Source organism: Tenacibaculum sp. Ill (assembly GCF_051938915.1).
GTDB classification, from domain to species: domain Bacteria; phylum Bacteroidota; class Bacteroidia; order Flavobacteriales; family Flavobacteriaceae; genus Polaribacter; species Polaribacter larymnensis.
This window is the reverse complement of the sequence record NZ_JBPSCW010000002.1, coordinates 293,357-754,729: the sequence shown is the minus strand read 5'-3', so window position 1 is coordinate 754,729 and position 461,373 is coordinate 293,357. Positions and strand designations below refer to the sequence as shown.

Annotated in this window: 418 protein-coding genes, 4 tRNA genes and 1 pseudogene (2 of these 423 only partly in view); 189 read left to right on the top strand and 234 right to left on the bottom strand. The window is 32.0% G+C overall.

Features of this window, described 5'->3' with window-relative positions; genetic code table 11:
- The 9 genes from ACTPNM_RS03545 to ACTPNM_RS03505 all read right to left on the bottom strand — a co-directional run.
- Positions 1–587: the beginning of a hypothetical protein gene (locus tag ACTPNM_RS03545; RefSeq protein WP_440120650.1), read on the bottom strand. Its footprint begins 724 nt before the window's first position; the window shows 587 of its 1,311 coding nt (coding positions 1–587); its start codon is at positions 585–587; its stop codon lies beyond the left edge, outside the window.
- A 60-nt stretch (positions 588–647) separates the two neighbouring features.
- Entirely contained in the window at positions 648–1,460 is an 813-nt protein-coding gene (locus ACTPNM_RS03540) for a helix-turn-helix domain-containing protein (RefSeq protein ID WP_440120649.1), read from the bottom strand.
- A gap of 4 nt (positions 1,461–1,464) precedes the next feature.
- Positions 1,465–2,067, bottom strand: a complete 603-nt coding sequence (locus tag ACTPNM_RS03535; protein WP_440120648.1) for a DUF4230 domain-containing protein — start codon at positions 2,065–2,067, stop codon at positions 1,465–1,467.
- Between the two features lie 44 nt (positions 2,068–2,111).
- Positions 2,112–2,705, bottom strand: coding sequence for a lipoprotein signal peptidase (locus ACTPNM_RS03530; protein WP_440120647.1), 594 nt, complete (start codon positions 2,703–2,705; stop codon positions 2,112–2,114).
- A 126-nt stretch (positions 2,706–2,831) separates the two neighbouring features.
- The gene (locus ACTPNM_RS03525) at positions 2,832–4,724 is read right to left on the bottom strand and encodes a M61 family metallopeptidase (protein WP_440120646.1); all 1,893 of its coding nucleotides are present in this window, start codon (positions 4,722–4,724) and stop codon (positions 2,832–2,834) included.
- 75 nt (positions 4,725–4,799) lie between these two features.
- The gene (locus ACTPNM_RS03520; RefSeq protein WP_440120645.1) at positions 4,800–5,366 is read right to left on the bottom strand and encodes a hypothetical protein; all 567 of its coding nucleotides are present in this window, start codon (positions 5,364–5,366) and stop codon (positions 4,800–4,802) included.
- A gap of 128 nt (positions 5,367–5,494) precedes the next feature.
- Positions 5,495–5,872, bottom strand: coding sequence for a TraR/DksA family transcriptional regulator (locus ACTPNM_RS03515; RefSeq protein WP_115900129.1), 378 nt, complete (start codon positions 5,870–5,872; stop codon positions 5,495–5,497).
- 4 nt (positions 5,873–5,876) lie between these two features.
- Positions 5,877–9,284, bottom strand: coding sequence for an isoleucine--tRNA ligase (gene ileS / locus ACTPNM_RS03510; RefSeq protein WP_440120644.1), 3,408 nt, complete (start codon positions 9,282–9,284; stop codon positions 5,877–5,879).
- Between the two features lie 125 nt (positions 9,285–9,409).
- The gene (locus tag ACTPNM_RS03505; RefSeq protein ID WP_274640919.1) at positions 9,410–10,171 is read right to left on the bottom strand and encodes a TerB family tellurite resistance protein; all 762 of its coding nucleotides are present in this window, start codon (positions 10,169–10,171) and stop codon (positions 9,410–9,412) included.
- 116 nt (positions 10,172–10,287) lie between these two features.
- Here ACTPNM_RS03505 and ACTPNM_RS03500 point away from each other — a divergent pair, with 116 nt between their 5' ends.
- Positions 10,288–10,698, top strand: a complete 411-nt coding sequence (locus ACTPNM_RS03500) for a BrxA/BrxB family bacilliredoxin (protein ID WP_073182156.1) — start codon at positions 10,288–10,290, stop codon at positions 10,696–10,698.
- A gap of 170 nt (positions 10,699–10,868) precedes the next feature.
- On the opposite strand, the gene ACTPNM_RS03495 is transcribed toward ACTPNM_RS03500, so the two are convergent.
- Genes ACTPNM_RS03495 through ACTPNM_RS03475 form a run of 5 tightly spaced genes read right to left on the bottom strand, consistent with a single transcriptional unit; the run spans position 10,869 to position 13,891 of the window.
- Positions 10,869–11,327 carry a LexA family protein gene (locus ACTPNM_RS03495; RefSeq protein WP_440120643.1) on the bottom strand — a complete coding sequence of 153 codons (459 nt, stop codon included), beginning with the start codon at positions 11,325–11,327 and terminating at the stop codon, positions 10,869–10,871.
- Between the two features lie 25 nt (positions 11,328–11,352).
- Positions 11,353–12,609: a Y-family DNA polymerase gene (locus ACTPNM_RS03490; protein ID WP_440120642.1), complete on the bottom strand. Its 1,257-nt coding sequence runs from the start codon at positions 12,607–12,609 to the stop codon at positions 11,353–11,355.
- A 28-nt stretch (positions 12,610–12,637) separates the two neighbouring features.
- Entirely contained in the window at positions 12,638–12,844 is a 207-nt protein-coding gene (locus tag ACTPNM_RS03485; protein ID WP_047789930.1) for a helix-turn-helix domain-containing protein, read from the bottom strand.
- A 3-nt stretch (positions 12,845–12,847) separates the two neighbouring features.
- Entirely contained in the window at positions 12,848–13,351 is a 504-nt protein-coding gene (locus ACTPNM_RS03480) for a DUF2975 domain-containing protein (protein WP_440120641.1), read from the bottom strand.
- 12 nt (positions 13,352–13,363) lie between these two features.
- Positions 13,364–13,891 (bottom strand): DUF2975 domain-containing protein, encoded by a 528-nt coding sequence (locus ACTPNM_RS03475; RefSeq protein WP_440120640.1) that lies wholly within the window; start codon positions 13,889–13,891, stop codon positions 13,364–13,366.
- A gap of 105 nt (positions 13,892–13,996) precedes the next feature.
- Here ACTPNM_RS03475 and ACTPNM_RS03470 point away from each other — a divergent pair, with 105 nt between their 5' ends.
- The 6 genes from ACTPNM_RS03470 to ACTPNM_RS03445 all read left to right on the top strand — a co-directional run bounded on the left by ACTPNM_RS03470 (position 13,997) and on the right by ACTPNM_RS03445 (position 18,729).
- Entirely contained in the window at positions 13,997–14,458 is a 462-nt protein-coding gene (locus ACTPNM_RS03470; protein WP_047789927.1) for an Lrp/AsnC ligand binding domain-containing protein, read from the top strand.
- A gap of 9 nt (positions 14,459–14,467) precedes the next feature.
- Positions 14,468–15,049 (top strand): HupE/UreJ family protein, encoded by a 582-nt coding sequence (locus ACTPNM_RS03465; RefSeq protein WP_099214652.1) that lies wholly within the window; start codon positions 14,468–14,470, stop codon positions 15,047–15,049.
- A 65-nt stretch (positions 15,050–15,114) separates the two neighbouring features.
- Positions 15,115–15,546 carry a deoxycytidylate deaminase gene (locus ACTPNM_RS03460; protein ID WP_047789925.1) on the top strand — a complete coding sequence of 144 codons (432 nt, stop codon included), beginning with the start codon at positions 15,115–15,117 and terminating at the stop codon, positions 15,544–15,546.
- Entirely contained in the window at positions 15,533–17,104 is a 1,572-nt protein-coding gene (locus ACTPNM_RS03455) for a S41 family peptidase (RefSeq protein ID WP_440120639.1), read from the top strand. Before ACTPNM_RS03460 ends, ACTPNM_RS03455 begins: the two co-directional genes overlap by 14 nt.
- Before the next feature lie 207 nt (positions 17,105–17,311).
- Positions 17,312–17,902 (top strand): TetR/AcrR family transcriptional regulator, encoded by a 591-nt coding sequence (locus ACTPNM_RS03450; RefSeq protein WP_440120638.1) that lies wholly within the window; start codon positions 17,312–17,314, stop codon positions 17,900–17,902.
- 71 nt (positions 17,903–17,973) lie between these two features.
- Complete coding sequence (locus ACTPNM_RS03445; RefSeq protein ID WP_440120637.1) at positions 17,974–18,729, top strand: nitrile hydratase; 756 nt, start codon at positions 17,974–17,976, stop codon at positions 18,727–18,729.
- Here the strand turns inward: ACTPNM_RS03445 and ACTPNM_RS03440 are convergent.
- From ACTPNM_RS03440 to nadD, 4 genes are read right to left on the bottom strand one after another with little or no spacing between them, the layout of a single operon-like run.
- Complete coding sequence (locus ACTPNM_RS03440; RefSeq protein WP_440120636.1) at positions 18,719–19,285, bottom strand: MOSC domain-containing protein; 567 nt, start codon at positions 19,283–19,285, stop codon at positions 18,719–18,721. The genes ACTPNM_RS03445 and ACTPNM_RS03440 overlap by 11 nt on opposite strands.
- Before the next feature lie 10 nt (positions 19,286–19,295).
- On the bottom strand, positions 19,296–20,792 hold the full coding sequence (locus tag ACTPNM_RS03435) for a GH3 auxin-responsive promoter family protein (protein WP_440120635.1): 1,497 nt from the start codon (positions 20,790–20,792) through the stop codon (positions 19,296–19,298).
- Between the two features lie 15 nt (positions 20,793–20,807).
- Positions 20,808–21,671 carry a M23 family metallopeptidase gene (locus ACTPNM_RS03430; RefSeq protein WP_440120634.1) on the bottom strand — a complete coding sequence of 288 codons (864 nt, stop codon included), beginning with the start codon at positions 21,669–21,671 and terminating at the stop codon, positions 20,808–20,810.
- Between the two features lie 48 nt (positions 21,672–21,719).
- On the bottom strand, positions 21,720–22,307 hold the full coding sequence (gene nadD / locus ACTPNM_RS03425; RefSeq protein ID WP_440120633.1) for a nicotinate (nicotinamide) nucleotide adenylyltransferase: 588 nt from the start codon (positions 22,305–22,307) through the stop codon (positions 21,720–21,722).
- A gap of 388 nt (positions 22,308–22,695) precedes the next feature.
- Here nadD and ACTPNM_RS03420 point away from each other — a divergent pair, with 388 nt between their 5' ends.
- Positions 22,696–24,123, top strand: a complete 1,428-nt coding sequence (locus ACTPNM_RS03420; protein WP_440120632.1) for a hypothetical protein — start codon at positions 22,696–22,698, stop codon at positions 24,121–24,123.
- 12 nt (positions 24,124–24,135) lie between these two features.
- Positions 24,136–24,693, top strand: a complete 558-nt coding sequence (locus tag ACTPNM_RS03415; protein WP_440120631.1) for a hypothetical protein — start codon at positions 24,136–24,138, stop codon at positions 24,691–24,693.
- 89 nt (positions 24,694–24,782) lie between these two features.
- On the opposite strand, the gene gmk is transcribed toward ACTPNM_RS03415, so the two are convergent.
- From gmk to thiL, 5 genes are all read right to left on the bottom strand, one after another.
- Positions 24,783–25,364: a guanylate kinase gene (gene gmk, locus ACTPNM_RS03410; RefSeq protein ID WP_440120630.1), complete on the bottom strand. Its 582-nt coding sequence runs from the start codon at positions 25,362–25,364 to the stop codon at positions 24,783–24,785.
- Between the two features lie 2 nt (positions 25,365–25,366).
- On the bottom strand, positions 25,367–26,233 hold the full coding sequence (locus ACTPNM_RS03405) for a YicC/YloC family endoribonuclease (protein WP_237270770.1): 867 nt from the start codon (positions 26,231–26,233) through the stop codon (positions 25,367–25,369).
- 31 nt (positions 26,234–26,264) lie between these two features.
- A complete protein-coding gene (locus tag ACTPNM_RS03400) occupies positions 26,265–27,164 on the bottom strand; it encodes a DMT family transporter (protein WP_440120629.1) in 900 nt (299 codons plus the stop codon).
- A gap of 155 nt (positions 27,165–27,319) precedes the next feature.
- Entirely contained in the window at positions 27,320–27,790 is a 471-nt protein-coding gene (lysM, locus tag ACTPNM_RS03395) for a peptidoglycan-binding protein LysM (protein ID WP_440120628.1), read from the bottom strand.
- A 152-nt stretch (positions 27,791–27,942) separates the two neighbouring features.
- Positions 27,943–28,992: a thiamine-phosphate kinase gene (gene thiL / locus ACTPNM_RS03390; RefSeq protein WP_440120627.1), complete on the bottom strand. Its 1,050-nt coding sequence runs from the start codon at positions 28,990–28,992 to the stop codon at positions 27,943–27,945.
- A gap of 139 nt (positions 28,993–29,131) precedes the next feature.
- On the opposite strand from thiL, the gene ACTPNM_RS03385 reads away from it, so the two are divergent.
- The 10 genes from ACTPNM_RS03385 (at position 29,132) to ACTPNM_RS03340 (ending at position 39,564) form a co-directional block, all read left to right on the top strand.
- Positions 29,132–30,466 carry a choice-of-anchor B family protein gene (locus tag ACTPNM_RS03385; RefSeq protein WP_440120626.1) on the top strand — a complete coding sequence of 445 codons (1,335 nt, stop codon included), beginning with the start codon at positions 29,132–29,134 and terminating at the stop codon, positions 30,464–30,466.
- On the top strand, positions 30,467–31,795 hold the full coding sequence (locus tag ACTPNM_RS03380; RefSeq protein WP_440120625.1) for a hypothetical protein: 1,329 nt from the start codon (positions 30,467–30,469) through the stop codon (positions 31,793–31,795). It begins immediately after the preceding gene.
- Positions 31,796–32,548: an MbnP family protein gene (locus ACTPNM_RS03375; protein WP_440120624.1), complete on the top strand. Its 753-nt coding sequence runs from the start codon at positions 31,796–31,798 to the stop codon at positions 32,546–32,548.
- 7 nt (positions 32,549–32,555) lie between these two features.
- Positions 32,556–33,623: a cytochrome-c peroxidase gene (locus ACTPNM_RS03370; protein WP_440120623.1), complete on the top strand. Its 1,068-nt coding sequence runs from the start codon at positions 32,556–32,558 to the stop codon at positions 33,621–33,623.
- Between the two features lie 135 nt (positions 33,624–33,758).
- A complete protein-coding gene (locus ACTPNM_RS03365; RefSeq protein WP_115899898.1) occupies positions 33,759–34,088 on the top strand; it encodes a HesB/IscA family protein in 330 nt (109 codons plus the stop codon).
- A gap of 33 nt (positions 34,089–34,121) precedes the next feature.
- Positions 34,122–35,570 carry a Fe-S cluster assembly protein SufB gene (gene sufB / locus ACTPNM_RS03360; protein ID WP_440120622.1) on the top strand — a complete coding sequence of 483 codons (1,449 nt, stop codon included), beginning with the start codon at positions 34,122–34,124 and terminating at the stop codon, positions 35,568–35,570.
- A gap of 16 nt (positions 35,571–35,586) precedes the next feature.
- Complete coding sequence (locus ACTPNM_RS03355; RefSeq protein ID WP_440120621.1) at positions 35,587–36,447, top strand: N-acyl homoserine lactonase family protein; 861 nt, start codon at positions 35,587–35,589, stop codon at positions 36,445–36,447.
- 10 nt (positions 36,448–36,457) lie between these two features.
- Positions 36,458–37,210: a Fe-S cluster assembly ATPase SufC gene (sufC, locus tag ACTPNM_RS03350; protein ID WP_274640900.1), complete on the top strand. Its 753-nt coding sequence runs from the start codon at positions 36,458–36,460 to the stop codon at positions 37,208–37,210.
- Positions 37,211–37,307: 97 nt separating this feature from the next.
- Positions 37,308–38,621, top strand: coding sequence for a Fe-S cluster assembly protein SufD (gene sufD, locus ACTPNM_RS03345; RefSeq protein WP_415269417.1), 1,314 nt, complete (start codon positions 37,308–37,310; stop codon positions 38,619–38,621).
- A 52-nt stretch (positions 38,622–38,673) separates the two neighbouring features.
- A complete protein-coding gene (locus ACTPNM_RS03340) occupies positions 38,674–39,564 on the top strand; it encodes a LytTR family transcriptional regulator DNA-binding domain-containing protein (protein ID WP_440120620.1) in 891 nt (296 codons plus the stop codon).
- 8 nt (positions 39,565–39,572) lie between these two features.
- Here the strand turns inward: ACTPNM_RS03340 and ACTPNM_RS03335 are convergent, their stop codons facing one another.
- The gene (locus tag ACTPNM_RS03335; protein ID WP_440120619.1) at positions 39,573–40,175 is read right to left on the bottom strand and encodes a hypothetical protein; all 603 of its coding nucleotides are present in this window, start codon (positions 40,173–40,175) and stop codon (positions 39,573–39,575) included.
- A gap of 4 nt (positions 40,176–40,179) precedes the next feature.
- Positions 40,180–40,989 (bottom strand): alpha/beta hydrolase, encoded by an 810-nt coding sequence (locus ACTPNM_RS03330; RefSeq protein WP_440120618.1) that lies wholly within the window; start codon positions 40,987–40,989, stop codon positions 40,180–40,182.
- Positions 40,990–41,184: 195 nt separating this feature from the next.
- Here ACTPNM_RS03330 and ACTPNM_RS03325 point away from each other — a divergent pair, with 195 nt between their 5' ends.
- Together ACTPNM_RS03325 and ACTPNM_RS03320 are read left to right on the top strand one after the other, a co-directional pair.
- Complete coding sequence (locus ACTPNM_RS03325; protein ID WP_440120617.1) at positions 41,185–41,388, top strand: hypothetical protein; 204 nt, start codon at positions 41,185–41,187, stop codon at positions 41,386–41,388.
- Between the two features lie 132 nt (positions 41,389–41,520).
- On the top strand, positions 41,521–42,243 hold the full coding sequence (locus ACTPNM_RS03320) for a DUF547 domain-containing protein (RefSeq protein WP_440120616.1): 723 nt from the start codon (positions 41,521–41,523) through the stop codon (positions 42,241–42,243).
- A gap of 55 nt (positions 42,244–42,298) precedes the next feature.
- Here ACTPNM_RS03320 and ACTPNM_RS03315 read toward each other — a convergent pair whose 3' ends face one another.
- The 6 genes from ACTPNM_RS03315 to ACTPNM_RS03290 form a co-directional block, all read right to left on the bottom strand.
- Positions 42,299–42,670, bottom strand: coding sequence for a VOC family protein (locus ACTPNM_RS03315; protein ID WP_274640893.1), 372 nt, complete (start codon positions 42,668–42,670; stop codon positions 42,299–42,301).
- 12 nt (positions 42,671–42,682) lie between these two features.
- Positions 42,683–43,129: an SRPBCC family protein gene (locus ACTPNM_RS03310; RefSeq protein WP_440120615.1), complete on the bottom strand. Its 447-nt coding sequence runs from the start codon at positions 43,127–43,129 to the stop codon at positions 42,683–42,685.
- 96 nt (positions 43,130–43,225) lie between these two features.
- On the bottom strand, positions 43,226–44,089 hold the full coding sequence (locus ACTPNM_RS03305) for a nuclear transport factor 2 family protein (RefSeq protein ID WP_440120614.1): 864 nt from the start codon (positions 44,087–44,089) through the stop codon (positions 43,226–43,228).
- A gap of 96 nt (positions 44,090–44,185) precedes the next feature.
- The gene (locus tag ACTPNM_RS03300; RefSeq protein ID WP_440120613.1) at positions 44,186–45,070 is read right to left on the bottom strand and encodes a helix-turn-helix domain-containing protein; all 885 of its coding nucleotides are present in this window, start codon (positions 45,068–45,070) and stop codon (positions 44,186–44,188) included.
- A gap of 105 nt (positions 45,071–45,175) precedes the next feature.
- Positions 45,176–46,384 (bottom strand): 2-oxoglutarate dehydrogenase complex dihydrolipoyllysine-residue succinyltransferase, encoded by a 1,209-nt coding sequence (gene odhB, locus ACTPNM_RS03295; RefSeq protein WP_440120612.1) that lies wholly within the window; start codon positions 46,382–46,384, stop codon positions 45,176–45,178.
- A gap of 116 nt (positions 46,385–46,500) precedes the next feature.
- Positions 46,501–49,227 (bottom strand): 2-oxoglutarate dehydrogenase E1 component, encoded by a 2,727-nt coding sequence (locus ACTPNM_RS03290; protein ID WP_440120611.1) that lies wholly within the window; start codon positions 49,225–49,227, stop codon positions 46,501–46,503.
- Positions 49,228–49,497: 270 nt separating this feature from the next.
- Here ACTPNM_RS03290 and ACTPNM_RS03285 point away from each other — a divergent pair.
- Both ACTPNM_RS03285 and ACTPNM_RS03280 read left to right on the top strand, forming a co-directional pair.
- Positions 49,498–49,571 (top strand) — tRNA-Asn (locus ACTPNM_RS03285).
- Between the two features lie 60 nt (positions 49,572–49,631).
- Positions 49,632–49,705 (top strand) — tRNA-Asn (locus tag ACTPNM_RS03280).
- 149 nt (positions 49,706–49,854) lie between these two features.
- On the opposite strand, the gene ACTPNM_RS03275 is transcribed toward ACTPNM_RS03280, so the two are convergent.
- The 7 genes from ACTPNM_RS03275 to ACTPNM_RS03245 all read right to left on the bottom strand — a co-directional run bounded on the left by ACTPNM_RS03275 (position 49,855) and on the right by ACTPNM_RS03245 (position 59,400).
- Positions 49,855–50,625: a 3-hydroxybutyrate dehydrogenase gene (locus ACTPNM_RS03275; RefSeq protein ID WP_440120610.1), complete on the bottom strand. Its 771-nt coding sequence runs from the start codon at positions 50,623–50,625 to the stop codon at positions 49,855–49,857.
- Positions 50,618–51,400: an alpha/beta fold hydrolase gene (locus ACTPNM_RS03270; protein WP_440120609.1), complete on the bottom strand. Its 783-nt coding sequence runs from the start codon at positions 51,398–51,400 to the stop codon at positions 50,618–50,620. Before ACTPNM_RS03270 ends, ACTPNM_RS03275 begins: the two co-directional genes overlap by 8 nt.
- Positions 51,401–51,425: 25 nt before the next feature.
- Positions 51,426–53,894: a TonB-dependent receptor gene (locus ACTPNM_RS03265; RefSeq protein ID WP_440120608.1), complete on the bottom strand. Its 2,469-nt coding sequence runs from the start codon at positions 53,892–53,894 to the stop codon at positions 51,426–51,428.
- A gap of 153 nt (positions 53,895–54,047) precedes the next feature.
- Positions 54,048–55,466 carry a hypothetical protein gene (locus tag ACTPNM_RS03260; RefSeq protein WP_440120607.1) on the bottom strand — a complete coding sequence of 473 codons (1,419 nt, stop codon included), beginning with the start codon at positions 55,464–55,466 and terminating at the stop codon, positions 54,048–54,050.
- Positions 55,466–56,410 carry an alpha/beta fold hydrolase gene (locus ACTPNM_RS03255; protein ID WP_440120606.1) on the bottom strand — a complete coding sequence of 315 codons (945 nt, stop codon included), beginning with the start codon at positions 56,408–56,410 and terminating at the stop codon, positions 55,466–55,468. Before ACTPNM_RS03255 ends, ACTPNM_RS03260 begins: the two co-directional genes overlap by 1 nt.
- 5 nt (positions 56,411–56,415) lie before the next feature.
- Positions 56,416–57,912, bottom strand: a complete 1,497-nt coding sequence (locus ACTPNM_RS03250) for a class I adenylate-forming enzyme family protein (protein WP_440120605.1) — start codon at positions 57,910–57,912, stop codon at positions 56,416–56,418.
- 3 nt (positions 57,913–57,915) lie between these two features.
- A complete protein-coding gene (locus ACTPNM_RS03245) occupies positions 57,916–59,400 on the bottom strand; it encodes a sodium/pantothenate symporter (protein ID WP_440120604.1) in 1,485 nt (494 codons plus the stop codon).
- 230 nt (positions 59,401–59,630) lie between these two features.
- On the opposite strand from ACTPNM_RS03245, the gene ACTPNM_RS03240 reads away from it, so the two are divergent.
- From ACTPNM_RS03240 to bioA, 5 genes are read left to right on the top strand one after another with little or no spacing between them, the layout of a single operon-like run.
- Positions 59,631–60,755, top strand: coding sequence for an aminotransferase class I/II-fold pyridoxal phosphate-dependent enzyme (locus ACTPNM_RS03240; protein ID WP_440120603.1), 1,125 nt, complete (start codon positions 59,631–59,633; stop codon positions 60,753–60,755).
- An 8-nt stretch (positions 60,756–60,763) separates the two neighbouring features.
- Positions 60,764–61,144 (top strand): DUF2007 domain-containing protein, encoded by a 381-nt coding sequence (locus ACTPNM_RS03235; protein WP_440120602.1) that lies wholly within the window; start codon positions 60,764–60,766, stop codon positions 61,142–61,144.
- Positions 61,141–61,752 carry a dethiobiotin synthase gene (gene bioD / locus ACTPNM_RS03230; RefSeq protein WP_440120601.1) on the top strand — a complete coding sequence of 204 codons (612 nt, stop codon included), beginning with the start codon at positions 61,141–61,143 and terminating at the stop codon, positions 61,750–61,752. Before ACTPNM_RS03235 ends, bioD begins: the two co-directional genes overlap by 4 nt.
- Complete coding sequence (locus ACTPNM_RS03225) at positions 61,753–62,901, top strand: hypothetical protein (protein ID WP_440120600.1); 1,149 nt, start codon at positions 61,753–61,755, stop codon at positions 62,899–62,901.
- Positions 62,879–64,144 (top strand): adenosylmethionine--8-amino-7-oxononanoate transaminase, encoded by a 1,266-nt coding sequence (gene bioA, locus ACTPNM_RS03220; RefSeq protein WP_440120599.1) that lies wholly within the window; start codon positions 62,879–62,881, stop codon positions 64,142–64,144. The genes ACTPNM_RS03225 and bioA overlap by 23 nt, the downstream gene beginning before the upstream one ends.
- Here bioA and ACTPNM_RS03215 read toward each other — a convergent pair.
- Complete coding sequence (locus tag ACTPNM_RS03215; protein WP_440120598.1) at positions 64,130–64,567, bottom strand: cytochrome c oxidase assembly factor Coa1 family protein; 438 nt, start codon at positions 64,565–64,567, stop codon at positions 64,130–64,132. The two genes, bioA and ACTPNM_RS03215, sit on opposite strands and share 15 nt — an antisense overlap.
- 89 nt (positions 64,568–64,656) lie before the next feature.
- Between ACTPNM_RS03215 and ACTPNM_RS03210 the strand changes: the two genes are divergently transcribed.
- On the top strand, positions 64,657–65,820 hold the full coding sequence (locus ACTPNM_RS03210; RefSeq protein WP_440120597.1) for a beta-ketoacyl synthase N-terminal-like domain-containing protein: 1,164 nt from the start codon (positions 64,657–64,659) through the stop codon (positions 65,818–65,820).
- A 106-nt stretch (positions 65,821–65,926) separates the two neighbouring features.
- On the top strand, positions 65,927–67,024 hold the full coding sequence (bioB, locus tag ACTPNM_RS03205; RefSeq protein ID WP_440120596.1) for a biotin synthase BioB: 1,098 nt from the start codon (positions 65,927–65,929) through the stop codon (positions 67,022–67,024).
- Between the two features lie 34 nt (positions 67,025–67,058).
- Here bioB and ACTPNM_RS03200 read toward each other — a convergent pair whose 3' ends face one another.
- The 4 genes from ACTPNM_RS03200 to ACTPNM_RS03185 form a co-directional block, all read right to left on the bottom strand.
- Positions 67,059–67,640 (bottom strand): methyltransferase domain-containing protein, encoded by a 582-nt coding sequence (locus ACTPNM_RS03200; RefSeq protein ID WP_440120595.1) that lies wholly within the window; start codon positions 67,638–67,640, stop codon positions 67,059–67,061.
- Between the two features lie 102 nt (positions 67,641–67,742).
- Entirely contained in the window at positions 67,743–68,294 is a 552-nt protein-coding gene (locus ACTPNM_RS03195; RefSeq protein WP_440120594.1) for a porin family protein, read from the bottom strand.
- A 60-nt stretch (positions 68,295–68,354) separates the two neighbouring features.
- Entirely contained in the window at positions 68,355–69,128 is a 774-nt protein-coding gene (locus tag ACTPNM_RS03190; RefSeq protein WP_440120593.1) for a membrane metalloprotease, read from the bottom strand.
- A gap of 109 nt (positions 69,129–69,237) precedes the next feature.
- The gene (locus ACTPNM_RS03185) at positions 69,238–70,290 is read right to left on the bottom strand and encodes a hypothetical protein (RefSeq protein WP_440120592.1); all 1,053 of its coding nucleotides are present in this window, start codon (positions 70,288–70,290) and stop codon (positions 69,238–69,240) included.
- A gap of 128 nt (positions 70,291–70,418) precedes the next feature.
- Here ACTPNM_RS03185 and ACTPNM_RS03180 point away from each other — a divergent pair, with 128 nt between their 5' ends.
- The 4 genes from ACTPNM_RS03180 to ACTPNM_RS03165 all read left to right on the top strand — a co-directional run bounded on the left by ACTPNM_RS03180 (position 70,419) and on the right by ACTPNM_RS03165 (position 75,362).
- Positions 70,419–70,928, top strand: coding sequence for an RNA polymerase sigma factor (locus ACTPNM_RS03180; RefSeq protein WP_274640868.1), 510 nt, complete (start codon positions 70,419–70,421; stop codon positions 70,926–70,928).
- Positions 70,929–70,977: 49 nt separating this feature from the next.
- A complete protein-coding gene (locus ACTPNM_RS03175; RefSeq protein WP_440120591.1) occupies positions 70,978–71,877 on the top strand; it encodes a FecR family protein in 900 nt (299 codons plus the stop codon).
- On the top strand, positions 71,867–74,395 hold the full coding sequence (locus tag ACTPNM_RS03170; protein ID WP_440120590.1) for a TonB-dependent receptor: 2,529 nt from the start codon (positions 71,867–71,869) through the stop codon (positions 74,393–74,395). The genes ACTPNM_RS03175 and ACTPNM_RS03170 overlap by 11 nt, the downstream gene beginning before the upstream one ends.
- A gap of 94 nt (positions 74,396–74,489) precedes the next feature.
- Positions 74,490–75,362 carry a cupin-like domain-containing protein gene (locus ACTPNM_RS03165; protein ID WP_440120589.1) on the top strand — a complete coding sequence of 291 codons (873 nt, stop codon included), beginning with the start codon at positions 74,490–74,492 and terminating at the stop codon, positions 75,360–75,362.
- A gap of 32 nt (positions 75,363–75,394) precedes the next feature.
- Here the strand turns inward: ACTPNM_RS03165 and ACTPNM_RS03160 are convergent, their stop codons facing one another.
- The 7 genes from ACTPNM_RS03160 to panB form a co-directional block, all read right to left on the bottom strand.
- Entirely contained in the window at positions 75,395–75,757 is a 363-nt protein-coding gene (locus ACTPNM_RS03160; RefSeq protein ID WP_440120588.1) for a hypothetical protein, read from the bottom strand.
- Positions 75,758–75,781: 24 nt separating this feature from the next.
- The gene (locus ACTPNM_RS03155) at positions 75,782–76,063 is read right to left on the bottom strand and encodes a TM2 domain-containing protein (protein WP_440120587.1); all 282 of its coding nucleotides are present in this window, start codon (positions 76,061–76,063) and stop codon (positions 75,782–75,784) included.
- Positions 76,064–76,098: 35 nt separating this feature from the next.
- Positions 76,099–76,491 (bottom strand): VOC family protein, encoded by a 393-nt coding sequence (locus ACTPNM_RS03150; protein WP_274640863.1) that lies wholly within the window; start codon positions 76,489–76,491, stop codon positions 76,099–76,101.
- 1 nt (position 76,492) lies between these two features.
- The gene (locus ACTPNM_RS03145) at positions 76,493–76,951 is read right to left on the bottom strand and encodes a DUF1801 domain-containing protein (protein ID WP_440120586.1); all 459 of its coding nucleotides are present in this window, start codon (positions 76,949–76,951) and stop codon (positions 76,493–76,495) included.
- Between the two features lie 108 nt (positions 76,952–77,059).
- Entirely contained in the window at positions 77,060–78,010 is a 951-nt protein-coding gene (locus ACTPNM_RS03140; RefSeq protein ID WP_440120585.1) for a 2-hydroxyacid dehydrogenase, read from the bottom strand.
- A 50-nt stretch (positions 78,011–78,060) separates the two neighbouring features.
- Positions 78,061–78,378: a four helix bundle protein gene (locus ACTPNM_RS03135; RefSeq protein ID WP_440120584.1), complete on the bottom strand. Its 318-nt coding sequence runs from the start codon at positions 78,376–78,378 to the stop codon at positions 78,061–78,063.
- An 80-nt stretch (positions 78,379–78,458) separates the two neighbouring features.
- Complete coding sequence (gene panB, locus ACTPNM_RS03130; RefSeq protein WP_440120583.1) at positions 78,459–79,277, bottom strand: 3-methyl-2-oxobutanoate hydroxymethyltransferase; 819 nt, start codon at positions 79,275–79,277, stop codon at positions 78,459–78,461.
- Positions 79,278–79,443: 166 nt separating this feature from the next.
- On the opposite strand from panB, the gene ACTPNM_RS03125 reads away from it, so the two are divergent.
- From ACTPNM_RS03125 to ACTPNM_RS03105, 5 genes are all read left to right on the top strand, one after another.
- A complete protein-coding gene (locus tag ACTPNM_RS03125; protein WP_440120582.1) occupies positions 79,444–79,914 on the top strand; it encodes a nuclear transport factor 2 family protein in 471 nt (156 codons plus the stop codon).
- 8 nt (positions 79,915–79,922) lie between these two features.
- Complete coding sequence (locus tag ACTPNM_RS03120) at positions 79,923–80,843, top strand: TolB family protein (protein WP_440120581.1); 921 nt, start codon at positions 79,923–79,925, stop codon at positions 80,841–80,843.
- Between the two features lie 15 nt (positions 80,844–80,858).
- Complete coding sequence (locus tag ACTPNM_RS03115) at positions 80,859–81,431, top strand: sigma-70 family RNA polymerase sigma factor (protein ID WP_440120580.1); 573 nt, start codon at positions 80,859–80,861, stop codon at positions 81,429–81,431.
- A 7-nt stretch (positions 81,432–81,438) separates the two neighbouring features.
- Positions 81,439–81,699 (top strand): hypothetical protein, encoded by a 261-nt coding sequence (locus ACTPNM_RS03110; RefSeq protein WP_274640855.1) that lies wholly within the window; start codon positions 81,439–81,441, stop codon positions 81,697–81,699.
- A gap of 112 nt (positions 81,700–81,811) precedes the next feature.
- Positions 81,812–82,453: an O-methyltransferase gene (locus tag ACTPNM_RS03105; RefSeq protein WP_440120579.1), complete on the top strand. Its 642-nt coding sequence runs from the start codon at positions 81,812–81,814 to the stop codon at positions 82,451–82,453.
- A 49-nt stretch (positions 82,454–82,502) separates the two neighbouring features.
- Here ACTPNM_RS03105 and ACTPNM_RS03100 read toward each other — a convergent pair.
- Positions 82,503–83,624 (bottom strand): annotated as a pseudogene (locus ACTPNM_RS03100) (histidine decarboxylase); the annotation flags it as partial.
- A gap of 162 nt (positions 83,625–83,786) precedes the next feature.
- Here ACTPNM_RS03100 and ACTPNM_RS03095 point away from each other — a divergent pair.
- The gene (locus tag ACTPNM_RS03095; RefSeq protein ID WP_274640852.1) at positions 83,787–84,251 is read left to right on the top strand and encodes an Lrp/AsnC family transcriptional regulator; all 465 of its coding nucleotides are present in this window, start codon (positions 83,787–83,789) and stop codon (positions 84,249–84,251) included.
- Between the two features lie 26 nt (positions 84,252–84,277).
- Here ACTPNM_RS03095 and ACTPNM_RS03090 read toward each other — a convergent pair whose 3' ends face one another.
- The 8 genes from ACTPNM_RS03090 to ACTPNM_RS03055 all read right to left on the bottom strand — a co-directional run bounded on the left by ACTPNM_RS03090 (position 84,278) and on the right by ACTPNM_RS03055 (position 94,106).
- Entirely contained in the window at positions 84,278–84,559 is a 282-nt protein-coding gene (locus tag ACTPNM_RS03090) for a Sec-independent protein translocase subunit TatA/TatB (RefSeq protein WP_274640964.1), read from the bottom strand.
- 97 nt (positions 84,560–84,656) lie between these two features.
- Positions 84,657–84,950, bottom strand: coding sequence for a FoF1 ATP synthase subunit delta/epsilon (locus ACTPNM_RS03085; protein WP_440120578.1), 294 nt, complete (start codon positions 84,948–84,950; stop codon positions 84,657–84,659).
- Between the two features lie 43 nt (positions 84,951–84,993).
- The gene (gene atpD, locus ACTPNM_RS03080; RefSeq protein ID WP_274640850.1) at positions 84,994–86,505 is read right to left on the bottom strand and encodes a F0F1 ATP synthase subunit beta; all 1,512 of its coding nucleotides are present in this window, start codon (positions 86,503–86,505) and stop codon (positions 84,994–84,996) included.
- Positions 86,506–86,674: 169 nt separating this feature from the next.
- A complete protein-coding gene (locus ACTPNM_RS03075; protein WP_440120577.1) occupies positions 86,675–88,030 on the bottom strand; it encodes an OmpA family protein in 1,356 nt (451 codons plus the stop codon).
- Positions 88,031–88,149: 119 nt separating this feature from the next.
- The gene (gene kbl, locus ACTPNM_RS03070) at positions 88,150–89,343 is read right to left on the bottom strand and encodes a glycine C-acetyltransferase (protein WP_440120576.1); all 1,194 of its coding nucleotides are present in this window, start codon (positions 89,341–89,343) and stop codon (positions 88,150–88,152) included.
- A gap of 46 nt (positions 89,344–89,389) precedes the next feature.
- On the bottom strand, positions 89,390–92,515 hold the full coding sequence (locus ACTPNM_RS03065; RefSeq protein ID WP_440120575.1) for a UvrD-helicase domain-containing protein: 3,126 nt from the start codon (positions 92,513–92,515) through the stop codon (positions 89,390–89,392).
- Positions 92,516–92,590: 75 nt separating this feature from the next.
- A complete protein-coding gene (locus ACTPNM_RS03060; RefSeq protein WP_274640846.1) occupies positions 92,591–93,427 on the bottom strand; it encodes a ZIP family metal transporter in 837 nt (278 codons plus the stop codon).
- Positions 93,428–93,446: 19 nt separating this feature from the next.
- The gene (locus ACTPNM_RS03055; RefSeq protein ID WP_440120574.1) at positions 93,447–94,106 is read right to left on the bottom strand and encodes a metal-dependent transcriptional regulator; all 660 of its coding nucleotides are present in this window, start codon (positions 94,104–94,106) and stop codon (positions 93,447–93,449) included.
- Between the two features lie 132 nt (positions 94,107–94,238).
- Here ACTPNM_RS03055 and ACTPNM_RS03050 point away from each other — a divergent pair, with 132 nt between their 5' ends.
- The 3 genes from ACTPNM_RS03050 (at position 94,239) to ACTPNM_RS03040 (ending at position 101,526) form a co-directional block, all read left to right on the top strand.
- Positions 94,239–96,569 (top strand): TonB-dependent receptor, encoded by a 2,331-nt coding sequence (locus tag ACTPNM_RS03050; RefSeq protein ID WP_440120573.1) that lies wholly within the window; start codon positions 94,239–94,241, stop codon positions 96,567–96,569.
- A 135-nt stretch (positions 96,570–96,704) separates the two neighbouring features.
- The gene (locus ACTPNM_RS03045) at positions 96,705–99,452 is read left to right on the top strand and encodes a carboxypeptidase-like regulatory domain-containing protein (RefSeq protein WP_440120572.1); all 2,748 of its coding nucleotides are present in this window, start codon (positions 96,705–96,707) and stop codon (positions 99,450–99,452) included.
- A gap of 121 nt (positions 99,453–99,573) precedes the next feature.
- Entirely contained in the window at positions 99,574–101,526 is a 1,953-nt protein-coding gene (locus ACTPNM_RS03040) for a hypothetical protein (protein ID WP_440120571.1), read from the top strand.
- A gap of 57 nt (positions 101,527–101,583) precedes the next feature.
- Here the strand turns inward: ACTPNM_RS03040 and ACTPNM_RS03035 are convergent, their stop codons facing one another.
- The 5 genes from ACTPNM_RS03035 to rimP form a co-directional block, all read right to left on the bottom strand.
- Positions 101,584–102,009 carry a hypothetical protein gene (locus ACTPNM_RS03035; RefSeq protein ID WP_274640840.1) on the bottom strand — a complete coding sequence of 142 codons (426 nt, stop codon included), beginning with the start codon at positions 102,007–102,009 and terminating at the stop codon, positions 101,584–101,586.
- 87 nt (positions 102,010–102,096) lie between these two features.
- The gene (locus ACTPNM_RS03030; protein WP_440120570.1) at positions 102,097–103,068 is read right to left on the bottom strand and encodes a M43 family zinc metalloprotease; all 972 of its coding nucleotides are present in this window, start codon (positions 103,066–103,068) and stop codon (positions 102,097–102,099) included.
- Between the two features lie 363 nt (positions 103,069–103,431).
- Complete coding sequence (gene infB, locus ACTPNM_RS03025; protein WP_440120569.1) at positions 103,432–106,287, bottom strand: translation initiation factor IF-2; 2,856 nt, start codon at positions 106,285–106,287, stop codon at positions 103,432–103,434.
- Between the two features lie 127 nt (positions 106,288–106,414).
- Positions 106,415–107,671, bottom strand: coding sequence for a transcription termination factor NusA (gene nusA / locus ACTPNM_RS03020; protein ID WP_274640837.1), 1,257 nt, complete (start codon positions 107,669–107,671; stop codon positions 106,415–106,417).
- Between the two features lie 12 nt (positions 107,672–107,683).
- Entirely contained in the window at positions 107,684–108,145 is a 462-nt protein-coding gene (rimP, locus tag ACTPNM_RS03015) for a ribosome assembly cofactor RimP (protein WP_440120568.1), read from the bottom strand.
- 158 nt (positions 108,146–108,303) lie between these two features.
- Between rimP and ACTPNM_RS03010 the strand changes: the two genes are divergently transcribed.
- Complete coding sequence (locus ACTPNM_RS03010) at positions 108,304–109,131, top strand: universal stress protein (RefSeq protein WP_440120567.1); 828 nt, start codon at positions 108,304–108,306, stop codon at positions 109,129–109,131.
- A gap of 136 nt (positions 109,132–109,267) precedes the next feature.
- On the opposite strand, the gene ACTPNM_RS03005 is transcribed toward ACTPNM_RS03010, so the two are convergent.
- From ACTPNM_RS03005 to ACTPNM_RS02995, 3 genes are all read right to left on the bottom strand, one after another.
- Entirely contained in the window at positions 109,268–117,733 is an 8,466-nt protein-coding gene (locus tag ACTPNM_RS03005) for a hypothetical protein (protein ID WP_440120566.1), read from the bottom strand.
- 540 nt (positions 117,734–118,273) lie between these two features.
- Entirely contained in the window at positions 118,274–119,278 is a 1,005-nt protein-coding gene (locus tag ACTPNM_RS03000; RefSeq protein ID WP_440120565.1) for a glycosyltransferase family 4 protein, read from the bottom strand.
- Positions 119,279–120,214 (bottom strand): hypothetical protein, encoded by a 936-nt coding sequence (locus ACTPNM_RS02995; protein ID WP_440120564.1) that lies wholly within the window; start codon positions 120,212–120,214, stop codon positions 119,279–119,281.
- Between the two features lie 102 nt (positions 120,215–120,316).
- Here ACTPNM_RS02995 and ACTPNM_RS02990 point away from each other — a divergent pair, with 102 nt between their 5' ends.
- From ACTPNM_RS02990 to mscL, 3 genes are read left to right on the top strand one after another with little or no spacing between them, the layout of a single operon-like run.
- Positions 120,317–120,934 carry a thymidine kinase gene (locus tag ACTPNM_RS02990; RefSeq protein WP_440120563.1) on the top strand — a complete coding sequence of 206 codons (618 nt, stop codon included), beginning with the start codon at positions 120,317–120,319 and terminating at the stop codon, positions 120,932–120,934.
- A complete protein-coding gene (alr, locus tag ACTPNM_RS02985; RefSeq protein ID WP_440120562.1) occupies positions 120,924–122,027 on the top strand; it encodes an alanine racemase in 1,104 nt (367 codons plus the stop codon). The genes ACTPNM_RS02990 and alr overlap by 11 nt, the downstream gene beginning before the upstream one ends.
- A gap of 52 nt (positions 122,028–122,079) precedes the next feature.
- Positions 122,080–122,481 (top strand): large-conductance mechanosensitive channel protein MscL, encoded by a 402-nt coding sequence (mscL, locus tag ACTPNM_RS02980; protein WP_274639067.1) that lies wholly within the window; start codon positions 122,080–122,082, stop codon positions 122,479–122,481.
- Between the two features lie 62 nt (positions 122,482–122,543).
- Here mscL and ACTPNM_RS02975 read toward each other — a convergent pair whose 3' ends face one another.
- The gene (locus tag ACTPNM_RS02975) at positions 122,544–123,134 is read right to left on the bottom strand and encodes a carboxymuconolactone decarboxylase family protein (protein ID WP_440120561.1); all 591 of its coding nucleotides are present in this window, start codon (positions 123,132–123,134) and stop codon (positions 122,544–122,546) included.
- Positions 123,135–123,254: 120 nt separating this feature from the next.
- Between ACTPNM_RS02975 and ACTPNM_RS02970 the strand changes: the two genes are divergently transcribed.
- The 3 genes from ACTPNM_RS02970 to ACTPNM_RS02960 all read left to right on the top strand — a co-directional run bounded on the left by ACTPNM_RS02970 (position 123,255) and on the right by ACTPNM_RS02960 (position 125,805).
- Complete coding sequence (locus tag ACTPNM_RS02970) at positions 123,255–123,680, top strand: OsmC family protein (RefSeq protein WP_120186037.1); 426 nt, start codon at positions 123,255–123,257, stop codon at positions 123,678–123,680.
- Between the two features lie 21 nt (positions 123,681–123,701).
- Positions 123,702–125,387: a single-stranded-DNA-specific exonuclease RecJ gene (gene recJ, locus ACTPNM_RS02965; protein ID WP_440120560.1), complete on the top strand. Its 1,686-nt coding sequence runs from the start codon at positions 123,702–123,704 to the stop codon at positions 125,385–125,387.
- A 73-nt stretch (positions 125,388–125,460) separates the two neighbouring features.
- On the top strand, positions 125,461–125,805 hold the full coding sequence (locus tag ACTPNM_RS02960) for a hypothetical protein (RefSeq protein ID WP_440120559.1): 345 nt from the start codon (positions 125,461–125,463) through the stop codon (positions 125,803–125,805).
- A 31-nt stretch (positions 125,806–125,836) separates the two neighbouring features.
- Here ACTPNM_RS02960 and ACTPNM_RS02955 read toward each other — a convergent pair whose 3' ends face one another.
- Positions 125,837–126,889 carry an endonuclease/exonuclease/phosphatase family protein gene (locus tag ACTPNM_RS02955; RefSeq protein ID WP_440120558.1) on the bottom strand — a complete coding sequence of 351 codons (1,053 nt, stop codon included), beginning with the start codon at positions 126,887–126,889 and terminating at the stop codon, positions 125,837–125,839.
- A gap of 186 nt (positions 126,890–127,075) precedes the next feature.
- Between ACTPNM_RS02955 and ACTPNM_RS02950 the strand changes: the two genes are divergently transcribed.
- Together ACTPNM_RS02950 and ACTPNM_RS02945 are read left to right on the top strand one after the other, a co-directional pair.
- Positions 127,076–129,814, top strand: a complete 2,739-nt coding sequence (locus tag ACTPNM_RS02950) for a TonB-dependent receptor domain-containing protein (RefSeq protein WP_440120557.1) — start codon at positions 127,076–127,078, stop codon at positions 129,812–129,814.
- Between the two features lie 18 nt (positions 129,815–129,832).
- Entirely contained in the window at positions 129,833–131,260 is a 1,428-nt protein-coding gene (locus ACTPNM_RS02945; protein ID WP_440120556.1) for a DUF5689 domain-containing protein, read from the top strand.
- Between the two features lie 67 nt (positions 131,261–131,327).
- Here ACTPNM_RS02945 and ACTPNM_RS02940 read toward each other — a convergent pair whose 3' ends face one another.
- Positions 131,328–133,409: a M20/M25/M40 family metallo-hydrolase gene (locus tag ACTPNM_RS02940; protein ID WP_440120555.1), complete on the bottom strand. Its 2,082-nt coding sequence runs from the start codon at positions 133,407–133,409 to the stop codon at positions 131,328–131,330.
- Positions 133,410–133,603: 194 nt separating this feature from the next.
- Between ACTPNM_RS02940 and ACTPNM_RS02935 the strand changes: the two genes are divergently transcribed.
- The 3 genes from ACTPNM_RS02935 (at position 133,604) to ACTPNM_RS02925 (ending at position 138,290) form a co-directional block, all read left to right on the top strand.
- Entirely contained in the window at positions 133,604–134,488 is an 885-nt protein-coding gene (locus ACTPNM_RS02935) for a metallophosphoesterase (protein ID WP_440120554.1), read from the top strand.
- A gap of 265 nt (positions 134,489–134,753) precedes the next feature.
- Positions 134,754–135,956 carry a porin gene (locus ACTPNM_RS02930; RefSeq protein ID WP_274639045.1) on the top strand — a complete coding sequence of 401 codons (1,203 nt, stop codon included), beginning with the start codon at positions 134,754–134,756 and terminating at the stop codon, positions 135,954–135,956.
- 72 nt (positions 135,957–136,028) lie between these two features.
- A complete protein-coding gene (locus ACTPNM_RS02925) occupies positions 136,029–138,290 on the top strand; it encodes an inorganic phosphate transporter (protein ID WP_274639044.1) in 2,262 nt (753 codons plus the stop codon).
- A gap of 61 nt (positions 138,291–138,351) precedes the next feature.
- Here ACTPNM_RS02925 and ACTPNM_RS02920 read toward each other — a convergent pair whose 3' ends face one another.
- The 5 genes from ACTPNM_RS02920 to leuS form a co-directional block, all read right to left on the bottom strand.
- A complete protein-coding gene (locus ACTPNM_RS02920) occupies positions 138,352–139,221 on the bottom strand; it encodes an acyl-CoA thioesterase (protein WP_440120553.1) in 870 nt (289 codons plus the stop codon).
- Positions 139,222–139,251: 30 nt separating this feature from the next.
- Positions 139,252–140,316 carry a GNAT family N-acetyltransferase gene (locus tag ACTPNM_RS02915; RefSeq protein WP_440120552.1) on the bottom strand — a complete coding sequence of 355 codons (1,065 nt, stop codon included), beginning with the start codon at positions 140,314–140,316 and terminating at the stop codon, positions 139,252–139,254.
- A 187-nt stretch (positions 140,317–140,503) separates the two neighbouring features.
- A complete protein-coding gene (locus ACTPNM_RS02910; RefSeq protein ID WP_440120551.1) occupies positions 140,504–141,460 on the bottom strand; it encodes a hypothetical protein in 957 nt (318 codons plus the stop codon).
- Between the two features lie 111 nt (positions 141,461–141,571).
- On the bottom strand, positions 141,572–142,024 hold the full coding sequence (locus ACTPNM_RS02905) for a hypothetical protein (RefSeq protein ID WP_099276567.1): 453 nt from the start codon (positions 142,022–142,024) through the stop codon (positions 141,572–141,574).
- A gap of 105 nt (positions 142,025–142,129) precedes the next feature.
- On the bottom strand, positions 142,130–144,949 hold the full coding sequence (gene leuS / locus ACTPNM_RS02900; RefSeq protein ID WP_440120550.1) for a leucine--tRNA ligase: 2,820 nt from the start codon (positions 144,947–144,949) through the stop codon (positions 142,130–142,132).
- Between the two features lie 430 nt (positions 144,950–145,379).
- Between leuS and ACTPNM_RS02895 the strand changes: the two genes are divergently transcribed.
- Positions 145,380–146,381 carry a phytanoyl-CoA dioxygenase gene (locus ACTPNM_RS02895; protein ID WP_440120549.1) on the top strand — a complete coding sequence of 334 codons (1,002 nt, stop codon included), beginning with the start codon at positions 145,380–145,382 and terminating at the stop codon, positions 146,379–146,381.
- Positions 146,382–146,427: 46 nt separating this feature from the next.
- On the opposite strand, the gene ACTPNM_RS02890 is transcribed toward ACTPNM_RS02895, so the two are convergent.
- The 5 genes from ACTPNM_RS02890 to tyrS form a co-directional block, all read right to left on the bottom strand.
- Positions 146,428–146,970: a porin family protein gene (locus ACTPNM_RS02890; protein ID WP_440120548.1), complete on the bottom strand. Its 543-nt coding sequence runs from the start codon at positions 146,968–146,970 to the stop codon at positions 146,428–146,430.
- A gap of 162 nt (positions 146,971–147,132) precedes the next feature.
- Entirely contained in the window at positions 147,133–147,675 is a 543-nt protein-coding gene (locus ACTPNM_RS02885) for a DUF2911 domain-containing protein (RefSeq protein ID WP_440120547.1), read from the bottom strand.
- A gap of 62 nt (positions 147,676–147,737) precedes the next feature.
- Positions 147,738–149,825, bottom strand: coding sequence for a TonB-dependent receptor domain-containing protein (locus ACTPNM_RS02880; RefSeq protein WP_440120546.1), 2,088 nt, complete (start codon positions 149,823–149,825; stop codon positions 147,738–147,740).
- A gap of 96 nt (positions 149,826–149,921) precedes the next feature.
- The gene (locus ACTPNM_RS02875; RefSeq protein WP_440120545.1) at positions 149,922–150,239 is read right to left on the bottom strand and encodes a hypothetical protein; all 318 of its coding nucleotides are present in this window, start codon (positions 150,237–150,239) and stop codon (positions 149,922–149,924) included.
- 481 nt (positions 150,240–150,720) lie between these two features.
- Positions 150,721–152,025 carry a tyrosine--tRNA ligase gene (gene tyrS / locus ACTPNM_RS02870; RefSeq protein WP_440120544.1) on the bottom strand — a complete coding sequence of 435 codons (1,305 nt, stop codon included), beginning with the start codon at positions 152,023–152,025 and terminating at the stop codon, positions 150,721–150,723.
- A gap of 62 nt (positions 152,026–152,087) precedes the next feature.
- Here tyrS and ACTPNM_RS02865 point away from each other — a divergent pair, with 62 nt between their 5' ends.
- Positions 152,088–153,089: an SDR family oxidoreductase gene (locus ACTPNM_RS02865; RefSeq protein WP_440120543.1), complete on the top strand. Its 1,002-nt coding sequence runs from the start codon at positions 152,088–152,090 to the stop codon at positions 153,087–153,089.
- Between the two features lies 1 nt (position 153,090).
- Here the strand turns inward: ACTPNM_RS02865 and ACTPNM_RS02860 are convergent, their stop codons facing one another.
- The 3 genes from ACTPNM_RS02860 to ACTPNM_RS02850 are packed head-to-tail and all read right to left on the bottom strand — an operon-like array spanning position 153,091 to position 155,647.
- Positions 153,091–153,582 carry a DUF4296 domain-containing protein gene (locus ACTPNM_RS02860; protein WP_440120542.1) on the bottom strand — a complete coding sequence of 164 codons (492 nt, stop codon included), beginning with the start codon at positions 153,580–153,582 and terminating at the stop codon, positions 153,091–153,093.
- Entirely contained in the window at positions 153,583–154,920 is a 1,338-nt protein-coding gene (locus ACTPNM_RS02855) for a dihydroorotase (RefSeq protein WP_440120541.1), read from the bottom strand.
- A gap of 4 nt (positions 154,921–154,924) precedes the next feature.
- The gene (locus tag ACTPNM_RS02850; RefSeq protein ID WP_440120540.1) at positions 154,925–155,647 is read right to left on the bottom strand and encodes a polyprenol monophosphomannose synthase; all 723 of its coding nucleotides are present in this window, start codon (positions 155,645–155,647) and stop codon (positions 154,925–154,927) included.
- A 77-nt stretch (positions 155,648–155,724) separates the two neighbouring features.
- Between ACTPNM_RS02850 and ACTPNM_RS02845 the strand changes: the two genes are divergently transcribed.
- From ACTPNM_RS02845 to ACTPNM_RS02825, 5 genes are all read left to right on the top strand, one after another.
- Complete coding sequence (locus tag ACTPNM_RS02845; RefSeq protein ID WP_440120539.1) at positions 155,725–156,363, top strand: DUF4271 domain-containing protein; 639 nt, start codon at positions 155,725–155,727, stop codon at positions 156,361–156,363.
- Between the two features lie 14 nt (positions 156,364–156,377).
- Positions 156,378–157,124: a uroporphyrinogen-III synthase gene (locus ACTPNM_RS02840; protein WP_125066130.1), complete on the top strand. Its 747-nt coding sequence runs from the start codon at positions 156,378–156,380 to the stop codon at positions 157,122–157,124.
- Between the two features lie 117 nt (positions 157,125–157,241).
- Complete coding sequence (locus tag ACTPNM_RS02835) at positions 157,242–158,234, top strand: anion permease (RefSeq protein ID WP_440120538.1); 993 nt, start codon at positions 157,242–157,244, stop codon at positions 158,232–158,234.
- 38 nt (positions 158,235–158,272) lie between these two features.
- Positions 158,273–159,157, top strand: a complete 885-nt coding sequence (locus ACTPNM_RS02830; protein ID WP_440120537.1) for a sterol desaturase family protein — start codon at positions 158,273–158,275, stop codon at positions 159,155–159,157.
- 90 nt (positions 159,158–159,247) lie between these two features.
- Entirely contained in the window at positions 159,248–161,341 is a 2,094-nt protein-coding gene (locus ACTPNM_RS02825) for a S46 family peptidase (protein WP_440120536.1), read from the top strand.
- 104 nt (positions 161,342–161,445) lie between these two features.
- Here the strand turns inward: ACTPNM_RS02825 and ACTPNM_RS02820 are convergent, their stop codons facing one another.
- The 3 genes from ACTPNM_RS02820 to ACTPNM_RS02810 are packed head-to-tail and all read right to left on the bottom strand — an operon-like array spanning position 161,446 to position 164,626.
- The gene (locus tag ACTPNM_RS02820) at positions 161,446–162,744 is read right to left on the bottom strand and encodes a POTRA domain-containing protein (protein WP_440120535.1); all 1,299 of its coding nucleotides are present in this window, start codon (positions 162,742–162,744) and stop codon (positions 161,446–161,448) included.
- A complete protein-coding gene (locus ACTPNM_RS02815; RefSeq protein ID WP_440120534.1) occupies positions 162,728–163,735 on the bottom strand; it encodes a glycoside hydrolase family 113 in 1,008 nt (335 codons plus the stop codon). Before ACTPNM_RS02815 ends, ACTPNM_RS02820 begins: the two co-directional genes overlap by 17 nt.
- Positions 163,736–163,756: 21 nt before the next feature.
- Positions 163,757–164,626, bottom strand: a complete 870-nt coding sequence (locus ACTPNM_RS02810) for a transporter (protein WP_440120533.1) — start codon at positions 164,624–164,626, stop codon at positions 163,757–163,759.
- A gap of 138 nt (positions 164,627–164,764) precedes the next feature.
- On the opposite strand from ACTPNM_RS02810, the gene ACTPNM_RS02805 reads away from it, so the two are divergent.
- From ACTPNM_RS02805 to ACTPNM_RS02780, 6 genes are read left to right on the top strand one after another with little or no spacing between them, the layout of a single operon-like run.
- Positions 164,765–166,108, top strand: a complete 1,344-nt coding sequence (locus ACTPNM_RS02805) for an NAD(P)/FAD-dependent oxidoreductase (RefSeq protein WP_440120532.1) — start codon at positions 164,765–164,767, stop codon at positions 166,106–166,108.
- Between the two features lies 1 nt (position 166,109).
- Positions 166,110–167,732 (top strand): 4Fe-4S binding protein, encoded by a 1,623-nt coding sequence (locus ACTPNM_RS02800; protein WP_440120531.1) that lies wholly within the window; start codon positions 166,110–166,112, stop codon positions 167,730–167,732.
- On the top strand, positions 167,722–168,198 hold the full coding sequence (locus ACTPNM_RS02795) for a toxin-antitoxin system YwqK family antitoxin (protein WP_440120530.1): 477 nt from the start codon (positions 167,722–167,724) through the stop codon (positions 168,196–168,198). The genes ACTPNM_RS02800 and ACTPNM_RS02795 overlap by 11 nt, the downstream gene beginning before the upstream one ends.
- Before the next feature lie 3 nt (positions 168,199–168,201).
- On the top strand, positions 168,202–168,909 hold the full coding sequence (locus ACTPNM_RS02790) for a glycosyltransferase family 2 protein (RefSeq protein ID WP_440120529.1): 708 nt from the start codon (positions 168,202–168,204) through the stop codon (positions 168,907–168,909).
- Positions 168,909–170,399, top strand: coding sequence for a cellulose synthase family protein (locus tag ACTPNM_RS02785; RefSeq protein ID WP_440120528.1), 1,491 nt, complete (start codon positions 168,909–168,911; stop codon positions 170,397–170,399). Before ACTPNM_RS02790 ends, ACTPNM_RS02785 begins: the two co-directional genes overlap by 1 nt.
- Before the next feature lie 30 nt (positions 170,400–170,429).
- Positions 170,430–171,752 carry a mannosyltransferase gene (locus tag ACTPNM_RS02780; RefSeq protein WP_440120527.1) on the top strand — a complete coding sequence of 441 codons (1,323 nt, stop codon included), beginning with the start codon at positions 170,430–170,432 and terminating at the stop codon, positions 171,750–171,752.
- 122 nt (positions 171,753–171,874) lie between these two features.
- On the opposite strand, the gene ACTPNM_RS02775 is transcribed toward ACTPNM_RS02780, so the two are convergent.
- From ACTPNM_RS02775 to ACTPNM_RS02740, 8 genes are all read right to left on the bottom strand, one after another.
- Positions 171,875–172,456 carry an acyltransferase gene (locus tag ACTPNM_RS02775; RefSeq protein WP_440120526.1) on the bottom strand — a complete coding sequence of 194 codons (582 nt, stop codon included), beginning with the start codon at positions 172,454–172,456 and terminating at the stop codon, positions 171,875–171,877.
- Between the two features lie 49 nt (positions 172,457–172,505).
- Positions 172,506–173,249, bottom strand: coding sequence for an energy transducer TonB (locus tag ACTPNM_RS02770; RefSeq protein ID WP_440120525.1), 744 nt, complete (start codon positions 173,247–173,249; stop codon positions 172,506–172,508).
- Positions 173,250–173,352: 103 nt separating this feature from the next.
- Positions 173,353–174,075 (bottom strand): energy transducer TonB, encoded by a 723-nt coding sequence (locus ACTPNM_RS02765; RefSeq protein ID WP_274639013.1) that lies wholly within the window; start codon positions 174,073–174,075, stop codon positions 173,353–173,355.
- Between the two features lie 63 nt (positions 174,076–174,138).
- Entirely contained in the window at positions 174,139–174,519 is a 381-nt protein-coding gene (locus tag ACTPNM_RS02760; RefSeq protein WP_274639012.1) for a VanZ family protein, read from the bottom strand.
- On the bottom strand, positions 174,485–174,865 hold the full coding sequence (gene gcvH / locus ACTPNM_RS02755) for a glycine cleavage system protein GcvH (protein ID WP_047787900.1): 381 nt from the start codon (positions 174,863–174,865) through the stop codon (positions 174,485–174,487). Before gcvH ends, ACTPNM_RS02760 begins: the two co-directional genes overlap by 35 nt.
- A gap of 26 nt (positions 174,866–174,891) precedes the next feature.
- Positions 174,892–181,977, bottom strand: coding sequence for a cell surface protein SprA (sprA, locus tag ACTPNM_RS02750; RefSeq protein WP_440120524.1), 7,086 nt, complete (start codon positions 181,975–181,977; stop codon positions 174,892–174,894).
- Positions 181,978–181,998: 21 nt separating this feature from the next.
- Positions 181,999–182,580 carry a Holliday junction branch migration protein RuvA gene (gene ruvA / locus ACTPNM_RS02745; RefSeq protein WP_274639010.1) on the bottom strand — a complete coding sequence of 194 codons (582 nt, stop codon included), beginning with the start codon at positions 182,578–182,580 and terminating at the stop codon, positions 181,999–182,001.
- A gap of 63 nt (positions 182,581–182,643) precedes the next feature.
- The gene (locus tag ACTPNM_RS02740; RefSeq protein WP_440120523.1) at positions 182,644–184,938 is read right to left on the bottom strand and encodes an NADP-dependent malic enzyme; all 2,295 of its coding nucleotides are present in this window, start codon (positions 184,936–184,938) and stop codon (positions 182,644–182,646) included.
- 135 nt (positions 184,939–185,073) lie between these two features.
- Here ACTPNM_RS02740 and ACTPNM_RS02735 point away from each other — a divergent pair, with 135 nt between their 5' ends.
- Both ACTPNM_RS02735 and ACTPNM_RS02730 read left to right on the top strand, forming a co-directional pair.
- A complete protein-coding gene (locus ACTPNM_RS02735) occupies positions 185,074–185,691 on the top strand; it encodes a PAS domain-containing protein (protein ID WP_440120522.1) in 618 nt (205 codons plus the stop codon).
- A gap of 324 nt (positions 185,692–186,015) precedes the next feature.
- Positions 186,016–186,657: a PAS domain-containing protein gene (locus tag ACTPNM_RS02730; RefSeq protein ID WP_274639007.1), complete on the top strand. Its 642-nt coding sequence runs from the start codon at positions 186,016–186,018 to the stop codon at positions 186,655–186,657.
- A gap of 40 nt (positions 186,658–186,697) precedes the next feature.
- On the opposite strand, the gene queG is transcribed toward ACTPNM_RS02730, so the two are convergent.
- Positions 186,698–187,624 carry a tRNA epoxyqueuosine(34) reductase QueG gene (gene queG, locus ACTPNM_RS02725; protein WP_440120521.1) on the bottom strand — a complete coding sequence of 309 codons (927 nt, stop codon included), beginning with the start codon at positions 187,622–187,624 and terminating at the stop codon, positions 186,698–186,700.
- 119 nt (positions 187,625–187,743) lie between these two features.
- Here queG and ACTPNM_RS02720 point away from each other — a divergent pair, with 119 nt between their 5' ends.
- The 3 genes from ACTPNM_RS02720 to moaD all read left to right on the top strand — a co-directional run bounded on the left by ACTPNM_RS02720 (position 187,744) and on the right by moaD (position 193,191).
- On the top strand, positions 187,744–190,344 hold the full coding sequence (locus ACTPNM_RS02720; RefSeq protein WP_440120520.1) for an AsmA family protein: 2,601 nt from the start codon (positions 187,744–187,746) through the stop codon (positions 190,342–190,344).
- Positions 190,345–190,473: 129 nt separating this feature from the next.
- Positions 190,474–192,939 (top strand): DUF5686 family protein, encoded by a 2,466-nt coding sequence (locus ACTPNM_RS02715; protein WP_440120519.1) that lies wholly within the window; start codon positions 190,474–190,476, stop codon positions 192,937–192,939.
- Between the two features lie 9 nt (positions 192,940–192,948).
- The gene (gene moaD / locus ACTPNM_RS02710) at positions 192,949–193,191 is read left to right on the top strand and encodes a molybdopterin converting factor subunit 1 (protein WP_440120518.1); all 243 of its coding nucleotides are present in this window, start codon (positions 192,949–192,951) and stop codon (positions 193,189–193,191) included.
- A gap of 81 nt (positions 193,192–193,272) precedes the next feature.
- Here the strand turns inward: moaD and ACTPNM_RS02705 are convergent, their stop codons facing one another.
- From ACTPNM_RS02705 to recO, 3 genes are read right to left on the bottom strand one after another with little or no spacing between them, the layout of a single operon-like run.
- Positions 193,273–193,554, bottom strand: a complete 282-nt coding sequence (locus ACTPNM_RS02705) for a DUF3817 domain-containing protein (RefSeq protein WP_274639002.1) — start codon at positions 193,552–193,554, stop codon at positions 193,273–193,275.
- An 11-nt stretch (positions 193,555–193,565) separates the two neighbouring features.
- On the bottom strand, positions 193,566–196,031 hold the full coding sequence (locus ACTPNM_RS02700) for a TonB-dependent receptor domain-containing protein (protein WP_440120517.1): 2,466 nt from the start codon (positions 196,029–196,031) through the stop codon (positions 193,566–193,568).
- A gap of 1 nt (position 196,032) precedes the next feature.
- Positions 196,033–196,755 carry a DNA repair protein RecO gene (gene recO, locus ACTPNM_RS02695; protein WP_440120516.1) on the bottom strand — a complete coding sequence of 241 codons (723 nt, stop codon included), beginning with the start codon at positions 196,753–196,755 and terminating at the stop codon, positions 196,033–196,035.
- A gap of 92 nt (positions 196,756–196,847) precedes the next feature.
- Here recO and ACTPNM_RS02690 point away from each other — a divergent pair, with 92 nt between their 5' ends.
- Complete coding sequence (locus ACTPNM_RS02690; RefSeq protein ID WP_440120515.1) at positions 196,848–197,318, top strand: CYTH domain-containing protein; 471 nt, start codon at positions 196,848–196,850, stop codon at positions 197,316–197,318.
- Between the two features lie 57 nt (positions 197,319–197,375).
- Here the strand turns inward: ACTPNM_RS02690 and ACTPNM_RS02685 are convergent, their stop codons facing one another.
- The 3 genes from ACTPNM_RS02685 to ACTPNM_RS02675 form a co-directional block, all read right to left on the bottom strand.
- Positions 197,376–200,510, bottom strand: coding sequence for a M43 family zinc metalloprotease (locus tag ACTPNM_RS02685; RefSeq protein ID WP_440120514.1), 3,135 nt, complete (start codon positions 200,508–200,510; stop codon positions 197,376–197,378).
- 149 nt (positions 200,511–200,659) lie between these two features.
- Complete coding sequence (gene trhA / locus ACTPNM_RS02680; protein WP_440120513.1) at positions 200,660–201,301, bottom strand: PAQR family membrane homeostasis protein TrhA; 642 nt, start codon at positions 201,299–201,301, stop codon at positions 200,660–200,662.
- Positions 201,273–201,986, bottom strand: coding sequence for a lysophospholipid acyltransferase family protein (locus ACTPNM_RS02675; protein WP_440122817.1), 714 nt, complete (start codon positions 201,984–201,986; stop codon positions 201,273–201,275). The genes trhA and ACTPNM_RS02675 overlap by 29 nt, the downstream gene beginning before the upstream one ends.
- A 249-nt stretch (positions 201,987–202,235) precedes the next feature.
- On the opposite strand from ACTPNM_RS02675, the gene trpS reads away from it, so the two are divergent.
- The 4 genes from trpS to ACTPNM_RS02655 all read left to right on the top strand — a co-directional run bounded on the left by trpS (position 202,236) and on the right by ACTPNM_RS02655 (position 204,447).
- On the top strand, positions 202,236–203,204 hold the full coding sequence (trpS, locus tag ACTPNM_RS02670; RefSeq protein WP_440120512.1) for a tryptophan--tRNA ligase: 969 nt from the start codon (positions 202,236–202,238) through the stop codon (positions 203,202–203,204).
- A gap of 142 nt (positions 203,205–203,346) precedes the next feature.
- A complete protein-coding gene (locus ACTPNM_RS02665; RefSeq protein ID WP_115899774.1) occupies positions 203,347–203,601 on the top strand; it encodes a hypothetical protein in 255 nt (84 codons plus the stop codon).
- Between the two features lie 80 nt (positions 203,602–203,681).
- Positions 203,682–203,987 carry a DUF6370 family protein gene (locus ACTPNM_RS02660; RefSeq protein ID WP_440120511.1) on the top strand — a complete coding sequence of 102 codons (306 nt, stop codon included), beginning with the start codon at positions 203,682–203,684 and terminating at the stop codon, positions 203,985–203,987.
- A 271-nt stretch (positions 203,988–204,258) separates the two neighbouring features.
- The gene (locus ACTPNM_RS02655) at positions 204,259–204,447 is read left to right on the top strand and encodes a hypothetical protein (protein WP_440120510.1); all 189 of its coding nucleotides are present in this window, start codon (positions 204,259–204,261) and stop codon (positions 204,445–204,447) included.
- 73 nt (positions 204,448–204,520) lie between these two features.
- On the opposite strand, the gene ACTPNM_RS02650 is transcribed toward ACTPNM_RS02655, so the two are convergent.
- Positions 204,521–205,561, bottom strand: coding sequence for an NADP(H)-dependent aldo-keto reductase (locus ACTPNM_RS02650; RefSeq protein ID WP_440120509.1), 1,041 nt, complete (start codon positions 205,559–205,561; stop codon positions 204,521–204,523).
- Between the two features lie 132 nt (positions 205,562–205,693).
- Positions 205,694–206,881 (bottom strand): phosphoglycerate kinase, encoded by a 1,188-nt coding sequence (locus ACTPNM_RS02645; protein ID WP_440120508.1) that lies wholly within the window; start codon positions 206,879–206,881, stop codon positions 205,694–205,696.
- A gap of 112 nt (positions 206,882–206,993) precedes the next feature.
- On the opposite strand from ACTPNM_RS02645, the gene ACTPNM_RS02640 reads away from it, so the two are divergent.
- From ACTPNM_RS02640 to ACTPNM_RS02630, 3 genes are all read left to right on the top strand, one after another.
- Entirely contained in the window at positions 206,994–207,416 is a 423-nt protein-coding gene (locus tag ACTPNM_RS02640; RefSeq protein ID WP_440120507.1) for a molybdenum cofactor biosynthesis protein MoaE, read from the top strand.
- A 33-nt stretch (positions 207,417–207,449) separates the two neighbouring features.
- Positions 207,450–207,523 (top strand) — tRNA-Ala (locus tag ACTPNM_RS02635).
- 14 nt (positions 207,524–207,537) lie between these two features.
- Positions 207,538–208,071: an N-acetyltransferase family protein gene (locus ACTPNM_RS02630; RefSeq protein WP_440120506.1), complete on the top strand. Its 534-nt coding sequence runs from the start codon at positions 207,538–207,540 to the stop codon at positions 208,069–208,071.
- On the opposite strand, the gene ACTPNM_RS02625 is transcribed toward ACTPNM_RS02630, so the two are convergent.
- Entirely contained in the window at positions 208,068–210,824 is a 2,757-nt protein-coding gene (locus tag ACTPNM_RS02625; RefSeq protein WP_440120505.1) for a PD-(D/E)XK nuclease family protein, read from the bottom strand. The genes ACTPNM_RS02630 and ACTPNM_RS02625 overlap by 4 nt on opposite strands.
- Positions 210,825–210,901: 77 nt before the next feature.
- Between ACTPNM_RS02625 and ACTPNM_RS02620 the strand changes: the two genes are divergently transcribed.
- Positions 210,902–211,687, top strand: a complete 786-nt coding sequence (locus ACTPNM_RS02620; protein WP_440120504.1) for an amidohydrolase — start codon at positions 210,902–210,904, stop codon at positions 211,685–211,687.
- A 31-nt stretch (positions 211,688–211,718) separates the two neighbouring features.
- Here ACTPNM_RS02620 and ACTPNM_RS02615 read toward each other — a convergent pair whose 3' ends face one another.
- From ACTPNM_RS02615 to ACTPNM_RS02570, 10 genes are all read right to left on the bottom strand, one after another.
- Positions 211,719–212,699, bottom strand: a complete 981-nt coding sequence (locus ACTPNM_RS02615) for an acyl-ACP desaturase (RefSeq protein WP_274638988.1) — start codon at positions 212,697–212,699, stop codon at positions 211,719–211,721.
- A 42-nt stretch (positions 212,700–212,741) separates the two neighbouring features.
- Positions 212,742–213,470 carry a lysophospholipid acyltransferase family protein gene (locus ACTPNM_RS02610; protein WP_440120503.1) on the bottom strand — a complete coding sequence of 243 codons (729 nt, stop codon included), beginning with the start codon at positions 213,468–213,470 and terminating at the stop codon, positions 212,742–212,744.
- A gap of 126 nt (positions 213,471–213,596) precedes the next feature.
- Positions 213,597–214,019: a hypothetical protein gene (locus ACTPNM_RS02605; protein ID WP_440122816.1), complete on the bottom strand. Its 423-nt coding sequence runs from the start codon at positions 214,017–214,019 to the stop codon at positions 213,597–213,599.
- Positions 214,020–214,126: 107 nt separating this feature from the next.
- Positions 214,127–216,910 carry a TonB-dependent receptor gene (locus ACTPNM_RS02600; RefSeq protein ID WP_274638986.1) on the bottom strand — a complete coding sequence of 928 codons (2,784 nt, stop codon included), beginning with the start codon at positions 216,908–216,910 and terminating at the stop codon, positions 214,127–214,129.
- A 217-nt stretch (positions 216,911–217,127) separates the two neighbouring features.
- The gene (pgi, locus tag ACTPNM_RS02595; protein ID WP_440120502.1) at positions 217,128–218,699 is read right to left on the bottom strand and encodes a glucose-6-phosphate isomerase; all 1,572 of its coding nucleotides are present in this window, start codon (positions 218,697–218,699) and stop codon (positions 217,128–217,130) included.
- A gap of 2 nt (positions 218,700–218,701) precedes the next feature.
- Entirely contained in the window at positions 218,702–219,982 is a 1,281-nt protein-coding gene (locus ACTPNM_RS02590; RefSeq protein WP_440120501.1) for a peptidoglycan DD-metalloendopeptidase family protein, read from the bottom strand.
- A gap of 98 nt (positions 219,983–220,080) precedes the next feature.
- A complete protein-coding gene (locus tag ACTPNM_RS02585; protein WP_124587729.1) occupies positions 220,081–220,857 on the bottom strand; it encodes a DUF3108 domain-containing protein in 777 nt (258 codons plus the stop codon).
- 103 nt (positions 220,858–220,960) lie between these two features.
- Positions 220,961–221,878, bottom strand: coding sequence for a tryptophan 2,3-dioxygenase family protein (locus ACTPNM_RS02580; RefSeq protein WP_099214810.1), 918 nt, complete (start codon positions 221,876–221,878; stop codon positions 220,961–220,963).
- A gap of 187 nt (positions 221,879–222,065) precedes the next feature.
- Positions 222,066–223,226 carry a 4-hydroxyphenylpyruvate dioxygenase gene (hppD, locus tag ACTPNM_RS02575; protein WP_440120500.1) on the bottom strand — a complete coding sequence of 387 codons (1,161 nt, stop codon included), beginning with the start codon at positions 223,224–223,226 and terminating at the stop codon, positions 222,066–222,068.
- 84 nt (positions 223,227–223,310) lie between these two features.
- Positions 223,311–224,468, bottom strand: coding sequence for a homogentisate 1,2-dioxygenase (locus ACTPNM_RS02570; protein WP_440120499.1), 1,158 nt, complete (start codon positions 224,466–224,468; stop codon positions 223,311–223,313).
- A gap of 355 nt (positions 224,469–224,823) precedes the next feature.
- Here ACTPNM_RS02570 and ACTPNM_RS02565 point away from each other — a divergent pair, with 355 nt between their 5' ends.
- Together ACTPNM_RS02565 and ACTPNM_RS02560 are read left to right on the top strand one after the other, a co-directional pair.
- Positions 224,824–227,172 (top strand): TonB-dependent receptor domain-containing protein, encoded by a 2,349-nt coding sequence (locus ACTPNM_RS02565; RefSeq protein WP_440120498.1) that lies wholly within the window; start codon positions 224,824–224,826, stop codon positions 227,170–227,172.
- A 51-nt stretch (positions 227,173–227,223) separates the two neighbouring features.
- Positions 227,224–227,958: a DUF4198 domain-containing protein gene (locus tag ACTPNM_RS02560; protein ID WP_440120497.1), complete on the top strand. Its 735-nt coding sequence runs from the start codon at positions 227,224–227,226 to the stop codon at positions 227,956–227,958.
- A gap of 211 nt (positions 227,959–228,169) precedes the next feature.
- Here the strand turns inward: ACTPNM_RS02560 and ACTPNM_RS02555 are convergent, their stop codons facing one another.
- Positions 228,170–228,310, bottom strand: a complete 141-nt coding sequence (locus ACTPNM_RS02555; RefSeq protein ID WP_440120496.1) for a hypothetical protein — start codon at positions 228,308–228,310, stop codon at positions 228,170–228,172.
- An 86-nt stretch (positions 228,311–228,396) separates the two neighbouring features.
- Between ACTPNM_RS02555 and ACTPNM_RS02550 the strand changes: the two genes are divergently transcribed.
- The 3 genes from ACTPNM_RS02550 to ACTPNM_RS02540 are packed head-to-tail and all read left to right on the top strand — an operon-like array spanning position 228,397 to position 231,780.
- Complete coding sequence (locus ACTPNM_RS02550) at positions 228,397–228,699, top strand: hypothetical protein (RefSeq protein ID WP_440120495.1); 303 nt, start codon at positions 228,397–228,399, stop codon at positions 228,697–228,699.
- On the top strand, positions 228,699–230,774 hold the full coding sequence (locus ACTPNM_RS02545) for a PepSY-associated TM helix domain-containing protein (protein WP_440120494.1): 2,076 nt from the start codon (positions 228,699–228,701) through the stop codon (positions 230,772–230,774). Before ACTPNM_RS02550 ends, ACTPNM_RS02545 begins: the two co-directional genes overlap by 1 nt.
- A 40-nt stretch (positions 230,775–230,814) precedes the next feature.
- Positions 230,815–231,780, top strand: a complete 966-nt coding sequence (locus tag ACTPNM_RS02540) for a helix-turn-helix domain-containing protein (protein ID WP_440120493.1) — start codon at positions 230,815–230,817, stop codon at positions 231,778–231,780.
- Between the two features lie 27 nt (positions 231,781–231,807).
- Here ACTPNM_RS02540 and ACTPNM_RS02535 read toward each other — a convergent pair whose 3' ends face one another.
- From ACTPNM_RS02535 to ACTPNM_RS02445, 19 genes are all read right to left on the bottom strand, one after another.
- Positions 231,808–232,719: a sterol desaturase family protein gene (locus ACTPNM_RS02535; protein ID WP_440120492.1), complete on the bottom strand. Its 912-nt coding sequence runs from the start codon at positions 232,717–232,719 to the stop codon at positions 231,808–231,810.
- A 3-nt stretch (positions 232,720–232,722) separates the two neighbouring features.
- Positions 232,723–233,751: an alpha/beta hydrolase gene (locus ACTPNM_RS02530; protein ID WP_440120491.1), complete on the bottom strand. Its 1,029-nt coding sequence runs from the start codon at positions 233,749–233,751 to the stop codon at positions 232,723–232,725.
- Between the two features lie 2 nt (positions 233,752–233,753).
- Positions 233,754–234,854 (bottom strand): heparan-alpha-glucosaminide N-acetyltransferase domain-containing protein, encoded by a 1,101-nt coding sequence (locus ACTPNM_RS02525; RefSeq protein ID WP_440120490.1) that lies wholly within the window; start codon positions 234,852–234,854, stop codon positions 233,754–233,756.
- A gap of 17 nt (positions 234,855–234,871) precedes the next feature.
- Entirely contained in the window at positions 234,872–236,692 is a 1,821-nt protein-coding gene (locus ACTPNM_RS02520) for an IucA/IucC family protein (RefSeq protein WP_440120489.1), read from the bottom strand.
- Positions 236,682–237,272, bottom strand: coding sequence for a GNAT family N-acetyltransferase (locus ACTPNM_RS02515; RefSeq protein WP_440120488.1), 591 nt, complete (start codon positions 237,270–237,272; stop codon positions 236,682–236,684). Before ACTPNM_RS02515 ends, ACTPNM_RS02520 begins: the two co-directional genes overlap by 11 nt.
- A 2-nt stretch (positions 237,273–237,274) precedes the next feature.
- Positions 237,275–239,692: a GNAT family N-acetyltransferase gene (locus ACTPNM_RS02510; protein WP_440120487.1), complete on the bottom strand. Its 2,418-nt coding sequence runs from the start codon at positions 239,690–239,692 to the stop codon at positions 237,275–237,277.
- A gap of 3 nt (positions 239,693–239,695) precedes the next feature.
- Entirely contained in the window at positions 239,696–240,871 is a 1,176-nt protein-coding gene (locus ACTPNM_RS02505; protein WP_440120486.1) for an MFS transporter, read from the bottom strand.
- Positions 240,872–240,875: 4 nt separating this feature from the next.
- The gene (locus ACTPNM_RS02500) at positions 240,876–242,198 is read right to left on the bottom strand and encodes a lysine N(6)-hydroxylase/L-ornithine N(5)-oxygenase family protein (protein ID WP_440120485.1); all 1,323 of its coding nucleotides are present in this window, start codon (positions 242,196–242,198) and stop codon (positions 240,876–240,878) included.
- Positions 242,199–242,204: 6 nt separating this feature from the next.
- Positions 242,205–243,713, bottom strand: coding sequence for a pyridoxal phosphate-dependent decarboxylase family protein (locus ACTPNM_RS02495; RefSeq protein WP_440120484.1), 1,509 nt, complete (start codon positions 243,711–243,713; stop codon positions 242,205–242,207).
- Between the two features lie 170 nt (positions 243,714–243,883).
- Complete coding sequence (locus tag ACTPNM_RS02490) at positions 243,884–244,216, bottom strand: ferredoxin (RefSeq protein WP_440120483.1); 333 nt, start codon at positions 244,214–244,216, stop codon at positions 243,884–243,886.
- A gap of 12 nt (positions 244,217–244,228) precedes the next feature.
- Positions 244,229–245,134, bottom strand: a complete 906-nt coding sequence (locus ACTPNM_RS02485) for a sterol desaturase family protein (protein WP_440120482.1) — start codon at positions 245,132–245,134, stop codon at positions 244,229–244,231.
- An 8-nt stretch (positions 245,135–245,142) separates the two neighbouring features.
- Positions 245,143–245,715, bottom strand: a complete 573-nt coding sequence (locus tag ACTPNM_RS02480; protein ID WP_440120481.1) for a GrpB family protein — start codon at positions 245,713–245,715, stop codon at positions 245,143–245,145.
- Positions 245,716–245,722: 7 nt separating this feature from the next.
- Positions 245,723–246,778, bottom strand: a complete 1,056-nt coding sequence (locus ACTPNM_RS02475; protein WP_440120480.1) for an NAD(P)/FAD-dependent oxidoreductase — start codon at positions 246,776–246,778, stop codon at positions 245,723–245,725.
- 190 nt (positions 246,779–246,968) lie between these two features.
- Entirely contained in the window at positions 246,969–247,205 is a 237-nt protein-coding gene (locus ACTPNM_RS02470; RefSeq protein WP_099214828.1) for a NifU family protein, read from the bottom strand.
- 6 nt (positions 247,206–247,211) lie between these two features.
- Positions 247,212–248,342, bottom strand: coding sequence for a P-loop NTPase (locus ACTPNM_RS02465; protein WP_440120479.1), 1,131 nt, complete (start codon positions 248,340–248,342; stop codon positions 247,212–247,214).
- A 209-nt stretch (positions 248,343–248,551) separates the two neighbouring features.
- Positions 248,552–249,097: a DUF4269 domain-containing protein gene (locus tag ACTPNM_RS02460; protein WP_440120478.1), complete on the bottom strand. Its 546-nt coding sequence runs from the start codon at positions 249,095–249,097 to the stop codon at positions 248,552–248,554.
- Entirely contained in the window at positions 249,094–249,417 is a 324-nt protein-coding gene (locus ACTPNM_RS02455) for an MGMT family protein (RefSeq protein WP_440120477.1), read from the bottom strand. Before ACTPNM_RS02455 ends, ACTPNM_RS02460 begins: the two co-directional genes overlap by 4 nt.
- 82 nt (positions 249,418–249,499) lie before the next feature.
- On the bottom strand, positions 249,500–250,171 hold the full coding sequence (gene trmB, locus ACTPNM_RS02450; protein WP_440120476.1) for a tRNA (guanosine(46)-N7)-methyltransferase TrmB: 672 nt from the start codon (positions 250,169–250,171) through the stop codon (positions 249,500–249,502).
- Positions 250,172–250,183: 12 nt separating this feature from the next.
- Positions 250,184–250,405, bottom strand: a complete 222-nt coding sequence (locus tag ACTPNM_RS02445) for a DUF6341 family protein (RefSeq protein WP_274638958.1) — start codon at positions 250,403–250,405, stop codon at positions 250,184–250,186.
- Positions 250,406–250,447: 42 nt separating this feature from the next.
- Between ACTPNM_RS02445 and ACTPNM_RS02440 the strand changes: the two genes are divergently transcribed.
- Complete coding sequence (locus tag ACTPNM_RS02440) at positions 250,448–251,353, top strand: DUF6427 family protein (RefSeq protein ID WP_440120475.1); 906 nt, start codon at positions 250,448–250,450, stop codon at positions 251,351–251,353.
- A gap of 1 nt (position 251,354) precedes the next feature.
- Here the strand turns inward: ACTPNM_RS02440 and upp are convergent, their stop codons facing one another.
- Together upp and ACTPNM_RS02430 are read right to left on the bottom strand one after the other, a co-directional pair.
- Complete coding sequence (gene upp, locus ACTPNM_RS02435) at positions 251,355–252,008, bottom strand: uracil phosphoribosyltransferase (protein WP_440120474.1); 654 nt, start codon at positions 252,006–252,008, stop codon at positions 251,355–251,357.
- A 42-nt stretch (positions 252,009–252,050) separates the two neighbouring features.
- Positions 252,051–252,830, bottom strand: coding sequence for an alpha/beta fold hydrolase (locus tag ACTPNM_RS02430; protein WP_440120473.1), 780 nt, complete (start codon positions 252,828–252,830; stop codon positions 252,051–252,053).
- Between the two features lie 153 nt (positions 252,831–252,983).
- Here ACTPNM_RS02430 and ACTPNM_RS02425 point away from each other — a divergent pair, with 153 nt between their 5' ends.
- Positions 252,984–253,433, top strand: coding sequence for a hypothetical protein (locus ACTPNM_RS02425; protein WP_440120472.1), 450 nt, complete (start codon positions 252,984–252,986; stop codon positions 253,431–253,433).
- Entirely contained in the window at positions 253,430–254,701 is a 1,272-nt protein-coding gene (brnQ, locus tag ACTPNM_RS02420; RefSeq protein ID WP_440120471.1) for a branched-chain amino acid transport system II carrier protein, read from the top strand. Before ACTPNM_RS02425 ends, brnQ begins: the two co-directional genes overlap by 4 nt.
- Positions 254,702–254,777: 76 nt before the next feature.
- Here the strand turns inward: brnQ and ACTPNM_RS02415 are convergent, their stop codons facing one another.
- The 3 genes from ACTPNM_RS02415 to ACTPNM_RS02405 form a co-directional block, all read right to left on the bottom strand.
- On the bottom strand, positions 254,778–255,278 hold the full coding sequence (locus tag ACTPNM_RS02415; RefSeq protein ID WP_274638952.1) for a DUF3575 domain-containing protein: 501 nt from the start codon (positions 255,276–255,278) through the stop codon (positions 254,778–254,780).
- A 215-nt stretch (positions 255,279–255,493) separates the two neighbouring features.
- On the bottom strand, positions 255,494–257,599 hold the full coding sequence (feoB, locus tag ACTPNM_RS02410) for a ferrous iron transport protein B (RefSeq protein WP_440120470.1): 2,106 nt from the start codon (positions 257,597–257,599) through the stop codon (positions 255,494–255,496).
- A gap of 3 nt (positions 257,600–257,602) precedes the next feature.
- Positions 257,603–257,827, bottom strand: a complete 225-nt coding sequence (locus tag ACTPNM_RS02405; RefSeq protein WP_274638949.1) for a FeoA family protein — start codon at positions 257,825–257,827, stop codon at positions 257,603–257,605.
- Between the two features lie 120 nt (positions 257,828–257,947).
- Here ACTPNM_RS02405 and ACTPNM_RS02400 point away from each other — a divergent pair, with 120 nt between their 5' ends.
- From ACTPNM_RS02400 to ACTPNM_RS02385, 4 genes are read left to right on the top strand one after another with little or no spacing between them, the layout of a single operon-like run.
- On the top strand, positions 257,948–259,099 hold the full coding sequence (locus ACTPNM_RS02400) for a DNA polymerase III subunit (protein ID WP_440120469.1): 1,152 nt from the start codon (positions 257,948–257,950) through the stop codon (positions 259,097–259,099).
- A 2-nt stretch (positions 259,100–259,101) separates the two neighbouring features.
- Positions 259,102–259,572, top strand: a complete 471-nt coding sequence (locus ACTPNM_RS02395; protein ID WP_440120468.1) for a hypothetical protein — start codon at positions 259,102–259,104, stop codon at positions 259,570–259,572.
- 50 nt (positions 259,573–259,622) lie between these two features.
- Positions 259,623–261,035, top strand: a complete 1,413-nt coding sequence (locus ACTPNM_RS02390; RefSeq protein WP_274638946.1) for a sensor histidine kinase — start codon at positions 259,623–259,625, stop codon at positions 261,033–261,035.
- 7 nt (positions 261,036–261,042) lie between these two features.
- On the top strand, positions 261,043–261,825 hold the full coding sequence (locus ACTPNM_RS02385) for an enoyl-CoA hydratase/isomerase family protein (RefSeq protein WP_440120467.1): 783 nt from the start codon (positions 261,043–261,045) through the stop codon (positions 261,823–261,825).
- Positions 261,826–262,025: 200 nt separating this feature from the next.
- On the opposite strand, the gene ACTPNM_RS02380 is transcribed toward ACTPNM_RS02385, so the two are convergent.
- A complete protein-coding gene (locus tag ACTPNM_RS02380; protein ID WP_274638944.1) occupies positions 262,026–262,679 on the bottom strand; it encodes an HD domain-containing protein in 654 nt (217 codons plus the stop codon).
- 64 nt (positions 262,680–262,743) lie between these two features.
- Entirely contained in the window at positions 262,744–263,751 is a 1,008-nt protein-coding gene (locus ACTPNM_RS02375; RefSeq protein WP_440120466.1) for an aspartate-semialdehyde dehydrogenase, read from the bottom strand.
- A 225-nt stretch (positions 263,752–263,976) separates the two neighbouring features.
- On the opposite strand from ACTPNM_RS02375, the gene trhO reads away from it, so the two are divergent.
- The 4 genes from trhO (at position 263,977) to dinB (ending at position 267,657) form a co-directional block, all read left to right on the top strand.
- Positions 263,977–265,008: an oxygen-dependent tRNA uridine(34) hydroxylase TrhO gene (trhO, locus tag ACTPNM_RS02370; protein WP_440120465.1), complete on the top strand. Its 1,032-nt coding sequence runs from the start codon at positions 263,977–263,979 to the stop codon at positions 265,006–265,008.
- Positions 265,008–266,255 (top strand): peptidase U32 family protein, encoded by a 1,248-nt coding sequence (locus ACTPNM_RS02365; protein WP_440120464.1) that lies wholly within the window; start codon positions 265,008–265,010, stop codon positions 266,253–266,255. The genes trhO and ACTPNM_RS02365 overlap by 1 nt, the downstream gene beginning before the upstream one ends.
- Entirely contained in the window at positions 266,255–266,485 is a 231-nt protein-coding gene (locus tag ACTPNM_RS02360) for a ferredoxin (RefSeq protein WP_440120463.1), read from the top strand. The genes ACTPNM_RS02365 and ACTPNM_RS02360 overlap by 1 nt, the downstream gene beginning before the upstream one ends.
- An 89-nt stretch (positions 266,486–266,574) precedes the next feature.
- Positions 266,575–267,657, top strand: a complete 1,083-nt coding sequence (dinB, locus tag ACTPNM_RS02355; RefSeq protein ID WP_440120462.1) for a DNA polymerase IV — start codon at positions 266,575–266,577, stop codon at positions 267,655–267,657.
- Here the strand turns inward: dinB and ACTPNM_RS02350 are convergent.
- The 4 genes from ACTPNM_RS02350 to rplU form a co-directional block, all read right to left on the bottom strand.
- Entirely contained in the window at positions 267,654–269,576 is a 1,923-nt protein-coding gene (locus ACTPNM_RS02350) for a tetratricopeptide repeat protein (protein WP_440120461.1), read from the bottom strand. The two genes, dinB and ACTPNM_RS02350, sit on opposite strands and share 4 nt — an antisense overlap.
- Complete coding sequence (locus ACTPNM_RS02345) at positions 269,577–270,314, bottom strand: LytR/AlgR family response regulator transcription factor (protein ID WP_440120460.1); 738 nt, start codon at positions 270,312–270,314, stop codon at positions 269,577–269,579.
- A 370-nt stretch (positions 270,315–270,684) separates the two neighbouring features.
- A complete protein-coding gene (rpmA, locus tag ACTPNM_RS02340; protein ID WP_028891690.1) occupies positions 270,685–270,945 on the bottom strand; it encodes a 50S ribosomal protein L27 in 261 nt (86 codons plus the stop codon).
- Between the two features lie 22 nt (positions 270,946–270,967).
- Positions 270,968–271,453, bottom strand: coding sequence for a 50S ribosomal protein L21 (rplU, locus tag ACTPNM_RS02335; RefSeq protein ID WP_274638936.1), 486 nt, complete (start codon positions 271,451–271,453; stop codon positions 270,968–270,970).
- Between the two features lie 208 nt (positions 271,454–271,661).
- On the opposite strand from rplU, the gene ACTPNM_RS02330 reads away from it, so the two are divergent.
- Both ACTPNM_RS02330 and ACTPNM_RS02325 read left to right on the top strand, forming a co-directional pair.
- Positions 271,662–272,978, top strand: coding sequence for a M16 family metallopeptidase (locus ACTPNM_RS02330; protein ID WP_440120459.1), 1,317 nt, complete (start codon positions 271,662–271,664; stop codon positions 272,976–272,978).
- 19 nt (positions 272,979–272,997) lie between these two features.
- On the top strand, positions 272,998–275,046 hold the full coding sequence (locus ACTPNM_RS02325) for a M16 family metallopeptidase (protein ID WP_440120458.1): 2,049 nt from the start codon (positions 272,998–273,000) through the stop codon (positions 275,044–275,046).
- Positions 275,047–275,124: 78 nt separating this feature from the next.
- Here ACTPNM_RS02325 and ACTPNM_RS02320 read toward each other — a convergent pair whose 3' ends face one another.
- Positions 275,125–275,997, bottom strand: coding sequence for a DMT family transporter (locus ACTPNM_RS02320; protein WP_440120457.1), 873 nt, complete (start codon positions 275,995–275,997; stop codon positions 275,125–275,127).
- Positions 275,998–276,086: 89 nt separating this feature from the next.
- On the opposite strand from ACTPNM_RS02320, the gene ACTPNM_RS02315 reads away from it, so the two are divergent.
- Positions 276,087–276,605, top strand: a complete 519-nt coding sequence (locus ACTPNM_RS02315; protein WP_440120456.1) for a cation transporter — start codon at positions 276,087–276,089, stop codon at positions 276,603–276,605.
- 85 nt (positions 276,606–276,690) lie between these two features.
- Positions 276,691–277,716 carry a COX15/CtaA family protein gene (locus ACTPNM_RS02310; protein ID WP_440120455.1) on the top strand — a complete coding sequence of 342 codons (1,026 nt, stop codon included), beginning with the start codon at positions 276,691–276,693 and terminating at the stop codon, positions 277,714–277,716.
- A gap of 1 nt (position 277,717) precedes the next feature.
- Here the strand turns inward: ACTPNM_RS02310 and gldD are convergent, their stop codons facing one another.
- The 4 genes from gldD to mutY are packed head-to-tail and all read right to left on the bottom strand — an operon-like array spanning position 277,718 to position 281,128.
- Positions 277,718–278,272, bottom strand: coding sequence for a gliding motility lipoprotein GldD (gene gldD, locus ACTPNM_RS02305; protein ID WP_440120454.1), 555 nt, complete (start codon positions 278,270–278,272; stop codon positions 277,718–277,720).
- Complete coding sequence (gene gldE / locus ACTPNM_RS02300) at positions 278,265–279,593, bottom strand: gliding motility-associated protein GldE (RefSeq protein WP_274638929.1); 1,329 nt, start codon at positions 279,591–279,593, stop codon at positions 278,265–278,267. The genes gldD and gldE overlap by 8 nt, the downstream gene beginning before the upstream one ends.
- A 19-nt stretch (positions 279,594–279,612) precedes the next feature.
- On the bottom strand, positions 279,613–280,050 hold the full coding sequence (locus ACTPNM_RS02295; RefSeq protein ID WP_274638928.1) for a single-stranded DNA-binding protein: 438 nt from the start codon (positions 280,048–280,050) through the stop codon (positions 279,613–279,615).
- A 37-nt stretch (positions 280,051–280,087) separates the two neighbouring features.
- Positions 280,088–281,128 carry an A/G-specific adenine glycosylase gene (gene mutY, locus ACTPNM_RS02290; protein ID WP_440120453.1) on the bottom strand — a complete coding sequence of 347 codons (1,041 nt, stop codon included), beginning with the start codon at positions 281,126–281,128 and terminating at the stop codon, positions 280,088–280,090.
- Positions 281,129–281,337: 209 nt separating this feature from the next.
- Between mutY and ACTPNM_RS02285 the strand changes: the two genes are divergently transcribed.
- The 6 genes from ACTPNM_RS02285 to ACTPNM_RS02260 all read left to right on the top strand — a co-directional run bounded on the left by ACTPNM_RS02285 (position 281,338) and on the right by ACTPNM_RS02260 (position 290,552).
- Positions 281,338–284,673 carry a SusC/RagA family TonB-linked outer membrane protein gene (locus tag ACTPNM_RS02285; RefSeq protein WP_440120452.1) on the top strand — a complete coding sequence of 1,112 codons (3,336 nt, stop codon included), beginning with the start codon at positions 281,338–281,340 and terminating at the stop codon, positions 284,671–284,673.
- Positions 284,674–284,685: 12 nt separating this feature from the next.
- The gene (locus ACTPNM_RS02280) at positions 284,686–286,173 is read left to right on the top strand and encodes a RagB/SusD family nutrient uptake outer membrane protein (protein WP_440120451.1); all 1,488 of its coding nucleotides are present in this window, start codon (positions 284,686–284,688) and stop codon (positions 286,171–286,173) included.
- 10 nt (positions 286,174–286,183) lie between these two features.
- Complete coding sequence (locus ACTPNM_RS02275) at positions 286,184–287,044, top strand: substrate import-associated zinc metallohydrolase lipoprotein (RefSeq protein ID WP_440120450.1); 861 nt, start codon at positions 286,184–286,186, stop codon at positions 287,042–287,044.
- 41 nt (positions 287,045–287,085) lie between these two features.
- Positions 287,086–288,288, top strand: coding sequence for a DUF4302 domain-containing protein (locus ACTPNM_RS02270; RefSeq protein WP_440120449.1), 1,203 nt, complete (start codon positions 287,086–287,088; stop codon positions 288,286–288,288).
- Between the two features lie 135 nt (positions 288,289–288,423).
- Positions 288,424–288,714: an HU family DNA-binding protein gene (locus ACTPNM_RS02265; RefSeq protein WP_047787990.1), complete on the top strand. Its 291-nt coding sequence runs from the start codon at positions 288,424–288,426 to the stop codon at positions 288,712–288,714.
- A 293-nt stretch (positions 288,715–289,007) separates the two neighbouring features.
- The gene (locus ACTPNM_RS02260; protein WP_099214862.1) at positions 289,008–290,552 is read left to right on the top strand and encodes an Rne/Rng family ribonuclease; all 1,545 of its coding nucleotides are present in this window, start codon (positions 289,008–289,010) and stop codon (positions 290,550–290,552) included.
- A gap of 57 nt (positions 290,553–290,609) precedes the next feature.
- Here ACTPNM_RS02260 and ACTPNM_RS02255 read toward each other — a convergent pair whose 3' ends face one another.
- Together ACTPNM_RS02255 and uvrC are read right to left on the bottom strand one after the other, a co-directional pair.
- Positions 290,610–292,799, bottom strand: a complete 2,190-nt coding sequence (locus ACTPNM_RS02255; RefSeq protein ID WP_440120448.1) for a patatin-like phospholipase family protein — start codon at positions 292,797–292,799, stop codon at positions 290,610–290,612.
- Entirely contained in the window at positions 292,796–294,592 is a 1,797-nt protein-coding gene (gene uvrC / locus ACTPNM_RS02250) for an excinuclease ABC subunit UvrC (RefSeq protein WP_440120447.1), read from the bottom strand. The genes ACTPNM_RS02255 and uvrC overlap by 4 nt, the downstream gene beginning before the upstream one ends.
- A gap of 69 nt (positions 294,593–294,661) precedes the next feature.
- On the opposite strand from uvrC, the gene ACTPNM_RS02245 reads away from it, so the two are divergent.
- The 6 genes from ACTPNM_RS02245 (at position 294,662) to ACTPNM_RS02220 (ending at position 300,807) form a co-directional block, all read left to right on the top strand.
- Positions 294,662–296,434 carry a MutS-related protein gene (locus ACTPNM_RS02245; RefSeq protein WP_440120446.1) on the top strand — a complete coding sequence of 591 codons (1,773 nt, stop codon included), beginning with the start codon at positions 294,662–294,664 and terminating at the stop codon, positions 296,432–296,434.
- A gap of 89 nt (positions 296,435–296,523) precedes the next feature.
- Positions 296,524–297,513 carry a GTP 3',8-cyclase MoaA gene (gene moaA, locus ACTPNM_RS02240; RefSeq protein ID WP_440120445.1) on the top strand — a complete coding sequence of 330 codons (990 nt, stop codon included), beginning with the start codon at positions 296,524–296,526 and terminating at the stop codon, positions 297,511–297,513.
- A 99-nt stretch (positions 297,514–297,612) separates the two neighbouring features.
- Complete coding sequence (locus ACTPNM_RS02235; protein ID WP_440120443.1) at positions 297,613–298,809, top strand: molybdopterin molybdotransferase MoeA; 1,197 nt, start codon at positions 297,613–297,615, stop codon at positions 298,807–298,809.
- A gap of 34 nt (positions 298,810–298,843) precedes the next feature.
- Positions 298,844–299,200: a four helix bundle protein gene (locus ACTPNM_RS02230; RefSeq protein WP_440120441.1), complete on the top strand. Its 357-nt coding sequence runs from the start codon at positions 298,844–298,846 to the stop codon at positions 299,198–299,200.
- Positions 299,201–299,225: 25 nt separating this feature from the next.
- Positions 299,226–299,702 carry a cyclic pyranopterin monophosphate synthase MoaC gene (gene moaC, locus ACTPNM_RS02225; protein WP_440120439.1) on the top strand — a complete coding sequence of 159 codons (477 nt, stop codon included), beginning with the start codon at positions 299,226–299,228 and terminating at the stop codon, positions 299,700–299,702.
- On the top strand, positions 299,695–300,807 hold the full coding sequence (locus ACTPNM_RS02220; RefSeq protein WP_440120438.1) for an NTP transferase domain-containing protein: 1,113 nt from the start codon (positions 299,695–299,697) through the stop codon (positions 300,805–300,807). Before moaC ends, ACTPNM_RS02220 begins: the two co-directional genes overlap by 8 nt.
- A gap of 140 nt (positions 300,808–300,947) precedes the next feature.
- On the opposite strand, the gene ACTPNM_RS02215 is transcribed toward ACTPNM_RS02220, so the two are convergent.
- The gene (locus ACTPNM_RS02215; RefSeq protein ID WP_440120437.1) at positions 300,948–302,141 is read right to left on the bottom strand and encodes a hypothetical protein; all 1,194 of its coding nucleotides are present in this window, start codon (positions 302,139–302,141) and stop codon (positions 300,948–300,950) included.
- A gap of 458 nt (positions 302,142–302,599) precedes the next feature.
- Between ACTPNM_RS02215 and ACTPNM_RS02210 the strand changes: the two genes are divergently transcribed.
- Positions 302,600–303,865, top strand: coding sequence for a tyrosine-type recombinase/integrase (locus ACTPNM_RS02210; protein WP_440120436.1), 1,266 nt, complete (start codon positions 302,600–302,602; stop codon positions 303,863–303,865).
- A gap of 7 nt (positions 303,866–303,872) precedes the next feature.
- On the opposite strand, the gene ACTPNM_RS02205 is transcribed toward ACTPNM_RS02210, so the two are convergent.
- Entirely contained in the window at positions 303,873–305,405 is a 1,533-nt protein-coding gene (locus ACTPNM_RS02205) for a vitamin K epoxide reductase family protein (protein WP_440120435.1), read from the bottom strand.
- A gap of 161 nt (positions 305,406–305,566) precedes the next feature.
- Here ACTPNM_RS02205 and ACTPNM_RS02200 point away from each other — a divergent pair, with 161 nt between their 5' ends.
- The 11 genes from ACTPNM_RS02200 (at position 305,567) to ACTPNM_RS02150 (ending at position 314,322) form a co-directional block, all read left to right on the top strand.
- Positions 305,567–305,755 (top strand): hypothetical protein, encoded by a 189-nt coding sequence (locus ACTPNM_RS02200; RefSeq protein ID WP_440120434.1) that lies wholly within the window; start codon positions 305,567–305,569, stop codon positions 305,753–305,755.
- Positions 305,756–305,805: 50 nt separating this feature from the next.
- A complete protein-coding gene (locus tag ACTPNM_RS02195; protein ID WP_440120433.1) occupies positions 305,806–305,997 on the top strand; it encodes a hypothetical protein in 192 nt (63 codons plus the stop codon).
- A 23-nt stretch (positions 305,998–306,020) separates the two neighbouring features.
- Positions 306,021–306,200, top strand: a complete 180-nt coding sequence (locus ACTPNM_RS02190) for a hypothetical protein (RefSeq protein ID WP_440120432.1) — start codon at positions 306,021–306,023, stop codon at positions 306,198–306,200.
- Positions 306,201–306,659: 459 nt separating this feature from the next.
- Positions 306,660–307,214 carry a hypothetical protein gene (locus ACTPNM_RS02185; RefSeq protein WP_440120430.1) on the top strand — a complete coding sequence of 185 codons (555 nt, stop codon included), beginning with the start codon at positions 306,660–306,662 and terminating at the stop codon, positions 307,212–307,214.
- A 169-nt stretch (positions 307,215–307,383) separates the two neighbouring features.
- Entirely contained in the window at positions 307,384–307,584 is a 201-nt protein-coding gene (locus tag ACTPNM_RS02180) for a hypothetical protein (RefSeq protein ID WP_440120428.1), read from the top strand.
- A 276-nt stretch (positions 307,585–307,860) separates the two neighbouring features.
- Positions 307,861–308,565, top strand: a complete 705-nt coding sequence (locus ACTPNM_RS02175) for a hypothetical protein (RefSeq protein ID WP_440120426.1) — start codon at positions 307,861–307,863, stop codon at positions 308,563–308,565.
- 6 nt (positions 308,566–308,571) lie between these two features.
- Positions 308,572–309,531 (top strand): grasp-with-spasm system ATP-grasp peptide maturase, encoded by a 960-nt coding sequence (gwsG, locus tag ACTPNM_RS02170; protein ID WP_440120425.1) that lies wholly within the window; start codon positions 308,572–308,574, stop codon positions 309,529–309,531.
- Entirely contained in the window at positions 309,528–309,752 is a 225-nt protein-coding gene (locus ACTPNM_RS02165) for a hypothetical protein (protein WP_440120424.1), read from the top strand. The genes gwsG and ACTPNM_RS02165 overlap by 4 nt, the downstream gene beginning before the upstream one ends.
- Positions 309,745–310,815: a grasp-with-spasm system SPASM domain peptide maturase gene (gwsS, locus tag ACTPNM_RS02160; protein ID WP_440120423.1), complete on the top strand. Its 1,071-nt coding sequence runs from the start codon at positions 309,745–309,747 to the stop codon at positions 310,813–310,815. Before ACTPNM_RS02165 ends, gwsS begins: the two co-directional genes overlap by 8 nt.
- Positions 310,816–310,823: 8 nt before the next feature.
- Positions 310,824–313,019 (top strand): peptidase domain-containing ABC transporter, encoded by a 2,196-nt coding sequence (locus ACTPNM_RS02155; protein ID WP_440120422.1) that lies wholly within the window; start codon positions 310,824–310,826, stop codon positions 313,017–313,019.
- 1 nt (position 313,020) lies between these two features.
- A complete protein-coding gene (locus tag ACTPNM_RS02150) occupies positions 313,021–314,322 on the top strand; it encodes an HlyD family secretion protein (RefSeq protein WP_440120421.1) in 1,302 nt (433 codons plus the stop codon).
- 11 nt (positions 314,323–314,333) lie between these two features.
- On the opposite strand, the gene ACTPNM_RS02145 is transcribed toward ACTPNM_RS02150, so the two are convergent.
- The 20 genes from ACTPNM_RS02145 to ACTPNM_RS02050 form a co-directional block, all read right to left on the bottom strand.
- The gene (locus ACTPNM_RS02145) at positions 314,334–314,957 is read right to left on the bottom strand and encodes a JAB domain-containing protein (protein WP_440120419.1); all 624 of its coding nucleotides are present in this window, start codon (positions 314,955–314,957) and stop codon (positions 314,334–314,336) included.
- 85 nt (positions 314,958–315,042) lie between these two features.
- Complete coding sequence (locus tag ACTPNM_RS02140) at positions 315,043–316,872, bottom strand: ArdC family protein (RefSeq protein WP_440120417.1); 1,830 nt, start codon at positions 316,870–316,872, stop codon at positions 315,043–315,045.
- A gap of 134 nt (positions 316,873–317,006) precedes the next feature.
- Positions 317,007–317,444: a hypothetical protein gene (locus ACTPNM_RS02135; protein ID WP_121145973.1), complete on the bottom strand. Its 438-nt coding sequence runs from the start codon at positions 317,442–317,444 to the stop codon at positions 317,007–317,009.
- Positions 317,445–317,464: 20 nt separating this feature from the next.
- Positions 317,465–318,091, bottom strand: coding sequence for a glycoside hydrolase family 108 protein (locus ACTPNM_RS02130; RefSeq protein WP_440120414.1), 627 nt, complete (start codon positions 318,089–318,091; stop codon positions 317,465–317,467).
- 24 nt (positions 318,092–318,115) lie between these two features.
- Complete coding sequence (locus ACTPNM_RS02125; RefSeq protein ID WP_440120413.1) at positions 318,116–318,598, bottom strand: hypothetical protein; 483 nt, start codon at positions 318,596–318,598, stop codon at positions 318,116–318,118.
- A gap of 8 nt (positions 318,599–318,606) precedes the next feature.
- A complete protein-coding gene (locus ACTPNM_RS02120) occupies positions 318,607–319,101 on the bottom strand; it encodes a hypothetical protein (protein ID WP_440120412.1) in 495 nt (164 codons plus the stop codon).
- Positions 319,085–319,354, bottom strand: coding sequence for a hypothetical protein (locus ACTPNM_RS02115; RefSeq protein ID WP_440120411.1), 270 nt, complete (start codon positions 319,352–319,354; stop codon positions 319,085–319,087). The genes ACTPNM_RS02120 and ACTPNM_RS02115 overlap by 17 nt, the downstream gene beginning before the upstream one ends.
- Before the next feature lie 77 nt (positions 319,355–319,431).
- The gene (locus ACTPNM_RS02110; RefSeq protein WP_440120409.1) at positions 319,432–319,911 is read right to left on the bottom strand and encodes a carboxypeptidase-like regulatory domain-containing protein; all 480 of its coding nucleotides are present in this window, start codon (positions 319,909–319,911) and stop codon (positions 319,432–319,434) included.
- Positions 319,912–319,934: 23 nt separating this feature from the next.
- The gene (locus ACTPNM_RS02105) at positions 319,935–320,513 is read right to left on the bottom strand and encodes a hypothetical protein (protein ID WP_440120408.1); all 579 of its coding nucleotides are present in this window, start codon (positions 320,511–320,513) and stop codon (positions 319,935–319,937) included.
- Between the two features lie 34 nt (positions 320,514–320,547).
- Positions 320,548–320,703: a hypothetical protein gene (locus ACTPNM_RS02100; protein ID WP_167712653.1), complete on the bottom strand. Its 156-nt coding sequence runs from the start codon at positions 320,701–320,703 to the stop codon at positions 320,548–320,550.
- Positions 320,687–321,505, bottom strand: a complete 819-nt coding sequence (locus tag ACTPNM_RS02095) for a hypothetical protein (RefSeq protein WP_440120406.1) — start codon at positions 321,503–321,505, stop codon at positions 320,687–320,689. Before ACTPNM_RS02095 ends, ACTPNM_RS02100 begins: the two co-directional genes overlap by 17 nt.
- Positions 321,498–321,797 (bottom strand): hypothetical protein, encoded by a 300-nt coding sequence (locus tag ACTPNM_RS02090; RefSeq protein WP_440120404.1) that lies wholly within the window; start codon positions 321,795–321,797, stop codon positions 321,498–321,500. The genes ACTPNM_RS02095 and ACTPNM_RS02090 overlap by 8 nt, the downstream gene beginning before the upstream one ends.
- A gap of 2 nt (positions 321,798–321,799) precedes the next feature.
- Positions 321,800–322,225: a hypothetical protein gene (locus ACTPNM_RS02085; RefSeq protein WP_440120402.1), complete on the bottom strand. Its 426-nt coding sequence runs from the start codon at positions 322,223–322,225 to the stop codon at positions 321,800–321,802.
- Positions 322,226–322,288: 63 nt separating this feature from the next.
- The gene (locus ACTPNM_RS02080) at positions 322,289–322,900 is read right to left on the bottom strand and encodes a hypothetical protein (protein WP_167712650.1); all 612 of its coding nucleotides are present in this window, start codon (positions 322,898–322,900) and stop codon (positions 322,289–322,291) included.
- A 95-nt stretch (positions 322,901–322,995) separates the two neighbouring features.
- The gene (locus ACTPNM_RS02075) at positions 322,996–323,421 is read right to left on the bottom strand and encodes a hypothetical protein (RefSeq protein ID WP_147431690.1); all 426 of its coding nucleotides are present in this window, start codon (positions 323,419–323,421) and stop codon (positions 322,996–322,998) included.
- Between the two features lie 3 nt (positions 323,422–323,424).
- Positions 323,425–323,847 carry a hypothetical protein gene (locus ACTPNM_RS02070; RefSeq protein ID WP_430729452.1) on the bottom strand — a complete coding sequence of 141 codons (423 nt, stop codon included), beginning with the start codon at positions 323,845–323,847 and terminating at the stop codon, positions 323,425–323,427.
- An 11-nt stretch (positions 323,848–323,858) separates the two neighbouring features.
- Entirely contained in the window at positions 323,859–324,569 is a 711-nt protein-coding gene (locus ACTPNM_RS02065; RefSeq protein WP_440120401.1) for a hypothetical protein, read from the bottom strand.
- A 6-nt stretch (positions 324,570–324,575) separates the two neighbouring features.
- A complete protein-coding gene (locus ACTPNM_RS02060; protein ID WP_440120400.1) occupies positions 324,576–326,123 on the bottom strand; it encodes a hypothetical protein in 1,548 nt (515 codons plus the stop codon).
- 136 nt (positions 326,124–326,259) lie between these two features.
- The gene (locus ACTPNM_RS02055; protein ID WP_440120399.1) at positions 326,260–327,690 is read right to left on the bottom strand and encodes a hypothetical protein; all 1,431 of its coding nucleotides are present in this window, start codon (positions 327,688–327,690) and stop codon (positions 326,260–326,262) included.
- A 28-nt stretch (positions 327,691–327,718) separates the two neighbouring features.
- Positions 327,719–328,681, bottom strand: coding sequence for a hypothetical protein (locus tag ACTPNM_RS02050; RefSeq protein ID WP_440120397.1), 963 nt, complete (start codon positions 328,679–328,681; stop codon positions 327,719–327,721).
- A 167-nt stretch (positions 328,682–328,848) separates the two neighbouring features.
- Here ACTPNM_RS02050 and ACTPNM_RS02045 point away from each other — a divergent pair, with 167 nt between their 5' ends.
- The gene (locus ACTPNM_RS02045) at positions 328,849–329,229 is read left to right on the top strand and encodes a hypothetical protein (protein WP_440120395.1); all 381 of its coding nucleotides are present in this window, start codon (positions 328,849–328,851) and stop codon (positions 329,227–329,229) included.
- Positions 329,230–329,283: 54 nt separating this feature from the next.
- Positions 329,284–329,988, top strand: coding sequence for a hypothetical protein (locus ACTPNM_RS02040; protein ID WP_440120394.1), 705 nt, complete (start codon positions 329,284–329,286; stop codon positions 329,986–329,988).
- Between the two features lie 52 nt (positions 329,989–330,040).
- Here ACTPNM_RS02040 and ACTPNM_RS02035 read toward each other — a convergent pair whose 3' ends face one another.
- From ACTPNM_RS02035 to ACTPNM_RS02010, 6 genes are all read right to left on the bottom strand, one after another.
- Positions 330,041–330,229 carry a hypothetical protein gene (locus ACTPNM_RS02035; protein ID WP_121146007.1) on the bottom strand — a complete coding sequence of 63 codons (189 nt, stop codon included), beginning with the start codon at positions 330,227–330,229 and terminating at the stop codon, positions 330,041–330,043.
- A 17-nt stretch (positions 330,230–330,246) separates the two neighbouring features.
- Positions 330,247–330,864: a hypothetical protein gene (locus tag ACTPNM_RS02030; protein WP_440120393.1), complete on the bottom strand. Its 618-nt coding sequence runs from the start codon at positions 330,862–330,864 to the stop codon at positions 330,247–330,249.
- The gene (locus tag ACTPNM_RS02025) at positions 330,836–330,982 is read right to left on the bottom strand and encodes a hypothetical protein (protein ID WP_320244108.1); all 147 of its coding nucleotides are present in this window, start codon (positions 330,980–330,982) and stop codon (positions 330,836–330,838) included. Before ACTPNM_RS02025 ends, ACTPNM_RS02030 begins: the two co-directional genes overlap by 29 nt.
- Before the next feature lie 139 nt (positions 330,983–331,121).
- On the bottom strand, positions 331,122–331,430 hold the full coding sequence (locus ACTPNM_RS02020; protein ID WP_440120392.1) for a hypothetical protein: 309 nt from the start codon (positions 331,428–331,430) through the stop codon (positions 331,122–331,124).
- A 32-nt stretch (positions 331,431–331,462) separates the two neighbouring features.
- Complete coding sequence (locus ACTPNM_RS02015) at positions 331,463–333,262, bottom strand: hypothetical protein (RefSeq protein WP_440120390.1); 1,800 nt, start codon at positions 333,260–333,262, stop codon at positions 331,463–331,465.
- 136 nt (positions 333,263–333,398) lie between these two features.
- Positions 333,399–333,659, bottom strand: coding sequence for a hypothetical protein (locus ACTPNM_RS02010; protein WP_440120389.1), 261 nt, complete (start codon positions 333,657–333,659; stop codon positions 333,399–333,401).
- A 110-nt stretch (positions 333,660–333,769) separates the two neighbouring features.
- Here ACTPNM_RS02010 and ACTPNM_RS02005 point away from each other — a divergent pair, with 110 nt between their 5' ends.
- Positions 333,770–334,468 (top strand): S24 family peptidase, encoded by a 699-nt coding sequence (locus tag ACTPNM_RS02005; RefSeq protein WP_440120387.1) that lies wholly within the window; start codon positions 333,770–333,772, stop codon positions 334,466–334,468.
- Positions 334,469–334,604: 136 nt separating this feature from the next.
- Here the strand turns inward: ACTPNM_RS02005 and ACTPNM_RS02000 are convergent.
- Positions 334,605–334,688, bottom strand: a tRNA-Leu gene (locus ACTPNM_RS02000).
- A gap of 111 nt (positions 334,689–334,799) precedes the next feature.
- Between ACTPNM_RS02000 and ACTPNM_RS01995 the strand changes: the two genes are divergently transcribed.
- From ACTPNM_RS01995 to pth, 3 genes are all read left to right on the top strand, one after another.
- Positions 334,800–335,741, top strand: coding sequence for a ribose-phosphate pyrophosphokinase (locus tag ACTPNM_RS01995; RefSeq protein WP_099214870.1), 942 nt, complete (start codon positions 334,800–334,802; stop codon positions 335,739–335,741).
- Between the two features lie 21 nt (positions 335,742–335,762).
- Positions 335,763–336,338, top strand: a complete 576-nt coding sequence (locus tag ACTPNM_RS01990; protein WP_121146426.1) for a 50S ribosomal protein L25/general stress protein Ctc — start codon at positions 335,763–335,765, stop codon at positions 336,336–336,338.
- Between the two features lie 138 nt (positions 336,339–336,476).
- On the top strand, positions 336,477–337,043 hold the full coding sequence (gene pth, locus ACTPNM_RS01985; RefSeq protein ID WP_440122815.1) for an aminoacyl-tRNA hydrolase: 567 nt from the start codon (positions 336,477–336,479) through the stop codon (positions 337,041–337,043).
- Between the two features lie 32 nt (positions 337,044–337,075).
- Here pth and ACTPNM_RS01980 read toward each other — a convergent pair whose 3' ends face one another.
- The 5 genes from ACTPNM_RS01980 to mutS all read right to left on the bottom strand — a co-directional run bounded on the left by ACTPNM_RS01980 (position 337,076) and on the right by mutS (position 342,625).
- Positions 337,076–337,525, bottom strand: a complete 450-nt coding sequence (locus tag ACTPNM_RS01980; protein WP_440120386.1) for a 6-pyruvoyl trahydropterin synthase family protein — start codon at positions 337,523–337,525, stop codon at positions 337,076–337,078.
- A 183-nt stretch (positions 337,526–337,708) separates the two neighbouring features.
- On the bottom strand, positions 337,709–337,882 hold the full coding sequence (locus ACTPNM_RS01975) for a hypothetical protein (RefSeq protein ID WP_440120384.1): 174 nt from the start codon (positions 337,880–337,882) through the stop codon (positions 337,709–337,711).
- Between the two features lie 2 nt (positions 337,883–337,884).
- A complete protein-coding gene (locus tag ACTPNM_RS01970) occupies positions 337,885–338,652 on the bottom strand; it encodes an enoyl-CoA hydratase/isomerase family protein (protein ID WP_440122814.1) in 768 nt (255 codons plus the stop codon).
- 23 nt (positions 338,653–338,675) lie between these two features.
- The gene (locus ACTPNM_RS01965) at positions 338,676–339,968 is read right to left on the bottom strand and encodes an MATE family efflux transporter (RefSeq protein ID WP_440120382.1); all 1,293 of its coding nucleotides are present in this window, start codon (positions 339,966–339,968) and stop codon (positions 338,676–338,678) included.
- A 47-nt stretch (positions 339,969–340,015) separates the two neighbouring features.
- Positions 340,016–342,625 carry a DNA mismatch repair protein MutS gene (gene mutS / locus ACTPNM_RS01960; RefSeq protein ID WP_440120381.1) on the bottom strand — a complete coding sequence of 870 codons (2,610 nt, stop codon included), beginning with the start codon at positions 342,623–342,625 and terminating at the stop codon, positions 340,016–340,018.
- Between the two features lie 104 nt (positions 342,626–342,729).
- On the opposite strand from mutS, the gene ACTPNM_RS01955 reads away from it, so the two are divergent.
- The 9 genes from ACTPNM_RS01955 to ACTPNM_RS01915 all read left to right on the top strand — a co-directional run bounded on the left by ACTPNM_RS01955 (position 342,730) and on the right by ACTPNM_RS01915 (position 350,996).
- Positions 342,730–343,260, top strand: coding sequence for an RNA methyltransferase (locus ACTPNM_RS01955; protein ID WP_440120379.1), 531 nt, complete (start codon positions 342,730–342,732; stop codon positions 343,258–343,260).
- A 233-nt stretch (positions 343,261–343,493) separates the two neighbouring features.
- Entirely contained in the window at positions 343,494–343,622 is a 129-nt protein-coding gene (locus ACTPNM_RS01950; RefSeq protein WP_440120377.1) for a hypothetical protein, read from the top strand.
- Positions 343,623–343,705: 83 nt separating this feature from the next.
- Positions 343,706–345,565, top strand: coding sequence for a tetratricopeptide repeat-containing sensor histidine kinase (locus ACTPNM_RS01945; RefSeq protein ID WP_440120375.1), 1,860 nt, complete (start codon positions 343,706–343,708; stop codon positions 345,563–345,565).
- Entirely contained in the window at positions 345,534–346,211 is a 678-nt protein-coding gene (locus ACTPNM_RS01940; protein ID WP_099214882.1) for a response regulator, read from the top strand. The genes ACTPNM_RS01945 and ACTPNM_RS01940 overlap by 32 nt, the downstream gene beginning before the upstream one ends.
- A 672-nt stretch (positions 346,212–346,883) precedes the next feature.
- Positions 346,884–348,368, top strand: coding sequence for a glycerol kinase GlpK (gene glpK, locus ACTPNM_RS01935; protein ID WP_440120373.1), 1,485 nt, complete (start codon positions 346,884–346,886; stop codon positions 348,366–348,368).
- A gap of 67 nt (positions 348,369–348,435) precedes the next feature.
- A complete protein-coding gene (locus ACTPNM_RS01930) occupies positions 348,436–349,125 on the top strand; it encodes a hypothetical protein (RefSeq protein WP_440120371.1) in 690 nt (229 codons plus the stop codon).
- Positions 349,126–349,204: 79 nt separating this feature from the next.
- The gene (locus tag ACTPNM_RS01925; protein ID WP_440120370.1) at positions 349,205–349,747 is read left to right on the top strand and encodes a pyridoxamine 5'-phosphate oxidase family protein; all 543 of its coding nucleotides are present in this window, start codon (positions 349,205–349,207) and stop codon (positions 349,745–349,747) included.
- Positions 349,748–349,851: 104 nt separating this feature from the next.
- Positions 349,852–350,649 carry a heparin lyase I family protein gene (locus tag ACTPNM_RS01920; RefSeq protein WP_440120369.1) on the top strand — a complete coding sequence of 266 codons (798 nt, stop codon included), beginning with the start codon at positions 349,852–349,854 and terminating at the stop codon, positions 350,647–350,649.
- 212 nt (positions 350,650–350,861) lie between these two features.
- Positions 350,862–350,996 carry a hypothetical protein gene (locus tag ACTPNM_RS01915; RefSeq protein ID WP_274638895.1) on the top strand — a complete coding sequence of 45 codons (135 nt, stop codon included), beginning with the start codon at positions 350,862–350,864 and terminating at the stop codon, positions 350,994–350,996.
- A gap of 86 nt (positions 350,997–351,082) precedes the next feature.
- Here ACTPNM_RS01915 and ACTPNM_RS01910 read toward each other — a convergent pair whose 3' ends face one another.
- Complete coding sequence (locus ACTPNM_RS01910; protein ID WP_440120368.1) at positions 351,083–352,261, bottom strand: acyl-CoA dehydrogenase family protein; 1,179 nt, start codon at positions 352,259–352,261, stop codon at positions 351,083–351,085.
- A gap of 110 nt (positions 352,262–352,371) precedes the next feature.
- On the opposite strand from ACTPNM_RS01910, the gene rnpA reads away from it, so the two are divergent.
- The 4 genes from rnpA (at position 352,372) to purD (ending at position 357,592) form a co-directional block, all read left to right on the top strand.
- Complete coding sequence (gene rnpA / locus ACTPNM_RS01905; RefSeq protein ID WP_440120367.1) at positions 352,372–352,791, top strand: ribonuclease P protein component; 420 nt, start codon at positions 352,372–352,374, stop codon at positions 352,789–352,791.
- On the top strand, positions 352,781–354,406 hold the full coding sequence (locus ACTPNM_RS01900; protein ID WP_440120365.1) for a S41 family peptidase: 1,626 nt from the start codon (positions 352,781–352,783) through the stop codon (positions 354,404–354,406). The genes rnpA and ACTPNM_RS01900 overlap by 11 nt, the downstream gene beginning before the upstream one ends.
- Positions 354,407–354,446: 40 nt before the next feature.
- Positions 354,447–356,126, top strand: a complete 1,680-nt coding sequence (locus ACTPNM_RS01895) for a DUF6909 family protein (RefSeq protein ID WP_440120364.1) — start codon at positions 354,447–354,449, stop codon at positions 356,124–356,126.
- Positions 356,127–356,317: 191 nt separating this feature from the next.
- Positions 356,318–357,592 (top strand): phosphoribosylamine--glycine ligase, encoded by a 1,275-nt coding sequence (gene purD, locus ACTPNM_RS01890; protein ID WP_440120363.1) that lies wholly within the window; start codon positions 356,318–356,320, stop codon positions 357,590–357,592.
- Between the two features lie 35 nt (positions 357,593–357,627).
- Here purD and ACTPNM_RS01885 read toward each other — a convergent pair whose 3' ends face one another.
- Both ACTPNM_RS01885 and ACTPNM_RS01880 read right to left on the bottom strand, forming a co-directional pair.
- On the bottom strand, positions 357,628–358,674 hold the full coding sequence (locus ACTPNM_RS01885; RefSeq protein ID WP_440120362.1) for a sensor histidine kinase: 1,047 nt from the start codon (positions 358,672–358,674) through the stop codon (positions 357,628–357,630).
- 145 nt (positions 358,675–358,819) lie between these two features.
- Positions 358,820–359,518: a response regulator transcription factor gene (locus tag ACTPNM_RS01880; protein ID WP_099214891.1), complete on the bottom strand. Its 699-nt coding sequence runs from the start codon at positions 359,516–359,518 to the stop codon at positions 358,820–358,822.
- 173 nt (positions 359,519–359,691) lie between these two features.
- Between ACTPNM_RS01880 and ACTPNM_RS01875 the strand changes: the two genes are divergently transcribed.
- Together ACTPNM_RS01875 and ACTPNM_RS01870 are read left to right on the top strand one after the other, a co-directional pair.
- Complete coding sequence (locus ACTPNM_RS01875) at positions 359,692–361,452, top strand: DUF4153 domain-containing protein (protein ID WP_440120361.1); 1,761 nt, start codon at positions 359,692–359,694, stop codon at positions 361,450–361,452.
- Positions 361,442–362,158, top strand: coding sequence for a 3'-5' exonuclease (locus ACTPNM_RS01870; RefSeq protein WP_440120360.1), 717 nt, complete (start codon positions 361,442–361,444; stop codon positions 362,156–362,158). Before ACTPNM_RS01875 ends, ACTPNM_RS01870 begins: the two co-directional genes overlap by 11 nt.
- 7 nt (positions 362,159–362,165) lie before the next feature.
- Here the strand turns inward: ACTPNM_RS01870 and ACTPNM_RS01865 are convergent, their stop codons facing one another.
- The 4 genes from ACTPNM_RS01865 to ACTPNM_RS01850 form a co-directional block, all read right to left on the bottom strand.
- A complete protein-coding gene (locus tag ACTPNM_RS01865; protein ID WP_440120359.1) occupies positions 362,166–364,028 on the bottom strand; it encodes an ABC-F family ATP-binding cassette domain-containing protein in 1,863 nt (620 codons plus the stop codon).
- Between the two features lie 75 nt (positions 364,029–364,103).
- Positions 364,104–368,351 carry a GEVED domain-containing protein gene (locus ACTPNM_RS01860; RefSeq protein WP_440120358.1) on the bottom strand — a complete coding sequence of 1,416 codons (4,248 nt, stop codon included), beginning with the start codon at positions 368,349–368,351 and terminating at the stop codon, positions 364,104–364,106.
- Between the two features lie 245 nt (positions 368,352–368,596).
- Complete coding sequence (locus ACTPNM_RS01855) at positions 368,597–372,082, bottom strand: M4 family metallopeptidase (protein ID WP_440120357.1); 3,486 nt, start codon at positions 372,080–372,082, stop codon at positions 368,597–368,599.
- 67 nt (positions 372,083–372,149) lie between these two features.
- Positions 372,150–374,846, bottom strand: a complete 2,697-nt coding sequence (locus ACTPNM_RS01850; protein ID WP_440120355.1) for a GEVED domain-containing protein — start codon at positions 374,844–374,846, stop codon at positions 372,150–372,152.
- A gap of 325 nt (positions 374,847–375,171) precedes the next feature.
- Between ACTPNM_RS01850 and ACTPNM_RS01845 the strand changes: the two genes are divergently transcribed.
- Genes ACTPNM_RS01845 through ACTPNM_RS01820 form a run of 6 tightly spaced genes read left to right on the top strand, consistent with a single transcriptional unit; the run spans position 375,172 to position 381,984 of the window.
- Positions 375,172–376,833: an ABC transporter ATP-binding protein gene (locus tag ACTPNM_RS01845; protein ID WP_440120354.1), complete on the top strand. Its 1,662-nt coding sequence runs from the start codon at positions 375,172–375,174 to the stop codon at positions 376,831–376,833.
- 57 nt (positions 376,834–376,890) lie between these two features.
- Positions 376,891–377,907 (top strand): sugar nucleotidyltransferase, encoded by a 1,017-nt coding sequence (locus ACTPNM_RS01840; protein ID WP_121146450.1) that lies wholly within the window; start codon positions 376,891–376,893, stop codon positions 377,905–377,907.
- A gap of 52 nt (positions 377,908–377,959) precedes the next feature.
- The gene (locus tag ACTPNM_RS01835; RefSeq protein ID WP_440120353.1) at positions 377,960–378,883 is read left to right on the top strand and encodes a tetratricopeptide repeat protein; all 924 of its coding nucleotides are present in this window, start codon (positions 377,960–377,962) and stop codon (positions 378,881–378,883) included.
- 20 nt (positions 378,884–378,903) lie between these two features.
- Entirely contained in the window at positions 378,904–379,671 is a 768-nt protein-coding gene (locus ACTPNM_RS01830; protein WP_274638880.1) for a DUF4292 domain-containing protein, read from the top strand.
- Between the two features lie 2 nt (positions 379,672–379,673).
- A complete protein-coding gene (locus tag ACTPNM_RS01825) occupies positions 379,674–380,891 on the top strand; it encodes a murein hydrolase activator EnvC family protein (RefSeq protein WP_440120351.1) in 1,218 nt (405 codons plus the stop codon).
- Positions 380,892–380,949: 58 nt separating this feature from the next.
- Positions 380,950–381,984, top strand: a complete 1,035-nt coding sequence (locus ACTPNM_RS01820; protein WP_164723401.1) for an AI-2E family transporter — start codon at positions 380,950–380,952, stop codon at positions 381,982–381,984.
- A gap of 6 nt (positions 381,985–381,990) precedes the next feature.
- On the opposite strand, the gene ACTPNM_RS01815 is transcribed toward ACTPNM_RS01820, so the two are convergent.
- Positions 381,991–382,503: an acyl-CoA thioesterase gene (locus tag ACTPNM_RS01815; protein ID WP_099214905.1), complete on the bottom strand. Its 513-nt coding sequence runs from the start codon at positions 382,501–382,503 to the stop codon at positions 381,991–381,993.
- 59 nt (positions 382,504–382,562) lie between these two features.
- Positions 382,563–383,453, bottom strand: a complete 891-nt coding sequence (locus ACTPNM_RS01810; RefSeq protein ID WP_440120350.1) for an SPOR domain-containing protein — start codon at positions 383,451–383,453, stop codon at positions 382,563–382,565.
- Between the two features lie 94 nt (positions 383,454–383,547).
- On the opposite strand from ACTPNM_RS01810, the gene dprA reads away from it, so the two are divergent.
- Positions 383,548–384,645: a DNA-processing protein DprA gene (gene dprA, locus ACTPNM_RS01805; RefSeq protein WP_440120348.1), complete on the top strand. Its 1,098-nt coding sequence runs from the start codon at positions 383,548–383,550 to the stop codon at positions 384,643–384,645.
- A gap of 12 nt (positions 384,646–384,657) precedes the next feature.
- Positions 384,658–385,743: a hypothetical protein gene (locus ACTPNM_RS01800; protein WP_099214909.1), complete on the top strand. Its 1,086-nt coding sequence runs from the start codon at positions 384,658–384,660 to the stop codon at positions 385,741–385,743.
- Here the strand turns inward: ACTPNM_RS01800 and ACTPNM_RS01795 are convergent.
- From ACTPNM_RS01795 to ACTPNM_RS01755, 9 genes are all read right to left on the bottom strand, one after another.
- Positions 385,740–386,600 carry a DMT family transporter gene (locus tag ACTPNM_RS01795; RefSeq protein WP_273694970.1) on the bottom strand — a complete coding sequence of 287 codons (861 nt, stop codon included), beginning with the start codon at positions 386,598–386,600 and terminating at the stop codon, positions 385,740–385,742. The genes ACTPNM_RS01800 and ACTPNM_RS01795 overlap by 4 nt on opposite strands.
- A gap of 210 nt (positions 386,601–386,810) precedes the next feature.
- The gene (locus ACTPNM_RS01790; RefSeq protein ID WP_440120347.1) at positions 386,811–387,368 is read right to left on the bottom strand and encodes an RDD family protein; all 558 of its coding nucleotides are present in this window, start codon (positions 387,366–387,368) and stop codon (positions 386,811–386,813) included.
- Between the two features lie 12 nt (positions 387,369–387,380).
- Complete coding sequence (mfd, locus tag ACTPNM_RS01785) at positions 387,381–390,716, bottom strand: transcription-repair coupling factor (RefSeq protein ID WP_440120346.1); 3,336 nt, start codon at positions 390,714–390,716, stop codon at positions 387,381–387,383.
- A 101-nt stretch (positions 390,717–390,817) separates the two neighbouring features.
- On the bottom strand, positions 390,818–391,237 hold the full coding sequence (locus ACTPNM_RS01780; protein ID WP_440120345.1) for a hypothetical protein: 420 nt from the start codon (positions 391,235–391,237) through the stop codon (positions 390,818–390,820).
- Between the two features lie 145 nt (positions 391,238–391,382).
- Positions 391,383–392,357 carry a hypothetical protein gene (locus ACTPNM_RS01775; protein ID WP_440120344.1) on the bottom strand — a complete coding sequence of 325 codons (975 nt, stop codon included), beginning with the start codon at positions 392,355–392,357 and terminating at the stop codon, positions 391,383–391,385.
- Positions 392,358–392,832: 475 nt separating this feature from the next.
- Positions 392,833–393,132 carry a GIY-YIG nuclease family protein gene (locus ACTPNM_RS01770; RefSeq protein ID WP_440120343.1) on the bottom strand — a complete coding sequence of 100 codons (300 nt, stop codon included), beginning with the start codon at positions 393,130–393,132 and terminating at the stop codon, positions 392,833–392,835.
- Positions 393,133–393,595: 463 nt separating this feature from the next.
- Positions 393,596–394,825 carry an RNA methylase gene (locus ACTPNM_RS01765; RefSeq protein ID WP_440120342.1) on the bottom strand — a complete coding sequence of 410 codons (1,230 nt, stop codon included), beginning with the start codon at positions 394,823–394,825 and terminating at the stop codon, positions 393,596–393,598.
- A 237-nt stretch (positions 394,826–395,062) separates the two neighbouring features.
- Entirely contained in the window at positions 395,063–398,632 is a 3,570-nt protein-coding gene (locus tag ACTPNM_RS01760) for a hypothetical protein (protein ID WP_440120341.1), read from the bottom strand.
- 367 nt (positions 398,633–398,999) lie between these two features.
- Positions 399,000–399,497 (bottom strand): hypothetical protein, encoded by a 498-nt coding sequence (locus ACTPNM_RS01755; RefSeq protein ID WP_440120340.1) that lies wholly within the window; start codon positions 399,495–399,497, stop codon positions 399,000–399,002.
- Between the two features lie 402 nt (positions 399,498–399,899).
- On the opposite strand from ACTPNM_RS01755, the gene ACTPNM_RS01750 reads away from it, so the two are divergent.
- Together ACTPNM_RS01750 and ACTPNM_RS01745 are read left to right on the top strand one after the other, a co-directional pair.
- A complete protein-coding gene (locus ACTPNM_RS01750) occupies positions 399,900–400,334 on the top strand; it encodes a TerB family tellurite resistance protein (protein ID WP_440120339.1) in 435 nt (144 codons plus the stop codon).
- A 56-nt stretch (positions 400,335–400,390) separates the two neighbouring features.
- Positions 400,391–400,984: a hypothetical protein gene (locus ACTPNM_RS01745; RefSeq protein WP_099214918.1), complete on the top strand. Its 594-nt coding sequence runs from the start codon at positions 400,391–400,393 to the stop codon at positions 400,982–400,984.
- 52 nt (positions 400,985–401,036) lie between these two features.
- Here the strand turns inward: ACTPNM_RS01745 and gltX are convergent, their stop codons facing one another.
- The 6 genes from gltX to ACTPNM_RS01715 all read right to left on the bottom strand — a co-directional run bounded on the left by gltX (position 401,037) and on the right by ACTPNM_RS01715 (position 404,812).
- Entirely contained in the window at positions 401,037–402,554 is a 1,518-nt protein-coding gene (gene gltX / locus ACTPNM_RS01740) for a glutamate--tRNA ligase (RefSeq protein ID WP_440120338.1), read from the bottom strand.
- A 108-nt stretch (positions 402,555–402,662) separates the two neighbouring features.
- Complete coding sequence (locus tag ACTPNM_RS01735; protein WP_176550553.1) at positions 402,663–402,815, bottom strand: hypothetical protein; 153 nt, start codon at positions 402,813–402,815, stop codon at positions 402,663–402,665.
- A 241-nt stretch (positions 402,816–403,056) separates the two neighbouring features.
- Positions 403,057–403,242: a hypothetical protein gene (locus ACTPNM_RS01730; protein ID WP_440120337.1), complete on the bottom strand. Its 186-nt coding sequence runs from the start codon at positions 403,240–403,242 to the stop codon at positions 403,057–403,059.
- Between the two features lie 113 nt (positions 403,243–403,355).
- Positions 403,356–403,508 (bottom strand): hypothetical protein, encoded by a 153-nt coding sequence (locus ACTPNM_RS01725; RefSeq protein WP_274638862.1) that lies wholly within the window; start codon positions 403,506–403,508, stop codon positions 403,356–403,358.
- A gap of 97 nt (positions 403,509–403,605) precedes the next feature.
- Complete coding sequence (locus ACTPNM_RS01720) at positions 403,606–404,451, bottom strand: hypothetical protein (protein WP_440120336.1); 846 nt, start codon at positions 404,449–404,451, stop codon at positions 403,606–403,608.
- A gap of 127 nt (positions 404,452–404,578) precedes the next feature.
- Positions 404,579–404,812: a hypothetical protein gene (locus tag ACTPNM_RS01715; protein WP_274638860.1), complete on the bottom strand. Its 234-nt coding sequence runs from the start codon at positions 404,810–404,812 to the stop codon at positions 404,579–404,581.
- Positions 404,813–405,012: 200 nt separating this feature from the next.
- Here ACTPNM_RS01715 and ACTPNM_RS01710 point away from each other — a divergent pair, with 200 nt between their 5' ends.
- The 4 genes from ACTPNM_RS01710 to ACTPNM_RS01695 all read left to right on the top strand — a co-directional run bounded on the left by ACTPNM_RS01710 (position 405,013) and on the right by ACTPNM_RS01695 (position 411,683).
- A complete protein-coding gene (locus ACTPNM_RS01710) occupies positions 405,013–408,294 on the top strand; it encodes a DUF4175 family protein (protein WP_440120335.1) in 3,282 nt (1,093 codons plus the stop codon).
- Between the two features lie 87 nt (positions 408,295–408,381).
- Positions 408,382–408,798, top strand: coding sequence for an rRNA maturation RNase YbeY (gene ybeY / locus ACTPNM_RS01705; RefSeq protein WP_440120334.1), 417 nt, complete (start codon positions 408,382–408,384; stop codon positions 408,796–408,798).
- Positions 408,799–408,828: 30 nt separating this feature from the next.
- A complete protein-coding gene (mnmG, locus tag ACTPNM_RS01700) occupies positions 408,829–410,706 on the top strand; it encodes a tRNA uridine-5-carboxymethylaminomethyl(34) synthesis enzyme MnmG (RefSeq protein WP_440120333.1) in 1,878 nt (625 codons plus the stop codon).
- An 83-nt stretch (positions 410,707–410,789) separates the two neighbouring features.
- Complete coding sequence (locus ACTPNM_RS01695; protein ID WP_440120332.1) at positions 410,790–411,683, top strand: class I SAM-dependent methyltransferase; 894 nt, start codon at positions 410,790–410,792, stop codon at positions 411,681–411,683.
- 143 nt (positions 411,684–411,826) lie between these two features.
- Here ACTPNM_RS01695 and ACTPNM_RS01690 read toward each other — a convergent pair whose 3' ends face one another.
- Entirely contained in the window at positions 411,827–412,225 is a 399-nt protein-coding gene (locus tag ACTPNM_RS01690) for a DoxX family protein (protein ID WP_440120331.1), read from the bottom strand.
- Between the two features lie 133 nt (positions 412,226–412,358).
- Here ACTPNM_RS01690 and ACTPNM_RS01685 point away from each other — a divergent pair, with 133 nt between their 5' ends.
- A complete protein-coding gene (locus ACTPNM_RS01685; protein WP_274638854.1) occupies positions 412,359–413,285 on the top strand; it encodes an SPFH domain-containing protein in 927 nt (308 codons plus the stop codon).
- Positions 413,286–413,287: 2 nt separating this feature from the next.
- Positions 413,288–413,605 carry a heavy metal-binding domain-containing protein gene (locus ACTPNM_RS01680; RefSeq protein ID WP_274638853.1) on the top strand — a complete coding sequence of 106 codons (318 nt, stop codon included), beginning with the start codon at positions 413,288–413,290 and terminating at the stop codon, positions 413,603–413,605.
- 55 nt (positions 413,606–413,660) lie between these two features.
- On the opposite strand, the gene ACTPNM_RS01675 is transcribed toward ACTPNM_RS01680, so the two are convergent.
- The 3 genes from ACTPNM_RS01675 to rnr all read right to left on the bottom strand — a co-directional run bounded on the left by ACTPNM_RS01675 (position 413,661) and on the right by rnr (position 416,856).
- Positions 413,661–413,858 carry a Sec-independent protein translocase subunit TatA/TatB gene (locus ACTPNM_RS01675; RefSeq protein WP_274638852.1) on the bottom strand — a complete coding sequence of 66 codons (198 nt, stop codon included), beginning with the start codon at positions 413,856–413,858 and terminating at the stop codon, positions 413,661–413,663.
- 33 nt (positions 413,859–413,891) lie between these two features.
- Entirely contained in the window at positions 413,892–414,569 is a 678-nt protein-coding gene (locus tag ACTPNM_RS01670; protein ID WP_440120330.1) for a head GIN domain-containing protein, read from the bottom strand.
- Between the two features lie 91 nt (positions 414,570–414,660).
- Positions 414,661–416,856 carry a ribonuclease R gene (gene rnr / locus ACTPNM_RS01665; RefSeq protein WP_440120329.1) on the bottom strand — a complete coding sequence of 732 codons (2,196 nt, stop codon included), beginning with the start codon at positions 416,854–416,856 and terminating at the stop codon, positions 414,661–414,663.
- 116 nt (positions 416,857–416,972) lie between these two features.
- On the opposite strand from rnr, the gene ACTPNM_RS01660 reads away from it, so the two are divergent.
- The 4 genes from ACTPNM_RS01660 to ACTPNM_RS01645 all read left to right on the top strand — a co-directional run bounded on the left by ACTPNM_RS01660 (position 416,973) and on the right by ACTPNM_RS01645 (position 419,692).
- Positions 416,973–417,884, top strand: coding sequence for a diacylglycerol/lipid kinase family protein (locus ACTPNM_RS01660; protein WP_440120328.1), 912 nt, complete (start codon positions 416,973–416,975; stop codon positions 417,882–417,884).
- Positions 417,885–417,959: 75 nt separating this feature from the next.
- The gene (locus ACTPNM_RS01655; protein WP_274638848.1) at positions 417,960–418,124 is read left to right on the top strand and encodes a hypothetical protein; all 165 of its coding nucleotides are present in this window, start codon (positions 417,960–417,962) and stop codon (positions 418,122–418,124) included.
- Between the two features lie 696 nt (positions 418,125–418,820).
- Positions 418,821–419,252 (top strand): ribose 5-phosphate isomerase B, encoded by a 432-nt coding sequence (gene rpiB, locus ACTPNM_RS01650; protein WP_073182358.1) that lies wholly within the window; start codon positions 418,821–418,823, stop codon positions 419,250–419,252.
- On the top strand, positions 419,252–419,692 hold the full coding sequence (locus ACTPNM_RS01645; protein ID WP_440120327.1) for a GNAT family N-acetyltransferase: 441 nt from the start codon (positions 419,252–419,254) through the stop codon (positions 419,690–419,692). Before rpiB ends, ACTPNM_RS01645 begins: the two co-directional genes overlap by 1 nt.
- Here ACTPNM_RS01645 and ACTPNM_RS01640 read toward each other — a convergent pair.
- Positions 419,689–420,264, bottom strand: a complete 576-nt coding sequence (locus tag ACTPNM_RS01640; protein WP_440120326.1) for a pseudouridine synthase — start codon at positions 420,262–420,264, stop codon at positions 419,689–419,691. The genes ACTPNM_RS01645 and ACTPNM_RS01640 overlap by 4 nt on opposite strands.
- Before the next feature lie 116 nt (positions 420,265–420,380).
- Here ACTPNM_RS01640 and recA point away from each other — a divergent pair, with 116 nt between their 5' ends.
- Positions 420,381–421,388 (top strand): recombinase RecA, encoded by a 1,008-nt coding sequence (gene recA, locus ACTPNM_RS01635; RefSeq protein ID WP_125066330.1) that lies wholly within the window; start codon positions 420,381–420,383, stop codon positions 421,386–421,388.
- 83 nt (positions 421,389–421,471) lie between these two features.
- A complete protein-coding gene (locus ACTPNM_RS01630) occupies positions 421,472–422,011 on the top strand; it encodes a GNAT family N-acetyltransferase (protein WP_440120325.1) in 540 nt (179 codons plus the stop codon).
- Here ACTPNM_RS01630 and dut read toward each other — a convergent pair.
- Positions 422,008–422,439, bottom strand: coding sequence for a dUTP diphosphatase (gene dut, locus ACTPNM_RS01625; RefSeq protein ID WP_440120324.1), 432 nt, complete (start codon positions 422,437–422,439; stop codon positions 422,008–422,010). The two genes, ACTPNM_RS01630 and dut, sit on opposite strands and share 4 nt — an antisense overlap.
- 95 nt (positions 422,440–422,534) lie before the next feature.
- Here dut and ACTPNM_RS01620 point away from each other — a divergent pair, with 95 nt between their 5' ends.
- From ACTPNM_RS01620 to ACTPNM_RS01610, 3 genes are all read left to right on the top strand, one after another.
- Positions 422,535–423,530 (top strand): NAD(P)H-dependent glycerol-3-phosphate dehydrogenase, encoded by a 996-nt coding sequence (locus ACTPNM_RS01620; RefSeq protein WP_274638840.1) that lies wholly within the window; start codon positions 422,535–422,537, stop codon positions 423,528–423,530.
- Positions 423,531–423,758: 228 nt separating this feature from the next.
- Positions 423,759–424,418, top strand: coding sequence for a hypothetical protein (locus tag ACTPNM_RS01615; RefSeq protein ID WP_099214943.1), 660 nt, complete (start codon positions 423,759–423,761; stop codon positions 424,416–424,418).
- A gap of 3 nt (positions 424,419–424,421) precedes the next feature.
- On the top strand, positions 424,422–425,690 hold the full coding sequence (locus ACTPNM_RS01610; RefSeq protein WP_440120323.1) for an MFS transporter: 1,269 nt from the start codon (positions 424,422–424,424) through the stop codon (positions 425,688–425,690).
- Between the two features lie 77 nt (positions 425,691–425,767).
- Here the strand turns inward: ACTPNM_RS01610 and ACTPNM_RS01605 are convergent, their stop codons facing one another.
- From ACTPNM_RS01605 to ACTPNM_RS01575, 7 genes are all read right to left on the bottom strand, one after another.
- On the bottom strand, positions 425,768–426,259 hold the full coding sequence (locus tag ACTPNM_RS01605; RefSeq protein ID WP_440120322.1) for a hypothetical protein: 492 nt from the start codon (positions 426,257–426,259) through the stop codon (positions 425,768–425,770).
- A gap of 93 nt (positions 426,260–426,352) precedes the next feature.
- On the bottom strand, positions 426,353–427,999 hold the full coding sequence (locus tag ACTPNM_RS01600) for a glycerol-3-phosphate dehydrogenase/oxidase (RefSeq protein ID WP_440120321.1): 1,647 nt from the start codon (positions 427,997–427,999) through the stop codon (positions 426,353–426,355).
- Positions 428,000–428,110: 111 nt separating this feature from the next.
- Positions 428,111–428,545: a YHS domain-containing (seleno)protein gene (locus ACTPNM_RS01595; RefSeq protein ID WP_440120320.1), complete on the bottom strand. Its 435-nt coding sequence runs from the start codon at positions 428,543–428,545 to the stop codon at positions 428,111–428,113.
- Position 428,546: 1 nt separating this feature from the next.
- Positions 428,547–429,002 (bottom strand): YHS domain-containing (seleno)protein, encoded by a 456-nt coding sequence (locus ACTPNM_RS01590; protein ID WP_121146480.1) that lies wholly within the window; start codon positions 429,000–429,002, stop codon positions 428,547–428,549.
- 54 nt (positions 429,003–429,056) lie between these two features.
- Positions 429,057–430,235: an alanine racemase gene (locus tag ACTPNM_RS01585; RefSeq protein ID WP_440120319.1), complete on the bottom strand. Its 1,179-nt coding sequence runs from the start codon at positions 430,233–430,235 to the stop codon at positions 429,057–429,059.
- A gap of 4 nt (positions 430,236–430,239) precedes the next feature.
- Positions 430,240–431,526, bottom strand: coding sequence for a D-arabinono-1,4-lactone oxidase (locus ACTPNM_RS01580; RefSeq protein WP_440120318.1), 1,287 nt, complete (start codon positions 431,524–431,526; stop codon positions 430,240–430,242).
- A 58-nt stretch (positions 431,527–431,584) separates the two neighbouring features.
- Entirely contained in the window at positions 431,585–432,559 is a 975-nt protein-coding gene (locus ACTPNM_RS01575; RefSeq protein ID WP_440120317.1) for a LuxE/PaaK family acyltransferase, read from the bottom strand.
- Between the two features lie 108 nt (positions 432,560–432,667).
- Between ACTPNM_RS01575 and ACTPNM_RS01570 the strand changes: the two genes are divergently transcribed.
- From ACTPNM_RS01570 to ACTPNM_RS01560, 3 genes are read left to right on the top strand one after another with little or no spacing between them, the layout of a single operon-like run.
- Positions 432,668–433,072, top strand: a complete 405-nt coding sequence (locus ACTPNM_RS01570) for a hypothetical protein (protein WP_440120316.1) — start codon at positions 432,668–432,670, stop codon at positions 433,070–433,072.
- Positions 433,065–433,616, top strand: a complete 552-nt coding sequence (locus tag ACTPNM_RS01565) for an RNA polymerase sigma factor (protein WP_313812724.1) — start codon at positions 433,065–433,067, stop codon at positions 433,614–433,616. The genes ACTPNM_RS01570 and ACTPNM_RS01565 overlap by 8 nt, the downstream gene beginning before the upstream one ends.
- A 3-nt stretch (positions 433,617–433,619) precedes the next feature.
- The gene (locus tag ACTPNM_RS01560; RefSeq protein ID WP_440120315.1) at positions 433,620–435,002 is read left to right on the top strand and encodes an outer membrane beta-barrel protein; all 1,383 of its coding nucleotides are present in this window, start codon (positions 433,620–433,622) and stop codon (positions 435,000–435,002) included.
- On the opposite strand, the gene ACTPNM_RS01555 is transcribed toward ACTPNM_RS01560, so the two are convergent.
- The gene (locus tag ACTPNM_RS01555) at positions 434,999–436,048 is read right to left on the bottom strand and encodes an isoaspartyl peptidase/L-asparaginase family protein (RefSeq protein ID WP_440120314.1); all 1,050 of its coding nucleotides are present in this window, start codon (positions 436,046–436,048) and stop codon (positions 434,999–435,001) included. The two genes, ACTPNM_RS01560 and ACTPNM_RS01555, sit on opposite strands and share 4 nt — an antisense overlap.
- A 113-nt stretch (positions 436,049–436,161) precedes the next feature.
- On the opposite strand from ACTPNM_RS01555, the gene amaB reads away from it, so the two are divergent.
- The gene (gene amaB, locus ACTPNM_RS01550; protein WP_440120313.1) at positions 436,162–437,703 is read left to right on the top strand and encodes an L-piperidine-6-carboxylate dehydrogenase; all 1,542 of its coding nucleotides are present in this window, start codon (positions 436,162–436,164) and stop codon (positions 437,701–437,703) included.
- Positions 437,704–437,783: 80 nt separating this feature from the next.
- Here the strand turns inward: amaB and ACTPNM_RS01545 are convergent, their stop codons facing one another.
- On the bottom strand, positions 437,784–438,167 hold the full coding sequence (locus ACTPNM_RS01545; RefSeq protein ID WP_274638827.1) for an ankyrin repeat domain-containing protein: 384 nt from the start codon (positions 438,165–438,167) through the stop codon (positions 437,784–437,786).
- Between the two features lie 187 nt (positions 438,168–438,354).
- Here ACTPNM_RS01545 and ACTPNM_RS01540 point away from each other — a divergent pair, with 187 nt between their 5' ends.
- The 5 genes from ACTPNM_RS01540 (at position 438,355) to ACTPNM_RS01520 (ending at position 443,510) form a co-directional block, all read left to right on the top strand.
- Complete coding sequence (locus ACTPNM_RS01540) at positions 438,355–438,888, top strand: hypothetical protein (RefSeq protein ID WP_440120312.1); 534 nt, start codon at positions 438,355–438,357, stop codon at positions 438,886–438,888.
- 184 nt (positions 438,889–439,072) lie between these two features.
- Entirely contained in the window at positions 439,073–441,394 is a 2,322-nt protein-coding gene (locus tag ACTPNM_RS01535; protein WP_440120311.1) for a GH92 family glycosyl hydrolase, read from the top strand.
- A 69-nt stretch (positions 441,395–441,463) separates the two neighbouring features.
- Positions 441,464–442,225: a cyclase family protein gene (locus ACTPNM_RS01530; RefSeq protein WP_440120310.1), complete on the top strand. Its 762-nt coding sequence runs from the start codon at positions 441,464–441,466 to the stop codon at positions 442,223–442,225.
- 6 nt (positions 442,226–442,231) lie between these two features.
- Positions 442,232–442,963: a sulfite exporter TauE/SafE family protein gene (locus ACTPNM_RS01525; protein WP_440120309.1), complete on the top strand. Its 732-nt coding sequence runs from the start codon at positions 442,232–442,234 to the stop codon at positions 442,961–442,963.
- 121 nt (positions 442,964–443,084) lie between these two features.
- Positions 443,085–443,510, top strand: coding sequence for a hypothetical protein (locus ACTPNM_RS01520; protein WP_440120308.1), 426 nt, complete (start codon positions 443,085–443,087; stop codon positions 443,508–443,510).
- A 5-nt stretch (positions 443,511–443,515) separates the two neighbouring features.
- On the opposite strand, the gene ACTPNM_RS01515 is transcribed toward ACTPNM_RS01520, so the two are convergent.
- The 4 genes from ACTPNM_RS01515 to ACTPNM_RS01500 all read right to left on the bottom strand — a co-directional run bounded on the left by ACTPNM_RS01515 (position 443,516) and on the right by ACTPNM_RS01500 (position 447,039).
- A complete protein-coding gene (locus ACTPNM_RS01515) occupies positions 443,516–444,655 on the bottom strand; it encodes an ATP-binding protein (protein WP_440120307.1) in 1,140 nt (379 codons plus the stop codon).
- 3 nt (positions 444,656–444,658) lie between these two features.
- Positions 444,659–445,414: an SDR family NAD(P)-dependent oxidoreductase gene (locus ACTPNM_RS01510; protein ID WP_440120306.1), complete on the bottom strand. Its 756-nt coding sequence runs from the start codon at positions 445,412–445,414 to the stop codon at positions 444,659–444,661.
- Positions 445,415–445,548: 134 nt separating this feature from the next.
- Positions 445,549–446,466 carry a hypothetical protein gene (locus ACTPNM_RS01505; RefSeq protein WP_440120305.1) on the bottom strand — a complete coding sequence of 306 codons (918 nt, stop codon included), beginning with the start codon at positions 446,464–446,466 and terminating at the stop codon, positions 445,549–445,551.
- A 102-nt stretch (positions 446,467–446,568) separates the two neighbouring features.
- The gene (locus ACTPNM_RS01500; RefSeq protein ID WP_440120304.1) at positions 446,569–447,039 is read right to left on the bottom strand and encodes a hypothetical protein; all 471 of its coding nucleotides are present in this window, start codon (positions 447,037–447,039) and stop codon (positions 446,569–446,571) included.
- 77 nt (positions 447,040–447,116) lie between these two features.
- On the opposite strand from ACTPNM_RS01500, the gene ACTPNM_RS01495 reads away from it, so the two are divergent.
- Positions 447,117–448,226, top strand: coding sequence for an NAD(P)/FAD-dependent oxidoreductase (locus ACTPNM_RS01495; RefSeq protein ID WP_440122813.1), 1,110 nt, complete (start codon positions 447,117–447,119; stop codon positions 448,224–448,226).
- A 10-nt stretch (positions 448,227–448,236) separates the two neighbouring features.
- On the top strand, positions 448,237–448,698 hold the full coding sequence (locus ACTPNM_RS01490; protein ID WP_440120303.1) for a 3-oxoacyl-ACP synthase: 462 nt from the start codon (positions 448,237–448,239) through the stop codon (positions 448,696–448,698).
- A gap of 189 nt (positions 448,699–448,887) precedes the next feature.
- Here the strand turns inward: ACTPNM_RS01490 and ACTPNM_RS01485 are convergent, their stop codons facing one another.
- Positions 448,888–449,823 carry an ABC transporter ATP-binding protein gene (locus tag ACTPNM_RS01485; RefSeq protein WP_440122812.1) on the bottom strand — a complete coding sequence of 312 codons (936 nt, stop codon included), beginning with the start codon at positions 449,821–449,823 and terminating at the stop codon, positions 448,888–448,890.
- 200 nt (positions 449,824–450,023) lie between these two features.
- Here ACTPNM_RS01485 and ACTPNM_RS01480 point away from each other — a divergent pair, with 200 nt between their 5' ends.
- From ACTPNM_RS01480 to ACTPNM_RS01470, 3 genes are read left to right on the top strand one after another with little or no spacing between them, the layout of a single operon-like run.
- Positions 450,024–450,554 carry an RNA polymerase sigma factor gene (locus ACTPNM_RS01480; protein WP_440120302.1) on the top strand — a complete coding sequence of 177 codons (531 nt, stop codon included), beginning with the start codon at positions 450,024–450,026 and terminating at the stop codon, positions 450,552–450,554.
- A 5-nt stretch (positions 450,555–450,559) separates the two neighbouring features.
- Positions 450,560–450,979 (top strand): hypothetical protein, encoded by a 420-nt coding sequence (locus ACTPNM_RS01475; protein WP_440120301.1) that lies wholly within the window; start codon positions 450,560–450,562, stop codon positions 450,977–450,979.
- A 13-nt stretch (positions 450,980–450,992) separates the two neighbouring features.
- On the top strand, positions 450,993–451,211 hold the full coding sequence (locus ACTPNM_RS01470; RefSeq protein ID WP_274638814.1) for a hypothetical protein: 219 nt from the start codon (positions 450,993–450,995) through the stop codon (positions 451,209–451,211).
- Between the two features lie 42 nt (positions 451,212–451,253).
- Here ACTPNM_RS01470 and rimK read toward each other — a convergent pair whose 3' ends face one another.
- The 4 genes from rimK to ACTPNM_RS01450 form a co-directional block, all read right to left on the bottom strand.
- The gene (gene rimK, locus ACTPNM_RS01465; protein ID WP_274638813.1) at positions 451,254–452,126 is read right to left on the bottom strand and encodes a 30S ribosomal protein S6--L-glutamate ligase; all 873 of its coding nucleotides are present in this window, start codon (positions 452,124–452,126) and stop codon (positions 451,254–451,256) included.
- Positions 452,127–452,129: 3 nt separating this feature from the next.
- Complete coding sequence (locus ACTPNM_RS01460) at positions 452,130–452,543, bottom strand: ATP-dependent zinc protease family protein (RefSeq protein ID WP_274638812.1); 414 nt, start codon at positions 452,541–452,543, stop codon at positions 452,130–452,132.
- Between the two features lie 130 nt (positions 452,544–452,673).
- Positions 452,674–454,776 (bottom strand): M13 family metallopeptidase, encoded by a 2,103-nt coding sequence (locus ACTPNM_RS01455; RefSeq protein WP_440120300.1) that lies wholly within the window; start codon positions 454,774–454,776, stop codon positions 452,674–452,676.
- A gap of 111 nt (positions 454,777–454,887) precedes the next feature.
- A complete protein-coding gene (locus tag ACTPNM_RS01450) occupies positions 454,888–457,047 on the bottom strand; it encodes a prolyl oligopeptidase family serine peptidase (RefSeq protein WP_440120299.1) in 2,160 nt (719 codons plus the stop codon).
- 141 nt (positions 457,048–457,188) lie between these two features.
- Between ACTPNM_RS01450 and trxA the strand changes: the two genes are divergently transcribed.
- From trxA to ACTPNM_RS01435, 3 genes are all read left to right on the top strand, one after another.
- Positions 457,189–457,548, top strand: coding sequence for a thioredoxin (gene trxA, locus ACTPNM_RS01445; protein WP_274638809.1), 360 nt, complete (start codon positions 457,189–457,191; stop codon positions 457,546–457,548).
- Between the two features lie 305 nt (positions 457,549–457,853).
- A complete protein-coding gene (locus ACTPNM_RS01440) occupies positions 457,854–458,825 on the top strand; it encodes a ribonucleotide-diphosphate reductase subunit beta (RefSeq protein ID WP_274638808.1) in 972 nt (323 codons plus the stop codon).
- Positions 458,826–458,996: 171 nt separating this feature from the next.
- Positions 458,997–461,373 carry the 5' portion of a ribonucleoside-diphosphate reductase subunit alpha gene (locus ACTPNM_RS01435; RefSeq protein ID WP_274638807.1) on the top strand. The gene runs 11 nt beyond the window's last position, so 2,377 of the gene's 2,388 nt are visible here — the first part of the coding sequence; its start codon is at positions 458,997–458,999; the stop codon falls past the right edge of the window.

Here is a 461,373-nt window from a genome sequence, read left to right as displayed (position 1 = left end):
TGTTGTGTGTGAATAAACTCGTGAACTCCTGTAAACTTTACATTATTAATTGGATTTGTTTTTTGAAAAGTTTTTACATTATCTAGGCTTTTTTCGAACTCAGAAGTATTAATATTTTCATCTAACATTTGCATATCTACACCAAAAATCACTAAACTATCTACAGCTGTTCCTCCAGTTCTAAATGCTCCAACAGTAAAGTACACTTTAGCGGGTTTAAAGTCTGGATAAAATAGCTTTAACTTTTGTAGCCCATTCTCTATCTCTGAACTGAAACCTTTACTTTTTAAGGTGTTTTCTCTAATAGAGTTCCAAAATTTTGGGTAATTATTAATGTTTTCAATATACTCTTGGGGAGTACAATTTCTAACTTTGAACATTGTTTTTTGCCCAATCGAAGCTTTATCTATAAACTCTTCTTTTAAATATTTAAGTTGTAAAACAGAGTCCTTTGTAGTAATTATTTTATCATACGCTTTCCAATAATTATCCACATCTTGTGTATAAACTAATTTTTCCTTTTCTCTCTTACTACAGGCTAATAGCACTAGTAATACTACTGTAGCAATTGCATATATTTTTTTCATAATTCTTTTTAAAATTATCGCAAATATATTTTTAAAAAGTAAATGAAAATTGTAAAAAAATTACCCTCTATCATACATCCAATTAATTCCTTGTTCTTCTTTATCTACTTTTTTAAAAAAATCTTTTGGAGTATAACCTGTTAAAGATTTAAAATCTTTTATCATATGAGATTGATCAAAAAAATTCACTAACAAACTAAGGTTGGTTAAACTAAAGTCCATTTTTTTATCGTCTTTAAACTCCTTTAAAATATTTCGAAATCTTACTATTTTTTTAAACTCAACTGGAGTTCTTTTTAAGTATAGTTTACTATGTTTAATAAATGTTTTTGGGCTAATGTGATTTTCTTTTGAATACTCTAAAACTGTTTTATCAACACCTCGGTACACATCTTGAACAAATGTTTTTAAAAAAGGATGCTCAAACTTATTTAATTTTGACAGTAAATATCCTTCGATATTATCTAGAAAAGTATTTGAGTTAACATTAAAAAGCTCAGCTAACTTAAAGCTATCATTTCCAATGAAACTATCTAAAGAGAGGTCATTATGATTTTTTAGGAAAGACTGAAATCCTAGAGGTTTAAAAACAATCGATATCTCTTTAAAACTCCCTAAACAATTTACTCTTACTGGTTTTGTATACGAAGTTGTTAAGTCATAACTTATTTCCTCAACTGGACAAGGCTTGATATTTATATTATCCTCTTGGTACTCTATTTTAGCACCTTTTATAATAGACAATACAGTATTATGAATAGGAAACACCAAATAAGTTGTTTTTTTATCAACTTCAATTTCTTCTGTAAAATAATAGAATTCTATATATTCTTTTAAGCTTTGATCCTTAGGTTTAAAAACTTTCAAACTCATTAATTTAATCTTTCAATAGTAAAGGTTTAAAAACACCAGAATTAGTATTATCCACAACTTTCCAATTATAAATTTTAGAAAGTTGGTAAATCTTTGATAATTCTTCAAACAAACGAGTTTTAGCATCTTCTTGTAGTTGAGAAACTGTTATTGTCGATTTAATCTTTTCAATAGCTTTAGCATTCAGCTTATTTAGCTCTTGTTTAGAGAAGGTATTGAACTGACTCTGTTGTAAATCGAAATATTTAATGTCGGGAGAAATTAGAATTTCTTCTTTAGGAATTTTATTAATGATGATTTGTTTACCAACACTATCTATTTGAATTTCTAATTCTGATAAATCATACCCCACCTCAACCTTAGCATTTACTGAGAGCATTGCTTTTTTCTCGAATGTAAGATATCCGTAAAAGTATTTTTTTGCATCAGTAAAGCTATACATTTCAGAAAAATTCCCTTCTGAAACCACTAACTTACTTAGATTCTGAATTCCGTTTAAAACCACCTGAATTTCTTCTTGCTCATATTTTTTTTCCTTTTTTTCGTACCAGAATTTAGCAATTAAAAACCCTAGTGCAAAAACAGCAAGATATTTTAGTAAACGCATTAATTTCTTTTTCTATAAATATAGGAAAAGTATTTAAAGTGCTTTTATGAAGCTGGTTTTGTTTCTTTTTCTTCTTTAGGAAATGCTTGCTTATTAAATAAAAATAGTAAAGCTACTCCTATAGTAATCCAAGAATCTGCTCCGTTAAAAATAGCATTGAAAAAGGTAAAACTTTCTCCTTCATAAATAGGAAAATATAGCATGTCTACTACTTTTCCGTGAAACAATTCTCCATATGGATTATCTGAAAAAAGTGTAGCAACATTATGGTAAGAAGAATCGAAAATTACACCATAAAAAACAGAATCGATAATATTACCTACTGCTCCTGCTAAAATTAGCGCTATTGCAATAATAACGGCTGTATGCGCTTTTTTCTTGATAGATTGCCACAACCAATACACAATACCTGTAACGGCAACAACTCTAAATAAAGTTAAGAATAATTTTCCTGCTTTACCACCAAATTCAAAGCCCCACGCCATTCCGTTATTTTCTGTAAAATGAATTCTAAACCAATCATTGAAAACAATAACTTCTTCTCCTAATTGGAAATGTGTTTTGATATAAATTTTACTGATTTGATCAATTAAAATTGCCAAAATTACGGTAAGTATTGCGATGTGTTTTTTAGACATTTTTTTTATTTAATGGAAACAAAAATAAGAAAACTATTTTTATGTTTTTCTTCTGATTTATAGAAAGAAAAAGACCAATAGTCTTTGAGACATATTGGTCTTAAACTTATTCATTAAAAAAGGAAATTACCCTTTTAACCAAGCTTTTCTTAATTCTTTTTGCTTTTGTGTTGCATTAGGATCATCTTTTAAACTAGTTCCTTTGGTGTATGATTGAGTTAAAGTTGTTTTAATAATTACCTCTTTACCATCTCTTTCTAGTTTTACCTCAACTTCGTTTCCTGGTTGCCACATAAACATTTTCGTAAAAATCTGGTTTGCACTTTCCTTTGTTACTGCTACTCCATCAACCTCTTTAATTGCATCGTTAGGTTGTGCTCCATTTTCAGCCCAAAAGCTATTATCTTTTACTGCTTCTGAAAATCTGATTGTTTTTGTCGCTTGGTCTGCTCTAACAATCATAGCTCCATCATTTTGGATATAATTTGTTTTTACTTTTGATTCATTCAACACTAATCCTGCCTTTGCAAAAAACTCATTATAATTAATTGGTGTGCCTTCTACTACGTGTGTGTTCAAAAACGCTCCTATTGAAGGGTATGTCATTTCTGTAATTTCTTCAATTAATTTATCATCCTCGAATGGTTTATTTTTTCCATATTTTAATGATAATTCTTTCATTAATGACAACACGCCTCTATTTCCATTACTTTCTTCACGCATTAAAATATCAATACACATACCGATTAAAGCTCCCTTTTGGTAAACATTATAATACTGAGAAGCATAAGGCTCATCTAATACATTTTCACTCATTTTAGTAAAACTCATAGAGTCATTCATAGAAGATGCTGTTTTAATTTTACCCATAATTTTACTGTAAAATTCATCTTCTGTTACTAAACCTTGATTTACTTGAAATAATGTAGCAAAGTATTCTGTAATTCCTTCATACATCCATAAATGTTTAGAGAATGTTGGTTGATTGTAATCGAAATAATGTACGTCTTCTGAATGCACACTTAACGGAGTTACGATATGGAAAAACTCATGAGATACTACATCTATCATACTTTTTGCTAATGCTTCATCTGGCATTGCTTCTGGTAATACTACTACGGTTGATGTATGATGTTCTAAAGCTCCAAATCCTTTAGGTGCTTTTTCAGTTCCATCAGATAGATATAAATAAATATCGTAACGAGCAGTACTGTTAACACTTCCTAAGTATGCTTTTTGTGCTTGCATCATTTTCTCCATAACTTTTTTAAGCTTTTCTGCTGAGTGCTTTTTGTTTGGAGAGTATACACTTAATACAATTTTAATATCACCTACTTTAAACTCTTCTACATCTAGTTCTCCGTAAAACATCGGGTTGTCTGTAATATCAAAATAACGTGGGGCAAAATAGCTTGAAGTTAAAGTTAAACCATCTTCGCTTGTTTTTGTTCCTACTTCTTGTAATGCTGAAGTTCTTTTAAAATTAGTAGGCGAAACAACATCTAACTTATATTGATTATTTTTTAATGAATCAAAATACCCTACAAACCCATGAAGATTTAATACATAGTTAGTAGATTCTATATTGGTTCCTGCTGGTGAAAATGGTGTATCTCCTCCAATTCCTCCTGAAACTTCCATATCAAAAGTATCGTTTACCAAATAGGTTACTTTATCTAATTTTTGGGCATTGGTAATTTCCCATGTATTGGTGTCAACTTTTGTTGCTTCTAATTCGTTTCCTTCATAATCTAAAGCCTTAAAACTATCTACATATTTACCAAAATCACTTACAGAATAAGTTCCTTGGACTACTCTTGGTAACCTATATGTTACTTTTTCAACTGTAAATCTACCTGGGTTAACAGTTACCGGTACTTTATCATTATCAACCTTTGTTAAATCTAAGGTTGTTGCTATTGGGGTTTGAACAGCTAAATCGTTTGTTGCTTTTTTTGTGGAGTTACAGCTTATTAATAATAATGCTGCAATGGCTGCGGTTAGTATCCTTTTGTTCATTTCTTAGTTTTTAATTAACCATTAGACAAAGTAACTTATGTTTTGTTACGTGTAATTATTATAAAATTTTGTTAATTACTCTAATTCTATATTTATGTTGGCATGAATTGAATTTATGGCAAGTTTTTTAGAAGTTGATGGAGTTTCTTGAGAGAACGGAGATTCTTTTTTCTCTCCATTTATAAAAATTGTTCCGTTATTAGTTTTTAAGTTTAACATACTTTTTGAAGTTATTTTCGCAAATACATTTCCTTGAAAAAGACGCACATTTACGTTCCTTTCAATAATATTCAGTTTTATATTTCCTCTTTCAATATAAACATCTAAATCTCCAGCGTAACTTTTTGAATTAACTCCTATGGTTTTTCCATGTATGCTTATATGTTTGTTTTTAGGAACTTTTATAACCGCTCTAGCTCTTTCTAGTCTTCTTGTTATATATTTTCGAAAAACTTCATTTTTTAGTGTTGGAATATTTAACTCAAATGCTATTGTAATGACTTCTCCTTCTTTTTTGAACAGTATATTATGTGTATGTGGGTTTTCATCAAGTAAAATTACTTCTAGCTCGTTACTCTTTGAATTTTCTATTACAATATCGTCTAACCCGTAAGTAACTACTTCGAGTTCGTTTACTAACATTTTTCTCTTCTGTATTATTTTTTCTTGACAGTAAAGAAATTGAACACTTATTAGAGTATATAATAATAGATATTTTTTCATACAAAAAAAGCCTCTAAAAGAGGCTCTATTTATTTTAACTTTAAAAGTTATTGTTTTCGTTTTGCTTCGATACTTAAAGTAGCGTGTGGTACTAGCTTTAAGCGTTCTTTTTGAATTAGCTTACCTGTAACTCTACAAATACCATACGTTTTATTTTCAATACGAACTAAGGCATTTTTTAAATCACGAATAAACTTTTCTTGACGAATGGCTAGCTGCATATTTGCTTCTTTAGCCATTGTATCTGAACCTTCTTCAAAAGATTTAAATGTTGGCGATGTATCATCGGTTCCATTATCTGAACCATTTTTATACGATGCTTGTAACAGTTTTAAGTCTTCTTCAGCTTTTTCAATTTTCTTTTGAATGATTTCCTTAAACTCTAGTAAATCACTATCTGAATATCTTATTTTAACATCATCCATAATGCTATATTTTTTCAATTAACATTCTACTTTTAATGGTATCAAACTCAATTTCTGTACCATTTTTTAAATCATCAACAAAAACTAATTCGTTTGTTAATGTTTCTGCTTTAATGTAGTTTTCATTTGCCAATACCGATTCTCTTAAATCATCAGCTTGTAAAATGGTTAATTTTATTTTATCGGTTACTTCTAAACCTGTGTCTTTTCGTGCGTTTTGAATTCTATTAACTAATTCTCTTGCCACACCTTCTTTGCGTAATTCGTCGTTTATTGTAACATCTAAAGCAACTGTTAACCCTTCTGCATTGGCTACTAACCACCCTTCGATATCTTTCGATGAAATCTCCACATCAGCGGTTCCTAAAGTAATCAATTTATCGTTAATTTCCACAGAAATTTCACCTTCTTTTTCTATTTTGATGATATCATCTTGTGTAAATCCTTGTATCTTATTAGCTATCAACTTCATATCTTTACCAAACTTAGGCCCTAAAGCTTTAAAATTTGGTTTGATTTGTTTTACTAAAATCCCTGAAGCATCGTCTAATAACTCTATCTCCTTAACGTTAACTTCTGATTTTATTAAGTCTGCTACTGCTAAAATTTCTTCCTTCTGCGTTGCATCCAATACAGGAATCATAATTTTTTGTAACGGTTGACGTACTTTAATTTTTTCTTTAGCTCTTAAAGATAGTACTAACGAAGATATTGTTTGTGCATTTTCCATTTTACGCTCTAACGACTTATCTACTAAATCAGCATTATATTTAGGAAACTCTGCTATATGTACGCTTTCAAAACTTTCTTTTCCTGTAGCTTTTATTAAATCTTTATACAAACGATCCATAAAGAAAGGTGCTACTGGAGAACCTAATTTAGCTACCGTTAACATACAAGTGTATAACGTTTGATATGCTGAAATTTTATCTTGTGCATATTCTCCTTTCCAGAAACGTCTTCTACATAAACGTACATACCAGTTACTTAAATGATCTTGTACAAAATCAGAAATAGCTCTAGTTGCCTTGGTTGGTTCGTATTCTGCATAGAATTTATCTACCTTTTGAACTAACGTATTTAATTCAGATAAAATCCAACGATCTATCTCCGGTCTTTCATTAATAGCTATTTCAGCTTCACTATAGGTGAAGTTATCAATGTTTGCATATAAAGAGAAGAATGAATACGTATTATATAAAGTTCCAAAGAACTTACGTTTTACTTCTTCTATTCCTGCTAAATCAAATTTTAAGTTATCCCAAGGATTTGCATTCGAAATCATGTACCAACGCGTTGCATCTGGACCAAATTCAGATAATGTAGTAAATGGGTCTACTGCATTTCCTAAACGCTTTGACATTTTTTGTCCGTTCTTATCTAACACTAATCCGTTAGACACTACATTTTTATAAGCTACAGAATCGAACACCATTGTTCCGATAGCATGTAATGTATAGAACCATCCACGAGTTTGGTCTACTCCCTCTGCAATAAAGTTAGCTGGATAACTTTCTTTATTATCAATTAATTCTTTGTTTTCAAATGGATAATGCCATTGTGCATATGGCATAGAACCAGAATCAAACCAAACATCAATTAAATCGCTTTCACGCTTCATTGGTTTTCCTGAAGTAGAAACTAAGATAATTTTATCTACTACATTTTTGTGTAAATCGATTTTATCATAGTTATCTTCTGACATATTTCCTATTTCAAAATCAGCAAAAATGTCTTCAGACATTACGCCTGCATCAACTGACTTTTGAATCTCTTCTTTTAATTCAGCTACAGAACCGATACAGATTTGCTCTGTTCCGTCTTCAGTACGCCAAATTGGTAATGGAATTCCCCAGAAACGAGAACGTGACAAGTTCCAGTCATTCGCATTTTTTAACCAGTTACCAAAACGTCCTTCTCCTGTTGATTTTGGTTTCCAGTTAATAGTTTCGTTTAAATCGAACATTTTATCCTTTACATCAGTTACCTTGATAAACCAAGAATCTAATGGATAGTATAAGATTGGTTTATCTGTACGCCAACAGTTAGGATAACTGTGTACATATTTTTCAACCTTAAAGGCTTTATTTTCTGTTTTTAGTTGAATTGCTAATTCTACATCTACCGATTTTTCTGGAGCTTCTCCATCTGCGTAGTATTCATTTTTCACATACTTCCCTGCAAATTCACCCATTTCTGGACGAAACTTCCCTTGTAAATCTACTAATGGAACTGGATTTTCATTTTCATCCAATACTAACATTGGCGGCACTTCTGGTGTTGCTTGTTTTGCAACTAAAGCATCATCAGCACCAAATGTTGGGGCTGTATGTACGATACCTGTACCATCTTCGGTAGTTACAAAATCTCCTGAAATTACTCTAAAAGCATTTTCTGGGTTTTGATATGGTAAAGCAAATGGTAATAATTGCTCGTATTTAATACCTACTAAGTCCTTTCCTATAAATTCTTTTACAACTGCATATGGAATTTGCTTATCTCCTTCAGCATAATTTGCTAATTCCGCTACATCTTCTACTTGATTAAACTTCTTCCCAGCAAATTGTTTTGACACTAAGTTTTTAGCCAACACCACTTGAATTGGCTCAAATGTATATTGGTTGAATGTTTTAACTAAAACGTATTCTATTTTTGGTCCAACCGTTAATGCTGTATTCGATGGAAGTGTCCATGGTGTAGTTGTCCAAGCTAAAAAGTGTACATCTCCATCAACTTGTAAAAAGTCTGGTAATGTTTCTTTTATCGTTTTAAACTGAGCTACTACTGTAGTATCTGTAACATCTTGATAAGTTCCTGGTTGATTTAATTCATGCGAACTTAACCCTGTTCCTGCTTTTGGTGAATATGGCTGAATTGTATATCCTTTGTATAACAAATCCTTATTATAGATTTGTTTTAACAACCACCAAACCGATTCCATATATTTTGGTTTATAGGTTATATATGGATCTTCCATATCTACCCAATATCCCATTTTTTGAGTTAGGTCGTTCCAAATATCGGTATAACGCATTACAGCTTTTTTACATGCTTCGTTATATTCTTCAACCGTAATTTTGGTTCCGATATCTTCTTTGGTAATTCCTAATTCTTTTTCAACCCCCAATTCTACAGGTAAACCATGCGTATCCCAACCTGCTTTACGCTTAACTTGGTATCCTTTTTGGGTTTTATAACGACAAAAAATATCTTTAATGGCACGTGCCATTACGTGGTGAATTCCTGGTAAACCGTTTGCTGAAGGTGGTCCTTCAAAAAACACAAATGGTTCGTTTCCTTCACGTGTAGTAATACTTTTTTCAAAGATGTTGTTTTCCTCCCAATAGTTTAATATTTCTTCTGCTACTTTTGGTAAATCCAATCCTTTGTATTCAGTAAACTTCTTACTCATTTTGTCGGTTTATTAATTGAATGTGCGAAATTACGTATTTTCTTGTAATTGTTGAATTTGAGACATAAAAAAACACCTCAAATTTGAGGTGTTTTTCACATAATTCTTAATTTTATCTGAACATATTAACTAATCCCACGTTCTTTTTTAATTTGTTCGTAAGCTGCTTGAATTTTTTGAAATTTCTCGTTAGCTCCTTTTTTATGCTCTTCTCCTAAGTTTTGTAACTTATCTGGGTGATGTTTTTTAGCCATTCTTCTGTAGGCTTTTTTTACTTCATCGTTAGTCGATTCTTTCGTTATCTCTAGCATTTTATAAGCTCCATCAGACTCATCATAAAACATTGCTTTTATTGATGAGTAATCATATTCATTGATATATAAATAGCTTGCTATTTTTCTAATTTCTTCTTCCTCTACACTAGTTACTTGCCCATCTGCTTTTGCTATTCCAAACAAAAAATGTAATAATTGTAATCGCGTAGCATGCGACATATACTGACGTATTTGTAAGCAAACTTGGCGTGTAGATATTTGTTTTTTTATAATTCCATTGAATAGCTTGAATGCGTGATTTGCTCGTTCTTTACCATACATTTTCACAAAGTAAGCACGAACATAATCTAACTCTCTCTTATCTATTTTTCCATCAGATTTTATAACTACTGATGCTAATATTAACAAGCTTATTTCGAAATCACCTGATGTAGCTCTTCCTCTTCTTGGTTGACCTCCAGTCTTTTTTTGAAATTCTTGCTGTTCTTGTACAAAATCTTCTACAGAAATTCCATCAATAAAACTTCCTACAGCAAACCCAATTATTGCTCCTATTGGCCCTCCTAATGTAAAGCCAGCTCCAGCTCCAAGCCATTTTGCAAATTTTCCCATTGTTTGTTTTTTAGAGGCTACAAAGATAAAACATTACCAATCTATCTCCATACTTATTTCGAGTTGATTGTTGGCACGAAAAGAAGTATCTTTGCCTTAAATTTTAATTCAAAAATATGTATCCAGAAGAATTAGTAAAACCAATGCGCGATCAATTAATCGATGCCGGTTTTGAAGCTTTATATACTGCTGAAGATGTTGACAATGCTTTAGCCAAAGAAGGAACTACGTTAGTAATGGTAAACTCTGTTTGTGGGTGTGCTGCAGGTACTGCAAGACCTGGTGCTATCGCTTCTTTAGGAGCAGATAAAACTCCTACGAACTTAACTACAGTTTTTGCAGGTGTAGAGAAAGAATCTACAGCGAAGGCAAGAGAATATATGATTCCTTTCCCTCCATCATCTCCTGCAATTGCTTTATTTAAAGATGGTAATTTAGTACATATGTTAGAGCGTCATCATATTGAAGGACGTTCTGCACAAGCTATTGCACAGAATTTAGCCGCTGCTTACGATGAATTTTGTTAATCTTTTTAAGATACAAGATTTTTAGAGTAAAGAATAAAGACAAAAAATCCAGCAAATAGCTGGATTTTTTTATTCTGAGATACTTCACACAAAATTCAGATTGACTTTTTGATCTTTCTAAAAAAAGTCTTGATTCTTCTATCTAACAGCAAAGCGGTCTTGTTTCTCCGCTACACCTTCTTAATTACATTAGTTACAACTCCCCAAATAATAAAGTTGTTTTCTTCAGTGATTTTTATAATTGGATAATCTGGGTTTTCAGGTTGTAGCCAAACTTCACTACCTTCAACTCGCAGACGTTTTACAGTAAACTCACCATCTAAAAAACATACTGCTATTTTATTATTGGTTGGAGGAATACTTCTATCGATTACCAATAAATCATTGTCATCTAAACCTGCACCAATCATCGATTGTCCGCTTACTCGTGCAAAAAAAGTAGCTTCTTTATTTCTAATAAGTTCTTCATCTAACGAAATACGCGTTTCCCTGAAATCATCAGCAGGTGAAGGAAACCCTGCAGAAATACCTGTATCCATTAAAATTGCTCCTTCGCTTTCATTTAACTCTTTTGGCAAGAAAAAAGTCAATGTCTCTGATGCTTTTACTGGCTTTAATTTTCGTAACATCTTATTGTTTGTTATTTAACTAAACTTATTTTACCTTAATAATATCGTTAATATTTGTAGTGTATTTGGGCGATAATCGTTCTTGACGCATCTTCCAAGTACGTTGTAAATCTTGATTGGCTAATTTAATCTTATCTGCTTTATAAGTTTGATTAATTTTATCAATCGCACTCATTAAAGAGGCATGCTTCGGGTTTTCTCTTGCAAACATATCTATCTGATAATTATCTGAAGGAATCAATCCTGTTACAATTACTCCTGCTCTTTTATACTTTATTCCTTCTTTAAAAATAGTTATTACTGCTTGTACTGCACTTTTACTTATTGTTAATGTGGAATTTGTTGGATATGGAAACACAACTGTTTTACTCACTCGATGTTGTTCAGTATCTTTTTTATGATAATCACTTCGTAACAAAACAATCACCATGTGACAACTAGAGTTTTGTTTGCGTAATTTTTCTGCACAACTCACCGCAAAGGTTGAAATTCTTTCTTTAATATTATCTAAGTCAGAAAATGTATATTCAAAACTTCGGGTTGTTGCTATTGCTTTCTTATTAGTAGGTTCATCTAACTGTATTTTAGACTCTCCTTCTAAATCTTTTTTTAACTTCCAGCCAGTTATAGAAAGATTTTTTAATACCCAATCATCGTTTAACTGCGTAAAATCGTATGCCTTTTTACATCCTTTGGCGAGCAACCTCTTCTGTATACCTCTACCAATTCCCCAAACACTTTCTATAGGAGTCCACTGTAATGCTTTGATTCTTTTTTCTTCGGAATTTATTACATACACTCCTCCTGTTTCTTTTGGAAATTTACGAGCTATTTTATTGGCTACTTTACTTAACGCTTTTGTTGGTGCAATTCCTACACAGGTTGGAATCCCCGTCCACTTCAATAGTCTTTCCCTAATTTCTTTCCCATAGGAATTAAAATCATACTCATCAAAACCTTTGAATTGTAAAAAAGCTTCATCAATAGAGTATACTTCTACATCTGGAGAAAATTGTTCTAGAATTTTCATCACTCTAGCACTCATATCGCCATACAGTGGGTAGTTTGAAGACAACACTGAGATATTGTTGTTCTTACAAAATTGATCCCACTTAAAAATTGGTGCCCCAAATGGAAGCTGTAACTTTTTTGCTTCATCACTCATTGAAATAACGCAACCATCATTATTACTTAAAATAGCCACAGGTTTTCCTTGCAAATTCGGATTAAAAACCCGTTCGCAAGAAGCATAAAAATTATTACAATCTACCAACGCATACATAACTGTAAAGGTACAGAATCTTCTGTTTTTACTCCTCTACAAATTCTAAAATATCTGCTGGTTGACAATCTAATGCTTTGCAAATAGCTTCTAATGTTGAAAAACGAATAGCTTTTGCTTTTCCTGATTTTAAGATTGATAAATTTGCCGTAGTAATTCCCACAATTTCTGCCAATTCTTTGCTTTTCATCTTCCGTTTAGCAAGCATTACATCTAAGTTTACAATAATTGGCATACCTTATATTGTTAAGTCGTTTTCTTGTTTTAACTCTTTTGAAGTTCTAAATATCTCTGAAAGCACTAAAAAGAAAAGCCCAAAACAGATAGTTAAATAATGAGTCCCAACTCCAAAATCAAAATTTATGACTGATGTCGTTGTTAGTTTTAAACCAACTCTAGCAACAATCATTAAAATACCTGAAATAAGTAATAAATTTCCTATTCCCTTTAAATTCATAATTACCTTTTCTGAAAACACCTTAGTTCTAACAAATTCGGTTAACACTATTCTAAACTTATAAATTGCATTATAAACTAGCACATACACCAATAAAAAAATTGCTACAAATACTTTTGATATTATACTTGTGCCCACATTAAAATCTAATCCTAGTATTTTAAAACTACTTTGTTCTGTCATAAAAAACACAGTAGGAATCCCTATAATAAGAAAAGGAACCATGAGACTATACACAATAAAAATAAAGTCAATTAAGCTTTTTAAAATTTTTAATTTTCTCATAATTAGTTTTTATTAGATGGTTAGATCGTTTTCTTCTTGTAAAACGTTTCCTTTTCCTACAATGAAAGAAATAAATTGCACAAATAAAGCCATTACAAATACTGATAAAACTTGATTTACCGCTCCCCCTATAAGATGTCCAAGATCATACCCAGGACTAGGTTTGTTTATTAGAACTCCTAAAAGAACATAAAAAAGAAACATAATAATTCCATAGATTATTCCACCTCGACCTACTCTTCTTAATTGATTACTATTTTCTTCAGTAAACACTTCATTCTTTGAAAAATTAAAAATTACTTGTCTAAAATCAACCGTTAAAAGAACCATATAAATAATTAGAATTAAAGAAGTAATTGATAAAAAGTTATACACACCATCTGGCCAATTATCCGGTATTTGCATATTAAAAACTAAAGATCTTTCTCCTCCATTAAACAAGTAATAGAAAATTTTATGCAGCCTTTTTATAAAATCGATAAACACACTAACTACTAATAGTGTACAAAAAACCTTTAAAATACTTAATACTGATTTCATATTCAATTTTTGATTAATTAATGAGGAGGCAAATATAATAAAATTATTGAAAAACAATAATTTATTGTTTTTTATTGATAATCAAACTTTCCTTATTTTTGTTTCATGGTTAGAAAATTAAAAATTGACGGAATTGATAAAATCATTATCAAACGCCTTGTTAAAGATGCACGTACTCCTATTTTAAGCATTGCTCGAGAAGTGGGTATATCTGGTGCTGCCATTCATCAACGGTTGCGAAAATTAGACGAATCGGATTTAATTGATGGTTACAAAATGATATTAAACCCAAAAGCATTAGGATACACTACTACCGCTTTTGTTGGTGTTTTTTTAGATTCTTCTAGCCTATACTCTTCAGCAATTAAACGTTTAAAAGAAATTCCTGAGATTGTAGAAAGTCACTACACTACTGGTAACTATGCCATTTTCATTAAAATACTGTGTAAAAACAATGAAGATTTAATGCATTTGTTAAATAAGGATATTCAAACCATAAAAGGGGTTTCGAGAACCGAAACTTTTATATCTTTAGACCAACAAATAGATCGACAAATAAAAATTTAAAAACCCCGAATGAACGATTTTATCTTCTACTTTAAAACAGGCTTGTTTCATGTACTAGATTTTAAAGCCTATGACCATATTTTATTCTTAATTGTATTAGCTGTTGTATATCAATTTAAACAGTGGACAAAAGTTTTATGGTTAATCACTTTATTTACTATTGGACACTCGATAACCTTAGCACTTTCAGCTTACGGAATCTTAAATGTGCGAGCAGATTTAATTGAATTTTTAATTCCATTAACCATTTTTATTACTGGATTAATGAATGTATTAACTGCTAAAAAAGCATCAGTAGGAAAAGAAAATCAGAATTTATTTTTTGCTTTATTTTTTGGACTAATTCACGGACTTGGTTTTTCCAACTATTTTAAAATTATGATTGGAAAAACTTCTGATAAGTTTTTACCATTATTAGAATTTGCATTAGGTGTAGAAGTAGCACAAATTATCATTGTATTAGGAATTTTATTAATTGGTGCTTTAGTACAATCAATCTTTAGTGTAAACCGTCGCGATTGGATTTTAATCATGTCTTCTATCGTTATAGGCTTTGCTTTACAAATGATGTTTGACCGAGTTTTTTGGTAAAAAATTAACGACTAACTAACTCAAATCTAACTACCTTAGCTTATCTAAGAAAAACCACACTGAAAATTTTGAAGAAAAAACAATTAAAATATGACATTGCCTATTTAAAAATGGCAAATGAATGGGGACAACTTTCTCACTGTATTCGTAAAAAAGTAGGAGCCTTAATTGTTAAAGATCGAATGATTATTTCTGATGGTTATAACGGTACTCCTTCTGGTTTTGAAAATTATTGTGAAGATGAAGAAGGATACACCAAATGGTATGTACTACACGCAGAAGCCAATGCTATTTTAAAAGTAGCTTCTTCTACACAATCGTGTAAAGGTGCTACTTTATATATTACACTTTCTCCTTGCCAACAATGTAGTAAATTAATACATCAAGCAGGAATAAAACGTGTAGTATACGCCCAAGCATACAAAGATCGATCAGGATTGGATTTTTTAGAAAAAGCAGGTGTTGAACTGACGTATTTACCTTATGAACAAGAATAATTTACCTATATATTTATCTATTGCTGTAATTTTCGGTATTCTTATCGGAACTTTTTTTAGCAATGGAAACTCAAGTAACCTTATTGGAAAAAGCTCATCAAGCGAACGTAAAATAAAACGCTTGATAGACTATATTCAAAGTGATTATGTTGATGATGTAAATACTGATGAATTACTAGATGGAGCGATTGCCGAAATGCTAGGTAAATTAGATCCACATTCAGTATATATTCCAAAGGAAAACTTACAACTGGTTACTGAAAACATGCAAGGTAATTTTGTTGGTATTGGTGTTCAATTTAGAATGATTGGTGATACCATAACAGTTATTGAACCTATTAAAGGCGGACCAAGTATTGATGCTGGTATTAAAGCAGGTGATAGAATTTTGCTTGCAGATAAAGATACGCTGTACGGAAAAAAATTACAAACTTCCCAAATAATGAAAGCTTTAAAAGGGAAGCCAAATACTAAAGTTAACCTACAGGTTTACAGAAAAACCAACGATAGTATTTTTGATATTACTATTAATCGTGGTAAGGTAAATATTAAAAGTGTTGATGTTGCATATATGCTAAACGATAGTATTGGTTATATAAAGTTAGATCGTTTTGCTCGTAACACTTATATTGAATTTAAATCTTCTCTAAATAAATTACTCACCAAAGGAATGACAGATTTAGTTCTAGATCTTCGTGGAAATGGTGGTGGTTTTATAGATATTGCTAATGATATTGTTGATGAGTTTTTGGAAGATGAAAAGCTGATTGTATTTACAAAAAATAATAAAGGTGATATTGTAGAGTCTTTCGCTACTGATAAAGGAGATTTTGAAAATGGAGGTTTGTATGTATTGATAGATGAAAACTCTGCTTCTGCTTCTGAAATTGTAGCTGGTGCTTTACAAGATAATGACAAAGGTATTATTATTGGACGTCGTTCTTTTGGAAAAGGATTGGTGCAACAAGAAATGGATTTAGGAGATGGTTCTGCGGTGCGATTAACTACGGCTAGGTATTACACTCCAACAGGGCGATCTATCCAAAAACCTTATAAAAAAGACGCAGATTCAGAAGAATACAGTCACGATTTTGAACATCGATTAGAAAATGGTGAGTTATTTACCAAGGATAGTATTAAAACTGTTGATAGCTTAAAATACACAACTCCTAAAGGAAAAGTAGTATATGGTGGTGGTGGAATTATTCCTGATTATTTTGTAGCAGTCGACACCTCAGCATATATTCCTACAATATTCTTCCGTCCTTTAAATGATTTTGCTTTCTCTTATGTGGACGATAATCGTAAAAAATTGGCTTCACTAACTGTTGAAGATTTTATTAGCAATTTTGATAAAGACAATGAGGTTTCTAACAAATTCTTAGCAGAACTTAAAGATTTCAGGCTTTCTGAAAGAACAAAAAATCAGCTTCGTAGTAACCTAAAAGTATTGATAGCTCGCGAACTTTTTAGTGACGAAGGTTTGTATAAAGTAGATCAGCAAGACGATAAGATGCTACAAAAAGTGTTTGAGTTAGAACAAAAACAAAATGAATAAGAAAATATTTAAAGTAATAGTGGTGCTTTTTGCAACAGTGTTGACTTTTGAGTTCTTTAGTTTTATTATTGAGAACTTCATACATGGATGGAATCTCCCTAGCTAAAATCTCTTTTTAACCTAAATTGTAGTCTTAGCATTACTTTGTTATGTACATAATAGTAAATTTGTACTACATGTAAATTAATAAAGAGTACGCTATAACGAATGAAAAAATCTGCGAACACAAGAGCAACTATTTTACAACAAGCTTTTGAACTTATTTATAAAAAAGGATATCAATCTACCAGTATCGATGAAATAATAGCTACTACTAAAGTTACAAAAGGTGCTTTTTATTATCATTTTAAAAATAAAAAGCAAATGGGAATTGCTGTTATTAAAGAGGTAATACAACCAAAAACCATCGACTTATCTATTAGTTCTCTCTCTTCTCCCGATAGTTTATGTGATTCTTTATACACAATGATTGAAGAGTTACTTTTACACAACTCTTTTTTAACGATAGAGCATGGTTGTCCTCTAGCCAACTTAACTCAAGAAATGTCTCCATTAGACAATGACTTTAAACAGGCTCTTAACGAAGTAAAATCTCTATGGACAGATGCTATTTCTAGTTCTATAATCAAAGAACAACAAAATAACACCTTAAACCCAAGTATTAACGCTGAAGAAGTTGCTGATTTTATTATAGCTATCTATTGGGGAGCTAGAGCTTTAGGAAAATTAAGCAATAAGACAGATACTTATACCCATCATTTAAAGCAATTAAAACTTTACTTAACTGGTTTAAAATAATATCAGACTCAAAAAACATACTAGTTAGTATGTTTTTATTTTATATTTGCTTTGTTCGAAAAAAATAAGCAATGCAAATACATAATAACCATAGTCCTTCTGTACTCAACAGAAAAGAAGTTCAACAATTTAAAAAACTCTTAATTACTTCTAAATTAAAAGAAACTTATGCTAAGTTTTTATATAAAACTGGCATTAAGTCTAAACTAGATTTTGACATTAACACTATTGAAATTCCAGACTCTAAACTATCTAAACTGGCTTTAGAAGAGGCAAATGAGTTATGTAACCCGATACTTTTATATCATTCTTATAGAACCTTTTTTTGGTCGGCTGGAATTGCTCTTTCAGAAAAATTACACTATGATAAAGAATTACTTTTTGTATCATCAATACTACATGATATTGGTTTGACTGATTCTCACAACCATGTATGTAGTCAACAATGTTTTGCTAATTATGGTGGTTCTTATGCTGATGATTTTGTAAAGAAAAATGACACTGAAAATAAAGCTGCTATTATTAAAACGGCTATTGATATGCACTTATATCCTTCAGTAGACAAAAAGAAGTTTGGTAATGAAGCTTATTTACTATCAAAAGGGGCAGCTATGGATGTGATTGGTTCACACTGTTTCCAAGTTCCCACTCCTTTTATTAAAGAAGTTCATAAAACTTATCATAGAAATGGTTTCAAAAAAGATATAATAGAAACTATGGAAACACTGAATCATAAAGAAAATACCAGAGCTGATATTTTGTACAAAATGGGGTTTGCCTCTATGGCTTCAAAAAATATTTTAGATTCTAAAAAGTTTAGTTTTTAGTTTTAAACTTCGCTTCCCTCTTACTCTTATACACTTCTTCAATGGTTGGGTTTTGAGGGCAGCTTTTAACCTGTTCAAACTCATCTCCAGCTTTTACAAAACCTGTTTGTAGTATTTTAAAATAGACTCCTGGTAAATTTTGTTGCCAAAACTGTTTTACAATCTTCATGTCATTGAAACGCACACCAAGTTTCATGCATGGTTGACGCGGCTTAGTAACTTCAATAATAACTTCTCCCACTTTAAAAGTATCTCCCACGTGCAATTGACTTTCCTCTAAATCCGAAACAGTCAAGTTTTCACCAAACATTCCAAGTTCCCAATCTAAATTTGGATATAACTCTTTCCAATATGCATAGTGTTTCTCTGAATAAGCATACACTGCTTGGTCTATTCCTCCATGATACTTTCTATCACAAATAGCATCATCTTTTACTTTTTCTACATCTAAAAAAATAGGAGTTTCAACAGGGAATTTAAAAATACCTGTTGTCACAATTTTTCCTTTCCAATCAATTTCTTTTCTTTCTCCAATGTTAGTAGCTACAATTTTCATTTTATTTTTTTTATTCAATTAAGAAATCTTCTAATACATCCGCTATTTTTCTATTGTCTGATAGCTGTGGGATTTTATTCTGACCTCCAAACTTTCCTATGGATTTCATATACTCGTGGAAACCTCCTTTTTTCACTTTTCTAATGATAAGAGGACGTAAAATTTTACCTTCAATTAAATCAAAGTAATATACATTTTGCTCTTGCATAGAAGCATCAATTTTAGATGCTAACTCATCCAAGTTCTCAGGTTCATTTTCAAACTCAATAAACCACTCATGATATGGTAATCCACTTTCAGGGTTTACTTGCGGAGCTACTGTGAACTCACTCACATTAACATCTGTTCCTTTTATAGCGTCGTTTAATGCTTTTTCAACCTCTTTTCCTATTACATGCTCCCCAAAAGCAGAAATAAAGTGTTTTATACGTCCTGTTACTTTTATTCTGTAAGGCTTTAACGAAGTAAATTCAACAGTATCACCAATATTATAGCCCCATAAACCAGCAGAAGTGTTTAAGATAATAACATAGTTTACTCCTAACTGAACGTCTTTTAACGATATTCTTGTTGGGTTTTCATCAAAAAATTCATTTGCTGGAATAAATTCATAAAACATTCCTGAATTTAATTGTAGCAACATACCTTTTTCAGTTTGCGAATCTTGATATGCAATAAATCCTTCGGAAGCAGGGTATAACTCTACATAGTCTATTTTTTTTCCTATCAACGCTTCAAACTTATTCTTGTATGGTTCAAAGTTTACTCCACCATACACAAAGAAATTAAAGTTTGGAAAGAGTTCGGAAACATTCTTACCTGTTTTCTCCTTCAAACGTTCAAAATACATTTGTACCCACGACGGAATTCCGCTTATCACCGTCATATTCTCTGGTAATGTTTCCTCAACTACTTTATCTACTTTTGTATCCCAATCTTCAATACAGTTGGTTTCCCAACTCGGTAAACGGTTTTTTAAGAGGTAATTTGGAACATAATGTGCTGCTATTCCACTTAAACGTCCTAATTTTACTCCGTTTTTATCTTCCAAAACTGGACTTCCTTGTAAAAAAATCATCTTCCCATCAACAAAACTAGCGTCGTTTGTTTCTGTTATATAAAACAACAAAGCATTTCGAGCTGCTTTAATGTGTGTTGGCATCGATTCTTTACTTATAGGAATGTATTTTGCTCCTGAAGTTGTTCCTGAAGTTTTAGCAAAATATAAAGGCTTTCCCTTCCACAAAACATTTTCTTCACCTGCTACAACTCTATCTACATAATGACGTAAACCTTCATAATCATTTATTGGAACTCTTTTTTTAAAATCTTCGTAATTGTTGATTGATATAAAATCGTGATCTTTTCCAAATGCTGTTTTACACCCTTCAGTAACCAAATATTCAAAAACTTTTTCTTGAGTTTTGTGTGGGTTGTTTGCCCATTTATATACTTGTTTACGAACAATTTTCGCAAATGGAATTGCTAGTATTGATTTTATGCTCATTCTCTTTTTTCTTTTTTACTGAAAATCTATATAGTTTGTTGGATTTACTGGAAACCCGTTATTCCACAACTCAAAATGTAAATGAGGACCTGTGGTTAGTTCTCCTGTAGAACCTACGCTTGCGATTGCTTCTCCCGATTTTACAACATCTCCTTGTTGTTTTAATAAGGTTCCGTTATGCTTATAAACTGAAATAAACTCGTTAGAATGTTGTATGGTTATTACATATCCTGTTTCTGCTGTCCATTCTGCTAAAATAACCGTACCATCTGCTACTGCTTTTACTGGTGTACCCGTTTTTGCTACAATATCAATAGCATAATGTTTATCATTAACATCAAATGGTTGCGAAATGCTTCCTGTTAATGGGGAAAAGAATACATTTTTAACTCTATTTGCTCCTCCATTATACAAAGGAAATAAGTCTTTACTCTCAACTTTTTCTCTAAACAAAGAATCCTCCTTTGATGCTTGTAATTTACTTTCATCAAAAGCTATCGTTTTCATTTCTTTTGTTATAGAATCTATTTTTTCTGGCTCTATTTCTCCTGTTAAAACAGGTTTTAAAGCTTTAGTATAACCTTCAAGAACTGACAACCTAGTTTTTAGCGAATCTGTCTCATATGTTAATCGAGTGGCTTTCTTTTTTAAAGCTGTTGAAGAATATCCTGGTATGTATTCTCGTATACCTGTGAATGCAATTAACAAAGTAGTAAGTACAATAAGAAGTATAGAAAACACTCCTCCAAATACAAAAACGTTTAATCGTGATAATTTTAAAGAAAATCGTTCTTGAAACGTATCTTCATTTATAATTACTAAGCGATATTTATCCGTAAGTTTTTGTTTAAGCTTTCGCTTTTTTATTTTTTTTGCCACGTTTTATACTTGTTTGGATTTCAAATATACAACGAAAAAACGGCGAAACTATTTTTTATAAAAATTCATCTCATCTATATACTTCCACACCTTATCAGACAGCAAAGGTTTGCAGTTTTTCCCTTCATTTATAGCATTGCGAATCATGGTTGAAGATATTTGTACAATGGGAGCTTCTACTCTATGAATTTTTTTGTGATCTTTAAATTGATTTTCTACCACGCCGTTTGAAACTCTGGGGTAAACATAAATATCATAATCTTCTAAAATAACTTCATAGTTCTTCCATTTATGTAAACTTTTCAGATTGTCTTCTCCCATAATTAAGCTAAACTTATAATTAGGAAATTTCTCTGAAATATGAACTAATGTATTTATTGTATAGTTTGGTTGTGGTAGCTTAAACTCAATATCGGATGGTTGAATTTTCTCATATTCCTCAGTTGCTAAATACACCATTTCTAAACGATGATGATTATCTAACAAAGAACTTTTCTTTTTAAAAGGGTTATGAGGCGTCACTACCATCCAGATTTCATCTAAATCAGAATTTTCAACCATATGGTTGGCTATGATTAAATGTCCTATGTGAATTGGATTAAAAGTTCCGAAGTACAATCCGATATTTTTAACCATTAAATATTACTATTACTTAATTAACTGTAAAAATATTGTATTCATTTTACTTTTTTACTCATCAAATAAAATTTATTTCAAAAAAATTAGGGTTTATTAATTTTCAATTGTTTTAAACATCAAAAAAGTTATGATCTTTCTTATCTAGAAAGAAAAAGGGTTAAAAATTAAGCTAATTATCACAATCATTTTTTAAATAAATTTTCTATAAAAAAAACACTATTAACACTTTTTGCAACCATTATTATGTTTTCTTGTAATAATGAAAACAATGCGCTCATTAAAGAAAAAACAACGAATAGAGCATTAAATGTTGAATACAATAATGGTCTTTTAATATTTAAAGATATTAATTCATTACAAAGAAACCTATAACACTCTTAAAGAAATGGAAAACCCTAAGGAGGGGTTTAATAAGTTTTACAAAGACGGTTTTACTCCTTTAAAAGTTGCTGGGTATTTAACAGAGCAAGAAGCAGAATCTTTTTATTATTTAAAACAAAAAAAATACCTAAATAAAAGTAGTAAAAACAATTATCCTGAAGAAAATCTTATTCAAAACGAATTATTTGCCAACTTATTAAATGAAAAAGGAGAAATAGAAGTTGCTAATAAGATATATAAATATACAGAAAAAGGAATATTTAGTGTTAACAAGGAAAATAGAAAATTGTTAGATAATATAACCTCTAATAACAACAAAGGAAAAGCTTACAAGAATGATTTGGTAGAACTATATATTCCAGACAAAAGTAAATTACCTAATATGAGAATAGAACCTCCAAGAGAAATAGAATACCCCGAAGGTGGTGGAGGTGGAGGTAGTACTCCAACCCCTAATATTGGTCTTCCTACAAATACATCTCATTTTAGTGTTTGCTTAAACACCAAAGACGGATGGATAGATAATATTTTTGGAAAATCTTACGCTTGTGAATATAAGTTTAACAGCAAAAAGAAACTAAGAACGGTCTTTGCTGCGGAAGATTATTGGCTTTTTACTGATGTATATATGCAAGCTAAATTTAAACAAAAAACTTGGTTTGGGTGGTTTTCAGATAGAAGTGCTAATAAAGTCTATATCAAGAATAAGAAATCTATCTTTAAGATGAAAACAAGAAACATAGACATAAGTATAAATTCAAAAGAAGCTAAAAAAGTTTATACTAAAATAAGTGAGTACATAAAAAAACTTTTAGAAAAAAAAGAAACAATTAGTTATTTATCTGGTGTTTATGATTTAGACAACAAAACTCTAACATCTACACAACTAAGCTACAATGATTTAGTAATGTACGCTAATACACCTGTATTTACCCCAAAAAAACATGTAAGAAAAAGTTTTATAGATTTAGGTATTAATATTAAAAATTTGTTTAAAGGAGGAGCTAATAAAGTTGCTGTTGTAAATATTTCTGGAAAGAACGTTTTAAATCTTAAAAGTAAAGATTTTTACTTTTATGCTGGAAAAGCACTACAAAACACCTTAGTTGATTTAAGGAAAAATCAAAAAGGAGCTGTTATAATAACAAACTATGATCCAGATAAAGACAAATATAAACCCATAGCATATTTCTTTGAAAATGAAATTGTAGAGGTAAAAAAGCTAGCTATAGCGCGAAGAACATTTAATCTACCTAAAAATTTCAAAGTAGATAAGGCTTTATTGAGTTTTACAGATGGAGATGGTAATTCAGATTTTGTTTTAGATTTGAAATTCACTTGGGATATCGTAGGAAGTGTTTCTGTTGATATGGAATCGGGAGCATACTACAATAGACAGTGGGGTGGTTCTAAATTTAGAGTTGAATATTAATCAATAGTTATAATGAAAAAAAATATTTTTAGTATCGTTTTATGCTTCTTTGTAATAAGCATGACTTTTTCTCAAGAAAAATTAAAAGCAAGTTTAACCAATCAATTTAAAATCAATTATTATCTAACAGGTTTAGACGCATCATACGAAATTCCTTTAAATAACAAATTTACTTTTGAAGCAGGAGCAGGTATTGGAGCGGGAAGCTTTATTAGAAGCCTTCCTTTTTTAGAAGAATCTTTTCGAATAGACTTTAACACTTTTCCTGTTCTAAGATTAAGGAGTAAATTAAAATATATTTACAACAGAGAAAACAGAATAAAGAAAGGAAAAAGTATTGATCATAATTCTGGTAATTACTTTGCGCTACAAGGAACTTTTTCTTCTAAAAAAGAAGATGTAGCAAACAATATACTTTTTAGTGAGCTACACTGGGGAATTCAAAGAAGTTTAGGAGGCAATTGGCTTTTTAATATAAATGCTGGTGTTGGCTATGCAAAAGATTTCAATTCTAAATTAGACAGATTTTATCCAACAATAGGATTAGAATTTTCTTATATTCTCTTTTAATAAAAAATCTTTTTTGAATATAACAAACCCCATCATTTTAATTATAAAATGATGGGGTTTGTTATGATTTTTAGCTTTAGGTTCTTTTGTTATAACCCTAAAAAATCATCTACTAAATCTTCTGCCTCTTGTAAAGCTACAGGTAAATCGTAGTTTTTAATGATTTTATCAAATTGTGGCGCTGTTGCTAACTCTACTGATGCTTTAGCAATACGCATGTTAATTTTATCTTCGCTTTCAGTACTTCTTTTCTTTAAACGAATTTTCAATTCATCAACACTAGGTGGTTTTACAAAAACGGCTAAGGTTTCTTCAGGAAATTTCTTCTTAATACGTAAACCTCCAACTACATCAATATCAAAAATTACATGTTTTCCTTGTGACCAAATTCGTTCAACTTCTGTTTTTAACGTTCCATAAAAGTTATCACGATACACTTCTTCCCACTCTAAAAACTCATCGTTTTTTATTTTTTGCTTGAACTCTTTTGCTGATATAAAATAATAATCTTTTCCATCTACTTCTTCTCCTCTTGGTGCTCTAGATGTAGCAGATATAGAAAACTCTAAATTAAAACGTTCTTGTGCCAACAAATGGCGTACAATAGTGGTTTTACCTGAACCTGATGGTGCTGAAAACACAAATAATTTCCCTTTAAACTCTTTCGACATTCTTATAAAACGTTTAAAATTTGCTCTTTTATTTTTTCTAACTCGTCTTTCATTTGGATGACTAATTTTTGCATTGGTGCAAAATTAGCTTTTGATCCTGTTGTGTTGATTTCTCTTCCAATTTCCTGTACAATAAACCCTAATTTTTTCCCATTAGAATCTTGAGTAGCTAATTGTTGTAAGAAATATTCTAAGTGATTAGCTAAACGAACTTTTTCTTCGTTAATATCTAACTTTTCTAAATAGTAGATTAATTCTTGTTCAAAACGATTTTCATCAACCTCAACTTTTAAATCTGTTAATGCTTTTTGTAAACGCTCCTTAACATGCTCAATTCTATCTCCATCTAACTTTTTAACCTCTTCTAAAGCTGATTGAATATTTAATATTCTTGTTTTAAAGTCTTCTTCTAACGATTTTGCTTCGTCAGTTCTATATTGGATAATTTCTTTTAAAGCTTCATCAATATGGGCTTCAATTTGCTTCCATTCTTCTTCATCTAACTCTTCACGTTCAGTTTTTAATGCGTCTGGCATTCTAACAGCCATTTTCATCAACTCAACATCATCAGAAGTTCCTACTTGAGTTACATTTCTTAATTGTTGCATGTACTCTCGTACCACACCTGTATTTACAGTAGTTGAAGTTTCATCTGCAGTCATTTCTACATAAATAGAAAAATCTACTTTACCTCGTACTAAATTGCTTGCTAGTTTTTTTCGAACACTTAGCTCCTTTTCTCTGTAATATGAAGGAATTCTTGTATTTAAATCTAAATTTTTACTGTTTAAAGATTTAATTTCGATTGTTACTTTTTTAGAGGGTAAATGTAGTACGGATTTACCGTAACCCGTCATTGACTGTATCATAACTTCGGTTTAATAATCCGCAAAGATACGTTTATTTATTGGGAGTTTCTGTTGGGCGTTTAGTTACTAAAAATACTCCTAAAAAGATTAATAGTGCTGCCCCTATTTTAACCATATCTAAATGATCGCTTCCTACTATTAATGCATAAATAGCCGCTACTACAGGTTGCAAATACATAAAAACACTTACTGTAGTTGGTTTAAGTTTTGATAATGCAAATAAGTTAAACAAGTACGTAATACAAGTTGTAAATAATACCACAAAACCTACTTTTAAGAAAATTGATATTGGCATTGTTTGCCATTGTACTTCTAACAATTCAAAGAATCCAAAAGGTAGTACCATTATTAACCCGAAAAGATATAACCACTTTACAAAAACAATTGGATTATACTTTGCTATTAGTTTTTTGGTAACAACTAAATACATACCATACGATGCTGCATTAATAAATACTAAAAAATTTCCTAAAACCATGTTAGTTGCATCACCTTTAAGTGGATCTCCATAAGCTATTAAAATTATAGCTCCTACCATACCAACAACAACACCTACAATTTTTCTTAAAATAAGTTTCTCTTTTAAAAGAATACTCGCAAAAATTAGCACTAAAATAGGCGTAGTTACCATCATTACCGATGCATTGATTGGTGTAGTATAACTTAGTCCTTTAAAAAAGGTTAACATGTTAAAAGCAATTCCAAAAAAAGCAGCCATTGCCACTCTTTTATAATCTTCTTTTTCAATAGACGGTGCTTTTACAAAAAGCCCTAATAACCAAAAAATTATAGCAGCTCCCCCAACACGAAGCAGTATAAATCCAAAAGGTTGAATATATCCTTCCATCACTTCCTTGGCTACTGTAAATGTAACTCCGTAAATAAGTGTTGCGATAGATGCTGCAGTAAGTGCTAACGCTCTTTGGTTCATTTTTAATTATTTTAAAAACAAGTGCAAAGATGATGATAATATTCTTCTTTTCTATTACTTTTTTTACCCTATACTAATTTTAAAATATCTCATTTTTATAAACTAAAAAAGCACTACAAATGCAGTGCTTTTCCCTTTGGTTGATTAACTTTTGATTAGTCCACTAAAGGTGGTATTCTTAATACTTGTCCTGGATAAATTTTATCAGGATGTGTTAACATTGGTTTGTTTGCTTCAAAAATTACTGGGTACTTCATAGCATCTCCATAAAACTCTTTTGCAATTTTACTTAATGAATCTCCACTTACTACTGTATGAAACTGAGCCATAGCAGCTTCTTCGATAACCTCAACCTCTTTAACTGTCATGTTATCTTCTACAGAAGCAATACCTTCTGTATTACCTACTACTAAAACTACTTTTTCTTTAGTAGCTAAATCCGCTGCTTCTCCTGTTACCGTAGCTTTATCATCATCTACATTAACAGCTAAGTTTTCAACAGAAAGCCCTAGCTTATTTACTGCGTCTACTAATTTTGCAGCTTTTTCTGTTGCTTCTTCTTCAGTTGTTTTTCCGATACCGAAAACTTTTGCTCCGGCGTTTTTAATAAATGAAAAAATTCCCATTCTCTTTTTTGATTTTTGTTAATATTCTTTTTACTATCTGACTAATATACAATTTTTATACCAGCTTTTTTATTCTACAATAATTTTAAAAGAGTCTTTTTAAAACTAAAAAAGCACCCAAATTTGGGTGCTTATTCTATTATGTTTATTGTCTACTCTTTACTAAAAGAATTCCAACCTTGTGCTTTTAACTCAATTTCCTGATTAGCACGTGTTACCAAATTCATTCCTTCATTTTCTTCGGTAATATGACCAATAACTGTTAAGTTAGGATTTCCCTTTATTTTATCATAATCATCTATAGAAACCGTAAATAATAACTCATAATCTTCTCCACCACTTAAAGCTATCATCGTACTATCCATATTAAACTCTTCAGAGGTAGAAATTACTTGAGGATCTAATGGCAACTTGTCTTCATAAATCTTACATCCTGTTTTACTCTGTGTACAGATATGCATAATTTCAGAAGATAATCCATCAGAAATATCAATCATAGAAGTCGGTTTTACTTCTAACTCCTCTAATAATTTAGGAATATCTTTACGCGCCTCTGGCTTTAACTGACGTTCTATTATATAGGTATATTTATCTAAGTCTGGTTGATTTTGAGGGTTTACCTGGAAAACTTGCTTTTCACGCTCCAATACTTGTAAACCTAAATACGCTCCTCCTAAATCACCCGAAACAACAATTAAATCAGTAGCCTTAGCTCCATTTCTATATACAATATCTTCTTTGTTCGCTTTACCAATAGCTGTAACAGAAATTAAAATTCCTTTTGTTGAAGATGTAGTATCTCCTCCAACTAAATCTACTTTATATGTATCACACGCTAATTGTATTCCTGCATATAATTCTTCTATAGCTTCTAATGGAAAACGATTAGAAACTGCTATTGACACTGTAATTTGTTCTGCATCAGCATTCATAGCATACACATCTGATAAATTGACCATTACCGCTTTGTATCCTAAATGCTTCAAAGGCATATAACTCAAATCAAAATGTACACCTTCAACTAATAAATCTGTAGTTATTACAGTTTCTTTATCTGACGCACTAATTACAGCTGCATCATCTCCCACGCCTTTAACTGTTGAAGAATGATACATTTTAAAATGCTTTGTTAAATGGTTTATTAACCCAAACTCTCCAAGCTCAGCTAACGAAGTTCTTTCTTGATTTTTATCTTCTAACATGCTGCAAAGATAACGACTAACTAACAAAAAGAACTATTTTGCTTAAGGTAATCTATACAAAATAAAAATAGGGTTTTGCAGTTTTTGTATGTTATATAAATAGTTAATTACTTAATTTAGTGTTTTTAAACCCCGATTTATGAAAAACTTTAAAATTCTATTTGTTTTAGCTGGAATGTTGTTTTTAACATCATGTTCTTCTTCAAATGAAGATCCTGTAAAGGATCAGGATAACGACGGTATTGTGGATACTCAAGATAACTGTCCAGCAACCGCTAATCCAAACCAAGAAGACGCAGATGGCGATGGCATTGGTGATGTATGTGATGATAATACCCCTACTAATAAAAAACCTTGTGAAAATGGAATGGCAGATGGTTTTCCTTGTAATGGTTACGACCTCCTATTAAATATCCCTGTAAACACGTTTAATGCAGCAGAAGTAAATGATAGCTGGGGATGGACAGACCCAACAAGTAATAAAGAATACGCTATTGTAGGTTTAGATAATGGAACTGCTTTTGTTGACATAACTGACACTGAAAACCCAGTATATTTAGGCAAACTTCCTACTCCTACTATTAGCAGTGATTGGAGAGATGTAAAAGTATATAATAATCATGCGTTTATCGTTGCCGACAATAACCAAGGAGATACTGGACATGGTATGCAAGTGTTTGATTTAACTAGATTAAGAAATGTAACCAATCCTCCCAACACATTTACAGCAGATACACATTTTACCGATTTTGGAAAAGCGCATAATATTGTAATTAATGAAGATACTGGTTATGCATATCCTGTGGGTACTGATAGAACTGGAACGTATAAAGGAGGTCCTTTATTCATCAATATCCAAGACCCTAAAAACCCTGTAAGTGAAGGCGGTTGGGGAACTGATAATTACAGTCACGATGCTCAGGTAATTACTTATAATGGACCTGATACCGATTATACTGGTAAAGAAATTTTGATAGGAAGTAATGAAAATGAAGTTGTAATTGTTAACATTACCGATAAATCAAACCCTGTAACTATTTCTAAAATTTCATATGCAAATGTAGGGTACACCCATCAAGGTTGGTTTACTGAAAATCAACGGTATTTTATCTTAGGAGATGAGTTAGATGAACAAAAATTTGGCAACAATACAAGAACAATTATTTTTGATTTTTCCGATTTAGACAACCCTAAACAACATTTTACTTATAACGGACCTACCAAAGCAATCGACCATAATTTATACGTGAGTGGAACTACTCTTTATTTAGCTAATTACACTTCGGGTATTCGTTTTATTGATATTTCAAACATTGAAAGTAAAAGCATCACTGAAGTAGCTTATTTTGATACCCATCCAGAAAATGACAATGCTAATTTTAATGGAGCTTGGAATGTATATCCTTTCTTTAAAAGTGGTAAAATTGTTGTAAGTGATATCAACAGAGGTTTATTTATTCTTAAAAAACAATAAATGCTCAAGCAACTTTCAGTATTACTTTTCGTATTAACCATTATTTGTAGTTGTAGCAAAGATGATGGCATACATTTTAATTCCTCATCAAAAGCCCCTGAAGTTAGCTTAATTAAAACTCTTGGAGGTTCTGTAAACGAAAGTGGCAGAAGTGTAATAAGTACTTCCGATGGCGGTTATATTGTCGCTGGATATACTCAGAGCATTGATGGAGATATAGAAACCACCCAAAATACAATTCAATATGATTTTTGGGTTTTAAAATTCAATGTAAGCGATAACCTTCAATGGCAAAAGACTTACGGAGGTTCAAAAGACGACAAAGCATTTAAAATTATTCAAACAAATGATAATGGCTTTGCTATTGTTGGCTACGGAAAAAGTGATGACGGAGACGTAGATTCTAACGAAGGGTTTGATGATGTTTGGATTTTAAAACTAGATAGCAATGGTACAATAGTTTGGCAAAAAACTATTGGTTTCTCTGGAGCTGATCAAGGTTTTTCAATCATTCAAACTTCTGATGGAGGCTATTTTATCGGGAGTATTCTAGACGTAACAGCATCTGGAGGTTTAGGAAATTCAAAACAAGCAGCAAAGCATGCTGGTGGAGACTACTGGGGGATTAAGCTTAATCCTAGTGGAGATATTGAATGGAGAAAATATTTTGGAGGAACAAACACTGATACTTGCTACGATGTAGCAGAAGCTACTAACGGCTATCTATTAATTGGCTCTTCTGACAGCAATGATGTAGACATAAAAAACAACAAAGGTTCTTACGACTTTTGGATTGTTAAAACTGACAAAAACGGAAATTTACTTTGGGAAAAATCTTTTGGTGGTACAGAAATTGATGAAGCTAGAGCAATAACAAAAACCAATGATGGGAACTTTATTATTGTTGGAGATACACGTAGTTCTGATAAAGATATTTCCCAAAACAATGGTGGTGCCGATTTATGGGTAATCAAAATAACTAGTCAAGGTGAATTACTTTGGCAAAGAAGTTATGGAGGTTCTAGTTTTGATGTTGGCCGATCAATTAAAAAAACATTGAACGGAGATTTTTTAATATCTGGAAGTTCAAGAAGTGCTGACAACAACTTTATCAATAAAGGTCAAAATGACGCATTAATAATGAAAATTGACACAAACGGAAACCTTTTGTGGCAAAAAACAATAGGAGGTACAGAAATAGATTTTTGTTACGATGCTGTTGAATTAACAAACGGAAATATTATTGCTGTTGGTGAAAGCAGTAGCAATAATCAAGATATAACAACAAACAAAGGTTTTTCAGACCTATTAATTATTAAACTAAAATAAATGAAATATTTTTTAACTTTCTTTCTTAGTGCATTACTTTTTTCTTGTAGCTCAGATAATGATGAATCTATCAAAGAAGTTTCAGTAAAACTAAAATTTAGTCAAAACTGGGATGGAACTGTAATTGAAAAATCTGATTTAGAGAACACCGAGTTCACTAACAAAACAGGAAGTAAACTTTCTATAAGCAGACTACGCTATTTAATATCACGCATTAGTCTTGTTAATGGAGCAGGGGACACAACCAAGTTTGATAGTTATAAATTAATAGATGTAAGTAAACCAGACAGTTTAACCTATGCTCTTTCTAAAAAAGTATCAGAAGGAAGCTATAAACTACTTTTCACCTTTGGGTTCAACAATGATGATAATAAAGATGGTGAGTATCCAGACCTAAACTCTGTTAGTTGGAATGCTGATTCAGTTGGTGGTTATCACTACATGCAATTAGATGGTAAGTACAAAGACACTTTAGGGGTAGAAAATTCATACAATTTTCACGCTGTAAGAGCTTACGACAAAGAAAAAGACTCTATCCTAGATACTTCTTTTGGAGTTGAAACTGGTTCTATTCTCTTAAAAAGCAATGCTACTATAGAAATTAAAATGAATGTAGCAGGATGGTTTAAAAGCCCTAATGACTGGGATTTAAACGACAAAAGCATTAATTTAATGCCTGACTTTGAAGCTCAGAAAGAAATATCAGAGAACGGTAAAAGCGGTGTATTTAGTTTAGGAGCTATTTCTCAATAAAAATAAAATGACACAAAAAAGTATATACCTTTCTTTATTGCTACTCCTTTTAATCAGTTGTTCTTCAAAAGGAGAAGAAGAAAGTATATACACTCCTGTTCCCGCTAGTTTAGAAATCCCTGAATTATTTCAACAAAAATTAATCGCTCCTGTTATTCCAACTAACAACCCTTTAACAGAAGAAGGCATAACACTTGGTAAAAAACTTTTTTTTGATCCAATTTTATCAAGAGACAACACACAATCTTGTGCTAGTTGTCACAACCCAAAAAATGCTTTTACAGATGACGCTCGTTTTAGTGAAGGGATTGACGGTAAATTTGGAACACGAAACTCAATGCCGCTATTTAATTTAGCTTGGAACTTCGACGAACGTTTTATGTGGGACGGAAAAGAACTCAGTATAGAGCGTCAAGCATTCTCACCTGTTCGTAATCCAATTGAAATGCATAGCGATTGGAAAAATGTAGCTAAAAAATTACTAGAACACGCTGAATACCCCACACTTTTTCAACAAGCTTTTGGAACATCTAAAATAGATTCAACCTTAGTCACCAAAGCAATTGCTCAATTTGAAAGAACCTTAATTTCAGGAAACTCAAAGTTTGATCAATACCTTTTAGGCAAAGTAGAACTAACACCTGAAGAACAAAACGGATTTAATGTGTTTATGGATGAAACCAGAGGTGACTGTTTTCATTGTCACGGAAGTAATAACAATCCTTTATGGACAGACAATAATTTCCATAACAACGGTTTAGACGAAACTTTTGCCGACTTGGGTTTAGGCGCTGTTACCGGTGACCCTAACGATAATGGGAAATTTAAGAGTCCATCCTTACGAAACTTAAAATTCACAGCACCATATATGCATGATGGTCGATTTGCCACTTTAGAAGAGGTAATTAACCACTACTCTGAAGGATTAAAAATATCTTCTACAATCGATCCTCTAATGAAAAAAGCCAATCAGGGAGGAGTACAACTTTCAGATAAAGATAAAGCCGACTTAAAAGCTTTTCTTTTGAGTCTTTCTGATGCTAATTTTGTAAACAACCCTGATTTCCAACAATAATCTTCTAACAATCAGTTAGTAGAATTATAGTATAGACAATTTTTATCGCTTAATAACTATATTCATTTCAAAAAATGATATAAATCATATTTTGTCATTATCTTTGCAGTCACTTAGATTTAATCTATTTAAACGATGATAAAAGTTTCAGACACAGCAAAAAAGAAAGTCATTGAACTAATGACTGATGACGGATTTGATACTACAACCGACTTTGTTCGTGTTGGAGTGAAAAGTGGCGGTTGTTCAGGATTATCATACGACTTAACTTTTGACAAAACCCAACAAGAAAACGATAAGGTTTTTGAAGATAACAATGTAAAAATTGTTGTTGACAAAAAGAGTTTTTTATACTTAGTTGGAACAACTTTAGAATATTCTGGAGGTTTAAATGGTAAAGGATTTGTATTTAACAATCCTAATGCTAACAGAACTTGTGGTTGCGGAGAGAGTTTCTCTCTATAAGCCTATACATCACAAAAAGAATACAAAAAACTGATGAGTAAATACACCGAGGACGATTTAAGAGAAGAATTAAAAACCAAAGAGTACGAATATGGTTTTTATACTGATATTGAAAGTGAAAAGTTTCCTAATGGGATAAACGAGGATATCGTTCGTGCCATTTCTAAAAAGAAAAATGAGCCAGAATGGATGACTGAATGGCGTTTAGAAGCTTTTAGAATTTGGGAACAAATGGAAGAACCAGAGTGGGCTAATGTTACCTATAAAAAACCGAGTTTTCAAGATATTTCTTATTACTCAGCACCTAAAAAGAAACCTAAATTAAATAGTTTAGATGAGGTAGACCCTGATTTGTTGGCTACTTTTGAAAAGTTAGGAATTTCTTTAGAAGAACAAAAAAGATTAGCTAATGTAGCAGTTGATATTGTAATGGACTCTGTTTCTGTAGCTACTACTTTTAAAGAAACGTTAGCTGAAAAAGGAATTATTTTCATGCCTATTTCTGAAGCGATTCAAGAGCATCCAGAATTGGTAAAAAAATATATTGGCTCAGTTGTACCACCAACTGATAACTTTTATGCCGCATTAAACTCAGCAGTATTTTCTGACGGATCTTTCTGTTACATTCCAAAAGGAGTTCGTTGTCCAATGGAATTATCTACTTACTTCCGTATCAACGAAGGAGGAACTGGTCAATTCGAACGTACCTTAGTTGTTGCTGATGAAAGCAGTTATGTTTCTTATTTAGAAGGATGTACTGCTCCGCAACGTGATGAAAACCAATTACACGCAGCAGTAGTAGAGCTAATTGCTTTAGACGATGCTGAAATAAAATATTCAACAGTTCAAAACTGGTTCCCTGGTGATTCAGAAGGAAAAGGTGGAGTTTTTAACTTTGTAACCAAAAGAGGTTTATGTGAAACCAACGCTAAGATTTCTTGGACACAAGTTGAAACAGGTTCAGCAATTACGTGGAAATACCCTAGTTGTATTCTTAAAGGAAATAATTCAGTAGGTGAATTTTATTCAATTGCAGTAACTAACAACCATCAACAAGCCGATACTGGTACCAAGATGATTCACTTAGGAAAGAATACTAAGTCAACCATTATTTCTAAAGGAATTTCAGCAGGTAAATCACAAAATAGTTACCGTGGTTTAGTACAAGTAAACTCTAGAGCTGAAAATGCTCGTAACTTCTCTCAATGTGATTCTTTATTAATGGGTAATGAGTGTGGTGCACATACTTTCCCTTATATCGAAGCTAAAAATAAATCAGCTCAAATAGAACACGAAGCTACTACAAGTAAAATTGGTGAAGATCAATTATTCTATTGTAATCAACGTGGTATTGATACTGAAAAAGCTATTGCATTAATCGTTAACGGATTTAGTAAAGAAGTACTAAACAAGTTACCAATGGAATTTGCTGTAGAAGCTCAAAAACTACTAGAAATTAGTTTAGAAGGAAGTGTAGGCTAACCAAAACCGCAATAAAATGAAAAAAATATTTTTATTAGCTCTTATAACTATTGTTACATTTAGTTGTAAAAATGCTAAAAAAGAACAAACCACAGAAGAAAAAACAGTTGAAAAGCCTCAAGTAAAACTTCATGTTTTAGATGGTGGTTCAATTTTAGTTAACAAACTTGAAGTTTTTTCTCAAGATACAACATACACAGGGCAGTCTAAACAGTTCTCTGATGCTTACTATGTAATATCTCATCCTAAAGGAAATTTAATGTGGGATGCTGGTTTACCTGAAACCTTAATTGTAGATGAACCTTTTACAGAGCCTTCTGGTACTTTTACTTTACAACGTAAAGATTCATTAAAAAACCAGTTAAAATCTATAGGATTAACTATTAACGATTTTAAATACTTTGCACTATCTCATCCTCATTTCGATCATACTGGTCATGCAAATTACTTTAAAAATGCAACTTGGTTAGTTCAAGAAAATGAGTATAATTTTATTACCAACGATTCTGCAAAAGTTAAAGACCCTGACACCTATAACTCTATTAAGGAATTAAAGAATGTTGAAAAAATTAATGGTGATTATGATGTTTTTGGAGATGGTACAGTAGTTATCAAATATATGCCAGGTCATACAATTGGTCATCAAGCTTTATATATTGAAGCAGGTTTAGAAAAACCAATTTTATTAACAGGTGATTTATATCACTTTGAAGAAAATAGAGAAACTAAAGGTGTTCCTTCATTTAATTACAATGTTGAACAAACTCTAGAAAGCATGAAAAAATTTGAAGCTTTCGCTAAAGAAAAGAATGCTGAGGTGATTATTCAACACTCACCAAAAGATTTCAAAAAATTACAAAATCTATTAAAAAAGTAACTATACAGTAATGTTAAAAATAGAAAACTTACACGCACAGGTAGAAGATAAAGATATTCTTAAAGGAATTAACTTAGAAGTAAAAGCAGGAGAGGTTCATGCGATTATGGGACCAAACGGTGCAGGTAAAAGTACCTTATCATCTGTAATTGCTGGTAATGAAACTTATGAAGTAACTTCTGGTTCTATTGAGTTAGAAGGTGAAGATATTAGCGAATTAGCTCCTGAAGAAAGAGCTCATGCTGGTGTATTCTTATCTTTTCAATATCCAGTAGAAATACCTGGTGTTACTGTTACAAACTTTATTAAGACAGCAATTAACGAATCACGTAAAGCTCAAGGTTTAGAAGAAATGCCTGCTAAAGATATGCTTAAGAAGATTCGTGAAAAATCAGAATTATTAGAAATCGATCGTAAATTCTTATCTCGTTCTTTAAACGAAGGATTTTCTGGTGGAGAGAAAAAACGTAATGAGATTTTTCAAATGGCAATGTTAGAACCTAAATTAGCTATTTTAGATGAAACTGATTCTGGTTTAGATATCGATGCTTTACGTATTGTTGCTAATGGAGTTAATAAATTAAAATCTAAAGATAATGCTGTAGTGGTTATTACTCACTATCAACGTTTATTAGATTATATCGTTCCTGATTATGTACATGTTTTACACGATGGAAAAATCGTTAAAACTGGTGACGCTTCTCTTGCTTTAGAGCTAGAAGAAAAAGGATACGATTGGATTAAAGAAGAGGCTAATAGTTAGAAAAGTTGAAAAGTAAAAAGTGAAAAGTTGCCTATAAAACAAGCTTCTTTTCAGCTTTACAAACTTTTATACTTTATAAACTTTACAACTAAAAACAATGGAGTTGAGAGAAAAAATATTATCATCATACGTAGCTTTTGAAGACAGTGTAAACATCAATTCAGATTTACACGAAATAAGAACAAAAGCACTACAAAATTTTGAAAAACTAGGCTTTCCTACTAAGAAACTAGAAGCTTGGAAATACACTTCTTTAAATTCAATTTTAAAAGAAGATTATAGTATATTTCCTGATAGAGATGCTTCTGTAGAGTTTGCTGATGTTAAAAAATATTTCATTCACGAAATAGACAGCTATAAAATAGTTTTTGTAGATGGAAAGTACAGCTCATTTTTATCAACTACTACTCATGATGGAAAAGATGTTTGTTTATTATCTGCTGCTTTTTCAAAAGAAAAGTACAAGCCTGTTGTTGAAAAATATTTTAACAAAATAGCAAAACAAGATAATTTAACATCATTAAATACTGCATTTGCTACTGAGGGTGCTTTTATTCACATTCCAAAAAATGTTGAAGTTGAAAAACCTATTCAAATAATTAACTTTACTACTGGTAAAGAACATGCAACTATGTTACAACCACGTAACTTAATTGTAGTTGAACAAAATGCACATGTTCAAATTATTGAACGCCACCAAAATCTTAATAACAATGCTGTTTTAACAAATGCTGTAACTGAAATTTATACAGATACACATGCTACAGTAGATTATTATAAGATTCAAAACGACAATAATGATGCTTCTTTAGTTGACAATACATATATTGAACAACAAAAAGAAAGTACTTGTTCTGTACATACATTTTCTTTTGGTGGAAATATTACTAGAAACAACTTAAACTTCTACCAAAAAGGAGAACATATAAACTCTATTTTAAAAGGGATTACTATTATTGAAGGAAAACAACATGTTGACCATCATACATTAGTGAATCATATAGAGCCTAACTGTGAAAGCCACCAAGATTACAAAGGTATTTATGCTGATCGTTCTACTGGTGTATTTAACGGTAAAGTTATCGTTGAAAAAGAGGCTCAAAAAACTAATGCTTACCAGCAAAACAATAATGTTTTAATTAGTGATAAAGCAACAATAAATGCTAAACCTCAATTAGAAATTTTTGCTGACGACGTAAAATGTTCTCATGGTTGTACTATCGGTCAATTAGATGATCAAGCATTATTTTATATGCAACAAAGAGGTATTCCTAAAAAAGAAGCAAAAGCGCTATTAATGTATGCCTTTGCTAATACTGTTTTAGAAAGTGTTAAAATACCAGAGGTTAAGAAAAGAATTACCAAATTAATTGCCAATAAATTAGGCGTTAACATTGGTTTTGAACTATAAAACAAATAAAAAGGCATTATTAACATAATGCCTTTTTAATTCTTTAAATGTTATGAAATCTAAGTTTTTTAAAAACTTATCAATTCCCTACCCTTATTTATTTCATACCAAAAGAAACCTTATTATTGCTTGTGCATTAAGCATAATTATTTTCTTAATTAATTATTACTCGCTCCAAAACACAAGTGTTAGCAATGTATTTTTAGTAAACAAACTTTATGCTTGTTTATCTGCTAGCTTCGTTACTTTTTTAAGCATCTTATTTTTTACTGAACTTGTCCCTAAAGTTTTTTTTACTGCTGAAATTAAAGAAAGCTGGAACACTGTTAGAGAGTTTTTCTTTACGCTAGGAATACTTATTTCTATCGCTCTTTTTCAAAACAGTTTTTTATATCCTTTAAAGAATGTTTCTAATAGTAACTTTTTTTTAAGCTTAGTTAATACTTTTATTTATGTTATTTTAATAGGTACCGTACCTATATTTATCATTATTTGGGTAAACTATGTTATCATCTTAAAAGAGAATTTAAGAAGTGTTAAAGCATACAATAAAGAGCTAGAAAAAGAATTAAAACAGAAAGACAAAAATGTTGTTTTATCGATAAAAACGAATAATGTAAATGAAACACTAATTCTTGATTTGACTACTTTCTTATTTGCTAAATCTGAGGGGAACTATGTAGACATTTACACTAAAAATATTGATTCGGTAGATGTTAAACCTTATAGAATATCTATTCAAAAACTACTTAATAGTTTGTCCGATTACTCTTTTATTTTAAGTACGCATCGTTCTTATATAATCAATATTAAAAACATAAGAAGAACCTCTGGAAACGCAAGAAACTATAAAATTTCATTTCCCGATGTTTCACATGAGGTTCCTGTATCAAGAAGTAAGTTTAAATTATTTAAAGAGGAGTTTGACAAGTATTATAAATAGATATGTTTTTATAACATATACCCTACTCCCATACCAAAAAACAACCTTGAATCAAAGTCTCCAGGTCTAAACCTTCCACTATCAGTAATTCCTTTTAACGAACTCCAAATATCAAAAGTTACTGTTACCCTATTAAAAGTATAGCCTAAAGAATTTACCATTCCGTAATTAAAATAAGAATATGAGTTTTTAAACTTCTCATAAACGTTTAAATGGTCTATATATAAACTCCCTTTAGATTTTAAATTTGTATACCCTAAAAAAGGTTGAACCGACATATAAAACCTCCTTTTATTAAATGGATAAAAACTAAAGTCAAACAAACCAACAAAAGATATATCTCTTGTATAGCCACCTACATGGTTTGTGAACATGTTTTCTTCTTCATTTATAAAACTATTTTGATACCCTGCACCGACCATTAAAGTTATTTTTTTACTTTCTAAAATCTTTCTTTTTGCCTTAAAAACTAAACCATAATGTTCTCCAAAACTTGCATTGATTATATCAGTTGTGTAACCTAATTCTAATTTCCACTTTCTAGTAGTATTAGATTCTTGAGCATTCATCATAAAACAACTCAATAATAGTATATATAAGATATTCTTCATTTTATTATTCAATAATTTGTAATCCTTTTTTAAATCCTTGTATTGGGCTATTTCTATGTGAAGTATCTTCAAACCTTTCATAACTAAAATTAAAATCATTATAGTTACTAAGCTCAAGTTGTTTTGTTAAAGCTTGAAAAGATGCATTCATACCAACTCCTTCTAAGTCTCCCATAGACATATAAATACCTTTTCCGTTTAATAAATTCAATTCCTTAGCATTGCTCTCTAAATCGAAAATAAAAGAGTTATACCACATTAAATTTGGGCTTATCACTATAGCATTATTAAAAGGGTTTTCTTGCTCCTCTTGCATCATTACATACAAAGCGAAATATCCTCCAAGGGAATGTCCATAGATTGTTTTTGTTAAACTCATTATTTGGTAATCTTCCTCAATTTTAGGTATTAACTCAGAGTTTATAAAGTCTATAAATCTCTTTGCTCCCCCTGAGTCTCCATCAAAATCTCTATCATACGGATAAGAATAGTCAGTTCCCCTTTCATTATCATCAGCATAACCAATACTTATTATAATAATACTCTCTTTGTTTTCTGAACTTATTATTTGCATACACTCATTGTAATAATCGTCACCATCTAGCAAATAAACTACATGATAATTTTTGTTTACATCAACTTCTTTAAGGCTTCCTATTTTAACATCATATTTAAAATTTGTTGACTTTGATTTTATTGTGAAGTTTTGCTGTTTTATGTTAGAAGGTAAATCTTCTTCAATACAACTAGCAAAGAAAAAGAGTATAAAACTTAAAAATAAGATTGGTCTTTTTGTATAAGAATACGTAATCATTTTTGATATTTTTATTTATTAATCCACATCAAAAATATCTGACCTGTATCCTCTCATATACAATGAAAGCTCCTATGGTATGAAATGCTCCTTATTTGTGACAAAAGGACTCTTTTATGACAAATAATACTAACTAAAATCATTCATTTAGCTGTATAATTTGTTTTTCTTATCTTTAAAAGAAACAATTCTATTATGAACAACTCACTTAAAACAATTGCTTTTATTTCTGGAATAGTAATTTTAGCATACGGAGTATACACTCTTTTTAAACCTGAAACTCAAATTTCTATCGGTGATGTAGATCTAATAGAAGCACAAGACAACACCAACTCATATATTACTATTGCTGTTGGTATTATTATTGTTGCTTTAAGTTCAATTATAGGAAAAAAATAAAATTTCTATTTTCTTAAATCAAAAACCACCTTTTTCAGGTGGTTTTTTACTTCTATAAAATTTTATGTAATGAATTAAATCAGTCTACGTCAAAAGTACCGTAAACTAATTTATTTACTTAAAATTTAAAAAATGCGAAAAACAATTACCCTCACTTTAACATGTTTACTACTTTTCGTAAGCATCCAATCACATGCACAGACTGATGTATATGATGCTCTTTTAAAAACCTACGTTAGCTCTGAAGGAGATGTAGATTACAAAGGGCTGAGAAAAAACCGTGCTCTATTGGATATCTATATCAAGCATTTAGAAAATACTATACCTAGTGATAAATGGTCTTTAAATGAAGCTAAAGCTTTCTGGATAAACGCCTATAATGCATATACTATTAAATTAATTTTAGATAGTTATCCTTTAAAGAAAATCACTGACATAAAGCGTAAAGGAAGAAATGCATGGAAAATTCCATTTGCATCAGTTGGTAAAAAATTGTACTCACTTGACTACATTGAACATAAGATACTTAGAAGATGGTATGACGACCCTAGAATTCATGTTGCGTTGAACGCCGCTTCTAAATCTGGTCCTAGGTTTGTAAACTTTGCTTTTACCAAAAACAATGTAGAAAATGAGTTAAAAAACCTAATGAAAGCTTTTATAAATGACTCTACAAAAAATAAAATAACCTTAACCAAGGTTGAAGTATCAAAAATATTTCAATGGTACCAAGAAGATTTTACTTCTCGTAATACCTTAGTTGATTATATTAATAAATACTCTGATATTAAAGCTAATGATAATGCTGAAGTTGTGTATTTAGAATACGATTGGAACTTAAATAGCAAAGAATAATTTTCCCTTATTACATATTAAAAGCAATGAAAACAGTAATTGTTTTCGTTGCTTTTTACACATGTTGGTCTATTAAAATTGTATTTCCATCAGGATCAAAGAAAACGATACTTGCAGGCCCTTTAGTATCTTTATCTACTTCTCTTTTTAACTTGATATGGTTTTCTCTTAAATGCTTTTGAATGTCTCTTACATCATCAAAATCATCTAACGTGTTTGCATTTTCATCCCAACCTGGATTGAAAGTTAGAATATTGTTTTCAAACATTCCTTGAAACAACCCAATTAATGAGTTTCCGTTTTTCATAATCAAATAATTCTTCTCTAGCTCACCTGCAAAAACAGTAAACCCAAGCATTTCATAAAAATCTTTGGATTTATCTATGTCTTTAACCGATAGACTGATTGAAAAAGCCCCTAATTTCATAATCTTATATTTTTAATTTCTCTCTTCAAATGGTATAATAATTCCTTTTTCCACATAACTTTTAAGCCCATTTAATAATAGTGCCCAACAATAAGAGGAATGTTTAAAATGATTGTTTTGTTCTACCCAACCTTTATGAAAAAAATGCACCCAAGTTACTCCTTCATCTTTTTCAAACAAGTCAAAACCGAAAGTTGTTGGATTCCAGTCTTCATCCGACTTTGTCATTTTTATATAAAAAGATTCATTTTTTTTATACTTAACTACTTCTCCGTACCAATTATATGGTTCTCCAAAGAAAAAATTATATTCTGCTCCTAACTCAGGTACTCCACTACATTTTAATGGCCACCAATGAACCAAATCACCTGGGTTAGTAATTGCTTTAAAAACCTTATTAGATAACTCTTTTATAGGAAAGTTATGGTAAACAGTAAACCCTTCTTCAGTAACTTTCATAATCAGTTGATTTTATAGCTATTAAAGTTACTAAAAAATAAACAAGAACCCTATACAAATTGTATAGGGCTTAACTTCTGTAGTAAATTTAACTCACTAAAACTTTCCATTTGTATGAGCCATTTCTTTTGGAATTTCTTGGATAACATCCCAGTGTTCAACAATTTTATCATTCTTTAACCTAAATAAGTCATAAAAAGCTTGAGATTTTCCATTCCATTCACCTTCACTCATTGTAAGAACAAAATTACCTTCGCCTAATACCTTATGCAATTTTTTATATTTAAACATATTATTTTGAGAAGTTAAGTAGTTTATCGCTTCCCCTAACCCATCTAATCCATCCTTTATCATAGGGTTATGCTGAAGATACTCCTTTGTACTAACGTAATTTGTAACTTTCTCTGGTGCTTTTCCAAATAAAATATCATTAACAAAATTAGTTACAATCTCTTTATTTGAATTTGTCTTATCTAAATCAGTAATCTCACTAGTACCGTCTACTTGTGAACGACCACTAGCTGTTTTATTAACCTTTGACGTAAGATTATCCCAATGCTCTGCAACTTTACCATCTTCCATCCTCCAAACATCAAATGCAACAAGTTCTTTTGCTCCAAAAGCATCTGCATTGTGATAAGAATTATGAAAAACAACATACTCTCCGTCTTGTAACAACCTATGATTGGTATATATTGTTTTTGCTTCTTTTAAAGCAGGCAGAACCCCTAATACTGGCTCAATACCAGTAGGTACATGTGGGTTGTGCTGAATATAATTAGCTGCGAAATATTTTTTTACTCCCTCTTCATCGTAATCTGTAAAAAAAGCATCTTGCGCTTTTTGTGCTATAATTTTTAAATTTTCCATTTTAGAATCTGTTTTAATTTGACCTTGTAATTTTAAAGTACAACTTAATAATGTTGCAAAACCAACTGCTATAACTATCCTTTTTTTCATTTTTGATTACCTTTTAATAATGATGGCACAAAATTATGGAAGATGATAGGCAACAAATAGGTCAATCAAAAGAATAAAATGGTAAATACCGAACCTCTACACTTTATTATACTCTTTTTTAAACTCATTAGGGGTTAATCCTGTACGTTTTTTAAAATACTTTACAAAATTTGTAGATTCTTCAAACCCCATTAAGTAAGCTAATTCCGTGCTTTTAATTGTAGAATTAACAAGATTTCTTTTAGCTTCTAGAATTACAAACTCATCAATATACTGTTTAGCTGTTTTGTTTATTACCTCTTTAGTAACAACATTCAAATGCTTATAAGTCACGCCTAATTCATTCGCATAGAAATCAGCATTTTTATTAATTACAAATGTCTTTTTTAACTTAGCTTGAAACCTCAAAAAGAGCCTTAGCTTTTCAGAATCTTTAATATAATGTGTTTCGTTTTTTTTAATTTCTTCAACTTTAGAAAAAATAATATTAAATAAAGAGTCAATGATATACTTCTTGTTAAAACTTTCAGTTGTTTTATAAAACTCTTTAAAAATCAATTTTACATAGACTGGTAAATTAGATATTTGGGCTACTTGAACTTTTGGAGAAAAAAGTTGCGGAGTTAATAAACGAATTGCTGTATCTTTTGGAATTTTTGCTAATTCCTTTTTTAAGTAATCTTCAGTAAAAAGTATTAAATATCCTTTTAAGCTCTCATTAAACTTGAATGCATTTACCTGTCCTTTTGACACATATATTACTGTATTCTTTTGCACTTTGTACCATACAAAATCTACCAATTGTTCTGATACTCCTTCCGTGTAAAAAGCTAATTGATAAAACTCTAATTGATGTGCTTTTTCTGGAGAGTGAGTAAAACTATCTTTTCCTTCTTTAATTTTTTCTAAGGCTATTATTTCAATACCTGATATTTCAGGTGATTCAGATTTAAATAATAAGTTAGGAATCTCTATCTCCATAAACAAAACAGCTAAACAGTATATTTCATAAAAATAACAATTCTTGAACAAAAAAAATCCTGCACTTTAGTACAGGATTTCATATCTATAAAACCAAATTTTGGTTTACATTTCTAAAGCTTTCTTAGGATTGTTATCCATTAATAATTCTACTGGGTTTTCTAATGCTTCTTTTACAGCTACTAAGAAACCAACAGATTCTTTACCATCGATAATTCTATGGTCGTAAGATAATGCTACATACATAATTGGCTGAATCACTACTTCTCCATTCACCGCCATTGGACGATTTACAATATTATGCATTCCTAAAATTCCACTTTGTGGTGGGTTGATAATTGGTGTAGATAACATAGAACCGAATACTCCACCGTTTGTGATTGTAAACGTACCACCTGTCATTTCATCCACAGTAATTTGCCCATCACGAGCACGTAATGCTAAACGCTTTACTTCACTCTCAACACCTCTAAATGTTAAGTTTTCAGCATTTCTAATTACTGGTACCATTAATCCTTTAGGACCAGATACAGCGATAGAAATATCTTGGAAATCGTGACTTACTTTGTAATCTCCATCAATCATAGAGTTTACATCTGGATACATTTCTAAAGCTCTTACTACAGCTAATGTAAAGAAAGACATAAACCCTAAACCTACACCGTGTTTTGCTTTAAACTCTTCTTTATACTCGTTACGTAAGTCAAAAATTGGCTGCATGTTTACTTCGTTAAACGTAGTTAACATCGCAGTTTCGTTCTTTACAGAAACTAAACGTTGTGCCACTTTACGACGTAACATAGATAATTTTTTACGCTCTGTACCACGAGATCCCATTCCAGGAGTTCCCATTGAAGGCACTGCTTTTACAGCATCTTCTTTTGTTACACGACCGTCTTTACCTGTTCCTTTAACATCAGATGCACTAATTCCTTTTTCAGCTAATACTTTTTTAGCTGCTGGAGACGCTGTACCTGTAGCATATGTTTCTTTTGCTGATTCAGCTTTTGGTGCTTCTTTTTTCTCTTCAGTTTTTGGTGCTGCTGCTTTAGGTGCTCCTGCTCCTTCTGGTTTTGCAGCATCCATATCAATATGACAAACTACTGCACCTACTGCTACTGCATCACCTTCTTCAGCTTTTAAAGTGATTATTCCACTTTCTTCCGCAGGCAATTCTAACGTTGCTTTGTCAGAATCTACTTCAGCAATTGGTTGATCTTTCTCAACGTAATCACCATCTTCAACTAACCAAGTTGCAATTTCTACTTCTGTAATTGATTCCCCCGGAGAAGGAACTTTCATTTCTAAAACCATCAGTTCTAAATTTTATATATCTGAATTATTTTATTTCTTTTATTTGGGCGTTCCCTATCGGGTCGGGCTTTTCGCGTTACACGGTAACTTGCTTCAATCCCTAACGCATTTATTTTTTAATCAAAAACCTTATCTATAATAGCTTGATGACGTCTTTTAAAACGTGCACTTGAACCTGCCGCTGGTGCCGAACGATACTCTTCCGAAGCACATTCTAACCTAGCTAATTCAAAACGTTCTAACATATAACCCCAAGCTCCCATATTTTTTGGTTCTTCTTGTGCCCAAACGTAACGATCTACATTTGGATATTTATCCATTACTTCTTTGATTTTATCATTGTGTAATGGGAATAATTGCTCTATACGAACTAAAGCTACATCTTCTCTTCCTAATTTTTCACGCTCAGCTAATAAATCGTAATAGAATTTACCTGTACAGAACACCATTTTTTTAGCTTTTGATGTATCGATAGTATCATCAATTACTTCTTGGAAAGTTCCATTAGCTAAATCTTCAATAGGATTTACAGCTTTTGGTAAACGTAATAAACTTTTTGGTGTGAAAACAATTAATGGTTTTCTAAAATCACGTTTCATCTGACGACGCAAAATATGGTACATGTTTGCTGGTGTAGAACAGTTTGCTATTGTCCAGTTATCAGTTGATGATGATTGTAAGAAACGTTCTATTCTACCTGATGAATGCTCTGGCCCTTGACCTTCGTATCCATGAGGTAATAACATTACTAATCCATTTTGTAACTTCCATTTATCTTCTGCCGAAGAAATATATTGGTCGAACATAATTTGTGCTCCGTTGGCAAAATCACCAAACTGAGCTTCCCAAATAGTTAAAGTATTTGGAGCTGCCATTGCATATCCGTAATCAAAACCTAACACCCCGTATTCTGATAAGTGAGAGTTATAAATAGTCATCTCTCCTTTATTCTTAGGATTCGTGTTTAATAAATTGACACGCTCTAAAGTTTCTTCATCACGCATAATTGCATGACGGTGAGAGAATGTTCCTCTTTCTACATCTTCTCCAGAAATACGAACATCATATCCTTCTTCTAATAACGTACCGTATGCTAAGTTTTCAGCAGTACCCCAATCTAATAAATTATCTTCAAAAACCATTTTTTCACGTCCCTTTAAGATACGTTCTGCCTTGCGAACAAATTTATGTCCTTCTGGTGTTTTTGAAATAACTCTTGCAATTCCTTTTAAGTCTTCTACCGAATAAGTTGTATCTACAGGTTGTAACATTTCTTGCAATTGCTTGCGTACAAATCCTTCCCATACATCAGGCATAAACTCTTGAATTTTAGACGTTTCTTTCTTTTTAGACTCTGTAAATTCAGCTTCTAAATGCGTCTTAAATTCATCTGTAATCTTTTGTAAGTAGTCCGCTGTTATACTTCCTTCTTCAATTAATTTATTAGCATAAATTTCTCTTGCATTTTTGTGCTTAGAAATTGCTTTATATAGTTTTGGCTGTGTAAAACGTGGCTCATCACCTTCGTTATGACCATACTTACGATATCCTAATAAGTCAATAAAAATATCTTTATTGAATTTCATACGATATTCAACTGCCATTTCCATTGCGTGACATACTGCTTCTGCATCGTCTGCATTTACATGTAGCACTGGAGATAATGTTACTTTTGCTACATCAGTACAATATGTACTTGAACGTGCGTCTAAGTAATTAGTTGTAAAACCAACTTGGTTATTTACCACAATATGAATAGTACCTCCTGTTTTATATCCATTTAATTGTGCCATTTGCACAACTTCATATACTATTCCTTGAGCCGCTACTGCCGCATCACCATGTACTAAAATTGGAAGTACTTTATTTTCGTTTCCTTCGTAATCTTTATCTATTTTAGCTCTAACAATTCCTTCTGCAACTGCATCAACTGTTTCTAAGTGAGATGGATTTGGAACTAAATTCATCTTCATCTTTTGTCCACCTTGATACGCTTTGCTTAAAGTTAAACCTAAGTGATATTTAACATCTCCATCAATTTCTTGATCTTCAAAATCTTTCCCTTCAAACTCACTAAATAAATCGCGAATTGGCTTTTTGAAAATGTTTACCAAAGTATTTAAACGTCCACGATGTGCCATTCCTAACACACACTCTTCTACTCCGTATTCTTCAGCCGCGTCTCTTAACGCTACACTTACTCCTGGGATTAACGTTTCACCTCCTTCTACAGAGAATCGTTTTTGCCCAACATATTTAGTTTGTAAAAAGCTTTCGAAAGTTGATGCTTGATTAAGCTTCGTAAGAATGTATTTCTTAGACTCTACATCATAACTAGGGTGGTTTGCATTTTTATTCAAACGCTCGTTCCACCATTTTAACTCTTCAGGGTTTCGTACATACATGTACTCTACTCCGATGCTTTCACAGAAAACAGATTTTAAATAATTTATAATTTCTGCTAAACTTTTAGGCCCTATACCTAAAATTTCTCCTGCACTAAAAACAGTGGATAAATCTGATTGATTTAGTCCAAAGTTCTCAATATCTAATGTTGGAGTGTATGTTCTTCTATTTCGTACTGGGTTTGTTTTGGTAAACAAATGACCACGGGTACGGTAACCATTGATTAAATCGATTACTAAAAACTCTTTACGTACTTCTTCAGGGACTTCTACCGAAACTTCTTCATCTGTTAATGAGTAATTCTCGTTAGCCAAATCATATCCTTGAAAAAAACTTCTCCAACTTGGTTCTATCGCATCAGGATTTTTTTGATATTGTTCATACAAATCACCTATAAAACCTGCATGTGCTGCGTTTAAGAACGAAAACTTGTCCATATATTTTGTTATACTTTTCTATCTATAAGAATAATGGTGACAAAAGTACAACTTTTACGAAAAATACCATTCCTTTTTAGTCTAATTTTAAACTCTTTAACGAGTATTAGCTTTTTGTTAAATTTCAGTTAAAAGGATAATTTTTAAAAAATAAATTACTGAAATTCAGAAATAAAAGATTTTACTTGTACTTTTTATCAAAAATAATTTGCAGATATAAAAAAAGCACTTAAATTTGCACTCGCATTTTAAGACAAGCATGTTTTAAATTCCTCCTTAGCTCAGTTGGTTAGAGCATCTGACTGTTAATCAGAGGGTCCTTGGTTCGAGCCCAAGAGGGGGAGCAAAGGCAACGTAGAAGCCGATAATTTCTACAATACATATATATTGTTCTATACGAACATTCCTCCTTAGCTCAGTTGGTTAGAGCATCTGACTGTTAATCAGAGGGTCCTTGGTTCGAGCCCAAGAGGGGGAGCAGAAAAGCAAAAGCCAATCTATAAATAGATTGGCTTTTTTGTTTTAACTAAACTTAAACTTCACGCAGCTGCCTTGTCTACTTAAAAAATAAATTTGACCGCTGTGTTCTTACATATTCAAAAATTAAAGAAACAATAGTTTTTAATGTTATTGAGCACTCCACCCCCCATCTAAGGCAAATGAGGTTCCTGTTATGGTTGAAGAACTGTCTTTTGCTAACAACAAAGCCATATCTGTAATTGTTTCCAACGAAACAAATTCTTTTACCGCTTGTTTTTTTAGCATTACTTTCCCTACAACTTCCTCAGCAGACATATTATGTGCTTTAGCTTGGTCTTTTATTTGACCTTCTACTAAAGGCGTTTTTACATATCCTGGACAAATTGCATTACACGTTATGTTATATTCAGCTCCTTCTAAGGCTAATACCTTAGTCATACCTATTACACCATGTTTTGAAGCCACATACGCTGTTTTAAACTCGGATGCTCTTAAACCATGAACAGACGAGACATTAATAATTCTACCAAAATTCTGGTTTTTCATAAATTCCCATGCTTTTTTAGAAGCATAGAAAGCAGCATTCATATTAATAGCAATGATATTTTCGTACTTATTATTTGGAAAATCTTCTATTGGAGCAACATACTGTATTCCTGCATTGTTAACAAGTATATGCAACATTCCGAACTTCTTTATTGTTTGCTCAATTAATTTCTCAACCTCATCTGCAACGAGTAAATTTGCACTTGAAAAAGAAACTTCTACATTATACTTATCTCCTACTTCTTTAGCTATGCTAGCCCCATTAGCCTCTAAACCATGAAACATAATACTGTAACCTGCTTTGGCAAAACCTTCTGCAATACCTAAACCGATACCACTAGTACTACCCGTTATTAACGCTACTTTATTCATAGTTTAAAAAATTTTCGAGTATTTTATTAAATTCTTTTGGCTGATCTATAACTGTTCCATGTCTTGAGTTTTTAATGACACTCAATTCTGCATTAGGCATCCTTTTAACGTATTTTTCTTTAAACGAAACGGGAGTATAGTCCATATCGGAAGCTACAATTAGTGTTCTAGTTTTAATTTCTTTTAATTTATCTCCCAAGCCCCAATTCATTAGTGTAACAAATGAATTATAATACGCATCATAATCATTCTTCTTACATCGTTCTTCAAATTCATTTCTCATATTAACCTGAGTATCTTCAGGAAACATATTATAAGCTATTTCTTTTGCTAAAGCGCTTAGTCCTTTTGTTTTTAAAAACTCCGTTCTGTTATTCAATAGATCTTCTCCTATCTTTCCCATATTGTTAAAATCTGGACCACTATTTACAATCACCAAGTTCTTTATTTTTTCAGGGCAATCGTACGCTAATTGAAAGGCAACAGCTCCTCCCATAGAAAACCCCACAATACTAGTTTCTTCTATTTTTAAAACATCCAACAACTGCTTAATATCCTCAGTCATAAACCTTACTCCATAATCCTTAGAAGGAATGGATGTTTTTCCATGCCCCCTAAGATCTACTACCACAACACGATATTTTTTTAAAAAGAAAGGAACTTGCGCATCCCAATCTGCCTTGGTAGAACCTAATCCATGAAGAAACAAAAGGACTTCGCCTTTTCCATATTCTTCATAATTAAGCTCTATTTTATTTACTTTTATTTTTGGCATACTCTACAAGCTTAATTAATTGGCTTTACTTTTTCTTAAACGCATTGAAATTATACTTCAACTCGAATGAAATTAGCCTTCCTATTTCTGGTGAAGCAACAAACTCTCTTATACTTGCATCAAAAATATTACTAACATTAACCCCAACTGAAACGTTATCGTTTAGATTATATCCTAGGTTTGCATCTACAGTAAAGCCACCTAACGGACCATAGTTCCAAGTTCTTCCTACACGAGCATTTTCCACAATTTCGTTTACACCATCCCCATCCAAATCTTGCGTTTTTGAGGCTACATTAATTCCTGAAAAGAAGTCATAATCTTGCACCCAACGACCAAAAAGAGCTCCGTATAGCTTCTTCCCTCCATAGTGCAAGCCTAAACTAAGTTTATTTTCCGGTGTATTAATCGGTAATTCACTTTCTAAGACAACTCCATCCAAATTACCATCATTCCCTAAATCATCTTTATCTAAACTTCTTCCAAAGTATGAGTAATTTAACGATGTTCTAATCGCATCAGTAAAATAATAGTTCAAACCTAGATCAACCCCATAAGTATCTACATTTCCAAAATTACTATACGTTAATAAAAACGGTGAAGCACTAGCTCCTGCTGAAACCTCATCAATAGGTTGTTCCCCCATATGAGTTACGTAATTTCCATTAGCCGCATCAACTATATTACGTAACGGGCTAATAAAATTTTCTGACATATTGTAGTAAGCACTAGCATCGATAAAAAACTTATCCGATAGCTTTCCATTAAATCCAAATTCAAAAGAGTTAATAGTTTCTACTTCTAACTTATCTATTTTAGTACCATCCGTTAATGTAAATCCTTCACCGTTTCCTAATACTAAACCTCCAAATAGATTTCCCTTTAAGTTTAATATTGAAGGCACTGCCATACCTCTACCATAAGTTAACCTAAACGTACCCGCATCAATAGTTTTTGTTATTGCTGCTTTTGGTAAAAAGTTAGTTCCGTATAAATCATGGTTATCCAATCTTACTCCAGCTAGAAAATTCCAACCTGAATCTAATTTATATTCAAATTGACCGTACACTCCTTTTTGAGCTATATCTATAGATCCTTCCTGATCCAATAAGTAAGTTCCTTTAGAATCAGCCATATCCAATTGATACTGCACCCCAGTTGTTAAGTAAAAATCACCCCAATTATTATTATACTGCGCCTCTGCATTAAACCTCTCTGAAGCATCTTTAAACAACGCTCCTCTTGGTATAGCTATCCCATATGCTGGTACCCATTGCTCATACAATGCTCTACTCCAAGATTCTTCTTCAGAAAACCCATTTTCAATAAACGATACATAGTTTTGTGTACGTTGATTAATAGCGTATGTATCATCCGTTTTACTCCATGTATAGTATGCATTAGCAAAGAAGTTCTTAGACACATACTTCAGTTGAGCTATATCTAATGTCCAGTCTTTAATTTGGTTACGTCCTGCGTTGGTTACAGCTAAATTGGTATTATTACTATGCCCATAATACGCTGTTATTTCAGAGCTTGTATTAGGTCTAAAATACAGAGAAGCTCCATATTTTAAAGCATTAAAATCACGATCTAGGTTTTTCTCTCCATATGCTTTAGTTCCCACATAAACACTATCTACATACTCAAACTCTGTTCCTTGTGTACTTTCTAAATGAATTTTATATGCAAACTTATCACTTAACACCTGTGCGTGGCGTAATCTTCCTGTAATTACATTTTGACTTCCTGCTCCAAATGCAATTGTTGTTCCTTCAGAAGTTCTTGGGTTTTTAGTTATTGTACTTACTAAACCATTGTGCGCATTTGGACCATATAATGTACCATTAGGGCCTAATAAAATCTCAACACGCTCAACATCATCTTTGGTTACTGTTGAAAAAGAACCATAAGGCAACCCTGTTGCAATTAACATAGAAACCCTATCATCAGTCATTTGTAAGTTTTTGGAGTTAAAAGCAGAGTTAAATCCGCGAATATTTATTCCTGTTCCTAAAACTCCACTACGTACAAAGTCAACCCCTTTTTGTCTTGCTGCTAATTCTCCAATATTAAAACTTGGAAAGTCTTGAATATCTTTAGCATTAATAACACTAACTGTAGCTGGAACTTCCGTCCTTTTTTGTGGTTTTTTATTTGCCGTTAAGATGACTTCATCTAAAACACTACTTGCTTCTTTTAAAGAAGCATTTAATTGTACTTTATTTCCACTTTCAACAGCAACTGTTTTTACTACACTTTCAAAGCCTACAAATGAAATAGACACATTATAAGTTCCTGTTTTTATATTTTCAATCGCAAATTTCCCATCAAAATCTGTATCAATTCCTTTATCTATACTTTTAATATATACTGTGGCACCACCCAAAGGAACTCCGTTAACATCTGTAATTACCCCTTCAATACTCCCTGTACTTTGAGCTTTAACAGCTAAGGAAGTTATTAAGACTAAAAAGAAAAATAGTTTTTTCATAAGTTTAGATTGTTATTAAGTTTGTTTCTCTCGCAATCTATTGGTAAATAGAGAATAAACTATTTTAAAAACAAAAACTACAAAGTGTGACTTTTTACTTTACTAAAGTTTTTTCTTTCAAAAACAAACAAAACCTCCTTTTTTAAAAGAGATTTACTCAATATGTGACTTTAGTTTAAAAAATGCTTCAGGTAAATTATCTGAGAGCTTATTTATCACCTTAAACATTAGTTGTTTTTGGTTGATTGTAGGTTGAATATTTTCTAAAGGCTTTTTTATTTCCTCTAGCAAACGACTAGAATTTATCTTTCCTTCCATATATCTTGATAGTGAAATACTCCATGATATATTAGGAACGTAATTATTTTTCTTTTGACGTTCTTTCTCTTTTTCTATCAAGTTAAATTTTGAAGCTAATTTTAATACTTCTTCGTATTTTTCTTCTGTGACTAATACATTTATATAGGACGTAAAAAAGTGATGCCAACGATGTTTTAATACTTCATTTTTATGCTTTCTTAAAAATGTTCTTGCAGTAGCTTCTGCTTGTTTATATTTATGCAGTTCGGAAAGTACACGTACTTTATAAGAACAGTACCCTATTTTTTGATGATAGTTATGTATTTCTTTATACAAACTCTCATACTTATGAAGTAAATCGAAAGCTTCTTCTGGATTATTATTTCTTAGTAAAATAGCTACCAAGTTATTCAAATACATGAGTGTATCATTATTATTCTGTCTAATTGATAAGTACCCATAAAACTCTGCTTCTTTAAACTCATTTTGTTTAGAATGTAACAAAACCCTACTAGCGTAATAATTAGAAAGTAAACGTCTGGAATACATTTTACCTTGACTGAAGTACTCATCAATTTGATCAAAGAGCAACTTTAACTTACCATTCTCATTGTAATTTGTATACATAAAAGCGAGTAAAACAAAGGCTTGATACCGATTTTTACCATCAATAGACTCATCTTTAAATACCTGTAAAAGCCATTTTTCTAAATGCTTTGTTTCAATATTATTTAATGTATACTGATTGGTAATATCTGTAGTTGCTTCATACAGTTTTTCATGTATTTCTTTTGAAGTTTTATAATGCGTTTCGTATTCTTTTAAGAAGTTTGCCACAATTTTATGGTCTTTATAACGCATTCGAACTAAGAGGTAAGATTTATACTCTTTGGCTAATGTGTATAAGCTTTGAAAATTATACTCTATTGTTTTATATGTTACTATATATTGAAGGAATTCTTTTTCTTCTTGAGATGTAATTGCATCGGTTAAAATTTTCTTTTTTAAAGACATTAACCAATCTATTGTAACATCAACATCTATGCTTGCTAACTTTTTCTGTGTCCAATTTTTTATATATGAATACTTACGTTTATCAATAGAAGTATTAAAGGCTATAGTCTTATTTTTAGATAGTGCATTTTTAACTATCAGATTACTTATTTCTTGTTTTTCTTTGCCCTTAAATTGATAAACTGTTTGAAGATATTTCGCCTCATTTGGCAAAATAGTTTTACTAAATTCAGTAAATTTCTTAAGTTTTGTTTTCATTAATCACTTTCTACAAATTCCTGTATGAGCAAGTTAACTTTTTCAGGCTTTTCAAACTGAGCAAAATGCCCACAATTTTCTACATACTTAACAGTAACATTTTTAATTTTATCTACAGCTATATTTCCCACATCTTGAATAGTTAATTCCGGATGTAAATACCTATTCGGAATTAACATATCTTTATTTCCAAAAACAACTAAAGTTTTTTGAGATATTTTCTCCAAATCCTTATGTACAGGATCATCTAACATTCCATACACACTTTTTACAATTGCTTCACAATGTGCATTAAAGTCTGACGCTTGTTTAATTCGAATACGATCTTCAATCATTTTTGAAACCTCTTTTGGTTGCTCATAAAAGTTTAGTGCATAATTTTTCGTTATCTGATCATCTGTCGTGTTTTTAACAACTTTAGCTGTATAAACACTTTTAAGAATATTCCCTTGCGCTTCTGAAAACTGCTCTAATCCTGCTGGGGCTATTAACACTAGTTTTTCAATAACCTCTGGATGCATCAATACTAACTTCATACTTGCTTGTCCTCCCATAGAATGACCAACTAAAATCACATTTTTCAACCTTTTCTTTTTAATAAATTTAAACACTACATCAGCAAAGAATGTAGGTGTATAAGCTTCTTCTGGTTTTGAAGATTTTCCATGACCTGGTAAATCAATAGCCACACAAGTGTAATTTTCTTTTAGAGTTTCTATGTTTTTAAACCAAGCATCAGCATTACTACTTAAGCCATGTAAAAAAAGTAAGGTTTTGCCTCCCTTACCTTCTTTAAGATAAGTCATTTCTATATCATCAACTTTTACACATCGAGTTTTAAATTCATATGCTGAAAGAAGCTTTTTCATTGATTTTTTTGGGTTTTGTGCAAGCACTATAGTACTTGTTAATATGAAAATTAGCGCTAAACCTAACTGTTTCATTTTTTTTATATTTTTATTGAGTTATAATAGCGTAACAAGTCTTTTCTTGAAACTTTCCCCACACTGGTTAAAGGTATCTCATCTAAAAAGAAAATATACTTTGGGTGCTTATAAGATGCTAATGTTTTTTTTAGTTGAAGCCTCACTTTTTCTACTGTAATATTTTTATTTACAACAGTAACAAAAGCAATTCCTGTTTCACCCCATTTCTTATCTTTAACACTCAGAACTACTGCTTTTTTTATCTCATTTAAAGACTCTAAGTGCGCTTCTATTTCTTGCGGATAAATATTTTCTCCACCCGATATATACATATCATTTTTTCTGCCCTTTACATACAAGTATCCGTCTTCATCCTTATAAACATAATCTCCTGTAAACAACCACCCTTTTTTAATGTTATTACTTGTTTTCACTGAGTTATTCCAATAACCTGGGGTCACAATCTCTCCTCGAATACACAATTCACCAACTTCATTTACCCCTACTTCTTTTCCTTTCTCATCAACAATTTTTGTATCTAAGTAAAAATTAGGTTTTCCGATAGAATTAGGTTTTAATGCGGCCATTTTATGATGCAATGAGGTAATACTAGGACCAGCTTCAGTTAAACCATATCCTGGTCGAATATAAATATTCTTTTTTTGCTTCCAATATGACACTAATTCAGGTGGTACTTTTTCTCCTCCTGAAATAATATATCTTAGTTCCTGAAGTCCAACTTTTTTAAAAACAGTTGTTTTTTGCATCATTAACAGCATAGTGGGAAGTGCTAAAAATAGACTCATTTTATTCAACTCTAACAAACACAACACCTTTTCTGCATCAAATTTTTCTAACATTCCTATATGTCCTCCTTTGTGCAACAGCGGTGTTACAAAAACATTCCATCCTGATGTATGGTAAGGAGGTAATGTGTTTAGCGTAGAGTCTCTAAAAGTAATTCCTAATTGCATAGAGGTGTTCAAGCTATTCCAAAACAACATTTTATTAGTATATACAACACCTTTAGGATCTCCTGTTGTTCCTGACGTATAAAATATAAAGAGTGGGCTATCTTCTTTAATTTTATATTCTCTTTTTAAAATTTTTATTGTTTTACTCTGATAAAAATATTTTACATCATTCATTAAAAGAGTAGAAGTTTCACCTAATTCCAACCCTTCTACCTTATCTGTAAAACTCTTACTATATATAAATAGACTTGGAGTACAGTCAGACACTAATCTTTGAAGTTCACTTATTGAAAGACGATAGTTTAAAGGCACTAAGACAACTCCCATTCGTTGACAAGCAACAAAAAGCACAATAAATGCTAAACCATGCTCTGCTAAAACAGCAACCCTATCTCCTTCTTCTAACCCCATTTTTGTAAACTTGACAACTAACTTATCTGCATATGTATCTAAGCTACTATATGTATAACTTTCATTAGTGTCATACGATGTCAGCGCCACCTTGTTAGGTGTATAATCTGCCCATTTAGCTATCCAGTTTAACATATTTTAGAGTTTTTTCAAATCCAATTTATAAAAAACAAAACCAACAATAAGTGATGCTACTATGCCAAAAGCTGCAGATACTCCTGGGTTATTCACTGGTTCTTGCATGTAAGGAGTTATTCTTCCGTAATAAATACCAAAATGCACCACAATAGCAGTTATACTTGCTATAAAAACGGATCTTGTTGATACGTTTTTCAAAAAAGTTCCGAACAAAACAGGTACAAAGGCTGCTGCAAAATAAGCGTACACTCCATTTTGAGCAAAAATAGCTACACTTACATCTGGACTTTTTATTTGCTGCCAACTCAATAAAAAACTTACAACCCCTAAAAGAACAATTACAACCTTATTTATTGTTATTGTATTGTTGTTAATTTGATCTTTAAATATTGGTTTTAGTATATCTGATGTAATTGTTATTGACAACGATTGTATTAGACTCTCCAAAGTAGAAAGTCCTGCAGAAATAAGTCCCACAACTATAATTAAGCCTACTCCTACAGAAAACTTACTCACAACATACGTTGGTATAATTTCATCCATTTTTATTGCCCTCCCATCAACAGTTAAATCAGGGAAACTAATTCTTGCATATAGACCTACAATTACCACTAAAAAAAACACAACCATAAAGACAATTCCACTAAACAAGTATTTATTAATTTTTGAAGCATCTTTAAGTAAAAGTGATTTAGTTATGATATGAGGCTGACAAACAATTGCTACTCCAATAATTACTTGTGCTACTATAATTTCAAAATAATCACGAAATAGAAAACTCGTTGCGTTAGTTGTTTTGGTTAGATTTGGATCTATACTAGATAATTTATCCATAAACCCTCCTATTCCTTCATCAAAAAAATGATATCCCGAACCTATTAAAATCAGAGCTACTATAAACATAATAATAGCCTGAATTGTATTCGTATACACCATAGAGTTGGCTCCTCCAAACATCATATACCCAAAAACAAATATTGTGATTGCCATTAACACATAAAAAGGGTCAGTATTTAAAGCTTTTGAAATAACTTGTGTAAGCCCTACATTAATCAACACAATAAACGTAATTAACAACAGCGCTATAATTCCGAAGAAAAAAGCATAACTTTTACTATCATACCGCTTTCCTATCCATTGAGCCATGGTAGTTGCTTTTACCGTACTACCATACTTTGCAAATCCTTTTGTAAAAACAATTAACGAAATAAATGCTGCTATTGGCAGAACGATTGCAAAAGAAATTACCCCTGAAACACCATATAATGCAATAAATCCAGGGTTGATAATAAAGGTGGCAGCACTCGTCATAGAAGCCGCTAATGACAACCCTACAACCCAAGATGGAAACCCTAAATTACCAACAGCATAATCTTTTATGTTCGTGTTTTTTCGCGCTCCTCTTATTACAAAATATAAAATTACAGCAGCATACACCGCCAACAAAACATACATGTAAGTTACTAACCTTTCTGATGCTATCATAAATTATAAAATCTGTTTAAAAACAAATAAAAAAACTTTAAACTAGTAATGCTGATAAATTTAACTTTATTCAAGTGAGACTTTTAGTTAAAAAACAACTTTAACATTTAATTTTTATTTAAAAAATAAGTAAATAAAATAGTGAGACTATTAAAAATAAACATTATAAGCACAAAACTTTTCTAGCTAAATAAATACAATATTAAAAAAGGCTTCTTTATTTTTACACTATGCAATTTCCTAAGAAACTACAGCAAAAAATTTCACAACGAGTAGCACAAAACTCTCTAAGAAAACTCGGTAAAGAAAACTCGCTTATCGATTTTTCTTCAAACGATTACTTAGGGTTTGCTAAATCTGAAGTTATTTTTAATAAAACACATCAATTTCTAGTTGATAACAACAGTAAAGTTAATGGCGCAACGGGTTCTCGCCTACTTTCAGGAAATCATAAACTCTATACTGAAGTTGAAAAACAACTAGCAAAGCTTCATAATTCTGAAACAGCTTTAGTTTTTAACTCTGGTTATGATGCTAATATTGGCTTTTTTGCTTCTGTACCTCAACGTGGTGACATTATTTTATATGATGAATTTATTCATGCTTCAATACGAGACGGCATACAACTATCTAATGCGAAATCGTTTAAGTTTAAGCATAACGATTTAACTCATCTTGAAGAGCTACTAAAACGAATTCATCAGAATGACTTAGAAGTTTATGTGATTACTGAATCTGTTTTTTCTATGGACGGAGATTCTCCTGATTTAGTAACCATATCACAGATAACCAATAAACATACTAATGTACATTTAGTTATAGATGAAGCGCATGCCTTAGGTGTTTTTGGTTTTGGATTAATTCAAAAACTGCAATTAGAAAATGCTGTTTTCGCAACAATTATTACCTTCGGAAAAGGTTTAGGGTGTCATGGAGCAGCTATTTTAGGAAGTGAACAATTACAACAATATCTTGTAAATTTTGCCCGTAGCTTTATTTACACCACAGGGTTATCACCTCATGCTTTAGCTACTATAAAAATTGCTTACGACGAATTATCTATCAGCAATTCCAAAGAACAACTGCAACAAAACATTCAGCATTTTATTTCAGAATCAAACAGATTACAGTTAAATTTTATTGAAAGTTCTTCTGCCATTCATTGTTGTATTATTTCTGGAAATGAGCGCGTAAAGAACATCGCTCTACAATTACAACAAAACGCATTTGATGTAAAACCTATTTTATCGCCTACCGTTCCTTTAAATCAAGAACGTTTACGTTTTTGTTTACACGCATATAATTCTAAAGAAGAAATTACCGATGTTTTAGAGAAGCTTGCTACTTTTGTTTAAAAAATAAGATGCAAGATAATTATACCATTTTGGCAGTTTTCGAATACTCATCTGAAGCACAAGTAGCAAAGGCTAAATTAGATTCGGAAGATATTAGAACTATGTTAATGGATGAAAAAACAATAGATTCTGACCCATTGATTAGTCAAGCTATTGGTGGAGTAAAATTACTGGTACACAACAATGATTTAGAAAAAGCTGCTACTGCTTATAATGAAATAAGAGAATACACAAAGGATGAAAATGGAAATAACATTCATTGTCCTAAATGTAATTCAACAAAAATATTAGTTGCCGATTTACAACGTAAAAATATCTTTTTTATGCTCTTTCCTTTTTTTGAAAGCAAAAAATTAATCTGCAACGATTGTAAAACAATTTTCAAATGAAAAAAAAATATTTTATTACAGGAATTTCAACTGAAGTAGGAAAAACCGTGGCTTCTGCCATCATAACTGAAGCTCTAGAAGCTGATTATTGGAAACCTATTCAGTCGGGGGATTTAGAATATTCTGACACTCATAAAGTTGAAAAGTTCATTTCAAATTCAAAAACTGTTTTTCATCCAAACTCATATGCTTTACAAACACCTATGAGTCCACATGCAGCTGCAGAAATTGATGGAATTACCATTGATATCGACAACATAAAAGAACCTTCAACAAAAAATCACTTAGTAATTGAAGGTGCGGGTGGACTATTGGTTCCTTTGAATGATAAAAACACCTTGTTAGATGTTATAAAACCAGATTATAAAGTAATCGTTGTTTCTCGTCATTATTTAGGAAGCATTAATCATACCTTACTAACAGTTAACTTACTGAAAGAAAAAGGCTTTGATGTTGCTTTGGTTTTTTCTGGAAACGAACACAAAACCACTGAAGATATTATCAAAAAAATGACTAAGGCTCCTGTAATTGGGCGTATTGAAGAAGAACCTTATTTTGATAAAAATGTGATTAAAGAATACGCTGAACTATTTAAAGATAAGCTATAAATGAAATCTGCTACTGCAAAACATCTTTGGTCTTTCCCTCTAATCTTTGGTTTTTTGGGAGCTATCATAGGTTTGATTTTGCGATATGCATTTACAGGTAGTATTACCAACTTTCCATTTAAATTTGTGCTACATTCCCACTCTCACATTATGTTGTTGGGATTTGTTTTCAATGCTTTAATTGTACTACTTTTCACTCGTTTTACTAACGGAATAGACAAAACCTCATACTTTCTTTACATTGCTTTACAAGTTTGTATTGGTGTTTTATTGGTCGGTTTTATCATTCAAGGATACGCCTTGGTTACTATTACCTTTTCCACCATACATTTATGGATAAGCTATTGGTTACTTATACGATTATGGAAACGTTTACATGGTAAAAAATCAGATGTAACTTTAATTAAAACAGGAATTGTTTTTCATTTTATTTCATCAATTGGTCCTTATGCTTTAGGTCCGCTAATGGCTATGAAAATGCAAACTTCTCCTTGGTATCAACAAGCTATCTTTTTTTATTTACACTTCCAGTATTTTGGTTCATTCTTTCTTTGGATGCTTGTAGTACTCTTTCAAACAACAACAATTAAGCTTTCAAAAAATCAAATTACCTTAATTATTACCTCTCTAGTATTATTGTATACTCATTCATTAAAATACAGCTTCAATTATTTGACTATTCAAATAGCAGGAGGCATTGGTGCAGGAACTTTAATCATAACAATTTTCAAACTTAAAAGTTCATTTTTACAGCAAAAACTACAATACCGATTGTTTTTTGGTATTTTATTACTTGTTGGTATTTTAAACTGCTTTGGTAGCATTCCTTATTTTTCAAATTTGGTAATATCCAACAGGTTTATGCTTATAGCTTGGTTACATCTCCTTTTTTTAGGAATGTACCTACCTTTTATTTGGATAGAATTAGGTCAGAGTATTCATAAAACCGTCTGGATTTTTTATACCTTTTTTATACTCACTTCAGAACTTTTTTTAGTTTTTCCAGCATTTTTCTCTGAGTTATTTTCAACCTCAATTATGTGGCTATTGTTTATTGCCTATTTCGGAGTAGTTTTATGTATTTCTATTGTACATTTGACAGCTCTTTTTCAAAAGAACAAAACATATGAACTTACAAGAACGCGATAAAAAACATTTGTGGCACCCGTTAAAACAACACCAAACACACCCTGATAGTTTAGGAATTGTAAAAGCAAAAGGATGCATACTAACCGACGAGCATGGTAATGAATATATCGACGCTATTTCTTCTTGGTACACCTGTATGTTTGGGCATTGCAACGATTTTATTACGAGTCGTGTTTACCAACAAATGCAAACCTTAGATCAGATTATGTTTAGTGATTTTACCCATGAACCTGCGGTGAAATTATCAGAAGAATTAATTAAAATTCTTCCTGAAAATCAAAATAGAATCTTTTTTAATGATAACGGATCTACTGCTGTAGAAGCAGGAATTAAAATGGCTTTGCAATACTATTTTAATAAGGGTGAGAAACGTACAACATTCATTGCTTTTGAAGATGGATTTCATGGCGATACATTTGGAGCCATGTCTGTTTCTGGTTTATCTGTGTATAATGGACCTTTTGAAGATTTTTTGATGGATATTCAACGAATTCCTGTTCCTAATGGAGAGAATAATGAGGTTATCGCACAAAAATTACAAGAGATTATTTCAGAACACAATGTTGCCGGATTCATTTACGAACCTTTAGTTCAAGGAGCAGCTGGGATGAAAATTCATAAGGCCAAAGACCTAAACAACATCTTGGAAGTTTGCAAAAGCAATAATATTCTTACCATCGCTGATGAAGTAATGACAGGTTTTGGTAAAACAGGTAACAATTTCGCTTCTGATGAAATTACTACTAAACCAGATATTATATGTTTAAGTAAAGCCTTAACAGCTGGTTTAGTTCCAATGTCAATTACTTCTTGTACTGAAGAAATTTACACTGCTTTTTTGGATAATGATATTTCTAAAGGTTTTTTTCATTGCCATACTTATTCTGCAAATCCAATAGCTTGTAGTGCTGCACTAGCGAGTATTGAGCTATTGAAAACTCAAGAAATCCAAGACAATATTCAGTTTATTGAAGAGTCTAATAAAACTTTTGCAAAAAAAATAGAAAGTCATCAAAAAGTAAATTCAACAAGAGGTAAAGGCGTTATTTTAGCTATTGATTTAAACACCAATTCTGGTCGCTATGGAACGTTGCGTGACCAGCTTTTAAAATCTTTTATGAATGAAGGAGTTTTTTTACGACCATTAGGAAACACCGTTTACATTCAACCTCCCTATGTTATCACAAAGGAACAACTTAACAAAATATATACAACTATAGAAAAGGTTCTAGATAGTCTCTAGAACTTTTTCCTTTTCTAATAAGTTAATTTCTTCTTGAGTTTCTTTAATGTAAACGTATAAATCTTCATAAATCCATTCACCATCTACTTTAATACCTCTAACAATTAAAGTACCTTCTCCTTTATCGCCTCTTATAGAAATAGAAAAATCTACATTTCCATCGTCGTTAGTAAGAGAAATGTTACCAGAGGGTATTCCATATTGTTCAATCGGTTCTCCTAAGTTCTCTATAACCAATTTGTTTTTAGACGCTTGTTCAATAGCATATTCAACAGGGGTTGAATTTGTCATTATTTTTGACACTCCAAAAAATGCCGCCCCTACACCTAAAACAATTAATAAAATAAAGCCTAAACATCCTGTTAATGGTATAAACCACAACCAATTTCTTCCAAACCAACTTTTTTGTCTTTGTTCACTCATAACCTTAATAATTTTATACCAAGATAAATATTTTTATTTTCTTTAGAATACTTGATTTTACCTTTATTTTTGCTGAAATTTTTATCGTGTTGAAAGAACTCATCTCAATAACATCATTTGCTTCTGTTTCTGCCTTAGGAAGTACTCCTGAGAAAATTTGGGAGCACTATCTAAATAATCAACATTTTTTAAGTTTTAAAGACTTTGAAGATTCCAAAGCATGGGTAGCACAATTATCTGATGAAGATAAACGTGCTATTGAAGATGTTAGAAACTCTGACAATAAATATAAAAATTTAGATCCGTCTGTTTTGTACACCCTTTTTGTTGCTAGAAAAGCAATGGAACAGACAAACTGGAAAGCTTCTGATAACTTCGGAATTAATATAGGTTCTTCTCGAGGGGCAACTTCTTTGTTTGAGAAATATCATAAGGAGTTTTTAGCTACAGGCAAATCATCTACCTTAAGCTCTCCAACAACTACGCTAGGTAATATTTCATCTTGGATAGCACACGATTTACAAACCAATGGTCCTGAAATTTCACATTCTATAACTTGCTCAACTGGACTGCATTCTTTATTAAATGGAGTCGCTTGGTTACAATCGGGAATGTCAGAAAAATTTATGATTGGTGCTAGTGAAGCTTCTCTAACTGATTTTACTATTGCCCAAATGCAGGCATTAAAAGTGTACTCTAAAGAAATTAATGAATACCCTTGTAAAGCTTTCGACCTTAACAAAACTAAAAACACCATGGTGTTGGGAGAAGGTGCTTCGGTATTTTGTTTAGAGGAAGGAACTAAAAAAAATGCTCTAGCTTTTATTGAAGGTGTAGGATATGCTACTGAAGTTTTGAAACATAATACTTCTGTAACAACAGATGCAGAATGTTTTCAAAAATCAATGAAAATGGCTTTAGGAACAACCTCTCCTGATGAAGTGGATGCTATCGTAATGCATGCCCCAGGAACCATTAAAGGAGATCAGTCAGAAATTAATGCGATTCAAAAAGTATTCTGTAACAAAACTCCTTTTTTAACTACTAATAAATGGAAACTCGGTCACACTTTTGGTGCTTCTGGCTTGTTAAGTTTAGAGTTAGCAATGTTAATGATACAACATCAACAAGTAATTGAAGTTCCTTTTGCTGAACCTCAACAAACTCCAAAAAAACTCAATAAAATACTAGTAAATGCTGTTGGTTTTGGTGGAAATGCAGTTTCTGTTTTAATAACATCAAAAAACACATAAAACTAATTGAAGAAGACAATTCTTCTTCCAAAGAAAAATAAGACTCATAAAATTCCGCTTTCGAAGCGGAATTTTTTATTTTTACCACCACAAACAACTCGAATTTATGACTGATATTAGACACGATTGGACGAAAGAGGAAATTCTAGAAGTATACAATAAGCCTTTAATGGAGCTTTTGTACGAGGCTTCAACTATGCATAGAAAATACCACGACCCAAATACAGTACAAGTAAGTACATTAATTTCTATAAAAACTGGTGGGTGTTCTGAAGACTGTGGATATTGTCCGCAAGCAGCACGTTATCACACCAATGTTGAAGGAAATGATTTGATGACTGTAAACCAAGTTAAGGCACAAGCTTTACGTGCTAAAGAAGGTGGATCATCAAGAGTTTGTATGGGTGCAGCTTGGAGAAATGTAAAAGACGGACCAGAATTTGACCAAGTGTTAGAAATGGTGCGTACTATTAACAAGCTAGACATGGAAGTTTGTTGTACGTTAGGAATGGTAACTGAAAACCAAGCAAATCGTTTAGCTGAAGCTGGTTTATATGCTTACAACCACAATATAGATACTTCTGAAGATTATTACGACGATGTAATTTCTACACGTGCTTTTAAAGATAGAGTAGACACTATTGAAAACGTGCGTAAAACAAATGTAACTGTTTGTTCTGGAGGTATTATTGGTATGGGAGAATCGTTAGAAGATAGAGCTGGAATGCTTGAAACTTTAACTCGTTTTTCTCCACATCCTGAGTCTGTGCCTATTAACGCATTAGTGGCTGTAGAGGGTACTCCGTTAGAGGAGCAACCTCCTGTTAACATTTTTGAAATGGTTCGTATGGTAGCTACTGCTCGTATTGTATTGCCAGACTCACAAGTACGTTTATCTGCAGGTAGAACGCAAATGAGTAGAGAAGGTCAAGCAATGTGTTTCTTTGCTGGAGCTAACTCAATTTTTGCAGGTGATAAGTTATTAACTACTCCAAATCCTGACATCAATGAGGATATGAAAATGTTTGAAGATTTAGGTTTAAATACACAGAAGCCTTTCTTTAAACATGAGCAAAGAGAGTCTGTTGAAGCTAAAGATTCTCAATATGAAGCTTTAGGTGAAAAACCAAAATGGACGAGACCAGATCATAAGATTGAACGTAACGAACAAAAAAAGCAAGAGGCTAAAGAAGTAAGAGCCTAATTAGATAAAAATAACCGTCAAATTAATTTGACGGTTATTTTTTTATCATTTTAATAAATAGTTCCATTCCTTGTCGGCTTCCAGAAGAATTGTAACAAGTCTCCATACTTCCTTTAAAATACGGTGTAAAATATTCTTCATATTCTCTTTTACTTCCTCCAAAAGGTGGATGGTCTTCATTTAGTACTGCATCGAACAGCAAACCTATTAACTTTCCTCCATCATTTAGTAATTCATGTGCTTTTTGTGCATACTTTGACCGTAGTTTAGGATTTATAGCGCAGAAAAAAGTTTGCTCAATTATCACATCAAAAGTTCCTTTTAAATCAAAAAAATCAGCGTGAATTAAATTTTCCTTTGGGAAGTTAGGATCTCTATTTTGTATTCTTTTTAAAGGTTCTTCAGCAATATCAACTACAAAAACATTCTTAAATCCTTTATTAAATAAATATTCTGCTTCGTATGAATTGCCTCCCCCAGGTATTAAAATTCGAAGATTTTTATCTTCTAATTGATTAAAATATTCTTTTAGCGGATTTGATATTTCTCCTAAATCCCATCCAGTTTTATTGTCTAGGTACTTATTGTTCCAAAATACTTCTGATAGCTCTATCATTTCTTCTTACTTTCATTTTCACAAATTTAGAAATAATATCATGTTTTATGATAAAAGAGCTTGATTGTAGAAAAAAAGCGATGTTTAAAACATCGCTTTTTATTAGAAGTCAAACCCTATGTAAAACTGCCAGACTCTATTTTTGGGTTTATCTTCATCATAAATATCATTTAATCCTAAATGGTATCTTACTCCTAAACTTACTCCACTATTTGTTTTAAAACCTCCACCAAAATTCAATCCCCAATCAAAATTCCTAGGATCAAACTCTTTTGAAGTATCATACAGAATAAAGCCACTATCAAAAGTTTCTTTGTGTGCTATTGAAAGTCCTATTTGAGGTCCTGCTTCTAAAAAAAAGTTTTCAGAAGGATACAGTTTCATCATTAAAGGAAGATTAATATAGTCTAACTCTTGCTTATAAGTACCACTTCCATCTATAATTTTATACCCTTGTTGTGAATACAGTAATTCTAATTGTAGTGAAACATTACTCCCTATGAATGACTCTCCATAAAAACCTATATGGAATCCGTGTAGCTGTTCCGTTTCAGAATCTCCATTAAAACTCACTGCAGACAAGTTATACCCTCCTTTAATACCTGCCTTGGACTTTTTACTACTATCTTGTGCAACTACTGATGCACTAATCATTGCTATAAATAATATTACTAACTGAATTTTTTTTATCTTTAATCGATTTAATTTTACAATCTATCTTCCTCCATTAGCTTGTAAATCTGCTATACATTGACTATCTAGTTTTGGGATTTGATTTGATGAGAATAAATTTCCAATACCTTGACTAGTTTCTGCTGCCCAATACATTAAACAGCTTTCTTCATTACAGTGTTTTGGATGGTCTGCATCTTCATGATCTGTTTGTAAAGGAGTTCCTAAATTTGTAAGTCCTAGAATATGACCAAATTCATGATGAATTACACTAGATTCTAATAAGCTTCTTTCTGGTTCAAATGTACCATTACTTAGTTCTCTTATAGTTTCTTCAAAAATTACAAATGACGTATTATAGTATGCAGTACCTAAAACAAAAGAAGAATCTGAGTCTTTTGATGATTTACCATTTACAAACAATGCCCAAACCGCTATAGTATTTTGTGTATTATAATAAGTTCTGTACTGATTTTCTATAGCTACAATATCATTAATTGTATACACCTCTTTTCCTGTTACAGGTATTGATTTTACATGTAACTCTACTCCATTTGATTTAAAAGTTCTTTCTTCAATAAAACTCTTAAAATTGTTCTTTGCTTCTTCAGTAGGTTCAAAGCCTTCTACATAAGCTAACTCTACAATCGTTTTTTTATAAATATTGCCTGATAACAAATCATTTGCTGATGCACCTGTAGGTTTTCTATTCTCTTTTACGACCTCAACATCACCATTAATTATTGATTCACTTTCTGTAGAACATGCCCAAAATAGAACACTTAATAGTAAAACTGTAAAAAACTCTTTTCTCATTATTATTCCTTTATCTTACTTACGTAATTTTAATATCAATGGTTTTTAAAACCTTAGGCCACTACTAGAGCAGCCATAAAGTTTCAAAATCAACGAATTTATGAGGTCTTTATATCTTTTTAAATGTTAACGTTACTGAACTGTCTGTTTTACTTTGTAATGTTAGTAAAGTACTCGTATAAGTAGTTACTACCCACTCATTATTTAAAGCACTTATAGCTGTTCCGGTTCCAAACTGAACCTCTAAAAGAACTCTTGTATCTGATTCTACATCATACTCCCCTTCAATGTTTTCTAAAGTTGTGTTTACAATATTTCTTGCTATTAATTTCCCTTCATTTGTAAACTCTATAGTATATGCAGCGTATTCTTCTGCCTTTTCTACTCCAGCTTCTATAAAGCTTTCTACCTTAAACTTAGCTTTACTGATAATGGTTTCTAATTCGTCAGCTGCTTCTTCTGCTGCTTCCTCTTCCTCTTCATAAGTAGTACACTCTTCAACAGCATCTTCAAATTCAGAATCACTATTTATTTCAATAGAACTACCGTTGCTTAGAGTTACAATTATTGGGTATTTCACAGAGAATAACTCATTTGAGCCTAAATCATCTACAAAATTGTACAATTGTTTTTCTGATTCAATTACAACAGTACCTGTTTGTTCTAAACTAATATCGTAGGTTAACATTGATATTGGAAATTCGATTTTTGCACAAGAAATAGCATCTTCCATTTCATCTGAGGCTTCATCACATTTTTTATTTAATTCTTCCAATTCTGTTTGAGAAGTAATAGTTACTTCTGTATAATTATTCAACTTTACTGTAATTGGAAAATTAAAAACTACTGTATCATCATCATCATTAAATTCGTCCATTATTTCAAGAACCAAATTATAATCTAGTTCATTTATTATAGTTACCTCTTTTCCGTTTATGGTTGCCGTTATAGGAAACAATAACTCAGCACATGAATTTCCATCTAAAAAATCATCTTCTGATCCATCATTCATACCTGTTCTTTTATACTTCTTTGCGGTTTCAGATGTTGGGGTATTTGCATTTGGATTTGTACCTATTTGTTCGTTTTCTTCAGATTGACATGAAGTAAAAATTGTCAAAGTAGTTAATGCTATTATGGTTAATATTTTTATCGTTTTCATCTTAATTAGTTTTAATTTTTTAAACATTTATTTTTTGAGCTCTTTCTGTCCTTTAGAAAACTATAAATCGTTTTACCCTACCTTTGTTTTCGATTTTTTTTCTATTTTAACTCTATAAAAGCATTCATATGACTAAAAAATCACTGTGTAACGAGGAAGACTTTAACGAGTTTTACAAATCTAACATTCAATTCGTTACCAACTTCTCATCTTATAAATCTAACGATAAAGATACTGCCCTAGATTTAATACAAGAAGCTTTTTTAAAAATGTGGGAAAAATGTTCAGAAATATCATATGAAAAAGCAAAATCGTACTTATTTACCAGTGTAAACAACCTTTTTTTAAATAAATTAAAGCATGAAAAAGTTGTTTTAAACTATGCTAAAAACTCTCCTTATTTAGATATAAATAATCAAAACCCGGAATACTTACTAGAAGAGGAAGAATTTAAAAATAAACTAAAAAATGCTATTGAAAATTTAACAGAGGCTGAACGAGAAGTTTTTTTAATGAATAGAATAGATGGTAAAAAATATAGAGAAATTGCTGAGTTACTAAATATCTCACAAAAAGCCGTTGAAAAAAGGATGTCTTCAGCTTTAAAAAAATTAAGGTCAAAAATAGAATTATTGTAAGGGTAGGGAAATTTACTTCTTTATTGTCTAAAAGTTAGTTAAGCATAAAATGAAAGATGAACAATACATATTAAAATGGTTAAACGGAGAAATCTCTGATGAAGAGCTGTCTTTATTAAAACAAGATAAAAATTTTAAAAATCTTGAAAAAATAGCACATTATTCTTCTCACATAAAAACTCCTAAAGTAGATATTGATAAAGCTCTTAAAGAATTTGAACTAAAAAAATCTACTTCTAAAAAAAGCAAGATTACTCCATTAAGTTATAAGTATGCAGCAGCTATTATTGTTTTATTGGTTTCTTCTTATTTTTTATTCTTTAATAACGCAGTGAACTTTAGTACGCAATATGCGGAAACAAAAACCTTTAATTTACCAGATGATTCTGAAGTTGTTTTAAACGCTAACTCTTCCATTTCATTTAACAAAAAGGATTGGAAAAGTAGTAGAAATTTACAACTTAAAGGAGAAGCATTTTTTAAAGTTAAAAAAGGAGAGTCTTTTACCGTAAACACTTCTGTTGGAAAAGTTACAGTTTTAGGAACTCAATTTAACGTTAAAGAAAGAAAGAATTATTTTGAAGTAAAAACCTACGAAGGTTTAGTTAGTGTAAACTATAACAACTCACTTATTAAATTAGCTAAAGGAAAAATATTTAAAGTTACAAATGGTAAAATTGATACTGTAAACACCTTTAACATTAATAATAAATCTTGGTTACAAGATGAGTCTAATTTTAAAAGTACTCCTTTACAATTTGTGCTAAACGACATACAAAACCAATATGGTTATGTTATAAAAACTAAAGATGTTAATTTAGAGCAGCTTTATACTGGTGGTTTTACTCATAAAGACATAAATGTAGCTCTGCAAGCAGTTACAATTCCTTTGCAATTATCGTATAAAATAGAAGGAAAAAACATTACTATATACAAGAATGGTCAATAAAAAAACTACTTTTTTATTTCTTTTCCTATTTACCTTTGCTATCAAAGCACAGGATGTTATTACCAAAACTTTATTGAAAGACGTCTTAATTGAAATTGAAAAAAAACATCAGGTAACTTTTACTTATTCTGATAAGGATTTAGAAAGTGTATACATTACAAAACCTGATAATACTTTATCATTATCTGAAACTATAAGTTACTTAGAGTCTGTTACCATCTTTAATTTTAAAATTTTAGATAATCGGTTTATTACTATATCATACTTAGAAAAGAAAATTCCTATTTGTGGAACAATAGTAGACAGTAACACACTTGAACCATTAGTTTTAGCAACTATTTTAGTTAATAATACTCATAATGGAACTACATCTAATAGTAACGGAAAATTCAATATCAACTCAGTTTCTGTAAATGCAAATGTTTCTATTTCTTACGTTGGGTACAAATCTATTATACTACCAGCAAAAGATTTATTCTCTCAAAACTTATGTAAAGAAATACACCTAGAAAGTTTGTCAGAAGAGTTATCAGAAGTAATTATTCCTAACTTTTTAACCACTGGTCTCCAAAAAAATATTGATGGAAGTACTGTTTTAAAAACTAAAAAATTTGGAATTCTTCCTGGATTAATCGAACCCGATATTTTAAAAACAATAAAAGTACTTCCTGGAGTAGAAAGCGTAAACGAAAGTGTATCGAACATTAATGTTCGAGGTGGAACAAACGATCAAAATTTAATGCTTTGGGATGGAATTAAGATGTACCACACAAGTCATTTTTTTGGTCTAATCTCTGCATATAACCCGTATTTAACAGAAAAAGCTACTGTAACTAAAAACGGTACTAGTACAAAGTTTAGCGACGGTGTTTCTAGTACTGTTAATATGCAAACAAACAATAAAGTTACTGATACGTTTTCCGGCGGCGCTGGTTTTAATTTATTAAGTGCTGATGCTTTTGTACAAATTCCTTTAACTAAAAAACTTGGAGTTCACGCTTCGGTAAGAAGGTCTTATACAGATTTTTTTGATACCCCTACCTATGACAAGTATTTTAGTAGAAGCTTTCAAGAAAACTCTATAGCTTCCAACAAAGAAAATGAAGCCTCAACTGATTTCTATTTCTATGATTATTCTTTTAAAGTCTTATACGATATTAATCAAAATCATTTATTAAGAGCTAACTTAATAAATATAAAAAACAATTTAGAATACACAGAAGATTACACTAACAATGGAGCTACAATAGAAGAAAATAGTAATTTAAAACAAAAGAATCTTGGTGCTAATATTAGCTGGAATGCCACTTGGTCATCCGAATTTTCTACAGAACTCTCTACTTTTATTTCTGATTATAAAATAAATTCGGCAGATTTTAACAAAGAGACTGATCAATTTCAAACACAGTTTAACAATGTTTTAGAAACTGAAATTAAATTTATTACAAATCATTATTTTTCAGATACTTTTCAACTTATTAATGGTGCTATTTTTAATGAAATAGGTATTGCTAATAAGACAACTGTTAATGCTCCTGACTTTTCTAAATCTGTAAAAGAAGTTTTACTTAAATCTGCATTTTTTTCTGAAATAACGTATAATAAAAATAACACTTATGCTAGAGTTGGTTTTCGTGCCAATTATTTTCACGATTTCAATAAACTCATCATTGAACCAAGAATTAATCTGAGACAACAGCTTAGTAATAGTATTTTTTTTAAGTTAGAAGGAGAATTCAAAAACCAAACAACTACGCAAAAAATAGATTTTCAAGATAATTTTTTAGGTATTGAAAAAAGAAGATGGGTACTGGCTGACAATAATAAAACTCCAATAATTAAAAGTAAACAATTATCTTTTGGAACTGAGTACTCTAAAAACAACCTACAAATAGATGTTACAGGGTTTTATAAATTTGTTAATGGTATAACTGTTGCCAATCAAGGCTTTTATAACAATGTGCAAACACTAAACTCTATAGGGGACTACAAAATAAAAGGCGTTGAATTTTTAATTAATAAAAAAACTAAAAAGTTTAGCAGCTGGCTGAGTTACACCTTTGCTGAAAACAACTATACTTTTAAAACCTTTACTCCTGATACTTTTCCTAGTAGTTTAGATATTACACACTCTTTTAGTAGTGCTGTAAACTATGATATTACAAATAACATCAAACTATCTTTAGGTGCTGTTTTACGATCTGGCACACCATATACAAAACCTGTTGTAGATAATGAAACCATACAAGATGGAAATAGAACTATAGTAAATTACGATACTCCAAATAAAGAAAGACACCCAAACTTCTTTAGGGTTAATGCTTCTGGAAGTTATAATTTTAATATTTCAAAAGGCCTAAAATCAACTGTAAGAATTGGCTTTACCAATATTACCAACAGAAGAAACATTATAAACACCTACTATGTTGTTGATGAAAATAATACTGATAATGCTAAAGAGATAAATACCTATTCATTACCCTTTACACCAAATATTAGCTTCAGAATTAACTTTTAAAATCCACTCAGGTTTGAGTTAATTTTTTAACACTGTTAACTCAAAAAAACATCATAACATTTTCTTAACTTTGCTTCTCGAAAAAATTGAATGTATGGGATTACAGTTGCAACAAATAGACAGAGTAGAAACCATTACTAAAGAAGACTTTATTAAAAATTACTTCAAACCTCAAAAACCTGTAGTTATTGAGCGTTTTATTGAGGATTGGCCAGCATATTCTAAATGGTCTTTAGAATATATGAAGGAAATAGCAGGCGATAAAACTGTTCCTTTATATGATGACAGACCTGTGGATTATAAGGATGGGTTTAATGAGCCTCATGCAACCATGAAAATGAGTGAATATGTAGATTTACTAAAACGTGAGCCTACTAAGTTCAGAATTTTCTTGTGGAATATTTTAAAGGAAGTTCCTCAATTACAAAAAGACTTTACTTTTCCTGACTTTGGTTTGCGCTTAATGAAAGGATTACCAATGTTATTTTTTGGTGGACGTGATTCATATACATTTATGCATTATGACATTGATTTAGCCAATATTTTCCACTTTCATTTTGAAGGAAAAAAGAAATGTATTTTGTTTGACCAAAAACAAAATAAATTCTTGTATAAAATTCCGCATTCGTTAATTACTCGTGAAGATATTGATTTTAACAACCCAGATTTTGAAAAGTGGCCTGCACTAAAAAATGCAAAAGGTCATGTTGCTGAACTTGAGCATGGTAATGTTTTGTATATGCCTGAAGGTTATTGGCACTATATGCGTTATGTTACTCCTGGTTTTTCAATGAGTTTACGTGCTATTGCTCGTAATCCTAAAAATTTAGGAAAGGCCGTTTACAATGTTTTTATTATGCGTACGATAGATAATGTTATGCGCCGTATTAAAGGTCAAAAATGGATTGACTGGAAAAACGAACAAGCTGTTGTTAGAACAAATAAAGCTAATAATATAGCATCATAAAAAAAGCGCCGACTGGCGCTTTTCTTTTATCTTTATTTTCCAAAGAGTCTTTGAAAAAAACTTTTAGTTTTGGTTTTAGTCTCTTGAAATTCTTCGTTAGCATCTTCTGCAAAATCGGCTATATGTTCACCAGCTTCTCCTGCAACTTCTGAAGCTTTTTCAGTTATCTTTTCTAATACTTCTTTAGCTTCGTTAGTTAATTCGTTCGCCTTTTCCTTACCTTTTTGAATTGATTCGTCGGAAATAATTTCTTCAACTTTTTCTTTTACATCTTCAACTATATCTACCAAGTGTTCACTTGTTTCTCCAGCCAACTCACTAGCTTTCTCTGTTATGTTATCCATAACTTCTTTAGCTTTATCTAAGTTATCCTTTGAATTTTTATCGTTAGACATAGTGTAAGTATTAAAAAAGAATGTTTAGAACCAACCTTTTTGATTTACTTGATAAGTTTCAATAAACTCTTCGTCAGATTTTGTTAAATAGATGATTCCTTCTATTAAGCCAATAATACTTGTTATAAAACCTCCAAAACCACAAGTCAACACTGTTAATAAAAGCATTATAACTCCTTCCTTTGTATATCCTAGTACAAATTTATGAATACCTAGTGATCCCAATAAGATTCCTAAAACACCAGCAATAACCCTTTTACTTTCTTGATTAGGAACAGTATTCCCATTTTCATCAATTACATTCATTTTTTTATCTTTTTATTTATTAGACGGTGCTAAATTTATAAAAAAGCTTCGTCTTTTGGCTCCCATAACTCAATTTTATTTCCATCTAAATCTACAATCCATCCAAATTTTCCATAATCGTACTCTTCTACTTTATCCATAACCGTAACACCACTTTCTTTTAACTCTTCCAACAACTCTTCTAAATTTTCTACTCGATAGTTAAACATAAAGTCTTTTTTAGACGGTTCAAAATAGTTAGTATCTTCTGCAAACGGACTCCATTGGGTAGACGCTTTTTTTCCTTCATTATCTTTCCACCAAAAGGTACAACCCCAATCATCTGTATTAAAACCTAGGTTATTTTTATACCATTCTTTTGTTGCTTTTGGATCTTCTGTTTTAAAAAAAACACCTCCTATTCCTAGTACTTTACCTTTTTTCTTCATTTTATTTCTTTTTTACGACTGATTCATAAATAGAAATCCATTCATCTACAGTCATTTTTGTACATAATTCAGTAATTAATTCATACGGAATATCATCTAACTTTTTAAAACGAATACAGCTCTTCCCCATATCTAGTTTTCTTTTTGAATATTTAGGATATTCAGATACAAACCAATCGTGTAACTCTTTTTTAGCATAAATCCCACTATGATATAAGTTGATTGAGTTTTTTTGTGAGGCTAAATTTATAAAAGGAAGTGGTAATTTAGGATCGCAATGATAGCCTTCAGGATATTTTGAATGTGGAACATAATACCCAATCATATTATAATTGATTCCTTCTTCAAATCCTTCTGGCAAGTTTTCCTTAATAAGATTACTAAGCTTTTGTAAAATTTCTTGGCGTTCTTCAGGAACTTGAGAAATGTATTCTTTTATTGATAATGCTTCATATTTCATGTAACATGAATTTGAAGCATCAAGTTAGCAAAATTTTTCTCGATAATCGAGTATTAAAAACCTTTAGCTATTATAACTTATAAAAACATTAAGTTCTTATTCTCTTTTTTAAAATTTCTCAATGTGATAGTTTTCTTTGATTTTATCTACAATAGTTTGCGCTAACTTTTCTTTACTTTCTACGGTCCAACCAGCAACGTGGGGAGAAAGCAACACGTTTTCTGCATTTATTAAATACTGAAATGCCTCAGGCATTTTTTGATTAGTAAATAGATTTTCGAAAGATTTTTTCTCATACTCCAATACATCTAAACCTGCTCCTAAAACTTTCCCTGATTGTAAGGCTAATACTAAATCTTTTGTCACTACTGATTTTCCTCTGGCTGTATTTAACAACCAAAAAGGTTTAGAAAAATTATTGATAAAATCTGAGCTCACCATTTTCATGGTAAGTTCTGTTTGTGGGGTGTGTAAACTTAAAACATCAACCCTTTTTTGAAGCTCATCTAAAGAAACTTGTTGAGCATTTTCATCACCTACATTTGGTTTAATATCGTAACAGATTACTTCTACATCAAATCCTCTAAGTTTTTTAGCAAAGGCTTTCCCCATATTACCATAACCTATGATTCCAACAGTTTTTCCATCTAATTCTATTCCTCTATTTTCTTCTCTCAACCATTTTCCTTCTCGTACTTCTTTATCTGCTTTATTAAGCTTATTAAATAAAGAAAGTAGCATTCCTAAGGTATGTTCTCCGACTGCATTTCGATTTCCCTCTGGTGCTGATATTAAACGTACTCCTTTCTTTTCAGCATAATTACAATCAATATTTTCTAAACCAGCTCCTACTCGCCCTATAAACTTAAGGTTTGCTGCTTTATCTAAAAATTGTTTATCTATAGTAAATCGACTACGAATAACAATTCCGTCATACTCGTGAATTTTATCTTCAATTTCTGATTTTGAAGAAGTATAGTCCTCATAATTTTCAAAACCTAAACTCTTTAGTTGGTTCATTAAAAGAGGATGATTCGTATCTAAATGAAGTATTTTCATTAAAATAGATTATTAGATGGTTGGATATTTAGAATTTTTGATAGTTATATTTAGCTTAATGTTGAATTGAATTTAGACATCATTTTCACTATACTCATTAAAGTTTCTGTATAATTTTCTAAATCAGTTTTAGAGATAAAACCCAAATCATAACTAAGTAATAATTGAGTTTCAACCTCATAGCATGAGCCTAATGCAATTACCAGAAACCTAGCAAAATCTTTATTGGATGTTCTTGAGCAACCTTCAGCTATATTTGAAGGAATAGATACTGAAGCTCTTCTCAATTGAGAAACTAATCCGTACTTTTCATCTTCAGGAAATTTTGATGTGAGTAAATAAATGTCTTTGCAAAAAGATCTACTCACTTGCCAAAATTTAAAATCCTTATATCTATGCATCTCTTAACTTCTAGAAATCGAATAATCCAACTATCTAAAAATCTAAATTAATATTGTTCTTCTTCGTTTGGAAAGTCTTGATTTTTCACATCAGTAATATACTGCTCAAAAGCATTAGTCATTTCTGTATGTAAATCTAAATACCTACGTAAAAAACGAGGATTAAACTCATGTGTCATTCCTAACATATCATGCATCACTAACACTTGTCCATCAACACCTCCCCCTGCTCCAATTCCTATTACTGGAATTGTTAAAGCTTCTGCTACTTTTTGTGCTAACTTTGCTGGAACTTTTTCTAATACAATAGCAAAACATCCTAACCTTTCTAGCATTAAAGCATCTTTCATTAATTTTTCTGCTTCTTCTTCCTCTTTTGCTCTTACCGTATAAGTTCCAAACTTATAAATAGATTGTGGAGTTAATCCTAAATGCCCCATCACTGGAATACCTGCATTTAAAATTCGTTTGATAGAATCTTTTATCTCTTTTCCTCCTTCTAATTTTATAGAATGTGCTCCACTTTCTTTCATAATTCGAATAGCAGAACGTAATGCTTCTTTAGGGTCTGATTGATAACTACCAAAAGGTAAATCAACCACTACTAAGCAACGATCGATTCCTCTTACTACAGAACTTGCATGATAAATCATTTGATCTAATGTAATAGGTAATGTAGTTTCATGACCCGCCATTACATTTGACGCTGAATCTCCCACTAAAATTACATCTATTCCTGCACCATCAACAATTTTTGCCATGGTATAGTCATAAGCTGTAAGCATTGAGATTTTCTCTCCATTTGCTTTCATTTCAACAAGAGATTTAGTGGTAATTCTTTTATATTGTTTTTTTGCTACTGACATTTCTTTTGTTTTATGGATTGTAAAAATACATAATTATTCAGTGGTTTTATTTATTATGAACCTTTAAGCCTTTCGTTTTTTACTTTTTTAACCTCGTTAATCTTCTGTTAATTAAACTTTATCCGTTTATTTTTTTAATAGTTTTACCTAGCTAAACTAAACTAACATGCAAAAGATTTTTACTTTACTAATCGTTTTTGTTCTTACAACTATGGTAAGTGCACAAGAAAACTCAGAAAAAAAAGCCATTAAAAATACTATTGAAACCTTTTTTGAAGGATTACATAAAGGTGACAGTACATTAGTAAGTTCTACTCTTAATTCTACAATTAACATTCAAACTACTTTTACAAATAAAGAAGGCAAAAAAGTTTTAGTTACCGAAAGTAAAGCCAAACTACTTACTAATATTGCTAATAAAAAACCTGAACATACTTATTTAGAAAAATTATTATCATGGGATATTAAAGTAGATGGTAATTTAGCTTCTGTTTGGACACCTTATGAGTTTTATTTAAACGATAAGTTTAGCCATTGTGGAGCAAATTCTTTTCAGCTTTTCAACAATAATGGAAAATGGGAAATCATATACTTAGTTGACATGAGACGTAGAGATAATTGCAAAGCTCTTAAATAGTAGTTTTTATGAAGAAAATTGGATTTCTTTTTTTATTTATTTCCTGTTTTGGTTTTGCACAAAAACCTGAATTGTTCCTCCCTGAATTATTTAATGGACTGCCTAATGTCAGAGATTTTTCGATGAGTAAAAATCAAGACGAGTTTTATTTTACTGTTGAAAGTTACTTAAAAGAATATTCGTTTATAGCCTATTCAAAAAAAGTAAATGGAGAATGGAAAAAACCAGAAGTGGTTAGTTTTTCTGGACAATACAAGGATTTAGAACCTTTTTTATCTCCTGACGGCTTAAAACTTTTTTTTGCTTCTAATAGAAATAACAATGATTCAGGAGAGGTAAAAAAAGATATGGATATTTGGTATGTAACACGAAAATCTTTCTCTGATAATTGGTCTAAACCTATAAGTGTTGGCCCAATAATTAATACTTCTGCCAATGAATTTTACCCTTCAGTAACAGAAAAAGGTGATTTATTCTTCACAGCAGAGTATGAAAATTCTAAAGGCAAAGAAGATATTTATGTAAGCAGACTTGTCAATGGAAAATATACTGCGTCTGTTCCTCTTGGCTCAGGAGTAAACTCTGATAAATACGAGTTCAATGCCTTCGTCGCTCCAGATGAAAGCTTTATAATTTTTACTTCTTACGGAAGAAAAGACGATTTAGGTAGAGGTGATTTATACTTAAGTAAAAAAGGAAATAATAACGAATGGTTGCCTGCTAAACACTTAACTAACCTCAATTCAAAAAAACTGGATTATTGTCCTTTTGTAGATCTTACAAATAATAAAATTTACTATACAACTAGCAAAAGTGCTATCACAAGTAAATTAAATGAAAAGAAAAGCTTTGAAGAAATAATTGATTTTATTAAAAACGCCCCCAATGGACTAAGTAGAATTTACGTTACTTATTTCCCCAAAAAATAACTTATCTTTGATTTAATGAATCTAACAAATCCATCAAATACTTTATCTCCTGATAAATGGGTAGACAATTATGCTGATTACCTATTTAATTATGCTGTTGTACGTGTAAATAACTCTAATGTTGCTAAAGATTTAGTGCAAGAAACTTTTTTTGCAGGATTAAAGTCTGCAAAGAATTTTGAAGGAAAATCTACTGAACGAACATGGTTAGTTTCAATTTTAAAAAGAAAAATAATAGATTACTATCGAAAAATAAACTCAAAAAAGGGACAAGCTGAAGTTAGAATGAGTTTTTATGATAGTGGTGAAAATGAGGGAAGTTGGATTGAAGAACGAGTGCCACAAACTTGGGGTAATGATGCTGATAAGGATATTGAAAATGAAGAATTAAAAGATCAATTAGATAAATGTATTGATAACCTTCCTGAAAAATATGCTATGGTTTTTAAAATGAAAACCATACAACAGTTTGAAACTGAAGATATTTGTAAGGAGCTAAATATTTCTCCGTCAAACCTATGGGTTATCATTCATAGAGCTAGAACACAATTGAGAGGCTGTATGGAAAAAAATTGGTTTAATAAGTAAAAATACAATGTTTAAATTTTTTAAAATTACATGTGATGAAGCCACAACCATTTGCGATAAAAGTCAATATGGAGAAGCTTCAGTATATGAAAAATTACAACTTAATTGGCATTTGTTTGTGTGTAAAGTATGTGCTTTATACTCTAAACAAAACAAGAAGATGTCACAAATTTTGAAAGTAAAAACTAATAACTGTAATAAAGATAAAGCTTGCTTGTCAAGCAAAGACAAGCAGGAATTAAAAGAACAATTAAGTAAACTTAATTAAACAATTTTGGTTTTTTTTTAAAACCATTTTTTGATTTTTTGTTAGATTGAAACGGAATTTATTATAGCAATAAATTCCGTTTTTTTAATTTTGCACACTAAAAACAACTTACATGCACTTTTTACCTGAAGAATTAGATAATTATGTTGTTAAACATTCTCAAGCTGAACCAAAAATACTACAAGAACTAGGTAGAGAGACTTGGCAAAAGGTTTTAAACCCTCGTATGTTAAGTGGGGCTTTTCAAGGAAGGGTTTTATCTATGATTTCAAAATTAATTCAGCCCAAATCAATTTTAGAAATTGGTACTTACACTGGGTATTCTGCTTTATGTTTAGCTGAAGGATTATCTGAGGAAGGAAAACTTTATACAATTGATAAAAATGAAGAATTAGAAGAGCTTCAATATAAGTACTTTGAAAAATCTGATTATAAAAACCAAATAACACAATATGTTGGTAATGCTATAGATATTATTCCCACTATCGATTCTAAATTTGATTTAGTATTTATAGATGCTGACAAGTCTAATTATGTAAATTATTTTCATCTAATTATTGAAAAAATGAATAAAGGAGGAGTAATTTTATCTGACAATGTCTTATGGAGTGGAAAAGTTGTTGAAGAACTAGACCCTAAAGATACAGATACTAAAATTCTTTTAGAGTATAATAGACTTTTAAATGAAGATAGTCGCTTAGAAACGGTATTACTACCCATACGAGACGGATTAACTATTAGTAGAGTTATTTAAAAAGAAGAGTAAACCAAAAAGGTTTACTCTTTCTTTTTAAAATATGTTTTTAATTATAAGTTAATCTTTCAGCTACAAATAATTCTTTTTCGTAATCTTTAATAAAAGCATCTATTTGTTCTTTTTTTGTACCAGGAACACAAATAATATGTGCCATTTTGTTTTCTGATGCTAATTGATACTTTTTACATAAAGCTTCAGAAGGTTTCTCTAAAACTACTGTAAGCGCCTCATTATTTCTCCATGTTTTAACTCCTATCTCTTTTAACCTTTGCTCTGTATACGCTGCTAATTCTTGAGACTTTCTAGCTCTTGTAATTAGACCATCTTTTCCGTATTTTTCAATAAAAGACCATAATAATAATGGAGTTAAACCATTTCTTGAACCTGTAATGGTTGTGTCTAAAGTTCCAACATAAGAAACTGAGTTTACAATTCTATCTCTATGCTTTCTTTTTGCTAAAACAATTCCACAGGGGATTGGTCCACCAATAAATTTGTGTCCTGATATAGAAATGCTGTCAATTCCTTCTGCAAAATCAAATTTTGGTTTAGGGTCGACAAAAGGAGCAATACATCCTAAAAATGCTGCATCACAATGGATATAATAATCTTTAATAGCATATTTTTTGATAATACCTTTAATTTTATCTAAATCATCCACAGCTTCAGTCATTGTTGTACCTATGTTTAAAAAGAAAACTGCTGGTTTATCTCTATGAAGAGTTATAAGACTTTCTAGATCATCATAATCAATCTCACCATTATCTTGACTTCTCACTACTATATTCTTTAAATTTAGTAGGTGTAAATTCTTTTTAACACTATAATGTGTAGACTCGCTATAATATACTACAGGATTATTAAAACTTTCTCTAGCCAAATACAGGCCATAAAGATTTCCTTCTGTTCCTCCATTCGTAATATATCCCCATACATCATTAGTTGAAGATGATAATATATCAGCAAAAAAACTGATAACTTCTCTTTCTATATCTTTCGTATCTATTGATAAGGTTGAAGGAGATTCTGGATCCCCTACATTATTGATACATAAATTTAAAAAAGGTGCAAATTCACTGTAGTTAAAATCTTTTGCTAGAGGGTATCCTAAAAAATTAGATGAAGCCTCACTAATTCTGTTATAAATTTCATTTATTCTACTCATATCTACCTGTTTTAAATGTTATTAAATCACTTAACAAATATAGTTTTAAAGAATAAAAACCTACTTAAAACGCTTAAACAAAGAAAAAATAACTATTTTTAACTATTAAACAGCAATTAAAACTATTAACAACATTAAAAGTGTTTTAAAACAGAAAAACTTACCATGGAACAACTAGATAATGTGGATAAAAAACTATTAGATGAGCTGCAAAAAGACTGCAAACAATCCATTAAACAACTAGCAAGTAAAGTAAACCTGTCTATTACTCCAACTCATGAGCGAATAAAAAAGATGGAATTAAATGGGATTATAGATAAGTATGTTGCCTTATTAAATTTAGAAACTATTGATAAAAATTTAATTGTGTATTGTCAAGTAACACTTGTTAAACATCAAGAAACTGCTTTTAAAGAGTTTGAGGATTATATGTCTAAAATAGATGAAATAGTAGAAGTATCTTATATAGCTGGAGTCTATGATTTTTTACTAAAAGTTGTTTTAAAAGATATGAACGAATATCAAGATTTTGTATTAAAAAAATTATCGCAATTAGAAGTTATTTCGAATATTCAAAGTTCATTTGTCATGAAACAGGTAAAGAACACCACAAAAATAAAAATGGTGTAGTTTGTAAACTACACCATTTTTATTTTTTAACGATTCCTTTTTATAGGACCTGTAAAATCATCTATATTGTCTTTAACTTCGTTCACTTCCTTATTGATATCTCTCACAAAATCCGTGTCAATACCTTGATTTTTTGCACTATCATTAATTTCTTTTTTAATGTCATTAGTAGCATCTTTAATTTGACGCATACCTTTTCCAAGCCCTCTTGCTATTTCCGGAATTTTATCCGCTCCAAATAACATGACTACTATCAACAGGATTACAAAAATCTCTGGTCCTCCAATAAATAAAAATATTCCATTCATCACTGCAAAGATAATTAAATTCAATCTGGTATCCTTTACTGAATAAAAAAAAGCCAAACAATATTTGTTTGGCTTTTCATTTTATGCTTAAAACGTATTAATCTGCAAGAATAATCGCTTTATTATCTTTCATTTCTATGGTTCCAGACTTAATCTTTAAAATCAAAATTTTATCATCTTCTGGTAACCTTTCGATGCTTCCATGTAAATCATCAAAAACTAAATGCTCTTGAGTATGTACATGTACTTTTACTCTTCCTTCATTTAAAATAGACACCACTGGTGCGTGATTATTTAACATTTGGAATTCTCCATTTACACCTGGCACTACTACAGAATCAACTTCAGATGAAAATAAGATAGCTTCTGGTGTTACAATTTCTAAATACATACTTTAATGCTTTAGGCTTTAAGCTTTTGCTTAAGGCAATTAATTACGCTTCTGCTAACATTTTCTCTCCAGCATCAATTGCTTCTTGAATTGATCCTTTTAAGTTGAATGCAGCTTCAGGATATTTGTCTAATTCTCCATCCATAATCATATTGAATCCTTTGATAGTATCTTTAATATCTACTAATACACCTGGTATCCCTGTAAACTGCTCTGCTACGTGGAATGGTTGAGATAAGAAACGTTGTACACGACGAGCTCTGTGAACTACTAATTTATCTTCTTCAGATAATTCTTCCATACCTAAAATTGCGATAATATCTTGTAATTCTTTATAACGTTGTAAAATTTCTTTTACTCTTTGTGCACAGTTATAGTGCTCATCTCCTAAAATATCAGCAGTTAAAATTCTTGAAGTAGAATCTAATGGATCTACTGCTGGGTAAATACCTAACTCAGCAATTTTACGAGATAATACTGTAGTAGCATCTAAGTGAGCAAACGTTGTTGCTGGTGCTGGATCCGTTAAATCATCTGCAGGTACATATACCGCTTGTACAGATGTAATAGATCCCTTCTTAGTAGAAGTAATACGCTCTTGCATTGCTCCCATTTCTGTTGCTAATGTTGGTTGGTAACCCACCGCTGATGGCATACGACCTAATAAAGCCGATACCTCAGAACCTGCTTGAGTAAAACGGAAGATATTATCAACGAAGAATAATACGTCTTTTCCTTGAGCTTCACCAGCTCCATCACGGAAATACTCAGCAATTGTTAATCCAGATAAAGCTACACGAGCACGTGCTCCAGGTGGCTCATTCATCTGACCGAATACGAAAGTTGCCTTTGAATCTCTCATTCCTGGTTTATCTACTTTAGATAAATCCCATCCACCATCTTCCATAGAGTGCATGAAATCATCACCATATTTGATAATTCCAGACTCTAACATCTCACGTAATAAATCGTTTCCTTCACGAGTTCTTTCTCCAACTCCTGCAAATACAGATAAACCTCCGTGTCCTTTTGCAATGTTGTTAATTAACTCCTGAATTAATACTGTTTTTCCTACTCCTGCTCCACCAAATAATCCAATCTTACCTCCTTTTGCATAAGGCTCAATTAAATCGATTACTTTAATTCCAGTAAATAACACTTCGGTAGAAGTTGATAATTCTTCAAATTTTGGAGCTTGACGGTGAATTGGTAAACCAGCTTCACCTTCTTTAGGTAAATCTCCTAATCCATCAATAGCATCACCTGTTACATTAAATAAACGACCGTAGATATCATTACCTATTGGCATTTGAATTGGGTTACCAGTAGCAACTACTTCTTGCCCTCTTTGTAAACCATCAGTTGCATCCATAGAAATGGTACGAACTGTATCTTCACCAATGTGTTGTTGAACTTCTAAAACTAAAGTTGAACCGTCTGCTTTTTTAATTTCTAACGAATCATAAATCTTTGGTAATTCAGCATTTTCTGTATTAAACTCAACATCGATTACTGGACCAATAATTTGAGAAACTTTACCTGTTATTGTAGACATTACTATATGTAATTAAAGTTATTTTATTTACTATATGAGTTTTAACTCATTTTTTCAAGGTGCAAAGGTAATTTTTTTAGTGGAATTTAAAAAACCTTTCGAAGTATTTTTCCATAAAAAAAAGCCTCACGAATGTGAGGCCTTTATTGATGTTATAATTGTAATTAAATTACTTTACTAATTTAATCTCAACACGTCTGTTTTCAGCTCTACCAGCTCTTGTTTTGTTATCAGCAATTGGGTAGTCTTCACCAAATCCAGCAGAAGTTAATCTTTTTGAATCGATTCCTCCTTTAGTGATTAAGTAATCTAAAACAGCTTTAGCTCTTTTTTCAGATAATCTTTGGTTTAAAGTGTTAGATCCTGAACTATCAGTGTGACCTTGAATGCTAAAGTTAGCTTTAGGGTACTCCTTCATAATTCCTGCGATTAAATCTAATTTACCAGTAACTCCTTTTCTGAATGAAGTTTTACCTGAGTTAAAGTAGATAGCTCTTGCGAACTCGTTTAATTTCTTAACAGCTTCTTCTTTGATTACTACTTCAGGACATCCGTTATTAGATGCTACACCTGCTTCGTTTGGACATTTATCATCTTTGTCTAATACTCCGTCTCCGTCAGTATCTGGCCAAGGACATCCGTTGTTAGCAGCTGGACCAGCTTCGTTTGGACACTTATCTTTTCCGTCTACAACACCGTCTCCATCAGCATCAGGACATCCGTTATTAGCTTTAGTTCCTTTTTCAGTTGGACAAGCATCATCTTTATCAGCGATACCATCACCATCACCATCAGGACAACCATTTAAAGCAGCTAAACCAGCAACTTCTGGACAAGCATCGTCAGAATCTTTAATTCCGTCTCCGTCAGTATCAGGACATCCGTTGAATTCTTTTAAACCAGCAACTTCTGGACAAGCATCATCTTTATCATATACTCCGTCTCCGTCAGTATCTTTTCCTCCGAACTTAAATACTAAACCAATTGAGTGTTGGAAGTGATCTCTTACTTTATCAGCAAATTCTTTCTTTCCTCCTGTTTGGAAATTTAAACCTAAGTTATCGTTAAACCAAACATTGAATCCAGCACCAGCATTTAACATACCTTCACCTTCATCAGCTAAAGAAGTATAACCTCCACCAACGTATACATAAGGATCCCACCAACCAGTGTTACCTACTAAGTTGTTTAAGTCATACTTTACGTTAGCATCGATAGCCCAGTAAAGCTCATCCATATCATCTTCTGTACGGAAAGTCTCAATCTTATTTAAAGATCCTGCTAATTGTAAAGTAAAACCATCATTTAAGTATCTATCAACAGTTACTCTTGAAATTGATGGTAAGATATTCCAGTCACTAGTACCGATATAATCTTTAGCATAATCTCCAAAATCTGAAGGGATCCTAACGTCTACTGCGTTAACCCCGAAACCAACCGCCCAAGGGTTGTCTGAATCCTGTGCGCTAACGTTTACTGCGGCAAACGCAAATAAAGCCATCACAGCTAATTTTAATTGTTTCATTATTAAAAATTTAAATTAAAAGTTCGTTTATATATTACGCAAATGTAAGTTGTTCAAACTTATTTACAAAAACAAATCTACAAAAACTTACAATAAATGCAAGTTTTTGAACGACTATTTTATATCACTTTCAACTCTTTTCCAACCTTGATAAATGCGTTTATTGCCTTATCTAAATGTTCTTTTTCATGAGCTGCTGATAATTGAACTCGAATTCTTGCTTGCTCTTTTGGAACTACAGGATAAAAGAAACCTATTACATAAATTCCTTCTTCTAACAACTTATTTGCCATAGTTTGCGACAGTTTTGCATCATACAACATCACTGGCACAATTGCTGCATCAGCTCCTACTAAATCAAAACCTGCTTTTTCCATTTCTTCACGGAAATAGTTTGTATTCCATTCTAATTTATCACGTAATGTAGTATCATTAGATAATAAATCAAATACTTTTAATGAAGCTCCTACAATTGCTGGCGCTAATGAGTTTGAAAATAAATACGGACGTGAACGTTGACGTAAAATTTCAATAATCTCTTTTTTACCTGTAGTATATCCTCCCATGGCTCCTCCAAGTGCTTTACCTAAGGTTCCTGTAACAATATCTACACGATCCATTACATTTTTCAATTCTACAGTTCCACGCCCAGTTTTTCCGATAAACCCAGCCGCATGACATTCATCCACCATCACCATAGCATCATATTTATCTGCTAAATCACAAATTTCATCAAGCTTTGCTACAATTCCGTCCATAGAAAAAACACCATCAGTTACAATTATCTTAAAACGATGCCCTAGTTTGTTTGCTTCAATTAACTGTTCCTCTAAAGAAGCCATGTCATTGTTATTATAACGATAACGTGCTGCCTTACACAAACGAACTCCATCAATGATAGATGCATGATTTAAACTATCAGAAATAATAGCATCCTCTTTAGTTAACAAAGGCTCAAAAACTCCTCCGTTTGCATCAAAAGCTGCGGCATATAAAATGGTATCTTCTGTGGTATAAAAATCTGCAATCTTTTGCTCTAATTGCTTATGAATATCTTGTGTTCCACAAATGAAACGTACAGACGACATTCCAAAACCATGTGTATCCATGATATCTTTTGCTGCTTGAATTACTTCTGGATGATTTGACAATCCTAAATAGTTGTTAGCACAAAAATTAACTACTTCTTCTCCTGTAGATATTTTAATCACTGCATCTTGTGATGAAGTAATTATACGCTCTGACTTATATAATCCAGCATCTTTTATATCCTGAATTTCTTGTTGTAATTGTTCCTTTATTTTCCCGTACATAATTTATGTTTGAAAGTTGTTTGCTATAAAAGTTCAAAGTTAGTTGTTATACTTCTTCAACCAAAATTTCTTCGTCAATATATATAAGTAGTTTTTTCAACACCTTAAAATTCAACGTTTGTAATACTCTTCCATATCGCAATAATTGCTGATGATATGCTTTAGACGGTTTTCCTGTTTTATAATCAATAATTACCACTTCGTTATCTTGATTAAAGATCAACCTGTCTGGGATTACTATCTGTCCATCAACATCTACAATTTCTCTCTCGTTAAACACTACAACTTCTTCAGAAAAGTATTCTTTTAATTTAGAATGATTTACTATTTGCTGTATGCTTTTTATTACTTCAGATGATTTTTCTTGAGGCAAAATCCCTTGCTGTTCATAACGATAAACAACCTTTTCAATATCATCTTTTGTAATAATTTCTGCCATCATTTCATGAATCAAATTACCAAATTCAATAGCTTTACCTTGCTCGGTATCCCACAATTTTGATGCACTTGCTAACATGTGAATATTATGTTCTTTCCACGGTGTGGATATAAAACCTTCTTGTATTTGAACTCCTGATGTTTTCTCCTTTAAAACACTTACCCTTTCTTTATTCCCAAAGGAATATTCTAAAACCTCATCACTCCATTCATCAACCTTTTTTAGGTAGTTGATAAATACTCCCGAGTAAAAATTCGTGTTTTCTTCACCTTTGGATGAAATTTTCTTTTCTGTTACAATATACAATTGCTCCACAGCTCTTGTAAGTGCTACATATAATAAGTTGAAATTATCTAGCTCTAACTCTTCTCTTTGTTGCTGGTAAATCTCAGAACCTCTATCATTAACATAACTCAAATCTTTATTGAAAGGAACGAGTAATTCTTTAAATCCGTCATAACTCTCTGGCAATTCATTTAACCAAACTTTAGGATTTATTTGTCTATAAACATCTAAATCATACGGAAAAATAACTACTGGAAATTCTAGTCCTTTCGATTTATGAATTGTCATTACTTGTACCGCATTGCCACTTTCTGGAGCTACAATACTGAGTTTATCTTTTTTCTCTGACCAGTAATCTAAAAATTCTTGAATACTTGTTCCTTTTCTTTGTTGTTCCAGAACTACATCTAAAAAGAATTGTACATAAGCGTCTGAAGAAGTAACCAGTTGAAAACCTCTAATAATTTCCTCTATTTTTTCGTAAAAAGGTAACTGATGAAACATCGACAATTCAAAGGATGTTTCATAATCTTTTAATTCTTGAAAAATAGCTTTATTAGACTGATGTATTAACTTAGCTATAAACGAATGCTTGTCTTCCAAGACCTTTAAATGCTCATGTAAAAAGTACAACATTTCTAAACAGGTATCTTTATCGTTTGGATGCTGAATTATCTGTAGCGTGTTTACTATAAAGTTGACTTTTGAACTGTTTTCTAATAGTAGTGTTTCTGAAGAAACTATATCAATTCCATTTTCAGATAAGTAATTCGCTACTGTAATCCCATCTTTCTTTTTACGAACTAGAATACAAATTTCATCTAGCGAAAATTCAGTCTCTAAACTTTTAACAAGTTCTAAAATCTTTTTCGGATACTTTATTTTTTCTTCCTCCTTATCTTCTTCTTTTTCTAAAAAAGATAGTGAGACAAAGCCTCCTTTTTTAGTTGTTGTTAACTGTTTATTTCCTTCAACAAACAATTGTTTGTAAGAGTCATTCTGTAAGAAGTTTGCAGTATGTTGAAAAAACTGATTATTAAAGTTAATCACCTCAGCATAACTTCTAAAATTGGTTTCTAAGGTTTTTACTTCTTTAGAAATTTGAAATGGGTTATCTTTTTCTGAACCTAATCCTATAAATTGTTCTGATTTACCTCCACGCCAACGATAAATTGCTTGTTTTCCATCACCTACCAATAACAAATTACTGTTTTCTTGTGCTAATGCATTATCTATTAGCGGAATTAAATTTTGCCATTGCAAGGTTGATGTATCTTGCATTTCATCAATAAAATAATGCATAAAACGCTGCCCAATTCGCTCATAAATAAAAGGTGCAGGTTGGTCTTTAATATTTTCCGAAATTAGCTGATTAAATTCAGCATTCAATCTTAAATTATTTTCTTCTTTTAAATGTGTTAATTCTTGATTGATATTGTTTAAAACCGCTAACGGAATAATACTTTTCAATGCTAGTTTATTCATTGAAAACTGTTGATATAATTGTTCCGATTCTGTATACAACTTCAGTAGTTCTGGTAAAACTCCTTCAATAGCAGATTTTACATCTTCTGGTTTTGACTTGGAATAAAAATTACTCTCCTCAATTCGCTCTCTTAATTTGCTTTGATCAAAAAACTTTGCTTTTTCAGGATTACTGGCTAGTGCTACAAAATGATTTGGCAACATCGATCGATAAAAATCTTTATGATCTAACTTTACTGATTCAATCACTCTCAATGCTTCATCTCCAACCTCTTTCCATCTGTTTTTTATATGTATTTGGTGTTTTGAAATCTTGGTTTTTAAATCGGTAAAATCAGCAAGTTGTTTATCAGCTAGTTTTTTAAAATTCTTAGTATCATCTTCATTCAACAAAATTTTGGAAAACTCGTTTAATTCACAAGAAATATCCCAAGATTTATCGTCATCTGCCTTATCAAGCGAAAAATCTATCAATAATTTAGTCAATGTTTCATCACTTCCTATTTTTGAAATTAGCACATCTACCGCTTCATTCAACAAAGAAACAGCATCCATTTCCACTTCAAAATTTAAAGGCAATCCTAAATCGTAGGCAAAACTTTTAATTATTTTATGAGTAAAACTATCAATTGTAGTGATTGAAAAAGCAGAATAGTTTCGAAGAATTTCATCTAATATTTTTTTGCTTCGACTTTTTACTATGGTTCTATCAAGTGAAGTTTCTTCTAAAATAATTTCTAGTAAGTCATTGCTTTCTCCATCAGCAAAATCTTGCAGGTTATCCAACACACGCTCTTTCATTTCTCCTGCTGCTTTGTTAGTAAACGTAATTGCTAATATTTTTTGAAAACGAAAAATATCTTCGGATTGTAGTAATACCTTCAGGTATTCTTTTACTAAAGTAAAAGTTTTACCACTACCTGCCGAGGCATTGTATACTTGAAAAATTGATGGTTGCTGCACTAATTAAATTTTATGCAAAATACAAAAAGCTAAACAGGATTTGTTTAGCTTTTTAAGTTTATTCTTATTTAATCTCTACCCTAAACCAACGTCTAAAGACATCATTACTATAAATCCACCTATGAAACCTAGAGTTGCAATGTCGGTATATTTATCTCGTTGTGTTTCTGGAATTACTTCTTCAACTACTACAAAAATCATTGCTCCTGCAGCAAACGCCAAAGCATATGGTAAAATAGGTGTAAAAAACGATACTGCTACTGCTCCTAAAACTGCTGCTACTGGCTCTACAACAGCAGACAATTGTCCGAACCAAAAACTTTTAAAACGACTTATTCCCTGTCTTCTCAAAGGCATAGCTACTGCAAATCCTTCTGGAAAATTTTGAATTCCGATACCAATAGCTAATGAAATGGCTGCAATAATCATCTCTGTTTGCTCAACTCCTACCATTGTTGAAGCAGCCCCAAACAAAACACCTACAGCTAACCCTTCTGGAATGTTATGTAAGGTTATTGCCAAAACTAGCAAAGTGGTTTTATGCCAATCTGTTTTTACACCTTCCACTTCATGCTCTTTAAAGTTTATATGCAAGTGAGGCAACAATTTATCCATCCCAAATAAAGCCAATGCTCCCAGAGCAAAACCTATTGCTGAAGGTAATACTTTTACAAATCCTTCTCCTGGACTGTTATCAATTGCTGGTGCTAACAAACTCCAAAAACTTGCCGCAACCATCACTCCTCCTGTAAAACCAAGCATTCCATCTAAAACGGCTCGGTTCATTTTTTTAAAAAAGAAAACTAATGCTGCTCCTAAAGCAGTTAACCCCCAAGTAAATAATGAAGCATATAACGCTGCTTGAATAGGGTGTTCTTTCCCAAAACTAACTAATTGATTAAATAAATCCATTTATAAAAATATTGTCTTTTTAACGTGGTTTTTGAATATATAAGTTACTTGCTATTTTGTTAGATACAGAAAGTGTTTTACCATCCATCTCTATGACTAAAGAACCATCAAAAGGTTCTTTTTCCACTACTTTTATTTGTTTTCCTAAGGCGATTTCTTGCTTATCTAGAAAACGCAAAAATTCTGAAGAGCTATCGTCAACTCCAACACAAACTCCTATTTCATTTTTCTTTAAAGTAGACAACAAGCTTTTTTCTATTATTTGCAGGTTTCCTTCTTTATCTGGAATAGGGTCTCCATGTGGATCTCTTTTTGGATAATCTAAAAAAGCATCCAGCTCATTAATTAATTTTGGAGACTTTATATGCTCTAATTGTTCCGCTACTTCATGCACTTCATCCCAAGAAAAGTTTAGTTTATCTACTAAAAAAACTTCCCATAATCTATGCTTACGAACAATATTCGCAGCTGTTTTTTTTCCAAAATCAGTTAACGTTACTCCCTGATACTTTTTATAACTAACAACATTTTTCTCTGATAGTTTTTTAACCATATCGGTTACTGAAGATGCTTTTGTATCTAGCTTTTTTGCTATTGCATTTGTACTGATTCCTTTTTTATAATCAGCCGCTAAATGATACATTGTTTTTATGTAGTTTTCTTCAGATTGACTAAACATTATTATTTTTTTAGGTATGCAAATATATAGTTTTTGATTTAATTAAACATATTTTTAGTCTAGGCTAAAAATTAATTTATATTTGCATAAAATTTTAATTTAAAAACTGTTCAACAGGAGACCATTTTCAACATGAGAAATCATATTGCCATAGCTATTATATTATTATCAAGCATTGTAAACGGACAAGTAATTAAAGGAAAAGTTACTTCTTCTTCAGGAGAAACCATTCCCTTTGTTAATGTATTTATAAAAGGAACAGATATTGGAACCACCACAGATGAGTCTGGAAACTATACATTAGAAACAACGAAAAATAAATTCGTTTTAGTTTCTTCAATGATTGGTTTTATATCGGAAAGAAAAACTGTTACCCTACACTCTTCTCAAGAAAAAATAGTCAATTTCACATTGATTGAAACTGCAGAAATTTTAGATCAAGTTACTGTCACCGGGACTCGTACCGATAAACGCAGAACTAATAGCCCAGTTATAGTTAATGTAATTAATAGTCAAACCTTGGCTGATGTACAAGCATGTAATTTATCAGAAGGTTTAAAGTTTCAAACTGGTTTACGTGTAGAAACCGATTGTCAGACTTGCAACTACACGCAACTTCGTATGAATGGATTAGCCGGCGGATATTCTCAAATTTTAATTAATGGACGCCCCATCTTTAGTCCACTAACTGGATTATACGGATTAGAACAAGTCCCTACAAATATGATTGAACGAATAGAAGTTGTTCGTGGTGGTGGGTCTGCTTTATATGGCTCGAGCGCTATTGGAGGTACAGTAAATGTTATTACGAAAATTCCGAAAAAAAACAATTATAGTATCGGCTATACCTATCAAAACATTAAAGGAGCTTCAGATCACATTATTGCCGGAAATGCTACCGTGATAAATGAAGATAGAAATGCTGGTGCTTCATTTTTTATTAATAATAGAAAAAGAGAATTGTACGATGCTAACGGTGATAACTTTTCCGAATTACCTGAATTAAAGAATAATTCATTTGGAACTAACTTATTTTTCCTTCCGACAGATAATCAAAAAATAGAAGTGAATTTTAGTAAAATGAATGAGTACCGTTATGGTGGAGAAATGGTTGATAAAGCCCCTCATTTTGCAATGCAATCGGAAGAACGTGTTCATGATGTTTATGTAGGAAATATTGATTATCAAATTAACTTTAACGATGACAAAAGCTCTATAATTTCTTATTTCGCTACACAATATACCGACAGAGAACACTATACTGGAATTAGACCAGACGTTGATACTGATGAAGATACTAAGCACTTGGCTAAACCACCTTATGGTAACTCGACAACTACTACTTTTCAAGGAGGGTTACAATTCAATCATCAATTAGAGAAGTTTTTAGGAGGAAACAATGTACTAACTTTAGGTGGTGAATTTGCACAAGATGATGTTTTTGATGTTATTGATGCATACGAATACAAAGTAGATCAATTAACTCAGAACTTTGGATTCTTTTTCCAAAGCGATTGGGAAATAAACAAACAATTAAATTTACTAACAGGTATTCGTTACGATAATCACAAATTAAATGCTTTAAAGCAAGACGGAACTGAAAAAGCTATTGTAAATAACATTGCTAGTCCACGAGTATCTTTACTGTTTAAACCTTTTGAAAACACACAAATTAGAGGAACTTGGGGAACTGGCTTTAGAGCTCCACAAGCTTTTGACACTGATTTACATATTGCTTTTGCTGGTGGTGGAATTTCACGGGTACTACTATCTGACAACTTAAAAAGAGAACGTTCTAATAGTTATACCTTATCTTTTAATTATGATAAACCTAACGAACATTATATTTACGGATTCACTTTCGAGAGTTTTTATACTAACCTAAAGGATGCTTTTTATTTAGAATCTATTGGAGAGGATGAATTTGGTGAAGTTTTTGAAAAAAGAAATGGTGATGACGCCGTAGTTAAAGGAATTACTTTAGAAACACGCTTCAACTATGATGGTATTTTACAATTAGATGCAGGTTTCACCTATCAGTCTAGTAAGTACAATTCAGCTGTTAACAATTCTAACGAACTTCCTTTAAAAAAAGAGTTTTTACGCACTCCTAACACCTATGGATATGCTACAGCAACCTATACACCAAACCAAAAATTTAAGACAGCTTTAAATTTAGTATATACAGGTAGTATGGAAGTATTGCATTTAGCTTCTCCCCAAAACCTAACAGCAGATGAATACTTTAACTCTCCTTCTTTTTTAAATTTGGGAATTAACAGTAGTTATACATTTAATATAGAAAAGCTTAACACAAACATAGAACTTAACGCAGGTATTAAGAACATTTTAGACGATTATCAAAATGATTTTGACAAAGGAAAAGATAGAGATAGTAACTTTATTTTTGGTCCTGCAACCCCAAGAACCTTTACTTTCGGTATAAAATTTACAAGTAATTAACGTTTAAGTAACGTAACTGAATCCAATTAACATTAACTAAACATTCTAATAATACAAACGTAATTCCTACATAACATTAGCTTTACTGTTTAACTTGAATTTTGCGCCATAAATAAACAGAATTCAAAGATTAGAATGAAAAAAATATTATTTATAGCTTTTTTAAGCTTATGTAATTTAGCATTTTCTCAAAGCAAAGGTACTGTTACTGGTACTGTTACTGACAAAGAAATGAGCGGTGAAGCATTGCCTTTTGCTAATGTTTTTATTAAAGGAACTTCTATCGGGGGGACAACCGATATGGATGGTAAGTACACACTTAGTGTACCTACAGGAAATCAAACTATTGTTTTTAGTTTCGTTGGTTATCAAACTATTGAAAAGCAAATAGTAGTAAAAGAGAACGAAACACTTATAACAAACCAAGAACTAGGTGCTAATGAAGGGGTAGCGCTAGATGAGGTTAAAATTAACGCAACTGTTAGTAGGGAAAAAGAAACTGCTTTATTATTAGAGCAAAAGAAAGCTACAGTAATTAAAGAAAGTATTGGAGCACAAGAGCTAGCTAAAAAAGGAGTTAGTGATGCAGCTGCTGCAACTACAAAAATTTCTGGTGTTAACAAAAGTGAAGGATCAGGAGATATTTACATTCGTGGTTTAGGTGACAGATATTTATCAACTACAATGAATGGATTACCAATTCCTTCTGACGATGTAAGTAACAAGAATGTTAACTTAAGTTTATTCAATACAAACGTTATACAAAACGTAGGTATCAGTAAAACATATGCTACCTCAAGCTATGCAGATCAAGCTTCAGGAAATGTAGATATTGCTTCTAAAGAGTATACAAAGGATATGTTTTCCATAGGTATTAAAGGAGGTGTTAACACTAACGCTATTGAAGTTGACAACTTTAGAAGTACTATTATTAGTAACGATGTAACTTTTGGGTTTCATCAAAAGAAGTTTGCTCTTCAAAACCAAATGACTTTACAAGGCTGGGATACAAAAAAAGGTGAAACACCAATTAACTATGGTATTTCATTATCAGGAGCAAAAAGATTCAACTTATTTAATAAAGAATGGAAAATCTTAGCTTCTGCTTCACATTCTAAATCATCTGAATACAGAAATGGTTTATTTAAAGCTTACAGATCTAATGTATTAAACAACTCATTTACGGATGTTGAAAACTTCATTGCTAAAACAAATTCTACTGGTTACATAAGAGTTGATCTAAAATTAAACGACAACAATAAATTAAAGTACAATACTTTATTTGTTAACAAAGGTGAAGATGGATTATATGAACAAGGTAGAAATGGAGAAGGGTATGTATTTGATCAAGACCCACAAGAAGAGGGTGCTTTTGTTAGAGATCAAAACTTTAAACAAACTACCATGTTTGTAAACCAATTAATGGGTGAACATAAATGGAATAAAAACAATGAATTAAACTGGGCAGCAGGTTATAACTTTGTTTTAGCAGAAGAGCCAAATCGTATTAGAAATGAAGTAAACATCTTAGATATTGATTCTAGTCCATTAATTCAATTTGCACACGTTGGAGATTATCAACAAAGAAAATCTTCTCAAAAAATTGAAGATACTGAATATAATGCTTTTATTGAAAATCACTGGTCTCTAGGTAGCGTTGCAGATGAATATGAAGACAAACCTTATACGTTAAACTACGGATTAAACTTCCGTAAGAAAGAAAGGTCTTTTAACTCTTTGTTTATTGGATTTAGAGCAAAAGATTTTACAGCTCCTTCTGTTGATCAAATCTCAGAGACTTTACAACAAGGAACTAATGCTGGTTTAATTTTAAGAGAACAACAACCAGATTTATATCAAGGAGAATTGTTTGTTTTAGCAGCTTACACAAACTTCGATTTTAAGTTTGATAACAGATTATCTGGTAATATTGGATTACGTTTTGAGAGAGACGAAATCGATATGGCATGGAATGTAGCTAACCGTCCTGGTAGATTTGGATCAACTAATAGAGTTTACGAAAGCTTATATCCAAGTGTAAACTTAAAATACGAATTAAACGATAGAAACTTTATCCGTTTTGCATCAAGTGTAACTCAAACGTTACCTGAATTTAAAGAATTGTCTCCTTTCGAATACGTTTCTCCAACTGGTCGTGTTATTGGAGGTAACGAAGACTTAGAAAAATCTGATGTATATAATGTTGATTTAAAATGGGAGTTTTTCCCAAGCAGAAGCCAATTAATTTCTGCAACAGCTTTTTACAAACAAATCAACAACCCTATAAACTTAACACAAGATCAAGGTTCATCAGGTTACTTTAAATTCTTTAATACAGGTGAACAAGCTGATATTTTAGGTTTCGAAGTTGAAGGTAGATTAGATCTTTTAAAGAATGAAGACGAAGAAACTGTGTTAAATGCTACAGCTAACTTAACTAAAATGTGGTTTAATCAAGATTTATCTCCTAGATATCAATTTAAAGGAAAATCTGAATCTGAATTACAAGGAGCTTCAGACTTTATTGTTAACGGTTCTTTAAGCTATACAAACAATAAAGAAAACGAATTCATTGCTACTTTAACTGGTAATTATGCTTCAGATAAAATTTACGCTTTAGGTGCTCCTGAAGATTTTGATAACAGTGCTACCCTTTACAATGATGAAATTATTGAAAAAGGTTTTATAACTCTAGACCTTGTATTAAGCAAGCAAATCTTTAAAGGGTTCACTGCTAAGTTAGTTGGTAAAAACTTATTAGACCCTAAAATTGAACAAAATCAATTAGTTCGTGATTTAAACACCTTAATTGAAACTAATGAAACTGTACTTTCTTACAAAAAGGGAAGACAAGTTTCTCTAAGCTTAAATTATACATTTTAGACCTCTTTAACTTTAAATTAATATTAATGGTTTTATATAACAATCAATTAATATTCAGTTAAAAGAAACAAAAGATATAGGTTTTTTATTTGTACAATAAAATTAAACTAAAGAAATCAAAATGAAAAGATCATTTAAATTATTAAGTATAGCAGCTCTTTCTGTTGCAGCTTTAACTTTTACAAGTTGTGGTAGCGATGACCCTGCAATTTTACCTCCAGACGTTTCTAATGTTGTAGAAAAATTACAAAATGGAATTATGAGCGGTGAACTTTCTGAAGATTATACATTATCAAACGCTTCTTATGCATTAACTAGCTCTTTCGTTATTAAAGACGGCGCTACATTAACTATTCCTGCAGGAACAAGTATTGTTGCTGATGCTAAAGGAACTGATGTTTATATCGCTGTTTTACAAGGTGGAAAAATCAACATTAACGGAACTAACAGCAATCCAGTAGTTATGAGTTCTAGCGATGGTAAGCCTGGTGATTGGGGTGGTTTAACTATCTGTGGTAAAGCTACTACTACCGCTGGTACTAATGTTACTGCTGAAGTTGGTGGATTTATTTACGGTGGTACTCAAGACGATGATAACTCAGGAGTTATCAAAAACTTAGTAATTAAAGGTACTGGCGCACAAATTAATACAGAGTCTCAATACAATGGAGTTTCTTTCTATTCAGTAGGTTCTGGAACTACAGTTGAAAACATTGCTGTTTTTGATGGAGCTGATGATGGGGTTGAATTCTTTGGAGGAACTGTTTCTGCTAAAAATATATACTTAGAAAACTTAGAAGACGATGCTATTGATTGGACTGAAGGATGGAATGGTACTGTTGAAAACTCTTATGTAGTAAATACAAAAGCTGGTTTCTCAACTGTTGTAGAAGCTGACAAAGACAACAAAAATCCTAAGTTAGTTAACTTAACAGCTAAATCAATTGTTGGTGGTACTGCTTTGCAATTTAAAAAGCAATCTGGAGCTACTATTACAAACCTATTTTTAGAAGGATATGATGACAACATCGATATGAAAGATGGTGGTCCTTTAGCAAACGTAATTATTGAAGGAGAAGCTGCAAAATTAGACACTGAATACAAAGCTGGAACTAAAGTTGATATCTCTGGTTGGTCATTCATCAATGGTGAAATCGTTGAAATTACTCCTTTAGTAGGTGAAGTTACAGGAAACGTAACATTAACTTCTAACAAGACTTATAACTTAACTGGATCTTACATTGTAAAAGACGGAGCTACTTTAAATATTGAAGCTGGCACAAAAATTATTGTTGATCCTAAAGGAACAGATGTTTATATCGCTGTTTTACAGGGTGCAAAAATCAACATTAACGGTACTGTTGATGCTCCTGTAGTAATGGCTTCTGCTGCTGGAAAACCAGGAGACTGGGGAGGTTTAACTATCTGTGGTAAAGCTACTACTTCTGCTGGTACAGATGTTACTGCTGAAGTTGGAGGATTTATCTACGGTGGTACTCAAGATGATGATAACTCTGGTATTATCAAAAACTTAGTAATTAAAGGTACTGGTGCACAAATTAACACTGAATCTCAATATAACGGAGTTTCTTTCTACTCAGTAGGTTCTGGAACTGTTGTTGAAAACATTGCTGTAATTAACGGTGCTGATGATGGAGTTGAGTTTTTTGGAGGAACTGTTTCTGCAACTAACCTATACTTAGAAAATAACGAAGATGATTCTGTAGATTGGACAGAAGGATGGAACGGAAAAGTAACTAATACTTATATCTCTCATACTATTGCTGGTTTCTCAACTGCTTTTGAAGGAGATAAAGTTAATAACAATCCTCAGTTTGAAAACCTAACAGCTATTTCTACTGTTGGTGGTACAGCTTTACAGTTTAAAAAGACTTCTGGAGCTACTATAACTAACATTTGGTTAGAAGGATACGATATGAACATCGACATGAAAGATGGTGGTCCTTTAGCTAACGTTGTAATTGACGGAGAAGCTGCTTCTACTACAGCTGATTATAAAACAGGAACTAAAGTTGACATCTCTACTTGGTCTTGGAGAGAAGCTGGATTATAATAGCTTAACTTTAATCAGAAATAAAAAAAAACCGAGCAAATTGCTCGGTTTTTTTGTTTATTCTTTTAAATCAGAAAGACTGTATAATAAATCTTCTAGTTTTTTTAATTCTTTTGGCGGATTACCAGCATCGAATATGCTCGATTTATATTCCTTATCAGCTATTTTAATAGTGAATTCCGCATGCAACGCCCCATCTGTTATTCTTTTTTCGCTTGGAGCCTTCAAATCGCTTATTTCATCTAAATTTAACTCGCTAACTATCCTTTTTAGCTCTTCTAACTGTTCTTTATTTACTTCTTTAGTTCCTTCCTTTTGATGCGTTTTGTATGATAATTTATTTCCTTCAATAGTTAACTGCACCAAACTTCCTCTTGTTTGAGCTTCATAAGCTATTTTATCAAACTCTTTTGTTTTATTCTGTGCTGCACAATTCATCATTAATAAAAACACTACAGGTACTATTATTCTTAAGTATTTCATCTATTCTTACTCTTTAGTTTATGATAATAAAAAGACGCTCTTTTAAATAAAGAACGTCTTAATATATGAATTTCGTATTAAAACAGACTAGTCTGCCATAGTAGCTCTAAATCCTCCTAGAGCAAATACTGCATCCATTCTAGCTTTTTGACCTTCTGTAAACATATACATACAGCTATCGTCAGAATAATCCATAAAGTTCATCGTCATGTTAGCACTACCACACTCAATTACTGGGTAAGTAGGGCATCCTCTACTATTTCCGTCAGCGTCTGGAGTATCAGCAACAAAATCGCTAGCACCACATCCACCATCACCCCAAATGTGACGTAAGTTTAAATAGTGACCAACTTCATGCGTTGCAGTTCTTTGGTTACGACCAACAAAACTATGTGCTAAAACTACACCGTCTGTAGACCAACTACCTCCTGGAAACTGTGCGTATCCTAAAATTTGTCCTCCTCTATATGGCATAACGTTTACAATCCAGATATTTAAAAATTCTTGTGGATTAACAACATCACTACCTCCTGAAGAAGTAAATTTCATTGAATCATCTGGTCTCCAACTTCTCTTTTTTGTATTTTGAACTCTAATTACATCCTCAATAACAAAATCGATATTTACATTTGCTTCAACTCCTGCAAACTCAGCAGGCATTGCTCCTCTGTTAGGATTCTGCATATTAAAGTCTTCGTTCAATGCATCAATTTGGTCTTGCAATACCGATAATGATAAGTTTTCACTTGCTTGACGATAAATTACATGATAAACTACTGGTATTTGTATTTTTCCATTTACTAACCTAGCTTGAACATCTCCAGATTTAACTTTTTGTAAGTAAGATGCTGTAAAGTTTTCAATGTTTTCCATTTTGCTCTTTAAACCAGGGTCATTAGCCATATTTGCTTCTAGAACATCGTTAGCAAAACATTGCTTTTCTGCTTTTTGCAGCGTTGTTACATCTGCTTCAGGTTCTAAATCTGGGTTTTGTTCATTTGTTTGACAACCTACTAAAATTCCAGCAGCGATTGCCATGGTAAGAAAAATTCTTTTCATGTTGTGAATGTTTAAAAATTAGTATTAGAAACACTAAAAAGTGTTGTTTGTTTTGTTAAAAAACTACAAACAAAATTCTTTTAAAGAAGATAAATTGTTAATTTTTTATTATTTAAATAATAATTTGAAGGGTTTTTTAACGATACGCAATATATAATTTTCAACACACAATTAAAATTTTTTTTTCTTACTCATTTACAACACCTTAGTCCCTTTAAACATCACTTGCGAGAAATAAAAGACAATGCTCTCTTTTTTTAAACACCTAATAATGAAAGCAGTAAAAAAAGTCATTTTTAATCATCAAGTACAAAAAAAGGTGCCCAATTGGGCACCTTTTTATTTTATATTTAAAGTAAGCGATTACTTAAGTTTCTTCTTAACTGCAACTTCAGTATAAGCTTCTAATGTATCCCCTTCTTTAATATCGTTATATCCTTTTATTTGAAGACCACAATCGTATCCTTTAGTTACTTCCTTAACATCGTCTTTAAAACGCTTTAATGAGGCTAATATACCATCATGAACTACAATTCCATCTCTAATTACACGAACTTTAGAATCTCTTGTAATTTTTCCTGTCATTACCATACATCCTGCAATGTTACCAATCTTAGAAATTTTATAAACTTCTCTTATTTCTACATTACCAAGAACTTCTTCTTTCATTTCAGGAGATAGCATTCCTTCCATTGCATCTTTCAGGTCATTGATAGCGTCATAGATGATTGAATAAGTTCTGATATCAACTTCCTCTCTATCTGCTACCGAACGTGCATTTCCTTGCGGACGTACATTAAATCCAACGATAATTGCATCTGAAGCTGTTGCTAACAATACATCAGATTCTGTAATTGCACCAACTCCTTTATGAATTATATTTACTTGAATTTCTTCTGTAGATAATTTTTGGAATGAATCTGTTAAAGCTTCTACCGAACCATCCACATCTCCTTTTAAGATAATATTTAATTCTTTGAAGTCTCCTAACGCAATACGACGACCAATTTCTGCAAGTGTTAGTGTTTTTTGTGTTCTAACTGATTGCTCACGTTGTAATTGAGAACGTTTAGCTGCTATTTGCTTGGCTTCACGCTCATCTTCAAATACATTGAACTTATCACCTGCTTGTGGCGCTCCATCTAATCCTAAAATTGATACTGGCGTAGAAGGTCCTGCTTCTTTTACTTTTCTTCCTTTATCATCAAACATAGCTCTTACTTTACCACTATGCTTTCCTGCTAAGATATAATCTCCAATTTTTAATGTACCTGCTTGTACTAATATTGTAGATACATATCCTCTACCTTTATCTAATAAAGCTTCTACAACAGCCCCGTTTGCATTCTTATTAGGGTTTGCTTTTAACTCTAATACTTCAGCTTCTAATAATACTTTTTCTAATAATTCATCAACCCCTTGTCCTGTTTTAGCAGAAATTTCTTGTGATTGAATATTACCACCCCAATCTTCAACTAATAAGTTCATAGAAGAAAGTTGTGTTTTAATATTATCTGGATTTGCGTTAGGCTTATCTATCTTGTTTATTGCGAAAATAATTGGAACTCCTGCTGCTTGTGCGTGAGAAATTGCCTCTTTTGTTTGTGGCATTACATCATCATCGGCAGCTACTACGATAATTACTAAATCGGTTACTTGAGCTCCACGAGCACGCATTGCTGTAAAGGCTTCGTGACCTGGTGTATCTAAGAAGGCAATTTTTTGATCTCCAACATTTACAGCATAAGCTCCAATGTGCTGAGTAATACCTCCTGATTCCCCTTCAATTACATTCGCATTACGGATGTAATCTAATAATGATGTTTTACCGTGATCTACGTGACCCATTACTGTAATAATTGGAGCACGAGTAACTAAATCTTCTGGTTTATCTTCTGTTTCTTCAATAGATTCCTCTACTTCAGCTCCAACAAACTCTACTGTATAATTAAACTCTTCAGCAACAATTTGCAATGTTTCAGCATCTAAACGTTGGTTCATTGTTACCATCATTCCTAGCATCATACAACTAGAAATAATTTGAGTAACAGGAACATCCATCATCGTAGCTACTTCACTTACTGTAACAAATTCTGTTACTTTTAACACCTTGCTTTCAGCTTGTGCTGCTTGTAATTCGGCTTCACTTTGCTGACGGTGAGCATCTCTTTTATCTCTACGGTATTTTGCACCTTTTCCTTTTTTAGATTTTCCTTGAAGTTTTTCTAAGGTTTCTCTAACTTGTTTTTGGATTTGTGCTTCTGTTAGCTCTTCTTTTGGAGCGGTATTTTGTCTTCTACCTCTTTGACCTCCTCGGTTTCCACCTCTTTGGCCTCCGCGGTTTTGACCTCCTCTATTATTTCCTTGAGGTTTTGCTCCTGAACCTGGGGCTCCTGGTTTGCTAATTCTCTTACGTTTCTTCTTATCTCCGTCTGTCTTAGCTTCTGGTTTTTTCTTTTTTGGTCTTTCGAATTGTTTTAAATCAATTTTTTGACCTGTAAAGTTAGGACCATCTAATTTCTTGTACTGAGTTTTAATTTTCTCAGCATTTTCTGGAGTAACCTCAGTTTCTTTTTCTGATTGCTTCACCTCTTTAACCTTTTTTTCAACAGTCTTTTTTACTTCTTTAGGCTGTTCTTTTTTCTCTTCCTTTTTAGGAGTATTAACTGTTTTTGCTTTTGGCTTTTCTATTTTTGGAGGCTCTGGCTTTTTCTCTTCTACCTTTACTGGTTCTTCTACTTTTTTAGTTTCTTGAACTGGTTGAACAGGTTCTTCTTTCTTAGGCTCTTCTACCTTTTGCTCCTCTTTTTTTGCAGGTTCAGGTTTTGCTTCTTCTGGTTTTTCTTCTACAGCTTTACCAGTTTCAACATCTATTTTACCTACAGTTTTAAGTTCTAACTTTTCTGCTTTGGCTTTTAAAACTTCTTGTTTTTTAGCTTCTTCTTCTAATCGTTTTCTTTCTTGCTCTTGCTCTAATTGCTGACGAATTGCCTCTTTCTCTTTTTTCTTTTCTTCGCTAACTTCTTTAGAGGCCACCTTTTTAGATTTATCAGTTTGAAAACCATCAAATAAAATTTGATATTCTTTATCTGATATTTTGGTAGTAGGGCGAGCTTCTATCTCATAGCCATTTTTAGCTAGGTGTTCTACAGCTCTATCTAAAGAAATGTTTAGTTCTCTTAAAACCTTATTTAGTCTTAATTTTTTGCCTTCAGCCATATATTGTTTTATACTTTTTATTGAAAAAACACACTTTACACGTAATACGCATAGTTATGCTTTTTTTCTACTTTTTGCTAGATTTTATATGGATTTCCCACAAAGGAAACTAGCTTCCTTACTATATTTAGTCTTCGAATTCTTCTCTTAAAATTCGTTGAACATCTAAAATTGTTTCTTCTTCTAAATCGGTTCTCTGTACTAGCATTGACACGTCTTTTTCCAAAACACTCTTTGCTGTATCTAAACCAATCTTCTTGAATTCTTCAATTACCCAAGCTTCGATTTCATCTGAGAATTCTGTTAACTCTACATCTTCTTCTTCTATTCCTTCTCTTTGAACATCTATTTCGTAACCTGTTAACTCACTTGCTAAACGAATATTAACACCAGCTCTACCAATTGCTTTTGATACTTCTTCTGGTTTTAATAAAACATTTACACGTCCTTTTTTACCATTCTTCTCTTCTTCATACATTTCAATGTCTACAGAAGTTACTTTTGCTGGACTTAATGCTCTTGCTACAAATAACTGCTCGTTCTTTGTATAATTGATTACATCAATATTTTCGTTTCCTAATTCACGAACAATACCGTGAATACGAGAACCTTTTACACCAACACAAGCTCCAACAGGGTCAATTCTATCATCATAAGAATCTACTGCTATTTTTGCTTTGTCTCCAGGAATTCTTGCAACACCTTCAATAGTAATTAAACCGTCGAAAACTTCAGGAATTTCTTGTTCAAATAATTTTACTAAGAACGCTGGCGAAGTTCTTGATAAAATAATAGCTGGTTTATTACCTCTTAGCTCTACTGATTTTATCACTCCTCTAACTGCATCTCCTTTTCTAAAGAAGTCAGAACGAATTTGTTCACTCTTAGGTAAAACAATCTCATTTCCTTCGTCATCCAACAAAATTACAGCATTATGACGAATATGGTGCACTTCTGCACTATAAATTTCTCCTTCTAAGTCTTTAAATTGCTTGAAAACGTTTGTACTATCGTGTTCATGAATTTTAGAAATTAGGTTTTGACGCAATGCTAAGATAGCACGTCTACCTAAATCTACAAGCTTTACTTCTTCAGAAACATCTTCACCAATTTCAAAATCTGGTTCTATTTTTCTTGCTTCTGATAGTTCAATTTCCTCATTATCGTCTTCAGACATTCCATCTGCTACCACCACTCGGTTTCTCCAAATCTCTAAATCTCCTTTATCTGGGTTGATAATGATATCAAAGTTTTCGTCAGACCCAAACCTACGTTTTAAGGCTGCACGAAATACTTCTTCTAGGATAGACATTAATGTTACTCTGTCTATACTTTTATTATCTTTAAACTCCGAAAATGATTCTATTAACGCAATATTTTCCATTTCATTCTCTAATTAAAATATGATCTTCACTTTTGCTTCTTTAATATCTTGATACGCTAGTGTCTTTGTTTTCTCTACCGTATGCTTCCCTTTACCTATTGGTTTAGGTTCTCTTGCTTTCCAAAACAAGGTAATAGTATTTTCTGTTACCTCTGTTAAGGTTCCTTCAAATTCTTCAGTTGCTGTTTTAACTTTTAGAATTCTGTTTATGTTCTTTTTATACTGACGCTTAACTGTTAATGGTTGAGCTATATCAGGAGTTGTAACTTCTAACGAAAAATCTTCTTCTTCTCTATCTAAATTATGCTCTATATTTCTACTAATACGAATACACTCACTTAGAGGTACACCTGAGTCACCATCTACTATTACTTTTATTTTATTCTCTGCCAAAAACTGTAAATCTATTAAATATAATGATTCGTTTTCTTGTAAGGCTTCTTGTAATAATTCTTTAACTCGTTCTTGATTCATCTTAGGTATAAAAAGAGGGGACTCTCGTCCCCTTCATCTATCTGATTAATAAATTTGCTGCAAATATAGTAAGTTATTCATTAACACACAAATATCTTTTATTTGTTAATTGTTTTTTCGTATATTTAAGAAACTATCTCTCTTTAAATCTTCTTATTATGAAAAAAATACTAGTCCCAATCGATTTTTCAAAACCTTCGGAATACGCTTCGAAGCTAGCCTCGACAATAGCTAAAAAAGCTAATAGCGAAGTTCATCTACTTCATATGGTTGAACTCCCTACTGGATTTGTAGACATGGGCTCAGGAACTAACTTTAGTATTCCTGAAAGCATGTTGTATATTAGAAAAGTTCGTGACAGAATGCTTGATTACAAAAAGCAGTTTTTTCCAAAAAACAACAATATCAAGCATGCTATCAGATTTCAAACTCCCTTTGATGGAATTCAAGATTACTCTAAAAAAATTGGAACAGATCTTATTATTATGGGAGCCAAAGGCCACACAAACTTAGAAGAGATTCTTATAGGTTCTAACACTGAAAAAGTTGTAAGAAATTCTGAAGCCCCTGTTATTGTTACTAAAAAAAACGGGGATAATTTCGTTCCTAAGAATCTTGTTTTTGCTTCAAGCTTTAAACCTGATAAAACCAAAGCTTTTGAACGGTTTTTAGACTTTGCTCAAAATTTTGATAGTAAAATTAACTTATTAAAAGTAAACACACCTCAAAAATTTGAAAACACTCAAGAAACCAATAAACGAATTAAAAAATTTATCGAAAAGTATGATTTAAAAAACTACACTATTAATGTTTATAACGATTCTTCAATCGAAAAAGGAATTTTAAATTTTTCAAACAAAATAAATGCAGATATTATTGCTTTAGCTACTCATGGAAGAAGTGGTTTGTCTCATATTTTTAATGGAAGTATTACAAAGCATTTGTCTAAAAAGTCAATAAAGCCAATGCTTACTTTCAAGGTTTAAAAAACTTTTAATAAAGAAGAAACGCTAAGATAATTATCTTAGCGTTTCTTTTGTTTGGTTAGTTCAAGTTTCAAAAGGTATGTTTAGAGAAGCCTTTTAATCAACCTCTCTAAACAATTCCTACTCATAATTCAGATTACTTTCTTTTCTTAGGTCGCATTGCTATAATTTTCTTATTAACAACACCTCTACTTGTAATCATTCTTACAATTAAAGCTTGATTTTGAACATTTGACAAGTCAATGATCATTTGCTCTTTAGTTCCTTTGATATAAGAATTATTTTCAACTCTTTTTATCATAATACCATTCATAGTGTAAATCTCAATAGCCACATTGGTATCAAACTTATAACTATACTCTACTGTTAGCTCATTTTCAAATGGTACTGGGTAAGCACTAAAGCTTAGTGGCTCCTGAATTTGCTCTTCAACAGGTGCATCACATGGCGCTACAGAACCACCTGGAGTATAAGTTCCTCCATCATCTTCAGATGGAACACATCTACAAACTTCTTCACAAGTTACCGCATGCGCAATTACATATATTGGTCCACTAGCTTCTATAGGTCCTACTGTATAATTGGATACATAATCTAATTTTTTAGTATTAAAATTATATTGTCCAGGCGCTACAGTTTCTTTACCATTCTTCGCAGGATATTTCTCACATCCTATATATACATGTGCTACACTCATTACATAACCTTCAAATAGATTATACTCTACCGATACATAACCATCTAAGTAAGTAACCGTTACTTCTCCTGTTTGATCACCTTTTGATGGATCACATTGTGCTGCTCCAGTATATAACGGTATAGTGTATGTACCTTCTTCAGCAAAATAATTTGTCCAACCCCAACGGTTAAAGCCGTCATCTAAGAAACATGTATAATTATCAGCCCTCGCAAATGCAGTTCCACAATTTTCAAACAGATCTGTTTTGTTTGACATCGTAACGGTTTCTGTAACTTTATTACCACAATCGTCTGTAGCAGTAAATACATAATCTGCATATGTAACACAACTTTCTTCTCTTATATTAGTTGGATACGCTACTAAATCACCACCAGCTGAACAATTGTCTGTCCATCTTGCATTCAACACTTCTGGTAATTCACCATTACATAACTCCAAGCTTTCTGGTAAATCAACTATTACAGGAGCAGTCTCATCGTACATTCTAGTTACACGGATTACTACTTCTGCTGCTGGGTTACCACAATCATCTGTTGCATTGAACGTGTAGTCTCTGTATTGTGTACAGCCGTCTTCGCCTGTCATTACTTCTCCAGCTACTCCGTTTAGGCTTCCTGATTTCTCTCCACCGATGCCACAGTTGTCTGTCCAAGTAGTACTCACCACTTCTGGCCATGCTTGGTTACATTCTTCTAGCATGATATCGTCTTGATCGGCAATCACTGGGGCAGTCTCATCGTACATTCTGGTTACACGGATTACTACTTCTGCTGCTGGGTTGCCACAATCATCTGTTGCATTGAACGTGTAGTCTCTGTATTGTGTACAGCCGTCTTCGCCTGTCATTACTTCTCCGGCTACTCCGTTTAGGCTTCCTGATTTCTCTCCACCGATGCCACAGTTGTCTGTCCAAGTAGTACTCACCACTTCTGGCCATGCTTGGTTACATTCTTCTAGCATGATATCGTCTTGGTCGGCAATTACTGGCGCGGTTTCATCGTACATTCTGGTTACACGGATTACTACTTCTGCTGCTGGGTTACCACAATCATCTGTTGCATTGAACGTGTAGTCTCTGTATTGTGTACAGCCGTCTTCGCCTGTCATTACTTCTCCGGCTACTCCGTTTAGGCTTCCTGATTTCTCTCCGCCGATTCCACAGTTGTCTGTCCAAGTAGTACTCACCACTTCTGGCCATGCTTGGTTACATTCTTCTAGCATGATATCGTCTTGGTCGGCAATTACTGGCGCGGTCTCATCGTACATTCTAGTTACACGGATTACTACTTCTGCTGCTGGGTTACCACAATCATCTGTTGCATTGAACGTGTAGTCTCTGTATTGTGTACAGCCGTCTTCGCCTGTCATTACTTCTCCGGCTACTCCGTTTAGGCTTCCTGATTTCTCGCCTCCGATGCCACAGTTGTCTGTCCAAGTAGTACTCACCACTTCTGGCCATGCTTGGTTACATTCTTCTAGCATGATATCGTCTTGATCGGCAATCACTGGGGCAGTCTCATCGTACATTCTGGTTACACGGATTACTACTTCTGCTGCTGGGTTACCACAATCATCTGTTGCATTGAACGTGTAGTCTCTGTATTGTGTACAGCCGTCTTCGCCTGTCATTACTTCTCCGGCTACTCCGTTTAGGCTTCCTGATTTCTCTCCACCGATGCCACAGTTGTCTGTCCAAGTAGTACTCACCACTTCTGGCCATGCTTGGTTACATTCTTCTAGCATGATATCATCTTGGTCGGCAATCACTGGGGCAGTCTCATCGTACATTCTGGTTACACGGATTACTACTTCTGCTGCTGGGTTACCACAATCATCTGTTGCATTGAACGTGTAGTCTCTGTATTGTGTACAGCCGTCTTCGCCTGTCATTACTTCTCCGGCTACTCCGTTTAGGCTTCCTGATTTCTCTCCACCGATGCCACAGTTGTCTGTCCAAGTAGTACTCACCACTTCTGGCCATGCTTGGTTACATTCTTCTAGCATGATATCGTCTTGGTCGGCAATTACTGGCGCGGTCTCATCGTACATTCTAGTTACACGGATTACTACTTCTGCTGCTGGGTTACCACAATCATCTGTTGCATTGAACGTGTAGTCTCTGTATTGTGTACAGCCGTCTTCGCCTGTCATTACTTCTCCGGCTACTCCGTTTAGGCTTCCTGATTTCTCTCCACCGATGCCACAGTTGTCTGTCCAAGTAGTACTCACCACTTCTGGCCATGCTTGGTTACATTCTTCTAGCATGATATCGTCTTGGTCGGCAATTACTGGCGCGGTTTCATCGTACATTCTGGTTACACGGATTACTACTTCTGCTGCTGGGTTACCACAATCATCTGTTGCATTGAACGTGTAGTCTCTGTATTGTGTACAGCCGTCTTCGCCTGTCATTACTTCTCCGGCTACTCCGTTTAGGCTTCCTGATTTCTCTCCGCCGATGCCACAGTTGTCTGTCCAAGTAGTACTCACCACTTCTGGCCATGCTTGGTTACATTCTTCTAGCATGATATCGTCTTGGTCGGCAATTACTGGCGCGGTCTCATCGTACATTCTAGTTACACGGATTACTACTTCTGCTGCTGGGTTACCACAATCATCTGTTGCATTGAACGTGTAGTCTCTGTATTGTGTACAGCCGTCTTCGCCTGTCATTACTTCTCCGGCTACTCCGTTTAGGCTTCCTGATTTCTCTCCACCGATGCCACAGTTGTCTGTCCAAGTAGTACTCACCACTTCTGGCCATGCTTGGTTACATTCTTCTAGCATGATATCGTCTTGGTCGGCAATTACTGGCGCGGTCTCATCGTACATTCTAGTTACACGGATTACTACTTCTGCTGCTGGGTTACCACAATCATCTGTTGCATTGAACGTGTAGTCTCTGTATTGTGTACAGCCGTCTTCGCCTGTCATTACTTCTCCGGCTACTCCGTTTAGGCTTCCTAATTTCTCGCCTCCGATGCCACAGTTGTCTGTCCAAGTAGTACTCACCACTTCTGGCCATGCTTGGTTACATTCTTCTAGCATGATATCGTCTTGGTCGGCAATTACTGGCGCGGTTTCATCGTACATTCTAGTTACACGGATTACTACTTCTGCTGCTGGGTTACCACAATCATCTGTTGCATTGAACGTGTAGTCTCTGTATTGTGTACAGCCGTCTTCGCCTGTCATTACTTCTCCGGCTACTCCGTTTAGGCTTCCTGATTTCTCTCCACCGATGCCACAGTTGTCTGTCCAAGTAGTACTCACCACTTCTGGCCATGCTTGGTTACATTCTTCTAGCATGATATCGTCTTGGTCGGCAATTACTGGCGCGGTTTCATCGTACATTCTAGTTACACGGATTACTACTTCTGCTGCTGGGTTACCACAATCATCTGTTGCATTGAACGTGTAGTCTCTGTATTGTGTACAGCCGTCTTCGCCTGTCATTACTTCTCCGGCTACTCCGTTTAGGCTTCCTGATTTCTCTCCACCGATGCCACAGTTGTCTGTCCAAGTAGTACTCACCACTTCTGGCCATGCTTGGTTACATTCTTCTAGCATGATATCGTCTTGGTCGGCAATTACTGGCGCGGTCTCATCGTACATTCTAGTTACACGGATTACTACTTCTGCTGCTGGGTTACCACAATCATCTGTTGCATTGAACGTGTAGTCTCTGTATTGTGTACAGCCGTCTTCGCCTGTCATTACTTCTCCGGCTACTCCGTTTAGGCTTCCTAATTTCTCGCCTCCGATGCCACAGTTGTCTGTCCAAGTAGTACTCACCACTTCTGGCCATGCTTGGTTACATTCTTCTAGCATGATATCGTCTTGGTCGGCAATTACTGGCGCGGTTTCATCGTACATTCTAGTTACACGGATTACTACTTCTGCTGCTGGGTTACCACAATCATCTGTTGCATTGAACGTGTAGTCTCTGTATTGTGTACAGCCGTCTTCGCCTGTCATTACTTCTCCGGCTACTCCGTTTAGGCTTCCTGATTTCTCTCCACCGATGCCACAGTTGTCTGTCCAAGTAGTACTCACCACTTCTGGCCATGCTTGGTTACATTCTTCTAGCATGATATCGTCTTGGTCGGCAATTACTGGCGCGGTTTCATCGTACATTCTAGTTACACGGATTACTACTTCTGCTGCTGGGTTACCACAATCATCTGTTGCATTGAACGTGTAGTCTCTGTATTGTGTACAGCCGTCTTCGCCTGTCATTACTTCTCCGGCTACTCCGTTTAGGCTTCCTGATTTCTCTCCACCGATGCCACAGTTGTCTGTCCAAGTAGTACTCACCACTTCTGGCCATGCTTGGTTACATTCTTCTAGCATGATATCGTCTTGGTCGGCAATTACTGGCGCGGTCTCATCGTACATTCTAGTTACACGGATTACTACTTCTGCTGCTGGGTTACCACAATCATCTGTTGCATTGAACGTGTAGTCTCTGTATTGTGTACAGCCGTCTTCGCCTGTCATTACTTCTCCGGCTACTCCGTTTAGGCTTCCTAATTTCTCGCCTCCGATGCCACAGTTGTCTGTCCAAGTAGTACTCACCACTTCTGGCCATGCTTGGTTACATTCTTCTAGCATGATATCGTCTTGGTCGGCAATTACTGGCGCGGTTTCATCGTACATTCTAGTTACACGGATTACTACTTCTGCTGCTGGGTTACCACAATCATCTGTTGCATTGAACGTGTAGTCTCTGTATTGTGTACAGCCGTCTTCGCCTGTCATTACTTCTCCGGCTACCCCGTTTAGGCTTCCTGATTTCTCTCCACCGATGCCACAGTTGTCTGTCCAAGTAGTACTCACCACTTCTGGCCATGCTTGGTTACATTCTTCTAGCATGATATCGTCTTGGTCGGCAATTACTGGCGCGGTTTCATCGTACATTCTGGTTACACGGATTACTACTTCTGCTGCTGGGTTACCACAATCATCTGTTGCATTGAACGTGTAGTCTCTGTATTGTGTACAGCCGTCTTCGCCTGTCATTACTTCTCCGGCTACTCCGTTTAGGCTTCCTGATTTCTCTCCGCCGATTCCACAGTTGTCTGTCCAAGTAGTACTCACCACTTCTGGCCATGCTTGGTTACATTCTTCTAGCATGATATCGTCTTGGTCGGCAATTACTGGCGCGGTCTCATCGTACATTCTAGTTACACGGATTACTACTTCTGCTGCTGGGTTACCACAATCATCTGTTGCATTGAACGTGTAGTCTCTGTATTGTGTACAGCCGTCTTCGCCTGTCATTACTTCTCCGGCTACTCCGTTTAGGCTTCCTGATTTCTCTCCACCGATGCCACAGTTGTCTGTCCAAGTAGTACTCACCACTTCTGGCCATGCTTGGTTACATTCTTCTAGCATGATATCGTCTTGGTCGGCAATTACTGGCGCGGTCTCATCGTACATTCTAATTACACGGATTACTACTTCTGCTGCTGGGTTACCACAATCATCTGTTGCATTGAACGTGTAGTCTCTGTATTGTGTACAGCCGTCTTCGCCTGTCATTACTTCTCCGGCTACTCCGTTTAGGCTTCCTAATTTCTCGCCTCCGATGCCACAGTTGTCTGTCCAAGTAGTACTCACCACTTCTGGCCATGCTTGGTTACATTCTTCTAGCATGATATCGTCTTGGTCGGCAATTACTGGCGCGGTTTCATCGTACATTCTAGTTACACGGATTACTACTTCTGCTGCTGGGTTACCACAATCATCTGTTGCATTGAACGTGTAGTCTCTGTATTGTGTACAGCCGTCTTCGCCTGTCATTACTTCTCCGGCTACTCCGTTTAGGCTTCCTGATTTCTCTCCACCGATGCCACAGTTGTCTGTCCAAGTAGTACTCACCACTTCTGGCCATGCTTGGTTACATTCTTCTAGCATGATATCGTCTTGGTCGGCAATTACTGGCGCGGTTTCATCGTACATTCTAGTTACACGGATTACTACTTCTGCTGCTGGGTTACCACAATCATCTGTTGCATTGAACGTGTAGTCTCTGTATTGTGTACAGCCGTCTTCGCCTGTCATTACTTCTCCGGCTACTCCGTTTAGGCTTCCTGATTTCTCTCCACCGATGCCACAGTTGTCTGTCCAAGTAGTACTCACCACTTCTGGCCATGCTTGGTTACATTCTTCTAGCATGATATCGTCTTGGTCGGCAATTACTGGGGCTTCATCATCTGCTGTAACTGTAAATGTTCTTTCACAAGAAACTACTTGTTCACATTCATCAGAGACTTCATATCTTAAAACAACACTTCCTCCACAAGCATCTGGCGCTTCAAGAGTATTTACATCAACTTCATTTTCTCCTATATAATATTTCTCTACTACTGTTCCATTTCCTCCTGAAGTTGAAAATCCAGATAACCAAGTAGTAAAAGCACTATTAATATCTTCTTGTGAAGTACATTCTGGTATTGTTTGGTTTTCTGGACAAACTTGATTCAAAGGAATTAAAGGCTCTCCATTCACCTCAAAATCATCTTCTGCCGTACAACCAAAAACTCCTGGAGCAAACTCTAAGGTTGCTGCTACACTATACGTCCCTGCTTCAGTTACTTCTAAAGTGTTTCCTGTTTCTCCTTCTAATTCTTCTCCGTTTTTATACCACACATACGTAAAGGTATTTCCTTCTGGAGTTGCAGTTGCTGTTAATGTAATACTGTCTTCTGTACATCCTAAATCTTCACCTTCAATTTCTACTGTTACTTCAGGTGTATCTGCTAAACTAAATGGCCCAGCTAAATCTTTTAACTCTGCGGTAAATGAATCTGAAGACCTTGTTTTTACAATTACACTTCCTAACGGACTTATACAATCTATTCCAGGAGTACTACTTGAATCAAAACCTAATGCTGATGCATTAATTGCTATTTCTGCAAAAGTAGTTTGAGAGTAGTCAGACACTATATTTCCTCCTTTATTAATTGTTCCCCAAGGCCCTGCTGGCACAGGACCAGCGTCATTTACCTGAGAAAATACTGCATCTGGTGCTCCTTGTCTTAATTGTATTTCTGCATATCCATAATTTCCTGCTCCATCACCACCATCATACTGTATATACCCATTATTGTCTTGTTTAAACTCAAATGGTCTAAAAGGCAACGTGTTATGTGTATCAAAATAAGAATCTGGAACCCCTACTAATTCAACCCAAACAAATAGTTTGATTATTGCATTAGCTCCTCCATTAGCATAATTAACAGAAAGGATGATATCTCCATGTTGTAGTACTGAACCATCTGGATTAAATACATATGGGGTTCTTCCTCCTGTAGCTGATAAGTCCACCTCTGATTGAATAGTTCCACCTACTAAGTTTACTTTTTCTCTAAAATATTCGAAGTCTAAATAGCTATCTCCACTATCATTTCTTGTTGAAGCTCCTAAAAAAGCCCATTCATCTGTTCCCACAGTAGCTCCTTCTCTTCTTAAGTGTCCAAAAACATCTATAATATCATTTTTTTGAGGTACTGAGGCATCAGTAATTGTCCAAGTATTTGGATTATCATTGTTTTTATCTGACCCTCCTGTAAATACATTTGAATCTGTATTATTACCTTGAGCATTCTGATCCCTGATAAATACAGCATCTATCCACAACCTTCCATCTACAACTGTGTAAATAGGAACACTCATTCTTATTTCTGCAGAAGCATTATCGTCTACTAATAGATTTGCTGTAACTGCTGTTGGTGTTTCGTCTATCACCCCTTTTCCTGAGTCTCCTAAAAACCAATCGTCTGTTCCAAATGGGAAGACTGCTCCATTTGGAAAGGATACTATTCCTGAATACACATCAGCATCAACACCAAAGTTGGCCTGAACCGTTGTTTCTGTATTTACTAATTGTGCATTCACTGCATTTGTTGAAAACAAAAAAAGCACGACAAGAAAACCCGTCATACTATATAGGCACCTTTTAAAACCTTCATCAATGCAGTTTTTTAACGTTTTTAACCCTCTCCTTTTACAGGCAGGTTCTGTATCATTAAGCAACATATTGTAATATTTTACATGGTATTATTCTTTAATTTTATGTTATTAAAGGGGTTACACATCTAGCTGACATAAGAAGTAAATCAGCTGTAAAACATCTATTAAAGAGGTTGTTAAATAACTAAAAGTATTAATCTTTCGTTTTAAGAGAGGTTACAATATAAAGAGGTTAAAAGGGATTTTTTGTTGAGAGGTTACAAAAACTCATGTAAGAAAGATGAGTTAGGAGAGCAAAGTTAATCAATTAACACTTATTTAACAACTTCACTTACAGACACTAAAAAGAAAAAGGGGTTTTCCCCCTATATCTAAAAGCACTCCTTTAAAGTCATTTAATAACTACGGAGCTATTGTTTATTGAATTAAAAAGTTTGATCTTTTTTCAGGTAAAATACTTAATTGCTAAGGTTTTTTATTGATTTCTTTGTACACTTCAACCAAACCTTCAGCTTCTTTTCGAGCACTCCAATTTTCTTCAATTTCTTTTCTAGCACTACTTCCTAAACTAGGAAGCTTATCATTTATTAGGTTTGTAATTATTTCTTGAAGTTCTGCTGTATTTCCTGAAGTAAACAAGTACCCTGACTTTAAATTTGTTATTAGTTCAGAATGTACTCCAACATTTTTTGTTGCTACTACTGTATTTCCGCATGCCATTGCTTCAGCACAAACTAAAGAAAACCCTTCTGTAAAAGATGGTACTACCGAAATTTTAGCTGCTTGATAATAAGAAACAATATCTAGAGTTTCATCAATAAAATAAACCTGATTTTCTACTTTATTTTTTTTTGCTATAGCTTTTAATTCTTCTAAAAATGGTGGTTTATCTACTTTCCCTACAACAACCAATGCCCAGTCTTTATTTTTTTGTAATTCGGGTGCTACTGCTTCCAATAATACTATTTGTCCTTTCGCCTTTCTTACTCTTCCTGCACAAAGGATAATATTCTTTTGAGCAATGTTACTTAACTTTTTTTCTGGATTAGGAATAAAAAGGTTTGTATCTACACCATGCGGTACCTTTACGTTAGATATCCCTAAACTCTTATGCATTGAATTTGTTAACGTAACAATCTCATCTGATTTCTTAAGTAAAAACTTAGTAAAACCAGACGGTTCTGTTTCTGCATGTCTTGTAGCTACTAGTTTGAATTTTGCTCCTAAAGTTCTATACCATAGCATTTTTAAAATTTCATTGTTACGATGACAATGAACGACTATATTTTCTTTGGAAAACAGTAACTTTTTTAACTGAGAAACTGTAATTTTTTCTCCTTCTATGCCATACCCATACAAATAAGTCGTACACAACCTCTTTAATTCAGGAAGTATATTTTCAATACTTCTTGTAACACCTGTTCTTCGTTTATGAAAGTGAGTATGTATGACTATAAGATTAGAATTCATCTAAGCAAACCTTCTTTCAATGATTTCCAACAACCTATTTTCATATTCTTCTTTTTCCGACCAGTCATAATCTGGTTTTATCATTTTATTGATAAACTTTTTTGCTTCTTTTTCTGTTTTAATAGTATTTAGTTGAGATACTACTCTGTTAAAATCGTTTTGATCTCCATTAAACAAATGTTTAACAAAAGCAATCCTGTCATTCAAATCAATTTGAATTGTAGTTTGAAAATGGTCATTTAATGATTTCTTAGGTGTTGCTTTAGTGAATAAGTCTGTCATAACATCAACCGAAATGGTATCTTGTAACTCATCTTCTAAAGTTGGAGTTTTTCTTTCTCCAACATCTTTTACATCATTTTTTACATCGTCAGCATCTCCATGTAACAGTTCTTCTAACTCATCAAAAGGCTGCTCAATAATTTCATTAGTAATTATTTCTTCATTAATTCCTTCTATTACTTTTTCAGCTATTTCATCTGCTTCTTGCTCAAACTTTTCTTTTAAGTCTTCTTCTAAGCGATGTACTTTCCTATCTTCTAAAGGTTCTTCCTTTTGCACCTTTTCTTCTACAGACTTTTCTACTTTTTCCTCTTCTTGAATTGATTGAATTGGTTGTTCCGTCTTTTCTATATCAGCACCTAAATCACCTATAACCTCTTCCTCTACACTTACCTCTTCTACTTTAGGTAAAATTTCTTCCATCGTTTCTGCCTGCTTTTTTTCTTCAGCAAGTAAAACTTCTTTTAACAGCTCTTCTTTGGTTTTTGTTGGATTTGGAGTGTTATTTATATATTCTTCTACATACGCTAAAACCGAAAGTTTTTCGTAAACCTCATATGCTTTTTGTTTTAACTCAAACACATCTTCTCTATTTTTCATCTGTAAGATACTGTGTGCTAAACTGGTTAAATCCGATGCTAGTTTTTTGTGCATAAGTTGTTGTTTGAATTTAATTTTTGCTGTTAAATTTTAATAAATTTGTTCCTCATTCGAAAGTAATACAAAAATCAATAATTTAGAGCTTAAAATTACAAAATGTTTCTTGAAAATACAGTAAATCATACAGAACAATTTGGTTGGATTGAGGTAATTTGTGGCTCAATGTTTTCGGGGAAAACCGAAGAATTAATTCGTAGACTTAAACGTGCGCAGTTTGCTAAACAACGTGTTGAGATTTTTAAACCTTCTGTTGACACAAGGTACGATGATGAGGAAGTAGTATCTCATAATGAAAATAGAATTCGTTCTACACCTGTTCCTGCATCTTCAAATATTAGACTATTAGCTAATAATGTTGATGTTATTGGAATAGACGAAGCACAGTTTTTTGACGACGAAATCGTAGCTGTCTGTAACGATTTAGCCAATAGAGGAATTCGTGTTATAGTAGCTGGTTTAGATATGGATTTTAAAGGAAAGCCATTTGGACCTATGCCTGCATTAATGGCTACCGCAGAATATGTTACTAAAGTTCATGCTGTATGTACACGTACAGGAAATTTAGCCCACTATAGTTATAGAAAAGCTCAAAGTGATGACTTAGTGCTTTTAGGCGAAACTCAAGAATACGAACCACTAAGTAGAGCTGCTTATTATAAGGCTATGAAGGAACACGAAATGCATAATAAAAAAGAACGTAATAATGAACAGTAATCACGTAACCGTATTAGAAATTGATGCTAAAGCTGCACTACACAACTTAGCCTATTTTAAACAGAAGCTACAGCCTACAACAAAAATATTAGTTGTTGTTAAAGCTTTTGGTTACGGAAGTGAGTCTACAGAGGTTGCCAAAATCGTACAAGATCATGTTGATTATTTTGCTGTTGCTTATTCAAGTGAAGGAATAGCTTTGCGCGAAGCTGGAATTTCAACTCCTATTTTAGTTCTAAATCCACAAATTCAAAACTTAAAAGATATTGTAAAATATCGACTTGAACCTAGTTTGTATAGTTTCAAAATATTTGATGCTTTTTTAAAACTTGCTGATGAAGAACCTTTAATGAACTACCCTATACATTTAAAATTTAATACAGGATTAAATCGATTAGGGTTTTGGCATACTGATGTTCCTACCATTGTAGCAGAGCTAAAAAAATCAAATAACGTAAAAGTTGAGTCTATATTTTCTCATTTAGCCGCTAGTGAAGACCCTCGTGAGCAAGAGTTTACTATTGGACAAATCAACAACTTTGCTTATATAGTAAAACAAGTTTATGAGCACCTAGGATATCAACCTATGATACACATCTTGAATACATCAGGAATTATCTATTACCCACAAGCTCAATTTGATATGGTACGCCTAGGAATAGGTTTATATGGTTTTGGAAATAATGAACAAGAAACCGCTCAACTTAAAAACACACACACGCTTAAGTCTATAATTTCTCAAATCAATATAGTTCAACCAGGTGAAACAGTTGGATACAATAGAGCTTTTGTAGCTAGTCAACCTACACGAAGTGCAACAATTCCTATAGGACATGCCGATGGTATTTCAAGAAAACTAGGAAATAAAAATGGATTCGTTTTCATTAACAACCAACCAGCACCTATCATTGGAAATGTGTGTATGGATATGATTATGGTAGATGTTACTAAAATTGATTGTAAAGAAGGTGACGAAGTTATTATTTTCAATCATCAACAACATGTAGAATATATGGCTCATAAATGTGAAACTATTTCATACGAAATACTTACTGCCTTATCTCAACGTATAAAAAGATTGGTGAAAAGTTAATTTTTTTATACTTTTCAATTCAATTAACTATTTAAAATTCAAAAATATGGGAATGCTCAAAGAGTTTAAAGACTTTGCAATGAAAGGAAATTTAGTAGACATTGCAGTAGGTTTTGTAATGGGTGCTGCTTTTAAACAAGTAGTAACTTCTTTTACTGGAGGAATTGTTTCTCCTTTAATTGGACTTATTTTCAAGGCTGATTTTAAAGACGTAAAATACATTCTTAAAGAAGGTGTAGCTGATGAGGCTGGTAAAATAACAGGAGAAGTTGCTATAATGTATGGTGAGTTTTTAACCAATGTTATCGACTTTATTATTGTAGCTTTTGTAATGTTTATGGTTGTAAAAGCTGTAAATGCTATGAAGAAAAAAGAAGAACCTGCACCAGAAGCTCCAAAGGGACCTAGCCAAGAAGAGTTATTGGCAGAGATTAGAGATTTATTAAAAAAATAATCTATTAAATACTTAATAAAAAAGCTCGCAATTGCGAGCTTTTTTATTTTTGCTAATTTCATTTATACATGCTTTCCTTTATTCCAACCATGTTTTCCTAAATATTGTTCTCCACTTTCCACTGCACCACCTTCTATACTTGTTCCCATAGAATCATTCCATCTATTTAAATATCCAAAGAGAGAAATTACGCCTAACATTTCAACAATTTCCCCTTCTTCCCAGTATTTATATAATTCTTCTTTAATTTTTTCATCCACCATATTCGGAACCATAGAAGCTGCCAATGAAAAATCTAACGCAGCACGTTCAGCATCAGAAAAGGCAGGATGTGTTTTATATTCCCAAATATTATCTAGTTGTTCTTGTTCTGCGCCATAACGTTCTGCTGCACGAATTGCATGCGCTTGACAATAACGACAACCCGTAGCATTACTACTTACCCAAGCAATCATACGTTTTAAAGCAGATGTTACACGACCATGGTTTGCCATAACTGCTTTATTTAAATTGATAAAAGCTTTGGAAATTTCTGGTCTTCGTTGCATAGTTAACACTGAATTAGGGCAAAAACCTAATGTTTCATTATAAAAATCGGATAGTTGTTTGGTTTCAACATCGTGGTTTGGATCTAAAGGAGTTACTAAAGGCATAGATTTATTTTTTAAGTTTTTAATACTAACTTTTTACTGTAAGTTTGTGTTACTATTTAAATGTATTAAGTCGAAATTTACATTGACTTACTTACGCAATAAACAAAAAATTATCAAGATATGGCAACAAACACAGTTACAACCGTTTGGAAAGAAAACATGCAATTTGAAAGTGATAACCCAAGTGGTCATTCAATAGTAATTGATACTTCTGAAGAACATGGAGGAAATAATACTGGTTTACGACCTAAAGCTATGATGCTTTCTTCCTTAGCTGGTTGTTCAGGTTTAGACATTGTTCCTATGTTAGAAAAAATGCGTGTTAAAATTGATGATTTTAAAATTGTTGTTACTGGTGAATTGACCGAAGAACACCCAAAATACTATCATAAGGTTTTAGTTGATTACCATTTTTACGGGAGTGATTTAGACGAGAAAAAAATTAATAAAGCAGTAGATTTATCAATAGAAAAATATTGTGGTGTTATGGAAATGTTTAGAAAATTTGCTGATGTAACTACAGCCATTCATTTACATAACAACTAATTTATTTTTGATAAAATTGCTATGCGCTGGACATTAAAACCGCAACCAGACACCATTAAAGTAAAACAATTAGCTAAAGAATTATCTATCGATACAACCTTGGCTAAAATTTTGGTACAACGTGGTATTGAAACATTTGATGAAGCTAAACATTTCTTTCGCCCTTCGTTGAGTGATTTACACAATCCTTTTTTAATGAAGGATATGGAAATCGCAGTACAACGCATTGAAACAGCTATTGCAAACAACGAAAACATTTTAGTTTTTGGCGATTACGATGTCGACGGAACTACAGCTGTTTCTTTGATGTCTTCTTACTTAAAAACAATTCATCCTAATATTGCAACCTATATTCCTGATCGTTATGAAGAAGGATATGGTGTTTCTTTTCAAGGAATTGATTTTGCTGAAGACAATGGGTTTTCTCTCATCATAGCTTTAGACTGCGGTATTAAAGCCATTGATAAAGTTACCTACGCTACTGAAAAAAAAATCGATTTTATTATTTGTGACCATCACAAACCTGGAAGTGAAATTCCTAAAGCAGTTGCTGTTTTAAATCCTAAGCAAATAGATTGTAACTATCCATATGATGAATTGTGTGGCTGTGGCGTTGGTTTTAAATTGATTCAAGCATTAGCTTCAAAAAGAAATCAAACTATTGAAGATTTAGTTCCGTATTTAGATTTAGTAGCTACAGCAATTGCAGCTGATATTGTTCCAATGACTGGTGAAAATAGAGTATTAGCTTATCACGGATTACAAGTTATTAATTCACAACCTCGTAATGGTATCAAAGCTATTATTCATCAATTACAAAAAAAAGAACTCACTATTACTGATGTCGTTTTCATAATCGCTCCACGAATAAATGCTGCGGGACGTATGAAACATGGAAATTATGCTGTTGAATTGTTAACTGAAATGGATTTTGACTCGGCAATTGAATTTGCTTCAGCAATAGAAAAATTTAATTCAGATAGAAAAGAATTGGATAGAGCAATTACCCAAGAAGCTTTATTACAAATTGAAAATAACAACGAACAAGAAAATTACACCACAGTTGTTTTTGATGAAAGTTGGCACAAAGGAGTAATTGGTATAGTAGCCTCTCGTTTAACAGAAACCTACTACAGACCTACTTTGGTATTTACAAAAAGTGGAGAAAAATTAGCTGCTTCTGCTCGTTCAGTAAAAGGATTTGATGTGTATAATGCTTTAGAAGCATGTTCTGAGTTTATAGAACAATTTGGAGGACATAAATATGCTGCAGGTTTAACGCTCTTACCCGAACAATATGAGAATTTTAAAAATAAATTCGAAGAAGTTGTTTCCGCTACTATCGAAAAAAGCTTATTAACACCTGAAATTACTATTGATACTGAGATAGACCTGTCAGAAATTACTCCAAAATTCTTCCGTATTATTCAACAAATGGCACCTTTTGGCCCACTAAATATGAAGCCTATTTTTACCACTACAGCTGTGAGAGACAATGGTTATGGAAAACAAGTTGGTGCTGATTCTAGTCATTTAAAGTTAAATCTTATCTATGGTTCAGATCAAAAAACATACAATGCTATTGGATTTGGTTTGGGTGATAAAATAACTTCAACACAGAATGATTTTGATATTGCCTACACGTTAGATGAAAACACATGGAATGGTTATACTTCAATTCAACTAATGTTAAAAGATTTAAAGTAGCAAAAGCCTCTGTTTTTTTATTTAGAATAATTCCAAATAAACTCATATATTTGTTATCGAAATAAATATAGTTATGGACGGAATTACTAAAATATACGACAACAACATAGGTATTTCTTTTCATTGGAAAGAAAACGATTCAAACTTAGTTCAATTAATATTTAGAGACACAGGCTTTCATTTAACTGAGCAAGAAATAGAGTTATTTTTAGACAAAGTAACTGATTCTAAGCTTCAAAAAAATTGCGCCACTTGTAGTAAAGGTAGAGATTGTAGATCCATTCTACTTCAAACCCCCTCAAATAAAGTAAGTATGGCTGTATCATTAGTTGAACTGTGGCAAATAGACGATCTTTTAAAAGGGACTTTGTTTCAGCTAAGAATGAATAATTATTTAAATGACATATGTAAAAACTAAAAAGGCTTGCAAAATTTGCAAGCCTTTTTAGTTATTTATCTTCTTTAATCAAGTACATATATACTGGGTAATGATCACTATACCCTCCTGTATACCTTCCATAAGAAAAGCTTCTGAAAGGGTACCCTTTATAACGTCCACTCTTTTGGGTTAAAAAACGCTTATTAAAAATTCCTGACTTAAACATTTTGTATGTTAAAAAGTCTTTTTTTCCATTGTCTAATAAAGGAGAGGTGAACATAATTTGATCAAACAGGTTGATATTATCTCTGTATCCAAGTGTATTAAATCCACGACGAAACATATCTTCATATGGATTATAAATATCACCTTCTTTTACATTCTTCTTCTTACTTTTAGTTTGCAAAACAGTTTTAAAGCTAGAGTTGATAGGATCATCGTTAAAGTCCCCCATAATTAACACTTTCGGATTCGGATCGTTCAGCTTAATTTTTTCTATAATTTGCTTCACTTTGTAAGCTGCTTTTTCACGCAATGGTCTACTTTTTGCTTCCCCCCCTCTTCGAGATGGCCAGTGATTTACAATAACGTGTATTAATTCATCATCTAAATAACCTGAGACTAATAAAATATCACGTGTATAAACTTTTCTGTTTTCATCATAAATATTAGGGTTGAATGCCTCAAAATGGATCGGCTTGAAATAACGTGGTTGGTACAGCAACCCTACATCAATTCCTCTTTTGTCTGGAGAATCAAAATGGATAATACTATATCGCTTCTTTTTTAACCTTTCTGACGCTACTAAATCTTCTAAAACTTTTTTATTCTCAACCTCAGCAACTCCTAAAATTGCCGGACTAGTCTTAGCTTTTTCCGCTCCTAATTGAAAGATAACTTCTCCCAATTTATCAATTTTATCTAAATAAACTTCTTCTTTATCCCCTTTCATTTCCATTATCGGACTTGCTTCATCATTCTTTTCAGGATCATTCTTTGTATCAAAAAGGTTTTCTAAATTATAAAAACCAACAGTTCTTATTTTATATTTTTTTGCTCCTTGTTGTGCATATGAAGAGAATCCAATAAAAATAAAAACTAAAAGAGTAGTTATATTTCTCATTTTATAAATTTTAGGTGGCAAAAATAAAACAATTTTCGAGCCAAAACTCATAATTAATACAATGTCACCATTCATAATATTAACTTAACATTAACATAATTGAAATTTTCGTAGTTTTGCCTCCCTTTTGCCGTAATTATCGGTCACAGGGATTAATATATTCAAATATTTTATAAACAATCATTTATGAGAAATTTTACGATAACAATGTTATTGCTTTTTTCAGGTTTATTTGGCTTGAATGCGCAGAATATTGTAAAGGGGATCGTAATAAACGGCGATTCTGAAAATCCTATGCAAGGTGTTTCTGTAAGTGTAAAAGAAGCTAACATCTCTGGTACTACAGATACTAGTGGTGCTTTTACACTAAATGGTTTACCAAACGGAAGACAAATTGTAACGGTATCTTTAAATGGGTATGAAACCCAAAACTTTCCAGTTGAACTATCTGGAAAAACAGTAGATTTAGGTACAATCTTTATGTATGAAGATTTATCTGAAGATCAAGATTTAAGTACCATCACTATCACTGACGATGAATTAAGCGGTGATACAAGTGCTGCTGATAACATTTCTGGACTGTTACAAGCTTCTAGAGATATATACTTACGTACAGCAGCTTTTGAATGGAGTGGTTCTTTTTACAGAGTTCGTGGTTTAGATTCTGAAAACGGTGAAGTTTTGCTTAATGGTATTGAAATGAATAAGTTGTACAACGGAAGACCTCAATGGAGTAACTGGGGTGGATTAAACGATGTATTACGTAACCAAGAATTTAGTAATGGTTTAGCTCCCTCAAATTACACATTTGGTGGTGTTTTAGGATCTACAAACATTAATACAAGAGCTTCTGAATACAGTGAAGGAGGCCGTATTTCTTATGCTTCTTCTAATAGAAGTTACAATCACCGTTTAATGGCAACATACTCTTCTGGCTTGTTAGCTAATGGTTGGGCAATAACTGTTTCTGGTAGTAGAAGAGCTGGTAATGAAGGATATGTAGATGGTACTTTTTATGATGCTAACTCAATCTTTCTTTCACTTGAAAAACAAATTAGTGATGCTCACAGCTTAAACTTAACTGTAATTGCTGCCGAAAACGAAAGAGGAAAATCAGCCGCACATACACAAGAAGCATATGACTTAAAAGGAATTAAATACAATGAATACTGGGGGTATCAAAATGGTAAAATGAGAAACTCTAGAGTTAAAAGAGTTTACGAACCAATTATAATGCTTAATCACTATTGGGACATCTCTAATAACACTTCATTAAACACGAATGTATCGTATCAATTCGGCGAAATAGGAAATAGTAGAATAGATTATAATGGAGGAAACAACCCTAGCCCTGTTTACTACCAAAACCTTCCTAGTTATTGGTTAGACAGAAATAATTTACAACAAGCCTACGAATATGAACAAAACTTCATAAACGGTGGACAGTTAAATTGGGATCAAATAATTCGTGACAATAAAAATAGTAACAAAGGAAATGCTCCTTATGTTTTATACGAAGACAGAAATGACGACAAGCAATTAACAATTAATTCCATCTTAAATACAGAAATTAATGAAAATATCACTCTAAATACTAAACTACAATATAGTAAATTAGAGTCAAATAATTTTGCTGTTGTTATAGATCAATTAGGAGGTAATGGCTATTTAGATATTAATCGTTTTGGAAGTATTGGAACCGACTCAAGACAAAACGATTTATTAAACCCTAATAGGGTAGTAGAAAACGGAGATAAATTCAAATACAATTACAAATTAAACTCTGAAATATACAACGCATTCTTACAAGCTCAATTTAAATATAACAAAGTAGACTTTTATGTAGCTGGAGATATTTCTATGACCTCTCACCAAAGAAATGGTCTCTATCAAAATGGAAGATTTGCAAATAACTCTTTTGGAAAATCACCAGAACAAGAATTTACAAACTTTGGAGCTAAAGCAGGTTTAACTTACAAAATTACTGGACGTCATTTATTCGATTTTAATGCTGGTTATATAACTAAAGCCCCATCTATTAGAAATACTTTTTCAAATGCTAGAGAAAACAATGCAATTGTTATCGGTTTGGATAGTGAAAAAATATTATCTGCTGATGCTAGCTATATTTTCAGAAACCCAATCATTCAAGCTAAACTTACAGGTTACTATACAAAGATTGAAGATGCAACGGATATAGGCTTCTTCTTTTTACAAACAGCATTTGCTGAAGCTTTTGTGCAAGAAGTTACTACAGGAATTAATAAGAAACATTTTGGTGCTGAATTAGGTATTGAGGCTCAAGTTACACCTACAATAAAACTAAAAGGAGCTGCTAATTTTGGTCAATACACTTATGACAATAACCCTAATGTATATGTCTCTTCTGAAGATTTTATTACAGACAACAACGCTTTAGGGATTCGTAATTTAGGTACTACATACTTAAAAAACTATAGAGTTGCTACTGGGCCTCAAAAAGCTTATTCTTTAGGATTTGAATATAGAGATCCTGACTATTGGTTCATTGGAGCCACGGCTAACTATCTAGATGACGCTTTTATAGACATTAGCCCTATTACTAGAAGTGATTCGTTCTATAAAGATTCTGATGGCCTACCTTTCAATAATTATGACCCTTCAGTAGCAAAAGAATTACTAAGACAAGAAGAGTTTGATAGCTATTTAGTGGTGAATGCTCTTGGAGGTAAGTCATGGAAAATAGGCGATTATTATATCGGTACATTTGCTAGTATCAACAATATTTTCGGAAAAGAGTATAAATCTGGAGGCTATGAACAAAGTAGACGGGCAGATTACAATCAATTATTAGAAGAATCACAAAGAGAAAAAAGATTATTTGGCAATAAATATTGGTTTGGTAGAGGTACAACCTACTTCCTAAATGTTTATTTCAGATTTTAAATTAAAACAACACTTATTATGAAATTTTTAAAAAACTTAATTCTTACGTTAGTAGTAACTACTGGTATAGGGTTCACTTCATGTGTAGATAATAATGACTATACTCTTCCTAATGTAATAGGAAATGAAGAAAACAATGCTTTAAATGCTGTTTTAGATAGCATTAACAACGGAGATTTAACTCTAAGAACAATTAGTCAAATAAAAGAAGATTTTTTTACTTCAAGAGAAGCAAAACTAGTAACTCAAAATTTAGTAGTGAAAGGTTATGTTACTTCTTCTGATGCCTCTGGTAATTTTTTTAGAGAATTTTACATGCAGGATGCTCCTGAAAATGCAACCGCAGGTATAAAAGTTGTTTTAAACCAAACTAATTCTCACAACCAATTCAATATTGGTAGAGAAGTATACATTAGATTAAAAGGATTATACATTGGAGAAACTCGATCTGGAGACAAAGATGTAACTATCGGCGGGTTTGTTGAAGATGGCGGTACAGAGTTAGAGGCCATTTCTGAAAATCAAATTAAAAAGTTCAATCATATTTTAAGATCTAATAATTCTGAAGAAATCATTCCTTTAACAGTTAAATTTTCCACTATAGGAGAACAACATTTAGGAATGCTTGTTAAAGTAGAAAATGCTTATTTCGACGAAAGTTTAGCTGGTAATACTTACTTTGACCCTACAAGAGATTTCGACACAGATAGATTAATGAAGAGTTGTGAAGGCTTCGATTTTGGTGAGTTTACTTTATCAACTAGTTCTTTTGCTAACTTTGGTGGTGCTTTATTACCAACAGGAGGTGGCTCTATAAAAGCTATCGTTACTAAAAACTACGATAGACAATTACGCTTAGCTTTAAACTCAGTTGAAGATGTTGATATGAATAGAGAAAAATGTACTCTTTTAGATATTAACAATTTTGAAGCTGTTTTTGAAGAAGACTTTCAAACAGCTGTAGATAATACAAATTTAGACTTTACAGGGTGGACTAACTTTGCCAAAGAAGGATCTGAACTTTGGACTGAACAAGTATTTAGCGGAAATGGTTATACAGAGTTTAGTGGCTATAGAACTGGTGAAGACTCAAACATTGGATGGTTAGTTTCTCCAGGTATCGACATGGATTCTAAAGACAATGAGTTTTTATCATTTAAAGCTGCTCAACATCACGTTGATAACTCTGATGATAACACATTAGAAGTTTATGTTTCAACTGACTTTGATGGAACCAATGTGATTGCTGCTACTTGGACAAAAGTAAATGCTACATTACCTACTAAAAACTCTAGTTGGTATCAATTTCAAGATTCTGGGTTAATTGACCTTTCTTCTTACACAGGCACATTATATGTTGCATTTAAATCTGTCTCTTCAGGTAACAACACTAACCTTGATGGGTCATACATGATAGATGACCTTAAAGTTTTAGCTGAAAAATAAACTACTTTTTCTATAATAATAAAAGCCCAAGGTTTAAACCTTGGGCTTTTTTATTCTATGTTTAAAATTACTTTTTAACTAATTGTTTAGTATACGTTTTTCCTGTATCATCTAAAGACACAAAATAAATTCCTACTGATAATTTTGAAACATCTACATTATTACTTCTAGAGCTCATTTTTATTTTTTTCAACAACCTTCCATTTACATTATAAATAGCAACTTCTTTATTTTTCCACAACTCGTTATTTATCTGCAAAGTGATTGAGTTGTTTTCAACAGGGTTCGGAGAAAAAATAATTACATCTTTATCATTTACTAAAACTTGCCTTACATTTAAATTATCGGTTTTAGCACCACCACAGTTTCCAATATTATTCCATCCACTTGAAGTTCTCTCATACAAAACATTAAAATAAACAACTCTATCACCAACCTGATAGTTTTGAGAAGAATCATATTGAGGTACACCATCACAAATATCTGTGCTAGTACCTCCATCTCCTTCAATAATATTTAGAGTATAATCTTCAACCTCTCCATAATCAAATGAACCACAAGAAGAAGGAGTATTATTGTATCGCATAGACACTCTCATTCTTGTTACTCCTAATTTTGCAGTATTAGGTACAGTAAAGCTACCACTAACTGAATTATCAGTAGAAGCACCTTTAACCCACACTTGCTCTCCGTTATCTTCAAAATCAGAATCCTGATTATAATCAATCCAAACAGCATATCCTTCTTTATAAACCGTTCCTGTCCATTTAGGTGTAACAGTTATTGTATTGGAGCTTCCTTGCTCTATATCAGTAGAAACATTAGTAAAATCTTCATATCCATTTGTTGCTCCTGAATTATTATTAATTGACCCAAGTGTTACATTCTGAATATATTCATCATTCACATTATTTCCTTTTGAATCGCAATAAGTTGGTACACTAACGCTTCCTTTACTTTTAGCTACCTCAATTAAATACTCTAAACCAAGTTTAGCAAATTTTGCCGCATGCGTAGCATTAGCAGTTGGAAATCGGTCAGATGTATCATTTACAGTATGAATATAAGGACTTGAACCATTAAATGATGCTTCAAAAGGGAAAGCTGCATCGTATCCTTGTTGTGCCCAACTATAATGATCAGAACAACCATAGTTACATCGTGTATAATCGTAAGTAAATTGATGACTTCCTGAAGCATTATAATGATCCATAAGACTTGCTAAAAAAGCATTAAGAGTACTGCTGTTATAACTATCATCAGAAATGTAGACATCTTTAGGTGATCCTTTATAATTTGTCATATCAAATTGCACGTATGATAACACATTAACATTTCTATTTTTATAATCTTGTGCAATCTCTTTTGAGCCTCTTAAACCAACTTCTTCAGCAGCAAATGCCATAAACTCAATAGTTCGTTTTGGCTGAAAATCCATTTGAAAGAGTACTCTAGCCATTTCTGTAATTGTAGCAATACCAGAAGCATTGTCATCAGCACCAGGTGCATTTGTTTCTCTTTCTGGACTAACAGAATCGATATGACCTCCTATTATTACGTATTCATTTGGAAGATCACTTCCTTGAATTGTCATAACTACAGAAGGCATTATAGTACTACTATGGTTAACTATTCTAACACTAACGTCAGACCTACCACTAGCCATTGTTTCCCATTTTTGTTTTAAATCTTGAACAGCTTGCGTAGCTTTTTGAGTTGTATGATATCTAGTACCGTAATTTTCAAGCTCTACAATATGATTAGCAATATTTGTATTATTCACCAAACCTATGCTTTGATTTACAAGTTGATCTTCACTAATAGTATACGATGCTCTCTGCTGATGAGTTTTTTTACTTTGAAGTTTCTGAATGGTTTGTAAAGCTTCATTTTCAGAAGATTCATAAATAAACCCGGGACCATGAGTTAAAATCATATGATGTAATTTTTCAGCTGCATGATGACTTAACTTTACAGCACTAAAGCCATTTGTGGAGGAAAGAATCTTAATATCGGTAGGAGCAACTTTTTGTAGTTTTAAGGCGTCTTTGGTTTCAATAGTACCATAAAACATTTTTTCTTGGCTGTAAACATTAGAAAAACTAAGGCACAGCAATAGTAACGAAAGTAGTAAATACTTTTTTTTCATTTTTGAAGGGTATTAATATTAATTATAAATTTTCTTGTAAGTTATTAAAAATTAACATCATAGAACTAAAATATTTTTCACCTTCTTATTTAATCATAAACTTAACTTAATAGCTTACCTTTTTAACACTCAATAAATTTTGTTGTATATTTCATTTTTTTGCACCTTTATATGCGCATAAACTTCTACTACCAATGTCTTCAAATCATAGAATAAACAGAGCTTTTAAAAGAGCAAAGGAGCTACCTTTAAATGAGAGTTCTAAATATATTTTATTTTCTGATTGCCATAGAGGTGACAACAGTTTTGCTGATGACTTTGCTCGTAATAGAAAAATATATCACTATGCTTTATCCCAATATTTACAAAAAGAATTCACCTATATAGAGTTAGGAGATGGTGATGAGCTTTGGGAAAATAAATTTGTAAACATTTTCAATGCTAATAAATACATTTACCTATTACTTCAAAAGTTTCACCAACAAAACAGGTTATATTTTATCTGGGGAAACCATGATATGAATTATCGAAAGCCTAAAAATGTTGCTAAAAACTTTAATTCTTATTACGACACTATTGACGGAAAGAAAAAAGAGTTAATGCCAAATGCTTCTTTTTCTGAAGCAATTAAACTGGTACAAGAAAATGGTAAATCTATTTTCTTACTCCACGGTCATCAAGCAGATTGGTTTAATTATACTTTTTGGAAATTCAGCAGGTTTTTGGTTCGTGTTTTATGGCGACCTTTACAAATACATGGAATTAAAGACCCCACAAGTCCTGCTCAAAACTTTAAAGGATTAATAAAGGTAGAACGCCGTTTAGAAGAATGGATTAAGAGTAATAATAATCAAATGATTATTACAGGACATACACATCGTCCCAGATTTCCATCAAAAAACAAACTTCCACATTTTAATGATGGTAGCTGTGTACACCCTAGATGCATAACTGGTTTAGAAATTGAGAGTAATGAAATAACTCTTATTAAGTGGCATGTAGTAACTAAAGAAGATGGTACTATGCAAATTACAAGATCTGTTCTTGAGGGGCCTAAAAAAATAACCGACTACATTTAACTTCGTAACTTTTTATTAACTCAAAACCCCACATCACATAACAGTTTATTAAATTGTACTTAATATTTATATTAAAAAAAGAGAATACTTTTGATTCACCTCTAAAAGAGGAGTAGTCATTATAAATTTATTAGTTTTTGTCGACTATTTATTTGACTCACTATATACTGCCTTGAAAACAAGGCAGTTTTTTAATATTAGATTAACACTAAGTTAACATAAGGGTTAGTTATTTGCGGCGACAAAAACTAATAAACAACATCTAATGAACTATAAAACAGTACTTACGTCTGTAAGTATGTTTGTGTTACTCTACACACATGCACAACAAACAAACGCACCAAAATTTGGAAAGGGTATATTTAATCTAGTTGGAAAAGACAGTACTTGGTCTATGAATATGGGTGCTAGAATGCAATTTTTAGCAACAGCAGAATGGGATTCTAACAAAGATGGTTTATATAACCCAACATCTTCAATGTTAGTAAGAAGAGCTCGATTAAAATTTAAAGGATTTGCTTTTTCTCCTAAATTAAAATATAAAATGGAACTTGGATTGTCTAATAGAGATATTAGTGGCGCTTCAGAACATACAGGAAACGCCCCAAGATACATTTTAGATGCAGTTCTAAAGTGGAACTTCCATCAAAATTTTGAATTATGGTTTGGGCAAACCAAACTACCTGGAAATCGTGAACGTGTTATTTCTTCAGCAAATATGCAATTAGTAGATCGTTCTTTATTAAACAAACGTTTTAATATTGATAGAGATATGGGAATACAGTTAAGACATCATTTTAATTTATCTGATAAGTTTATTGTTAGAGAAGCTTTAGCTTTTTCGCAAGGTGAAGGAAGAAATGTTACTGTAGGAAACCTAGGCGGACATCAATATACTGCTCATCTAGAATTTTTACCTTTTGGAAAGTTTGAAGGCAAAGGAGATTATATAGGTGGAGACTTAAAAAGAGAGCAAGCACCTAAACTTGCTATTGGTATGAGTTATGACTTTAATAACAATGCCGTAAAAACTAGAAGTAACCAAGGTACATATATGGTTAATGATGAAGGTTACTATCAAACAAACATATCAACCTTTTTTATGGATGCTATGTTTAAATATAAAGGATTCTCTTTTATGGGAGAATATTCATACCGAGACGCCGAAGATCCTTTCGCAAAAAACTCAGATGGAACTCTTACTGGAGAAATTGTACAAGTAGGAAGTGGTTTAAACCTTCAATCAGGGTATTTATTTGCCAAAGACTGGGAAGTATCTGGTCGTTTTACTAACATTTCTTTGGACGAAAACATTACAGGAAAAGGAACTGAAAATCAATACACAATAGGATTATCAAAGTACATTGTTGGTCATAAATTAAAAGTACAAACCGATATTAGTTACTTAGATATAGCAACAGCTACAAATCAATTGATGTATAGATTACAGGTAGACATACACCTTTAAATGATAACATAAACATAACATGAGAGCGTTCTTGTGTAACTAAATTTGCAAAACTTAATTAAAAACTAAAAAATGGGAGATCCATATATTTTGATGCTAGTCGCTTTGGCTGTTTTAGCTATTGTAGACTTGGTTGTGGGAGTTAGTAACGATGCTGTTAACTTTTTAAATTCAGCAATTGGTTCTAAAGCAATTAAAGTAAGAAATATTATGATAATTGCGAGCGTTGGGGTGTTTTTTGGAGCAGTTACCTCAAGCGGTATGATGGAAGTAGCACGTAAGGGGATTTTTAACCCTAGCATGTTTATGTTCCAAGACATCATGTTTATTTTTATGGCTGTTATGATTACTGATATCTTACTATTAGATATCTTTAACTCATTAGGAATGCCTACCTCAACAACAGTTTCTATTGTATTTGAATTATTAGGGGCAGCTGTTTGTGTGTCATTAATTAAAATTGCAGCTAACGAAGCTCAATCAATTTCAGACATTTGGAACTACATTAATCATAAAAAAGCTATTCAGATTATTAATGGTATTCTACTCTCCGTAGTAGTTGCTTTTTCTGTTGGTGCAATTGTACAGTTCTTTTCTCGTTTAATTTATTCGTTTAATTTTGAAAAAAGAGCTAGTTACATCAATGCTTTATTTGGTGGTTTCGCAATTACGGCTATTACATATTTTATCTTTGTTAAAGGAATGAAAGGAACTCCTTTTTATAAAGATATAAAACATTTAGTTGAAGGAAACACACTTGTTATAATTGCTGGAGGCTTTGTTTTTTGGAGTGCTATATCTCAAGTATTAATCCATTTTTTCAAAGTCAATATCTTAAAATTGATTATTGGTGTAGGTACCTTCTCTTTAGCAATGGCCTTTTCTGGTAACGATTTAGTAAACTTTATTGGTGTACCAATTGCTGCTTGGAACTCATACCAAGCTTGGGAAGTATCTGGTGTTGCACCTGATGCATTCTCTATGGGGATTTTAGCTAAGAAAGTACCTTCTAACGTATGGTTATTATTATTGGCAGGAGCAGTAATGGTTGTCACTTTATGGACTTCTAGCAAAGCTAGAAATGTAATTAAAACTGGTATTGATTTATCTCGCCAAGGAGACGGACATGAAAAATTTCAACCGAACCCATTATCTAGAGTTGTAGTTAGAGCAGCTATGGGAGTAAACCTAGGTATTAGTGCTATTATACCTAAAAAGACTTTAAACTTTATCGATTCAAAGTTTCAAAAACCTGTAATTGAATTACCTAAAGACAAAACTTACGAAATGCCTGCTTTCGATTTAGTAAGAGCATCTGTAAACTTAATTGTTGCTGGTATTTTAATTTCTATTGCAACTTCAATGAAATTACCATTATCTACCACTTATGTAACATTTATGGTTGCAATGGGTACCTCTTTAGCTGATAGAGCTTGGGGACGTGAAAGTGCTGTTTATAGAGTTGCTGGTGTAATTAATGTTATTGGTGGATGGTTCTTAACAGCGATTACAGCTTTCTTAACTGCAGCTTTAGTAGCTTACTTAATTAGCTGGGATATGGTAATGATTCCTGTATTGTTATTAGTGGTTGCTCTTTTAATTGCAAGAAACACTTTACAACACAGAAAAAAATCTAAAGAAGAGAAGAAACAAGTACATATGGAGAGAGCAGAATTAATCACCATTAACGGTGTGATTGAAGAAAGTTCAGATCATATTGCTGGTGTTGCTCACCGTATTAATAAATTATACTCAAGCGTTGTAAAAGACCTTGCTACACACGATTTAGTAAAATTGCGTAAAACTGATAAACACGTTACAAAACTAAATGATGAAATTGATAACTTAAAAGACGGTGTATTCTACTTTATTAAGTCTTTAGACGATACTTCGGTACAAGCAAGTAGATTCTATATTTTAATTTTAGGGTATTTACAAGACGTTGCTCAGTCTATTAGCTACATCTCTAGAGCTACTTACAAGCACGTTAATAACAACCATAAAAACCTTAAAAAAGGACAAATTAAAGATCTTAAAAGTATTGACAATACGCTTTCTAAGCTATTAGCTGATATTGGTGATACTTTTGAAAATAGAAGTTTTGATAATTTAGGACATATTATTAACGAAAAGAAAGAGTTATTAAAAGATGTATCTAAATCTATAGAAAAACAAGTAGAACGTATTAGAACAGATGAAACAAGTCCAAAGAATACTACATTATACTTTAGTATTTTAATTGAGACACAAGATTTAGTATCTGGATTAATGAGTTTACTAGAAACATATGAAGAGTTTCATATCAGTACAAAAACAGCTGAAATAGAAGCTTAATCAAATAAAAAAAGCCGAGTTAATTAACTCGGCTTTTTTTATTTCTTATCTATATTAACTATTACTTCTTCTTCATGGGACGCATTAAACCTTCTTGCGCAACTGAAGCTATTAACTTACCATCTCTAGTATAAATATTTCCACAAGCAAAACCTCTTGCTCCATTAGTGTTAGGGCTTTCAACAGAGAATAACATCCAATCATTAAAATCAAAATCGCGGTAAAACCACATGGAGTGATCTAAACTTGCCATTTGTGTATTTCCAAAATTGGCTACACTAGCATTAGGATTTAAACAAGCTGTTAAAATATTATAGTCCGATATATAAGTTAATATTTGTTGTTTAATTCCTAGTGGTAAATCAGATGCTTCTCCTTTTAATTTAAACCAAACATCAACTACGGGTGGTAAATCCTTTCGGTCTAACGGATTTACAATTTGTACTGGTTTAAAATCAATAGGACGCTCAATACTTAAAAAGTCTTTCATTTTCTTTGGTAAAAAAGCTCCAAACTGATCTAACATATCTGTCCAACTTAACAACTCTTCTGGTTGTTTTAAGTCCTTTTTTATTGGCATTTGATGCTCATAACCATCTTCTTTTTTATGAAATGAACAGGACAAAATAAAAATTGTTTTATCATTTTGATGTGCTGTTACTCTACGCGTAGAAAAACTACCTCCATCACGGATAGTTTGTACGTTATAAGTTATAGGTAACTCTAAATTCCCTGCTTCTAAAAAATATGAATGTAACGAATGTAAAATACGTTCCTTTGGTGTTGTTCTATAAGCAGCATTTAAAGCTTGTGCTAATACTTGACCACCAAAAACATTTGGGCTTCCTATATCTCTACTTACTCCGTTAAAGTTCCCTTCACCTAAATCGTCAAGGGTAAGTATATTTAATAATTCTTGTGTGTTTTTCATTTGTTAATACAATAAAGAGGATTTAATTCTTTATACTTTTTTTATTTTAAAAGGTTTAATTAACCTAAATTCTGTTGGCTGAATTCTATTCAAAAATAAACTTAAAATACGGTTTGGAATACTTTTTCTATGTCGTAAATAAATTGTTAAGTCTTGAGGCACTGCTCCTACAGAACTTTTTATTTCACTAGCTGTTCTTCCAAAGTTTATGGCTTTTATATTTCTATCAATAGCCAATGAAATATAATCATACAACATTCTTTGATAAATTGCATAGGTCCTATTAACTGTATAATCAATCCCTACAAAATGCGCATCTAACGAGTTTTGATTTATCATTCCTGACAAAAACCCAACTAACTTATCTCCTAACCAATATACCTTAATAACATAATCATCTTTTAAGTTCTCTTTTAAACACATGTAGGTTTCAATATTAAAGTACCCTAAATTAAAACTCGCCTTATTTGATACGTTCTTATATAGTAACGCCATTTCGGGCAATAATTGTTTTAAAGATTCAATTGTTATCTCTTCAGTTTGTATACCTGTACTCATTTTCAAAGCCTTTCTAGCTTTTACTCTATACTTTGTTTTTAATGCCGCTAAATAATCTTCAAAAGTATTCCAATTACTGTCTAATGTTAATACCATATTAGGATCCACATTAAAAGAATTATAACCAACATTATGTAGTGCATCAGTAATAAAAAGAGATTCGTTCACAAAATCTTTCAGCATAAAAGCATCTATTGTTTCTTTTGAAATCTCTTTTTCAAAGGCTATAATAGCTTTAGCTAATTGTATTACTACTTCTTTCTTATCTTGATTAGGTTTTATAAAAATTCCATGTTCACCACTTACAAAAGTATTACCACATGTAAGTATTTTAAAGGGTTTTTGAGAAGACAATAAGTGTAATTTCCTCCCCATACAACGCATCCATTCTACAATCGATTGTAAATCGTTTTGAACACTGTCTAAATAAAAATCGACTAACTTAATGGCAGCGAAAGCTATCGCTTCTTGCTTTTCATCAAACAATAAAATATAAGAAAACTGTATTTGTTTATTGTTCTTTTCTAGAGCCTCCAAATATTCTGGCTGAAGATATAAGTTATTTGTACACTGAAGCTCTTTCCAAACATTTTCAGGTATCTCCCTTACTGAAGAAAAGTAACATGTATTGGATGATTTTTTTTTACAGGATAAAATAATGTCAGCTTTTACGATTTGTATTTGTGTAAATTAGTAAAAGTTTATCAAATACCTATAAATTATTTTAAGCTACTCCATTATTCCAAACAGGTACTTTTAAAAATCTACTTATTTTTACCATATCGCTTAACAAATATTCTTTATCACCGTGATTTAGTAAGTTATGACGCTCTCCATTTTGAGTAACCAAATTAACTTCATAACAATAATAACCTCCTGACTTATTTCCTTCAACAAATTTTGACAATACTTGTAATGCATACACTTGTTGAAAAGGTATTATTTCACCATCAACTAATACTTTCCTTTTTTGTGAGTATAAAAATGCTTTGGCTCCAAAAGAAAATAATAAGAAAGCACCTACTAATAAAAAAGGACCTCCTGAAGTAAAAAACATCTTTCCTCCATGCATAAATGTTAAAGGTTCTTTTGAAAATTCAAAAAATTCTATAAAAGACCAAACCACATAGTTTAACCCCATTAAAAGGAAACTCCAAGCTGCAAATTTCAAATAAGAGCTAGAGGTTATTTTATAACCAAAAGCTGTTTTTTGTAAGCGTTCACTTAAAAAATTACTTCCTGAGCCTTTAACAGCACTCCAAGAAATGTTTTGCCCAATAGCATCGGTTGTAAAGTCACCAAAAGAAAACTCTATTTGTTTATTGGTTGGTGAGTTTTTCTTTCTTTTTGCCCAATAACTAGAACCAAACATACCTATAAGCATAAAAGCTAATACCGCTAAGATCCCACCAGTTTTATAGTAAGTATATCGTTGTTTACTTATACTTAACTTATGAACTGGAACAGTAATTTCAAGACGTTTTATATCATTTAAATCTTTTCTTGTGGGGTTTGTAAGCTGTTGTAATGAGTCTAGTTCTCGTACACTTTGCTGTACTTCAATTTCTCTTTTATGAAACGCTTCGTACACGTTTTGTAACTGTGGAAATGCTACAAAAATGAAAATACCAATTGGAATTATTGCAAAAATCCATGAATTGTTAAGGGATACTTTTTTCATATTTTATTTTTTTGGAAAGCAAATTTGAGAAAAGTTTTTGACTTTATCACATAAAATAAGAAAGCCTTTACATGCATGTAAAGGCTTTCTTTTAAACAATATTTTTAACTATTATTCACAAAAAGGAACTGTAAAAAATCCTTCTATTGAATTATCAGCACTTGAATTTGCTTTTATTTTTATGGTTAGTTCATTATTTGTAAACCTTACAACCTCCGCAACTCCTTGAAAAAAGTTTAAAGGGTTAGATCCTTTCTTACTAAAAACTACATTCACATTATCATAAGTTCCTAACTCTGCTTTCACATAAGTTGAAATCTCTAATTCATAATCAAAAATATCTGAACTACAATCTGCTTGTATATTGGTAATATGTACTGAAAGTTCATTATTTCCAGACATAAATGCTTTACCTCCTTCTGCCGTAAAACTTGTTCCAAATACGTTTCCTGATAATTTTGTGTTTGCAATTCCAGCTGGATCATTATCGCTATCAGAACAGCTACTCATTACTAAAGTTAGGCACATCAAAACCGCATAACTAATTTTAAAAATCTTTTTCATTCGTTGAAATTTTAATTTGTTTTTACAAGGCGCGAATTTAGTTTAAAAATAAAAACCCACAAACAAATTAATTGCTTGTGGGCTTTTTATATTAATAAGGTTAGCTTACCCTACAATATTTATAATTTTTCCTGGGACAATAATTACTTTTTTAGGCTCTCTTCCTTGTAATTGTTGTTGCGTTTTTTCATGTGCCATGACCGTTTTTTCAATTTCGTCTTTGCTCATATCTAACGGTAACTCTAAGGTAAAACGCATTTTACCATTGAAAGAAACTGGATAGTTCTTAGAACTTTCAACTAAATGCTTCTCTTCAAATTTTGGAAAAGCTACGGTTGCAATAGACTCATCATGTCCTAACTGACTCCATAATTCTTCTGCAATATGTGGTGCATACGGAGAAATTAACACTAACAATGGTTCTAAAATAGCTCGTTTGTTACATTTTAACGCTGTTAACTCATTTACTGCAATCATGAAAGTAGAAACGGATGTGTTGAACGAGAAGTTCTCAATATCTTCTTCTACTTTTTTAATCGTTTTATGTAAGGTCTTTAATTCGTCTTTCGTTGGTTCAGCATCAGAAACATTGATTCCATTTTCATCTGTAAATAATTTCCATAATTTCTTTAGGAAAGAATATACTCCTGAAATCCCTGAAGTTTTCCAAGGTTTTGTTTGTTCTAACGGTCCTAAGAACATTTCGAATAAACGTAAACTGTCTGCTCCGTATTCTTCACAAATTAAATCTGGATTTACAACATTGTATTTCGATTTTGACATTTTTTCAACCTCGCGTCCTACAATGTATTTACCATCTTCTAAAATGAATTCTGCATCTTTAAAATCAACATTTAATGGATGCTTTTTAAACGCTTCAATATCTAACTCATCAGAAGAATTTACTAAAGAAACATCGGCATGAATAGGTTGTACTATTTTGTCTCCTATTAACCCTTTAGAAACAAATGTATTTGTGCCTTCTACTCTATAAACAAAAGCAGAAGTTCCTAAAATCATTCCTTGGTTGATTAGTTTTTTAGCAAACTCATCTACTGGTAACAATCCTCTATCAAATAAGAATTTTTGCCAAAAACGCGCATATAATAAGTGTCCTGTAGCGTGTTCTGAACCTCCAATATATAAATCTATTTGTTTCCAATAGTCAACCGCTTCTTTACTTACAAACTCTCCTTCGTTATTCGAGTCCATATAACGGTTAAAATACCAAGAACTTCCTGCCCACCCTGGCATAGTATTCAGTTCTAACGGGAAAACAGTTTCGTTGTCAATCTTGCTATTTTCAACAACAGTATTTGTTGTTGTATCCCATGCCCAAACCTCTGCGTTTCCTAATGGTGGTTTTCCATCTTCAGTAGGTAAATATTTTTCTACTTCTGGTAATACAATTGGTAAATGCTTCGCATCAATCATTTGTGGCATTCCGTCTTTGTAATATACAGGGAAAGGTTCTCCCCAATAACGTTGACGACTGAATACTGCATCACGTAAACGATAGTTTATTTTTCCGTAACCAAATCCACGTTTTTCTAATTCGTAGATTACAGTTTTCATTCCTTTTTTATAATTTAAACCATCTAAGAAATCAGAGTTTGCTAATTTAATTCCATCTTTAGCATCGTTTGCTTTTTCAGAAATATCTATATCTGCAAAAATATTCGGAATCTCTAATCCGAAATGTTTTGCAAAATCATAATCACGTTGGTCACCACATGGTACCGCCATCACCGCTCCTGTACCGTAACTTGCTAATACATAATCACCAATCCAAATTGGTACTTGTTTTCCTGTAAACGGATGCAACGCATACGCACCAGTAAACACACCTGAAATGGTTTTTACATCAGCCATACGATCACGCTCAGAACGTTTTGCTGTAGCTTCAACATAAGCTTCAACTACTTCTTTTTGTTCAGCTGTAGTAATTTGTGCTACTAAATCGTGTTCTGGAGCTAAGGTCATAAAAGACACTCCAAAAATAGTATCAGGACGTGTTGTGAATACGTCTATTTTAGCATCGTGTCCGTCCACATCAAAAGACACCATTGCCCCTTGTGAACGACCAATCCAGTTAGTTTGGCTATCTTTTAATGGCTGTGGCCAATCAATATTTTGTAATCCGTCTAATAAACGTTGTGCATACGCAGAAATTCGCATAGACCATTGAGTCATTTTTTTACGAACTACAGGATGCCCTCCACGTTCTGAAACTCCATTTACAATTTCATCATTTGCTAATACCGTTCCTAGTGCTGGACACCAGTTTACTTCAGTATCAGATAAAAATGTTAAACGGTATTGTAATAGTATTTCTTGTTGTTCTTTGTTAGAGAAGTTTTTCCATTCTTCCGCAGAAAAAATAGTTATATCTTCATCAGCAACTGCATTTACATTCGTATTTCCTTCTGCTTCAAACTTTGCTACTAAGGTTGCAATATCTTCTGCTTTATCCGTGTCTTTATTGTACCAAGAATTGAACAGTTGAATAAAAATCCACTGTGTCCATTTATAATATTCTGGATTTGAAGTACGAACTTCACGAGACCAATCGAACGAAAACCCAATATTATCTAACTGACGACGGTAAGTTTTAATATTCGTTTCTGTAGTAATTGCTGGATGCTGCCCTGTTTGAATCGCATATTGTTCAGCAGGCAGCCCGAAAGAGTCATATCCTTGTGGATGCAATACATTAAACCCTTTATGACGCTTGTAACGTGCATAAATATCTGAGGCGATATACCCTAATGGATGCCCAACATGTAACCCTGCTCCTGATGGATAAGGAAACATATCTAACACATAATATTTTGGTTTATCAGAATTATTTTCAGCTTTAAATGTACCTTGATCTGCCCAGTACTTTTGCCACTTTTTTTCTATCTCTTGATGATTGTATTGCATTTGTAATCGCTTGTTTTAAAGGATGCAAATTTACAGTTATTGTTGATAAGTAAAAAGTTTAGTTCTTTTAATACTTTATAAAGACTTAAATAAACAAAAAACCTCACAAGCATTTAAGCTTTGTAAGGTTTAAAATTGAAATAAGAGAGTTTTTATATTGTACTAATGTGCTATGTACATCAAAATTACTTTTAACGTTACTACACATCATGACTATTAAACGTTATGTGCTTTTACTAATTCTTTTATTTGGTGTTATTCGCAAAATATTAATTGAGTTGTTATAAAAACTGAAAAAGATCCTTACTGCCTATTTTTGAGTAATAAGTGATTTAATTTCAGTCTCTAAAACTGTTAACATAACTTCATTAGCTTCTTTTTTAACTAATTCTATTTTTCTAATTTAGGGAGCTCAACAACTAACCTACTTATGAGCGAAAATATAACGACTTTAGATATTAAAGGAAAAATATCTACCTTACTTAAAGACTCTATTGAACAATCTGAAATTGAAAATTTAATAAACGAAATACACACTTACTTTAAAGAATTAACTCAGCTCACTGGATTCGACAATCATATAGAGCACTTAGCCGCCATAACAACTTCAAAAGGAAAAGCTTTAGGATTAAATCATGCTGCACAATGTTTGCTAGATTACAAACGAACTGTGAAGTTTTTAAAAGCTATGGTAATGGCGATTAAAGAAAAACAACAAAACCACCCTAATGAGACTATTCGTATTTTTTATGCTGGTTGTGGACCTTATGCTCCGTTTATTACTCTAATTGCTCCGCTTTTTAGCCCTGAAGAAATACAATTTTCTTTACTAGAAATTAATGATAAATCTCTAGAGTATGCTAAAAACCTTATAAAAAAACTGGAGCTTACTAATTATGTAACAAACTACTATACTGCTGATGCTGTTACTTTCAAAATACCTGAACCTGAAAAGTATCATATACTCTTTAGTGAAACGTTGGATGCTTTGTTATATAGAGAGTGCTATGTTCCTATTTTATTCAACTTGCTTCCTCAACTACCAAAAGATACCGCTGTAATTCCAGAAAACGTATTAATAAAAATGAGTTTATCGGTTAATCCTATTACTGATTCCAAACACATAACTGAAGAAATTGATACCATTATTGATGTTAGAGAAGCTATTTCATTAAATACAGTAAACACAATAATTCCTACTCAACTACCTGATAAAAAAGTAGCTGTAAAATCATTAAACATAGAACAGTACAATTACTTACTATTGGATACATTGGTACATGTTTATGGTGATATTTGGCTGACAAGAAATGAGTCTTCTCTAACAATTCCTCTTGAAATGGGAATTGAGCACCCTTTTCACTTTAATTCAATTATTTACACTTACCAAATGGATCCAGACATTGAGCTAAAGTACTCTTTAGAAAAGTAAAGTACTACTTAATAAAAAACCTCTCAAAAGAGAGGTTTTTATATTGTTAAAACTGATATCCAACAGAAATTTGAAAAGAACCGTTTTTAATATCAGGATTTTCTTGAATTGCTGTTAGCCCTAAATTATATCGTGTTTGCACAAATAAGCCTTGTTTAAATTGGTAACCTAAACCAAGGTTTGCACTCAAATCATAGTTTTCTACATCTGGATCTAAGCTTGTACCATCATTTGTTTTTAAAACATCATCTACTAAAAATGATATTTGAGGACCTAACTCAAGGGAAAAACCATCAACAATATAGTATTTAGCCATGACTGGTAACGAAATGTAATCTATTTTTAATTTATTAACATCGTTTTCTGTCCCCATTTGTGAGTACAAAACTTCTGGTTGAATAGAAAATGAATCTGATAATTTCAATTCTACTAATCCCCCTACATGAAGCCCCAATCTAGAATCGGTATTTAAGTTATCTCCATGGATTGTAGCAACATTTAACCCTGCTTTAACTCCAAATTTAACTTGTTGAGCTTTAACTCCTGAAAATGCGATTATACATAAAATTACAAGTACTGTTTTTTTCATCATAATAGTTTTTAGTTTATACAGAGAAGTTTTGAAACAATCACCATGCCAATTTTCTTAATATTTTGTTGAAGCTTTTGTTATCTTTCTTTGTAAATTTCAACATAACCCACAAAAAAACAGGCATCTAAAATGCCTGTTCTTTTTTATATTTAATTATAATTATCCTTTTATAGGAACAGTAACAATAACGTTATCCCAACCAATGTACATGTTAAATGTATCGTCTTCTCCTTCAAAAACAATAGAAAAAGCTTCGATTGTTTCATCTGACTTAGTAGTAGGTGCAATAATTCTAGCTACATCTTCACTTTCACTATAAAAGTAAGACCCCCAAACATTTTTAGCTGTATTTAAAATAAGAGTCCATTCTCTTTCTCCAGGAATAGTAAATAATGTATATGTTCCTGCTTTTACTTTTTTATCTCCAAAAGTTACATCTTTATAAAATGTGATTTCTGCAGCTTCGTTTGCTCCTGTTCTCCAAACTTTTCCCATAGGAGCTAGTTTTGCTAAAGATCTTCCCTTTAATTGTGGACGACTATAAACAACTTTTACTTTCTTATCTGAAATTCTGTAACTACTTGGATAAGCAGCTGCATCCATTGGACTTTTATCTAAGCTTGCAAATTTTTGAGCCTCTACATCGTTTGTAAACACAAGTGCTACAGCAAATACGATAATTGATAAAATTGATTTTTTCATGTTCTTCTTTTTAATTGTTAATTGAGGATTTGTCTTCAAAATTAAACATCCTTACACAAAAACTAAAACTTATACTGCAAAAATGCTGTAAAATTTCTTCCTGGTTCGTTAATTCTTGTCATTGACAAACCTGCTTGATTTTTATATGAGAAATTTAAATGGTTCGTATAATTCTCATCAAAAACATTTAAACAAGCAAGTCCTAATGTAAACTTTTTAAAAGGTTTAACCCCTAATTTAACATCTAAAGTTTGATACCCTTCAGTTACTGTTTCACCAAAAGAAGGCGCAATTTTTTCTTGTTTCGACACAATATTGTATTGTGCTTTTGCCCAATATTTTTCTTTGTCTAAACCAACAGAAATTTTTGACGTAAAAGGAGGATTTAATGGTAGCGATTCATCAAAATCTTCATTTTCTGTCTTTACATAAGCTACTTCTGCTTGAAAATAGTAATCGTTAAACATTTGTAATTTAGTTGCTACTTCAAACCCTATTTTGCTAGCATCTTCAATATTTGTAAACACTTTTGTAAATTCTGGTTGTTGATTCGGCATAAACTTTCTTGGAATGGTTGGATCGACTACTGCAGAAATATAATCTTCAAAAATTGAATAAAATGCTGATGTTTGATAATGTAATTGCAAGCTGTTATTCAACCCCAGTTTTCCTTTCAACCCTAACTCAAATTGATTATTTACTTCTGGTCGTAACATAGGGTTCCCCAAATATTCATACGAATCTGATCCTATTGTAAAATGATTAATATAACGCTCAGCCATATTTGCTGTACGCACTCCTCTACCAAAAGCAGCTTCTAAAATTGCTTTTTTAGAAAATGCATGCTTTACAGAAATATTACCACTCACATTGGTTTCATTTGTTTTTACCACAGGATATATTGCGGCAAAATCAGCTTCTAAATCTTTTGCATTTGCATTTACAACATCTATACGAATACCTGTAGTTAATACGGTTTTAGCCGCTAAATTGAATTTTGCTTCAGAAAATACACCAAAATCATTTATATAAGCATCTTGCCAAATCTTATCTACTTTAACCATAGGCATTGGCAACATCATACCGTTCATCATTTTTATAGTACGTGTACGATTTCCTTCTCTTTTAATGTGATTAATATCACTTCCTACAAACAAATCAAAGTTTTTATGTAAATCTAACTCAAACTCTACTTTACCTCCGATAGTAGTTGACTCCACTGGTGACGAAGCAAAAACCATGTTGAAATTTGGTCGGTTTTCATTCGTCATTAAATGATCTACATAGCTATAAAAACCTTTTGTCGTGATTGTTTTTAATATGCCATCTATGTTTATTGCTTTGTAATCAAGCGACACAATCGTACTGTTGTCATAATCGGTATCCATTGGTAACGCCGCATGCTTTATATCTCTACCAAAAGATTGACGCCAATGTGCTTGTAAGCGTTGATTTTGGGTAAGGTTGTAACCTAATTTAACCCCGTAATCGGTACTGGTAAATGATGATGGTATCTCTATACCGTTTCCGTCTTTATAATCACCAAAATTTCGGTACCCTACATTTCCTATTACATCGAACTTGTTTGTAACATGTTGTAACTGTAACATATTTACAAATGAGTTTCCATTTGTTTCATATCCTGATGAGAATTTTCCATGAAACCCACTATCTAATAATCTATGGTTTTCAGTTACCATGTTTACAATACCTCCAAAAGTTGCACCATATCTCACTGTAAAAGGCCCTTTTATAATTTCAATTTTTGAAATTTCTTCTGGAATGATGTGTGTGGTAATCGGATCCATTCTATTCGGACAAGCATTTACAGCTTTTGTACCTCCATCGTACATAACATTTAATTGTTCATAAGCAGCACCTCTAAATGTAGGGTCCATGGCATAATTTCCTCTTTTTATTACTGAAAACCCATTGATTTCAGAAAATAAGTCTGCTACGTTTTTAGGTTGAATTACTTTTTTTTGATAATCATTTTTAACTGTAGCATGAACAGGATTTGTTTTTATTTTTCCGTCTACAATTACTTCGTTTAATTGTATAGTTTCTTGTTTAACCGTGTCTTTTTTTTGTTCTTGAGCAGACACAGCTATTGTGCAGATGCTAAAAAGCATCCATCCTAAATTTTTCATTAAAGTTGAATTTAATTTTTTACATAATTGTATAATAGCACCTTCCAATTCAAAAACATTTGAATTGTTAATAGCGCAAAAAACTGTATGAAAAAATTAAACTATTGGTGGATGAAACACTTTTTTGTTAAGTAAGTAGTGGTAATTTTTCTTAAATGAAAACAATGCTTTCCTTTCAGTAAATTTCTTTTCTTCTAATTCTATAGCTAAGATATTTACAAACCCTATCGGATATTCTTCCATTGAAATTCGCAACGAATTAAAATCATCATCTTGTTGTTGTTCAAGCTCCATCATTAACTGACATTTACCATTACAGTTTAACTCTGGTTTATCTTTGTTGATACACAAAACTTTTGATATATAATCATAATTTATCGCATACTCTACAAAAGGAGCTATCGGTCGTAGCATGGCTATCATGTACAGTGCAACAAAAAAATATATGCTAAGTTTTTTTAACAAGAAAGGGGTATTTTTTACTCACACAAAGATACGACTATCCCTACTGATAACCAATAACAAAAATTAAGGTTTTTTCTTTTATTTTAATTTATTCTAAATAAAAAACTTATATTTGCACGGATTTTACGAAAAGATAATGATTGTTTTTTATACTGAAACCAAGAAAGTTACCTCAAAAACTTCTGTTAAAACATTACAGAAAACTACTATTTGTAGTTCTTCATGCACAAGCAATTGTATTAAACCTAAAAGTAAATGCTGCAATAAGTATCAAAAGAAAGGAATTAATTGTAAAAGATGTCCTTTAACGTTTGATTTAAAAGCTGTCTCATAATTTATAACGATTTCCCCCGTTTGTTTATATATCACAAACAAAAAGCCCTTAAAAGAAATTTCTTTTAAGGGCTTTTAATTTTATCTAAAAAGACTTTTACGCTACCTTTAATAAAAAGTAATTTTTCTTTCCTCTTTGTAGTAACACATATTTATCAGCAATAAGGTCTTTTGAAGTGATAACAAAGTCTTCACCCACTTTTTCCTTATTTACTGATATTGAGTTCTCTTTTAATGCTCTTCTTGCATCTCCATTTGATTTTAAGAAACCTGTCTTAGCAGCTAAAGCTGCAATCATGTCTAGGCCTTCAGCTATGTCTTCCGACGTTACCTCAGCTTGCGGAACCCCATCAAACACATCTAAAAAAGTTTGCTCATCTAAATTCTTTAAATCTTCAGCTGTTGACTTTCCAAATAAAATATTTGAGGCAGCTATTGCTTTATCTAACTCTTCTTTTGAATGTACAAAAATTGTTACTTCCTCAGCTAACTTCTTTTGTAAAACTCTTTGATGCGGAGCTTCTTTATGCTCAGCAATTAAAGCATCAATAGTATTTTTATCTAAAAATGTAAATATTTTAATATACTTTTCAGCGTCTTCATCCGAAGTATTTAACCAAAACTGGTAAAATTTGTAGACTGATGTTTTATCGGCATCTAACCAAACGTTTCCTCCTTCTGATTTTCCAAACTTTGAACCATCAGCTTTTGTAATTAATGGGCACGTAGCTGCAAATGCTTTTGCATCTTCACCTGGTGTCATTCTACGAACTAGTTCTGTACCTGTGGTAATGTTTCCCCATTGGTCAGAACCTCCCATTTGTAATTTACAGTTTAAGGTTTTATATAAGTGATAGAAGTCATACCCTTGAATTAATTGATACGTAAACTCTGTAAAGCTCATTCCGTTACCTGCTTCTCCTGTAATACGCTTTTTTACAGAATCTTTTGCCATCATGTAGTTTACAGTGATTCTCTTACCAACATCTCGTACAAATTCGATAAATGAAAAATCCTTCATCCAATCGTAATTGTTTACCAATAAAGGAGAGTTTTTAGCTCCGTTATCAAAGTCTAAAAAGCGACCTAATGTTCTTTTTAAACCTGCTACATTTTTAGCTAAAGCTTCTTCATTTAATAAATTACGCTCATCAGACTTTCCTGTTGGATCACCGATCATACCTGTTGCACCTCCTACTAAAGCTACTGGCTGATGCCCTGCTTTTTCAATGTGAACTAGTAAAATAATTGGAACTAAACTACCAATGTGTAACGAATCTGCAGTTGGATCAAAGCCAATATAAACCGATGTCATTTCTTTTTGAAGTTGTTCTTCGGTTCCTGGCATAATGTCGTGAATCATTCCACGCCATTGTAATTCTTCTACTAAATTCTTGGTCATTTTATTCTATTTTTAAAGAAGCAAAGATAAGTTTATCAACCAAAATAAACTAAATTCGCTTTATGATTTTAGTTACAGGAGGAACAGGTTTAGTAGGCTCACATTTATTATATCATTTAAGCCAAAAAAACGACAAGATTCGAGCTATTTTTAGAACTGAAAAAAAGCGTGAACATGTTAAAAAAATCTTTTCTTTTTATACCGATAATGTACAACAGTATTTTTCAAAAATTGAATGGGTACAAGCTGACATTACCGATACCCCTTCATTAGAACCTGTATTTAATAACATTACACAAGTTTACCATTGCGCTGCATTAGTTTCTTTCAATCCAAAGGATTATAGGAAAATGCGCCAAGTGAATATTGAAGGAACTGCTAACCTTATTAATTTTGCTATTGATGCAAATGTTGATAAGTTTTGTTTTGTAAGCTCTATCGCTGCTGTTGGTAATACTATTAATGGCAAACCAGTTAACGAAGAAAATGAATGGCTTGATAGTGATGAGAATCATGGATATGCAATTACCAAGTATGGTGCTGAAATGGAAGTTTGGAGAGGTAGCCAAGAGGATTTAAATGTAGTAATTGTGAACCCTGGAGTAATTCTGGGTGGTGGCTTTTGGAATGAGGGCTCTGGAAAAATGTTTACCCAAATAAATAGTGGTTTAACGTTTTACACAGAAGGTGTTACTGGTTTTGTTGGAGTATATGATGTGGTAAGAGCAATGATAAACCTAATGGGTTCTGACATAAAAAATGAACGTTTTATTCTTGTTTCAGAAAACAAATCGTTTAAAGATGTTCTATTTAGTATTGCTGATAACCTGAATAAAAAAAGACCTTCAAGAAAAGTTGGCAAACTGATTACTTCAATATTTTGGAGAGTGGATTGGCTTTTAACAAAACTTACAGGTAAAGAACCTTTGTTAACTAAAAACTCTGCTAAATCCGCTCATAATACATCATTCTATAGTTCAAAAAAGATTATAGAGCAACTTAACTTTGAGTTTGAACCTCTTAATGAGGTTATTGCTAAAGTTTCTAAAGAGTTTAAAAAGTAAGTTACTTAATCTTCTTTAAGTCTTTTTTCTCAAACTCTCTATCTTCTCTTTTTATTAACTCTTTAGGAGCATCATCTAATAATAGATCCCTATCTAAAACTGTATCTCTTTTTAGTTTACTTCCCTTTTTAATTCCTTTTATAGAGTCTTGAACTTCTTGCTTTTTTCTATATAAAACGTCTAATGAATCAATGTTCTTTTTTACTTTATTTAAAATTTCAGTATACTCATCGACCATAGAAGTATAATATGTATTGCTGGCATCAAAACGAGTACTATCGATTCTATACTTTTCGTATACCAAAAACATATAGTTTTTTTCTCTCTTTAAAAACTTGTTTTTTTGGTTTTTAGCAGAAGAGGCTATATACATATCGGTTAATAACGAAATCATAGAATCTTTCGGAATTAAGTTCTTAGGCTTTTCATAAATCGTATTACTAGTGCACGACACCAAAAGCAAACCAATACATATGTAAAAAAAAGACTTCATTTATCTGTTAAATAATAATCGTTTTCCTTTAATTTCTTCGTTAAAAATCCCCTCGTTATACATTAAGTTTCCGTTTACAAATGTGTGAGTTATTTGATTTGAAAACTCAACTCCCTCAAACGGAGACCATCCGCATTTATACAATACGTTTTCTTTATCTACTGTCCATTTTTTATCAGCATCAACTAAAACTAAGTCAGCATAAAAACCTTCCTTTATAAATCCTCTTTTTTCGACTTTAAAGATTTTTGCAGGGTTGTGACTCATCTTTTCTACCGCTTTTTCAATTGGCAACACTCCTTCTTTCACCTTTTCTAAAATAGCTGGAATTGCATGTTGCACTAACGGACCTCCACTAGGTGCTTTTGTATATACGTTATCCTTTTCTTCTAAGGTATGTGGTGCATGATCGGTTGCAATGATATCAATTCTATCATCTAACAAGGCTTTCCATAAACCATCTTTATCTTTTTGTGTTTTCACAGCAGGATTCCACTTAATGTGTGTTCCTTTTTTGTCATAGTCAGCATCTGTAAACCATAAATGATGTACACAAACCTCAGCAGTAATTTGCTTTTCTTCTAATGGAATATCATTTCTAAATAAATGCGTTTCTTTTTCTGTAGATAAGTGGAAAATATGTAAACGTGCACCTGTTTTCTTTGCTAATGCAATTGCTCTTGAAGAAGATAAATAACAAGCTTCTTCACTACGAATTAACGGGTGATATTTTACAGGAATATCATCTCCATGTTTTGCTTTATACTCTTCTGTGTTTTTTCTAATAGTTGCTTCATCTTCACAATGTACAGAGATTAACATTTTAGTTGAAGAAAATATTTTCTCTAGAACCTCTTCATTATCTACCAACATGTTTCCTGTTGAAGAACCTAAAAACAACTTGATACCCGCAACATCTTTAGGGTTTGTTTTTAACAATTCTTCTAAATTATCATTCGTTCCACCAAACATAAACGAATAGTTTGCGTATGATGTTTTACTTGCAATATCAAACTTATCAGCTAACAATTCTTGAGTTGTGGCTTGAGGTACCGTATTCGGCATTTCTATAAACGACGTAATTCCTCCAGCAATTGCTGCCTTACTTTCTGTAGCAATATTAGCTTTATGTGTTAAACCTGGTTCACGAAAATGTACTTGGTCATCAATCATACCAGGAATTAAGAACTTTCCTTCCGCATCAACCATTAATACATCATCGGTAGGAATTATGTTTTCTCCTATCTCCTTAATAAATTCTCCTTCTATTAAAACATCGCCTTTAAAAACCTTGTTTTCATTAACGATTTGTGCGTTTTTAATTAAATATGATTGCATGTTGTTATTTTGGTAATCCGTTAATTCTCATTTTTATCACACCAAAGACAGCTTCTTTAATAATTCCTTTGCTTAGTTTTGACTTTCCTAGGACTCTATCAGTAAAGATAACTGAAACTTCTTTAATGTTAAATTTATGCTTCCATGCTTTGTATTTCATCTCTATTTGAAATGCGTAACCAACAAATTTAACTTTATCAAGTTTAATTGTTTCTAACACTTTTCTTTTATAGCATACAAAACCTGCTGTAGTATCATGAATTGGCATTCTGGTAATTAGTCGTACATATTTTGATGCAAAATAAGAGAGTAATACCCTACTCATTGGCCAATTAACCACATTTACCCCTACAGAATATCTTGAGCCTATAGCCACATCTGCTCCTTCATTAACACATTCATCATACAATCTAATTAAATCATTGGGGTTGTGTGAGAAGTCGGCATCCATTTCTATGATATAATCATATTGTTTTGCTATTGCCCATTTGAATCCATGAATGTATGCGGTACCTAATCCATTTTTCCCTGCCCTCTTTTCAATAAAAAGTTGGTTAGGAAACTCTTCTTGTAAATTTTCTACAATTGCTGCTGTTCCATCAGGGGAATTATCATCAACAACCAATACATGAAATACCTTTTTTTGACTAAAAGTTGCTCGAATAATAGCTTCGATGTTTTCTTTCTCGTTATACGTAGGAATTATGACTAAAGCGTCTGACTTCATGTAATTTTCATATAAATCTGGGCAAAGATACACTTATTTATTACTAATTTTGTGTTAATTAAAAAGTATAAAAGCAATTGCAAGCAGTAGAACGAATTATAAACCATGATAGTTGGATTACCTTAGTTATTGTATTGGCTATTGTGTTATTGGCTATGATGAAATCGTTAAAACCTACTAAATTATATGGATATACTATTGCTTTTATAACTCCTGGTTTTTTTCATAAAAGAACTGAAGAAGGAGCCTCTTTTTTTACCCCTTTTAAGCTACTCTTATTTTCTTTTTCATCGATTGTTATTTCTCTGTTCTTATTCTTGACTTTAGTATCAGAAATATACTCTCATAGTTTTTTAGCTTTTCTAGGATTATTTTTATTTGTTATTTTATACTTTTTGCTACGCTTTTTAATAGATTATTCATTAGCAAACGTTTTAGGTTTATCATCAATTGTAAATTATTTTTTACATACTAAATCAGGATATTTATATGTTCTTAGCATATGGTTACTCCCTATTATCATACTTTATCAATATGCTTTTACCAACAAGCATTTTTTAATTTATTCCTTCGCTATCTTGCTTATTTTTAGAGCTTTTTTAATTTTAACAAATAATAAAAAACTTGTAATTAGCAAGTTGTTTTATTTTATTTTGTACTTTTGCACCCTTGAAATAGCACCGCTATTAATTCTTTATAAAACAACAACTACGTAATAAAGAGAAAGTTTATGAAAGTTAAAACTATTTTAGTCTCTCAACCTAAACCGAAGACAGAAACATCGCCATATTTTGATTTGGCGGAAAAGCAAAAGGTTAAGGTTGACTTTCGATCGTTTATTCATGTCGAGGGAATTCCTGTTAAGGAGGTAAGAGCTCAAAAAGTTGATTTAAACAATTACACAGCAATCATACTTACTAGTAGAAATGCTGTTGATCATTTTTTTAGAATAGCTGAAGAAATGCGCTTTACAGTTCCTGATGACATGAAGTACTTCTGTCAATCTGAAGCCGTAGCTTATTATTTACAGAAATACGTTGTGTACCGTAAACGTAAAATTTATGTTGGTAACAGAACGTTTCCTGAATTAACCAAACTAATTAAGAAACATAAAGATGAGAAGTTTTTACTTCCTTCTTCTGATAAGCTAAAGCCTTTAATTCCTGCTGAATTAGACAAGTTAGGAGTAGACTGGAAACGTGCAGATTTATATCGTACCGTAGTGAGTGATTTATCTGATTTAGAAGATGTTTTTTACGATATTTTAGTATTCTTTAGTCCATCAGGAATTGATAGTTTATTTAAAAACTTCCCTGATTTCAAACAAAATAATACTCGAATAGCCGTATTTGGTAATACTACTATCAAAGCTGTTGAAGATAGAGGTTTACGTGTAGATATTGCTGCACCAACACCTGAAACCCCTTCAATGACAATGGCTTTAGAAAAATACATTAAAGAAGCTAACAAGAAGTAGTTCGCTTGTTTTTAACACTTTAAACAGCCATCAAAGTATTTTTGATGGCTGTTTACGTTTACGCATGTAAGTTTAATTTAACTCTACCGTCAAAGGAGTCATACTTAAATTAAACTTATGATTTTTTTACTACTTTTTTTAGCTGCTAGTTTTCTTGCATATAGTAATGGAGCAAATGACAATTTTAAAGGTGTTGCTACGCTATTTGGATCTGGTACAACCAATTACAAGAAAGCTATTAATTGGGCTACCATAACCACTTTTTCTGGTTCTGTAGCTGCAATATTTTTAGCAGATGAATTAGTAAAAAACTTCTCAGGAAAGGGTTTAGTTCCAAATAATTTGATTCAAACACCAATATTTGCCATATCCATTGCTATAGGAGCAGCTATCACAGTGTTTTTAGCAACAAAAATAGGAATGCCTATTTCTACTACACATAGTTTAGTTGGAGCTTTATTTGGCACAGGTATTGTAGCTGTAGGAAATACTTTTAATTTCAAATTACTAACTAGTACTTTTCTTTTTCCTTTAATTATTAGTCCTTTAATAGCTACCATTTTAAGCCTAATCGTTTATCTTATTTTTAAGTTTATACGAAAACAAATTCCAAGCTTAAACAAAAATAACCCAACTTTATTTAACTTTTCTTCTGTAAAGATCTTAAATAATTTACATTATTTAAGTTCGGGTGTTGTTAGTTTTGCTAGAGGATTAAATGATACTCCAAAGATTGTAGGCCTGTTAATTATTGCCAATACTATTGACTTAAAGTGGAATATGCTATTAATTGCAGTAACTATGGCTTTAGGCGGATTGTTAAACGCAAAAAATGTGGGCGAAACTATGAGTAAAAAAATCACTAAAATGAATGCTGGCCAAGGGTTTACCGCTAATATTGTTACTGGTTTACTCGTAACCACCGCCAGCATACATGGTTTACCCGTTTCCACTACGCATGTATCTGTAGGATCTTTATTTGGTATTGGAACCGTTACCAAAAAAGCTAATTACAAAGTGATTACTAACATTTTACTATCGTGGATACTTACTTTACCTATATCCGCTATTATAAGCGCTATAATTTTTAAAACCTTAGAAATAATTTAACTAATTTATATTTTGTAATTGCTATTTTTAAATTCTTTATGGATAGGTACATAGACATTATAAAAAACTCATATACTGGTTACTGGAATTACATTAAGCAATCGGTACTTATGGAATTAAGCTGGGAAAATTATTTTTATGGTTTAATTATTATCTCTCTTGTTGTTTGGGGACTAGAGATCATTTTCCCTTGGCGAAAAAACCAACCTTTATTTCGTAAAGATTTTTGGCTGGATACTTTTTACATGTTTTTCAATTTCTTTTTATTAAACCTAATTGTACTTATTGCTTTATCAAACACAGCAGAACAATTATTTAATGATATACTTGGTCTAGTTGGTTTATCAGTTGCTAGTTTTCAATTGTTTGATATTAATACATTTCCTTATTGGGCAAGAATCACCGTGTTTTTTATCATTATTGATTTTGTGCAGTGGTTTACACATACTTTACTCCACAGATATGAATTTTTATGGAACTTTCACAAAGTACATCATTCCGTAAAACAAATGGGATTTGCAGCACACCTTCGTTATCATTGGATGGAACCTGTGGTGTACAACTCAATGAAATACATTCCGCTAGCTATTATGGGCGGATTCACAGCACAAGACGTTGCTATTGTTCACTTTTTCAATATTACTATTGGACACTTAAATCATGCCAATATTAATTGGGATTATGGTTGGTTAAAGTATATTTTAAATAATCCTAGAATGCATATTTGGCATCATGCTAAAGAGCTTCCAACAGAAAGAAGAATGGGTGTTAACTTTGGTATTACACTAAGTATATGGGACTACATTTTTAAAACCAACTACATTCCTTACAATGGACGTGATATTGAGTTAGGTTTTGACGGAGATGAAAAATTCCCAAAAGACTTCATCCACCAAGAACTCTATCCTATAGGAAAGAAATAATGTTTTAAGTCTTTTTTAACCTATTACTTCATACTTTCAACAAGCTATTTTACTACCAATTTGTATCTTTAGCTTTTTAAAAACAAACAAATGAAGTACATAAAAATTCTATTCTTATTTATTGTCGTTCAAGTTACTGCACAACAAGGTGGCATGTGGATTCCTTCGCTTTTAGAAGGAATGAACGAACAAGAAATGACTTCTTTAGGAAGTAAACTTACCGCAAAAGACATTTACGATGTAAACAACTCAAGTTTAAAAGATGCTATTGGGCACTTTAATGGAGGTTGTACTAGTGAAGTAATTTCTCCTGAAGGATTAATTTTAACCAATCACCACTGTGGTTTCGGACAAATTCAATCACACTCATCTTTAGAAAACGATTATTTAAAAGATGGTTTTTGGGCAATGAGTAAAAAAGAAGAATTGCCTAACAAAGGTTTATATGTTGAGTTTATTGTTCGTATTGATGATGTAACTACCAAAGCTTTAAATGGAGTTAACAACGCAATGACTGAACGTGAAAAACAATCTACTATTGATAAAAACATCAATGAAATTACTAAATCAGTAAAAAAAGAAGCTTGGCAAAACAGTAAGGTAAAGCCTTTTTACAAAGGAAACCAATATTTCTTATTTGTTACTGAAAAATTTGAAGACGTTCGTTTGGTTGGGGCGCCACCAAGTAGTATTGGAAAGTTTGGTAGTGATACCGATAACTGGGTTTTTCCTCGTCATACGGGAGATTTTTCATTATTTAGAATTTATGCTGATAAAAACAATCGTCCGGCTAAATACAGTAAAGACAACGTTCCTTACAAACCAAAACACTTTTTACCTGTTTCTTTAGACGGAATTGAAGAAGGTGACTTTACTATGGTTTTTGGTTTCCCAGGTCGTACTAATGAGTATTTACCAGCCGTTGCTATTAAGCATATCACACAAGAGTTTAACCCGAGTAACATTGCTATTAGAGAAGCTGCATTAAAAGAAATTGATGCACAAATGAAAGCAAGTGACGCTGTTCGTATTAAGTATGCTTCAAAACAAGCACGTATTGCAAATGCTTTGAAAAAATGGATTGGTGAAAATTTAGGAATTAAAAAGAGCAATGCTATTGCAGAGCGTCAAGCTTTTGAAGCTACATTCAAAAAGGCACTAAAAGAAAAAGGGTTAGAAAATGCCTACGGAAATATTCTTCCTGAGTTTGAAAAGTTATATGCTAATTTTGCTGATATCAATATTAAAAGAAGAAATTTTATTGAAGTTTTCTTGGTTACTAATGAGTTAATGCAAATGACTTTTAGAGCGTATCAATTAGAACAAGTAGCCTTAAATAAACCTGAAAAATTTGAAGATGCAAAAACTTCATTAATCAATAGAATTAAAGGAATTCATAAAAACTTTGATGTAAATGTAGACAAAGGTGTGTTTAAAAATGTGATGCCTTTATACAATCCTACTAATATAGATGCTTCTATTTATAACAAAACAAGTTTTACTGATCTAAACAAGGCTTTACAATTATTAGAAGGTGATGCTAAAAAGGTGGTTAAAAACTTAAACAAGGATGCTGCTTACCAATATGCAAAACCTATGATTGAAGAGTTTTATACTAAAATCAATCCAGAGTTTCAGCAAAAAAATCAGCCAATTACAGCCTTACAAAAAACATACATGAAAGCATTAATGGAAGCGTTACCTAATGCACGCTATTTTCCAGATGCTAACAGTACTTTGCGTGTTACTTACGGTCAAGTTCGTGGATACTCGCCTAGAGATGCTGTATACTATAATCCTGTAAGTTATTTAGACGGAGTTATTGAAAAGTATGTTCCTGGAGATTATGAATTTGATGTTCCAAAAAAATTACGTGATTTATACGACGCTAAAGACTTTGGGCAATACACTGATAAAAACGGAAAAGTACCTGTATGTTTCTTAGGAACTAACCATACCACAGGCGGTAACTCAGGAAGTCCTGCTATTGATGCACATGGAAACTTGATTGGTTTAAACTTTGACCGTGTATGGGAAGGAACGATGAGTGACATGAATTACGATCCAGAAATTTGTAGAAATATTATGGTAGATGTTCGTTATGTATTATTCATTGTTGATAAATACGCAGGAGCAAAGCATTTAATTGAAGAAATGAAGTTAGTGCATCCAAAGAAAAAATAAAACATTTTTCTACATAAGAATAATTTAAAAAGCGAGGTTTGTATTTTACAACCTCGTTTTTTTATACAACCTTGGAGATTGGACTCTTGGCTATCGTCCTGCGATTAAAAATATTGACCTATCCCAAATACAAATCCTTTTGATGCATTCTTTGTAAGTCCATGTCCATAATCAATTCTAAAAACTGCATTGAATATTTTTTTATTGATAAAACGCAAACCAATACCAGAATACATTCTAACATTATCACTATCTACAAAATCACTTAATGCTCCTCCAGGCTTTCGCCAAGTTCCAACATCTGTAAAGACATTTCCTTGCAAAACAAACCATTTCTTTTCATACAAGGTATAGCGGTACTCTGTATTTAAAACAATGCTTCCTGTTCCTCTATCAACTAAAATACCAACGCCTCGTAAATTCAAATTATTATCCAAAGCAAATGGGGCGAATGGAGTATTATCATTAGATGACAAACCAACTCGTAATCTATTTGCCCAATTTCCTTTATTACCTAGTCTTTTAAAATAAAATAAGTCATTCCAAAAAATTAAAAAGTCATTTTGATATTTATTCTCCGATGTTACATATTGTCCATGAAACTCATTTTTTATTCCATTAATGTACTGATAATTATAATCTAGATTATCAAAAACATAAATTAGCTTCAGTAGCTTTTTATCTACATTTAACTCAGTAGGAACACCTGATGAAGTACTTCCACTTAAATAATTATACTTTTCCTTAAAAAAATTAATTCCAAACTGAAACTGATTTTTAAAATTATGCTGGTATAAAGCCAAAGCTTCATAAGAAATATTCTGATACTTATAATTGGCCGATTCACTACCAAAATAAAGTGGTTCTTCACTTGTCCAGTTTTGATGACTTAATGACACTCCCCATTTTGCTGAAAATAACGTAGGAGCCCTAAAGTTAATTCCATAAGAATCAAAACCATTGTATTGGTAAAACCCACCTAAGGTCATGTTCCTCCCCAAAAAGTTATACTCACCCACTCCAATTCTATAGGCTAATCTTTGATTAATCGTTTTATGAAAATTGACTTCTGGAATTATTGTAAAATTCTCTTCTACAGTTACAACAACATTGCATTTACCCTCAGAACATGATGTTTTAAAATACGCATTAGAAATTGCTGGTAAACGCTTCAAACGAATCATGTCTTCTTTTAGTACTATTAAATCAAGTACTTTATTTTCTTTTGATTTCAGTATTTTCTTTAAGACATGTGTTTTAGTTTTTTTAGCTCCTGAAAAAGTAATTTTTTCTATACTTCTTTCTTGTGAATAACAGTTTACAGGCAACCAAAATGTTGCAAGAATTATTGTCTTCAAGAAAAATAGACACTTATTTCTATGCTTCTCATTTACTACTTTCATACATCTTTTTTATAGTCAATTCTGCTGGTTTGTTTTGAGGTGTAAACCTATTGTTATCTTCCCCTCCAACTTCTTTATGATTATGAAACCATTTCCAAACAAAACCACCAGCAAACCAATCTTCTTTCCAAAATTGATTATACAAAGCCTGTAATGCTTTTTGTTGATTTTCTAAATTGACATCTCCTTCTATTCTACCTGAGTTCCATGGTTCTTTACCTGTAAAATTTACACTTCTATACCCGTACTCAGTAAATAAAACAGGTTTATTAAACTTACTTTGAACCTGAATAACTTCATTTTTGTGAGGTTGCCAACCTTTTTCAAAATCTTTAAGAGTAGGAGATTTTTGATCACTTAACGGAAAATAAGCATCAATTCCTATAAAGTCTAAATCCTCCCAAAAGTCTACTCGCTTAAATTCATCCCAATTTGCTGCATAGGTTAATTTTCCAAAGTATACCTTTCTAATTTTTTTAATGAGTTTTTTCCAGTATTTTGGTCTGTTTTTTACAAACTGCTCCAATTCTGTTCCAATACAAAAAATTTCTGCATTAATTTCTTCTGCTACTTTGGCAAAAGCAAGGATAAAGTCTTCATAAGATTGTTCTAATTTTCTCCATTCATCTTCGGAATTCATTTTTATAGATCCTGTATAAACACCGTTCCAAACCCAAATTTGTGGTTTCAACATAATCTTTATTTTACTTTGTTGAAACTCTTTGGCATATTGTTTTACACCTTCTTTTGTCTCTCCAAACCATTGTTTCTTGGAGTTATAAATCACATTTGGAGATGATAAATTTTTAACAAATCCAAAAGGCATCAGTGTAACATAATTTGCTGACACCTTTTTTACATCATCAATATGTTGATTTGTTATCTCTTTTGATGAAGCAACAAAACTAACACCATTTATCTTTTTTGACTGACTCGTACAAGAACCCACAAAAAAGATAAAACTTACTAAAAGGAGTTTTAGAGTTTTCATTACTCCTCTAATTTACTACTTTTAAAATAATGCTCTTAATCCTAAATTAAAGCTTTGCCCCAATCCATTATTTGTTCCTCTAACAAAATTACTATACAATACCTCCAAGTTTAAAACACTAGTTAATTGATATTTTCCTCCCAAACCTAAAGCTGTATAATCTTGTGTAAAATCTCCAAACCTTTGTGAATGCTGTGTAAAAGCCAAAACTGTAGACTTTTCATTTGGAAAGTAACTGAAGAAGATTCCTGGAGCTAATAAAAAAGTATTGTTAGCAAAACTATCCTCATCCCCAAAATTATACTCTGTATTTAACTCTGTAAACAACTGCCATTTTCCATTAGAAAAAGTATAATCATAAAAGAATCGATTTTGAAAAGTCCAAGCTGTTTGATCCAAAAACACACCATTTTCTGTTTCATTGCTAACTAAAGGAATATGTACTGCTGATTGAACTGAAAAATTTCCTACATTTTTTAATGGTTGGAACTTAATAGCTGGTGCAAATGATGTAATTCCTTTTCTCTCTGTATTTGGATTGTCTTTTAAACTAAATACTGATAATGCTTGGCGATCACCAATTGTATTAGAACGAAACTCAATAATTGCTCCTATATTAATACGATTGTTTTCCGAAATTCCTGTAAAAGCTTCTAATGTTGAAGTAAAGTAGTTTTCTCTTAGCTTTGATTTACTTTTACCATCGGCATCAGCAAATTTTGTTTCTGTATACAAGTTATTAAACCACTTAATATCCCATTGTCCATTGTTTAAAAGTTTAGATGGTGTATACGTTTGAATGTTTGATTTTTCTACTTTATCTTCTTGAGCATTTGAAATTTGTACTACCAAAAAGAATAAAATTGAAAAGCTTATTAATTGTCGTTTCATATGATAAATTTTATATAAATCATAGGTCGCCTTAAAAAAACTCCACTTACAAAACCCTTTTATTTAAAATGATTCTAAATTTAATTCCTTCATTAAGTTCTTAACTTTAGCAACGACCTAAACTGCAAATCAACATTTATGGAGCACGTTGTTATTATTGGTAATGGAATTTCTGGAGTTACAGCCGCAAGGCATATCAGAAAATTATCAGACAAAAAAATTACCATTATTTCTTCTGAGACTGATGAGTTCTTTTCAAGAACCGCTTTAATGTATGTGTACATGGGACACATGAAGTTTGAACATACACAGCCATACGAATCTTGGTTTTGGAAGAAAAACAATATCGATCTCAAAAAAGGTTTTATTTCAAAAATACATTCATCAAAAAAAGAAGTAGAGTTTAGTACTGGGGAGAAATTGTCTTACGATAAATTAATTATTGCCACCGGTTCAAAACCTAACAAATTTGGCTGGCCTGGTCAAGATTTAAAAGGTGTTATGGGAATGTATCATAAACAAGATTTAGAGGCTCTTGAAAAATACGCTCCAAATAATGATGTGTGTAAAAGAGCTGTAATTGTTGGTGGAGGTTTAATTGGTATTGAACTTGCCGAAATGCTTCATAGCAGAAATATTCCTGTTACCTTTTTAGTTCGTGAAGATAGTTTTTGGGATAAAGTATTGCCTTTGGAAGAATCTGCCATGATAAATCGTGAAATTACAGAAAATCATATCGATTTACGTTTAGGTGTAAATCTAAAGGAAATAAAGTCAGATAAAAACGGACAAGTTACATCTGTAATTATTGAAGAAACCGGTGAAGAAATACCTTGTAATGTTGTTGGTTTGACTGCTGGTGTTTCTCCTAATATTGACTTTTTAAAAGATTCTGAAATTGAACTTGGCAGAGGTGTTAAAGTCAATCGTTTTTTAAAAACCAATATCAAAGATGTGTATGCAATTGGAGATTGTGCAGAACAACATGAAGCCATTGGTTTACGTCGTCCTATTGAAGCTGTTTGGTATACTGGTAGAATGATGGGAGAAACTGTTGCGCAAACTATTTGTGGCAACCGAATTGAATACAAACCAGGACATTGGTTTAATTCTGCAAAATTTATTGATATAGAATACCAAACCTATGGTTGGGTTTGGCCGCAACCTAAAGAAGATGAAGCTCATTTTTACTGGGAACAAGAGAGTGGTAAAAAATGTATTCGAATTAACTATGATAAAAACACGCAAGAATTCCTTGGTATAAATACATTAGGAATACGAATGCGTCATGAGTTTTTTGACAAAGTTTTGAATGAAAAGCAGTCTGTAACTTATACTTTAGAACATTTAGCAGATGCAAACTTCGACCCAGAATTCTATAAACTTCACGAATCGGAAATTGTAGCAAAATTCAACAAAGAAAACAACACCAATATTCAATTAAAAAAGAAAAGCTGGAAGCGAATTTTCAGCAGAGTTTAGGATGAAAATAATAAAACAAACAGGTTTACTTCTATTCTTAATAGGGTTAATCATTTTTTCAGGAGTAATTTTTACAGGCTCTTTTAGTTTAAGTCAATCAAAATTAGACTCATTCATTACTGAAAAAGGGTATAAAAGTGAAATTATAAAAGATGAACTTAGTAAAGCTATCGTTACCGATCAAAGCTTAAATATTTTTGAGTTTTCTAGCCGAGTTAGAAATGCTTACGAAGCATCTAACAATCATTACAATACTCTAATTGCTAAATACGATGCTGAAAAGAATTGGGATAAAAAAGGTGAACAATACCAATATTTAATTTATGGTAAACCTCATACGTTAAGTTATGAATTAGCTAAAAAATCAGGTAATGGTTTTGTTAAAAACAACTCTGGCTTGTTATGGTTACTCACTTTTGGTTTAGGTATTTTCGGGGCGCTATTATTTATACTTCCTAATTTCATTTTATTAGGGCCTAAAGGAATAAAAAACAACGGCATTTATTTAGAAGCAAGCACAAACCGTGGTTGGATAGCTTGGTTAGTTTTAATTTATCTGGTAGTATTTTACTTATTACTTTATTTTTTTCCTGACTATGTTGTTAACTGGACCTTTATATTAGATCCTATTAGTAAGTTTTTAAACGGTGGAGAAGCAAGTCAGTGGTTCGTATATGGTTTTTTATACTGTGTAATTATGCTTACCATGGGAGTAAGAATGTATATAAAATACAGACACAATAAATATCAAGTTATTAGAACAACTTCTGTATTATTCTTTCAAATTGTATTTGCCTTCCTTATTCCAGAAATAATGACAAGTTTAAATATGCCAGGGTATGATTTTAAAAATGCTTTTCCGTTAGATTATGACTTCTTTTTTGAATGGAATTTAGATAGTTTAAGAAACAGCGGAGCTATTGGTTTATTTATTTTAGTTTGGGGTATTGTACTTACACTTATCATTGTTCCTGTAATGGTATATTTCTTCGGAAAAAGATGGTATTGCTCTTGGGTTTGCGGTTGTGGTGGTTTAGCAGAAACTTTGGGTGACCCATACCGCCAGCACTCTAACAAAAGTTTGAATGCATGGAAGCTAGAACGTTGGTTAATACATAGTGTTTTGGTATTTTCTTTAGTAATGACCATTGTGACCTTATACTGTTACTTTACTGGAGCACAATCTTTCCTTGGAATCAACTCTCAATGGATTAAAGACACCTATAGCTTTTTAATAGGCGCTTGGTTTGCAGGAGTTATTGGTACTGGGTTTTATCCAATTTTTGGAAATCGTGTTTGGTGTCGTTTTGGTTGTCCGTTGGCCGCTTATTTAGGAATTGTTCAACGTTTTAAATCTCGTTTCAGAATTACTACTAACGGTGGACAATGTATTTCTTGCGGAAATTGTTCTACGTATTGTGAGCAAGGTATTGATGTGCGTGCATACGCCCAAAAAGGAGAAAATATTGTTCGTGCAAGTTGTGTTGGATGCGGAATTTGTTCAGCAGTATGTCCTCGTGGAGTTTTAAAGCTAGAAAATGGTCCAGAAAAAGGGCGTATTAATCCAACAGAAATTTTATTAGGTAACGATGTAGATTTAATGAAATTAGTGAATGAAAAATAATGTTTTCATAGTATGCTTTTTTGTTACTTTCTCTTTAGTAGGACAGAAAATATATCATAAATCATTCTATGAAAACGGAACATTAAAGAAAGAAGGTTGGCTTGAAAACAATCAGAAAACCGATTATTGGATCTTCTATTATAAAAATGGAAACATAAAAAAAGAAGGTAGATTTAAAAGTAATCTTCCTGTAAAATACTGGTACTTTTATCGTGAAAATTCTTCTAGAGAAAAGGAAGGGCACTTTGTTAATGGTATTCAAAGCAAATGGTGGATTTTTTATAGTAAAAAAGAAAACACTTATCAAAAGTGTCAAATCAAAAACAATAAAAAAAACGGATACTGTTTATTATACAAGAAACATAAATTAACAAAAGCTGTAAAGTTTAAAGAAGGAGTAAAGTTAAAAGAATGGAATAATTTGTCTTCTTTTGCAGAAGAAAATAATCTCAACGACTTAAAATAATAAATGAATCCACTTATAAAAGTTATCATCCCCGCATATAACGAACAAGATTCAATTGTACATGTAATTAATGATATTCCCTCTTTGGTAAACGAGGTAATTGTTATTAGTAACAATTCAACAGATAACACTGAAGTTAATGCTAAAAATGCAGGAGCTACTGTACTTACTGAAGACAGAAAAGGCTATGGTTACGCTTGCTTAAAAGGAATGGAGTACATAGCTTCATCTTCTATAAAAAACCCAAACAACAAACCTGATATTATTGTTTTTTTAGATGGTGATTATTCTGATTACCCTGAACAACTTACCGAACTTATAGCTCCAATAATAAATGATGATATTGATTTTGTAATTGGTGCTCGTGTACAACGACTACGTGAAAAGGGTTCTATGACTCCTCAACAAGTTTTTGGTAATTGGCTAGCAACCTTTTTAATGAAATTATTTTTTGGTGCAACTTTTACAGATTTAGGTCCTTTTAGAGCCATTAAGTACGATAAATTACTTGCTTTAAACATGGAAGATAAAACGTATGGTTGGACAGTAGAGATGCAATTAAAGGCTTTAAAACAAAAATTATCTTATACAGAAATTCCAATGAAATATAGAAATAGAATTGGCGTTTCAAAGGTTTCAGGAACTGTAAAAGGTAGTATATTAGCCGGCATAAAAATTTTAGGTTGGATCTTTAAATATAGCTTTAAATAATGGTCTTAGAATACATAATAATTACGCTATACACTATATCACTAATACTTATACTGCTATACGCTATAGCACAGTTAAATCTACTTATCAATTATTTAAAAGCTCAGAAAAAAAAGCAAAATATCCCTACATTAGATGTATCTGACATTAACAAAGTTCCGTATGTAACAATACAGTTACCTGTTTATAATGAACTTTATGTAATGGAGCGTTTATTAAACAACATTGCCAAGTTAGATTATCCACAAGAAAGGTTAGAAATTCAAGTATTAGATGATTCTACTGATGAATCAGTTGAGAGTACAGCTGCACAAATTAAAGAGCTTCAAAAAACAGGTTTAGACATTCAACATATTCGACGTGAAAATCGTCAAGGGTTCAAAGCTGGTGCTCTAAAAGAAGGACTTAAAACGGCTAAAGGTGAGTTCATTGCTATTTTTGATGCTGACTTTTTACCTAAAGAAAATTGGTTACTGGAAACCGTTCCATATTTTAAAGATCCTGAAATAGGGGTAGTACAAACTCGTTGGGGACACATTAATAGAAACTATTCAACCTTAACAAAAATTCAGGCCTTTGCTTTAGATGCACATTTTACATTGGAGCAAGTAGGTAGAAATAGTCAAGGACATTTTATCAATTTTAATGGTACTGCGGGTATTTGGCGTAAAGAATGTATTTACGATGCTGGAAATTGGGAAGGTGATACATTAACAGAAGATTTAGATTTAAGCTACCGAGCTCAATTAAAAAACTGGAAGTTTAAATATTTAGAGAATGTAGTTACTCCTGCTGAATTACCTGTAGTTATTAGTGCTGCTCGCTCTCAACAGTTTAGGTGGAACAAAGGTGGGGCAGAGAATTTTCAGAAAATGTTAAAAAGGATTATTACAAGTTCTACTATTCCTTTTAAAACAAAACTTCATGGAACGCTACACTTACTAAATAGCTCTATGTTTACTTGCATATTTTTAGTTGCTGTTTTAAGTATACCTATGCTATATATTAAAAATGAATACGCTCATTTAAAAATTTACTTTTTAGTAATGAGTTTTTTCATTGTAAGTACCTTTATTTTCTTTATCTGTTACTGGTTTATGTATAAAAGAACTTATGGTGGCGGCTTTTGGAATTTTATTAAATATATTGGTGCCTTTTTTGCTTTTTTCTCTATTGCTATGGGCTTCTCTTTACACAATACGATTGCTGTATTGGAAGGTCATTTAGGTAAAAAAAGTGAATTTGTAAGAACACCAAAATTCAATATCAAATCTTTAAAAGATAGTTGGAAAAACAATAAATACATTCGTAAAAGACCTTCTTTACATGTAATTATAGAAGGTTTGTTAGCTTTATACTTTGCTTTTGGTATGTATAGTGCTTTTATAGTTGGTGATCAAGGTGGAGATTTTGGTTTATTCCCTTTTCACCTGATGTTATTTGTTGGCTTTGGATACGTCTTTTTTAAATCGATTTTCTCAAAAGCTTAGATGTCTTTTTTAAAAAAATATAGCTCAATTATGCTAACATTTGTTAGTGTAGTACTTTATTTTTTATTTGCTTATACAATTGAACGTACTGAGTTTAATAAGTTACTTTTTATATGGGTTGCCTTATTTACTTGTTATTTTGGTCTTTTACAAAATAAGCAGTTATCCTTTGTACATTTAGCTGGTATTGCTGTTTTATTTCGATTGGCTTTCTTTTTTGCTATCCCTAATTTATCACAAGATTTCTATCGCTTTATCTGGGATGGTCGTATGATTTTAGAAGGGTTAAACCCTTATTTATCCTTGCCTCAAACATTTATTGAACAAAACAGCTATCCCATAAACCAAGCTAAGGAGTTATATGGAGGAATGGGGGCTTTGAATGGTAGTCATTATACCAACTACCCTCCAATTAATCAACTTTGTTTTTTAATAGCTGCTCTTTTGGCTAAAAATAGCATTATTGGAAGTGTTGTTGTAATGAGAGTATTGATTATTTTAGCTGATATAGGTATTTTATACTTCGGAAAAAAAATTTTAGAAAGGCTACAGTTACCTGTTAAAAACATTTTTCTATATATTTTAAATCCTTTTGTGATAATTGAACTTACTGGAAACTTACATTTTGAACCTGTAATGTTATTTTTTTTGGTTTGGAGCATTTATAAGTTACAGCAACAAAAATGGTTTTCAGCAGCTATATTACTAGCTTGTTCTATTTCAGTTAAATTAATTCCTTTACTCTTTTTACCCTTATATTTTCAATGGTTTGTAAAGAATGATTTCTCATTCCTTAGAGGTTTCAAAAAATTAGTATCCTTCTACGTAACTGTAATTTTTACAGTCATTTTACTTTTTCTTCCATTTTATTCTTCTGAATTAGTTTCAAACTACATGAACTCTGTTGGCTTATGGTTCAGAAATTTTGAGTTTAATGCTAGTTTTTACTACTTAGCGAGAGAAATTGGTTATTTATTTAGAGGCTATAATGAAATAGCTATTATTGGTAAGATTATACCTATTGTTACTATTTTCTTTTTATTGATTCTTACTTTTTTAAAAAAAAACAAGTCTGTAAAACAGTTAATTGTAAGCATGCTATTTGCTTTATCATTCTACTATTTTTTAACAACAACAATGCACCCTTGGTATATAGCAACTCTTTTAATTTTATCGGTGTTTACCCAATATCGTTATACTGTTTTATGGAGTTTAGTAATTATATTGAGTTATCAAGCATATGCTAACTCTCCATGGAAAGAAAATCTTTGGTTAATTACTTTGGAGTATCTAATTCTGTATACTTACTTTATTTGGGAAGTTTTTATAAAAAGAAAACCCACTCAAAATTGAGTGGGAAAAATTGCTATGAAAAAGAAAAAGAAAGTGGTTTTAAAACCACTGTTCAAATATAAATAAGATTTTTCTTTTCACAAATGTTTTTTTTATTTTTTTTACTTTTTTAAAACTTTACCTTAAAGTTTTCTTAACTCATTGTCCTCCAACATGTATTTTTCTCCACTTTCTGGACATATAGCCAAACCATCTTTATCAAAAGTTAAACGATGTCCGTATTCGCTAATCCACCCTATCTGTTTCGATGGATTTCCTACAACTAAAGCGTAGGGTTGCACTTCTTTAGTTACCACAGCTCCTGCCCCTATAAAAGCATACTCTCCAATATTATTACCGCACACAATTGTTGCATTTGCTCCTATACTTGCGCCTTTTTTAACAATTGTTTCTAAATACTGATCCTGTCTTTTTATTGCGCTACGTGGATTAATTACATTTGTAAAAACCATAGAGGGTCCTAAAAAAACATCGTCTTCGCATGTTACTCCTGTATATATGGAAACATTATTTTGAACCTTAACATTATTTCCTAAAACAGCTTTTGGTGACACCACAACATTTTGTCCAATATTACAGTTGTTTCCAATAATACAATTAGGCATAATATGGCTAAAGTGCCATATTTTTGTTCCATTTCCAATTTTACAACCGTCATCAATAACTGCTGTTTCGTGTGCAAAAAACGTTTTGTCTGTATCCATATATAACAAAAATAAAAAAAACTCAACCAGTTGGTTGAGTTTTTAATTTTTATTCTACCCTAAAAGTAATAGGCAAGGTATATTTTACTTTTACTTCTTTATTATTCTGTTTACCTGGAATAAATTTTGGTATTTTATTTACAACCCTATCAGTTTCTTTTTTTAATTTATAATGTGGAGCTCTAATTTTAACATCAACTACATCTCCTTTTTTATCAATAATAAATTGAGTTATTATTTTATGCTTTCCTGAGTTTAATCCTACTTCTTGTGCTAATTCAGAATTAAAATTACGTTGTATATGCTGTTGTATTTTTCTTTCAAAGCACTTTATATTTTCTTCTTCTGATAGTCCTTCACATCCTTTAAAAACAGGTGTATTTTGAACATTATTAATTGAAACTGGATCATCGTCTTTATCAACTACCTCTTCTTCTTTTACCTGAGTTAGTGTTGCAACATCTATAGAACCATTATCTACAGGTAAATCTATTACAGTGGTGTTTTCCGTATTATTATCTACCACTTCTTGTTTAAATACTTCTTTAATTACGCGCTCTTGCTTTGGCTTTTCTATTTCTTTTACTTCTCTTTTTACAATAACGGGAGTGTCAAAAGTGTAAACTTTCTCATAAACTTTTGCATTCGTAGGTTCAACTATTGCAATGTCTTTGGCTGTTTCATGTTCTAAAACAAGAAAAACTACAAACAAAGTTAGCACCAAACCTAACTGTGTAAAAATAGTTGAGAATTTTTCTAATTGCTTTTTAGCATGTTTCTTAGGTGTTTTCATAGTATTAAATTTTTATGTTAATACTATGTTAAAAACAAGAAACGTGCCAATAAAAAAGGCAATCCATATGGATTGCCTTTTTTATATTTTATTAAAGCTATTACTACTCTACATTAAATGTAATTGGTAAAGTATAACCTACTCTTACTGCTCTACCTCTTTGTCTACCAGGTTTCATTTTTGGTATCTTTCTAGCAACTCTTTCTGCTTCCTTCTTTAATCTTGGATGCGGAGCTCTAGCCATTACGTTTGTGATAGAACCATCTTTATCAATTTTAAATTGAACATAGATTCTTTTCTTTCCTGGAGATAAACCTAACTCATTAGCAAGTTCTGCATTAAAGTTACGTTGAATATGCTTCTGTAACTTTTTGTTTAAACATGCTTTCTTTTGAGCCTTTGTTCCACTACAGCCTGGAAATACAGGAACTTCCTCAATAATAGCGAATGGTACATCTTCTACTACCTCTTCTACTTCTTCTACTTCTTGAATATCTTCTACCTCTACAGCTTCAGATTCATCAGTTTCAGTTGATTCAATAATAGTTTCTTCAATCTCTTCCTCGTCTTCTACTACTTCAATTTTTTCAGGAGCTGGTGGTGGAGGTGTATTTGGTTTTGGTTTTGGTGGCTCAATTTGAAGTTCGATAGTTTCCTCTTCAATATCAGAAGCCATGTTAGCCATACCTAACTCTCCATACTCTTTATCATATGTCTTATTCTCAATAGCAACATACGTTACAAATAAAGCTAAAACCAAACCTATTTGCATAAATAGTTTACTATAGTTTTCTAAGTTTGATTTTGGATTTTTCTTGATTTCCATCCTAAATGTTTTTAATAGTTCGCTAATTTAATTAATTTATTTCAACTTTTACAAGCTTAATCTTTAAATAGCTTTATTTTTCTTAAAAAAAGAATTGTAAACTATGAAAGCTATTAAAATACCAGTCGTATTTGCCACTATATCTAAAATCTCTCCTGATCTATATGACGTGGTTGTACCTTGTAAAACCTCAATAATTATGCCGTAAAAAAAACAACAAAAAACAATTATATATTTATTAATTTTTGTTGTTCTTGAAGCTAGCAACCATACTAAACTTAACACAAAATAAGCGAAGGCATGTTCTAACTTATCTATATGGTTAATTTGTATAGGAGCCTTTCCTAGTTTGATTAAACTAATAATAGCAATACTTATGGTTATTAGTATTGCTATTATAATTATTAGTTTATCCTTTAATAAGTTCTTGATATGCTTCAGCACTTAATAAGTCTGCTACTTGTGAATCGTCTGATAATTTTACCTTTATCATCCATCCATTTCCATAAGGATCTGAATTTACTAATTCTGGTTCATCTTCTAACGCTTCATTAAACTCTACTACTTCTCCTGATAAAGGCATAAAAAGGTCTGAAACTGTTTTTACTGCTTCTACAGAACCGAAAACTTCTTCAGCATCTAATTCCTCATCTAATGTATCAACATCAACGTATACGATATCTCCTAACTCTCCTTGTGCAAAATCAGTAATACCAATAGTTGCTACACCGTTTTCTACTTTAACCCACTCATGGTCTTTGGTGTACTTTAATTCTGATGGAATGTTCATTGTAATGATTTTTTATTGTGTTTGTTTTAATTTCCTAAGTTGTATACTAAATTAATTCCTGCATTAATAGATTGTCTTGGGAAAGTTGTAGAAACTGCGTATTCAAACGTTTGGTGATTATAATAAAAAGATGCTGTTAAGTTGCTACTTAAATTATAGTCGGCAATAAATTTTAATCCAAATAATTTCTCACCTCCTGTAATCTGACTATTCTCTTCATCTACACTTCTTATCAACGTTAAATTGTCTCTTAACGAAATATCAGCTCTTAAATTTATATCTCCTTTTAAGGTTTCTTTCTTTCCTGTAAATCTGGTGACAAATTTAACATCTCTAATCTTATATCCAAATCCTAAAACATATTCTGTTCCTTTAATATCTGTTAAAGTATTGTTGTTAAAATTTAATGTTAAAGATCTGTCTCTTCTTATCTCTCCTTTGAATGAAACTGAATTTTTCATTCTAAAATCAACTTTTATTAATGGTGAAAACTCATCAATTAAAGTTGCCGACGAAATTAAGAGTTCTGATTGATAATTACCAGAAGTATTTGTATTTGTTGGTGTATTTGAATCGTACTGTAAATTATTGGTATAACTACCTATTGTATACGAAGATTTATAGCCATGCGATAAGGTAAACGAAGTAAAGTTTTTCTTAAACCACTTATACTTCATAAATCCATTATAACGTAGTGTCCAGTTAGGAATTGGTATGTTTTTAAAGATTCCTGTACTTACTGAATTTGGACTATTTCCTGAATATGCTGCAATAAATGCTGGTAACATTGCTTGTTGTCCATTTTCCTTAAACCCAGGATTATTATTGTTTCGATCAGAATCGTTTGCTGCTATTCCTCTTTCAGTAGCTATTCTATCTGAAATTGTCCTTCTATAATCTAAGAAATTTTGATACAACGCTTCATTATCGGTAAAAATAGTTCCTAACATAAAATGACTAATACTATAATTACCAGTTTCAAAAGGTTTAATATTTGGGTCTTGTTCAAAACCTCCGCTACCATTTGAAACTACATCTAACTGTTGCGTTAAATTACTAGTCTGAATTCTATTCCCGCGTAAATCAATAGTTAAATCTCTAAATGGTTTTACAGATACATTATAATCTAGCTTTTTATATCTCGTTTTTGAGTAATTCTTACTATAATATTCATCTCCAGCATTTCTAGTAATCAACCATCCATTCTCTATAGCCGTATTTAAAATGTCGGTTTGACTACCAAATACAAATCCTAATGTTGGAGCTAAACCTCCATCAAAGCCATTTCTTCCTAAGAACCCTACTGAAGGTTTATATCCTTGTAATAACGTTCCGTTGTTTTGAGAATAACTAATCTTTGCTCTTTTTACAGAAGTTAACACATCATATACTCCCTTTCCTAATTTCTGTCCAAAAGTAGCTTTCTTTTTAAGTTTTGCTTTTTGGGCTACTTGACTTCCTCCTAATGTAGCTGTTCCTTTTTGAGTAGGTTGTTTTTTAGTTCCTTTTAACAATAGTTTATCTACACCTACAATTTTATAAAAACGTCCGAAATCTATATTTGTATTTAAGTTATGTGTGTTGGCATTTTGAATCATGTTACCAACTTGCTCAATATAACTTTGCGATCCTGCTTTCCAATCAAAATCAGCGGTATAACCATAATCTGCATTGATAAAATTCAAGAACGGGAACTTATCTAGTGGTAGCTTATAAGTTGCGTTTAACTTCTGATGATAATTATCGGGTCTTCCTATACTGAAAAATTGATCGTAAACTTCTAATTGTTCATCTTCACCAAAACTATCATATATATAATTGTTTGTTGCATTAAAGTTTAATTGTAGCGATTTAGTTAAATCAAAACCAATTGTATAATCCCAATTAAATAAAAATCTTCGTTGGATTAACTCTGGCTGTGCAGGTAAAGGGTTTACAGGGTCAATAATTAGATTTCTAGATTGTTGACTATTGTAGTTTCTGTTAATTCTTGAGTTTAGTGCTATTGTTTTTGGTACCGGATTAAAGTTTAGATCTCTTATAAATTGTAAGTATCTATTTTTAAATCCTTCTGATTTTTTAAATGGTTCTATATTAAAAGGAACGAATGTAAAATTATAACTAGCCCCAGCCATTACATTTTTATTTACATAGCTTTCAATATTATAATCTTTATGAAACTCTTCACTATGCGCATACGAAGCAGAGAAATTCTCTACATCATAAAATTTAGGTTTCTTCTTACTTTCTGGATTTCTATTCTTTTTTACATTGATAAAACTAATGCTTTTTCTTCTTGTATAATCTTGAGCATTTTTACTATTTGGGTTTTTATCAATTGCATCTTCTAATTCTACGTCTTGGAATTGTGGATCGTATTTTGGATCTCTAAATTCTTCTCCATAGCTGTAATTCATCGGCACTTGCATGTTCCATTTTTTAGGCATCATTTTACCTAACTGAATATTTGTAGCTACGCTATATTGTTTTATTTCTTCAATGCTTCTTTGTTGTACACGATCTTCTACATTACCAAAACCTATGGTTGACATTCTTCCTGCTAAAGACACATCCATCACATCGGCCATATTAGCATCTGCATTTACCACAGCTGCCCATCCTCCTTTATTATCAAAACCAACAGCACGTAATTCATTAAACCAAACTTCAACAGTTTTATCATCTGCTACAGTATTTTTCACCCCTAACATTACAGTTCTTACTTGTGCTAATGTTGGATTACCTCTTACAGAGATTTTTAACCCATTAGAACTTGTTGACGAATACACATCAGTAAGGTTACTACCCGTAGGTCTTTCAATTTTTAAGTTAGCTAATTCTTCTAACGGAATATCTAAATTATTTTCTTTAGGCCAAACATCTAAAGATGATGTATTTGATGTAGATATTTTTAATGGTTTTTCTACTTGGTAATAATTATCGTTTAAATCTGTACCTAAACGTATAATAGCAACCATTTCATCATCATTAGCTCCTGTTGCACTATTTTGGTTTTCAGCATGTAAAAACATACGTAGTTTTTTATACCTACGCATATCAATACTAATATTTTTATAAATCGTTCTAACCTCATCTGCTTCTAAGTCAGTTACCTTTAAAGTTACTGATTGCTCATTTTGACGTTGAATTCTATTTGTTCCTTGTAAACGTTCTCTTTGAATTCCTGGTGGTAGCTTATAACGATCTTGATTTTGCTCAATACTTACTACACCTACCTCAAACTTGTTTAATTCATCTGCGTCTAAATCCTCAGAAGGAATACTTGTATCTGGTAATGTTTTTGTGTAACGTCTCCAGTCTCCTCTTACCAATTCTAATTCTCCAAAACGTAATACTACTGGCATTTTGAATTGTGTTAAAAACATTCGTATAAAACGGATACTATTAAAATCTGTAATTCCATTAATTTTCTGAGCATCAGTAACATTCCTAACTGGTATTCTAAATTGATACCATTTAGTGCTTCTTGTTGCTCCGTTTAAAAGTGTTACATTTTGTGTTTTAACATCAATAATATGATTTTGTCCTAATACTAAATCTGTTTTATTTAAAGAAACCTCATACTCAAAGTAACTATTTACAGGATTCATTGTTTGATCCTTATTAATATCTTCTGTATCTGGGTAAGTGGTAGATGACGTCGGATAAGATTCTCCTGATTGACTTGCTGTGGGTGAGTTACCTTCAGTTCCGTTAAAGTTTTTATATCTAGATAAAACTGATGGGTTGGTACTTTCAATAGCTCCACCTCTGAAAAACTGGAAGTTATCTCCAGCAGGGTCATCTAATCCTGCAAATGCAGGGTACTTTGCTCTTTCCTCCTCATCGTTTAATCCATCTAAACCAATATCTTGATTTGTTCTTGCATCATTACTAGAGTCAAAAGCATACAAAATAGAAGGGTTTATAGGTGTATCTCCCCAAATAGATGTTTGAATGTTACCTCCGTCTGCCTTTTGTCCATCAGCAGGTAGTCCGTTTTCGTACTGCTTTCTACCATCTTTTAATATATCTTCAGAAACATTACCTAAATTAATGAATAATTTACCTACTTGGTTTGTTGGATCATTTGGATTAATTCCAGCCGGTAGACCTTCTTCAGTTGTAATTGAGTAATTTTCATACGGATCCATTAACCAAAACTGGATATACTCAACATTTGCTTGTTCAAAATTGTTTGTAGTTAACGATCGCATAATACCTCCCCAACGCTCCTCTGCTGTAACAGTATTTGCATTCTCATTATAGTTATACGGACCTCTTTCTGCTGGGTAATAAGCTAAATCTAAGGTTCTAACTAAATTTTGCTGCGTAATATCAAGATCTGTATTCGGGAATAATTCATTATAGCGAATTTGACGTACCTCATCTCTAGACAATTCATTTTCATCAATATTATCTGGTCTATTTCCACTACCATAAAATAGTTGATCAATATTATACCAAGCTAATTTTCCTCTTTTGTAATTGTATTCTAAACCAAATGTTCCTCCATCAAACCCTTGTGATTCTGGTGTACTTGCCAAAAACCATTGTTGTGGTGAATTTAAATTGATGGGGATTTGTGAAGCTTCAAAATCATCTAAATACGAAGTTGCAGTACCATCTACATTAATTCCACTAGGAGATCCTGGTAATAAATAAGCCATATCCGCTCTAACCGAAACATTCGACGGAGCTTCAGTTTCAACGAAAGGTAGTTTATTTGCTAGTTTTGTTAAATAAGGTACTTCCGAAGAGTAATCTAAGTTCAAACCTAACATGATATTATCTATAGGTTCTCCTCCCAAATTAACTTTTGGCGTAATTGGTTTTTCACTAACATTTAAAAAAGTTCCACCTAAAATAAAATCTTCAGAAAAACGGTGTTCAACATCTATTCCTATAAATGTTTTTCGCTGCTGGTTAAAAAATGTATTGTTTTCTACAGATGCATTGATTGGAATTCCTGAAGCTTCTAAACCTGGGTCTAAAATTTGTACACGACCTAACTGATAATCTACCACATAATCTATCCCTTCAACCAATTGTCTTCCTCCAGCAGTAACTCTCACCGAACCTCTAGGTACATTAAAAGCTCCAAGAGAGATACCTCTACTGGTTTCTGATTTAAAATATCCTTTTAAGAAGAATTTATCTAAATTCTGATACTCATTTTTTGCTTGAATTTTTGTAGTTAAATACAACTCTTCAAACACATATTTATCTTGATCTGCTGGATTGGTAAGTTCATCTTTTAAATCATTACCAAATGGCTCTGGCTCTGGAAATAGAATATAACCTCTTTCAGAATTTACTGTAATTCCCTCAACATAATCAAAGAAACCATCTCCATTGGGAACTGCATATTCACTTTGGTCTAATTTATCTAAGTTTAAAATACGTAATAATGGCTTGTCTGTTACCCCCGGTGTTTGTGCTTTTTGCAGAGTATTTTGTAACGTACCAGTTTCGTCATCACGATACAATAACTCAAAACGAAATCCATCGCGCTGTAATGGAAAAGCCCCTAAAGCGTATACGTTTTTCATCATCAGCCTCCAAGTTGGAAAAGCTTCTGTATCGTCTCCTGGCCTTGTTGTATTTAATATTTCACTTCTTAATAACTTAACTGCAATATTTGCTGGTGCTACAACTCCATCGTTTGAAAACTCTCCTACTTTAAATACTGTTTCTCCATTAGAAGCTCCAACTACAGTATACTCAAAAGCTACCGCTAAAACTTCTCCATCGTTTAACCTTCTGTTTAAAGAGATAAAACCTAATTGTGAGTGTAATTTAAACTCGTTAGGCTGTAATCTACGAGCGTTTTGCAAATATGTGTAGTTAAACCCTTGTTGTGCTGGCACTCCAATACCATTAATAGCGGCATCAATTGTTGCAACATCCCTAATTCCTCCTGAATTTGCTGCTAATAATGAGCTTAAGTTATTCACTCCATTATATGGTATAATTTCAGAGTTAACAGATATGGCTCCTGGTGTTGTTGTTATTTCAGCTGGATTTACCTCATTTGCATCTTCTGATTCTCCTAAATCGGCAAGAGCTACAATACTACGGTAATCGCTTACATTTTGGTTTCTATTAGTTACCCAAACTTCAACTCTCGTTATATTTATAGGGCTATTAATTAATGGATAATTCTCTAAAGCCTCTTTATAATTTTCTCTAAAGTATTGTGATAAAAAGAAGTGTCGATCATTATCATAATCTGAAGCTCGTAATTCAAAAGGCTCGATAGTTGCTCCGCCTTCTGCAACTACTGTTTTAGATTGTGAATTTTGTTGCGAAAAAGCAGCAGTTACATATGTTTTACCGAACTGTAATTCTGTTTTTACCCCAAATAACGATTGTGCTCCATTAATAAGCGAGTTTTTAATTGGCATACTAATATTACCCGCCTCTATATTTCTAATAATATCATCTTCAGTAGGAGTATATTCTAGCTTTATAATATTTTGAAAGTCAAAAGTTGATTGAGTATCATAGTTTGCTGTTACTGTTAATCGTTTACCTACTTTAGCCTGTAAGCTTGCACTAATTTGTTGATCAAAATCAAATGTAAAACTACTTTGATTCTCTACAGAAATTTGAGGGTTTTCATTATTTTGATATACTCCTCCAAGTTTAATATTAATCTGTCCTGTTGGGTTTACCTCAACAGTGTTACCTCCAAAAACGGATTCAAAAAACTTAGAGTTTACATAGTATTTAGGTAATAAATTTTTACGTGCTGCTTCGTTTCCTTTCTTTTTAGGATTGGTAGCATCTACTTTTTCTTTGAAGTAATCTTTTAAATCATTTTTTAAACGGTACTCATTATACTCTTTAGGAGTCATAAAAATAGGTGTACCTACATAGTAGTCTCCTATTTTTTCAACAATCATAAATTTATTTAACGTCTTGTCATAAGTAACTACTTTTTGAGTAGGGTTATTTAAGTAAAGTGTTCCGTTTTGATTGTATTTAAAATTGTATTTAAGGGGAGTTACAGTATCTTTTTTAACAGCGTTAGTGCTATCTTTTTGAGTATTTTGCGAAAACGAAACAACACTTACTAAAACAGTAAGCACCGTAAGTAATCTATTCATAACTGCTTTTTCCAACCTTTTTTATAAGTTTTTTAACGCCTGTTTTATAAGTTTTTCAACACTTGCATCAGGTGTTTCTTTTAATATATTCCCTATTACCTTGTCAGCTTGCTTTCTTGCAAACCCAAGAACCTCTAAAGCAGATAACGCTTCTTCTTTATTTGTATTGTTCTGTACCACAGAAACTTCGTCAACGTCAAAGGTTTTTAATACCTTATCTTTTAAATCAACAATAACTCGTTGTGCAGTTTTAGCTCCAATACCTTTAACTGTTTGAATCAGTTTTACATTTTCAGAAGCTATTGCTTGCGAGACTTCTTGTGAAGTCATTGAAGAAAGCATTGTTCGTGCAGTACTTGGACCTACACCTGAAACGGAGGTTAATAACCTAAAAACTTCTCGTTCAATTTTTGTTGAAAACCCATATAAAGTATGAGCATCTTCTCTAATAGATAAGTGTGTATACAACAACACATATTCATCGTTTGGTAATGATGAATATGTGTTTAAAGAAATATGCATTAAGTATCCTACTCCATTGCAATCTACAACAGCGTATGTAGGATTTTTTTCCACAAGTTTTCCCCTTATTTGTGTTATCATCCAGCTATTTTTTCTATTTGTCTAAAATAGACAAAATTATCTTTTAAAAAAATTTCTCTTAACCTATTGAGAAACTTTGTTTTTAGCTTTCATTTCCTTGTTTTGAGCATCTACAACTGCTACTGCAGCCATATTTACCATTTCATCTACACTTGCCCCCAATTGCAAGATGTGTACTGGCTTGCTCATTCCTAATAAAATAGGCCCTATAGTTTCTACTTCATCAACAGCTTTCATTAACTTATAAGTTATGTTGGCTGACTCTAAATTAGGGAAAATTAGCACATTTGCTCTTTTTCCATTTAATTTAGAGAATGGAAATTCTTTTGCTAATAATTCTGGATTCAAAGCAAAATCTGCTTGCAACTCCCCATCTACCACAACATTAGGATAATGGCGGTGAATGTAAGAAACTGCTTCTCTAATCTTAGTTGAACTTTCGGCTTTTGATGATCCAAAATTTGAAAACCCTAACATTGCAACATTTGGTTTCATTCCAAACATTTTAGCTAATACAGATGTTAACTGTGTAATTTTAGCTAAATCTTTTGCCGTTGGATTAATATTAATTGTGGTATCTGCTAAGAACATAGGTCCCTGCTTTGTTAACATCATGTTTGTTGCCGCAACCCTTGTTACTCCTTGATCTTTTTCAATCAATTCTAACATTGGTTTCACTACAGATGGGTATGGTCTTGAATATCCTGTAATTAACGCATCTGCCTCACCAGAATTAACCATCATTGCCGCAAAATAATTACGTTCACGCATCCATTTTTGAGCTTCTAAAAAGGTAACCCCTTTACGCTGCCTTGATTTCCAAAATATTTCAGCATATCGGTTTCTTCTTTCTTCCTCTTCATCAGTTTTAGGATCAATAATCGGTACATCAGCATCAAATCCTAACTCCGTTTTCAACTCTAAAATAATTTCTCTTCTTCCTAATAAAATCGGTTTTCCAATTTTTTCTTCATACACTCTCTGTGCTGCTTTTAATACATCTAAATGATCTGCTTCAGCAAACACTAACCTCTTAGGGTTCTTTTTAGCTCTATTGTGTAGTAATCGTACTTCTTTACTTCCTGTTCCTGAACGATCCATCAACTCTTCACGGTACTTATCCCAGTCATCAATTGGTTCTTGAGCCACACCTGATTCCATCGCTGCTTTTGCAATTGCTGGAGGAATTTCATAGATTAATCTTGGATCAAACGGTTTTGGAATAATATATTCTTTTCCAAAAGAAAGGCTTACTTCATCGTATACAATATTTACTTGCTCTGGTACAGATTGCTTCGCTAAATCTGCTAATGCATGTACCGCTGCCATTTTCATTTCTTCATTAATCTTCTTAGCACGAACATCTAACGCTCCACGGAAAATAAAAGGAAAACCTAATACATTATTCACTTGGTTAGGATGGTCTGACCTTCCCGTTGCCATTATAATATCGTCTCTTGTCGCAATTGCTAAATCGTATTCAATTTCTGGTTCTGGATTAGCCATTGCAAAGACAATAGGATTTTTCGCCATTGATAACAACATCTCAGGAGATACCACATTTCCTTTTGACAAACCAATAAACACATCAGCGTTTAACATCGCTTCTTCTAAAGTATTCACGTCTTGATCTGTAGCAAATTCTGCTTTTTGCGATGTTAGGTTATCTCTATCTTTTCTGATAACACCTTTACTATCACACATAATTACGTTTTCACGACTCGCTCCTAAGGCTAGATATAAACGTGTACATGAAATTGCTGCGGCTCCTGCTCCATTAACAACAATTTTTACATCCTTAATATCCTTTTCATTAATCTCTAATGCATTTTTTAAGGCTGCGGCAGAAATAATTGCTGTACCATGTTGATCATCGTGCATTACAGGAATGTCTAGCTCATCTTTTAATCTTCTCTCTATTTCAAACGCTTCAGGTGCTTTAATGTCTTCTAAGTTAATCCCTCCAAAAGTTGGAGCTATAGCCTTAACAGTTTCTACAAATTTATCTACATCTGTAGCATCTACTTCAATATCAAAAACATCAATATCCGCAAAAATTTTAAATAGCAGTCCTTTACCTTCCATTACTGGTTTAGATGCTTCAGGACCAATATCTCCTAGTCCTAAAACCGCTGTTCCATTTGAAATAACAGCTACTAAGTTGCTTTTTGATGTATATTTATAAACGTTGTTTTTGTCTTTAGCTATTTCTAAACAAGGCTCTGCTACTCCTGGTGAATATGCTAACGATAGATCGTGTTGAGTTGCATATTTTTTGGTAGGTACTACTGCTATTTTTCCCGGCTTCGGCTTAGCATGATAAAGTAGTGCTTCATGCCTTTTTCTAGAATCTCTCATAGGTTCGTTCTTGTTTGTTTGAACTTACAAATATACATTTTGTTATGAAGTAAAAAGAATTTGTAACCTGATAAAAGTCATATTTCGTCTTTAAAAATTTCCTGAATTTTGCTCTAACCTTAAACCAAATAAAAAATGGAAACTACACAAAGACACATTATTGACGAAGAAGTACAATGGGACAAAACAAAAACTATTGTAAGTAAAACCGATGTTTATGGAACTATTTTATATGCTAACGATGTTTTTTCTAACACCTGTGAGTATAGTACTATTGAGTTAGTTGGTGAGCCTCATAACATTATTCGTCATCCAGACATGCCTAAAGTCGCTTTTAAAGTATTGTGGGATGCCCTTAAAAAAGGCGAAAACTTCCATGCTATTGTTAAAAACCTAACAAGAACAGGTAGATATTACTGGGTTATTACCGATTTTACTATTGATAAAGATGAAGATGGTAAAATTGTTGGATATACAGCCAGAAGAAAAGCTGTTCCAGATGGAGTTGTAAAAAAGATTGAGCCTATATACAAAACACTTTTAGATATTGAAAAACTAAAAGGAGAGAAAGCAAGTGAAATGTATTTTGATGCCTACTTAAAAGAAGAAGTTGGTAAAACTTATAATGAATTTGTGGTTGATCTTTTTAACGAAGAACTTTCTAAAGAAGAAGCTGAAAAAGTTAAAAACGAAACAAATCCTTTAAAGAAAGGTTTGAATTGGTTCTTCTTTGGAGAAACAAATCCAACATAAAATTTATTATTTCCCCCTAAATAATCCTCTTAAAGAACTTTTAAATAGGGTTGAAACACTTGTTTCAACCCTATTTTATTTTAAAATAAAAGTCTACATGATACTTTCTTTTAAAAAATAACACTATCCTATTATTTTTAAGCAAAAAAACAACACAATACAATCACTTAAAAACCAGTATTTTAGATTAAATAAAAATTACTTCTTTTTTACAGCTTTTAACCTAACTAAAACCTAAATCAAAACATCCTCCTGCTCCAAAAACCTTATATTTGCTGATTATTTTTAAGTAAACCACCCCGAATAACTATTAAAACAAAAAAAATGCACACAAACAATGCTCTAAGACCTTCCAAAGTTATAGATGAGGAAGTAAAATGGGACAAGTCTAAAACAATTATTAGTAAAACAGACCCTGCTGGAACTATTTTATACATGAACGATACTTTTGAAGAAGCTTCGGAATACAATAAAATAGAACTTATTGGAGAACCTCACAACGTGATTAGGCATCCTGATATGCCTAAAGTAGTTTTTAAAGTATTATGGGACAACCTTAAACAAGGAAACAACTTCCATGCTATTGTTAAAAACTTAACAAGAACAGGTAGATACTACTGGGTTATTACTGACTTTGATGTAGAAAAAGATGATAACGGAAAAATAACTGGGTATACAGGAAGAAGGAAATCTTTACCTGAAAATGTTGTAAAAAAAATAGAGCCTTTATACAAAACGTTATTAGAAATTGAAAAAATTAAAGGTGAAAAGGCAAGTGAATTATATTTTAATTCATATTTACAAGAAGAAGTTAACTCTTCGTATGATGAATTTGTTGTAAACTTATTTGAAGGAGAAAGTGCTGACACAAAAGAGGCTGACAAGAAAGAAACTCCTGCAAAAGAAAGCGGAATGATTAAAAAGGGACTTAATTGGTTCTTCTTCGGAGAAACAAACCCTAAATAATTTTCAAAAAACATAAATAAAACCGCTTTTAAAAGCGGTTTTATTGTTTTATAAAGTCAATATTTCTTAATAATCCTGAAAACTTAGTACGCTTAACTGCCGATTTTTTGAACACTTTACTAAAGGTTTCTTGTGTTAATTCTTGCCAGTCACGTTTATTCATTTGTAACAAGTTTTCTTGAGGTGAAAATAGACTTTCTTCATGTGGTTGTGAAAAACGATTCCACGGACAAACATCTTGACACACATCACAACCAAACATCCAATCTTGCATTTCTCCTTTAAATTCTGACGGAATTGCATCTTTTAACTCAATTGTTAAGTACGAAATACATTTACTACCATCAACCGTATTGTTAGGTAAAATAGCTTGTGTTGGACACGCATCAATACAACGAGTACAGCTACCACAATGGTCTGTCTTAAAAGGTTTATCATATTCTAATTCTAAATCGATAATTAATTCAGCTAAAAAGAAAAACGACCCTTGTTGTTTTTGAATTAACAACGAATGTTTTCCATTCCAACCCAATCCTGACTTTTGCGCCCATGCTCGTTCCAAAACAGGTGCTGAGTCTACAAAACAACGACCAGAGACTTCTCCTATTTCATCATTTATTAACTGTAACAATTCACGTAATTTTCCTTTTATAATATGATGATAATCTTGACCGTAAGCATATTTCGAAATCTTATAACTTCCTTCTTCCTGAACTTCCGAAGGAAAATAGTTGTACGACAAAGAAATTACTGATTTTGCTCCATCAACCAATAAACGAGGGTCTAAACGTTTATCAAAATGATTTTCCATATAATGCATTTCACCATGATACCCATTTTGTAACCATTTTTCTAAACGAGGTGCTTCTTCTTCTAAAAAGTCAGCTTTTGCAATACCACAACCTAAAAAACCCAAACGTTTTGCTTGTGTTTTTATAAAATTTGAGTATTGCTGTTTCTTATTCAAAATACGTGTTTTTAACAGCGCAAAATTACCAAAAGAAAAATTATAATTTTATTCACTTTCTATTTACAAATAAATGTTGAAATTTGTTCGTTAGTATTACATGACAAACTTTATTCATAATGAAAAAGATATATAAGATATTATTAGGTATTGTAGTTTTTTTCTTCATCCTTTTGGTTAGTATTCCCCTACTATTTCAAGATAAAGTGATGAACTTGGTAAAAACTACCATTAACAACAACGTAAACGCCAAAGTTGATTTTAGCGATTCTAGCTTAAGCTTACTTAGAAATTTCCCAAATGCATCAGTTCAATTATCTAACCTAACGGTTATTAATAATGCTCCTTTTGAAGGTGATACTTTAGTATATGCCAAAGAGGTAAATTTAGCATTAAAACTTACAGAGCTTTTTAAGGCTTCATCTGAGCAGCTAAACATCAAATCATTTACTATTGATGATGCTTTAGTAAATGTATTAGTTGATAAAAAAGGAAATGCCAATTATGATATTGCTAAACCTTCTGAAACAGAAGACACAAAAGATGAAGAACCATCTACTTTCGGGCTATCTATTAATTCATACGCTATTAACAATGCTACGATAAAATACAATGATGAGCAAAGCAAATTAAACCTTGAGCTAACCGAATTAAATCATAGTGGAAGTGGTGATTTCTCTCAGTCTAATACAGAACTAGACACACAAACATCCACTTTAGTTTCTTTTGGAATGGACGGTAATTCTTATGCTAAGAATCAAAAAATAGAGTTAGATGCTATTTTGGGAATGGACTTAACTAACATGAAGTTTTCTTTCTTAAAAAATGAAGCTAAGTTAAATAACCTTCCGTTGGTATTTGATGGTTTTGTTCAAATAAACGAAAAAAACCAAGAAGTTGACATTAACTTTAAGACTCCTTCGTCTGACTTTAAAAACTTCTTAGGGTTAATTCCTGAAGCCTACACTAAAAGTATTGCCGGTGTAAGTACCACAGGTAATTTCAGCGTAAACGGAAAAGTAAATGGAATTATTGACGATAAACACATTCCGAAGTTAGATATTTCTATGAAGTCAAATAACGCTTCATTTAAATATCCTGATTTACCTAAAAGTGTTCAAAACATTAATATTGACGCACAAATAAAAAATACTACTGGTAAAACCGAAAATACGTTTGTTACTATTAACGGTCTTTCTTTTAAAGTTGATCAAGATACTTTTTCTGGAAAAGGAAATATTTATAACCTAACTACCAACCCTAAAATAAATGCTAGTTTAAAAGGCGTTTTAAACCTAGCTAATATAAACAAAGCGTATCCTATTGATTTAGAAAATGAGTTAAGTGGGATTTTAAAAGCCGATTTACGCACAGAATTCGACATGAAAGCTATTGAAAACAATACTTTAAGTCGTATAAAAAATAACGGAAAAATGGAGGTAAGTGACTTTGTTTTTTCTTCAGAAGATGTTGTTAATCCTCTTCATATTAAAAATACAATCGTCAACTTTACACCAGGTACCGTTAGTTTAACAAAGTTTGATGCCACTACTGGAAAAAGTGATTTAAATGCTACTGGAACACTTAAAAATTTACTAGGGTTTTTACTTTCAGATAAAAAGTTACAAGGGAACTTCAAGTTAAATTCTAACAAGTTTTATGTTAGTGATTTTATGCAAGAAAACCCTGAAGCTATTGAAAATGAAGAAAGTGATTCCAAAAAAGATACACCAACGGAATCTTTAAAGATTCCTGCATTTTTAGACTGTGCCGTTTCTGCAAACGCTAAAACTGTATATTACGATAATTTAACCCTACAAAATGTAAGAGGTACGCTTCTTTTAAAAGATGAAAAAGCCATATTACAAAATATGAATGCTGGTATTTTTAATGGTCAAATTGCTTTAAACGGAGAGGTTAACACACAACAAAAGAAACCTACTTTCGATATGAAATTAGGTATTAAATCTTTCGATATAGCACAATCGTTTACTAGTTTAGAGTTATTACAATCAATAAGTCCTATTGCTGGTGCTATGAACGGTAAATTAAATTCTGACATTGACTTAGCGGGGAGTTTAAATGATGATTTTACTCCTAACTTAGCTTCTGTTTCTGGTAAAGCACTTGCTGAATTATTAACAACCAGTATCAATCCACAAAAAACGAAAGCTTTAAGTTTATTAAATGATAAGTTATCTTTTATGGATTTATCAAAACTAGATTTATCTGATATTAAAACACACCTGTCTTTTAAAGAGGGTAAAGTGGTGGTAAAACCATTTGATTTAAAATATAATGATATTGGTATTACTGTTGGTGGTAGCCATGGTTTTGATAAAACAATGAACTATAATGTTACGTTGAATGTCCCTGCAAAATATTTAGGTAATGAAGCACAAGGACTACTTTCTAAATTAAGTGCTAAAGACCAACAAAACATTACTGTTCCTGTTACCGCAAGTATTGCTGGAAACATGACTAACCCTTCTGTAAAAACAGATTTGTCATCATCAGTTACTAAGTTGAGTCAGCAATTAGTTCAGCAACAAAAAGACAAACTGGTTAACAATGCTATAGGTGGATTATTAGGGAATAAGAAGAAGGATAGTACTAGCACAACCAACAAAAAGGAAGAAACCGTTAAAAAAGTAACGGATGTTTTAGGTGGTTTATTCGGAAAAAAGAAGAAAAAACAACAAAAAGACACTGTTAAATAGTCTTTTGTAACATTTTTTATTTTTCGTAGTCTTACATTATATTAAGAGAACTTTGTAAGTTATTTAACACTTCTTAAATACACTTTACAAAGTTCTTCTTTTATGTTTGTTACCAACAACTAACTGACTATGAAAAATATAACTACATTATTATTTTTAACATGCTCTTCAATAACCTTTTCTCAAATTACAGGAAAGGTAACCAATACTAAAAACCAACCTATTTCTTTTGTAAGTGTATATTTAGAAAACACTATTACAGGTACCACAACCAATACAAATGGTGATTATGAGTTAGCCTTTAACTCAATAGGACAGCACACTGTAATATTTCAAATGTTAGGTTATAAAACCATTAAAAAAACGGTTGAAATCAACTCTTTTCCTTTTATACTAAATGTTGTTTTGGCTGAAGAAGAGGTTACCTTAGATGAAGTGGTTGTTTCTTCTGAAGAAAACCCTGCTAACAAAATTATTAGAAATGCTATTGCTAATAAAGCTAAAAACACAGATAAGTTTGCTGAGTATACTGCTGATTTTTACTCTCGTGGTTTGTTTAAGGTAAAAGATTTACCGAAGAAGTTTTTAGGACAAGACATTGGTGATATGGGCGGTGGATTGGATTCTACCCGAAGTGGTGTGGTATACCTTTCTGAAACGGTCTCAAAAATCGCTTTCCAAAAAAGACCTATAAACTTTAAAGAACATATTATAGCTTCAAAAGTTAGTGGACAAGACAACGGAATTAGTTTTAATCAAGCAGAAGATGTAAATTTTAATTTTTATGAAAACTCTTTTGATTTGGCTGATGTTAAAGTTGTTTCACCCATTGCTAATGGTGCTTTTGGATACTACAACTATAAACTAACAGGTGTTTTTTATGATAAAAATGGAAAACTAATTAACAAAATTCAACTTTTACCCAAACGTAAAAACGATCGGGTTTTTAGTGGTTATATCTATATAGTTGAAGATGATTGGGCTATTTATGGTGCCGATGTTATTGTTACTGGCGCACAAATAAGCTTGCCTATTGTAGATTCTCTACATATAAAACAGAACTATAATTTCTCTGCTAAAAACAAAGCTTGGGTGCCCGTTACACAAACCATAGATTTTAAAGCTGGGTTATTTGGGTTTCATTTTAACGGACGCTTTTCTGCTGCTTATTCTAACTATAATTTTAATCCTAATTTTACTAAAGATACTTTTGGTAACGAAGTGCTTTCGTTTGCAGAAAATGCTACTGAAAAGGATTCAACATATTGGAAAAAAATTCGCCCTGTAACTTTAACTTCTGAAGAAATATCGGATTACAAATTAAAAGACAGCATAAAAACCATTCGAAAATCGAAGAAATATTTAGATTCGATTGACACAAAAAACAACAAGTTTAAACCGTTGGATATTCTTTCTGGTTACACCTATCAAAATTCTTATAACAAGTGGTCGATAAGCACTTCTTCTCCTATTGAAAATCTCAATTTTAATACGGTGCAAGGATGGAACTCTTCTTTAGGTGTTAATTACCGAAAATCACTTAACAAAAAAGGGAAACGTTTTAGTATTGGGACTGATATTAATTATGGTTTTTCAGAGAAAAAAGTGCGACCTACAGCCAACTTTAACTATCGTTGGAACAATACTACACGACCTGTTTTAACAATTTCTGGAGGAATTGCTACACCACAGTTCAACCCAAAACAACCCATTTCTAAGTTTTGGAACACAATAAGTTCTATTGGTTTTGAAAGAAACTATTTGAAAATTTATGAAAAGGCATTTGCCAAAGCATCCTTTTCTCAAGAAGTAACGAACGGAATACGTATGTTTTCTTCTTTAGAATTTGCAGATAGAAAACCATTATTTAATACAACTGATTATGTAATGTTTCCGCAAGACGATGTAAACTATACTTCTAACAGTCCGCAAAATCCTGCCGATTTTTCAACAGGTTTTATACCTCATCAAATGTGGACTTTTTCTTTAGGAGCCAACATTAATTTTGGACAAAAATATTTATCATATCCTGATGGAAAATACAACATCCCTAGTCGTAAGTACCCATCACTATACATTGGCTATCAAAAAAACTTCGGATCAGAAAATTCTGAGTGGAATTCAGATGTGATTTTTTCTCAATTGTATCAACAAATCAACCTAGGTAACTGGGGTGAATTTGCTTACAAAGCAAAAGGAGGTATGTTTTTAGAGAAAAAAGATATTCCCTTTATGGATTATGCTCATTTTAACGGAAATCGCTTGTTAATAGCTCCAAAAGACAACTATTTGGACAACTTTTACATGCTACCGTATTATAAGTTAAGTTCTAATGATAAATACGCTGAGCTCCATGGAGAATATAACTTTAAAGGAGCATTATTAAGCAAGGTTCCTTTGTTAAACAAACTCAACTTTCATCTAGTTACTGGAGCAAAAGGATTATTTACTGCGGGTAATAAACCTTATTCTGAATTTGCTATTGGTTTAGATAATGTTGGTATTGGAAAATGGCGTTTTTTACGTGTAGATTTTGCTCGCTCTTACTTTAACGGAAAACATGAAAACAGAGTTGTTTTCGGTATAAAATTGTAGATTTGTTATATGAAAATAAGCATTCTATTTTTCGGTATGGCAACAGATTTAGTTGATAGTTCTTCATTAGAAATTGAACTTCCTAACAAAATCACTGTTGCTAACTTTAAAGAATTTCTTGTAGCAGAATTCCCTGAGCTACAAAAAATGAGCTCATATGCAGTAGCCATTAACGAAAGTTACGCTACAGACGATATACTCATAAAAGAAAATGATGTAATCGCAATTATCCCTCCAGTTAGCGGAGGATGATATTCAATGTAGCAATTTTAAAATTTGATAATGTCTCAATTTTACATTTATACATTGCTACATGAGAACGTTACCCCATTGTTATACGGTTTCTTGTTTAAGGTATTTTCCGACGAAAAATGTTCCGAAAGGTAAGATAGAAAGTAAACAAACTATTCCGAAAGTTTTACCATTCCAGTTTAGCTCATACTTTAACATGATTGCTAACACTATGTATCCTACAAATAACAATCCGTGAGGCATACCCAACATTTTTACATACTCTGGATTTCCTTGTAAATATTTAATTGGAACCGCTATAAAAAGTAATAAAATATAAGATATCCCTTCTAATAAACTTACTAACTTAAAAAAATTAATCATTGAATTTTTACTTAAAAATTGGTTAGCAAAGATACTGAAATATTACGTCCTGCAGCTGAAACTCCAGAAGCAAATTCCTTATAATGTTCATCAAATAAGTTAGACAATTGCGCTTGTAAAGCTATGTTTTTTGTGAACTGGAATTTACCATATAATCCAACAGTCATCCAACTAGGACTTCCGTAGTATTTATCAATATCTTCGGTAGCATTCGCGTTAACAATTGGTGTTTGTTCATGGTTATCAATACCTTCAGTTATATTATAGTCTGAAATATCTTTCTTTGCATTAAAAACTAAGTTAGCTCCACCTTCAAACTTCTTGTTTACATAACTTAAATCAAAACGACCAAATAACGGTGGAATAGACGACATTGGTTCGTTGGTATCATAAGTTTTACCATAGGTATAAGTAACAAACCCAGAAGTATTCCAGTTTCTATGTAGTTTACCTTGATAACTTACTGTTGCGCCTGTAACATATGCTGTTCCTTTATTTACATTAGCAACAATGGCTCCATCTTCTCCATCATATTCGATAATTGAGCTTCCATTCAGCTCAAAACTCTCTCTATAGATGTAGTTATTCAATAAAGTATAATACACATTTGCCCCAACTCTAAATTTTCTATTATTAAAATATTTTTGAGCACCTATTTCAGCATTATATGCATGTTCTGGTTTTAAACTAATATTTGGTATAGTTACTTTTCCATTCTTCTCTCTTATCTTTCCTACATCATCAATGTTTGGTGATCTAAAACCAGAAGATAATACTGTATTTAACTGCCATGTTTTATTAGGCTTGTATACATACCCTATAGTTGCTGTTAATGATTGATTATCTAACTGAATATCATTTTGAGGAATATCAATAAAAGTTTCATCCAACCACTTTGCTTTCAATACAGTATTTGTTCCTCTAATTCCTGTGTTTAATGTTGATTTGCTATTAATATCTTGACGGTAATCTACATAAAAAGCAGAGCTAAAATAACTACTTCCTCCATCAGGGTAACGCGACTGTACTGTAAAATCTCCATCAAAGCCAATTATGTTACTATCATTAACTCGTAACGTTTTTCCGTAAGAATTAGATTCCACATCATTGTAAGTTACTTCAATTCCATATCCTAAATTTCTATTTTCTGCTAACGGTACTGTAAAATCTCCATTCAAACTAAAAGCATCCACACTTTCTTTTCTGTAAGATCTATCTAGGCTTCCAAACTTTCGTTGGATACGACTTTCTTTTATATTTTGATAAGCTAAAGTGATGGTTCCATTATCCATCCACTTTTTCTTTGGGTTGATAATTAACTGCGGAGAAATCAACAAACGTTCTTGTGGTCCGTAATACCATTCAGCAAATTTTAAACTTCCTTTTTTCAATTCATTTAACTTATCAAAACGAGGTATATCAGAAGAAGTTGAATATTGAATGTTTAATTTAAAATCTGTATTTTTTGAAAAAGGCACATAAAACTTTTGCAATACATCTGTTTGACTGTAACCTGTATTTCTTTGTAAATTTTGGTCAGAATTAGCAACTGGCGTATCACTATAAAAAGTGTTTGTATTATTGGAATAATAAGGAACCTTTCCCCAATTATCAAAGCCATGAGAACGATTTTCTCCCATCTTTAAGTCTCCAAAATTACTATGAGCTATACTTGTAAAAGATGCCCATTTTTTGAATCTTAATTCAGCAGAAACCACATTGGTTACTTCATTATTTGCTGAACTATATCGCAAAAATGTATTTCCTTTTATTTCACTTCCCTTTTCCGATAGTTTTGGGGTTTTAGTATAATAGTGAATAACCCCACCTAATGCATCAGAACCATAAATTACTGACGACGGACCAAAAACAACTTCTGTTCTGTCTAATAGATTTGGAGCTACTGTTATTGAGTTTTGTAAGTGTCCTTTTCGATAAATTGCATTGTTCATACGAACACCGTCAACTACCAAAAGAACTCGGTTACTTTCCATTCCGCGTAAAACAGGACTTCCTCCCCCGAACTGTGATTTCTGAACTTTTATTCCTGGAACACTCGCTAATAAATCTGCTGATGTTTGTGGTGATAATTTCTCTATTTCTTTTGAAGATACTACCGCAATTTGTTCTGCAATACGATTAGTTTTTTCTCTGTTTTTAAAAACAGAGACAACTACCTCATCTAATTGTTCTGAGTTTTTTGATAAATAAACATGGTAGTTATTCTTTTTTATTACTGATTTTTTTTCTTGATACTGTGCATATGACACATGGGTAAACGTAAGCAACTCATTTTTCTTAAAGTCAGAAATATCAATTTTTCCTAATTCATCACTTACCGCCGATGCTGTTTTATCTTTATTAAAAACAGCAACAGCCTCTACAGGTTTACCTGTTTCAGCATCAATAACAGTAATGGTTTGAGAAAAAATTGTGGTAACAAAAAGTAAAAAAAATACAGTAATTCTGTGTTTCATATTAATTAAATACGGTTTCTAAAATATCTAATGATTTAGGTTTTCTAAATCCCTCCAAGTGTAATTCATAATACTGAACTATAATTCGGAGAATAATTTGTCTTTCTTTTTTTGAATAAGAAATTGAGTTAATCACATCAAAATTTATGCCTAACAAGCTTTTAAACAGCATTATTTCTTTTTCTGAAATCGTTAATTTTTCATATTCAGTATCAGTAAAACTTCCTTCTAACAAATTAAATGCTGTTTTATCAATATTGGTTGTGTCTGGATAAAAGCCTAGATATCTAGATAAATTTAATAAAAACAGTAAGTGAAAGTTTGCAACCTCATCATGTGTATCTAACCAAATTAAAGATGTTTCAATATAACTGTATAAAGGATTATTTTCTTCCTCTTCTTGTAAAATATATGATAACACTTCTGATAAAAACAGTACAATTGATTGTTTTACTATAGAAGTATAAATGGTTTCATACGGATGAATCACTTGCACTTCTTTAATAGAATGTAACGAGCTTTTATTGCTGTGATTTGCAGTAAGATTTAATTGTGTTAGTGGTTGAAAGTGCGCAGGCTTTAACTTTCCTTTTTTTGATTTTAGCACTCCTTTTATCATGTACGATTTTACTCCTTCTTGTAAAGTAAAGCATTTTACAACCAAACTAGTGTCTCCATATTTAAGAGAGCTTAAAACAATGGCTTTTGTAGTAATTACTGCCATTTAACCAAGTTTAACTATTAAAATCATTAATCAAAGATATACCAATAATATCAACAAAAATAGTACATTCGTGTAAAATTGATTCCTTTAACATGGCAACAGAGATAGAGCGAAAATTCTTGGTAAAATCTATTGAGTTTAAACAAGAAGCTTTTCAAAAAAACTACATAAAACAAGGTTTTTTAAATTCAAATAAAGAAAGAGTTGTACGAGTTCGTTTAAAAGACGATACTGGTTTTTTAACCATCAAAGGGCCATCAAATGCTAATGGAACTACTCGATTTGAATGGGAAAAAGAAATTGATAAAAAAGAAGCTGAAAGTCTTTTTGACTTATGTGAAAAAGGTAGTATTGAAAAGTATAGATATTTAGTAAAAATTGACAATCATACTTTTGAAGTAGATGAATTTTTAGGAGATAATAATGGCTTACTTATTGCTGAAGTTGAATTAGAAAGTGAAAATGAAAGTTTTACAAAACCTGAGTGGTTAGGTGAAGAAGTTACTGGAGTTCCTAAATACTATAACTCAAACCTAAGTAAGTTACCTTATAATAAGTGGTAAAAAAGCTGTTTGAAAATTTTCCAAACAGCTTTTACTCCCCTAATTAAAACTCTTTTCTTATTTTTTTAGAATACTAAGAGTTTTTACTTGTTTTCCTGACTGTATCTTTAACAAATACATACCTTCTTTCTTTAGTATACTTTCATCTATTAATATAAATGTAGAAGGGGATTGAATCTCTTTACTATGTACATGTCTTCCCAATAAATCATAGACATCTAATCGAATAGCTCCATCTTTTGAAATACTGGAAATATCAATTTTTGTTTGTGTTACAAATGGGTTAGGTATTGCAGAGATAACTCCACTATTATTTAACTTTTCATCGTTAGGTCCTACAACTCCACTTCTTTTTACTGTTGTAATTGGCAAATTTGCCGTTTTATTGTAAGCATAATCTGTCAACGTATAAGATAACCCATCGTTTGCTACCAAAACATGAAACCATCCATAGTGTATGCTTCCGTTTATTTTAAAAGTAAACCCGATAAAGCCAGTCTTTCCATTCCAAGACGTATAATTGGATGAGCTAATTGTATAAGGGTTAGAGTTTGTTATAAAATTACTTGACGCTCCAACAGAAACCCCTTCTGCTAAATAAGACACGTTACTAGTTGTTCCTTCACAAACAATACTTTTATTGTAAGTTTCTAATCGCACTGAGTTGCTAGTATACCAAGCTCCATAATCTGCATCGTCTCCTACTTCAATTCTAAAAAACTTCCAAGGGTCACTTGAGGTTACCGTTAGGTCATCTATATCAACATATACAATGTCATCATTTGTACTACACGGTTCACAAGAACCTCCACAGTCAACTCCTGTTTCATCTCCATTTTGAATTCCATCACTACAGTTTCCATCACCAATAACAACCTTATAATCCTCTACCTCTCCATAACTAAACGATTCACAAGACGTAGGTATACTGTTATATTTCATAGACACTCTCATTCTAGTATCTCCTGAAATTGCTGAACTAGGCACAGTAAATTGCCCTGTTACTGAAGTATCTTTTGACGCCGTTTTACTCCAAACCTGTTCACCTGTATCTATAAAATCTCCGTCTTGATTGTAATCAATCCAAACACTATACCCCTCAGAATAAATAGTACTACTCCAGCTTGGTGTTATAGTTATTGTATAATCTCCTCCTTTTGATAAGTTAGTTGATACTGTAGATGTATAATCCTCATATCCGCCACTTGATCCTGACGAACTATTACTAATGCTATTTAATTCAACTTTACTAATGAATTCATCATTTACACTCTTTCCGTTGGAATCACAATATACCACTGCACAAGGCTCACAAGAACCACCACAGTCTACACCAGTTTCATCTCCATTTTGAATTCCATCGCTACAAGTAGCTCCTGTATTTCCATCCCACACTTTACTTCCAGCTTTGATTGCTCCAAAAGGTTCTGTACTATATGCATAATCTAGTAACGTATACGACGTGCCGTCATTGTTAACACTAACTCTGAACCAACCGTAATTAGTTTTTCCTGTGTATAATTCTAATTGAAAACCTATATAAGCAGTTTTACCATCCCAAGAGGTATAACTTGCATTTCTAATTACATGCAAATCAGGATACGCACCTCCATCAACCCAAGAACTTTGTTCGTCTATTATAGTATTCAGCTCAATTGGTTTTACATTTCTAGTTCCCGATTGACATACTAATGCCTTTTTATATGTTTCTAATATTAATGAGTTCTTCTCATAAAAAGTTCCAAACCTATTATTACTAGCATCGTTTATTGTAAAAAAAGTCCAAGTGTTTCCAGAGTTAGCTGTGTAATCTTGATTATCAAAATACACTACTTTATAAGGGTCATAAAAAGAAAAACTAAACGTTACTTTATCAGAGTTTAAAGAAGAACTTCCTCCAGAAATTGCAGCATCTTTAAACATAACAGAACCTGTAGTATTATTTAATTTGGAATGGTTTGTTACTTGTCCTGTAAACTTCACACTAAGTGTTTTATTGTTAAGTACAGTTATTTGAGCTGATAAGCCTTGAGGAAGGCTAGCATCAAAATGAGTCCCAGAAATTAAACTTCCTGAAGAAACTGAGAAAGTCGTTCCTTCTATAGATATATTTTTAGTTTCATCAACTATTGAACCATCATTTGATAATGCTTCTTCTACTGTGGTAGAATCCACTATTAGAGATGCCCCATTTAAGTTTACTCCTGTATCTGTTAAATTATCAGGTTGCCACAAAGGCTTACGGGCTGGGTGCTGTAATGCTGTAAGCATTCTATCAATTTGCCCTTGTGTAAACATTTTTCCACAACCAGCAGCAGCATCGTACCCCATGTAGTTTTCATAATTAATTAAATTACCACAATCACTTGCTCCAACCGTACACCCATCATCTCCTGAATTAGAATCTTCTTTTGGAGTATCATCTACATAATCTCCATTTGGATCATTACATCCACCTTCAAACGTGTGTATAAGATTTAACCAATGACCAAATTCATGCGTTAATACCGAAGCAAACTCTTTATCCGTATTCCCATGAATGTAACGCCCATTATAAACTACTCTAGCAGTATTATTATCAGACATTGCAGTATTTGGATACCATGCAACGCCAGAGTTTGTTACACTTCCATCTGCATATAAATCCCCCATAATGTATACATTCATATACTTATAGTTATCCCATGCGTCTGCTGCAATTTGATCGTCATAACCACCTCCGTTTCCATATCCTGATTTTTCTGGATAAAAAACCACGCCATTAGTACTACCTCCGTTAGGATCTATCTTTGCTAAAGCAAACCTAATACTAAGAGCACCTCTTCTTCCTGAAAAAACAGGGTCAACTGTATTAAAGTCATCATTAAGTCCGTTAAAATCCTCATTCAATTTATCTAACGCAACTTTTATTTTATCATATGTTACAGTTTGTCCGTGCTGAACTGAACCATAAACATGTACAACCACTGGAATGGTATAAGTCTCTCCAACTTTATTAAAAAGTGAAGTTTGTTTTTTTCTAACTACATTTTTTGTGTAGCTGTTAAATTTGTCAAATTCTTTTTTTGATTCGGGGTATTTTAAAAATACCTTTTGATTTTCACTTGTAACCTTACAGTCTTGAGCTGGCGCAGTCTCAACACAGAAAAACAACAAAAAGAAGAAGGGTAACAAAATGTTCTTTTGTTTCATAATTGATTGATTTTAAATTACTTAAAACAAACCTACAGTTATAAATCAAATCAATTTGATACAATACTAACCAATACAAACAATAAATTACCTATAACAAGTTTTTTAACTTTAATTTTACAGATATTTTATTTTTTTACCGTAAAAAGTTAGTCAATAAAGAAAATAGCTAAAAAATGACTCAAACTACCCAACAATACAAAAACATGGAAGGTTGCATGGCTATACTTTATTTTTTTTAAGGAATAGAAAATAGCTCCTACAGTATAAAAAACTCCACCAAGAAAAAGATACGACAACCCTTCATTTGATAAATTTTCCATTAAAGGTTTTATTACAAAAACAACTTGCCATCCCATTAATAAGTACAACGCAGTTGATAGTTTATCAAACCGTCCTGTAAAAAATAACTTTAATACAACTCCGGTAATGGCAAATAGCCAAACAAAAATAAACATATACCAACCTAGTTTTGGTAGTAATACAACCAAACAAAACGGAGTATACGTTCCGGCTATTAATACATAAATGGCTGCATGATCAAAAATATTAAGTCTTCGCCTAAGCTTAGGTTTTTTAGCTGCGTGATAAAAAGTAGATGCTGCATATAGAATTACTAAACTCAATCCGTAAATACAGAAACTAGCAGCTTTCCAAAAGTTATGATAACTTAGTGATTTTTGGATAAGAAAGGGAAGAGCTACTATACTTAGTAGCAAACCAAACCCGTGAGTAAGGATGTTTAATCTTTCTTCTTTTTCGCTATAAAAGTGATTTAAATTCTCGCTCATTGTTAGGTCGATTAGTATCCTTCATATACAACTCATCATTTATTAATTCATTGTATATCACATCATATGTTTCTTCTTTAAGTTTTTTCTTATCCTTAGCTTCTAAGTTATCCGTTTCAATAAATGCGCATTGTTTTACTCTAAGTATTCCTGGAGATCCTTTAAAAAAATCCCAAGAAAATAAACGTTTTCCATCATAATACACTTGAGGAACAATCGGTATTTGGTGCTCGATAGCTAAGCTAAATGCTCCGTTTTTAAACGGTGCTAAAACAATGTTTTCAGCAGGTACTAATCCTTCAGGAAAAATAGCAACACTTGTTCCATTCTTTAACCTACTATGAGCTTCTTCGTATACTCTTTTTCGGCTTTCTAAATCACTTCTATCAACTACAATAACCACTTTTTTGTAAAAGAAACCAAAAATTGGAAATTTTGCTAATTCTTTCTTCCCAACGAAAACTATTGGGTTTTTACTCATAGCTATTAGAATCCATGGATCTATAAATGACGCATGGTTAGCACAAAACATATAACTTTTGTTTCGATCAATTTCTTGCTCTTTTTCAACTTTTAATCGGAACCCCATTCCGTAGATTAAAAAATAAGCCCATGCTCTTACCACCTTCCAAAAAACTGGATAATACTTTTCATCTGAAGTTAAAACCAGCATAAAAGGCGCCATTATTAATATTGAAACTACAATTAGTGTGTAGAACCAAACACGCCAAATAAAACGAATAGGAAAAAATATATACTTCAATTCTTCTAAATTATAATCAACTAACTAACCTTGTACTTCTTCTATCAAAAAAATTTAGTATCAAGGTTCCCCTAATATGCGAATGTAGTAATTTCTTTTGTTTGATAAATTTTAAGCTTATTTTTGCTCACTTAAGCAAGCACTTATTTAAAAACATTTCAAAACAGACTTATGTCAAGAATTTTAACAGGAGTACAAAGTACAGGAACCCCACATTTAGGGAATTTATTAGGAGCAATTTTACCTGCAATTGAAATGGCAAATGATTCTAAAAACGAATCGTTTATTTTTATTGCCGACATGCATTCTTTAACACAGATTAAAGACGGAAACGAATTGCGAGAAAACACCTATAGTGTTGCGGCTACTTGGCTTGCCTGTGGTATTGACATTAACAAAACAGTATTTTATCGCCAAAGTGATATTCCTGAAGTTACTGAATTAACTTGGTATTTAAGCTGTTTTTTTCCATACCAACGTTTAACATTAGCACATGGTTTTAAAGATAAAGCTGATCGTTTAGCTGATGTAAATACTGGATTATTTACCTACCCTATGTTAATGGCAGCTGACATTTTATTGTACGATGCTGAAGTTGTTCCTGTAGGAAAAGATCAATTGCAGCATTTAGAAATGACACGCGACGTTGCTAACAGGTTTAATAATATTGTGGGTGAAACTTTAGTTCCACCTCAAGCAAAGATAAATGAAAACACAAAATTAGTTCCTGGAACTGATGGTGAAAAAATGAGTAAATCTCGAAATAATTTCATCAATATTTTCTTACCAGACAAAAAGTTACGTAAGCAAATTATGGGAATTCAAACAGATAGTAAAGCTCTAGAAGATCCAAAAGATCCAGATACTGATAATGTTTTCGCTTTATATAAATTATTAGCTTCGGAAGAGCAAATAGCCGAAATGCGTACTAATTATGAAAATGGTGGTTATGGCTACGGACATGCAAAACAAGCTTTATATGAATTGATTATTGATAAATTTTCTGATGTACGCGCTAAGTATAATCACTATATGGAAAACCGCCATGAAATTGATGAAGCTTTAGCTGTAGGTGCAGAAAAAGCTCGTTCAATTGCCAAAGATGTGCTACAAAGAGTTAGAGAAAAAATAGGATACTAATAATTTATACCACCTAATAAATAAGTCATTTTATCCTTAAAAAATCAGGAGTATATCCCTATGAAAAACAGGGAATAGGTAACCTTTGTTAGTTGTGTTTTTTGATAGTTTTACACTACTATTAACCTCAAACTAACATATTATGCCACATTATGCACAAGGAACAACAGGATGGACAAAATTAAAAGGTTATCAGGCTTTATGGGATCCTAAAATTGATTTGGGTAAGTTTTACTTTACAACATTTCAGGGGAAAAGACAAGAAACTCCATATATGACAGCAGATAATTTTGCTAGAGTAATTGATATTCTAAGAAATGAAACTCCAGTATATGGAAACGCAACTACTGGCTCTGTAACCACGCAAGGAGAACTTGTTGGTGAAGAGGAGAGCTAGGAGGTTTAAATATCATAATTAACTAAACCCAGAATAAATTTATTCTGGGTTTTTTATGCTTATTTTTATAAATTCACAACATGAAAAAATTATTAATTTTAGTATTCTTAGGAATCGTTGCCTGTAGTACTCCAAAAGAAAAAACACAAATAGTAGAAGCTTCATGCGGTCAATGTAAGTTTGGTTTAGATAGCCAACATGGCTGTGATTTAGCTGTAAAAGTAGATGGACAAGCCTATTTTATTGATGGTGCACACATTGATGATTATGGTGATGCCCATGATAAAAATATCGGTTTTTGCAATGTTGTTAGAAAAGCAGAAGTTACTGGAAAGATTGAAGGTGGTAAGTTTAAAGCTTCTTCTTTTAAAATTGTAGAAGAATGATTTTTAGACCTCTATATAAATAAAAACCGAAGTAATTATTACTTCGGTTTTTTATTACTTCAAAAATATTTTCATTTTTATAATAATCTACCCTTTCTACCTTATCAAAACAACACCCCAACAGAATTAAATCGCTGATTTTGTGAACATTTACAATAAAAATAGTATTTTTAAACTCATTAAAATTCTTTCGCGAGAAAAAATAGACATAAACCTTGAGTGTCTATAAAATGTTCAGGGATTTAATCAAATTAATTAAATCGTTATTATTATGAAAAAACAAATTTTAAATCTAGGAAAAAGATTAAACAGAAAAGACCAAGAAGAAATTAAAGGAGGAAGAATGTTTTATGACTGTGCAGACTTTTGTAGAACTGCTTGGCGTGAAGGGGATAGAGATTTTTACATACAGGATCAAATGGAAAAGTATGGTTTAGATTGGTCTCACTGTGTTTGTTAGTATCGAAATATATTGATATAAAAAACGCCTGAAAAATATTTTTCAGGCGTTTTCATTTTTATCTACACTCCAACTATGGCGCTGGATTTGGAATCACTTTATGCACAGTTTCTATCTCTGCTAAAATAGCATCAGACAATTCAATATTAATTGAATTAATATTCTCTTTTAACTGACTCATTTTTGTAGCTCCAATAATATTGCTCGTTACAAATGGCAACTGATTGATATATGCTAATGATAGTTCAGTTAACGTTAATCCGTGTTTATTCGCTATTTTTTGATACTCTAAAACTGCTTTTTCCGAGCCTTCATTTTTATATCGTGCAATAAAACGTGGAAATAAAGTTCCCCTTGCTCCTTCTGGAGTTTTTCCATCGATATATTTTCCTGTTAATACTCCTTGTGCTAATGGAGAATAAGCTAATAAACCTATATTTTCTCTCATCGAAACCTCAGACATCCCTACTTCATACCCTCTATGAATTAATGAGTATGAGTTTTGAATCGTTACCATTCTTGGTAAACCTTGCTGTTCTGCAGTTTGTAAGTACTTCATCGTTCCCCAAGGAGTTTCGTTAGACAAACCAACGTGTTTAATCTTTCCTTGTTTCACAAAATCATTCAGCGTTTCTAAAATTTCTAAATGCTTTTCAGCTTCTTTTGCAGAGGTTTTGTATGGATAATCACGTACCCCAAAACAGTTTACCCCACGATCTGGCCAATGCAGTTGGTATAAGTCAATATAATCGGTTTGTAGGCGTTTTAAGCTCCCTTCAATGGCTTCGCTTATATTCTTTCTATTGAAACCACCTGTTCTAATATGAGCTGTGTAATCACCTCCTCCTGCGATTTTAGAAGCCAACACTACTTTCTCTCTATTTCCTGTTTTTTTGAACCAAGAACCTATTATTTTCTCTGTTGCTCCATAGGTTTCTGGAGTAGCAGGAACAGAATATAATTCCGCAGTATCAAAAAAGTTCACCCCTTGTTCTAAGGCATAATCCATTTGTTCATGACCTTCGGCTTCTGTATTTTGTCGTCCCCATGTCATAGTTCCTAAACAAATTTTTGAAACTTTTACATCGGTATTGGGTAGTGTTGTATATTTCATATTATTCTGTAATTATTAAAGGCTTACTTTACTGCAAACCAATAGTCATTTCGAAAGAGTTTAGATTGAGAAATCTTTAACTTGAAAGTTACTTCCTTAATGAGATTTCTCGCTACCGCTCGAAATGACGAATTATTTTAAAATTGCTTCAATTCCTGGTAAGGTTTGTCCTTCTAACATTTCTAACATCGCTCCTCCACCTGTAGATACATAACTCACTTTATCCGCAAATCCGAATTGTTTTACAGCTGCAACCGAATCTCCTCCTCCTACTAATGAAAACGCCCCGTTTTTAGTGGCTTCTTCAATAGCATTTCCTAAACCAATGGTTCCTTGGGCAAACTTTTCCATTTCAAAAACACCTAAAGGGCCATTCCATAAAATAGTCTTTGATTTTGCAATAACTTCAGCAAATTTTTCAACGGTTTTAGGTCCGCAGTCTAATCCCATCCATCCATCTGGAATTTCATTAGTATCTACTACTTGTGTATTTGCATCGTTTGAAAAAGCATCTGCAATAACTGCATCTACTGGTAAGTGAATTTCTGTATTGTTTTCTTTCGCTTTAGCTAATATTTCTAATGCTAACTCTAATTTATCTTCTTCAACTAGTGAATTTCCAATCTTTCCTCCTAGAGCTTTGATAAACGTAAACGTCATTCCTCCACCAACGATGATATGATCTACTTTTTCAATAATATTTTCAATCACTCCAATTTTAGACGACACTTTTGCTCCTCCTAAAATAGCAGTTACTGGTTTTTCTGAGTTGTTTAATACTTTATCAATGCTTTCAATCTCTGTTGCTAATAAGTTTCCGAAGCATTTATTTTCTGGAAAAAATTGCGCAATAATAGCAGTAGAAGCATGGGCTCTGTGTGCTGTACCAAAAGCATCATTTACATACACATCTCCCCATTTAGACAATTGTTCAGCAAAAGCAATATCTCCTGCTTTTTCTTCTGGGTAAAAACGTAAGTTTTCTAATAATAAAACCTCACCGCTTTTTAAGTTTGTAACCACATCTTCAACAGTTGAACCAATACAGTCATCTACAAACTTAACTTGTACACCTAAAACTTCTGTTACTTTACTAACAATATGACGTAACGAAAATTGATCTTCTTTTCCTTTTGGACGCCCTAAGTGAGACATTAAAACACAGCTACCACCATCTTCTAATATTTTTATAATAGTTGGTTTTGCTGCTTGAATTCTTGTATCGTCAGTTACTTCAAAACTATCATTTAAAGGCACATTAAAATCTACACGGATTAATGCTTTTTTATTTTCAAAATTGAAATCGTTCAATGTTTTCATCTTAAGTTGTGTTCTGTTTCAGCTAACAAAAATAATTATTTAAATCTGATTGGTTTCTATTCTTTTTAAGCTTTCAATCTTATATCTTTGTTAAACTTACATACTGGAGATTATGAATACAACTTCCATAAAAATAACTTCGGATAGACTTAGCCTACAAAAATGTTACGATTTTGTAGATGATCCTTCTTGTGGTGGAATTGCTGTTTTTGTAGGTACTGTGAGAAATGCTACGCAAAACAAGCAAGTAACTCAATTAGATTTCTCTACTTATAAACCAATGGCCATAAAAGAAATGCAAAAAATTGCAGACGCTGCTTTGGAAAAATTTGGAGTGACAAAAATAGCCATACATCATGCAGAAGGTTTATTAACTATTGGTGATATTCCTGTAATTATTACGGTTTCTTCTCCACACAGAAAAGCTGCTTTTGAAGCTTGCCAGTATGCTATTGACACCCTAAAAGAAACAGTTCCTATTTGGAAAAAAGAATTTTTTAAAGATGGTGAGGTTTGGGTAAATGCGCATCCTTAAAAATACTATATTTGGATATGTTAGTTTTAACTAGGGGCATTAGCTCAGTTGGCTAGAGCGTTTGACTGGCAGTCAAAAGGTCATCGGTTCGACTCCGATATGCTCCACTATTTTTTTAATCATGATTGAATTTATTACGGCTACTAACCAAACCGATTTGCTTCAGATATTGGATTTACAGCGACAAAATTTGCCTGAAAAATTATCAGAAACAGATAAAAAAGAACAGGGTTTTGTTACTGTTCGTCATGATTTAGAAATACTTCAAAAAATGAACGATATGCACCCGCATATTATTGCTAGGAATGATGGTAAAGTCATTGGCTATGCTCTTTCAATGTCTAAAAGTTTTAGAAATGACATTCCAATTCTCATTCCTATGTTTGATGAAATAGACACAACTTCAAAAGGAGCTAAACCCTATATTTTAATGGGGCAAGTTTGTATTGACAAACACTTCCGAGGAAAAGGTATTTTTAGAGGATTGTATGCTAAAATGAAGGAAGAATTCACTGGAATATACGATTCTATTATTACAGAGATTGACGAAAAAAACACTCGATCTATCAACGCGCATAAAGCCATTGGTTTTAAAACTTTAAAAACCTACAAAAGTAACAATCATGACTGGGAAATTATTTATTTAGAGATTTAATAAGGTAAATCGGTAGGCTCAATAAAATTGATTGTCGGGTCGTATAATTCCGTTAACAGATTCTTTATTTCAGCCATAAATTCTTCTAATTTTTCTTCTGTAATAGCATTATCAGGCTTTCGGTAATTGGATGAAAAGTTCATTTGTAAAAAACCACTTTTTAAATTTTTAAACGAGATTATTCCTGCTTCTAGTGGTTTTTCAAAATTAAATTTTGTGTGTTGAGTGTATAAAAAAGCATACAACATTACCTGAATAGCTTTATGATACTTTAAATCGCGTATAGCTTCAAAATCGAGTACTTTTAAGTTTGTACTATCCACCATTCCTGTTTTATAGTCGATAATTCTAGCAACTCCATTTAGCTCATCAATACGATCTACAATTCCTTTTATTTTTATCGGAAAATTAATTCCTTCAACCATAATTTCTGAAGACAATTCTTGCTCAGTAGCTACTACTTTCAGTTGGTTATTTTCGTCTTTTAAGAGTTGTTTTTCTTTAGCTAAAAAGTTCTCTACAAAACGATTCGCAACTTCAAAAATTAATCGATTCTTTCCTGTGGTTAAATCTCCATTTTTAAAATGTTTTGAGAAATAAAAGCTTACTAGTTCCTTTGTTTTTTTCTGCATATTCTCAATATCTCCTACTTGCAGAAATTTTCCTTCAAAGGGCTTATATAATTCTTCCAAAGTATCATGCACAACAGTTCCCATAGTATTTGTAGCAACCGTTTCTTCAACGTCGTCTAGTTCATTAATTTTTAAAATTTTCTGCTTGTAAAAAGCAATCGGATTGTACAAGTAATTGGTTAGTGCTGATGGAGAAATTCCTTTTTGAGCTAATTCTTGTAAGCGTTCTAGTACTTTTTCATCTTTTTGAATTTCTTTTAACTGCACAGGTGATGTTACTACTTTCGGACTTATAATTTTTTCTGTAATATCATCTCGCATCATTTCTAACTGCGTTACAAAACGGCTTTTTTCTCCACTTCCAAACACATCATGCTCTGTATTATACAAAATGTAAATATTTTTTGCACGTTGTAGTAATCTAAAAAAGTGGTACGAGAAAAGTGCATCTTTTTCTCTATAGGTTGGTAATCCAAACTCTATTTTTACATCAAAAGGAATAAAAGTGTTTTGCTGTTGGTTGGCTGGTAAAATTCCTTCATTTACTGAAGTTATGATTACATTTTCAAAATCTAACACACGTGTTTCTAACACTCCCATTAACTGCAATCCCTGTAACGGTTCTCCTTGAAATGATAAACTTTCTGACTGGATTAATTGTCTAAAAAATTGATGCAAGGTTTTTAAGTCTTGTACGTAACCAAATTCATTATGTAAATTTTGTAACTGAGTAAATGCGGTATAGAAACGGAATAAATATTCTTTTTCCAGTTCATTCGTATTCTCTTTTAGCAAATTAATCAACTCAATTATTCTGTTTAAAAATTCACTAATTGATGAAAACGGATTGAAAATACTCTTTATATTTTTCTTTATTTCTTCATTTACAGGGGATAAAAATGTAGTTACTTCTTCTTGGCTAACAAATGTGTTGTTTTCTTTGGCTACAGCTTCTGAAATTACATCTGCAATATTCTTTTCTTCATTTATTTGTAGTAGCGTATAAATTGTTGCATCTTTTACTAATCTGACTACATCTTTATGATAAAAAAGATTTTCTTCCTTCTTTTCTAACTTTTCTTGATTGATAAATAAATGAAAGATTGCAAAAACTAAACTTGTTGTAGGAATATCTTTTAGCGGATATCCCATTGTAATATTTACCGCATCTACACTCTTAGGCAACGAGTTTAAAGTAATTGGCAACAGCGTTTCATCTGCCAACACTAATGCTGTATTGTTATAATTAGGAAGTTTGGCTAAAATTTCTCCTGCATATTTTATCTGTGTAATGTTTTTAGACGCTCCAATTACTTCAATATGTTTCTCTTCTGAAAAATACTCTTTAATGGTTTGAATTGGGTATTGTTGATAATATTTCCAACGAGTTTTGTACTTTCTTAAAAAGCTTCCTGCTTGATGTTGGCTCTCATAAAACGTTCTATCAATATCCCAATATGCTTCTGCATTTCCGTTTAATAAAAATTGTTCAAACAAGAACTCTTCCGCAGCATTTAAAGCATTAAACCCTATAAAAAAGTACTTTTTTTTATGATTTTCACTAATAAAGTTTGCTACTTTTTTGGTCGCTTCTCTATACAAAACCCCTTGATACCCGATATTATTTTCAAGTAAAAACTGATAAAAAGCATCGTAATATTTGTTCAACTTTTCCATGAAAGCAAAATGATCTTTCATCAATTCAGTTTCTTGAAACTCTCCCTTTACCGACCATTTTCTTAAACGATGTATATCTCGTAAGTACACAAATATTTCTCGTGTATTAATTAAATGCTGATCGATTTCATTAAAGTCTTGCAATACGGTAAATGCCCAAGATGAAAACACATCAAATGAATCTGGCTTTTCTTCTTGTATTTTATAGATTGTATAAAAATGGAAAAGTAGCTGAACGGAGTCTACCTTTTTCATTTCTGAAATTTCTTCAACGAAATCTCCAATATTTATAATTTCTGGTAAGAAGCCTGCTGAAATTTTATTTTTAAACGTTTCTTTTACAAAAACTCCCGCCCTTTGTGAAGGCAGCACAAACACAACATTCTCAAACGATTTGGTGCTTTGTAAAATAGTATCTAACGTTTCTGAAATAAAAGACTGCATTTTTTATAAAATGATTTTAGCTTGAATCGAAAGTACAATTTTTATCCTATTTTTGAGAGTACAAATAGCCTATATTCATGAACACAACGAATCACTTAAGAGTAGCTTTGATTCAATCGGATTTAATTTGGGAAAATCCAACAGCAAACAGAAAACAATTTGAGGAAAAAACAAACAGTTTGACTGAAGATATCGACTTAGTTATTTTACCTGAAATGTTTACTACTGGTTTCACTATGAATGCTTCAGATGTTGCTGAAACTATGGAAGGTGAAACAGTACAATGGCTAAAAAATTTAGCTAAAAAAAAATCTATAGCTATTACTGGTAGTATTGTTGTTTCTGAAAATAATCATTTTTACAATCGATTGTTATTTGTTCATCCTTCAGGAAAAATAGACACGTATGATAAAAAACATACGTTTACCCTAGCGGGTGAACATGAGGTTTTTTCTGCAGGAACTGATAGAATTACAGTTGACTATAAAGGATGGAAAATTTGTCCGCTAATTTGTTATGATTTGCGCTTTCCTATATGGGCTAGAAATACTGAAAACTATGATTTATTGCTATATGTGGCGAGTTGGCCTAAACCGCGTATTGAAGCTTGGGATAGTTTATTAAAAGCTCGTGCTATTGAAAATATGAGCTATACAATTGGTGTAAATAGAGCAGGTGTTGATGCTAACAAATATGAGTATACAGGAAATACGGTTTGTTACGATACCTTAGGAAACTGTTTAGCAAAAAACAACCAAGGAACTGAAGAAATATTGATTGTTGAATTAGATAAAGAAATACAAATAAAAACTCGTAATCGATTTCAATTCTTAGATGATAGAGACGAATTTATACTTCAATAAAAAAGCAACCTAATAGGTTGCTTTTTTACTTTTATGCAGGAATCATCCATTTAAAATTGAACTTTGTATCAGGTACTACAATACGTTCAGTGATTCGGTACATTCTGTCTGGTAATTTCATTAAGAAATCTCGTGCTTTTTCTGCTTCTGGAGTTAGATTAGTAATCTTATCTATTTCCCAAGCTTCATTTAGTTTTCTTACGATATCAACATAATCAAAACCAGTGTATACACCTATTCTTTGCGCAACGGTTGAAAAATCATCAAACAGACTTCCTTTTTCCCCAAATGACTCTCTTAAATGCATTGCAGGCATTACAATTTTATGCTTCATCATGTGTTGAAACGCTAACATCATTTCACTTGGATCAATTTTAAAAATCTCTTTTACAAACTCAGTATACGCTAAGTGGTGACGCATTTCATCTCCTGCAATAATTCGAGACATTTTTGCCAAGGCTTTGTGTCCTTTTTTCTTTGCTATTTTAGCAACATTTAAGTGCGAAACATACGTTGCTAATTCCTGAAAACTTGTATACACAAAGTTTTTGTAAGGATCGGTAGCTGTACCAATATCAAATCCGTCAGCTATTAAATGTTGTGTTGATACTTCTACCTCACGCATGTTTACTCTTCCAGATAGGTATAAGTACTTATTTAACACATCTCCATGACGGTTTTCTTCAGCGGTCCAAGCACGAATCCATTTTGCCCAACCATTATCTGGTTGTTGTGTTACTCCATCTAAGTCTAATAACCAAGATTCATAAGTTGGTAAAGCTTCTTCGGTAATAGTATCTCCTACTAAAACCACCCAAAAATCATCATCAAGCTCTTTTGATAGTTCTTGAATCTCTTTTACTTCTTCTATAAAAGAATCTTGTTGTGAATTGGGTAAAAAATCGGTTGGTTGCCAAATTTTTTCAATTGGCATTAAGAATCTGTCTACAAAACTGTCAATGTTTTTTTCCAGCGTTTGCATTACTTCCTTTCGAATGTTTTGTATTGACATAATTTACTTTAAGGGTTTATATTTATTGTTGTTTGTTTTCGTTTAGTATATCCCAGACTTTACAGCTGTTTCTGTTTTCGAAATTAACTCATCAAACGGTAAACTGCTTACTTTTATTGGTTTGTGGGTTTTTATCTTTATCGGGCTTCCAATTCCTAACGGGAATTTTCCGTACTTAAATACTTTCCATGAGTTATTAATTGATATTGGAACAACATAGGCTTCTGGATTGTATTTAGCTATCATTTTAAGCCCGTTAACAGAAAATGACTTAGGTTTTCCTGTTCTACTTCTTGTTCCTTCCGGAAAAATAGCCGCAGACCATTTATTCTGGTTTATGCGTTTCGCAAATTTTCCTAATTCTGACAATGCTTGTTTGGCGTCTTTTCTATCAATTAAAGCCGCTCCTCCATGTTTTAAATTGAAGGAAATACTAGGAATTCCTTTTCCTAGCTCTTTTTTTGATACAAATTTTGGGTAGTGTTTCCTAAGATACCAAATAATTGGCGGAATATCAAATGTACTTTGATGATTTGCGACAAAAATTAAGGTTGTATTTTCTGGTAAATCCTGTTTATTTTCAAACTGAACTCTAATTCCTAATATCAATAATGATTTTATGAGGAACCAATTCATAATATTTACTACATTCTGGTGTCCTTCTTGTCCAAAGAGCTTAAGACCTAACCATTGTAATGGATGAAAAATTAATAATAAAGAAAAAAACACCAATGCAAAGATTGATGAGAGTATATAACTTAAAACCTTCATTCTATTAGTTGTTTTGTTATTTGCTTAGTCTTTTATTTAATAAGTTAATCATACCGATTTCATTATTAAAACATTACTAGTGCGCAAAAATAGAAAATCCCGCGGAAGCGGGACTATAATTTTATCTTAAAACCAATTGCTCCAAGGAATTCTTGCGAGAATTAGTACTAAAGCTAAACCATAAAAGATGGTAAAGGTTTTAAACTTAGCTTCGCTTTTTACTTGTTTTTTATGTTTTGACCAACCTATCGTGATTAACACGATGGCAATTATCATGGTTAATGGGTGCTCAATAGCCAATAGTCTTGCCATTGGTTCTTTCATTACTTCACCTCCGTTAGATTTTAAGGCCTTATACCAAGGAGACATAAAATACCATCCTAAACCTATTAATAGTTGAATATGAGTTGTAATTAAAGTAAACAACCCTAAACGAAACTCTTTATGGGTAAATTCTTTTTTTTGTACTAATCCTATAATAGCATTTACAACAGTAAAAATTAAAACTGCTAATACAATATATGCCCAATAAGAGTGCAAAGTTTTCATCATGATTTTATACATTTTTAGTTAGTGTAAAAATACTGAATTTTCTGCATAAAAAAACCACCTCAATTGAGGTGGTTTTTGAATTTATTTTTTCTTAAAGTTTGACATTAAAAAGTATAAGTCAACCCTAAGTTCCAAGTTCTACCATAACCAAAAAACACTCTGTTAGAAGTATTAATACCATTCCAAGTTGTATCTCCAGGACGAGCAGCATTATTTGTATCTGCTTCTGAAATGTATAACTCATCTGTTAAGTTATTTACGTTAAAACGTAACCCTAAAGAGTTATCATTCTTAAAAGTATACTTGTACGAAATTCCAGCATCAGTTAATGAATAACCAGGCAATTTTAATGATTCAGAATCCTGAGAAGTGAATCCATCTGCATCAATAGACCCATATAAATTGGCTACATAGAACTGGCTGATATCAAACTTCAACCCTTCAGTGATTTTATAATCAAACCCTAATCTGAAAGTAGTATGAGGTACATCTCCAACTTTTTTATCTTCCAAATACAATGTTTTCTCTTGTTCCACTCCTCCTACAATAATTGGGTTATTAGATTCATCAAAATAAGTTGCAACAACATCAGAACCATACTCATAGTTACCGATTGATCCCATTAAGTTAACTGTTAAGTTACCAAATTTAGCTGTTGCCTCTAACTCAACTCCCATATGAATTTGCTCAACTCCTTGTAAATTAGCTGTCCCTCTAATATCATCTCTATCATCACTAGGTGTATTATTAATATCAAATTCACCAGATGCTGTCAAAAATCTATCTTTCCAAGATGTTCTATATAAGTTAATGTTTACGTTATAGTTTTCGTGTCTAAAACCATACCCTACTTCAAGACCTAAAATTTTTTCGTTGGTTAACCCCTCACTTACAGTATTAGAGTTATAATCTGGGAAAACAGCATCAAATAAAGGTTGCTTAGAATAATAACCTGCATTTGCAAACACATTGTGTTGTTCATTTATATTCCAATTAATTCCACCTTTAATATTACCTCCCCAAAGGTTTTGCCAATCCGATGCCTGCTCTGGGTCAGAATCTAAATAGTTAAAGTAATCTATTCTTTGGAATCCTTGACGAGAAACTGCTCCTTGAATAAATGCAGAAATATTATCTTTACTATACTCTAACTGAGTAAAAGCTCCCATCCAATTTACTTTTCCGTCATTATAATAATCTATTTTTTGTTCATCATCTACACTTTTGAAAACATTCCAAATATTTGAAATTTCTGGAGCGTATGTCTCAGTAATTACAGCTCCATCAGGGGTATTTATATTATCATAATCAACATAACTATCAGCTCCCATTAAATCCACTAACCTCCTATAGTGAATTCCTTTGTAAGTTCTTAAATCAACTCCAAAATCCAATGTTAACTCATCAGTTAGTTTAGTATTGAAGTTTGAAATTGCTCCAAACCAGTTATGAGAATTCATCGAAGATCTTTGAGAAATACCGTTATCACTTCCGTATTTACCTTCACCTGTAGGATGACCATCATTACCTGTATTAACATACGCTCCATTGAATTGACTTCTCATAGTAGGGTCGTTATATTGTCCTCCACCAAAATCAACTACCTCTTCTCCTCTGTTCCATCTTATAATATCATCAATGCGAACTAAACCATTTTCATCTTTTAATTTAGATCCAAAAGACTGATTTCCATTAATACGTCCAATAGACCCAACTGATCCTCCTCTCCCTAAAGAGGCATATAATACTGTAGACAATTTAGAATTATCGTTTATTCTCCAATCCCAGTTTAAAGAAGCAACAGGCTTGTGGTAAAAGTTCCCACTAAAAGTTTCTTCTTTACCGTTTCTATACCCCCAATCAGAGTTATACTTCCTGTTAGGGTCAACTCCATCACCATAATTAATATAATCATTTAATGAAGGTGCATAACCTCTACCGTTATGCCTTTGAGGAGCTCCTGTTACCGTGAACTGAAAGTCGTGATTTTCATTAGGTTTGTAACCTAAAGCTAAGTAGAAATTATATCCTTCAAACTCAGTACCATCAACATAACCATCTCCAGCCACTCTACCGAACAAAGCTGAAACAGATAAACCATTTTCTAACAAACCTGTATTGTAAGAAACGGTTGTTTTTAAATAATTATCATTTCCTACACTAGCATAAACTCTACCTCCTTCTTTTTTATCAGCAGAACTAGTTAATACGTTTATAGTACCACCAACAGAAGAAATAGCTAATTTAGAAGACCCTAAACCTCTTTGCACTTGCATAGCAGAAGTTACATCAGATAGACCAGCCCAGTTAGACCAATATACCCAACCATTTTCCATATCATTAACAGGCATCCCGTTAATCATAACAGCTGTATTTCTTTGGTCAAAACCACGAATATTAATTCTTGAATCACCAAAACCACCACCTTGCTTTGTTGCATAAACAGAAGGAGTAGTATTTAAAATTTCTGGAAATTCCTTAGATCCAAGTTTTTCTTGGATTTCTTCAGATTTAATAGTAGATACAGCTACTGGAGTTTTTCTATCTTTTGCAATATCAACAACCCCAGTGATAATAACCTCTCCTAATACATTGGAAGGCTCTAAAGCAATAGTTCCTAAATCAGAAGCTCCAGAAAAAGACACTTCTTTGTTAGTATACCCAACAAACGATACTACTACTGCTCCTGTGTTTGAGCTAGCGTTTAGTATAAATTTTCCATCAAAGTCAGTTGCTGAACCGTTTGTAGTCCCTTTTACTACAACGTTAGCTCCTGGTAATGGCTCCCCCATTTCGTCAACTACTGTACCAGTAATTTTTGTTTGACCTAAAACTGTAGCTGTTACAAAGAACAAAGCTACAAGTAATACATTTTTAAATGTTTTCATTTTTTAATCTAATTGTTATTAAATGCAGGTGCAAATATCCTGCTTTTCATTAGTGCTAATATTAACTTAATGTTAAGTTTTAACGATAAATTAAGACCCTACAATATCTAAAAAAAGCTATTTAACACTGAAAAACAACACATTACACCCAACCTTAATTGTTAACAAAACCTATATATAGGTTAAAAAACGTAAAAGAGATACGATTAGGTAGAATTTAATCGTTTATAAGTTTTTTTTTGGCTAGTTCTTTTCCTAATTCAACACCAAATTGATCGTATGAGAATATATTCCATAAAACTCCTTGAGTAAAAATTTTATGTTCGTATATGGCTAAGAGCATTCCTAAAGAATAAGGTGTTAATTTTTTAAAAGTTATTGAATTACTAGGGTGGTTACCATTAAACACTTTATAAGGTAAAAGTGTATTTATTTGGTTTAGTTGATTATTAACCTTTAATTCTAAATGAGCTTCTTCTTTAGTTCTTCCAAAAGCTAAAGCCTCTTGTTGAGCAAAACAATTTGCGAGTAACTTTTCGTGATGTTCTTCTAAACTATGTAAAGACTCTTTAAATTCAATAAAATCAACTGGTATTAATTTTGTTCCATGATGCAATAACTGCATAAAAGCATGTTGTGAATTGACTCCCGTTCCTCCCCAAACAATAGTTCCTGTTTGGTAATCAACTCTATTTCCATTTCTATCAACATCTTTACCATTGCTTTCCATCACAGCTTGTTGCAAGTATGAGGGTAACTTTTCTAAGTATTCACTGTACGGCATTACCATTTCTGTTTCTGAACCAAAGAAATTATTATACCAAATACTCAAAAGGGCTAATATAACTGGTATATTTTTGTCAAAATTGGTAGTTTTAAAATGGTCATCAATTTTTTCAGCTCCTCTTAACAGTTTTTCAAAGTTATCAAAGCCTAAGGATAATGAAATCGATAAACCTACAGTTGACCAGAGAGAAAATCGACCACCAACCCAGTCCCACATAGGGAATATGTTTTTTTTATCAACTCCAAAATTATCAACTGCTTTAGTATTACACGATACTGCAACAAAATGCTTTGAAACATCAAAGACAGTAGCTGATTTTAAAAACCAATCTCTTATTGTATTAGCATTATTAATTGTTTCTTGAGTTGTAAAACTCTTAGAAACTACAACAAAAAGCGTTGTCTCTGGATTTATCTTTTTTAAGACTTCAAAAACATGATCTCCATCAATATTTGATACAAAATGTGTATTGAGTTTATTTTTGTAGAATTGTAATGCTTCTACAACAATTTTAGGTCCTAAATCTGACCCACCTACACCAATGTTTACTACATCTGTGATAGGTTTTCCTGTATACCCTTTCCACTTTCCTGAAATAACTTTATTACTAAAAGCTTTCATCTTTCGTAAAGCTGTTTTAATTTTAGGTTTTACATCTTTACCATCTACAAAAATAGGCGTATCAGAACTACTTCTTAAAGCTGTGTGTAATACTGCTCTATTTTCCGTAACATTAATTTTATCTCCTGAAAAATATTTTTCGATAGCATCTTTTAATTCTACTTCTTCAGCTAAAGAAATCAATAAGTCTATTGTTTCTTGGGTTATTCTGTTTTTAGAATAATCCACAGACAATTCGTCTAAACAAATAGAAAACTCATCTTTTCTATTTTTATTCTTACGAAACAGTTCCTTTAACTCATAACCTTTCGCTTCATTAAAATGTTTTGTTAACCTCTCCCAAGCATTAGTTCCCGTAGGGTTTATATTCTGTAATGGCATAATTAATGTGTAGCTAAAATTTCTTTTTCTTTAAATGAAAGTGGTTCTGGTTGTGGCAATTTTATACTATCCAACTGACTTTTTAATGGTTTTATATACTCTAAATATGTGGGTTTTATTTTAGGGTCTAAAGGTTCTGCTGAGGGTAATTTTTCACGAAACGGATCCACTTGTCTTCCATTTTTCCAAAAACGGTAGCAAACATGAGGTCCACTTGTGTTACCTGTCATACCTACCCAACCAATAATATCTCCTTGTTTTACATATTCACCAACTCTCACTTTCCTCCTTTTCATATGTAAATACTGAGTTGTATAGGTGCTATTATGCTTTACTTTAACATAATTCCCATTACCTCCTCTTCTTGCAGATTCTACAACAGTACCACTAGCTGTAGTCATAATAGGAGTTCCATATCTAGCAGCAAAATCAGTTCCTTTATGGGCCCTCACTCTGTTACCATAAAGTTTTATTCGCCTTCTTAAATTATAACGTGACGATATTCTGTATTGAAATTTAATTGGAGATTTTAAAAATGCTCTACGCAGCATATTTCCTTCTTGATCGTAATATTCAGGAATTTTTTTTATTGAATCGGCTACATATCTGTACGCATACAAATCTTCACCTCCATGAGTGAAAATTGCGGCTTTTACTTCGCCATATCCGACAAAGGTGGTATCGTTTATAAACTTTTCTTCAAAAATCAATTTAAATGTGTCTCCTTTTTGTAAACGATAAAAATCTAGTGTCCAAGCATAAATATCTGCTACTGTATTGGTAAGTGTTGGTTTTAACTGTAAACTATCCATTGTTATAGATAAATTAGAGTAAATCTTACCTGCTATTTCTTTTTCAACAGTCTTAATCTTTTTTCTATGTTTATATGCAGATATTATAGAATCTTTAAAATCGATAATAGTAGCTTCTACTTTGTTATGTTTATAAATAAAAACCTGTGCTTGATCTAAACTGTCTTTTGAAGCTAAAATTGTGTACGCTTTTCCTGATCGTATCCTTCTTACATCAAAAGTATCTTTAATTCTGGTTGCTATTTCGTTAATTTTAGGATACATTACATGATGTCTATCCATAATAACTCCAAAACTTTCTCCACTCTTTATAGTATCGTTAATAACCTTATAATTATCTAAATTAAAACCATAAGCTATAACAGGCTTTGGTTTTTCTATTTTGACAGGTTCTTGTACGACTATTTTCTTTTCTTTTTTACATGAAAAGAAAAGGCATGAGATAATGAATGTAAGAATGAGTTTTTTCAAAAAAAAGCTGCTTTAAATTTGAGTTTATGCGCAAAAGTACAAATAAATACTATTTTTCCTCCCACTTTAACAATTCTTAAACAGCTTATATAGTTTTTTTAATCTACAACTATTTCAAAAGGGTTTGCTAATCCTTTATAAGCATCTAATTCTGCACGTAATGAACCTACGGCTAAAGAAGCTTTCATTTTTATTGGTATTTTATTGTCATCTGCTGAAATCCAAATAGTAACGCTTTCTTTTGCTTTAAAAACTCTACCCGCTTGAACCAAAGGTCTAAATTTTTGTGTTTTAACCTTACCAAACTTTGTTTTTAATGTTTCGTGCCCCAAAAATCGTAATTTAAACGGGTAACTTTTATTATCGAAAAACATATCAAGCTTGATTTCATCTCCTTTTCTTAAGTTTTTGGTATTCTGACTTCTTAAAAAATAGAAAGTAGAAATCATGTCTTGAGGTGATCTAACAGAAATTAATGTATCTTTTTGCTTACGGAAATCTTGAACGTACGCTGTGTTTTTTTTATGATTAAAGGTTATATGACGATTCTTTTTATGACCTCCTTCATCTATTTTTCTTTTGAATAAATAAGGTTGCACTTTGTCAATTCCAAAATAACTTTCATACCTGTCTTCAACCTTAAAAAACCAACTTATAACACCCGTTGTTTTACCTGTTCCTACAGCATGTAGTACTTTTTGGTTATTTAAATTCTTTTCTTTTAACTGTAAAACTGCTGTTCCTGCTTTTAAAAACCCACTATAGCTCATATCAAAACGAAGCCATTCTCCGCTCTTATAAGCTGTTGGTTTACTTTGTGCAAAAAAACTTTGTGCAACTACTAAAAATGTAAAAAACAATATTCTTTTTCTCATAATGTTCAAACTTATGAAAATTGATAGACAATTACCGTTCCAAAAATTAAAAAAAGCTGTTTAACAGAATATTAAACAGCTTTTATCTTATAGTTACTAGAATTTAAAACGTTCCCCAGTTTTCTAATTCTTCTTGGCTCCATAGGTATGGAAAGAAAATTCTTCTTTGATATTTTGGGTGCAAATATTTACGCCAATTACTACCTCCTGTGGCTTCTAGGTCTCCATCGCTTCCTCCTAAATATTTCCCAGCTGCATTATAATGTGCCATTACCCATTTAACATTTACAGTATAATCGTAATGACGCATTGCTTTTATTAGCTCTTCATTTTCTTGAACTTCTTCAGGTAATTGCTTGAATTTTTTTGAAAGGTTACAGTCATTATAATCTTCCATAAAATCTATAAATTCACCCATATACTTTTTCTCAAACAAATTTAATAAAGTTGTTTTTTGACCTGTTGTATAATTTTTACCTGCTGCTTGCCAGTATAAGTGATCATAGGCATTTTTAAATGATGAATTTCTATCAATTGTATCTCGATAACGTGCATCTATCAAATTAATAAGGTCTGTAGAGGCAAATTCAATTTTACGGTATTGTGCACTTTGAAAACCACTTGCAGGCGTTAGTGTATTGCGGAATTTTAAGTATTGTTCTACATCCATTCCGTCACCCATAACTGTAAAAGAACTACATAACATATCAAAATAACGACTAATACGCATTAAGTGTTTTGAGAACTTATCTGCTGTAATTTCTTCTGCTTTTGCTACTTGGTCAATTTCCCACAAAATCATTTTAAACAACAATTCATTTACTTGATGATACATGATAAAAACCATTTCATCAGGTAACGTAGTTCTAGGAATTTGTAGCCCTAGTAGCGCATCTGTTTGTATATAATCCCAATAGGTTATAGGCTCACTCCAAAGCAACCCTTCTAGCATTGCTTCAACAGGAACACCTAATTTATCGTATTTTTCTTCTATTGCTTTTAATATTTCTTCTTTACTCATTTGTTTGTTCTTTTATAATTGTTCTACATTCTTACTCTTTAGGTTAAGTAAGTTTTATGAGAAAGGAGATTTTATATTTAAATACCTATTTTGATTCATCATATAAATAATAAAAACCAAGAAACAAGGCAATTTTTACTGTCTTGAATCTTGATTTTTAATTTGCTTTATCTTATAAAATAAATTTTTACAGAGTTCCTCTTAATTCTTGCTCTCTTTCAATTGATTCGAACAAGGCCTTAAAGTTTCCTGCTCCAAATCCACGAGCACCCATACGTTGAATGATTTCAAAGAATAAGGTTGGACGATCTTCTACTGGTTTTGTAAAGATTTGTAATAAATATCCTTCTTCATCAGCATCTATCATGATTCCTAAAGATTTTAACCTTTCAATGTCTTCTCTTAACTCATGACTAAACTCTTCTAATCTTCCCGGTACAGCTTGATAATATGTTTCTGGTGGAGTTGATAAAAACTCTACTCCTTGAGACTTTAATTGACTTACTGTTTTTATAATATCGTCAGTAGCTACAGCAATATGTTGAACACCTGCACCTTCATAAAAATCTAAATACTCTTCAATTTGAGAACGTTTTTTCCCTTCGGCTGGTTCGTTAATTGGAAATTTAATTCTTCCGTTTCCATTAGACATTACCTTACTCATTAATGCCGAGTATTCTGTATGAATTTGTTTATCATCAAATGATAAGAAATTTTCAAATCCCATTACATCTTCATACCATTTCACCCAAACATCCATTTGGTTCCAACCAACATTACCTACCATATGATCGATATATTTTAAACCTGCTGCTGGTGGGTTATAATCTGATTCCCATTTTTTGAAACCTGGTAAGAACGTTCCGTTATAATTTTTACGTTCTACAAACATATGAACAGTTTCTCCATAAGTATAAACCCCTGCTCTTACAACTTCTCCGTGTTCGTCTGTTTCAACAGTTGGTTCCATGTATGATTTTGCTCCACGTGAAGTTGTTTCTTCATATGCTTTTCTTGCATCTTCAACCCAAAGTGCTACTACTTTAACTCCATCTCCATGTTTTACAATATGATCATTAATTGGAGATTTACTGTTTAATGGAGTTGTTAAAACTAATTTGATTTTATCTTGTTTTAACACATAACTTACTTCTTCTTTAGATCCTGTTTCTAATCCTTTGTATGCATATGATTGGAAACCGAATGCAGTTTTATAAAAGTGTGCTGCTTGCTTTGCATTTCCTACATAAAACTCTACATAATCTGTTCCTAAAAGTGGTAAGAAGTCTTGTGCTCCTTCAAATATTTTTTCTAAACCGTAGTTTACTGATTTTATTTCTTTTGACATTTCTCTCTATTTTGAAAATTTGATAATTAGTTAATTTGAAAATTGAATTGACACATTTTCAAATTGTCACATTGATATACTGAACTACTCTAACCAAGATTTATAATAATCTTCATCAGCTATTTTCATAGCTTCTTCAGTTACTTTTAATGGTTTAAAAGTATCTACCATTACCGCCAATTCTTCGGTTACTGTTTCTCCAATACTTCTTTCTGCTGCTCCTGGGTGTGGTCCGTGAGGAATTCCCGCTGGGTGTAAAGAAATATGTCCTGCATCTATATCATTTCTACTCATAAAGTCTCCATCTACATAATACAATACTTCGTCAGAATCAATATTACTATGATTGTATGGAGCTGGTATTGCTTCTGGATGATAATCGTATAAACGAGGTACAAAACTACAGATTACGAATGCATCTGTCTCAAATGTTTGGTGTACTGGAGGCGGTTGATGTATACGACCTGTTATTGGTTCAAAATCGTGAATTGAAAAAGCATATGGATAGTTATATCCATCATACCCAACAACATCAAAAGGGTGTGTTGCGTATACCATTTCAATAATTTCGTTTTGTTTTTTTACATTAATAACGAAGTCTCCTTTTTCGTTATGTGTTTCTAGTTCTTCTGGTCTACGAATATCACGCTCACAAAATGGTGAGTGTTCTAATAATTGACCAAACCAGTTACGATATCTTTTTGGAGTGTATACTGGACGATAAGATTCAACGATAAATAATCTGTTATCTTCTGTATCAAAATCCAATTTATAAATTACTCCACGAGGAATTACTAAGTAATCACCGTATTTAAAATCTAAGTTACCTAACATAGTGCGTAATTTCCCAGTTCCCTTATGGATGAAAATTACCTCATCTGCATCAGTATTTTTATAAAAGTATTCTTTGGTAGACTCTTTTGGAGCTGCTAAAATAATATTACAGTCAGAGTTGGTAAGTACTACTTTTCTACTTTCTAAATAATCATTTTCTGGAGCTACTTGAAACCCTCTAAAACGATATGATTGAATATTATTTTCTTTTGCTACCTTAGGTGCTATCGAATATTGTTTACGGATTTCTTTGACCATTGTTGGTCTATATTCATGGTAACTATTAGTTGACATTCCGTCAAAACCAATCGTACCAAATAATTGTTCGTAATATAAACTTCCGTCTTCTTTACGAAACTGAATATGTCGCTTGTGTGGAATTTTTCCTAATTTATGATAAAAAGGCATCTTTTCTTAATTTGATAATTCAACAATGTGTTAATCTTACAATTAACTCTCTTTCTTTATTAGTCTATTTATTATAGTAATGACTAACTCCTAAAATCAATCAATTATAGCTACTCCGGATTCCGTTTTATCATGAACTTTAAATGCGCTAAAAGATCTTTCCAATGCATTTTAATAGGTTTTTAGTTGCGTTTTACAAATATACCAAATTTAAAAAGATGTTGATATCTCATTAAATTTCAAAATTTTAGATTTTTTTATTTAAAATTAATCTAAATAAATTTTGATACTTAACCTCTCTGAGATACATTTGCGACATTAAATAATTTTTATTAAATCTAAATAAACAAGCAAAATGAAGAAAATTATACCTGTATCGTTGGTATTGTTTTTATTTATTACGACAACATTAGTTGCCCAAAACAATTCTATTAAAGGGATCATCGTAACTGATAATAATGATTTCCTTACTTCAGTAAACATAACTCTTAGCCCAACTAATAAAGGACTTACCAGCAACGAAAAAGGAGAGTTTAAGTTTGAAAACTTAAAAAAAGGTAAATATGTAGTTAATCTATCAATGGTTGGATTTGAAAAAAAATCAATTACCGTAAGACTTAAAGACAACGAATCTAAAAACCTAGGCAAAATCGTTCTTAAAGAGGCTATTGATCAATTAGATGAAGTTACAATTAACGGAGTAAAAAACAAATATTCTAAAAACAAAGTATCAAACTCATTACGTTTGAAAACTCCTATAAAACAGTTACCACAAAATGTTCAAGTAGTAGGTTTTGAAATATTACAAGACCAACTTGTAACAAATATGTTAGAAGGTGCTTTTAGAAATGTTAGTGGCGTTAGCAATATAGAGCATTGGGGACATTTTGCTCGTGTTAACATGCGTGGATTCAGATTACCTGCTTTTAGGAATGGAGTAAACATCCAAGATTCATGGGGACCATTATCCGAAGATACTTATATGGTAGATCGTATTGAATTTGTTAAAGGACCTTCTGGTTTTATGATGGCTGCTGGTGAACCTGGTGGTTTTTACAACGTGGTAACTAAAAAACCTACAGAAGAAAGAATAGGATCTGTAAACTTAATGGCTGGAAGTTTTGACACATACAGAGCTGCGGCTGACTTTGGAGGTGCTTTAACAAGCGACAAACGTCTGCTAGCTCGTTTAAATATTTTATATCAAAACACAGGAAGTCATAGAAAATTTGAAGATACCGAACGAATTGGTATTGCTCCATCTTTATCTTATAAGATAACAGATAAAACAAATTTCTTAACCGAATTCTCTTTTCAAAAACTAAACACTCTTGTTGGTGCAGCTTATATATTTGGTCCTGTAGATAAAGGATTTGGTAGCCTACCAAAGGATTTTACTATGATTGATAGTAATTTCCCTGATACCGATATCAAGGAAGTTAGTTTATTAAACCAAATAACTCATAACTTTAACGAAAACTGGTCTGTAGAAGCAAAATATGTAACAATGCTTTACACACAAGAAGGGGCTTCTGCATGGTTAGGTAGTATACAAAATAATGGTGATGCTATTAGAAGTATAAGTATTTGGGATGCTATTTCTGAAAGCGAATACTTCCAATTATATGCTAACGGTAAGTTCAACACAGGTTCTGTAAGCCATAAAATTATGGGAGGTTTTGATTATACTGATAAAGAGTATTTTGCTGATTTTAGTCAGGCTGGTGCAGTAGATACTCCTGCAAATCCATTCAATATTTATAACCCGACTTATGGAGATAGAGTTTTTCCAGTATTTGATAGAAGTACTCCTTTAAAAGAACGTGCTAGTTTGTATACCTACGGAACAAAAATCAACTCTTTATATGCTCAAGATGAATTAAGTTTTTTAGAAAACAAAATACGTTTGACATTAGCAGGTAGATATACTCAATTAACTCCTAAAGGTGACATTACAACTAAAAAATTCACTCCTAGAATTGGTTTAAGTGCTGATATTACTCCACAGATTACTGCTTATGGTTTATATGACCAATCATTCTTAGCAAATGATGCTATTGATAATACAGGAAAAAGATTTGATCCTATTGAAGGAACTATCTACGAAGCTGGTTTAAAAACCAATTGGTTAAACGGGAAAATAAATGCTTCTTTAAGTGCATACATTATCAATAAAAATAATATGACTACTAGTGATCCTACCGATCCTACTCGTCAGTTTAGCATTTTGCTTGGAGAAGTAGAATCAAAAGGTTTTGAGTTTGATATGCAAGCGCACATTACAAGTGAATTAGACTTATTATTGAATTACGCAAATACAAATGTTGAAATTGCCAAATCAGATATTCCAAATACAGTAGGAACAAGAATTGCTGGACATGCAAAGCATATTACCAACGGATGGTTAAACTACAACTTTAATAAGAACTCTGCACTTAAAGGTTTTGGTCTTTCTCTAGGATATCAATATTTAGTAGATAGATCTTCTTGGACTTGGAATGCAAACAATAATACTGAATTACCTGACTATTTTAGAATGGATGGTGGTGTTCATTGGAAAAACAACAAGTTACGTGTTGCCTTAAATATCAATAATATTTTAAACAAGCATTTATATTCTGGTGCAAACTACGGAACTTATTTATACTGGCAGTCTGAGTCAGGAATTAACGGAAGAGTTTCTCTTACCTATAACCTATTCTAAAAAATCAATAACCACCTAAAGAGTTTAGGTGGTTTATATAATTTATTAAAAATGAAAAAATCAATTTTAACATTACTCTTTTTAGCGGTAATTAGTAATTCTTTTGCCCATTACATTTGGATTGAAACTAACCCTTCAGGAAGGGTCAACAATAAACATGAGGTTAAAATTCGCTTCGGAGAATTTTCTGAGGGTGTGATTGAAAAAGTAGACGGAGAACATTTCAGTAATGTCAAAGACTTTACTGTTTGGTTAATAGCTCCTGACGGAAGCAAAACCTCTTTACAAACAATAGCAAAAAACGATTACTATAGCACCTCTTTCATTCCGAAACAAAAAGGAACCTATACTATTGCTTTAGACAACAAAAAAATAAAAGTGTTTGATTATACAAAATATGATTATACAACTTTTAAACCTGAATATCATGCAAAAGCAAGAATTGTAGTTGGTAACTCAATTAGTGAATTAAAACCTACAAATCCTAAAGGAATAGAGATTATTGATGTTACTCCAAAACGTCATAACCGCTCTGATAAAATTACTTTAAAGGTATTGTATAAAAATTTGACTCTTAAAAATGGAGAGATTACTTTATTCAGTGGTGATAAATGGTCTTTAAAGGGAAAGACTAACGAAAAAGGGCTAGTCACTTTCAAGTTACCTAAAAAAACTACGTATACTGTAGAAGCAACTCATGAAGAAAAAACTCCTGGAACCTTTAAAGGAGATGACTATAAAATTATTTGGCACTGCGCTACATATTTTATTAATAACAAACTATAGCTTTAGTTATAAATTTTAAATATGAATAGCTATTTGAATTATTAAATGTTGCAAACACAAAACTCTGAACTTTTATGTTCAGGGTTTTGTCATTTGATTAAACCACTATGAAAACAGTTACTTTTCTTTTTATTTTCTTAGGATGTTATTCCTTATATAACTCTTCTGAAAAGGCACATTTAACTAAGAATACCCTCTTACAAAAATGGCTTCAAAATAATAAACGTAATACCAACATAATTGGAATAATTACATTACTTACTAGCTTGTTTCTCTCAATCAACTTTTTTGGACTTTCAGCTGGAATTATTACTTGGATTGTATCAACTTCTTTGTTTTTAAGTCTTATCATACTTATTACCCCTTTAAGAGTGATAAACTATGTCTCTTTAGCTGTCTTATTTACGTTAACTTTTTTAATAGAACTAATTTTTTAATATGCCTGCTAATTCTAAATATTTAAACCAATCACCTTGGCAGCAGTTTGCAAAAATCTCTGCTGGTCTCATTGGTGGATACATCATAAGTGCTCTACTACATATGTGTTTAGTTTTATGGCTACCTAATCCAAAAGAAATACTAATCACATCTATTTACACCATTTTTATTGTTTGGGGTGCTTTGTTAGTTGTTCCTTACTTGTTTAAAAATGGGTGGAAAGCTTGGATTCTATACATTATTATTTCAATAATTCTATATGTAATTTATTACTTCGGAAACCTACAAAATCCATTCATATAATGAGTAACAGAAATTACAATGTATTTTTCAACACGCACACAGTTAGTGGTATTGTTATAAGTGTAGCCTTATATGTGATCTTTTTCACAGGTGCTTTTGCTCTTTTCAAAGATGAAATTGAAGCTTGGGAAGATGGTAAACATTCACAAAATATCGCCAGAGAAAACATCGATTATGATTCTTTATTAAAAAAACTCTCAGAAAATCATCATTTAACGAGTAGAGATATTCGTTTTTACTTGGGGCATAAAAGCGACAACATCTATGTCTTAACCTCAGCTGCGAAAGACACAGTAAATATTCCTGATGAAGCAAAATATCAAAACTATCAAGCTATAAATATTCATACTGGTGAAACAGCTAGTTATGTAGAAAAATATGGTTTAGGAGAGTTTTTATACCGTTTACATTTCTTTACACAAATTCCTACTATTGGAATTTATCTTGCCGGTTTTGTTTCCTTATTCTTTTTATTTGCCATAGTTACTGGAGTGATTGTGCATTGGAAAAAAATTATTTCAAACTTTTACCAGTTCAATCCCAAAATTGCTTTAAAAAGAGTCTGGACAGATGCCCATACTGCATTGGGGATTATTGGACTTCCTTTTCAGTTTATGTATGCTGTTACTGCTGCTTATTTCTGTTTAAGTTTATTTGTTTTACTTCCTGCAAACTTTTTATACGGTGGTGATCAAGATAAACTAATGGAAGATTTACGTCCCGACCGTACATCGTATGAATGGATTGCTAAAACAGACAAAGAAATTCCTAGTGTCAATAAATTTGTAAAAGAAAATGCTAACCGCTGGTCTCATTTTAATTCAAATTATGTTTTAATTAAAAACTATGGTGGTACTAATATGAAATACTGCTTGATTGGTGAGCTGGATTATAAAGAACGCTTTTTAAGTTCAGGGATGATATTTTATGATTTTGAGACTGATAAAACTTCGATTGTAAGAAATCCTAATGAAAGTAAGTATACAGATGACATCCAGCTTTCTGTAAGTCGCTTACATTATGGTAATTTTGGAGGTGTTGCTGTAAAAGTCATTTACTTTATCCTAGCGCTTATTACTTGCTTCGTAATTATCACGGGGGTATTAATCTGGATTGAAGCTCGCAATAAAAAAAGCATGAGCTTAAAGCAACGTTTATACACAGCCAAGGTAGGACATATTTATCTTGCTATTTGCTTGTCATTATTTCCTGTTATCGCCTTATTTTTCTTGGTCGTAAAATTATTACCAGCAACTTATCAAACTCAAAAAATGAGTATTTTATACACTTGGTTTTTTGTTGTTTGGTTATTAGCTACTCTTTATTTTAGGTTTAAGCGAAATAATTATCTCACAAACAAAACTACTTTGTTAGCAGGTACTATTCTTGGCTTCTTAGTTCCAATTGCTAGTGGTATTATTTCCAACAACTGGATTTGGAACACCTATAAAGCTAAGCAATTTGATATTCTTACAGTTGATTTATTATGGATAGGTATTTCAGTTACTGCGCTATTCACCTACCTTAAAATTAAACCTGATGCAAAAGCTAAAAGTGCTTTCACAAAGCATCCTATAGATTATAAAAATTGTAAACAGTTATTAGCTGAAGAAGTACAGAAGACAGCTAAAGATTTAACTAACGAGAAAAAACAATTATTAAAAGATAAAAACCACATACCAATGAGAACAAAAATTATAATCCTTTGGATATTTTTAGCAATTGGCTGGATAGTTCACCACATTTATGGACTGTTCAATATATACTACAACGAAACCTTAGTAATGGAAGGTGCGACTGGCGAAGCTCCTTTTATACATCACATATATCGTATCTTATTTGAAGGAATGTGTTTACTCTTTGGTTTATTAACTATTGAAATTTCTAAAAAATGGTTTAAAATAACTTCAATAGTATGGGCAAGTATTGCTGGTTTGTATAACGTATATCATTTCTTAGAAGCCATCTTACATGAATCAAGTAATATTTCTGAGATATTCATGCTTCTTTTGGTTGCTATTGCAAGTGTACTTTTAATTATTAATATTTATAAATGGATTAAAGACCATCAATAAATAATAAGCTTAATCTACATTTCCTTTGTCCCCCAATTTTATGGAAATTGCTATTACCAATGATGAAACATTGCAATTAAAAAAAATACTGCAGTTACAAAATAAAAGTATAAACTGTGGTATAACAACCTGCATCTATACAGTTAATTCTAATTATGGTTGTGGAATTATAACTAGTTACTATTTTGATGGTTTATTAATTACTATAATAAGTGCGAAGTTTAAAAAAGATTTTCTTTTTACTTCAAATCATAATTTAAGCTCTTTAGAGCTCTCTGTTTTAATAGAAGGGGAAAAGATTATTCGTTTTTCTAATTTCAAAAATGACTTTATTCTTGAAAAAAATGAAAGTTGTCTTTTATACAATAACAATGAAGATAATAAAGCCTTTTTTTACAGAGATAAACCGATAAACGAAATTAAAATTAGCATGTATGATTCTTTCATACAAAAACATCAAATGCAAGCTCTTTTGTCTAATGATAAGGCGCTTGGTTTAAAAAAAACAGAAAACTTTACTCAACAATTAACTTCTAATATGGAGAAAATTGTTAATGAAGTACTCCTTAATTCACAAAAAGGATTGCTAAAGCGCCTTTTTTTAGAATCAAAAACGTTAGAATTATTACATCTACAATTAGATGTTCGTTCTAAAAAAGCGAGTAATTCTAATGAGAATATTCTTAAGAAAATATATAAAGTAGAAGCTATACTTCAAACGAATCTACATGAACAGATATCTATACAGCAACTTGCTCGTAAAGTATTATTGAATCAAAATGTTTTAAAAAATGAGTTTAAAAAATTGTTTGATGAAACTATTTTCAATTATGCTAAAAAATTAAGAATGGAAAAGGCTAAAAACTTATTGACTCATACTCAAAGGCCTATTTATGAAGTAGCTGATATGGTAGGGTATAAAAACCCTACTCATTTTACAGCTGCTTTTAAAAAGTTTGAAAAAGTTACTCCTAAAGAGTTTAGAAAGAATTATTCTCCCCCTTAAAAGCTAGAATCTAATTTTATTATTCTTTTATTTATTAAGTTTATTTAACCAAGCTTCATTCCTGTACTCTCTTGCTTTTTTTCCTCCATCAATGTGATTCCAACCTGGAGGCTTAAAAATATACTTTACTTTATCTATTAATCTTGGTGCCTTTTTAACGTCTAACCATAATTCTTTCCATAATAGAAACTGTACATCCCATAGGCTTTCGCTATTCAATTTGTCATGCATAATTCCATATTCAATCTTTTCATTATCTAATTCTTTTTGAAAAGTTTTAAATAAGCGATCCCAAATACTAAAGGTTTCGCCATAATTTCTATCTAAATAAATATGATTTTTAGCATGATGCACCCTATGAACTGAAGGTGTAATTAATATCTTATCCAGTTGTTTCTGCTTCCCTATAACTTTTTCGTTTATATGCGTTAATGTAGCATATAGTCTTGCTATCGGCTCAATTACAAAAATCATTAATGGATGAAATCCTACTATTGGAAGCCATATAAAATTAAACGGAGTAAAAAACACATCAAATATTGATCCTCGTGCAACTACAGTTAAATTCATTTCTTCTGCTGTATGATGCACACCATGAATACACCATAAAACTCGAACTTTATGTCCTAATAAATGAATAAAAAACACTGTAAAATCGTACAATAAGTAAGCCGCAACCCAGACATACCATTGAAACCCCAAGGTAAACAATCTGTTTTCATACAACCAAAACATGCTAGCCACAATAAACACTTTTGACAATAAAAAATATGGAATGCTTTGTACTAAATATGATATAATACTAACCACTCCTTCTTTGTTTTTTTCTACATAACTTGTTACTATAAGAATTCCCCATTCAACTAGCATTAAAACAAGCACTATTATACTCATATGTTCTAATTGACCTACAAGTACTTTTATAGATGATAAATCCATTTTTTAATTATTCTTATAAAAATTATTCTTTAAAAAAGCACACACTTGTGCTACTGCTCCTTTTGAAGCTTCGGTTTTTCTAAGAGCATTTAGTACTATAAAATCGTGTATTGTTCCTCCATATCTTGTTGATATAACTGGTACTTTAGCTGTTCTTAATTTTTTTGCATACGCTTCACCTTCATCTCTTAGCACATCATATTCCGCCGTTATTAAAAGAGTTTTAGGTAAATTTTGAAGTTCTTCTAAACTTGCTTTTAAAGGAGCTACAGTTGCTAATGATTGTGTACTTTTATCAGGAGCGTATACTTCCCAAAACCATTTCATGGTAGCTCTAGTTAAATAATGTCCTTTTGAAAATTGTTCGTATGATTTGGTGTTTAAATTAGCATCGGTTACAGGATACAACAATACTTGTCCAAGAATTTTAGGGGTTCCATTTTCTTTTGCCTTCATTGCTACAACAATTGCCATGTTTCCTCCTACACTGTCACCACCAACTATAATTCTGTTTGAATCTAATCCATAGTTTTTCCCATATTTTGACATAAATAAAGCTGCTGCATACCCTTCTTCATTTGCTACAGGATATTTTACTTCTGGTGCTCTTGAATATTCTACAAAAACAACTCCTACATTTGCTTTTAAAGCAATATCTCGCATTAATCGTTTGTGTGTTTCAAAGCTATTAAACACCCATCCTCCTCCATGGAAATACACTAATATTGGAAGCAATTTTTCAGCCTTTTTAGGCTTTATGATTACTGAATTTACTCTTCGATTTCCTTCTTTAAAGGAAACTTTTGTAAAAGTTACTTTATCATAAGTTAAGGTTGAATCTTTTTGCATGTTTTCCATTGCTAGCCTTCCCACATCCAGAGGCAAATCTTGTAATGGTGGGCCTTGATAAGAATGGATAACTTCTAAAAATTCTTGAACAGTAGGGTCTAATCCATAGCTCCCTGCTAATGTTGATTGCGCTGTAGATTTAAGCTGCAATAAAACAACAGCAATAATTAATAACTTCCTCATACCTATGCTATTTGTTGTGTTACCCTTGTTTTTTTACTTCTTTTTGCAACCTTGTATTTGTTAAACAGGTACAATAAGCTGAAAGTTCCTAAGTTTACAACTAACATAATGGCTAAAACCATTGGTTCATTATAAGCTGAAAATTCTGTAAATGCTAACAACCAATAAATTAACACCCATTGCATTATATAAAAAGGAGTAACATTTTTGCTACAATAAAAGAACAATCTGCTTACATAATTGTGATTAGGAAGATTCCGTTCTATTAAATAATACAGCCAGAAAAGAACTAAAATACACCCCATTAATCCCATACTTCCTCCTGGACCTAAATGATAATAATCTCCAAAATGGTATTCATAATTATAATCACACAGTAACTTTCCTGTTACGAGAAAAACGATACCTATATACAACATTGGTCTGAATAAAGATTTATCAGCATTTTCAGGTGCTTCTTGGTATCTTAATCCTAAATACAGTCCCATCAGAATAAATGAAATCCATGGAAATAAAGGAAAATATACATCAAAGTTATTACCCCAAATAAGGTTTAAAACATAATCTACTCCAGGAATTCCAAGTTGGATACCACTTACAATTTTTGAAAGCCACATAACGACTAGTGCTATAAGTATGAGTATGTTTTTATTCTTAATTAAGAACTTGAACGACAGCCCTATTAAAAATAATGATATACCTATTAATTGAAACATATCACCTTTTAAGAAGTAGTTTAACATACTATATGGATTACTTACCTGAAGCCCGCTTGCCTTTACAAAACTTTCTGGGAAACCTCCAAAAAACAAAAGAGGTACTATAAATCTTAAGAAGTTTAAAACGTATCCTAAAGTAATTATGAATAATGCTTTTTTAAGGATTCCTTTTCTATTTGAATTTCTTGAGAATGCAAATGATATCCCCATTACAATAAGGAAAACCGGTGATCCTCTTTCTAATATCTGAGCTATATTTCCAGTTATCGAGTTTTCCCAAGTATCCATACTTGAAAAAATCATCATCACATGTACTGGAATCATAATAAGAACACTAAACCCTCTTACAAAGTCTACAGCTCTTACTCTATTTTGTTTTTCCATTTAATTCTTTTTTAATTCTATATTTTTTGAGCTATTGTTTTTACTGCTGTCTCTTCTTTTTTAAATCTTGCTAGTGGATTCTCTAGAGTTCCTTCCAATTTTAAGCTTTCAATTGGATCGGCTAAACTCAACATTTGTTTTGTATTACTTAATTGTAATCTGTTTAAGCAGCAACGATCAAACTCATTAACAAACAAATCGTATCGCTCATATTTTTCTGAAAACTCTGGATGCTCTTCCTGATACTCATACACACATTCTGCGACCAATTGCCAAAAGTTATTTTCTGAAAAGTTTGCGTAACTATCTAATTGTTGCCCCATAAAGCGAAAAAAGCAATCAAAAACATCTGTGAAAATTGTTAGTATTTTCATTGTATCAGAGGTTTTAGTGAACAATCTTTTGGCATGCTCTGGCAAGTGCATTGCTTCATTAAAAACAATCACTTCTTCAGTAATGTCTTTCATTAGCACATATACTGGTGTGTTTTCTTCTAGCACTAGAATAAGATTTTCTCCATGTGGCATAAACACAAACTCGTACTTATAAAAACAATGTAATAGTGGTGTTAAATAAGCTTTTAAATAACGTTTAATCCATGTACCTGTATCATATGGTGATGCTTCTACCAAAGACGCTAACAGTGATTTGTCTTGATAATCTATATGCAATAAAGCAGCCATAGTAAGCACTCGCTGGTTAGAGCTTATTTTTGTAAACGGACTCTCTCGCCACAAGGCTGATAACATCTTGTTGTGCGGATTCGTTTTTCCTAACATCTCATAATAATGATTACGATATCCTACCGTTGCCACTTCTCCCAACATGGTAAATCCATTGTTTTGTAAATATGTGTCGTCTACCAACAAATCTGTTATCCATTGAGTAATGTGCGGTGTACTTTGCATGTAATACGGAGATAGCCCACGCATAAAGCCCATGTTTAAAATTGACAATGCTGTTTTCGTATATAACTTTTCTGGATGTGAAACATTAAAAAGTGTTCTGATAGATTGTTGAGCTGAAAAGTCATCATCGCTTTCACCTAGCAGAATGATGTTTTTTTGAGCAATCTCTGCCCCAAAAACGGCTACTATTTTATTTTTCCATTGCCAAGGATGTACAGGCATAAAAATGTAATCGTCTAAGACTACGTTTTGCTTCTTTACAATTTCTTTAAATGATGTTAGTTTTTCTTTTCCTAACTCACTTTCTAAAAGTTTTTCATATTCATAATCTTCAACAGCTGTGTAAGTCGTATATTTTTTATGAGCTGCAATCCATACAATTTTAAATGAATGATTGCTTTCTGGCGCGTATGTATGGTAATCATCTATATTGAATCCTATTCTCCCATTATTTGCCACAAAACATGGGTGACCTTCTGTCATCGCATGCTCTATTTCTTGAAAGCTTTTCTCAGCTAAATCATTGGCTAAAAATTTCTCATGAGTATACTTATATGCTGCTCCTGAAAGCGTACTTGTTATTTCCTCTAAATAGGTTGCTAAAAATTCATTAGGAATCCCCAAAGTATTTTGGAACTCTGTTATAAAATTTAGTGCGTCTAGGCAAACTTCTTCCGAAGCATTGTTCTTTTTAGTAATACTTTTTGCATCTATCAACCAATGATCTAACAAATACCTTTTAGCTTTAAAACGATAGGTAAATTCATTATTATCAGAAGTTATTTGATATATGCATCCATCCTCTTCTTCTAAAATAAACTCAGGAGTTAAAATAAGTTCGTGTGAAAACTCACTAATTGCTTTTTTTATTAATTGACGATTTACAAACCTCCAGACATCTGGTTGTAAATGTGTTATATTATTTGTCATGTTGTTCTAGTTTGGTTAAAGCTGATTGATACATCTCTCTTGTACAAAAAGCTAAGGCTGCTTTTTTATGAGGTAACTCAATTTCTTTTTGATATACAAAGCCTGCTTTTCTATTTAGCGTATGAATCTTTTCATTATTTACATCTGGTTCAACAACAATTCTTTCTATTTGTGGTACACTGAAAAAATAATCGATAATGGCTGAAAACACATGCCATGTAAACTGTGGTATTCTTTTTTCTACTGGTGCTACTAAAACATGCATTCCATAATCCTTTTCTTGTACATCATAATAGTTTGCAATGATGTCTTCTGATGCTTTGTATTGTTCCATCAAAAACACAGGAGCATCATTTAACATCCCGGTATAACTATGATGAAATTGGTTGTTTTCAATTTCTTGATATTCGGCACGTACTTCTTCTAAAGATTTTTCCAACATCCCCCAATATTTTGCATACGGTTGTGTTACCCAGCTATGCAACATTGGTGTATCCGTTTCCAATTGAAACGGACGAATACTTATTTCTCCTAGCCCTGTTATATCTTTACTAAATACTTTTTGATGCGTTTGAACCATAATTATACTTCCTGAGTTTTAAATGCTGCTATCGGGTTTTTTAACTTTCCTGCAAATTGGAGTAAGGCAACAGGGTCATCTAAATCAATCATTTGTTTGTGATTATTTAATTGTAATCTGTTTAAACATGAAAGCTTAAAATCTTCAGCAAACAAATCATACTGTTTAAACTTATTTGATAATTCTGGAAACTGTTCTTGATATTCCTGAATATTTTCTGCTACCAACTCCCAAAAACGGTGCTCACTATAATTAGCATGCTCCTCTAAAATTGGCGCTAAAAAGCGGAAAAAACCATCAAACATATCTGTAAATATTGATAGTAATTTTACATCTTCTGGTACTGGAGCATACATTCTCTTCAAGTCCTCAGGAAGTTCAACTTCAGAATTTAAAATACATGCTTCTTCAGTAATATCTTTTAATAAAACATATACCGGAATGTTATTTTCTAATACCATGATAATGTTTTCCCCATGTGGCATAAACACCAAATCGTACTCATAAAAACAGTGTAACATTGGACTTAAATATGCTTTTAAATAGCTACGCAACCAGTTGTCTATTGAAATTCCAGAGTCTTTAATAATTTCAGGTAATAATGCTTTTCCGTGATGGTCTATATGCAATAATGCAGCCATCGTTAGTGGTTTTTGGTTTTGTCTAACTACAGAATATGGGCTTTCTCTCCACAATGACGCTAACATTTTATTATAATCGTTATGCGGACCAAATTCTTCAAAATATGGATTCACATAGCTTACCGAGCCTATTTCACTTAACATCCTAAATCCGTTTGCCTTTATATAAGCATCGCTATATAATAGGTTTTCTAACCAAACTGCCATTTTTGGAGCTGTTCCTAAATAGTACAAAGGCAATCCTCTCATAAAGCCCATATTTAGGATGGACAATGCCGATTTCGTATAAAATTTCTGTGGATTGGTTATATTAAATAAAGTTCTTATGGATTGCTGCGCTAAGTATTGGTCTGGTCCGTATCCTAGGCAGATTAAATCTCCTTTAGCTACTTCTGAAGCAAAAATTGTAGCTAATTTGTTAAACCACTGCCATGGATGAACAGGAATAAATAAGTAATCCTTTGGACTAAAGCCTTTTTCTTCAATTATTTTATTGAATTGTGTTATGGTATCAGCATCTAACTCTTGCTGTATTAAGGTTTCATAAGGCAATGCTTCTATTGCTGAATACACTGCTTTCACTGTATGCCCCGCCAACCATAATAAAGAAAAAGAGTTTCCTGCTTCAGGTGCATACGAACGATAATCGCTACTATCAAAACCTATTCTACCATTATTTGCAACAAACCCTGGATGCCCTTCAGTCATTGATTGCTCTATCGTTTGAAAATCGGCTGTTGCTAATTCTTCTGCTGTAGGATTTCCTTTTGTAATCTTAAACGCACTTCCATATAGCGTACTTATGATTTCTTCTAAATACACTGGCATTTTTTCATCAGCAATTCCTAATGCTTTTCTAAACTCTTTTATAAAAGTGATTGCATCAACTTCTTCTTCAACATCTTTCACATACCTTCTTATAGAACCTTCATCAATCATCAAATGATTCAAAGCCATTGGTTTTGCTTTAAACTCATATTGAATTTCTGCATTATCTGCATGAACTTTATACAACTTATATCCGCTATTTAGTTCTTGAATTACTTCAGGTTGTATTAGTAGTTCATGTGAAAACTCACACAATGCTTTTTTTACTAATAATAAATTGGCTTTTTGCCAAACTTTGGGTTGTATATGTTGTGTTGATTGTTGTGGAGAAACCACATTATCTAAAGTATTCATGGCACTTCTTTTTGATGGTGAAAAGGATTGGATTTTTTGTTGGTAATTGGTCTTGGTTAAAAATGCTAACTGTGCTGTTTTGTTAGGTAATTCTATTACATTTCCTAGTTGAAAACCTATGCGTTGACACAGTGCAAACATTTTTTTGTTTCGAATATCTGGCTCCACTACTATTCTGTTAATAGTTGGGTTTGTAAAAACAAAATCCATAACTGCTCGAAACATAAACCACGTAAAGTTTGGTGTTTTAGTGATTTTTGGCGGCGCTACAATAATGTGTACTCCACAATCGGATGTTTTAGCTTTATAAAAATCATTAATAATATCTAGTTGCGGATTGTAGCGTTCTACTATAAATGCGGGTTCGTTATGAAACATTCCTACAAAAACATCGTAATGTTTTGGTGCAACAAGTTGGGTATATTCTTCTTCAACTTCTTCTACCGTTGCGTTTTGCATTCCCCAAAAAACAGCATATTCTTGAGTTACCCATTGGTGTAAAAAAGCACTGTCTTTTTTTACTTGAAAAGGACGAATGATAATCGTTCCGAAGTCTTTATAATCTTTTGAAAAAACTATGGTATTTGTAGTTATCATAATTTAGGCTTTAGCTAGTTGTTTGTGTACTTTCTTTACAGATTTAAAAACCATAAAGTATAAGGCAAGCGTTAATACAAAACCTCCTAAGGCAATGACAAACGGTATACGTAATCCGAAACCTTCAACTATAATCCCTACATTTAATGAAGCTAAGAGTACACCTAAGTTTTGGAAGAAATGGATTTTGCTATAATCTACTGAGTAGGATTCTGGCGTGCTTAATTCGAATAATAAAATGTCGAATTTCACGACTCCTTGGAAAATTGCCCATCCGTAAATAACTCTTCCTAAAACTACTGATGCTTCATTGGGTATTCCTTGTAATACAAGTCCAATTAACCCAATACACAAAGCATTGATAATTCCCTCGTGTCCTTCTGATTTTCGTTTGTTGTTAATCCATAAGGCTACTAATGCTACAAAACCAGGAATGGCATACATAGTACCAGAAACCAATTTGCTTTTATACATTGAAAAACTTTCCCAGTACGTTGAAAAGAAAGGTCTGATTAAAAAATCGCTGAAGTATAGTATCAATGTGATTAGACCTAATTTTAAAATAAATCCTTTCGGAATAAACTTTTTATCAGTAACATCTGGTTCTTCTGAAATGATTAAATCGGTAGCGTATTTTTTACTTTTTAATAAATAACCGCTCATAGCCATTTGAATAAAATCTCCTGCTGCCATAATTAAAAAAATACTACTCGGATTTATATAGTCCACCGTTATTCCTCCTAATACAGCTCCTAAAATCCCTCCTAAATGCACCACTACAGAAAGTAACCCAATTGTACTTGGGTGTTCTTCTTTGGTAATAATCTTTAAAATATAAGGGTACACTAACAAGTAACTTCCTTTAAATAATACCATAACAAGAGATATTATCCAAAAATTAATGTATGATGTAGTGTAATAGCAATACAATGCTAATACACCTGCAATTGCTTGAGTGTATACTAAAATATTTAATTCTGATACTTTTTTAGAAACATATGCCCAAAATGGAAATGCAATCATTACCATAAAACAGATGGCTGCAAAGTAGTATCCTACATTTTTAGGATTCGTGATTCCAAAGCGAAGCTCGAAAAACTGCGGATAAAATGGATGCAGCAGGTAATCACTTACTACTGCAACCAACGTCATTACAATTAAAAATGTTTTTAGCTTCATATTCTTAAGCAAAAACATTGAGTTCTATTTCTTCCTCTTGCGTTACTTCAAATTGTTGAAACGCTATTTTTTGCTCAATAGGATAATGCTCTACTCCTGTTATCTCTTTAATGATATATGAGTTTTTATAAGCAGCCATACCTAAATCGGGTGTTACAAAACCGTGGGTGTGCAGCTCAACATTCTGAACAAAGATTTCGTTTTGGTTTATATCAATACTGTAATTGCGTTGTACATCGAATCGATCTTGATAATCCCATAAAATCCTGTTTGAAATTCCCTCTATAAAATCAGGTAATTGGTATTCGTAACCTGTAGCAAGAACCAATCCGTCAGTTTCATGTTCAAAATACTTGTCTTGTTCTATCTGATGTAGCTCAAGTTTAATACCTTCATCTGATACCTTGGTGGTTTTCAATTCAGAATTGGTACGTAACGAAACTTTTAATGGCTCTTTTGACACTACTCGTTTTGCGTACAAGGTATCGTGGATAGACCCTATTAAATCTTGATTTATTCCTTTGTATAAATGCTTTTGATTTTTAATGAGTGTATCTCTTTTGGATGCTGGTAAGTTGAAAAAGTAGTCTACATACTCTGGTGAGGTCATTTCTAACGTTAACTTAGCATACTCTAACGGGAAGAAACGAGGTGAACGGGTTATCCAATTCAACTCATACCCTTTAATATCTATTTCTTGTAATAAATCAGAAAATATTTCCGCAGCACTTTGTCCGCTTCCCAACACTGTTATCCTTTTCTTATTTTGTAATTGTTCTTTATTAGGCAGATATTGTGATGAGTGAACAGCTACATCTTTCAACTTTTTACAACAAGCAGGAATGTAAGGTTGTGTTCCTGTTCCTAAAACCAGTTTTTTTGCTTTATAGATTTTAATTTCCTGTGTCTTTGTACAAACACTCGTAACTACATAAATACCGTCTTTTTGATCGTAGTCTACATTCGTAACTTCTGTATTAAAATATATGTTAGAAAGCTTGCTAATTACCCACTGACAATAATGGTTGTACTCATTTCTAAGTAACAAGAAGTTCTCTCGTATGTAAAAAGAATAAATTCTTCCTTGTTCTTTTATATAGTTAAGAAAACTAAAAGGACTTGTTGGGTCGGCAAGTGTTACCAAGTCTGCCATAAAAGGTACTTGTAAAGTAGTGTCTTCTAACAACATTCCTGGATGCCAATCAAATTTATCTTTTTTATCAAGAAAAACTCCATTTAAACCTTCAATAGGTTCTGATAAACATGCTAATCCTAGGTTAAAAGGACCTACTCCAATAGCTATAAAGTCTACTATATTATTCTTCATCTTTTTTTAGTTTGTAGTTTTGTATTGTTCTCCCGTAGTTTTAATCATTTCTATGATATTAAGGAGATTGTTAATTGTATTTTTCGGATTTAGTAAAGTAAATTTCAGATAGATATTACCATTTAACTTTGTACTTGCTACTGATGCTTTCCCAGCTTTGTATAAAGTATTCTTGATGTATAAATTAATCGAGTTATGAATAATATCTTCAGCTATACCTTCTGCTTTATATCTAAATACTAGTGTACTTAGTTCAGGTGCATGAGCAACTTCAAAACATTCTTGATCTCTTATGCTTTCATATACTTCCTTTGTTAAAGAGTGTACATCTTCTAAGTAATTAGCAATAGTTTTTGTTCCTAAAATTTTTAAGGTCAACCAAACTTTTAAGGCATCGAATCGGCGTGTTGTTTGGATTGATTTTTCTATAAGGTTTGGTCGCTCTGGATCTTTATCTTCAATAGGGTTTAAGTAGTCTGCATAATAAGATACATACTTAAAATGTTGCTTGTTATTAACTAAGAAAGCGCTACAACTTACAGGTTGGAATAAGGTTTTATGAAAATCTATAGTAATAGAATCAGCTAACTCAATACCTTCAAAATGCTTTTTATGGGTATTCGTAAGTGCAAAAGCACCACCATAGGCACCATCTGCATGTAACCACATGTTGTGTTCTTTGGCAATCTTCCCTATAGTTTGTATTGGATCAAAACTACCATAATCGGTAGTACCTAATGTTGTTACAACTGCTATTGGAATATTACCTTCTTGCTTTGTTTTTTCTATAGCCAGCACAAGTTCATTTGCATCCATTTGCATTTTCTTATCAACTTTTACGGGTATAACAGCGTCATAGCCCATACCTAACAAAGCGGCACTTTTCTGAATACTGAAATGTGCTTTTTCTGAACAAAAAACTCTAAACCTACTTATTTCATTACTCCATCCATGCTGTTTAATATTAATTCCAAAATGTTTGAAAGCATAATTATCTCGAGCCATTAATAACCCCATGAAATTAGATTGTGTTCCTCCGCTTGTAAAAACACCATCTGAATTATTTGAAAGCTTAAATACGTTGGTTATCCATTGAATAACTTCTTGTTCTATAAAAGTTGCTGAAGTACTCTGATCCCATGTTTCTACTGCAGTATTGATTGTGGTTGTAATCATTTCTGCTATGATTGATGGTAAGGTAATTGGGCAATTTAAATGTGCTACGTAAGTGGGGTTATGAAATGCTATTGCATTTTTTATATACAAGTTATTCAACTCTTCTAAAACACTATCAATGGGCTGTGTTTCTTCAATGTTTATAAGCTTTGCTTGATTTCTATTCCTTAAAATTTCCTCAAGATCGTCACCTTTATAAAAGGTTCTTTTGGATAAAAATTGCTGAATATAAGTGGTTGTTTTCTGAATATACTCTTCATACAACTGTGCTGATTCATCACTAAACAAATAACTATTTAATGACAATTCTTTTAGTGAAGGGCTAGGTTTAAGAATCATTTATTTTTATTTAGTCTTAATAATTTAAAGCAAAAGTATATTCAGACCAAACAAACTAAATGACGTAAATGGAATTTAAAATGACGTAAATAGCATATTTTACAAAAAAGAAAGCGCAGTATTTTAGTGTACACTAAATACTGCGCTTTAAAAACTTTATTTTTTTGTTCTTAGCTCTCTGGAGCTAACTCTACTTCTAAACCATCTAAATCAGGGGTCATTTGTATTTGACAACCCAATCGGCTATTATCTTCTACATAAAAAGCCTCTGCTAACATTGCTTCTTCATCATCTCCCATTTCTGGCAATTCGTGATTTGATTTTACATAGCATTGACATGATGCACACATGGCCATTCCTCCACAAATACCAATAGTTCCTTCAGGAGCTAATTCGTACGAACGAACTACTTCCATTAAGTTCATAGCCATATCTGTTGGTGCTTGTACCTCGTGCGTTACTCCATCACGGTCGGTAATTTTTATCTTAATATCTTGATCCATATTTTCTAATTCCTATTTTCTATCTCCAAACAACTTTTTCCTCAAAACCTTTGCTCTTTTATCTTCTCCATCATGTGTCCAACCTGGTGAATTAAATATATAATTTAGCTTATCACTCCATTTATCAGCTCTTTTTACATCATTCAAAATTGCGGCATATTCATGGGTTGCCACTTTTACTGGATTAAAAGTTTCAATGTTTACTGTCAATCCATATACTGGTTTATCAATTTCTTTTAATTCTTCAGAAAAAGTACCAAACATACGATCCCAAATAATTAAAATTCCCGCATGATTACAATCTAAATAACGAATATTAGATGCGTGATGCACTCTGTGATGTGATGGCGTATTGAAAATTAATTCAATAGGTTTTGGTAGCTTATCAACTAATTCTGTGTGCACAAAAAACTGATATATTAAGCTAATTCCCATCATAGTAAACATCATTAAAGGGTCAAACCCTAATAACGGAATCCACATCCAAAAGAAAAATTTATGGATACGCTCTCCAACTCCTTGACGTAGTGCTGTTCCTAAATTCATATGCACTGACGAATGGTGTGGTACATGACCTGCCCAAAACAAACGCACTTCATGATTTAATCGGTGAAACCAGTAATAAGCAAAATCATCAGCTAGTAATAACAAAATCCACGCCCACCATTGACGTTGTACAATACCTTTTAATGGACTAACTTCGTACAAATAGAAAAAAGCAACAAAGGCTAAAATTTTTGGAATAAATTCAACAATAGCAGAAAACACCATCATTAACATAGATACTCCCGTGTCTTTACTATTATATTTTTCTTTTGCAATTCGGTATTCTACCAACATAGAAATGAAAAACACAGGTAAGGCGAAGTACAATAATTTGTCTTCTGATAATTGCTGTATGTATTCAGTTAATGTCAATGTTTTTATTAGTTCTTATATAAACTTAATGTCTCTTTTACAAAGTTTGTTTTTCCTAAAACATAGGCTCCCCTATCGTTTCTATATTTTAAAGCTAATTCAATTTTTAGTTTTTCATATTCTTTTGCTCTATCAGGGTTTTCAATTAGGTAATCTCTAAATTTTAACTGATCACACATTACATTATCCTTTGGACACATATGAATATGAAAAATTTGCTCTTTTTTTCCTTCAAAATTATATCCCTTTGCAAAAGACATATACGCTGCTATATCTTCTCGTGCTGGAACCTCAAAGAAAGAATACCCTAACTTTTCAAATTGTTTTATTAATTCTTTATCAAATAAAAACTCTTTTGGAATCTCAATAAACAAGTCAACATAATTCTTTGCTTTTATATTGGGAATTGATGTACTCCCAAAATGTTCAATTCTATTAAAATATGAATTATCTATATGCAGAAGTATGCGTTGTTTCTCCTCTTCAAAAATATACTTCCATTTGGTATTATGCTCAGATAATTCAATAGGGAAGAGTATATTCCAGTCTTCCCTTGTTAAATCGTATAATGTTCTTTTCACTAATTACTTAGTTAATCGCTTTTACTACTGCTTTTGGTGCTTCTTTTCGAGTACCATCAAATCCATCTACTCCACCAACAGTTGTGTATTTCATCACATATTTCTTATCTGGGTGAATGCGTTTATATGCACTCTGACACATTAACGTTGCTTCGTGGAATCCACATAAAATTAACTTTAATTTTCCAGGGTATGTATTCACATCACCAATCGCATAAATTCCTTCTACATTCGTTTGATAATCTAAAGCGTTATTTACTTTTATGGCATTTTTTTCTATTTCTAATCCCCAATTAGCTATTGGACCTAATTTTGGAGATAATCCAAACAATGGAATAAAATGCTCACAAGGTAATGTAAACGGTTCTTTATCTTTTTGCTCTACTAATACACCTTCTACCTTTCCTTCTCCTACAATACCTTTAACTTCTGCTGGTGTAATTAGCATTAGTTTTCCTTCATTCTTTAATTCTTGTACTTTATCAACAGAGTCTAAAGCTCCACGGAACTCATTTCTTCTGTGAATTAAAGTTACCGATTTTGCTACATCAGTTAAGAAGATAGACCAATCTAAAGCTGAATCTCCACCACCAGCAATTACCACGTCTTTACCACGATAAATTTCTGGTTCTTTAATCATGTATTCCACTCCTTTGTCTTCAAAATCAGCAATATTTGGAATAGGTGGTTTACGCGGTTCAAAACTTCCTAAACCTCCTGCAATTGCTACTACTGGTGCTTGGTGTTTTGTTCCTTTATTGGTGGTTACGATAAACGTTCCGTCATCTTGCTTTTCAATAGTATCAGCGCGTTCACCTAAGGTAAAACCTGGTTCAAATTGTTTAATTTGTTCCATTAATTTATCGGTTAAATTTCCTGCTAAAATCTCTGGATATGCTGGGATATCATAAATTGGTTTTTTGGGATAAATTTCTGAACACTGACCTCCTGGTTGTGGTAAGGCATCAATTAAATGACAACGTAATTTTAATAATCCTGCTTCAAAAACCGTAAATAATCCTGTAGGTCCTGCTCCAATAATTAATATATCTGTTTGTATCATTTTATAACAAAATTCTCTTATTTATACTGAGATTCCTGCCTTTTGATATAAGACAGGAATATGTATGCGTTAGTGATTGAGTGGCTTGTTTGAGCTCTCCCTATTTTTTAATTGGGAAGCGAGTAACGAAAGCACGCCCGAACGTCCAAAATTAAAGCAATAGTCTAGCTTAAAACCTGACTTTTATCAGTTAAGCTACATTAATTACTTCTGTAATTTCTGGTGCGTATTTTTTTATAGTTGCTTCTACTCCGTTTTTCAAGGTCATTTGATTGACTGAACAACCGCTGCAAGCTCCTTCTAATTGTACTTTTACTGTACTGTCTTCTATAGATAATAGTTTAATATTACCTCCATCACTTACTAAAAAAGGTCGGATTTCTTCCAACGCTTTTTCTACGTTATTTCTTATGTCTGCTGTTGCCATAACTGCTTATTTTGAGCTACAACCACTCATGGTAGTAATTCGTACTACTTCTGTTGGTGGTAAGTTTGCATTTCTTTTTAATAGTTGCGAAACCATTTCTTTGGTTACCTCTGTAAAAGCTTCTGCTAGTGGTGTGTTTTCTTGTAAAGCTACTGGGTGTCCAACATCTCCTGCTTCACGTATGCTTTGTACTAATGGTATTTCTCCTAAGAAACTTGTTTCAATATCTTCGGCTAAATTTTTAGCGCCTCCTTCTCCAAAAATATAATATTTATTGTTAGGAAGTTCTGCTGGTGTAAAATACGCCATATTTTCAACGATACCTAATACCGGTACGTTAATACTTTCTTGTTTAAACATTGCTACTCCTTTTTTAGCGTCTGCTAAGGCAATGTTTTGCGGTGTACTTACTACAACTGCCCCGTTAATTGGCACTGCTTGTACTATTGATAAATGTACATCTCCTGTTCCTGGAGGTAAGTCAATTAATAAGAAATCTAACTCTCCCCAATCTGCATCAAATATTAGTTGATTTAATGCTTTTGAAGCCATTGGTCCACGCCAGATTACTGCCTGACTTGGGTCGGTAAAGAAACCTAGTGATAATAATTTTACTCCGTAACTTTCAATCGGCTTCATTTTTGAACGTCCATTTACGTTTACCGCTAATGGCTTTTCTCTTTCTACATCAAACATTAAGTGCTGTGATGGCCCATAAACATCGGCATCTAACACTCCTACTTTGAATCCCATTTTTGCTAATGAAACAGCCATATTTGAGGTAATAGTAGACTTTCCTACTCCACCTTTTCCCGAAGCTATAGCAATAATGTTTTGAATATTAGGAATTTCTTTTCCTCTAATTTGATTCGGGTTTTCTTTTTGTTGAACTTCCACCTTCACATTCACTTTTACATCGATTTTTTGATCAACGTGTTGGTGAATAGCCTTCATTATCTCTACTTCTATTTTCTTTTTAGCTTGTAATGATGGGTTTGCTATAGTAACATCAACAATAACTTCATCTCCAAATGTAACTACATTGGTTATATTTTCGTTTTCTACTAAACTTTTACCTTCTCCTGGTGCTGTTATCGTTTCTAACGCTTTGTATATATCTTGTTTTTTAAAACTCATGTTTTATGCTATATGCTTTAAACAGCAAGCGATAAGCTCGTTGCTTATTTTTATTTAATCTTAACTGCAAAGATACGTTTTAGCCCTCAGAAAATAAAGTCTTTAGATTGGTAATATTTATAGGTTGATAAGTTGGTTTTATAGAGAAGTTTTATGTTGAATTGTCTTTCCGAAATCAACCAAAGTAAATTTTAGTTTTTTCTTAAAAACTAGGATATGTAGCCTTTTTGAAATCCATAAGTTAATAATGCTTCATACGGATTTCCTTTTAAGTTTAAAAGCTTTGCAAATGCTGGTTCAGTTTTGAGTCCTTGTTGTTTTAAGGCTATAATTTCAGACCTAAATACTTCTCCTTCTTTTAACAACACCTGATATTCAATAAGCATATGTAGGTATGAGTCTTGCTCTTCTGGTAGTTTATTTTGTACAAAAATTTCTATTGGAAAGGTTTTATACTCAAGTGTAATGATTGTTGTTTTTAAGTTTTTGTATGATGGAATTGTTTTTATTTCAAACTCAGGGAGTTTTCCATATTTCTCACTCACAAGTTTTACAATATCTTCGTGATTTTCACTTTGACAAATAATGTCTAAATCACTTGATTCTACATCAATATCGATAGGTATTGTGCCTACCAAAATAGGGTTACAATTTTTTAATAGTTCAAAAAGATTCAACTCTAATAATACTTTATGAGCTTCTTTTTGACGGATAGTTCCTTCTTTTAAATATGATGTATCTTTAAAGTTTATCACAATTCTTCACTTGGATTCCAAAATACCTTTTCAAAATTTTGAATTTGGCTATCAACAACTTCTATTCCTTCACTTTCTAACAATTGTTGCATGAGATTTGTCCCATCAAAATGGTGTTTTCCTGTTAACAGTCCTTTTCTGTTTACTACTCGATGTGCTGGTACTTCTTTTTCTGAAGAGTTATTCATTGCCCAACCTACCATTCTTGCCGAACGAGCTGCACCTAAATAGGTTGCTATAGCTCCATAACTTGTAACCCTTCCATGTGGTATTAAACGAGCTACTTCATACACTTTTTCGAAGAAATTTTTATCTGTCATTTGGTAAAGATAGCTTTCTTTTAGAATTAAATTGGAATATATGAAGAACGCCTAAAACAAAAAATCCTGCTAATTAGCAGGATTAATAGTTTAATTTGAATTTTATATAGGTAATCGGTTTTCCGATTTCTAAATATTGTTTCTCGTAAAATGTTTGTGTTCCTGTTACTTCTTCAGGACTGTACACATTTTTATAAACATCGTGATTAGCATGTAAAATTTCGTGACCTTCTCCATGCAATAAACCTAAAGTGTAACCGTGCATGAATTCACTATCAGTTTTTAGGTTGACTGTTCCTTCTGATTTTAAAATCCCATGGTATTTCTTTAAAAACTCAGAATTCGTCATACGGTGCTTAGTACGCTTATACTTAATTTGTGGATCTGGGAAGGTTATCCAAATTTCAGAAACTTCATTTTCAGCAAAAATATAATCTACTAACTCTATTTGAGTTCTAATAAAAGCTACATTTTCCATGTTATTTTCTAGTGCTGTTTTAGCTCCTCGCCAAAATCGTGCACCTTTAATATCAATTCCAATAAAGTTTTTATCAGGATTTTTTTCTGCTAAAGCAATCGTATATTCACCTTTACCACAACCTAGCTCTAAGACTATTGGGTTGTTATTTTTAAAAAAAGTATTCCACTTTCCTTTATAAGAAAAGTTGTTGATTACTTCTTCTCGTGTTGGTTGAATAACGTTATCAAACGTTTCATTTTCTCTGAAACGTTTTAGTTTATTTTTACTTCCCAAAGTTTATAGAAATTAGGCTCTATCTTCTGTTCCTTCTCTTTGAAAACGAGCAGCTTCTTTCATCCAATAAGCAAATAACACTAATAGGATTAATAAAAAGAACCAGTTTACGGCGTTTGAAGTCCACCAACCTGCATCTGATTTAGCTATTGTTAAGCGTAACCAATTGAATGGTGCAAATAAAAAGTCGGTAAATAAACTACCAATCCATCTAAAAATATTGCCTGCTATCATATCTTAAGTATCTTTACAGCTGCAAAAATATAAAAAGAAACAATGTTAGCCAATTTTTTCGGTAAATCTAAACCTATAAATTTTATTGTACTGTTTGTACTATTCTTAGGGTATTTTGTTTTAAGTATTTTTTCTAAAGAATTATCTTTCAACCTTGTTAAGGAACTTGGTTGGTTTTTAGTCGTTTTTTCGGTGTATAATTTTATTATTGCTAAGAACTTATTAACCTACGATAACTCTTTTGCTTTTTTATTTCTTGTGATATTAATTGGTTTTTTTCCTGATACCATACAAATAAATAAAACTTTTTACGCCAACTTAACTATACTTCTTTTTTTACGAAAAGTATATAGCTTACAGTCTTCTAAAAATATTCTTCATAAGTTATTCGATGGTGGTTTGTGGCTTGGAATTTCATTTTTAATAGAGCCTTATGCCCCTTTATTACTGATATTACTTTACTTGTCTATATTTTTACACCAACGTTTTACCTATCAAACATTATTAACACCTGTAATTGGTTTTTTCGCCCCTGTTTTTCTGTATTTCACTTACTATTTTTGGTATGATAACCTTGAAAATTTTTGGTTGCTTTTTGATTGGAATTTTTATCCTGATTTAAGCTTTTATTCTCATGAGAAGTATTTGTTCCCTATTCTTTTTATAAGCTTTTTTTTAATCGCTTCTATTTTTTTAAAAAGTCCAAAGGCACTTGCTGTTAAAAATAAATTCAGAAAAAACTGGATATTGATTCTTACTCATCTTGTCATAACTACAGCTATTTTACTTTTAGTTCAAGACGGTTCTGGAAGTGAATTTTTATATGTATTCTTCCCTGTTTCTGTTATTCTAGCTAACGGAATAGAGTTTTTTCAAAAGAAGTGGCATGCTGATGCTATTATTATTTTATTCTTAATAGCTTCTTTTACTATAAGTGCTATTGTATAAACTACAGTTTTGCTCCGTAAGCTAAATCTCCTGCATCTCCTAAACCAGGAACAATATAACCTTTGTCGTTTAACTTTTCGTCAATATCAGCAATCCATAAAGTAGTACTTTCTGGTAAGTGTTTAGCAACATATTCTACACCTTCTACTGAACCAATAACCGAAGCTATAATTATTTCTTTTGGTGTTCCGTATTTTTTTATTCCTTCATAAACCTCAACCATAGAACGCCCTGTTGCTAACATTGGGTCTACTAATAATAATGTTTTTCCGTCAATAGAAGGTGATGCAAAGTACTCTACCACTATTTCGAATTCTTCATCGTTATTCGGGTGATGACGGTATGCTGAGATAAAAGCATTTTCTACATCATCAAAATAATTCAACATTCCATTGTGTAATGGTAACCCTGCTCTAAGGATAGAGCATAAAACTATATTATTTGCTGGTAATTCTACCTTTCTTGTCCCTAATGGTGTTGTTATTTCTTTTGTTTCATAATTTAACTCTTTACTTAATTCGTAGGCTAAAACTTCTCCTATTCTTTCAATGTTTCTGCGGAAACGCATAGAGTCTTTTTGAATTGAGACATCTCTGAGTTCAGCTAGGAATTTATTAAGAATAGAATTTTGTTTGGCTAAGTGATGAGTTTTCATGAAATATATTCTTTTTGTGCTCTACAAAAGTAACGGATTTTATCAAGCTTTTATAAAGTTGGTTAGTGCTTTTAATAGTTCTTCTTTTGCTTCTACATGACTCATGTGTCCGTTTGGTAATGCAATTAATGAGGTATTGGTTCTCTTTGCTTCTTCTTCAACAGTAGTATAATTTAATATTGGATCATTTTTACCTGCAATTATTAACCTCTTTTCTATTGTTTGTAAAACAGCTTCTTTGTTTTTACGCAAGCGCATTCCTTCTGTAGCTGCAATGTACCCTCTAACAAGTGTTTTTAAGGCTTCTTCTCTTATTTCCTCTATTTCTTCGGATAACTGTAAACGCATATTCTCTGCAAACAAGTTACTAATTGACATTTTTACTAACGTTTCATAGTTTTCCTTAGCCATTTCAACAGCTCTGAGTCGCAACTTTTTTCTTTCTTCACTATCTGCTTGAGATGTAGAGTTCATCAAACAAACTCCTTTTACATTTTTTGGATACTTTTCTGCAAAGGCTAAAGCAACATACCCTCCCATAGAATGTCCTATAAAAGTAGCCCGACGGATTCTTAACTCTTTTAACACTGCTTTTACAGCATCTGCCATTTCTTCCATCGAATGTACATACCCAATACACCCTGTTTTTCCACTTCCTAATAAATCAACACAAACTATTCTGTATTTTTTAGATAATTCTTTACTTATACTACTCCACATCGTAGAGTTCTCTAAAAATCCATGGAGCAATACTATAACACTTCCTTTTCCTTCATCAGTAAAGTAAATATTTGTGTTTTTAAATTCTATACTGTTTTGCATTAGGCAAAAATATGTATCTTTCATTTGTAATCTCATCAAATAATTGCTAAAATGTTGATTTCTCCTTTTCAAAACCTTTCTAAAAAACAAGAGCGAAATCTTACGATTTTTCTTATAACTTCTACATTAATTCTTATACTTTGTATGCTTTATTTGGATAGTTTTCTAAAAAATGAAGTATGTAAAAATGGTATTATAAGCTTTGAATTAGCAAAAGACATTGCAATATCTGAGAAATATATTAATTCTTGGAACGAGACTTCTAAAATTGCTTGCGGTATTAGCTTAGGGCTTGATTACCTTTTTTTAATTTCATATTCTTTATTAATAGCTGTTTTTATTCATAAGCTTAATAAGAAACTTTGGAAAGACTCTTCTTTATACAGCTTTGGAGTAATCCTTATATTTTCTTTGTTTTTTGCTGGTTTTTGTGATGCTATAGAAAACGTTGGGTTAATTAAATTACTAATGGGAAGCACGAAACAGCTATGGAGTTCTATTGCTTATTTTTTTGCTATACCTAAGTTTGTTTTTATTGCTATTGGAGTACTTTATATCCTTTTCAATTTTGTTTATTTGTTATTTATAAAACAAAACAAATGAAATTCTCAAAAGAAACTTTAATTACCGGCTTTGCTTTATTTTCTATGTTTTTTGGAGCTGGTAATTTAATTTTGCCTCCTTTTTTAGGAAAGAGTGCTGGTAATTTATGGTTTTTGGTAACTGTTGGTTTTTTTATTACCGCTGTTTTTATTCCTATGATAGGTATTTTAGCTCATGCTAAACTACAAGGTACTATGTACGATTTTGGTAAAAAAGTATCTCCTACTTTTAGCTTTATATATTGCTTTGTTGTATACACCATTTGTATTGCTTTGCCTGCGCCTAGAACTGCATCGGTTACTCATGAAATGGCCATTGCTCCTTACTTTAACAATAGTAGTTCTTTAGTTACAAGTACAATTTATTTCGGACTTGTTTTTCTTTTCACCATGAACCGATCAAAAGTACTAAACCTACTCGGCAAATTTTTAACACCTCTTATTATATTCATTCTATTGGCTATTATTTTTGTTGGAATTTTTACAGCTCCAGACATAATAAATCCAACTACGCTTAAAGCTCCTTTTGTTGATGGTTTACTAGAAGGATATCAAACTTTTGATGCCATTGCCTCTATAGTTGTTGGTGGTGTTTTAGTTGTTTCAATGAATTTTAATACGAGTACAACTTTTGAAGAGAAAAAAGAACTAATTACCAAAGCTGGTTTTATTGCTGGGTTTGGTTTGTTAATTATTTATGCTGGTCTTATTTATAATGGTGTTTTATTTAGTTCTACTTTTTCTGAAAATGCTAACAGAACAGAAATTTTAAACTCTTTAAGTAACCAAACTTTAGGAAATATTGGAAGTATTTTTCTTAGTGTTTTAGTCGCTTTAGCATGTTTCACAACAGCCGTTGGGGTTATTACTGGTACTGCTGATTATTTTAAAGGTATTAACAATAACTCTCAAAACGTTTTTACAATCACTGCTATTATTGGCTGCATATTAGGGATTGCTGTTGGTCAATTTGATGTAAAATATATTATCAACATTGCTTTGCCTGCTTTAATGTTTATTTACCCTATTACTATTACATTAATTGTACTGAATGTACTTCCAGAAAAATACACCTCAACTTTAGTTTTTAAAATTGTAGTAGGAGTGACTTTCTTATTTAGTATTCCAGATTTTCTAGGTTACGTTATTAACCCTAGTTATTTAACTGAAATTAAAAATAATATTCCTTTTGCTAATTATAATTTAGGATGGGTATTACCTGCTATATTGAGTTTTACATTTGCTAATTTGATTAAAAATAAAAAGTAACTCTTAATAAAAATACTTACTTATAAACTAAAAAAGCTCGCAATTGCGAGCTTTATATTTTTTTGAATGAGTATCATTAAAAGCGATACCCTAAGTTTATTCCTACTCTAGGTACAATTGAACGAGCCTCTGAAGTAAATAGGTTTCTACCTAAACCTCCATATATATCAAGCACAAAACCTCCTGAAGAAACATATTTTGACCCAAAAGCTAACCCTAAAGCCCCGTCAGTATATTCCTTAAAAGTATTAGGCGAACCATCAAGCTCAATTTCTCTTTCTCCTGTATTAATCCCCATAAAAACTTCACCAAAGTAATTCCAATTGCTATTGTTCGTAAAATAATGGCGGAAAAAAGGAGTAAACATTCGTTCTTCGTTATATCTAAAATCTGCTGATTTTTTTTCAAAGTTAAATAACGCTGAAATACCTATTGAGGAACGATCGGTAGTATAATATTCATACGATACTTCTAAGGTTTTAAAAGCTAATGCATCTAGTAAATCTACTTTTACCTCTTGCTGTGCATAGGTAAAAGAGCTAACAAAAACCACAGCTGCTAATAATATTTTTTTCATTTGAATTTTTACTATTTATAATTTATGTATTGCCTACAAGTATAATACCACAAACATACATTTTTTATAAAAAACTGTATGGTAAATATACTTTCTCTCTTACGAGCAGTTACAGTTTGTATCGCAACCGCTATTTTTTTTAGGCTTAAAAAAGAACTTTTTAACTAAAAAAATAACTGCTCCACAAACAACCGCATATGTTAAAACTTCTTGCATTAACTTAAAATTTGATAGGCTATAAATGCTGATAAATATGCCAAAGCCCCCATACTTACTAATTGAACCATTGGCCACTTCCAACTTTTAGTTTCTCTTTTTACAATTGCTAACGTTGCCATACATTGCATTGCAAACGCATAAAACAACAATAAAGAAATTCCTGTAGCAAAATTAAACCTCTTCTCTCCTGTGTCAGGATTTATCTCTGATGCCATTTTTTGTTTGATAGTAGTCGTATCTTCTCCGTCGTCTTCTACACTATAAATAGTTGCTAACGTACCAATAAACACCTCTCTCGCAGCAAAAGAACTAATTAATCCAATACCTATCTTCCAATCATAACCTAAAGGCTTAACAACTGGCTCTATTGTTTTTCCTGCTATTCCTATATATGAGTTTGCAAGTTTAGCTGAAGCGACTTTTTTTGTTAGCTCTTCTTCTGATAATTGTTGATTTGCTACATTTTCAATTACATTTTTCTCTGCATTTTCAAACGATGATGGCCCGTGAGATGCTAAAAACCATAATACTATTGAAATCGCTAAAATGATTTTTCCTGCCCCAAAAACAAATGCTTTTGTTTTATCTAACACATCATAAAACACATTTTTAACCGATGGTATCTTGTAGTTAGGCATCTCAACTACAAAAAGCGAGTTGTTTTTTATCTTCAATGTCTTATGTAACACATATGCTGCTATAATTGCAGCCGCAAATCCTAAAATGTATAAAGCTAACAGGGTAAAACCTTGTAAACTAAAAAAACCAAACAGCTTAGTATCAGGAATAATTAAAGCTATTAAAATAGCATACACAGGTAATCTTGCGGAACAGGTTGTAAATGGTGTTACCAATATGGTAATTAATCGTTCTTTCCAACTACCAATAGTTCTAGTTGCCATAATTGCTGGAATAGCACATGCTGTTCCTGAGATTAAAGGAATAACACTTTTACCACTCATTCCAAAGCGACGCATAATTTTATCCATCAAAAATACCACGCGGCTCATATATCCTGTTTCTTCAAGAATGGATATAAAAAGAAATAAAATAGCTATTTGAGGAATAAAAATTACAACTCCACCAACTCCAGGAATAATTCCATCAGTTAATAAATCAGTAAACATTCCTGCTGGTAATTGTGCTTTTGTAAACTCTGCAATATTGGCAAACAACCCATCTATAAGATCCATAGGTGTAGACGCCCAATCAAAAATAGATTGAAATATTAGCAATAACAATCCGAAGAAAATAACATACCCAAATATTTTATGAGTAAATACTCTATCTAATCTACTGCGTATATCTGTCGCTTTAGAAGCATCTATCTTATACGTTTTATTTAAAACAGAGTTTATTTGCTGATATCTATATATTGTTTCTTTATGCTGATATTTTTTCTGCTTTGTAATTTCACCTTCAAACTCTTTTATTGCTTCTTTTTCTGAAGAAGAAAGTAATGGAGTGTGGTTTTTAGTTAACATCATCCACAACTCATACGAAGTAAACTCTTTACTCACCGTAGCCAATCGGTCAAAGTAAGTTGTATCAATTTTTTTAGATAGTTCGTTAAAATTTGAATGTACTTTTAACGATTCATAATTCGCTACTACCTCTTTTAAATCGTCAACACCTTCATTTGTTCTTGCCGACATTAATACTACTTTAGTGTGTAACTCTTTTTCTAAAGCAGGTATGTCAATAGAAATTCCTTTTCGCTTTAGTTGGTCTGCCATGTTTAAAGCTAAAACTGTAGGAACTTCTAAATCCTGAATTTGTGAAAACAGTAATAAGTTTCTTTTTAGGTTTTCAATATCAGCAACTACAACAATTACATCTGGCTTTTCTTCTTGATGTGTAGTCATCAAAGCTTTTAAAACAATGCTTTCATCTAAAGAAGTTGGGTTGATACTATAGGTACCTGGCAAATCAGTAATCATTGCACTTTTACCTTCTGGCAACTTACAAACCCCTTGTTTTTTATCAACCGTAACCCCAGGATAATTCCCTACTTTTTGGTTTAACCCTGTTAGCTGATTAAATAACGATGTTTTACCTGTATTAGGATTTCCAATTAAAGCTACATTAATACGATTACTCATCAGCTATAGTTTTATAATTGAAATTTGACTAGCTGTTTCTTTTCGAATCGCTAAATGACTTCCATTTACGCATATATACATAGGATCTTTTAGTGGAGCAATTTGAAGTAACTCTACTTCACTTCCTGGTAAACACCCCATTTCTAATAACTTCAGTGGAATCTTATCTAAGCACTCTTCAGATATAATTCCTTTTTCCCCTAAATGTAACGATGCGATAGTACTCAAAAGATATATTTTTAGCTTGCAAATATACTAAAATAGAATCGTTCTAAACAGTATATCAAAACAATATATCATTTATTTACAATAGGTTGTTCTCTTTGTTTGATGTCTTATATTTGTGGTATGACTTTCGACGATATTATTGGGCAAGAACACATCAAAAAACACTTACAGCAATCAGCTGAAAACAATAGAATTCCGCATGCACAACTCTTTGTTGGCAAAGAAGGCAGCGGTACTCTACCCATGGCTATTGCCTACGCTCAATTTCTATTGTGTAATTTTTCTGACAACCCAGAAGCTTGTAATATAAAATGTAGTAAACTACAACACCCTGATTTACATTTTGCTTTTCCAGTGACTACAAATGACTCGGTAAAAAAACACCCTGTTAGTAATTTGTTTTTAGAGGATTGGCGTTCTTTTATTGAAGAGCAACCTTATGGAAGTTTGTTTAATTGGCTACAACATATTGGTGTTGAAAATAAACAAGGTCAAATTGGTGTTGATGAAGCAGAAGACATTGTAAAAAAGCTACAATTAAAATCGTATGAAGGTGGCTTTAAAGTAATGATTATTTGGATGGCTGAAAAAATGAATGTTGCTGCCTCTAACAAATTATTAAAACTAATTGAAGAACCACCAAGCAAAACTATTTTCATTCTTATTACCGAAGATGAAGAACAAATTATAAATACCATAAAATCTAGGTGTCAGGCTTTACATTTCCCTGCATTAAGTGAAAGTGATATAGCTAATAATCTAGTTCAGCAAGAAGGTGTATCAGAAAATGAAGCTGTAAAAATTGCTCATCAATCTGAAGGAAACTACAACAAAGCACTGCATATTTTAAACAATAATTCAAACGACTTAGTTTTTGAGCAATGGTTTATTACGTGGATTCGAGCTGCCTTTAGAGCTAAAGGAAATGCTGCCGTTATTCAAGATTTAATAGGATGGTCAGAAGAAATTGCTAAATCTGGTAGAGAGACTCAAAAACAATTTTTACAATACTGTTTACAGTTTTTTAGACAAGCCTTACTTCTCAACTACGGAACTCCAGACCTAGTGTTTTTAGAAACAAAATCTGCAAACTTTGACCTCTCTAAATTTGCTCCGTTTATTCATAGTGCCAATATTTTAATTATCGAAAAAGAAGTAAGCGATGCTCAATATCATATTGAAAGAAACGGAAATGCTAAAATTATTTTGTTAGATTTATCTATTAAACTAACGCGTCTTCTACACACCAAAGAAGAAAAAATTCAATCTTAATCATGAAAACAAAACATATAATTACCGCGCTTATTTTCGGAATACTTTTTGTTGCTTGTAAACAAGAAAAAAAAGAACCTTTATTACAAGAGTATTTGGTTGGTAGCTGGGAAACTACATATTTAAAAATTGAATATTTAACTGCTAACGAAACCGATAGTACTTCTGTTTTTGAAGATGATTTTAGTAAACCTAATTCAGGAAAAGCACAATCTACCTATAACAATGATGGCACTTTTTCTGCCTGGTTTCTACAAGCTGACGGAAAAAAAGTTGGTAAAACAGATGGAAAGTGGGAAACAAGTGGCGATAGTCTGTTTGTTGATTACCCTTATTTAGGAAAACAAGTACAAGCTTGGTATAAAATTACACAAACAAACGACGGATTTAGTGCTATATCTACTTATGATTGGGATAATGATGGAGAAACGGATGACACTTTGCTTATGAAAACTAAAAAAATTGAGTTATAAAATTGCGTATTTTCAATAACATATCACTTCGAATTAGAATTTTTTTGTCAATGATACTTTTAGTGCTATTGGCATCAATTTTAATTGTAATCGTTACTATTTATCAATATGACGAGCAAACAAAAGATTATAATACTGCACGTTTTGAGCGTAAAGAATTCTCTACAAAACAAGATATTGAAATAGAGCTTAAGCGTAGAACCACATACCCTGTAACTACAGAAAACCTATCCAAAATTTTTCAAGATAGAATTTATGATATTGCTTATGTTCATAAACTTACTATCTCTATGTACGACATGGATGGAAAGTTACTAAAATCTTCTATTCCATATAATTTCGACAAAAAAGAAGGTCAAAACTTAGCCAATGAAACCGTTAGAGATTTAGCTAACAATTCAAATCATAAAATTTTTAAGAGTAGATCCGAAAAGGGTATTACTTACCAATCTTCATACACCTATATAAATGATCCTCGTTTTAAGAGGATTGGTATTTTAGAGCTACAAATAGCGCAAGATAACGAAGAGCAAAAACACGAACTAAGAGAATTTATTTCTCGCCTATCATTAGTTTACCTACTAATGCTTATTATTGCCATTATTTTAGCTTACTTTTTATCAACCTATATCACACGATCAATTCAAACCATCTCACAAAAAATAAACGAAACACGTTTAAATAAGCGTAACGAAAAGATTACCTTAAACTCTGCCAGTTCAGAAATCAATTCTCTAGTTGCCGCTTATAACAACATGATTGATCAATTAGAAGAAAGTGCTGTAAAACTGGCTCAAAGTGAGCGAGAACAAGCTTGGAGAGAAATGGCTAAACAGGTGGCTCACGAGATTAAAAATCCGTTAACACCAATGCGCTTATCAGTACAAAGTTTTGAGAGAAAATTCAACCCAGAAGATCCTAACATCAAAGAGAAAATGTCTGAATACAGTGAAACACTTATTCAACAAATTGATGTAATGAGTTCTATAGCTTCTGCTTTTTCGGATTTTGCTAAAATGCCTACACAACGCCGAGAAAAACTGAATGTAGTTGATATTGTTAAACATTCTTTAGATATTTTTACTGAAGACTACATACATTATTTTCCTCAAGAAAAAGAGCTATACGCTAGTTTAGATAAAACACAATTGATACGAATTGTTACCAACCTAGTTAAAAACTCAATTCAGGCAATAAAAGACACTGATAAGAACCCTAAAATAGAAGTCAAAGTTGCTTCTGAAGGGAATAATGTTAAGATAACAGTTTCTGATAACGGAAAAGGTATTAGTGAAGAAAATAAAGAGTTAATTTTCGAGCCTAAGTTTACTACTAAAACAAGCGGAATGGGCTTAGGACTTTCTATAATAAAAAATATAATTGAAGCGTATGACGGTACAATTTCCTTTACCTCAACTAAAGGAGTTGGAACTGTTTTTACTGTAATATTACCTAAAACATAAACATAGTATGAATTTTGAAAATATTTTAGTTGAACAAGCTAACGGATTGGCAACTATTACAATTAACCGACCAAAAAAACTAAACGCTTTAAACAAAGCTACTATTGAAGAACTTCATAATGCTTTCAAGGATTTAGAAGAAGACAGTGCTGTTAAAGTAATTATTATCACAGGAAGTGGAGAAAAAGCATTTGTTGCTGGGGCAGATATTTCTGAGTTTGCACATTTCTCTGTTGAAGAAGGAGGAATGTTAGCTAGAAAAGGACAAGAAATCTTATTTGACTTTGTTGAAAACCTATCTACTCCAGTTATAGCTGCTGTTAATGGCTTTGCTTTAGGAGGTGGATTAGAGTTAGCAATGGCTTGTCATTTTAGAGTAGCTTCTGATAATGCTAAAATGGGCTTACCTGAAGTTTCTTTAGGAGTTATTCCTGGATATGGTGGTACACAACGCTTACCTCAATTGGTTGGTAAGGGAAAGGCTATGGAATTAATAATGACAGCAGATATGATTTCTGCCGAGGAAGCTAAAGAAGCTGGATTGGTAAATCATGTAACTTCACAAGAAGAGCTTTTACCTTTAGCTGAAAAGATTGCTTCAAAAATTATGCGCAACTCTTCAGTTGCCATTAGCGCAGCAATTAAAGCTGTTAACGATAATTTCAAAGATGGTGTAAATGGTTTTGAAAGCGAAATTACAGAGTTTGGGAATTGTTTTGGCACCGAAGATTTTAAAGAAGGAACCACCGCCTTTCTAGAGAAACGTAAACCTGATTTCCCAGGAAAATAATACCTTTTTTAAAGAATATTCTACATAAAAAAATAGCATCTAAATAGAATTTAGATGCTATTTTTACAATAAGGGGATTACATTAATAAAATGGGGGTTATTAACTGAAGCAAATATATACTAAATTCAATAACATCCAAATTTTAACGTAAACTTTTTATTAAAACAACACAATCTTTACATTATTAACACAATAAGCACTAATTCTTTCCATTCCACTCTTTATAAAACTGTTCTAAAAAACCTTCCATGTAAGTATGCCTCTGTTCTGCAATTGATTTTCCTGTAGTAGTATTCATCTTATCTTTTAAAAGCAAAAGTTTTTCATAAAAGTGATTAATTGTAGGCGCTGTAGACTTTTTATATTCTTCTTTAGTCATGTTTAAATTTGGGGTAACCTCTGGATTATAAAGCTCCCTGTTTTTAAACCCTCCGTAATTAAAGCAACGAGCTATTCCTACAGCTCCAATGGCATCTAGTCTATCAGCATCTTGAACAACATTTAACTCAGGAGAAGTGAAGTTTTGTTTAAAGTTTCCTCCTTTAAAAGAGATATTAGTGATGATTTTTTCTATATGAGTAATTATTTCTTCTGATACTTTTTGACTTTCAAGAAAAGCTCTTGCTTTTTGTGGACCAACAGTTTCATCTCCATCATGAAATTTACTATCAGCTATATCATGCAACAATGCTCCTAAAGAAACCACAAATTCATCAACTTTTTCATCTTTTGCAATTAACAAAGCATTTTTATAAACTCGTTCAATGTGAAAAAAATCATGTCCGCCTTCTGCTCCTTGTAAAGTTTCTTTTACAAACTCAATGGTGTTTTGTATTATTTGTTCTTTGTTCATTATCCAAAAATAAAAATCCTGTACTTATAAGCACAGGATTTTAAAAGTATTATTATAAATTATTTTATGCAGTAACAGATGGTTTAACCAAATTGTTAGCTACTAAATATTCTGCTATTTGAATAGTATTAGTTGCAGCTCCTTTGCGAAGATTATCTGCAACAATCCACATGTTTAACGTATTTGGTTGAGATTCATCCCTTCTAATTCTACCCACAAAAACCTCATCTTTATTATTTGCTAAAATAGGCATAGGGTATACATTGTTTTGTACATCATCTTGTACAATAACACCATCCGTTTTACCAAGTAACTCACGTACTTTTTCTAGTTCAAAATCATTTTCAAACTGAACATTTACAGCCTCAGAATGTCCTCCTGCTGTTGGAATTCTAACTGCTGTTGCTGTAACTGCGAAAGAATCGTCTCGTAAAATCTTTTTAGGTTCTTTTACAAGCTTCATTTCTTCTTTAGTATACCCGTTTTCTAAGAATACATCGCAATGAGGTAATGCATTTCTTCCTATCGGATGCGGATACGCCATTTCTCCCTCAATTCCAGCCTCTTCATTATCCAATTGCTGAACAGCTTTTACACCTGTTCCTGAAACTGATTGATACGTTGAAATCACCACACGTTTCATGTTATATTCTTTATGTAACGGAGCTAATGCCATTACTAACTGAATAGTAGAGCAGTTTGGGTTTGCAATAATCTTATCTTCACTAGTTAATACATCTCCATTAATTTCAGGAACTACTAGTTTTTTGGTTGGATCCATTCTCCAAGCAGATGAATTATCAATTACTGTTGTTCCAACAGCTGCAAACTTCGGAGCCCATTCTAAAGAAGTGTCTCCACCTGCTGAAAACAATGCAATATCAGGTTGCATTTTCACTGCGGTTTCTAAACCAACCACCGTATAATTTGTTCCTTTAAATTCTATTTTATTTCCTACCGAACGCTCTGAAGCAACAGGAATTAATTCTGTTACTGGAAAATTACGTTCTGCTAAAACTTGTAACATTACATTACCTACCATTCCGGTAGCGCCTACTACTGCTACTCTCATCTTTTTACTATTTGAGTATAAAATTAATTGTTTGTATGTTACAAAGGTTTAAAAAAAACAAATTGGTTGTATCTTAATTGTGTAAAAAAATACGTTAAAGTTTAAAATTATATCACTTTTGATTAAAAAGTGTTGTTTTAAACAGTAAAACTCAAAAAATCAGTACATTTGCACCGATTTTTTATTAAAATCATAACATATTTGTTTAACTTAAAAAAGTATAGCATGCAACTGTACAACAAGTTAAGCGCTGAAGAACGCGCTAAATTAATAGACGATGCGGGTAAAGACCGTATTACCATTTCATTCTATCAATACCACAAGATAGAAAATCCAACTTTATTTAGAAATAAATTATTCCTTGAGTGGAATGAGCTAGATGTTTTAGGAAGAACGTATGTTTCTTACGAAGGAATCAATGCTCAAATATCCGTACCATCTGAAAACTTTTTAGCTTTAAAAGATCAGTTAGATAGTATTTCTTTTTTAAATGGAATTCGTTTGAATGTTGCCATTGAACACGACAACAAATCCTTTTTAAAACTAAAAGTAAAAGTTCGTAACAAGATTGTTGCTGACGGATTAAATGATGACACTTTTGATGTTACTGATAAAGGAGTGCACCTAAATGCAAAAGAGTTTAATGAAATGCTAGCAAACCCTAATACGGTTTGTGTAGATATGCGTAATCATTACGAAAGTGAAATTGGACATTTTGATGGGGCTGTAACTCCAGATGTAGATACGTTTAGAGATTCTTTAGATATTATTGAAGAAGATTTAAAAGATCATAAAGAAGACAAAAACTTATTAATGTATTGTACTGGTGGTATTCGATGTGAAAAAGCATCTGCCTACTACAAACACAAAGGTTTTAAAAATGTTTTTCAGCTTGAAGGAGGAATTATTGAATATACTCGCCAAGTAAAAGCTGAAGGTATAGAAAATAAATTTTTAGGAAAGAATTTTGTTTTTGACCATAGAAGAGCTGAAAAGATTTCTGATGATGTAATTGCTAATTGCCACCAATGCGGAAAACCTTGCGACACCCATACTAACTGTGCTAACGAAGGTTGTCACTTACTATTTATTCAGTGTGATGAATGTGCTGAGAAAATGGAAAACACCTGTTCTCCTGAATGTCAAGACATCATTCATTTACCATACGAAGAACAAAAAGAATTGCGTAAAGGAAAACACGCAAGTAATAAAATATTTAAAAAAGGACGTTCAGAAGCTTTAAAATTTAAAAAGTAATGCAAAAGATTGAGTTAATGGCTCCTGCTGGTAATTTTGAATCGTTACAAGCAGCATTAGACAATGGATGTGATTCAATATATTTTGGTGTTGAGCAATTAAATATGCGTGCTCGAGCATCTATCAACTTTACCTTAGACGATTTAGAAGAGATTTCTCGTAGATGTACTGAGAAAAATGTTCGTACGTATTTAACATTAAATACTATTGTATACGATCATGATTTATCTATCGTAAAAACCTTAATCAAAAGAGCTAAAGAAGCTAATATTACTGCCGTAATCGCTATGGATCAAGCTGTAATTGCAATGGCTAGAGCTGAAGGTATGGAGGTTCATATTTCTACTCAAATTAATATCACCAACATCGAAACAGTTAAGTTTTATGCTATGTTTGCTGATACTGTGGTATTGAGTAGAGAACTAAGTTTACGTCAGGTAAAAAAGATTACAGAGCAGATTGAAAAAGAAGAAATCAAAGGGCCTTCTGGTCGTTTGTTAGAAATTGAAATTTTTGGTCACGGAGCACTTTGTATGGCGGTTTCTGGAAAATGTTATATGAGTTTACATTCACATAATTCATCAGCAAACAGAGGTGCATGTAAACAAAATTGCCGCAAAAAATATACGGTAATTGACCAAGAATCTGGTTTTGAAATGGAATTAGACAATGAGTATATCATGTCTCCAAAAGATTTATGTACCATCGATTTCTTAGATCAGGTTGCAGATGCTGGAATTAAAGTATTGAAGATTGAAGGTCGTGGACGTGCACCAGAATATGTAGCTAAAGTTATTAAGTGCTATCGTGATGCTATTGATAGTTTATACAATGGAACTTACGATAAAGAAAAGGTAATTAGCTGGATGCAAGAGTTAGAAAAAGTATATAATCGCGGTTTCTGGAACGGGTATTATTTAGGACAAAAGTTAGGTGAGTGGAGTAAAGAACCTGGTTCGCATGCTACTCAAAAGAAGGTGTATTTAGGAAAGGGAATGCACTATTTCCCTAAAGCAGAAGTTGGAGAGTTTAAGATTGAAGCATACGATTTAGCAATTGGTGATACCATTTTAATTACAGGGCCAACAACAGGTGCTCAAGAAATGGAATTAAAGAGCATGTTTGTAAACGACAAAGAATCACAAACTGCTACCAAAGGTGATGAAGTTACGATGAAGTTAGATTTCAGAATTCGTCCTTCAGACAAATTATACAAAATTGTAAAAACTGAATTTGCTAAAAACTAATGGTTGTAATTACCTTACAAAGAAACAAATGTATTGGTTGTAATTATTGCGTGGAGTTAGCTCCGGCACAATTTCAAATGTCGAAAAAGGACGGAAAATCAGTTTTATTACATTCCGCAGAAAAGAAAGGTTTCTTTACTATAAAATCTCACGACGACAGTATTTTTGAAGCTGCTCACGAAGCAAAAAAAGCATGTCCTGTTAAAATAATTGAAGTAAAACAAGTATAGTTTTAGAGAAAAGACCGCTTTCGCTGTTAGAAAAAAGAATCAAGACTAACAAAAAGCTCTCTTACGAGGGCTTTTGTTATTTTTACAGAATGGAATTACAACCTCCTTTTCGTAAAATTATTCATGTAGATATGGATGCTTTTTATGCATCTGTTGAGCAATTGGATAATCCTGAATTGCGAGGTAAGCCTGTTGCTGTTGGTGGTAGCGAAATACGTGGTGTGGTTTCGGCGGCAAGCTATGAAGCTAGAAAGTTTGGGGTTCGTTCTGCAATGAGTGGAGTATTAGCAAAACAAAAATGTCCGCACATCATCTTTGTACCTCCTAGATTTGATCGCTACAAAGAAATTTCCTCAAAAATTAGAAAAATCTTTTACGATTATACCGATTTGGTAGAGCCCCTATCTTTAGACGAAGCTTATTTAGATGTTACTGAAAACAAAAAAGGAAATCCATCTGCAAGTATGATTGCTCAAGAAATTCGTCAGCGAATATGGGACGAATTAGAATTACGAGCATCTGCAGGTATCTCTATCAATAAATTTATAGCAAAAGTAGCTTCTGACATTAACAAACCTAACGGACAAAAAACCATCAACCCAGAAGAAGTGATAGAGTTTTTAGAACAACTTCCTGTAAATAAATTTTATGGAGTAGGTAAAGTTACCGCTGCTAAAATGCACAACTTAGGCATATTTACAGGATTAGATTTAAAACAAAAATCTTTGGATGAACTCAGTAAATTATTTGGAAAATCAGGATTGCATTATTACAACATTGTTAGGGGTATTCATAATTCGGAAGTGAAGCCAAATCGCGTTAGAAAATCGATTGCTGCCGAAACTACTTTTAGAGAAAATTTATCTTCAGAGGTTTTTATGTTAGAACGTCTTGAAAAAATAGCTGATGAATTGGAACGTCGAATGAAAAAATCGAACACCAAAGGTAAAACAGTAACTCTTAAAATTAAATACAGCGATTTTACGCAACAAACCCGTAGTAAAACTACCAACCATTACCTTCAGCTAAAAAAAGAGTTCTATCCTATCGTAAAAGAGCTATTGTATCAAGATACACTTAACAACTCTGTCCGCTTATTAGGCATTTCTTTTAGCAACTTAAATACAGAGAAAAAAGAACCTGTTTGGGTTCAATTACGATTTGACTTTTAAAGGATTGGTATTTTCAACGAAACTTTGGTGCCTTTAGGGTTTCCTTCTTCGTCAATTATATCTGTATAAATTAATGAATAGTTATTTGCATACTCATTTGCAAAGTTTCGCAATCGTTCTTTAGTTAAATCTATACCTATAGACCTACGATTTAACGATTTGTTTTTTCTAATTTTCATAGCAGCATCCCTACCAATTCCATTATCTACAATATCAATTTGTATAAACTCATCTGATATTTTTGTAACCGACAATGAAACTTCTTTTTTTCCTTTCTTAGATGAAAGTCCATGCCAAATAGAGTTTTCTAAAAAAGGTTGCAATATTAATGGTGGAACTTTTATCCTTTCTATGTTTACATTTGGATCAATATTTTCAATGTAATTCACTTCATTTGATAATCGAATGTTCTCGATACTCATATATAAATTCATTGTTTTTAGCTCTTCACTTAACGTTACTTCCTTAACAGATGAAGACTCCAAAATGCTGCGAATTAATTTTGAAAATTTATTTAAATAATATACTGCGTTCTTCTGTTCATTATTTATAACATAGAGCTTAATAGAGTTTAACGCATTAAATACAAAATGCGGATTCATTTGAATTCTTAAAGCTTCCTGTTCTAGCATTAATATTTTCTTGTCATTATTTAATAAACGTTGCCTATACATAGAATATAACAACACGCCTAATAACGCTATAGAAACTAATGCTATAATTAAAACATTTCTATTTCGTAATAATTTTAGTTTTGCTATTTCATTCTCTTTTGCTAAATTTTTTATCTTATTTCTGCTTACCTCATTATCATATTTATTAATAAGGTTGTTTACGTATAGTATATTTTTATCATTAAACGTTTTACGCTCTCCTTCAATAGCTTTCTTATAAAAACTATACGCTTTTTCATAATTTTTTTGTTTCTCATACAGCTCAGACAAGTGCAAGTTAGATTGATTAATTCCTGAAGGAATTTTATGCTTATTAGCTACCTCTAAACCTTTTTCTAAATATATTTTTGCTTTATCTAAACTATCTAACTTTAATTGTACGTTTCCAAACGTAACATACACATCAGATGTGTAATATTGGTTTCCTATTTCCTCTGAAAGATCTACCACTTCACTTATATAGTTGTACGCTTCCTCATACTTTCCTTGCAGTAGTAAAACATTACTAATACTATTATGACAAATAACTTTTCCTATACTTGAGTTATTCTCTATATTATATTGTAAAGATTTATTATAGTGTTCTAACGCAGCATCTATATCTCCTAAATTTTGAAAAGCAAGCCCCATATTTTGGTGATTAATAGCCAACCCTCTTTTGTCTTCAGTTTTTTCTTGAATTAAAATTGCTTTTTTAAACTTTTCTAAAGCTAGTTGGTATTGCTTAAGAGCCAGATAAATATTACCAATACTATTGTTTGATATACTTATGCTTATTTTAGTATCAACATCTGGAATCTCAATTTTATCCGCTAATTCGAGTGCCATTTGATGATAATTTAAGGCATTTCTAATCTTATCTTGCCTTCTATATACAACTCCTATTTGATTGAGCGTAACAATTTCTGCATTTACGTCCTCTATTTCTCTTGATAACTCAAGAGCTTTCATATAATTCTCTATTGAACTATCAAAAAAAGAGTTGTTTCTGTAGTGCCTTCCTAGTAAGTTATAAGCATATACCTCACCTAACCTATACTCTTTTTTTTGACTTTCTCTTAAAAGAAAGTCTATATCTTCTTTATTAAATCGTTTACGTTGAAAAAAACGATATAAATCATAATAATCATCTATCTTTTTTTCTATTGCCAGCTGTATTAAATTATCTACGTTCTTCTTCTCTTCTTGTGAAAAACAAGAAAACGATACATAAAATAAAAAGATGATTATAATTAATTTCTTCATTTAAAATTTTTCTAGGAAATCCGATTTTCTTTGTCTAGAAACAGGAATTTTATGGTTATTTTCTAATACAACATAACCATCTGATTTTAAAAACTCTTTTATTTTATTTAAGTTAATTATATATGAATTATGTATTCTAAAAAAATGATCTTCTGGAAGAAGTAAGTTTATTTCTTTTAGTTTTTTTGTAACTACAATTTTCTTATTCGCTCCAGTAGTATATATTGTTGAATAATTACCATCAGACTCTACAAACAAAATTTCATCTTGAGACAAAAAAACTAGTTTACCATCTGTATTAATAGTTATTTTTCTTCTATTGAATTTTTCATTAAAGCTTGATAATATTTTCTCAACCTTTTCGGTATTGTTATTCTTCTTATAGTGTTGTTTAACTCTACCTATAGTTTCCTCCAAATCATCAGAATCAATAGGTTTAAGGAGATAATCTATCGCTTGATTCTTCAATGCCTTAATTGCATATTCATTATATGCTGTTGTAATAATTACGGCAAAATCTTTATTCTCAATTTTCTCTAACAATTGAAAACCATCCATCGTAGGCATTTCAATGTCTAGAAAAAGACAATCAATACTATTCTCATTTATAAACTTAATTGCTTTCTCAGCAACCGTGAATGTTTCTATGACTTCTATATCATTCCCAAAGCTTGATAGTTCCCAAGAAAGTCCCTGTATTGCTTTTGGTTCATCATCAACTATAACTGCTCTTAACATTTCATGTACATTTATATCAAATGTAACAGATAATATTTTAAAAATAAAATGTAACTAATACGATTTTAGCAAAAAATCAGTTCAAAACTATGTCATAAACATATTTTTTTTACCATTTACACAAAAAAGCAAACCATTTATACATCCTTTACATTAATAAACGTTCTTTTATATGATATTTGCAGTGTAATACACAAGGGGAATCATATTGATAAATTGGGGGATTAATCAATAATGATATTAAGTTATGAAACACCACTTTAAAGTGGTGTTTTTTTTATATAAATTCTAATGTTCGTTTATTTATATATACAAAAAAGCTCAACTAAATTTAGTTGAGCTTTTTATCTTATCCTAATCAGTTAGTTTCTTAAGCCTCAAATGGAGTTACAGAAACATATGATTTATTATCTCTTTTCTTTTGGAATTTTACAACACCATCAACTTTAGCATGTAAAGTATGATCTTTACCCATGTAAACATTTTCACCTGGATTGTGTTGAGTTCCTCTTTGACGAACAATAATGTTACCTGCAATAGCAGCTTGTCCTCCAAAAATCTTTACTCCTAATCGTTTCGATTCTGATTCACGACCGTTTTTCGAACTACCGACACCTTTCTTATGAGCCATCTTTGTAAGTTTTTAAAGTTAATTATTTACTTAATGCTTCAATTAATTCTGCTTTCTTTAAAGAAGTGTATCCTGTAATACCTTGTTCTTTAGCTAAAGCTTTTAATTCTGCTACAGTCATTGAACTTAAATCCTTCGATTCTTCTTTTGCTTCAGCCTTAGGAGCTTCTTTCTTAGCAGCCGCCTTTTTTACTCCTGACGCAGAAATTCCTTCGATTTGAATTTCAGTTAAATACTGTCTGTGTCCATTTTTCTTTTTGTAACCTTTTCTTCTTTTCTTTTTGAAAACGATTACTTTATCACCTTTTAAGTGACCTAAAATCTTTGCAGTTACTCCTGCACCTTCTATAGCTGGGGCGCCAATAGTTACGTTTCCTTTATCTTCAATAAGCATTACATTATCAAAAGTTACTTTTGATCCTTCTGCTTCTGGTAAACGGTGTACGTATACTTTTTGGTCTTTTGCTACTTTAAATTGCTGCCCTGCTATCTCTACGATTGCGTACATACTATTTGTTTTGCGTTTATACTTTATTCACACTTTCTTAAATAAAAATGCGGGTGCAAATATACATTTTTTACTTCAAAAAAAAATGTATTACTCAGAAAATTACTCTTTTAGCATAAAAAAGGTTCGTTTTTATTATTTCAACTGTAACAAATACTATAATTTCACGTCAAATACACGAAAATCATTAAAAATTAAATTTCAATCAATGAGAAAAAGAGTTATCACTCTAGCTTCAGCTTTGTTGTTAGGCTTATCGGCTAATGCACAAAAAGTTGAGTTTGAAGAGTACGATTTAAGCAACGGAATGCACGTTATTTTGCATCAAGACAATTCTGCTCCTGTTGTTACTGTTGGAGTAATGTACCATGTAGGGTCTAAAGATGAAGAGAATGGGAAAACAGGAATGGCGCATTTTTATGAGCACTTGTTATTTACCGGAACTAAAAATATTGGCCGTGGTGAATGGAATAAAATTGAAGCTGCGAATGGTGGAACTGGTAATGCTAACACTAACTGGGACAGAACCTACTACTACGAAACATTCCCTTCTAATAACTTACAGTTAGGTTTATGGATGGAATCTGAGCGATTGTTACATCCAATTATCGACCAAAAAGCTGTAGATACTCAAAACGAAGTGGTTAAAGAAGAAAAACGTCAACGTATGGATAATGCTCCTTATGGGAAAATTATATATGGAGACGTGTATAGTCATATTTTTGACAAGCACAATTATGGTAGACCTATGATTGGTTACATTAAAGATTTAGATGCCGCTAAACTGAGTGAATTTCAAGATTTTTACAACAAGTGGTACATGCCAAATAATGCTGTGTTAGTTGTTGCTGGTGATTTTGAAAAAACTTCTACTAAAAAGTTAATTAAAGATTATTTTGAGCCAATTCCTGCAAGAACACTTCCAAAAAGAGACAAAGTGGTTGAGCCTGAAAAAGCTAAAGAAAAGCGTGTAAAAGAATACGATTCAAACATTCAATTACCAGCTATTTTATTAGCACACAAAACTCCTTCAATGAAAGAAAGAGACTCTAAAGTATTGGATGTAATTTCGACTATTTTAAGTAACGGAAAAAGCTCTAGATTGTATAAAAAACTAGTTGACGATAAGAAAAAAGCATTACAAGTATTTTCTTTTGCTCGTAACCTAGAAGATTACAGTGTTTACAACATTGGAGCTATTCCTTTAGGAAAAACTTCTTTAAATGATTTAATTAAAGAAATGGATGAAGAAATTGAAAAACTTCAAACAGAGTTAATTTCTGATAGAGATTTACAAAAGGTTCGTAATAAATTTGAAAATCAGTTTGTTGCTTCAAATTCTAGTGTACAAGGTATCGCTAACTCTTTAGCAAGAAATTATATGTTAGTTGGAAACACTAATCAAATTAACAAAGAGTTAGAAGTTATCAACTCTATTACTAAAGAAGAAATTAGAGACGTTGCTAAAAAATATTTAGCTAAAAACCGTCGTGTTGTTATCGAATATTTACCAAAAAAGAAATAATCATCTAAACTGAATTTTAATGAAAACGAAAATATTTTCAATTATCACAATATTATTTCTATCATTAACTGTTTCAGCGCAGATTGATAGAACCCAACAGCCAAAACCAGGTCCAGCTCCTAAAATTAACTTAGGAACTCCTAAAAAGTTTGCTTTACCTAACGGATTGCAAGTTTTAGTGGTTGAAAATCATAAGTTACCAAGAGTATCTGCTACATTAACTATTGACAACCCACCAATGTCTTATGGAGATAAAAAAGGTGTTGAGGGCTTATTAAGCGGAATGCTTGGAACTGGATCTACAAACACTCCAAAAGCAAAGTTTGATGAAGAAGTTGACTTTTTAGGAGCTAACATCTCTTTTTGGGATGAAGGAGCTAGAGCAAGTTCATTATCTAAATACTTTCCAAAAGTACTAGGATTAATGGCTGATGCTGCTTTTAACCCTGTGTTTACTCAAGAAGAATTTGATAAGCAAATGAAACAATCTCTTGACGGAATAAAAAACAATGCCAAGAGTGTTAAAGCTATTGCTAGTAGAGTTGAAAACGCATTAACGTATGGTAAAAATCACCCTTTTGGAGAGTTTACCTCTGAAGAAACGTTAAAAAATGTTACGTTACAAGATGTTAAAGACTTATACAACAAAACGTATAAGCCTAATAATGCATACTTAATTATAATTGGTGATGTGAACTTTAACGATATTAAGTCACAAGTTAAAAACTTATTTGGAACTTGGAAAAAAGGTGATTTAGTTACTCAAAAATTACCAAAAGTTGAAAATCCAACAACTACTGAGATCAACTTTATTGATATGCCAAATGCTGTTCAGTCTGAATTATCTATCATTAACGCAGTAGATTTAAAGATGAACGATAAAGACTACTATGCTGCTTTATTAGCTAACCAAATTCTTGGTGGAGGCGGTACTGGTAGATTATACAAAAATCTTCGTGAAGATAAAGGGTACACTTATGGAGCTTATTCAGGAATCGGGTCAAGTAGATATGCTTCTCGTTTTAAAACAACTGCATCTGTAAGGAACATGGTTACTGATAGCGCTATGGTTGAAGCGATGAAAGAAATCAACAAAATCCGTTACCAAAAAGCAACTCAAGAAGAGTTAGATATAGCTAAAGCTAAATACATTGGAAACTTTGTTCGTAACGTTGAGAAGCCTCAAACAGTAGCTTCATATGCTTTAAACATTTTAACAAACGACTTACCTGCTGATTATTACAAGAACTACTTAAAAAATATTAATGCTGTGACATTAAACGATGTTCAAAATGCAGCAATTAAGTACTTCAAAGGAGATAAAGCTCGTATTATTATTACAGGTAAAGGAATTGATGTTTTAAAGAACTTAGAAAAAACAGCTGATTATAAAATCAACTATTTTGATAAAAACGGAAATCCTACTGAAAAACCAGCAATGAGTTTACCTATTCCTAACGGTGTTACAGCATCTAGTGTAGTGGATGATTATTTTAAAGCAATTGGAGGAAAAGACAAAGTAGCAAACGTAAAATCTGTAATGATTACTTCTAATGCTGCAGTTCAAGGAATGCAATTAAGTTTAGTTCAAAAAAATGCAACTCCTAACAAGTCTTCTGTTATTGTTTCTATGATGGGTAATGTAATGCAAAAAGTAATTTTTGACGGAACTAAAGGGTACCAAGAAGCTAACGGTCAGAAAAAAGAAATGACAGGAGAAGAGTTAGAAAAAGCAAAAAAGGAATCTGCTCCTTTTGCTGATAAAGCATATAAATCTGGAACTTTAGATAGAATTGAGCCTATAGACGGAAACAATGCTTATGTTATTAAACATGGTAAAAAAGAAATTTTTTATGATGTAAAGTCTGGATTAAAGGTTAAAGAGGTAAAATCTGCTAAAGGACCACAAGGAGAAATAAAAGTACCTGTAGTATTTGCAGATTACAAAGAGGTAAATGGAATTAAATTCCCTCATAAGATGATCCAAACTATGGGACCAATGAAAATGGAGTTTATTACAAAAGAAATTAAAATTAACGAAGGGGTTTCTGACGCTGATTTTAAATAAGAATTAGACCTAAGTCTATAAAAATGAAAGAGCCAAAATGCAATATTTTGGCTCTTTTTATTTTAAGTAATTTTAAAACTATCTAGCTTTATTTACCAACCAAACTCCAAACAAAATAATCCCTCCTGCTAATAACTGAATTAAGCTTAGCTTTTCTCCATCAACAATTCCCCAAATTACGGCAACCGCTGGAATTAAATATGTAACTGAAGCTGCAAAAACGGGAGATGATAGATGTACCATTTTATTAAATAGCACTTTTGCTATTCCTGTTCCTACAACAGCTAAAACAGTAATATAACCCAGTGCTGAAGTTGTTTCTGCTGTTACTTCAAAAGTTGAAAAGAATCCAGAAAAAGCTAAAACTATAAACGCTGGTATTATCAATAATAAAAAGTTTCCGGTTGTAATTGCCAGTGCATCTAAATCATCTAAATACTTTTTAATCATATTTACATTAAACGCATATCCTATTGAAGCTATTAGTATTAAAACAGCATACCAATAATTTTGATTCGGGTTTAATTCAGCTCCCTTTAAAATAAGTATCAAAGTACCTGCTAAACCTATTAAAACCCCATAAAACTGTTTTCTTTTAAAAGTAAACCCAAACACCAATGCTCCAAAAATAAATGTATTAAAAGGCGTTAATGAGTTTAAAATAGCTGGTATAGAGCTGTCTATTTTACTTACAGCAAAAGCAAACAAAAACGAAGGAAAAAAAGTACCCAAAATTGCTGTGTAAGCAACATATTTCCAGTGCTTCTTTTCTATTCTCTTTAAACTTTTAAATCCAACCAACAATAAAAAAACTGCTGTAATTAGCATTCGTAAAGCTCCTACTTGAATTGGAGTTAACCCAATTAGTGCCTTCTTCATTAAAATAAAAGAGCTTCCCCAAACCAGTGAAAGCACTATTAAAAACAACCATTTTTGTTGTTGACTATTCATTCTCAATTAATTTAAGTACAAAAGTCGTTTATTTCTATTTTTAATTTTGATTTTATTGATAAATTTGCTGAATAACTCAATAAATAAAAATGATGAAAATTCAGAAAATACTATTTGCTTTAGCTTTTGTTAGCTTTTTAGCTGTTGGATGTAAAAACGAAGCTAAAAAAGAGGAGGCACCTCAAGAGCAAAAAACAGCGGTAGCAGCTGATTCTAAAGAGCTTTCTTTAAGTATTTCAGGAATGACTTGTGAAATAGGTTGTGCTAGAAAAATAGCTTCTGACTTAAGCAAGAAAGAAGGTGTTTTAGAAGCAAATGTTGTTTTTAACGACAGTATTGCAACTATAAAATATGATGCTAACAAAACAAACAAAGCAGATTTAATTGCTTTTGTAGAAGGAATTGGTAGCGGAGACATGTATAAAGCTTCTGAAACAGCAAAAAAAGAAGCAGATAAAAAAGTATGCAATATGGAATGTTGCGCAGACAAAACAGAAGCAGAAAAGGCTTCTTGTGAAAAAGAATGCTGCACAAAAACAGAAGCAGAAAAAGCTGCTTGTAAAGAAGATTGCACCATGGCATGTTGTGCTGAAACAAAAAAAGCGTAATTGCTAATTCAAACAAAATCGAAAGCTCCTAATTTGGGAGCTTTTTTTATGCCTTTTAAGTATCTTTGCTAAAACTTTTTGTCAGATGAAAAAACATTTTCCTCTCATTGTAAAAATCTCGTTAATTGCTGTATATGCTATTTTTTTAGCTGGTTCTGTTGTTCGTATGACAGGTTCTGGAATGGGATGCCCTGATTGGCCAAAGTGTTTTGGTTATTACATTCCGCCAACTTCTGAAGAACAAATTACTTGGCAACCTGATTCTGAATACAAGAAAGGAATGATTATCGTAAAAGACGAAGCACTATTTGTAGCAGGTCATGATATTAAAACTTCTGAAAAGTTTAATGCCAACAACTGGGAAAAATACACTAAACATAACTACGCTAAATTTAATAAGTTTCATACCTGGACAGAGTATATTAACCGATTAAGTTCTGCTTTGGCTGGAATTCCGTTTTTGTTTTTAATTTTTGTTTCTCTTAAGTTTTGGAAAGAAAACAAACAAATAACACTTCTATCATTTGGTGCTTTCTTCTTGATGTTATTTGAAGCTTGGCTTGGTAAAACTGTTGTAGACTCTAACTTAAAACCAACTATAATTACCATTCACATGGTTGGTGGTTTAGTTATTGTTGCTTTGTTGTTATGGTTATTGTATATAGTTTCCGACCAAAAGAAAACATCTTATAAATACAATTCACTGTTTAGTAAATTAGTAATTCTTTCAGCTATATTTTCATTAATTCAAATTGCTTTAGGAACTCAAGTTCGTCAATTTATTGATGAACAAGTAAAACTACATGGGTTCGAAAACAAACATTATAGTTTGATGGATCCAAACATTAAATTTTACATCCATCGTTCATTTACCATAGCTATCGTATTGGTAAATCTTGGGCTTTTTTACTTAAATCAGATAAAAAATTTAGGTTACAAGTTAATAAATTGGATTGTTGCTTTAATCTTTTTAGAGACAATTACAGGTATTTTAATGTACTATGCTGAATTCCCACTAGGAACACAAGCTGTACACTTGTTATCGGGCGCTATTCTGTTTGGGTTACAGTTTTATTTGTGGTTGCAATCGAGAAAAGTAACGATTCAATAGCTTACTTTTTCCATTCCAACGTTTCCATCATGTGAATCATATCTTTTTTGATATATTCCACTGCTGGTAAAATAGAATCGTAATTTGGTTTGGTATAAAAGAATAAAGACCCTTTTAAAAAGTGTTTAGAGCTATCTGTTGCATGAAATTGCACTTGTGAAGCAGCGTTACCTAGAATTTGGTATAAACTTCCGTAAACTTTTGTATTTGGATTTGCATATTCTACTGGAGCAGTGATTTGATCTGCTTTAATAGCATGTTCAAATACTAGTTTCTCAGATTCAATTAATAACTCTCTTAAATTTCCTTCAATAGGACGATACGTAATATCTACCGATGCTTTTAAGCTTGGATACTCAACTTTCATCCAGTTTTTAGGCAAACCTTTAGTTTTAGCTATTTCAGCTGTCTCAAACGTATATGGTTTATTTAGGTTTTCTTTTTTATAAGTTTTATCAGGATATTCTAAACTTAGATAGCCTTTTGGTTTAGGTAAGGTTTCCTCACCACAACTTATTAAAAACATTGCTGATGCCAGCAAAAATAATTTACGCATTTCGGGTAACTTTTACTTGTTTTATACGTTTTTTAGCCAACGCTTCAATAGTAAACGTATAATTACTGAAGTTTATTTTTTCACCTTTTTTAGGAAACTTTCCTGAGACTTCTAAAATAAAACCAGCTATGGTTTCACTTTCTCCTTTAGCCTCTTCAAACTTTTCCTCATCTTCATCTTCTAAGACACGGCAAAAATCTTTAATGGTTATTTTTCCTTCAAAAATATAATTATTTTCATCAAGTTTCGAATAAGTTAGGTCTTCATCATCAAATTCATCATTAATATCTCCTACAATTTCTTCTATTACATCTTCTAATGTTACAATTCCACTAGTTCCGCCATATTCATCAACCACAATAGCTAAGTGCTTTTTCATTTCTTGAAACTCCACCAATAAATCGTCCAACTTTTTATTTTCTGGAACAAAAAAAGGTTCTCTCAACAGTTTCTGCCACTTAAATGTTTTCTTGTTTAAATGCTCTAATAAGTCTTTAGCATATAAAACACCAATAATATTATCTACATTCTCGTGATACACTGGGTTTCGAGAATATCCATTTTTTAAAATAGTTTTTAACACATCTTCATAACTAGTGTCATCAGCAATAGCACACACATCTGTTCGAGGCTTCATAATTTGTACAGTTTCAGTATTCCCGAAACTTACAATTCCTTCTAAAATCTTTTGTTCTTCTTTAGTCGTTGCATCATCAGATGTTAACTCTAATGCTTGCGACAAACGTTCTACAGAAAGATTATTATTCTTATTTCCTAGCTTGTTTTCAACAACACTTGTTAACCTTATAAGAGGAAGACTTAATGGGGTTAACAAAGTATTTAATACTTGAATAGGCTTAGCCATAAACTCTGCAAATTGCAATGATTTTCTGCTAGCATATACTTTTGGCAATACTTCACCAAACAATAAAATTAAAAAAGTAATGAGTACTATCTCTATAAGAAAAAGGACAGATACGTTAAAAAAGTAAAAGTTTAATTCGTAATCTAACCCCTCAAACAAAACCTTACCAATACTTGCAAAAAGTAACACGATAAGGATATTGATAAAGTTATTAGTGATTAAAATAGTTCCTAATAATTTTTTAGGATCATCGAGTAGTTTTACCACTATATTTTCCTCTTTAGAATTTGCGGAAAGCTCGTCTAATTCAGTTTGTGAAATTGAAAAAAAGGCAACTTCAGTTCCTGAAACTAACGCTGAGCAAACTAATAATAAAAGTAATAATAAACAGTTGATGGTAGTCAACCAGTCAAAACTTGATAATAATAAAAGTAAAGGTTCGGGTTCTGGGTCCAATTTTTAAAATTTAATTAAACTAAAATGGTAAATCATCATCTTCTTCACTAGCTACACTTGGTGGTGTAGGATTAGGGTTCCCTTGAGTTGGTGCTGTGTTTGGTTGCGTATTATTTGGATCTTTTTTTGTTGATAAGAACGTCATATCTTGTACATGAATTTCAGTTGTGTACCTTTTTTGTCCATCAACCTCATATTGACGTGTTTTTATACGTCCTTCGCAATACACACGATCTCCTTTGGTCAAATATTTTTCACAGATTTCAGCCAACTTATTACGCACTACTATATTATGCCATTCAACATTTGTTATTTTCTCTCCAGTTTGACGATTGGTATACGTTTCATTGGTTGCTAAAGGAAAGCGACCTATTGAGTTTCCTCCCTCAAAATAATGCATTTTTACCTCATCTCCTAAATGTCCTATTAAAATAACCTTGTTTATTGTTCCTGCCATAGCATTATAGTTTTGTGTAAAATCAAATATACAAATTTTAAGATTCTTTGTTTAAATATTCCTCTAAAAACTTATCAATTAACACAGGTACTGGGTGCTCTTTAACTGTTGTCCAGTCTATAGTTCTTGTATTTACACCTATAGTTTTTACTACCCAAAACTTAGTAATTAAATGCTGATGTGATAGTTTATGAATAATATCTTCTTTATTGAAAAGAGAGATTGTGGTTTCATTTGGAAAAAGCCTAACAAACTGCTCACTTTCTATTAATTTTTCTTCACTTATAGTCTTTTGTGCTTCTATCAAAGGAAATTGATAAAGCCCTTGCCATATACCTTTACCTTTTCGTTCTTCTAAAACAGTTTCATTCTCTTTTGTTACTGGAACTAGGTAATTAAAATATCGCTTTTTTACCTTTATCTTCTTTTCTTTAACAGGTAGCTCTTTTACTTTATTCTCTGCCAAAGCCATGCAACTGTCAGCTAGTGGACACTTATCACATAAAGGTTTTTGAGGCTTGCAATGTAACGCTCCAAAATCCATTATAGCTTGATTATACACTCCTGGTTGCGATGCATCTATTAGCGTTTGTGCTAATTCTTTAAACTCTTTTATCCCTTTAGTAGAATTAATTGGTGTATCTATACCAAAAAAACGAGAAAGAACCCTATAAACATTACCATCAACAACTGCAACTGGCTCATCATAACAAATAGAAGCAATTGCAGAAGCAGTATAATCTCCCACTCCTTTTAATTTAAGTAACTCTTTATATGTTTTAGGAAACACTCCATTTAATTCATTTGCTACAAGCTTAGCTGTAAAATGTAAGTTTCTTGCGCGAGAATAATAACCAAGTCCTTGCCATAACTTCAGTACTTCACTTTCATCCGCTTTAGCTAAATCAAATACTGTTGGAAAAGTTTCTGTAAACTTTAAAAAATAAGGTAAGCCTTGTGCTACACGTGTTTGCTGTAACATAATTTCACTTAACCAAACCCGGTATGGATCCTTAGTTTTTCTCCAAGGAAGCTCTCTTTTATTTTGTAAATACCACGAAACCAAATTTGAAACCATAAAAAAATACGTTTATTTTTAACAAAAATCAAAAACATATCAACGCTATTAAACTATCAACAACAAAAACTAAAAAAACATTGTAATTACATTATTTTTTAAACCTTTTCGTAAAAAAAGTAGGGTATAATCACCTTTATCTGTTATTATATTCAATAATGAAGGGGGAAATAATTTTTTCCTGGGTACTAATTTAAATAATTTAATTAATGAAATCTAAATTCATGCTAACGCTATTTATAGTGTTACTTGGGCGTATAACCTATGCTCAAGAAAAAAGTATTTCTGGTACAGTTTCCGATACTACTGGTCCTCTGCCCGGCGTTACTGTTTTAATCAAGAACACAACCAAAGGAACAGACACAGATTTTGATGGAAATTATACCATAAAAGTAAACCAAGGAGATGTACTTGTTTTCAGGTTTGTTGGTAAAAAAACTACTGAGATAAAGGTACAAAACCAAACCGTTATTAATTTAGTATTGGAAGATGATTCTAATATTCTTAACGAAGTAGAAGTTATCGCTACTGGTTATGACAAAATAAACAAAAAAACTTTTACTGGATCTGCTATTTCTGTTGGAATCGATGATTTAAAAATAGACGGGGTTGTAGATGTAACTCGAATGTTAGAGGGTAGAGTTGCAGGAGTCAATATCCAAAATCTTTCTGGTACTTTTGGTACTGCTCCAAACATCACTATTAGAGGCTCTTCCTCTATCTTTGGGAACAACACACCTCTATACGTAATTGATGGTGTAGTACAAGAGGATGTAATAGAACAAGACTTAGATCAATTAACATCAGGAGACCCTTCAACTTTAATTAGCTCATCTATAGCTGGTATAAACGCCAGCGATATAAAAAAAATAGATATCTTAAAAGACGCTTCTGCAACATCAATTTATGGTGCACGAGCTAGAAATGGTGTAGTAGTAATAACTACTAAATCTGGAAGAAAAGACTCTCCTTTAAAACTAAACTATAACCTAGAGCAAACAATACGTGACATACCTTCATATAGTAATTTTGATTTGCTAAACTCAAAAGAAAGCATGGCTATTTTTAGAGAAAATGAAAGTAGAGGTTTTTTCCAACTACCTAATGTTTCTAGAGGTAGATATGGCGGTGTTTATTACATCAGAGCTACTGCTTTAGATAACTATAACGAGTCAACTGGAATGTTTGAACTAGGGAACACTCCTGAAGCCAGAGAAGCTTTTTTACGCAAATATGAACTAGCCAACACTAATTGGTTTAAAACATTATTTAGAAATAGCTCTTTAATGCAAAACCACTCTTTAAGTCTTTCTGGTGGTAGTGAAAATAATTCTTACTATGCTTCTGTGAGTCTTTTGCATGATCCGGGGTGGACTATTGCTGATAAGGTAACTCGTTTTACAACTAACTTAAAAAATACGTTCTATTTTTCTGATAAGTTTAATGCTACACTTGCTGTAAACGCATCCATAAGAAAACAAAAAGCACCTGGTACATTCAGCAGAGAGTCAGATCCAGTAACAGGAGACATATCTCGTGAATTTGATATCAACCCTTTTAGTTACGCTCTTAATACCTCTAGAACATTAAGACCATATAACGATATTGGAGGTTATGAGTATTATAGAAATAACTGGGCTGATTTTAATATATTAGAAGAGTTAGCAAACAACTCTATTGACATCAACCAAAGAGATATTCGATTCCAATTAGATGCATCTTATAAAATAACTGACAACATCACTTACGGCTTTAATGGTGCTGGTCGTTTTGTTAATACCGTAAGAGAACATAACGTTAGAGAAAATTCAAATGTTGTAAGAGCTTATAATGCTGATTCTTCAACAGTTTTAAGAGACGATAATATATTCTTATATCAAGACCCTACAGATCCTGATGCTTTACCTGTTGCGGTTTTACCAAACGGTGGTATCTATTTTAAAAACGACGACTACTTAACAACTTTTTATGCTAGAAATAGCTTTAAATACGACAATACGTTTAATGAAAAACATAATTTTAATGCATTGTTAGGTCAAGAGATAAGATTTGTAAATAGAAATTCAGACAGATTTACAGGATATGGATTACAATACGACAATGGTTTAACAGCATTTACAGACCCTAGAATTCTTGAAAAACTGATAAATGGAGGCGAAGCTTATTTTGGATTAACTAAAGAAAGAGAAAGAACAGTAGCTTTCTTTGGTAAGGCAACTTATTCTTATGACGATAAATATGTTTTCTCTTTAACAGGAAGATATGACGGGTCTAACAGACAAGGGCGTAGTAGTAGCTCAAGATGGTTACCAACAGGAACTGTTAGTGCTAAATGGAACGCTAGTAAAGAGTCTTTCTTAGAAAACTCTAACACTTTTAGCAACTTACAGTTTAGAACTTCATATGGTTTAGTGGCAACTCCTGGTAACGCAACAAATGCATTAGCTATATTTACAAGTCAAATAGCAGACAGACTTTTACCAGCAGATAGAGAAAACTTCTTAAATATAACTGCATTACAAAATTCTGAGTTAACATGGGAAAAGCAATATGAATTAAACTTTGGTGTCGACTTAGGCTTATTCAACAATAGAGTTAATTTAATAACAGATGTTTACAAAAGAGATATATTTGATAATATTGATTTTGTAAGAACTTCTGGTATCGGTGGGCAATTTATAAAACAAGGAAATAACGCAGATGTTGAAACTTATGGTATAGAATTTACTTTAGACACTAAAAACATAGTAACAGATAACTTCACATGGTCTTCTAACATTAATTTCTCATATTTTGATCAAGAAATTACAAAATTAGACAATACACCTATTGCTTTTGATTTAGTAGATCAAACTGGAGGTAATGTTGTAGGGTACCCTATCAACTCAATGTTTTCTTTTCAATTTGCAGGTTTAAATAACGAAGGATTACCACAGTTTATAAATAAAGATGGTGAAGTAGCTTCTGTTTTAGACTTTCAAAACAACGAAAACTTAACTAACTACTTAAAACACGAAGGTTCTGTAAACCCTAATATATCAGTTGGTTTTTCTAACAATTTCACTTACAAAAACTGGGATTTAGGAGTATTAATAACTGGTAGCGGAGGAAATAAAGTAAGGTTAAACCCTGTATTTAGCTCTACTTATTCAGATACAAGCATTTTTTCTAAGAGCCATGTAAACAGATGGCTTAACCCTGGAGATGAGAATATAACCAACATCCCTGTATTACCAGACCCTTCTGCTTTTCAAAGAAACTCAAACTTAAGAACGGTTTATAATGCTTACAACTATTCTACTGAGCGAGTAGCTGATGGGGATTTTTTACGTATGAAAAACATTTCATTAGGATATAAGTTTAATAATGAACTAGTTGAAAAACTAGGCCTTTCACATTTAAAAGTTAAATTTCAAGGAACAAACTTGTTTTTATTATACTCTGACTCTAAACTTAACGGTCAAGATCCAGAATTCTATCAAACAGGTGGAGTTGCATTACCAATTACTAGGCAATATACTTTCTCATTAAATTTAGGATTTTAACAAAAAAAAAGTATGATTAAAAATAAAATAAACAAAGTTATACTATATGCTACATTAGCCTTTACTTTTGTAGGATGTAGTGAATACTTATCTGAATTACCAGATAACAGAACATTAATTGATTCTCCTGATAAAGTTTCTCAATTAATTACAGCAGCATATCCAGATCAAGATTATGCACTAATGGCAGAAATAATGTCTGACAATGCTGATGATAAAGGTAATGTTTCAAATGTTGAACAATTAGACCTACAACTATATCAATGGCAAGACTCTAATTTAGAAGAAAGAGGCTCTCCTGTTAACTATTGGAATTCTTGTTATGAAGCAATTTCACAAGCAAACCAAGCATTAGCTTCTATTGAAGAATTAAAAAATAAGTTTGACTTAAATACTCAAAAAGGTGAAGCTTTAATTGCCAGAGCTTATGCTCATTTTATGTTAGTTAATTTTTGGGCAAAACACTATGATGCTAATACAGCTTCTACCGACCTAGGAATTCCTTACGTATTAGAACCTGAAACTGTTCTTTTTAAAACCTACAAAAGAAATACAGTTCAAGAGGTATATGATTTTATTGAGAAAGATTTAATTAAAGGACTTTCAATGGTTGGTGATAATTATAACTCTCCTAAGTTTCATTTCACTAAAGATGCTGCTAATGCCTTTGCTGCTAGATTTTATTTATACAAAGGTCAATGGGATAAAGTAATTGAGCATGCGGATAAAGTAGTTACCAATCCTACTTCTGAAGCTAGAAATATGGTTGCTTATGGAAATATGAATTTAACAGGAATAAGAATGCTATATAATAGTGTTGACGAGCCTGCCAATTTATTAATTATTTCTACAAACTCAATATGGGCAAGAAGACATAGATCTTCACGATTTGGGTTATCGGTAGACAAAATAAGACCTCAATTATTTACAGGATCATCAAACCCATTTAAAAAGAATTGGGCCTATGATTTATACAGAGGAAATCAATACACTTATTTCACTCCTAAGTATAACGAATATTTTAAGTATACAAATGAAAGTGCTGGTATAGGTTTACCTTTTTTAGCACAAACAATGTTTGATAAAGATGAAGTAATACTAAATAGAGCAGAAGCATCTGCTATGCTAGAAAATTACAATGATGCTTTAATGTATCTAAATGCATATATCGCTAATAAAACACAAGGTTACGACCCAAATAGCGATATGTTAACAGAAAGTTTAATTCAGTCAGAATATCCTGTTATTGCTAATGAGTACACACCAGCTTATGGCTTAAATGATAAGCAAACCTCTTTCATTAAAGCTATAGCTGAGTTTAAAAGAAGACAGTTTTACCACGAAGGCTTCCGTTGGTTCGATGTAAGACGTTTTAACCTAAGTATTACACACGAACTAGATAATGGTTCAGATGTTATGCTTGAAAAACAGGATTTAAGAAAACAATTACAAATACCTTTAACAGCTCAAAACGGAGGTTTACAGCAAAACCCAAGATAAAACAAACAGTATGAAAAAAATAAACAAATTATTATTAGGTATTGGCGTGCTGGGATTAATTTGCTCATCATGCACAACAAAGGAGGAAGATTTGGGTTCAAGTAATATAAATATCTCTACACCTGTACTGAATGAAACCGACAAATGGTTACGAGATAATTATACTACACCCTATAACATAGAGGTTTCTTACAAATGGGGACCTGGAAAAGTTGATTTAAACAGGTATTTACACCCGCCAAAGATAGAGAATGTTAGACCTGCAATGGAGGCTATTAAAGCAGTTTGGGTTGAACCTTACTCGCAATTAGGAGGTGAAAACTTTATTAAAAATATAGCACCAAGAGAAATTCTTTTAGTGGGTGGACAAAACATAAACCCAGGTGGAGCAACTTCTGTTTTAGGTTTAGCCGAAAGTGGAATGCGAATCGTGTTTTTTGAAGTAGATAATCAAGACTATAAAAACAAAGATCAATTAATACAATTCATTGGAACAATTCAACATGAATATATACATATTTTAAACCAAAGAATTCCCTTTGATGAGATAGCTTATAGAAACATTACTCCGTCTGATTACACAGGGCAATGGTTCGAGATATCTGATGCTGAGGCTAGAGAATTAGGGTTTATTTCTGCTTATGCAAGAGCAAACGAACATGAAGATTTTGCTGAAATGATAAACGCTATGCTATCTTCAAACAGAGCAGATTATGATGCCTTAGTAAATGGTATTACAAGTGCAAAAGCAAAAGAAGATATCAGAAAAAAGGAAGCTATTGTAGTTAAATATTATAAAGATAACTTTAATATTGACTTGTATGAATTACAAGAGTTAGTAGCAAAAAATGTTGATGAATTCACTAAATAATTAAAATGGTAAAAAAACATATAACTAAAATACGTGTCCTTTTGGCTTTATTCACTCTATCTCTTTTCATTACATCTTGTAATGAAAATAAAGAAGAGGAGTTATTTAATCAATCGCCAACTGAACGTATGAATCAAAGAGAGAAAGAATTAAGAGATTTACTTCTTTCTTCAGAACACGGATGGAAAACAGTATACTTTACTGATAATAATAACCTAGGAGGATATACTTTCTTATTTGATTTTTTAGATGATTCTAAAGTTAGAACAATAGGTAACTTTAATAATAATATTTCACCAGTTGAAAGTGAATATACCGTAGGTTTAAACACTACAACAACTTTAATTTTCACTACAAAAAGTGAACTTCATGAATTATCAGATTCTGGTAACTCAGCTCCATTGCCTAATTTTGGCGGTAGTGGATATAAAGGTGATTTTAACTTTATGTATTACGGTGTTGAAAATGATGAAATTGTTTTTAGAACTTCTAGAGATTTTGTTGAGGTGAGATTTAAAAAAGCTACAGCAGAAGATTGGACAGATTTTCAAAAGTACCAAGACATGAAAGATTTCCTTAATAATTCTTCTGGTCATTTAGCTTATCAAAATAATGGAACTGTTCACAATTTTTCTTATATTGGAAACGATGAAATAAGGTTTGCTACAAACCTTGAAGGTAATTCTTCGTTGAACTTCGGAGTAGGTTTCACGTCTAGTGGTATCGAAATTTCACCAGCGATTGCCGTTAACGGGACTAAATATTCTGAATTTATACTAAACAAAACAGAAAATAAATACACCTCTATTGACGGTAATTTTTCAATATCTTTAGTTTCTAGTCCTATCGACATGACTGTTACTTGGACTACAGCTGCTAGACCTGCATTTAATAATCAAGAATTTATTGATACTTTTAATACAGTAAAACCTATCCACGACTCGTTATTTCCTCCTTTCCCTTTAAATGATATATATCTTCTTGGTGAAGGTGAGGTTACATTTTTAATAGGCTCTACTTCTGGTGTACACGGTATGTCATTCTCTGGTGTTTTAGATAACGAAGATTTATTAGCAATAGGTAAATTAGCTCCTGGTAGAAACTGGAGTTTACTACCACATTTAAATCCACTTGTTGATTTATTAGTTAATAAATCTCCTTACAAAGTACAATTAATAAACCCTGACACTGCCATTTTAACAAGTGATGGCGACCCTAACTTTGTATTTACAATGGTCAAATAAAACCTTGTTCTCATTAAACTTACCCAAAAAACAATTGTTTTTTGGGTTTTTTATTCTTATTTTTTTCGGAATAGATTAATTATCATATATTTGCACCCTCAATTTTTAAAAGAAAACAAACAAAATATATTTATAATGACAAAAGCAGATATCGTATCTAAGATTTCAGATAAGAGCGGAATTGAAAAAGCGGATGTTTTAGCGACTGTTGAAGCATTTATGGAAGAAGTAAAAGATGCATTAGAGAATGGTGATAATGTATATTTAAGAGGTTTTGGTAGCTTCATTATTAAAACTAGAGCAGAAAAAACTGGTAGAAACATTTCTAAGAATACAACTATCAAGATTCCTGCACACAACATACCTGCTTTTAAGCCTTCTAAAGTGTTTACTGAAGGGGTAAAAACAAAAGTAGCTGTAAAGTAATTAAAAAAGTATTAACCCAAAACCTTTACCTTTAAGGTTTTACAAAACATTTTAACTATGCCAAGTGGTAAAAAAAGAAAGAGAGCTAAGATCTCTACACACAAAAGAAAGAAAAGAGCAAGAGCAAATCGCCATAAGAAAAAGTAAGCATTAGCTTACTTTTTCGTTGCTTTTATAAGTTACGTTCATTGACATTAAGGTTTTAACACCTTAAAAATGGTATAAACATATACCTGTTTACAAATTTTAATCCGTCTTCGTAAATTTTACGTTGGCACAAAACCATATTCAGAATGAAAACAGAATTAATAATTCGTTCCAATTCTTCTGATATTGATTTCGCCTTACTAAGAGATGGTAAACTTATTGAGTTAAACAAAGAAACAAGCGACAATAATTTTTCAGTTGGGGATATTTTTCTTGCCAAAATAGGAAAAGTGATGACTGGTTTAAATGCCGCTTTTGTAAATGTTGGATACCCTAAAGATGGTTTTTTACACTACCACGATTTAGGTCCACAAGTACAATCTTTAAACAAATTCATTAAGAAAGTAAGCACAGGTAATTACAAAGAATTCACTTTAAAAAACTTTCGCTTTGAAGAAGATATCAACAAAGATGGAAGTATTAACGACGTACTAAAATCAGGTCAAAATTTATTAGTACAAATTGTAAAAGAACCTATTTCTACCAAAGGTCCGCGTATTAGTTCGGAACTTTCTATTGCAGGTAGATTTTTAGTTTTAGTTCCTTTTTCTAACCGTATATCGGTATCGCAAAAAATAGCAGATCCGAAAGAAAAGGAGCGTTTAAAAAAATTAGCAAAAAGTATCAGACCAAAAGGGTTTGGACTTATTTTACGTACTGTTGCCGAAGGTAAAAAGGTAGCAGAACTTGACAAAGATTTACAAAACTCACTTGACCGTTGGAAGACTATGTGTAAACGCATAGCTAATAACAATACTCCAACAAAAATATTAAGTGAGTTAAACAGAGCATCTTCTATCTTAAGAGATGTAATGAACGATTCTTTTACAAGTATAGTAACCAATGATGAAACTCTTAAGGTTGAAATTAAAGAGTACTTACAAGAAATATACCCTGAAAAGGAAAACATTGTAAGACACCATCGTTCTGATGTACCTATTTTTGAAAAATACGGTATTGAGCGACAAATAAAAACATCGTTTGGTAAAACAGTTTCAATGAGTAAAGGAGCATATTTAGTTATTGAACATACCGAAGCTTTGCATGTTATAGATGTAAATAGTGGTAATCGTTCTAACAAATCCTTAAACCAAGAAGAAACTGCCTTAGAAGTCAATTTAATTGCTGCCAGTGAAATAGCTCGTCAATTACAGTTACGAGATATGGGCGGTATTATAGTTGTTGACTTTATTGATATGAAATCTGCTGAAAACAGACAGAAATTATATCAACATTTAAAAGATGCAATGTCTTTAGACCGTACTAAACATAAAATTTTACCTCCAAGTAAATTTGGTTTAGTTCAAATTACAAGACAACGTGTACGACCTGAATTAGAGATAAAAACACGTGAACCAAACCCAAATAAAAATGGAGAGGTTGAAGCTCCTATTGTTCTTTTAGACAAAATAGAAGCAGAATTAGAACGCATATTAAATAGCGGTAAAAAATATAAAGAAATCACATTAAATGTGCATCCGTTTATAGCTGCTTATTTAACAAAAGGCGTTAACTCAATCCGTTTTAAATGGTTTGTTCAACATAAAAAGTGGATTAAAATATTACCTAGAGATGCTTACCAGTACTTACAATATAAGTTTTATTTAAAAAAGAATAAAAAAAGTAAGTAAGGCAATCTTATTATGAAATAAAAATCCCGTATCATCTGATACGGGATTTTTTTATCTCTAAAACCAAAAACCAAGGTTAAATAACCAGTAATGCTCCGAATGATCTGGAGACCATGTGTACTTTAACTCTATAGGTCCTAAAAATGTTTCTACACTATATCCAACAGCATATCCTGACTTAGTATTTTTAAACAAATCACCATCCTCAAATATATCCTCTTCTACACGTGCATAATTAGCTATAAACATTGCATAATGCTTTTTATACACTTCATAACGTAGATTAAACTCTGATCTTAAATAAGATTGATTATTTAACCCGCCAGTATCATAACCATACATTGGAATGAAGTTATTAATATAGTTTTGATTATAACCTCCTAAATGATAATCAAATATTTCAAACGTTTTTTTTCCTAGCGTATATCCTGCTTGTGAAGTATATTGAAATGTTAGTTTATCGTAAAAAGTTGTTGCAAAACCTAACGTTCCGCCTAATTGAGAAAACTGATGAAAAGGTTCGCTATTTTCTATTAATTCATCTAGCCTATTGTTTCTATCAGACCATATAAACCATTTAAACCCTATATCTGCATAAAAACCTTTCTTTGGGAACATTTCTTTATCATAAGTGTCTAACTTTAAGAAAGCATAGGTATTTATGTAATTACTATTATCAAAAAAGTCTTCTTTAACTTCTGTTGAAATATTTTTTGTGCTTGCATTGATATTTTTATGTTCTGCACCTACACCTATGGCAAATTTTTTATCAAATGTTGTTTGTAGGTATAACGAAGTTGAGAAATCTCTATACTTTCCATTTATAAGACCTGTATCATATATAAAATCGCTGTTAAATACATTATACCTTGTTCTAAAACCATAACTTGGTAACAAGCCATTATCAATAAAATACTCAACATTATATCTAATTTTGTCACCTACGCCAACATCCAAAGAAAATTCATCATTTTGAAAAAGCATTTTCTTATGATTGTAGTTTAATAATACTGCTGATTTATAAAGTAAATCATAGTGTAAACCCAGTCTTAAATACGATTGTATTTTTTCTTCTTTAACGGTTAGTTCAAGCTTTTTTCCTTGAAAAGATTTTTCAAAATGATAATCAATTCTTTTAAAGTTTTTTGACGCTGTAAGTGTATTAATTTTTTTAGAAATTTCTTTATATGAAACACTATCACCTTCTCTTAACTGTAACTTTCCTAAAATATAGTTATTTGTGTAGTTTTTATTTCCTTTTATAATAATTCTATCAACCAAAAATCTTTTTCCTTTAGGTGATATTTTAGAGATTTTCTTTTTTTTAGGTTGCATTTTTGCAATACTATCAAAAACTACCCTGTACTTTTTTGCTGTTTTTTCTCCTTCTGCTAAAATTTCATTCTTTACATCAAATGAAATCACACTGTAGTCTATAACATTTGGTCTTATATAAATGTCTAATAATTCTACCTGTTCATCAGACTTTTTATACATCTGAAAATTAATAATCTGTAACAATAACGAAGCTACAGACACTAATTCTTCTCTTTTTAACAACTCTCCTTGTACGCTAACACCAATAACAATATCTACGTCTTTTTTTTTCATTACATCAACAGGGAAATTGTTTACAACTCCTCCATCTACTAATAACTTTCCATCAATATCCACTGGATTTAACAACGAAGGAAACGCAGCACTTGCCCTTAAAGCTAGAGGTAATGATCCGCTTTCTAAAACTTCTTCTTCTCCTGTTTCAATATTAGTTCCTATACAATAAAAAGGGATTGGGAGCTTTGAAAAGTCAGTAACCTCATCAACAGGAGCTAATAACTCTGTTAAAAAATTAAGCACGTTTTGTCCTTTTGATAAACCTAAGGGCAACCCTAAATTTCCTTTTTTAATGGGTAAAGAAATAGCATATTTTTCTCCATGTTCTTTTCTAAAAAAAGGCTTTTCTCTTCTAGAAACTTTATCTTGTAACAAATCCATAAAATCTGTTTCAAGAACAGCTTCTTCAATTTGTTCCGCTGTATATCCAGAAGCATACAGTCCACCAACAATAGCTCCCATACTTGTACCACCAATGTAATCTACTTGTACTCCTGCTTTTTCAAGTTCTTTTAATATACCAATATGCGCAATTCCTTTTGCTCCACCTCCACTAAGCACCAACCCTACCTTGGGTTGATCTTGTGCCAACATATATGCTGGTAGTAATAATAAAATTAGCAACTTTTTCATTCTTCTTTTTTTTGATAGTGTTTGTATATTTTTTGAGCCCTAGCATTTCCAACCACTTCTTTCAATTCTTCAAAAGTAGCTGATTTAACTCTTTTAGCTGATTTAAACTTACGTAATAAATTAGTAATGGTTTGCTTACCTATATCAGGAATTTGTTCTAATTCTGATTGTATTGCGCTTTTACTTCGTTTATTCCTATGGAAAGTAATTCCAAAGCGGTGTGCTTCATTACGTAAATACTGAATAATTTTAAGTGTCTCTGATTTTTTATCTAAATATAACGGAACAAGGTCTCCTGGGTAAAAAATCTCTTCCAGTCTTTTTGCTATACCAATAATGGCTATTTTTCCTCTTAACCCTAAAGCATCTAAACTTTTTAAAGCAGAGGATAATTGCCCTTTACCCCCATCAATAACTATTAATTGTGGTAAAGGTTGTTCTTCGTCTAATAATCGCTTATACCTTCGGTATACGACTTCTTCCATCGATGCAAAATCGTCAGGACCTTCTACTGTTTTTATATTAAAGTGACGATAGTCTTTTTTACTTGGTTTTCCATCTTTAAAAACCACACACGCAGCGACTGGATTTGTTCCTTGGATATTTGAGTTATCAAAACATTCAATATGGCGTGGTTCTTTTCCTAATCGTAGATCTTTTTGCATTTGCGACATAATTCTTTTTACATGACGGTCTGGATCTACAATTTTTATTTGTTTAAACTGTTCTTGACGATAAAACTTTGCGTTACGTTCAGACAGTTCTACAATACGTTTTTTGTCTCCTAATTTTGGTATTGTAACTTTAACATCTTTACCCACATTCACTTTAAACGGAACGAAAATTTCTCTTGACAAAGAATTAAAGCGCTGACGAGTTTCAATAATAAATAACTCAAGAAGCTCCTTATCTGTTTCCTCTAGTTTTTTCTTAATCTCTGTGGTATAAGATTGCACTATTGAGCCATTCATTATTTTGAAAAAGTTTGCATATCCATGAGATTCATCAGAAATGATAGAAAACACGTCTACATTATTTATAGACGGGTTTACAATCGTTGATTTTGCTTGATAATTCTGTAAAGACGCTAATTTTTCTTTGATTTTTTGTGCTTCTTCAAACCGCATATCTGCAGCAAAGTCAAGCATTATTTTTTCAAACTGCTGTAAACTCTCTTTAAAGTTTCCTTTAATAATATTTCTAATAGCTCTTATATCATCTAAATAATCTTCCTCAGTTTGATACCCTTCACATGGTCCTTTACAATTTCCTAAGTGATATTCTAAACAAACTTTGTATTTATCAGCATCAATTTTTTCTTGACTTAAATCATAATTACACGTTCTTAATGGATACAACTCTTTAATTAAATCTAACAACGCATGCACTGTTCGTACATTTGTATAAGGTCCAAAATACTCTGACCCATCTTTAACAACTCTTCTTGTAGAAAATATACGTGGAAATCGTTCCTTTTTAATACAAATCCATGGATATGTCTTATCGTCTTTTAATAAAACATTATATCGAGGTTTATATTTTTTTATTAGATTATTTTCAAGTAGTAATGCATCTGTTTCTGTATCAACTACCACATGTTCTATTCGAACAATTTTTTTTACTAAAACTCGCGTTTTACCATTCTCATGATTCTTAGTAAAATAAGACGAAACTCGTTTCTTTAAATTCTTCGCTTTCCCAACATAAATAATCGTGTCATCTTTATCAAAATATTGATAAACTCCTGGCAAATTTGGTAGTGTTTTTATTTGAAGTTCGAGTGATGTTGGCATACAACGAAAATACGATTTTATTAAAAGATATTTGTTGTAATGCTTTACATTTATCCTTTTCAATTAAAAATGCAACAACCTCAAGATTTTTACAATAAAGAACTGAAAGATTTAGCTGTTCAACTTTCAAAAATAAATAGTAAAATAACCTTTATAAGAATACTCAGGCTATTTGTTTTTTTAGGCTTTTCTTTTGGAGTTTATTTAACCTTCCATCAAACCTACATACCATTTATAATTGGATTTATTGGAGTTTTACTCTTTGCTATTTTAGTTATACAACATCAACATATAAAAGAAAAACGTACCATTCTTCAACTTAAAAAAGACAAAAATCAACTAGAAATTGATGTTCTTAATGGTCGTTCTGAATCACTTCCTGAAGGAACAGAGTTTACAAATTCTACCCATTATTATAGTAATGACATTGATTTATTCGGAAAGGGATCCTTTTTTCAATATATAAATAGAACTGCAACAACCAATGGTAAAAAATTACTAGCTTCCTTATTAACTAGTAATTCAATTTCTTTTATTGAAGAAAAGCAAAAAGCACTTAAAGAATTATCTGAAAAGATTCATTGGCGACAACATTTTACTTCACTAGCACATTTAGTTTCGTCAACCACTCAAGAAACCTCAGTGATTACAAAATGGTTAATCAACTATGAGTCAAAACTAGCAACTGCTTTAAAATGGGTTTCTATGTTTTTTTCAATCATTTCAATAACTTTAATAGTCTTATTGGTTTTTAACGCTATTCCTTTTTCAGTTGTTTTAATTTGGTTTTTTATCGGTCTAACAATTACAATCTTCCATATTAAAAAAACACAACATATTTACACCTCATCGAGTAAAGCTAAAGATACTTTTAAACAGTATTATTTGCTTCTGGAACAAATTGAAAAAGAAACTTTTACTTCTGCTCTTCTAAAAGAAAAGCAACAAAAAATAGCTACTAAAACAAAAAAAGCTTCTGTTATTTTTAAAGAGTTTTCTAAAATTTTAGACACTTTCGATCAACGTAATAATATTGTTATTGCTATTATTGGAAATGGCTTGTTTTTATGGGATATTACCCTTGCTATAAGAGTAGAAAAATGGATTCTTTCCTATAGAGAAACTACCGATGAGTGGTTTAACGTTGTAAATTTTTTCGATGCTTATAACTCTTTTGCCAATTTCGTTTTTAATCATCCTACTTTTACTTCCCCTACTCTTCAAAAAGAAAACAACGGTATTATTGCTCAAAACCTTGGACATCCACTTTTGAAATCTTCAAAAAGAGTTGACAATGATTTTACGATTTCTAAAGGGCAATTTTTTATTATAACTGGTGCTAACATGGCAGGAAAAAGCACATTTTTGCGTACCGTTTCCTTATCCATAGTCATGGCAAACTGTGGACTGCCTGTATGCGCCACTAATTATCAATACACACCTATAAAATTAATTACAAGTATGCGAACATCTGACTCATTAACCGAGGATGAGTCTTATTTTTATTCGGAACTAAAACGGTTAAAATTTATTGTTGACACTATTGAAACCGATCGCTATTTTATTATTCTTGATGAAATTTTAAAAGGGACAAACAGTAAAGATAAAGCATCAGGCTCTAGAAAATTTGTTGAAAAACTTACACGTTCAAAATCTACTGGAATTATAGCTACTCACGATGTAAGTTTGTGCGAACTCGCCAAAGAGCACCCTCAAATACTTAATTATTATTTTGATGCTGAAATTGTAAATAATGAATTGTTTTTCGATTACACCATAAAACCTGGAACTTGCAAAAACATGAATGCTTCTTTTCTCCTTAAAAAAATGAGAATTGTGTAGGCTTTAATTTGGGAACGTCTGTATTATCTTTCATCAAAACCATGACATATGACAGGAAAAATTGATTGATTAATCCGTACCTTTACGCTATGAGCAAACTCATAGATAATTTTGGAAGACAAATCAACTACGTTCGTTTAGCAGTAACCGACCGCTGTAACTTACGTTGTCAATATTGTATGCCTGCTCAAGGAATTGATATTGTACCTCGTAAAGAGCTACTTACCTACAAAGAAATGTACCGAATAATTCGAGTACTTACTGAGTTGGGTGTTAACAAAGTTCGTTTAACAGGAGGAGAGCCTTTTGTAAGAAAAGATTTTGTTTCTTTTTTAGAAATGTTGTCTTATAATGACTTGTTAGATGATATAAATATTACAACAAACGGAGCTCTTATTTCTAAACATATCAAAACAATAGAAAACCTTAAAAAGGTAAAAAACATTAATTTAAGTATTGATAGTTTACATCCTGAAAAGTTTGCTAAAATTACTCGTAGAGATGTTTTCCCAGAAGTATATAAAACGTTTGAATTATTAGAAAAAAGTTCGTTGAATTTGAAGTTAAATGTAGTTGTGCAGTCTGGATTTAATACTGATGAAATTAACGATTTTGTAAAGCTTACTAAAGATAAAAACATTGCTGTACGTTTTATTGAAGAAATGCCTTTTAATGGTAAAGGACAACGAAACTCGGAAGAAGTTTGGAACTACAATAAAATCTTAGATGAAATTCAGTCTCAGTTCACTGTAACTAAGCTACCTTCAAAAAAATCATCTACTTCTAGAAATTTTTCTATAGAAAATCATACAGGGACTATAGGAATTATTCCTGCATTCACTCGTACTATTTGTAATGATTGTAACCGAATTAGGATTACCTCAACAGGAACTTTTAAGAACTGTTTGTTTGATGATGGCGTTTTTAATCTACGTGACTTTATTAGAAGCGGTGCAAGCAATGAAGACTTGAAAGCCTTGTTTTTATCATTGATAAAAGAAAAACCTGAAAATGGTTTTGTGGCTGAAGCAAACAGAAAAGGAAACGTAACCGAAAGTATGAGTACGATTGGAGGATAGACTAATGAAAAAATAGTTTAATGAGTTAATGTAGTAATAGAAGTTTCAGTATTTAAAATGCAAACTAAAGACTAAACATTAAAAATTTAAACCTAATTAATGATTACAGTACAAGAAGCTAAACATATAATTTTAGAAAACACACAAAATTTTGGAATTGAAGAAATTCCGTTTTTACAAGCTATTGGAAGGGTTTTAAAAGAAGATATTGTTGCTGACAGAGATTTCCCTCCTTTCAACCGAGTGGCCATGGATGGTATTGCAATCAACTATCGTTTTTTTGAGCACGGTATTCGCGATTTTAAAATAGAAGGAATCCAAGCTGCTGGAAGTCCACAAAAAACACTGGATAATGCAGCCAACTGTTATGAGGTTATGACAGGAGCTGTATTACCTAACAATACTGATACGGTAATTCGTTATGAAGATATTGATATTAATACACAAATAGCTACAGTTAATGTTGATGAGATCAAAGAAGGACAGAATATTCACAGAAAAGGTTCCGATAAAAGTAAAGGTACAATTCTAATAAAAAAGAACACTATAATCTCCGCTGCTGAAATTGGAGTGCTGGCTACTGTAGGTAAAGCTACTGTAAAAGTTGCCAAACAACCTAAAGTAATGATTGTTTCTACTGGTGATGAATTGGTTGATGTAAATGAAAATCCGTTAGACCACCAAATTCGTAGAAGTAATGTATACACGTTAGTTTCCTTATTGAACAATTTAAAAATCCCAGCAGAAACAGCCCATATTACTGATAAAAAATCAGTTTTAAAAGAAAAAATTGAATCGTATTTAAAACAATACGATGTACTGTTATTTAGCGGTGCTGTAAGCAAAGGTAAATTTGATTTTTTACCTGAAGTTTTAGATGAGTTAGGCGCTCAAAAATTATTTCATAGAGTTTCGCAACGACCTGGTAAACCTTTTTGGTTTGGCACTACAGACAACTGCAATGTGTTCGCTTTTCCAGGGAATCCAGTTTCAACCTTTGTAAACTGTTTGGTGTATTTTTATCCTTGGTATTATAAGTCTTTAGATTTACAACGAGAAACACAAACAGCAATTTTAGCTAAAGACATTACTTTTAAACCTAACTTAAGCTGTTTCATGCAAGTAAACTTGACTTCAAAAAATGGACAAGTATACGCCACCCCAATACAAGGAAATGGTTCAGGGGATTTAGCTAGCTTAGTAGAAGTAGATGGTTTTATCGAACTACCAAAGACAGAAGAAGTAACATTTAAAAAAGGAAGTGTTTTTCCGATACTAGTATATCGGAATTTTTAATTATTAATGTTTAGTTTTGAGTTAAAAATTTGAAATGAAGGAAAGTATTGTTCAAAATAAAAGTTTTCAATTCTCTTTAAAAATAATTTCTTTATACAAGAAGCTACAGCAAGAAAAAGAGTTTATAATTTCAAAACAACTATTAAGAAGTGGAACTTCAATTGGAGCAAATATAGAAGAGGCTCTGGCTGGCCAAAGCAAAAGAGACTTTATTGCTAAAATGTCTATTTCTTCAAAAGAAGCCAGAGAAACTAAGTACTGGTTGCGCTTATTAAAAGAAAGTGATTTAACAAACATTAATGTTACAGACATACTTTCAGATATTCACGAGCTAATTAGGCTATTAACAGCAATTGTAAAAACATCACAACAAAGCTTAACGAAGATTTAAAACTTAAAATTAAAAACTAAAAAAAGTGAGCAACTTTTCCCACATAAACGAACAAAACCAACCTAAAATGGTAAATGTTTCTGATAAAAAAATCACGAAACGTACAGCCATTGCAAAAGCCACCATGTTTTTAGGTTCAGAAATTATAAGTCATTTTAAAAACGATGAACTCATCACTAAAAAAGGACCAGTTTTTCAAACTGCTATTATTGCCGGAATTCAAGCTGTGAAAAAAACTTCTGATATCATTCCAATGTGCCATCCTTTGTTAATCAATGGTGTGGACATTGATATCAATATTGTAGACGATGAGCATGTGGAGGTTTTTTGTAAAGTAACCATTGAAGGAAAAACGGGAGTAGAAATGGAAGCACTTACAGGAGCTTCTGCAACTTGTTTAACCATTTACGATATGTGTAAAGCTATCAGTCAAAAAATGGTGATTCAAGAAGTGAAATTGGTAGAGAAAACTGGTGGTAAATCGGATATTAAAAATGGATAAAAAACATACTAAACATACGAATCTAGTTAAGAAGTATAATGATAATTTTGCGCCTAACGAAGTTGCTATTTTAGGAACTAAGTGTGGGGTTATCGCTGATTTAGTTCATAACGTTTCAAAAAGATTATCAAACTATAACTTAGGATATTTTGATGCATCACATGCTAAAGATGTTGAGCAAAACACCGTATCTGAATACACCTTTCATCATGAAGGAAATTTACAACTAAACACAACTTCTTCTGTAAACAAATATGAACAACGTTTACAGTTTTACAATCATGACTTTGTGTTCATTAATGGAAATCATTACCAAGGATCAAAACAAATTTTAATTTTAGATGATGAAAAAGAAGCCTCGGTAAAAAAACGACTAGATCAATTAACAAATATTCAGTTTGTAATTCTATTGAATGAAAACTCAACCTATTTTGATTGTTTACTAGAACGTTTTCCACATATAAAAAACATTACTAGCTACACAATTGACCAAGTGGATGAAATTACACAGCATATTCAAAATTTGATTGAAGAATATATCGCTCCTGTGAAAGGTTTAGTATTAGTTGGTGGAAAAAGTACTCGAATGGGTAGTGACAAATCAGAATTAAGTTATTTTGGAAAACCTCAAAAACAATACGCTAAAGAGTTGTTAGAAAACTGTTCTTTAGACACTTTCTTTTCTGTTCAAAAACCTTCTGAAAAAGAAAATGAAATTCACGACACCTTTTTTAACTTAGGACCTTTTGGAGGTATCTGTTCTGCTTTTCAAAAGAACCCAAATACAGCTTGGTTAGTGCTAGCAACCGATGTTCCTTTTGTAAATAACGAACTTATCTCTTTACTTTTACAGAAAAGAAACCCAAGTAAAGTTGCTACAGCAATCAAAGGAAAAAACAAAGAATTTCCTGAACCATTAATTACCATTTACGAGCCAAAGGCTTACGGAAAACTACTTCAGTATTTAGCACAAGGGTATTCTTGCCCTCGTAAAATGTTAATTAACTCTGATGTAGAAATTATTGAAGTTGATGATAACCTTATTAGAAACATTAACACTCCTGAAGAGTTTAAAGAAGCTGTTCGTTTTATAAAAAAGTTATAAGTTTCTTTTTCTAAACTCTGTAGGCGTCATTTTTGTCTTTCTTCTTCAAAAAAAACATATTTATATTTTATAAAAATTAAAGTATTAAAAAGCCACACTTTAAAAAGTGTGGCTTTTTTCATTTATAAATAAACTATATTTTATCTTCTGCTTCTAATCTCTCTTGATTTTGAAACGTTTTCTTTTGATCTATTAAAATTTCTACTTCTATTTATTTTAGTATTAGATCTTGACGAATTCCCTCTACTTTTATAACTTCTTTGATTTCTATTTGTTGCACTTGTAGAACGATTTCTAGAATATCCTCGTGTACTTTTTGTTTGAACATTTCTTTTAGATCTATTATACGTTCTTGTAGGTCTATTATATTTTGATGTTCTAGTATTTGATTTCTCAGCTACCTTATTTCTGCTTCTTTCTCTCGTACTTGGAGTTCTTCTTGAAATAGAATTATTACTTCCTCTTTCTCTAGAAACTGTTCTAGTATTTCTTGCTACTGTGCGAGATCTATTTCTACTATAATCCCTATTATTTGCTACTCTAGAATTCTCTCTTGTATTTTTACGATAGTTACGATCGTTTCTTTGATACATTGTTCTTCTATGATCTTTCGATCTAAAATTCACATTTCTCGCATTGGTAAGCCTACGTCCTCTGTTAAAATTTCTTACACTATTCCCTGGCCTATAATAACTACGGTTTATATATGACCTATTGTAATACCCATCATAATAATTGTTTCTATATACCGAATACGAATACCTATATGGAGAATAGAATCTTCTATATGGGCGATTCCAAACCACGCACCTATCAACTACAGGGGCTGCAAAATATCTGTGAAAAGGTCTATACACATAATATCTATTAAAACTGTTGATATATCCAGTACAATTTAAGAAGTTACCATAACTATTATAGTGAACAAACAACCCACCAACTCGAGATACTCTTCCCCAGCGATTGTATCTAATAAACACATCACCTGCCTGTACTATTCTACCATAATGATCATAAAAAATTGGAATATCTTCAATTTGAACTACCGCACCATAATCATCATATTGTACAAATGGATCATAATTGTAGCCTGAATTAAAACTTATATTTACTCCAGGAGCATTAAAATTAACATTTACTCCTCTTCTTGAACCATTCAAATAGAAATCGAATTGACCATCTGGATACACAGCAAATTCAACACCTGCTTCTGTAAAAATGAATGATTTCCCATAATTGGAATACCCTTCACCAGCATAAGCGGCTGATTCTGATGCATTAATCGTAAATGACGTTAGTAAAAGTCCAGTAAGTAGTAAAACAAAATTTTTCATACGATCTGATTTTAAATGTCTATCATTTTTTGATACACAGTTAAATATTACCAAGTAACATGCCAAAAATTAAAACTATGTAGAAATTATATTTTAAAATAGAATAAAAACTTGAGCATGTTTTTAAGTACAAAACAGTTTCCTTAAAAAAGAAAACCACAACAAACAGAACCCTATTAATTGGATTTTTTATGAAATTTACCTAAAAAGTTTTTTTATGAAACTCGTGAAGCATTAAATAAAAACTCTATACAAATTGAATAATTTCAAAATAAAAAAGCCGAGTTAAAAACTCAGCTTTCTAAAATTTGTACCAAAGGTGGGACTCGAACCCACACGCCCTTGCGAGCATCGGATTTTGAATATAATGTTTTTCGTTTATAGAACAACCTTCAAAAATTTCACAAAACCAATTATAAATATGTTTATCAGTCATTTATAAATTAAAAACATAAATGATGAAAAATTTTATTTTCTTTGACAAAGAAAAAGTACCTACAAAAGTACCTGTAATTTCAATTAAAAAAATGTTTTCTGAACCTAAGCTTTATATCCCAAAGATTAAAGGAACTAATAAACCTAATATAAATAAGCCGTGGCATATATGGTATTATTATAGAAATCCATTCACTGGGGCTATGGATAAAATAATTGAAAAACGAGGATTAAATAGGATTAAAACCATAACTGAAAGAAAAAGAATAGGTAATGCTTTAAGGAAAGCTAGACTTCGTTTACTTCAAGAAGGCTATAGCCCTTTTGAAGAAAAACAGGAAGAAATTTTGGACAAGAAAAGCTATACTATATCAGAAGCTTTAGAGTTAGCTTTAAATGAAAAAAATAAAGTTTGGGCTGAAAAAACAAAACATGGAAACTCTAGCATGTACAACATCTTTGTTAAGTGGATGACAGAAAAAAAACTTACCAATAAAGGTATAGACCAACTTACTAAAAGACATATTATAGTCTTTTTAAACCACATCTCAGACACTTCATCTAACACAACTAGAAATAACTTTAAAAGACTTATTTCTTCTTTATTGTCTCAATTAGTGGCTGATGATATTTTAAGCTATAACTTTGTTAAAGATATTCCATCATTAAAAGCTAAGCCTGAAAAAAATCAACCTTTCACAATACAACAATTAGAAGCAATAAAAAACTATCTTGTAAAAAATGATAAATACCTTTATCAATACATGAAATTTGTCATTTATGCTCTAATACGACCGGTTGAAATTTGTAGATTGAAGGTAAAAGATATTGATTTACAGAACAACACTATATTATTTGCAGAGACAAAAACAGAAAGGGCAAATATTCTGATAATTGAACCTTTAAAAGAGGTTTTTCAAAAAATGAATTTAGAAAACTATAATCCTGATGATTTTCTATTTACCAAAAAAGAAACCCCAGGAAAATGGGATGTAAAAAAAGAGTCTTCTAAAAATGAGTTTTTTAGTAGACGCTTCAAGAAGTTAAAAGATGATATAGGAAAAGAGATTAACCTAAATGACAACCATAGTATCTATTCAGCAAGACACACAGCAGCAAAAATACTCTTTACTTCTTTTAAGAAACAGGGATTAACTGATTTGCAGGCTAAACATAGGTTAATGACTATAACAAGGCATAAATCATTAAGTGGATTAGAAAATTATTTAAGAGACATTGGAGCTTCTCTACCTGACGATTATACAGAAAATTATACTGTTATATTTTAGTTTTTTATTAATGACTAAAACTTATTATTCTCCTTAAAAGTTGAGATAATTCTTCAATTCCAAAAAAAGAAGGCAATATGACCCCATTTAATATAATAGCGGGTGTTCCATCTAGGTTGAGTTCATTTGACCACTCGCTTTGTTTTGTTAATGATTCATCAACCTTTTTAGGAAGTTCTTTCTTTTTTGTAGCAAAATTTAAGTTATTCTTTAAGAAAAAGAGTTTCTCTTTTTGAGTCAAAGCTTCCATAGATTTGAATAGTTCAAAGAACATTATTTTACTTTTAAAATTACTGTCAGTTACTCCCGAATACAAAACTCTCAACTGTATGGAGTTTTCAAACTCTAAAAACAATCTTGATAAATTTTTTAAAATAGCTTTACACCTTTTGCATTCAGGGTTCATAAACAATATAATTTCAAAGTCAGCAGTATTTTCTCCTATTACAATTTCATTTTCAAACATCTTATTTCCAATATCACTATTAACAAACCCAAATGAGGTTATAGGAGAATTGAAAAATGAATCTAAACGATATGAAAACTTTTTAGATTTCTCATTTAACAGTAAGTTGTTTATTACCAAACTCGTAACTAAAATAGAAATAGCCAATGAAAACAAAACTTCTATATTAGGAATAACAAAGCTCAACGCAAACCTTTCGTAAGAAAAAAGAATAAGAGAACTTAAAACTAACACAATTGAAAGACACATAATACAATAAGTTCTTAGCCTCAATTGTTGATATAATGAATAAAAAATACTTAAGGCTGACATGTATATAAGTGGTAAAACAAATTGTACAGAGTTATCTTGTCTATTTATTAATGTGTTTACTATAAGAAATAGAAAAAAAACTATACTTATCTCTGATAGTGAGAACCCTAATAGTTTACTATCTTTAGATGAGACAACTTTATCACAATCAAATTTTTTCCCAATTTTGCAAATATCAAACCCCTCTTGTGTAAAAAAAGAATGTTCTCTTAATAATAAATAAGATGAAAACGAAAACCCAAAAATAGAGATTATAAAGAAAAATATATCATTTTTATTTATATATAAAAGGCTTAAAATAATACAAGAAAAAAAACTAGTTATAATTAACCCCTTTATGATGTCAATTTTTTTTCCCTCTTTAATCTTTATTTCTTCATTTATTTCTCCTGAATCTTCATTAGCTTCAAGTATAATAGAAAAGCCACTCCAAATACTTAACAGTTCTTCTTTACTTATCGTTTTGTATTTTGATTCGTTAGAGAAGAAGCATACATAATTCTCGTTTTTTTTCTCCCATATAAAAAAATATTCTTTATCATTAGTTAAAGATAACATAGGTTTAGGAGCTTTCTCAACCATTTCTAACGGAATTTCTACTAATAAATTCTTAATACCCCAAGTATTAAAAATATTAGAGAATTCATTTAAATTAGGCTCATAATAATAAGTTCCAAGTCGTTTTTTTATTTCTTCTTTTCTTACCGAAACAGAAAGTCTTCTTAATATTTCTGTTAAAAAAATAAATTTTTCTTTTTTCATGTAATTGTTTTTTGTAGTTTTGAGTAGCTATTGAATGAAAGAAAATGAATATTGCTATGAGTTTTCAAAATCAACTTTTTGGTAAAAATAATAGATTTTTAAATTTTATTTGGAAAATAGCTACACTAAAAATGTAAGTTTAATTTTAAATCCAATATAATATGGAAAATTTAAGTAAAGTCGAAAGCTTTGAAAGCTTTCAGGTTTCAAAACAGGTAATGAACCAAGTTGCTGGTGGACGTACTAAAGTCTTTCAAGAAATGGCTGGAAAGTGTACAAAAGTAACTGATAATAATAGTGGAACAGAAATAAGAGTAAAAGTAAAAGATCGGTATGAAGGTAAATGTTAATTTTTATACATACGCTAAATCTAAAAAAAATAATTTTTAATTTATATATTATGGAGAACTTATCTCAAATAAAAAGCTTTAAAAGCTTTCAAGTATCAAAACAATCAATGAATCAAGTTACTGGAGGACGCTCAAAAAGTTTTGAAAAAGAAGAAGGAACTGGAATCTGTTTGAAAGTAATAGATCAAGGAGGTACCATAAAGAAAAAGCATAAAGAGCGTTTTAACCGCCATTGCTGGTAAAATTAATTTTGATTATGAAAGAAATGGAAAAATTGGAGAGCTTCAAAAGTTTTGAGATTTCCAAATTAGGAATGAACGAGATTAATGGTCAACGTTCAAAAGAGTTTATTAGAAGACCTAATGGAGACTGCGCAAAGTTTATTGATTACGCAGGTTATAGTAAATTCAAAGTCAAAGATCGCTACGAAGGAAAGTGCGATTAACTTATTTATTATTTAAAAATCATTTTATGAAGCTTTAATTCATATAAATTATAATTAAAGCTTCCTTTATCAAATTATCAAATTATCAACACTAAATATAAAATATTAATTTTATTTCTCTGCTGTACATTTAATTTTTATTCTCAGGAGTTTTTAAGCTATTATTATACAATCAATGATGCTGAAATCTCTCATTTAGAAAATAAATACCTCAAATCTGACTCATTATATCAAAAAGCATTTTCTTTAGTTCAAAAACCTTTTAAAGAAGATTACCTATTAGCCGCTATAAATTCTGACAAGTTAAAGAATACTAAAAACAGTTTCGAGTATTTAGTCAAAGGTATCCAAAGTGGACTTACTTTGAAGAGAATTAAAAAGAAAAAGAAAAATCTTAAACATTTTTTTAAATCAAAAGAATATACTGTCTTGTTAAAAAAATATAAAGCCATAAGAGAGATGCATTTAAACACTATTGATGTTTCTCTAAGAAAAGAAATTGAAAAAATGGTTTGTATTGATCAAAAATCTAGAAAACCTATTTTTGGAAGCGCAAGTGAGATGAATAAAACTGACAATCAAAATTACAAAAGATTGATTGAAATTATAAAAGAAAATGGAAACAAATGGCCTGGTTTTACTACCATAGGTGAAATTTCTCCGAAGGGAAAGTATGATTTTGATTTACTAGGTACTATTGCAATTATGCCTCTACATTTTAAAAAAGAACAAATAAAGATAATTGAACCTTACATGAGAAAAGCTGTTTTGAATGGAGAAATGTATCCTTATCAGTATGCGAGAATAATTGATTATAGATTAAAAAATAAAGTAGTTGAAATTGAAGGAAATAAAAGAGTAAAAAAATATAAACTTTGTACTTTATATGGCACATTTACAAAAGAATTGATTTGCGATTGTGAAATTGCTAATAAAGAACGAAAGAAAATTGGCTTAGAGTCGTTGAAAGACTTTTACAGAAAAAAAGAACTGAATTACAATTGTAAAAAATAAAATTTTCTTAGCTCATGTAATTCTTTTTTGTAGTTTTGAGTAGCTATTGAATGAAAGAAAATGAATAATGCTATGAATTTTCAAAATCAACTTTTTGGTAAAAAAAATAAATTTTATTTGGAAAATAGCTACACTAAAAATGTATGTTTAATTTTAAATCCAATATAATATGGAAAATTTAAGTAAAATGGAGAGCTTTGAAAGCTTTCAAGTATCAAAACAATCAATGAATCAGATAGCTGGTGGTCGCACTAGAAGGTTTGAAAAACAAGATGGTTATAATGGTAATTCAGTTTGTCTAAAAATCGTTGACAATAACTCTGGAATGACTATTAAAAAGAAATTAAAAGACGATTCTAGGTGTGAGTAAAGTTTCTTTTTAAAAACCATATAAGCACCAAAGTAGTTTGCTAAAAACTATCTTGGTGCTTTAAAATTTATAATCGACATGAGAAATACAATTTTATTATTTTTTTTAATTCTTTCGAAGAATATTTATTCTCAAGATTTTTTGAAGTACTACGAGGTTATCAATAAGGCCGAATTATTTACATTAGAAAATAAATTTGTTTTATCCGACTCACTATATAAAAAAGCTTTCGCCCTAGTTGATAAACCTTTTAAAGAAGACCTTTTTTTAGCTGCAATGAACTCAGATAAAATAAAGAAAAATGAAGAAGTTGATGCTTATTTAAGAAGAGCAATTAAAAAAGGTTTAATTTTCAAGAGAATTAAAAAAAATTTAGTCCATTATAAAAAATCAACCTTTTGGGGAATTTTAAAAAAAGATTACAAAAACCTTAGAAAAGAATACACCGAAAATATTAATTATCCTTTATATAAAGAGATTGATAATATGATAAAAAAAGATCAATCGTCAAGAGGGGCTATATTTGGAGGAAGTAAAAAATCTCGTATAACTGATGATTCAAATTACAAAAAACTTTTTAGTATAATAAAAAATATAAAGAAATGGCCCGGTTTTTCTATAATAGGAGAGAATACACCCAAAGGAAAATATGATGTTACGGGTAATATTTCTCTAATGCTACTTCATTTTAAAAAAGAACAGATAAAAGTATTAGAACCTTATATGCTAGATGCTGTTTTAAATGGTGAAATGTACCCTTACCATTATGCAAGAATATTAGATTATACATCCAGTAAAATAACTATCGAAAAAGATTCTTTAACTGGAAAAAAAAGTATAAAGCAGTGTTTTGAATACGGAACATATTTAAATGAATCTATTTGTGATTGTGATCGCGCAGAACAAAAAAGAAAAAAAATTGGTTTTGAACCAATAAAAGATTATTATCAAAAACGTAAATCAACATATTATTGCAACTAGTTTTGAATGAAAACAACCTTAATTATTTCAGAAGATATAGATGCAAGTACAAATACTGTTATAGATTGGTGCTTTAATTCCTTAAATATTATAAGAGCCAACAAGAATGATTTAAAAATTGCTTCTATAGATTATCAAAAAGAAGAAATAATTTTTCAATTTAGAGAAGAGTTTATAAGCTCTAAAAATATAACTTCTTTTTGGTATCGAAGAGGTTATCTTGCCAACGACTATTCAATTAACAATAACAATAAAGATTTAGAATACTTAATTTATAGTCACCTAGATAGTGAGTGGATTGAAATTATCCGCTTTTTTACTCAAATCTTCGTTAATAATAAAGTAAAATCTTTAGGTTCATACCAAGTTAAAGACCAAAAGCTTGCACAGTTAAAACATGCCCAAAAGGTAGGCTTGAGAATCCCTAAAACCTTTATTACTTCTTCTAAAGAAGACCTACTTTTACGCAAGAAAAATTGTGATAACAATCTTATAACGAAAGGGATTAGTGCCTCACCATCATTTACTTTCGATAATATTTCATTAGAAGGATATACAGAGTTAGTATCTAGTGAATTTATCCAATCATTACCTGATACTTTTTTTCCAAGTTTGTTTCAAGAAAGTATAGAAAAATTATATGAACTAAGAATTTTTTATTTAAAAGAAAAATTTTATTCTATGGCTATTTTCTCACAAAATAACTTGCAAACAAAAATAGATGTTAGAAAGTATGATGATTCCAAACCGAATAGGACTGTTCCTTACCAATTACCTAAGAGCATAGAGGAAAAGTTAAATAAATTCATGGTTAATATGGGCTTAGATACCGGGTCTATTGATATGTTAGTAGATAGAAATAATGATTTCTATTTTTTAGAAGTCAACCCTAATGGTCAATTTGGTATGGTTTCTACACCTTGTAATTATTATATTGAAAGAGAAATAGCAAAAGAATTAATATGAAAATAAATGAACTTCCTTTTTATAAAGGTTTTTTGAAAAAAGAATTAGAAAGTCTTCCTGTAAACTATCAGCTTTTAACTCATTTTACTTTTGAACAAAATGTAATAACATCTGAGAATAGCGAAAACTCACAAGGAATAGACATTAGTTTGTATAATGGAAAAATACTCACTTCAGAAAAACATTTTTCTCCAATTTCAAAAATAATTGATTTTGACTAAAAAGACAGCCTTATACAGTAATTGTATTTTAGTTAAAGGAGCTTCACGCTCTGTTATATGTGATTTGCAATTACAACAAATGCATTACATCCCTAATAGTTTATATGAATTATTAGAAAATCATTTAGGAAAGACAGTTGAAGATATTAAAAAGGCGTATAATAACAAATATGACGATATAATAGATAGTTATTTTCAATTTCTTGAAGAAAAAGACTGTGTGTTTTTTACTGAACACCCTGAAAGATTTCCTAAATTGAACATGGATTGGGACTTCCCTCATAAAATCTCAAATGCTATAGTTGATTATCACTCAAAATCAAGTTATGACATAATAAATGTATTAAATCAACTTGATGAGTTAAAGTGTAAATCTATCCAAATACGCTTTTTTTCAAAAATTGAGGAAGAAAAACTAACTTCAATTTTAAGCTACCTCAAAGAGAAAGAGTCTATTATTGCTTCTGTAGAGGTTTATTTAGAAGTTTCTGAATGGACTAATAAAGATAGGCTTATAGATATTATATCTAGCTATCCTAGGGTAAATCAGTGTGTTGTGCATTCTTCAACTTTTGAAGACATAATAGACTTAGGAAATAAATATTTAATATACACTAAACAAAAAGTAAACTCAGAATTACATTGTGGAATAATATCTCCAAAATACTTTTCTATTAACCTAAAAACCTTTACCGAGTCTAAAAACTATAACTCTTGCTTAAATAGGAAAGTTTCTGTAGATAAAGAAGGTTTAATTAAAAATTGCCCATCTATGACAAACGATTATGGTAGCATTAAAAATACCACTTTAAAAAAAGTTGTAGAGAGTGAAAAGTTTAGACAAATTTGGTCTATAAAGAAAGATCAAATCAGCATCTGTAAAGATTGTGAGTTTAGGTATGTCTGTACAGATTGTAGAGCATATATAGAAGACTCTAAAGATAACTTTTCAAAGCCTATAAAATGTGGTTATAACCCATACACTAATAAGTGGGAAAAATGGAGTGAAAACCAACTAAAAAAAGTGGCTATTGAAAATTATGGTCTAACTGAAATAATCTAAATAATCAATTGAGTAAGTTTCCTGTATATAAGCAAGCAGAAGAAAAAGACTGCGGTCCTACTTGTATTAGAATAATTTCGAAATTTTATAAAAAAAACATTCCAGTTCAACACATACGTAGATTAAGTGAAACAACGAGGGATGGTAGTACTCTTTTAGGAATTAGCAGTGCTTCAGAAAAAATAGGGTTTAAGTCATTAGGTGTAAAACTAACCTTGAAAAAACTACTTGAAGCTCCCTTACCTTGTATTTTACATTGGAATAAAGAACATTTTGTGGTCTTATATAAAATATCTAACAAAGGAACTTTATTTCATATATCAGACCCTTCTTATGGTTTAATAACATATTCTAAAGAGGAATTTTTGAAGTTTTGGATAGGTAATAATGCTAAAGAGACTACTAGAGAGGGAATAGCTTTATTATTAGAACCAACTCCAAAATTTTACGATGTTGATTTCAATAATAATAAAGAAAGGCTTGGTATTTCTTTTCTTGCAAAATATTTATTTCCTTATAAGAAATTTTTAGTGCAGTTAGCTATAGGTTTATTAGCTGGTAGTTTATTGCAATTAATTTTCCCTTTCTTAACCCAAAGTATTGTTGATGTAGGCATTAAAAACCAAGATATTCATTTTATTTATTTAATTCTATTCGCTCAATTAGCTCTATTTTTTGGTAGAACTGCTATTGAAGTTGTAAGGAGTTGGATATTATTACATTTAAGTTCTCGTATAAATATCTCGTTAATTTCAGACTTTTTTATTAAGCTAATGAATCTCCCTATTTCTTTTTTCGACACTAGAATGACAGGAGATATTTTACAACGTATTAGCGACCATGAGCGAATTGAAAGGATTTTAACAACATCTTCTTTAAACGTTTTATTTTCAACAGTAAACCTACTTGTATTTAGCTTTGTATTAGCTTATTACAATATCCAAATTTTTGCAATATTTCTAGTTGGTAGTTTTTGTTATTTTTTCTGGATTACTCTTTTTTTAAAAAAAAGAAAAACTTTAGACTACAAACGTTTTTCTGAACTTAGTGAGGAACAAAGTAAAGTTATAGAACTTGTAAATGGAATGCAAGAAATAAAACTACACAATGCTGAAAAGAAAAAACGCTGGTCTTGGGAGTATTTACAAGCTAGACTATTTAAAGTCTCAGTTGAAGGTCTTGCGCTAGAACAATACCAAAATGTTGGTTCAGATTTCATTAATGAATTAAAAAACATTCTTATAACAATCTTATCAGCTAAATTGGTTATTGATGGAGAAATTACTTTAGGTATGATGCTAGCCATTAGCTACATTGTAGGACAATTAAACTCCCCTATTTCACAACTAATTGATTTCATGCGTGAAATTCAGGATGCCAAAATTTCTTTAGAACGTTTATCAGAAATCCATGAGAAAGAAGATGAAGAGCCACTTAATAAAGAACTCATCACAGACTTTAATACAAGCTTAAACTTAGACCTAAAAAAAGTTTCTTTTAGATACATTGGCACTCAAAAAAAAGTGCTCAAAAAAATAAACTTACATATTCCTACAAATAAAATCACTGCCATTGTAGGGGTTAGTGGAAGTGGTAAGACTACCCTAATGAAATTATTATTAAAGTTTTATAATCCTGACTCTGGAGAAATAAAACTAGGAAAACACGATTTTAAAAATATATCTCAGAAAAAATGGAGAGGTGAATGCGGAGTTGTTATGCAAGAAGGATATATTTTTAATGACACTATTGCTAATAACATTGCAATTGGTGATGATTACATTGATAAAAAGAAGTTAGCTCATGCCGTTGATGTCGCTAATATTCAGGAGTTTATTGAAGAGTTACCATTATCATATAATACAAAAATTGGAAATGAAGGTATTGGATTAAGTACGGGTCAAAAACAACGTTTATTTATTGCTAGAGCAGTCTATAAAAACCCTAACTTTTTATTTTTTGATGAAGCAACTTCTGCTTTGGATGCCAACAATGAAAAAGTCATCATGGAAAAACTCAATACATTTTTCAATAATAAAACAGTAGTTGTTATTGCACACAGACTAAGTACTGTGAAAAATGCACATCAAATTGTTGTCTTAGATAAAGGAAAAATTGCAGAAGTTGGAAATCATGATACTTTAATTCAGGAAAAAGGAAATTACTATCATTTGGTAAAAAACCAATTAGAATTAGGAAAATAAAATGCCAGAAAATAATCATTTAGATAATATAGAATTACGAAGTGAAGAAGTACAAGAAATACTTACTAAAGTACCTCATTGGATGATTCGTTGGGGAAATTCTTTATTTTTAGTATTAATTCTAATGCTCTTACTTTTATCTTGGTTTATCAAGTATCCAGATATTATTACTTCAGAAGCTACGATAACTACAAAAATTCCTCCTCAAAAAGCATTTGCTAGAGTTACAGGGAAAATAGATACTATTTTAGTAAAAGACAATCAGCAAATCACAGAGGGTAGCCCTATTGCTCTTATCGAAAATACAGCTAATTATGAAGATGTGTTTTTTCTGAAGTCTATTTTAGATACTATTACCTTGAAAAAGGATAGCTTTTCTTATCCTCTTGAAAAAATGCCTCTTTTATTTCTTGGAGATATAGAAAATGCCTATGCTAATTTTGAGAATAGCTATATACAATACATTTTAAACAAGCAGTTGCAACCCTACTCAAATGAAGCAATTGCTAACAGCATTACTACATCTGAACTAAGAAGAAGGCTACAAAACCTTAAATCTCAAAAAAAAATAAACAAAGCTGAATTAGGTTTTAAAAAGAAAGACTTAGATAGAAGTCAATCTTTATTTGAAAAAGGTGTAATTTCTGCAAAAGATTATGAAACTAAACAATTAGATTATTTACAAGCAGAGCGCAATTATCAAAACATGAGTTCTTCAATCTCTCAATTACGTGAAGCAATTGCCAACAGTAATAAAACCTCTAAAGGAACTGAAATCACTCGTATTCGTGAAGAAATGACCTTATTAAAAAATACTATTCAATCTTTTAATTTATTAAAGAAAGCTATTAAAGATTGGGAATTACAATATGCTTTTATATCTAAAGTAAACGGAACTGTTTCTTTTTTGAATTATTGGAATGAAAATCAAACGGTAACACAGGGTGACTTGGTTTTTACTATTATTCCTTCTCAATATTCAGCCTATATAGCTAAGCTAAAAACTCCTTCTCATAACTCTGGAAAAATAGCTATTGGACAACTAGTAAATGTAAAACTACAAAACTACCCTGATTATGAGTTTGGTGTTTTAAAAGGAACAGTCAATAATATTTCTATGATTCCTGATAAAGAGGGCTTTTATACAATAGATGTGCTACTTCCTAAAAAGTTAGTTACTTCTTATGATAAAACAATAGAGTTTAAACACGAAATGCGTGGAACAGCAGAAATCATCACTGAAGATTTACGTTTGATAGAGCGTTTCTTCTACCAATTCAGACAAGTTTTAAATAGAGCTTAATGAATACATATTTACAATCGCTTCACTCGTAGTTTCTCCACTTCCTCTATAGTTAAACCAGTAGCAAAAACAATCGTTTCATTATCGACTCCTTTTCTTTTTAACTGTTTAGCTATTTCAATATTTCTATTCTTTTCGATTATTTTCGACATTTCCTTTTTTATCTGTTCTTCTAAAACATATTTAGGAACATATCTTTTGCTTTTTTCTAATTCCTCTAAAAGACCTATATTTTTAAAACTCATATAACTCTTATCAGAAATAATTAAATGGTCTATTACATGGGTATTGACTATAATACCTACTTGTATCAACCTATCGGTTAAATTCTTATCATTGTCGGATGGTGTTAACTCTCCACTTGGGTGGTTATGACATAACACAATTTTCACAGCTCTTTTTTGTAGTGCAAGACTAAAGACCTCCATAGGCTCCACCAAGGTTGCATTGACTGTCCCTAAACTTATCAGTTCTATAAAAAGAATACGGTTGTTGTTTTCCAATCCTATAATCCAAAAATGCTCCCTGTTTTGGTCTATCTTACTTTCACGGAGTAATACCTTTTGCATGATTCCGTAAATATCATCTGAATTTAGAATTTTTATTTTTTCCGCTTCTGTCAATTTTATATCCATAAAAACAAAAGTAAGGTTTTATTTTATTAACTCTTAGTACAAAAAATCCCGCAAAACAATTGTAAATCATCTTGCGGGATATATCCTAAAATTCCACTTCTTTCGGCATCACATTTTCTGTGCCTACTTCTTCAGACACAATCGGGTCGAGTTTCCCTGAATAAATATTGTATTTCAACTCATCGAGTGGTTTATCTTGATAACGGTTTTTATCCGTGTAAATAAAGTTAGTCTTGTAATGATTTGTTTTCTCAGTAAAGAAAATACAATCTCCATCAAAGCCACTTTTTGAGCCTCCTCTCATCTTCCCATCTGCCGTTTGTTGGAAGATGATAAAAAACAATTTCCCGTCGTATTTCTTTCGTAAGTCTTTGTCGATTTCAAATTTACTATCCAGTTCCTTTAACTTAGCAAAACTATCAATCACAATCACATCGTTTTCTCTAATCAGCTTATCTAATTGGTCTAAGTTTTCAATATCAGGATTGGACAAGTTTCGTTCTGCTACTTCGTTAAAATACATATCTGCTTTGTCCCAATACAACGCACTTTCAGGGTGTTCTTCCATAGAGGCATGACCGACCTTGTATTTTTGAGCTAGTACATTGATAAACTTAAAGGCAAAGTGTGTTTTGCTTGAACCTCGTTTCCCTGCTAGGGTAATCACCAAACTTTCTTTGGTTTTTATCTCTAACTTTCCTAAAAAGCTCGCTAGTACGGCATCCTCAATTTGGTAATACTCAAAGGTTCTATGTCGTAGTTGCTTTCGTTTGTAAGCTACCGAGTTTGTATTGAGATTCCCTGGTATATTGTTTTTGGGTTGAGGCTTTGATGCTCTTTTGATGGGTCTGTTTAAAGCAGGTGTTTTCGTTGATTTTGGGCTTGCTTTTTGACTGGTTTTTACCAGTGCTTTGTAAAACTTGGGTTCTTTGTTGGTATCCACTTGTAAGAGATAATCCACTGCTTTTTGTGCCTCACTAGCTGCACGCATTAAAAGCTTTGTATCTTCTTGCATAAATTGCAACGCCAATTGCCAGTTTTTTAGGTAGTCCGCATGGTTTGCTTGTGTCTTCCATAAAATCCCTGCTTGTGCGGATAAAAACACCGCTCCAAATTCTGCTATGAGTTCTTCTTTGGCATAGACCACATCGCCAAAGCGTTTTCCAAAAGGACGGTTCAATCGGCTTGGGTGTCCTGTACTGTGTATCATTTCATGGAATAGCGTACTGTAGTAGTCTACACTCTGATAAAAGGCTTCGTACTTAGGCATTTTTACTTTGTCTTGTGCTACATTGTAACTCGCTCCTTTAAATCCGTGTGCTATCTTTGCACTGTCTTTCGGAAAGTGTTGAATGATAAGTTCTGCTATCGGGTTCTTTTCTTCCGTATTGTGAGGGGTACTTGGTGCAACAAAACCTAAGCGTGCTTTTTCTAAAGCGGTTAGTTTATTCAATCCAAAATCAATACCCTCAATATCTGCTCCATTGAACACCGTGTAGTATTTTAAAATAGGAATGGTCTGTACGAGAAAATCAAAATGACTCGTATCATAGCCTTTCGATTGTAAAAAGTCTTGCATTTTTTGTTTGTTATAGGTGGCGTATTCGAGTCCTTTTTGAGCATCTGAAAATTTATACAAGCGGGTAAAGTAGATTACTTCTAATCCTTTAGCACCTTTTTTGAGTTTTCCTTTTGCTTCCTGTATTTGCTTAAAGGTTAAGAAATAAGGGTTCTGATACGCTCCAAAAGGATTGCCTTTTTTTAGTAGTATGATATTAATGCCTCTATAGGCTTTTTTAGAGGCAAAGCTCACAGGCGATAGATACCCGCCTTTTTCTAAAAAGGTATCATCCCATCCCAATTTTGGTGTTCCTTTAGCGCTCTTGATAGCACTGATAAGCTTGTCCGTAATCATCTGATAGATTTGGTCGGGACGTACAGGGGCATTCAGCCCTTTGGTGTTGGTGTCTTCTTCCTGAATGAAGTCTAAACCTGCTAAAAATTCCAAGGGGATATTTTCAGCAGGTTGTTGGGTTTTAGTGACAGGCGCTACAGCACTTTTTTTTTTGAGGTAGCTTTTACAATCCTACCTCCTTTTGCATATTTATAGCCTTTTTTCAAACGCCCACTAGCAGTCAATCCCTCTTTTCTTTTTGGGGCTGCCAATCCTTTTCGAGTAGGTTTGGGTACTTTGGCGCTTGCTTTGACTACACGTCCTTTGATAAAACGCCATCCTTTGCGCAAACGTCCGCAACTGGTTAAGGCTTCTTTGTATGCTCCTGTATGCCTTGGTGCGTTCAGTCCTGTTGCATATCGTTTGACTGAAATGTTAAACGTCGTGTATTTAGGGTGGTCGTTTAAGATTTTTGAGACTCTATAAATAACCTCCGTATTGTTTTCTTTTTTTGCCTGTGTTACTAATCTTTCTAAAGTACTTCGGCTAACTTCTTTGCCGTCTAAGGCTTGAAATTTTTGTATGGTATTCATCTTATTTTTTCTTTTTCTTTTTAGCTTTTGTATATATCACATAGCTGATAAGGGCTATGCCTGCAATACTTCCTAGTAGCGGTGCTACCTTTTTTTTTGAGGTCAACACCAAACTTATGGGCTAGTGCAAACACTCTCCCTGTCCAGCTCGTTGCGAAGTATTGGTAGTCTTTTAAGCGTTTGTAATAGGCGAGACGTTCTTTTCCTATCCGCTCAAAGAGCTGTTTGGCATCTACCGAGTTAATGGCTTTGATAGTGTTAAATCCTATGACATAATCTACCTGTAGGTTTTTGCCAAAGTATCGGTTTAAAGAGCGTTGCACGATACCTGCGGTTACTCTTGGATTGGCGTTTATCGCATGGTCGACTATCATTTCTGCCACTGCTTGACTACGGATGCTATCGGCTCGCATTTTGTCCCAAAACTCATTTTTAAAAAGGATATGGGCTTCTACTTTGGTAAGGCTTTTCATATCGCTGATGCTTGGAGGTCTGCCTAGTATCTTTTCGTAGAATTTAGCGGAGATTCCGTGATTGGTTCCGACTCGTTCTTTTTTTGAGTTGTAGTTTCCTTTGTCATTTTTTAGGTTTTGATACCCGCCCTCTGCTTGTTCTAAAGAGGGTTTGAATAGTTCATAGCTTGCCATTTTCTTTTTTCTTTTTCTTCTTTTTTAAAATTGTACGGTTCGTGTGTTCCCTAAAGTGGCTACGTCCAGTTCAAAACGCAACGCCTTTATAAAGTCCTGTTGCTTTTTTTGAAGCTCCTCAAAAACCAATTGTCCTACAGTGAGTACTGGCAGGTTAATGTGCGTGGGTGGTAACTGGTACATACCGCCACTAGGAATACTAATTTTGTGAGTGTTTAGCTTGGTAAAGGCTAATTGTTTCCCTGTCTTCTTTTCATACACTCGTAGCTCTTTTGCACTTATAAACCCTGTATTGATGTTCAAATGTTCCTTTGTTGGGTTTCGTATTTGTATATCTAGTTCTAAGGCAATGTGTTGCCATGAGAGCTGCACATTTCTAATTCCTGAAACACGAAACTGTAATTGTTCTATAATACGGGTCAGTTGGGCTTTCTTTTGGCTAATAAAAGCAGTTAGGGTTATTAAGCCTATACCTGCTCCAACGACCCATAGTTTTCTTGTGTTCATTCGTGGTTTTAGGTTGTTTTGACGATTCCATAGACCATGCCTGCAAGCACTAAGAGCAGTACCCAAACCCACATGGGCAATCGGTGTGTTGTGGTTTGCTCTTTTCGCTCTTGTTTTTTCTTTTTGTACTGACTCGTTAATGTACTATCCCGCTGTTTGGTTACAACCTCCTTGGTAGCGCCTATGGTACTGCGTATCTCAAATCCTTGGGCTTGGGTATCGTAACGAACGCTATAACTGTTTGTACCGCTTTGTTTGCTACTGGCAAAGTGTTGTAATTTTTGATTCACAAGGCTATCTAGTAGGGTATCTCCAGTGGCAACCTTTATAAATATTTTGTCTTGAATAGCGCTATTGATAGTGATGTGCTGTACGCTGTCTTTCTGTACATAGACACTATCCACTTGGGTTTCTAAAGTGTGGGTCTTACTGTGTTTGGTTGTCCCACATCCTATAATCAGTAGTAGTAAAACAATACTGAGTATTTTAAATGTCTTTTCCATATTTTGTGATGTATTTGTCGAGTTCTTGTTGTTGCTTGGCTACAATGCTGTGTAGCTTTGTGTTCATGTGTTCCAATTGTTCGATATACTGATGTAGTGAACCGATACGAGCCATAAAATCACTTTTAATGCTTTCTATCATTTCTGCATTGATGTCAAAGGCTCGTTTGTAATTCTCTAGCTTTTGTAAATCGGCTTTGTAACGTCTTTCTAAGGCTAGGTTTTTGGCTTCTTGGTGGCGTATCTTCCGCATTTTAAAGCCTGCGAAAAAGGAAAAAACTAGCCCTAAAATGCCTGTGATTTTTTCCCAGTGCATGAGTATAAATTCCATTAGGTCGTTGTTTTATTCTTTTTCTTATCCTTGGCAATCGCATACACAAACAGTAAACCTAACAGTCCCATACTGGCATAGATATAGTTGTTATCTCCTTTCTTATTAGCGGTTATCACTACTTCTGATAGTAGTTCCGAGCTTTCCTGCAACGTGATGGTGGCAGGTAGTTTTGAGGCTGCTATTTGTAGGGTATCATAGCCCACAAAGGAAATGTGTATCACATCGGTAGGACTGGCATACAATTGAAATGCTCCGTTTGCATCGGGTGTCGTTCCTTTTTTGGTTTGGGTATTGTACACATTGACAAGCCCTGCTTCAAAGGGTTTTCCTGTGCTTCCGTTGATAATGATTCCGCTGATTAATTGTTGTGCTGTTGTATTCATCGTACATCCGCAATTTTTTTTCGTGTCAAATTCTTCTTGGGCTTGTTGGGTGTCGGGACATGCCAACCCGTAAATTGGTAAACTTGCTTCCATTGTTCTTTTTCATTTTTTTTTATTTAAAAGGGCATATCTGCGCTTTGTACTCGTTGTTTGATTTGGTGGTATAATTGCCTATCCCACGTCTCTGAAATCTCTGCTTTGAGCCAGTAGATTAAATCGTAATCGTCTGCAAGCTTTTTATCGAGCCATACCGTTGGGGTTTTGCCTCCCATGCGTTTTCTTCTGCCAAAGATTTTATACACGAGTCTAAAGTCATCGCCTGTTTGTAGTTTATCAAAGACTTGTTGTACTTTGGCTTCATCGGTGGCAGGAAGTCCAAAAGCGGTGTCGTTAAAAGCATCTAGTAAGGACTTGGCTAAAACCTTCGCTTGTTCTTTATTGATGCTTAGCTTTCCTGTATTGACGTGTAGGTCTGCTTCGATATGGTCGTTTGCTACGTCTTGAAAAACTTCGGTTACCGCATCGGCTGATTGTTTGAGTCTTTTGTATAGGAAATATGCTACGACACTTCCGCCTGCTACTAGCAGTAGCGGTTTGTTGGCTAGTAAAAAGGCACTGGCTTCATTGGCTTTGCTTACCGCTTTTTTAGCGTTGTTTCGGGTGGCTATTTTCGATACACTTGTTTTCTTTTTCATCGCTTTTTTTTCTCCTGTATCTTGTTGTTGCTTTCTACCTTAAAAAGCTCTTGACTGCGCCGTATTTTATCGGACATGCAAAGTAGCTTTGTGCTTCTTTATGACTGGATAGCTCTGCTAGGCGTATCAATACTTTTTCTGGTAATTTTTCTAATTGGGCAATGGCTTCTTTTTTAGTTTGTATCTTCATGGTGTTCTTGTTGTTGTTCGATAATCTGTGCTACTTGTGTGATTAAATCTTCTTGCCAGTTGTCAAGCAAATAGTTAAAAAACATCACTTGTTCGTCGGTGGCAGTGGAAAGCTTTTGTACAAAGGCTTTTTGTATGGGGGAAACATTCGGGCTTGCTAACTGACTCGGGTGTCCTACGGCATTACTTCCTGAAGCTTCTAAGATTTTAGGAAGCATCCCGCCCAAGGTTTCCATCGTCTTTTCAAAGGCGGGCGTTTCTAAAAAGCTTTTTTTCTTCAGTAGTTCTCGCTCGACTCTGAGTTCTTCTCGTTCTTTTGCCGTCTCTAACTTAATGGTGAGTGAGCTGTTGGTTTCTTCTAATACTCGATTGCGAGAGCGCAGGTCTTTGACGGTTTCTTTTAGCTCTTGTACTTGCTCTTTATAGTCTGCCGAACGTTCTGCTTGTACCATCTTTGCCATCAGCTCTGGCGCTCCTAAAAAGGCAGTGGTGGGGTCGGTAGCATTCATATCTTGGGTTAATTTTTCTGTGAGTGTTTGTAGCGTGTGATAGGTGGTTTTGCCATCTTTGGTATAGGTTTTTTGTAGGGTAAAGACCACCGTTCCGCTAAATCCTTTTTCGGGTAAGGCTTGTAAAAATTGGGCTATCGAACCGTATTTGCTTTCAATGTCTTCTAAGGTAAAGGCGTACTTCTGTGCCGAAGTAGACTTGACAAGTTTTACGCCGTTACTCGATACCTTGATAACATGATTGCTTCCTCCTTGTAGGTGGTTTTCTACGATGTTCGATAATTGATTATTCACAATATAAATACCTTACTATGGCTTTTTTAAAAGGTGTTGTTTGCACGGCTGTGAGTGCTGGGTATTCTGAAAACTCAAAGCGTATCAAGCCGTCTACAATTGGGTGATTGGTGTCTATGATAAAAGGGGCTTGGGCAGTGATTCGCTGTCCTGAACCGTCTTTGATAAGTAAAGGAACGCTTAGCTCGTGTGGGTGTATTTCAAGCTTTACAACGCCTTTGCAATCGTTCTTCTCGGAAAAGTTTATCTCAAAATCATCGGTAAACTGTTCGCTGTGGTATAGGGTCTTCATTCTTAGCACAGATTAGGGGCTTCTATCTCAAAAATGAACTCACCACAAATGGGTCTGTTTCCTAGGGTTTCCCAACTGATAGTCACTCGTTCGTTTTTGCTTTCAAAGTCGAGTTCTTTAAAGCCCTCGTTATAGCCTCCATTCTTATGTTCATAGTCTTTGATGTCCGTGGTCTCAGTCAGTAAATGCCCTCTGCTGTCTTTGAGGGTAATGTCTGTTTGAGAAATCCCAAAAGGAACTAATCTCGACATGGTTTCTCCTGTGGGCATGCCTGTGTCCATAGGGGGCATATAGGAGATAAAATACACTCCGATTACTTTTCCTGTGGGAATGGTGTCACTGACCTCATTTTGTAAGAGTTCTTCAGGGGGAAGATTGGTCTTTAAAAGGTCTTTGTTGATTTTTATGCGTTTGTATATCTTTTTCATCTTTGGTACTTGTGGTAACACTTTGCGCTTGTCTTAGCGCAAAGTGTGGTTATAAAAATGAGCTTAGCGTTTTTGATAGGTCGCAAATCCTGATAAGCGTGCAGAAGCGAACAGGGCTTTTCCGTCTTCTAACGTGATTTTTGCACCTTCTGGGTATTGGATTTCGATTTCGGTAATGGTGTCGTCTTCCAACAGGGCAAATGAGCCTAGTTTGAAATAGTGGTTACCGCTTTCGGTAGCGCCTAAAATGTCACAAATCGGTAGTTCAATCAGGATTTCGTTTTTTTGCTTGACTACAACCATCGATTGCATTAAGGTATTTGGAACTTTGGCAATGCTATAAGCAATGTCTTGCTCTGGTTTGCTAGCATCATCAATGGCGCATTTAAACGTGATGCCATTGGCTACAAACACACGTCCTTTGACTAAGGAATTCCCATCAAAATTGGTCACGCCTCTTTTGGCTACTGACGAACCTGTTAACAGGGACACCGTACCGCCTACATCTACTTTTTTGTTGGCGTATAAAAAGCTTGGCATGGGCTTCATCGCACTGATGTTCCACTTTTCGTTTTCTTTGCGTTTGGAGTTCTTGTATTTTAAATACTCGGTTACTCGTAAATAAGGTTCTTCGTTTCTTAAAAAATTCATCTTTTTCTTTTCTTTTTTTCTCACTAAGTGAGCTTTAGCATTACTTTGATACGTTTGTATCTACTGGTTTTTGTTTCACTGAATACCTCGTATTTTTTTTCGAGGCTATTTTTATTTCTTTAGCTATTAAAATCTTCTACGGTTTCGTAGGAAATATCTTCGGAAATTCCATCGTAGTTAGGACTGGTGTAGCTTGATAAAAAGTCGGTGCTATCTAGCGCAAAGGGTTCGTTCCAATTGTCATAGGGTGACCCTAAAGCGGAATGTAATAGCGGGTTGTTCTGTAACTTTTCATCCAACAGTTCTTTGACAAGTTCGCCTGTTTGGGTGACGGCGGTTCCCATTGCCATGTCTTGTGCAATGGCTTTGCCTGTGGTTTTCCTGTCCAAATAGGCTGCGCCTACGACGCCTGCCAAGGCTAACATGCCTTTTTTGAGCTTGGTGTTTTGCATCGGTAGCTTTTTAGCGGTTACACGTGAAAGCATTGCGCCTGCACTCATACTTAGCAAACTGACTACCGAGTTTTCTATTGATTCTTTTCTCATCGTTTATTTTTTTTGTGTCATCACGTACATGCCTCCTAACAATACGAGTATGCCTGCTCCAACTCCTACATACAACAGCGTGTTGTCTTTTTTGGGGGCTTGTTGTTGTGTTTGTAATTGTAGTTGCATCATTTTTACCAAGTTGTCTACCGAGGTTTGCTGTGCTTGTGCTTGTTGTTCTAACTTGGCTATTAGCATCGGAGCAATGTCCTTGGTTTCTCCATTGGCTTGTTGTACATAGACTGGTTTTCCGTTTCGGGCTTGTTCTATTTGCGACCATGTTCCGCCAACGGTATTGATTATTCCCATTAGATTCGCTCCGTCCCAAAATCCATGAAGTCCGCTTGCTTGTGGTTTAGAAAGTGCTTGACTTTCTAAGGCTTCTTCTTGTTCGGCAAGCAATAGGTGTGTTTGTAACAAATTCATCGTTCTTAGTTTTATACACTTACGGACTTCACCGTTTTGTGGGTTGGACTTCTTTTATTGAGATAGACGACTGCGCCTAACAGTGCAATACCTCCTAGTATCAATGGTGCATTTTCTTTGGCGATTCCTGCAATGCGTTTCTTGTTGGCGTTGCTGACCTCGGCGGGTGTGGCGTTGGCTGCTTGGGCTTTTTCATGGTCTCTTTCTGCTTTGTACTTCGCAATTTTTTGCTTGACTTGGACAATGCTTTGTTTAATGGCATTGAGCTTTTGTTGGTTTGCTTTAATCACTGCATTGGCTTCTTTGATACCTTGGGTTTGTTGACGTTCCAAGGTTTGAAAAGCGCCTTTGATGTGTCCTAGGGACTTTTCTGCATTGCGTAAACTTTCTTCGGCTTTTTTTCTTTTGGATACTGCGCCGTTACACCAAGCGCCTAAGCCTAACGCATCGGCGATGCCTTCTTCTTGGGCTAATTGTTGTTGTTCGGCTTTTATGGCTTGTTCTAAGCGCCGTACTTCTTTTTTTAGGCTTTCCCATTCGGCGGCTTGTCGTCCGTTTTGGAGTGCCTTGTACTTGTTGTCCCATTCGGCTTTTTGCGCCCATACGCCTTTGGCTTGGTTGTTCAATCGACTGGCGATTCCATTGGAGGGACAAAAGCCGTCGAACCAACCGTACAGCCCATACGGAACATGCGTGCCTATGGTGTCAAATTCTTCATTCATAACTTTTTATTTTTTTTGTAAAAACAATACGAGCAAGGCGGAGGCTGCTGCGCCAATACCTACTTGGATTTTTAATCGTTTGCGCTTTTTGGCTTGCTTATCTTCTGCCACATTTTTTTTAAAGCGTTCTTGATAGTCTCGTAGGGCTAATTCATTAGCGGTACGTGTGTTTTGAGCTTCTTCTTTTAGGTATTGGGTGTAGTTTGCATCGTATCGCAACCATACTTTGTAGAGTTCTCGTTGTAAGGGTTGTTCGAAATAATACAGCATTTCTCCGCCTAAATGTGCTTTGGCTCGTAAAGCTTTTACTTTTTCTAAGAGTGGGGTTATTTCTTTTTCATAGCTTTTTTCCCGTCCGTCGTTATAGGTTTTTTGTAAATGGGCTAGGTTGTTTACTAACCATTGTTCTGCATTGGCTTCAAATGGAAATATCGGGTCTAGTCCATAGGTGGATATTTCTTTTCGTACCACAATAAAGCGGTAGTCAGCTACGATGGGGTTGGTCTCGTTTTCCACCACAAAATAGAGCGTTCTACTGTTCACATTGGCTGACTTGGTAAATGCTTCTACCTTGAAATAAGGGGCGTGCTTTTTAAATTCTTCGAAAAAATTATCTATAAATGTTTTTAATTTTTCCGCAAAGGCTAACGCATGGGCTAGGGTTTCTCCGTCGCAATGTTCGTAGGAACTATAAGCGGTTTCATTGCGTAAATGGGCGATGCCTAAATCTACTTCTTTGAATATTTCGTTGAACAAGTGTTGTGTCCTTGCACGGTTTCTAAAAGTGATGGCTTCGCCTAATTGGGTGATTTTTTGTTGTAGCTTGTCTCGTAAATCACGTCTGATTTTAAGCTCTACTACTGAGGCATCGTAATACGAACCACTGCACGAGTTCATTTCTTGTATGAATTCACTCACGGCATAGTTCACTAGTTTTCCAACGCCTTTTACCAGTTCTCCGCCAATAGCTCCTGATAAGCCTTGGGTTTTTGGGGTCATTAGTACATCGTCAGATTGGTGTATGTCCTGTTCTTTGAATGTTTGTAAGGTGCCGTCTATGGTATAGTACCCGTCGTTTAGGTCAAATGTGTGTTGGTTTTTTGGAACTATTACATATACATGACTGTAACCCTCGCCCTCTTGTTGTATAACACGTCGCAAGTAGTGTGTAACCCCACAATTTAATAACACACTGCTTGCGAAAATGCTATAACTTTTGCAATCCAATCCTTGTGAGCGAGTCGCCCAAGCACAGGCAGGGCTACGTAATAATTGGTCGTAGGTATCTATCTTGTATTGTAGATGCTGATACAAAAACCTGTGTAGCTCCTTACATAATTTTTGTAAGGGGTGCTTTGCAAATTTTTCTTGGGATAGCTTTTGGGTGTGGTGTTGGTATTTATATACCCACAATGCCATACTTTCAATTGCTACCTTGGTGTCTCCGTTGGCAATTTTTACACTACTACAGTCGCTATGTGGAAGTAACTTGTCGTATGTACTTCCTTTTTGGATGGGTCTGTATAAGATGGTATTAATTGCCTCGGGATTCACTTCTTTTTCTTTTGCTGAGTCAAAAGTACTTGAAGTGTTTTGTGGGTGTTCAGGGTTTGAAAGGCTTCGCTAAGTTATGCTGTAATTAGCTAACTTTTGGGAGGGTTTGGTTAGATTTGAGAGGGTTTACAATGTTTTAAATTTTCTCAAAATATTCTTCTTCAGTTGTCATCTTAAGATACTTTTCTAAATGCTTTGCTTGATTATATACATACCCATCATATCCTACGCTTTTCAATAGTAATTTACTAATCAAAGTAAATAGTTTTGCAGAAACATACATCATATAAATATCAATTGTATTTTCATCTTTTTCCTCTTGGGTTTTGAGTAAAATATTCCCATGTAATAGATCGTTACGATGTTCGATTATATTAATATCGTGCAGTGTTAATTTTATTCCTAATTGCTCAAATGGACGAGTTAATTTCTCGCTATTGGTTAGGCGTTTTTTGTTGACAGGTTTATTAAACTCATTTAATCGTCTTTTTATTTTTAAAATACTTTCATCTGTTAAGTTAGTAGCTTTATCATCAATAACCTTGTGAAGTTCTTTTAGTATTTTATTTTTGAGTTCATCATCTTTTATAGGTCTCTCTGTTCCTGTTTCTTCTACACCCAAATGCTTTGATAATTGTTCAATAATCACAGCAAAAGAACTTGGAATTACCAATAATGACTTTAATGAAGTAACTTCCAATATGACTAAAATAGCTATTGAAAACTCAGGTTCATTATGAATTTTATGAGTTAAGTTTGATAATGTTTTTAACGAAATTCTTGTCAGTTTTTGATACCATTCATCTGCAACTGCTTTATCAAAATCCTTTTTATATGGATTTGTTACAATAGGGATATACATTCCTTTTATTGAGGGTCTGATATAGTTAGAGTAATAAACATTTCCTCTATCATCAAACACGAATTTTTCCCCTCCTACCATAAAGCTACTAATGAAACCTATTGCTTGCTGAATGGAAAAACAAGACTTTGAAAATTCATCATAGCTCTGTTCTTCTAAGCATTCAAAAATATAATATCCTTTTGTTTCATCTTTAAATTGTATAACATCATACGTTTTTCCTTGTAATTTAATACGTAAACAATTATAAGAGTACTTTTCTTCTTCAATTTGATAAGAAACGGTTTCAAATTCTCTATGAAATGTTTTAATCTCATTTACATCAACTTCGTAGAATGCCTTATAAGTACTCTCTTTACAAAACTCTTTTGAGTAAAATTCTTTTAGTTCGAACTTTGTTTGAAAATCTACCGATTCACCTACTCTTATATTTGTACTATTCGAAACGCTACCTGTTGTTTTTGTTTCATAAAAAACATTATCAACCTTAAAGGGTAAATCAATAGAACCTTCGTCTATTTCTTCTTCAATCCTTTCTTTCACTTCTAGTTTAAAACCACCTAATTCTCTTGATAAAACTGCTGGTATTGATTCATTATCTACTAAGTGAGCTTTGTGCTTATTAAAAGAGGTCAGCTTATCTATAACCTGTAATTCTTTTTCAAAATCTTTAGCGTTTTCTATCTTTTGGGTTGACTTTTTCATTTTTAGCAACTGTGTGGAAAAATTATACTTATTTCTCTTCTTTACATATTTTTTCGTCTTCTTTTCTCAACTTTTTAATCTCAAGATGGGTAATATCTTTTATTGGGAAAATAAAATTGGTTTCTTGTTTTAAATCTCTAAGAAAAATAAAATCAGAAGTTTTACCTAGAAAAACAAGTTCAGAATGACTTTCAATCGGTTTATTTTTATAATTAAACTTGACATCACTTGTCTCATGGTGTATTGTTTTTTCAATAAGTGTCTTTTGGTAATAAGTGAGTGAGAATAGAACAGTCATTATTAATAAAATGACATGTATAAAATTAATTACTCTTTTGTTACTAAAACGATAAATAATTGTATAAACAATACTAATCCATATTATCAAGCATAAAATTGTTGATACCCCTGATGTTAAAAATGGTCTATATTCCTTAAATGCACCATCAAATGGAGAAAACAATAAATCGAAAATAATAGATGAGAAAACAACAAAAAACAACCATAATAATATTTTGATTAACAAGCTGATAAAAAAAGATAATAATTCTGAAAAATGAGCAAAAGCTCTTCTACAGCTACCTTTTCTTAGTTTATGTAAAAATAAAATTAAAGACCTTAATGATTTTTGATGTGATTCATTAAAAATTAGGTTAATATTTACTTTCTTATTTGATTGTATTCTTCTAAGTCTTTTCTCGGCTGGTGTTAAATGTGAATCGTCAAAAGATTTTTCTTTATTCGTTTTATCTGAATCATCTCTTGGAAGAATAGCTATAAAAATCATGTAGCATAATCCTAGAAAAAGGGTTATAAATAAGGGAATAACCATAGAAACAAAAGAAAAGAGTAGTTCCGATATATTGAGATAGTGAAATATTTCTATATTAAAAAAACCATAGTAAATATAGTAGTTATAGTACCCTAAAAAGATAGCTATAGGGTAAATAATAGGAATGAACTTTGTAATGTTTTCTATTTTCTCTTTCATCTTTTTTTAGTCATAGTAATGCTCTTTGTAAAGATACAATGATTTTATACTTTTTTAAAAGTCTCTTAATTTTATGGAAGCGTATTTTAAAGGTTTACTTGTTTCCGTAAAATAATAATACTCGCTTTTGTATCTTTAAAGTCTTTTAATTTAAAACAAGAAAAACTATGGAAGTAATTAAAAAAAGTGACTTATTAAAAAGTACTTATGAGTACAAATGGACTATAGAAGATGGCGACAATCCAAAAATAACAGGAAAACCTGATAAAGATAGGTTGGATAGAAGTGAGGGGTATGAAATGGTTGACTTCATCAATTATATTTGTAAAACTTTCAATTTAACCACGAAAAAAGAAGCTTTTGAAATAGAAGAACTATTACAAAACAAAGTTCCATCTAATATGGTAATGAAAGATGAAATTGAAGAAAAGCTGAGTAGCCTTCTTTTTGTAAAAGAAAGAGTTAAAAACTTTGTTAAAGACAAACAAAAATCTTTATATGAATCTATTAATGAGAGGTTTCAAGAAGGGGATAAAAAAGATGAGTAGGAATAATCATAAAAAAACCTTTTCTTTCTGTAAATATTTTTAAATAAATGAGTTATGACAGAAAAAGTAGATAAGAAAAATCAAATTAAAGAGATAGTTAACTCACTTTCTTGGGTGTTGATTAATTCTTTGGGAAAGTTAAAGATTAGTAAGAGCAGTTATTATTATCTTGTAGTTGTTCCTATTTTAGTAAAGGTGTTAGATGAGATTGAAAGTCCTTTACAATTATTGGTATTTGGCTCTCATTTAGAATTAAATATAAAACTTCCTTTTAGTTGGTATCTGTTTTATTTTGGAGCTATTTTTATCGCTGTGGGTTCGATAATTTATCAGTTATTTTGTCCAGAACTTATAAAAAACTATAAGAATTATGGAGAGTTTTTAAATGCTGGAGAATCCGATAGTTATTTAGAAGAAACAAGAAAAAGATTCGATATATCAATTTTTAGTAGATTTCTATTTCTTGAAAAGCCATATATAGAAAACAAAAGAAAAGAAAAAATTGAAATCGAAACATATCATAGAGGATTAAAAGAAACCGACTATAAGGAAGTTGAGAAAATAATAGGTTATGAACCTAACATAAAATATCAAGAGGAGAGAAAAAATTATTTTAATGATTTATATAGAGTAGTAAAATATAGTAATAGAAAATTAATTTACTTTTCGTTTTTCTTTTATGTTATAGGTTTTATCGCTTTTTTATGGGTAATACTTCAAAATATAAAGTTTGTAGTAAAACATTTATTTATACAATGACATTATTAGGTTTTTAAACAGAAAAGAGGAAGTGATTAAAACTTCCTCTTTTCTATACTAAATCATATACTTCTAAAAATCGTCGTACCTCACTTGGGCGTAATTTCTTTTTATGTTTGGCAACCTCAAAAGGTAAATGGCGTATCTCTGCGATAATCTCATTAATCGTTACACGCATTTCTCTCTCTGGTAGGTAATAGTATTTCTCAAATAGTTTCTTTTTACTGTAAATAGCGGTCATTATTCGTGTGTTTACTGCTAATAGGCTTTCTCATAGACATACCCTGTAATGGTATTATTGCCATCATACACATATACCTTTTTGGGTTCGTGTACGTAACTGGTGCTTCCTGACATTAGAATGTAATTGATAAGGCTCTGGTTGTCTAGCTTGTAATAGTAACGCAGGGTTACTCGAATGATAAATGTTTCAAACTGACAAAAAAATTCTTCTTCGCTTATTCTACCGTCTTCATGGTGTTTTTTTCCTCCGATATTGTCTTGATGCTCTTTAACAAAACTTAACAGCTTTTCGTAAGTGTTGGCTTGCAAGTAAGCGACATACATCGGGTCTTGCTCTTTGGTTTTAGGTGGAGCTTCCGTTGTTCCTCCTTGTAATACTAATTCGTTTTCTAACATACTTTTTAGACTGTGTGCATTTCCATAAAATCTCGTATCGTTTACATTGGTTACGTTTCTTGCGAGCATGGTAATGCCTTGTTCTTCGTCTTTGTAATTGGTATTGTGAGTAATTAGTATTGCTTCGTTAGGGTATCTCGGGTGCTTATGGATAGCTATTGTGGGTAAAATATGTTCTATCGCTCCTGATGTTCCTGTGATTACTATATTACCATTTGCTGATTGTTGTATTTTCATGTTCTCTTTTTAATTGTACTTCTCTTTTTGCGTTTCCTTGCGCTTTATTGCGTTTTTCTTGCGTCTTCCAATACTGCTTTTCTTCTTGGAGTTCACACCATTTTTGATAACTGTTCATTGCTTATTTTTTATCTAATTCTGATCTCCCAACGATAGACTGATTTACTGGCGAGCTTAATGGGTATTTCGGGGTTTCAGAGTTTCAGTCTCATACTACAAACCCTTTTTCTGTGTTGGTTGATGCTTTGTTGTTCTTTTTATGCGGTTACTATTGTCATGATATGTTGTTTGGTTTGGTTGTCAAAAAACATAAGCTTATTGGTAGCGCCTACATATTTTGATTTTTGAAACCGTTTGTACATGCTATTGATTAAGGTGTTTATAGTTTTATTGTTTTTACTCAAATGGTTATACCAAACGGGGTTTGCATAGGTGGTATGGCTTGTTTTATACTTTAAATGACTATTCCCATTTTTTAAGAGGATAACCATTTTTAGCTTGCTACATTTTGGACAGGTGATTTTGTGTTCTGTTCCGCAATGGCATCGGTTTTCTTTTTTGCTCATTTTTTAGATTCTGTTTTGATTGTTATAGTGTATCATAGTGGGCAATGCTGACAGATAGCTATGTGGTAGGTTGGTTTGTACATAGGTATATAGCTGTTTTGCCGTATAATTACCCTTTTCATATTTCTTGATAGCTGTTGTAATTTTCTTTTGATAGGTCGCTTTGCGCTTTCTTGCGTTTGTTGTTGCGCTTTTTTTTGTTTGTTTTTTTCCTGATACTTCACATGGGTTTTCCATACTTTGTGTAGTCCAAAAAAGCCTATTTCATGGGATTGGGTACGTGTTTTATCAAAGTATAACGAGGGATACAATGCGGTTACTTGTGATTTGATAAACCACTTGCGGGCAAACTCTAGTTTCCAACGGTATTCTTTGAGCTTTTGAATTAGGGTTGTCTTTTGAGTGATGTTTGTAAACAATTCGTTGTTTAGGTAATTGATGGCTTTTTTCCATTCGCCTACATAGACATTGTGTTGTTTCCACAGTTTTGCAGATGTTTTGATACAATCTTGTAGTAAAATTGCCTTAAATTCTTCAGTCGTTACATTGGCGTAGAGTTCTATTTTTTGCAAATAGTCATAACGCAATCCTTTGTAACTGTCATACACACCGTCTGCCAGTTCTTGGGCTAGTTCTCTATCGTCTTGCAATCGAGCTAAAAAATTATGCGTAAGCGGACTGTTTGTGCCTTGGCTTGGTTTTTCTTGCTTTAAAAAATCAGGCAACAGGGCTTTGACTGCTTTGGAAGTTTGGCACGGGCGAGTGGTTGTTTTCTTGCTTATCACTGTGGTGTTCTTGTAGAAGCCGTCCGCAGGACATGTAAATTCTTCCTTTTGAAACCCTGTGTTATTTACACAGTCTTTTATTTCTTTTTCTTTTAATAAAAAGGTTCTAGTAGTATCATTATTATCTGGTAATTCTTTCCAGTTCTTCTGTTTAAAAAATTGGTTTTCAATTCTTTTGGGTTTTGGAGGATTTCCGTCTAAAATTGTTAGAATTTCAGGGTGAAAATTAACCGTTATGGGTTTGTATTGGTTGGTATATGTATAGTTGATTAAGATGTTGGCTTCTCTAAGGCGTTTGATGTGATTTTGCGCTGTTTTTTTGCAAATAGCAAGCCTTGGTATCTCTGCAATAGTATGTGTTGCTAATTTGCGGTGGTCTATGGTTAGCTTTGGTAAGGCATTTTTTAATACAGTGGTTGGACGATTCATTTCTAAGAGATATGAATTGCGTTGTTTTAATTGGGCGATGTAAAAGCCTACCAAGACATTAAATAAAAGCTCGGTGGTGTACTTGATGGTTGGTTTGCGCTTTTTTGCGATATAGTTTGCGTTTTTTTGCGCATTGAATTTTGCTACAGCTTTGTTGTAGTGAATTGTAAATTCACTACGGTGTTTCTTTGTAAAGTCTGCAACTTGTTGGGCTAGTCTTGGGGTACTAGGAACTATAACCGTTTTGTTATACTCGGCTACGGTTTTGTTGTATATAGTAACTTGTTGATTATAGTTATGTACATATTGACGGTAGTTATCCATCGTACTTTTCATAGCACTTCTATCTAAAAAGGGATAGTTGATATAGTTGTAGTGTTTACTTGTCGCTTTTTCATAGTCTTTTCCCTTTTTTAAAAGTAAATAACCGTGTTGGGTATTAAATTTCTCTACAGCTTTGTTGTATTGCGCATCGTTTAACTTATTGCGCTGCGCATTGTCTTTAAATAGCTTAATGGTTAGTTGGGTGATGGCATCCAACGTTTTATTACGTAAATGCTCATGTACTTTTTGATTGTACAATCCTATCGCTGTGAGCGATACATTACTTTTTTTCATATCTTTGAGGTTCTTAAAAGGTTCTGCGTCCTTGCAGAATTTTTTTCTTTTTCATAGCAATTTTTTAAACGGTTAGTGACAGCTAACCGTTTTTTGCTTTAAAAAAGTAACCCACAACCTGAATGTTGTGAGCTACTTACAATAAGTGCTTACTTATCGCTGTGGTGTCTTTGCGCTTTTTGCGTTTTTTTAATCGCTGTCTTACTTCTTCATTATGCTTTTTCTTCAACAATTGATAAAAATATTCTTCATCGTATTTATGCTTTTCATTCTTTTTTGTAGGCTTTTCTTTTGGTTTTACATTATCATTTACAATAACAGACAAAAACAACTCTCTTTCGGAAGCCGTTAGTTTTCCGAAGTGCTGCATCGTTAATGTCAAGTTATTTTGTAGCATATATTAATTAAATGACGAATTTCCACGCATTTATACCATTTTTTTGTAAATTCGTCGAAATTCAGAGCGCAAATATAACGATGATTTTCGCTTATTTAAGATTTATAACGATGATTTTCGCTTCTTCAAAACAAAGATTAAAGCATTATCTTGATACTAAAGGTATTAGTAAAGCTAAATTTTACAGAGATACTGGTATTAAAAGAGGTTTTCTTGATTCTGACAAATTAAATAGCTCAATTTCTGATACCTTTTTAGCAACAATTACAGATGTTTATAAAGATTTAAGCTTATCATGGTTGATAGCTGAGACAGGTAAAATGGAAGTAAACAGTACTGATGCAAAATGGATAGAATATGGACAGTTTAAATTAGTTCCATTAATAAGTAAAAGGGCTAGAGCTGGTTTTTTATCTGGTTGGGAAGACGACGAATATATAGAAGAACTACCTAAAATCCCATGGGAAGTGGATAGAGAATATAAGGGAAACTATCTTACATTTGAAGTTGTTGGTGATAGTATGGAGTGTGATAGCCCAAGAGAAAGTATACTGGAAGGTGATTTACTTTTGGGGAGAGAAGTAAGAAATGAGTACTGGACAAGTAAACTACACATTCATAAATGGGATTTTATCATTGTTCATAAAACCGAAGGAATTTTAGTAAAAAGAATTATTGAACATGATGTTTCAAGTGGTAAACTAATACTGAAAAGTCTTAATCCCTACTATGAAGACCAGACAGTTTACATGAATGACTTAACAGGAATATTTAATATTGTAGATATAAAACGTTCAAGAAGAAGATAATTTACTACAATTAAAGTATTTAAACTAAGTTTTAAAATAAAAAAGAGTACCTTTAAAAGTACCTGTTATTACAAAAAAGTCATAAAAAAAACCAATTACAAAAATGCTGACTAACACTTATATAATTGATTTTTAGTACCAAAGGTGGGACTCGAACCCACACGCCCTTGCGAGCATCGGATTTTGAATCCGACGTGTCTACCAATTCCACCACTTTGGCTTTTGGAGAGTGCAAATCTATAAAATATTTCATTTAAAATATCTTTTAAACTCTTAAAATAGTTTTATTTTTGCCTCAACAACAACACTAACTAAAAATATCTTTTTGTAAATGGCTACAAATCAATTAAGCCCAAAAATCTTTGCATGTTCTCAAAGTGTCGAACTAGCAGAAGAAATTGCCAATGCCTACGGTACCAAACTAGGAAATGTAATTACTACACATTTTAGTGATGGTGAATTTCAACCTGCTTTTGAAGAATCAATTAGAGGGCGAAGAGTTTTCATTGTAGGATCAACTTTTCCTTCTACTGATAACTTAATGGAAATGTTATTAATGTGTGATGCTGCTAAACGTGCTTCTGCAAGACATATTACTGCTGTAATGCCTTATTTTGGTTGGGCTCGCCAAGACAGAAAAGACAAGCCCCGTGTGGCAATTGGAGCTAAACTAGTAGCTAAATTGTTAGAAACTGCTGGAGCCACTAGAATTATGACCATGGATTTACATGCTGATCAAATTCAAGGCTTCTTTGAAAAACCAGTAGATCATTTATTCGCATCTACCATCTTTTTACCATACGTTAAAAGTTTAAAGTTAGATAACTTAACTATCGCTTCACCTGATATGGGAGGGTCTAAAAGAGCTTATGCCTATTCTAAATACTTAGAAAGTGATGTTGTTATTTGCTATAAACAACGTCAAAAAGCCAATGTAATTTCTCATATGGAGTTAATTGGTGAAGTAGAAGGTAAGAATGTTATTCTTGTAGATGACATGATAGATACTGGAGGAACACTCACCAAAGCAGCTGATTTAATGATGGAGCGTGGTGCCAAAAGTGTACGCGCTATTTGTACACACCCAATTCTTTCTGGTAATGCTTATGAAAGAATTCAAAACTCGCAATTAACAGAGCTAATCGTTTCAGATACAATCCCTTTAAAAAAGAACATTTCTAAAATAAAAGTTGTATCTTGCGCCGCTTTGTTCGCTGATGTGATGCATAAAGTTCAAGACAACACATCTATTAGCGATCAATTTTTAATGTAAATAAACTTAATAAACAAAGTAATGAAATCAATTACAATCAAAGGATCTCAAAGAGAAAGCGTAGGTAAAAAAGCAACCAAAGCCTTACGTAATGCTGGAAAGGTTCCTTGCGTATTATACGGAGGAGACAAGCCTGTTCACTTTTCAGCTGACGAAAAATCGTTCAAGCCATTAGTATATACTCCAGACGTATTTACTGCTACGATTGAATTAGATGGTGTAACATATAATGCTGTGTTACAAGATATACAGTTCCACCCAGTACATGATAGCATTTTACACGTAGACTTCTACCAATTATTTGAAGATAAGGCTGTAACTATGGATATTCCTGTGCGTTTAGTAGGATCTTCTAAAGGTGTTATGGTAGGGGGTGCTTTACGTCACAACTTACGTAAATTAAAAGTAAAAGCATTACCTGCTAACTTACCAGATTTTATCGAAGCTGATATTACTGAGTTAGAAATTGGTAATAAACTATATGTTACTGAGTTAAAGAATGATAAATATACTTTCTTACACCCAGACAACACAGTAGTTGCTCAAGTTCGTATGTCTCGTAATGCTGCTAAAGCAGCTTCTGAAGCAGAAGCATAGACCACAAAACTATAATCATACAAAAGCGTTACCGAGTGTAGCGCTTTTTTTTATTTTTGACGTATGATTTTTAATACTCTTTGGAAAAGATTATTTGGTTTTTCTAAAACACATTCAATAGCTACAGAAGACGATACAATGAAGAAATTTTTAATAGTAGGTTTAGGTAATATTGGTGAAAAATATGACAATACACGTCATAATATTGGCTTTAAAATAGTAGATGCTTTCGTAAAAGAACATGAAGGCTCTTTTGAATCTGAAAAGTTAGGTGATGTAGCTAAACTTAAAATAAAAGGTAAGACAGTTATCGTTTTAAAACCGAGTACTTATATGAACTTAAGTGGAAAAGCGGTTAAATACTGGATGCAAAAAGAAAACATTCAGGTTGAAAACTTATTAATTATTACCGACGACTTAAATATTGATTTCGGAAAGATTCGTATCAAAGGAAAAGGAAGTTCTGGAGGGCACAACGGACTAAAAGATATTCAAGATAAATTTAACACAGGTGCTTACCCACGTTTTCGCTTTGGTGTAGGAGCTGAATATAGTAAAGGTCGTCAAGTAGATTATGTTTTAGGAGAATGGAATGCTGACGAGGAAAGTGCAATGATTGAACGCATCCCTTTTTCTGTAAAAGCGGTTACCTCTTTTATTACAGCTGGTTTAGCTAATACCATGAATGAGTTTAACGGAAAATAATTAAACTTTACACCGTTAACTCATTAAAAAAATTAATTATCAGAAGCATACCACTCAGCAAAACTAGTATCTGTTTCCTGTAATTTAATGCCATGCAGTTTGATGTTTTCAGGAAGTCTGCTTTGAATTTTCTTAGCAAAATCAATCACCATCATTTCACTTGTTGGCTGATAATCTACTAGAATCACATGATGTCCTCTATTTTTTAGCTCCTGTGCCAACTCAACATGAGGTGTGTTTTTGTTAAACACTGTAGCATGATCAAATACATCAACAATATCTTCTTTTACAATCTTTTTTAGATCTCCAAAGTCAATTACCATACCGTATTTAACATTATTTGTATCTGTAATTGGAGAACCAATCACAGTAACAGAAAGCTTATAACTATGTCCGTGAACATTTTTACACTTTCCGTCATAACCATACAGCGCATGCCCAGTTTCAAAAGTGAACTGTTTGGTAATTCGAATCTTACTCATAAATTTTCTATTTATAAAGAAGCGATAAAATAGCCTTTTTAAAGGTTATTTCTCTACGTTTGTTCTGGTGACTCTTATTTTCTTTTAAACCTTTTGTTAGCTCTATATTTATTAAAAAAATAAATAACTGCAACACCTGCTGCTAAAATAGCGAAGAAAGAATTTCCCATTTTAATACTTGTTTTATTCGCCAAAAGTACGAATTTGCTTTACAACTTTTGTTAAAATCCACACAAAACCTACTGAAACTACAGCACCTATAAATACCGCTAATATAGGATTATGTGCTATCCATTGTCCTACTTCATATCCTGCTTTATAGGCTGTAGAACTTTTTTCTTCTTGAATTAAAAACATTCTTATTTCTTAAATTTTTCTAATGCCTTTTTAGTAAACTCAGACAAAACTAACTTACCTGATGTCTCAGCTCTTTCTATTAACAGCTCTTCCCAATACTCGGTTCCTTTCCATAAAGCTTTTTTCATCTCTGCTAATGCTTCAGGATTGTATGAAGCTAGTTTTTCTGATAAAATCTCAACTTCTTTATCTAATTCACTTTGTGTTTCAAAAACACGGGCGTACAAGCCTTTTTCTTTTGCCCAATATGCACTTTTCCAACTGGTAGCATCTAAGGTTAATTCTGCTAATCCACTAACGCTTATTTTGCGTTCTACGGCTGGCGCAATTACAAACGGACCAATACCTATTGTAAATTCAGAAAGTTTAATAGAAGCGTGCTCTGTGGCTAATACATAATCACAAGCTGCTGCTAAACCAACTCCACCTCCAACTGTTTTTCCTTGAATTCTTCCAACAATTAGTTTTGAACAACGACGCATCGCATTAATTACATTCGCAAATCCCGAGAAAAAAGCTTTCCCGTCTTCTAAATTATCAATCGCTACCAATTCGTCAAAAGATGCACCAGCACAGAAAGCTCGCTCTCCTTCTGATTTTAATACAATTACCGACACCTCATCATTCGTTGAAAGTTTATCAAATTCATTAGCTAAACGTTCTAACAATACACTTGGAAAAGAGTTACTTGCTGGGTGTCCAAATTCTACCGTTGCAATCTTGTTTTCTATGTAGGTGTATAAACTTCCGTTTTCTCTAGTTGTAGTCATTTGTTTTTCTTGTTTCTTCAAAATTACATTTTTTGAGCTAGGGGTAAAAACTTTCTTCTAAACTTAACAATTAATGGAGTTCCTCTCGCAATCATCCACAAGAAAAAAGCTATCCAAATAGCATAGAGTTTATACCCAAGAGAGTCAAAATATAATAATGTAGGAACAAACACTAATCCTGTTGCTAATAACAAAACATTTCGTAGAAATTTCATTTCTCCCATTCCTTTGAACATTCCGTCATAAATAAAAGCGATTGAACATATAGGTTGCATGATTAAAATAACCCAAAAAGTATTGTAAAACTGTTCTAAAACCTCTGGTTCTTTAGTGAATACTTCTCCTATAAATTGATATAAAACAAACCCCACAACAGCTAATAATAATCCGAAAAGGAATCCGTATTTAATTAATCTATTTCCTAAAATTACCAATGTTTTATAAGCTTTAGCACCCAATAATTTACCTGATAAAATATTTCCTGCAGAAGAATATCCATCAATCATAAAAGCGCCTGTAAGCCATAAATTGAATCCGATGGTATAGGCTGCAATGTAGGCATCTCCATAGTCAGTAGCGTAAGAAGTTCCAAAGTACAATGCAACATTTAGTGCTATAGTTCTTACGAAAAGATTCAACACCATTACTATGAATTTTGGAATTTCAGTGTTAAATGGTAAGCTGAATTTTAATGAAATATCTGTCTTTTTTAATAATAATACAGCAGAGATTATTGCCATCGTAACTTGTGCAATAACACTCGCATAGGCTGCTCCTTGAATATGCATAGCAGGAATAAAACCTTCTACTCCGTAAACCAAAACAACGTCTAGTACAATATTAACAAACGTTCCAATGAGTGCAATTACCATCGGGTAATAGGTATTTTGTAAACCTCTAAATGTACCAAAAATAGCGATGGTAAAAAGCGTAAACGGGAACCCAAAAACACGGATTTTATAATACTCAACAGAATAATCTAAAATGGTTCCAGAAGCATTGTATAATTCAAAAATTTCCTTTGCAAACGGATAACTAATTCCTAAAATAAGCGCACTTACGCCTAACACAATAACAATAGCTTGTGCTGGTAAGTTTTTTATTTCATCAAGTTTATCAGCTCCTAAATATTGTGAAACGATAGAAGAAATTCCGCTGCGTGTTTGCCCAAAAACCCAAATTAGCATCGATAAAAAAGCACCTACAATACCAATAGCAGCAATACTTTCAGTAGCGTTGTACTCTATATTACCTACAATAGCTAAATCTGTAGTAGAAAGTAAAGGCTCTGCTACTCCTGCAATTAGTGCAGGCATTGCTAGTTTGTTTATATGTTTAAAGCTAATGTCGTGTTGCAATACTTTTACTTTTTCGTCAACATTCGTTTAATTTCGTTCAGCTTCATGAGCGCTTCAATCGGTGTTAACGTGTCTATATTTGTAGTTAAAATTTCTTCTCTAATATCTTCTAACAACGGATCGTCTAACTGAAAAAAGCTCATTTGCATATCTTCGTGCTGTGCTTCTTTCAAGGTTTCTTTAACCTCTTTGTATGAATGTGAGTCTTCTAACTCTTTTAGAATTTTGTTTGCTCTATGAATTACCATACTTGGCATTCCCGCTAATTTTGCTACATGAATACCAAAACTATGATCGCTTCCTCCTTTTACCAATTTACGCAAGAAAATAATGCTATTATCTAACTCTTTTACCGATACATTAAAGTTCTTAATACGCTCAAATGTCGAGGTCATTTCGTTCAGCTCGTGATAGTGTGTTGCAAATAACGTTTTTGCTTTCGAAGGATGTTCGTGTAAATATTCCGAAATCGCCCAAGCAATAGAAATTCCGTCGTAGGTAGACGTTCCTCTTCCAATTTCATCTAACAATACCAAACTACGGTCAGAAATGTTATTCAAAATAGAAGCTGTTTCGTTCATTTCTACCATAAATGTAGATTCTCCCATCGAAATATTGTCGCTAGCTCCTACTCTGGTAAATATCTTATCCACCATACCAATGCGAGCATTTTGTGCGGGAACATAACTTCCCATTTGTGCTAATAACACAATCAAGGCTGTTTGACGTAAAATTGCTGATTTACCAGACATGTTCGGACCTGTAATCATAATAATTTGTTGCTGATTACGGTTCAAGACAACATCATTGGCTATGTATTCTTCACCAATTGGTAATTGTTTTTCAATAACTGGGTGACGACCATTTTTTATTTCAATATCGGTACTGTCATCCATTAACGGACGCACATAATTATTCTCGGTAGCTAAGGTTGCGAAAGATTGTAAAGTATCAATCTTAGCTACATTTTGTGCATTTTGTTGTACAGGTTGTACAAAACCAATAATATACTGTACTAACTTGGCAAAAATCTCTGTTTCTAACTGCTGAATCTTCTCTTCTGCTCCTAAAATTTTAGCTTCGTATTCTTTTAACTCTTCGGTAATGTAACGTTCTGCATTCACTAAGGTTTGCTTACGAATCCACTCTTCAGGAACTTTATCTTTGTGTGTATTTCTAACTTCAATATAATATCCGAAAACATTATTAAAAGCAATTTTTAAACTCGGAATTCCTGTTCGTTCTGTTTCGCGAGCTAGCATCGTATCTAAATACTCTTTTCCAGAGTTTGAAATGTTACGTAATTCATCCAGTTCTTCTGAAACTCCATTTGCAATAGCATTTCCTTTATTAATATTTACAGGAGCTTCTTCTAAAACTGTCTCAATAATTTTATCAATCAGCGTTTTGCAATCGTGCAATTGTTTTCCTATTTCTTGAACTGCTTTATTATTACTTTTTTCTGCAGATTCTTTTATAGGAAGAATTGCTTTTAACGAATTTTTCAACAAAATTACTTCTCTTGGAGAAACCTTACCCGTAGCAACTTTCGATATCAATCGTTCGATATCAGAAATTTGTTTTAACTGGTAGGTTACTGTTTCAGAAAAAGTATCGTCATCAATTAAAAATTTTACTAACTCATGTCGCTGTTGAATTTGGGATAAATCTTTTAATGGAAGCGCTAACCAACGTTTTAATAAACGTCCTCCCATAGGAGAAATCGTTTTATCAATCACATCCAATAACGAAACTGAGTTCACCGAATTTCCGCCGTATAATTCTAAGTTTTTTACGGTAAAGCGATCCATCCACACATAATTATCTTCCGCAATTCTGCTAATAGATTGTATGTGCTCTATTTTGTTATGTTGTGTTTCCGATAAGTAGTACATTGCTGCACCCCCAGCCACAATTCCATATTCTAACTCTTCAACTCCAAATCCTTTTAATGTTTTTACCTTAAAGTGATTTCGAAGCAATTCATCTCCATAATCTTTTTGAAACACCCAATCATCCAAATAAAATGCATGAAAACGATTGGTAAAAGCTTCTAAAAATCGTTGCTTATGTTTCTTTTCAACCAAAACTTCACTAGGTGTAAAGTTTTGTAAAAGTTTATCTATATATTCTTCATTTCCTTGTGCGATGAGAAATTCCCCAGTTGACACATCTAAAAACGAAACTCCCAATAGCTTTTTCCCAAAATGAACTGCTGCTAAAAAGTTATTAGACTTTGATTGTAATACTTCATCATTCAACGCAACTCCAGGAGTTACCAACTCCGTTACTCCACGTTTTACAATCTTTTTAGTCATTTTTGGATCTTCCAACTGATCGCAAATAGCAACACGCAATCCAGATTTTACTAACTTTGGCAAATAAGTATTTAAGGAATGGTGCGGAAAACCAGCCAACGCTGTTTCACTCTCACTACCACTTCCTCTTTTGGTTAAAATAATACCTAAAACTTTGGATGCTTTTATAGCATCTTCTCCAAAGGTTTCATAAAAATCGCCTACTCTAAATAATAACATCGCATCCGGATATTTTGCTTTAATTCCGTTATACTGTTGCATTAATGGAGTTACCTTTTTTGCCTTTGTTTTTGCCAAATTTCTAGATTTTTTGGGTTAGTTTTGCGAAGATAGAAAAGTTTAGAGTTTCTTTTGTTTCAAGTTATCCACAACTTTAAACTTTTGAACCTGAAAACCACTTTATGAGAAAATTAAAAAACAGCGAACTAGGCAGGAAAACAGTTGAAGAGTTTAAACAAACAAACAAAACTCCTATTATAGTAGTATTAGATAATATACGTAGTCTGAATAACGTAGGTTCTGTTTTTAGAACTTCAGATGCTTTTTTAATTGAAAAAATTTATTTGTGCGGTATTACAGCAACTCCACCTAACAAAGAAATTCATAAAACTGCTTTAGGTGCTACCGAATCTGTAGATTGGGAATATGTTGAAAACACCATGGATTTAGTTGAAAAACTACAAGCAGAAAATGTAAAAGTCCTATCCATAGAACAAGCAGAAAATAGCACGATGTTAGATACTTTTACTCCTGAAACTGATCAAAAATATGCAGTTGTATTTGGTAATGAAGTAAAAGGTGTGCAGCAGGAGATAGTTTCTGCTTCAGATATTTGTATTGAAATTCCGCAATTAGGCACTAAACATTCGCTTAATATTTCGGTAAGTTGTGGAGTCGTGTTATGGGATTTGTTTACGAAAATGAAAAAGTAATGTCATTACGAGGAACAATAGTGACGAAGTAATCTGTTTATTTAGAGTTCATAATTCAAAGATTGCTTCACTTTAGCCTGTCTTGAGCGACAGTCGAAAGATTCGCAAAGACGATTTCATTCTTTTAAAAGCAGAATGTTAAATTTTTGACTTTCTCCTAAAAACCCACTACATTAGACACTTGATTACCCCCATCCCCAAGTATTATTTTGTAATTAAAAACCCTATTTAACATGGAAAACAAGTACTTAAAAGAAACAGCAATGAGTTTAAACCCTGGTGGAGATACTGAAATTACTGAAGGAGGTAGTGATACTGGAGGAACTGGAGGAGGAGGAACGGGAAGTCAAGGAGGAGATTAAGTTTAACTCTTTCTTTATCTAACAGATATTATACTTAAATTAAGAACCATTACTTTTGAAAAGTAGTGGTTTTATTTATAACTATGAAAAGCTTACTCTGTATAATTCTACTTTACTCTTCATTTCTTTTTTCACAAGAAGACAAAGAATACCTTTCTAAAAGAGATACATTAATAGAAAAGGGAAGACAAGCTTATTTTGACAATAACCTTCCTTTACTAAAGACAATTACCAAACAGGTTGACTTATTATATCAAAAAACGAATGATTCTATTTTATTGGCTAAATATTTTCATTTTAAAGCCCTACAAAGTAAACTTACTTATACCAACGATAGTGCCTTTTACTACTATCACCTTTCAAAAGATATCTCTAAAAAAATAAATGACTCTTTGGCTGTTGGGAGACGCTTATTAAGTTTGGCTATTCTACAAAAAGAAGCAAAAGATTTTTTAGGTAGTGAAGTAAGTTTAATTGAAGCCTTACAGTATTTAGAGCCAATTAACTCTAGCGTATATTTAGAAATTGTTTATAATAATTTAGGAATTGTTTCTGAAGAATTAAGACAACAAAAGGAAGCTCTATCCAACTATAATAAAGCGATAATTCATAATAAAGAAAATAAAAATAACGGAGGTTATTTATATATTATTAATAATCTGGGTTTTTTTTACCAAAACCAAAACCAACATAAAAAAGCAATTACTTATTTCAACAAAGGTCTATCTCAAGATAGTGTCAAAGAAAAATTCCCTATTCAATATGCTTTATTATTAGAGAATTTAGCGTTTAGCAATTACTCTTTAGGGAGGAAAGAAAATGTACTTAGACAGTATGAAGAAGTCTTATTAATAAGGGAAAAATTAAATGACTTAAGTAATTTGAGCATGTTACATATTAACATTTCCAACTATTACAAAGATTTAAATAAAACCAAAAAAGCTCAACACCATTCTAACGAAGCTTTAAAATATGCCAAACAAACCCATAATAATAAAAAATGGTTAGAAGCATTAAAAAATCTTTCAACATTAACTACCGGAGAAAAATCAAAACAATACCTAGAAGAGTACATTACATTAAACGATAGTCTTTTCCAAAACGAACGCAGATTAAAAAATCAGTTTGCTAAAATCAGGTATGAAACTGATAAGAAAGAAAAAGAAAATGTAGTTTTAAAAACAGAAAATCAGCAAAAGCAAGCAGAAATACTTTATCATAAACAACAAAAAACAATAGGTTGGTTAGCTGCTGCAATTGGTCTTTTACTATTTGGTTTTAGTGTGATGTTCTATTTTCAACGTAGAAAAAAATTATTATACCAAGCACAACTACAACAGGTACAAGTAAGAGAACATGAACGCAAACAAATAGCTAAGTCTTTGCATGATGAAGTAGCTGGAGACTTACGCTTACTACATCGTAAGTTAGAAAAGTCTAATTTATTAGAGGAAGCTCAAAAATTAGATGCTGTAAAAGAAAATGTACGTAATTTATCACATCAATTAAGTAGTGTTAGCTTTAATAAAGTTTCCTTTAAAAATCAAATTATTAATTTAGTGAGTGATTATTTTGAACCTGATTTTAAAATAAAACTAAATGGATTACAAAACTATAATTGGACTACTGTTGATAATTCTATAAAGCGTCTGCTCTACCTGAGTACTCGAGAAAGCATACAAAATTGTAAAAAATATGCAAAGGCAAGTAAGATAATTATCAATTTTTCTGTACATAAAAAATACGTACATTTGGATATTATTGATGATGGTATTGGTTTTGATACCAACATTAGTAAAAAAGGAATTGGTTTACAAAACCTACAAGAACGCATTGAAGAGTTAAACGGAACGTTAACCATTAATAGTGAAGTAGGTAAAGGAACCCAAACCGATATTCAAATACCCCTAAATGGCTGGACAAACAAAAATACTTTTAGTTGATGACCATCAGTTAATTCTTGAAGGAATTCTTTCGTATTTGAAAGATATAGATGGTTTAGAAATTGAAACGGCAAATTCATGTGACGAAGCTTTTTCTAAAATAAAATCAAGTTTAAGCGAAAATCCATTTCATATTGTTTTTACCGATTTAAGTTTTGACAATCAAAACAAAAATGTTGTTTTAGATGGTGGCGAGTCTTTTATAAAGTCTATCCTCAAAGAAGAAATTCCAATTAAAGTAGGAGTGATTACAGGGCATTCTGAAACTAACAGAATTTTTAATGTAATACATAATTTAAACCCTTCTGCATATATCTTAAAAGGTAAGTGTAGCACTGACGAATTGACCTTTGCTATTCAAAAAATGTTGAAAGGGGAAGTATATTACACCCATGAAATTCATCAAAAACTCTTAAAGAGAGCCTTGGTAGAAATACAAATGGATGATATTGCTGTTCAAATTTTAAAAGAACTTCCTAAACATGCTAAGATTTCTAATCTAGAAGGTTTAATTAAAAAAAGTGATGGTTCATTAATAAAAGTCCGTTCTATAGAAAGTAAGCTATCTAAGCTAAGAACTGACCTACAAGCCAATAACAATACAGACCTTGTGTTAAAAGCAAAGGAATTAGGAATTATAGATTAGATTCTTTTGCGGAAATACGCATTTATTTTTACGGTTATCCCTTTTTATACATTAGAAACAAAGAATACTTTCGCAAAAGAATTCAAAAACCATTGTTGGGAAGAATCTTGAAAGAGAGAGAATATAAAAAAAGCCTTTAGATATCTAAAGGCTTTTTTGTTGAAAACGGTTTCCTTTTGTGTTTTGCGGAAAACCACACTTTTTTTTGCGGAAATACCCTTTTTTAACCTTTAATCTCTCCTTACATTTGTAACATCTTCTTTTCAAGATTAATTGAAAAAAGACATTTAAGGGGAATAATGAACCTTCTAGAAATTCTAGAAGGTTTTTTTTATGCTCTTTCGGAAAATTACACTTTTAACTTCGGAAATCCCGTTTTATACCTCTGATTATCAACATATCTTTGACATGTTCATTCTTTAATGACAATTAATTTAAGGGGAATTAAATTATTTTAAAAATGGGAAAATTACTACTACGCAAGACGAGCAAAGGTTTAAACACTTTACTTTCAGTATTAGCTGAATTTGGTAAAGGAGCCGGATATGCTTTGAGACACTAAAAGTTAACTAACCAAACTTAAACGTGTAAACCTTCTAGAAGTTCTAGAAGGTTTTTTTTATTACATATGACTAAAATTGTAAATTAGGCGTTCAATCATTTTATGCCTAAATGACTCAAAAATATATTATTGCTTTAGACCAAGGAACAACTAGCTGTCGTACAGTTATTCTTAATAAAGAAGAAGAAATTATTGCAAAAACTCAAGAAGAGTTTCAACAAATATTTCCTCAACCTGGTTGGGTAGAGCACGATGCCAACGAAATTTTACAAACTCAGTTAAAAACCTTACATAAAGCTCTTGAACAAGCTAAAATATTGCCTTCAGAAATAGCGGGAATAGGTATTACCAATCAACGTGAAACTACGGTTGTTTGGAACAAAAACACTGGCAAACCAATATATAATGCTATTGTTTGGCAAGACAAGCGAACTGCTAATACTTGTGAATTACTCAAAGAAACCGGACTTGAAAACTATGTTCGTAAAACCACTGGATTAGTAATTGATAGCTATTTTTCAGCTACTAAAATTCATTGGATTTTAAATAATATAGATGGAGCTCAAGAAGATGCTGAAAAAGGAAATTTGTTATTTGGAACTATTGATTCTTGGCTTTTATGGAACTTAACCAATAGCAAAGTTCACGCTACTGATTATAGCAACGCTTCGCGTACCATGTTATACGATATAAAAAACTTGTGTTGGGATGAAACTTTAGTAAAAGAGTTAAACATTCCAACTTCAATGTTGCCTGAAGTAAAACCTTCTTCTTATCATTTTGGAAATTATAAATTAAATGGAGTTCAAATTCCAATTGCAGGTATTGCAGGAGATCAACAATCTGCCTTATTCGGACAAGCATGTTTTAAAAAAGGGGAAGCTAAAAACACTTACGGAACTGGATGCTTTATGTTGATGAACACAGGTGAAAACTTAGAATATTCTGAAAATGGTTTGATTTCCACTATTGCTTGGGGAATTAACAACAAAGTGTATTATGCTCTCGAAGGAAGTGTTTTTGTTGCTGGTTCTGCAATTCAATGGTTACGTGATGGGCTACAAATTATCAATAGCGCAGAAGAAAGTGAGCTTTTTGCTGAGAAAGTTACTGAAGTAAACCCTGTTTATGTGGTTCCTGCTTTTGCTGGCTTAGGAGCTCCTTATTGGGATATGTATGCACGAGGAGCTATTTTCGGTTTAACTCGTGATACTGGAAAAAACCATTTAATTAAAGCTACTTTACAATCATTAGCTTATCAAACCAAAGACATTTTAGACGTTATGCAAAAAGACAGTATGCTACAGCTTTCTTCTTTAAAAGTTGATGGTGGGGCTTGTGTTAATAATTTATTGATGCAATTTCAAGCAGACATCTTAAATGTAGATGTGGAACGTCCTGAAGAAATTGAAACCACCGTAATGGGAGCTGCTTATTTAGCGGGTTTCTGTGTTGGTTTTTGGCAACAAAACGATATTATTAATAAACGAAAAATAGATAAAACCTTCACTCCTTCTTTTCCTAAAGAAAAAAGAGAAAAACTATACCGTACTTGGCAAAAAGCTGTTGAACGTACTAAAGATTGGATTGACTAAAAGAAAAAAATCATAAAAAATATTAGTTTTTTTATTCAAAAAAAATGAGCATTTTTGTAAGAAAAACATGAAAAACTACCTTAACCATCTATTTATCAGCTTCTTATTAATGTTTTTTAGTTGTAGTGACACTGATACCCTTCAAAAAGATCTGCCAGTAGCCATTAACACTACTACAAAAGAAAACTTAGAAATTACTTATACTACAATCAAAATTAGCGGTGAAGTCAAATCGCTTGATGAAAACGAAATTATCAGTCAAGGAATTTGCTGGAGTACAAACCCAAATCCAACTATTTATGATAATGTAATAACTGAAAATACCAATGTTTTTTCAGAAACAATTTCTGATTTAACAGCAAATACAACTTATTACTTCAAAATTTATGCGACTAATATTAATGGAACTGCATATAGTGAAGAAGTGCCTTATACGACATCTTCTTTGGGTGGTACTACTTGGGACTTCCTATTAATACATGATCCTACCAATCCTAATGAATATTATGGTTATTGGCATGCAGATGTAACTTTCAATGAAGATGGAACTACTGTATATGATGAACCTGATTTTCCTGGTACATATACAACTTATGGGACATGGTTATTAGACGGAAATACTCTAAACTATGATTTAGATTCTTCAGAAGATTCAAATACAGGATACCAATTTAAAGGTACTATTACCAAAAACTCTATGGAGGGTACCTATAATTTTGGTTCTGAAAATAAAACATGGAGTGCTACAAAATATTAGAAATTTATAACCCTAATGATTTAAAAACAGTACTTATAAGGTTAAGATATATTGAGTATACTTCAAAAAATAAAGAATCATGGCTAAGTTTTACGACAAAATAACTAATCGAGTTCAAAAATTTATTGAAGCTCAAAAGATGTTTTTTGTTGCTACAGCAGCAAAAGAAGGAAGAATTAATCTTTCACCAAAAGGAATGGACACCTTTAGAGTGCTTAACGAAAATAAGGTTGCTTGGTTAAGTGTAACAGGTAGCGGAAACGAAACCTCAGCGCATTTGCTAAACGACAATCGAATAACTATCATGTTTTGTGCTTTTGATGGTGCTCCAAACATACTAAGGCTATATGGAAAAGCAAAAGAAATTCTTCCTACTCATGATAAGTGGAGTAATTATGCTAATTTGTTTCCTAAACTTCCAGGTACTCGTCAAATATTTATTGTTTCTGTAGAAAGTGTGCAAACCTCTTGCGGAATGTCGATTCCTTTTTACGAATATCATGGAGAACGAAATCAGTTAAATGATTGGGCTATTGAAAAAGGTGAAGAAGGAATTAAACAATATTGGAATGACAGAAACCAAACTAGTATTGATAGTCTAAAAAGTGGCTTAGGTTCTTAGCTTTCTTTGCTTATAAGGTTTTTAATTTGAACACTAGACCTAATCTATAATCGTTTTAACGATCAACACATTAACAATATACGCTGCGAAACAATTATTATACTATGAAAAAAAGCCTCCTATCTTTAACTGTTTTCCTTTCTCTATTTTTAATATCCTGTACAAAAGAGGAATCTAAGGTAATTGAAGAACCTTCAGAAAATATATTATTTTTTGATGACTTTGAAAGAGGTGACTTATCTCAAACAGAAAATAATGTTAACTACGGTAGCAGTACCTACTCATCTGTTTCTAATAAAGTAAAGAAAGATGGAGAGTATTCTCTTCAGTTTTACTATAAGGGCGGATCATCAGGAGAAGATGCTTTTGCTGAGCAAAGAATATCATACCCAAATACTGGAGAGTTATGGATAAAATATGACCTTTACATTCCTAATAATTATACCCATCGTAAAGAAAACTCAGCTAGCAATAATAAATTTTTAGCTGTTTATAAAAATGATTATCGTTCTCCAGGTTTTCAGGTAAATTGGTCATTATCTCCAAATAATACTGGAGGTTCTAATTTAACCTTACATAGATACAGAAATGGAACCGAGCAACCAAGTATATCACCTTCAGGGGGCTTAGGAACTAATTTTATTACCGAAGACGATCATGGAAAATGGATTCACATTATGGCTAGAGTTAAAGCTCCAAGTAATGAAAATGCTACTGATGGAGTAATGCAACTATGGAAAAATAATATTCTGGTTTGTAATGAAACAGCACTTAACATGTATGGTGGTATTGATGAAAACTTTATGAACGAAATGTATTTAATGGGCTGGTCGAACTCAGGATACTTAGAGGATACTATTTTTTATATAGATAATCTATCTTTAAATTACTCTGCATTTTAACATAAAAAACTTAAACATTCGTAAACTAAACAATACTAAACAGATAGAATTTAAATCAAACTAGTTTTTACGGTTTCGATACATTATTAAAAAAGGAAATATCTTTCTAATCTATTTTATAAAATCTCTTCATTTTTTTCAAAACCCTGATAAAAATCATGTTTTAACTTAAACTATGCTTGTATTTTTGAGACAGTAAAGTATAAGAAGAAATGGTAGAATTAATGAACATCCCAATGGTATCTTGGACAAACGGAACCATTATGATGATTATTTTCGGTTTGGTTTGTATAGGTTTAGTAACCGCTCTTTTAATTCTTGTTAATGGTGGCAAGAAGAAAGAGTAGGTAAATTTTAGTTTTAATAGTTGATTGAAGAAGCACTCTTTAATAATGTGTTAGTGGTTTAACGTTTGAGTGCTTCTTCTTCTTTTTTATTTAAATGCATTTAATCCTGTGATATCTAATCCTGTGATTAATAAATGGACATCATGTGTTCCTTCATAGGTTATTACACTTTCTAAATTCATTGCATGTCTCATAATTGAGTACTCTCCAGAAATTCCCATTGCTCCTAACACTTGTCTTGCTTCTCGAGCTATTTTTAATGCCATATCAACATTATTTCGCTTCGCCATAGATATTTGAGCAGATGTTGCACGACCTTCGTTCTTCAGTACTCCCAAACGCCATGTTAGTAACTGTGCTTTGGTAATTTCAGTAATCATTTCAGCTAGTTTTTTTTGTTGTAACTGAAATTGACCTATTGGTTTTCCAAATTGTGTACGTTCTTTCGCATAACGCAATGCCGTATCGTAACAATCCATCGCAGCACCAATAGCACCCCAAGCAATACCATAACGCGCTGAGTCAAGACACAACAAAGGTGCTCCTAATCCTGATTTATTTGGCAATAAGTTTTCTTTTGGAACTTTTACATTATCAAAAATTAACTCACCTGTAATTGATGCTCTTAACGACCATTTGTTATGAGTTTCTGGTGTAGAAAAACCTTCCATACCACGTTCTACTATCAAACCATGAATGCGTCCTTCTTCGTTTTTTGCCCATACAACTGCTACGTTACAAATTGGCGCATTTGAAATCCACATTTTTGCTCCATTCAATAAATAATGATCTCCCATGTCTTTAAACTTGGTTTCCATTCCTCCAGGGTTACTACCGTGATTTGGTTCAGTTAACCCAAAACTTCCCATCCATTCACCAGAAGCTAGTTTTGGTAAGTATTTTTGTCTTTGTGCTTCGGTTCCGTAGTTATAAATAGGTCCCATAACAAGAGAAGACTGTACTGAAGCAGTAGATCGAACTCCACTATCACCCCTTTCTAGCTCTTGCATAATTAACCCGTAAGAAATTTGATCTAACCCTGCACCTCCATACTTTTCAGGAATATAAGATCCGAAAGCTCCCACTTCTGCCAATCCGTTAATTAATTCCTTCGGAAATTCTGCACGTTGTGCATACTCTTCAATAATTGGAGATAAGTTTTTCTTAACCCATTCACGAGCTGTGTCTCGAACAAGTTTATGTTCATCGGTTAATAAATCGTCTATTTGATAATAATCTGGGGCTTGAAATAAATCAGACTTCATAAATATATTTTAAAATTAATTTTACTAATTGTATAAGAGAAGTGTAAAATTAATCGCGGTTTGATTTTATGTGGTTTCTTAAAAGAATTATTTCAAAAATACTTAAAAAAATGGTTATTAGTGCAGGTTTGCGTATGTTTGTACTAATGAGATTTACTTTAGGAAAAGAGGAGCGTTTAAAAAGCAAAAAGCTCATAGGAAGATTATATGAGGAGGGAAAGGTGATAAAAGTTTTTCCACTAAGAATGGTATATATACAAACCGAACACACCTCTAAGTTCCCTGCACAAGTTGGAGTTTCTGTACCTAAACGTAACTTTAAAAAAGCCGTGGATAGAAACCGTATAAAACGGTTACTTCGCGAAACATACCGTAAAGAAAAGCATACTATTTATGAGACTGTAGATAAACCGTATGTGTTTATGATTTCTTATCTTGCAAGAGATGAATGGAAATATGCTGATTTAGAGCATAAAATGAAGAAATTATTAACACAGTTTATTACAGAAGTTACTCAAAATGAAAAATAAAAAATTCCTTTTTTTTGGTTCACTCATTGTAATCTCTCTTTTCTTTTCTTTTCAATCTCGTTTTTTTGAGATTGCTAAACAAATTGAAATTTACAACAACCTTTTTAAAGAGTTAAACATTAATTATATTGATGAAATTAACCCAGGAGATTTAACTGACAAAGCGATAAAAAACACGCTTAAAAATTTAGATCCTTATACCAATTTTTATAACGAACAAGATGTTGAAGATGCGCGTATTCGTCGTGAAGGTGAATATGGTGGTATTGGTATTTCTACATTTTATACTAAAAAAGGAATTGTAGTTTCTGAAGTTTACAAAGGTTTTTCGGCTGATAAAGCTGGCTTAAAAGCTGGTGATATTATTACCAATGTAAATGGACAAGAATTAAATACCTTAGAAAGAAGTCAGTTCTCTCAAATGCTAAAAGGAGTACCAGGAAAAGAGCTTTCTTTAAAGGTAGAAAGGAATAACCTTACAAAAAGTGTTTCTGTAAAACTTGATAAAGTTATTTTAGACCCTGTTCCTTTTTATGATATGATTGATAACGAAACAGGATATATTGTTTTAACACGATTTATCAGTCAAAAAGCTACCGAAAGTGTTGTAAACGCATTTGGCGATCTAAAAAAAAGAGGAATGAAAAAATTAGTGTTTGACTTAAGGTACAATCCTGGAGGCTCTTTATTTGACGCAATAAACATTACCAATTTATTTATTCCTAAAGGCTTGAAAGTTGTAGATACTCGTGGAAAAACTCAAAAAAACAGTAGAACTTATAAAACAAATAGAGAACCTTTAGATGCTGAAATTCCTATTGTAGTATTAATAAACGGTCGATCGGCTTCTGCTTCAGAAATTGTTTCTGGTGCTTTACAAGACTATGACAGAGCTGTAATTATGGGTGAGCGTTCTTTTGGAAAAGGACTAGTGCAACGTTACTTTGATTTGAGTTACGGAACACAAATGAAAATCACAATTTCTAAATATTACACTCCTAGCGGGCGTTGTATTCAGGAATTAGATTATGCTAATAGAGATTTAAAAACAGGAAAAGTGCCTAAGTTTTCGGATATTACTCTTAATGAGTTTACAACTCAAAATGGACGAAAAGTATACGATGGAGGTGGTGTAACTCCTGATGTAGAAAGTGAATTTTCTAAAAAAACAAAAGAAACAGATGAATTACTAAAATCAAGAGCTATTTTTAATTTTGTAACTGATTTTACATATCAGAACCCTAATTTATCTGCTGAAAACTATACTTTCTCATCTACAAACTTTAATCAATTTAAAGAATATTTGCTTAGTAAAGACACCGCTTTTGTATCTAAAGAAGAAAAACTTTTCCAAGAAGCATATAAATCAGTAGAAAACAATAATAAAATTACTTCAGAATATAACACGATTATCCAACAACTAAAAGCCGCTAAAGTTGCAAAAGTTTTGGTGAATGAAGATATTTTATCAAAAGAAATTGAAAATGAAATTGTTGAGCGTTATGCATATAAAGAAGGGGTGTATAAACATTTATTTAAAAATGATATAACTATAAAAAATGCCGTTAACTTGCTAAATAGCCCTAAAAAATATAGCAGTATTTTAAAAAAATAGCTTCTTTAACATAATTTGTATATTTGTACTTTAAAAACATATGTCAAAACCTATCCTAAAAGAACGTACAAGAGCCCAAGAATCTACAAATGCTATTGAGCGTTTATACATTTCAATGCGACACTTATTTAGTCGCGGTTTTTACAAGCCAATGGGTGTTTCTGGAGAAACATTACGTAAATCACTTTTATCTTTACGTCCAGAAATTTATGGTTCAATTGCAGAAAATAAAACTGAATTAAACGGACTGGTATACGTAATTGAACGTTTACCTGAAGGAATTGAAGAATGTCAGTTTATTTATTTAACTGCTGATGAAGGGTATCGTAACTCTAAGTTCAAGGCAATTATTCCTCCTAAAAGAAGAAGAAACTGCTATCGTATTGACAAGAACCAAATGAATATTGAAATTACCAGAGGACGATCTGAAATTTACGATATTCTTACACACTTGACATTTTTATTTATTGAATCTCATAAAATTAAAGACCGTGTAGTTTTTAATAATGGAGAAAGCTTTATTCGTGAATGGTTACAACTAGAAGATATTGTAATACATAATAAAACACTTACCGATGAGAAAAAAGATGTAATTGTTGTACATCTTGGTAATATTTTAGGAAGAACTTATGATGAAGTATATGATGCATACAACACGTTTGCAACAGAAGAGAATCCAAATAGGTTTTTCCATCTAATTTATTGGTTAGGTAAGCTTGCTATTAATGAAGCTTTATACGACCAAAAACGCTCTATAAAATTCAGTTCTGTTTTAATTGAAGAAATTGGACACCATTATTATGGAGAAATATGGGCTAACAACATTAAAAAAGTGTTGTTAGACAACGGATTAATAGAACGTCCTATTCATATAATTAGTGCAAACATGCACAGTGTAATGAATAGTATTTATGCCCAAAATGCTTTACCAAAAGAAGCTAAAAAACATAAAGACTTTCAGCTTTTTGAAGTATTGAGTAATACCAATAGTAGCGCTTTACAATCTGCCGTTAAAAATTATGCTTCAGAAAACGGGCTAATTTATATTAAAGACACTTCAGGAACCAACATCAATGTTCAGGTAATTGATACTGGAAAAATTGATTTTGAAACGAATTCTTTTAACAAAGTTAATTCTGTTGGAGAAGATCCTGTAATTATTGTAATGGATTATGCCTTTGGTGAGCAAGCTTTTGAAACTATGGACGAATTGTTAAAGCCATACAAAACAAAAGGAGATAAAATTCATCTAGATGTTCAATCTGTTTCGATTATGGGTAAAGCTGGTATTTTAGAAGGTGGTAAAGGAGATATAATGATTCCTTCTTCACATATTTTTGAAGGTACTGCTGATAACTATCCATTTAAAAATGAATTATCAAAAGAAGATTTAGAAGGTTTTGGTGTTCAGGTTTTTGATGGAGCTATGATTACTGTATTAGGAACATCATTACAAAATAAAGATTTATTACGATTCTTCCATGATTCTACTTGGGATGTAATCGGACTAGAGATGGAAGGAGCGCACTACCAAAAAGCGATTCAATCTGCCTCAAAAATTAGAGGAAACATTTCAGAAAATGTAAAAGTACGCTATGCTTACTACGCTTCTGATAACCCGCTTGAAACTGGTGCAACACTTGCTTCTGGTGGACTTGGAATGAGCGGAGTAACACCAACTTATGCTATTACACAAAAAATACTAGAGCAAATATTTTAGAAAAACTATACGTCATTGCGAACGAAGTGAAGTAATCTGTCTATTAAGAACTCACATCTTAAAGATTGCCACGCTTTAGCCTGTCTTAAGCGACAGCCAAAAGACTCGCAATGACGAATTTTTAATATTTTCTATCCCTCCCCTCTTTTTCTTATTTTATATTTGCATTCACAATACAACAACACACAACAATGAATATTCTAATTTTAGGATCGGGCGGTAGAGAACACGCCTTTGCTAAAAAACTTTCAGAAAGTACTAAAATCAACAATCTTTTTGTTGCTCCTGGTAACGCAGGAACTGATGCAATTGCTAAAAATATTGCAATCAATCCAACTGATTTTGCACAGGTAAAAGAAACTGTTTTACAACACGATATCAATATGGTAGTTGTAGGTCCTGAAGCTCCTTTAGTTGAAGGGGTTCATGACTTTTTCTTAGCTGATAAAGAATTAAAAAACATTCCTGTAATTGGACCTAAAAAAGACGGTGCTTTGTTAGAGGGAAGTAAAGATTTTTCGAAGCAGTTTATGAAAAAACACAACATTCCTACAGCTCGCTACCAATCTTTTACTACTGATACTTTAGCTGAAGGAAAAAAATTCTTAGAAACTTTAGATGCACCGTATGTATTGAAAGCGGACGGATTAGCTGCTGGAAAGGGTGTTTTAATTTTAAATGACTTAGAGGAGGCAAAAGCTGAGTTAGAAGAAATGCTTTCTAATCAAAAGTTTGGAAGTGCTTCATCAACTGTAGTTATTGAAGAATTTTTAAAAGGAATAGAATTATCTGTTTTTGTATTAACGGACGGAAAGAATTATAAAATTCTACCTTCTGCTAAAGATTACAAACGTATTGGAGAAGGTGATACAGGGCTAAATACAGGCGGTATGGGAGCTATTTCTCCTGTTCCTTTTGCTACAGATGATTTTTTAACAAAAGTGGAAAAATTAGTCGTTAAACCAACAATTGACGGTTTACAAAAAGACGGAATAGATTATAGAGGGTTTATTTTTATCGGATTGATGAATGATAACGGAAATCCATCTGTAGTTGAGTATAATGTTCGTATGGGAGACCCTGAAACTGAAGTGGTGTTACCACGTATTCAATCAGACTTACTAGATTTATTTGAAGGTGTTGCTACGCAAACCTTAGGTGAAAAATCATACGAAGTTACTCCACAAACGGCAACTACAGTAATGTTAGTTTCTGGTGGGTATCCTGAAGCTTATGAAAAAGGGAAAGAAATTACAGGTTTTAATACTGTAGATGATTCTATCGTTTTTCATGCAGGAACCACTTTAAAAGAAGGCAAAGTTGTTACGAGTGGTGGACGTGTTATGGCGATTACTTCTTTTGGAAACTCTATAGAAGAGGCCTTAGAAAAATCGTATAAAAGCATTGACAAAATAGCTTTTGATAAAATGAATTATCGAAAAGATATCGGATTCGATTTAAAATAATAATAAAAAAAGGAGTTGATAATCAACTCCTTTTTTTATTTCATTGCCTTTTCTAATGTAAAAGAGAACTCAGAACCTTCTCCGTGTACACTCTTTAAAAGTATGGTTTCGTTATGTGCTTCAATAATGTGTTTTACAATAGAAAGCCCTAAACCTGAACCTCCTTGTTCACGCGAACGACTTTGATCTACACGATAAAATCGTTCAAATAAACGAGATATGTGCTCTTGTTTTATTCCTTCACCGTTATCATTTATTTTAATAATAAGTTTATGCTGATTATACGGTTCAACACTCACTGTAGTAATACCTCCTACTTTTCCGTACTTAATAGAATTTACAACAAGATTTATAAGTACTTGTTCAATCCTTTCTATATCTCCTTTTACCAAATGAGGAAAGTCATATACTTTATCAAAACGTAGTGTAATATTTCTCTTTTTAGCCTTCATTTCAAACAAATCGAACACATTTTGAATCAGCTCAATAATATTGAATGTTTGCATGTTCATTTTCATTCCCTCAGTTTCTAACTTAGCAATCATATCTAAGTCTTTTACAATTGAGGTTAACCTCTCCACTCCTTTGTTTGCTCTTTCTAAATATTTTTCAAGGATTTCTTTGTCATCGGCAGCACCTTCAATAAGCGTTAAAATATATCCTTGTACAGTAAAAAGTGGTGTTTTAAGCTCATGAGCCACATTTCCTAAGAAATCGCGACGAAATGAGTCTCTTTGGGTTAAATTCGCTATCTCTTCACTCTTCCCTTCAACGTATTCTTGTACACTCTTAGTTAGTGCTTCTACATCTGTTGTTACTTTTTTTCGCTTTAAATCGTTAACATCTAAAATAGAAATATCTTCATACATCTTTTTTACTCGTTGGTAAATAAAGTGTTCTGCTCTGTATTGAATTACAAAAAAAGAAACAATAAACATTGCTACTCCAAAAATAACAATGGTTACAACACCTAGGCTATTTAGTAAAAGTAGATACGATAATACTGCAATAACTATAGATAATAGTGTTGAGTATAATGCCGACCAGAGTGCGTAGTTATAGGTTTTTTTTATTTTTTTCATCTGTTTTTTCTATTATTCTTTTAAATGTCAGATGTAATTCGCTATTAATTATCTTGTGAAGTATCAAGAATTATTATAGCTCATTTCATGATAAAAAAATAGATTGCTAGCTAGCAATCTACTTATTAATTTTTGAGTTTAAAAATTATTTGTCTGTTTCGTCTAGCACAAACTTGTATCCAACTCCTTTTACCGTTTTAAAATAGTGATCTCCTATTTTCTCGCGGAGTTTACGTATGTGTACATCAATTGTTCTTCCTCCTACAACTACTTCATTTCCCCAAACGCTATCTAAAATAACTTCTCTTTTAAATACTTTTCCTGGCTTTGAAGTTAAAAGTGAGAATAGTTCAAATTCCTTTCTTGGTAAAGATATTTTTTCTTCTCCTTTGAAAACTACATACTCGTCTCTATTGATTACAATATCTCCAATTTTTGTAGTGGTATCCGCTTTTTCTTCTGTCTTTAAACGACGTAATAAAGATTTAACTTTACTTATTAGTACTTTTGGTTTTACTGGTTTAGTTATATAATCATCTGCTCCAGCATCAAAACCTGCTACTTGTGAGTAGTCTTCTCCTCTAGCGGTTAAAAAAGAAATTATAACATCTTCGAGAGATTTTATATTTCTAATTTTTTCGCACGCTTCGATACCATCCATTTCTGGCATCATAATATCTAGTAAGATTAAATGTGGAGTTACTTTTTTTGCTGTTTTTACAGCTTCTGCACCATTGCTTGCAGTAAAAACCTGATACCCTTCTGATTTTAAATTGTATCCTACAATTTCTAAGATATCTGGTTCATCATCAACTAGTAAAATTTTAATGTCGCTAGTGTTCATTATTCATTTTTATTGTGTTACCCAAAAGTAATCATAAAAAAGTAAACCCTTTGTATGCATGCTTAACTTAACGTTCATTTAATATTTACTAAACTTTTGCTTAAAAGAAATAAGGAATAATCTTTTGCTTTTCATTTTTTGCAGTTTTTGTATCTTTAGACAAATTGTTTCCTATGAAAATTATTTCTTCCCTTGGAGAAATTACTTCCAAAGCCAAAGGTGCCTTTAAACGATTTCCTATAACCCTTTCATGGGCAATAGTAGGTACGTTGTTTACTTTATTTACAATTGAAGCAAATACTTTTGACAATGCTTTTAACGGTAAGGTTATTTTAATTTTTATTCTAGGAATAAGCTGGTTAATTGCTACTCGTTTTTTTGAAGAACAGTTTAAAAAAGACAATACCTGGGTATTTTTGCTAACTCTCGGTTTTCTACTCTTATTTTATTTTAGTGTTGATATTGATGGTTCAGAGATTCATCAAAACTCTATCACCCGTTTTGTGCTTTACTTTATAACTGGACATTTACTTGTAATGGTTGCTCCTTTTGTTTTTAGTTGGAATAAATCCGCTTATTTTAATTACCTAAAATCTGTTTTTATAGCACTCTTTAGAAGTTTATTTTTCTCCCTGATATTATATTTAGGTATTGTGTTAGCATTACTCGCTATTAAACACTTGTTCACTATTGATTTTAAAGGAGAACGTTTTTTTCAGGTTTTTGTGCTTTGTATAGGAATTGTAAATACATGGATTTACCTTTCTGATTTTCCTAAAGATGTTCATAACCAACTTGCTATTAACTACACCAAAGCTTTAGAAGTACTGGTTAAATATATCTTAATTCCATTAGTAATTTTATACCTCATCATTTTATATGCCTATAGTTTAAAAATAGTAATCAATTGGAACTTACCTAAAGGATGGGTTTCTTATTTAGTTATTGCCCTTTCCTTTTTAGGATTTATCGTTCAAATACTTATCAACCCTATTCAAAAAACTATAGATTCTCGCACAATTAAAAAATTTCATCCATGGTTTTATTATTTGTTATTACCTTTAATTGCCTTGCTTTTTGTCGCTATTTTCAGGCGTATTAACGAATATGGCATTACCGAAAACCGTTATTTCGTATTTATTTTAGCTAGTTGGATCTTAGCCATGACCTTATACATACTTTTTAGTAAACGTAAAAAAATTAAGGTCTTTCCTTTTAGTTTAGCTGTTATTTCTTTTCTTATTTCTTTTGGTTTTTGGGGTGCTTTTTCGATATCAACAAAGAACCAACTTCTTCAATTTGAAAAAGTGTATACAGACATTAAAAATGATAATTTCACAACCACTTTTGAAAAGAAAAATCAATTACGTTCTATCGTTAGATATTTAAATAATAAACATGAATTAGATAAAGTAGAAAGTATTTTAGGCTATAATCCAAAAACAGTATTTAAAACCGAAAGTAATTGGCAACTACAAAATAAATTAATGGATAGTTTAAATATTAAAGTAACTAACGATCCTTATAAAGGATACCAAAACAATTACTATAATGTTGACGAACAAAACTTAACCATTAGCACCAAGAACTACGATTTTTTTAAAAAAATATTTCTTAATCGTTACAATAAAGAGAATATAATTCAGGGATATCGTTTTTATTTGAGTGAAAAAACAAATACTATTAAAGTTTTAAAAGGTGATACTTCTATTGGTGAAATTGATTGCTCTGGTATGATTAAAAAACTTAAATCCCAAGAAAAGAATTACAATATATCACCTAATTTAATGACAGTTGAGCATCATTTTAAAACACTAAGTGTAAAGTTTATTTTTAAAAGTATTAGCTTATCAAAAATAGATGATGATGCTTCCGAAAATTATTTATCTAACGCTGATATTTATACTTTAATTAAAGAAAAAAATGCTGAATAAACTTAACCTACAAAACATCTTGTTTTTAGATATCGAAACGGTTCCTGAAGTAGAATTTTTTACTGATTTATCTACTGAAATGCAAGAGTTATATGCTTTGAAAACACAATACCAACGTAAAGATGAATTTACTCCTGAAGAGTTTTATCATCGAGCAGGTATTTGGGCTGAGTTTGGAAAAATAATCTGTATTTCTGTAGGGTATTTTGTAGAACGTAAGGGGGTAAACCAACTCCGGGTTACTTCTTTTTATGGTGATAACGAGCATAAACTTTTGGTTGATTTTAAAAATTTGTTAGATACACATTTTAACCATCCAAACCATCTATTATGTGCACACAATGGTAAAGAATTTGATTTTCCATATATCGCACGACGTATGATTATCAATCGAATTGACTTACCTAGTAAACTCAACCTATTTGGTAAAAAACCTTGGGAAGTTCCGCATTTAGATACTTTAGACCTATGGAAATTTGGCGACTATAAACACTATACTTCTTTAAAATTACTCACCGCTATTTTAGGAATTCCGTCACCCAAACAAGATATTGATGGAAGTGAGGTTGCTAATGTTTATTACCAAGAGAAAAACCTATCACGTATTGTTGAATATTGCGAACGAGATACCGTCGCAGTAGCTCAGCTTTTATTGAGGTTTTTAAATAAACCTTTGGTTGAAGAAATTGATATTATAAAAGTGTAATATCAACCTATTCTCCTTCCAATTTCATTGAAAGTTCAAACCAACGTTCTTCTTTTTCTTCTAAACTTTCTATAATTTCTTGTAGCTCTAAAGATTTTTCATTGATATCATCCATCGCTATTTCTCCTTTGGTGAATTGCGCTTCTAATTTTACTTTCTTCTTTTGTAACCTTTCAATATCAACCTCTAGTTGACCAAACTCTCGTTTTTCGTTATAACTTAACTTTCCTTTCTGAGGCGTTTTTTCTTGCTTTTCAGCTACTTTCTTCTCTTCTTTAGGCCCTGGTGGTAAAGAGCTTTCATACGCTCTGTAATCAGAGTAATTTCCTGGAAAATTTTCTACTTCTCCATTTCCTTTAAAAACAAATAAGCCATCAACTATTTTATCCATAAAATAACGGTCGTGTGATACTACCATTAAGTTCCCCGGGTAATCCAATAAGAAGCTTTCTAATACATTTAGGGTTACCACATCTAAATCGTTGGTAGGCTCATCAAGAATTAAAAAATTAGGGTTTTGAATCAAAACAGCACACAGGTACAAACGCTTCTGTTCTCCACCACTTAATTTTTCGACAAAATCATATTGCTTTTTTCTATCAAATAAAAAGCGTTCTAATAACTGAGCTGCAGAAATTCTTCTTCCTTTGGTTAGCGGAATTTCTTCTCCAAACTCTTTAATAACTTCTATTACTTTTTGTCCTTCTTTTATTTGGATTCCTTTTTGAGTGTAGTAACCAAATTTTACCGTTTCTCCAACAATTACTTTACCTCCATCTACAGGAATTTTGCCTGTTAGTATGTTTAAGAAAGAAGATTTCCCTGTTCCGTTTTTTCCAATGATTCCTATACGTTCTCCTCGTTTAAAAACATAGTCAAATCCATCTAAAATAACTTTATCTCCAAAGTTCTTTTTTAGTTTATGAAGCTCTACTATTTTACTTCCTAAACGCTCCATGTTAATTTCTAGCTGAACTTCATGCTCTTTTCTTCGTTGATGTGCTTTTTCTTTAATTTGGAAAAAATCATCAATACGTGATTTAGATTTAGTCGTACGTGCTTTAGGCTGACGACGCATCCAATCCAGCTCTTTTTTAAACAAGCTTTTTGCTTTGCTTAAGTTCGTTGCTTCTAAAGCTAATCGTTCTTCTTTGTTTTGAAGGTAATATGAGTAGTTTCCTTTGTATTTGTATAGTTTTCCATTATCTAATTCTATAATCTCATTACACACACGTTCTAAAAAATAACGATCGTGTGTTACCATGAATAAGGTTATTTTTTCCTTAGCGAAAAATGCTTCTAACCACTCAATCATTTCCAAATCTAAATGGTTGGTTGGCTCGTCGAGTATTAATAAATCAGGTTTATTAATTAGAATGATTGCTAACGACAGTCGCTTCTTTTGTCCTCCAGAAAGCTTTCCTACTTTTTGTGACAAATCATCAAGCTTTAACTTGAATAAAATTTGTTTGTATTGTGTTTCGAAATCCCATGCATTGTGTTGCTCCATCAATTCAAATGCCTTTTGATATGCTTCTGTATCATCAGGGTTTTGCAATGCTTTTTCGTATTGCTGAATAATTGGAAGAATGGTGTTTTCTGTAGAAAAAATCGTTTCTTCAATGGTTAAATCTGGGTTCAAGTCATCGTCTTGTGCTAGATAAGCAATATTAATTCCTTTTCTACTGATAACTTGGCCTTCATCTGGTGTATCTTTTCCTGCAATAATGTTTAAAATAGAGGTTTTTCCACTACCATTTTTAGCAACAAAGGCTATTTTTTGGTCTTTATTAATTCCAAAAGAAATATCTTCAAATAAGACCTTTTCGCCATACGATTTTGCTATATTTTCTACTGATAGGTAATTCATTCTCTATAATTTTATGCAAAGAAACAAAAAACCCGAGCAATTGCTCGGGTTTTGTTATAATTAAAAGAAAAGCTATTATTTCTTCATTAATTTAATGGTTTCCGACTTTTTACCATCGTTCGCCTCTAATAAATAAATTCCTGTTTTTAAATTAGAAACATTTACAGTACCATTAACTGTTTTTCCTGTTAATACAACTCTACCAATTGTATTTGTTATTTTATAACTTACATTTTCGTTGCTTCCAAATTTTACAGTAACATTACTTATTGCTGGATTTGGGTATGCTGTTAAGCTCGATTTTGCTTCTCTATCTAATGGTTCAGCAAACTCATCGCTTGTACCTGATACTGCTACTGAAGATGATGAGTTAACAATATTAACTGTATAATCTTCTACTTCTCCATCTGCAAAAGTTTCACAAGCTGTTGATGCTCCGTTGTACTTCATGGATACACGCATTCTTGTTTGTCCTAATAACGCGCTTGATGGAATAGATATGTTTGCTGATCTATTTGCTGCTGTACTAGAAGAACCTAAAGATGTTTGTTCACTACTTTCAAAAGTTCCGTTACGGTTATAATCAATCCAAACCGTAAAATGCTCAGTATATGAAGAACCGCTAAATCCTGCACTTACAATAATTTGGTTTGTTGTTCCTTGAGTAACTGTTGCAACTTTATTCGTGAAATCACCATACCCTCCATTTGCAGAAGTTGTATTTGTCATTCCTCCAAAAGAAACATAATCTATCCATTCGTAAGTAACTCTATTTCCTTTTGAAGAACAATAGCTAACAACATTATCTAATGTAGTTACATTTACCGTATTACTTGCTGAAGAAATATTTCCTGCTGCATCTTTTGCTTTTACTGAGAAAGTATAAGCTGTATTAGCTGTTAACCCTGTTACATTGTAAGATGTTGTTGTAACAGTTGTTAATTTAGTTGCTCCTTGATATACGTCATATCCTGTAACACCTACATTGTCTGTTGATGCTGTCCAAGATAAAGTTAACGTGGTTTGTGCTACACTTGATGAAGCTAAACTACTAGGTGCTGTTGGTGCTTGAGTATCTGCTACTGCAGCTCCAATATTTACTGTATAATCTTCTACTTCACCGTAAGAGAATGATGCCTCACAAGCTGTTGGTGTTGCATTATACTTCATAACGATTCTCATTCTTGTTGCTCCATCTAAAGCTGAACTTGGCACTGTAAACGATGTGCTTACAGGAGTATCTTTAGATTTAGCTTTTGTCCACACTGTTTCTCCTGCATCAGAAAAATCTCCATCTTGGTTGTAATCAATCCAAACTCCATACCCTTCATCATAACTACTTCCTGTCCAAGTTGGTGTAATTGTAATTGTGTTTGATTTTCCTTTTTCTAAATCTGTAGAAATTGCAGTATGATCAGAGTATCCGTTTCCTCCTCCTGAAGAATTATCAATACTTCCTAATTGAACTCTTCCAATATATTCATCAGAAACACTATTACCCTTAGAGTTACAGTATGTAATTGTTGCGGCTGTAGTAGTAGCGTTTGCTGTATTACTTACTGCTGAAATATTTCCTGCTGCATCTTTTGCTTTTACAGTAAAAGTATATGCTGTACTTGCTGTTAATCCAGTTACATTATATGAAGTAGTTGTTGAACTTCCTATTTTAGTTGCTCCTTGATATACATCATACCCTGTTACTGCAACATTATCTGTTGAAGCTGTCCAATTTAACGTTAAAGTTGTTGCTGTTATAGAACTTGCTGCTAAACTAGTTGGAGCAGACGGTGCTTCAGTATCAGCAGCAGCATTACTAGTAAATGAACCTGTAAACACTCCTCTACCGTATGTAGAAGCAATTACTTTATTTGTTGTATGATCTCCACTTACATTCCAATAATCAAATGAGGTAACACTAACATCGCTCATTCCATTATATGCTTGATTCCAGTTAGGGTTTGCATCATTAAAATTAGATGTTGACCAAACTCCTAATTGAGTTGCTAAAATAGCTTCAGTTCTGTCTAATGGATTTTGTAAAATATCTCTTACAGGAATATTTGGTAAGTTTCCTTCTTTGCTTACCCAATTTGCTCCTCCATCTGAAGTAGCCCAAACACTTGTTACCCCGTAGTTATGTATCGTTACGAAAATATCATCTTCAGTAGCTCCAAATCTTACTGAAGATACAGAACCAACAAAAGGTGTATTTATATTTGACCATGTAGCATTAGAATTAGTAACGTTTGTTAACTTTAATAGTTTACCATTCGCTAATCCTACAAACCATGCATTATTTGTAAAAGGAGATGCTTGAAAAGCTGTTGGACTTGCGTCTAATAATGCATTTGTAATATTTCCTTTTGAATTTGATGCTACATTAATACTCAATATTGAGTTAGCAGAACTTGTTGATGCATTTGATAATAGGCGGTTTGCATCATTATCATACCCCATTGGGTTTACAAAATCTCCTGTGTTTTGATCACTTGATAACGTTGTTGCTCCTCCTTGCTGTCTACCTAAACCATTCCAAGGTAAGCTAAACCTATATATTACGTTGTTTACATACGTAGCAATCATATAGTCTCCATCTTTATCAACGAAAGTGTAGAATCCATCACCATCACTTAATTGAGTAGAGCTATTAATTCCTGCGACTGCATTTCTAAATGCTTGTGTACCGTTATCTTGTGCTCCTGCACTAAAAATTCCGTCAACATCTCCTGCTCCGTCAGGACCAATACCTGCTTTTACAAACTGAGTTACATTATAACCTTTGTTTCTTACACTAATTGTACTTCCTGAATTTCCTGAATAATAGATTCCTCCATCATTACCGAATAATATTTTAGAAGAGTCATTATTTCCAAAAGCCATTGAGTGTTGATCTGCATGAACATTTTGATGACCAAAACCTCCGTACCAATGTGATAATTGAGACCAAGAAGAACCTCCGTTTGTGGTTTTAAATAAGTCGATACCTCCAACATATACGATGTTATCATTTGTTGGATCTGCTTCAATTACTAAGTCATAAAACGCTTGTCCTCTACAAAAATCATTTGCCGAAATATTTGTATCTGCATCATTTGGTAATGATGTTGCACTTGCTGTTGAAAAAGCATTTGTTGTTTTATAAATATGAACAGGCGCTGTACTTGTTGTTCCTTGCGTTAATGCATAAATCTTATTTGCATCAGTAGCAGAAGGTTCAATTTCTACTCTATTAGATTCAGTTAATGGAGATGCAGCTGCTTCTGTCCAAGTACCTCCATTTGTAGAGCTAAATACTCTACCTCCACCTTCTCCTAAGGCAGAAGCAATAGTACCCATCCATAAAGTATTGTTAGCACTTACTTCTAAATCATTAGCTATATAATAGTAGTCTTTTCCTCCAAAAGTATACTTCATATTAGCAGATTCTATTCTACTCCAATTCGCCCCGTTATCTGTAGAACGGTACAATCCTGCTGATTGTAATCCTAACCAGTTTCTAGGACTAGAAGAATCTCCGTACACGTGTGCTCCTACTGCAACGAATAATTCTGTTGACGTTCCATTATCCCATGCTAATACATCGTTTACGAAATGAACTCCTGATAAGAAAACATTACTTGCATTGTAATTAATAATTGCATCTCCTGCTGCTGGTATATTAACCGCATTCCATGTTGTACCTCCATCGGTAGTTACATAAACACCGTTTCCTACCACATCACCTGCTGTGTATTGTTCTCCTGTACCTACATACCATCTGTTAGAGTTTCTTGGATCTACTGTAATAGAAGTTACAGATAAATTTCCTGGTACATTTTGTACTCTTGTCCATTGTGAATTAGCATTACTGATATCAGTATTTTTCCATAAACCTCCACTTACTCCACCTGCATATACAGTGTTATTTGTAGCGTCATTTGGATCAAATAAAACAACTCTTGTACGCCCTCCTACATTATTAGGTCCTCTTTCTGCCCAAGAATTTCCATTGTCTCCAGGACTTTTTTGTTGTGCTCTCTTTTTCAACAGATCTTCTCTTAATCCTGCTAAACTTCCATCTTCCATTTTTCCTGTAGCTGGATTCATGGTGAGTAACTGCATTTGATCAAAATACCTATTAGGTGGTAACCCTCTAAGTTTTCTTTCTTTTTTCCCCCATTTTAACGATTCATTTAAAGGACTTTCCTTTAAAAAAGTACTATGCACTTTACGTTGTTCGGCCAGTTTATCAGCAACATCTTGCTTTTTAAGATAATCTGAACCAATAATTGAAACTGCTGCAACAGACAGCCCTCCAATTAGAAATTTAAACTTTTTGTTCATTTGAATCAATTTAAGTTGAATAATTAAGTTTTTGTTTCCTAGTTCTTTTACAATTCTACCTTTTCTTTATCATTCACACCTTTTGAATAGACTCATTTTTAACCCTTTACAAACTAATTTTTAATAGTTTAGCCACCCCTAGCTAAGTCAAAGATTTTATTCTCAATGGTATTTTACAATTTAAAACAAGCAAAAGCCTGAGTAAAAAACTCAGACTTTTGTTTTTCTTTAATGTTTTTAAAAACTTACTTTTTAAATAATTTAGTTGTAAGCAGTTTTTGTCCATCATTTACCTCTAAAATGTACATTCCAGTATTTAACTTTGAAACGTCTAGATTAGAAGATTTTAAACGACCTTCTTTAACTACTTTACCTACAGTATTTATAAGTTTATAATTTATTTTCTCTGCTTTTGAAGCTAGTTTTATTTGTATAAAATCTACCGCAGGATTAGGATATGTTAATAAATCTAAGCTTTCTTCATTTCCTATTGCTTCTCCACTAATATTTGCTGCAAAACCAGTTATTGCAGCTACTGAAGAACCAGAAGAAATATTAACGGTATAATCTTCTACCTCACCATAGGTAAATGTTTCACATGCTGTTTGAGCACTGTTATACTTCATAGAAACTCTAAGTCTTGTAGTTCCTGAAACATTTGATGGAATTGTAAAATCTTCATAAAGCTCACCAGCACTTGAAGAAGAACCACTTAGTACTACTTCAGTGTCTTCAAAAACACCATCTTTATCATAATCAATCCATGCTTTCCAGTACTCGGTATAAGAAGAACTACTAAATCCAGCACTTACATATAATCTATTAGATCCTGGAGCCACATTCATTGTTAGGTTTGTATAATCTTTATAACCACCATCGTTTCCTGTGTTATTGTCAACTCCTCCCATAGAAACTCTATCAATCCATTCGTAAGAAGAATTATTTCCTTGAGAAGCACAATACTCTACTGCTGATACTTCTTTTGTTGTAAATGTTGCCGTATTACTCGATCCCGAAACATTTCCTGCAGCGTCTTTAGCTTTTACTGTAAAATTATACGTTGTATTTGCAGTTAACCCAGTTAAGTTCATTGATGTACCACTAACAGTTCCTGCACTTGTAGCTCCATTAAATACCTCGTAACTAGTTACTCCAACATTATCTGTAGATGCTGTCCAACTTAATGTTGCTGTTGTTTCTTCAACATTAGATGCTGTTACTGAAGAAGGCGCCGTTGGTGCTTCTGTATCTGGTGTAGCATTTGTAATATTAACTGTATAATCTTCTACTTCACCATAAGAGAATGTTGCTTCACAAGCTGTTGGTGTAGCATTATATTTTAATACAATTCTCATTCTAGTAGTTCCTTGAGTTGCTGAGGCTGGTACTGTAAATGATGTACTTACAGGAGTATCTTTCGATGCTGCTTTCGTCCAAACTGTTTCTCCAGAATCAGAAAAATCTCCATCTTGATTATAATCAATCCATACTCCATAACCTTCACTGTAAACAGTACCTGTCCATTTAGGAGTAATAGTTATTGTATTAGAATCACCAATAGATAAATCAGTTGAAATTGTAGTGAAATCAGAATATCCTCCACCTCCATCAGAAGTATTATCTATACTTCCTAATTGGACTCTTTCAATATATTCATCAGCAACACTATTTCCTTGTGAAGAACAATAATTAAGTGGTGGTGTTCCTGTTGTAGTTACATTTAATGTTGCTGGTGTTCCTGTTCCGCCTGTTGTACATTTTGCAGCTACAGATACTGTATATTCTGTTCCGCTTAATAATCCTGTAGCGTTAAATGATGTTCCAGATACATTTGTTGTATTTCCTCCAATGGTTACATCGTAAGAAGCTGCTCCTGAAACTGCCGTCCAAGTTACTGTAAACCCATTATCACCAATATTTGATGAATTTAAGTTTGTTGGTGCTGCTAAAGCACAAGTTTGTACAAACTCTTCTCCTACATTAACTGCATAAAAAGCATTTGTTGTAGAAATTACCTCTTGAGAGTTTGCTCCGTATAAATCTGTAGCAGCTTGAATAGCTCCTGTTCTTGCATCAGCAAAAGTTGAACTTGCTGATAAATAGTTAGCTTCGGTACGATAAGCAATTTTAGCTGCTTTTGTTATACCTATTCCTGTTACATTATAGTTATCACTTGCATCGTTTGTTCCAGACCCACCAACTGATAGTAAATAAAACCATTTATTTAAAACTCCTGAGTTTGTATGAACTCCACAGTAATCATTAAATCTTGTTGGTGTTCCACAGTTAGGGTTCTTCCAATAAGTTCCTCCATAAGTATCTGGTTGACCTTGTGATTTTGGATCGTTCATAGAACGTAAAGCAGCAGAACCACTACGTCTGTCTATTTCATCTCCTATTAACCAAACTGAAAGGTCTGGGTTTAAATCGTTTCCATTTCCTTTTGCAAAATGTTCAACAGCTGCTCCCCAAATATCTGAGAAACCTTCATTTAAAGCTCCTGATTCTCTTTGGTATGCTAAGTTTGCTGTATAAGTACATACCGCATGCCCTATTTCATGGGCAGCAACATCAATAGAAGTTAAGGCATCGAAGTTACCATTTCCTTCTGTTCCATTCGAAGAACCATCTCCATAAGACATTACAGAACCATTCCAAAAGGCATTATCATAGTTAGTATCAACATGTACATAGCTTCTAATTTGAGCTCCACTGTTATCATAACTATTTCTGTTATGTTTTTGTAAAAAATACTCATAGGTCATCATTGCTCCCCAATGAGCATCTAATGCTGCATCATCTTTGTTAGCGCTATGTTCTGCTGTAGTCCAATTATTATCATTATCAGTAAACTGATCGTAATTTGTAACATATGGATATGTAGAACCTGGTGCTTGGTTTTTTGCGTCTCTGGTGTAAATTTTTCTTCCAGAATCACTTAAAATGTAGTTTCCTCCACTTAGTGAAGTTTCAATAGTTCTTGTACCACTATAACGAGTTTGTGCTGTACCTGATGCAAACGCTGCTGTTATAGCTTCTGTAGCTTTTTTACTTTTTTTAGCATGTTCCGTAAGTTCACCTACATGACCAAATTCATCTAAATGCTTAATAATAGCATTGTAAAATAATGCTTCTCCTGTGTGAGCATCTATATATAAATAACCTCTGCTAAGTGGTTTTGTAGCAAAGATGTCAAATTTATAAGCTAATCTTGGTTCTTTTTTTCCAATTACCTCTCTAGGAAGAATTAATAACTCCCCTTCAGGTTTTTTATAGTTATCCATTTCTTTAGCAGCATCAGGAAATTCCCATAAATACTTTTCTGCTCCTGTGTGTGATAAAGCTTTTTGAAATGCTTGAGCTTTTGATAGCTTAGGGATTACTTTTACTTTTCCAACATCATAAAATTCACCATTCATACTCATTAAAGCACCATTTTTTGCATGTGCTGTATACGTAGCAAATTCTACTTTTATTCCTTTAAATTTTTGTTGAAATTTTTCATGTGTAAAACCTAAATCATCTCTATTTGATTTAATTTTTTGTAAACCATCATTTTTAAATAGCTTTAATTTTTGTCTAATTAAATCTGGTGCTTTTTGTAAAGACACCTTTGAAGATTTGTTGAACTTAACGTGTTTTAACTCTCTATTTTCTTGGGCGTTTATGGTAGAAACTCCTGCGAATAGAAAAGCAGATAAAAACACAGTTCTTGCATAATTGTGTTTCATTTTTGAAGGGTTTAGTTAATTGATTTTAATTAAAAAGCCTGAGAAATAACTCAGGCTTTTGTAAAGTTTATTTTTTAAATACCTTAGTAGTTAGTAGTTTTTGACCATCATTAACTTCTAAAATATACATACCTGTATTTAGTTTAGAAACATCGATGCTTGAAGAATTTAAGCGACCTGCTTTCATTACTCTACCAATTGTATTTACAATTCTATAAGTCATATTATCAGCTCTAGAGGCTAATTTTACTTGTATAAAGTCTACTGCTGGATTAGGATATGTCATCAAGTCTAAACTATTTTCATTTCCTAATCTTTCTGCATTTACACTAACTGAAGATTCTTGTCTTGTACTAGAAACAATATTTACTGTATAGTCTTCTACTTCTCCATAAGTAAATGTTTCACAAGCTGTTTGAGCAGCATTATATTTCATAGAAACACGCATTCTTGTTGTTCCTAAAGTTGCTCCTGCAGGGACATCAACTGTAGATGTTAAGTTATTTGCACTTGATGAAGATCCTGTTACAACTTTTTCACTGCTCTCAAATGTTCCATTTTGATTAAAATCAATCCAAACAGCCCAATACTCTGTATATGAAGAACTACTGAATCCTGCACTAATAGTCATTTGGTTTGAACTTCCTACTGCTAAGGTTGCTGTTTTTGAAGTAAAATCAGCATATCCTCCATTATCTCCAGTTGCATTAGTCATTCCTCCTAACTCAACATTATCAATCCATTCATAAGAAGAGTTATTTCCTTTTGAGTCACAGTATGAAACTGAGTTTGATAAAGTTGTTACGTTTATTCCACTACTAGACGCAGAAACATTTCCTGCTGCATCTTTTGCTCTTACTGAGAAAGTATAAGTAGTAGCTGCTGTTAATCCTGTTACATTCATTGTAGTTCCTGTTACAGAACCAATATTGCTAGTTCCTTGATAAACATCATAACCAGTTACTCCAACGTTATCAGTAGATGCTGACCAGTTTAATGTTAAAGAAGTTTGTGTTACACTAGAAGCTGCTAAGTTTGTTGGCGCTGTTGGTGCTGTTGTATCTGCTGTTCCTGCTCCAATTACTACTGTATAGTCTTCTACTTCTCCATAAGAAAATGAAGCTTCACATGCCGTTGGTGTTGCATTGTATTTTAAAACTATACGCATTCTTGTTGCTCCATCTGTAGCAGAAGCTGGTACTGTAAAAGATGTACTAACTGGTGTATCTTTAGAAGCAGCCTTTGTCCAAACAGTTTCTCCTGAATCAGAAAAATCTCCATCTTGATTATAATCTATCCAAACACCATATCCTTCGTTATATACAGTTCCTGTCCAAGTTGGTGTAATAGTAATAGTATGAGAAGTTCCTTTTGCTAAATTAGTTGAAATTCCTGTATGGTTAGAATAACCATTTCCTCCTCCAGTACTATTATCAATAGTTCCTAATTGTACTCTTCCAATATACTCATCAGAAACACTATTTCCTTTTGAAGAACAATAAGAAATTGTTACTTCAGGAGTTGTAAAAGTTGAAGATGCACTATATGCTGAATTTGAACCATCAGAACATTTACTACGTACTTGTACTTCATATTGAGTAGATGCTGATAATCCGCTTAAAGATGTTGATGTTCCTGAAACCGCATTAGTTGTCCATGATGAAGTTCCTGTTTGACGATATCTTACATCGTATGTAGCTCCTGAAACTGCTGTCCAAGATACTGATGCTCCTGAAGAAGTAATACTAGATACAGTTACACCTGTTGGTACCGTTGCTGTACATGAAGTAGAACCTCCAGTTTTATCTGATAAAGCTAAACTTCTACGTACTCCTCCTGACTCTAAAACAGCACGCATTCTATTTTTTTGACCTAAAGTAAATAGGTTCATACAAGTATCATCAGAATAATCCATGTAGTTTTCAACCATATCTGCTGATCCACAAGAAGAGTGACTTGAAGCACATCCATAGTTTGCAGCATCAGATTCTGGAGTATCAGAAACAAAATCGTCAACACCACAACCACCATCACCCCAGATGTGTCTAAGGTTTAAAAAGTGACCTACTTCGTGAGTAGTTGTTCTTCCTTTGTCAAATGGAGATGATAAATAGAAACCTGATCCTTTATCTGAACTACCAAAATATTGTGGACTCATTACAACTCCATCAGTAGCAGCACTACCTCCTGGAAATTGTGCATATCCTAAGATTCCACCACCAATATTACATACCCACATGTTAAGGTATTCTGAAGCATCCCATGGGTCTACTCCTCCTTGTGATGATTTTTTCATTGCATCATTAGTTCCCCATGAAGTTTTAGATGATGATTTTCTTGTAATACCTGTTGTTGGATTACCATTTGGGTCTATTTGAGCTAAATAAAATTCTATTTCTGTATCTGCTGCTTGAGACCATTTATTTGTTTTGTCTGAGTTCGTTCTTCTGTAATCTTCATTTAAAACATCTATTTGTGACTGAATTTGTGCCACACTGATGTTTTCTTGAGAATTACTGTAAATAACGTGTACAACTACTGGAATTTGAATAATACTTCCTACAATTTTTCCTTGGAAGTTCTTCTTTTCTGCAATTCTTTTTTGAGTAAAAGACTCAATTTCTTGCATTTTGCTTTTTAAAGAAGGATTAAGGGATTGTCTGTACTCAAGATTTTCCATTGAGTGACAGTTTCTTTTTTCTTGGGCATACGAAGCACCAACAAAAAATAAGCACAAAAGTGCTAGGGTAATTTTGTTTTTCATTTTTGAAGGGTTTTTAGTTGAATTAATAAAACTTTAAGAGCCTTTTTTGAGCTTAAACCCCAAATAAAAACTCTTAATTATTTGTTAAAACATTGACAAATATATAAAAAAAGATAAAAAAAGATGCTTTTTAGGTAGTTAATTAACTGTTTATGTTTCTTTTATAAAACCAAAACAACCCTTTATCCCAGTTAAACACTAGGTTTTCAAGGAAAGAAAAAAAGATAATCTATTACTGCTTACCTATCAAATAGTTAAGATAAATCATTATTCTGAAAACGTATAATGAGAATATTAATTGTACTTTTATTAAAATTTATGATCAATGCTTGAAGTTAAAAACTTAGAAATATCTTTTAAAAACTCTCAGCCTTTAGTTCAACAAGTTTCTTTTAGTGTTGAAAAAAATAAAACACTAGGAATCGTAGGAGAGAGTGGTAGCGGTAAATCAATAAGTTCTTTAGCTATTTTAGGGTTACTTCCTAAAACTGCTACGGTGAAAGGTGATCTATTTTTTAACCAACAACCTTTATTAGGTTATAATGAGCAAGATTATCAAAAAATACGAGGAAATCAAATCGCGATGATTTTTCAAGAACCGATGAGTTCTTTAAACCCAACATTAACTTGCGGTTTTCAAGTTGCTGAAATGTTACAGCAACACACACAGTTATCTAATCAAGAAATTAAAGAGGAAGTTATTTCTTTGTTTTCAAAAGTAAAACTTCCAAGACCTGAGGCTATTTATAATTCATATCCGCATCAAATAAGCGGAGGACAAAAGCAACGTGTAATGATTGCCGTGGCAATTGCTTGTAAACCTCAACTTTTAATTGCTGATGAACCTACTACAGCATTGGATGTTACTGTACAAAAAGAAATAATTTCTTTATTAAAAGAATTACAACAAGAATTTGAAATGGGAATTATTTTTATTTCTCACGATTTAGCATTAGTTTCTGAAATTGCAGATTCTGTTGTTGTTATGCATAAAGGAAAAATAGTAGAGAAGGGAAGTGCTAATCGTGTTTTTTTAGATCCAAAAGAAAATTATACAAAAGCTTTAATCAATTCAAAACCAAACACAAAAAAACGACTTAAAACTTTACCTACAGTTAGTGACTTTATCAACGAAACTATAGATTCTACAATTTATACAGATGAAGAACGCAATGCTTTTCATCAAAAAATATACAAGCGCCCTCCTTTGCTAGAAATTGTAAATTTGCATAAAGATTTTATTAGTAATGCTTCATGGTTTTCAAAACCAGCTGTTGTGAAAGCAGTCAATGATGTGTCTTTTAAAATTTATGAAGGAGAAACATTAGGGCTAGTAGGAGAGAGTGGATGTGGAAAAACCACTTTAAGCAGAACTATTTTACAACTAGAAAAAGCCACCTCTGGAAGTATTTTATATAAAGGGACTGACATTGCTAAACTTTCAAAATCGACTTTTAAAAAACTTCGAAAAGAAATTCAAATTATATTTCAAGATCCGTTTTCATCCTTAAACCCAAGAGTTACTGTGGGTAATGCTATTTTAGAACCAATGAAAGTTCACAATATTTTAGAGTCTAACAAAAAACGAAAAGAATATGTGTGTGGTTTGTTAGAAAAAGTAGGTTTAGAAGCAACTCATTTTAATCGTTATCCACATGAATTTTCTGGAGGACAACGTCAACGTATAGGAATTGCTCGTGCTATTGCTTTACAACCAAAACTAATTATTTGTGATGAATCTGTTTCGGCTCTGGACGTGTCTGTACAAGCTCAAGTATTAAATTTATTAAACCAATTAAAATCAGAATTTAATTTTACTTACATATTCATTTCTCATGATTTATCTGTCGTAAAATATATGGCCGATCAATTAGTTGTAATGAACAAAGGTAGGGTAGAAGAGATTGCTGATGCAGACGAAATTTATCAACATCCAAAGACAAAATATACCCAAACATTAATCGAAGCCATTCCAAAAGGGCTATAACTTTTTTCACTGCGTTATTAATGGTATATTGCACCGTTAAAAACGAAAAGAGAGAATATGAAGATTATAGTACCAATGGCTGGAATTGGGTCTCGTTTAAGACCCCATACATTAACAACTCCTAAGCCATTAACAGTTATTGCTGGTAAATCAATTGTACAGCGATTAGTGGAAGATATTACTTCTGTTGTAGACCAACCTATAGAGGAAATTGCTTTTATAATTGGGCCTGCTGCTAAAGGATTTCCTGCTGACACAAAAGATAAATTAATAAAAATAGCAGAAAATTTAGGTGCAAAAGGTTCTGTATACGTACAAGAAGAAGCATTAGGAACTGCACACGCTATTTACTGTGCTAAAGAATCATTAGGTGGTTCTTGCGTTGTCGCTTTTGCTGATACATTATTTAAGGCTGACTTTACCTTAGACGCTAATGCTGATGGGGCTATTTGGGTGAAGCAAGTAGAAGATCCAAGCGCTTTTGGTGTGGTAAAATTAAAAGACGGTTTTATTACTGATTTTGTTGAAAAACCTAAAGAATTTGTCTCTGATTTAGCTATTATTGGTATTTATTACTTTAAAGATGCTGACAAGTTACTTGAAGAAATAAAATATTTAATTGATAACGATATCAGACCTTCTGGTGAATATCAATTAACTGAAGCTCTTGAAGCTTTAAAAGTAAAAGGAGCTAAGTTTATTCCTGGTAAAGTAAATACTTGGATGGATTGTGGTAAAAAAGACCCAACCGTAGATACTAACAAGCAAGTTTTAGGTTTTGAACAAGCTGATGGCAACAATTTAGTGTCTGAAGACGTTGTATTAGAGAACGCTGAAATTATTCAGCCATGTTATGTTGGAAAAAATGTAGTGTTGAAAAACACTAAAATAGGACCTTTTGTTTCAATTGGAGAAAATAGTGTTGTTGAAAACTCAACAATAACAAACTCTTTAATTCAAACAAACGTGCATATTTCAAATGCCAATTTAGATAATGCAATGATTGGTAACCACGCAAAATACAACGCTAATTATACATCGGTAAGTATAGGTGATTATACAGAGCTTACATAAAATCTCAATAGAAAAGAGAAGAGAGAAGAGAGAGAAAATTATTTTTTCTAAAGTGATACTGTCTTTTTTCTTTCTTCTTTTTTCTTTCTTTCTAAACGCTCAAGATAGTATTCCTGCATCAGTTAATACAGCTGAGAAAAACAATATAGAATTTCAACAACATTTTTTTAAAGCACTTTCAGACAAAGCTATTTTTAACTATCAAAAAGCTATACAAAGTCTAGAAAAGTGTAACAGAATACTTCCAAATAACAAAGCTGTTTTATTTGAACTTTCTAAAAACTATGAAAAGTTAGGCAGAAACCCTGAAGCTTTAACCTATATTGATTTAGCTTTAGAATTAGAACCCAATAATGTTTGGATGCTTGAACACAAAGTTTTTACTTTAAGAAAGTTAGCTAATTTTTCTGATGCCATTATTGCTCAACAAAAAATAGCTGCTACGCACCCTAAGAAAAAACAATTACTTGTTTTTTTACATTTACAAAACAAAGACCTTCCATCTGCTAAAAAAGTATTGGCTGAATTAAAAGAAGCTAAATTATTAAACAGTAGACTTCGTTCTATTGAAAGAAAAATAAATGCTCGAAAAACAACTGAAGAGCAACCAACAAAAATTACTGAGAACCTTAACCCTAAATCGCTTTTCGAAAAAGAAAAATCCTATAAAAATTTAAAAGCTTTATTAGATAAGTTAGCTACTGATAATGATGCTGACTTGTTAAAATACAGTGAACAAGGTTTATCACTTTTTCCTGCGCAACCTTTCGTATATTTAATGAATGGAAAAGCGTTTAATAACAATAAAGAATATAAAAAAGCATTAGAAACCTTACAAAACGGCATTGATTTTGTTATTGATAATAATGAAATAGAAGCCAAGTTTTACTTAGAAATGTCTAAAGCTTACCAAGGGTTGAATAATATTAAAAAAGCCAATTCTTATAAAAACAAAGCTGAAAAGATTTTAAAATAAGTTTCGTTAGCACAAATTTTATGAAATATACCACCTTATTAGTCATATTATTTTTAGGATTAACCTCTTGTAAATCTACCAAAAACGTTACTGGTGATGTCGCTATTAAAGAATTGTCGGCACGCAAAGTAGCTAAGAAACATATTGCTACAAGTTTTGACAAAAAAACGGTAGATGCTCGTTTAAAAGTTAATTACAAAAACAATAAAGAAAGTTTAGGTTTTTCAGTACGAATGAAAATAAAAAAAGATGAAGTTATTTGGTTAAAAGGAACCAAAATCATTTCTATTTTTAAAGCTAAAATCACTCCAACAAAAGTTCAATTTTACTCTCCATATGAAAAGAGTTATTTTGATGGAGATTTTATGATGCTAAAAAAGCTATTAGGAACTGATATTAACTTTCAACAATTACAAAGCATGTTATTGGGTGAAGCTTTAATGGATGTAAAATCTGAGCGTCAAGAAGTTCAAATTCAAGAAAAATCATATCAGTTATCTCCTAAAAAACAACCTGTTTTATTCGATTTGTTTTTCTACATAAACCCTAAACACTTTAAGCTAAATAAGCAGTTAATTGTAAACTCGTTGAAAGATCAACGTTTAGATATTAGTTACCCAAAATATCATAAGAAAAACACTACTTTTTTCCCTGAGAAAATTAACATAAAAGCTAAAGAAAAAAATAAATTTACTATTATTGATATTACTACACGCTCAGTAGAATACGATACTAAACTAAATGTAAGTTTTAATATTCCTAACGGATACAAAGAAATTCAATTATAATTATGAAGTACCCTGTTTTTTACATCTCTTTTTTATGCCTGTTTTTTGTAGGAACTTCTTCTTTTGCTCAAAGTAGGAAAGAGCTAGAAAATAGGCGAAAGAAACTAAAAAATGAAATAGAGCAGGTTAATAATCTTTTGTTTAAAACAAAGAAAAAAAAGAGCAGCGCTTTAGATGATTTAAAAGACCTAAACCAAAAAATTGGTGTTAGAGAACGCTTAATTGAAACTATTGAGTTAGAAACCAAATTACTTTCAAAAGAAATCAAATCTAACGAGCAACAATTAAAAAAATACAACGACGAACTAGCTGAATTAAAAAATGACTACCGAGATATGGTAGTTAAATCTTATAAAAGTAAATCGCAACAGAGTAAAACCATGTTTTTATTGTCTTCTGAAAGCTTTTACCAAGCCTATAAGCGCTTAAAGTACATGCAACAGTACAAAGACTACAGAAAAAAGCAAGGAGAAGAAATTATCGTAAAAGCTAAAGAGGTAGAGCAATTAAACGATTCACTAACTGCTCAAAAAAAATCAAAAGAAGCTTTACTTTCTGACGAGAAAAGTCAGAAAAAAGAAATTGAAGACGATAAGAAAAACCAAGAAAAACTCATCTCTAAAATTAAAAAAGAAGAGAAAAAATATAAAAGCGATTTACAGAAAAAGCAACGAGAAGAAAAAAGGATTGCTGCAAGAATTGATAAGTTAATTAGAGATGCTATTGCCAAAGCAAATAAGGGTAAAAAAACAACAAAAGGTAAAACCAAAAGCTCTGGTTTTATTTTAAATGCCGAAGAAAAAGCTTTACTTGCTAACTTTGAACAAAATAGGGGTAATTTACCTTGGCCAGTTAAAGGTGTCATTACACGAAAATATGGAGTTCAACCACACCCTACATTTCCTGGAATTAGCATCAACAGTCACGGGTTATATATTGCAACCAAAGCAAATACCGATGTAAAAAGTATTTTTAATGGAAAAGTTTTGGTTATTCAATTACATTCTGATGGAAGAAAATCAGTTTTAGTACAACACGGTAACTATATTTCTGCATACAATAAGTTAAAAGAAGTTTATGTAAAAAAAGGTGATGCTGTTAAAACTGGCGACAAACTAGGAAAAGTATTTACTAACAAAGTAACAGGTAAAACACAGCTTAGTTTTATGTTGTATAAAGACCGAAATCGATTAAATCCTGCTAAGTGGATTCGTTCATAGCACCATAACAAGAACATTAATAAATTTTATTTTTTAAATTGTAATCAAATTTAAACGTGTGAAAAACGCATCAAACTTTATTATTGTAACCGTAGCAATTATTGCAACATTGGTTATTGGAAAAGGAATTTTAATTCCTTTTGTTTTTGCACTTATCTTTTGGTTTTTAACACGTGAAATTCGGAAAACCATCTATAAAATTCCTTTTGCTAAACGTTTTATTCCTTTTTGGTTAAGTAATGTATTTGTTTTTACGCTTATAATTTTAGGTTTTGGTTTTGTTTCGGAAATAATTACCAATAGTATTTCAAATTTAACCACTTCGTACTCAAAATACGAACCAAATGTTGATGCTATTATAAAACGTTTAGATGCCTATTTTCATATCGATATTATTAAGTCATTACAATCGGTTGTTGGAGATTTTGATTACGGCTCTGTTTTAGGCGATATAGCGAACGGAATTAGTAGTTTACTAGGAAATACCTTTATGATTATTATTTATGCCTTATTCATCTTCTTAGAGGAAAGTAATTTTAAAAAGAAGTTGCAAAAAGTGTTTATGAGTTCTCAAAACAACCCTAAAAGCTTTCAATCTATCTTAAAAAAGATTGAAGACTCTATTTCAAACTATTTACGACTAAAAACCTATGTTAGTTTGTTAACTGGTATACTTAGTTATTTTGTATTGTTGTTAGTAGGGGTAGACGGAGCTCCGTTTTGGGCGTTTCTTATCTTTTTACTGAATTATATTCCTACTATAGGATCGTTAATAGCAACTGCTTTTCCTGCGATATTTTGTTTAATTCAATTTGGAGAGTTTCCTCCTTTTTTAGTCGTTTTATTTGCAGTAGGAAGTATCCAAGTAGTAGTTGGTAATGTTGTAGAACCTAGAGTTTTTGGAAAGTCGCTAAATTTAAGTCCGTTAGTTACTATACTTTCTTTAGCTGTTTGGGGAGAAATATGGGGAATAACAGGAATGATACTTTCAGTGCCTATTACAGTAATTATGATTATTATCTTTTCACAGTTTGATAAAACAAAAAACATTGCCATTTTCTTATCTGAAAGCGGCAATGTTGATGAAATATAAACTGTTTTAATCCATAAAAATAGATTTCAACTCTATTGCTTCCTTAGGATCCATTTTTCCTGCTAAAACCAAGCTTAATTGCTTTCTACGCAAAGCTGCTTCATAACGTTGCTTTTCTAATTCTGTTTCTGGTTCAATTTGAGGAATTGGTACTGGTTTTCCTGTTTCGTCAACAGCTACAAACGTATAAATTCCTTCATTTACCTTCGTTTTTTCACCAGATTGACGGTCTTCAATCCATACATCTACATAAATCTCCATTGATGATTTAAAAGCACGTGAAACCTTTGCTTCTAAAGTTACCACACTTCCTACAGGTACCGACTTGGTAAATGCTACGTGGTTTACAGAGGCTGTTACTACAATTCTTCTCGAATGACGGCGCGCAGCAATACTACAAGCTCTATCCATACGAGCTAATAATTCTCCTCCAAAAAGGTTATCTAAATAATTTGTTTCTCCTGGTAAAACTAAATCGGTAAGTACAGTTAACGATTCTTTTGGTGATTTTGCTCTCATCAAATAAATTTTGATGCAAAGATACAGCAACAAAAAAATCTACCTAAAATAAATGCAGATTATTTAGCCAATAACCAAGCGTCTTCGCTTACTGATTCTTTAATAATTTCTAAGGCTTTTCTAGCTTCAACCTTAGTTGCATAACTTGCAAAAGCTACTTGAGTTAAGCCTAATCCATTCTTTCCAACAATAGAAGCATCATAACCTTTATCTTGTAGTTCAGCTAATTTATTTTCAGCATTGTGCTCTTCTTGAAAAGCTCCAGCTATGATATGAAAATTTCTAGCTTCTTTACTTACGTTTAAGTTAATGGTTGGTAACGGGTTTTCAATTACAAAAGTTGCTGATTGAATTTTCTTCTCAACAGCCTCTTCTTGGTTTGCTAATACTTGTTGTTGATTTTGAACACCATTCCATCCTACATAAGCAATTCCTACAAAAACAGCCGCTGCTGCAGCTCTTCTTACATATAACGGAATTGTTTTTTTGTTTTCTTCAGTAGTAGGTAATGATTTAATTGTTACCTCTTTTACTCTTTCTACAGACGGTGTTGAAACCTCAGCCAAACCAAAAGATTCAGTTAAAAAGTTACTTGATAGGTTAGGCTCAAAAACAACTTGCTTAGCTTCATTTAAAGACAAACTTCCTACAGAAGCAACAGTTACACTTGTTGTTTCCAACTTCTCATTCCATTGCGCAACTTCCTCAGCAATAAAAGTAACAGCTTCTTCAAAAGAAATATTTTTACTCGAAGCTATATAATTAGCCAATAAACCATCATTATGCTGTAAATACGCGTTGAACGTTAGTTGTTTTTTTGGCGGATAAAAAGTGTGCGTAGTAGTATTTACTCTAGCTCCAATTTTATTCGTTACAAATCCTCCAAAATTAGGAACAATTACGCAATCGTATCTATATAATAAATCGTTAATGTAGTTGGCTAATGTCATAATAACAAATATAGCTTTTTAGTGCATTACTTTCAAGTAATCTTGTAATTTTTATTAACAGTTTTTTGTATATTGATACTCAAATTATTGCTATATGAATTCAGAAAAATTGCTAGCCATTCTACGGTTACAGGCAACAAAAAACGTAGGTGATATTTTGGCAAAAAAGCTAATTACCTCCGTAGGAAGTGTTGAACAAGTGTTTTTAGAGAAGAAAAATACACTACATAAAATTAACGGAATAGGAACTCATGTAACTCAACATCTCTTTGATGAAAACAACCTAAAAAGAGCAGAAAAGGAGCTAACATATATTCAACAAAACAACATTTCTTTTTCGTATTTTTTAGATGAAGATTACCCTCAACAACTAAAGCATTGTATTGACGCTCCTATCTTACTTTTTAAAGATGGAAACCTCAACCTAAAAAACAATAAAATCATTTCAATTGTAGGAACTCGGAAAATGAGTTCGTACGGACGCGATTTCTGCAATAAACTTATTGAAGATTTAAAAGATTATAATCCCATAATTGTAAGTGGATTTGCTTACGGAGTAGACATTTGTGCACATAAAGCCGCAATAAAAAACAACTTACAAACTATTGCTGTGTTGGCACATGGGTTGGATGAAATTTATCCGAAAACTCATAAAAAATATATTCATCAAGTAAATGAGAATGGTGGCTTTATTACTGAGTTTTGGCACGATGAGCAGCCTATGAGAGAAAACTTTTTAAAACGAAATCGCATTGTAGCTGGATTATCTAAAGCAACTATTATTATTGAATCTGCCCAAAAAGGTGGTTCATTAGTTACTGCTGATATTGCCAATTCGTACAACCGAGATGTATTTGCACTACCTGGTAGAGCTACTGATGTATATAGTAAAGGATGTAATAATCTCATTAAAAATAATCAAGCACATTTACTCACTTCGGCCCAAGATATTATAACAATGCTCAACTGGGATCTACGGCAAACTGCCGTACCTAAACAAAAAGAATTATTTGTTGATTTGAATGAAACCGAACAAAAAATACACGATTATTTACAACAAAATGGTAAACAGTTGTTAGATGTTATTGCTTTGGATTGTAATCTTCCTACTTATCAATTGTCATCTATTTTAGTTCAAATGGAATTAAAAGGGGTTATAAAACCTTTACCGGGAAAAATGTTTGAAGTTTAGTACCTTTGAGGCATGTCAGAATATAAACTCATATCACAAAAAAAACCTGCTTTTCCAGTTAATAAAAAACTAGGAAACTACTTGAAAAGGCATAACAGAACTATAAAGATTCCTATTTTTTATGATGATTTGTTACGTTTTCAAGGAGCAGTTGCTGTGTATGATAAACACGATAATGATACGTTGTGGATACGTGTTTTTTACAATGAGTTTGAGCGAGCAGAAATTGATTTATACCTAAAAAAAGTATACAACATCTTACACTCTAATGGTTCTGACGCCAGTATTAAACACTTAAATGTTGATGCTATCGACTTTTGTACGTTTGGTAACTCAAAACCTTTTCGTATAAAAATTCGAAATATTTTAAATGATAACTACACTTATTTTTACGTAAAAAGAACCGATGCTTCTCGTATTTACGGACTAGAGTTAGAGGATATTTTATCACCTTATAACTTAAACTTTTTGGTATATGAAGATACACTCATAGAAGAGCACATATCAGGAATTCCAGGAGATGTTTTTATCAACGATTATTTAGAGGATTGTTTGGATATTGAAAAAGCACAACTAGCTAAAGAATTTGTAAAATTTAACGAACGTTGTATGATTCGTTTGTTGGGTGATATGCGTTCGTACAACTATGTTGTAGTACCTACACACGATTTTGAAAATGTGGTATATAAAATTCGTCCGATAGATTTTGACCAGCAGTGTTATGAGGGGAAGTTTAAAGTGTATTATCCACAGTTTTTTAAAGAAAATTTAAAGCTAGTTCAATTGGTAGGAGACAAGCTTACTTCAGAATCTATTGAGCAATATCAAATAGAAGAACGATCAATTGTTGCTAAAAGAATTTTAGGTTCTCGTTCTCGATTAAACCGCTTGCTTGCTGCTATGAAATCAGATAATATTTCTACTCCTAAAAATATCGAACAATTAAAATCTGAAATTTTTGAGTTTACTGGTGATATTAATTTTAGAGATAGTGACGGTATGGGAGAGGTTTTAGATAGCGCACTAACTTTTGTTCGTAGAAATTATGAAGATGTGAGTATGAAAACCATTATTCAGCAGCAGCAAAGAATACACTAGCCTTTTCTACTTCGAATACTTTCAATAATTACTGTTGTTAAAATCAAGCTTCCACCAATAAACGTGTTCCACGTAGGAACTTCGTTTAAGAAAATAAATGCCAACAAAATTCCGAAAACAGGCTGAATGCTACTTATTATGCTTGCAGTTGATGCGGTGAAAAACTGTAAGGAATGTACCATTAAACTATGTCCAATAGCGGTAGTTAACAACGCTAATAATAACAAATAGGGGAGTTGTTCCTGAAATCCTGAAACATCCATAAAAAATAAGACTGGAACTAATAAAACTGTAATGATTACGGTTTGATAAAACATCAACATTACTCCGTTGTATTGTATTACGTATTGCTTTAATATTAAAATTCTTATAGAATACGATAGGGCAGAGAGTAAGCCAAACAATACTCCTTGAACTTGAGTGTTTTTAATATCAAACTCAGGAGCTAGAATATACAACCCTAGTAAAACCATTAGACCTAATACAATGTGGATTGGGTTGAATTTTATCTTTAAAAATAGCGGTTCTAAAAAAGCAATCATTACCGGAAAAGTGTACAACGACAACATTCCAATGGCTACATTAGATAGTTTTAAAGCGTAGAAATACGTAATCCAATGTGCTCCCATAAAAATTCCGCCCATTAAAAACGGAAACAAATGTCTTCTTGATTGTATGGTTAAATCAATCTTTTTAAATCGGCAAAACACGTATAAAATTACCATAGCAAACACCGATCGAAACCACACAATAACTTCTGAAGGCATTGCAATATACTTACCTAGTACTCCTGAAGTACTGATAAATAACGTAGCTAAAATAATTCCTGATAGATTTTTTGCGTGATTGGTTTGCATGGATGTAAAAGTATGTCATTTCGACCAGAGGGAGAAATCTCTTTCAAAGGAGTAATTCTTAATCTTAAGGTTTCTCGCTACCGCTCGAAATGACGTTTTGTTTATTCTCGTCATTGCGAATGTAACGCAGTGAAATGAAGCAATCTTTAAATCGTAAGTTCCCAACATACAGATTACTTTGCTTACTTCAATACAGGTTTTTTTTATTCTTTACAACAGCTTACTTAACCCATAAAAAAACAATCCTCCAAATATTAAAATTCCAATAAAATTTACTTTCACTTTTATATTTTTTAGATCATTCCAAGTAGATTTTAATTTCTCCTTATCTGATGTAATGACTTTTGTATTTGCAAGAAAATCTCCAAGACGTCTTTGAGGGTTTATTAGTCCAACAATTACTTCTAAAGGCCAACCAATAATAGTTAAGTTTCTTATAAAACATTGAAATTCACTCGCTGGTTTACTCGTTTTAATATCAATAATTTGATACCCCATGATTCGTTTTGCAGGACTTTTTGCCTTTAAAAAATCTTTGTTCATGTAAATAAACATTGGTATAGAAAACAGTATCATTCCTATAGATTTTGTATGAGTTAGTTCAAATTTAAAAACTATCACTGAAACTATAATTCCTAATGGAATAGTTAAAAGACACATTATAAAATGATCTAATAACATACTCGAAACACGATGAAACCTTGGGTTAATATTCGAAATCCTACTAATTTCTTTATATATAAACCCTTTATCTTCTATATCTTCCATTATTAATTATTTTTACACTTTCTGTAACGTCTCTAACGCTTTATGTACACTATCAATTTTTATAAATGTGATGAGTAAGCGTAATCCGTTTTTGGTTTTCTTTTCTTTCATTACACAACTCTTCGGATTGTTCTGTACGTATTTCAACATCTTCGTAAATGCTTCGGTTTGATAAAAAGCACTTTGCTGATCGGCTACAAAATATCCTAACATGCGTTTTTGCTTTAAAATCACCTTTTCTAAGCCTAATTCTTTCGCTAACCATTTAATACGAACACTGTCTAATAAATCGGCTACTTGTGTTGGATATTCTCCAAAACGGTCGATAATTTCTGTCTCAAATGTTTGCAATTCTTCTTCCGTGGTTAAGGTTCCTAATTTGTTGTATAAGCTCAAACGTTCGGTTACTGAATTCACATAATCATCTGGGAATAGAATTTCAAAATCGGTATCAATTTGCACCTCTTTTACATACTCTTTCGGTGCATTTTCATCCGTAGGATATAAGTCTTTAAACTCATTTTCCTTCAGTTCTTCAATGGCTTCTTGTAAGATTTTCTGATATGTATCAAAACCAATATCGTTAATAAATCCGCTTTGTTCACCTCCTAACAAATCTCCAGCACCACGAATTTCCAAATCTTTCATGGCAATATTCAATCCGCTTCCTAAATCAGAAAACAGTTCTAATGCCTGAATTCGTTTACGTGCATCATCGGTCATATGATGATACGGTGGCGTAATAAAATAACAGAAGGCTTTTTTGTTCGAACGTCCTACACGACCACGCATTTGGTGCAAGTCAGACAATCCGAAGTTATTTGCATTATTAATAAAAATCGTGTTGGCATTTGGTACATCCAAACCACTTTCAATAATGGTGGTAGACACTAATACATCAAACTCATTGTTCATAAAGCCAAGCATGAGTTCTTCTAACTTTTTTCCTTCCATTTGCCCGTGCCCAATCCCAATTTTTGCATTCGGTAGTAAGCGTTGCAACAATCCTGCTACTTCTTTGATGTTTTCAATACGATTGTGGATAAAAAACACCTGTCCACCACGAGAAATCTCGTACGAAATCGCATCACGAATGGTTTCCTCACTAAAGCGAATTACATTGGTTTCTATGGGGTGACGGTTAGGTGGTGGCGTTTTAATTACCGATAAATCACGCGCCGCCATTAAACTGAACTGTAAGGTACGCGGAATCGGGGTTGCCGTTAAAGTCAACGTATCTACATTTTCTTTAATCGTTTTTAACTTGTCTTTTGCCGCTACTCCAAATTTTTGTTCCTCATCAATAATCAACAATCCTAAATCTTTAAACTGAACTGCTTTATTTGTTAATTGATGTGTTCCTATCACAATATCTACACTTCCATCGGTAACCCCTTCTAAAACGCCTTTGCGCTGTTTTGTGGTTCTAAAACGGTTTAGGTAGTCAATCGTAACCGGAAAGTCTTTTAATCGCTTAGAAAAGGTTTTAAAGTGCTGAAATGCTAAAACCGTGGTTGGTACTAACACTGCAACTTGTTTTCCGTTATCAACGGCTTTAAAAGCAGCTCTAATAGCAATTTCTGTTTTTCCAAAACCAACATCACCACACACCAAACGATCCATGGGTTGTTCTTTTTCCATATCGGCTTTTACCTCTTGGGTAGAAGAGAACTGATCGGGTGTATCTTCGTATAAGAAACTTGCTTCCAACTCATGCTGCATGTGTGTATCTGGTCCGAAAGCAAATCCTTTTTGCAGTTTTCGTTTTGCGTATAACTGAATTAAGTTGAACGCAATATGTTTTACGCGGGCTTTAGTTTTCTGCTTGACTTTTTTCCAAGCATTCGACCCTAGTTTATATACTTTAGGTGGTTTTCCGTCTTTTCCGTTGAATTTTGATATTTTGTGTAGCGAGTGAATGCTCACGTATAAAATATCGCGGTCGCCATAAATTAGCTTGATGGCTTCTTGCTTTTTACCTTCTACATCAATTTTTTGAAGTCCGCCAAACTTTCCAATACCGTGGTCGATGTGGGTTACATAATCACCTACGTCTAATTTGGTCAATTCTTGTAGGGTGATGGATTGCTTTTTCGCGTATCCATTCTTCAATCTGAATTTGTAATAACGCTCAAAGATTTGATGATCGGTATAACAAACAATTTTATTGTCTAAATCTACAAATCCTTGATATAACGGAAACACAATGGTTTCATAGGAAACTTCTTGTTCACCATCGTCAAAAATATCGTGGAAACGCTGTGCTTGCTTGTCGTTGGAACAGAAAATATAATTGGTGAATCCTTTTGCCGAAAACTCGTTGAAATTCTGAATTAACAGGTCGAATTTTTTGTTGAAAGACGGCTGTGGATGCGTATCAAAACGTATTTCAGTGAGATCTCTCGCTTCCGCTCGAGATGACAAGTGCGCTAATGTAAATTCTTGTAATTGATTTTTAATTAACTCACCGTTGCAAAACAGTTCTTCTGGTTTTGCGTGTTTGATTTCTGTAGATAGTTCGTTGAACGACAATTCTGCTTTTCGGTAGAATTTGTCTAACGAATCGCTTAACAAGTCTACATTTTTAACAAAAACAGCCGTTTTAGACCAAATGTATTTTAAAAAGCTTTCTCTGCTTTCTTCCAACGCTTTGTTTTCTACATTGGGCATTATGCTTACTTTCTTAAGTTTTTCTTTAGAAAGTTGGGTTTCTACATCAAACGTTCGGATGCTGTCTACCTCATCACCAAAAAACTCAATACGATAAGGTTCGTCGTGAGAAAACGAAAACACATCGATAATTCCACCACGTACCGAAAACTCTCCTGGTTCGGTTACAAAATCAACACGTTTAAAATGGTATTCGAACAGTACTTCGTTGACAAAATCGAGTGAAACTTGCTCACCCACCACCACTTTTAGCGTGTTCTTTTCCAACTCTTTTTTGGTCACTACTTTTTCAAACAGGGCAGTAGGGTAGGTAACAATAATCGCAGGTTTTTTACGAGAATTGATACGGTTTAACACCTCTGAACGCAGCAGTACATTGGCATTGTCGGTTTCTTCTATCTGATACGGTCTGCGATATGAACCTGGATAAAACAACACGTTTTTATCGCCCAATAACTGCTCTAAATCGTTTAGATAATAGGCAGCTTCTTCCTTGTCGTTAAAAATTAACAAGTAAGGTTTATCGGCCTGTTTAAAAGTTTCGGAAATGACAAAAGACAACGAAGAACCGACCAAATTCGTAATTTGAAAATGGTGTGGATCTTGTTGAAGCTGATTTACAATCTGTTTTACATTCTCAGATTGTTGGTATTGGTTTACAATTGCTTGCTTGCTCAACGTACAAAAATTTTACGCAAATGTACGAGGATTATTTTTTGTGTGGGAGTTTTGTTTTTTAACTCTTACTTATATTGTTTAGTGCAGTGGAAAATGCTTTTTTATTCAAATATTTTCTCTCTAATATACTCTTTAAAGGTTTTTCCTGTTTCGTGAATAGTTTCATCACCTCCTGGAGAATATTCAATAACTAAACAGTCTTTAGTTTTTAAATCAAACCCAAAATATTCATCTTCATAATCATCTCCAAAGAACTTTATCTTGTCATTCACATCAATCGAGGGATAAATACCCAGTTCTTCTAAATAAAATAACCCTTCATATATTCTGAATGCCTTTTCTCTAAAACTTCCAGCTCCAATATTTTTTAAAAAATCAATATATTCTACAGGCAAATTCTCATAGTACATTCTAAGTTTGCGAATTTCTTTTTTACCAAGTCGTTGTCTTGTATTTTCAATACCTTCTTTTTCCTCTACTTTTTTGAGGTGGCTTATTTCTTCGTAAAAATTAGTTTTCATAGTTTGTAATATAGAGTGATTACTATTTTAGAAAAAAATAAATACACAAAACAGTGTTAGTAAGTGTCTTTTTGAAACACATTCACAATAGATTCTTTGCTCAAAGTATAAAATTTTACGTAAATGTATGAGTATTAATATTAATTTATGAGAACATTGTATATTGTTTATCTATATCCCTATCAACAGGAATAAGCTCTAAATACCTTATTCTTGGCCTTTTTTCTATAAAATTCCCTTTTTTATCCAATCTATCTATAAACCCTTTAATTGTACAATTAGTAAACAGCTTACTTTTATCTTTACTAATATTACCCCTATCTGGATAACAGGTTAATATATGTCCTGAATATTGAAAACCAATTGTATTTGAATTTTCATTTCCTCTTGTTACATGTCCTTCTAATTCGACATATATACCTTCTTCTAATTCAGGAAATAAAACTTCGTCTTCTTCCTCTAATTGATAAAAAATATCTTTGTTAATAAAACCAATACTGACTTCTTTTGTGTCATCTAAATCTCCTTTTTCATCACCTACAAAATTTATAAACAACTCTCTTTCAAACTCAATAGGCTTTGCTATTTTTGAAAATATAGCTGGTGGTAATTTGGCAAATTGCTCAAGATAAACCTTAGGAACAAATAAAATTTCTCCATTCTCGTTCATTACTCCAATAAATTGTATACCATTTTCTTCTTTGAACTTAACATTCTCAAAAATCTTTTTCTTAGTGGTTTTAAGATGTTTAGCTAACTCTATACTCCATTTTATGGACTTTACTATTTTCTTAAATATTACCTTAAATCCTGTATCTTTAAAATCCGATTTAGCCATTTCTTTTAAAGCTGCTACTGTATAAGTTGTAAACCCAGTACCAGCAATTAATCGAAGCCACTCTCCTATGTTTTCAGGAATTAATGCTTCCCAACTGCCTTTCCTAATCCTAACAGGTATTTCAAAATCGATTTTTGCAATTTCAGGTTCGTATTGAGCTAAGAAATACCTGAAAAGCTCATCAATACCATTTAATGCTTCTGCAGATTTTCTTAAGTCTAAATAACCATCTTTTACAGCTTCTCCTTTATATTTAAAATACGCTAAACCATCATTTTCCATAGAATTTATTCCCTTTCAATTATTTTACCATCCTTTCACTATAAAAGGTTTTAAACCTAGTTATATGAAACCACTATTCTTTACGGTAATCCATAAAGAAGTATTTGTTGTTACTTTTTAAATAAAAAAATAGTTGAGATAAGGGGTAGTACTACTTTTTACTTTTTTAGCGTGTTAAACATAGTAAAAAAAGAGGAGGGAGGCAAGGGTTATTTATTTGTGTGTGAGTTTATAAGGGTGTTTATTGCTTTTAAGAGTGAGAGATTTCTCCCTACGGTCGAAATGACAGGACACCATGCAACCTCAACGTCATTTCGAAGGAGGCACGACTGAGAAACCGCAAGGTTCAGCGGAGCTAAATCTTACAGTCGTGTGTTAGGTACTTTAAAGGGTATTTGTGACTCACATGAATGAGATTTCTCAGTCGCTCATAAAATCGCTTCTTCGAAATGACAGTAGTAATAAAAAGTATTGCTTAAAAAACCTCATTATTCAAAAAATACCACTCAGGATTAAAACTATTAATTAAGGCTTCTTTCTTTTCTCTGCGCCATTTTTTCAATTCTTTTTCTCTGTGAATTGCTTCATTCACGCTCTCAAAAGTTTCATAGTAAACTAAATAATAGCAGTTGTACTTTCCTGAAAAGGATTTTTTAGCATGTTCACTATCAAAATAATGTTGCGATAATCGTTTTTGAAGATTGTTGGTAACACCAATATATAACGTGGTTTTATTCTTATTTGTAATGATGTATACAACGTAATTTTCTAGCATTTTTCTTTTAAAGATATAAAAAATTATAAACGTCATTTCAAAGGAGCTACGACTGAGAAGTCTCAAGATTCAGCAGAACTAAATCTTATAATGGTCTATTAGGTATTTTCAATAATGCTTCTAACTAGAATTAAACAGATTTCTCCCTACGGTCGAAATGACAACTCAAACGTCATTTCGAACTGGAGTGCAACGAAAGTGAGAAATCTTACAGTCGCGTGTTAGGTACTTTAAAGGATGTTTCTAACTCCCGTGAGTGAGATTTCTCGCTATCGCTCGAAATGACAGGACACCATGCAACCTTAACGTCTTTCTTATGTTGTACAAGGATTTTTTTGTAGAAAAAAGTTTGTACAGCCTGTGTACAAGAAAATATTTTTCAAAATTTTATTTGTACATCAAACGGAGCGATCTTGATGTACAAGAAAAAAAATAACTTTAAAAATTTGTACAAAAAAAGGCTTTATTCCTTACAAATAGTAATCGCTTCAACTCGTGCTAACTGACTTACAAAATCAAATACATCCATCAATTCCCAAGTAGGAGTGAGGTGGTTTTGTAATTCTTCAAAGCTTATGATTTCTCCTGTGTTTAGCTTTTCTATAATTGTGCTTAGTTGTGAGTTATTGCTAACTATAACTTCATTTCCTCTTGCCATTATACAGGTTTTCTCTGTGTTTTCTGTGTGTAGCAACAACGGAAAAATTGTCTTTCCTGTAATTTGAAATGGCGGGTTGGGTACTCCTTCGTTGTTTTGAAGTATTGATGGGTTTAATACCCCTGCGTTACTTTTTAGTTTGGTTATGTATTTTGTAAGCGTGCTTTTGTATTTATTTTCCCACGTTTTTGGGTTTAATAAGCTATTCCAATCCAATTCTTCGGTTGTGGTATCTACAGGTGGTAAGTACCCTACTTTTGGATTTTTAGTTAACTCACTTGAGGCTATTTGTGCAGCAATTGTTTTTTCTAAATAGTCTCTAGAAGGATTGATATAATCCATTACCACACTCAACGAAAATTCATCAGTTTTTGCAATATGGTATACATGATGCGGAATAAACATGGCCGATTTTGCTTTTAATGGATATTTTGTGGAGCTTGGTAGCATTGTATCTACCTCGTGGAACACTTTCGTATTGTGTTCTATTTGGTTGTATTCTTCAATATCCCAAGTATAAAAATCTTTATGATTTGGACCTAAATGAAACAAAAATCCTTCTTCTCCTTTGGCTTCTTTATGAATTCCAAAAGGGGTAAACCCATAGTTTCCCATAAAAAACAAAAAGGAAAGTCCGCCCAATGGCATGCCTGCTTTTTGAAGTAACGGAGCTACTATCTGACACATTCTCTCGGTAAACTCATTACTAAAGGTTTCTAAACTATTGAAAACAACTCCGAATTTTTGATCTCCGAATAGCTTCATACACCACTGCTCAATAGTTTCATGTTCTTCGGGTCTATTAGCAGCCATTTCTTCTGCTATTCCGTTTTGAAGCTCGTGGTTTATGTATACTTTGATGCCTTTGTGTAATTCTCCTTTGTCTAAAAACCGATTGATGATGTTTTTTAATTCTTGTTTTAAAAAGGTTACATCGTCATCAGAAAGTATGTTGTCTATTGATGTTGGTTTGGTGAGTTCTTGTGAGTTTTGGTAGAGTTTTTTCCAAGTTTTAGAATTATTCTCGTTGTTCATAGGCTGGTTTTAAAGCTTCTGCTCATAAAAATAAGGTATTTTGAAAATTATTTTTATGCTTTTATTCCCTTATTTTAATCAGTTATACCACCTCAACGTTATTTCGAAAGAGTAGGTGACCTAAGTAATCTGTTAGTTGGAAACACACGATTTAAAGATTGCTTCGCTATCGCTCGCAATGACGATGACAAGTTAAAACATAAAAAAAGCTACCTAAATAGACAGCTTTTTTGTTTTTTACATCATTTCTGAAGTGTTTAAGACACTTTCTGTAGCATCTCTTACCATCCTGGATGCATCTTCTAAAAAGGGTTTTAAAACGTTTGTAGCTTCTTCAGATTCAGAAAGCATTTCTATCAATTCTACACGTTTATCTACTGAGAAGTTTTGTGATAGGTCAAACAGTTTTTCTGCTCCTAAAGCAATAAACCAATTTATTGAGGTTTCACTATAATCATCAAGCGCTATATCTGCAATGTATAATGGATTTATTTCTAGAGAATCTAAAAGATTTAGTAAGTATGTAAATGCTGCTTCTTTATACTCATCTTCTTCTGATTTTTCTCTTATTTCTTCTAAACTAACTTCTTTTTCACGTACTTTCATTCGTAAAAATGCTTTGGTGAAATCTCTCGTTAGCATTTGGGTTCCTTCAAGACTATGGTTTGCAAAAAGTTTGATAAAACGATGTTGTTTTTCTTCTGATAGCATCCAAATAAATTGCTGAATTGTCATCGCTGAATAATTTCTATCATAGACGTTGAAATCTTCTTTTTTAAGCATTTTATTACATAGTGATGTCATATCTGCGTAACTCACCTCATCATTTAAATACTTTTGTAATTTAATAACTAACAATTCAACATCTTCCGCATCGGTAGTTTGATTACGAATGGCGTTTAAAATTGCATCTGTATCTATTTCTTCGGGAAATAACACAAACTGACCAAAAGGTAGCGATACTTTTTCGGGTGTTATTTGCGAGTCTTCAAATCTATGGTCGTTATACTCTTTATCTAGTTGTAAAATAACGAGTTTTTCTCCTTTCTTTTGGAGTAATTGAACTTGGTTGTAATCGTTAATTTTTGTAGAAAGATTGATAACTGCATTTGGATGAAATGATATTGGTAATTTCTCTAAAGCACTAATTTCTTCATTCTCGTTATTGTAATGATTATGATAATTTTTACATGTATTGTCGTCGTATACAGATAGTCTTTTATACCATGGTACTAAATTTACTTGAAACAATTTACCTAGTGTTTCTTTAAATGCTTCTGGCTGGTTAAAAGGAAAACGCTCATTTTGTAGTGATAAGTCGATAAAATATTCAATTCGTCTATTTGCTTCGATATAATGCATTCCTTCGTCTAAGGCTATTGCACGTTTTTTATCCATTACATCAAACATACCAGTTGCTGTACTGTCTATTTCATTATACTTATCTAACCATACTAAATAAGGAGCTTTATCTCCTTCCCAACTATTATGAAACTCTTTTTGAGCTACTACCATTTGAAAAGCAATACTTTGTGATTTTGGTACTCCATTTCTTTCAATTCTGTCGTAAAAATCAATTTCTTTTATAGGCTTTTCAAATGTGTAATCGTATTCATCGTCTGCATTTATTTTTGCTAAAAATTGTATTACTCTTTGCGGAGCTAAGGCTACCCACAATTTCCATAATCGTTTTCCTTGTTTTTGACTTGGTAGTGGCATTTGCGATAAACAATAACAAATAAGTACAGTACATTGGTTGTCTTCATAGGCATTATCGAATAAATCGTACTTTTTTTGTTTAGCACTTGCTTCTTCTTTTTTGTCTACTCGTAAGACTTTTTTAAAGATTTTTAATGCTTCTTCTTCTGTTAATGTAGTGTTTGCTTCTGTGATATAAGCTAAAGCTTGCTCTTTGATAGTATCTAAGTCTTTATCCTTTTCATCAATAGGGTTTACCAATGATTCTTTTACCATTTTAGCCATCAGCGCCCAAACATTTTCATTGATATAATTAAATAAATCTTGGGTATATTGATCACCTACACGTTGTTGAAAGTCTTGAAAGAGTAGGTGCGTTGCTAAAGCACAACAACCTATGTTATCTTTTGGCCACCAAGAGCAATCGCGACGTTCTTTTTTTTCTTCAAAAACAAAAGCTGCATCGTCAAAATTCTTTTTACTTAGTTTTGTATCAAGATCTGCAAACTCTTGTAATACTTCTATTATGATGTTTTTTTCGTGCTTTTCTTTTTCTTTAGGTGTTGCTTCTTTTGAAAGCTGAGAATAGTAACGTTGCTGATATTCCTTAACAGTTAATAAAGGATCATTTTTAGTTACAATTTCTTTAATATCGTCATCAAACGGTTTTTTACCAAATGCGTAATAGAACACATCTAGTATACGTAAATACATAGCGTTACGTACTTGTTGCCTTTGTTCTACTTCAGTATCTTCTGCTGCGCCAGTTGGTCGTGTTTTGATTGTAAGAATTAGACCGTTTTGATAAATTTCTTCAATATCTTCTTCTTCAAACGATAATAGTTCTGCTGTAACATCACTAATAATATTTTCTAGAGATTCACGAACTTCATTTTCATCACGATAACCACCTGTGAAATACATCATTCTTAAGTGCATAACACGAGCATGCTCTTTAGCCAAAGGCAATAAATCAGTCTGAGGTAAATCTTTTAAGGCATCTTTATGTTGACCTGTTTGCACATATTTCCAAAGATCTGCACCGCGATTTAGGTGTAAGATTAACTCTTTTACACTTTTTAACCCATCTCCATATTCATAATTATCAAAATAGGCTTCTCTTTCTTCGTCTTCATCTTTTTCTCTTTGTGCCTCTTCACTAATTTTACTTAAAGGTTTTTGAAGTGTATTTTTTATATTTTTTTCTAAATCAAGTGCTTCATTTTCTAAAGTGTCTTCAATAAAATGTTCTTGTAATACCTCTTCATTATCCTCTATCGACTCTGCCCATTCTTCAGCAACCACTACTAAGCTGAAATAAATATCTAATACAGGGTGTACTTCTTCTGGGTCACTATCACTATAAGGTAATAGTACTGGTTCTTCTATTAATCGTTCTTTAAGTGCTTGTTTAAAATAGTTATATTCTTCTGGATTTGCTTTTAAATAATTTCCTAATGATTCTTCTTGTGATGTTGCAATAGCTTGTCTAAAATAACTATTATCACACCAAATAAAAGCTTTAATCATAGGTCTGCTCCATCCATTTATTCCGAATAAATCGCGTAAATATTCTTCGTAACCAACAGCATGTTCGTCATCCCAATAAGGAATTAAAAATTGCGATAGTAAGTAAGTATAACTAGCATTTGTTCGTGCGAGCATATAGAGAGCTTCAATACCAAAAACACGCATATCGTCTATCCATAAATTCCAGGTATCATTAAAGCGTCTACTATATGCTACAATTGCTTTTGCTGTAGTAACAACTGCTTCTTTTAATGAAGGATACTCCAGTGCAATGGCAAAAAAGAGTACTTCAGAAATATAAATTTCATCAGTATCTCCAATATGTTCTGGGTAATAACTTGAACCTCCATCTGGTCCCATGTTCAGTGCGCTTTTTACCAACTTTTGATTGTTGGTGTCTGCTACTTGAATACGACGTTGAGTATCGTTTTCAATAATTTTAAACTCTACATCGAATACTTGGTTTATGACTGCTTTGTTGCTGTCTAATAACTCTTTGTACTTTGCTAAAGCTTCTTTAATAGAGGCTTCATTCCCTAAATAAAAAGGAATGATTTGATGCTTATCAAATTGATTCATTTACAATAAAATTTTTAGTTTTCTTTTCAATTTTTTTGAGAAGAGTGACTGAATAGAAACTACAGCAATGTTTTTGCAATTCTTTTTTAAGGCTGAAGTAATTAACAATCGTGGGGAACTCTGCGCAAAACTCTACACAAATTTACGTTTTCGATCAGATTTTATACTTAGTAGGTGCTAAATTTTACAATACTTTAACAGATGAAAAAAGTGGCATTTTTGTTAGTTATTTAATTTTGAATTAAATACGATTTTAAAGTTAAATTTCAGTTTTGATAGGATTTTTACTACTAAAGTTTTGACAGGTTTCTTCTTACAATCGAAATGACAAATGGAGGATAAAACAACTTAAAAATTGCTGTCTAATTTACAAACATTTACCTGATTCAAAATCTTCTTTAGTAATTGGCTTTCCATTCATAGTATCAGTATCCCAGTCTTGCGAAATTAACCATACACCACTCTTTTTATTAAGTAACACGTGAAACCTTCCGTATACAATACGTGGTTCTTTGTCTTTTTCAGTGTATATAATTCGGTAATAACCTACTTCGTAACCAGTACTTCCTTTGTAAGTTCTTTGATTGAAACAAAAATCTATTTGTCTTTTCTTAGTCGTTGGTTTTTGATAAGATGTTTGTACCGATGTTTTGTATTCTTCTCCTATGCGAATTCCATACTTATTAACTCTTAAAACATCATTAGTATGTAAACTATTAAATGTATTCCAATCTCTAGCTTCAAAAGATTTTTTAAATGGTTGCCATATTTGTTGATTAACCTCTTTTTCTATTACTTCATTATTTTGTGAAAAACTAAACGTAACCGAAACTAAAAAAATTAAAATAGTATATACCGTTTTCATTTTTGATAAGATTGAAAATTCATATGCTACAAGTTAGTAATTTTAAAAACGAAAAACTAAATTAAGATTTATTGATTCTTTTCGTGTATTTTATAAATATCCTCTATTAAGGTTTCGTTTTTCTGTGTTTTTTTATTAAAACCTCCATAATCGCTATTTTAAAGAATAAAAAAACACTAGTATAAACATTTGTATTAACTAAAAATAAAAATTCTTTAAAACATCTAAAAAACACCTGTTTTTTATTAGTAGTTTTTATATGTTTTTAAATTATAATAAGAAAAAATAATACTTTGTTTTTGGTTAGAATTGTTAACTTTCGGCGGTATTTATGTGACTTTATTTAAACTTTGCTTCTAAATAAATACCACTTACTTTCAATCTAAAAAAAACAAAAAAATTATGTCTATATCAGATTTATATTCAACCGGAAAACATAAACAAGAAATAGGGCACTTTGCTAGTGTAGTAAAAATTGCTGAGACTGATGGAATTATTTCAGAAGGAGAACAGTTATTATTAGACAGAGCTGCAAAAAAATTAAATATTAGTGAAGAGGAATATAAGCTAATCTTAAAAAGTCCTGAAAAATACCCAATAAACGCCCCAGTAAGTTACGACGAGCGTATTGAGCGCTTATATCGTTTAACAAGAATGATTTTTGCTGATGAAGATGTAGCCAAAGAGGAAGTTGGCATACTTCGTAAAATTGCAGTAGCTTTGCATTTCTCTGCTGAGAATGCTGAGAAAGTTTGTGATGAAGCCGTTCATTTAGTTTTAAACGATAACGACTTAGATAATTTTACCGCAGCTATTAAAAAGGTGAATGCCAATTAATTTAATTATACTAAAAACTTATTAAACCAGTTATTACTCTAAACACTTATCTCCCGATGAAACATAAAATTTTATTCATAGCAATCTTTACTTGTTTAACAACATCCGTTTTTTCTCAAAACTTAAACGACTCTTGGCAAATAGGTGTAGGTTTCGGAATAACGAAATTTAGTGAAAGTGATGCCGCATTTATTGGTGATCAATACTTATTTCAAGTACCTACTTTAAGTTTAACCATGCCTATTGGTGATCGTTTTTCTTTAGACGGTGCTATGTCTTTTAATACTATTGATGATGTTGGTTTTATTAAAAATTCAGCAAAGTATTTTTCTATGGATGCTTCGTTTCGTTATAACTTGAATGCTATGTTTAACAAGTTTGCTCCGTATGTTTTTATAGGAGGAAGTGTAGTTGACTCTGAACGTAAAATGACACCTACTCTTAATGTTGGTGCTGGTGGAATTTACTGGGTTAGCGATAATATTGGTATTAATCCACAATTATATTATAAACACTCTTTTGAAGGTTACGAAAGTATGCGTTCACATATTCAAGGAACTTTAGGTGTTGTATTTAAATTAAACTGGAATAATGGCGGTGGTAATAATGGTCGTAATGCTGCAAAACATTTAGGAGGTTGTATGTTTTAAACCTTCTTAAAATATAATAAAAAAGCCGCTTTTTAAGCGGCTTTTTTATTTTTTATGATAGTTCGTTTATCGCGTTTTCTATTCTTGTAATGGTAGTTTCTTTACCTATCATTGTCATAATATCAAACAAATCTGGTCCTGCCAATTTACCTACTAAACTCAAACGAAGTGGTTGCATCACTTTACCAAACCCTATTTCTTTTGAGGTAATCCATCCCTTAATTTCAGTTTGGGCATTTTCAATTGAAAAATCTTCTATTTTAGAAATTACTTCTACTAATTCTTGCATTAACTCACTCGTAGTGTCTTTCCATTGCTTTTTAACCGCTTTTGCATCGTATTCTGAAGGGTTTTGATAGAAAAAGCTAGATAACTCCCAAAAATCAGCTACAAACGTTGCACGCTCTTTTATTAACGAAACTACTTTCTCTGTACGATCCTTATCTGTAGTTATACCTTTTTCTTCAAGAATAGGCAAGAATAAAGCTGTAAGTTCTTCGTTAGATTTTTGCTGTAAATACTGCTGATTAAACCATTTGGTTTTATCTGGACTAAACTTAGCTCCTGATTTACTTACGCGCGCTAAATCGAATGCTTCTGTTAGTTCTTTTAAACTAAAAATTTCTTGTTCTGTTCCAGGATTCCATCCTAAGAATGCTAACATATTTATAAATGCATCAGCAAAATAACCGTCTTCTTTGTATCCACGTGAAACATCTCCTGTTTGCTCATTTGTATATTCTAATGGAAATACTGGGAAACCTAATTTATCACCATCTCGCTTACTTAATTTTCCTTTTCCTACTGGTTTTAAAATTAATGGTAAGTGTGCAAATTTTGGTGCTTTCCAATCAAACGAACGATATAATAACTCATGAAGTGGGAGAGAAGGCAACCATTCTTCACCACGAATTACATGTGAAATTTCCATTAAATAGTCATCTACAATATTTGCTAGGTGATAGGTTGGCATACCATCAGATTTAAACAATACTTTATCATCTAAAGTGTTTGTTTCAACTTTAATCGTACCACGAATTTCATCTTGTAAAATCAACGTTTCATCTTGTGGAGTTTTAAAACGAATCACAAATTTTTCTCCTGCATTAATCTTAGCTGCTACTTCATCAGCAGAAAGAGCCAACGAATTGTTTAATTTTTGACGATTATGCCAATTATAGATAAACGTTTTTCCTTGCTCTTCGTGATTTTTTCGATGTGCATCTAACTCTTCAGCTGTATCAAAGGCATAATATGCCCAACCGCTTTCAATTAACTGATCGGCATATTTTTTATACAAATCTTTACGTTCTGACTGACGATAAGGTCCGAATTTTTCGTTTTTACCTGGGCCTTCATCAAATGGAATATTACACCATTCTAACGAATCGATGATATATTGTTCTGCATTGGCTACATAACGTGTTTGATCCGTATCTTCAATACGTAAAACAAAGGTTCCGTTATGTTTTTTAGCAAATAAATAATTGAATAAAGCAGTTCTTACACCACCTATGTGTAAAGGTCCTGTCGGACTCGGAGCAAAGCGTACTCTTACGTTCTCAGTCATTTTTTTATTGATTTGAAAGCGCAAAGATAGTTTTATGTTAATAGAAAAGAAAAAGGAGGAAAGAGAAAAAAGAAAAAAAGCGAGTTTAACTCGCTTTTAAAATAATTTTTATGAGTTATCTGGAACACATGCACAAGCTGTGAAATCATACACGTAACCCACATAACAAGGCTCAAGAGGAAAGCATCCTCCGTTTCCTTTAATTATCTTTTGTTCCTTTTTACTAAGTAATTTACCAGTTTTTGAAATGTTCTTTAACATAATTTTTAAATTTATAGATTAATATAAAAAGCGAACCTAAGTCCGCTTATTGTTTCTTAGCACATATCTTGTTTACAATCATAAAAACAAGCACTAAACTCTTCCTTAGTTTGAAAATTTTGTGATCTACAAAAATCTACACAAACCGAACAAAAAATTAGAGAACCTCCATTAATAAGTTTTTGCTCTTTTTTGTTTAGCGTACTACCTAAATTTGAAATATTCTTCAACATAAAATGTTTTAAGATATTTGACAATAACCCCAATAACAAAAGAAACGTTCATTTTCCATTCCTGGGTAAGAATTAAGAATATCACAATCGCTATTTGAAGAGCATTGCATAGTTCCTCCGCCAAAACCACCATTAATGTTTTTTTGTTCTTTTTTGTTTAGGCTACTACCTAAGCTTGAAATGTTTTTTAACATCTTTAAAGTTTTTAAAATTAGTACTAGCAATTTAATTCAACTTTTAAGACTCTTAGTTGATTTTTCCTTACAAAAAGTAAGGAAAAACCTTACTTTTTAGATTCTTTTTTTAATTATTTATATTGGCAATAGCCATGGAAGCAGTACATGTCTCTTCTTGGACAATCTTGGTCGTATCTACATCTGGTAAGTCCAAAACCTCCGTTAATATTTTTTTGTTCTTTTTTGTTTAGGGTAGTACCTAAATTTGAAATGTTTTTTAACATCTTTTAAAGTTTTTAAATTAGTACTAGCAATTTAATTCAACTTTAAAAATTCTTCAGTGATTTTGCCTTACAAAAGGTAAGGATAATCCATACTTTTTTAAAACTTATGATATAATCCAAAACTCAAAGCTGGAGCTTTGGCAACATTTCTTCCAGCAAAGGCTCCGCCAAATCCTACATTAACACCAAATGATTTATTAAACTCTCCAATAAACTTGAATCCAAATGCAGCATAGCTTTGATTATTTACATACAAACCTGTAGCTAAGTTTTCTTGAGGTAACACAACATCACCATTTTTTAAAGAAGCAACACCATCTAAAAAACCAGCTATCCATAGCCAATTTAAAGCTTTATACCCTATTTCTCCTCCTAGTTTATAGTTAGAACTATAATCATTTGTTCTAATATCAAAACCCGTAAAAGCCTGTATATACCATGAGCCAAAACCTCTCCCTGTTAAAAATAACGGTGTAAATGTCCACGCATCATAACCACTTCTTAATCCTGAATTTTCTTTGTAAGTACTTGTATTTGCTTCTATAGAAAGTTGTCCTGAAAGCAACCACTTATTGTTAGAAAAGTTATGTTTTATTCCTAATTGGATATTTCCTAACAAGGTTTCTGAAGCTTCATCGATAGTAAAAGAAGGAAAAATTACAGACATATCTTCTGTAAAGTCACCTGTTTTTACCATTTTTAAAGGAACGTTAGCAAATAATGTTGTTTTATCTGTTACACCATATTCTCCATATAATTGTAATGTATTGTCGGTAATTTCTCGTTGAGGCTTATAATCTGGATTCCCATAAATTTTATCATAGCTTCCAATTGAGGTAAATGATGCTTGAATATATCCTTCGTTTTTGTTTTTTGTCCACGGACTTTGAGAAAAAACATTAAGTGTAATTAAAAATAATACTGGTATAACTAGTTGTTTCATGCTGAAAATATTTTTTAGTTAGTTTACAAAAGCTTTTGTTCCTTACAAAAAGTACTTATTATTTGAACTACACTTCATAAAAAAAGCAGCATTTAAATAAATACTGCTTTCATACATTTTCTGGATCTTAGCTTATACAACACAAACCATCTTGTATAATTCCTGAACAACTCATTCCATAAGGCGTATCAAAAGCACATGGATTTCCTTCGCCACGACCAACATAACCGTTTCCTCCCGGATAACTTTCATAACACCCTGTTATATCACACTCGTTATTTCCTGAAAAGAAACCTCCATTAATATTTTTTTGATCTACCTTATTAAGCAGAATACCTAAGTTTGAAATGTTTTTTAACATCTTTAAAGTTTTTAAAATTAGTACTAGCAATTTAATTCAACTTTATATACTCATCGTTTTTTTTACCTTATAAAAGGTATGGTAAATCCTTATTTTTTCTTCAAATAACGTATTTAAAGTAGTTTATTAATGAAATATGAGTGTTTAAATAAATCTTTAACTAAGATTTCCTCATAAAACATGTATTTTTATACTTAGATATGGGAGATTTTAATAAAATACAACAGAAACTAGAGCTGTTTAGTAAGAAATTTTACACAAACGAATTGATAAAAGGAAGCATTTTATTTTTTTCGTTAGGATTGATTTATTTACTATTTACACTGTTTATTGAATATTTTTTATGGTTAAAACCAACTGCTAGAACTATTTTATTTTGGTTATTTATTGCAGTAGAAGCATTCTTATTTTTCCGTTTTATTTGTTTTCCTATTTTTAAAATAGTGGGGCTACAAAAAGGAATTTCTTTTGAGGAAGCTTCTAAAATTATCGGAAATCATTTTCCTGAAGTAAAAGATAAACTATTAAACGTTTTACAATTACAGCAAAACAATCAGCAATCTGATTTATTAGCTGCAAGCATTGAGCAAAAATCAAAAGAATTGCAGCCTGTTTCTTTTAATAAGGCCATTGACTTTAGTAGAAACAAAAAGTATGTAAAATATGCTTTAATTCCTTTCTTAATTTGGGGAATTTCTATGCTTACAGGAACTTCTAGTAAACTTTCACAAAGTTTTAATCGTGTAGTAAATCATTCAGTAGCATATAACCCTCCAGCTCCTTTTTATTTTAGTTTAACAGCAAAAGATTTGCATGTTATTAAAGGAAAAGATATAACCGTTTACTTACAAACAGAAGGGGAGGTAATACCTCAGGAAACCAAAATTCATTTTAATAATCAACAATACTTTATGGAAAGTGAAGGAAATGGTTTGTTTTCATATACGTTTTCTGAAGTTCAAAACCCTATTACTTTTTATGCTAGTGCCAACGGAATTGAATCTAATGAGTATAGCATAACAATTATTAAAACTCCATCTATTCAAAATATAGCATTAAACTTAACTTACCCTTCATACATAGGTAAAGCTTCTGAAACAATTAACAACACCGGAAACTTAAATGTTCCACAAGGAACAATTATAAAATGGGACATAAAAACTTCTGAAACCGATACAGTTACCTTCATAGAAAAAGAGAAAAGAACAAATTTTATTCAAAAAGAAAACAACGAATTTGAGTTTACAAAACGTGTTTTAAATAATACAAACTATCAAATAACTACATCTAACAAAAATCTAACAGATTACGAACAACTACAGTTTTCTATTAATGTGACTAAAGATGAATATCCAACTATTAATGTAAATTCAAATATTGATAGTATTTCAAGAGGAAATGCACAGTTTGTAGGTCAAATTGCTGATGATTATGGTTTTAAGAGGTTAGAATTGGTTTATTATGATAAAAACAATAATCAAAACACTGATAATCAATTTATTAATATAAATAAAGAAAATATTCAAACCTTTTATTTTGAGTTTCCTGGAAATTTAGGTTTAAAAGAGGGAATAGACTATGAAATGTACTTTCAAGTATACGATAATGATATTGTAAATGGTAGTAAAAAAGCCATGAGTAGAAAGTTTAGCTATCGACAAAAAACGGAGGAGGAGATAGAAGAAGAACTATTACAAGAGCAAAAAAACTACATTGAAAACATTACTAATTCATTAGATCAACAACAAAAAAGTAAGAAAGATTTAGAAAAGATTCAGTTTGATTTACAGAATAAGAAGAATATTAACTGGAATGATCAAAAGAAAATTCAAAATTTAATAAAGCGCCAGGAGCAATACAAGCAAATGATGCAACGTCAAACGCAAAAATTACAAGAGAATTTTTCTGAAAAGAAAGAAGAAAATGAAACCTTAGAACAGAAAAAAGAAAACCTTAAAAAACGTATTGAAGAACTTAAAAAGTTAGAAAAACAACAAAAATTACTAGACGAATTAAACAAGCTAGCAGATAAATTAAAGAAAGAAGATTTAATTAAAAAGACAAAAGAACTAGCTGAACAAAACAAACAACAGGAGCGTAGTTTAGAACGTATCTTAGAAATGACTAAGCGTTTTTATGTTGAACAAAAAATGAATCAGTTAGCAAACAAGCTTGATGATTTATCTAAAAAACAAGAAGAGTTAAGTAACAAAGAAACTAATAAGGAAGAACAACAACAGATTAATGAGGAGTTTCAAAAAGCGAAAAAAGAATTAGACGACTTAGAAAAAGATAATAAGAAGTTGAAACAACCCATGGAAATGCCTTCTATGGAAGATTTAGAAAAACAGGCTCAAGAAGAATTAAATAAAGCTGGAGAAAACTTAGAAAAAAATAACGCTTCTGAAACTAAAAAAAGTCAGAAAAAAGCTGCTAAAAAAATGCAGCAAATGAGTCAGAAAATGCAACAATCCATGCAATCAATGAGCGCTGAAATGGAAGAGGAAAACATGGAGGGGTTACGTCAAATTTTAGAAAACCTTATTACATTTTCTTTCGACCAAGAAGCTTTGATGAATGAGTTTTCTTCCTCAAATTCATCACATCCTAACTTTGGTAAAAACCTTCAAAAACAACATCAACTTAAAACCTATTTTGAGCATATTGATGATAGTTTATTTGTGCTTTCTATGCGTGTTCCTAGCATCTCATCAAAGATTCAAGATCACTTAGCACAAGCTCATTATAACTTAGATCAGTCTTTAGAAAACTTTGCAGATAATTATTTCCAGACTGGTATATCAAATCAACAATATGTTATGACCTCTGCTAATACATTGGCAGATATGTTAAGTAATACTTTAGATGCTATGCAGAACCCTAAACCTGGTAATGGAAAAGGGAAGGGAAAAGGGAAATCATTTAGTTTACCAGACATCATTCAAAAGCAAAATGAATTGATGGAAAAGATGAAACAAGGTATGCAAAAGAAAAACCAAGGGAATCCTAAAAATGGAAAAGATGGTGAAAATGAAGGACAAAACGGTGAACAAAGTGATGATTTAGATGGTGAATTATATCAAATTTATAAAGAACAATCTCAACTAAGAGAACAATTAGAAAATGCTATTAGAGAAGGTAAAGGAGGGAATGGTGATGCTAAAAAAGCATTAAAAGAAATGGAACAATTAGAAAATGAAATTTTAGAAAAAGGGTTTACTCAAGAAAGCATTAATAGGATGCAGCAATTAAACTATGAATTACTTAAATTAGATAAAGCAACTTTTGAACAAAATAAAGATAAACAGCGTAAATCAAATACCAATTTACAGGAGTTTAATAACAATACTACTAAAGAATTGAAGTTTAAAAAGTTGTTTTATAACCAAACGGAGATATTAAACAGACAATCACTACCTTTGCGCCAAAATTACAAAAAGAAGGTTCAAGAGTACTTTAGCCTTCCAAAGGATAAAAAATAACGTATTAAAAAGCCTCTAGATTATATAAATACTATTGCTTTTTAATTAAGTTTTTAAGACATTAATAATAGTATTTGATATAAAGAAATGATTGCATTTAATTACGAAACCGAGTTTCAATTAAACAATGAAGAAAACACTTCTAAATGGATACAAGAATGTATCGAAAGAGAAGATTTTGAACTGGGAGAAATCAACTATATTTTTTGTGACGACGCTTATTTACATAAAATAAATATTGAGTTTTTACAACACGATACCTTTACTGATATTATCAGTTTTGATTATACATTAGGTAAGTTAGTTGGTGGTGATATTTTTATTTCTGTAGAAAGGGTAGAGGAAAACGCTAAAGAATTTAATACTTCTTTTGAAAACGAATTACACCGAGTGATAATTCATGGTATTTTACATTATATGAAATACAAAGATAAGACTGATGAAGAGAAGCAAATTATGCGCTCTAAAGAAAATGAATGTTTAGAAATTTTAGATAAAAAATAAAAGAGTTCCACGTGGAACTAATTATAAAAAATGAGTTTATTTAATACAACATACGATGTAATTGTAGTAGGAGGTGGACATGCTGGTAGCGAAGCTGCAGCAGCAAGTGCAAACATGGGAGCACACACTTTGTTAATTACAATGAACTTACAAAACATTGCTCAAATGAGTTGTAATCCTGCTATGGGTGGAATTGCAAAAGGGCAAATAGTACGAGAAATTGATGCATTAGGAGGTTATAGCGCTATTGTGACTGACAAGACAGCTATACAGTTTAAAATGCTAAATAAATCAAAAGGACCTGCTATGTGGAGTCCTAGAGCACAATCTGACAGAATGCAGTTTGCAGAGTGCTGGAGAACAATGTTAGAACAAACAGAAAACTTAGATTTTTATCAAGATTCTGTTAATGGATTATTGTTTGATGGTGATACTATTACAGGAGTTAAAACTGCTTTAGGTTTAGAAATAAAAGCTAAAACTGTAATTGTTACAGCTGGTACTTTTTTAAATGGATTAATTCATATTGGTGAAAAAACATTTGGTGGTGGTAGAGCAGGTGAGGGAGCTTCAACTGGTATTACAGAAGATTTAGTTACTAAAGGTTTTGAAGCTGGCAGAATGAAAACAGGAACTCCACCTCGTGTAGACGGACGCTCTTTAGATTACTCTAAAATGACTGAACAACCTGGTGATGATTCTCCAGAAAAATTCTCTTATTTACCAATAACAAAAACATTAACAAAACAACGTTCTTGTTACCTTACTTACACCAATCCAGAAGTACACGATTTACTTCGTGAAGGTTTTGAACGTTCTCCTATGTTTAACGGTAGAATTAAATCTACAGGACCTCGTTATTGTCCTTCTGTAGAAGATAAGATTAATCGTTTTGCAGAAAAGGAGCGTCATCAAATATTTGTGGAACCAGAAGGATGGAACACAGTTGAAATTTATGTAAACGGATTTTCAACATCACTTCCAGAAGATATTCAAGATAAAGCAATACGTGCTATCCCTGGATTTGAAAACGTAAAGTTCTTTAGATATGGTTACGCTATAGAATATGATTATTTCCCACCTACTCAATTAAAACATAACTTAGAAACTAAGTTAATTAATAACTTATTTTTTGCTGGTCAAATTAATGGTACAACAGGTTATGAAGAAGCAGCAGCACAAGGTTTAATGGCTGGTGTAAATGCAGCTTTAAAAACCCAAAATAAAGAACCTTTTATTTTAAAAAGAAGTGAGGCTTATATTGGAGTTTTAATTGATGATTTAATTACTAAAGGGACAGAAGAACCATATAGAATGTTTACTTCACGTGCTGAGTATAGAACATTATTAAGACAAGATAATGCCGATTTACGCTTAACGGAAAAAGCTTATAACTTAGGGTTAGCTTCTCAAGAAAGAATGGATAGGGTAGAAGAGAAGAAGAATAAAACTCAAAACTTAATAGACTTCATTACTAAATTAAGTATTACTAAGGAAGATGTTAATCCTATTTTAGAAAGTAAAAATTTAGCGACAATTAACCAATCTATGAAATTGTATAAAATTGCTGCTAGACCTCAATTAACGTTTTCTGATTTTAGATCTATTGATAAGCTTGAAAACTATGTTAAAGAAAATGGAATTGATAATGAAATTATAGAACAAGTTGAAATCCATTTAAAATACTCTGGTTATATCGAAAAAGAAAAGAATAATGCAGACAAATTAAATAGATTAGAAAACGTACCTATTCCTTCTACATTTGATTATAGCAAAGTAAAGTCTCTATCATATGAAGCAAGAGAAAAATTATCTAAAATACAACCTACTTCAATTTCACAAGCGAGTAGAATAAGTGGTGTTTCACCAAGTGATATTTCTGTCTTACTTGTTTACATGGGTAGATAAATTCTAATTTAGATTTACAAAAAATAAAATGTTCCATGTGGAACGTTTTATTTTTTTATGTATAATTGTTTAACCAAAAACCAATGTTCCACAAGGAACACTCAACACAATTTATTAATTTGATTTCAGAGAAAGAGTTCTACAAGAACTTAAAACCTTTTTTAAACTGTATTGACCATACAGTATCAAAAGAGAGTTATGAGGTTATGATAAATGAAGATTACAATATGTTAGTAACTTCTCCTGTACCTAATAACTTAGAGAAGTACTATGCTAGTGAAGATTATATTTCACATACAGATAGTAAGACTTCTCTTTTTGATAAAACATATCAATTTGTAAAAAACTATACTTTAAAGAAAAAACTAAAATTGATTAATTCTTTTAATACTGAAAACAAATTAATTTTAGATGTTGGTGCTGGTACAGGTGATTTTTTAAAAGTATGTGAAAATGGTGGTTGGAAAATTACAGGTGTTGAACCATCTGAAAAAGCAAGAGTTTTTGCTAAGAATAAAAACATACGTCTTTTAGAAGATCTTTCAAAAATAGAAAACAAACAATTTGATGTTATTACACTTTGGCATGTCTTAGAACATATTCCTAATTTAACGGAATATATAAAGCAATTAAAATTGCTTTTAAAACCAAACGGAGTTTTAATTATTGCTGTTCCAAATTATCAAAGCTTTGATGCAAAACACTACAAAGAGTTTTGGGCTGCTTATGATGTTCCAAGACATTTATGGCACTTTTCGAAAACATCAATTTCAAAAATATTTTCTTTGGTTGAAATGGAAGTTAAAAAAACACTACCAATGAAATTTGATTCTTTTTATGTTTCTTTATTATCGGAAAAATATAAGACAAAAAAATCAAGACCAATTCAAGCTTTTTTAACAGGATTAAAGTCAAATGTAAAGGCAAGTCGTGATGGTGAATATTCTTCTTTAATTTACATCATAAAAAATGTATAAAACTCAATTTAAGGCTATTTTAACTAGTTTTTTACGTTACAATATACAAACACCTTACTAAAATTTAAAATCCTCTTAAAAATAGCTTTTTAAGAGGATTATAAATAAGCAAATATTATTATTAAATAATAATAAAATAGTTTTTATCTATTTAATAAATATACTGCTAAAATTGCGATTATAAAGTAAACTGCTAATGTCATAGCACCAGCATAATCTTTTGCTAATCTTTGACCAATTAATAAAAAGATTAATGTTACTGCTGATAATTCTGCTCCTATTAAAGCTATATTATGATTACCTGTTGTTGATAAATGAAAAATTCCAACAAACATTAATGCACCTGCTAATAATTCCATAACTAAAATTACTGCTAATAAAAGAGGTACTGAGTTTTTTAAAGGAGAATCTTTAAAATGTCCTTTAATAAAAGATAAGTTTCCTTTCCAATCTGTTACTTTATCAATTCCTGATTGTAAAAAAGTAACAATTAAAAAAAGTAGAATTAAAATTTCTGTTATGCTTTGTTGTATAAGTTCCATATAATTGATTTTTTACAAATATAATTTTTAAAAAAGAATTGTAACAATTCAAATAAAATTCGTCTTATAAATATCTACTATTAAGTAGTATCTTTATCAAAAAAAATTACTAACATTTTAAAAATTAAAAACTATGTCAATTTACATGTATCCGGTAATTGTTGTCGGTATTCTAGTATTCTTATCATTATTCTTTATTGTTAAGCAACAAACTGCTGCAATTGTTGAACGCTTTGGTCGCTTTCAAAGCATTCGTCACTCTGGTTTACAATTAAAAATTCCTATTGTTGATAGAATAGCAGGTAAACTAAGCTTAAAGATTCAACAGTTAGATGTAATTGTTGAAACAAAAACCTTGGATGATGTATTTGTGAAATTAAAAGTTTCTGTACAATATAAAGTAATTCGTGATAAGGTATATGATGCTTTTTATAAGCTAGATTATCCTCATGATCAAATTACATCTTATGTTTTTGATGTAGTACGTGCAGAAGTGCCTAAAATGAAGTTAGATGATGTATTTGTTAAAAAAGATGATATTGCAATTGCTGTAAAAACTGAATTAAACGATGCAATGGCTGATTATGGTTATGATATTATAAAAACTTTAGTAACAGATATTGATCCTGATGCACAAGTAAAGGCAGCAATGAACCGTATTAATGCTTCTGAGCGTGAAAAAATAGCAGCACAATTTGAAGGAGATGCTCAACGTATTTTAATTGTTGAAAAAGCAAAAGCTGAAGCTGAAAGTAAGCGTTTACAAGGGCAAGGTATTGCTGATCAACGTAGAGAAATTGCTCGTGGTTTAGAAGAATCAGTAGAAGTATTAAATAAAGTTGGGATTAACAGCCAAGAAGCATCTGCATTAATTGTTGTTACACAACACTACGATACTTTACAATCTATTGGTGAAGAAACTAATAGTAACTTAATTCTATTACCTAATTCACCTCAAGCTGGTAGTAATATGTTGAATGATATGGTAGCGAGCTTTACAGCTAGTAATCAAATTGGTGAGGCTATGAAGAAAGCACAAGAAAATAAAGACAAAGAATAATTATGATATTATCTACTACACCATCGTTAGAAAATAAACCTGCTAAAGAATATTTAGGTGTTGTTACTGGTGAAACAATTATAGGTGCGAACATTTTTAAGGACTTTTTTGCCGGTATTAGAGACATTGTAGGAGGTAGATCTGGATCGTATGAAAAAGTTCTAAGAGAAGCTAAAGAAATAGCTATGAAAGAGATGTCTGAAAGGGCTCAAATGTTAGGAGCTGATGCAGTTGTTGGAATTGACTTAGATTATGAAACCGTAGGTGCCAATGGAGGTATGCTTATGGTTACTGCTTCTGGAACAGCCGTAAAACTTTAATTAAATAAAAAACCGAAACATTAAATGTTTCGGTTTTTTATTTATAATAGATATCTTATTTCTTATCTTCTACTTTATCTGTTTTTTCTTCATCTTCATTTTTAGTAGCATCTTTAAATTCTTTGATACCTGTTCCTAAACCTCGCATTAATTCAGGAATTTTTCTACCTCCGAATAATAATAATACTAATGCAACGACAATAGCTATTTGCCATGGTCCGATCATTCCTAAAAATATAGTAAGTAAATTCATTTTTATTAAATTTTGCGCAACAAAGATACGAAATTAACTTCGGTGTTCAATTACTCCGCCAATTACTTTTTTATCTCTAAATACTTCTGGTTTTCCTTTGTAAAAAATTGAACCACCAAACGATACTTTAGCATCTAATGTTTCTCCTGATTGTACCTCTACTTTAGATCCAGATCCAGCTTTTACAGTGGTCATTTCTTCTACTAATAATTTATATCCATGATACATTCCACCTAAATCAGCATTTACATTTTGATTCTTAGTTGCACCAGAAAGCCTAATTACAGCTCCTGAAGAGCTTTTTACATTCAAATGCTTAACATTAACCACAAGGTTAATAAAAGCTCCTTCTTGAGCTCTAATTTCAACTTTTTGCTGTTTAATGTCTTTACCTGTAATCGTTGCTCCTTCATTGGCATCAATAATTGATAAAGTTTTATTGTAATATAATGTTGCTCTTACTTTACCATCTGCAGTAGTTTCAGGGAATCTCAATAATATTTTTAGAGTAGTTCCATCCAACTTAATTTTAACCTTATCTGTTTTTTCACCAGTAACTATAATTTTAGAAACATCAGATTTAACAAGTTTTAAATCTATTCCATTATACACTTTTACAATTGAAAAGTCTCCTAAATTCTTAGTTATGGTTGTTTGAGCTGATGCTAAAACGGTCATCAAAAACAAACTTAATATTGCTAACTTCTTCATAATAAATTCCATTAGTTAATTGAGTATAACCAATAATTATACCAATACTATAAAGTAAAATCTTAATTTTTATTGTTTAAAACTGTACAAATTAGTGTGAAATAAGGTTAAAATCAAGGTGTTTACGTTCCAAATCGGTGTGTTTAACTTTTACTACTACTTCATCACCTAATTGAATCATATTTTTGGTTGATTGTCCAATCACAGCATATTGTTTTTCGTCAAAGATATAATAATCATCTTTAATATCTTTTATACGAACCATACCTTCACATTTATTGGATTTTATTTCAACATAAATTCCCCATTCAGTAACACCAGAAATTACACCCTCAAATTCTTGATCTTTATGATCTTGCATGTATTTAACTTGCATGTATTTGATAGAATCTCTTTCTGCTTTTGATGCTAATTCTTCCATTTTAGAAGAATGTTTACACTTTTCTTCATATATTTCTGCTTTAGGTGAGTTTCCGCCATCTAAATAGTGTTGTAATAAACGGTGCGTCATCACATCAGGGTAACGACGAATTGGTGAAGTAAAGTGGCTGTAATAATCAAAAGCTAAACCGTAGTGACCTATATTTTGTGTAGTATATTCAGCTTTACTCATTGAACGTATTGCTAAGGTTTCTACCATATTGGCTTCTCCTTTACCATGAACGTCAGATAATAATTTATTTAAACTATCAGATGTTTTTTGACGTGTTTCTGTGTTGATTTTATATCCAAATTTGCTAACAATGTTCTGTAATGAAGCTAATTTTTCTACATCTGGTTCATCATGTACACGATATACAAATGTTTTCTTACTAGGTCTTCCTGCTGATAACCCTACAAATTCTGCTACTTTTTTATTTGCTAATAACATAAACTCTTCAATTAGTTTATTAGCATCTTTAGCTTCTTTAAAGAAAACACCTGTAGGGTTAGCATCTTCATCTAAATCAAACTTAACTTCAACTCTATCGAAAGAAATAGCTCCTGATTTCATACGTTTCTTACGCATCTTTTTAGCTAATTCATCTAGCTTTAATGTTGCTTCAACAATATTTTCGTCAACTTCATAAGTTTCTCCTGTTAAAGAAACATCTGCTGGAATAATATTGCTTTTATTTTCAATAATTGCTTGTGCTTCTTCGTAAGCAAAGCGTTTATCAGAATAAGTGACTGTTCTTCCAAACCATTGGTTAATAACTTGTGCTTTCTCATTTATTTCAAAAACTGCTGAAAAAGTTAGTTTTTCTTCATTTGGTCGTAATGAACAAACTCCGTTACTTAACATTTCAGGAAGCATTGGTACCACTCTATCAACTAGATATACAGAAGTAGCTCGGTCGTAAGCTTCGTCATCTAAAATAGTTTTAGGCTGTAAATAATGAGATACATCGGCTATATGGATTCCTATTTCATAATTACCATTTTCAAGTTTTGTAAATGATAAAGCATCATCAAAATCTTTAGCATCTTTTGGATCAATTGTAAAGGTTAAATCACCACGCATATCTCTACGTTTAGCAATTTCTTCATTCGTAATTTCAATAGGTAATTCTGATGCTTCTTTTTCTACTTCAGCAGGAAATTCATAAGGTAAACCATACTCTAATAAAATAGAATGGATTTCTGTGTCATGATCTCCTGGTCGTCCTAGAACTTGAGTAATTTTTCCAAACGGATTTTTAGAATTCTCTGGCCAATCAGTCATTGTAGCAACGACTTTATCACCATCATTAGCTCCATTTAATTTACTTTGAGAGATGAAGATATCAGCATACATTTTATTACTGTCTGGTATAACAAATCCGAAGTTTTTATTCATTTGTAAAACACCAACAAATTCAGTTTTAGCTCTTTCTATAATTTCTACAACATCAGCTTCTAATTTATTACTTCTACGTTTTTTATATACGTAAGCTTTAACAGTATCATTATGTAAACCTTTACCTAAGTTTACTGAAGGTACAAAAATATCATGTTCAAAATCATCACAAATAAAATAGGCATTACCGTTAGAAGTAGCGTCAAGTGTACCAACATGATATTTTCGATCTTCGTTAATTTGATATTTACCTCTATCAACTTCTTTAATCTTTTTATTTGCGGTTAATTCTGCTAGTTTCTTAATAATTTGATTCTTACCATCAGTATCAGAAACTTTTAATTTGGCAGCAATCTGTTTATAATTGTAGTATTTATTACTGTCTTCGTTAAGTATTTTGAAAATGTTTCGGGTAAGATCTTTGATAACTTTACCCTTTTTTTTGTAGATTTTTTTCTTTCTAGTCATTAATCTTTCGTCTAATTTAATTTTCTACCAAAGTACGAATAAAATTAATGCTACTAATTTAAATAACTGTTATAAATTCATTTTGTACTTTACCGCTCTTTATTTAATGTATTTGTATGAATGATTCTTGGTTTGTTGTTGTGAATCCTGTTGCCGGTAATGGTAAATTCAGTAAATATTGGTCTGATATTCGACAGGAATTAAAGTTTAATAACATAACTTATGAGTATGCAAAAACAGAATATTCAAATCATGAAAAATTAATTGTTCAACAAGCTATTAATAAAGGTTATAATAAAATAATTTCTGTTGGTGGTGATGGCACTTTACATCACGTTATTAACGGGATTATGTCTCAAAACACAATAAATTCAAAAGAAATAACAGTTGCAGTTATCCCTTTAGGTACTGGTAATGATTGGATTAAAACTTATAATATACCAAAAAATATAAAAGCTTCAGTTAATTTAATAAAACAGGAAAATACTGTTTTTCAAGACATTGGTTATTTAGAATTAGCTAATACTACTTCTTATTTTAATAATGTTGCAGGTATTGGCTATGACGGATATGTTGTTAATAAGTTGAATAAATTGAAGAGATTTGGACCTATTGCATACTTATTAAGCGGTATAGCAGGTTTATTACTCTATAAAAAAACTACTTTTAAAATAGCTATTAACAACAAAATCATTGAAACAAAGTGTTTAATGACTTTATTTGGTATATGTAAGTATTCTGCAGGAGGTATGCAATTAACTGATTTTAAAGACTCTAATAATGGTTTATTTGATTTAACAATCGCTAAAAATCTATCATTTTTGGACTTATTATTTTCAATAAAGAAATTATACAATGGAAAGATTCTTCAGCATAAAAAAGTAGAAACACATGTGACTAACTCTTTGTTAATAACTCCACAAAACAAGAATGATCTTCCTTATATTCAAGCAGATGGAGAGTTGATAGGTAGAGGAGAAGTTAAAGTTAATATTATTAAAAGCGCTATTCGAATAGTAATTCCTTAAAAAGTTAAAAAAAACTTAATAAAACTGTAACGTTTGTTAAACTCATCCGTCTTTATAATAAGAAAGTCGTTATAAATGAAAAACTTACGTAAAATAATAGCGTTGTTTATTTTTATATTTATTACAGGAATTATCGTTACTGTAGTAAGTATAAACACGACTTTAAACAAGAAAACTCCATATGAAGTAGTAACTAAAGATACTATTTACCTTATGAAAGCTTCTAAAAAAGCTGTTTAAGCCCTTTTCTTCACTTATTAGCACTTATCAACAAACGTAGTATTTAAACCTTATTTTTCGCAATTTGCCCAAACATAACTAAAGAAAAAACCATCTTCTTTAGTTTTAGTTCATACTACTCAATTCTTATTTAATAGTAAAGTCCTTTGAAATTTAAACTTCAAAAAAACTGTTATTAACATATTATATTATTAATAAAAGAAGTTTTAAAAATTTTAAAAAAGAAATGATTGTTATTATAGTCTGTTAATATGTAGAATAAAAAGTGGATTTTATTTTTGGTTAAGTGACTTATTAAAATAAATAAACAAGTTATTAGTCTAATAAAATCTTAAAAATCAACTATAAAATAGAGTTATTAACAAAAGTTATAAACAGCAATTCACTAAAAATTATGAATAGTTAATTTTATTTTCAATGTAAAAAAAGGGTTAATTTAATGTTGATAAATGTTCATTAAAATCTCAAAAAAAAAGTTGCATAATTAATTCTTGTTCTTGTATTGTAAAAAATATCTAGAAAATCAAATTTTCTTTTCAGAATCTACTACTAGTTCTTAACAATTAGTTAATATAGTTTAACCCCTTAATTTTAAAGAGGTTATTAAGAATGCTAAAAAAAGCATTGTTAATTACTGTTGATAACCGTGAATAACTGTATTTTTGTAACTCACAACTGAATTAAAATCAACAAATTATGACAATCGCTGTAGGAAATGACCATGCAGGTACAGAATATAAGTTTGAAATTGTTAAACTTTTAGAAGAATTAGGACATAAAGTAATCAACTTTGGTACAAATGAAACCGATAGTATGGATTACCCAGATACAATTCATCCAGCTGCTGAAGCTGTGGAGACAGGACAAGCTGAAATGGGAATTATTTTATGTGGAAGTGGTAATGGAGCACAAATGACTGCTAACAAGCACCAGGGTGTTCGTGCTGCTTTGTGTTGGAACAATGAATTGGTTGAATTAACACGTCAGCACAATGATGCTAATATTTTAACAATTCCTGCGCGTTTTGTATCGTTACAACAAGCCTTAGGTTTTGTAAAGATTTTCCTATCTACTGAATTTGAAGGTGGTCGTCATGCTAACAGAGTAAATAAAATAGCTTGCTGTTAATGAATTTTACAGTAAAAACATTTCAAGAATTAACAACTTCAGAACTATATGAATTACTTCAATTACGTTCTGAAGTTTTTGTTGTTGAACAAGATTGTGTTTATCAAGATATTGATGGTAAAGATCAAAAGGCATTACATGTTATAGGTGTAAAAGAAGGAAAAATAATAGCTTATACACGATTGTTTAATAGTGGTGAATATTTTGATACACCTAGTATTGGTAGGGTAGTAGTAAAGGAAAGTGAACGCAAATATGGTTATGGACACGATTTAATTAAAGTATCTATAAAAGCAATTGTTGATAACTATAATGAAACAACTATTACCATTTCAGCACAAACCTATTTACAAAAATTCTATGAATCTCATGGATTTAAACAATTAGGTGAAGGCTATTTAGAAGATGGAATTCCACATATAAGGATGGTGAGGAGTTAATTTAATTCCTCAACTTCTTTTACTTCTCCAACCTGCATATTACCTAATAAAATATCACCTACACGAACACGTACTAAACGAAGAGTAGGAAATCCAACAGCAGAAGTCATTTTACGTACCTGTCTAAATTTTCCTTCAGTTAAGGTAACTGATATCCAAGGTGTAGGGCCATGACGAGCATCGCGAATTTTTTTCGAACGTTCAGGTAAATCAGGAGTATCAATTAACTTAACTTTACAAGGTTTGGTTTGGTATTTTTTCCCATCAAATCCAATTTCTACTCCTTTTTGTAATTGTTTAACGGCCTCTGAAGTAATAGCCCCATCTAATTGAACATAATATTCCTTTTCAACTCCGCCTCTAGTAGTAATAAAATCACTTACTTTTCCATCAGTTGTTAATAACAATAAACCTTCCGATTTTGCATCTAATCTACCTACAGCCATAGTTCCTTCAGGAAAATCATGTAATTCTCCTAACAATTTATGTTTACCTCCTTTTTTTTGATTGGTAATAAATTGTGATAAAAAACCATAAGGTTTGTAAATCATGAAGTGACGATGGGTTGACATCTTTTCTTTTTTTTAAGAAGCACAATATTACAAAATGTAACATAAAAAGATAGGATATTAAAGCTAGTTTTTCATAACTTAGCCGTTCTTATTACTTAAAATAATTAGCACGATTTATGGCAGCAGATAAAGAAAAAGAAGCGAAATTAAAAGCGCTTCAACTTACACTAGATAAGTTAGATAAAACGTACGGTAAAGGAACCGTAATGAAGTTAGGAGATAGCCAAGTAGAAGATGTAGATGCAATATCGTCAGGTTCTTTAGGATTAGATTTAGCCTTAGGAGTAGGAGGGTATCCTCGTGGAAGAATTATAGAAATTTACGGACCAGAATCATCAGGTAAAACTACTTTAACAATACATGCAATTGCAGAAGCACAAAAAGCAGGAGGTATTGCTGCTTTTATTGATGCAGAACATGCTTTTGATCGTTTTTATGCTGAAAGTTTAGGTGTGGATGTTGATAACTTAATTATTTCTCAACCAGATCACGGTGAACAAGCTTTAGAAATTGCTGATAATTTAATTCGTTCAGGTGCTATTGATATTGTTGTTATTGACTCGGTTGCAGCATTAACACCAAAATCTGAGATTGAAGGTGAAATGGGGGACTCTAAAATGGGACTTCATGCACGTTTAATGTCACAAGCTTTACGTAAATTAACAGGTACAATTAGTAAAACAAACTGTACTGTTATATTTATTAACCAGTTACGTGAAAAGATTGGAGTTATGTTTGGTAACCCAGAAACTACAACAGGAGGTAATGCTTTAAAATTCTATGCATCTGTTCGTTTAGATATTCGTCGTAGAACACAAATTAAAGATGGCGATAAAGTAATTGGTAACAGTACTAAAGTTAAGATTGTAAAGAATAAAGTAGCTCCACCATTCCAACAAACTGAATTTGATATTATGTATGGTGCAGGAATATCAAAAGTTGGTGAAGTTTTAGATATTGGAGTAGAATATGGAATAATAAAGAAAAGTGGTTCATGGTTTAGCTATGGAGACACTAAATTAGGTCAGGGTAGAGATGCTGTTAAAGGTGTTATTAAAGACAATCCTGAATTAATGGAAGAGCTAGAAAATAAAATTAAAGAAGCTATTGAAAATCAAGAATAAGTAATTTAAATTTAAAGTTCAAACTATTACTATTTTTAAAAAGCTGTTCTGTTTATTAGAGCAGCTTTTTTTATTAATAAGATATGATTAGAATCTCAAATACCATACAATTACAAGAAATTAAGGTTAAAGATTTTAAAGTTCTGAAAACCTTAATGAACGATGTATACAAAGAAGCATATAAACATTTTTGGAAAGATGCAGGAGAATGGTATGTTCAAAGTCAATTTTCTAAAATTAATCTAGAAAAAGAATTATCAGAAGATAATACAAGCTATTACTTTGTTCTTTTTAAGACAGAAATAGTGGGTGTTTTCAGAGTCTTGTGGGATAAGAAACTTTTAGGACTAGAGAATAAGAAGTCATTAAAACTCCATCGAATTTATTTACATCAAAATACTCAAGGTAAAGGAGTTGGTAAAGAGTTGTTAAATTGGTTAGAAGAAGAAGCTAGAAAAAAACAATATGAATTAATATGGTTAGATACTATGGATGAGCAACCGCAAGCTTTTGAATTTTATAAAAAACTAGGGTACCAATATTATTCACATTGTTTTTTAGATTTTGAATTATTGTTTGATGAAGTTCGAAAAATGAGTCAAGTATATAAAAATATTACTTAAACTCCAGTACTTCCAAAACCACCAGCACCACGTTCAGTTTCATTTAAAACAGTTACTTCTTGCCAGTTTACACGTTCGTGTTTTGCAATAACTAATTGCGCAATACGTTCACCATCATTTACAATAAATTCTTCATTAGATAAATTCACTAGAATTACACCAATTTCACCACGATAATCTGCATCAACAGTACCAGGAGAGTTTAATACAGTAATTCCTTTTTTAGCAGCTAATCCACTACGTGGTCGAACTTGAGCTTCATATCCAACAGGAAGCGCAATAAATAATCCAGTTTTTATAATAGCTCTTTCTAAAGGTTTTAAAGTAATAGCTGCATCTATATTAGCACGCAAATCCATACCTGCAGAACCCTCGGTTTCATATGCTGGAGTTTGGTGTTTAGATTTGTTTATAATTTGTACATTCATGTGTTCTTGATTTTCAATTTTCAAATATAATAACCTTTAAGTTTAGAGAGTCGTTTATAGATTTCTTAATTTTGTAATACAAACAAATACTACTTATGAGCAATCAAACTAGAATAGCCGTTTTAGGAGGTGGAAGTTGGGCAACAGCTATTGTTAAAATGTTATCTGAAAACTTAGAAACTATTGGTTGGTATATGCGCAGCATTTATGCTATTGAACATATTAAACGTAACAAACATAATCCTAGTTATTTAAGTTCTGCAGAATTACACCCAGAGCAATTAGATTTGTCTGAAGATATAAACCATATTATTGAAAATTACGATGTGTTAATTTTTGCTATTCCTTCAGCTTTTTTAAACGCAGAATTAGAAAAACTAACAACATCTTTAGAGAATAAAGTTATTTTTTCTGCTATTAAAGGAATTGTTCCAGAATCAGGATTAATTGTTGGAGAACATTTTCATTCACTATATAATATACCATATGAAAATATTGGAGTAATATCAGGACCATGCCACGCAGAAGAAGTAGCAATGGAACGTTTATCGTATTTAACACTGGCTTGTCAAGATGAAAAAAAGGCAAAAAAGCTTAGCAAAGCTATAGCAGGACGTTACATTAAAACCAAAATTTCAGATGATATTATTGGTACTGAATATGCAGCAATGTTGAAAAACATTTATGCCATAGCAGCAGGAATTGCTCATGGTTTAGGTTATGGAGATAACTTTCAAGCGGTATTAATGAGTAATGGTATTCGTGAAATGAAACGCTTTATTAAAAAGATTCATAAAATGAAGCGAAATATCAATAACTCAGCATATTTGGGTGATTTATTAGTTACTGGATATTCAACATTTAGTAGAAATAGAATGTTTGGAAACATGATAGGAAAAGGCTACACTGTAAAATCTGCTATGTTAGAAATGAGTATGGTTGCTGAAGGATACTACGCAACAAAAAGTGCATATAAAATTAATCAAAAAAATAAAGCTAAAACTCCAATAATCGACGCTGTTTATAACGTTTTATACGACAAGAAAGAAGCGAAAGATGAGTTTTTAAAGTTAACAAATAGATTAGATTAGTTGTTTGCATTTGTACAAATAATCCTTCTTAATAAAAATTAAGAAGCCCCATCAATCGCTTCTATAATTGAGTTGTGTATAGGTCTTGTAACAAGATACAATATCGACAAATTTAGTTTAAAAATCTGATTAACAAAGATTTTAATTAAATATATTACAAATTAAAAATATAGTATAAATTCACTATTAATTGTATTTTTGTTACTTTTAGTTTAAAACTAAACAAACATGAAAACAATTCAAGAAGCTGTTGAAATCACCATCAGAAAAACTCCTTTTATAGAAGAAGCTCTAAATGAGAAGTTAATTAATGTATCATCGTTAGCAAGAGAAATTTTACCAGAAGTTTCTAAACTGTTAAAAAAAGAGGTAAAAGTTGGTGCAGTTATGATGGCTATTAATAGGTTATCTCCAGCAAATGAATTAAGAGTTCGTAAAAATATAAAACGACTTGCATTGAATTTGGGAGACGTAATTGTACGCTCAGATTTGTGCGATTTCACTTTCAAAAACACTACGTCTTTATTAAAAGAAATTGCTAAAATTTTAAGTAAATCTGCAGATAGTAAAGATTATTTTTTAACGGTTTCTCAAGGTATTTTTGAAACAAATATCGTTACAAGTAAAAACTTAAAACCTTTTGTTGAAGAAATTTTTAAGAAAGAAGCTTTAATAAATAATGTGAATGACTTAGCTTCTATAACCATAAAACTTCCAAAAGGAAATCTAGATCAATCAGGTATTTATTACTTTATTTTAAAGCAATTTGCTTGGGCAAATATTGCTGTACAAGAAGTAATTTCTACGACACACGAAATGACCATAGTGGTAAAAGAAAGAGATGTTAATGAAACATTTGCCATTTTAATGGACTTGAAATTAAATTAATTTATGGAGAAAAAAGACCCCTACGCATCCCTAAGAATCAAAGAGTTTAATATTTTTCTTTTAGTACGCTTTGCCTTAGTATTTGCATGGTCTATGCAATTTATTATTATCGAATGGCAAGTATACAGTATTACTAAAAATCCATTATCGTTAGGAATCATAGGTTTAATGGAAGTAATTCCAGCAGTATCTATGGCATTATTTGCAGGTCATATTGTAGATCAAAAAGAAAAGAGAAATCTATTAGCCTTGTGTATTGGTTTATTTTCACTGATTAGTTTGGGACTGTTCTTTTTAACATTGCCTAGTTTTATTGAAGGCTGGAATAAAAATACAGTACTTTACGCTATTTATGCTTTAGTGTTTTTTGGCGGATTATTACGTTCGTTTTTCGGACCTACTATTTTTTCATTAATAGCTTTAATAGTACCTAAAAAACTATATCCAAACGCAGCTACTTGGAGTAGTTCAACATGGCAAATTGCTTCTGTACTAGGACCTGCTTTTGCAGGGTTAACTATTTCATGGATTGGAGTACATTGGTCATTATGTATTGTCTTCGGATTAGTATCAGTATCATTTCTAACAGTATTTTTCATTAAAAAGAAACCAATTTTAAATCCTAAAATTGGTGAGCCAGTAATGAAAAGTTTAAAAGAAGGAGTTCGCTTTGTGTATAAGACAAAAGCTATTTTAGGAGCACTAACCTTAGACATGATTTCGGTACTGTTTGGTGGAGCGGTAGCATTATTACCAGTATATGCTCAAGATATATTAAAAGTAGGGCCAGAAGGTTTTGGTGCATTGCGTGCAGCACCAGCTATAGGAGCCTTTTTAACTATGCTGATAACTGCTTATATACCTATAAGCAGAAATGCAGGAATGAAGCTTTTAGCGGCTATATTTGGCTTCGGAATTTGTATTATAGTATTTGGTTTATCAACCATTTTTTGGATCTCTATTGTAGCTCTATTCTTTAGCGGTGTAACCGATGGAGTTTCGATGGTAATTCGCCAAACTATTTTACAATTAAAAACACCCGATCATATGCGCGGTAGAGTAGCTTCAGTAAACTCTATGTTTGTTGGTTCTTCTAACGAATTAGGAGCTTTTGAAAGCGGTGTAACAGCAAAATTAATGGGAACAGTAACAGCAGTAGTTTTTGGTGGAACTATGACCTTAATTACAGTTGTTACAACAGGAATTGTAAACCCAACGCTTCGAAAATTAGACCTAACTAAAGATTTAGAAGAACACGAAAAGGAAGAATAATAAGGCAACTATACAGATATAAAAAAAGCCCAGAAACATAGTTTCTGGGCTTTTTTTAGTGTGATTTTCTAGATCAATTACGACATATCGAAATAATTGATCTTTGTAATTTTTTTAGTTGCTTGATCAAAAGCTATGTTTATAAAAACATCACAACTATCACATTCAGCATATAAAATACTTTTAGAGCCATTTCTACCAGTACTTAAGGCAACTTCACCTAGTTTACTAATAGGATCTCCTATAGTTACTGTAATCCCTTTAATTGTAAAGGTAGCTTCACTATTTAGAACATCTAAAGATTCAATATAAGGCTTCCTACCTGAAGTAGAAAAATCAAGTTTTAAACCGTTAAATCTAAAATAATAGTAAAAGCCATTATCTTCATAAGAAGTAGCTGCACCTAATAAAGATTCTACTTTTGCTTGTTTACCAAAGGTTTTTTTTATGTCAGTTAAAGCAACATTATTTATCTTAATATTATCAAAATCTGAATTAGAAATAATATTAGTTTGACTTTTTGCTATAAGAGTGGTTAATAGAAAAAATACAAGTACTAGTTGTTTCATATTACTTAAAAAATTAATTGTACAAACCTTTTACGTAGCCAATTTTAGCAGTCGCCAAAGATATGATACTCGTTTAATTTTACGTATAAGAAACTAGTTAAAATTTATGGTTAAATCTATTTTCTTGTCTAATTCTTGTTGGTGCTTTAAAGTTGTATTTTTGTCCCACTTAAAACGGTTTGTAAATTCCTGAATAACAAGGTTTTTATACGAGTCAACACTAGGTTTATCAAAAAACAAACGACCAGTTCTTCGCATAAAAAAGTCGGTAGGAGTACAGGTCATTTCATGTTTTATAGTAAACCACACCTCAGCTTTTAATAAACGTTCTTGTAAATTTTCTTCATTTAACTCATCAAACTTATCTAAAATAAGTTCTGTTTGTTTACCATAGTTATGCACTAAATAACTGGCATCTTTTTCAGAAAAACCGAATGGTTTTATGCGTTTATAAATCTGATTTATATATAATTTTACCGATTTATAATTTTGAAAAGGTCCTCCTGATAAAACGATTTCTTCAGTTTGAATTGAATCAAATTCAACGTCAAAACGTCTTTTCATTTTTTTAGCAACAATATCAACGATACGCTCTGCCATTTTTCTATAACCTGTTAATTTTCCTCCAGCAATTGATATTAATTTGGTGTCGGACACAAAAATTTCATCTTTTCTAGATAACTCTGAAGCCGATTTTCCTTCTTCGTGAATTAACGGACGTAATCCTGCCCAAGATGATTGAATATCATCAATAGTTAATTGAATATCTGGAAACATGTTATTTACTGCTTCAATTAAATACAAAGCATCAACCATTGAGGTTTCAACGGTGTTTTTATCTTGTTGATAATTAGTATCAGTGGTTCCGAAATAGGTTACCTTTCCACGAGGAATAGCAAACATCATACGGCCATCAGGAATATCAAAATATACGGATTGTTTTACTGGTAATTTTTCATGCGGAACAACTAAGTGAACTCCTTTGGTTAAGTGCAATCGCTTTCCAATTTTTGAATTGTTTATTTGACGTAATTCATCTACCCATGGTCCCGCTGCATTTACTACATATTTAGCTTTGATATCATAGCTTTCATCGGTAAAAGCATCTGTTACTTTAGCACCTACTACACGTTTGTTTTCGTAAATAAATTCGTCTGCACGAGTGTAGTTCAATATTTGAGCATCGTATTGACTTGCTGTTTTTAAAACTTCTATAGTTAGACGTGCATCATCAGTACGATATTCAGCATAAAAACCAGCACCATTTAAAATATTCTCTGGTAACAAAGGCTCTTTTTCTAAGGCTTCCTTTTTATCAAGCATTTTACGTTTATCGTCTCCTTCAACAGAAGCTAAAACATCGTAAACTTTAAGTCCAATAGATGTTAACCACGAACCGTAAGTTCCTCCTTCAATTAACGGTAAAATCATTTTTTCAGGAATTACCAAATGTGGAGCTAGTTTATGAACAATAGCACGTTCGGTACCTACTTCTTTTACCAACCAAAAATCAAACTGCTTTAAGTAGCGTAAACCTCCATGAATTAATTTGGTAGATTTGCTTGAAGTACCCGAAGCAAAGTCGTTTTTTTCAATTAAAGCGACTTTCATTCCGCGTGATGCTGCATCTAAAGCAATACCTGCACCAGTGATACCGCCACCAATTACTAGAATATCAAATTCGGTAGTTTGTAATTCTTGTTGAATGTTTTTTCTATTGAAAGAAGAGAAATTATTCATAGAGCTGTTTTTATCAACCAAAAATAAGAATAAAAAGAAACGATAAGTATAAAAAAAGAGCTGAAATTATCAGCCCTTTTAGAAGTCGCCCCCGCAACTATTAAATCTAAACTAACGATTCAATTTTTTCCAATTAACATCTGCTTGTTTTTTGAGCTCTTCAGGTTTTTCTTTTAACCACATTTTTAAAGTATTGGTTCCCCAAGAGTTATAAAATAAATACAATTTACCATCTCGTATTTCAAAAGTTTTTGGATCAATATCCACCTTTTCACCTGTTTTACCAATGGCATAAGCACAATATCCACCATATTGAGGATTGTATTTTTCAGGATTTTTAAGGAAAGTGGTTAAATTTTCTTTTGATGAAAAACGAAAGGAAACGTTATTATATTTAGTTGTAAATTTTTTATTTCCTTTTTCGGCTTTATGATTAAAATAACTTACTACATCATAGCCTTTAGCAACTACTCCGTTTTTAGTATTGTATTCTTGTGAGAAGACAATACTTGAAAAAAATAGAAAGAAGATAAAAAAATGTTTCATTTTAATCCTTTTTATGTTTTAGTTCTTCCCAGTTTATATCGCCCTGAGCTTGTAATTTTTTAGTATCACCATTTTTCCAATCATCAAGTTTACTAGAAATCCAAGAACTATAAAAAAGGTATAGTTTACCATCTCTAATTTCATAAGCTTCAGCATCAATATACATTTTTGTTTTTTTAGCAGCTACAGCATAAGCACAATATCCACCATATTGAGGAATGTATTTTGTTGGATTTTCTTTAAATAGGGATAAGTTTTTTTCTGAGGAAAACTTGAATTTTGCTCCGTCATATGTTGTTTGAAACTTCTTTTTTCCTTCTACGGGTTCATCATTTGTAAAGTAAGAAACAACATCATAACCTTCGGCTACGTAGCCTTTTTTGGTATTATAATCTGTTTTTTGAGCATATAACGCAGTAGAAACTACTACTAAAAGTAGTGTAAAAAAGTTTTTCATTGTTTGTAGATTTTGAAGGTAGTCGACAAAAAACAATAAACATTACAAATACAATCATAAATTATTTAATAATTGCCAAGGCTGTTGAATTTTACCGTTTCTAATAGGTAAAATTTCTCCGAATTGTAAAAAAACAAATTCACTTTGGTGTGGTCTTAAGAACACAAAATCATCTATTTGTAAAGACTCACTTTTCGGGATATTAATCATGGTTTGATTGGTAGATGCACCAAACAAATTATTTTGTTTTATACCTTTTGGATAGTAATAATCAGCTTTCCAAAATCCACCATAAATAAAAGCTGACTTTTTAGTAAAAAATTGTTTTAGCTTTTCTAAACCTGGCAGCGTTGTATTTGAAAAAGTCTTTAAAATAGGAGTAGCTATAAATGTTGCTGGCTTATAGTTTTTTAAGGAAGGAATATCAAACGCTGTAGGTTTTACAAAACATGAACCAATAGCAATATCGTTTATTGGAGAATTTTGTTCTTTATGCAATTTTAAGGTAGGGCTTCCAGCTCCGTTAAAGGTTAAGTTATTATTCCATAGTTCTGGAAAATCATTTTTAATTAAATTTTTGCATTGCTCGTAAAATTGATTTGCTAAATGTGATGCTTTTTTTTGAGAACGAATAATATTTGGAAGTTTTACCACATGAGGATCATAGCCCATAAACCCTGAAAATTCCACAAAGTCTTGATTGTTTTCAATGAGTGATAGCCCTTTTGTTAAACTTTTTAATGAAGAAAATCCACCACGGTGTAAGCCCACATCAATTTCAATATTCAACCGCAATTTTTGATTGAGTTGTTTGGCTAATTTGATGTATTCTTCAATTCTTTTCTCAGTATCTACCAACCATTGAATTTGTGTGTACGGATTTAATCCGTTGTGTTGCTGAGGTAAGTTGTTATAAAAATACTCTGCTGTTTTTATAGGCATTGGTTTACCCAATAAAATATCAACTTTGTTATTTAATCGAGAAGTTAAATCGGTTAAAAAAGGCTGATGAAAAACCATCAACTTGTTTGAGTTAGTTTTTTGTAAAATGTATTCAATCAATTGAACTGAAGGCAATGATTTTACTACAATTCTGAGCGAAGCATCCTTTCTAAAATTAGAAAGCGCTTCTGCAATATTTTCATCTAAAATATCTAAATCTACTAACAAACAAGGAATGGCTCGTTGATAGTTTTTTAGCTCTTTATTTAAGGTTTTAAAATAAGCATCCATAGTATTAAATACCTAACAGTTTTTGGAGATACGGGTTCACAAATATGTTTTCTGGATCATGTTCTTTTCTGAAAGTCATAAAATCTGTGAATTTAGGATACATTCTTGCGATATCATCAGTGGTAAATGTGTTCATTTTACCCCAATGAGGTCTTCCGTCATAGGCTTTAAAAACTTCTTCTAAAGCAGCAAAATAAGCACTGCTATCTTTTTTATTATATACATGGCATGCGATATAAGCAGAATCTCTATTGTAAGCAGGACTCATGTATACATCATCGCCTTTAACCCAGCGATTTTCAATAGGAAAATGAATATTAAATTTCTTTGAATTGACAATTTTTTGCACATCTTTAAACACATCTTGATAAGTTTCTGCAGGAATATTGTATTCCATTTCATGAAACTTTACCATTCGTTGTGTGGCATATACTTTATGACTGTGATATACTTTTTTTACATTACTAATACTTGCTGCAGTGATGTTAGCTACTGTTTTGTTTTGTGATGGAAAAATGGTAGCATATTCACACATGAGTTTGAAAATGTAATTTTCAAGTATATATTCAGTCCAATAATTAAAAAAGTTTACTTTATCAGGTTCAGAATCTTCAACAATGTTTGAAGTTTTGGTCCAGGCAGTATTTGTATAAGGAATCCAGTAAAACTCAAAATTTCTATTTTGGGAATTTCGTTCATTTAAAGTTGCTAAAACATTGCTTAACTTCTCTTTTTTGTTTTGAAGTTTTAGTTTGTAGGCAGGTACACACTGTAAAGTAACTTCCGTAATAACTCCTAAGCACCCTAAAGATACCTGAGTAGCTTTAAATAGTTCTGTATTTTTTGTGGTGGAGCACTCAATAATTTCTCCTTTCCCATTCACAAATTTTAACCCAATAACTTGGTTACTGATAGATTTAAGATTTACACCAGTTCCATGTGTTCCGGTACTTATAGCTCCTGCGATTGACTGAACGTTAATATCGCCCATATTTTCCATGGCTAATCCTTCTTTAAAAAGAAGTTCTCCTAATAAAGAAAGTTTCGTTCCTGCTTTTACAGTAGCTTGATTTTTTTCTTTATTAATAGAAATGAGTCCTTGAAAATTATCGAGTGTTACCAATATTTCATCAGTACTACATAAAGAAGTAAAAGAATGTCCAGAACCAATAACTCGAATTTTTTGGTTAAATTGAATAGCTTTTAAAACAAGTTGCTGAATTTCATTTTCCGAATGAGGAAATGCAACAGCAGATGGACTCCACTGTACATTTTCTGCCCAGTTTTTCATAATACCTTGAACTAATAGAGGTTAATAGCAAGGTAAGATAGCAAAAAATAAAAAAGGATTACAAAACCATTAAATTACAACCACGAATATCAGAGTTATCAAAACGACCAATAATTTCAAAACTGTTGTCTTGGTATACTTTACCTAAATCTTGTGTAGCAATAAAAGAGCAAGAATTGTAGTTTGCTAAATCAATTACATTGATTCCACCAGATCTTCCTTTAGGAAAAATAGTCAAAGCATCTTCTGTATCACGAGTTAAAATTTGCATCCAAGGCGGACAGTTAAAAATACCTTTTCTTTTTGAATATCCTTGACTTAACAACTCTGTCATTCCATATTCAGAATGAATTGTATTTACACCAAAACCATTACTTAAAATTGTGTGTAATTCGTTACGAATAAGTTCTTTTCTTCTTCCTTTCATTCCACCAGTTTCCATAATAATGGTATTGGATAGATTGAATTGATACTGCTCAATTAAATCTAATAAAGCAAAAGAAACACCAATTAATAATACTTTCTTGTTTTGTTTATCTAGTTGTATGAGTTTTTTAGCAAGTTCGTCAAGGTTATTAAGATAAAAACCACTTTCAGAATGGTTAGAACGCTTAATTAAATCATTAACCATATAAATCAAAGAAGATCCTTTTCGCTCAAGGTAATTAGGCAGTAAAGCTAACACAACATAGTCTTCAATATTTCCGTAAAAGTGCTTAAAACCTTTTAAGTAACTGGTTTCATACCAAGATAAATCGGTTACTAAATGCTTACTGGCTGTACTTCCCGTAGTTCCAGAGCTTGTAAAAGTTTCTTGGATTTCACCTGTTGATGAAAGTACTTCTCTAGTTTTAAAAAACTGAATAGGTAAGAAGGGAATTTGTTCAATAGTATGTACATCGGATGGATGAACGTATATCAAATCACAAAAAGAACGATATACCCTATTATTTTTAAACTGATATTTAAAAACTTGCAGTGCAGTTTTATTAAAATCTTCTGTAGACTGTATGTTAAAAATGGTGTTTTTCATAAACTTTTACAAAAGTAAGAGTATTCGACGCAACCTTTTAAACTTTTTTTCATCTAGTATATAAACCATGGAAAATTAAAATAATAATAACCCCAATTTATATATGTCATGAAAAAATTTTTAATCCTTTTTTTAAGTGTATTTACGTTTTATTCTTGTTTAGATGATGACAGCCCTAATTTTAGGTATGAGTTTTTAAAGGTTGATAGTGCCACAACCCCTGAAAGTTTTACATTCGGAGAAGTTGATACAATTAAGATAAAGTATACGTTACCCAACGGTTGCTATTCTTTTGATGGGTTGTACTACCAAAAAGTAGATACAACTAGAATTGTAGCTGGTACAGCGATAGTAGCTCTTGATATTGCTTGTACTGAAGAAGAGAGACAAGAAGAATATGCTTTTCCTGTTGAGGCAACTCAAGAAGAAGATTATGTTTTTAAGTTTTGGAAAGGTAAAAATACTGAAGGAGAAGATGTATACGAAGAAGTGGTAATTCCAGTAAATTTGTAACATCAATTTAGAAAAACTCATACAAGGATGCTGTCATCAAAATATCACAGCGCAAGCTCAAGTTTACCAGTTGTTCTCTGGTAAACTTTTTGCGCTGTGTTTAAAGTACTCTCGTAATTATCAAGATGCAGAAGATACTTTACAAGATAGTTTTTTAACTATTTTTAAAAAGATGCCTCAATATCAACATAAAGGATCTTTTGAAGGATGGATGAAGAGAATAACCATAAATACAGCATTACAAAAGTATAGAGAAAAATCACCTTTGCATTTAGTTTCAGAAGCACCTGATGATGAAATAGTAGAAGAAGTGGAGCTTGAAACTGAAAAAGTGAATGTTGATATTTTATTAGAACTAATTCAAAGTTTACCGGACAGGTATCGTTTAGTTTTTAACTTGTATGTGTTAGATAATTATTCACATAAAGAAATAGCAGAGTTATTAAATATTTCTGTAGGAACATCAAAATCAAATTTATCAAGAGCAAGACAGATATTGAAAAATGAAATGGAACTATATCAAGCAAAAGAGGAAAAAGCATAACTGATGGAAGAAAAAAACATCGATAGACTGTTTCAAGAAAAATTTAAAGATTTGGAGGTAACTCCAAATGAAAGAGTATGGAATGCTATTGAAGAAAAGCTCCAAAAAAAGAAAAAAAATCGAGTTTTTCCTATTTGGTGGTTTTCAGGAGGGGTTGCTGCTGTGCTTGTTTTGGGCCTTTTATTTTATCCTTACGTTAAGGATGAAGAAAATATAGAGGATATAGATGCTATTATTGTTGAAACACCTAAGTTTGCACCCGAAAAAAAATCGAGTAAAAAAGAGGAGTTAAAAGACAATTTATTAAAAGAGCCAACAAAAGAAAATATAGAAAAAACACTTATTGTAAAAAAAGAAACGAAAAAGAAAAATGTATTGAAAGAAAAGCTTCATGAAAATGAAGTTTTAACCGCTAATCATGTTGTGAAGGTTAGCAAAAAAGAGTTGCATGGAAAGGATAGCAACAACACGTCAAGTAGAGTAGTTGAAGGGGCTTTGCTGGATAATAATGATGTTGTGAAACAAGTGCAACTTACTGGCAAGCTTGAAAATAGCTTGCCAGTTTTTAAAAAGAAAGAAAATACCTTTTTGAAAAAAGAAAATGATACGATTAATCAGGTTCTGAAACCTAAAAAAGACTTTTTAGCAGTTGTAAATGGTGAAGAAGAAGAAAATGAAGAGGAAAAAATAAATAAACTATGGACCGTTTCACCAACTGTAGCGGTATTAAACTCAAATTCGTTTTCTAAATCATCTCCAATAGACGCGAGTTTATCAAATTCAACAAAAGGAAATACAAGCTATTCGTATGGAGTTCAAGTAGCATATCAGTTGAATAAAAAATGGACACTTCAATCTGGAATACATTTACAGGAAATGGGATTTTCTAATAATAATGTAGCTGTAAACCCTGTAAAATCAAGTAGTTCTAATGTAGCTTTTAGTTCAGGAGAAAGTTATGCGCTAAATGATACTTCTCAAACAGGTTTTAGTACAAGCTCTGTATCTATAAGTTCAGGAAGCCTCGATGGTGAGTTGAATCAAAGTTATGGGTATATTGAGGTTCCAGTAGAAGTTAAGTACAGTGTATTAGAAGGAAAAAAGTTAAAAACACAAGTAGTTGTTGGTTTTAGTTCCTTGTTTTTAAATAAGAATGATGTGAATTTAAAAACAACTGCTTTTTCAACTTCAGGAGAAGCAAATAACTTAAATGACATTAACTTTAGTGGAAATTTAGGGATAGATCTTAATTATAAGTTCAGTAAAAAATGGTCTTTAAATATTAATCCAATGTTAAAAACCCAATTAAATACATTTAAAAATGATTCAAATGGGTTTCAGCCCTATTTTATAGGTGTTTATACAGGTTTAAGCTACCAGTTTTAATCGTTATAAATCTTAATAATTAAATCACCTTTATCGTTCATTGAAGCTCTGTACATTCCAGCAGTGTTAAATTCAAAAGACATATTTCCATTTTTATCTAAGGCAACTACACCACCAGTTCCACCAAGCTTGGTTAATTTGTTTTGAATAACATCTTTAGTAGCTTCTTTTAATGATTTTTGTTGATATTCCATTTGAGCAGAAATATCATAAGCTACTTGAGATCGTATAAAGTATTCACCCCAACCAGTTGAAGAAACACCACAAGTTTTATTATTTGCATAGGTACCCGAACCAATAATAGGAGAATCTCCAATACGTCCCCAACGTTTGTTAGTCATTCCTCCTGTAGAAGTTCCCGCAGTAATATTTCCATTTTTATCTAAGGCTACACAACCTACAGTACCAAACTTACTATTTTTAATATCAGTATCATAAAAAGAAGCCTCTTTATCATCATGATCTAATGCTGTTTTTTCTTTATCTTTAATTCGTTGTAAAGATTTAAAGCGATTTTCAGTATAAAAATAACTTGGGTCTACAATTTCTAACCCTTGTTCTTTAGCAAACTGAGAAGCACCAGAACCAGATAACATAACATGATCTGAGTTTGTCATTACTATTCTAGCAGCTTCAATAGGGCTTTTTATATCTTTTACTCCAGCTACTGCACCAGCGTTCAGTGTTTTTCCATCCATAAAAGAAGCATCTAATTCATTAGTTTCATCATGCGTAAATACAGCACCTTTTCCTGCATTAAACAAAGGAGATTCTTCCATTACTTGAATGGTTTTTACAACAGCATCACCACTAGAACCACCATTTTTTAAAATCTCATATCCAGTTCTAATTGCTTCTTCCAACTTAGTTTTGTAAGCAGTTTCTTTTTCTGGAGTCATGTTCTTTTTTAGTATAGTTCCAGCACCACCATGAATAATAATTGCAAATTCATTTACAGGTGTGTTTTTCTGTTTATTAGTTGTTTTAGGAGCATTACATGCTGACGAAATCAACAGTAAAGAAAGTAGTAGATAAATGTTTTTCATGACTATTTGTTAATTTTTAAACAAAAACAACACTGTTTGTTTAATTTATTAATTGTAAAATTATTCGTAGTTTTGAGCTTTAAATTTAAACAACTAAAATTACAATATAAAATATGGCAGATTTTGGTATCAAAGAAGCATTAGCTACTTTAGGATTAAAAGAGATAAATGAAGGAACTTCAACAGGTTCAGTAAACTTTTCAAACGGTGAAATTATAGAATCATATTCACCAGTAGATGGAAAGTTAATAGGAAAAGTAAAAGCTTCTACCAAAGAAGATTACGAAAAAGTGATGGATGCTGCTACTTCAGCATTTAAAAGCTGGAGAACAATGCCTGCACCTCAACGTGGAGAAATTGTACGTCAATTTGGAAACAAATTAAGAGAGTTAAAAGAGCCGTTAGGTAAATTAGTTTCTTATGAAATGGGAAAATCTTACCAAGAAGGTTTAGGTGAGGTTCAAGAAATGATTGATATCTGTGATTTTGCTGTAGGTTTATCTCGTCAATTAAACGGACAAGTAATTCCTTCAGAAAGACCAGGACACGTAATGAGAGAGCAATGGCACCCATTAGGAGTTGTTGGTATTATATCAGCATTTAACTTCCCAGTTGCTGTTTGGTCTTGGAACACAGCTTTAGCATGGATTTGTGGTAACGTATGTGTATGGAAAGGTTCAGAAAAAGCACCTTTATGTTCAGTTGCTTGCCAAAATATTATAGCTGAGGTTTTAAAAGCTAACAATTTACCAGAAGGAATTTCTTGTATTGTTAATGGAGATTACAAAGTTGGTGAATATATTACTGAAGATGCACGTATTCCTTTAGTATCTGCTACTGGTTCTACAAGAATGGGACGTATTGTTGGTACTAAAGTCGCTGAGCGTTTTGGTAAGTCTTTATTAGAGTTAGGAGGAAACAATGCAATTATCATTACTCCAACTGCTGACTTAAAAGTAGTAGTTCCTGGAGCTGTATTTGGAGCTGTAGGTACTTGTGGTCAACGTTGTACTTCAACACGTCGTTTAATCATTCACGAATCTGTATACGATAAAGTAAGAGATGCGATTGTTGGAGCTTACGGTCAAATTAAGATTGGAAATCCATTAGATGAAAATAATCACGTTGGACCATTAATTGATAAAGATTCAGTAAATACTTATTTAGCTGCTATTGAAAAAGCAAAAGCTGAAGGAGGAAACGTATTAGTTGAAGGAGGCGTTTTAGAAGGTGAAGGTTACGAAAGTGGTTGTTATGTTAAGCCAGCAATTATTGAAGCTGAAAACCATTTTGAAATTGTTCAACATGAAACATTTGCTCCAATTTTATACTTAATGAAGTATTCAGGAGATGTTGAAAACGCTATTGAATTACAAAACGGAGTTGCACAAGGATTATCTTCTTCAATCATGACAAGCGAAATGAAAGAAGCTGAAAAATTCTTATCATTTGCAGGATCAGATTGTGGTATTGCTAACGTAAACATTGGTACTTCTGGTGCTGAAATAGGTGGAGCTTTTGGTGGTGAAAAAGAAACAGGTGGTGGACGTGAGTCTGGATCTGATGCTTGGAAAGTATACATGCGTCGTCAAACAAATACTGTAAATTACTCTGATGAATTACCTTTAGCACAAGGAATAAAGTTCGATTTATAAGAAAGCACAGAGTTTTCAAAATATAAAAAGTCTCATCATAACGATGAGACTTTTTGTTTTTAACTAAGTTGGTGGCTATACTATTTTTCTAAAGCAGCAGCAATAACTGTATAAGCTTCATGCGCTTTCGACATTTTAGCATATTCTAAAGCAGTATATCCTCTTTCTGATTTTACTTTTAATTTTGCTCCACTATCAATTAATAATTGAACAATATCTGCTTTGTTATATCTAGCAGCAAACATTAAAGGAGTTAATCCAGTAGATTTTCTGTTAATATCTGTTCCGTTTTCAACCATAGCCTTCACAGCTTCAAAGTTTCCGGCTCTAATTAATTTACAAAAAGTACTTACGTTAGGGTATTCTAGGCTAGTTTTAACAGGAGCTTCATATGAAGTTGAAGCAGCAGTAATAGTTCCGAAAGATAAAGCGATTGCTAAAGCAGTTAATACAAATTTTTTCATGATGTTAAGTTTTTATTCTAAGATTAGGTTACAGCTAAAAGACGCCTATAAAAACAAAACGTTTCAAGAAATATGCACACTTAACAATTATTTAAGATAAGGTCTTAAAAATCTCTTAATAGATTAAATATTTTTTAATAAATTAACAATCAGTAATTTAACTAACTATTAACCGAATAATAAAATCATGAATTGGTGTATATTAATTTCAATAGCAGTAGCAATAATTACCGCTATTTTAGGCTATTTACTAGGAAAGCTATCAAGTAAAAACATTAAGAAAGATGAAATAGTTCTCTTAAAAAATAAAATAGCAAAGTTAGAATCAAGTTTAAGAAACTGTAAAGAGAGTAAATCGGTATTAGAAACCGATTTAAAATTAGCAAAATCTAATATGGCACCCTCTATATCTGAAGAAGAAAAAACATTTAATATAAATGAAGTTAAAAAGATTTTTGGGAAAAAAATAAAAGAGAATGATTTAAAAATAGTAGAAGGAATTGGACCAAAAATAGAAGAACTTTTTCATAATTTTAATATCAATACCTGGAAGTCGTTAGCAGAAACATCTGTAGAAAAATGTCAAGAAGTATTAAAAAGCGGAGGAGATCGTTATAGAGCTCATAAACCTAATACATGGCCTAAACAAGCAAAATTAGCTTACGAAGGTAAATGGCAAGAGCTAAAAAATTGGCAAGACGATTTAGACGGAGGAAAGTAAAAGATTATAAATAAATGATAAAAATCCCTTGTATTTTATAAGGGATTTTTTCTTGTATGTTTATTATAAAACAAAAAGAAATAATAAGTTTAGAATTTTCTTTTTTTATGAATTTAGAAATACAAATCAATATTTATGACTTTTTTTTATTTTTTTAGTGTTATCAATTGTATTTATTAACGATATGAAAAAAACAACAAGCTTATCACTTCTTCTTTTTATACTTTTATTAGGTATAGGGTGTAGCAAAAACTCTAAAAAAATAACAAAAGAGAGTACGGATTTAAAAGATTACACAAAGTATGTAAACCCTTTAATTGGAACCAGTAAAATGGGACATGTTTTTCCAGGTGCAACTGCTCCTTTTGGCATGGTACAATTAAGCCCTCAAACAAATTTTGAGGTAATGTTTGATGAAGATGGGAGGTATAACAAAGAAACATATGAATATTGTGCAGGATACCAATATAAAGACTCAACCATAATTGGTTTTGCACACACAAACTTTAGTGGAACAGGACATGCTGACCTTGGAGACTTTTTAGTAATGCCAACTACTGGTGATTTAGTTTTAGATCCACTAAAAAAGAAAGAAGGAACCAAAGGTTTTTACTCTACTTTTTCACATGATACAGAAAAAGCTTCTCCTGGGTTTTATGAAGTAAACTTAGATAGTTATAATATTAAAGCAGAGCTTACTGCAAGTGAACGTGTAGGTTTTCATCAATATACGTTTCCAAAATCAGACAACGCACACATTATTCTAGATTTAGTATACAATGTATATCATCATGATAACAAAAATGTATGGACATTTATTCGTGTTGAAAACGATTCATTGGTAACTGGGTATAGACAAACTAAAGGTTGGGCTAGAACAAAAAAAGTGTTCTTTGCTATGGAATTCTCTAAACCATTTAAAAGTTACGGACATAAAAAATACAATAAGGAAACCTATGATGGTTTTTATAGAAAGTTTAAACAAAATGAAAATTTTCCTGAAATGGCAGGAAAAGATATTAGAGCCTATTTTAATTTTGATACTGAAGAAGGAGAGAAAATTAAGGTAAAATTTGCTTTATCTCCTGTAAGTACTAATGGAGCACTTAATAATTTAAATACTGAAATTCCTAATTGGGATTTCAATAAAACAAAAGAAGAAACTAAAAATAAGTGGAATAAAGAGCTTAGTAAAATCGATGTAGAAACCATTTCAGAAAAAGATAAAACAACATTCTACACCGCATTATATCACACAAATTTATCTCCTATTTTATATGAAGATGTCGATGGAAAATACCGTGGATTAGATCAAAATATTTATACTTCAGAAGGATTTACAAACTATACTATTTTTTCACTTTGGGACACCTATAGAGCGTTACACCCGCTATATAATATTACGCAACCACAGCGAAATAACGATATGATCAAGTCGATGTTAGCACATCATGATCAAAGTGTTCATAAAATGCTACCTATTTGGAGTCATTATGCGAATGAAAACTGGTGTATGATAGGTTATCATGCAACCTCTGTAATTGCAGATGCATTGGCAAAAAATGTAGGAAATTTTGATGTAAATCATGCACTTAAAGCTTCAACTAATACAGCTACTGTTAGGTATTTTGATGGAATAGGAGACTATATGGATTACAAATATGTTCCAGAAGATAAAAGTGGTTCATCTGTTTCAAAAACACTAGAATATGCCTATAATGATTGGTGTATTGCTCAAATAGCTACTAAAGTAGGAGATAAGGATGTAGAAAATGAGTATTTAGCGAGAGCTGAATATTATAAAAACGTGTATGATCCAACGATAGGTTTTATGCGACCAAAACTTTCTAATGGAAAGTTTAGAGAGAATTTTGATCCGATGGATACACATGGGCAAGGTTTTATAGAAGGAAATGCTTGGAATTATGGTTTATACGTACCTCAAAACATTGATAATATGATTGAAATGATGGGAGGTAAAGAAAAGTTCAGTAAGCAATTAGATGAGCTATTTACAACCGAAATAGATGATAAATATATCGCACATCATGAAGATATTACGAGAGATGGAATTATAGGTAATTATGTACATGGTAATGAACCAGGGCACCATATTCCGTATTTATATAATTGGACAGGGCATCTAGAAAAAACACAACAACGTGTTCGCATGATTATGGATACCATGTATGCAGACACTGTAGAAGGTTTATGTGGAAACGACGATGCGGGGCAAATGAGTGCATGGTATATTTTTAGTAGTCTAGGTTTTTACCCAGTAACTCCAGGATCGCCTTACTATGCTTTGGGAAGCCCAAACATAAAAGAAGCGACGATTCATTTAGAAAATGGAAAAACACTTAAAATCATAGCAAAAAACCAAAGTAAAGAAAATGTGTATGTAAAAAGCGTGATCGTTAATGGTAAAAAGTTAGACAACTTTTTGTTAAGCCATCAAGATATTCTGAATGGAGGTGAAATAGTCTTCGAAATGAGTAACAAATAAACAATATAAGTCCCTCGCAAAAAAGCGAGGGATTTTCTTTTATCTTTGTTTGTAACAACTAACGTTACTATGAAAATTATCGATCTATCCAAATCTATCCAGTATAACAAACAAGATCCTTGGTTTATGAAAGTTAAAATAAAACATAAACCACACCATAAAGCAAAATGGCTAATTAGAATACTAGGATTACCATTCAAGCTTTTTCCTAAAAACTTTACAGGATGGGCAGATGATACAATTCAAAAAATGGGAGTACACTCCACAACTCATATTGATGCACCTTGGCATTATTCTCCAACAGTTAATGGAGAAAAAGCAAAAACGATAGATGAAGTTCCGTTAGATTGGTGTTTTGGAGAAGGTATTGTGATTGACATGAAACATAAGGTAGATTTTGATCCAATCACAGTTGAAGATATTCAACAATTTTTAGAAGAAAATCAGCTAGAAATACAACCAAATATGATTGTATTGATTAAAACTGGACGCGATAAATTTAACGGAACAAAAGACTTTCATAAAAAAGGTACTGGAGTAAGTGCAAAAGCAACTGAATGGTTGATTGATCAAGGAATTAAAGTGATGGGAATTGATGCTTGGGGATGGGATTTACCACTTCCGTACATGATTCAAAAAGCAAAAGAAACTAATAATTCTGAATTGTTCTGGGAAGGGCATTTAGTAGGACAAAACAAGGAGTATTGTCATATGGAACAATTGGTAAACTTAGATGTATTACCGTTAACTGGATTTAAAGTAGCGGTATTTCCGTTAAAAATTGTAGGAGCTTCAGCTGCTCCAGCAAGAGTGGTTGCTATGTTAGAATAAAAAACGATGAAAGATATTAACTTCATATTTTTACTATTAGCTCTAGTAGCTGAAGTTATTGGAACAATAGGTGGCTTCGGATCATCAGTTTTCTTTGTTCCGTTAGGAAATTTTTATTTCGATTTTTATTCCGTTTTAGGGCTTACAGCTATTTTTCACTTGTCGAGTAATGTGAGTAAAATTTTTTTGTTTAAAAAAGGATTAGATAAGAAGTTGTTGATAAATATCGGAATTCCTTCTGTCGTTTTTGTGATTTTAGGAGGAATATTATCAAAACATTTAAACAGTACATATTTAGAAATATTTTTAGGACTGTTTTTAGTTGCATTTAGTGCTTTCTTCCTGATTAAAAGTAAGTTTACTATTTCTCCAAACAGAAGAAATGCTATTGTAGGAGGTTCTTTTTCAGGGTTTTCTGCTGGATTGTTAGGTACCGGTGGAGCTATTAGAGGTTTAACTATGGCAGCGTTTAATTTAGAAAAAAGTGTGTTTATAGCAACTTCGGCTTTTATAGATTTTATGATCGATTTTTCAAGAACATTTGTCTACTACAACAACGGTTATATTCATGACCATGATTTAAAATATGTACCTTTTTTATTCGTAATAGGGCTAGTAGGGTCATTTTTAGGAAAGAAAATATTAGCATATATACCACAGTCAAAATTTAGAAAACTATCGTTGTCTTTTATTCTATTAATTGGAATAGTTACAATTGTACAATTAGTGTTGAGGTAATAGATTCTATTTATATTAGTAACGAATATTCTTAATACAACGTTAGTTGTTTTTTTTATATTAATTAAATGGTATTATTTTTGATGAAATACAAGTTTAGAAATTTAAATAATGTTCAGTTATGAAAAAAATTATCATTTTATCTATTTTCTTATTCAGTTTTAGCCTTTTTTCTCAAAAAGAAAATTATACTTTATCAAACTCAAAGAGCAGTCATGAAAAAAAAGCAAAACCATATCAAGTTTTATACAGTTCACCTTCATTGAAATATAGAATTGTGAAAAAAAATGGTACAACAAATAAAATAACTTTTTTGGCAAAAGGTAATGGAAGACTACCACAATTAGAATTATTGAATACAAGTGGTTTTCTTTTTAATGAAAAAAGAAAAACGGGGTTTGTAGATATTCAATATCCATTTGAATGTAAATTATCATGTAGTGTTAATTTTACTGAAAACGGTTTTAATTCTTTACCTTCAGCAATAAATGGTTTTAAAATTAAAATTAATGAACCAGGTGAATGGGAGGTTATTTTTATAAATTAAACAATCTAATTATATTTCACTTTACGTATTACTCGCATAGCTTCTTTGTATTTAATGTAGGTGGTTTTATCTTCTAAGTTTTTGATATAATTTTTTGCTTTTTTAAGTTGCAGAGGAGCACTTTCAAAACCGTTTAAATAACAAATTAAATAGGAGGTGGGTAATCGATATACATCTTCATGTTCAATAACCGAAAGTGGTTTCTTTTTTACAATTTTAGCAACAATACTATTATTGTTTTTATAAATAAGCTGTAAAATATCGTTATGATACTGAGGAGCTTCAAAGAGAAATTCGGTAACAATGTCATGCTTTCCGTTATCTTTAAAATTGATAATCGTTTTTTCTAACGGATAACGTTTTTCACTCTTATCAATCCCTAAAACGATGTACTCAGTAATAATAAATGATTGTTCGTTATAATTAATTTGTACATCATCTAACGAAGAAAAAAACAAACGTACTTGTTCGTTTACTAATTCAATATCAACTCGTGTAAAAAACTCCTCATTATTTATAATCTTCTTCTTTCCAGCCCAACAAAGTACAAACTGTTCGTTAAACACCTTGTATTGCGGATTATATTCTGGTTTATGCCTTTCAATAAAATCAAAAACACCATCGAGTGTGAGCTGTATATTATTACTTGCATTCTTTTCAATAGCTTCAACAATAGCCTTGTTGTTGTTTTTAATAATAAAGTTTTTCTCAGCAGGCATAGAGTTACTACCTCTACGATAAAAAATTGTTCCTCTACGATACTTCCAGGCATTTTTAGATAAAGAGGTAATTAATTTGGTAGGATAAATAGTTACCAAACCAATTACCTTATGACGTTGTAAACGAGGAAAAGGAACGTTTTCATACTCTATTTTAGGTGGGTTATTCAGATAAGCATTTACTAAATTTTGGATTTTACTATCATCATAAAAATCTACACCAATAATTTTATTTTCTTCATCTTCAATACCAATAACAATGTAAGAATTATTGTTAGGGTTTGAATTAGAAAGGGCGCAAACGTGTTTTATAAACTTAGCTTTTCCTTCTTTAGAACCTAAGGATAACTTTTGCTTTTTATCATAAAAACTATTCTCATCGTTATGAGACAGTAAGTTTTTAATTAAAAGACGTTTGTTAATCACAACTTAAGCATTTTTGTTCACAATAGTTGCACTAGCTTGGGCTGTTGGATATACAATTAAATCTTCAATATTAACATGGTATGGACGTGTAACTACAAAGAGAATAATATCTGCAATATCTTCAGGTTGTAGTGCTTTGTAGCCTTGATATACGGTTTTAGCTCTTTCAGAATCTCCTTTAAAACGAACGTCAGAAAATTCTGTTTCTACCAACCCAGGATGAATAGCGCTTACGCGAATATTATGTTGATTCAAATCTATACGCATTCCTTTATTTAAAGCGTTTACAGCAAACTTTGATGCACAATACACATTTCCATTAGGGTACACATCTTTTCCTGCAATAGAACCAATATTTACAATAAAACCGTTGTTACGCTCTACCATTTGAGGAATAATTGCTTTTGAAACATATAAAAGACCTTTTACGTTTCCGTCAATCATAGCGTCCCAATCGTCAATATTTCCATTTTGAATGCTATCTAATCCATGAGCATTACCAGCATTGTTAATAAGAATATCAATATGTTTAAATTCACCAGGTAAACTATTAATAGCATTTTGTACTTCTTCATTATAACGAACATCAAACGGAAGTATATGTACTTTGGTAAATTGAGATAGTTCTTGTTGAAGCTTTTGAAGCTTTTCTATACGTCTACCACAAATAATTAAGTTAATGTTATTCTTAGCAAAAATTTGAGCGGTTGCCTTACCAATACCTGAGGTTGCTCCTGTAATTAAAGCAGTTTGTTGCATGGTGTTTTGTTTTGTATAAAGGTAAAGTTTTTTATGTTAAGCCACTATTATAAAATGAAAAACCGCCCCTTACGGAGCGGTTCCTTTTAGTTGGCTACTACACCAACCAAAAATCAACTAACCAAACTTTATTTTTATTTCCTTTTCGGAACTGTTTCTCTTTCTATTTTAGTACGCTTTCTACCACTATTTCTTACAGCTGGTTTAGCAGTACTTGTTTTTTCTCCTTTAAGATATTGTATAAAACCTCTTCCAGAAAAAACATATGTTGTTTGTGAACTAACATGGTATAACCTTATTGTTTCATCATTTATAACGGTTAAATCAAACTCTTCAGTATCTCCGTTATCATAATTAAGTGTTAAATATTTTAAATTTTCTTCACCTTGAACATCACGGACTATATAGCTCCCTTTAAAGTCCCAACTTATGTAATCAATATTTGTGCCAAAAGGGTCATGAGACGAGTAGAATGTTACATCATTTTCAGGAGTAAACTGTAAATAATTTTCATAATCAAATGGGTTTTCAACACCATTAAATCTTTCAGTTCTTTCCCAAGCTTCAAACTCTTGTAAAAAATACTCAATATTGTCGTAGAACAACATGTCATAATCAAAAGTGTTTACTTGGTAACCTACTAAATAATAACTGACATTCTGCGATAAATCATCAATTCTAATTTCATTACTAGAAAGTTGTACCACGTCAAATTCAAAGTATCCATCTATATCATGACGCGTTTCTAAAACGGTTCCATAGGTTCCATAGTTACCAACAGCTATTCCAAAACCATTCCCTGTTTTACCAATATCTACAATATTGTTATTTGCATACATGGTTCCGTTTAAAAAAGAAATGGTAAAAGCTCTAGATAAAAAAGGAACTTCTCCACTACCTGTTGTTCTGTGATAATCTACATACCATAAATCATAACTTGAAATATATTCGTTTAAAGAAAAACCATCATCTACAATTTCATTTCTTACAACACACGACGTAAGTGTTACACTACTAATAAGTAGTACTAAAAGTAATTTTATACGTTTCATAAGCATTCGTTTTATGGTTATGCTTATAAGTTTTCAAATTACGTGCCAAAAATAAAAACACCTCAAAAAAGAGGTGTTTCAAACTATTTTATGTTAAGATCTTTATTGCATAAAAACCTTATCTTTTTTTACAATGTTTTCTACTTTAACGTAGTATGTTTCCTCTCCTTTTATATAAGAAATCATTGCTTCGTTTTCTTTTAATTCAAACGGAAATTTTTCTTCTGAAACATTAGGAGTATTTCCAAACTCTTTTTTAGGATCCGCATGTAAAATGATATCTTTTCTATCATTAGATGAGGTTTTATAACGAGCAGCTATATATTGTTTGTCGTTATGTTGCTCAACAACAGCTTCAGTTATCTTGTTTTGAAAGTATACTTTTTGAAAATTAACAGGTTTTTCAGCAGTAAAATTGATAATTAAGTTAGTAGAATTATAACTACCTTTTACTCCTCCTGTTACATGAGAATAACTTGCTGATTCTATTTTGAAAGGGTGATTATTTTCCATTTTTACACTTGCGCATTTCGTAAAGCTTAAAGCTAAAATTAAGATTCCAATTAATTTCATAGAGTTGTTTTTTAATGTTTAAATTTAGACATTCAAGGAGTGTGCCAAGTCACAAATATAATCAGATTTATATGATATTGAATTTCAGTTACTGGGAACTAAAAGAATGGTTTACAAATATTGATTTTACTGTAGTAGGAAGTGGAATTGTGGGGTTAAATTGTGCGCTACAGTTACGAGAAAAATACCCCAAGGCAAAAATTATAATTTTAGAAAAAGGAATGTTACCACAAGGAGCTAGTACTAAAAATGCAGGTTTTGCTTGTTTTGGAAGCTTATCAGAATTAATTGATGATTTACAAACGCATACAGAAGAAGAGGTTTTTAACTTGGTAAAAAAACGATGGGAAGGGTTACAGCTTTTAAGAACTACGTTAGGTGATAAAAATATTGATTTTCAACAAAATAAAGGTTATGAATTGTTTTTAACAAACGAGTTATATGAATCTTGTTTGGATAAAAAAGAAGCTATTAACAGTCTTTTACAACCATTATTTAATTCAGATGTTTTTACGGTTGATTATAATAAGTTTAGCTTTCAAAATATCCATAAAAACTATATAACCAATCAATTTGAAGGCCAGATTGATACCGGTAAAATGGCTGCAAAGTTGTTAGAAAAGGTATTGTCTTCAGGAATAAAAATTGTCAATAATATTCAAGTTAAAGAATTTTCTGAGAGCAACGAGCAAGTAGTGGTTGAAACAAGCCAAGTTACATTTAACACAAAAAGGCTATTTATTGCTACCAATGGCTTCGCAAATGAATTGTTAAATGAAAATGTAAAACCAGCAAGAGCACAAGTATTAATTACGAAGCCAATTAAAGATCTACATATCAAAGGAACTTTTCACTTAGATAAAGGATATTATTATTTTAGAAATATTGATAATAGAATTTTGTTTGGAGGAGGAAGAAACCTTGATTTTAAAGGAGAAGAAACGACTGAATTTGGACAAACTACGCTTATTCAAAACAAACTAGAAGAAGTCTTAAAGACAACAATTTTACCAAATACTAAATTTGAAATAGAGCATCGTTGGAGTGGAATTATGGGAGTTGGAAATCAGAAAAAAACTATTGTAAAACAGCTTTCAAGTAATGTGTTTTGTGGAGTTCGTTTAGGTGGAATGGGTGTTGCTATAGGTAGTTTAGTAGGCAAGGAATTAGCTGAGCTTATGAATTAATGATGTTTACATGGGTAAAATTAATATAAAAGAGGAACTATATAAACAATGTGAGTTGTATGTAAACAAACGTTTACAAACTGTGGAAGAAACAATTACCTCTCATCAAAAAGCTTTGCAGTCTGAAACAAAAAGTTCAGCAGGAGATAAGCATGAAACCGGTAGAGCAATGCTACAGTTAGAAATGGAAAAAGCGAGTCAACAACTTAGTGGAATTGCTCAAATGAAAGAAACACTAGCTAAAATTAATACAGATACAACTTCAAAAGTAGCTCATTTAGGCAGTGTTGTTACAACTACCTCAACTATTAATTATTTTATTAGTGTAAGTGTAGGGTTGTTAATTGTAAAAGAAAAAAAATATTTTGCTATTTCTCCATCTTCACCAATAGGTAGGTTAATTTTAGGGAAAAAGGAAGGAGAATCTTTTGAGTTTAATGGGGCAAAAAACATCATAAAAGAAATTTTTTAGAAAAAAAGTAGGGTAAAATAAAAGTTACTTGTTTTAGTTCTGGAAAGGTTGTTATAACCAGAACAGAAAAAGAAGCTATAATACACTTTTATCTTTTGGTGTTTAAGACGGTAAGGGTGTATTTTTTTTAGAAAAAATAATTTATTTTAAGATAGTTGAGTAATAATTATTGAGATAGTTATTATTGGTTTAAACAGTCTCTTTTAACTTAAATGAGACTGTTTTTTTATGTTCAATATTTTCAAAGTGATTTATAAAAACTGATTGGTTATTATATGCAACCTCTATTAACCAGTAACCACCTTTAAAATAAGAGTTCAACACAGTTCCCTCTAGTTTTGATTTTTCTTTAGTAATTTCAAGTAAACTAGGGTAAAGTAGAAATGTTTGTTTGTTAATAGTAAGCTCATTTACATCATCAAACAAAGAAGCAATATATTTTTCCTTCGGATTTTTATATAGGTTAGAAGGACTGTCATGCGCAATAATTTGATGATTACGAATTACCATCATAGTATCAGCAAAAGAAAGGGCATCGTTCCCGTCATGTGTTGCTACAATACAAGCAATATTTTTCTTTTTTAAATATGCAAATAGTCGTCTTCTTAATGAGTTCTTTTTAAAGTTATCTATTTGGCTAAAAGGTTCATCTAACAATAATAATTCAGGTTCTTTAGCCAACGCTCTAGCAATGGCTACTCTTTGTTGCTGACCACCACTTAAGTTTTTAACTTTTTCGTTTGCCAATTCGGTCATTTCAATAACCTCTAAAAGCTCTTGAGTTCTTTCTTCAGCTTCTTTTGGATAAAACCTAGATAAAAACTTCTTAATATTTTCACTTACCGAAGTAAAAGGCATCAAATCAAAATCTTGTGCGACATATTTAAAAAACTCCATTCCTGGAACTAAATGGTGCTCAGGACCTAAAATTTGAATATCATTCCAAAATAAATCCCCTTTATCAATATCAATTAGGCCATATACAATTTTTAAAAGAGTAGATTTTCCACAACCACTTTCACCCATAACACATAAATGCTCACCTTTTTGAAGTTTAAAATGGATGTTTTCTAGAGTTTTTTCTTTTGATGGATAAGTGAATGAAATATTATTTACTTGTAGCATAGTTGCAAAAATACATAAAGGATTAAGATAATTTATAAACATGATTTTTCATTTCAAGTTTCTCTTTAAAGAGTCTTATTTTTTTAAGAATTAGACCTAAGTATATTTGTTATAAATGATATGAAGAGTTTTTTTAAAAAAATGCAATAGAAAATAAAAAGTACGTCTTTATAATTGAGGAGCTCAAAGAAAGCCTGTAAATGAACCAAGAAACGGAAAATAAAAAGAAATTAAAAGCCTTTTTTGATAAAGAATATAGTGCTCTTAAGTCTTATGTTGGAACTAAAATTAAACAAAGTATTCATCAAGATGCAGAAGATATTATTCAAGAAGTTGCTTTAAAGTTGTTTTCTGGAGTAAGTGGAAATTCACCTATAAACAATGTAGCTGGCTTTGTTTATAGATCCTTAAAAAATAAAATCATTGATAATTTAAGAAAAAAGAAATACGAATCTTCAGCTTCAGATATTGATGAAATGAAATTGATTGAATTCACAGAGATTTTATATGGAACTCCTGATAATACGTATTCTGAAGTAATAAAAAAGGAGCTAGAATTAAAAATAATGAATCTTAAACCAGTATATAAAGAAATAATTATAGCTATTGACTTTGAAGGATACACATATAAAGATCTATCAGAGGAACTTGAAATACCTGTTGGAACTTTAATGTCTAGAAGACATAGAGCGTTAGGAATACTACTGAGGAAAATTGAAAACAAAAAATAAAAAAAATGGAAAATTTGTTTAAAGAACGAAAAGATGGAGAATCTCCAGGAATATTTGTAGGAAGAATAATATTCGGAATAATTGCTGTTTTAGCGCTTGCAATACTTTTTGGATATGCAATTATGTGGCTTTGGAATAATCTTATGCCAGAGATTTTCGGATTACCAGTTATTAACTATTGGCAGGCAGTAGGGTTATTTATTTTAGCTAAAATTTTATTTTCATCTAGTGAGTGCGGTGGAAAACAAAAATCAAAGAAATATTCAAGTAAAAGAAGAAAACACAAATTCAAATCACATTTTGAAAAAAACTGTAAAGGAAATTTTTCAGATTGGGAACATTATGATAGGTTTTGGGAAGAAGAGGGGAGTGAAGCTTATCAAAAATATGTAGACAAATTAAATAAAGAAACGGAACAAGAATAAAAACCAGTGAATTATGAAACTATTCATCTATGGAACCGATATTGACACAAAGAAAAAAGAAGATTCTATACGTCAATTATTCAATCAAGATAATAATATAATTAACGTATCAATTGATCTTGAGGATGTTGATAATGTTTTAAGAATAGAGGCAACAGATATTACAACGGAAGCTGACATTATAAATAAGGTAAAAGAGAAAGGGTTTAACTGTATGGAGTTAGCAGATTAAACATAAAAAAAACCGACATTATTTAATGTCGGTTTTGTTTTTTTAAGCGCTTCTTTCTACGTAGCGTATAATACTTTTTGCTACATCTTTCCCAGTTGCTTTTTCTATACCTTCTAAACCAGGAGAAGAATTAACTTCTAAAATTAATGGACCTCTATCTGATTGTAACATATCTACACCAGCGATACCTAATTTCATTGCTTTTACAGCTTTTAAAGCAGCGTTTTCTTCTTCATCGGTTAATTCTATAATTTCTGAAGTTCCTCCTCTATGTAAGTTTGATCTAAACTCTCCTTCCTTTCCTTGACGCTTCATAGCTCCAACAACAACTCCATCTACTACAAAAACACGGATATCTGCTCCTTTAGCTTCTTTGATATATTCCTGAACAATTACACGTGCCTGTAAGCCATTAAAAGCCTCTATAACAGATTCAGCTGCTTTTTTAGTTTCAGCTAATACAACACCTAAACCTTGTGTTCCTTCTAAAAGCTTAACAATTAAAGGAGCTCCACCAACTTTTTTAATAATTTCAGAGGTGTCTTTTGAATAATTGGTAAAAACGGTTTTTGGAAGCCCTAAATTCGCTCTAGAGAGTACTTGTAAACTACTTAGTTTATCTCTAGACCTAACTAGTGCTTGAGATTCTACAGCAGAAAACACCTTCATCATTTCGAATTGACGTACAACAGCAGTACCATAAAAAGTAACTGAAGCACCAATACGTGGGATAATAGCATCAACATCAGTTACAAGCTCATGATTGTATACTATAGCAGGCTTCTTTTTTTCTATTATAAGATCACATTTGGTATGATCTAATACGACCATTTCATGACCTCTTTTTTCGCCTGCTTCTACTAAGCGTTTGGTTGAATATAATTTTGAGTTTCTAGAAAGAACAACAATTTTCATTTTTTATATTTCTTTTGAAGTGATGTTTTTTTGTGAAACATCCACAATAAATTTTTTGTTTAAAAATTTTCTACCAATTAATACCGGGTAATTCATTTTACCTCTATCTGATAACGATAGTTTTATTTTATATTTTTTACCATAAAAAATAGCGGACGTAGAAACGACATATCTTTTTTGTTTCTTTCCGTTCGAACTTCTTATACTTTTAACTTTATACTTTGTTGTATGGAGCAATTTATTGTTATATTTTTCTGTCTTTGGACATAATAATATAAACTCTAATACACCGTCTTTTTCTTCAATATGCTTGCAATGTATTGCAGAAGTATAGGCTCCTGTATCAATTTTTACTGGTAAATCTTCTATTTCCCAGTTTAAAAAGGATATCTTTTCAATCCTTCCAATTAGTCTCATTCTTTTAAAAATTAAGGAGGGCGAATTACTTACTATTTTTTCAAATACACAATATTTGCTATTAATTTTTGAAAATAAAAAAAACCAGCGTGAAAACGCTGGTTTAAAGGTACTTATTTTTTAATTGAATTTACCAAATTCTTACACGATCTTCTGGTTTTAAGTACATTTTATCACCTTCTTTAACATCAAAAGCTTCATAAAAAGCATCTACGTTTTTAAGAGGCATATAAGCCCTGTACATTCCAGGAGCATGCGTATCTGTCATGATACGGTTTTTTAATGCTTCATCACGCATCTTAGTTCTCCAAATTGTTCCCCAAGAAAGGAAGAAACGTTGTTCAGGAGTATATCCGTCAATATTTTCAGGACGACCATTCTTTTCTAAGAAAATTTGTAATCCCTCATAAGCAGCTTGTACACCACCTAAATCACCGATATTTTCACCTAACGTAAATTCACCGTTTAAATTCATACTATCAATAGCAACGATATCGCTAAACTGCTTTATTAATTTGCTTCCTGCTTCTTTGAACTTTTCAGAATCTTGTTCTGTCCACCAGTTTTTTAAGTTTCCATCACCATCAAAACGAGCTCCAGAGTCATCGAAACTATGTGAAATTTCGTGACCAATAACAGCTCCAATTCCTCCATAATTTACAGCTTCATCAGCTTTGTAGTTATAGAAAGGAGGTTGTAAAATTGCTGCTGGGAATACGATTTCATTATTTACAGGGTTAAAGTAAGCGTTTACTGTTTGAGGAGACATTCCCCACTCAGTTCTATCCACTTCTTTACCTAACTTAGCCATATCTTTTTCAAAGTTCCATTTACGAACGTTTACGGCATTGTCAAAATATGTACCACCTTCATCTAATCCTTTAACAAGTAAAGCCGAGTAGTCTTTCCATTTATCAGGGTATGCAATTTTAACAGTTAATTTGTGTAATTTTTCTAAAGCTTTCTCTTTTGTTTCAGCACTCATCCAAGGTAATTGCGCAATACGTTTTTCAAAACCTAACATTACGTTATCAATCATTTCCTTAGCTTTTTGCTTCGCTTCTGGTGGAAACTTTTCATCTACATATAATTTACCTAAAGCCTCACCAATAGCTCCATTTAAGTTTGCTAAAGCACGCTCGTTTCTTGGGCGTTGTTGTTTAGCACCACGCATTTCTTTGCTATAAAATTCCCAATTAGCTTTTTCTAAATCGGTAGATAATAAACCTAATGAGTTGTTAATAGCATTCCAACGTAATGATAATTTAACCGTTTCAATAGGACTATTCTTAAGCACATCATTCATTGCTTTGAAGTAACCTGGATCTGTAACAATAATCTTTTCAAGACCTTTAGAACCATCTAAACCTTCAAGATCAACACCAATTCCTTTTAAATGAGCTTCCCAATCAATTACAGGAGCTAATTCAGTTAACTCAGCAAGAGTCATTGGGTTGTAAATTTTACGAGTATCTCTACGTTCTTCTTTTGTCATTCTAGGTTCAGCTAAACTCTTTTCAAAAGCAACAATAGTTGCTGCATTCTTTTTAGCTGTAGCCTCGTCATCACCAAACTCTTGTAACATTTTAGCTACAAAAACTTCATATTTTTCAAGCTTGTCTTTTACCTTTTCATCCACATAGTAATCTCTTGATAAACCAAGTCCACCAGCTCCCATGTAACCAGCATTCATACTACTGTTCTTAAGGTCGTTAAATACGCCAAAACCATAAAAACCAGCACCTCCATAAGGAGCCATGTTAGTAATGAATGTTTGTACGTCGTTTAAATCTTTAATTTCTTCAATTTTTTCAAGAAAAGGTTGTACTGGGGCTTTACCAGCTTTGTTTCTAGCTACGGTATCCATAATGGTTTCGTAGTAGTTTACTGCTTTTTCTTGGTCAGAATCTATTTCTTTTCCTTCAGCATCTTTTACTTTTGGGAAGTTACCTTCTTCAATAGCTTTGTTTAAAATAGCTAATACATCTTTGGTAGTAGTTTTTCTTAACTGATTAAAACCTCCCCAAGAAGTTTCGTCAGCTGGAATTTCAGTATTGTCAATCCAAGAACCGTTAACATATCTAAAGAAATCATCGGTTGGTTTAACCGAAGTATCCATGTTTTCTAAAACAATTGCCTGTACTTTTTCTTCAGGCTTTTTGTCTGTTTTACACGCAACAACCCCTAAAGAAGCAACAGCAGTAGTAAACAGTACTTTGTGAATGGTTTTCATTTTTAATGTTTTTTGAATGAGTTTTAATTTTAACAAACTACCTCGAGATTTTGTCCCGAGGTAGTAAATTTACTCTAATAAGAGTCTGTTTTTATAAAAATGTTACAGTTTTTAACTTTTTATTTTAGATTTTGGAGCATTTGGTAATGTTTCAAATCCCATGTTAAATAAAGTAAAACCAAAAATATCAGCATACTGCTCAATAGTTTTTGCTACAGGAGTTCCTGCCCCGTGACCAGCATTTGTTTCAATTCTAATCAAAACAGGATTGTTCCCTTGTTGTTTTTCCTGTAATTCAGCAGCAAACTTAAAACTATGAGCTGGTACAACACGATCGTCATGATCTCCTGTTGTTACCATAGTTGCAGGGTACTGAGTACCTTCTTTTACATTATGTACAGGTGAATATCCTTTTAAGTATTCAAACATTTCTTTACTCTGCTCAGAAGTCCCATAGTCATATGCCCAACCTGCTCCTGCTGTAAAGGTGTGGTAACGTAACATGTCTAATACTCCAACTGCAGGTAAAGCTACCTTCATTAAATCAGGACGTTGAGTCATAGTGGCACCTACCAATAAACCTCCGTTAGATCCTCCTCTAATAGCTAAGTAATCAGATGAAGTATAGTTTTCTTTGATTAAGTATTCAGCAGCAGCAATAAAATCATCAAATACATTTTGCTTTTTTAATTGCGTACCTGCATCGTGCCATTTTTTACCATACTCTCCACCACCACGTAAGTTAGGTACAGCGTATACACCACCTTGTTCCATCCAAACAGCGTTAGCAATACTAAAACTAGGAGTTAAGCTTACATTGAATCCACCATAACCATATAAAATAGTAGGGTTTTTACCATTTAACTCTAATCCTTTTTTATAGGTAATAATCATAGGAACTTTTGTTCCGTCTTTTGAAGTATAAAATACTTGCTTACTTTCATAGTCATCTGCATTGAATGAAATAGCAGGTTTCCAGTATAATTCGTAAGTTCCATCTTCTGGATTGAACTTGTATGAAGAACTTGGAGTATTGTAGTTGGTAAAAGAGAAATATAATTCTTTTGCATCAGTTTTTCCTCCAAAACCACCTGCAGAACCTACACCTGGTAATTTTACTTCACGGATTAATTTCCCATCAAAATCATATTGTAATACTTTAGAAACTGCATCTACCATATACTTTGCAAAGAAATATCCAGATCCTGTTGATGGAGATAATACATTTTCAGTTTCAGGAATAAAATCTACCCAGTTTTCTGGCGTTGGGTTTGCAGCATCTACAGTAACAATTTTCTTGTTAGGTGCATTTAAGTTGGTTACTAAGTATAACTTACTTCCTTTACTATCAATAACACCAGTGTCGCTATCAAAATTGTTAATGATTGGTGTTAATTTGCTATTAGGATCTGTTAAATCCTTAATAAATAACTTGTTTCCTGAAGTTGAGGTTGAAGCAGATACAAATAAGTATTTGTTATCCTCTGTTAAGTATCCACCAACATAACGGTGTTTTTCTTCTGGAGTAGCTCCAAAAATAACTTCATCAGAATTTTGAGGAGTTCCTAATTTGTGGAAATATAATTTATGTTGATCTGTTTTTGCAGATAACTCACTTCCTTTAGGTTTGTCGTAACTAGAATAGTAAAAACCTTCGTTTCCTCTCCAAGCAATTCCAGAGAATTTTACATCAACTAAAGTATCTTCTTTAATCTCCTTAGTTTCTGCATCCATTATAATAACCTTTCTCCAATCACTTCCTCCTTCTGAAATTGAGTAGGCTACAGTTTTTCCGTCTTTGGTAAAACTTACTGAGCCTAATGATGTAGTTCCATCTTCAGCAAACGTATTAGGATCTAAGAAAACCTCTTCTTTACCATCTTTATCCTTTCTATATAAAACATATTGATTTTGTAATCCGTTGTTTTTATAAAAATAGGTATAGTCACCTTCTTTAAATGGAGTTCCTACTTTTTCGTAGTTCCATAATTCAGATAAACGATTTTTTAATTGTTCACGATATGGAATTTTGTCTAAGTAATCGAAAGTAACTTCGTTTTCAGCTTTTACCCAAGCTTCAGTTTCAGTACTTCTATCGTCTTCTAACCAACGATAGTTATCGGTTACTTTAGTTCCAAAATATTCATCTACAACAGGTTTTTTAGTTGTTTCTGGATAACTCACACTAATATTGTTTTTAGGTTGCTTTTCTTCTTTACAAGAAACTAAAATAGTTCCTGCACAAATAATGGGAAGAAGGATTTTTTTCATGATTAAAAAATTGGTTAATTAGACCAAAGTTAGAAGAAAAACATTCACAGCAATTTATTTTAAGATGACTTTAACAAAAACACCCTTGTAAATCTATTGAAATAAAAACGACTACCTTTACATAATTATAATATAATAAGCATGACTGAAAATTTAAACAAAGAAGCTTTTTTTAAAAAGGTTTTTAACTATGAAGAAAATAAAGAATGGAAATTTGAAGGAGATTTACCTGTAATAATTGATTTTTATGCTGATTGGTGTGGACCATGTAAAGCACTTGCTCCAGTTTTGGAAGAACTAAGTACAGAGTATGATGGAAAAATTAATATTTATAAAATAGATACAGAAGCAGAACAAGAATTAGCAGCTGCTTTTGGAATAAGAAGTATCCCTTCTATGTTATTTTGTCCTGCTAACGATGATCCTCAAATGGCTCATGGAGCATTGCCAAAAAAACAAATTGAACAGATAATTGAAGACGTTTTAAAGGTTACGAAATAACCAAAAAAAACAAGAAAATTAAGGTTTAAAAAGTGACACATTTTGTGTCACTTTTTTTATGTTGAAACACAAAATAAGAAACTCAGTGAGTATCACTTATCAAGCGTTTTTTTTAATTTTAAAACATTGATTTATAAGTTTTTGTAAAAACTCAAAAATGTTGTAAATTGAAGAAAAAAAAGTAATTTGTTAAAAACTTCAAGGGATTTGTGAATAAGTATAGCTTTCAGAATTTAGCAAATTTTCCAATCTTTGTTTCTATACTCAGGGAATAAAAATAACACACTAAAAAGAGCTTAAAAAGCATGGCATCGATTGAACCAATTTTACAAGAAAATAAAGACAGATTTGTAATTTTTCCAATTCAACATAATGACTTATGGGAATGGTATAAAAAGCAACAAGCTTGTTTTTGGACTGCTGAAGAAATTGATTTACATTCAGACTTAACAGACTGGAATTCTAAACTAACAGACGATGAGCGTTACTTTATTAAGCATGTTTTAGCATTTTTTGCTGCATCTGATGGAATTGTAAATGAAAATTTAGCAGAAAACTTTGTAAACGAAGTTCAATATTCGGAAGCAAAATTCTTTTATGGTTTCCAAATCATGATGGAGAATATTCACTCTGAAACGTATTCATTATTAATTGATACGTATATTAAGGATGAAGAAGAGAAAGATAGATTATTCAAAGCAATTGAAGTTTTTCCAGCAATTAAAAAGAAGGCAGATTGGGCTTTAAAATGGATCGAATCTGATTCATTTGCTGAGCGTTTAATCGCTTTTGCCGCTGTTGAAGGAATTTTCTTCTCAGGATCTTTTTGCTCAATTTTCTGGTTAAAGAAACGTGGGTTATTACCTGGATTAACATTCTCAAATGAGTTAATTTCTCGTGATGAGGGTATGCACTGTGATTTTGCTGTACACTTACACAACAATCACTTAGTAAATAAAGTGCCAAAAGAAAGAATAAGAAATATTATTATCTCAGCTTTAGATATTGAAAGAGAGTTTATTACCGAGTCTCTACCTGTTAGTTTAATAGGTATGAATGCAACGTTAATGACGCAATATTTAGAGTATGTTACCGATAGACTACTTTTAGAATTCGGATGTGAAAAAGAGTATGAGTCTACCAATCCATTTGACTTCATGGAAATGATTTCTTTGGAAGGGAAAACTAACTTCTTTGAAAAAAGAGTATCAGAGTACCAAAAAGCTGGAGTAAAATCAGGTGGTACAGGAAGCATCAGCTTTGATGCAGATTTTTAGGAACCAATAAGCTGCTATTTCCCCTACATGCAGTATTACTCAGCTAGAGCACTTTTTTCAGTGCTTTAGCGTTATAATCGTTTCAAAAGAAACAAACAAGTATTAACATTTTACATGTTGTCATAAACAACTATGTTTTGGCGACGCTATTAACCAAAAAACAATATCAATATGTATGTAGTAAAAAGAGACGGCAGAAAAGAGCCTGTGATGTTCGATAAAATCACAGCAAGGGTTAGAAAAATGTGTTATGGATTAAACAATATTGTTGATCCAGTAAAAGTAGCAATGCGTGTTATTGAAGGGCTGTATGATGGGGTAACTACTTCTGAATTAGATAATTTAGCAGCTGAAATTGCTGCGACAATGACAACTGCGCATCCTGATTATGCGAAATTAGCAGCTAGAATTGCCGTATCTAACTTACATAAAAACACCAAGAAATCGTTTTCGGAAACAATGACGGATTTATACGAATACATCAATCCACGTACAGGAAATAAAGCTCCTTTACTAGCAGATGATGTGTATAAAATTATCATGGATAATGCTGACAAATTAGATTCAACAATTATCTATAGCCGTGATTTTAACTACGATTATTTTGGTTTTAAAACATTAGAGCGTTCTTACTTATTAAAATTAAACGGAAACATTGTTGAGCGTCCGCAACAAATGTTAATGCGTGTTGCTATAGGTATACATAAAGAAGATATTGACGAGGCAATTGCTACATACGAATTAATGAGTAAAAAATATTTTACCCATGCAACGCCAACGTTATTTAATTCAGGTACGCCAAAACCACAAATGTCGTCTTGTTTCTTACTACAAATGCAAGATGATAGTATTGATGGAATTTATGATACTTTAAAACAAACAGCTAAAATTTCACAATCAGCTGGAGGTATCGGTTTATCTATTCACAATATCCGTGCTACTGGAAGTTATATTGCAGGTACTAACGGAACATCAAATGGAATTGTACCTATGTTACGAGTATTTAACGATACAGCTCGTTATGTAGATCAAGGAGGAGGAAAGCGTAAAGGTTCATTTGCAATGTATTTAGAACCATGGCACGCTGATATTTATGATTTCTTAGATTTGAAGAAAAACCATGGTAAAGAAGAAATGCGTGCACGTGATTTGTTCTACGCTATGTGGATTTCAGATTTATTCATGAAGCGCGTACAAGAAGATGCTGACTGGACGTTAATGTGTCCGCATGAGTGTCCACATTTATACGATACCTATGGTGAAGAGTTTGAGCGTTTATATACAAGTTATGAAGCTGCCGGAAAAGGAAGAAAAACTATTAAAGCGCGTGATTTATGGGAGAAAATCTTAGAATCACAAATAGAAACAGGTACTCCGTACATGTTATATAAAGATGCAGCTAACCGTAAATCAAATCAAAAGAATTTAGGAACAATCCGTTCTTCAAACTTATGTACTGAGATTATGGAATATACTGCTGAAGATGAAGTAGCGGTATGTAACTTAGCATCAATAGCAATACCAATGTTTGTTGCTGAAGATGAAAATGGTAATAAGTTTTTTGATCATCAAAAGCTATTTAAAGTAACTAAAAAGGTAATCCGTAATTTAGATACGGTAATCGATCGTAATTATTATCCAGTAAAAGAAGCAGAAAACTCAAACTTCCGTCACCGTCCAGTAGGATTAGGAATTCAAGGGTTAGCAGATGCTTTTATCATGTTACGTTTACCATTTACTTCTGAAGAAGCAAAGAAATTAAATCAAGAAATTTTTGAAACCTTATATTTTGCTTCTGTAACCTCATCAATGGAAGTTGCTAAAACTAAAGGAGCTTATTCAACTTACAAAGGATCTCCAATGTCACAAGGAGAGTTCCAACACAATATGTGGGGAATTAAAGATGAAGAATTAAGTGGTCGTTGGGATTGGGCGAAGTTACGTAAAGATGTAAAAAAACATGGAGTTCGTAACTCATTGTTAGTAGCACCAATGCCTACAGCATCTACTTCTCAAATCTTAGGAAACAACGAAGCTTTTGAACCATATACTTCTAATATTTATACACGTAGAGTATTATCAGGAGAGTTTATTGTTGTAAACAAACATTTACTAGAAGATTTAGTAGAGCTAGGCTTATGGGATAACAATATGAAGGAAGATATCATGCGTGCAAACGGATCAATTCAACATATTGAAGCAATTCCACAAAACTTAAAAGATTTATACAAAACTGTTTGGGAAATGAGTATGAAAGATATTATTGATATGGCACGTCATAGAGGATATTTTATCGATCAATCTCAATCGTTAAACTTATTTATGCAAGATCCTGATTTTGCGAAGTTAACTTCAATGCATTTCTATGCATGGAAATCTGGATTAAAGACAGGAATGTATTATTTACGTACAAAATCTGCTGTAAATGCGAAGCAGTTTACGTTGAATGTTGAAAAGAAAGAAGAAGACAAACCAATGAGTCCTGAAGAATTTAAGGCTATGGTTGAAGCTTCTAAAAATGCAGAAGGCCCAGACGACTGTTTAATGT

Coding starts and splice junctions, on each gene's coding strand:
- sufC (WP_274640900.1), top strand. CDS start 36,458: ATGTTAAAAATAGAAAACTTACACGCACAGGTAGAAGATAAAGATATT.
- ACTPNM_RS02795 (WP_440120530.1), top strand. CDS start 167,722: ATGAAAAATAATGTTTTCATAGTATGCTTTTTTGTTACTTTCTCTTTA.
- ACTPNM_RS01970 (WP_440122814.1), bottom strand. CDS start 338,652: ATGACTACAACTAGAGAAAACGGAAGTTTATACACCTACATAGAAAAC.
- ACTPNM_RS02365 (WP_440120464.1), top strand. CDS start 265,008: ATGCAAAAGATTGAGTTAATGGCTCCTGCTGGTAATTTTGAATCGTTA.
- ACTPNM_RS03200 (WP_440120595.1), bottom strand. CDS start 67,640: ATGATAGAGCTATCAGAAGTATTTTGGAACAATAAGTACCTAGACAAT.
- ACTPNM_RS01525 (WP_440120309.1), top strand. CDS start 442,232: ATGAAAGATATTAACTTCATATTTTTACTATTAGCTCTAGTAGCTGAA.
- panB (WP_440120583.1), bottom strand. CDS start 79,277: ATGTCAGTAGCAAAAAAACAATATAAAAGAATTACCACTAAATCTCTT.
- ACTPNM_RS02685 (WP_440120514.1), bottom strand. CDS start 200,510: ATGAAACAAAAGAACATTTTGTTACCCTTCTTCTTTTTGTTGTTTTTC.
- ACTPNM_RS03240 (WP_440120603.1), top strand. CDS start 59,631: ATGCAATTTCCTAAGAAACTACAGCAAAAAATTTCACAACGAGTAGCA.
- ACTPNM_RS03215 (WP_440120598.1), bottom strand. CDS start 64,567: ATGAGTGAACAAAGACAAAAAAGTTGGTTTGGAAGAAATTGGTTGTGG.
- ruvA (WP_274639010.1), bottom strand. CDS start 182,580: ATGATAACACAAATAAGGGGAAAACTTGTGGAAAAAAATCCTACATAC.
- ACTPNM_RS02820 (WP_440120535.1), bottom strand. CDS start 162,744: ATGAAAGTAGTAAATGAGAAGCATAGAAATAAGTGTCTATTTTTCTTG.
- ACTPNM_RS01440 (WP_274638808.1), top strand. CDS start 457,854: ATGGCATCGATTGAACCAATTTTACAAGAAAATAAAGACAGATTTGTA.
- ACTPNM_RS01875 (WP_440120361.1), top strand. CDS start 359,692: ATGAAAATTATTTCTTCCCTTGGAGAAATTACTTCCAAAGCCAAAGGT.
- ACTPNM_RS02380 (WP_274638944.1), bottom strand. CDS start 262,679: ATGAACAAAGAACAAATAATACAAAACACCATTGAGTTTGTAAAAGAA.
- dinB (WP_440120462.1), top strand. CDS start 266,575: ATGGAATTACAACCTCCTTTTCGTAAAATTATTCATGTAGATATGGAT.
- ACTPNM_RS02220 (WP_440120438.1), top strand. CDS start 299,695: ATGGATAAAAAACATACTAAACATACGAATCTAGTTAAGAAGTATAAT.
- ACTPNM_RS03155 (WP_440120587.1), bottom strand. CDS start 76,063: ATGAATGTAATTGATGAAAATGGGAATACTGTTCCTAATCAAGAAAGT.
- ACTPNM_RS03000 (WP_440120565.1), bottom strand. CDS start 119,278: ATGAATTCTAATCTTATAGTCATACATACTCACTTTCATAAACGAAGA.
- ACTPNM_RS01460 (WP_274638812.1), bottom strand. CDS start 452,543: ATGAGACTAATTGGAAGGATTGAAAAGATATCCTTTTTAAACTGGGAA.
- ACTPNM_RS02640 (WP_440120507.1), top strand. CDS start 206,994: ATGAATACAACTTCCATAAAAATAACTTCGGATAGACTTAGCCTACAA.
- ACTPNM_RS02920 (WP_440120553.1), bottom strand. CDS start 139,221: ATGAAAAACACACAAGAATTATTAAATATACTTACCCTTGACGATTTA.
- ACTPNM_RS02110 (WP_440120409.1), bottom strand. CDS start 319,911: ATGGAAGCAAGTTTACCAATTTACGGGTTGGCATGTCCCGACACCCAA.
- ACTPNM_RS03330 (WP_440120618.1), bottom strand. CDS start 40,989: ATGATTACGTATTCTTATACAAAAAGACCAATCTTATTTTTAAGTTTT.
- ACTPNM_RS02615 (WP_274638988.1), bottom strand. CDS start 212,699: ATGTCAATACAAAACATTCGAAAGGAAGTAATGCAAACGCTGGAAAAA.
- ACTPNM_RS03385 (WP_440120626.1), top strand. CDS start 29,132: ATGAAAAACTTTAAAATTCTATTTGTTTTAGCTGGAATGTTGTTTTTA.
- ACTPNM_RS02520 (WP_440120489.1), bottom strand. CDS start 236,692: ATGACAAATAATATAACACATTTACAACCAGATGTCTGGAGGTTTGTA.
- ACTPNM_RS03235 (WP_440120602.1), top strand. CDS start 60,764: ATGCAAGATAATTATACCATTTTGGCAGTTTTCGAATACTCATCTGAA.
- ACTPNM_RS02140 (WP_440120417.1), bottom strand. CDS start 316,872: ATGATTACGGACAAGCTTATCAGTGCTATCAAGAGCGCTAAAGGAACA.
- ACTPNM_RS02055 (WP_440120399.1), bottom strand. CDS start 327,690: ATGAAAAAGTCAACCCAAAAGATAGAAAACGCTAAAGATTTTGAAAAA.
- feoB (WP_440120470.1), bottom strand. CDS start 257,599: ATGAGTAATCGTATTAATGTAGCTTTAATTGGAAATCCTAATACAGGT.
- ACTPNM_RS02015 (WP_440120390.1), bottom strand. CDS start 333,262: ATGAAAAAAAGTAATGTATCGCTCACAGCGATAGGATTGTACAATCAA.
- ACTPNM_RS02570 (WP_440120499.1), bottom strand. CDS start 224,468: ATGCCTTTTTATCATAAATTAGGAAAAATTCCACACAAGCGACATATT.
- moaA (WP_440120445.1), top strand. CDS start 296,524: ATGAGCAAACTCATAGATAATTTTGGAAGACAAATCAACTACGTTCGT.
- recA (WP_125066330.1), top strand. CDS start 420,381: ATGGCAGCAGATAAAGAAAAAGAAGCGAAATTAAAAGCGCTTCAACTT.
- ACTPNM_RS01730 (WP_440120337.1), bottom strand. CDS start 403,242: ATGTTAAAAAACATTTCAAGCTTAGGTAGTAGCCTAAACAAAAAAGAA.
- ACTPNM_RS03035 (WP_274640840.1), bottom strand. CDS start 102,009: ATGAAATACTTAAGAATAATAGTACCTGTAGTGTTTTTATTAATGATG.
- ACTPNM_RS01845 (WP_440120354.1), top strand. CDS start 375,172: ATGCTTGAAGTTAAAAACTTAGAAATATCTTTTAAAAACTCTCAGCCT.
- rnr (WP_440120329.1), bottom strand. CDS start 416,856: ATGACTAGAAAGAAAAAAATCTACAAAAAAAAGGGTAAAGTTATCAAA.
- ACTPNM_RS03305 (WP_440120614.1), bottom strand. CDS start 44,089: ATGAAAAAAAGGATAGTTATAGCAGTTGGTTTTGCAACATTATTAAGT.
- ACTPNM_RS02175 (WP_440120426.1), top strand. CDS start 307,861: ATGAACTCAGATAAAATAAAGAAAAATGAAGAAGTTGATGCTTATTTA.
- ACTPNM_RS02185 (WP_440120430.1), top strand. CDS start 306,660: ATGCATTTAAACACTATTGATGTTTCTCTAAGAAAAGAAATTGAAAAA.
- ACTPNM_RS01450 (WP_440120299.1), bottom strand. CDS start 457,047: ATGAAAAAAATCCTTCTTCCCATTATTTGTGCAGGAACTATTTTAGTT.
- ACTPNM_RS01595 (WP_440120320.1), bottom strand. CDS start 428,545: ATGAAACATTTTTTTATCTTCTTTCTATTTTTTTCAAGTATTGTCTTC.
- ACTPNM_RS03520 (WP_440120645.1), bottom strand. CDS start 5,366: ATGTTAGTAAACGAACTCGAAGTAGTTACTTACGGGTTAGACGATATT.
- ACTPNM_RS02455 (WP_440120477.1), bottom strand. CDS start 249,417: ATGACAGATAAAAATTTCTTCGAAAAAGTGTATGAAGTAGCTCGTTTA.
- ACTPNM_RS03170 (WP_440120590.1), top strand. CDS start 71,867: ATGGTCAATAAAAAAACTACTTTTTTATTTCTTTTCCTATTTACCTTT.
- ACTPNM_RS01570 (WP_440120316.1), top strand. CDS start 432,668: ATGAAAAAATTTTTAATCCTTTTTTTAAGTGTATTTACGTTTTATTCT.
- ACTPNM_RS01540 (WP_440120312.1), top strand. CDS start 438,355: ATGAATTGGTGTATATTAATTTCAATAGCAGTAGCAATAATTACCGCT.
- ACTPNM_RS02525 (WP_440120490.1), bottom strand. CDS start 234,854: ATGGAAAAACAAAATAGAGTAAGAGCTGTAGACTTTGTAAGAGGGTTT.
- ACTPNM_RS02505 (WP_440120486.1), bottom strand. CDS start 240,871: ATGAAGCTAAAAACATTTTTAATTGTAATGACGTTGGTTGCAGTAGTA.
- ACTPNM_RS03325 (WP_440120617.1), top strand. CDS start 41,185: ATGAACAACTCACTTAAAACAATTGCTTTTATTTCTGGAATAGTAATT.
- ACTPNM_RS03475 (WP_440120640.1), bottom strand. CDS start 13,891: ATGAAATCAGTATTAAGTATTTTAAAGGTTTTTTGTACACTATTAGTA.
- ACTPNM_RS02740 (WP_440120523.1), bottom strand. CDS start 184,938: ATGAGAGATTCTAGAAAAAGGCATGAAGCACTACTTTATCATGCTAAG.
- dut (WP_440120324.1), bottom strand. CDS start 422,439: ATGAATGTACAAATTATAAACAAATCTAAACACCAAACTCCAGCATAT.
- ACTPNM_RS01810 (WP_440120350.1), bottom strand. CDS start 383,453: ATGACATTAGCCAACTACATTAACGATTTATTATATAGATACGATTGC.
- ACTPNM_RS02605 (WP_440122816.1), bottom strand. CDS start 214,019: ATGAAAACTTTGCACTCTTATTGGGCATATATTGTATTAGCAGTTTTA.
- ACTPNM_RS03535 (WP_440120648.1), bottom strand. CDS start 2,067: ATGCGTTTACTAAAATATCTTGCTGTTTTTGCACTAGGGTTTTTAATT.
- ACTPNM_RS02415 (WP_274638952.1), bottom strand. CDS start 255,278: ATGAAAAAAATATTATTAGCAGCTGTGGTTTTTGTTAGCTCTTTTACC.
- ACTPNM_RS02620 (WP_440120504.1), top strand. CDS start 210,902: ATGAACACAACGAATCACTTAAGAGTAGCTTTGATTCAATCGGATTTA.
- ACTPNM_RS01455 (WP_440120300.1), bottom strand. CDS start 454,776: ATGAAAACCATTCACAAAGTACTGTTTACTACTGCTGTTGCTTCTTTA.
- ACTPNM_RS01790 (WP_440120347.1), bottom strand. CDS start 387,368: ATGGAAGATATAGAAGATAAAGGGTTTATATATAAAGAAATTAGTAGG.
- ACTPNM_RS02005 (WP_440120387.1), top strand. CDS start 333,770: ATGATTTTCGCTTCTTCAAAACAAAGATTAAAGCATTATCTTGATACT.
- mscL (WP_274639067.1), top strand. CDS start 122,080: ATGCTCAAAGAGTTTAAAGACTTTGCAATGAAAGGAAATTTAGTAGAC.
- ACTPNM_RS02630 (WP_440120506.1), top strand. CDS start 207,538: ATGATTGAATTTATTACGGCTACTAACCAAACCGATTTGCTTCAGATA.
- ACTPNM_RS02205 (WP_440120435.1), bottom strand. CDS start 305,405: ATGAAAAAAGAAAAATTTATTTTTTTAACAGAAATATTAAGAAGACTT.
- glpK (WP_440120373.1), top strand. CDS start 346,884: ATGACTCAAAAATATATTATTGCTTTAGACCAAGGAACAACTAGCTGT.
- ACTPNM_RS02510 (WP_440120487.1), bottom strand. CDS start 239,692: ATGATAACTACAAATACCATAGTTTTTTCAAAAGATTATAAAGACTTC.
- recJ (WP_440120560.1), top strand. CDS start 123,702: ATGCGCTGGACATTAAAACCGCAACCAGACACCATTAAAGTAAAACAA.
- ACTPNM_RS02860 (WP_440120542.1), bottom strand. CDS start 153,582: ATGAAGTCTTTTTTTTACATATGTATTGGTTTGCTTTTGGTGTCGTGC.
- ACTPNM_RS01865 (WP_440120359.1), bottom strand. CDS start 364,028: ATGAATTACCTATCAGTAGAAAATATAGCAAAATCGTATGGCGAAAAG.
- ACTPNM_RS01795 (WP_273694970.1), bottom strand. CDS start 386,600: ATGCAAACCAATCACGCAAAAAATCTATCAGGAATTATTTTAGCTACG.
- ACTPNM_RS02030 (WP_440120393.1), bottom strand. CDS start 330,864: ATGAAAATACAACAATCAGCAAATGGTAATATAGTAATCACAGGAACA.
- gldD (WP_440120454.1), bottom strand. CDS start 278,272: ATGCGTAAATTATTTTTGCTGGCATCAGCAATGTTTTTAATAAGTTGT.
- ACTPNM_RS01860 (WP_440120358.1), bottom strand. CDS start 368,351: ATGAACAAAAAGTTTAAATTTCTAATTGGAGGGCTGTCTGTTGCAGCA.
- ACTPNM_RS01880 (WP_099214891.1), bottom strand. CDS start 359,518: ATGAACACTAGCGACATTAAAATTTTACTAGTTGATGATGAACCAGAT.
- sprA (WP_440120524.1), bottom strand. CDS start 181,977: ATGAATAGATTACTTACGGTGCTTACTGTTTTAGTAAGTGTTGTTTCG.
- ACTPNM_RS03320 (WP_440120616.1), top strand. CDS start 41,521: ATGCGAAAAACAATTACCCTCACTTTAACATGTTTACTACTTTTCGTA.
- ACTPNM_RS02385 (WP_440120467.1), top strand. CDS start 261,043: ATGAATTTTGAAAATATTTTAGTTGAACAAGCTAACGGATTGGCAACT.
- ACTPNM_RS02390 (WP_274638946.1), top strand. CDS start 259,623: ATGATACTTTTAGTGCTATTGGCATCAATTTTAATTGTAATCGTTACT.
- trxA (WP_274638809.1), top strand. CDS start 457,189: ATGACTGAAAATTTAAACAAAGAAGCTTTTTTTAAAAAGGTTTTTAAC.
- ACTPNM_RS02925 (WP_274639044.1), top strand. CDS start 136,029: ATGGGAGATCCATATATTTTGATGCTAGTCGCTTTGGCTGTTTTAGCT.
- ACTPNM_RS02200 (WP_440120434.1), top strand. CDS start 305,567: ATGGAAAATTTAAGTAAAGTCGAAAGCTTTGAAAGCTTTCAGGTTTCA.
- ACTPNM_RS02235 (WP_440120443.1), top strand. CDS start 297,613: ATGATTACAGTACAAGAAGCTAAACATATAATTTTAGAAAACACACAA.
- ACTPNM_RS02940 (WP_440120555.1), bottom strand. CDS start 133,409: ATGAAAAAAAAGTATTTACTACTTTCGTTACTATTGCTGTGCCTTAGT.
- ACTPNM_RS02475 (WP_440120480.1), bottom strand. CDS start 246,778: ATGATACAAACAGATATATTAATTATTGGAGCAGGACCTACAGGATTA.
- ACTPNM_RS01965 (WP_440120382.1), bottom strand. CDS start 339,968: ATGCCTGCACTAATTGCAGGAGTAGCAGAGCCTTTACTTTCTACTACA.
- ACTPNM_RS02470 (WP_099214828.1), bottom strand. CDS start 247,205: ATGGCAACAGCAGACATAAGAAATAACGTAGAAAAAGCGTTGGAAGAA.
- ACTPNM_RS01990 (WP_121146426.1), top strand. CDS start 335,763: ATGAAATCAATTACAATCAAAGGATCTCAAAGAGAAAGCGTAGGTAAA.
- ACTPNM_RS03485 (WP_047789930.1), bottom strand. CDS start 12,844: ATGCCAATTATTGTAAACTTAGATGTAATGCTTGCTAAACGGAAGATG.
- moaD (WP_440120518.1), top strand. CDS start 192,949: ATGAAAATAAGCATTCTATTTTTCGGTATGGCAACAGATTTAGTTGAT.
- ACTPNM_RS03190 (WP_440120593.1), bottom strand. CDS start 69,128: ATGAGAAAAGAGTTTTTTACAGTTTTACTATTAAGTGTTCTATTTTGG.
- tyrS (WP_440120544.1), bottom strand. CDS start 152,025: ATGACCAAGAATTTAGTAGAAGAATTACAATGGCGTGGAATGATTCAC.
- ACTPNM_RS01590 (WP_121146480.1), bottom strand. CDS start 429,002: ATGAAAAACTTTTTTACACTACTTTTAGTAGTAGTTTCTACTGCGTTA.
- ACTPNM_RS02150 (WP_440120421.1), top strand. CDS start 313,021: ATGCCAGAAAATAATCATTTAGATAATATAGAATTACGAAGTGAAGAA.
- ACTPNM_RS01910 (WP_440120368.1), bottom strand. CDS start 352,261: ATGAAGTCTGATTTATTTCAAGCCCCAGATTATTATCAAATAGACGAT.
- ACTPNM_RS03290 (WP_440120611.1), bottom strand. CDS start 49,227: ATGGACAAGTTTTCGTTCTTAAACGCAGCACATGCAGGTTTTATAGGT.
- atpD (WP_274640850.1), bottom strand. CDS start 86,505: ATGTCTACAATAACAGGTAAAGTTTCTCAAATTATTGGTCCAGTAATC.
- ACTPNM_RS02580 (WP_099214810.1), bottom strand. CDS start 221,878: ATGAGTAAAGAAGAAATATTAAAAGCAATAGAAGAAAAATACGATAAA.
- ACTPNM_RS03505 (WP_274640919.1), bottom strand. CDS start 10,171: ATGGGAAAATTTGCAAAATGGCTTGGAGCTGGAGCTGGCTTTACATTA.
- ACTPNM_RS01895 (WP_440120364.1), top strand. CDS start 354,447: ATGTCAAAACCTATCCTAAAAGAACGTACAAGAGCCCAAGAATCTACA.
- ACTPNM_RS02715 (WP_440120519.1), top strand. CDS start 190,474: ATGAAAAATATAACTACATTATTATTTTTAACATGCTCTTCAATAACC.
- gcvH (WP_047787900.1), bottom strand. CDS start 174,865: ATGAACATTCCATCAGAATTAAAGTACACCAAAGACCATGAGTGGGTT.
- ACTPNM_RS02045 (WP_440120395.1), top strand. CDS start 328,849: ATGGAAGTAATTAAAAAAAGTGACTTATTAAAAAGTACTTATGAGTAC.
- ACTPNM_RS02850 (WP_440120540.1), bottom strand. CDS start 155,647: ATGAAGTCAGACGCTTTAGTCATAATTCCTACGTATAACGAGAAAGAA.
- ACTPNM_RS02260 (WP_099214862.1), top strand. CDS start 289,008: ATGAAAACAGAATTAATAATTCGTTCCAATTCTTCTGATATTGATTTC.
- ACTPNM_RS01775 (WP_440120344.1), bottom strand. CDS start 392,357: ATGGAAAATGATGGTTTAGCGTATTTTAAATATAAAGGAGAAGCTGTA.
- ACTPNM_RS01510 (WP_440120306.1), bottom strand. CDS start 445,414: ATGCAACAAACTGCTTTAATTACAGGAGCAACCTCAGGTATTGGTAAG.
- ACTPNM_RS03060 (WP_274640846.1), bottom strand. CDS start 93,427: ATGGATTTATTTAATCAATTAGTTAGTTTTGGGAAAGAACACCCTATT.
- ACTPNM_RS01535 (WP_440120311.1), top strand. CDS start 439,073: ATGAAAAAAACAACAAGCTTATCACTTCTTCTTTTTATACTTTTATTA.
- ACTPNM_RS02035 (WP_121146007.1), bottom strand. CDS start 330,229: ATGACCGCTATTTACAGTAAAAAGAAACTATTTGAGAAATACTATTAC.
- ACTPNM_RS01955 (WP_440120379.1), top strand. CDS start 342,730: ATGAGAAAATTAAAAAACAGCGAACTAGGCAGGAAAACAGTTGAAGAG.
- ACTPNM_RS02145 (WP_440120419.1), bottom strand. CDS start 314,957: ATGGATATAAAATTGACAGAAGCGGAAAAAATAAAAATTCTAAATTCA.
- brnQ (WP_440120471.1), top strand. CDS start 253,430: ATGAAATTCTCAAAAGAAACTTTAATTACCGGCTTTGCTTTATTTTCT.
- ACTPNM_RS01585 (WP_440120319.1), bottom strand. CDS start 430,235: ATGGATGCTTATTTTAAAACCTTAAATAAAGAGCTAAAAAACTATCAA.
- ACTPNM_RS02855 (WP_440120541.1), bottom strand. CDS start 154,920: ATGCAATCATATTTAATTAAAAACGCACAAATCGTTAATGAAAACAAG.
- ACTPNM_RS02970 (WP_120186037.1), top strand. CDS start 123,255: ATGGCAACAAACACAGTTACAACCGTTTGGAAAGAAAACATGCAATTT.
- ACTPNM_RS03245 (WP_440120604.1), bottom strand. CDS start 59,400: ATGATAGCATCAGAAAGGTTAGTAACTTACATGTATGTTTTGTTGGCG.
- ACTPNM_RS03040 (WP_440120571.1), top strand. CDS start 99,574: ATGAAAAGATCATTTAAATTATTAAGTATAGCAGCTCTTTCTGTTGCA.
- ACTPNM_RS02085 (WP_440120402.1), bottom strand. CDS start 322,225: ATGAAAAAGATATACAAACGCATAAAAATCAACAAAGACCTTTTAAAG.
- ACTPNM_RS03115 (WP_440120580.1), top strand. CDS start 80,859: ATGAATCTAACAAATCCATCAAATACTTTATCTCCTGATAAATGGGTA.
- ACTPNM_RS02865 (WP_440120543.1), top strand. CDS start 152,088: ATGATTTTAGTTACAGGAGGAACAGGTTTAGTAGGCTCACATTTATTA.
- ACTPNM_RS01480 (WP_440120302.1), top strand. CDS start 450,024: ATGAACCAAGAAACGGAAAATAAAAAGAAATTAAAAGCCTTTTTTGAT.
- ACTPNM_RS03150 (WP_274640863.1), bottom strand. CDS start 76,491: ATGAAGAAAAAAGGTAAAGTACTAGGAATAGGAGGTGTTTTTTTTAAA.
- ACTPNM_RS02395 (WP_440120468.1), top strand. CDS start 259,102: ATGAAAACAAAACATATAATTACCGCGCTTATTTTCGGAATACTTTTT.
- ACTPNM_RS03455 (WP_440120639.1), top strand. CDS start 15,533: ATGAACAAGAATAATTTACCTATATATTTATCTATTGCTGTAATTTTC.
- ACTPNM_RS02995 (WP_440120564.1), bottom strand. CDS start 120,214: ATGCACAAAAAACTAGCATCGGATTTAACCAGTTTAGCACACAGTATC.
- ACTPNM_RS03415 (WP_440120631.1), top strand. CDS start 24,136: ATGAAAAAAAATATTTTTAGTATCGTTTTATGCTTCTTTGTAATAAGC.
- ACTPNM_RS01980 (WP_440120386.1), bottom strand. CDS start 337,525: ATGAGTAAGATTCGAATTACCAAACAGTTCACTTTTGAAACTGGGCAT.
- ACTPNM_RS03265 (WP_440120608.1), bottom strand. CDS start 53,894: ATGAAAAAACTATTTTTCTTTTTAGTCTTAATAACTTCCTTAGCTGTT.
- ACTPNM_RS02830 (WP_440120537.1), top strand. CDS start 158,273: ATGGATAGGTACATAGACATTATAAAAAACTCATATACTGGTTACTGG.
- ACTPNM_RS01710 (WP_440120335.1), top strand. CDS start 405,013: ATGGGAGATTTTAATAAAATACAACAGAAACTAGAGCTGTTTAGTAAG.
- ACTPNM_RS01485 (WP_440122812.1), bottom strand. CDS start 449,823: ATGCTACAAGTAAATAATATTTCATTCACTTATCCATCAAAAGAAAAA.
- ACTPNM_RS01660 (WP_440120328.1), top strand. CDS start 416,973: ATGAATGATTCTTGGTTTGTTGTTGTGAATCCTGTTGCCGGTAATGGT.
- thiL (WP_440120627.1), bottom strand. CDS start 28,992: ATGTTAGAAGATAAAAATCAAGAAAGAACTTCGTTAGCTGAGCTTGGA.
- amaB (WP_440120313.1), top strand. CDS start 436,162: ATGGCAGATTTTGGTATCAAAGAAGCATTAGCTACTTTAGGATTAAAA.
- ACTPNM_RS01475 (WP_440120301.1), top strand. CDS start 450,560: ATGGAAAATTTGTTTAAAGAACGAAAAGATGGAGAATCTCCAGGAATA.
- ACTPNM_RS02230 (WP_440120441.1), top strand. CDS start 298,844: ATGAAGGAAAGTATTGTTCAAAATAAAAGTTTTCAATTCTCTTTAAAA.
- ACTPNM_RS01680 (WP_274638853.1), top strand. CDS start 413,288: ATGATATTATCTACTACACCATCGTTAGAAAATAAACCTGCTAAAGAA.
- ACTPNM_RS02070 (WP_430729452.1), bottom strand. CDS start 323,847: ATGAATTTGTTACAAACACACCTATTGCTTGCCGAACAAGAAGAAGCC.
- ACTPNM_RS02950 (WP_440120557.1), top strand. CDS start 127,076: ATGAGAAATTTTACGATAACAATGTTATTGCTTTTTTCAGGTTTATTT.
- ACTPNM_RS01655 (WP_274638848.1), top strand. CDS start 417,960: ATGAAAAACTTACGTAAAATAATAGCGTTGTTTATTTTTATATTTATT.
- ACTPNM_RS02720 (WP_440120520.1), top strand. CDS start 187,744: ATGAAAAAGATATATAAGATATTATTAGGTATTGTAGTTTTTTTCTTC.
- ACTPNM_RS01920 (WP_440120369.1), top strand. CDS start 349,852: ATGAAAAAAAGCCTCCTATCTTTAACTGTTTTCCTTTCTCTATTTTTA.
- recO (WP_440120516.1), bottom strand. CDS start 196,755: ATGGCAGTAATTACTACAAAAGCCATTGTTTTAAGCTCTCTTAAATAT.
- ACTPNM_RS02210 (WP_440120436.1), top strand. CDS start 302,600: ATGAAAAATTTTATTTTCTTTGACAAAGAAAAAGTACCTACAAAAGTA.
- ACTPNM_RS02115 (WP_440120411.1), bottom strand. CDS start 319,354: ATGCGGAAGATACGCCACCAAGAAGCCAAAAACCTAGCCTTAGAAAGA.
- ACTPNM_RS02660 (WP_440120511.1), top strand. CDS start 203,682: ATGAAAAAATTATTAATTTTAGTATTCTTAGGAATCGTTGCCTGTAGT.
- ACTPNM_RS02065 (WP_440120401.1), bottom strand. CDS start 324,569: ATGAATGAAGAATTTGACACCATAGGCACGCATGTTCCGTATGGGCTG.
- ACTPNM_RS03125 (WP_440120582.1), top strand. CDS start 79,444: ATGCAAAAGATTTTTACTTTACTAATCGTTTTTGTTCTTACAACTATG.
- ACTPNM_RS02400 (WP_440120469.1), top strand. CDS start 257,948: ATGACTTTCGACGATATTATTGGGCAAGAACACATCAAAAAACACTTA.
- ACTPNM_RS02650 (WP_440120509.1), bottom strand. CDS start 205,561: ATGAAATATACAACACTACCCAATACCGATGTAAAAGTTTCAAAAATT.
- ACTPNM_RS02360 (WP_440120463.1), top strand. CDS start 266,255: ATGGTTGTAATTACCTTACAAAGAAACAAATGTATTGGTTGTAATTAT.
- mnmG (WP_440120333.1), top strand. CDS start 408,829: ATGAGTTTATTTAATACAACATACGATGTAATTGTAGTAGGAGGTGGA.
- ACTPNM_RS02075 (WP_147431690.1), bottom strand. CDS start 323,421: ATGAGAAAAGAATCAATAGAAAACTCGGTAGTCAGTTTGCTAAGTATG.
- ACTPNM_RS03380 (WP_440120625.1), top strand. CDS start 30,467: ATGCTCAAGCAACTTTCAGTATTACTTTTCGTATTAACCATTATTTGT.
- upp (WP_440120474.1), bottom strand. CDS start 252,008: ATGAAAACTCATCACTTAGCCAAACAAAATTCTATTCTTAATAAATTC.
- ACTPNM_RS02345 (WP_440120460.1), bottom strand. CDS start 270,314: ATGTTAAGAGCAGTTATAGTTGATGATGAACCAAAAGCAATACAGGGA.
- ACTPNM_RS02545 (WP_440120494.1), top strand. CDS start 228,699: ATGAGTAACAGAAATTACAATGTATTTTTCAACACGCACACAGTTAGT.
- ACTPNM_RS01900 (WP_440120365.1), top strand. CDS start 352,781: ATGAAAAATAAAAAATTCCTTTTTTTTGGTTCACTCATTGTAATCTCT.
- leuS (WP_440120550.1), bottom strand. CDS start 144,949: ATGCAATACAATCATCAAGAGATAGAAAAAAAGTGGCAAAAGTACTGG.
- ACTPNM_RS01530 (WP_440120310.1), top strand. CDS start 441,464: ATGAAAATTATCGATCTATCCAAATCTATCCAGTATAACAAACAAGAT.
- ACTPNM_RS02515 (WP_440120488.1), bottom strand. CDS start 237,272: ATGGTTCAAACGCATCAAAAAGTATTTAGTAAAGATATAACAGGGCTA.
- ACTPNM_RS02790 (WP_440120529.1), top strand. CDS start 168,202: ATGAATCCACTTATAAAAGTTATCATCCCCGCATATAACGAACAAGAT.
- ACTPNM_RS01670 (WP_440120330.1), bottom strand. CDS start 414,569: ATGAAGAAGTTAGCAATATTAAGTTTGTTTTTGATGACCGTTTTAGCA.
- rpmA (WP_028891690.1), bottom strand. CDS start 270,945: ATGGCTCATAAGAAAGGTGTCGGTAGTTCGAAAAACGGTCGTGAATCA.
- ACTPNM_RS02935 (WP_440120554.1), top strand. CDS start 133,604: ATGTCTTCAAATCATAGAATAAACAGAGCTTTTAAAAGAGCAAAGGAG.
- gwsG (WP_440120425.1), top strand. CDS start 308,572: ATGAAAACAACCTTAATTATTTCAGAAGATATAGATGCAAGTACAAAT.
- ACTPNM_RS02100 (WP_167712653.1), bottom strand. CDS start 320,703: ATGAAGATACAAACTAAAAAAGAAGCCATTGCCCAATTAGAAAAATTA.
- ACTPNM_RS03490 (WP_440120642.1), bottom strand. CDS start 12,609: ATGTATGCGTTGGTAGATTGTAATAATTTTTATGCTTCTTGCGAACGG.
- ACTPNM_RS01930 (WP_440120371.1), top strand. CDS start 348,436: ATGAAAAACTACCTTAACCATCTATTTATCAGCTTCTTATTAATGTTT.
- ACTPNM_RS01630 (WP_440120325.1), top strand. CDS start 421,472: ATGATTAGAATCTCAAATACCATACAATTACAAGAAATTAAGGTTAAA.
- purD (WP_440120363.1), top strand. CDS start 356,318: ATGAATATTCTAATTTTAGGATCGGGCGGTAGAGAACACGCCTTTGCT.
- ACTPNM_RS01735 (WP_176550553.1), bottom strand. CDS start 402,815: ATGTTAAAGAACATTTCAAAAACTGGTAAATTACTTAGTAAAAAGGAA.
- kbl (WP_440120576.1), bottom strand. CDS start 89,343: ATGTACGGGAAAATAAAGGAACAATTACAACAAGAAATTCAGGATATA.
- ACTPNM_RS03315 (WP_274640893.1), bottom strand. CDS start 42,670: ATGAAATTAGGGGCTTTTTCAATCAGTCTATCGGTTAAAGACATAGAT.
- ACTPNM_RS02130 (WP_440120414.1), bottom strand. CDS start 318,091: ATGGCAAGCTATGAACTATTCAAACCCTCTTTAGAACAAGCAGAGGGC.
- ACTPNM_RS01885 (WP_440120362.1), bottom strand. CDS start 358,674: ATGAAAAAAATAAAAAAAACCTATAACTACGCACTCTGGTCGGCATTA.
- ACTPNM_RS02585 (WP_124587729.1), bottom strand. CDS start 220,857: ATGAGAAAAAGAATATTGTTTTTTACATTTTTAGTAGTTGCACAAAGT.
- ACTPNM_RS01610 (WP_440120323.1), top strand. CDS start 424,422: ATGGAGAAAAAAGACCCCTACGCATCCCTAAGAATCAAAGAGTTTAAT.
- ACTPNM_RS02960 (WP_440120559.1), top strand. CDS start 125,461: ATGGACGGAATTACTAAAATATACGACAACAACATAGGTATTTCTTTT.
- ACTPNM_RS03300 (WP_440120613.1), bottom strand. CDS start 45,070: ATGGAGATAGAGATTCCTAACTTATTATTTAAATCTGAATCACCTGAA.
- rnpA (WP_440120367.1), top strand. CDS start 352,372: ATGGTTATTAGTGCAGGTTTGCGTATGTTTGTACTAATGAGATTTACT.
- ACTPNM_RS02215 (WP_440120437.1), bottom strand. CDS start 302,141: ATGAAAAATTTTGTTTTACTACTTACTGGACTTTTACTAACGTCATTT.
- ACTPNM_RS01720 (WP_440120336.1), bottom strand. CDS start 404,451: ATGAAACAACTAGTTATACCAGTATTATTTTTAATTACACTTAATGTT.
- ACTPNM_RS02465 (WP_440120479.1), bottom strand. CDS start 248,342: ATGAGTTTTAAAAAACAAGATATATACAAAGCGTTAGAAACGATAACA.
- ACTPNM_RS02665 (WP_115899774.1), top strand. CDS start 203,347: ATGCCACATTATGCACAAGGAACAACAGGATGGACAAAATTAAAAGGT.
- ACTPNM_RS02375 (WP_440120466.1), bottom strand. CDS start 263,751: ATGAGAGTAGCAGTAGTAGGCGCTACCGGAATGGTAGGTAATGTAATG.
- ACTPNM_RS03525 (WP_440120646.1), bottom strand. CDS start 4,724: ATGAACAAAAGGATACTAACCGCAGCCATTGCAGCATTATTATTAATA.
- ACTPNM_RS03335 (WP_440120619.1), bottom strand. CDS start 40,175: ATGAAGAATATCTTATATATACTATTATTGAGTTGTTTTATGATGAAT.
- ACTPNM_RS02350 (WP_440120461.1), bottom strand. CDS start 269,576: ATGAAGAAATTAATTATAATCATCTTTTTATTTTATGTATCGTTTTCT.
- ACTPNM_RS02560 (WP_440120497.1), top strand. CDS start 227,224: ATGAAAAAATCAATTTTAACATTACTCTTTTTAGCGGTAATTAGTAAT.
- ACTPNM_RS03225 (WP_440120600.1), top strand. CDS start 61,753: ATGAAATCTGCTACTGCAAAACATCTTTGGTCTTTCCCTCTAATCTTT.
- ACTPNM_RS02905 (WP_099276567.1), bottom strand. CDS start 142,024: ATGAAAAAGATTTTTAAAATTAGTTATGCGGTTTTGATGTGCCTAACT.
- ACTPNM_RS02125 (WP_440120413.1), bottom strand. CDS start 318,598: ATGAACACAAGAAAACTATGGGTCGTTGGAGCAGGTATAGGCTTAATA.
- ACTPNM_RS02245 (WP_440120446.1), top strand. CDS start 294,662: ATGCAACAACCTCAAGATTTTTACAATAAAGAACTGAAAGATTTAGCT.
- ACTPNM_RS03530 (WP_440120647.1), bottom strand. CDS start 2,705: ATGTCTAAAAAACACATCGCAATACTTACCGTAATTTTGGCAATTTTA.
- ACTPNM_RS02770 (WP_440120525.1), bottom strand. CDS start 173,249: ATGAAAACACCTAAGAAACATGCTAAAAAGCAATTAGAAAAATTCTCA.
- ACTPNM_RS02490 (WP_440120483.1), bottom strand. CDS start 244,216: ATGGATCAAGATATTAAGATAAAAATTACCGACCGTGATGGAGTAACG.
- ACTPNM_RS02735 (WP_440120522.1), top strand. CDS start 185,074: ATGGAAACTACACAAAGACACATTATTGACGAAGAAGTACAATGGGAC.
- ACTPNM_RS03365 (WP_115899898.1), top strand. CDS start 33,759: ATGATAAAAGTTTCAGACACAGCAAAAAAGAAAGTCATTGAACTAATG.
- ACTPNM_RS02825 (WP_440120536.1), top strand. CDS start 159,248: ATGAAGTACATAAAAATTCTATTCTTATTTATTGTCGTTCAAGTTACT.
- nusA (WP_274640837.1), bottom strand. CDS start 107,671: ATGGAAAATATTGCGTTAATAGAATCATTTTCGGAGTTTAAAGATAAT.
- ACTPNM_RS03095 (WP_274640852.1), top strand. CDS start 83,787: ATGGAACAACTAGATAATGTGGATAAAAAACTATTAGATGAGCTGCAA.
- ACTPNM_RS01620 (WP_274638840.1), top strand. CDS start 422,535: ATGAGCAATCAAACTAGAATAGCCGTTTTAGGAGGTGGAAGTTGGGCA.
- ACTPNM_RS03495 (WP_440120643.1), bottom strand. CDS start 11,327: ATGTTACGAAAATTAAAGCCAGTAAAAGCATCAGAGACATTGACTTTT.
- ACTPNM_RS01605 (WP_440120322.1), bottom strand. CDS start 426,259: ATGAAACAACTAGTACTTGTATTTTTTCTATTAACCACTCTTATAGCA.
- ACTPNM_RS03420 (WP_440120632.1), top strand. CDS start 22,696: ATGGAAAACCCTAAGGAGGGGTTTAATAAGTTTTACAAAGACGGTTTT.
- sufD (WP_415269417.1), top strand. CDS start 37,308: ATGGAGTTGAGAGAAAAAATATTATCATCATACGTAGCTTTTGAAGAC.
- ACTPNM_RS01615 (WP_099214943.1), top strand. CDS start 423,759: ATGAAAACAATTCAAGAAGCTGTTGAAATCACCATCAGAAAAACTCCT.
- ACTPNM_RS02810 (WP_440120533.1), bottom strand. CDS start 164,626: ATGAAACGACAATTAATAAGCTTTTCAATTTTATTCTTTTTGGTAGTA.
- ACTPNM_RS02280 (WP_440120451.1), top strand. CDS start 284,686: ATGATTAAAAATAAAATAAACAAAGTTATACTATATGCTACATTAGCC.
- ACTPNM_RS02275 (WP_440120450.1), top strand. CDS start 286,184: ATGAAAAAAATAAACAAATTATTATTAGGTATTGGCGTGCTGGGATTA.
- ACTPNM_RS02295 (WP_274638928.1), bottom strand. CDS start 280,050: ATGGCAGGAACAATAAACAAGGTTATTTTAATAGGACATTTAGGAGAT.
- ACTPNM_RS02930 (WP_274639045.1), top strand. CDS start 134,754: ATGAACTATAAAACAGTACTTACGTCTGTAAGTATGTTTGTGTTACTC.
- ACTPNM_RS02535 (WP_440120492.1), bottom strand. CDS start 232,719: ATGGATTTATCATCTATAAAAGTACTTGTAGGTCAATTAGAACATATG.
- ACTPNM_RS02975 (WP_440120561.1), bottom strand. CDS start 123,134: ATGCCTTTAGTAACTCCTTTAGATCCAAACCACGATGTTGAAACCAAA.
- pth (WP_440122815.1), top strand. CDS start 336,477: ATGAAGAAATTTTTAATAGTAGGTTTAGGTAATATTGGTGAAAAATAT.
- ACTPNM_RS03105 (WP_440120579.1), top strand. CDS start 81,812: ATGCACTTTTTACCTGAAGAATTAGATAATTATGTTGTTAAACATTCT.
- ACTPNM_RS02885 (WP_440120547.1), bottom strand. CDS start 147,675: ATGAAAAAATCAATTTTATCAATTATCGTATTTGCTGTAGCACTTGTG.
- ACTPNM_RS02955 (WP_440120558.1), bottom strand. CDS start 126,889: ATGAGAAATATAACTACTCTTTTAGTTTTTATTTTTATTGGATTCTCT.
- ACTPNM_RS03340 (WP_440120620.1), top strand. CDS start 38,674: ATGAAATCTAAGTTTTTTAAAAACTTATCAATTCCCTACCCTTATTTA.
- nadD (WP_440120633.1), bottom strand. CDS start 22,307: ATGGTTAAAAATATCGGATTGTACTTCGGAACTTTTAATCCAATTCAC.
- ACTPNM_RS01645 (WP_440120327.1), top strand. CDS start 419,252: ATGAATTTTACAGTAAAAACATTTCAAGAATTAACAACTTCAGAACTA.
- ACTPNM_RS01825 (WP_440120351.1), top strand. CDS start 379,674: ATGAAGTACCCTGTTTTTTACATCTCTTTTTTATGCCTGTTTTTTGTA.
- uvrC (WP_440120447.1), bottom strand. CDS start 294,592: ATGCCAACATCACTCGAACTTCAAATAAAAACACTACCAAATTTGCCA.
- ACTPNM_RS03470 (WP_047789927.1), top strand. CDS start 13,997: ATGGTTAGAAAATTAAAAATTGACGGAATTGATAAAATCATTATCAAA.
- ACTPNM_RS02600 (WP_274638986.1), bottom strand. CDS start 216,910: ATGAAAACATTTAAAAATGTATTACTTGTAGCTTTGTTCTTTGTAACA.
- rpiB (WP_073182358.1), top strand. CDS start 418,821: ATGACAATCGCTGTAGGAAATGACCATGCAGGTACAGAATATAAGTTT.
- ACTPNM_RS03110 (WP_274640855.1), top strand. CDS start 81,439: ATGTTTAAATTTTTTAAAATTACATGTGATGAAGCCACAACCATTTGC.
- ACTPNM_RS01555 (WP_440120314.1), bottom strand. CDS start 436,048: ATGAAAAACATTTATCTACTACTTTCTTTACTGTTGATTTCGTCAGCA.
- ACTPNM_RS02645 (WP_440120508.1), bottom strand. CDS start 206,881: ATGAAAACATTGAACGATTTCAATTTTGAAAATAAAAAAGCATTAATC.
- ACTPNM_RS02775 (WP_440120526.1), bottom strand. CDS start 172,456: ATGGATACAGACAAAACGTTTTTTGCACACGAAACAGCAGTTATTGAT.
- ACTPNM_RS02010 (WP_440120389.1), bottom strand. CDS start 333,659: ATGCTACAAAATAACTTGACATTAACGATGCAGCACTTCGGAAAACTA.
- ACTPNM_RS02440 (WP_440120475.1), top strand. CDS start 250,448: ATGTTAGCCAATTTTTTCGGTAAATCTAAACCTATAAATTTTATTGTA.
- ACTPNM_RS02320 (WP_440120457.1), bottom strand. CDS start 275,997: ATGAATAGTCAACAACAAAAATGGTTGTTTTTAATAGTGCTTTCACTG.
- ACTPNM_RS02815 (WP_440120534.1), bottom strand. CDS start 163,735: ATGAAAACTCTAAAACTCCTTTTAGTAAGTTTTATCTTTTTTGTGGGT.
- ACTPNM_RS02910 (WP_440120551.1), bottom strand. CDS start 141,460: ATGAAAAAAGTATCCCTTAACAATTCATGGATTTTTGCAATAATTCCA.
- ACTPNM_RS02610 (WP_440120503.1), bottom strand. CDS start 213,470: ATGAAGGTTTTAAGTTATATACTCTCATCAATCTTTGCATTGGTGTTT.
- ACTPNM_RS01725 (WP_274638862.1), bottom strand. CDS start 403,508: ATGTTAAAAAACATTTCAAATTTAGGTACTACCCTAAACAAAAAAGAA.
- rimK (WP_274638813.1), bottom strand. CDS start 452,126: ATGAAAATTGTTGTTCTTTCTAGAAACTCAAAATTATATTCAACCAAA.
- ACTPNM_RS02540 (WP_440120493.1), top strand. CDS start 230,815: ATGGAAATTGCTATTACCAATGATGAAACATTGCAATTAAAAAAAATA.
- ACTPNM_RS02765 (WP_274639013.1), bottom strand. CDS start 174,075: ATGGAAATCAAGAAAAATCCAAAATCAAACTTAGAAAACTATAGTAAA.
- ACTPNM_RS02190 (WP_440120432.1), top strand. CDS start 306,021: ATGGAAAAATTGGAGAGCTTCAAAAGTTTTGAGATTTCCAAATTAGGA.
- ACTPNM_RS01925 (WP_440120370.1), top strand. CDS start 349,205: ATGGCTAAGTTTTACGACAAAATAACTAATCGAGTTCAAAAATTTATT.
- ACTPNM_RS01545 (WP_274638827.1), bottom strand. CDS start 438,167: ATGAAAAAATTTGTATTAACTGCTTTAGCAATCGCTTTATCTTTCGGA.
- ACTPNM_RS03445 (WP_440120637.1), top strand. CDS start 17,974: ATGCAAATACATAATAACCATAGTCCTTCTGTACTCAACAGAAAAGAA.
- ACTPNM_RS03260 (WP_440120607.1), bottom strand. CDS start 55,466: ATGAAAACAAAACTTAAGAAATTTACTGAATTTAGTAAAACTATTTTG.
- ACTPNM_RS03185 (WP_440120592.1), bottom strand. CDS start 70,290: ATGAAAACGATAAAAATATTAACCATAATAGCATTAACTACTTTGACA.
- ACTPNM_RS02445 (WP_274638958.1), bottom strand. CDS start 250,405: ATGATAGCAGGCAATATTTTTAGATGGATTGGTAGTTTATTTACCGAC.
- ACTPNM_RS02500 (WP_440120485.1), bottom strand. CDS start 242,198: ATGAAGAATAATATAGTAGACTTTATAGCTATTGGAGTAGGTCCTTTT.
- ACTPNM_RS01780 (WP_440120345.1), bottom strand. CDS start 391,237: ATGAAAACTAATTTTTACGAAGAAATAAGCCACCTCAAAAAAGTAGAG.
- ACTPNM_RS02780 (WP_440120527.1), top strand. CDS start 170,430: ATGCTAACATTTGTTAGTGTAGTACTTTATTTTTTATTTGCTTATACA.
- ACTPNM_RS03465 (WP_099214652.1), top strand. CDS start 14,468: ATGAACGATTTTATCTTCTACTTTAAAACAGGCTTGTTTCATGTACTA.
- ACTPNM_RS01765 (WP_440120342.1), bottom strand. CDS start 394,825: ATGAACAACGAGAATAATTCTAAAACTTGGAAAAAACTCTACCAAAAC.
- ACTPNM_RS02785 (WP_440120528.1), top strand. CDS start 168,909: ATGGTCTTAGAATACATAATAATTACGCTATACACTATATCACTAATA.
- ACTPNM_RS01500 (WP_440120304.1), bottom strand. CDS start 447,039: ATGAAATTAATTGGAATCTTAATTTTAGCTTTAAGCTTTACGAAATGC.
- ACTPNM_RS03375 (WP_440120624.1), top strand. CDS start 31,796: ATGAAATATTTTTTAACTTTCTTTCTTAGTGCATTACTTTTTTCTTGT.
- infB (WP_440120569.1), bottom strand. CDS start 106,287: ATGGCTGAAGGCAAAAAATTAAGACTAAATAAGGTTTTAAGAGAACTA.
- ACTPNM_RS01770 (WP_440120343.1), bottom strand. CDS start 393,132: ATGCTAGAAAATTACGTTGTATACATCATTACAAATAAGAATAAAACC.
- ACTPNM_RS01505 (WP_440120305.1), bottom strand. CDS start 446,466: ATGAAACGTATAAAATTACTTTTAGTACTACTTATTAGTAGTGTAACA.
- ACTPNM_RS03195 (WP_440120594.1), bottom strand. CDS start 68,294: ATGATTAGTGCATCAGTAGTTGCACAAGATAGTAGTAAAAAGTCCAAG.
- ACTPNM_RS02730 (WP_274639007.1), top strand. CDS start 186,016: ATGCACACAAACAATGCTCTAAGACCTTCCAAAGTTATAGATGAGGAA.
- alr (WP_440120562.1), top strand. CDS start 120,924: ATGAACAGTAATCACGTAACCGTATTAGAAATTGATGCTAAAGCTGCA.
- ACTPNM_RS02195 (WP_440120433.1), top strand. CDS start 305,806: ATGGAGAACTTATCTCAAATAAAAAGCTTTAAAAGCTTTCAAGTATCA.
- bioA (WP_440120599.1), top strand. CDS start 62,879: ATGAACTTACAAGAACGCGATAAAAAACATTTGTGGCACCCGTTAAAA.
- gmk (WP_440120630.1), bottom strand. CDS start 25,364: ATGTCGAAAGAGTTTAAAGGGAAATTATTTGTGTTTTCAGCACCATCA.
- odhB (WP_440120612.1), bottom strand. CDS start 46,384: ATGGTTTTAGAAATGAAAGTTCCTTCTCCGGGGGAATCAATTACAGAA.
- ACTPNM_RS03030 (WP_440120570.1), bottom strand. CDS start 103,068: ATGAAAAGAATTTTTCTTACCATGGCAATCGCTGCTGGAATTTTAGTA.
- ACTPNM_RS01915 (WP_274638895.1), top strand. CDS start 350,862: ATGGTAGAATTAATGAACATCCCAATGGTATCTTGGACAAACGGAACC.
- ACTPNM_RS03480 (WP_440120641.1), bottom strand. CDS start 13,351: ATGAGAAAATTAAAAATTTTAAAAAGCTTAATTGACTTTATTTTTATT.
- ACTPNM_RS02800 (WP_440120531.1), top strand. CDS start 166,110: ATGAAAATAATAAAACAAACAGGTTTACTTCTATTCTTAATAGGGTTA.
- ACTPNM_RS03140 (WP_440120585.1), bottom strand. CDS start 78,010: ATGAAAATACTTCATTTAGATACGAATCATCCTCTTTTAATGAACCAA.
- ACTPNM_RS03075 (WP_440120577.1), bottom strand. CDS start 88,030: ATGAAACAATTAAAATTAGCTGTGATGGCTTTATTTGCGTTTGCCGCA.
- ACTPNM_RS02530 (WP_440120491.1), bottom strand. CDS start 233,751: ATGAGGAAGTTATTAATTATTGCTGTTGTTTTATTGCAGCTTAAATCT.
- ACTPNM_RS03250 (WP_440120605.1), bottom strand. CDS start 57,912: ATGTTAAACTGGATAGCTAAATGGGCAGATTATACACCTAACAAGGTG.
- ACTPNM_RS02025 (WP_320244108.1), bottom strand. CDS start 330,982: ATGAACAGTTATCAAAAATGGTGTGAACTCCAAGAAGAAAAGCAGTAT.
- bioD (WP_440120601.1), top strand. CDS start 61,141: ATGAAAAAAAAATATTTTATTACAGGAATTTCAACTGAAGTAGGAAAA.
- ACTPNM_RS02700 (WP_440120517.1), bottom strand. CDS start 196,031: ATGAAACACAGAATTACTGTATTTTTTTTACTTTTTGTTACCACAATT.
- ACTPNM_RS03435 (WP_440120635.1), bottom strand. CDS start 20,792: ATGAGCATAAAATCAATACTAGCAATTCCATTTGCGAAAATTGTTCGT.
- ACTPNM_RS01760 (WP_440120341.1), bottom strand. CDS start 398,632: ATGAATCAATTTGATAAGCATCAAATCATTCCTTTTTATTTAGGGAAT.
- ACTPNM_RS01470 (WP_274638814.1), top strand. CDS start 450,993: ATGAAACTATTCATCTATGGAACCGATATTGACACAAAGAAAAAAGAA.
- ACTPNM_RS03275 (WP_440120610.1), bottom strand. CDS start 50,625: ATGAATAAAGTAGCGTTAATAACGGGTAGTACTAGTGGTATCGGTTTA.
- ACTPNM_RS02315 (WP_440120456.1), top strand. CDS start 276,087: ATGATGAAAATTCAGAAAATACTATTTGCTTTAGCTTTTGTTAGCTTT.
- ACTPNM_RS03055 (WP_440120574.1), bottom strand. CDS start 94,106: ATGTTTAGTCAATCTGAAGAAAACTACATAAAAACAATGTATCATTTA.
- ACTPNM_RS03405 (WP_237270770.1), bottom strand. CDS start 26,233: ATGATACAGTCAATGACGGGTTACGGTAAATCCGTACTACATTTACCC.
- ACTPNM_RS02840 (WP_125066130.1), top strand. CDS start 156,378: ATGAAAGTTAAAACTATTTTAGTCTCTCAACCTAAACCGAAGACAGAA.
- ACTPNM_RS01750 (WP_440120339.1), top strand. CDS start 399,900: ATGTCTATATCAGATTTATATTCAACCGGAAAACATAAACAAGAAATA.
- ACTPNM_RS02165 (WP_440120424.1), top strand. CDS start 309,528: ATGAAAATAAATGAACTTCCTTTTTATAAAGGTTTTTTGAAAAAAGAA.
- ACTPNM_RS02265 (WP_047787990.1), top strand. CDS start 288,424: ATGACAAAAGCAGATATCGTATCTAAGATTTCAGATAAGAGCGGAATT.
- rimP (WP_440120568.1), bottom strand. CDS start 108,145: ATGAATCAAGAACGAGTTAAAGAATTATTACAAGAAGCCTTACAAGAA.
- ACTPNM_RS02430 (WP_440120473.1), bottom strand. CDS start 252,830: ATGCAAAACAGTATAGAATTTAAAAACACAAATATTTACTTTACTGAT.
- ACTPNM_RS02565 (WP_440120498.1), top strand. CDS start 224,824: ATGAAGAAAATTATACCTGTATCGTTGGTATTGTTTTTATTTATTACG.
- ACTPNM_RS03500 (WP_073182156.1), top strand. CDS start 10,288: ATGTATCCAGAAGAATTAGTAAAACCAATGCGCGATCAATTAATCGAT.
- ACTPNM_RS01640 (WP_440120326.1), bottom strand. CDS start 420,264: ATGTCAACCCATCGTCACTTCATGATTTACAAACCTTATGGTTTTTTA.
- ACTPNM_RS02325 (WP_440120458.1), top strand. CDS start 272,998: ATGAAAACGAAAATATTTTCAATTATCACAATATTATTTCTATCATTA.
- trhO (WP_440120465.1), top strand. CDS start 263,977: ATGCAACTGTACAACAAGTTAAGCGCTGAAGAACGCGCTAAATTAATA.
- ACTPNM_RS01745 (WP_099214918.1), top strand. CDS start 400,391: ATGAAACATAAAATTTTATTCATAGCAATCTTTACTTGTTTAACAACA.
- ACTPNM_RS03160 (WP_440120588.1), bottom strand. CDS start 75,757: ATGTCTAACGATAAAAATTCAAAGGATAACTTAGATAAAGCTAAAGAA.
- ACTPNM_RS02495 (WP_440120484.1), bottom strand. CDS start 243,713: ATGATTCTTAAACCTAGCCCTTCACTAAAAGAATTGTCATTAAATAGT.
- ACTPNM_RS01600 (WP_440120321.1), bottom strand. CDS start 427,999: ATGAATAATTTCTCTTCTTTCAATAGAAAAAACATTCAACAAGAATTA.
- ileS (WP_440120644.1), bottom strand. CDS start 9,284: ATGAGTAAGAAGTTTACTGAATACAAAGGATTGGATTTACCAAAAGTA.
- ACTPNM_RS03120 (WP_440120581.1), top strand. CDS start 79,923: ATGAAGAAAATTGGATTTCTTTTTTTATTTATTTCCTGTTTTGGTTTT.
- ACTPNM_RS03090 (WP_274640964.1), bottom strand. CDS start 84,559: ATGAATGGAATATTTTTATTTATTGGAGGACCAGAGATTTTTGTAATC.
- ACTPNM_RS01560 (WP_440120315.1), top strand. CDS start 433,620: ATGGAAGAAAAAAACATCGATAGACTGTTTCAAGAAAAATTTAAAGAT.
- ACTPNM_RS02040 (WP_440120394.1), top strand. CDS start 329,284: ATGACAGAAAAAGTAGATAAGAAAAATCAAATTAAAGAGATAGTTAAC.
- ACTPNM_RS01850 (WP_440120355.1), bottom strand. CDS start 374,846: ATGAAAAACAAAATTACCCTAGCACTTTTGTGCTTATTTTTTGTTGGT.
- ACTPNM_RS02690 (WP_440120515.1), top strand. CDS start 196,848: ATGGCAACAGAGATAGAGCGAAAATTCTTGGTAAAATCTATTGAGTTT.
- ACTPNM_RS01855 (WP_440120357.1), bottom strand. CDS start 372,082: ATGAAACACAATTATGCAAGAACTGTGTTTTTATCTGCTTTTCTATTC.
- ACTPNM_RS02120 (WP_440120412.1), bottom strand. CDS start 319,101: ATGGAAAAGACATTTAAAATACTCAGTATTGTTTTACTACTACTGATT.
- ACTPNM_RS01690 (WP_440120331.1), bottom strand. CDS start 412,225: ATGGAACTTATACAACAAAGCATAACAGAAATTTTAATTCTACTTTTT.
- trhA (WP_440120513.1), bottom strand. CDS start 201,301: ATGAGCGAGAATTTAAATCACTTTTATAGCGAAAAAGAAGAAAGATTA.
- ACTPNM_RS03175 (WP_440120591.1), top strand. CDS start 70,978: ATGAAAGATGAACAATACATATTAAAATGGTTAAACGGAGAAATCTCT.
- ACTPNM_RS01870 (WP_440120360.1), top strand. CDS start 361,442: ATGCTGAATAAACTTAACCTACAAAACATCTTGTTTTTAGATATCGAA.
- ACTPNM_RS01490 (WP_440120303.1), top strand. CDS start 448,237: ATGGGTAAAATTAATATAAAAGAGGAACTATATAAACAATGTGAGTTG.
- ACTPNM_RS01520 (WP_440120308.1), top strand. CDS start 443,085: ATGAAAAAAATTATCATTTTATCTATTTTCTTATTCAGTTTTAGCCTT.
- lysM (WP_440120628.1), bottom strand. CDS start 27,790: ATGGGAATTTTTTCATTTATTAAAAACGCCGGAGCAAAAGTTTTCGGT.
- ACTPNM_RS02550 (WP_440120495.1), top strand. CDS start 228,397: ATGCCTGCTAATTCTAAATATTTAAACCAATCACCTTGGCAGCAGTTT.
- ACTPNM_RS03045 (WP_440120572.1), top strand. CDS start 96,705: ATGAAAAAAATATTATTTATAGCTTTTTTAAGCTTATGTAATTTAGCA.
- ACTPNM_RS01830 (WP_274638880.1), top strand. CDS start 378,904: ATGAAATATACCACCTTATTAGTCATATTATTTTTAGGATTAACCTCT.
- ACTPNM_RS02285 (WP_440120452.1), top strand. CDS start 281,338: ATGAAATCTAAATTCATGCTAACGCTATTTATAGTGTTACTTGGGCGT.
- ACTPNM_RS01940 (WP_099214882.1), top strand. CDS start 345,534: ATGGCTGGACAAACAAAAATACTTTTAGTTGATGACCATCAGTTAATT.
- trpS (WP_440120512.1), top strand. CDS start 202,236: ATGTCAAGAATTTTAACAGGAGTACAAAGTACAGGAACCCCACATTTA.
- ACTPNM_RS02255 (WP_440120448.1), bottom strand. CDS start 292,799: ATGAAAAAGTTGCTAATTTTATTATTACTACCAGCATATATGTTGGCA.
- ACTPNM_RS02835 (WP_440120538.1), top strand. CDS start 157,242: ATGATTTTTTTACTACTTTTTTTAGCTGCTAGTTTTCTTGCATATAGT.
- ACTPNM_RS03255 (WP_440120606.1), bottom strand. CDS start 56,410: ATGAAACAGTTAGGTTTAGCGCTAATTTTCATATTAACAAGTACTATA.
- ACTPNM_RS01995 (WP_099214870.1), top strand. CDS start 334,800: ATGGCTACAAATCAATTAAGCCCAAAAATCTTTGCATGTTCTCAAAGT.
- ACTPNM_RS02330 (WP_440120459.1), top strand. CDS start 271,662: ATGAGAAAAAGAGTTATCACTCTAGCTTCAGCTTTGTTGTTAGGCTTA.
- ACTPNM_RS02180 (WP_440120428.1), top strand. CDS start 307,384: ATGGAAAATTTAAGTAAAATGGAGAGCTTTGAAAGCTTTCAAGTATCA.
- ACTPNM_RS03400 (WP_440120629.1), bottom strand. CDS start 27,164: ATGAACCAAAGAGCGTTAGCACTTACTGCAGCATCTATCGCAACACTT.
- ACTPNM_RS02880 (WP_440120546.1), bottom strand. CDS start 149,825: ATGAAAAATTTAGGATGGATGCTTTTTAGCATCTGCACAATAGCTGTG.
- dprA (WP_440120348.1), top strand. CDS start 383,548: ATGAATTCAGAAAAATTGCTAGCCATTCTACGGTTACAGGCAACAAAA.
- sufB (WP_440120622.1), top strand. CDS start 34,122: ATGAGTAAATACACCGAGGACGATTTAAGAGAAGAATTAAAAACCAAA.
- ACTPNM_RS03355 (WP_440120621.1), top strand. CDS start 35,587: ATGAAAAAAATATTTTTATTAGCTCTTATAACTATTGTTACATTTAGT.
- ACTPNM_RS01695 (WP_440120332.1), top strand. CDS start 410,790: ATGTTCCACAAGGAACACTCAACACAATTTATTAATTTGATTTCAGAG.
- ACTPNM_RS02875 (WP_440120545.1), bottom strand. CDS start 150,239: ATGCTACGACCGATAGCTCCTTTTGTAGAGTATGCGATAAATTATGAT.
- ACTPNM_RS01975 (WP_440120384.1), bottom strand. CDS start 337,882: ATGTTTTTAATTCAAGAAGAAAAAAGTTCTACAGCCTATAAAGCAGGA.
- ACTPNM_RS03310 (WP_440120615.1), bottom strand. CDS start 43,129: ATGAAAGTTACTGAAGAAGGGTTTACTGTTTACCATAACTTTCCTATA.
- ACTPNM_RS02020 (WP_440120392.1), bottom strand. CDS start 331,430: ATGAGCAAAAAAGAAAACCGATGCCATTGCGGAACAGAACACAAAATC.
- ACTPNM_RS02990 (WP_440120563.1), top strand. CDS start 120,317: ATGTTTCTTGAAAATACAGTAAATCATACAGAACAATTTGGTTGGATT.
- ACTPNM_RS01685 (WP_274638854.1), top strand. CDS start 412,359: ATGTCAATTTACATGTATCCGGTAATTGTTGTCGGTATTCTAGTATTC.
- ACTPNM_RS02675 (WP_440122817.1), bottom strand. CDS start 201,986: ATGGCGCCTTTTATGCTGGTTTTAACTTCAGATGAAAAGTATTATCCA.
- ybeY (WP_440120334.1), top strand. CDS start 408,382: ATGATTGCATTTAATTACGAAACCGAGTTTCAATTAAACAATGAAGAA.
- pgi (WP_440120502.1), bottom strand. CDS start 218,699: ATGCCATTACAGAATATAAACCCTACGGGAACTAATGCTTGGGAGAGG.
- ACTPNM_RS02135 (WP_121145973.1), bottom strand. CDS start 317,444: ATGAATACCATACAAAAATTTCAAGCCTTAGACGGCAAAGAAGTTAGC.
- ACTPNM_RS01840 (WP_121146450.1), top strand. CDS start 376,891: ATGAAGATTATAGTACCAATGGCTGGAATTGGGTCTCGTTTAAGACCC.
- mutY (WP_440120453.1), bottom strand. CDS start 281,128: ATGGTTTCAAATTTGGTTTCGTGGTATTTACAAAATAAAAGAGAGCTT.
- ACTPNM_RS01950 (WP_440120377.1), top strand. CDS start 343,494: ATGGAAAACAAGTACTTAAAAGAAACAGCAATGAGTTTAAACCCTGGT.
- ACTPNM_RS01815 (WP_099214905.1), bottom strand. CDS start 382,503: ATGAGAGCAAAATCACCAAAAGAATCGTTAACTGTACTTACCGATTTA.
- ACTPNM_RS03050 (WP_440120573.1), top strand. CDS start 94,239: ATGAGAAATCATATTGCCATAGCTATTATATTATTATCAAGCATTGTA.
- ACTPNM_RS03450 (WP_440120638.1), top strand. CDS start 17,312: ATGAAAAAATCTGCGAACACAAGAGCAACTATTTTACAACAAGCTTTT.
- hppD (WP_440120500.1), bottom strand. CDS start 223,226: ATGTCAAAAGAAATAAAATCAGTAAACTACGGTTTAGAAAAAATATTT.
- ACTPNM_RS02050 (WP_440120397.1), bottom strand. CDS start 328,681: ATGAAAGAGAAAATAGAAAACATTACAAAGTTCATTCCTATTATTTAC.
- ACTPNM_RS02090 (WP_440120404.1), bottom strand. CDS start 321,797: ATGAAGACCCTATACCACAGCGAACAGTTTACCGATGATTTTGAGATA.
- ACTPNM_RS02895 (WP_440120549.1), top strand. CDS start 145,380: ATGAGCGAAAATATAACGACTTTAGATATTAAAGGAAAAATATCTACC.
- ACTPNM_RS03145 (WP_440120586.1), bottom strand. CDS start 76,951: ATGAAATATGAAGCATTATCAATAAAAGAATACATTTCTCAAGTTCCT.
- ACTPNM_RS01755 (WP_440120340.1), bottom strand. CDS start 399,497: ATGAAAACGGTATATACTATTTTAATTTTTTTAGTTTCGGTTACGTTT.
- ACTPNM_RS03180 (WP_274640868.1), top strand. CDS start 70,419: ATGACTAAAAAATCACTGTGTAACGAGGAAGACTTTAACGAGTTTTAC.
- ACTPNM_RS01675 (WP_274638852.1), bottom strand. CDS start 413,858: ATGAATTTACTTACTATATTTTTAGGAATGATCGGACCATGGCAAATA.
- ACTPNM_RS02105 (WP_440120408.1), bottom strand. CDS start 320,513: ATGAAAAAGAAAACAAGTGTATCGAAAATAGCCACCCGAAACAACGCT.
- ACTPNM_RS03515 (WP_115900129.1), bottom strand. CDS start 5,872: ATGGATGATGTTAAAATAAGATATTCAGATAGTGATTTACTAGAGTTT.
- gltX (WP_440120338.1), bottom strand. CDS start 402,554: ATGACTGAGAACGTAAGAGTACGCTTTGCTCCGAGTCCGACAGGACCT.
- ACTPNM_RS03540 (WP_440120649.1), bottom strand. CDS start 1,460: ATGAGTTTGAAAGTTTTTAAACCTAAGGATCAAAGCTTAAAAGAATAT.
- ACTPNM_RS02945 (WP_440120556.1), top strand. CDS start 129,833: ATGAAATTTTTAAAAAACTTAATTCTTACGTTAGTAGTAACTACTGGT.
- rplU (WP_274638936.1), bottom strand. CDS start 271,453: ATGTACGCAATCGTAGAGATAGCAGGGCAGCAATTTAAAGTAGCAAAA.
- ACTPNM_RS03165 (WP_440120589.1), top strand. CDS start 74,490: ATGGGATTACAGTTGCAACAAATAGACAGAGTAGAAACCATTACTAAA.
- ACTPNM_RS03370 (WP_440120623.1), top strand. CDS start 32,556: ATGACACAAAAAAGTATATACCTTTCTTTATTGCTACTCCTTTTAATC.
- ACTPNM_RS01580 (WP_440120318.1), bottom strand. CDS start 431,526: ATGAAAAACTGGGCAGAAAATGTACAGTGGAGTCCATCTGCTGTTGCA.
- ACTPNM_RS02310 (WP_440120455.1), top strand. CDS start 276,691: ATGAAAAAACATTTTCCTCTCATTGTAAAAATCTCGTTAATTGCTGTA.
- ACTPNM_RS02625 (WP_440120505.1), bottom strand. CDS start 210,824: ATGCAGTCTTTTATTTCAGAAACGTTAGATACTATTTTACAAAGCACC.
- ACTPNM_RS01800 (WP_099214909.1), top strand. CDS start 384,658: ATGTCAGAATATAAACTCATATCACAAAAAAAACCTGCTTTTCCAGTT.
- ACTPNM_RS02705 (WP_274639002.1), bottom strand. CDS start 193,554: ATGATTAATTTTTTTAAGTTAGTAAGTTTATTAGAAGGGATATCTTAT.
- ACTPNM_RS02655 (WP_440120510.1), top strand. CDS start 204,259: ATGAAAAAACAAATTTTAAATCTAGGAAAAAGATTAAACAGAAAAGAC.
- ACTPNM_RS03270 (WP_440120609.1), bottom strand. CDS start 51,400: ATGCCAAAAATAAAAGTAAATAAAATAGAGCTTAATTATGAAGAATAT.
- ACTPNM_RS02555 (WP_440120496.1), bottom strand. CDS start 228,310: ATGATAAGACTTAAAAACAAAGAAGTTGATACAATCCAAGTAATAATT.
- bioB (WP_440120596.1), top strand. CDS start 65,927: ATGACTGATATTAGACACGATTGGACGAAAGAGGAAATTCTAGAAGTA.
- ACTPNM_RS01575 (WP_440120317.1), bottom strand. CDS start 432,559: ATGAAAAACACCATTTTTAACATACAGTCTACAGAAGATTTTAATAAA.
- ACTPNM_RS01945 (WP_440120375.1), top strand. CDS start 343,706: ATGAAAAGCTTACTCTGTATAATTCTACTTTACTCTTCATTTCTTTTT.
- ACTPNM_RS03085 (WP_440120578.1), bottom strand. CDS start 84,950: ATGTATTTAGAAATTGTAACACCAGAAGCTATCTTATTTTCATCTGAA.
- ACTPNM_RS01715 (WP_274638860.1), bottom strand. CDS start 404,812: ATGTTAAAAAACATTTCAAACTTAGGTATTCTGCTTAATAAGGTAGAT.
- ACTPNM_RS02805 (WP_440120532.1), top strand. CDS start 164,765: ATGGAGCACGTTGTTATTATTGGTAATGGAATTTCTGGAGTTACAGCC.
- ACTPNM_RS02890 (WP_440120548.1), bottom strand. CDS start 146,970: ATGAAAAAAACAGTACTTGTAATTTTATGTATAATCGCATTTTCAGGA.
- ACTPNM_RS03010 (WP_440120567.1), top strand. CDS start 108,304: ATGAAAAAAATACTAGTCCCAATCGATTTTTCAAAACCTTCGGAATAC.
- ACTPNM_RS03440 (WP_440120636.1), bottom strand. CDS start 19,285: ATGAAAATTGTAGCTACTAACATTGGAGAAAGAAAAGAAATTGATTGG.